Origin of the sequence: Neorhizobium sp. LjRoot104 (assembly GCF_964253725.1) — a bacterium.
Lineage (GTDB): Bacteria > Pseudomonadota > Alphaproteobacteria > Rhizobiales > Rhizobiaceae > Neorhizobium.
In genome coordinates this window covers 735,997-1,193,681 of record NZ_CAXURS020000002.1, presented here as the reverse complement: position 1 = coordinate 1,193,681, position 457,685 = coordinate 735,997, and the positions used below count along the sequence as shown (strand labels likewise).

The window sequence follows — 457,685 nt, the reverse complement described above, 5'->3', positions numbered from 1 at the left end:
TCTTTGCTTCCCATCATTGTCAGCAAAAACCTTAATTCTATCTCACCCCTCGTCTGGAGGTTTGGCGAATTGACGTCTATTGCCTTCCATGTGTTGACATTCAGTTGGGTGCTCTGCGCAAATCCCTTCACCTTTTTCCGCACTCTCAGTGCGAGTTGGAATGTGGAGCGGGTTTGCAAACCGACAGCGCGTCTGTGCTGGCGGTCGGTATCACGAATTTGCTTCGCCAAGAGCAGAATGCTTGGGATCGCAAAGTAAGCGCCCAGAGCATCGATCCATTCGCGTACGCCGTTAGCGGTCCATCCGCAAATCCAGTTGAAGATCGTTCCGCTGTAAACTGTCACCCAAATTAAGCTGGCGGCCACACCGGCCCCAACCATGAACATTATGCCCGATCGTTTCATCTTCTCCCCTCGGCCGCCGCCGAGATTGTAGTTCTGAAAGATCGAGCTGAACAGCGAGTAGCAACCTTACCCCCAGAGCTGGGCAACGCCGTCGGGGCGTGTTCGTGGTTACCCTGCCCGAAATGACGTGTGGCGCATTAAATGTTGTCTAATACGCTTCTGCTACCGCCCCGCGGTACTTTTCGGCCGCGTCGGCTTCGACGCCGCGGGAGATTTGACGTCACCGTCGCCCTTCGCCGCCCGTCCGGGTGCACCGAGCCGTTCCGACAGCCGGTGCGCTGCGGCCAGCAATGCGTCGATGGTCGGCTTTTTGCGGGGGCCGGCGAGCTGTTTGTCGGAGCCGAGCACGGTCATGGTCGCGACGATCCGGCCGCTATAGTCGAAGACCGGCGCGGCGATGGCGGCGAAGCTCGAATTGATGCTGTTGACCGTCATCGCATAGCCTTGGTGGCGCACGGTCTCGATGATCTTCTGGATGTCCTTGGTGGTGGTGACGCGCGGCGAGAGCAAGGCGGTGTCGTCGGACGCACCCCGCTTGGCTGCAGCGATCTCGTCCTGCCGCACCGCCATGGTCTCGCTTTCGTTGAGATAGGTGAGGAAGACCTGGCCGGTTGCCGAGGTCAGAAGCGGCAGCACGTAACCGAGGCGCACGGCAAGCGATCCCTGCCGCTCGCCATCGACCTTGGAAACGATGCCCGGCCCGCGGTCGCCCCAGAGCGAAAGATAGGTTGCGAAACCGGCGGTGCGCTGCAGGGCCGCAAGCTCCTCACGCGCGAACTCGACCACATCGAGCTGGCGGATGGCGGACAGGCCGAGCTGGATCGCGAAACGGCCAAGCCCGTAGTGACCCGTGACGGGGTCCTGGAAGGCGACGCCTTCCTTGACGAAACTGACGAGGTAGAGATGCGCCTTGCTGGGCGGCATGCCGGCTGCGGCGGCGATATCGCGCAGGGGCAGCGGGCCGTTGGCCGCCTCCATGGCGCGGATGACCTGGAAGCCGACCTCGATCGATTGAATGCGGCGCTGGGTCCATTCCTCCGGCGCCTTGGCCTTATCTGACGGCATCCTAAATCCCCTGTGTTCCCAGATGATTATATTTATATTTGCAGCAGGTCGAGCCGGCTTTATGGGTAGTTTTCCACAGCCCGGAAGGCGGCGGCAAGGTCATTCGCGTCGAGCATCCGCTCCTGGTTGACCATGAAGGGGCTTTTTGCGCATCGGGCGGCAAGGCTTTCGATCGCCCCATCGCCGATATCCGGCATGCCAAGTGCCGAAAGCCGGCGTGGCATGCCGACCTCGTCGTAGAAACCGAACAGTGTCTGGATCTCATCTTCCGGCCGGTCTTCGGCGATGGCCTGCACCAGCGTGCCATAGGCGGCATGTTCACCATGCAGCGAGTGTTTTCGAACGGGTTCGATCGCTCCGAACTCGGTAGCGACGGCGTGGGCGATGGAGAGGCCGGTGTTTTCGAAGGCGACGGCGCTGACCCAGAGGATCGCCTCGACGACGGCTTCGAGATCCGCCGTCACCTCGCCGGTACCGGCCACCCGCATGGCGCCGGGACCATGTTCGAGCAGCATCCGGTAGCAGATGTCTCCAAGCATCACGCCCACCTTCAGAGGCCGCGTGCCCTGCTTGGAAAGGCCGGTACCCTTCCAGGCGCCTTCGGTCTCGAATTTTGCGGTCAGCGCGTCGCCGATGCCGCTGAGCAGCAGACGGGCGGGGGCCTTGGCGATGATCGCCGTATCGACGATCACGAAGGCGGGGTTCTGGTCCATCTGCTCGACTGCGATCATCGTGTGCTGGTCGTCGTAGATGACGATACCACGTGTCGAGGGGGCGTCGGTGGAAGCGGCCGTCGGCACGCTGATGAAGGGCAGGCCGGTGCGACGCGCCACGCCCTTGGCGACGTCCAGGGTGCGGCCGCCGCCGATGCCGACCACCACTTCGCCGCCCCCGGCGCGCACCAGTTCGGCGAGGCGGTCCATTTCCCTGTAGGTGACGTCCGCATCGAAGGGGATGACGGTCGGTGAAATGTCCTGCCGGTTCAGGGACGCGGTCAGATCCGCTCCGATATGGGGAAGCACGGCCGAATCACAGATCGCCACGACCGAACGGCCGAGGGTCGCGGCCTTTTCGCCGAGCTGGCTCAGGGCATACGGGCCCTGAATATAAAAGGCCGGCGCCCGGAATATACGCGTCATGACTCCCCCCGGAATGCTGTAGCGTCGAATGCTATACAACATTATCAAAGGAAATGGGAGTTTAGCCGAGGTCGTATTGACCTGGCGGTCGTATATCCGGCTTGGAATTCAAACCAGATCTGCGAGATAGGTGTTTTCCGCCCGCGACTGCGCGTAAGCCGCCGGGTCGATCTCGGCGATGATCAGGGCCTCGCCTTCGGCAGGCGCCTCGGCGATCAGCTTGCCGTCCGGAGCCGCAATCCGCGACAGGCCGGCATAGGCGAACAGATCGTCGGAGCCGGAGTGGTTGATATAGGCGACAAAAACCTGGTTCTCGAAGGCGCGGACCGGGATCATGTGCTCGGCGATGAACTTGCCGGACCAGCCGGTCGGCAGCGCCGTCGGCACGACGACGAGATCGGCGCCGCCCTTTGCCAACTGGCGGACGTTTTCCGGGAACTCGACGTCGTAGCAGATCAGGAAGCCGAGCCGTAGGCCGCCGAGCGTCACCAGGACTTGGCGGCGGTCCTCCTGAGCGAACCATTTGCGTTCATAGGGGCCGTAGAGATTGCATTTGCGGTAGACAGCCGTCTGGCCCATGCCGTCGGTGAAGAAGGCGCTGTTGAATGTGTTTTCGAAGGTCTTTTCGGCAAAACCGACGACGATCGCCAGACCGTGCTTGGCGGCGATTTCCGACAGCCGGTCGGTGACCGGCCCATGGGCGGGCGTGGCGAGATCGGGGAATTTTTCCGCCGCCCCATACCCGGTGACCGCCAGTTCCGGCGCGATCAGCAGCTTGACGCCTTGGGCGGCGGCTTCTTCGGCCGCGGTTTCTATCCTGGCGAGGTTGGCGTCGATGTCACCGACGACGGGCTGCATCTGGAAACCGGCGATCTTCATGGGCTTGTTCCTTTAGCGCTCGTCCGACATGGCGCCGAGCAGTTTCGGCAGGTCGCCGAAGCGGGCCACAAGACCGAAGACCACCGCCGCGATGACCAGGAACAACACCGTCACCGCGGCCATGGTCGGCGTATAGCCGTAGCGCAGCGCGTTGAAGATCTTGATCGGCAGGGTTTCCATGGTGAAACCGACAGTCATGTAGGCAACGATATATTCGTTCAGCGACAGAACGAAGGCAAAGGCATAACCGGAGACGAGATAGGGCAGGATCAGCGGCAGCACGACGGTGCGGAACACCACCCGGTCGTCGGCGCCCATGGTGGCGGCTGCTTCCACCAGCGAACGGTCGATCGCCGAAAAACCAAGCGACAGGGTGACCAGCGGCAGGGTGACGAAGAAGATGCCGTGGCTGATCACCGCCGTCCAGGGCTGGCCGTAGAAACCGGTCGTCGCCCAGAAGGTCAGGAGCCCGAGTGCGGTGATGACCGGCGGCAGGGTGAAGGGCGCGACGCCGAGAAGCTGGAATATATTGGCCCAGGGCGCGATCCGTCGCCACAGGAACCAGGCGAGCGGCAGGGCGATCAGCAGCGCCAAAAGCGCCGAGGAGGCGGCAAGCGTCAGCGAGGCGATCAGGGCATTGCGCCATTCGGCATTGGTGAAGATCTGGCCGTACCAGGAGAGCGAAAAACCCTGCGGCGGGAAGGCGAGCGTCTGGCGTGCATTGATCGAAACGCCGGCGACGACGATCAGCGGCAGGGCCAGGAACAGGCCGACGACGAAGAAGAACAGGCGGCGCAGTGCTATCATTTCGCTTGCCTCTGCTGTCCGGCATAAAGCGCAAGGCCTACCAGCGCCAGCGACACCAGCACCAGGAAAACGGCCATGGCGGCGGCGAACGGCATGTTCGACTGATAGATCGCCTGGTCGGTGATCAGCACCGACAGCGTCCAGTGCTGCGGTCTTCCGAGCAACTGCGGCAACAGGTAGGAGCCGAGCGCGAAGATGAAGACCATGATCAGCGTCGCGAGAATGGTGTTGCGCAGTGCCGGCACCACGACGGTGAAGAAGGCTTTGACGGGCGAGGCGCCGAGCGTGCGCGCCGCTTCCGTCAGCGTCGGGTCGAGGCGCACCAGCGCCGGATAGAGGACCAGGACCGTATAGGGGAAAGCCTGGTAGGTCATGGCGGTCATGACCGCGCCGAAACTCGGGGTCAGCGCCTGCGGCTGGGCCATCAGCCCCAGCCAGACGAACAGGTTGGTGATGCCGGCGGTGCGGGAAAACAGCGTCGACCAGGCAAAGCCGATCATCACCTCCGACAGCGACAGGATGGAGAGCAGCGCCACCAGCCAGACGATCTGGATCCTCCGGGCCGAACGGGAGAGCAGATAGGTGAAGGGGATGCCGATCACCACGCAGGCGACGGCGACCGCGACGGCGAGGAACAGCGAAAACCCGAGCACCTTGCCGAAGAACAGGCTGAGGAAGCGGGCATAGTTATCGAATACGAAGGCGGGTGTATAAAAGCCGCCCTGTTCGCGCTGGAAGAAGGATACGGCGATCATCGTGGCGAAGGGCACGACGAAGAATACGGTCAGCATGCCCGCCGGGAAGAAGAGCGGCCCGTAATCGGCAAGGCGCTGCGGCGGTTCGCGTCTCATCTGGCGAGCACCACGCTGGTGGCGGGATCGAGCCTTATGCCTACCCTCTGGCCCACCGAGACATCCGGCCGGTTGCGCGGCGAGGAGACGGCGATCACCTGGGCGCCGCCAGCCTCCACGAAGGTTTCGATGGCGCCGCCGAGATCGCGGATGAAGGTGACGGTGCCGGCAATCGCGCCGTGGCCGGGGGCGGTGAGTTGCACGTCTTCCGGCCGGACCGACAACAGGCCTTTTGCCGCACCGGTGGGTAGCGCGATACCTTCGACCATCTCTCCGAGCACGCTGGCGCGGCCGGCGCTATCGGCCTCGACGGGCAGGAGGTTGGTCTGGCCGATGAAATCGGCGACGAAACTGTCGGCCGGGCGGCGATAGATGTCGACCGGCGCTGCCGCCTGGCGGATCTCGCCGCCATTCATGACGACCACCGTATCGGCCATGGTCATCGCCTCGCGCTGATCATGGGTAACGACGATGGTGGTGATGCCGAGCCGCTGCTGCAGCTGGCGCAGCTCCACCTGCATCGCCTCGCGCAGTTTTGCGTCGAGCGCCGAAAGCGGTTCGTCGAGCAGGAATAGCTTTGGCGAGATCGCGAGCGCCCGAGCGATCGCCACGCGCTGCCTTTGGCCGCCGGAGAGTTTTGCCACGGAACGATCTGCAAAGCCGGGCAGGTGGATCATCGCCAGCAGTTCATCGACGCGCTTATTCTGCACGTCCTTGGCCACCCCGCGGATGCGCAGGGAATAGGCGATGTTTTCGCCGACCGTCAGATGCGGGAAAAGCGCCAGCGACTGGAAGACCATGCCGAGATCGCGCCTGTGGGTCGACACGGCGGTGATATCGGCCCCGCCGAGTTCGATCGAGCCGCCGGTCGGAAGGTCGAGACCGGCGATCATCCGCATCAACGTGGTCTTGCCACAGCCGGACGGCCCGAGCAGGCAAACGAACGTGCCGTCGGGTACCGAAAGGCTCACGTCGTTGACGGCCGTGAAGTTGCCGAACTGCTTCGTCACATGCTCAAGATTCAATCCGGACATTCGGTCTCCGCGCTTCTTTGGGCGGTTGTAGATAGCATGAATTGCCCCTCACCCTAACCCTTTCCCCGCTTGCGGGGAGAGGGGGACTTGCCCTACCGCACGTCATTGTGGCGGAAACGGTTGCGGCATATTCCTTCTCCCCGTCAGGACGGGGAGAAGGTGGCGGCAGCCGGATGAGGAGCAGCCCAGAGGGCAATCACCCCGCGATCATCTCCGTCCACTTCTGGTTCAGGAAGTCGGACTTGGTCTGGTAGAGATCGTAGCGCGGGATGATCGGCTCGATATCGGAGGAGACGGAAGCGAATTCCTCCGCGGTCAGGTCGAGCAGGTCGCGCTTGACGGTCGGGGAGGTTCCGACCTTGCGCGACAGGGTCGCCTGGATGGCCGGCTGGCACATGTAGTTGATGAACGTGTGCGCTTCCTCGGTCTTCTTCGAGGCACGCGACAGCGCCCAGCAGCCCGAATCCTGGATACCGCCTTCCTTCGGGAAGGTCGAGCGGACCGGGCTGCCCTGCGAGGCGGCAAGGCCGGTGACGTCGTGATAATACTGGCCCATCGGGATTTCGCCCGACTTCAGCGCCTGTTCGAACTGCGCCTCGTCCCGATACCAGAGACGGACGTTCGGCTTCACTTCCGACAGCTTTTCGAGCGCCTTGAGGATGCCCTCGTCAGTATCGAGCGCCTTGGTGCCGCCCATGAAGGTCTTGGCGGTCACTTCCAAGAGGAAGGAGTTGGAAACCAGCGCGAGCAGGCCGAGCTTGTCGGCATTCGCCTTGTCCCACAGGGCTGCCCAGGAGGTCGGTGCTTCCTTGTAGGCCTGCGTATTGGTGACCAGCGTAATGTACCAGGAGACGGCGCCGATGCCGGCAACCTTGCCGTCCGGATATTTGTTGACGAAGTGGTCGATCAGGTTCTTGGAGTTCGGCAGCTTGGCAGGGTCGAGCGGCGCCCAGAGTTTGGTCGACTGGCCCTTCAGCATCGCAACCTGAGACATCATCGAGACGTCGGCCGGAGCGGCACCCGCCTTGGCGGCCTGTTCGAGCTGAACCAGCCAGGCTTCGCCGGTCGGCTCGGCGACCGATTCGATGGCGATGCCGGTTGCCTTGGTGAAGTCCGGGAAGATGTTCTTGTCAAACGAATCCTTGAAGAAGCCGCCATAGACACCGACCTTCAGCGACTTGTCCTGGGCGCGCAGCACCGAGGGCATGGCCAGCAGGGAGGCGCCGGCAAGGCCGGCACCGAGCACGCCGCGGCGGCCGAGTTTGGCGTTCAGAATGTCACGCATGGTTTTCTCCTTTGTTTTTAGGCCCGCCGGTGCTTTGCCGGCTGGCGAGTTCCCTTGTTGTCTGCAGTTTATGTCAGGCGCGGCCCTTCACGGAAGGGCTGAAGACCATCAGGCTCAAAATTTCGAACAATATCTGGGCGCCCGCGTGGGCGGTGTTGTTGGTCGCGTCGTATTGCGGCGCGACCTCGACCACGTCGCCGCCGACAATGTTGATGCCCTTGAGACCGCGGACCAGTTCCAGCACTTCTCGGGTGGTGAGACCGCCGATCTCCGGGGTACCCGTGCCGGGCGCAAAGCTCGGGTCGAGGCTGTCGATATCGAAGGAAACATAGGTCGGGCCATCGCCGACGATCTTCTTCGCCTTCTCGATGATCGCCGGAAGCCCCATGCCGGTGACTTCCTCGGCATGGATCACGGTCATGCCGGACTCGTAGGAGAACTCCCAGAGATATTCGGCCGCGCCGCGGATGCCGATCTGGATCGTCCGGGTCGGGTCGAGAACGCCGTCGAGCACGGCGTTGCGGAACGGGCCGCCGTGATGGAACTTGGTCTCGTCGAAAAAGCCGCTCGTGTCGCAATGGGCGTCGATATGGATCATGCCGACCGGCGCCTTTTTGCCGACCGCCTTCAGGATCGGATGGGTGATCGAATGGTCGCCGCCGACCGAGAGCGGCAGCACGCCGGCATCGACGATCTGGCCCACGCGCTTTTCGATGTCGTCATGGCTCATTTCCAGCCGGTAGCGGCTGCGGAAGGCCACGTCGCCGATATCGGCGACGTTGAGCTCATAGATCGGCGCGCATTCCATCACGTGGTTATAGGGGCCGACGCGCTCGATCGTGCGCAGCGCCCGCGGCCCGAAGCGCGAGCCCGGCCGGTTGGTGACGCCGAGATCCATCGGCATGCCGATCATCGCCACCTGCAGGTCGCCGAAGTCCGGGTTCTCCGCATCGAGCGGCCTGTAGGGCGCGTCGAGAAGTGTCGGAATGCCCGCATAGGGCGCGACGCGGGTGCCGGCCTTGTCGAAGATCTTCTCGCCGACTCGTTTGAACTTCGGATCGAAGATCTCGCCGCCGGGGCTGTCGAGATATTTTGCGCGCAGTTCGCCGAGCTTCTTCGCGTCGAATGTCATGATCGCCTCGCCTGTCTGCTGCCCTGTTTGCCAGTCGCTTGTGTGCAGCCTAATTTTTGTTCCGCCGAGCTTGCCGCCCTTGTTTTCATCATTATCCGTCAGGTGCGGGTGGAAAAGCAATTGAGATTGTTCTAGCAATAGCTGTGAGAAAAACTAACACTTAAGATCAATTTGGGATCGATATGAACAACCGGCTGCCGCCTCTCAATCCGTTGCGCGCCTTCGAGGCGACGGCCCGCCGTGGCTCGGTCTCGGCGGCGGCGCGGGAGCTGAACGTCACCCATGGCGCGGTCAGCCACCAGATCAAGGCTCTGGAAGGCTCGCTCAAGGTCTCGCTGTTCGAGCGCGGAGCCAAGCGACTGAAGCTGACCTCCGAGGGCGCCCTCTTGCTGCCCGCCGTCAGCCAGGCCTTCGGTGAGATCGCCGCCGCGACCGCGCAGATGAAGCGGCCGGCGACTTCAGGCGAACTGTCGATCACCTGCGTACCGGCGCTTCTCTCCTTCTGGATCGTGCCGCGCCTCAATTCCTTCACCGAGCAGTTCCCGGGTGTCAGGCTGAAGCTCGCCGCCTCCAACGATCCGGCCGTGCTGCATTCCTCGGATGTCGACGTTGCCGTCCTTTATGGCGATGGCAACTGGCCGGATGCCTGGACTCGGCTCTGGAGCAACCTGCAGCTCTTTCCGGTCGCGAGCCCCACCCTGCTCAACAGCCGGCCGCTACGCTCCATGCGCGATCTTGAAGACCATGTCCTGCTGCATGGTGATGCCGACGGGCGCGAATGGAACACCTGGCTTTCCGCCGCTGATGCCGTCGACCTGCCGCGCCGGCAGCAATATTTCATGGGCGACGCCCGGTTTTCGACGGAGGCGGCGCTGCACGGGCAGGGGATCGCGCTCGGCGACACGATCACCGCCAGCAAGCTGATCGCCCGCGGCGAGCTGGTCGTTCCCTTCGACTTGAGCGTTCCCGCCAACGACGCCTTCTACGTCGCCTGCCGCTCGGCCATGCGTTCGGCGCCGATCGTGCGGGTGTTCATCGACTGGTTGTTCGCCTCGCTGGATGCCGATCAGCTCGCGGAACCGCATACCTCGGCGCGCACCCTGTTGCGCAGCCGCCGCGCCTGATATCTATCGCTCTCTCTATTGTCCGCGGGATCACGAGACGAATGTTTACCTCGCCGTAGAACCCGGCTAAGCGTCTTTCAAAACTTGTCCCCGTTGCTCATCTATTGATTTCCCAGAGTGTCCGATGCTTCGTCGCTTCTTTGCCTATTACCGGCCCTATCGTGGCCTGTTCATCCTGGACTTCGGCTGTGCGATCATTTCGGGCATGCTGGAGCTCGGCTTTCCGATGGCAGTGAAACTGTTCATCGACCGGCTTCTCCTCAGCCAGGAATGGCTGCTGATCCTGCTCGCCTCGGCGGCGCTGCTGGTTATCTATGTGATCAATACCGGGCTGATGGCGATCGTCACTTATTGGGGCCACATGCTCGGCATCAATATCGAGACGGATATGCGCCGGGCGGCCTTCAACCACCTGCAGAAACTCTCGTTCAGCTATTTCGACAACCAGAAGACCGGCCATATCGTCGGGCGCCTTACCAAGGACCTGGAAGAGATCGGCGAAGTCGCCCATCACGGGCCGGAAGACCTGTTCATCGCCATCATGACCTTCATCGGTGCGCTTGCCTTGATGTTCTCGGTCAACTGGCAGCTGGCGCTGATCACCGCCGTCGTCGTGCCGCTGACCGCCTGGGTCACCAGCCATTTCGGCGGCCGCATGACCCACAATTTCCGCCGCCTGTTTCAGCGCGTGGGCGATTTCAACGCCCGCATCGAGGAGAATGTCGGCGGCATCCGGGTGGTGCAGGCCTTCGCCAACGAGAGCCATGAGCGCAATCTTTTCGAACAGGACAACCAGAACTACCGCCGCGTCAAGCTCGACGCCTACAAGCTGATGGCGGCAAGCAGCTCGCTCAGCTACATGAGCATGCGGTTGACCCAGATGGTGGTGATGGTCGCCGGCGCCTATTTCGTGCTGTCGGGCGAACTGACGGCCGGCGGCTTCATCGGCTTCCTGTTGCTGGTCGGGGTTTTCTTCCGCCCGGTGGAGAAGATCAATTCGGTGATCGAGACCTATCCGAAGGGCATTGCCGGCTTTCGCCGCTTCACCGAACTGATCGATACCGAGCCGGATATCGCCGACGCGCCTGACGCGGTCGACGTCGATCACCTCAGGGGCGAGATCGCCTATCAGAACGTCTCCTTCGGTTACAGCCCGGACAAGCCGGTGCTGGAAAACGTCAACCTTTCGATCCACGCCGGCGAGACCATCGCCTTCGTCGGTCCTTCCGGCGCCGGCAAGACGACGATCTGCTCGCTGCTGCCGCGTTTCTACGAGATCGGCTCCGGCAGCATCGCCATCGACGGCATCGACATCCGCGCCATGACAAAGGTGTCACTGCGCCAGCAGATCGGCATCGTCCAGCAGGACGTCTTCCTGTTCGGCGGCACGCTTCGGGAAAACATCGCCTATGGACGCCTCGGCGCCAGCGAAACCGATATTGTCGAGGCGGCACGGCGGGCGCGGCTTGAAGAAATGCTCGCCGGCCTGCCGCAGGGGCTCGATACGATGATCGGCGAGCGCGGCGTGAAACTCTCTGGCGGCCAGAAGCAGCGTGTCGCGATCGCCCGCATGTTCCTGAAAAACCCGCCGATCCTGATTCTGGACGAGGCGACCTCAGCGCTCGATACCGAGACGGAACGCGCCATCCAGCGCTCGCTTGCCGAGCTCTCGCAAGGCCGTACGACGTTGATCATCGCCCATCGTCTCGCCACTATCCAGGGCGCCGACCGCATCGTCGTCATCGACGGCAATGGCATCCTCGAAGAGGGCACGCATCAGGACCTGATCGCCAAACGCGGCGCCTATACCAGGCTTCACGCGGCGCAGTCAGGGATGATGTGATAATGTCCATCGACTGATTCATTGCCGCCGGACCGCATGGAAACTTCGCTTTATCTCCCTGTCAAAACCTTTCTCAAAAGCTTCGGTTACGAGGTGAAGGGGGAGGTGGGCGGCTGTGATCTGGTGGGGTTGAGCGAGACGGATCCGCCCGTCGTGGTGGTCTGCGAACTGAAGCTCACCTTCAATCTCGAACTGATCCTGCAGGCGGTCGACCGGGCCGGGGTTTCGGACGAGGTCTGGATCGCTGCTCGGATTTCGGCCAAGGGCAGGGGCCGGGAGGCGGACAGGCGATATCGCGATCTCTGCCGCCGGATGGGCATCGGCATGCTCGGGGTTTCGGAAACGGGCGAGGTGAGCGTGCTGGTCAGTTCGGTTTCGCCAATGCCGCGCACCAACCCGAAACGGCGCACGCGACTGGTCAAGGAACATCGAAAGCGCAAGGGCGACCCAGCCGTCGGTGGCAGCACGAAGGTGCCGGTGATGACCGCCTACCGACAGCAGGCGCTCGCCTGTGCCTCGGCGCTTGCCGCCGGCCCGCTTCGCCCGCGCGACATGAAGCAGGCGGCACCGACTGCCGGTACGATCCTTCGCGCCAATTATTACGGCTGGTTCGAGCGCATCGAAAAGGGGATCTACGGGCTGACGGATGTGGGGCGGCAGGCGCTGGAGCGCTGGCCGCAAACGGTGTCGGACAAAATCGGCCAGACCCTGCCGAACGATATCGGCGTATAGCCCCTCACGGTCAGGGAAGCCTCTCACGTATTCTCTGCCAGTTGGAAAAGCCGCCCGCCTCGAAAGGCGGACGGCTTTGGGTATCTCTCAAGCGCCGCCCTTACGGCTGCGTGCCGGTGCCGCCGGTCGCACCACCTGCCGGCGGAGTGGCCGGAGCGGGGCTGGCTGCCGGCGGAGCGGCCGGGGTGATCGGTGCCGGTGCGGGTGACGACGTCGAGTTGTCGGTTACCGGCGGATTGGTCGAAGACGTGGTCTGCGGGTCGGTCGAGGAACCACCCATCTGCGACCATACGAATGCGCCGACCAGAATGACGGCGATCACAGCAACCCACGGCACCCACGAAGAACTGCTACTACGACGGACTTCCGTTGCCCGGAGGTCCGGATCGCGGGTTTCGAACTTTCTGTCATTGGGATCAAAAGTCATGATTGCTTCCTCCTTCTGCAGCCGGACAATGCCCTGGTGCGCGTTTGGTTCCCGAATTCGTGAACGACAAAAGCAGACCCTGCCGAATTAAAGTGCAAATTTTTTGGCGCCCACCACGCAGGCAACCACCGCCAATGTCGCCACGAACATGCCGAGACTGACCGTTTCCCCGAGAAGCGCGGCGGCCAGAACCAGGCCGAAAAAGGGTTGAAGAAGCTGCAGCTGGCTTACTCCCGCAATGCCGCCGAGAGCCAGGCCGCGATACCAGAAGATGAAGCCGATCAACATGCTGAACAGCGAGACATAAGCGAGACCGACCCAGGACGTGCTGCCGATATCCGGGAATGAGGTTGGCATCGTGGCGAGCGACAGAGCCAGCATCACCGGCAGGGAAAGTGCCAGCGCCCAGGAGATGACCTGCCAGCCACCGAGCCTGCGCGACAGGCTGGCACCTTCCGCATAGCCCAGCCCGCAGGCGATGATCGCCCCCAGCATCAGGAGATCGCCGACCGAGGAGGCGGCCTCTTCCTGAAACAGCGCGAAGCCGGCAACGATGGCACTGCCGAGACAGGAGAACAGCCAGAAGACGGCCTTCGGGCGCTCTGCGCCCCTCAACACCCCGAAGATCGCCGTCGACAGCGGCAGCAGGCCGACGAACACGATGGAATGAGCCGAGGTGATGTGTTTCAGCGCCAGCGCCGTCAGCAGCGGGAAGCCGATGACGACGCCGAGCGAGACGACGGCCAGCGGCAGAAGATCGGATCGGCCCGGGCGTTTTTCGCGAAAGGCCAGGAGCAGGCATATGGCGAGCAGGCCGGCGATCGTGGCGCGCGCTACGGTCAGGAACAGCGGATCGAAGTCCGCAACGGCAATGCGGGTGGCGGGAAGCGAACCGCTGAAGATCAAAACGCCAACGAAACCGCTGATCCAGCCGCTTGTCGTGTTGTTCATCGAAAGTCTCCTGTTTTCCGGGCAATCCCCGGATGTCTCCCTTGGACGTTCGCCGGTGGCATTCCTTGGGTATTTTCCGGCTATCGGCCGGAAGTCATGGCGGCGCCAGAGACAATGCGATACGATTTCCAGAAACTGTTATGGTTTGTGGAGCAGTACGGTGGATATTGGGGCGGATCGGAAGGGCGGTCGCCATCGCATAGGCGTCGTCATGGCGGAGATTCGGGGGCGCATCGCCGGGCGAGGACTGGTTCCCGGCGCGCGCCTGCCCTCGGTGCGGGCCTTCGCCAAGACGATGCATGTCTCCGCCTCGACGGTGGTGGAGGCCTATGAGCGGCTGGCCGCGGAGGGGCTGATCCGCTCTCGGCCGGGGTCGGGTTTCTACGTGTCGAGTCCGCTGGCACCTCTGTCGCTCTCCGAGATCGGCCCGAAGCTCGACCGGGCGGTCGATCCGTTCTGGGTGTCGCGCCAGGCACTGGAGGATGGCGACCTGTTGAAGCCCGGTTGCGGCTGGCTGCCGCCCTCCTGGATGCCCGAGGCGGCTATTCGAAGGGCTTTGCGCAGCCTGTCGCGCGGCGAGGAGCGGGTCCTGTCGGACTACGGCACGCCGCTCGGCTCGCCGCAATTGCGGCAGCTCCTTTCCCGACGCATGGGCGAGCACGGCATACCGGCCGCCCCCGACCAGATCATCCTCACCGAATCCGGCACCCAGGCGATCGACCTTCTTTGCCGTTTTCTGATCGAGCCCGGCGATGCAGTCCTGGTCGACGACCCGTGCTACTTCAATTTCCACGCCCTGCTGCGTGCGCATCGCGCAAAAGTCGTCGGCGTGCCGATGACACCGGCCGGGCCGGATATCGAGGCGTTCGGGCAGGCGCTCGAGGAGCACAAGCCGCGGCTCTACATCACCAATTCGGCGATCCACAATCCGACCGGGGCGACGCTTTCGCCGGTTGTGGCGCACCGGCTTCTGAAACTCGCCGACCGGGCCGGGTTGACGATTATCGAAGACGACATCTTCGCGGACCTGGAGCACGAGCCGGCGCCGCGCCTGGCCGCCTTCGACGGGCTCGACGGGGTGGTGCAGATCGGCAGCTTTTCCAAGACGCTGTCGGCTTCGGCGCGCTGCGGCTTCATCGCCGCCAGGCGGGAATGGATCGAGGGCCTCGTCGATCTGAAGATCGCCACGAGCTTCGCGGCGGGCCGGCTGCCGTCCGAGCTCGTATTGCTGCTGTTGACCGACGGCAGCTACCGGAAACATCTGGAAGAGCTGCGCGTCCGGCTTTCGCGGGCAATGGAGGCCGCGACAGGGCGGCTTGCAAGCCTCGGCATCACGCCTTGGCTTCAGCCGCGCGCAGGCATGTTTCTCTGGTGCAGTCTTCCCGACGGGATAGAGGCGGCCGATGTGGCGCGCGCCTGCCTTGCCGACAATATCGTGCTCGCTCCGGGCAACGCATTCAGCCTCTCCCAGAACGCCGGCAGCTTCCTGCGCTTCAACGTGGCGCAGTCGGAGGATGCGAGGATATTCGAGAGCCTCGGGCGGGCGCTCGACGGTCTCGGTGGATAGCGGGTTGAGAGCTGTCAGCCGGGGTTTACTCGTCAGCTATTTCTTGTCCGAGCGCGCATAATCCGGGATTTGGAAACGTCGCCGGTAGGCGCCGGGTGCCAAGCCCGTCACGCGCTTGAACAGGCGGCGGAAGAAGGCGGGTTCTTCATAACCCACCTGCCAGCTGATCTCATCGACCGACGCTTCTGTCCCTTCCAGCCGGCGCTTGGCGTCCTCGATCCTCAGGCGCTGCACATAGGCGATCGGGCTGGTGCCTGCCGCAGCCGTGAAACGACGCTTGAACGTGCGTTCCGCAAGGCCAGCCCGCAGGATCATTTCCTCAAGCGGGTTTGCGACGGAAAAGTGAATGGCGACCCACTCCTGCGCCGCCTGGATCGCCGTGTCGCCATGGTCCTTGCGGCCTTCGAAGACGATATAGGGCGAGAGCCCGTCCTGATGCCATTGCAGCGCGAAGAAGCGAGCGATCGATTGGGCGGCCGCGGCACCCATATGGCGAGCGATGAGATAGAGCACGAGATCGTGCCAGGTCATCGACGCACCCGAGCTGATCAGCTCCTCGCGCCGCCCGGAAACCACCAGCACCCGTTCGGGATGGATATGCACCTGCGGAAAGGCGGCCGTGAAGGCGGCTGAATAGCCGAAGTGCACGGTCGCGTCGGCGCCGTCGAAGAGGCCGGTCTCCGCCAGCAGGAAAATGCCCGAACAGGCGGAACATATCAGCGCGCCGCCCGCATGCATCCGGTAAATCCAGTCGACCAACTGCGGATAGCGGCCTTTCCGCCATCCGTCCGGCCCGAGCAGGATCGATGGAACGATGACGATATCGGTGGCCTCAATCGTGGCGATGCTGCACTGTACGGTGACCGGTACAAGGCTCGCGAGCGTTAGCAGCCCGGTCTCGATGCCGACGATCTGGACTTCGAACGGACGGGTTATCGCAACGTCCGACGGCGGCAGGACCGAAAAGGCGTTCATCACGTCGAAGACGCCGCTCAGCGTCGAGACCACGGCATCGGGAATGGCCACCAGGCTGACATGCAGCGGCTTCGAATGTGTTCCACTCGCCTCGCGCGGCATGGTGATCCCTCCAACGATCAAATCCGTACACCGAGCGTGAGAATGGCGCAAATGGCCCGATTGTGGAATTTCCCGCTCTGCCCGAACCGGTCTGGACCTGCGATCCCTGGTGATCATCAACTTCCGATGAAGGAACAGGAGATAGCAGACATGGACTACGTCAAGACAAACGAGATCGATCCGGCCAAGTTGGACGCGATCGTTTCCCGCGCCATCGGCGATCTATCGGCGGGGTACGGGGGCGTCATGGTCAGCATCGGCCACCGCCTCGGCCTCTACAAGGCAATGGCCGGCGCCGGGCCACTCAGCGCCCATGAACTGGCAAACCGCACCGGATGCGCCGAACGGTATGTGCGTGAGTGGCTGGGCTCGCAGGTCGCCGGCGGCTACGTCCTGTTTCACGCCGGGAGCGGCAGTTTCGAGCTCACTGCGGAGCAGGCGCTGGTGCTTGCCAACGAGGACAGCCCGGTCTTCCTCGCCGCCGCCTGGGGCGTGCCCGCTTCCATGTGGTCGGACGAGGAAAAGGCGCTGGAAGCTTTTCGCAAGGGCTCGGGAATTCCCTGGGGCGATCATGACGGCCGGCTTTATTGCGGCGTCGCCTCGCTCTATCGCAACGCCTACAAGGCAAGCCTGGTCCCCGAATGGCTGCCGGCGCTCGATGGTGTGGTCGAAAAACTGAAGACCGGCGCTTCGGTGGCGGATGTCGGTTGCGGCCATGGCCACTCCACGGTGCTGATGGCGCAGGCTTTCCCGGCTTCGCGTTTCCGTGGCTTCGATACGCATCGCGTGTCCCTCGACGAGGGTCGCAAGATCGCGGCAGAAGCGGGCGTCACCGGCCGGGTCGCATTCGAGACGGCGCGTGCCGAAAACTATCCCGGCAAGGGCTATGACCTGGTCTGCTTCTTCGATTGCCTGCACGACATGGGCGACCCGTTGGCGGCAGCCCGGCATGCCGCAAGAACGCTTGCCCCGGACGGTACGGTGATGCTCGTCGAGCCCTTTGCCAACGACCGCGTCGACGACAACATCTCGCCGGTGGCCCGCATGTATTACGCCGCATCGACGACGATCTGCTGCGCTCATGCGATTTCCGACGGCGGCCACATGGTGCTCGGCGCGCAGGCGGGCGAAGCAAGGCTGCGGGAGATTTTCCACGAGGCCGGCTTCACCCGCTTCCGGCGGGCGATGGCGACGCCGTTCAACCTCGTGCTCGAAGCGCGGTTGTAGTCCAGCTGCATCGACGTAACCTCCAGGGGAACGCGCGGGGCCGGTTTTCGCAGGTCCCGCGCGCTTCTTTTCCCATTCCTGGCGTCTAGTTCTGCGCAATCGTCGTGCGCGGCGACACCCAGTTGTGCCACTGCTCTTCCGAGCCGTGGAAGACGTTGAGGTCGATCTTGCCATCGACGCCGTGGGACAGGCCGGAGCCGGAATATTGCCAGAAAAGCCACCTGCGACCCGGATAGACCTTCGAGGGATGCTGGGCGACCGCGCGCAGCCAGAAGGGATAGTTGAGCAGTTCGCCCGAAAGGTTGTCCTCGTAGAAATCCGGCGCCGTGTAGATGATCGGCCGCTGGCCGTAATGGCGCTCCAGCTTGTCCATGAAGACCTGCATCTTTTCGAGCACCCGGGCGCGGGAGAGTTTCGCCTTGCAGCTCGACTCGCCGTTCCATTCGACGTCGATGACGGGCGGCAGCGCGTCCGGATCGCGCGGGACGTTGCGGATGAACCAGTCGGCCTGTTCGCCGGCCGTGCGGCACCAGTAGAAGAAGTGGTAGGCGCCGCGCCTGATACCCGCCTCCTTGGCTCTTCGCCAGTTGGTCCTGAACATCGGATCGAGGTGGTCGCCGCCGTCGGTGGCCTTGATATAGGCGAAATTGGCGCCTTGCGTCCTCAGCTTCGCCCAGTCGATGTCGCCCTGCCAGCGCGACACATCGACGCCGTGCACCGGATAGCTTCTCGGCGAGACCCTGCCGAAATTGATCGGCTTGGCATCGCGGAACTGACGGCTGTAGATCTGCATGCGCCCCCTGCGGGGTACGGTTTCCAGTGTCGGTTCGTCGGGTATCAGCATGGCCACCGGCCGCTCGGCCGGAAGCGGCATGCCGACCGTCGTTTCCCGCACGAAGGCCTGCGGCGCCGGCATCGCGCCGGTCCAGGCGATGTCCTGCTGCTGCGGCAGGGTCTGTTGCCGGGGGGCTTGAACCGCGCCGATCCGCGAGGTCTTGCCGACACCGACCGACGGGACGGGGGCGGCGGGCAGATCGACTGAGCCCGTTTTTTCCTGGGTTTCGACGTTAGTCATCAGTTCGTCTGGCCCGGATGCCGAAGCGCAGCCCGCCAAGGCGAGGCATGTGACGAGGAGTGCTGGCAGAGCCGATAGACGCATTTTGAAACCCGTACGCAAGACAACAAAGACGGCCGCCCCCGCCGTCGATAAACCCCTGACGGGAATTGCTAACGGAAAATTACCAAAAAATGCTGAATCCAATCTTTACGCGCGGCGATGTTCTGAAATCAGCCGCGCGGCATGATCAACCGCGCCGGGTTTCCCGCAACCGTGGCGCCCGGTGGGACGTCGCGCGTCACCACCGAGCCGGCCCCGACGATCGCCCCATCGCCGATGGTGACGCCGCCGAGAATGATCGCGCCGCCACCGATCCAGACGTCGGCGCCGATGCTGATCGGGCGGCCGATCTCAAGACCCCGGGCGCGCAGGGCGGCGTCGCGGTGGTGATCCGCGCAATAAAGCTGGACGCCCGGCCCCAGCATCGAGCGGGCGCCTATCCTGACCGGCGCCGTGTCGAGGATCGTGCAGCCGGCATTCAGATAGACGCCTTGCCCAAGAAAGACATTGAAGCCGTAGGCGCAATGGAAGGGCGCTTCTAGAAACGCGCCGGCCGCCGTACCGAACAGCGTGCCCAGGGCGGGCGCCATCGCACCCCGCTCGGCGGGCGACATGGTGTTATGCGCATGCACCGCCATCCGCGCTTTGTCCCTCAACGCATCGAGTTCCGGATCGAGGCAACAATACCATTCGCCGGCGGCCATCTTTTCGCGTTCGCTCGCCATCTTGCCTCGTGCCCCCCCCCGCTTCAGCGTTCCGCCCCGGCCTTTAGCCGGGCCGCCTCGCGCCGTGCAAGGCTTTCGGGCGGCCACATCGCCTTCGTACTATAATATTCCTCGAAGACTTTGGCGCCTTCCGGCAGGCCGACCCAGGCGACCTTCGAGCGGGTGAATATATGTACGTCGGGGGAGAACTCGGAACGCCTTTCGAGCGTCTGGACCCGGATGAACAGCATCCACCGGCGCCGGCCGTAGTCGCTCCACACCGCTGTCTGGCATTGCGGACAGCGATAGATGTCGTGGGGCACGCCGCTGTCGGTCTTCATCGCCACTGCGACCGGCCCGCTCTCCACGACCTCGACCCGGTCGGCTTCGATCAGCGCATTGATGGCAAAGGCGCCGCCGGTCTGTTGCTGGCAATCGGTGCAATGGCAGCAATGAATGAACATCGGCCGCCCATGCATGCGATAGCGGACCTTGCCGCAGAAGCAGCCGCCTTCGAATATCTCGCTCATCTTCCGTCCGGCCTCCCTCAGATTACGCATGTCGAATATGAAATATTTCTCAGTTCTCCCGCAACGCAAAATGAACAAGACGGGATCGGCATGTTCTGCTTTAAAGTTCGCCAACACGACATGAGCAGGATTAGACGCATGATTAAAGAGCGGATTGGTATCGTCGGCCTCGGCCGGATGGGCAGCGCCATGGCCCGACGCCTTTCAACACAGGGATTTACGGTGGCGGGGTGGACACGCAGCGGTCTTTCGCCCGACAAGGCGACGACCCTCGGGATCACCGCCTCAATCGATCTGGCTGCACTTCTCGGTGCTTCGGATATCGTCATGCTGGCACTACTCGACGATGCCGCGGTGCACGGCATGCTCGCTGATCTCACCGCCGTCGATCTCGCCGGCAAGCTGATTGTCGATACCAGCACCGTCAGCCCCCAGACGCTGCGCGCCCATGAAGCCGCGATCGGCAAGGCGGGCGCCGCTCTCCTCGACGCGCCGATTTCCGGCGGGCCGGAAATGCTGCTGGCGGGCACGATCGGCCTTTATATCGGTGGCGCGGAGAAGGATTTTCAGCGATTCCTGCCGGTCGCGGAAAATCTCTCGAACAGGATTCACCACGTCGGGACGCTGGGGGACGGCGCATCCGCCAAGCTCGTCAACAACATGATGCTGATGGGCCTGTGGCAGATCATGAAGGAAGCCGTCGATCTCGGTGGCAAGGCGGGGCTTGGGCGCGACAAGATGATCGAAATCCTCTCCGGCAGCCCGGCGGCAAGCCCGGCCATGCGGTCCCGGCTTCCGGTGATACTCGGCGAGACCGAGACGGTCGGCTTTCCGGTCGCCGGCGTGCTGAAGGACATGGGAGTGGTTCTCGACCTTGCCCGCGGCCTTGGCGTCGCAACGCCGGCCATCGAAGCCGCCCGCGCCAGCTTCGAGAATGCAGCGGCGCTTGGTTATGCCGAGGCCGATCTCGGCACCGTCGTGCGGCTGGCGCTCGAAGGGAAAGGCTGAGCCCGGGAGAGGCTCAGCCGTGATAGCGAGGTTAGAACGTCCGGCCGAGGCGGGCATCGACCGATTGGCTATTGCCGCCGCGCAGGGCGAAGAACAGGAAGATCGCTGCCCAGAGAATGGACTTCTCCGCGCCGGCGAGACCCTGGTTCTGTGCAACGCCGTGGAAATAAACGGTGACCAGAAGCACGATCATCGCCGCGAAGGAGGCCGGGCGGGTGAAAAGGCCGATGGCGACGAGGATGCCGCCGAAGAATTCCGTGGCGGCGAGCAGCGGCGACCAGAAGGCGCCCGGATAGAAGCCGAGGCTTTCCACCATGCCGACCGCGCCGAACGGGTTGGTGATCTTGCCGAAACCGTGGGTGACCAGCAGCGCGCCTGCTGTGACGCGCAGGATCGTCTCGACGATCTCATGGGCGGAGGTATAAACAGGAGCAAGTGCCGGAATGATCAGGCGGGAGCGGGTGGTGGATTGAAGAGCCATGGGACCTCTTTTTATGGGAACGACGCGATTATCGTTGCTGCAGCCCCAAATTGACGTTCGCACCCTCTCTGTCGAGACGCGTGCGTTCAAAAACTTGATCATTCTGGTTGACAATATTGTGAGACCGAATTGACTTGGGTAGAAGGCGAAACATGATGGAAAAACCGCGCATTACGATTCTCTATTGCACCCAGTGCAATTGGTTGCTCAGGGCCGGCTGGATGGCGCAGGAGCTTCTGCAGACCTTTGGCGACGCACTCGGCGAAGTGGCGCTGATCCCAGGCACCGGCGGCAATTTCGAGATCCAGTTGAATGGCGGACTCATCTGGGAACGGAAGCGGGACGGCGGCTTTCCTGGCCCCAAGGAATTGAAGCAGCGGGTGCGCGACGTCATCGACCCGGACCGCGATCTCGGCCACCTGGACCGCAAGGCGAAGGAAGACGGCGAGAGCTGAGGCCGCCTGTGACAGATCCGTGAAGGTTTTTTGGCGACAGGGACGGAAACTTCAAAAAGCCAGTTGACAGGTGAAGGTCACACCCGTACATGGCTCTCCGTCGCCCAGATGGCGGAATTGGTAGACGCGCCAGCTTCAGGTGCTGGTACCCGAAAGGGTGTGGAGGTTCGAGTCCTCTTCTGGGCACCATTCCATTTTCGAGCATTGATTTTGCTCGCATTTTCATCGATTTTTGTTTCACTTTCACCAACCCCTCGGGGCGTGGGACAATTTTCGATGCTCGTTTTTCCGACCTCAGTTTGTGGATTGCGCCGGCCGCCAGCCTCTTGCTGTTCGCCTGCTTCGTATAGAGGGTCGCCTGCTTCTTTGTCGTCCGTCCGAAGGTCGCCATCAGCTCGTCTTTGGTCGCGCCGTTCTCGGTGGCGATAGGCGCGCAGGCCATGGGTGGAGCAGTGGAACAGTCCGGCGTCGTCGCACCAGTCCCGCAGTCGCTGAATTGCAACCCCGTTTCGATGATGGAGGGACCTTCGCCTCGCCTCCTAGTTGATATTCCTAAGGGGAATCAATTTTGGGTAAATACATATTGGTTTTCATAATTTGTGTGTAATCGTCGCAGCCGTAGTGCTCTGGGCGTTTCGGTCCACACATTCGCCCTCAGATGATCCAGGCTGATTCATCTGGGGTGCTGGTGGCAGCGGCAGAGCCCATATCGCGACACGGATCGCTTCTGAGAGGCAACCGGTTTGTCGCGCTTGATATGTTCCCAGTCACCTGGGGTTCGGTTTGCCGAAGCTGGCGGCAAAAAGGGCCGGGGGGCGGACATGTTTAGTGCGTCCAATCAAATGCAGATATCGCACAAAATTCGCAGCATCACATCAGCGTAATGCGCAACTTAAGTTCGCCTTCTGCGCCGCAAAGGATCACCAACAAATTGCAAAAAGCTAGATGCGTCGGGGATCCCCGTTCAAGAACTAAGAAGCTGTGCTGTGTCACGACGTCCATCGACTGCCATGTCGAGCTACCTGAGGAGGTGACTAAAAATGGGTCGAGCAACTTTCAATATTAGACTTGACGCTTTATAATCGTCCGGATTTGATGGAGTTTGCCTAGCTTGAAGACGGATGCCGTTGCCATGAACGACATAGCTAAAATATTCGCGGATCCACCGTTGCCGATCGGGTCGGAAAGGCCACGGCTGGTTCAGCGGCACTCATCCGTGCGCCGGACGATGGAGATCGTTCTCGACACCTGGAGCTTCCTCATCCTTCGCGAAGCCTATTTCGGCGTGCGTCGTTTCGACAAGTTTCAGCAGCGGCTGGGCATTCCGCGCCAGACCCTTTCATCCCGGCTTTCCGTGCTGGTCGCCAACGAGATCGTCAGCCTCGGGAAGCGGCCGAACGAACCAGGTCAGCAATACTTCCTGACCGCTCGCGGCAAGGAATTGTTCTCGACCATGCTGTCGTTGATGGAGTTCGGCGACAAGTGGCTCGCAGGTGATAACGAGCCGCCGCTTCAGTTGATCCACAAGACCTGCGGCTGCGAATGCCATCCGGTGACTGTCTGCAGCGAGTGCCTGGAGCCCTTTACGGCCAAGGAAGTGGCTCCCCGTGACGGACCGGGCGCAGGTTATGCCCCCGTGGAAAACCGGCTGACGTCGCGCAGGAGTTCCGACTCGGCGCTGCTGGAAAGGGTAAGGCCTTGTTCGGTTGCGCGCACGCTCGGTATTATTGGCGATCGCTGGAGCTTTCTTATCCTTCGCGAAGGCTGGCATGGTGTGAGGCGCTTCGAGGAAATGCGGGAGAACCTCGGTATCGCGACCAATATTCTCGCCGATCGCCTGACGCGGCTGGTGCAGGCGGACGTATTCCGGAAAGTGCCTTACAATTCCGGCGACCGGTTCGAATACCGGTTTACCCAGATGGGGCTCGATCTCTACAAGCCGATGCTTGTGATGATGGCCTGGGGTGACCGGTGGCTCGCGGATGGCAAGCCACCCATGCGCCTGCGCCACAAGACCTGCGGTCATGATTTCTCGGCCATCGTCGTATGTTCGGAATGCAGGAAGCCGCTGGCGGCCAAGGATACCGATTACCTGCTTCGGTATCCGTTCGACCTGTAAGCCTGGCGTAAATGCAGCTCAAGCGGCATCCGTGGTCTTTGCCGATACTCCACGTCTCGCGTGCAGCATCCGGTATATCCGTTCGGGCGTGACCGGAAGTGTTTCGATCGAAATGCCCAGATGGGAAAGCGCGTCGGATACTGCATTGGCAATGGCTGCCGGGGCGCCGATCGTGCCGCCTTCGCCCATGCCGCGGAAGCCGCCGATATTGTTTGGAAGATCGGCCTCTATGTGGACAATGCCGATATCGGGCACGCTGCTTGCGACGGGAACGAGATAGTCGGCGAGGCTTGCGGCCACGGCCTGTCCCTGATCGTCATGCACGATTTCTTCCAGCAGGGCTGCACCGATGCCCTGTGCCACGGCGCCATGAACCTGGCCGTCCACGATCATCGGGTTGATGATTTTACCGCAATCTTCCGCCACAACATAGCGAAGGATCTTAACGGCATAGGTTTCCGGATCGACCTCGATCATGGCCAGATGTGTCGATGAACTGGCGGTCCCGAGATAGGGGTCATAGGTTTCCGATGCGCTCAGGTCTTCGCGCTGGTCTCGCGGAATGCGGCCCATCTGGGTATAGACTGCGGAGGCGACCTCCTTCAGCGTCAGTGACAGGTTCGAGTTCCGACTGGTGATGATGCCGTCGTGGATATCGAGGTCCTCGACACCCTGCTCCATGAGGAATGCGGCCGCGCGCAGGACCTTCTCCTTGACGACGCGGGCCGCGAGTGTGGCGGCGCCGCCGCCAAGGACAGCCGAACGGCTGGCATAGGTGCCGCTGGCCATGGGGACCAGCGCACTGTCGCCATGCTTGACCTCTATATCTTCCAGCTTGCAGCCCAGTTCGTCGACGATGACCTGGGCAAGCGTCGTTTCCAGCCCCTGACCGTGGGAAGAGATACCGAAAGCAGCGGTGACGGCGCCCGTCGCGTCGATTTCGATCTTGGATGTCTCGGTGCCTGTATTGATCGGCATGCCGGGGGCGACCGAGATACGCGAGCCGATCCCGGTCAATTCGGCGTAGCTTGCGAGCCCGATTCCAACCCAGCGCCCGGCCTTCCTTGCCTCCTCGCGCTCCCGAACCAGCGACGGATAATCGACGTACCTGCAGGCACCCTCCAGGCATTCCTGAAAGGCCGACTTGTCCCAGATGATGCCGGAGGCGGTACGGTATGGAAACTCCTCGTCGCGGACGAGGTTTTTCCGGCGAAACTCGACCGGGTCCATCCCCAGCTTGCGCGCCGCCATCTCGATCAGCCGTTCCATGGCGAAGGTCGAGGAGGGGCGGCCGACGCCGCGGTAGGGGCCGGTCGGCGGCTTCGGGGTCAATACGCCGCGGATCCGACCCCGATAGTGTTCCATTCGATATGGGCCGGGCAGGAAACTGACGACCTGGACGGTTTCCAGCGCTGCCGTCCACGGATAGATCGAATAGGCGCCGACGTCGCCGATGACGTCGGCGCGCAGACCGATCAGCATTCCGTCTTTCGTCACAGCAAGTTCCGCCTCGATCAGTTCATCGAAGGCCTGGCTGGTGGCAGAGAGATCCTCGAGGCGATCGCTGATGTATTTGACGGGGCGTTTCAACTTGCGTGCCAGTGCGCAGACGAGAATTTCCTCGCCGTAAAGCGATCCCTTGCCCCCGAAGCTGCCGCCCACATCCGGAGCGACGACCCGCATCCGCGTTCCGGGAAGATCGAGACAGGCCGACAGGACGTCACGGATGACGCCGGGTATGTTGGAGGAGGTGTAAAGCGTCAGCGATTGTTTCCGGCCGTCCCATTCGGCGAGATAGGACCGGTTCTCCATGGCGACCGCCGTCTTGCGCGTCATGCGGAACCGGCCCTTGACGGTGATCGCCGCGCCCTTGAAGGCCGCATCGACATTGCCGCGCTTGAACTCGCGGCGAATGATCGTGTTCGTCCCCGCCTCCTCGTGCAAAAGCGGTGCGTCGTCCTTGACCGCATCGACCTGCCGGATCGCAAAGGGCAGGGGTTCGTATTCGATCGTAATGTGTTCGAGCGCATCCTCGGCGGCGTAGCGGCTTTCCGCAACCACGGCGATGACCGGTTCGCCGACGTAGCGGACCTTGCCGCGGGCCAGCGGCCAGATCGGGGTCGCGTAATAGCCCGGCATGCGAGAGGTCGGAATAGCTGGCTTGACCTCTCCCTCGAGATCGCTCGCATCATAGATCGCGACGACGCCTGGTACCGAGAAGGCCTCGCCGATATCGATGTTCAGGATCCTGGCATGGGGCTGGTCCGAGCGCCGCAGCGCGACATGCAGCATGCCTGCCGGTGCCATGTCATCGACATATTGCCCGAAGCCCGTCAGAAACCGTGGGTCCTCCGTGCGCTTGACCCGCTTGCCCACCAGTTTGGGGCGCAGCTCGATGGAATGGTCAGAATGGCTCATTCATAGAACTCCGAGCATTTTCTTAGCCCCTGCCACTGCGCGTCGTCATGGCCGGAGATGATCGTGTCTCCGCCATCCCGAAAGGTTTTCAGGCGCTTGAGTGATGCCACCGCAAGATCCATGTTCCAGGTGTTCTTCGGCGCGGTCGCAGTGTCGATGTTGACCTGAAGCGGTGCCGCGTCGGATGCAAGAACGAAGGCGCCATCCCTTTCCAGTTCGACGCGCGCCACGCTCATGCCGGGCGTATGCCCGGGCATAGGCAGGACGACGATACGGCCGTCACCGAACAGGTCATGTTCCGCGTCGAATGTCTGAAAGCCCTGTTCCTGCTCCCATTCGGCGCGCAGATAGCCGACATTCTCCGCTCCTTCAGCCTTTGCCGCTGCGGCCTCCGCCTCGTGGCAAAGGATGGTCGCCTTGCGAAAATAGCTGTTGCAGCCGCAATGGTCCGGGTGAAGGTGCGAACAGATGACGACGTCGATGTCGTCCGGTTGCAGGCCGATCGTTTCAAGCTGGCGGACGACGGTCTGCTCCGGTGTGAAGATCGGGGTCATGACCCGGCTCAGCCCGCCCCAGCGCGCCTGGGGGTCCATGGCCGCTTCCGGGTTGCAACCGCTGTCGAAAAGAACGTTGCCCTGGGCATGGCGCATCAGCGTGGCATGGACCGGCAGGTCGATCGTTTCCTCCTTTGCGGCCCCGGCGATATAGATCGAACGTCGCATCCGGAGCCGGCCGCCTTCGATAAAATGCATCTTCATGTCAGAGGTCCTCTTTCCCTTGCCAGTTCGCGGACGGCGTTGACGATGTGCTCATAGCCAGTGCAGCGACAGATGTTTCCGGAGAGCGCTTCGCGGATCTCATCATCGCTTTCCAGCGGATGGTGGCGAAGGAGATCGGTGATCGCCATGATGAAGCCCGGGGTACAGAAGCCGCATTGCAGTCCGTGATGCTGGCGAAATGCTTCCTGGACGCGACCGAGCCTATCGATGCTGCCCTGGCCTTCGATGGTTTCGATCTCCATGCCTTCCGCCTGTACGGCGAGGGTGAGGCAGGAGCGCGCACTGCGTCCGTCGAGGATGACGGTGCAGGCACCGCACACGCCGTGTTCGCAGCCGACATGGGTGCCTGTCAGGCCAAGCTCCTGGCGCAGGAAATCGCTCAGCAACATGCGGGCTTCTACGGTGCGCGTATAGGAGAGGCCGTTGACGCTGACGGTGATCTTTTTTTCGGTCATGGACGTTTCCGGTTTTGGGCGCGGCTCCAGGCCGCACGGAGCGCGCGCTTGGCAAGCACGCCCGAAAGGTGCCTGCGGTAATCCGCCGAGGCGTGGATATCGGAGTTGGGGGTAAGGATGTCTGCCAGCCTGTCTGCGACCGTGTCGAGAACGGCGTCGGAGAGATCGGTGCCTTCGACGATATCCTCGATCTCATGCAGACGCAGCGGCGTTTCTCCGACCCCCATCATTCCGATACGAACGCCGGCCGCCACGCCGTTTTCGACGCGAAGGGTCGTGGCGAAACAGGCAAGAGCGAAGTCGCCATGGCGTCGGGCAAATTCCTCGAAACCCCAACTGGCTTCGGGAGGCATGGCATCGATTTCCACGGCGATCACCAGCTCGTCTTCTTCGAGCGCATTCACCAGCGAGCCGACGAAGAATTCCGCCGCGGGAATCCTGCGTTCACCGCGCACGGAATAGGCAATGATCGTGCCATCGAGAAACCGGGTCATCAGCGGCATTTCGGTGGCCGGGTCCGCATGCGCGACGCTGCCGCAGAAAGTGCCGCGGTTGCGCACGGTCATGTGAGCGACATGGTGCATGGCGTCATGGACCACGGGCAGGTGCTTGGCGACGAGAGCGTCGGTGGCGGTCGTGTGATGCCGCACGGTTGCTCCGATCCGCAGTCGAGTGCCGTCGAACTCGATCCGGTCCAGCCCGGAAATCCTGTTGATGTCGATCAGCACGGACGGCTTCACCAGTCGGAAGTTTATCATAGGCATGAGGCTCTGGCCGCCGGCGATGATCTTGCCGTCGCCTCCGGATGCAGCCAGTGCCGCCGCCGCCTCCTCGATCGTTGCCGGCGCGATGTAGTCGAACTGTGCGGGCTTCATTGTTCCGCCCGTTCCGCCTGCCCGGCCGTCGTTCTTGTCGATGAACGTGCCATCAGTGCTCCTCCGGCGTCATTTCCCAACAATGACGCTTGCTGTAAATTCACTTGCATTATTAGACTTAAAGGAAGAATGTCAAGCGAGCTCGTGGGCGGTGTCGTGCGTATCGTCCCGATGGAGATGAGGAGGATTTTCAATGGAAATGTCTGGTCAGCAATTAATACCGGCCACGAGGGATGAGGTCTGGGCGGCACTGAACGATCCGGACGTGCTCAAGGTCTGTATTCCCGGATGTCAAGAACTGACGAAATCGTCCGCGACCGAAATGTCCGCTGTCGCGGTTATGAAGGTCGGGCCAGTCAAGGCGCGGTTCCAGGGCGCGGTGACGCTCTCGGACCTCGATCCGCCGAACGGGTACAAGATTACCGGCGAAGGGCAGGGCGGCGTTGCTGGTTTCGCCAAGGGCGTGGCCGTCGTGAAACTGTCCGAAGTGCAGGGCGGGACCGTTCTGGACTATACCGTGGACGCGCAAATCGGCGGCAAGCTTTCGCAGCTTGGCGGGCGGCTGATCGACGTCACGGCAAAGCAGATGGCGGGCCAGTTTTTCAAACGGTTTGCCGAGGAAATACAGGCGCGCCAGAATCCGCAAGAAGCGGCTCCGGTGGAAGCGACGCCCGCCGCGCCAACGCATTCCGAACCTGCCGCCGCACCGCGCGAGGTGCCTGCGAGAGCAGTCTCAAGGTCTGCCGCCCAGCCGGCCATGGCGGTCGGTTCCGGCGCCTCGCTGCCGGTGACCGCGCTCGTGGTGTTCGTCTCGGTGTTGGCCGCCCTGTGGATTGTTTATGGCGGGCTGTTGCTGAGTCTTGCTCCGGCTGTGGACGCGCCCTCGCGCATATCCCCAGATCTTGCCAGTATCGTCCAGCTGGTCATGGCGGTGGCCATCGGCTACCTGTTCGGTAGAATCTCAAAATAGGCTTTTGCCATTTGAACGGAAAAGGCCGGAGCATATGCTCCGGCCTTTTCTTTTCGCTTGCACAGGAAGACTTTCAATCTCCTCTCCGGCGCTCCAGAAAAAGCTTCAGCTCGCCGAACATGCCCCGCCTGAACATCATCACGCAGATCACGAAGAACAAACCGATGATGAACGTGATCGGCAGGCCGCTGGTCGAGAGGAAATGTTCCAGCCCGGCGACGACAGTTGCTCCGACGATCGGCCCGATCAGCGTTCCCATGCCCCCGAGAAGGGTCATTAGGATGACTTCGCCCGACATGTGCCATGTGACGTCCACGAGCGAGGCGAGCTGGAAGGCGATCGCCTTCAGCGAGCCGGCGAAGCCCGACAGCGCCGCCGATAGCGTGAAGGCAATCAGCTTGTATCGCTCCGGCTTAAGGCCAAGCGAGGTCACGCGGGTCTCGTTTTCGCGAATGGCCGACAATGTATGACCGAAGGGCGAATTGACGACGCGCCATATGATCATCAGCCCGATGACCGTGCCGCCCAGGACAGTGTAATACATCGCGGTGATGTTCCTGAGGTCGATGACGCCGAGCAGATAGCCCCGAGGCACGGCCTGGATGCCGTCTTCCCCGCCAGTGAACGGCATCTGGACCGCCATGAAATAGACCATTTGGGCAAGCGCCAGCGTGATCATGGCGAAATAGATGCCGTGGCGGCGGATCGCCAATGCCCCGAATGCGAGACCCAGGATCGTCGCGAACACCGTTCCGGCCAGGACAGCCAGTTCGAACGGCCACTGCCAGACCTTGGCCGCATGCGCCGCTATAAAGGCACCGCCGCCGAAGAATGCGGCATGCCCGAAGGAGAGCAGCCCGGCATAACCGAGGACCAGGTTGAATGCGGCAGCAAACAGGACGAAGCAGAGGATCTTGATCAGGAAGAGAGGATAGACCGCGAGCGGCGCAATCAGCATCGCGACCACAACGGCGACAAGCAATACGCGGCCGATCATCTGGCCATAACCGAGCGGGGTGACAGGATTGGCAAGGGTCACGCTTTTCATCTCAAGCCTCACGACTGAACAGGCCGGCTGGCCGGATAAGGATCACCAGCACCATGATGATGAACACCGCGATCGACGAGGCGGCAGGATAGAATGTCTTGGTGAGACCCTCGATTACTCCGAGCGCCAGTGCCGTGATGATCGCGCCGCCGATCGATCCCATGCCGCCGATCACGACGACGGCGAAGACAACGATGATGATGCTGGACCCCATGCCGGGACTGACCTGATAGAGGGGGGCGGCCAGCGCGCCGGCGAAACCGGCCAGCCCGACGCAGAACGCATAGGTAAGCGTCAGCATGAGGGGCACGTTGATGCCGAAGGCCTGGACCAGCGAGGGATTTTCCGTCGCTGCCCGCAGATAGGCGCCGAGCTTCGTCTTCTCGATGGCAAGCCAGGTCAGGAGGCAGATGACGAGCGAGACCGCAATCACCCAGGCGCGATACATCGGAAGGAACATAAAGCCGAGATTGATGCCGCCCGTGAGGGCTGCCGGAACGGGATAAGGCTTGCCGGCCGCGCCGAAGACGTGACGGAATAGTCCTTCCAGCATCAATGCCACGCCGAATGTCAGAAGCAGGCTGTAGAGATGATCCATGCGATAGAGCTGCTTCAGAAGCAGTCTTTCTACGACTATCCCGCAAAGGCCTACCACCAGAGGCGCGGCGATCAGCGTGCCCCAATATCCGAGGCCGAGCCGGGAAAGCATGTACCAGGCGACAAAGCCGCCCAGCATGTAGAAGGCTCCATGTGCGAAGTTGATCACGTTGAGCATGCCGAAGATGATCGCCAGCCCGAGGCTAAGAAGCGCATAGAAAGAGCCGTTGATCAGTCCGAGCAGCAATTGGCCGAGAAGAACGGGAATTGGCACCCCGAGGAAATCTGTCATCTGATTCCTACCTGTTGAAACGTGCGCATAGCGATCAGACCCCCAGATACCGGTTCAACCGGTCCATGTTGGCGTCAAGCGCATCATTGGAAATTTCGTCGACGACCTTTCCCTGATCGAGGACGAAGTGCCGGTCGGCGACGGAGGCCGCAAACCGCAGGTTCTGCTCGACCAGGATGATGGTCATGCCGCGATCCTTGAGGATACGCAGCGCAGCGCCGATCTCCTCGACGATGACGGGGGCGATACCTTCCGTCGGCTCGTCGAGCAGGATGAAGTCCGCTCCGGTGCGCAGGATGCGGCCGATCGCCAGCATCTGCTGCTCGCCGCCTGATAGCCGCGTACCTGGCGTGGTGTCCCGGCCCTTCAGATTGGGAAACAGGCTGTAGATCTCCTCGACGCTCATGCCGCCCGACTGCCAAGCCGGCGGAAACATCAGGTTCTCGATGACGTTCAACTTGGAAAATATGCCCCGCTCCTCGGGGACATAGCCGATCCCGAGCCGTGCGACCTTGTGCGCCGGTGTCCGGAGAAGATCGACACCCTTGTAGGTGCCGGTGCCGGCCCGTTTGCCTACAACACCGATCAGGCTGCGCAGGGTGGTCGTCTTGCCGGCCCCGTTGCGGCCGATCAGCGTGACGACCTCGCCCTTGCGGACATTGAAATCGACGCCGTGCAGAACGTGGCTTTCGCCGTACCAGGCCTGAAGATTGCTGACGTTCAGAAGTGCTTCAGCCATGGGCTGCTCCCATATATGCCTTGCGGACTTCGCTATTCGTCGAAACTTCCGCATAGGTTCCTTCGGCGATCACCTCGCCGCGACGCAACACGGTGATCGTGTCGGACAGGTCGGCAACGACGCCCAGATTGTGCTCGACCATCAGCACGGTACGGCCCTTGCCGACGCGGCGGATCAGCGCCGCCGTCCGGCCGATGTCCTCGGTTCCCATGCCGGCCATCGGCTCGTCGAGGAGCATGACTTCCGGCGCCAGCGCCAGCGTGGTCGCCAATTCCAGAGCGCGCTTGCGTCCGTAGGAGAGTTCGCTGGCCTTCGTCCGGGCCTTTTCGGCAAGTCCGACGCTTTCGAGGAGTGCCAGCGCCTCTTCGTCAAAGCGCTTCAGACACTGGCTGGACTTCCAGAAAGAAAAGGTCTCGCGCTCGCGAGCCTGTAACGCGACCCGCACATTTTCGTGCGCGCTCAGATGCGGAAAGACCGACGAGATCTGGAACGAGCGGACCAGGCCGAGCCGCGCGATATCGGCAGGCGCCATCTGCGTGATGTCGCGACCCTTGAAGAAGATCTGGCCGGAACTCGGGGAAAGGAACTTGGTCAACAGGTTGAACAGCGTGCTTTTGCCGGCGCCATTGGGGCCGATCAGAGCGTGGATGGTGCCCGGCCGGATTTTGATGTCGACGTTGTTTACGGCGATGAAGCCGCCGAACGAGCGCGTCAAACCTCGCGCCTCGATGATGGGTGCGTTCTCCGGCACGAGTCCTCCCTCCCGGCTGAATTTCTCTCTTCCCGCGGCGCCAGGCAAAGCCGGTCCGCAAGCCTCATCCAACGGAAAAGGCAACTAAAGAAAAACACATAAAGTCTAATAATGCAAGCTTGCGTACCGGTGAAAATTCTGTTTATCTTGATTGCATGGCCTTGTGCATAGCAGCATGACTGAGGCTGGTGCCTACCATAAAGTATGATAGCGCAAGTTCACCGTCGACGCTCGTGGAGGAGCTTCGGCGCCAAATCTGGGAGGATGGATTGATGAATCGCTTAAGAATTTTGCTCTCGTGCGCCGTGGCTTTGGGCGCGATGGGCATTCAGGCGCGGGCCCAAGATTCGGGGCCGATCCGGATCGGCGTCCTGACCGATGTCAGCGGCCAGTTCTCGCATGAAGCCGGGGACGGCGCGATTGCCGCCGTGAAGATGGCGGTAGAGGATTTCGGCGGAAAGGTCCTCGACCGTCCGGTGGAAGTCCTCGTGGCCGATCACCAGAACAAGCCGGAAGTGGCCGTTTCGACCGCCCGTCAGTGGTACGAGTCGCAGGGCGTGAGGATGATCAACAATCTGATCAATTCCGGCATTGCGCTGGCGGTGACGCAGGTTGCCAAGGATCAGGACAAGATCGCGATCGTCAACGGTTCCGGTACATCGCGTCTGACGAATGACAGTTGCACGCCCAACAGCATTCACTATTCCTACGACACCTATGCGCTGGCCAATGGCACCGCCAACGAGCTGATCCGCGAAGGCAAGAAAAACTGGTACTTCCTGACTGCCGACTATGCTTTCGGCCATGCGCTGGAAGCCGATGCAAGCCTGATCGTCAAGGCAAACGGCGGGACCGTATCGGGTGCCGTCCGCTATCCGATCGAAACCTCTGACCACAGCGCATTCATGTTGCAGGCCCAGGCATCGCCCGCCGATGTCGTCGCTATGGCCGGCTCCGGCACCACCTTCGTCAATGCAGTGAAATCCGCCGCCGAATTCGGGCTTGCGTCGTCTGGCAAGACGGTTGCAGGCCTGCTTGTCTGGGACACCGATGTCCATTCGCTCGGGCTCGAAACCGCGCAGGGCATGATCCTCACCAACGCATTCTACTGGGATCGCGATGACGAGACCCGCGCCTTCGCCAAGAAGTTCCAGGCGCGTGTCGGGCGTCCGCCGCATATGGGCGACGCGGGAGATTATTCCTCGACGATGCACTACCTGCAGGCCGTCAAGGCCGCCGGCACGACGGATACAAAACAGGTCATGGCGAAAATGAAGGAAACGCCTGTCAATGACTTCTTTGCCAAGGGCGGCAAGATCCGCGAGGACGGCCGGATGGTTCATGACATGTATGTCTATCAGGTCAAGGCGCCGTCTGAATCCAAGAGCGAATGGGACCTGCTGAAGCTCGTCACCACTATTCCAGGCGACAAGGCTTTCCGGCCACTTTCCGAGAGCAGGTGCCCGCTGGTCAAGAAGTGATCGAAAGCGGTGCCCGGCTTTCACTGCGCCGGGCACTCAACCCCATCACTGCATGAGCAGCGGTAACGGCTGCGGTTGGCAGGAGAGACGAGCAGGACATGAGTGACATTCTGGTCGAGAAATCCGATGGCATCGCCATCGTCACGCTGAACCGGCCGAAGCAACGCAACGCCGTGACCTATGCGATGTGGTGCGAGCTTGCGGAGCGGTTCCGCGCATTCGACACCGATGCGGATATCCGCGCCATTCTGTTGACGGGTGCTGGCGCCGACTTTTCGGCAGGCGCGGACATCAGCGAATTCGATGCGGTGAGGGGCGGTGCCGAGGAAAGCGCTCGCTACGAGGTCGCCGTCGATGCGGCGGGTGACGCGATCTACGAGGTTTCCAAGCCCACGATCGCTGTCCTGCGCGGCTATTGCCTCGGAGGTGCCGCGCATCTGGCGATGTCCTGCGATTTCCGGATCGCGGAAGAGAGCGCCGTGTTCGGCATTCCCGCCGCACGCCTGTCGATCGTTTACGGCGTGTCGGCAACCAAAAAGCTGTTTTCGCTTGTCGGCGTCACCGAAGCGAAGCGGATACTCTATTCGGCCAAGCGCTTCACCGCCGACGAGGCGCTTGGCAACGGCTTCATCGACGAGTTGGCGGACGATGCGACCGCTGCTGCCCTCGATCGTGCCAATGCCATGGCCGCCAATGCACCCCTGACGATCAGGGGAGCCAAGTTCATCCTCAACGGCTGCGCCCGGGGCAATCTCGATCAGACCGAAGCGGACAGGCTGATCGATGAGGCAAGTTCGAGCCATGACTACGCCGAGGGACGCAAGGCGTTCGGCGAGAAGCGCCCGCCACGGTTTAGGGGCCGCTGAAAGCCGCGCCGAACCAGTCAACATGCGTGCTGCAGAGGCAGCATCCCATTACCAAGGAGATATGCAATGGAAACCAATCTGAACGGCAAGGTGGCGCTGGTCACAGGCGGCGGCAGGGACGTCGGAGGAGATATCGCCCGCGCGCTTGCTGCAGAAGGGGCCACCATCGCGGTGAACTACAGCCGGTCGAAAGACGAGGCCGAAGCGGTCGTCTCCTCTATCGAGGCAAGCGGCGGTAAGGCGAAGGCCTACAAGGCGGATATCAGCGACAATGCCCAGGTGAAGGCAATGGTCGCTGCGGTCAAGGCGGATTTCGGCACGGTCGACGTCCTCGTCAACAATGCCGGCTACGTAAAATATCAGCGCTTCGTGGATTCGACACCGGAGGACTGGAAACAACAGGTCGACGTGTGCCTCTATGGCGCGATCAATTGCTGCCACGAGGTGGCGCCGCTGATGATCGCGCAGAATTCCGGCCGCATCATCAATCTCGTCGGCGACAGTTCCCGGATCGGCGAAGCGAACCTCGCGCTGGCGGCGGCGGCACGCGGCGGGACGATCGCTCTCGGCAAGTCGCTTGCCCGCGAATTCGGGCGTAACAACATCACCGTCAATACGGTCTCGCTCGGCCTGATCGAGACATCTCATTCCGACCCGGACTTCCTTGAGAAAAACCGGGAGAAGATCGTCAAGGCTTATCCTCTACGCCGCATCGGCAAGCCGGACGACGTCGCACCCATGGTAACATTTCTCGCCGCTGGCGCCTCGTCCTGGATTACGGGGCAGGTGATCAGTGTCAATGGCGGCTTTTGCATGGTTTAACAGGAGGATTGGGAGGAGCCAATATGATACACTTCGATCTGATCGCGCCCGTCGGGGAGATACTCCGGCGGAATGCGCGCCTGTATCCTGAAAAGATGGCCTTCGAGGACCGGAGGAGGACGGTCACCTATCCGCAGCTCGAAGCGGAAACTGAGGCTCTGGCCGCGCACTTTGCCGCTTCGGGGCTTCAGAAAGGGCAGACCGTCGCGATCTTCCTGCCGAACTCGGTCAACTGGGTCGTCGCCTGCCTCGCCGTGGTAAGGGCCGGAGGGATTTCCGTCCCTGTGAGCATCGAATCCACCGAGGCCGAGCTTGCCTATCGCTTGACGGATGCCGAATGCACAGTGCTCGTAAGCGTGCCCGAAAAGCGGCCGATGGTGGACGCCGTCCTGTCGCGGCTCGATCGACCGGTCATCGTGACCGATGCAGACCCGGTGTCTGGATTTGGTGGTATCGAGCGGCCGCAGTCGCCCGGTTTCGAGGACGACCCGGATGTCGATCGACCCGCCTACATCGTCTACACGTCGGGAACGACCGGGCAGCCCAAGGGTGTACTTCTTTCGACGAGATCCATGCTTTGGGTGACGGCGGCCTGCTGGACACCGATTGCAGGGATGAACGAAAAGGACGTCGTTCTCAACACGCTTCCGCTCTATCATTCCTACGCGCTGAACATCGCAGTGCTTTCGATCATCGCGACCGGCGCCAGCGAATACATCATGGAGAAATTCTCCACCACGCGGGCGACCGAACTGCTCCGCACGGGGCGGTTCACCTTCATGCCCGGCGTGCCGACGGTCTTCCATTATTTCCTGTCCGCCTGCCGGGCGAGCGGCGAGAAACTGCTGTCATCGGTCAGGCTCTGCGTCTCCGCCGGCGCGATCCTGCCCGGCACGCTGAACAACGATTTCGAAGAATTTTTCGGCGTTCCCCTGCTCGATGGCTACGGGATTACCGAGACGTCCACCATGGTGACCATGAACTGGCCCGGCCGCTGGCGGGTGCCCGGTTCCTGCGGTCTGCCGTTGCCGGGGCTGACCGTTCGGGTGGTCGATCCGAAAACGGGTCTGGACGTCCCTGCGGGCATAGAGGGCGAGCTGATCTGCAAAGGGCCCAACCTCATGCAAGGGTATCACAACAAGCCGCAGGAAACGCAGAAAGCGGTCGTCGACGGCTGGTATCGCACGGGCGATCTCGCCAAGTCCGATGCGAACGGTTTTCTGACGATTACCGGCCGCCTGAAGGAGCTGATCATTCGAGGCGGGCAGAATATCGCGCCGGCCGAGATAGAAGAGACGATCCTGCTCGACCCCGCGGTCATGGACTGCGCCGTGATAGGCATGCCGCATACCATGCTTGGTGAGGTTCCCATCGCATGCGTCGTTCTCAAGGATGCTAGCGCTTTCGATGAGGCCGCGTTGCTGACACACTGCAAGGAGCGCCTGTCGGCCTACAAGGTTCCGGACCGGATTTTTGTCGTCGGCGAAATTCCCCGGACGGGATCCGGCAAGATCCTGCGCGTGAAGCTTCGCGAGAGCCTCTGCTGCCTGAGCGGATGATGATATAGGAGAAGTGCATGAACCCGTTCATTTTCAACACCACTGCGCAGATAGTCTTCCGGCCGGGTGCGGCTGCCGAGATCGGCGGTATCGTCCGAACGAAGCTCGGGCAGCGCATCCTCTTCGTAACCGACCCTGGCTTGCGGAAACTCGGATTATGCGAACCGGCTCTGGCGTCGCTTGCAGCGTCGGGCATCGAGCCGGTCGTATTCGACGGCGTTGAGGCCGATCCGTCGCTTGCCACCGTCACGGCGGCATCGGATGCGGCAAGGGCGGCTGGTGCGACCGGGATCATCGGTTTCGGTGGCGGCTCCTCGCTCGACGTCGCAAAGGTCGTGGCGCTTCTCTGCGGCTCGGGCGAGGATATCGATGGGGCCTGGGGCGTCGGAAATGCAAAGGGGCCGCGATTGCCTCTGGTGCTCGTCCCGACGACCGCCGGGACAGGGTCCGAGGTGACGTCGGTCTCCATCATTACCGTCGGCGGCGACGAGAAGCGTGGTGTGTCGTCACCGATCATCCTGCCCGATATCGCGATCCTCGACGCGGATCTGACGCTTGGCCTTCCTGCCCATATCACGGCCGCCACGGGCGTCGATGCCATGGTCCACGCGATCGAAGCTTATGCCTCAAAGAGCGCCAACAACAATCCGCTGTCGAAAATGCTGGCGCGTCAGGCCCTCCAGCTTCTCGGTGCGAATATCGAAGCGGCCGTTCTCGACGGCAAGGATCGTGCCGCACGCGGTGCAATGCTGCTTGGATCGATGCTGGCCGGGCAGGCCTTTGCCAACTCTCCGGTTGCCGCGGTGCATGCGCTTGCCTACCCGATCGGCGGCATGTTCCACATCCCGCATGGCCTGTCCAACGCGCTCGTTCTTCCCCATGTCCTGCGGTTCAACGCGCCCGAAGCCGCTTCGGTCTACGCCGAAATCGCGGCCGACGCCTTTCCGGATCTGGCATCGGAGCAGGGGGCTCAGGGTCGTTGCGCGGCGTTCATCGAGAAGCTTGCAGGGCTGTCGGCCAGGCTCGGCCTCCAGCGAAGACTCCGCGACGTTGGCATCGGCGAGGAGCATCTGGCGGGAATGGCCCGTGACGCCATGAAACAGACGCGCCTCCTCGTCAACAACCCGCGCGAGGTCGGCGAGGCGGATGCGCTCTCCATCTACAGGGCGGCCTGGTAAATGGCGGAACGTCCAATCCCTTCAAGTCGTTCGGGCTACAAGGTTTTCCGGGAAATCGGCCTGCGCTGGTCGGACAACGACATCTACGGGCACATGAACAATGTAGTGCATTACAGCCTGTTCGACACGGCGGTGAATACCTATCTCATCGAAAACGAAGTGCTCGACATCAAAAACGGCGCAGAGGTGTTTCTCGTGGTGGAAACGGGTTGCCGCTACTATGCCGAGATGGCCTTTCCCGATCGCGTAACGGCGGGCATCAGGGTGGGAAAGCTCGGCAATTCCTCGGTTCGTTACGAAATCGGCCTGTTCCGCAATGACGAGGACGCGGCGGCCGCCGAAGGATTTTTCATCCACGTGAACGTCGACCGTCTGTCGCGCCGACCCGTTCCTTTCGGCGACACCGCAAGACGGCTGCTCGAGCCGCTTGCCGCTCAAGCCTGATTCAAAAACACAAGGATAGTCCTATGGCAGTTCTCATTCTCAAGGATCCATCGCTCCTGCGCGACCAGTGCTTTATCGGCGGTGAATGGCACCACGCGGATGACGGCCGGGTATTCGACGTCACCAACCCTGCCGACGGTTCCGTGGTCGCGGCGGTTCCGCGCATGGGCGCCGTGGAAACGCGGCGGGCGATCGAAAGCGCCGAAAGGGCGCAGTCCGATTGGAAGGCGCTTTCGGCAAAGCAACGCGCCGCCATCCTGCGAAAATGGTTCGATCTGCTGATCGAACACCAGGACGATCTAGCCGCCATCATGACGGCAGAACAGGGCAAGCCACTGGCGGAAGCCAAGGGTGAGATCGCCTATGCGGCCTCCTATATCGAGTGGTTCGGCGAGGAGGCGAAACGGGTCTATGGCGACACGATCCCCGCGCCCACATCCGACAAGCGCATCGTCATCATCAAGCAGCCGATCGGTGTCTGCGCCGCGATCACGCCCTGGAATTTCCCGGCGGCGATGATCACCCGTAAAGCAGGGCCAGCACTTGCTGCCGGCTGCTCCATGATCATCAAACCGGCCAGCCAGACTCCGCTCTCGGCATTGGCGCTTTGCGTTCTTGCTGAACGCGCCGGCGTGCCGAAAGGCGTACTGTCCTGCGTGACCGGATCGGCCGGCGAGATCGGCGGCGAGTTGACATCCAACCCGATCGTACGAAAGCTGAGCTTCACCGGTTCGACGGAAATCGGCAAGGTGCTGATGGCGCAGTGCGCAGCGACCGTGAAGCGCACGTCGATGGAGCTTGGCGGAAATGCGCCCTTTATCGTTTTCGACGACGCGGACGTCGAGGCCGCGGTCAAGGGTGCGATCGTCTCGAAATATCGCAATGCGGGTCAGACCTGCGTCTGCGCCAACCGCTTCCTCGTCCAGAGCGGCATATATGACACCTTCGTCAGCCGGCTTTCTGAAGCGGTCTCCCGGTTGACCGTCGGCGACGGATTTGCGCCCGGCGTCCAGATCGGCCCGCTGATCGACGATAAGGCCGTTGCGAAAGTCGAGGAGCTTGTTTCGGATGCTCTGAAGCATGGCGGTCGGGTACTCGCCGGCGGTAAACGTCATGGGCTGGGCCACAGCTTCTATCAGCCGACGGTGATCGCCGACGTCTCGCCACAATCGCAGATTTTCGGCGAAGAGATCTTCGGGCCGGTCGCTCCGATCTTCCGTTTCGAGACAGAAAGCGAAGCGATCGCGCTCGCCAATGACACCCAATTCGGACTTGCCGCCTACTTCTACGGCCGCGACATTTCCAGGGTCTGGCGGGTCGCCGAGGCGCTTGAATACGGGATCGTCGGGATCAATGAAGGGATGATTTCGACGGAAGTCGCTCCGTTCGGCGGTGTGAAGGAAAGCGGGAACGGTCGCGAAGGCTCCAAATACGGGTTGGACGACTATCTTGAGATCAAATACATGTGCATGGGGATCTGATCATGGCGCGTCTTGTCTTCATTGGCCCGCCTGGCGCCGGAAAGGGCACGCAGGCGGAAAAGCTCGTCAGCGAGCGTGGCCTGCGGCATGTCTCGACAGGTGATCTCCTGCGGCATGCAATCAAGACCGGTACAGCGCTCGGGCTCCAGGCCAAGGCGGCGGTCGATGCGGGCGAGCTCGTACCCGACGATGTCGTCATCGGTCTCGTCGAAGAGAGCCTGAGCGATGGTGCCGCCGCGGCAGGCTTCATCCTTGACGGGTTTCCGCGCACGGTGGCCCAGGCCGAGGCTCTGGAAACTCTCCTGAGCAGAAAGGGGCTGCCCCTCGATCATGTCATCCTTTTCGATATTCCGGTCGATCGCCTCGAACAGCGCATCGCAAAGCGGGCGGAACAGTCGCGCTCCACGGCAAGTCCTATTCGATCCGACGACAACCCGGATGTCCTGAAGCGGAGAGTGGAAGAGTTTTTGACAGCCACCGCTGCGCTCTCTCCTTTCTACCAGAAACGCCGGCTACTCCGACGTATCGACGCAACGAATGGCATTGATGACGTGACTCGCACAGTCCTTCATTTGATAACCACTTAGGCCCAATCTACCTATTGGGATCCGTTGTTAAAAATCCGTGGAGACCGCGGGTGGTCAGGGCGTCTCCGGACGCGGTTACCCTACCCCATTCAGGCCGGGTTCATGGAATCGACCAGGGGACCGGCGTTGTAGGATCTCTAAGGCGGGTGCCCCGTTGATTGGCGTCCATCGCCCCCAGCCGGTTACTCGGTGGCTGAGACGAGGCCCAGCGCCAAGGCATATAGCGGAACAATCCAGAGCAAGGTGGCAAGAAACCCGCAGAACCAGAACCGCCTTGGTATGTCATCGTCCGCCAGCCGGCGCATCCGGCGTGGCGGCGCGTGGGTCTCCGACCTCCTCCACAGCAAGCCGGTGAAAAACAACCAGCTTGCAAGCCCGCCGATCAATGTCACGGCACAGAACAACATCATGCCTACGCCGATCGCCAATGATGCGAAGGGCCTGCTGAATTCGTAGTTCAGGACAGCGATGACGGCGGCGGCGATCGCCAGGCCGACTGTCAAAAAGGCCCAGTGGCCCCGAACGTTGGCAATGGCCTCTCTCGCTTCAGATGGCACGGCGCGTATCGCAGCCGAAATGTTGGCGTTCAACTCATCCTCCCGATGGTGTCACCGTCCGCCGTTTGCGCGGATCGCCACATTCCAATCGGGATGAGTGGCAAAAGGTTCCGGATGAAGGCCGTTTCCGTCGCCAAGGGAAAAGTGCAGGCGATACGGCCGGCAATGATGAGAAAGGCTGCAATATTTCACGAAAGCCGTCTAAACCTGCACCTACCGCTCTCGCCAATCCGGTCGCTGCGACTGCGGCCGCCATACCGAAAACAACGCTGGTTGATCTCTCGCCACGATCTTGGTCAGCGAGCTTGATCGGTAGGGATGCGTCTTGGTGGTCGCGTACACATACATTCAAGACGCTGGATCATGGGTGCTATCAACGCCCTCCATCAAGCGCATTTACGCGGCCGCGGACCTAGAGGTTTTGAGGCCGAGGATCCGCACCGCGTTATCATGGAAGATCTTCTGCTTGGTGGCGGCGCTCATCTCGATCTCATCGAGAAGCTTCAGGCAGACGGCCGGATCCCAGCAGGGATAGTCTGTACCGTACATGACGTTGTCGGCGCCGAAGTATTCGATCGCGAACCTCTGGCCGGCGGAATGCGGCGAAACCGTATCGGTGAACATCTGGTGCAGATAATGGCTGACCGGCTTTGTCAGGCCGGCGGTCTTTGAATTCTTATCCATGCGACCGGATTGGTATGGCAGGGCGCCGCCCGTATGCGACATGACGATCTTGAGTCGCGGATGACGCTCCATCGTCCCGGAAAGGATAAGCCGCGACGCGGCTGCGCTCACTTCCACCACGCGGCCAAGGCTCAAGTGCAAGGCATCATTATAGCCCTGCATGACATCGGCGAAAACCGCATCAGTCGGATGCAGGAACATCGGCAGGCCGAGTTCCGCGACCCGCTCGTAGAAAGGCTCCAGCCGGACATCGTCGATCATCCTGTCCTTGCCGACGCTGCCGGGTAGGTTGACACCCATCAGACCGAGCCGGTTGACTGCGTCGTCGAGCACTTCGATCGCAACCCGCGTATCGACCAGGGGAATTGCGGCCGAGGCCCAGACACGGCCGGGATAACGCCGCTGCGCCCAGGCCATCTCCTCGTTCCAGGCGAGCGCCGCGTCGCGGCCTTCCTCGACCGGCAGTTCCGAGAAGTAGATCGATAGCGGGCCGATGGAGCAGACCACCGAAATGTCATGACCGAGGCTGTCCATATAGGCGAGCTGCTCGTCCAGATCGAACCACTCCTTCCAGCTCGCGACCGTGCCGCGGCGTCCGTTGGCGCCGTGATAGGTATAGCCACCACGCGCGTTCACGACAGCCTTCGGGAAATCTTCGCGCTTCAAAAGCGGTTCGAAGATCGACCGCGGCCACCAGTGGAAATGGGAATCGATGATCTTCATCAGACTTGTCCTTGGGGGGCTTCAGCGGCCGCTATCGACGCGCCATGAATCGGTCCTGGTTTCCAGGAACGACAGGATCTGGGTCAGCAGCACACCGAGCGCGATGACGATGACGATCGACACCATCATCTTGGTGGTCTGCATCAGTTGGCCGTAATAGGTAATCGCGTAACCGAGACCGGCATTGGCGCCGAAGAGTTCGGCAACCACAACACCCGTCAGCGCCCGGCCAACACCGAGGCGAAGGCCGGCCATCATCACCGGCACGGACCCCGGCAGGGCGACGCGCAGGAAGATATCGAGCGGTCTGGCCCCGAAGGAGCGCGCAGCGCGGGCCAGGTCACGATCGGTATTCTTGATGCCCGACAGCGTGTTGGCATAGATCGGCGTTAGGGCGAAAAGGAAGGCGATCGCGATGATCGTTGGCGTGCCATAGCCGAGCCCGGCAACGAACAGCGGATAGAAGGCGACAGTCGGCGCCGAGTATTTGAACCAGATGAACGGTTCCAGCGCCGATTCCACATCCGCAAACCAGCCGGCCAGCATGCCAAGGATAATACCGACCACCGCAGCAAGGCCAAGCGACCAGACGAAACAATAAAGTGTCGCAGCAACGTTGGTGGCAACCGAACCGTCTTCGAACTGAACCATGAACTCCGCCGCGACCTGGCCCGGCGTCGAGATGAAGAACGGATTGATGAAACCGGTATCGACGGCGATCTGCCAGAAAACCACGATACTGATCATCGACAGGGTGCCGAGCACGAGCGCCTGACGGCGATAGAAAAATTCGGCGATCATTTTGACCTCCAGTCGCGGACCTTGTTCTCGACCGATCGGACGATAACGGTCAGCGTGTAGCCGAAGGCGCTGACGATCAGAGCGTAAACAAGCAGGCGGTCGATGCGCATGGCAGAGCCATAAAGATTGAGTTGGTACCCAATGCCTGCCTGTGAGACGAAGAGCTCGCCGACGATGACGCCGAGCACGGCGCGGCCAACGGCGAGCCTGAGACCTGTCAATAGCGCCGGCAGCGAACCGGGTACGAGGACGCGCGTGAAGATATCGAACTTGGTCGCACCGAACGAACGCGCCATGCGGATAAACTTCGGGTCCGCCTCGCTCATTCCGGCCATGGTGTTGAGAACGATCGGGAAGACAGCGCCCAGGAAAACGACGGCAATCTTCGGCGCCATGTCGATGCCGAGCCAGATCACCATGATCGGCAGCAGCACCAGGGTCGGGGCGATATAGAGCGCCATCAGCGGCGGATCGATAAGGTAGCGGGCGATCTTCGACGTGCCGAGCAGCAGGCCGAGCGGAATGGATACCACGATCGCCAGTGCGAAACCGGCCACGAATTCCGTCAGGCTGATGCGGGCGTGATAAAGGAAATCATCATTCTTGAAGATATCGATTGCTGCGAGAAAAACCTCAGTAGGGCGGCTGGTGAAACGGCCATTCACCCAGCCCATCGCCGGAGCGATCTGCCACAGAACAAGAAATGCAAGCACAGCAAGCGTCCCGATCATCGCAGAGCGCGACGGACGCAGGAAGGAAAGGGACAGCTGTCGGGCCTCCGCCGGTTCGGCGGTTATCTCTGCCGATCTCATGCGACCTCCTGTACCAGCTGCATGCTGGACATATCTTCGGCCAGATGGGCGCGCAGACGCTTGCGCAATTCGTGAAAGGCGTCACTGTCGAGGATTGACTCATTGCGCGGGCGCGGCAGATCGACCTTGATCACTTCCTTGATATGACCCGGGTTGCGGCCCATGACGACGATCTTGTCGGCCAGGAATATCGCTTCGTCGATGTCGTGGGTGACGAACAAAGCCGTCTTCTTCGCGCGCTCCCAGATGCGCAAAAGTTCGGTGCCCATGATCTCGCGAGTCTGAGCATCGAGCGCTCCGAACGGCTCATCCATGAGCAGCACTTCTGGATCGACCGCAAGCGCACGGGCAATATTGACGCGCTGGCGCATGCCGCCGGAAAGCTGGTGGGGATGATAGTCGGAGAAGCGGCCGAGACCGACGAGGCGGATCATCTGCATGGCCCGCTCGTTGAGGTCACCGCCGCTCCAGCGCTGCATTTCGAGCCCGAACTTGACGTTGCCACGGACCGAACGCCAGGGAAGCAGAGAGGCTTCCTGAAACACCACCGCGCGGTCAGGCCCCGGACCTTCAACCCGCTTGCCATCGATATCAATCGAACCACGCGTCAGGTCGACAAGCCCCGCGACCGCCATCAGCAACGTGCTCTTGCCGCAGCCGCTGGAGCCGACGATGGTCACGAATTCGCCCTTCTCGACCGACAAGTCGACACTGTCGACGGCAGAGAACACCTCGTTGCTCTTGGGTTTGCGATAATCGATTCCGAGATCGCGGATTTCAATCTGCGCCACTGCTTCCTCCTCCTGGAGCGGGCCTTCGCCCGCTCATAATATTATCATGCAAATGGAAGGCTCACTTCGGCTTCCACTCATTGTAGGTATCGTGGAACGTGCCGACCCAATACTTGTCGACCGGCATGGGCTGCTTATAGGTGCCGTTCATGATGCCGACGTCCCAGAAGGCCTTCATGCCGGCCTCGCTCGCCAGACGGCCATCTTCGAAGATCTCGTCGATAAAGTCGTCATAACCGCGATTGAGATAGGTCTCCTCAAGACCGAGCTTGGCGGCCAGAAGCTTGACCGATTCCTCTTTGTTGGCCTTGGACCACCGGACGGCCTTGGCAAAGCCACGCAGCACGGCTTTGATGGCATTCGGATCGTTCTTGATGAAGTCTTCACGCGCGTAGAAGCAGTGGAACGGGAAATCCGGCGCGATTGACTTCTGTTGCAGTATCAGGTTGAAGCCACGATCGGCCGCCATGAACTTTTCGGGCGTCGCGAAGATGTTGACTTCGAGTTGACCGGCTTCCATCGCAGCAAGACGCGGCACGGAGCCACCGCCCTGGACGATCTGCACTTCGCTCTTCGGATCGATGCCCTTGGTCTTCAACGCATAACGGGTCAGGAAGTCGGTCGATGAACCGAAGGTCGAGACACCGAAACGCTTGCCCTTGGCTTCTTCGAGCGTTTTGATCGACGGCACCGAATACCAGTCGAAGACGGCCATGTTGAAGCCGCCGTAGAAGATCTTCACGCCCTGGCCGGTTTCGACCCCGACAAGCGCTTCCGAGAACGCGCCAACGCCGATATCCACGGCACCGGCGACCATGCCGCGCACCAGATCCGTGCCACCCTTGAAGGCGACGATCTTCACGTTGATACCCTCTTCCTTGAAGAAGCCCTGAGCATCGGCAACATAGATCGGCAACAGCGTCGAAGTATTGAGCGGTAGGCCGATCGTGATGTCCTTCTTCTCGATTGCCTGGGCGCTCGCCGCCTGCCAGGACAGCGCGGCAAGTGCCGCCGCTGTCGCCATGGTTTTCAGAAATTTCAACATTCTCTCCTCCTTGTGATGCCGGCACTCCCTGCAGCATCTGCTTTCATGAATTCCAGTACCCCTTCAGGCCGCCTCGCTCCTCGGGAAAGAGACATCCGTGAACGTCAGCAGGAGGCTGCGGGCCTCCTGAACTACAGCCGTGCCGGCTTCGGCAAGCGTGGCCTGCAGGCTCTGCAATCGCTGCGCTGTCGTAGCGGGAAGGCTTCCGATCTTGCGGTCGAGCATGAGCTGCGCGCCCTCACTGGAAGTCTGCAGCCAAACGGCCTCGCGTGTCTGTCCCTTTTTCGATACGACAATTCGTGCTGGCCAACCTTCGCCCGTGAGCGTGTCATCGGCCGTGATCGTCACGCGCTTGGCCAAGGCCATGACATCCGCATTGAAGGGACGAGCGCGCTCGACATCCACCAGCCGATCCGGCTCGAAAGCGGCAATGCCGAGCTGCAAGCCGAGATGGGCGATGGTCGATAAGCGATCTTCGGTCACGAGCGGCCGGCTGACGACGGGGGTCACGACCGGTGGCAGAAAAACTTCGATAGTGTCGATGGTATTGGGATTGATACCCTTCTCCAGCAGGTGACGGAAAGCCTGGATCGCATTGACGCCCTGGCGGGCCGAGACGAAGGGTTTCATGCCAACCCCTCTGATCGCCAGCGTGTCAACATGTCCTGGCTCCAGGGCAACGGCTGCCGCCGCCTGTCCTTTCATCCAGCTTGGAGACAGCAGTCCGAGATCGCCCTTGATGCCGGCCTTCGCAGCAAGCGCTGCCCGGATACCCTTCAATGTGGCTTCGCCGATCGCCAGCCAGCGAGCAGACGGCATGCCGGAAGGGCGGCCGTTGCGGCCCGAACTGCCGGCCATGGACAGCACCAGCGCCTGGGCACCCTGTTCGTCAGAAAGACCAAGCGCGATCGCCGCACTGACCGCCGCCACGGCAGGCGCTGCAAACAGGCCCGGCCAAGTTTCCGGCAGAGCCGAAACGCCACCGACAGCTTCCGAAAGAGCCACACCGACGGCGTGACCGGCGGCAACCGCCCTGACATGGGCCTCATAGTCCTGTGCAAAAATCAGCGACGCCGGCACGGCCATGGCGCCCGGCGTCGCGCAGGAAGGCACATGGATTGCGTCCCATTCCGTAAAACGGATAACCGCCGACGCGCCCGCAGCTGAGGAGATTGCGTCGCCGGCACCGTTTTCGCGATAAAAGGCGAGTAGGGAGGCGCCTTCCTTCGCACCAGCGCCGGCCGCCAGACATGTCAGCGCGTCGATGGAATGGAGGTTGACGAGATCGCGGAGGTTCTGGTCTCGGCCATCGATCGCCTTGAGAATGGAAATGAGATCGCGTACGTTCATTCAGCCGCCTCCCATACGGAACTATCGCCAAGTCCCACCGGACGAGACGCGACGATCGTCTCGCCATCGAGGGCGAGCGTAACCGTCAGGACACCGTATGGAACCGGTGCGGCAAGCCGTGTTTCGGCATCGGCCACGACCTTCAGTGGTCGGGTGCCGTGCGGCGCTTCGAGATGCCAGTCGATCAGTTCGGCGCCATCCGGTAAACTGAAATCCGAAATCGAGCCGTTGGCCGGAAAGGCGGGAGAAGCCCGGTCCAGCTCCGCGCTCACGGAGGCAAGGCGTGCGGCGATTATGGAAACCGCTGAGAAGGTTTCGATCCGGCGGGCCCAGACGCCGTTATAGGCAATCGATAGGCGCACCGCGAAGGTGCGGCCCAGTTCTTGCCTGCCGGCGCGGATGAAACGGCGATCCCTGGAAAGGTCAGGCGCCACGGCGACGTAGCATTCCTCGGCGCCAGCAAGGCGCACGGCCCGCTCGACGGCTCCGGTGAAATCGCCGGCATATTTTCCCTTGATGTCACCCGCCTTGAACGCCTCGCGGGCAATATTGTCGGTGCGGCGCGCGAGATCGAGTTCGGCGCGATCCGGCTGGCCGCGAACCGCGGTGAAAAGCTCTGTCGCATCGGAAAGCTCGACCGGCAGGACGGACAGTATCTCGTCCACCACGCCGCCGGGCATGCGGTCGAGTTCGACCACTCCGAGACGCGTTGCGCCAACCTTGGCGAGCCGCTCGCCGGCAAGCTTACCGGGGAACGGCGAGTGGGCGACTTCGAAGGTCGGGGCCACGGACTTTACCCATTCCCCCACACGCTTCGACAGGGCGGTGAGGAAAATCGGCTGGCCTTCGCGCAAAATCAGGACAAGGCCATCCGACCAGTAGGGTGTGAAACCGGAAATCCAGGTGACGCCGGCAGAGCGCACATGGTTGGTATAGATCAGCACACCGTCGAGACCAGCAGCGGCGATCGCCTGCTGCAGGCGGACCTGCCGGGCCTTTACGTCGGCGAGGGAGAGTTCTTGCTCGCGCCACAGGATCAGACCGTGTCTCATGCCGTTGCCCTCCGGGCGCCGACCGAGAACAGTTCGCGCGGCGTCCTCGTCAAGATTTCCGGACCATCGGCGCGCACGATCAAAGAGTCCCCGTGCACGAAATAACCGATCTCGGGATTGTAGGTGTTCGGATGCACGATCATCGACATGCCTTCTTCGATCACCGTGTTCACATCTTCGAGAATATGCGGTTTGGTATCCGGGAAGAGGCCAAGTCCGTGGCCGCGCACACGGGTATATTCGCTGGTCACGTATTCGCCCAAACCATGGGCGCGAAAAATGTCGTTCTCTGCCCGGGCAATATCGGCTGCCGTGACGCCGGGCCTAACCACTGCGAGGCCGGCCTCCAGCGCATCGTTATAGATCCCGAACACCTTGCGCTGCGCCTCATTCGGCTCACCGATGACGAGCGTGCGGCAGATCTGGACGTAATAGCCGTTGACGCAAGGGGTAAGCTCGGTCGTTACCAGGTCGCCGGGCTTCAGGATCTTGCCGAGCGGCGGCGCCATGCCGCGCACTTCCGGGCCGCCGACACCGATGATCATGAAATTGTCGTCCACGCCTTCATTGCGGAAGAAGGATTCGATCTCGGCGATCAGCTCGTAATCCTTCTTGCCGACGGCGGCGGCATTGCGGAACACTGTATAACCTTCATCCGCCAGACGCGCCGCGCTGCGCACGGCGTTCAACTCGTCGGTGGATTTTACCATCAGCAGGCGATCGACGAGTGCCGTCGCGTCTTCGAAATGCAGGTCGCCGCGCTGGGCGGCAAGCCCATAGGGCAGGTGGCGCTTCGGGCCGGCGGCGATGCGGCTGTTGCCGAGCCGAGCGATGACGCCGGATACCGTGCCGATCAGGTCGCCCGCAACAACGGTCTTGACCTCCGGGCACTCGACCGCCGCACGCTCGCCTTCCAGCTCGTCGTCGAGATAGAGAGTCACGTCGCCATCGCGGGTGACGACGACCAGACCCTCACCTTCGAGAATGCCGAAATCGGCGGCATAACGCAGGTAGTCGTTCTGCCAGGCATTGCCATAGAGCACGAGGCCGTCCAGCCCCGCCTCCAGCATCGCCTCGATCAACCGTTTCTTGCGGATTTCGCCGATCATCGCCATGCCCTCAGCCGTTCACTGCGATGCGGCGCGGCATCTGGGGTTCCGCATAGCCGTAGTCGCGCGCGGCCGCTTCCTTCGAGACAAGACCGTTGGCGATATCCTCGTCCAGATCGGTGCGCGAGCGCTTTCTGGGATTGCCATAACCGCCGCCCCCAGCGGTAAGGAAGGTAATCCGGTCGCCTGGCGTGAAGTGGACATCGGTTGCCTTGTTGACCCGCAGCTGCGTGCCGTCGGCGCGATCGATGATCGCCACGCTGACCTCACCGGTATGGCCGCCATGCAGACCCCAGGGGGGAGTGACGGTTCGGTCGAAATTGATGTTTCCGCGGCAGGCGCGCAGGCAGCGATAGGTGAGCTCGATGCCGAGGCCACCACGATGTTCGCCGGCGCCGCCTGAGTCAGGCCGCAGCGCGTGCCGTTCAACGATGAACGGATACTTGATCTCCTGCAGTTCGACCGGCGTGTTGCGCACGTCGCCCTGGCACACGGAGACGGCCGCGGATTCGCCGTCTTCATGCGGGCGGCCGCCCCAGCCGCCACCAAAGATGTTCATCAGCAGGAAGCGCGAACCGTCTTCATAAAAGCCGAAGAAGGAGCAGCCCCCCATGTCGCCCTTGTGGGCGGCCGGGATGAGCTCCGGCACGGCCGGCGCCAGCGCCTTGAGGATCGTATCTATCACGGTCGGCAGCGCGATGCTCCACTGGCCGAGTGCGGCCGGCGGACGGGCAGAGAGGATCGTGCCATCCGGCAGGTCGATATTGAGAGCCCGGAAACAGCCTTCGTTGACGTCGAGGTCCGGCGAGGTGAGCGCCTTGAAGGCGACGCGAGCTGCCGCGATGCCGCCCGAACGCCCGGAATTCAACGGGCCATTCACCTGCGGATGCATGCCATGGAAATCGACCGTGATGGACGAGCCGGAGACGATCACCTTGACGGCGATGCGCAATGGCGTCCCCAGGTCCCGCCCGTCATTGTCAAGGAAGCTTTCGGCGGAATAGGTTCCGTCCGGAATACGTTCGATCACCTGGCGGGCCGCCTTGTCGGTCTGGTCCCAGATGGTCTCGACACTGCTTTCCACCACACCGCGGCCATAACGGGCGACGAGTTCGGCATAACGCTTGGCGCCGATCTGGCAGGACGCGACCTGGGCTCGAAGATCGCCGAGACTGGCATCCGGGTAACGGATATTGTCCTGGATGATCTGGTAGAGCGTGTCGTTGAGTTCGCCCGCCTTGTAGATCTTCAAGGACCGCATCTGCAGGCCTTCGGAGTAGATGTCGGTCGTCGCGTTGGAACCGAAACCCTGGCGGCCGCCGCCGATATCCACCCAGTGAGCACGATTGGCCGCAAAGCCGATCAGTTCGCCGTCATGGAAGCAGGGCGCGTAGACGACGACGTTGTTCAGATGCTGGCCGCAGATATGACCGTGGTTCATGACGAGGACGTCGCCCTCCGCGAAACCCTTCAAACCGTATTTTTTTATGCCGTCCTCGACCGCGATGCCGAGGTCGGCGAGGAAGATCGGCAGGCCACCGCGGTTCTGGGAGATCATCCGGCCAGTCGTGTCGATCAGGCCGCAACAATAGTCGCGGACTTCGTAGATCATCATGTTGTAGGCGGACTTGCAGAGTGCCTCGGCCATTTCATCGGCATAAGCGACGATGGCATTGCGGACGACTTCAACGGTGATCGGATCGTTCTTGATCGGGGTCATATCTTATGCCTCGCTCTGCTTGGCGAGCGTCACCAGCAGATGGCCTGCCTCGTGGACGACCACTTCGTCGCCGGGATGGATCAGGATGGTAGAATTCGGTTCTTCGATGACGGCAGGCCCGGTAAGCCTGAAACCGGCCGGCAGCGCCGGGCGCCAGTAGATCGCTGTCTTCAGCGGCTTTGCCGGATCGTCGAACACCACATCGCGGTTACCGACCTCGGAATCCGCTTCCGGCTCCCACGAGCGGGACAGCCATTCCTCGGCGATATTGTCGGTGCGGGCGGCGGTCAGAACTAGGCGCAGGCTGACGATTTCGAGTGCTTCGGTCGGCGCCGACTGGCTGTAGCGGCGGTCGTGCTCGGTATCGAAACGGCGGCGGAGTTCACTGGTATCGCCGGAGAGCATGCCGGTATTCTCTATCGGGATCGAGATGGCGTGTTCCTGGCCGACATAACGCAGGTCGGCGAAGAAGCGGTGATCCGCTTCATTCTCGGCAATGGCGTCACGCTTCATCTGTTCACGACCGCTGGCGACGAGTTCGGCATAAACCTTCTCGACGGCGGCATCCGACAGTTCACCGACGCGGCCGATGAAGGTCCGCACGAAGTCCTGGCGCCAGGAGGCCATCAGCATGCCAAGTGCCGAGAACGTGCCTGGAAGCTTCGGGATGATGACCAGCGGAATATATATCTCGCGGGCAATGGCGATCGCATGCAGCGGACCCGCGCCGCCAAAGGCGATCATTGCCGTATCACGCGGGTCGATGCCCTTGTTGATCGAGACGGCACGCACCGATAGTGACATGGAGGTGTCGGCGATCTTCGCCACGCCAAGCGCTGCCTCGACCGGATTGAGCTTCAGACTGTTGCCGACCTTGCTCAGCATCGCCTCTTCGGAGGCCGCCTTGTCGAGCGGCATGCCACCGTTGAGGAACCGCTGCGGATTGATGCGGCCGAGGATCAGATCGGCGTCGGTGACGACGGGCAAGTTCGCCCCCTTGCCATAGCAGGCAGGGCCCGGATCGGCACCGACACTTTGGGGACCCACATGCAGACCGCCCGCATTGTCGACCCACGCGATCGAACCGCCGCCGGCACCGACTTCTACGATGTTGACAACCGGCAGCTGCATTGGCTGGCCGTCAGCTTCTTCACCGATGACGTAGCCGGTTTCGATAGCCGGCGCTCCATCGGTGATAAGGCTCGATTTGGCGGTCGTGCCGCCCATGTCGAAACCGATGCAGCGTTTGAGGCCGAGCAGCCTGGCCAGACGCCCGGCGCCGATCATGCCGGCTACCGGGCCGGACTCCATCATCGAAACCGGCTGTTCCTGTGCCTGGCCGATCGACATGACGCCGCCGTTCGATCGCATGATATGGATCTTGCCGTCGAAGGCGCCGGAGCGGAGATAGGTTTCGAGACGTTTCAGGTAGCCTTCGACGCGGGGGCCGACAAAGGCATTGAGCGCCGTCGTCGAGGAACGCTCGTATTCGCGATATTCCCGCAGAATCTCGTGCGACAGCGTGACGAAGACATTCGGTAGCGCCTTGCGCAGCATATCACCGACGCGACGCTCATGATCAGGATTGGCCCAGGAATGCAGCAGGCAGATGGCAACGGATTCGACGCCTGCGGCTTCGATCTCGGCGATGACGGCGGCGACCGTCTTTTCGTCGAGTGCTTCGAACACTTCGCCAGAGGCGAGAATGCGCTCGGGAATTTCGAAGGTCAGACTGCGCGGTACCAGCGGCTGCGGACGCTTGAAAAACAGGTTGAACGCCTGGATGCGGTTCGAACGACCGATCGCATAGACGTCGCGGAAACCGCTCGTGGTGATCAGCGCGGTGCGGGCGCCCTTGCGCTCCAGCACCGTGTTGATCGCGATGGTCGAGCCGTGGAGAATTTCATTGAGCCGGTTGGGATCGCAGTTCGCAAGCTCGAGGCTTCGGGCGATGCCCTGGGTCGGATCGGCCGGCACGGTCGAGGTTTTCGATGTTACGATCTTGCCATCGACATAGCCGACCAGATCGGTAAAGGTACCGCCAATATCAATTCCGACAATATTCATGCGTCCTCCTGTCCGCATGGAATCCATGCGGAATGCTTTCTCTTTGCGGATCGGGCCGAGACCTCGGCCAACGGTGGCAGGAACGCTCCGGCTGACGCTTAAGGCGTCAGGCTCCCATGGGATCGTTCGTGTCATTCCTCGCCCTCGAACAGCATTTGATCCATTCAAGCGATAACTAGCAACGGGTTTGCGGGCTTTAGGTTAGATAGCTTTTAGGCTATAGGTTATCACCATGTTCAGCATCACGCTTCGGCGCATGGAAGTTCTGGTTGCAGTGGTCGAGGAGGGAAGCTTCGCGGCCGCCGCCGATCGTTTCGGCATCGCCCAGCCCTCCGTCAGCGCCCATATCATGGCAATCGAGAAGGAAATCGGCGGCCAGATCTTCGTGCGGCGACGGGGCCGCAAGCCACTGCTGACCGAGATCGGCCAAAGCGTGCTGCAACATGCGCGCGAGTTCCTGGCCGAGGCCGACGACATGCGCGCAGATGTGGTGAAGATCCGAGGCGAGACCGGTCAGCAGGTCGTTCTCTCTTGCCAGCGGAGCCTCGCGAATTTTGTTCTGCGAAAAGATCTTACGGACTTTGCGATAGCGCGGCCGGATATCCAACTCGTTCTGAGGATAGGTAAACAGGAGGATGTTTTTTCCGAGGTTCGCGATGGCGTGGCCGACGTCGGTTGCTTTCTGGGCAATGAAGACCTCCGAGGCGTCCGGGCTGAGACTATCGGCCGGGAGAAGCTGGTTCTCATTGCCTCGCCAAACCACCCCCTGGCCCACCGCAAGCGCATCAAGCCCCAGGACGTGGCACGTTATGACTTTGTAGGCCCGCCGCCTTCTTCGCTATTTGGACGGGGTGTCTCGAAGCTTCTGGCGAATGCGGGTATCAGCCACGTAAAGGTCGCGGCGCAGGCAACCGAGTACCAATTCCTGCGCGAGTTCGTTGCTGCTGGTGTGGGCATTGCCTGTTCGCTGGAACGAAGCGTAGCGGCTGATCTGGAGCGAGGCGAGGTGGTTAAGATCGATTTCGCCGGAGATGAATTGGGTTTTGATGTACGGCAGATAGCCTCACTCCGCCGCCCTTTGTCCAAGCCAGCCGTCGACTTGATGGATTTCCTCCGATCGAGGCACCAAATCCCAAGTTAACGGGCATGTTTTGTGAGATCTCGCGGACTGCCGGATTGACATCGCCTTGACGCAGTTGCTTCGAGATTTCGCCTCGCGGAGATGGACGACACAAGCTTTTTCGCCTTCCAAGGGGCAGCGATCCCGCGTGGCCCGCAGGCTCCCTCCGGGAGCCGCTTCGCTGCCGTCTTAGGGTCGCATCGCGTGCTGTCTGCGCATGGTGTCGGCCGACCCGCGGACCACCTCGGAAATCTGCAGGAGTTGGGTGACCAAGGGCGTCGAATTGCGCCAGATCATTCCGATGGTGCGTGAGGGCTGCGGCGCCTGGAAGCGGGAGATCGAAACCTGTGCCGAGCGCGTTTCCACCGGTACAGCCATTTCCGGGATCAGCGTGATGCCGATACCGGCGCTGACCATCTGCACCAGCGTCGACAGCGAGCTGCCCTCCATGACCTCCCGCAGGCGCGTCGTGCCTATTTTGCAGAACGACAGCGCCTGATCGCGGAAACAGTGGCCTTCCTCCAGCAGAAGCAGGCGCATTTCGCGCAGAGCCTCGCGCTCGGGTACCGGCTTGCCCTCGTCCTCGCGCCGCCGGACCAGCACAAACTCTTCGTCGAACAATCTGAGCTCGGTCAGGAACGGTTCCGATACGGGCAGGGCGACGATGGCGAGATCCAGCTCTCCCTGCGCCAGTTCCTGGACCAGCTTTGCCGTCTGTGTCTCGCGCACCTGTATTTCAATTCCGTCGAAAGTTCTGTTCAGATCGTTTATGATCGCCGGCAGCAGATAGGGTGCGATCGTCGGGATGATGCCGATGCGCAGGCGCGCCAGGAACGGATCGCGCGAAGCCCGGGCGAGGTCCGCCAGTTCATCCACGGCCCGCAGGATGTCGCGAACCCGCAGCGCAAATGTCTGGCCGAAGGCGGTCAGTTTCACCTCGCGCGCATTCCGCTCGAATAGGTCGCCGCCCACCTCCTGTTCCAGTTCCTTGATCTGCATCGACAAGGCCGGTTGAGAGATCGCACAGGCGTCCGCCGCGCGGCGAAAGCGGCCATCCCGCGCTAGGGCTTCGAAATAACGGAGCTGCTTGAGAGTAAGATTTTTCATAACCCTAGCTTATCGCGGCGATCAGTAAATCCAACTTAAAATTATGAGGCGCTTCCGATAAGAAGGGATACGAGGGAGGGCGCGCGATTGGCTTGCTCCGACCAACAGGCGGGGACTACAGTCGAAAACAGCGCAGCCGGACCAGGCGGTCCGGGAGAAATCGCTCTCTTTTGCACGGCAGATAATTAAAGTAATCAAGGAGATAGTCATGGATGCGAAATCTAGCGAAAACACCGGCAAATGTCCGGTGGCCCATACGCCTCGCGGCAGATCGAACCGCGATTGGTGGCCTAACCAGCTGAACGTCCAGGTTCTTCACGGGCACTCTGTACGCTCCGACCCGATGGGCGAGGCGTTCAACTATGCCGAAGAGTTCAAGACGCTCGATCTCGAAGGCTTGAAAAAAGACCTTCATGCCCTGATGACGGATAGCCAGGAGTGGTGGCCGGCCGACTTCGGTCATTACGGCGGCCTGTTCATCCGCATGGCCTGGCACAGCGCCGGCACCTACCGAATCACGGACGGCCGCGGCGGCGCCGGTCAGGGGCAGCAGCGTTTCGCGCCGCTCAACAGCTGGCCGGACAACGTCAACCTCGACAAGGCCCGTCGACTGCTCTGGCCGATCAAGCAGAAATACGGCAACAAGATCTCCTGGGCGGATCTGATGATCCTCACCGGCAACGTCGCGCTCGAATCGATGGGCTTCAAGACGTTCGGTTTCGCCGGCGGCCGCGCCGACGTCTGGGAGCCGGAAGAGCTCTACTGGGGTCCTGAAGGCACCTGGCTGGGTGACGAGCGCTACAGCGGCGAGCGCCAGCTCGCAGAACCGCTCGGCGCCGTGCAGATGGGTCTCATCTATGTCAACCCGGAAGGCCCGAACGGCACCCCGGACCCGCTGGCATCCGCCCGCGACATCCGCGAAACATTCGCCCGCATGGCGATGAACGACGAAGAGACCGTGGCGCTGATCGCCGGTGGCCACACTTTCGGCAAGACCCATGGCGCTGGCGACCCGTCGTTTGTCGGTGTCGATCCGGAGGGTGGCGAACTGGAAGCTCAGGGCCTCGGCTGGTCGAGCAAGTTCAACACCGGTGTCGGTCGCGATGCGATCGGCAGCGGCCTGGAAGTGACCTGGACCCAGACCCCGACCCAGTGGAGCAACTACTTCTTCGAAAACCTGTTCGGTTTCGAATGGGAGCTGACCACGAGCCCCGCCGGCGCCAAGCAGTGGGTAGCGAAGAATGCCGAAGCTTCCATTCCGGATGCTTTCGACCCGTCGAAAAAGCAGCTGCCGACCATGCTGACCAGCGACCTGGCACTGCGTTTCGACCCCGCCTACGAGAAGATCTCGCGCCGCTTCCTCGAAAATCCGGCCGAATTCGCCGATGCCTTCGCCCGCGCGTGGTTCAAGCTGACCCATCGCGACATGGGCCCGAAGGTTCGTTATCTCGGCGCGGAAGTTCCGGCCGAAGACTTGATCTGGCAGGATGTGATCCCGCCGGTCGATCATGACCTCGTCGATGACCACGATGTCGCCGACCTGAAGTCCAGGATTCTGGCATCCGGTCTCACCGTACAGGAACTGGTCTCGACCGCCTGGGCCTCGGCTTCGACCTTCCGCGGTTCCGACAAGCGCGGCGGCGCCAATGGTGCGCGCATCCGGCTTGCGCCGCAGAAGGACTGGGAAGCCAACCAGCCGGCGCAGCTCGCCAAGGTGCTCGCCGTTCTCGAAGGCATCCAGAAGGATTTCTCCGCTACCCGTACCGGCAGCAAGAAAATCTCGCTGGCCGACCTCATCGTTCTTGCCGGCGGTGCCGCCGTCGAGAAGGCTGCCAAGGACGGCGGCCAGGACATCGCCGTCCCGTTCACGCCGGGTCGCATGGATGCTTCCGAGGCGCAGACCGACGCGGCTTCCTTCGCCGCGCTGGAACCCCGTGCCGATGCCTTCCGCAACTATGTCAACAGCGGCAAGACGCAGTTCATGAAGGCTGAAGAGGCCCTGGTGGACCGCGCTCAGCTGCTGACGCTGACGGCGCCGGAAATGACGGTTCTCCTCGGCGGCCTTCGCGTGCTGAAGGTCGGCCAGCCCGAACACGGCGTCTTCACGTCCCAACCGGAAACGCTGACGAACGATTTCTTCGTCAACCTGCTCGACATGGGCACCGAATGGTCGCCTGTTGCCGGTAAGGACGGTGTTTACGAGGGCCGTGACCGCAGCACCAAGGCACCCAAGTGGACCGGCACCCGCGTCGATCTGATCTTCGGCTCGCATTCGCAGCTCCGTGCGATCGCGGAAGTCTATGCCCAGTCCGACTCCAAGGCGAAATTCGTCAAGGACTTCGTGGCGGCCTGGACCAAGGTCATGAACGCCGACCGTTTCGATCTCGTCTGATCGAGGAACGCTCGCCCGGGCGTAGCTCAGCTACGTCCGGGCGTATTTTTCAGTTTCTGATCTCATTGACTGTTGGGGTTGTGGGCATCGAACCTTCAGGTCGGCACGAAGGCCGAGGCGATCGCCAGCACGAATCCAAGGATCGTGGCGCAGACTGACAGCGCCTCGCGGTTTTTTTCGGAACTGATGTTCCATCCTTCGCTGGTGAGATATCGCGCGATCAGGCCGAGCGAAAGCAGCCCGACGCAGCCGAGGAAGGCGAAGAAATAAATCCCGTATTGCATGTTGGAGATCTTCTTGGTCAGCACCTCGGTGATCCCGACCAATGTCGAGAGGGATAGAAGCAGGCTGCCGATGATCAGGTATTCGGCATGTTGCGATCTGGCTGTCGAATAGAGCGACAGGATCGTGAACAGGAACGCGATCAGGACGATGGCGATGTAATTGCCGCTGACATGCCCTGTCGCGGAGATCGACATGAAGATCGATGTCAGGATGAACAGCGCTGCCGCCAGGATGATCTTGTATTTCGAGTTGAAGAACTGGCGCATGACATCGATCCGCTCAAAAGCCGGCCGCCCGCGGCGCTGGCGAATGCCGTTTCCCGGACTATGGGAAATTCGGCGCGCGATGAACAGGTTTCCGGTCTGTTATTCAACGGAAATCCACGCCCAAGTTTCGGGGCTTAAGTTCAGGTCAGCCGTTTTCGCTGGATCGCATAGGCGCCGCCGGCGCTCATTACCGCCAGCAGATACCAGGTGACGGCATAGACGAGGTGGCTGTTGCGGAACCGGATCACCGTCAAGCCGCCGACCGGCAGGCCGCCCGGGATCGGCGTCGAGTCGGCATCGATGAAATAAGGTGCCAAATTTTCGAGGCCTTTTGCTGCAGCGATCGCAGTCACGTCGCGCGAGTACCAGCGTCCGCCGGCGGGGTCGTTGGAGCGCAGGAAGGCGCCATCAGGCTCGCTGATGCGGATGAGGCCGGTGATCTTCACGGGTCCCTCGATTTCTCCGTCTGCGCGTGCCGCCGGATCGCGGCGATCGGCGGGGACGAAGCCGCGGTTGATGAGAACGGAGGTACCGTCCGTCTTTTCCAGCGGGGTCAGAACCCAGAAGCCGGGACCAAGATCGGTGACGGCCTGAACCAGGGTTTCCTCGTCATGGTGAAAAAAACCGGTGACGGTGACCCGGCGGTATTCGTCGTTCTGCGCGTTGACTGTGGGCCAGGCCGGCGACGAGGGGGCGGGCGCCGGGGTCGCGGTCACCCGGGCATCGACGCGGGCGATCAGATCGAGTTTCCAGAAGAGCCGCTGCACCTGCCAGGTGCCCAACCCGAGAAAGATCAGCGTCAGGAAGAGCATCGCTCCCACGAAGAAGAGCCGGGAGCGGGCCGGCGCCGCATCCGCCGTTTCTCCGGTCAAAGGATGATCGAGCGCCACGCGTCTCTCCTTTCCAGGCTCATCCCCGAGGCGGGATCACGGCATGTTCTTCATCATCTCGGGCGACATCGGCATCATGTTGGTGTTCAGATGGTGCATGACCCAGAGCGATCCGGCAAGCGTTATGCCGACCAGGACGAGAGTGAAGAGCAGAGCCATCATCGTCCATCCGCCTTCCGAGCGCGGGTTCATGTGCAGGAAATAAACCATGTGCACGACGATCTGGATCACAGCCAGCGCCATGACGAGGAAGGCTGTGAACAGCTTGCTCTCGATGGCGCCGCTCATCACCAGCCAGAACGGAAGGGCCGTCAGGATCACCGAGAGGCCGAAGCCGATCAGGTAGCCTTTCAGCGTTCCATGGCCGGCCTGGTGGCCGTTGCTGTGGCCATGATGGGCCTGGGAGGCGCTTTCGTGAGCCGGAGCGTGCGGGGTTTGGCCGTTCGAACTCATCCGAGGACTCCCATGAGGTAAACGAAGGAGAAGACGCCGATCCAGACGACGTCGAGGAAGTGCCAGAACATCGAAAGGCACATCAGGCGGCGCTTGTTCTCCGGGATCAGGCCGTGCTTGCCGACCTGTACCATCAGCGTGATCAGCCAGATGATCCCGAAGGTGACGTGCAGGCCGTGGGTGCCGACCAGCGTGAAGAAGGAGGAAAGGAAGGCCGAACGGGTCGGCCCGGCGCCCTCGTGGATCAGGTGGTTGAACTCGTAGAGCTCGAGGCCGAGGAAGGCCGCCCCGAAGACGCCCGTCACACCGAGCCAGAACAGCGTCTCGGTCTTCGCACCCCGTTCCATCTGCAGCATGGCAAAGCCGTAGGTGATCGACGAGAAAAGCAGCATTGCCGTGTTGACGGCGACAAGCGGCAGGTCGAACAGGTCGGCGGGCGAGGGACCGGCCGCATAATTGCGGCCGAGCACGCCATGGGTGGCAAAGAGCACCGCGAAGATCAGGCAGTCGCTCATCAGGTAGAGCCAGAAACCCAGCATGGTGCTGCCTTCCGGATGGTGCTCTTCGGTGACGTAGAATAGCGGCTTGCCGTCGTCCGTGCCGTGTGTTTGCGCTTGCGTCTGGCTCATGATCTCAGGTCCGTTCCGCGAGCAGCTTCGAGCGCGCGTCCTCTGTTGCGGTCACGGTCTCTGCGGGAATGTGGAAATCCCGGTTATAGTTGAAGGTATGGCCGATCGCCGTGGTCACCATCGCGATGAAGGAGACGGCCGCCAGCCACCAGATGTACCAGATCATCGCGAAGGCGAAGACGATGCTGATGCCGGCCAGGATAATCCCGGTGCCGGTGTTCTTCGGCATGTGGATCGGCTTGAAGCCGCCGAGCGGGCGTTCATAGCCGCGAAGTTTCATGTCGTACCAGCTGTCATGATCATGCACGACGGGCGTGAAGGCGAAGTTGTAGTCCGGCGGCGGCGAGGAGGTCGACCATTCCAGCGTGCGCCCATCCCACGGGTCGCCGGAGGTTTCGCGCAGCTGGTCACGGCGCATGAACGAAACGACGAGCTGGATGATGAAGGCTCCGATGCCGCAGGCGATGATCGCGGCACCAATGGCGGCGATGATGAACCATATCTGCAGGGAAGGGTCCTCGAACTGGCTGACGCGGCGGGTGACGCCCATCAGACCGAGCACATAGAGCGGCATGAAGGCGACGAAGAAGCCGATCTGCCAGCACCAGAAGCTGATCAGGCCCCAGAACCTGTCGAGCTTGTAGCCGAAGGCCTTCGGCCACCAGTAGACGATGCCCGCCATGAGCCCGAACAGCACGCCGCCGATGATGACGTTGTGGAAGTGGGCGATCAGGAACAGCGAGTTGTGCAGCACGAAGTCGGCCGGCGGGATGGCCAGCATGACGCCGGTCATGCCGCCGATGACAAAGGTCACCATGAAGCCGATCGTCCAGTACATCGGCAGCTCGTAGCGGATGCGGCCGCGATACATGGTGAAGAGCCAGTTGAACATCTTCGCGCCGGTGGGGATCGAGATGATCATCGTCGTGATGCCGAAGAAGGCGTTCACGCTCGCACCTGCGCCCATCGTGAAGAAGTGGTGCAGCCAGACGATGTAGGAGAGGATCATGATCACGCAAGTGGCGTAGACCATCGATGCGTAACCGAACAGGCGCTTGCCGCTGAAGGTGGCGACGACTTCGGAAAAGATGCCGAAGGCCGGCAGGACGAGGATGTAGACTTCCGGATGGCCCCAGATCCAGATGAGGTTGATGTACATCATCGGATTGCCGCCGAGGTCGTTGGTGAAGAAGTTCGTTCCGACATAGCGGTCGAGCGACAGCAGCGCGAGCGTGGCGGTCAGGATCGGGAAAGTTGCGACAATCAGCACGTTGGTGCAGAGCGAGGTCCAGGTGAAGATCGGCATCTTCATGAAGGTCATGCCCGGCGCGCGCATCTTCACGATCGTGGCGATCAGGTTGATGCCCGATAGCGTCGTGCCGACGCCCGCCACCTGCAGGCCCCAGATGTAGTAGTCCACTCCGACGCCCGGACTGTAGTCCGCGCCCGAAAGCGGCGGATAGGCAAGCCAGCCGGTACGGGCAAACTCACCGACGAAGAGCGACATCATGATGATGATGGCGCCGGCTGTGGTCATCCAGAAGGAGAAGTTGTTGAGGAACGGGAAGGAGACGTCGCGAGCGCCGATCTGCAGCGGCACCACGTAGTTCATGAACCCGGTGACGAAGGGCATCGCCACGAAAAAGATCATGATCACCCCATGGGCGGTGAAGATCTGGTCGTAGTGATGCGGGTTGAGGTAGCCCTCGTTTCCGTTGAAGGCGATCGCCTGCTGGATGCGCATCATGATCGCATCGGCAAAACCGCGCAGCAGCATGATGATGGCGAGCACGATATACATGATGCCGATCTTCTTGTGATCGACGCTCGTGAACCACTCGGTCCAGAGATAGCCCCAGAGCTTGTATTTGGTGATCAGCGCAAGGACGGCGAGGCCGCCGATTGCGACCGCCAGGAAGGTCACGACCAGGATCGGTTCGTGATAGGGAATGGCTTCCAGGGAAAGCCGTCCGAAGAGGAATTGAGTGAGCGTGGTGTTGCCGAACATGGGTGTCTACCGGATCTCGTTCAGGGCTTTGCCGGGGCGGCGTTGTTGAGCTGCGCCGGTGCTGCGCCGTCGTGCATGTGTGGCGCGCCTTGGTTCATCGGCGGCCCTTCGGATTGTCCCTGGGGCTGCGGACTGTTGACGCCTTCCGCCGGTTCCGGGCTGCGGGCCGGATTGCCGGTGGCGGGGAAGGTGGCGGCAGGGGCCGCCGCGCCGTGCGCCGCTTCGCCCGCATGGCGGTTGTCGTGCTCCAGCCTGGCGCGGTTCTCGTGGCTTTCGGTGCCGCCGCCGCCCGCCATATCGATATGCATCATCTCGTCCATGCACATCTTGCCGGGCGTCGCGCACATATTGAGCACGGCGCGATAGAGCCCGTCCTCGACGGATGCGTAATAACGCACCGGTTCCTTGGCGCTCGGTTTCTCGAGCTTGAGATAGGCGTCGCGGTTGAGCGCCGTGCCGTTTTGCTTCACGCGGGCCACCCACTGGTCGAAGCCGGCCTGATCGACGCCGTGGAACTTGAAGCGCATATGAGAAAAACCGTCGCCGCTGTAGTTCGAGGAGAGGCCTTCGTATTCGCCGGGCTTGTTGATGACGGCGTGCAGCTTCGTCTCCATCCCGGGCATGGCATAGATCATCCCGGCCAGTGCCGGCACGTAGAAGGAGTTCATCACCGACGAGGCGGTGATCCTGAAGTTGATCGGCACGTCCACCGGGGCCGCCATCTCGTTGACGGTGGCGATGCCGTAGTCCGGGTAGAAGAACAGCCATTTCCAGTCGAGCGCCACGACCTCGACCGTGAGCGGCTTTGTCTCCGCCGGGACGGCACGCTGGGCGTCCAGCCGTTCGAGCGGCCGGTAGGGGTCGAGCTTGTGGGTGCTGATCCAGGTGACCGCACCGAGCGCGATGATGATGGCAAGCGGCGCGGACCAGATGATGACTTCGAGCCGAGTCGAATGGTGCCATTCGGGATCATAGGGTGCGCTGGTGTTGGAGCCGCGATAGCGCCAGGCGAAAAACAGCGTGAGGAAGATGACAGGCACGATGATGATCAGCATCAGCACCGTGGCGACAATGATCAGGTTGGCCTGCTGCTTGGCGATATCGCCGGCGGGCGACATGACAACCAGATTGCATCCGGAAAGGCCTGCAAGGACCAAGAGAGCGAACAACCGTGCTACGATTTTCAACTGAGGGGTCATCTCGGACTCAAATTTGCGTTTTGTCCAGTCCGGAATAGGCTTGTTCCGGTATGGGCTGAAATGAGGTCGTTCGTCGCAGTGCAGCAATCTGTCGCAGTGCAGCAAAAAACCGCATGGCCTTCAGCGCCGTTTTGCGGCACGACCGGCACAGTCGGCATTTGCCTCCGCCAACCGGAAATCTAGGACAACCTACCGGGCTGACCAGAGGGTGTGGACGAGAAGACGGGGCGGCTTGCCGCAAATGTCAGGTTTTTTTAGCCTTGTTCCTTGATCTCGGCAGTATGTTGATCAACATTTCGGGACAAGGCGAACGATCGCCAGGAGGAATCATGACCACGGTCGTCAATCCCGCGTCCAACGGCCCGACATCGTCCGGCCTCGAAAGGGACGCCCGCCGCATTCATGACGACAAGCCGATTTCACCGGGCAGCATCGCGCTCGGTGTGATCATCGGTCGCATGTCGGAGTTCTTCGACTTCTTCGTCTATGGGCTCGGCTCCGTCCTCGTCTTTCCGAAGCTGATCTTCCCGTTTGCGCCGACCCCGGTGGCCGCGACGCTGATGTCGTTCGCGATTTTCCCGCTCGCCTTCATGGCGCGGCCCGTCGGGTCGTTCGTCTTCATGTGGATAGACCGCAACTATGGGCGCGGCACCAAGCTGACGATCGCGCTCTTCCTGCTTGGGGGATCGACGGCCTCGATCGCCTTCCTGCCCGGTTACGACACGATCGGCTACTGGGCCGTGGCCTTGCTGGCGCTGTTCCGGATGGGGCAGGGGTTCGCGCTCGGCGGCGCCTGGGACGGGCTAGCCTCGCTGCTCAACCTCAACGCGCCCCCCAACCGGCGCGGCTGGTATGCGATGATCCCGCAGCTTGGCGCACCCATCGGCTTTGCGTTGGCGAGCATCCTGTTCGGTTATTTCGTCGCCAATCTCTCGGAAGCGGATTTCATTTCCTGGGGCTGGCGGTATCCGTTCTTCGTGGCGTTTGCGATCAATGTCGTGGCGCTGTTCGCCCGCCTGCGCATCGTCGCCAGCAAGGAGTTCGGCTCGGCGCTCGAAGCCAACGAGCTACAGGCCCGGCCTATCTTCGAAATGCTGAGCAAACACGCCCATGACGTCGTGCTCGGCGCGTTCGTGCCGCTTGCCAGCTTCGCCATGTTCCATCTAGTGACGATCTTCCCGCTGAGCTGGGTGACGCTCTACGGTGGGCAGTCGGCGGCGGAATTCCTGTTCGTGCAGGTGATCGGCGCCGCCGTCGGCGTTATCGGCATCATCCTGTCCGGCCTGATCGCTGACCGCATCGGCCGCCGCAGCCAGCTGATGATCGGTGCCGTCATCATCGCCATCTTCTCGTTCTCGGCGCCCTTCCTGCTCGATGCCGGCGGCAAGGGGCAGGATGCCTTCATCATCATCGGCTTCGGGATCCTCGGTCTTTCCTTTGGCCAGGCCTCGGGCGCCGTCTCTTCGCGCTTCGGGCAATATTACCGCTATACCGGTGCTGCCCTCACCTCCGATCTCGCATGGCTGATCGGTGCCGGCTTCGCGCCGCTGGTGGCACTCGGCCTCGCCAGCAGTTTCGGCATCATCTTCATCGGCGGATATCTGATTTCGGGTGCGATCTGCACGATCGCGGCACTCAGCCTCAGCCGGGTTCTGGACCAGAGCAGCGAGCCCGGCCAGGGACGGTGAAGCAAGGTCTCCCACTTGAGAGGGGAGATCGGCAAGATGCAACGTCTTCTCTCTTCAATTGAAGGCGGGATGGGTCATAGTATGCGCGGTCGCGCCGATATCTGTCACGCGAACGGTTCTGCCGGGCCTTTCGCCGGCTGGGTGAACCATTGGGGCCCCGCTTCGGTCATGTGGATATGGTCTTCGAGACGGATGCCGAAGCGGTCCGGGAAAACGATCATCGGTTCGTTCGAGAAACACATGCCCGGTTCGAGCACGGTGGCATTGCCGCGAACGATATAGGGTTCCTCGTGGATCTCGAGGCCAAGCCCGTGGCCGGCGCGGTGCGGCAGGCCGGGTAGGACGTAGTCCGGCCCCAGCCCATGCCTGGCAAGCACCTTGCGGGCGGCATCGTCGAGGCTGCCGCAGGTGGCGCCGAGGCGGGCGGCCTCGAAGACCGCCTGTTCCGCCTCGCGCTCGATCGCCCAGGCAGCGGCGAATTCCTTCGTCGGTTCCTCCAGCACGTAGGTGCGGGTGAGATCCGAATGATAACCGTCGAGCCGGCAACCGGTATCGACCAGGACCACGTCGCCGGGGGCATAGGTCTGTTCGCCGTCGGCGCCGTGGGGAAGCGAGGTCGCGACCCCGAAGGAGACGATGCAGAAGCTCGATCCGTCTATGGAGCCGAGCGCGCGATGCTGTTCGTCTATATGGCGGACCACGTCCGAGGCAAGCACGCCCGGCTTGATGAAGGCATGGGCCCGGCGATGCACTTCCAGCGTCAGGTTCATCGCATGCTGGATGAGGTCGATCTCGGCCTTCGATTTCCGAAGCCTGAGATCGCGGATCAGCCGGCCGCCATCGGTGAGCCGCTCGGTGCCGAAGACGTCTGCGAGCTGGTGGTAGACGAACAGCGGCAGCGCATCGTCGAGCGCAAGTTTCACATTGGAAGGCAGAAGCGAGGCGACCAGCGCGGCACTCGCCTCATCCTCCTGCCAGACGACGATTTCGCCTGGCAGATGGGGCAGGCTCTCGACCCGGCTCTTTTCGAAACCCGGCACGATGTAGGTCACCGATGTCGGCGTCACCAGCGCGCCGAGCAGGCGTTCGCTCTGGTGCCAGACGAGGCCGGTGAAATAGCGCAGGCTCTCACTTGCGCCGATGAGGATGCCGCCAAGCCGCTTTTCGACCAGCGACGCCTGCAGCCGCGAAAGGCGCTGCTGCCGCTCGTCGTCGGTGATCTTCGGGACGGGGTGAGACCAGACCATATCCACTTCCTTCGGTTTCACAGAGGTTATATCGCTCTGTAGTCAGTTTGTCGACAGGCATACTCGGCACGTGTAGCCGATCTGCGGCCGGCCATTGGCAAATGGTCAGCGAAAACGGCTGATGCTGTAGGGTTCGATGTCGAGCACGGGCTTTCGGCGGGCGGCGATATCGGCGACCAGCCGGCCGGTAGCTGCCGACTGCGTGAGGCCGAGATGCCCGTGGCCGAAGGCATAGATCACCGCCGGCGTGGCGGTCGATGCACTGATCACCGGCAGGCAGTCCGGCATGGAGGGGCGGAAACCCATCCATTGTCGGCCACCATCGGTCTTCAGGTCGGGCAGGAAGCTCTTTGCCTTTTTCAGCATAGCCTCCGAGCGTTTGTAGTTCGGCGCCAGTTTCAGCCCGCCGAGTTCGACCGCGCCGCCGACGCGAATGCCGGAGGAGAGTGGCGTGACGACGAAACCGTGGTCGTTGAAATAAAGCTGGCGGTGAAGGGGGAAGGCATTTTGCGGCAGTGTCGTGTTGTAACCGCGCTCGGTTTCGAGCGGCGCATGGTCGCCGAGGCCGGTTACGATCTTCTTCGACCATGCGCCGCCGGCAAGCACGACGGTCTTTGCCTCGAAGAGTGCGCCATCCCCCAGGATAACCCTGGCGCCATCGGTCACCGGTTCGATGCGGACGACTTCGCCGATCCTGAGCGAAGCGCCGCGGGACATGGCGTTGCTGAAGAGGGCCTGGGTGAATTCCAGGGGATCGGATACCTGCAGGCCGGAGGGCGTGAAGACGCCGTGCTGGAACTGCGGTGCAAGGCCCGGCTGCAGGGATTCGATTTCGCCGCGGCCGACTTTGTGGAACTCGAAGCCGGCTTTGCGTTTCGCCTGCCAGTCGTCCGCTGCGGCATTGAGGCTCGCCTCGCTGTCATAAAGGTCGATCGTGCCGGTCTGCTTCACCATTGCCCGAAGGCCAGTCCGTTCGACAGTTCGCAGCATTTCGCTGCGCGCCATCGGCATCATCCTGGCATGCACACCGACCGTGCGCTCATAGGCCGGCCGGGCGCTCGCCCTCCAGAGACGCCACAGCCAAGGCACCATGTTGAGTGCGTAAGAAGGCGGAAGGCTGAGCGGCCCCAGCGGATCGAGCAGCCATTTCGGCGCTTTCCACATCATGCCGGGTGCGGCAATCGGGATGATCTCAGGGAAAGCGAGAATGCCGGCATTGCCGCTGCTCGCACCCCTGGCCACCTCGCCCTGTTCGATCATCAACACCGAACGGCCGTCTTCAAGCAGGTAGTGCGCCGACATCGCGCCGATAATGCCCGAGCCGATGACGACGGCGTCGACCGAAGTGGAATCCATGATTTCTGTCCTGTGAAACGAATGCGTAAGGCGGGTGGAGGTCAGGAAACGGCAAGATCGATCGGCTGACCGAGGTCGCGGGCAAGATAGTCCTGGATCTGCCTGACAATCTGTTCCGCGTGCTTGATGGCGAGCCTGTCGGAGCGCTCGACGTCGCGCGCTTCGATCGCGGCAATCATCTCCTCGTGCTCGTCGACATATTGGCGCGGCAACCGATCATCGAAGGTACGATAATAGAGGCGCAGGATGCGGCGCCCCTCGTCGAGCAACCGGGCGAAGAAGGTGGTGTAATAGGCATTGCCGGCGAGTTCGGCGATCGCCACATGGAATTCCCGGTTCGCCTCGATCATCGCGAAGGCGTCGTGGGCGGCAACCGCGGCGGCAAATTCCGCCTGTCGCATGCGGATATCGCCCAGAGCCTGCGGCGTCGCGCGCATGGCGGCACCGCGGGTGGTGACCCGGTACATCAGAGTCAGGGCGTCGAAATAAGTGGGCAGCGAGGCGAAATCGATCGTCGACACGATGGTGTTGCGGTTCGGCAGCGTGGCGACGAGGCCATCGGCCGAAAGCCGCAGCAGGGCCTCACGGATCGGGGTGCGCGACATGCCGAAACGCTCGGATAGCCGCACCTCGTCGAGAGGGCTGCCCGGCGCCAAGGTCATGGCGAGGATTTCCCGGCGCAGGATCGTGTAGACGCTCTGAGTCCCGGAGCCGCGGGTGCGGGGAATATCGGTTTCAGCTGGTTCGTTCTTCGCCATCGTCGACCTGTCTCGCGAGCCAATGCGGCTGAATAATTGCACACATGTTGTCGACAGGAAATAGTCATTGTCATGGCTTGGAGGATTCGAAGCGATTAAACGGGGAGTGCCTGAAGGTGCGGCTTGTCCGTTGCGTCCTTCGGGCCGATAGAGGCGTCATTCGCCCCCGATCTTCGACCGGCTGTTCGCCAATGCGCCGATGACCCGTCCTGCCGCCAGCCTGCCCGCCACGATCGCGCCTTCGACATAGCCCGGATAGGAGGGGGATAATTCCGACGATGCGAAATGAATGGGCGGGATGCCTTCGTTGATAATGTCCTCCGCATAGCGTGCATCGAGATCGATCACGACATCGCTATAGGCGCCGCCGCTCCAGGGATCGTTGACCCAATCGCGGACATGGATATCGCGGGGATTACCGCCTTCAGGCCCGAAGGCTTCGGTCAGTTGCTCGCGGATGAAGGCGGTGAGTTCCTCGCGCGGCCGCTCGTGCCATTGCTGCGCTTCCGGGCCGCCGACGAAGATGATCAGGCCGGCATAGTCGCCGCGGCTGGCGTCGCAGGCATAGAGGCCTTGGGGTTCATGCCACATGACGGCACCGGAAAGCCCCCGCTCGCGCCAGAAGGGCGTGTCGTAGCTGGCCTGCAGCTTGATCGAAAGGCCGGGCGCCCAGGCGGAAAGCGCCTTCCGCAGCGGCCCGGGGAGAGCGGGCGAAAACGGCAGCCGGCGGATCATCACGGGCGGCAGCGCCAGAATGAGGCGTTTCGCCGAGAACCGTTCATTGCCGGTGATGACTGTGACGCCGGTGTCGGAATGCTCGATGTCCGTCACCGCGGTGCCGAGGCGCAGCCGCTCGCCAAGCCTGGCGGCGAGCTGGTCGGCCAGCGCATGCAGCGTGCCGGGCAGGAACATTTCCATTTCCGAATAGGTATTGGTGATGCGCCGGTCGTTCGAGGCGAGCCAGGTGAAGGCGATTTCCTCCGGCGCGCGGCACCAGAGACCCTTGATCAGCCGCAGGAAACTTTTCCGGATGTCGCCCGGCACGTCGTCCTGCCGGGCCACCCAGTCGGCCACCGTCAGTTTTGCGAGATCCGGGTCGTCCGGATCGGTTGCGATCATCCGGTCGCGCAGCGCATCGACCCCCTGCCAGCGTGCGAAACCCTGCTGCGGTGGAACCGGCGGCCGGTAGATCATCTCGCCGTCGTAATGGGTCATGACCGGCGTCTTGCCGTTCTCTGCGATCAGCGCCATCAGTTGGGCCATGTCGCGGCAGAAGAACTGCCCGCCGGTATCGACGCGCGTACCATCCGACAGCGTCTCGGACTCGACCTTGCCGCCGACCCGATTGCGCGCTTCGAGCAGCAACACGTCGAGCCCTGCATCGACAAGCTCCAGCGCGGCGCTCAGGCCCGTAAACCCCGCGCCGACGACAATGGCATCCCGCTCAGGCATTCTCATCTCCGACCGTCTTCCTGCCTTTGCCATTACCGCAAGCGCTTCGGGACGTCTACGAGGCTGGAGAAGATCGGAATCCGTGCCTCCCTCGGGAATCGGATCCCGAGGGCGGCGGATCGGACTCACGCGAGCCGCAGGATCAGGACGTCACGGGCCGGCACCTCGATCTTGCCGCCGTCATGGGCGTCTCCGACGGGCCAGACGGCCTTGCCGGCGGCGAGCCGGCCATGGCCTTCGGCGAGTTTCACCTCGGTCACCTGCGCCGAGCGGGTCGGGTTGACGAGCCAGAGGAAGCTGCCGTTCTCGCCCTTATGGATCCGCGCGAACAGCGCCCCGTTCGACAGGGTCGCATGCGGCGCGCAGCCGCTCCAGCGCAGCAACTCGGCGAAGAAGGGCGCGTTCGCCTTGCCCTGCGACTTGTAATAGGCGACCGAGGGATTGGTGCCGATCAGCAGCGTGCGGCCCCGGCCGTAGCTGTTCTCGACCACGGCAAGCCGCCCGTCGTCGAAATTGCCACGCGCTGTGCCGCCGGCAAGCACATAGGATTGCAGGAAACCTCCCCCATCGACCGCCGCCCCATCCAGCTTGAAATGGATGCGGTCGCCGATGTCGGGCATGAATTCGACCTGATCCTCCCGAGCGCCAAAAACCTTGTCCAGGCCCATGTTCGGCTGCACCTGGCCGACATGGCCGCGGTCGCCGAAATAGCCGGGGCAGGCCTCCGCGATCAGCGTGCCGCCCTTTTCCACCCAGGCGGCAAGGCGTTTTGCCTGTTCGGCGGTGAACATGATCGGATAGGGGAAATAGAGGCGGTCATAGGCGTCGATATCGTCGATATGCACCCAGTCCGGCTGGACGCCGTTTTCGAGGAAGGCGCGATAGGCCCCCCACATGGCTTCCGGATAGGGTTTTTCCTTGCGGTCGTAGTTCAAGAGGTAATCCCATTCCTGCGTCTCGGGAACCACCAGGATGCCGATCTCGCCGCGCACCGGCTTTGCCTCCCACAGGGCGGCTTGCGCGGGATCGTTCGCCCATTTGGCCATGTCGCTCTGCATCTTCGAGCGCGCCGTGCGGGAACCGTCCATGCCATAGGCGCCGAAAGCGCCGAAAAGCGGGCCGTCGAGCAGCGGCCGCCAGCGCAGGTTCAGCACGCCGCGGGCGCCGCCCGCAAACGAGGTCATGCTCCACAGGCGGATATCCTCGGGCTCGGCGATGCGGCCGTCATCCTTGTCGCGGCCGATCACCTGCGGCTGCAGCCACAGTGGCCCGCCCTGGCGCTCCGCATGCCAGAAGGGTTTTCCGCGAGCGGCGGCGCGGTTGATGTCGACGCCGTACCAGTTCTTCCAGGCTTCCGTCCCCTTGCGGGCCTGGATCCAGGTGAAGCCATAGACCTCGACCTTGGAGGCGGCCAGCCAATCGTCGCAGCCGTTCGCCGCCATGTTGGGGATCGCGCCGGATATGCCGTGGGCGGCGATGGTATTCTTCTGGTCGACGGCGCGGATCGTATCGATGCGCCATTGCATCTGCTCGTAAAAGTTGTCGCGCTTGAACTGCAGCCAGTCGATGCATTCGGGATAGGGCGCCATGTGGACCGGCGGCTCGACATCCTCCCATTCCGCGTAGCTGTAGCGATACCAGGCCTTGGCGAGCACTTTCAGCGTGCCGTATTTCTTCTCCAGCCATATGCGGAAGGCCGATTTGGCATAGCTGCTGTAATCGACATCGGCGGAATAATTGCACTCGTTCCAGACGTCGTAGCCGTAGATCGCGGGGTGGTCCTTATAGCGGGTGGCGAGCGCGGTGAGGAACCGACCGGCCGCCTCCTTGACCTCCGGGCAGTTGAGCGTCAGTGCCCCGGCACCGCCGCCATTGTTGGAAAAGCCGCCGGTCGCGGCGGAAACCCCCATATAGGAGCCGAGCTTGGTACCGTCGGCATTGACCTGCAACGCATCGGCGTATTTGCGCACCGCCCAATCGGGTACGGCATGGATGAGCTCGGCGATGACCGTCTTGATGCCGTTCTTCGCCGCGAGATCGAGCTGGCGGTCGTATTCCTCCCAGTCGTAGACGCCCGGCGCAGTTTCGATCGTACTCCACATGAACCAGTGGCGGAAGATGTTGAGGCCATCCTCGCCTGCCGTCGCATAGTCGCGCTCCCAGTCTTCGCGCGGCGGGTTGGACTTGCGGAAATAAACGGCGCCGTAGGGGAATTGGATATCGTTTCTGAGCATGGTCCTGTCCTTCTTCATCGATGTTCGGACATGGCTCCGCCCTCCGGAGAAAGGCCCCGGTCTGGAAGCGGCGAAGATGGCGTCCGGTTAGTCCTGAAAGGCGTTGATCTTAGCGTGGCCCTCCGGCGAGATAGGGCTTCATCCAGCCGAGGCCTTCGCTGGTGCCGGCCTTCGGACGGTATTCGCAGCCGACCCAGCCGTCGTAACCGAGGCGGTCGAGCTCGGAGAGAATGAAATCGTAGTTGATCTCGCCCGTCCCCGGCTCGTGGCGGCCGGGATTGTCGGCGATCTGCACATGCGCGATCCTGTCTCCCAGGCGGGCGAAGGTCGGGATCAGATCGCCCTGCGTGATCTGCATGTGATAGAAATCGTACTGGATATAGAGATTGTCGGAGCCGACCTTGTCGAGGATGCGTTCCGCATGATCGGTCGTCGATAGGAAGAAGCCCGGAATGTCGCGCAGGTTGATCGGCTCGATCAGCAGCTTGACGCCAGCATCGGCGCAGCGCGGCGCGGCATATTTCAGGTTTTCGACCAGTACCTTTTCCAGGGCATCGACATCGGCATTCTCCGCCACGAGGCCGGAGATGACATTAACCTGCTTGCAGCCCAGCGCCTGAGCATAATCGAGCGCGAGCGCCACGCCATCGCGGAATTCCTGGATGCGGTCCGGCAGGCAGGTGATGCCGCGCTCGCCGCCGACCCAATCGCCGGACGGGACATTGAAGAGCGCCTGGGCAAGGCCGCTGGCATTCAGCGCATCGACGACCTTCTCTTTCGGCTCGGCATAGGGGCCGAGATATTCGAGCCCGCCGAAACCGTCTCGTGCAGCGGCGGCGAAGCGATCGAGGAAGGGCAGGTCCTGGTAGAGGAAGGAGAGATTGGCGGAGAATTTCGGCACTGGCACTGTCCTTAGATTACAGGTGCGACGAAGCGGTGCCGGTGCAGCATGCGCTTGTCGCGGGGATCGGGATTGGGAACGGCGGAAATCAGGCTCTTGGTATAGGCCTCCTGCGGCGCGGTGCAGATCTGCTCGGCCTCGCCGAGTTCGACGATCTTGCCGCGATGCATGACGGCGACGCGGTCGCAGAAATAACGCACCACCGAGATGTCGTGCGAGATGAAGATGAAGCTCAGGTTGAGGCGCTTCCTGATGTCGAGCAAAAGGTCGAGGATCTGGCTGCGGATCGACACGTCGAGCGCCGAGGTCGCCTCGTCGGCGATGATGATGCGCGGATCGAGCGCCAGCGCCCGGGCGATGCCGATGCGCTGCCGCTGGCCGCCGGAAAAGGCGTGCGGATACCGTTCCATGCCCATCGGATCGAGCCCGACGAGACGCATCAACTCGGCGATACGCTCTTCGAGGGCCTTGCCCTTGGCGAGACCGTTGACGATCAGCGGGTCGCCGATCACGTCCTTGACCGTCATACGCGGATTGAGCGAGGCGAACGGATCCTGGAAGACGAGGCGAACCTCGCGGTGGAAGCCGCGCAGCTCCTTCTTGCTCAGGCTGGTGACGTCGATCTCGCCGCCATCCCTGTTGCGGTAAACGACGCTGCCCGTCGTCGGCTCGACGGTGCGCAGGATCAGCCGGCCGAGTGTCGTCTTGCCCGAGCCGCTTTCGCCGACGATGCCGAGGTTTTCACCCGGATAGAGATCGAAATTGGCGTCATCGACGGCGCGCAGCGAGTTGGTCTTGCCGTGCCAGCCGAAGGTCTTGCCGAGGTTACGGACCGAAAGGATCGGCTGTGGCGCCGGTGACACTGCGGCCGCTACCGGCGCCTTGCCTTCGACATGGCGTGTCAGTTTTACCGTCGAGGCGAGGAGCTGCCTCGTATAAGGATGCTGGGCGTCATGGTAGATCGCATCGACCGGACCTCTTTCGACGATGCGGCCGAAGCGCATCACAGCAACGTCATCCGCCACCTCGGCGACGATGCCCATGTCGTGGGTGATCAGCAGCATCGCCATGCCGCGCTCCACCTGCAGCCGCTTGATCAGGTCGAGGATCTCCGCCTGGGTGGTGACGTCGAGTGCCGTCGTCGGTTCGTCGGCGATCAGGATATCGGGATTACCGGCCAGAGCCATAGCGATCATCGCACGCTGCCGCATGCCGCCGGAAAATTCGAACGTATAGCGGTCCGCCATCTGTTCCGGATTGGGGATTTCCACCTGGCGCAGCAATTCGACCGTTTTCGCCCGGGCGGCGCGCTTGTCGAGATTGCTGTGCAGGCGGACGGCTTCGATGATCTGGGAGCTGATTGTATGGACCGGTGACAGCGAGCTCATCGGCTCCTGGAAAATCAGGCCGATCCGCTGACCGCGAATGGCGCGCATGGCCTGGCCATCCGGATCGAGCCTGGCGATGTCGGTGATCTCGCCGCCGTTGCGCAGCAGGATGCGCCCGCCGACGATGCTGCCCGGCCGATCGACGATCTGCAGCAGCGATCGGGCGGTGACGCTCTTGCCCGAGCCGCTTTCGCCGACAAGGCAGAGCGTCTGGCCGCGCTTCAGGTCGAAACTGACATTCTCGACGGCATGCAGTATATGGGTTCTCAACCGGAAATCGATCGAGAGGTTTTCGATGGAAAGGACGACGTCTTCGGCAAGATCGGTCATGGTTTCCTCGTCAATTGTCATAGGGGTCGGCGGCATCGCGAAGGCCGTCGCCGAAGAAATTGAAGGACAGCACGGCGACGATCACCGCGAGCGAGGGCCAGATCAACAGCCACGGCGCGGTCGCCACCGTGCGGATGTTCTGGGCGTCCTGCAGCAGCACGCCCCAGCTGACGACGGGCGGCTTCAGGCCGATGCCGAGGAAGGAAAGCGAGGTCTCGGCAACGATCATGGTCGGCACTGCGAGTGTGACGACGGCGAGAATATGGCTCGTCAGCGACGGCAGGATATGGCGGAAGATCAGCCGCTTCTCGCTCGACCCGTCGAGCCTCGCGGCCGTGACGAAATCCTCGCTGCGAAGGGCGAGGAATCGGCCGCGCACCTCGCGCGCAAGGCTGGTCCAGCCGAGCAGAGACACAATGATGGTGATGACGAAATAGACGTTGACCGGCGACCATGTGAGAGGGATCGCCGCCGCAAGACCGAGCCAGAGCGGAATGGTCGGCATGGCGCTGACCACCTCGATCATCCGCTGGATCACCGTGTCGATCCAACCACCGTAAAAGCCCGATATCGAGCCTAGCACGACCCCCAGCACGAGCGACATGGCAACGCCGACGAGACCGATCGACATGGAAATCCGCGTGCCGTAGACCAGCCGCGAAAAGACGTCACGACCGAGGCGATCGGCGCCGAGCAGATACATCGGATCGTTGGGGTTGATCGGGCCGATCAGGTGGCGGTCCATCGGGATCAGGCCCCAGAGTTCGTAACCCGGGCCTTTGACGAACAGCCCGACCGGCACGACCTTGGTGTCATCGACGACGAAGGTGCGCCGCAGCGCCACCTTTTCGATCTCCACCTTGTAGCCCTTCACATGGAAATTGAACTCGGAACTGCCGTCCGGCTTGGTGACGAAGAAGCTCAAGCCCTGCGGCGGCGCATAGGTATATTGCGGCCGTGAGGTGGCGGGCAGGGCGGGCGCGAGGAATTCGGCGAACAGGCCGATCAGGTAAAGGATGAGGATGATCGCGCCTGCCACCATCGCCACCTTCTGGCGGACCAGCTTGCCGGCTATCAGCCGCCAGGGGCCGACCGTCGCCGTCGAAATCGTCTTGCCCGCTTTCAACGGGCTGATCGAGGGACCGTCGGCGACGGTGTGGACCGGCCCGGAATAGGTGCCGAATGTCTCGTGCGTGCTCATGCCGCCTCCCTCAATTGAACCGGATGCGCGGGTCGAGCAGCGCCAGCAACAGATCAGAAATCAGCATGCCGACAAGGGTCAGCGCACTCAAAAGCAGGATGAAACTGCCGGCGAGATACATGTCCTGCGACACCAGCGCCCTGAACAGCAGCGGGCCGGCGGTCGGCAGGTTGAGCACGATCGCCGTGATCGTCACCCCGGAGACCAGATGCGGCAGCACCCAGCCGATCGCCGAGACGAACGGGTTCAGCGCGATGCGCACCGGATATTTGAGGATGACCTTGTATTCGGGCAGACCCTTGGCGCGCGCGGTGATCACATAGGGCTTGTGCAGCTCGTCGGTGAGGTTGGCGCGCAGGACGCGGATCAGCGCCGCCGTTCCCGAAGCGCCGATGATGATGATCGGGATCCACAGATGGGCGAGGAAATCGCCGACCTTCGCAAGGCTCCAGGGGGCCTCGGCATATTCGGGCGAGTTGAGGCCGCCGACGCTCTGGCCAAGATAGCGGTAGGCGAAGTACATCAGCACCAGCGCCAGGATGAAGTTCGGCACGGCAAGGCCGATGAAGCCGAAGAAGGTGAAGACGTGGTCGCCGATCGAATGACGGCGGACGGCGGAATAGATGCCGATCGGCAGTGCGACGATCCAGACGAACAGCAGGCTTAAGAGCGAGATGACCAGCGTCGAACCCATCCGGCCCCAGATCAGGCCGGAAACGGGCTGGTTCCATTCGAACGAGTGGCCGAAATCGCCGCGGCTGACGATGCCCCAGATCCACTTGAGATACTGGATATAGAAAGGATCGTCGAAGCCGTAGATCTCCTTCAGCCGCTCGATCTGGGCCGGATCGACCGCCTGGCCGCTGTCGCTCATCGTGGCGATCATCGACGTCAGGTAGTCACCCGGCGGCAGCTGGATGATCAGGAACGATATCAGCGACATGCCGAACAGGGTCGGGATCATGTAGAGCACGCGCTTGAAGATGTAGCCAAACATCGGAATAGTTCTCCTCCCGTTGAAGACGCCGCTTGGGGCGCCACCTTCGGATCTCCATCCGCTCCCGGCCCCTCCAGGCCAGAAACGCTCCTCCATTTCAGTTTCTCACCCTATTTCCAGGTGAGATGCAGCACCTCCAGCCGCTCTATGCCCGGCACCTCGACTTCCGCGCGTCCATCCTTCACGCTGAAGCTTGCCGCCCGGTCCGCGACGACGAGCCAGGCTTTCGCCACCGATTGGCCGTTCGGAACTTCCACCGAAACGGTCTGGGCCGCCAGAGGGTAATTTTCGCGGATCGGGCCTTTCATCATCATTGGGTTGGTGAGGTTGAAGAGACTGAGGGCAATGCCTTCGGAGTTTTCCCGGAGCGCGAGGTCGATGACGCCGGGGCCTTTGACGGTGACGCGCGGGGTCTTGCCGAGCGCCCAATGGACGGCGTTGGAGAGCAGGCGGCCGTGATCGACGGCGAACACTTCCCAGAAGATCTCGCCGATATTCCAGGGGATATAGACGGTGCGGCCACCCTTGCCGGTTTCGCGGGCGACGACTGCCGCTCCTTCCGGGTCTTCGCGCGGATAGACTTCCTCCATTGGGAGATCCGGGAAATCGGGAACGTAGAGGAAGGGGGTCTGTGAGCCCGTCACCGGCTCGACATGGATCAGCCTTGTGCCGCCCATGATCCGCTCGGCGCCGTCAAAACCCTTATTGACCGGATGGTCGCCGGAGAGCGCCACATAGGTGTTCTTGACGATGCCGCGCGGGCCGGAGACGAATTTGATGCCAAATACATCCGAGAGGCCGAATTCGGCCCGCGTCTTGCCGAACTCGTCGCGAAGCGAGGTCTCGTAGGACCCGACCACGCTGCCGCCACGCGCCACATAGGCGCGGATCGCCTCGTTCTGCGCATCCGAAAGACAGGCGGCATTCGCGAGGATAATGACCTTGAAGCGGTCGAGGTTGTCCTTGGTCAGAACCTGATCGGACAGAAGCTCGAAGGGCAGGCGCGCCTCGACCAGGGCGTGGTAGACGCCGAGTTCGTGTTTTTCGGCTGCGTGGCGGTCTTCCGGCGCCCAATGGCGCAGGGTCGTCGACGGGTCGATCACGGCGATTTCCGCCGTCGGCGTCATGCTTTCTAGGACCGGCTCGACGGCCGACTGCAGCACGAAGGCTTCGGCGACCGGGTCCACCCAGCGCTTGTCGGGCACCACGCCGTTGAATTTCGTGAACCAGGCGTAAAGTCCGTGGGCCGTGCCGTTGTTGATCCAGAGCTGCATTTCCTCGCCCGAGGTCACCGCATCCTTCCAGCGATACTCTTCCTCCGGGCCGATCGAGGTGATCAGCACCACGGGGCGATCGGCAAAGGTGGCGCGGATGCGCTTGCCGTTGCGGCCGGCCGACCAGCCGAGCTCCAGCCCCTTGCGGCCCTGGTGATCGACGACGAGGAAGGGGCAATGTCTGGTGATGACCGAGAGATCGAACTCCATCAGCGACGCGCCGCTCATGTTGGGTATGAAGCTCGCATGCGGCCGGATCGCTTTGACCGCGTCGTCCCACTGGGCGATCACGTCGGTCAGCACCCGGCGGCGCCAGTGCAGCCATGCCTGCCAGGCCGGGTCCTCGGCATCCGCCTTTTTCGGCAGGGCGTAGCCGGACATGTCCTTGAAGCGGCGGGCGCTGTCCTCGCTGTAATCGACGCCGTGGCCCTGCCAGCGATTGGCGAAGATCGCGTCGATATCGTATTCCCGGACGATCTCCTTGACCACCTCCGGCATGAACACCGAATTGTAGTCGCCATAGGCATTGGTGACCCAGACATCCGGATAGGCCCAGTGGCGGCGCGGCGTGCCGTCGGCATTGACCATCACCCATTCCGGATGGGCCTTGGCCGCGTCGTCGTGAATGGCGTGCGGGTCGACGCGGGCCATGACGTGCATGTCGAGCTTGCGGGCCGCATCGACGAGCGCGCCGAAAATATCCTTGTCGCCCAGATACTGGCTGACATAGTGATAAGGGACCTTGCTTGGATAGTAGGCGATGTAGCCGCCGGCGCTGAGGCAGACGGCGTTGGATTTCGTGCGCTTGAAGACGTCGATCCAGAAGGCCGGGTCGTATTTGTCCGGATCATCCTCAACGAAGGTCAGCTGGGTCCAGCGCGTTGCAGTCCTGAACCAGTCCGGAGTCCGCAGGGTGTCGGTGTTCTGTCGTCTCGCCTCGAGCATGATGGCATCCAATCATCGGGTAAAAGGGTCCCGTGGCGCCGGCCGGTTAAAGCCGGCGCCCGGAAAACATCGGAATGTGCGAGGCCATCAGACCTTGTAGAACTGCTCCGGCATGGTCGGGGCAGGGGTCGGCCAGCCGAATGAGTTCGGCATGGTCTTGGTGATATTCTTCATGTTGTTCTTGACGATGCCGTAGCCGTCCGGCGGCTGCGAAATGCCGAAGACATAGAAGTTGTCAGCGGCCCCCTGCAGGATCTGTTTCATGATCTCGCGCTGGCCCGCCTGGTCCGATGTCGCCTTCAGCTTGTCGTAGAGCGCAAGCAGCTTCTTGGTCTCTTCCGGCGGTTCCTCGGCATTGGCGTTCTTGGGATCGAGATACCAGAGCTGCCATGCCGGGGCATACATCGCGTTGCTGTCGGTCGGCACGTAGTAGCGCGGATCGAGCATCGCCGCGACGCCGCCATTGGCGCCGAACTGGTGCGCGGTCGCATCGAAGTCGCGGCCCTGGCGGACGCGGGTTTCCCAGAGAGAACGGTCCATGGTGCGCATCTGGGCATCGATGCCGACCGCCTGGAACATCGGGATCGCCAGCTGGAAGAGATCGAGGAAGATCGGGCGTGCCTGGTCGATCTCGAAGATGATCGTCAGACGGCGGCCCTTCTCGTCGAGACGGAAATTCTGGCTGTCGCGCTTCGGGACAAGTTCGTCGAGCATGGCATTCGCCTTGTCGACGCTGTATTCGGTGAACTGCTTGGCGAGCTTGTCGTTATAGAGCGGATCACCTTCCTTGATCGACGGCTGGGCGGGCGCGCCCTGGCCGACCAGCACCGCGTCGATCAGCGTCTGACGATCAAGCGCCGTGGAAAGAGCTGCGCGGAACGTCTTGTTGCGGAAGAGTTTTCGCTTTGTCTCGTCGTTGTGGTTCAGGTTGAAGATGAAGTTCATGACATTGGCCTCGGTCGAGGTCAGCGTGTAGAAATCGTAGTCGCCCTGCTTGCGCGCGTCGTAGAGAACCGACTTGTTGTTCGGGGTTGCGATATACTGGTCCATCAGGTCGATTTCGCCCTGCATGCATTTCAGGAGCAGCACCTGCGGGTCGGCCACCATCTGGTAGACGATGCGGTCCATATAGGGCAGCTGGTTGCCGGCGGTATCGACCTTCCAGTAGTAGGGGTTGCGCTCTGCCACCACGCGCTCGGTGTTTTCACCCGGGGCGATGGTGAAATACCAGGCATTCAGCGTAGGCTTCTTCGATGAATTGAGGAAGAAGGCGTTGTCGTCCTGGAAGCCGGAGGCCGACTGGAAGGCGGCAATCCAGGTCTGGAAACCGCGCTGCTTGGCGAGCTCGTCCGCCTTCGGATTGTAGTCGATGTGGAACTGTTCGAGATAGTGTTTCGGGCAGCGGGTGGTGTGGTCCCAGTTGGACCAGGCGACCTGCAATGGGAACATACCGTTAGGTTTTTCGAAGATCACCTTGAAGGTCTGCTCGTCGATCACCTCCAGCTTGGCGGGCTTGCCGGCAGTTTTCCAGTGGCCCTGGCTGGTCACGGCGACGCGCTTGTCGGTGAGCACGGTATCATACCAGAACTTGACGTCGGCGGTGGTATAGGGATGTCCGTCGGACCATTTCATGCCTTTGCGCAGGCGGATGGTGTAGACGGTGGAGTCCGCATTGCCGTCGAAGGCTTCCGCGACATTCAGTGTCACGCCGGACCAATCCGGCGTATACCGCAGCAGCGGCTCATAGGCCTGATAGCGGAACAGCATGGACAGCGAACCGCCGCCAACCAGCGCCAGCTTCCAGTCTCCTCCATATTTTCCGACGCTTTCAACAGGTTTGATGACAAGGGGATTGGCGGGCAGTCGATCCTTGAGAGGGGGAAGGGCGCCGCTTGCGACCTTGTCCTTCAGGATGCCCGCTTCCTTGTAATCGACGGCTAGAGCCGGCAGCGCCGGCAAAATCAAAACGGCCGAACTCCCGGCTAGAAACGCACGACGTTTCAGCTTGATCATGAGTGTCTCCTCCACACACAGTCCCCGCCGTTACCTCTTATTGCCCTTCAGCGTGGATAACAGAAAGTTTGCATTCGAATACTGTTAGGTAAAGTGTTATGTATCATTGTTTTGGAAAATTGCGTTTTGCAGCGCAGCAGCGTAGTCAGCGGCGGTTGCGGAGGGTGTGGGAATGAAGAGCAGGGGACGGGTCACCTTACAGACGATCGCGCGCGAGGTCGGCCTCTCGAAATATGCGGTGTCCAGATCGTTGTCCGGCAAGAGCGGCGTCAGCGAGGAAACCCGCGAGCGGATACGCCAAACCGCCGAGCGCCTCGGCTACAGCAAGCCGGCCAACCAATCAGCGTCCGGCGATATTGCGGTGGTTTTTCACGACCTCGATCCGGTCAATAGCGAGCTATACATGCAGATCCAGAACGGCGTACAGGCGGAGGCGCACAGGCTCGGCATGGGTCTCAGACTGTTATGGACACATAGCCAGGGCCAGCTTGAAGAACTGGCGCGCACATGTGCCGGGCTTCTGCTGGTCGGACCGCACGACCGCGAGGCGATCCGCGCCGCGATGGCGACCGGCACGCCGATCATCCGGTTCGGCTGGGTCGATCCGCTGGAGGATGCCGATCAGGTCTCCGGGACCGATCACGAGGCAGGGCAGGCCGTAATCCAATACCTGATAGACCTCGGTCACCGTTCCATCGCCTATGTCTATGGAGACCCCGGCTATCGCGGCCGCCGCGAGCGCTTTTACGGGGCGCGCGAAATTGCCGAACGTCACCCGGACGTTACGTTGCACGTGCTGCAGTTCGAGGAGGAGAATGGTTTTGCAGAAGCCTATCGCATGCTGAAGGAAAAGGACGGTCGACCCACGGCTTTCTTCTGCGCGCATGACGGCTTGGCGCTCACCGTGGTTTCCGAACTCCTGGGCCAGGGTTATCGCATTCCCGATGACGTATCAGTGGTCGGTTTTGGCGATTTTTCGCCGGCCAAGCAGATTTCGCCGGCTCTAACGACGGTGCGCATGGAGGGCCAGGAATGTGGAGCCGTCGGTCTGCGGCTCCTGCTCGAGCGGATCGAGAACCCGCGCCAGCCGGGAACGCCCGCCCGCAGGGTCCATGTCGCGTCGAGGATCGTCGAACGCCGGTCCACCGGTCCATGCAAGGACCCCGCGCATCCAGCTGATCGCAGCGCGCCTCGGCAGGAGCCGCGCATAGTTTCCGTCTGACGGTTCCTGCCAGGCGCGCGGATTGGCTTCGATGGCCTATTTGAGGCTCTTCATATCGACCATGTCCATGTCGGTGAAGGACTGGTTGTCGCCGGCCATGCTCCAGATGAAGGCGTAGGCACCGGTGCCGGCGCCGCAGTGGATGGACCAGGGCGGCGAGAGCACGGCCTGTTCGTTGCGGATGATCAGATGGTTGGTGGCCGCCGGCCGGCCCATCAGGTGAACGACGAAAGCGTTCTCCGGCAGCTCGAAATAGAGATAGGCTTCCATCCGCCGGTCGTGCAGATGCGCCGGCATCGTATTCCAGACGCTGCCCGTTTCCAGCCGGGTCAACCCCATCAGCAGCTGGCAGGTCGGAAGCACTTTGGGATGCAGATATTGATAGAGTTTGCGCTTGTTCGACGTGGCGCCATCGCCGAGATTGTTCTCGATCGCGTCGGTACTGCGGACGATCCGCGAGGGCAGCGTGGCGTGCGCCGGCGCGCTGTTGATGTAGAATTTCGCCGGCACCGACGGGTCATCGCTCTCGAAAGAAATCTCCTTCGTTCCCATGCCGAGATAGAGCCCGTCCATCGGCTGGAGCTCATAAGCCTTGCCGTCGGCGACAACCCGGCCCGGTCCGCCGATATTGATCAAGCCGAGTTCGCGGCGGTCCAGCAGGTAGTCCGCGCCGACTATCTTCGCCAGTTCGCTGCCGACGCCGAGGCTTGCCTGCGTCGGCGAAGCGCCCGCCACCAGCATGCGGTCGTAATGGGTGTAGACGGCCTGCAGGGTGCCCGCCGCGAAGAGATCCTCGATGACGAAGTTCTCCCGCAGTTCCGCGCTCGTCATACGCTCCGACTGGCTGTAGTGAACGGCATGGCGCGTCCGGAGATCAATCGTCATTGTGTAGTTTCCTCCTGTTTGTCGGCGCGTGGAGCTACCGTTTGGCGGCGGCGCTGAGTTCGGTCGGGGTTTCCAGCCGCGCAGACTGGGGCATCACCGATTGTGTGTCCAGTAGCGTTTCCGCATAGGCCATCATCAGCGGTCCGACACCCTTGATGTCGTCGGGGCGGATTTCCTCGGAGAGATAATAACCGACCGTGCCGTCGCGATAACGGCCGTTGAACCCCCCGAGACCCGCCACGCAACAGATGTTGTGGAGCCTGAGCATGCCATCCGCATCCTGCCGCAGCTCCCGTCCGGTCAGCGATTGCAGGCTCGCGCGGCCAGCCTCTGAAAAGGCGGCTGGACCGCCGAGTCGTGCGAGCTTTTGGAGGAAATAGGAAAACATCGCCGTGGCGGAGCTTTCCGGATAATTCTGGGGTTCGTCCGGCCGGTCGATCACCTGCAGCCAGCGATGATCCGAGGTGCGGAGAGCGACGAGCCGGGATGCCAGCGCCGCGGCGCGATCGGTCAACTCCCGCCGCGCTGCGCCGGTGGGGATGTTTTCGATGATATCGACGAAGGCCATCGCCAGCCAGCCGATCGCTCTTGCCCAATGCGCCGGCGACAGGCCGCTTTCCTCATCCGCCCAGGGCTGCTGCCGGGCTTCGTCATATCCATGACGGTAAAGATCGGCCTGCTGGTCGTAGGTCAAGTCCAGCGCCGTCGTGAATTGCCGAAGCGCCTCCTCGACGGCCTTGGGCTCTGAAACCGCACGGGCATATTCGATCTTGAATGGCAGCGCCATGTAGAGCCCGTCCAGCCAGATCTGATGCGGGTAACGCAGCTTGTGCCAATAGACATCGCTGCCGGTGCGCGGATGTGTTTCGAGTTGCAGCGCCAGCGGTGCGGCGGCATCGAGCCAGCGGCTCTCGCCCGTGTGCCGATACAGAAAGACGAGAGTGCGGCCGGGCAGGATGTTGTCGATGTTGAACTCGTCGATCTCATAGCCGACCAGCCGGCCCTGCGCGTCGATCTGGCCGCTCACCAGCCGGAGGAGATGATTCAGCCATTGGCGCTCGCCGGTCGCTTCGTAAAGAGCGATCAGGCCGCGATAGAGACAGCCGTCCTCGTAACACCAGGCTCCGCCTTTATAATATTCATAATCGCGTGCGTAGATTTCGAAATAGTCTTGAAGCATCGGATCTCAGTCTTGGGCTGGATGAATCGAAACGGGAGAGAGACGCGCGAGACGGCTGAAGACGGTGTTCTCCGCAATGATCCCGGCATGCCGGAGCGGCAGGAGAAGAGACGCCATTTCCGGCACCTCGGCCTCGGCATCCGGCGCGAAGGAGACGCTGTAGTTTTCAAACGAGATGTCACAGATCGCTGCTTCCGGCAGACCGTAAAAAACCGCGGCAGCCGTTCGTGCGCCGGAGACTGTGACATTCTCGACGGAGATCGACCTTATGCTCGGCGTTTCCGCGGAAACCGCCAGCGGCAGGCGGGACTGGACATAGTCCGATCGGCCATCGGCATCACAGAAATAGAAGGAATTGACCGCAACCGGCGTCGCCACGTCCTCCATGAAGCTGTCGGCAAGCCGGATGTTGGCGACCGTGCCGCCGCGTCCCCTGCGTGTCTTGATTCGCAGCCCGCGGTCGGTGCCCCTGAAATGGCAGTTGCGGATGGTGATATCGCTTATGCCGGCGCTCATCTCGCTACCGATGACGACCGCGCCGTGGCCGCGCTCCATCAGGCAGTTCTCGATCCGGACATGCCCGGTCGGTCGGTCCGGCCCTCCGCGCGGGCTGCGTTTGCCGGCCTTCAGGGCAATGCAATCGTCGCCGACCGAGATGTGCAGGCCGACAAGATGAATATCGGAGCTGCTTTCGGGGTTGAACCCGTCGGTATTTGGAGAATCCGGATCGTTCTCTATGGTGAGGTCCGCCGCGATCAGCCTTTTGCAGAGGACCGGATGGACGGTCCACGATGGCGAATTGCGGATGGTGAGGCCGGAAAGCGAGACGTCCTCGCAAGCCGAAAGGAATATGGTGCGGGGGCGCCTGGCACCCTGGCGTGTTTCCTTCGGCCAGGACCACCAATCGCCGCGGTCGCCACCGCCGTCGATGGTGCCGGCGCCGGCAAGATGCACGTCGCGGCAGTCGATCGCATTGATCAGGCTGGCGTAACAGGCCTCCGCCACGCCTTCCCATGTGCCGAGAATCCGGCTGTCGGGATGACGCGCCGGGAGGATCGGAAAGTCTTCCCTGTTGGCGATTGCCGCGAGTTCCGCGTCGTCGTCGATGAGCAGAGTCATGTGGCTTTTGAGGAAGAGCGGACCGCTCAGCCAACGACCGGCCGGTATCCTCAACGTGCCTCCGGAGGCGAGTGCGGCGATGGCCCTCTGGATCGCTTGTGCATTGTCCGGCGCTTCCTGCGTGGCACCGAAATCGCGGATGTCGATCAGGGCTTTTTCCTGCCGTGTGGCGAATTCGAGCCGGACATCACCTGCATGGAAGAGGTAGGTCGTGCCCGGCTCCAGTTGGGTGACCGTGAAGGCGACAGTGCGTGTCGTCCCCTCGGCCGCCAACGCGCCATCGATCTTCTGAACCTGCCAGGCAAGCGCGTCGTCGCGGGTGTGGAGATGCCTTTCGGCATCGACACTGAAGGTCGCGCTGCGGGGCCCGGCAATCAGGAGTTCGATGGCGACGTCCGTCACGTCCTCAGATCCCCGTCAGCGCCTGGTTGATGCCGGCGATGATCTCGGTCGCAGCGTCCTTGGAAGATTGCTGGCCATAGGCGAAGGCTTCGAAATTGGTATCGAAGACCTCGGTAACGCGCGGATGTTCGTTGAGCGGCGAGACGCCGGGGCTGGTCGGCTCCATCACCCGCTTGTAGGCTTCCAGCTGGACCGGCTTGATCTTTCCTTCCTTGGTCAGCGTGTCGAGCGCCACCTTGCTGGACGGAATGCCGCGCGTCGCGCCCATGATCTTGACCGCTTCCGGATCGTTGAGCAGGCAGTTGAGCACCTGGGCTGCCCCCTTCGGGTCCTTGCTGTTCCTGGAGATCGAGAACAGCATGGAGGGCTTGCGGTAGACGCCGTCGGTCTTGGCACCCTCGATGGTGAGGAGCTTGACGGGAACCAGTTCCTGGCCCTTTTCCATAGGCGTGGCGATCTTGCCGTAGGTGCTGTCCCATTGATAGGTGCCGGCGATCTTCCCCTTGGCCCATTTCTGGTTTTCATGCAGCGGCGTGTTGCCGCCGGCAGCCACCTGTTTCCAGCTCTCGATGACGCCCTTGTCGACCAGGGTCTTGTAGAATTCGAGGCCTTCGGCGAGTTCGGCTTCGCTCCAGGCGACCTTGTTGGTGGCGGGGTCGATCAGGTCCTTACCGGTCTTCTGGGTGGTGCGGAGGATCACCATCAGGCGGGCATCCAGGGCCGCACCCTCAAACGGGAAATACTCCTTGCCGAGCTTTTCCTTCATCTTCGGGGCTGCGGCGATCAGCTCTTCCCAGGTTTTCGGGATCGGGATACCGGCCTTGTCGTAGGTCGTCTTGTTGAACATGAAGACGCGACCCGTCGTGGAGACGGAGATACCGTTCAGCTTGCCCTTGACGGTGCCGCTGTCGAGATCCGACTTCGACCACTGGCTGAGGTCGATGATGTCCTTGTACTGGTTGAGGTCGGCAAAACCGTCGCCGTTCTTGGTGAACAGCGGCAGCCAGGGCCAGTTCACCTGCATGATGTCGGCCTCGGTGCGGCCGGCAAGCTGGGTGGCGATCTTTTCCTGGTGGCCCTGAAAGCCGGTGAATTCAGGCGCGATCGTATGGCCGAATTTGGCGCCGCACACCTTCAGGGCCTGCTGGGTTGCGACATGACGGTCGTCGCTGCCCCACCAGGACATGCGCAGATCCGAAGCGAATGCGGTCGAAAGGCTGGTGGCGGCAAACAAAGCCGCCGTCATGAACATGGTTCTCATTTTGGCTCCTCCCAAGTTGGAACGATGAAGTTTCAGATCGCCAGGCTGATGTTCTCCCCGGACTGGCGGTCGAACAGGTGCACGCCCTTCGGGTCCGGGCTCAGCCAGACCCAGTCGTCGCGAAGCGCGCCGCGGTCGTAGGACGCGGACGGCACCACGGCGATGAGACGTTTGGGGCCGATATCGACATAGAGGTAGACTTCGTGGCCCATGAACTCGATGTGTGTCAGCCTGCCCTTGATGGTGCCGGGCGTTTCGGGGGCCGTGATGCGCAGATGCTGCGGGCGGATGCCGAGCGTGACGTGCTCGCTGCGGCCGGAAATCCGTTTGGTGAATTCGTCGCCGAGTACGATCACCTGCTCCGCTGCCCGTACGCTATTTTCGCCTTCGAATGTGCCGTCGAGGAAATTCATTTCCGGGCTGCCGATGAAGCCGGCGACGAAGGTGTTGGCCGGGCGGCTGTAAAGCGTCACCGGATCCGCGACCTGCATGATGCGGCCATCCCTCATGACGCAGATCCGGTCGCCCATGGTCATGGCTTCCGTCTGATCGTGGGTGACATAGATGACTGTCGCCTGCTGGTTTTCCGCCTTCAGCCGCTTGTGCAGGTCGGTGATGCGGACCCGCATCGAGGCGCGCAGCTTGGCGTCGAGGTTGGAAAGCGGCTCGTCGAACAGGAAGACCTGCGGTTTCTTGATCAGCGCCCGACCAACCGCGACGCGCTGCGCCTGACCGCCGGAAAGCTGCTTCGGCAGCCGGTCGAGCAGCGGGTCGATCTCAAGCAGGCTGGAGACATGGTTCGTCGCCTGCTCGATCTCGGCGCCCGGACGGCGCTTCAACCGCATGCTGAAGGAGAGGTTCTTGCGCACCTTCATATGCGGATAGAGGGCGTAATTCTGGAAAACCATGGAAATCCCGCGGTCGCCCGGCGTCTTGTCGTTGACCAGTTCGCCGCCGATGCGGATCTCGCCGCCGGTCACCCGTTCGAGGCCGGCGATCATCCTAAGCGTCGTCGATTTGGCGCAACCGGACGGGCCGACCAGCACCATGAACTCGCCATCCTCGACATCGAGATTGATGCCATGCACGGCGCGGAACGAACCGTAGTCCTTTTCGAGATTTCTCAACTGAAGACGCGCCATGTGACTACCCTTTGATCCCGCCGGACGAGATGCCGTCGATGAAATATTTCTGAGCGAGGAAGAAGACCGCGAGCGCCGGCGCCAGCGACAGGACCGACATGGCGAGCACCCGGTTCCATTCGAAGGCTTCGGTCGTGTCGATCGACAGTTTGAGCGCCAGCGAGATCGGGTACTTGTCGACCGAGGAGACGTAGATCAGCGGGCCGAGGAAGTCGTTCATCGTCCACATGAACTGGAAGAGGCAGACCGAGATCAGCGCCGGCATCAGGAGCGGCACGACGATGAAGATCAGCGTCTGGATGGTATTGGCTCCGTCGACACGGGCAGCCTCCTCCATGTCGCGGGGGATGGCGCGCAGGAACTGCACCAGCATGAAGACGAAGAATGCGTCGCCCGCAAGCGCCGAAGGTACCCAGAGCGGCAGGTAGCTGTCGAGCCAGCCGAGATCGCGGAAGATCAGATATTGCGGAATGCGGGTGACGACGTTCGGCAGAAGCAGTGTCGCGATCAGCGCGGAAAACAGCACCTTCTTGTACGGGAAATCGAAGCGGGCGAAGCCGTAGGCGACCGCCGTGCAGGAAATCGCCGTGCCGATCACCTTCGGGATGACGATCCACAACGTGTTGAGGAAGAACGTGCCGAAGGAATAGGGCGTCGAGGTCTTCCAGCCCTTGATATAGCCGTCCAGCGTCGGGTTCTCGGGCCAGAAACCTGGATTGGAGAAGATCTCCGAATTGGTCTTGAACGATGCACCGATCAGCCAGATCAGCGGGTAGAGCATCAGCAGGCCGACGACGGTCAGCAGCGCATAACGCAGCACGGCATTGAGGCCATGGCGGCGCGTTTCACGGGTGCGGACGATATCGATATCGCGCGCGGTGGAGGAATTCTCGGAGAGGATGTGATCGGTCATGGTCAGCTCCTCTTGTCGCCGGCGTAATAGACCCAGTGGCGCGAGGACCAGAAGGCGATGAGGGTGAGGGCCATGATGATGAGGAACAGGACCCAGGCGATCGCCGAGGCATAACCCATGTCGAACCGCTTGAAGGCCTCGTCATAGATGTAGATCGGCAGGAGATAGGTGGATTTCAGCGGGCCGCCCTGGGTGATGATGTAGGGGCCGTTGAACTCCTGGAAGGCCTGGACCATCTGCATGATCAGGTTGAAGAAGATGACGGGCGTGATCAGCGGCAGGGTGATGTAGACGAAGCTCGTCCACTTGCCGGCGCCGTCGATCGAGGCGGCCTCGTAGAGTGTCTTGTCGATGCTCTGGAGGGCCGCGAGGAAGATCACCATGGCCGAGCCGAACTGCCAGAGGCGCAACAGCGTGATGGTGAACAGCGCATTGGTGGGATCGCCGAACCAGTTTACCGGCTCGAAGCCCAGCGTGGTGAGGCCCATGTTGATGAGGCCGACATCGGCGAACATGTATCGCCACAACACGGCGATGGTGATCGAGCCGCCGAGAATCGACGGCACGTAATAGGCCGTCCGGAAAACGTTGATGAACTTCAGCTTGTAATTGAGGATCACGGCCATGAAGAGCGCGAAGGCGAGCTTCAGGGGCACCGTCGTGAACACGTAGATCAGCGTGACCCAAAGCGATTTGCGGAAGGTGCGGTCGTTGGTGAACAGCCGGATATAATTTTGCAGGCCGGTAAAGACCGGCTCGTTCATCAGGTTGTAGTTGGTGAAGCTGAGATAGAGGGACGCGATGAAGGGCAGGGCGGTAAAGATCAAAAGCCCGATGATGAAGGGCGACAGGTAGAAAAGCCCCAGGAACTTGTTGTCGCCGCTCATGCCGCCTGCTCCGATCTGGCCGGCGCCACCTGCAGGCGTCGCGTCCGGCCGACCCCCATGAGTTTCGTCGCGCAGTTGAGCGAACCATCGCTAATAGAGACGATATTGAAAGAAGAGACACTTCCTATATTGTGCATCGCAACCTCAGGCGCTTCGATCCGCAGGCGAGCCTGACTGCATCAGGCTCCCGAAAAGAAGCGCCATTTCCTCCCATTCCTGTCTCAGACGTGTTGAGTTCTCGTCTCCCGGGCTGATATTCTCATTTTGCCTGTCAGATTAAATCGACGAATTCGGGGAAAAGGATGGAGAAAATCGAAGGTAGCGTTCTGTCCGCGATTCCGATGAATGCGATGGCTTTGACGCTGACGCGCTCAACCATAAGGATGCAACATTCGCACACCTGGGGCGTCGATAAATCGAACAGCGTGCATGACCTGATCATCTGCCTGACGGGCACGGCGCGTTATGAGGTGGAAGGCGAGACGATCGAGATGGCGCCCGGCAGGGCCATGCTGTTGCGTGCCGGGACGTGGTTCTCCGGCCGTTCGACGTCACGGGAGAACTACACCGGCATTGCCCAGCATTTTACGCTCGACCTCTTCGGGCGCCTTGACCTGATCGCCCAGATGAACCTGAAGCATGCCGTCACGCTCGCCCGCTGGGAGATGATGGAGCCGCTGACGCGTTATTATCACGACAATTCGCCGCCCTATTCGACGACGCTTCTCCAGCATCATCTCTTCATGTTCCTGCTGATCGAATTCATCGAGCAGGCGCATATCGGCTGGAAGGAGCAATCGGTTGGCAACGTCAACAATCCGGATGCGCTGTCCTTCTCGGTCATGGTGGCGGCGAGCCAGATCGCGGCCGATCCGCTCGACGAGGAGATCGTCGGAAGAACGATCGATTCGGTGCCCTACAATCCGGATTATTTCAAACGGGAATTCCGCAAGCGCGTCGGCTGGACGCCGGACAAGTTCCAGGAATTCAAGCGGATGGAACGGGCCATGGGCCTGATGGCCGGTGGCTGTACGGTGAAGCGGGCCGCCGAGCTTTCCGGCTATACGGACGCCTACTACTTCTCCCGCATGTTCAAGCGCTATATCGGCATCAGTCCGCAGGGCTACCAGCAATCGGAAAAGCGCAGCCGCGAGGGGGCCTTCCCGAGAGGCGAGGAGGACGGCCAGCTCATCTATCCGCTCACCCGCTGAGGTGATTGCGCAGTGCCATCTCTGGCAGGAACGGCTAACCGGCGCGGGCCAAAACGAAGGGAAGGAGGCGGAAAGCCGCGGCAGCAGGCACTTACCCGGTCGCCGTCGCCACGATTCTCGGCCCCGACCTCGTGCTCGACCACGCGACCTTAGTGGTCTACTCCTCGGGATGCGGATAGTCCGGCATGCCGGTCATCGACCGTTACACCGTGGCCGGGCGGTTTTAAGCAAACCGCAACGCGCGCACGTTAGGCAATGTGGAATTTCGCGGCCGCAGAAACGCGGGCGCTTTTGGAGGGACCTTGGGCATGAGCCAGCCAATTCTGATCTGGGGCGCCGGCGCGATCGGCGGCACGCTGGGTGCGGCTTTCATCCGTGCCGGCGAGAATGTGATCTTGGTCGATAACGTCAGGGACCATGTCGATGCGATCAACGAGAGGGGACTGAAGATCGTCGGTCCGATCTTTGAGGACATCGTCAGGGCCAGAGCGTATCTGCCGGAAGAGCTGGAAGGCGAATATCAGCGGACTTTTCTCTGCGTCAAAGCGCATCATACGGAAGCGGCGGCAAGGTCTCTGGTCCGGCATCTCCCCGCCGACGGATATGTGGTCTCCGCCCAGAACGGGCTCAACGAACGGGTGATCGCCCGCATCGTCGGAGAACATCGCGTCATCGGCTGCTTCGTCAATTTCGGGGCGGATTATCTGGAGCCGGGTGTCGTGCAGTATAGCGGCCATGGCGCCGTGGTGATCGGCGAGCTCGGTGGGCTTTTCACCGATCGGGCCGAGGATATCTATCAGCTGATGCGGCAGGTCGAGCCGAAGGCTTTGATCACCAGCAATATCTGGGGCTTTTTGTGGGGCAAGCTCATCTATGGCGCGCTGCTGTTCGGCACGGCTCTCACCAATGACAGCATTGCCGATGTGCTCGAAAGTCCAGTCGCCCGCCCGGTTCTGCGCCGGCTTGCGCTGGAAGTAGCGACGGTGGCGGCTATCAACAACATCCAGCCGGAAGCCTTCGACGGGTTCGATCCAGCCGCTTTCGGACCGCTGGCCTCACCGGAACAGACTGAAAAGTCGTTCGACGACATGGTGGCGCATAACCGCAGGTCGGCAAAATCGCATTCCGGCATCTGGCGCGATCTTGCCGTTCGCAAGCGCAAGACCGAGGTGGACGCGCAGGTGATGCCGGTTGTCGAGATCGGAAGGGAATCACGTGTGCCGACGCCGCTTGCCGCCCGCCTGATCGCCATGATCCACGAGATCGAGGACGGCAAACGGCCTCTCGACATGGCCAATCTCGAGGAGCTGGCGACGGTGACGGCATGAACATTTCGTTTGACGGCAAAGTGGTAATTGTCACAGGTGCTGCGCACGGCTTCGGAAGGGCGATCGCGCAAGGGTTCGCGATCCGCGGCGCGGCGGTCCATCTCTGCGACGTCGATGCGGCGGGGCTCGATGAAACGGTCCGGCTCTGCGGCCCCAAGGCCGAGGCGCACCTGCTGGATGTCGGCAATCGCAGTGCCGTGCAGGAGACCGTCCGGGCGATCGAGGTCGCCTCCGGCGCGCCGGACGTCCTGGTCAACAATGCCGGCGGCGTGCGCGGGCAGGTGGGCCGGCCGATCGAGGAGATATCCGAAGGCGACTGGCAGACGATCTTCGACGTCAACCTGTCCGGCGCCTTCTTCATGGCCCAGGCGGTCGCGCCGGGCATGAAGAGGAAAAACGCCGGGCGCATCATCAATATTTCCAGCGGCGCCGGTTTCGGAATTTCGCTGACGGGAATCCAGGCCTATGCCAGCGCCAAGGCCGGCCAGATCGGGCTGACGCGTCAGCTCGCCCATGAACTGGGGCCGTGGGGCATCACCGTCAATAATGTCGCGCCCGGCTTCGTGCGCTCGAACCCGGCGACCGAACGACAATGGGAGGCGATGGGCGAAGAAGGGCAGGCGCGGCTCCTGCAGAATATTGCCTTGAAACGCCTCGGTACGCCGGATGATATTGCGGCGATGGTGATGTTCTTCGCATCCGACTTCGCCGGCTGGATCTCCGGGCAGGTCATCAGCGTGGACGGCGGCAAGTGAGTTCAGGCCGAAGGGGACATCCCACCTTCCGGATTGAGCTCAATCACGAAAACCGCTGAACCACCGGAGATAGTGAGGTCGCTCCTCACTTCGGCACCGTAGGCCAGGCAATCAAGCGGTCCGAGATCTGCCGTCTCCGAACCGAACGCAATCGTGTGTCTCCCGGTGGCAAGAACCAACCTCAGAGAGGGGGATGCGGGCAGCGACACGGGCGTCGGATGCCTGCTGACGCGGTGGGAAAACCGGCCGCGCCGCGTCATCACGTTGAGGTCTGTCGTCTCGCCATTGAGCAGCTTGGCCGCAGCCGGCCTGTCGGCAGGAAACGGATAGGGCTCGGAACGAAGATCAAGAGTGACGGGCCTGCTTCCGTCGATCGTCAGCTCTATCCCGCCGCCCGAAAGGATCGACAGGGTACGATCCACATCCGGAAAGGTCGAGAACGGCCCGTCTGAGGCGATGGTCGCCATGCTGACGCGCCAATCGAAGTCCTCCACCGATGCGCCGGCGGGAAAGACGGCGATCTCCACCGTCTCGCCGCCTCCGTTCTTCCATGGCATTCGCTTATGGTCGGATGCACGCAGGACTTTCATCGGTTCAGTTCCCGAGAATGCCGGGCAAGCGAAGTCCGTTTTCCCGGGCGCAATCCCTGGCGATCTCATAACCTGCATCCGCGTGACGCATGACGCCGGTGGCGGGGTCGTTCCAGAGCACCCGTTCGATCCTGCGGTCGGCGTCCTCGCTGCCGTCGCAGCAGATGACCATGCCGGAATGCTGCGAATAACCCATGCCGACGCCGCCACCGTGATGCAGCGATACCCAGGTGGCACCGGATGCCGTGTTGAGGAGCGCATTCAGGAGCGGCCAGTCGGATACCGCATCCGAACCGTCCTTCATCGCTTCCGTCTCCCGGTTGGGCGAGGCGACCGATCCGGAATCCAGATGGTCGCGGCCGATGACGATCGGCGCCTTCAGCTCGCCGTTGCGGACCATCTCGTTGAAGGCGAGGCCGAGCTTGTGGCGGATGCCGAGGCCCACCCAGCAGATGCGCGCCGGCAGGCCCTGGAAGGAAATCCGCTCGCGCGCCATGTCGAGCCAGTTGTGAAGATGCTCGTCGTCCGGCAGCAGTTCCTTCACCTTGGCATCGGTGCGGTAGATGTCCTCCGGATCGCCGGAAAGGGCGGCCCAGCGGAACGGGCCGATGCCGCGGCAGAAGAGCGGGCGGATATAGGCCGGTACGAAGCCCGGGAAGGCGAAGGCGTTTTCCAGCCCCTCGTCCTTGGCGACCTGGCGGATGTTGTTGCCGTAGTCGAGCGTCGGGATGCCGGCGTTCCAGAAGGCGATCATCGCCTCCACATGCTCGCGCATCGATGCGCGGGCGGCTTTTTCCACCGCCTTCGGATCGCTTTCGCGTTTCGCCTTCCATTCGGCCATCGTCCAGCCCTTGGGCAGGTAGCCGTTGATCGGGTCATGGGCGGAGGTCTGGTCCGTGACCATGTCGGGGCGTATGCCGCGGCGAACCATTTCGGGAAGGATCTCAGCGGCGTTGCCGAGCAGGCCGACGGACTTCGCCTCGCCGGCTTCCGTCCAGCGGGTGATCATCTCCATGGCTTCGTCGAGGGTTTCCGCCTTGGCGTCGACATAACGGGTGCGCAGGCGGAAATCGATGCTGTCCGGATTGCATTCGACCGCCAGGCAGCAGGCGCCGGCCATGACGGCGGCGAGCGGCTGGGCGCCGCCCATGCCGCCGAGGCCGCCTGTCAGGATCCATTTGCCCTTGAGATTGCCGCCGTAATGCTGGCGTCCGGCTTCCACGAACGTCTCATAGGTGCCCTGCACGATGCCCTGCGTGCCGATATAGATCCACGACCCGGCCGTCATCTGGCCGTACATCGCAAGGCCCTTTTTATCGAGCTCGTTGAAATGGTCCCAGGTTGCCCAGTGGGGCACGAGGTTCGAGTTGGCGATCAGCACCCGCGGCGCATCCTTGTGGGTCCGGAAGACGCCGACCGGCTTGCCCGACTGCACCAGAAGCGTTTCTTCCTCCGTGAGGGTCTTCAGCGTCGCCACGATCCGGTCGAAATCGTCCCAGGTGCGCGCCGCGCGTCCGATACCGCCATACACGACCAGTTCATTGGGATTTTCCGCCACGTCCGGGTCGAGGTTGTTCATCAGCATGCGCAGGGGCGCTTCCGTCATCCAGCTCTTTGCGTTGAGCTGGTTACCGTGAGGAGCGCGGATTTCGCGGATATTGTGGCGGGGATTGGTCATCGGAAAGTTCCCTTTATCGGTTGCTGTTTTTTATGAGGCGAGGCCGAGGGCGGCGTCCTCGATCCGCGTCAGGATATTTTTGAGATGGACGCGCAGTCGCGCTGCCTTGGCCGGATCATAGGCAAAAGGCAGGGCCTCCGCGGCGAGATGGGTGGATTGGGCAAGCTCCATCTGGATCGCGTGGACGCCGGTTTTCGGGTTGCCGTAATGCCGTGTCGTCCAGCCGCCCTTGAAGCGACCGTTGGCGATGCTGGTATAGCCCGAAGCTGCGGTCGTCACAGCGAGTGCCGCCTGTTCGATCGCTGGGGCGCAGGTCTTCCCGATATCCGTGCCGATATTGAAATGGGGCAGAGTGCCGTCGAACAGGAACGGGATATGCGAGCGGATCGAATGGCAGTCGTAGAGCACCGCAATGCCGTGAATGGATCTCACCCGCTCGATTTCCGCTGCAAGCGCGGCATGGTAGGGCGCGTGGAAATCGCGCAGCCGATCGGCAGTGTCGGCCTCGGTCGGTTCGGCGCCCTGTGTCCATATGTCCTTGCCGTCGAAATCGGTCTCCGGGATCAGGCCGGTGGTGTTCTGGCCGGGATAGAGGCTGATACCCTCGGGATCGCGGTTGGCGTCGATCACGTAGCGGTGGAACGTGGCTCGCACCGTCGTCGCATCCGCCAGAAGGCCGTCATAGAGTTGGTGGATATGCCAATCCGTATCGGCAAGCAGGCGGCCGTTGTCGTTCAGCCGGTCCCAGATTGCCTGCGGCACGTCCGTTCCCGTATGCGGAAAGCCAAGAATGATGGGGGAAGTGCCCTCTCTGGTTTGAACGATAGCCATTCACGCCTCCAGGACCGGAAGGATATCCGGCGAAATGGACGCGGCGAGCGCCCCCGTTGCGACGAGATTGGTTGCTGCCTTCAGATCGTTCGCCATGTAGCGGTCCTCTTCAAGGCTCGGAACGGCGGAACGGATGGTAGCGATCACCTTCTGAAGTTCAGGGCTGGTCGTCAGCGGACTGCGCAGTTCCACACCCTGTGCGGCCGTCAACGCCTCGATGCCGACGATGGTCGCGAGATTGTCGGTCATCTGGAGAAGCCGGCGCGCGCCATGGCAGGCCATCGAAACGTGGTCTTCCTGATTGGCGGAGGTCGGCGTCGAATCGACCGAGGCCGGATGCGACATCTGCTTGTTTTCCGACATCAGGGCGGCAGAGGTTACTTCCGCGATCATCAACCCGGAATTGAGCCCCGGTTTCTTGGCGAGAAACGCGGGCAGGCCGTAGGAGAGGGCCGGGTCCACGAGCAGGGCAATGCGGCGCTGGGAGATCGCGCCGATCTCGCAAATGGCCAGTGCGATCTGGTCGGCGGCAAAGGCCACTGGCTCGGCGTGAAAATTGCCGCCCGAAACGACGGTGTCGTCCGAAAGCACCAGCGGATTGTCGGTCACTGCATTGGCTTCGATCTCAAGCGTGCGGGCGACCGAGCGCAGCAGGTCGAGGCAGGCACCGTCCACCTGCGGCTGGCAGCGGATGCAATAGGGATCCTGCACCCGTTCGTCGCCCTGAAGGTGGCTTTCACGAATGACGGAACCCGACAGCAGCGCGCGTAGAGCCGCGGCCGTCTCGATCTGGCCCTTGTGGCCGCGAAGCGTGTGGATATCCGGATGGAAAGGTGCAGAGGAGCCCATGGCCGCATCCGTCGACATCGCACCGGTCACCAGCGCGGCCTGGGCGGCACGATGTGCGCGGAACAGGCCGGCCAGCGCCAACGCCGTGGAGGTCTGGGTGCCGTTGATCAATGCAAGGCCTTCCTTGGCCGCAAGCACGACCGGTTTCAATCCGGCTTTCCCAAGGGCTTCGGCGGCGGGCAGCAAAGTGCCTTGATATAGGGCTTCTCCTTCGCCCATCATCACGGCCGCCATATGCGCGAGCGGCGCAAGATCGCCCGAAGCACCGACTGAGCCTTTTTCCGGAATGAGCGGGATCACCCCTTTCTCCAGCATCGCCTCGATCAGGCGCACCAGTTCGAGACGGACGCCGGATGCGCCGCGCCCTAGCGAGACGAGCTTCAGCGCCATGATCAGACGAACGATATTCTCGGCAAGCGGTGCCCCGACGCCGCAGCAATGCGACAGGATCAGGTTGCGCTGGAGCGTCGCAACGTCGGCGCTGTCGATCTTGATCGAGGCCAGTTTTCCGAAGCCCGTGTTGATGCCGTAGACCGGCTCGTTGCCTGCGGCGATCTGCGCGATCCGGGCTGCGGCCTTCTCGATCCCCGCGTCAAACGAAGGATTGATCCGGGCCGGTGTACCGCTCCAATAAATGTCCTGAAGCTCGTGGAGGCTCACCGAGCCGGGTGTCAGAACGATGCTCATGCGGAAACCCTTTCGCCCTTGAAAATCCGTGCCGTCAGCGGATTGAAGCCGAGGCGATAGACAAGCTCCGCCGGCCGCTCGATATCCCAGATCGCGAAGTCGGCGGATTTGCCGACTTCGAGCGTGCCGGTTTCGGCCTGAAGGCCGAGGGCGTGAGCGGCCTCCCGCGTGACCCCGGCAAGGCATTCCTCTACCGTCAGGCCGAACAGTGTCGCGCCCATGTTCATGGTCATGAGCAGCGAGGTCAGCGGCGAGGTGCCCGGATTGCTGTCGGTTGCAAGCGCGATCCGGGCGCCGGCCTCGCGCAATGCCTGGACAGGCGGCGCCTGCTTCTCGCGAAGCGTATAAAATGCGCCCGGCAGCAATACGGCGACCGTGCCCGCTTTGGCCATGGCGCGTGCGTCCGCCGCGGAAAGATATTCGAGGTGGTCGGCCGACAGTGCGCCATAGGAGCAGGCGAGGCGCGTGCCACCGAGATCGGAGAGCTGTTCCGCATGCAGCTTGACGGGTAGGCCAAGCGCCTTCGCCTTGTCGAAAACCCGGCCGATTTCGGCGGGCGAGAAGGCGATACCTTCGCAGAAACCGTCCACTGCGTCGACGAGGCCTTCCGAATGCGCAGCTTCGAGCCCCGGCAGGACCACGTCGGTGATGTAGTCGCCGTTGCGGCCCTTGTAGTCCGTCGGCGTCGCGTGGGCGGCAAGCCAGCTCGTGACGATCCGCACCGGCCTGATTTCGCCAAGCCTGCGGGCAACCCGCAGCATCTTCAGCTCGCCGGCGATGTTCAGCGCGTAGCCGGATTTGATCTCGACGGTGGAGATACCTTCGGCCAGGAGCGTGTCCAGCCTGCGAAGCGCTTGGGCGAGGAGTTCGTCTTCCGACAGGGCATTGGTTGCCTTCACGGACGAGATGATGCCGCCGCCCGCCCGCGCGATCTCCTCATAGGTCGATCCCGCAAGGCGCATTTCGAATTCCATCGCACGGTCGCCGCCAAATACCAGATGGGTGTGGCAGTCGATCAAGGCCGGGGTAATCCAGCGCCCTTCGCAATCCGTCTGGTTTTCGGAATCATTAAATTCGGCAGGCAGATCGGCCAGCGCGCCGGCAAAGGCTATCCGCCCGTTGCGCACGGCGATCGCGCCGGCTTCGATTACGCCGAGGCCGGATGCCGAGGGAGCAAAAGTGGCGATCCGCGCGTTGCGCCAAAGCGATACATTTGCTGCAGATTTTGAAGAATCTTCCCCATCCATAAGCTTTCCGCCTTTCCTTATGGAAAAACATGTATATACATAATAATCCAAGTGACAAGAAGAATCTTGGTCTCCGCCATGAAAAAGGAAGGTGTCCATGGCCACGCTTCATGCGGAATTGGCTGTGTCACCGGCAGGCTGCCGGCTGAATGTAAGGCTGACGATCGAGGCTGACCGGCTCGCCCGGAGAGAGTTCGGCGTCGAGTCTGCAAGGCGGCGTGGGTTCGAGGCGGCGCTTTCGGGCGGCGGAATGGCGCTCAAGGCGGCCGCCGGCTTGGCTCAGGGCAATTACGCCGATATCGTCTCGCTCGATGTCGGGGACGTTCCCTACCTTGCCGCCGATCGGATTCTCGATCATTGGATGTTTTCGGACGGCATTGCCGTGGATTGCGTCGGGGCGCTTGACCGCAAACAGGTCGAAGGCGGACCGCATGTCCGGCGGGATGTGATCGGCCGGCGGTTCAGGACGGTAATGCAGGAATAGCGGACATTATGACCAACGGCAAGGAAGCCACCCTCCATCAACGCATTTTGAGCGACATAGAGGGACGGATCGTCTCGGGCGAATGGCCTCCGGGGTATCGTCTGCCTTTCGAGGTCGATCTGGCCGTGCAATACGGCTGTTCGCGGATGACGGCCAACAAGGTGCTGACGCACCTTGCCAGGGCCGGGCTGATCGAGCGGCGCAAGAAATCCGGCAGCTTCGTCGCACAACCGGTGACGCAGGCAGCGGTGCTCGAAATCCATAGTGTCGAAGCGGAGGTCCGTTCCCTCAAGCTTCCCTATTCCTATCGGCTGGAAAAGCGGGTTCGACGCGAGGCAAGCCCCATCGACCGGCAACATCTGGAGCTTTCTGAGGCCGCTTCGGTCCTCGATCTCGTGTGCCTTCACCATGCCGGCGAACGGCCGTTCTGCCTTGAAGAACGGGCGATCAACCTGACGACCGTGCCCGAAGCGGAAGGCGAGGATTTTTCGAAGTCGGCACCGGGAACCTGGCTTGTAAACCAGGTTCCGTGGAGCACTGCGGAACATCGTATCTACGCGCTGTCAGCCGGCGCGGAGGTCGCAAAGAGGCTCGACATTTCCAGGAATGCTGCCTGCCTGGTCATCGAACGACGGACGTGGGGCAGCACCGGTCCGGTAACGTTCGTCCGCTTCACCTATCCGGGCGACCGGCATGCGTTGGTCGCCCGCTTCACGCCCGGCGGAGAAAACTAGGCTACCGTGCTAGGTCGCGGAAGGTTGTGCCTGCTCGCGACGGGTCGAGAGGACGGGTTGAAAGGCGCGTTTTCTGCAAGATTGGCAAAGACGATGCCCGGCTACCCGCGAATGGCAGGGCCGCTGTCGATCCGGGTTTTCGACGCGCGACCATCCGGCGATGAAGCGCGGTTCGAGACTGGACGGTTCCTCTCCAAATCGACAGGCGGCAGTTGTTATACCGCGGGTTCCGCGATGGAAGCCGGCTCCTCGATTGTCTGGATCGCGTCATATGCGGCAAGCACCGTCTCCATCTGCGCCGTGTGGCCCTGGATGAAGGCCGGTCCATAGATGGTTTCGTCCGGATACTCGGTGATCAGCGTCAGCGGAACCGTGTGGCGGTCATCGATCGAGATCAGGCAGGGGAAGCCGTTGATGATGCGGAAGCCGGTTTCGCCGGCATGGGTTTCGAAAAGTCTGATCTGTGCGGTGTTATAGGCGACGAGGCCGGGAATGGCGGCGAGGTGGCGGCTGACGCGGTCGATCAGAATTTCCGCCTGCGCCGTCCATTCGGCGTGGTGACGCATGATCAGGAAAAAGCCCTTCGGCACTGTCCACATCGCAAAGGTGCGCGGCACGTAGCCGGAAAGCGGACGCGTCCATTCATGCGAAGGATAGCCGTGCAGGTTGACGTGCAGCTTGGCGCCGCTCTGGTGTTCCGCCTCGATGCGGATCGCCTTTTCGAACAGGTCCTTGCCGGAGCGATATTCGAGATCGTCGCCGAGCGCGGTGTAACGTGCCGCATGGTGCATGTGCAGCGGGTTGTCGCCACGAAGGCGCCAATGCACCTGGTAGCCATCGGGATTTTCGAGCGGCGAGATGACGAAATGGGAGTCCGGCCTGGTGGCAAGCGTCTGTGCTGCCCGTAGCGCGCCGACAATGCCGGTCGTCTCGTTGGCATGTTGGCCGCCGCTGATCATAACGGGTTTGTCCGCGCCGGCGTGGTAGCGGGCTTCGATGGCGCGACCGCTCCGCGAGCGGGCCTCGAAGGCGACACCCTTGATTGCGGCGAGTTGTTCGCGGATCTGCGCCACGGAGACCGGCGACACGGCGGAGGCAAGGCGCTGCGGCTCAGTGACTGCCTCGGACGTCCAGAGCGGCCGCGTTTCGACGCGGGCGGAGACCGTCTCGCCCTGACGGATTTCGGGGATGATCTGGCCCGGCTGCAGACCACGATCGCCGATCGGCCGGCCCGACTTCTTCTGGAAGACTTCCAGCAGCGAAAAATAGAAATCCTCGTGAAGCGCCTCGCGCAGGCTGACGACCTCTTCGCCGACGGCCAGGCGTCGGTCTTCAGCCGGCAGGGTCACCGCGATGTTGAGTTCGTCGAAATAGGGTTCCTTTGCCCCCCAGTCATGGGCCGAGACGGCTTCGACGGCGGAAATGAACAGGATTTCGTAGTCGGTTTCCAGCCGTTCGCCGGTTCCGCCATCGACCGCCAGCCAGCCGGTCGGCGATAGCAGCGTTTCGCCGATGAAATCCGTGTGAAGCCGGTTCGGCGCGAAGACCTTGTGCGTTTCGGTGCCGCCGGCCCTGGTGGTAAGCGTCACCGTGTAGAATGCATCCTCGGCCCCCGCTTCGAAGGTCAGCTGTGCGTCGCCGGTGAGACCGGCAAGGGGATAGGCTTCGAGCAGGAAACGGTTCTTCGGGCAGGTCTTGTGAACGGGGTAGACCACATGCATGGCCGAGAAGTTCTCGAGATCGACCTCTTCGAGAAAGAAATGCAGCAAAGGCTTATAGGCGCTGCGAAACTTTGCCGCGACGCCTGTGGCAGCCAGCTTCGCCTCGGCCTGCCTGCGGCTCTTCTCATCGTCGAAGACCCAGGCTTCGACAGTCGCGCCCATGCCCCCGGAAAAACGTGCGACGAGGGCGTCGAGCGTGCGCTCGACCTGCTGTTCGTGGATCAGTGTCATGCGGAGGTTCTGCCTGTGGGATCGAGACTGTCGCGCAGCCAGTCGCCGAGGAGGTTGAGGCCAAGGACGGTGAGGAGGATGGCAAGGCCCGGGAAGACGCTGACCCACCAGGCCGTCTGCAGATAGGTGCGGCCTTCGGCCAGCATGCCGCCCCAGCTCGGAATGGTCGGATCGATGCCGAGGCCGAGGAAGGTAAGGCTCGATTCGAGCAGGATATTGGTGGCGACGTTAAGCGTCATCAGCACGATCACCGGGCCGATCAGGTTCGGCAGCAGGTGCTGGACGATGATGCGCCAGTCCTTGACCCCGATGGCGCGCGCCGAAAGGATGAATTCGCGTTCGCGCAGCGTCAGCACCGAGCCGCGCACCAGGCGTGCATATTGTACCCATTGCGAGACGATCAGCAGGATGATCGTGTTGCCCAGCCCGCCGCCGACGATGGCGATGAAGGTGATGGCGAGCAGGATGAAGGGAAGCGCCAGCTGGATATCGGCAAAGCGCATCACCAGCATGTCCCAAATGCCGCGGTAATAACCGGCAACCAGGCCCATGACGACGCCGACGGTGACGCCGCCCGCCACCGACACGAAGCCGACCAGCAGCGAGATCTTACCGCCGGCCATGACACGCGCCAGCACGTCGCGGCCGAGCGGGTCGGTGCCGAGGACATGCGCCGGCCGCACGAATGGTGGCACGAGCCGCGACATCAGGTCGATCTTTTCCGCGCCGCCGGGAAAGATCGCGCCGGAGAAAATGACGGCAAGGCCGATGAGGCCGACCAGAAGGGCTCCAAGGACAAATTCGAGCTTCAGGAAATTCGAGGAAGCGCTACGCGAGGCCATGGCTCTCACTCCGTCCGGATGCGGGGATCGACAAGGCCATAGGCGATATCGACGAGGACATTTACGCCGATGATCATCAGCGACAGGACGGTGATGACCGCCTGCAGCACCGGATAGTCGCGGGCGCCAACGGCGTCGAAGGCGAGCGTTCCGAGGCCCGGCCAGTTGAAAACGCGCTCGACGACGACGATGCCGCCGAGCAGGCCGCCGAACTGCAGGCCGAAATAGGTGATCAGCGGAATGGCGCAGTTGCGCAGCGCATGCTTGTAGAGCACGGCGTTTTCACCAAGGCCCTTGGCGCGGGCGACCATGATATATTGCGAGCGAAGCGTCTCCAGCATGGTGGTGCGCACCAGGCGGACATTGGTCGCCGTCAGGATGACGCCCATGGTGACGGCGGGCAGTATGAAGCTCGCGAACCCGTCCATGCCGCTTGGAGGCAGCAGGGGCAGGGCGATCGCAAAGAGCAGGACGAGCATCGTCGCCAGCCAGAAATTCGGGAAGGACAGGCCGACGAGCGACAGGATGCGGATCATCTGGTCTGCCCATTTGCCGCGCGCCGTCGCGGCCTTGATGCCGAGCGGGATGGAAATGACGATCGAGACGATCAGCGAGGTGAATGCAAGCGACAGGGTCGCCGGCAGCGCCTTGCCGATCAGCAGCGATACCGGCGTGCCGCCGAGGAAGCTGTTGCCGAAATCGAGCGTGACGATGCCCTTCAGGAAATTGAAATACTGGACGAGGAACGGCTCGTTAAGTCCGAGCCCCTCGCGGATTTTCACGAGATCGGCCTCGGTGACGCTGCCGGCGCCTTGCGTCAGCATCAGCGCCGGGTCGCCGGTGAGGCGGATCGCGAACGCGACCGTCAGGGTCACGGCGATCACCACGAAAATCGCCTGCGCCAAGCGTTTTATCAGGAATGCGGCCAAATCTCTCGTTCCCTTGTTTGTGTCGGAGCCGCCGCCTCCATCCGGAAGGCGGCGGCCGCGCAGTTTTAATCGACGGTGACGTCGGTGAACTTCAGACGGCTATCCGGCACGGGCGTAAAATTCTTCACGCGCTTGTTGATGCCGAAGATGGCGTTGAGGTTGTAGAGCGGCATTTCGAGCGCCCGATCGGCGGCATAGCGGGCGATTTCCTGCAGCACCTTTTCACGCTCCGCGACATTGGTGATGGTGCGCTGCTTGGCGAGCAGGTCGTCCATCTTCGGGTCGCTGTCGTAAGGGTTCCATTTTTCCTTGGTCTTGTACATGGAGACTGCAGTGTTGTCGTAGTCGAGCGTCCAGCCGCCCCAGGACTGCTGGAACATCGCGCCTGTCTTGCCATTCGGGATGATGTCGTTCAGCAGAACGTTTGTCTCGTAGGGCTTGATCGTCGCGGTGATGCCGATCGTCTGCAGGTAGGCGGAGATCGCCTGGGCGACTTCGATGAAGGTCGCCTCGTTGCCGCGAAGGTCGATCTGCAGGGCTGTGCCCGGCGCGACGCCGGCTTCCTTCAGGAGCGCCTGGGCCTTGGCCGGGTCGTAGGGAAGCGGCTTCATTGTCTTGTCGAAGCCGAAGGACAACGGTCCCTGGAAGCTTGCGATCGGCTGGGCCTGTCCACCGAGGATCGACTTGATGATCGCGTCGCGATCGACGCCCATGATCAGCGCCTGGCGCACCTTCGGATCCTTGGTGATGCCGTCGCGGGTGTTGAAGCGCAGCGCATAGACCGTCGGGCCGGGCGAGGTGACCACGGCGAGCTTGGCATTGCCCTGGATGGTCGGGATCATGCCGATCGGAATGGTTGGCGGGATGACGAGATCGACGCGGCCGGCCTGCAGTTCGGCAACGGCGGTCGCCGGCTCGGCGATGAACTTGTATTCCAGATCCGAGATCTTCGGAGCGCCGCCGAAATAGTCGGCGTTGGCGGCAAGCACGATGTTCACCTTCGGCTCATAGGAGACGAACTTGAAGGCGCCGGTACCGACCGGATGGGCATTGAAATAAGCGTCACCCTTTTCGGCGATGTATTTCGGCGGAACGATCATGCCGCCATAGCCGGCGAGCTTGGTCAGGATGACCGGATCCGCCACCTTCATCTTGAATTCGACCGTGTTGGCATCGATGATATCGACGCTGCCGATCGAATTGTAGTTGGACTGCTGCGGGCCCTTGGCGCCTTCGGCACCGAGCAGGCGGTCGAAGGTGAACTTCACCGCTTCGGCATTGAAGGCCTCGCCATTGTGGAACTTCACGCCTTCACGCAGCTTGAAGCGGATACGCATGCCGTCGTCGAGCACTTCCCAGGAGGTCGCAAGGCCCGGGACGAGCTTCAGGTCGGGGCCGCGATAGGTGAGGCCGTCGAAAATGTTGGTCGAGACCGAGGCCCAGTTGACCAGGAAGGTGTCGATCGGATCCCAGCTGCCCGGATCCTGCGGCGAGGACACCGTCAGCTTGCCGGCGGCGAGCGCCGAAACCGGCGCGAACGCCGTGCCTGCAAGCGCCATCGCCACGAATGCCGTCCGCAAACCCCTCTGCATTTTTATCATCGTTTTTGCTCCTGTTGAAAAAACTGAATGTCAGATCGTCACGCGCCGCGCGCCACGTAATGTCCGGGTGCAACTTCCTCGCGGGCGAGAAGCACCGGTTCGTTTCCGACCGCCCGCACGGGGCTTGGAATGTCTCCTTCGATCATCGCCAGCGGCTTGCGCCGGCGCGGATCGGCAACCGGCACGGCTGAAAGAAGCCGGCGGGTATAGTCGTGGGTCGGGGTTTCGAAGATCTGGCGGCGATTGCCGAATTCCATGATCTGGCCGAGATAGAGGACCGCCACCCGGTGGCTCATCTTCTCGACGACGGCCATGTCGTGGCTGATGAACAGATAGGCTAGGCCACGCTCTTCCTGCAGATCCATGAACAGGTTGATGATCTGCGCCTGGATCGAGACGTCGAGTGCCGAAAGCGCCTCGTCGGCGATGATCAGTTTCGGCTTGGAAGCAAGCGCCCGGGCGATGCAGACACGCTGGCGCTGGCCGCCGGAAAACTCGTGTGGATAACGGCGGGCATGCGCGGAGGCAAGGCCCACCCGCTCCAGCAGCGCATCGACGGTTTTCGAGATTTCCTTCTCGCTGTCGAGAAGTCCGTGGGTGCGGATCGGCTCGGCGATCGAGAACCCGACCGTCTTGCGCGGATCGAGCGAGGCGAACGGATCCTGGAAGATATACTGTACGTCCCGGCGCAGAGTATGGCGCTCTGCCATGCCCATTGCCGAGAGAGGCTTGCCCGAGAAAGTGATATTGCCGGCCGTTGCCTTCTGAAGCTGCTGGATGGTGCGGCCGATCGTCGACTTGCCCGAGCCGGACTCGCCGACCAGCGCCAGCGTCTCGCCCGGATGGATGTCGAAGGAGACCTTTTCCACGGCATGGACGCGGTGGGTGACCTTGCCGAGCAGGCCTTTCTTGATGTCGAAGCGTACCACCAGATCGCGCACCGACAGCAGCGGGGCGGAATCGTAGCGGGCGGTATTCTGGATACGCTCGATGCCCGAGAGCTTCGGTTCTCCGTCTTCGAGCACGGTCAACGGCAGGCGTTTGGGAAATTCCTCGCCGGTCATGCTGCCGAGCTTCGGCACTGCTGCGAGGAGGGTGCGCGTGTAGGCATTGGCAGGCCTTTCGAAAACATCGAGCGCCTTGCCCTTTTCCACCGCCTTGCCCTTCCACATCACCACGACGTCGTCCGCCATCTCGGCGACGACGCCCATGTCATGGGTGATGAAGATGACGGCGGCGCCGAGTTCCTTCTGCAGGTCGCGCAGGATATTGAGGATCTGCGCCTGGATGGTGACGTCGAGCGCCGTCGTCGGCTCGTCGGCGATCAGCAGGCGCGGCCGGCAGGCGAGCGCCATGGCGATCATCACCCGCTGGCGCATGCCGCCGGAAAGCTGGTGAGGATAACGGGTCAGCAGTTCCGCCGCATCCGGCAGGCGCACCATGTCGAGCAGGCGCTTCGCCTCCGCGAGTGCCGCGCTGTTCGACTTGCCCTCGTGCAGCTTCAGGATTTCGGCCACCTGGTCGCCGATCGTGAAGACGGGATTGAGCGAAGTCATCGGCTCCTGGAAGATCATCGAGATCTCCTTGCCGCGAATGCCGCGCATCCGCTTCTGGTCGAGTTTCAGGAGGTCCGTCTCGCCGCCTGACGTCTGGAACAGGATGCGGCCGGTCGGGTAATTGGCGCCGAGCATGTCCGCAAGCCGCATGATCGACAGCGAGGTTACCGACTTGCCCGAACCGGATTCGCCAACGATCGCGACCGTCTGACCGGCCGAAACGGAGAAACTCAGGTTCTCGATGACACGGGAGGCGCCGAACTCGACCGACAGGTCGTCCACGACCAGAAGAGGGGTGGAAGCGGGTGGCGTCACGCGGGGAACTCCCTACCGATGGCGGCGCAGGCCGCCTGATTGAAGGCATCGGCAGCGGAATCCACGAGGTGCTCATGACGTTCGGCAAGGCAGCTGTCGACAACCTCGCCCGTCGGCATTCCCTTGCTCTTCCGTCTATGGCGGCCCCGAACTTCTTTCGGATTTCCCGTCAATTGCCTCATCCCTGCCTTGATAAGAATATGTCATCACTTTGTCGACATTTTGTCAACGGTACCCCAGGCCGATATTCCCGATGGTCTGAGGGCGAAAGCTCAGATGCTGACCTACCCCGGCAGTTTACTTATTCCCGCCCCGTTGAAGATCCCTAAGCTAGCGGAAATGCAGGACAACCGGCGTATTGTCGAACGTTTCCACCTGCATCTCGAAACCGAAGATGGCTTCAAGGGTTTTGGGCGTCAGCAACTCGGAGGGCGTGCCATCGGCGACGATCCGACCCGACTTCATTGCCACGATCCGGTCCGCGTGGGCGCCCGCCTGGTTGATGTCGTGCAGCACGATGACGATGGTCTTTCCGTTTTCGTCGGCGATCGTGCGGAGCGAGCGCATCAGTTCGCGGGCGAAATACATGTCGAGATTGTTGAGCGGTTCGTCGAGCAGCAGATAGTCCGTCTCCTGGGCAAAGGCCATCGCTACCAGCGCTCGCTGCCGCTGGCCGCCGGAAAGGGTTTCGATGAAGCGGTCGGAGAGGTCGGAGAGGTCGAACTGCTGCAGCGACCGGTCGATGATGGCGTAATCATCGGGCGTCAGGCGCCCGCGCCCATGCGGAAAACGGCCGAAGCCCACGAGTTCGCGCACGCGCAAGCGGCTGGTGACGATCGAGTCCTGCCGCAGGATGGCGAGGATCCGGGCGAGATCGCGGTTCGGCGTCGTGTCGACGGCGAAACCGTCGACGCTGATTCTGCCGGCCTGCAACGGCTGCAGCCTGGCAATGAGCGACAGGAGGGAGGACTTGCCTGCACCGTTCGGGCCGATCAGGGCGGTGATGCCGCCCTTCGGGATCGTCAGCGAAACGTCGTGGAGGATCTGCGTCTGGCTGTGCCGCAGCGAGACGTTTTCTATCCGGATCATTTGCGGCTCCCGAAAACGAGCAGAACAAGAAAGGCGAGGCCGCCGACGAATTCGATGACGACGCCGAGTGTCGAACTGCTGCCCAGCGCATGCTGAAACAGCGTCTGCCCGCCGACGAGAATGATGACGGCCGTCAACATGGCCGCCGGCAGCAGAACCGCGTGACAACGCGTATCGACGAGGCGTTCGGCAAGTGCCACGACCAGCAGGCCGAAAAATGCCACAGGTCCCACCAGCGCCGTCGAAACCGCAACAAGCGCCGAGACGAGCAGCAGCAGCCCGGTGACGGTGCGCGCCCAGGCGATCCCAAGCCCTGTCGCCGTATCGGCACCGAGTGCGATGACATCCAGCACATGCCGCGCCCTCCAGGTGATCGCGATGCCCGCGACGGTCAGGATTGCTGCGAAGACGAGAAGGTCGGTGCGGACGTCGTTGAAGTTGGCGAAACTCGCGCCTTGGACGACGGCAAAGTCGTTGGGATCGATCAGGCGTGCCAGAAGGGAATGCAGGCTGCGGAACAGGATGCCGAAAATAATGCCGGCGAGCAGCATCAGACCCATGTCCGTGCGGCGGCGGAGCATCGGCAGCAGGAGGCCGGTTGCCAATGCCATCAGTACGACAATCTCGCCGCCGAACTTGAGTTGCGCGTCGAGCGCGGCATAGCCAAGCCCGCCGAGCAGGAAGACGAGCAGCATCTGGCCGAACAGGTAGAGCGCGTCTAGCCCCATGATCGACGGCGTCAGGATGCGATTATTGGTAACGGTCTGAAGGATCACCGTCGAGACGGCGATCGAGACGCCGACCTGCAAAAGGGCAGCAAGTTTCGCGGCACGCAGGGAGAGCACGAAGCCGATATTGCCGCGCAGCCCGATCGTCATGAAGGCGACGATGCAGAGGAGAGCTACCGCCCCAAGACAGAGAAGGCGACGATCGGGCATGCGCCGACGCTCAGACATCGGAAGGCCGCCGGAACAGAAGCCAGAGGAAGATGAGCCCGCCGACGCAACCCATCACCGTTCCAACCGGGATCTCGTAAGGATAGCGGATCAGCCGCCCGAGGATGTCGCAGCCGAGCACCAGGATTGCGCCGCTGGCGGCGACGAAAGGTAGCGTGCCGCGCATGTTGTCGCCCATCAGACGGGAGACGATGTTCGGCACGACGAGGCCGACGAAGGGGATCATGCCGACAACGACGACGCTCAAGGCCGAAATGACAGAAACGATGATCAGCCCGAGCTGCAGCACGCGGGCGTAGTCGATGCCGAGCCCGATACTGGCATCGCGGCCGAGGGCAATGATCGTCAGCCGGTCAGCGACGATCCAGGCGATCACCACCATTCCTGCCCCGATCCACAGGAGTTCGTAGCGGCCGCGCAGGACGCCGGAAAAGTCGCCATTGGTCCAGACCGAGAGATATTGCAGAAGGTCGGCCTGCCAGGCGACAAAGGTGACCGCTGCGCCGATTACACCGCCATAGACGAGCCCGAAAAGCGGCACGAGGAAGGGCTGCGTCGGCGGAAGCCGGTGCGCCGTCATCAGGAAGAGCAGGGTTCCGAGAAGAGCGGCGGCACTCGCCGCCAGGCTTTTGAAGAGAAGACTGGCGGAGGGAAATATGAAGGTGACGAGCAGGATCCCGAGCTCGGCACTTTGTGCCGTTCCGGCCGTGGCCGGCTCCACATAACGGTTGCGGGCAAGCGTCTGCATGATGAGCCCGGCGATTGCCAGGCCGGCGCCGGTGAGGATCGCCGCGAGTGTCCGGGGCAGGCGGCTGACGAGCAGGAGTTCGAGCGCCTGCCCGTCCGAGAACAGCCGGGCGATCGGCATGTCGCTGACGCCGACACAAAGACTGAAAACAAAAAAGACTGCGAGCGTCAGGCCGGCGATCCACCCCGTTATCGACGATTGCTTGGCGGCGACGATGCTCATCTGGCGGCGGTGAACGCCTCGGTGACGGTCGCGACGACACGCTGTATCGACTGCACCCCGCCGGCGGCGATGTAGAATTCCGCGGCTGGCAGATAGATCACCTGGTTCTTCTTCCAGGCCGTCGTCTGGGCGACCAGTTCGTTGTCGAGCGTCGCCTTGGCGCCCTGTTCGCCGGAACCGATCGCGGCGGCGCGGTCGAGCACCAGCAGCCAGTCGGGATTTGCCTTGGCGATGAATTCGAAGGAGATCGCCTCGCCGTGATTGGCGGCTTCGATGTCCGGCACCGCCGCCGGCAGGCTCAGCGCGGCATGCACCCAGCCGAAGCGCGAGCCGGGACCATAGGCGGTGACTTTCGGCCCGTTGGTCATGATGATCAGGCCCTTGCCCTTGCCGGCAACCGCCGCCTTTGCGGCCTCCAGCCGGGCATCGAGTTCCTTCACGGCGGAAGCGGCCTCGTCCATCTTGCCGAAGAGCGTGCCATAGGCGGCCAACCGCTCCCTGGCCTGAGCGACGAGGTCGTCGCCATCCATGGTCATGTCGATTGTCTGCGCAACCTGCGCAGTCGCCGAAGCCTTGGTCGAGGAACGACCGCCGACGATGATCAGGTCCGGACCGAGCGCGCTGAGAGCCTCGAGGTCGGGCTCGAAGAGATCGCCGACGATTTCCGCGCCCTTTTTCAGAGGCTCCAGTTGCGGGAGGTAGAGCTTCTGCGGAACGCCGGCAGGCTTGATGCCGAGGCGATCGAGCGTATCGAGCGCTGCGATATCGAAGACTGCGATTTTTGCGGGCGAAGCGGCAACCTGCACCGATCCTTTCGCAGTCGGGATGTCCACCGCATGCGCAGGAAGGGCCAAAAAAGCAAAAGCGGCAAAAGCCGCGATCGTCCCCAAGTTCATTCTCTCACCATGTCTTGGCCGTTGGCCGAATGCCGGATCGGGCCTTAGGCGGCTCGATCCCCTTTCTGCCATTGCAGGACTTCCAGGTTTTCACGAAAAGCGAAGCGCACGAGATGCCTCTCGATCACGGATTCCGTTTCCGTCAGCCGTTCCTCGTCGGCTGCCGTCGCGACGATCCTGAGACCACCGTCATCCGCATCGAGAATGGCGGTACCGCAGGTAAAGCGGCACTCCCCATGGGTCTCGGAATAGGAGACGTCGATCTTGTGAGCGAAGTGCTTGCACAACTGGACGAGGTATTTTCCGCCGTGCTCGGTGTGCCATTCTGCTGTCGCCTGTAACAAAGCGCTCTCCTTAAGATGAGTATTACTATCCACTTATCTCACCCATGCCGCCACGGCAACCCAAACCGCGGTTGCCGCACAGTCATGTGAACGCATGATCATGATCTTCAGAACGTCGCCTTGGCGGTCAGCAGGAAGCTGCGGCCCGGCTCGTAAAGCGGTCTGACGGTTCCAAATTCCTGACCGTAGGTGGCGCGATCGGAATAGGTCTCGTCGAAGATGTTCTGGACCTCGGCGCGGAAGGTGAAGTTTGGCAGAGCCTCGGGCTTCCATTCGGCAAAGGCATTCACCACCTCATAAGCCTTGTAGGCCGGCGCGCCGCCGGCGACATGGTCATATTCCGGGGCGATCTGGATATCGCCGCCGATGGTCAGGCCCCAGTCGACGAAAGTGTGAGCCGCCGTGATGGTGATGATGTCGCCAACCGGCGTGGCCAGATAGTTGCCGGTATCGGAGTCGGCGGGAACGCCGTCGATATCCACTCGAATATGGGCGTATTTGACCTTGACGTAACCGCTCGCCCACTCATAGCCAGCGCCGAGTTCGAAACCTTGTGAAACCATGTCACGTTCGATGGTGGCGCCTGTCGCGGGCGGGCTGTAGCGCACCGCACGCGCGTTGTAGATGTCGGTCCGGAAAAGGCTGGTTTCTGCCGTGAACCCTTCATGTTTCGCCTCGAGCCCAACCATGTAGTTGTTGGCGGTGACCGGTTCCGGCCCGTCGGTGCCATAGGTCCAGGCCGGGTTCATGACGAAGTTTTCTGCCAGAGGAATGCCGGCCCAGACATGCGAGAAGCCTGCCTTGGCAGTCAGGAAATCGGTGAGGTCGTATTCGCCGGAGATATTGGCGCTAAGCCCGCCATTATCGTAGTCCTGCCCACCAACGCCGGTGAACCACTGATGATCCGCGCGGCCGCCGAACGAAAGGCGAGTGCGATCCCACGGCTCTAGCCGAGCTTGGGCATAGAAGCCGACATTGCGCGCCTTTTCCTTCGACGAATCGACATCGGCGTCCAGATCGGCGATGTCGGAATAGAAGTCGACGCCTGCGACGACATTACCGATATCGAATGAGAACTTGTTCTCGAACTTGCCGTTGAAGCTGGTCGTATTACCGGTGGCGTCGTAAAGATAGCCCAGAGAGTTATAGACCGGCACGGTAACTTCCGAACCGCTATAGGCAAGCACCACTCTCGGATCCCACCAGCCCTCGGGTGACGTGTCCGTATAGGTGAAGACGAAGTTCTGGCGGTCGATCTCGTAATTGCGTGTCAGCGGTTCCCATGGCGGCCGCACGATATGGCCGGCATTGGCGCGGTAGGGGCGCAGCCCGTCGTCGCGGCTGCGGTCGTAGCTGATTTCGAAGCGATCGCCGCTATCCGCTTCATAGGCGAGTTTGCCGAGGCCGGAGAGCAGATCGGTTTCCGTGCCAGATACTTCTCTGCCATTGCCGCCGACGAAGTCATCGCCCTTGGCGAAATTGAAATAGCCGAGGAATTCAAATCCTTCGTGAACCCCGTAGGTGCCAAGTCCGGTCGTGACGGTATCGCTGTTGAAATTATAGGTGGAGGTGACGAGGCCGCCGAAGGATTTGCCCGGCGCGAGCAGATCGATCGCGTCCTTGGTCTCGTAGTTGATCGAGCCGGCGAGCGCGCCGGGACCGGCGTCGGCCGGCGCGATACCTGCATCCACGTCCACTGCCTTCAGCAGGCTCGGGTCGACCAGGTTGGTCGCGTTGTGGTGGAAGACCTTGTTGTTCTGGCGCGCACCGTCGATGCTGACGGCGAGATTGGTTTCCTCGACCCCATGGACATAGACTTTCTGCGACATGGGGAGCGAGCTGCCCACCTGTATGCCGGCCTGCGCCCGGAACACGTCCGCAAGGTCGGTGGGGTTGATGCGTTCGAGCTGCTCAGGGCCGATGACGGTTTCGCCGACATCGCCCTCGGCACCCGGCTGCCCCTGAAGGACAATTGGCCTCAGCGTCGTGGCTCCTTCGGCCGGCATATCGCCGGAGGCACTCGCGGGAGCGCCGATGACGGCCGTGCCGTTGGCGATCTTGTAGTTCACGCCTGTCCCCGCGAGCATGCGGGCGAGCGCCTGATCCGGGGTAAGATTGCCGCTGACGGCCTGCGCGGTGACGCCGCGGGAAGTCGAGGCAGCCAGCGTCACCTGAAGGCCGGATTGGCGGCCGAAGGCATTGAGGGCCGAGGCAAGCGGCTGAGCCGGGATATTGAAGCTGCGCGTCGCCGTCTGGGCGAAAGCCGGGGAGGCAAAGATCGCACTCCCGCCGATCGCGGCTGCGGCGACCGTTGTCATCAAGCTCCATGCGAAAGCATTCCGCTTGCCCTTTGCCCCCACGCCACGCACTACGCCACTCACCGGCAAAATCATCCGCCCCGTCTCCTGCTACACTGTGTTCGCCAAGGCCCCCCGGCCTGCGCTTCAGGGTAGAGACGACTGCGCCCGGCGCTTTTTTCACCGCGTCGCAAAAATTTTCAGGAAACTTTAACGGCCTAAAAAAGTGCAAGCACCCTGAGATAGGGCGAAACGTGGTGCACCCTGCCGCCATAGGGCTGGATCAGCGCTTCGAGCGCCCGGTCTGGGTCGGAGAGATCGTAAAGGCCGGTGACGCGCCGATTGGCGAGATCGCTGCTCGGGATGCTGATCCACGCGGAGTGATAGCGCTGCAGCTCCTCGACCACCGAGGCGACCGTCACATCGTTGACGAAAAGGCGCCCGCTTCGCCAGCCCGCCATGTCTTCCGGCGCCAGCCTTGCTCGCGACACCTGGCCATCGGTGCGGCTGACGGTCACGGAATCGCCGGGAGAAAGCTCGAAGGTGCGCGCCGCGCCATCGACCGTCAGGCCAACCACCCCGCGAACCAGTTCCACCGTCGTATTTTCGGGCTTGATATGGACGTCGAATGCCGTGCCGAGCACGGTGACCTTAACGCCGGCGGCGGTGACGGTAAAGGGCCGCGCCGGATCGTGCTTGACGTCGAAGAAAGCTTCGCCGGAAAGCAGCGTCACATGCCGTGCGCCGTTGGCGAAATCCGCATCGATCGCGCTTTCGGCGCCGAGTTCGACCGCGCTGCCGTCCTCGAGCATGATCTTGCGCAGTTCGGCAGTTGCCGTCCTGAAATCTGCCTGGTAGCGAATGAAGAGGGAGGGGCCGGCCAACGCCAGCACAAGACAGGCCGCCAGCGCCGTGCCCACACCCCAGACGCGCCGTCGGTGGCGAGCGGCAAGCATTTTTGCTTGGCCGGCCGGCCGCCAGAGGTCTTCGTGGATGGGCGTCGTCTCGCCCATCAGTTCCCAGGTCTTGCAGGCTTTCGTCCAGGCATCGCGATTTGCGGGCGACCGGTTGAACCAGAGACCGAAATCGCGCTCGTCGGCGGCTGTACGATGTGGTTCGCGCAGGCGCAGGAACCAGTCCATCGCCTCTTCCAGAATGCCCTCGTCCGTTTTGTCGTGCCCTGCCAAGTCTCAACCTGCTTCGGATGTCTTGCGATCTCTATCCGAAATTCCCCTTCTTGCGTAGGAACGATTGACTGGTCCGGATTTTTCGCATGCGTAGAGATAATCAGGCGTTTTTCCTGTCGAGCGCGGTGGCGATCTTGACCATGGCGGTCCGCACATGGCGGTGGGCGGTGGCGACGGAGATGCCCAGGTGATCAGCCACGCCTTCCAGCGTATGGCCACCGAACCGGTACATTTCCACCGCAATCCGGATCTCGCTTGGAAGCGCATCGAGTGCCGCCGCCGCGACGCGCACCTCGTCGCTGAACATCACCGTCTGTTCCGGGTTGTCGGCCGCCTGTGGAATGGTCCAGAAAGGCGGGTCTTCGGCGTGGCCGCGATATTCGATCTTGCGGCGCTTCAGGACATCGAAGGAGAGATTGCGGACGATGCGATAGAGATAGGCAAGCCCCTGGCGCGCCGATTCGCCGGGCGTTTTCCCCGGCGCGAAACGCAGGTAGGCTTCCTGCACGATGTCCTCGGCGGCCTCCCGGGAGCCCAGGATCCGAGCGGCATAATCGACCAGCGCCGAGCGGTGGGCGAGATAGAGGCTGTGACGGCTTTCAGCTTCCAGGGTCATGGGGTCAGAGTATTTGAGCTCGTCTAATATGCTGACCCAGCGCTCGCCACGACATGCAACGGATGGGCCGATGATATGAATGACAGGGTTGGAATACCTATCATGCGACGCCTATCTATCATCAAAAACTTGAATGCAATAGTCATATTATGACGGCAGCGGCAAAGGCTTGAATTGCCTTGCTGCCGCCAGCCCCGCACTCGTCGCGATACCTCGCGAAGGAAGCTGGGGAGAGATATTTCCCGCTCTATCCGGCGACCCTTCTGAGCGTCGGGGCGGTGAGTGGCACATTTTGCTCACACCAGTCGGAAAAGACCTCGCCAAGCCTGTCCTTCAGCTTCCGTTCCAGCCGGTCGGCCTCGTCGAGGCGCTCGAAGACTGCGCCGGCCTGGTTCCTCTCGCCGGTTTGGCTGAGCTTCATGCAGGCGTAGTGCAGGTTCTTCAGCGATTGAACGAGCGCTTCGATCTCCTCGCACCAGGTCTCGAATTCGGCGGAAGGCAGTTTCAGGGCGCGCCAGAAGAAAGCGAAGCCGTGCTCATAGGCATATTTGCGGATGGTGATCACCGGCAGTTCGCGGACCGCCGATGCCAGGTCCGCCAGTTGCATCCCGTCGCGGCCCTCGATATGGGCAGTGACGATGCCGCGTACGGCATCGGACAGCGGATTGCGGTTTGCCACGAAGCAGGCCTCGAAATAATCCCTGAGGTCTTCCGGTATCGGATTGCGTGCCTGCGCGTTGTCGAAGACATAACCGCCGCCGACCGTCGGCTGCATGATCGCGTGGATCACTTTTTCCCGCTCGAACTCGCCTTCCCATCGGTAGTCGGGATCATGCACGAACCATTTGTCCGGATCCGCGGTCTTCCGTAGCATCAGGTAATGCGGGAAGGGGTTCTGGTTGAATTTGTTCTCGCGCTCGGGAAGGTGGAACATGTCGAGCATGACCATGACCGAGCCGGTCTCCGGACGGTTGTCGACGAGATCGAAAAGCGTGGCAAGGTTTTCGCTCTTTGATTTTTCCGGATCATACCACTCTCGAACCTGGACCCGGTAAAGCCGCTGGAACCAGTCGCGGAAGAAGTCCTGGGTAATCTCCGGCGAATGATAGAGGAGCTGGAAGTTTGGGCTGACGGTGAATCTCGCATCCCAGACCCCGAAATAGAAAGGCCGCTGGTCAAGCCCCTGCCGTTTCAGGCCGTCGCAGACGCAGCTGACGAAGCAATGCACCTTGATGTCGTAATAGGCCTCGCCATGGACGCCTTCATCCGCTGTCCCGCCGGTCATCGGGAATGACGGAACGGTGGCTTTCGGCACATAGAGCGCGATGAGATCCGCAACCGTCTCGAGTTCCTGCCGTGCGATCGCCTCTTCGGGCATGGCAAGGCCATATTCCAGTTCGAGGTTGAGGAAGATCTGCAGGATCAACACGGAATCAAGATAGAGATCCTCGTTGAGGCGCGCTTCCGGTGTGAAGCCGCGCATATGCGGATGGGCCATGTGCTCGGAAAGCACGGTCTGCACGGCTTCGAGAATATCTTCGCGCGTCATGAGGCAACTCCTGCTTCGGGACCTGAGAATTCGCCGGCCGCATGGCGGGCCGCGACCTCGCGGCGGCTGATCTTGCCGTTCGCCTGGCGGGGGATTTCGGCGACCTGGACCATTTCCATCGGCAACTGGTGGCTGGCGAGATGGCGGCTGCACCATGCGCGGATGTCCTGCGGTGCCACCGGCTGATTGGCGCTGTAGAGCAAGGCCACGCGTTCGCCGGCAAAACGATCGCTCCTGCGGAAGGCGACGGCGTCGGTGATACCAGGCACCGCCATCACTGCGTCCTCCACGTCACCGGGATAGACGTTGAGCCCCGACACGTTGATCATGTCGTCCATGCGCGACACGAAGACCAGCATGCCGTCCGCGCGCCGGTAGCCGAGGTCGCGGGTGTGGATTGCCGTGCCGCCATCGCTGCGGACGACGATCTCCCCGGTATCCTCAGGGCTCGTTCCGGTCTCGGCCACCAGATGCGGCAGGACGAAACCCATGTCCCCGGCGGCGCGCATGTCCGGGTTGATAGCGATGCAGCCGGATTCGGAGCAGCCATATTGCTGGAAGAGATGTTCGCTCCTTGCACGGATCTGCACGAACCACGGATCGGGCAGCAGCGTGCCGGAGGTCATCGCCGCATGGAGCTTTTCCCCCTCGGGCAAAAGCCGCGAGAGCGTATGGAGGATCGCCGGAGAGGAATAGAGAAGCGGCCGCTCGGTCTCGCGCAGCACTTTCAGGAGATATTTCGGGTTGGCGGTTTCGACGATGACGGGGACCTGGCCGCGTTTGAGAGCAACGAGAATGCCGCAGATCAGCCCGTAGGAATGGGTGGTCGGGCAGGCGATGACCGGTGTCATGCCTTCGGGCTCGCGGAAGGTTGCGACATAACTTTCGACCTCCCGGTCGATTTCGTCCCAGGGCCGGGCGATGCACTTTGCTGCTCCCGTCGTTCCCGAACTCATATGCAGCAGTCGGCCAGGTTTTGGCGCCTCTTGCCTCGCGTCGAGCACGTCGGCCGTCGGGCTGTTGTAGAAAAGCCGGTCGCAGTTGGCGGTGATCGCCAGCTTCCGGGCGGCGGCATAGGGCGTACCGGGATGGATCGGCAGAACGCTGGCGCCGGCCTTGCGGATGGCGAAGAACAGGGACAGCCATTGCGTCGTCTCGCTAAAGCAGACCGCGTAGCGTCCGCTGTCGTTGTCAGCAAGGCCAATCTGCGCGGCGATGCGTCGCGATGTTTCATCGAAATAGGCGTGATCGTAGAGCTGTCCATCGATCTGGATCATGGCTTTCTCCTTCGTTCAGACGTCCTGGCGGCCAAGGCGTTCGGCACCGCGTGGTGATATTCCGGCTTCAGCGCGAGGAGCTTTCGGGTGATCAGGGATTCGGTGAGGATGCGCGCCCGGTCATGCCCCAGCAGCGATTGCCGGTGCTGCATGTCCCGCTCTTGCGCATAGCCGGCGAGCAGACTTTCGACCCGCTGCCAGAAGCGGAATTCCGGAAATCCGTAACAGACATCGAGAAGATGCGAGATCTCCGCCAGGTTGAACACGAAGAGCGTGTCCGTCACCAGTTCCCGCAGGGAATCGAGATTGTCCGTCCAGTAATACTGATCCGGTTCCGCATGGCGGTAGAGCGGGTTCAGCGAAGCGAAATCCGGGGCTTTTTCCGGTTCGCGCAAGAAATCTGGCGCAAATTCCACGCTCTCGTGGAAATCGCGCAGGATAAGCCGCACCGGCCAGCCGTCCCGGTGGACGAGCAGCATATTCTGGCCGTGGGCTTCAACCGCGATACCGTGGGCGACAAGGAGGTGCCAGACCGGCAGGACGGCAACCTCCAGAAGCCGGTTCATCCATGGCATGAGGCCGAAACGCCCGATCCACTCATCCGCAAAGGGCTTGCCGTCCGCTTCGATCATCATCAGGGCATTGAACGGGATGATTGCTTCACCGGGCGACAGCGTCGCCTCGGCATTCTCCCGCCAGATCGCACCCAGCTGACCGGCCAACGGGCCACCGGCATCGGCGATGAGCCCGGCATATTCCTGCAGGACGGTGAGGGGAAATTCCCGGCCAAAAAGCGGGTCGTCCTGGACGATGCCGGCGATCCAGGCGGACAGGGCCGGCGCCGTGCAGACCGAATGCGGCTCAAGCGTCCTGCGAGACGACGTGTTGATGATGTTGAGCGGCAGCTTGATGCTTGCCGCGAGCGACCGGTCGATATTGAACAGGGATCGGACCGATTGGCTCGCCACGTAACGATCGCCCGCGGGGCCGAGGTAATGCGCCTCGCCCGCGGCGATCCAACCCGCGCCCATGGTTTCGCCAAGGTCCTTCCATTGCCACGGGTGGAGCGGCACCAGGCCAAAATCCCCGGCCGACAAGCCGAGCTGTTTCCGCCTCGCCTCCAGTCCTGTCCACGTCTCGTCGCCGAGTTCGGCACGCCAGAAGGCGTCGCTCCCGCCCGGAAGCGACTGGCCGAGGTGTTTTTGCGCGACGAGCAGCCAGACGAGCTGGAATGCCTGCCCGGCTTCCGGTCCGTAGGCGGCATGATCGGCAAACGAAAATCCGGTTCTGGCTCTGTAACACGGATGGTACGGATGCCCTTCGTCGATAGCACCTTCCAATTCAACAAAGGAGAGGGCGCGGCGGGTCTTCAGGGGCAGATTTTGGTGGTTCCATTCGGAAAAGGCGATCGTCTGCTCCAACTCGCCGAGCAGCTTGCCGCGCGTGATGCCGGTACCGGGCAATGACGGGATGATCGCGCCGAGCAAGGCGCTTTCCCAATGGCCGTCCGGGGCCTGCATCTCCATTGAGCCCTTCGCGATGCGGGCGCGTCCGAACGGGCCGATCGTGCCGCAGCACCGGAATTCCCGGCCACCGAGCGTCCACTGAAATTGCGTCGCACCGTCACAGGCGCTTTGGCTCGCCTCGATAACGCCCTCGAACAGCAGTGCCGCCACGAGCTGGCGAATGACGCGGTCGCGCGGTTCTCCCGCGGCTTCAAGAGGCAAAGGCATGGCCGGTCCTCGATGCTGCAAGCGCGAGCGGAACCCTCAGCGGGTTGGGGATCGGCCGATACAGGGAATGCGCGCCGCTCGACTGCAACTCGTCGACGTCGAAAAGGCGGGTCGTGAGATTGGCCTTCGACGTGATCGTCGGCAGATCGAGAATGTGCCTCGCAAAATCCCGGCCGGCGCCTGACATCGTCTCCGCGCAGTGTTCCAGATGCGCCCGCAGGGCGATTAGAAGGACACCCTCGTCGCAAAGTCCGTCATGGCCCATCCGGCTGATGACGGAGAAGACCTGGTTGACAATCAGGTAATAGGCGAACCGGTCACGGATTTCTGCGTCCGCGAAATAGAGCGAGGCGATCGTTTCCGTTTCCGGCGCATGCCCGGCAAGCAGGCTGCGATACCGCTCCGAGAGATAGAAGCCCTGGTTGTCGCGATAGTAGCTGACGGCCGGATAACCCATGCCGATATCGAGGAGGGTGTTCTGCTGATGGGCTTCGAGTGCCACGCCGTAGTCGTCGTAGAGCCGGATCGATGGCTCGACGGCGCAGCCAAGATAACGCCGGAACCATGCGAGCGCGGTGTTTGAAATACCGTCGCCGCCTCTGGCTGCGAGCTTGCGGATAGTTCGCTCCAGTCTCGACAGGTCGCCGGGAAGCGGGTCGGCGGTAAGGGCGGCGACCGTCACGACGCCCTGCGCTCCAGCGCCCTTGAACGGATTTTCGCGCAGAATGACTTCGAAACCGCTATCCTCGCGACCCGGTATATCGAAGGTGACATAGGCGGGGTCCTGAATGATGCGGAAGTTTTTCGAACGCTCGGCAAAACCGATTCCACGTATCAGCTTTGCCATCGCTACTCCGGCTTCAAGCTCCGGCCGGCGATTGATGCGCACGGAATTGGTAATGCGCACGGGAAGCGAGAACTTCAACATCCAATCGGAATGCGAGCTGTAGACGGTGCGTACCGATGATGTCGCGGTAAAGAGAGACCCGGCCGGACCGAGATGGCGCAGGTGGCCGTCGCGCTGCATCGCCTGGATGCCCGGATCGAGAAGCAGCGCTTCGGTCTGCAGCGGATGCATGGGTATGAGGCACTCGTCCGGTTGGATACGGAGATCGGCTCCTGAGGCGCCAAGCGCGGAGCGGATGATTTCGTGTGCCTGCATCGCTCGCGCCGACGCCTCGCGGACATGTTCTGTCCTGGCGGCAAAATAGTGCAGCTGGAATTGTCCGCGCAGTTCCGGAGCGTATCGTTCCTGCTGCCAGAATGTCATGCCCTGCCGGCTCTTCGGCGTCGGATGCTGCCAGTGGCCGAAGACGAGCGATTGTTCCGCCTCGATGAAATGTCCCTCGTCCGGCGGCGCGGGAGAGGCCTTTTCGAGGTAGAGCGTCATCTGCTGGTAGCTGTCGAGAACACGCACCAGCAGCTCCAGTTCAAAGCTGCGCAGCGCATCGGTCCGGCTCTCCTCCATTTGCCGGTAGGCTTCCTGGAGGAGGAGATGCAGAGCCGACATCGGCTCGACCGCCCGCCAGGACGTATCGGACACGGCGCGCGTCCACAACCTGCCGAAATGCTGCGGACCGCAGACGGATGCGGAGACGATCTCTGCCCGCAGCAGGATCTGCTGCTGCGGCAGCGGCCATTCGATGGCATCGACCGTTCCGCTCATGCTGCGGTGGACAATCCGGGTACCGGAACTGACCTCCCGCAGATAGCAGTTCGCGAAACTCTGGAATGTAGCCGCTTCCGCGGTCTGCCTTGACGATTGCATATGTCTCCATCCCCATCGCGCACGCCGACGACCACGCAATGGCTTTCCGGTCGGCATCAGGCGGCCGGAGCCGACAGCCTGTGCCGGTCTTTAGCCGGGCCTGCGCCGACAGTGATCTGGTTGCTGCGGATGGTTTCTTTGGATTGCCGGCTGCGGCGTCGGGGCAGGGGGCTGTCTGACCTGTGGCATTACAGCAAGAAGAAGAGCCGCGCGTCTCGCATTGTCGCGATGCGACGGCTTCGTTTTGGTCTGCGGTGCCTGAAGCTGTGGTCTCATGGCGGCGAACCCGTTCCTGTCTTCCGTTTTTGCGCGCCTTGCTCTTGCTCTACAGGCGCTCCGCAACAAGGACGATCTGTACGCGCCTTTTTTTCATCGCTTTCAGAATTTTCGATCTGCGCCCGCAGGCCCAGTTTGGATGACTATCCTGTGGGCGACAAAATAGCGGGGCTTGCCTTACCAAAGTCCCTGGCTTGTGGTTGAATCAGCAAAGGGAGGAAACATGAAGATCACCAAGCTTGAAACTGTGCGCGTTGCAGAGCGCGCGAACCTGTTGTGGGTCCTTGTCCATACCGGCGAAGGGATTACCGGCCTCGGCGAAACCTTTTTCGGTGCCGAAACCGTGGAGAGCTATATCCACGAATACGTCGCTCCGCGGGTCATCGGCCGCGACCCGCTCCAGATCGACCTTTTGGCGCAGGAACTGGTCGGTTATGTCGGTTTTCGTTCCTCAGGCGCGGAAGTTCGGGGCAATTCGGCGTTCGATATCGCCCTCTGGGACATTTTCGGGAAGGTCACCAATCAACCCATCGCCCAACTGCTGGGAGGTTTCAGCCGCCGAGAAATCCGCACCTACAATACGTGCGCCGGCACGGAATATATCAAGAAGGCCACCGGGCAGGCGACAGCCAACTACGGTCTCGCCGGGGGCACCACCTATGACGACCTGAACGGGTTTCTGCATCGCGCCGACGAACTGGCCGAATCGCTTCTGGAAGAGGGCATCACGGCGATGAAGATCTGGCCGTTCGACGCGGCTGCGGAGAAGACGAAAGGCCAATATATCTCGATGCCTGATCTGAAGCTTGCGCTTCAGCCTTTCGAGAAGATCCGCAGGGCCGTCGGCGACAGGATGGATATCATGGTGGAGTTCCACTCCATGTGGCAACTCCTGCCGGCCATGCAGATCGCCAAGGCCCTGACGCCGTACCAGACCTTTTGGCACGAAGACCCGATCAAGATGGACAGCCTGTCGAGCCTGAAGCGCTACGCGGAAGTATCGCCGGCGCCGATCTCGGCCTCCGAGACGCTTGCGACCCGCTGGGGGTTTCGCGACTACCTGGAAACCGGCGTTGCAGGCATCGTCATGCTGGACATATCCTGGTGCGGAGGCCTCTCGGAGGCCCGCAAGATCGCGTCCATGGCGGAAGCCTGGCATCTGCCGGTCGCGCCGCATGATTGCACCGGCCCGGTCGTCCTCTGTGCCTCGACCCATTTGTCACTCAACGCACCGAATGCACTGGTGCAGGAAAGCGTGCGCGCGTTCTACAGGACGTGGTACCGGGATCTGGTAACGGCGCTCCCTGAGGTGAGCAACGGCATGATCACCGTGCCGCCAGGTCCGGGTCTTGGGCTGGAGCTCAACCCCGAGCTCGACCGCGCCTTCACCGTCAGCCGGCGAACGTCCGACGCCTCCATTCTCTAAGGTGCAGTTGAAATGAATATATCCTCGGCGACCGTGCTCAAGACCGCGAGCATGACCGGTCCGATGCTGATGCTCCTCGGCATGCTGATGTTTGCCCTCAACGATGCCATGGGCAAGTGGCTCGTTGCAAACTATGGGCTCGGTCAGGTGGTCCTGATCCGCAGCCTTGCCGCACTGATCATCCTCGTGCCGATGGTCTGGAAAACAGGCTTTGGCACTCTGCTGACCGTCGAACGGCCCGGCATGCAGTTCTTCCGCGTGGCGTTTTCGACTGCCGAAGTGTTCTGCTTCTATTACGCGGTCATGTATCTGCCGCTCGCCGACGTCATGACCTATTGGCTGGCGGCGCCGATCTATGTTGCGGCGTGCTCGCCCTTCCTGCTCGGCGAAAAGGTCGGCTGGCGGCGCTGGACGGCAATCGCCGTCGGCTTCGTCGGTGTCATCATCACGCTCGAACCTTCGAGCGCCATGTTCAGCGCGCCGGCAGTCATTTCGATCGTCGGCAGCGCCGCCTTTGCCTTCATGCTGATCTCCGGGCGTTTCCTGCGCGGCACGCCGGATAGTGCGCTGGTCTTCTTCCAGGTCATGGGCGCCGGTGCTGCGGGCCTTGCCTTTGCCCCCGTGGACTGGTCACCGATAACATCGGGCCGCGACCTTCTTCTGCTCGGGCTGCTCGGGATCGTCGCCATGGCAGCCCATATGCTGGTCAACCGCGCCCTCAAGATCTCCGATGCAGCGACTGTCGCGCCGCTTCAATATACGCTGCTGCTCTGGGCCGTGATCTTCGGCTGGATGTTTTTCGGCGACGTGCCGCGCTTAGGCATGATGGCAGGGGCAGCCCTGATCGTCGCTTCGGGCCTGTTCATCTTTATCCGAGAGCAGATGCTCAAGAAGCGCCAGAGCGTGCTTCCCGCCATTCCCGAATAGCGAAAGCCCGCGATCACTCGCGGGCTCCCAGGATATTTCCTGTCGAGCGAAGCTTCGGCTTATTTCTTGCGGATCTCGGTCAGCTTGGCGATCATGCCGTCAACCACATCGGCGCCGATCGTCGCCTTGTGCTTCTCATAGACGACCTTCGACTTCTCGCGGATTCGCGTCTGCTCTTCAGCCGAGAGTTCATTGACCTTCAGGCCTGCCGCCTTGATCTTTTCCAACGACTTCTGGTTCAGCTCACGCAGAACCTTGCGTTCGATGTCGCGGCCGATCGCGGCGCATTCCTTCAGGGCCGCCTGCTCGTCCTTCGTGTAGGTGTCGAAGATCGCCTTCGAGAACAGGAAAAGGAACGGCGTGTAGGCGTGGTTGGTCGCCGTCACGTATTTCTGCACTTCGTAGAACTTCGAGGTGTCGATCGTCACGTAAGGATTTTCCTGGGCGTCAATCGCCTTGGTTTCGAGCGCCGAAAAGACTTCGCCGAAAGCCATCGGAGTGGCATTGGCGCCGAGGTTCTGGAAGGTATCCAGGAAGATGTTGTTCTGCATGACGCGAACCTTCATCCCGGAGAAGTCTTCCCACTTGGTGACGGGCCGGACGGAGTTGGAGAGGTTGCGGAAGCCGTTCTCCCAATAGGCGAGATTGACCAGGCCGGCTGCTTCCAGCTTCTTGTTCATCATTTGGCCGTAGTCGCCGTCGAGCACGGCATCGGCCTCCTGCGGGGTCGCGAACAGGAACGGAAGGTCGAACACGCCGAGCGCGGGGACGATGCCGACGAGCGGCGAAGACGATGATATGACCGCTTCCTGAACGCCGGAGCGCAAGGCCTGTGTCGCCTGCAGGTCGCCACCCAGCGCACCGCCCCAGAAGGCGGTAATCTTCATCTTGCCGCCCGATTTCTGCTGAAGGCATTCATCGACCGCCTTCAAGCCGTTACCAACCGGATGATCCTGGTTGATGCCGTTGGAAACGCGGATGTTCCTTGAATTGTACTCGGCAAAGGCGGGCGCTGCCGCTGAGCAGGCGAAGGCGATTGCAGTCGTCGTAAGGAGCAGTTTTCTCATTTTATCCTCCCATGGATGTTGAGTGAGATTGGGCCTTAATGCAGCCACCGCGCGGGCACGATGACCAGATCCGGAAACAGGACCAGAAGGAAAAGCACGATCGTCTGTGCGAGCAGGAACGGCCACACGCCGGTGGTCACTTTTCCAAGCGGAATGCGGGCAACGCCGCTGATAACGTTCAAAACCACGCCGACCGGTGGGGTGATCAGGCCGATGGAGTTGTTCATGATGAACATGACCCCGAAATAGACCGGATCGATGCCGGCCTGTTTGATGATCGGCATCAGGACAGGCGTCAGGATCAGGATCGTCGGCGTCAGGTCGAGGGCAGTGCCGACCACGAGAACCAGGATCATGATGACGAACATCAGCAGCATCGGGCGGTCGATGAGAGGCTCGATATAGCCGGCGATCTCCGCCGGGATGTTTGCCGCCGTGATTAGCCAGGACGAAACGAGGGCCGCAGCGACCAGGAACATGATCACCGACGTGGTCTTGGCCGCCTGCAGGATGACACGCGGCAATTGGCTCGGCTTCAGCTCCCGATAGATGACCATGCCGACGAAGAGCGCATAGGCAGCCGCGACCACCGCAGCTTCGGTCGGCGTCATGATGCCGGCCTTGATGCCGCCAAGAATGATGACCGGCATGCCGAGCGCCCATGCCGCTCTGCCGGTCGCACGAAGGCGCTCGCTCATCGGCGCCTTCGGCAGCGGCTGGACATTGTCCTTCCGTACGACGATCAGCCACGCGATGACTAGCGAGATGCCCATCAGCAATCCGGGAAAGATGCCGGCCATGAAAAGCTGGGTAATCGAGACGTTCGCGGCGACGCCGAAGACGATGAAGGCCATCGACGGCGGGATGACCGGCGCGATGATGCCGCCCGCGGCGATGAGGCCGCCGGAGCGCGGAACGTTATAGCCGGCCTTGGCCATCATCGGGATGAGGATTGCAGCAAGCGCGGCCGTGTCGGCAGCCGCCGAGCCCGAGATGCTCGACATGATGATGGCGGCCATGATCGCAACGATCCCGAGACCGCCGCGAATATGGCCGACGCAGGCAATCGCGAAGTCGATGATGCGGCGCGAGAGCCCGCCCGAGTTCATCAGCTCGCCGGCCAGAATGAAGAAGGGGATCGCAAGCAGGGTGAACGTATCGGCGCCCGCGATCATGTTCTGGGCGATGATCTGGGTATTGAACATTCCCATGTACCACATGAGAACGACACCGCAGAACATCAGCGAGAAAGCGACCGGCACGCCGATGGCCATGGCGCCGAGCAGAGATCCGATGAAGACGACAAGGGTCATCAGGTACGCTCCGCCATCTGTTCGATCGTCAGGTTTTCGCCCGCAAAGGCGGCTATTTCCTCGTCGGTCACCCGGCCGGTCACGTAGCGGACCAGGCGTGCAAGCGCGATGACGGACATTCCTCCGCCGGTGAACAGGCCGATACCGTAGACCCAAATCATCGAAAGTCCGGTCACCGGAGCGCTCATGCTGGCGTTGATGTCGAACTGTTTCCAGGTGCCCCAGAAGAAGATCGCGGAGCAGAGCAGGATGATCAGGTTGGACAAGATCATCAAGACGACGCGCCCCTTGCGTCCAAAGAACACCACCACCGTCTCGACGCCAAGATGCCCGTGCTCACGGAAGGCGACGACAGCGCCGATGAAGGTGAGCCAGACGAAGAAATAGCGCGACAGCTCTTCTGAAACGGTCAGGCCGGAGTTGAAGGCATAACGAAGAATGACGTTGGTAAATACCATGATCGCCATGGCTGCAAGCAGCACGATCAGCAGTATTTCCAGCGCTTTAAAAAAGAGATCGGTCGCCTTTTGCATGTTCCCCTCCCGAATTCCTATAGAAGCCCAGGCCGGGCGAGGTTTTTGGTCGTCGCCGGCAACCCGAAATTCCGCTTGGGGCATTTACCCCGATGATCCGCGTTGTCGACCCAGCGCTCAAACCGGAGGCTGAAGATCTCGACCCGGTCTCTTGTCTCCTGTGCGATCAGCCTCTCCTCCGTCGCCGGGCTAGGCACCTCTCCCGTGCCCACCCATTGTCAGGATGTCTGACAACTCTCCACCAGTGGTATTTCTAAAGAGAGTTTTACTCGCTGTCCAGCGGCGCATGACCGCTTTCAGGAAATCTCCTGGATCGATCCAATGGGCGAACGACTGGAAGCTCAATAAACTTTCAATTGAAGGTCGAGGCGACTGGCCGCACCGTGGAGATGATGGCGCATCGCCTCCCGGGCGCGGATAGGATCGCGGCTTGCAAGGGCGTCGCGGATCGCGACATGTTCCGCGATCGTCACTTCGACGATCTCGGTCAATACGGCTGCCTCCCGGGCCGTATTGATCGCCAGGTGAATTCGCTCCGCGATAAAACCGAGGAATAGCAGAAAGTATTCGTTATGCGTGGAAGCGGCGATCTGGCGATGAAAGGCAAGGTCGGCCAGGACGCCTTTCTCGGTCCACTTCTCTCCGCCCGTCATCTGTTCGAGCGCTTCGTCGAGTTTCATAAGGTCTTCGGCGGTGTGATTGGTGGCTGCGAGACCGGCCGCTTCGATCTCAAGGGGCAACCGGAGCTGAAACAGGCTTTGAAAACTCGCGTGGTCGGCAAGATTGCCCTGTTCGATGCGAATCGACTGCCTGTGCTCAAAATCGGTGGCGAATGCTCCGACACCCTGCCGGGTCTCGACCAGACCCTCATTGCGGAGCTGCGCGATCGCTTCGCGAACGACCGACCGGCTGACGCCAAAAGTCTTTGCCAGAATGTGCTCCGTCGGCAGTTTCTCGCCGGGCACGATCCGGCCCTCGCTGATCTCGCGTCCGATCTGCGACGCGATCCGTGAGGGCAGATGTTCGTTCCGTCTGATCTGGCTGAAGTCCATTACCACGGCGTCGGCCCTCCCTTGTGACGCTCTTCTATGACTTCCGGGCAAAATTCAACTGGCAACCCGGGTTCATCACCATGTCGGGATCGATGGCATTCTTGATGGCCGTCAGCAGCCGGCGCTTGGTTTCCGGAAGGCGCGCATCGAAATCCGCCCGCTTAAGCCGGCCGATGCCGTGCTCGGCGCTGAGGCTTCCCTGGAAGCGGTCAAGCACGCGGTTCAGGATGGTCTTGGACTGGTAGATCCTTTCGAGCCGCTGTTCGTGAGGCAGGTCGATGGATGGCAGGACGTTGAGATGGACATTCCCATCGCCGACATGACCGTAGGAGACGCACACGCAGTCGGGCAATGCGTCGTGGATAGCCCTTTCGGCCTCGGCAACAAAGGAAGGCACTTTGGAAAGCGGAACCGAAACGTCGCTGCGCATATGGACCCCCCGTTTCGCCTGGCCTTCGTTCATTCCTTCCCGGATCAGCCACAGGTTTCGCGCCTGCGCCTGTGACGAGGCGATAGCGCCGTCGAGGACGATTTCGTCTTCCATGACGCCTTCGAGGAACCGCTGCATCAGGTCGGCGATATCGACGAGGCCAGAACCGGAAACCTCCATGAGAACATAGCAGGGATAATCGGCGGGCATTGGAATCGGCAGGTCCGGAATGGCTTCCCGGGCGAGTGTGAAGGCAAGGGGAGGCATGAATTCGAAGGCGGACATCAAATCGCTGCAGTCGCGCCGGGCACGGCGATAGAGGGTGATCGCGTCCTCCAACGAGGCGAGTCCGACAAGGGCGGTCGCCACCTGGTCGGGATTGGGCGTCAGCTTGATCGACACGGCGGTAACGATGCCGAGCGTGCCCTCGGCACCGATGAAGAGCTGCTTCAGGTCTATGCCGCGGTTGTCCTTCCTGAGCGTCGAGAGACCATCGAAAATCGTACCGTCCGGCAGGACGACCTCCAGGCCCAGCACCAGTTCGCGGGTCATCCCGTATCGAAGCACATTGATGCCGCCGGCATTGGTCGAGACGTTGCCGCCGATCCGGCAGCTTCCCTGCGCGCCGAGCGCCAACGGGAAGAACATTCCCTCTGCGGCGATCGCTTCTTTCAATTCCCAGAGGATGCAGCCCGCCTCGACCACGGCGGAGAAGTCGTCGCCATCGATCTTGCGGATGCGGCTCATGCGTTCCAGGCTGAGGACGACCTGACGCTCCGGCATATCCGGAATGCCGCCCAGCACGAGGCCTGTATTGCCTCCCTGGGGGACTATCGTAAGGCCTAGATCACGGCAACCTTTCACGCAAGCCACCACGTCGTCCGTCGATCGCGGCCTTAAAACGGCGACCGCAGAACCGGTCACGTCGCCGTGCCAGTCGCGACAGTATCGCGCCATTGAATCCGTATCGGTCAGGACCAGATCCTCTCCAAGCATCGATCGCAGGAGGAGGCGATGTTCCCCCATCGAGTCAGTCTGCAGGCTCGTCATTCTCAGTGGTTCCTTCGGATGATCCGTCCCCGGCTGGATAGTCTGGTTTGCCCCGCGCCTTGTCCCGGCGGGCAACTATCCTGTTTTCAAAGGAAGCATATAAGGTTATCAGACAACCGTACAATATAAATAATGGGCGTATCCGGGCAATCGTTCGCTTCGGGTCGAGATGGGAGGACGCATGCATATTCTGATCATAGGCGCGGCCGGCATGGTGGGCCGCAAACTGACGGCACGCCTCATCGCCGATGGCAGCGTTCTCGGCAAGCCGATCGACAAGCTGACCCTGGTCGATGTTGTGAAGCCCGATCACCCGGAGGGGTTTCCCGGAGCGTTGGCGACGAGCGACGCTGACCTGTCGATGCCGGGCGAGGCTGAGAAGCTCATCCGGTCACGCCCCGACGTGATCTTTCACCTCGCCGCGATCGTCTCGGCAGAGGCGGAGCTCGATTTCGAAAAGGGTTACCGGGTCAATCTTGATGGCACCCGCTACCTGTTCGATGCGATCCGCCTCGCGAACGGAGAAGGCGGCTACAAGCCGCGAATGGTCTTCACGTCCTCCATCGCTGTCGTTGGCGCCCCACTGCCGTTCCCCATACCCGATGATTTCCACCTGACGCCCCTTACCAGCTACGGCACCCAGAAGGCCATTTCGGAACTGCTTCTTTCGGACTACACCCGCCGCGGCTTCTTCGAGGGGATCGGCATCCGGCTGCCGACCGTGTGCATCAGGCCAGGCAAGCCCAACAAGGCCGCGTCGGGGTTCTTCTCGAATATTCTGCGCGAACCGCTGATCGGGCAGGAGGCGATTCTACCCGTGTCGGACGACGTGCGCCACTGGCACACTTCGCCTCGCTCGGCTGTCGGATACCTCGTCCATGCGGCGAATATGGATCTCGATCGGGTCGGCCCACATCGTAATCTTTCGATGCCGGGCGTCAGCGCAACCGTCGGCGAACAGATCGATGCGCTTCGCCGCGTGGCGGGCGAAAGGGCGGTAAACCTCATTCGTCGTGTGCCCGACGAGATGATCATGAGAATGGTCGCGGGCTGGGCACCTGGTTTCCAGGCAAAACGCGCTACTGCCCTTGGCTTTACCGCGGAGAAAAATTTCGACGAGATCATCCGCGTCCATATCGACGATGAGCTTGGAGGCCGCCTGTGATCGGAAGTCCGGGCGCAGACGGAAGGAGCTCGCTTTTAAGGCGAATGGCGGCCTTCGGTCGGATGTCGGCATGCCTCAGAGGCGGGACGCGGCATTTATATGCGGCGTTTGAACTTTAGCGATTTATTTCATTCTTCCCGCTTATGCTTCATCCGTAAATTTTTCCGGGCAGATCGGCAGTGCTCGAGGGAGTTATGCTTGGTGCGGAAGTGATGATCCTGCTGGAATCCTGTCCGCTCGCCGCGCTCATCGTGAACGCGGCGGGTTTCGTCACCTTTGCGAATGCCGAGGCAAGAGCACTTCTTGACGAACCTGACATGTTGTGCGGAACAGGTATCGCCGATCTCCTGCCTGGATGGCCGCTGGATAACCCCGAGGGTGCCTCGGTTCTCTTGAGCAACAGGGCAGGGGAAACCCGCAACTGCAACGTCAGGGTCTCGTCATGTCCCGGACCGGACGAACCGCTCACCGTGGTCTGGATCGAGGCCGCAGCGCAGGAAAGGGCCGCTGGGCTCGCCGCTCGGGAAGCCAATCTTCGCCTGCGATATGTCATCGAGATGTTGCCGCAGGCCGTCTGTGTCTTCGACGCCAAGGACCGTTACGTCCTCTGGAACCAGAAATACGCCGATCTCTATGCCGATATCGCCGAATACCTGATGCCCGGGATACCGTTCGAGGAGATTTTGAAGATCAGCCTTGCAGGCGGCAGCATTCAGGAGGTTGTGCCGGACCGGGACGTCTGGCTGAGCGAACGCATGGCGAAGTTTCGTCAGCCCGTATCGCAGGAGGAGCGGCAAATGAAGGACGGGCGATGGCTGCGCTACGACGACCGCCGCACGCCGGATGGCGGCGCTATCGGAATGCGCATAGACATTACCAGCCTCAAGCAAAGGGAGGAGTGGCTTCGACAATTGTTCGACGCAAACCCGATGCCGATGCTGCTCTGCGATGGCGACAGCCTTGCGATTCTTGAAGCCAATCATGCGGCGCTTCAGTTCTATGGCTACGAGCGATCGGTCATTCTTGCCAAGGCCGTTTTCGACATGCACGCCGAAGGCCAGGGCGAGGAGTTCGCCGCGAGGCTTCGCAACCTTGACGGTGACTGCGAAGCGCGCACGGTGTGGCGCCAGCGAACGGCGGAGGGGAGGGAACACCACGTTCTCATTTATGTCCGGTTGCTCTACGAGGGCGGCGGTCGGCGACTCCTGCTGACGATCGCCGATGTCAGCGATCGGGTGCTGGCGGAGGCCGAGGCCAACAGATTGGCGCATCATGACATTCTGACCGGCCTGCCGAACCGGATGCAATTCTACAAAGCTCTCGATGAGGCACTCAAGCCTGAAGCGAACGAGGGCGTTGTCACCGTCTATTGCCTCGATCTCGACGGCTTCAAGCCGGTCAATGACACATTCGGCCATGCCGCCGGTGACGAGGTCTTGAAGCTTACCGGAGAGCGATTGCGTTCGGCTGCAAGCGGACATCTGGTGGCACGCCTCGGCGGCGACGAATTCGCCATCCTCGTGAAAACCGAACATCAGGCGGATATCGGCCTTGCGGATCGATGCGTATCGGCCTTGAACGCACCTTTCCGGATCAAGGGATTGTCGATCAGCATCGGCGTCAGCATAGGAATAGCCGCCGCAAGTGTTGTCGCCGGTGACCGGGAAACGCTTGTCCAGGCCGCGGATCGTGCGCTTTATCGGGCAAAGTCGGCCGGCCGCAATACCTGGCGGATGGCGGAAGACGAAATTATGCCGTTGGCCGTCACGGCTCGCTGATGCGATGAATGTGTTTCAGCCTATTCGCCGAAAACTCGGCCTCGATAACAGAGAGCACGACGAATAAACGGCATTATCGTCGGGGCAGCGACCGATTGTCATTTTGCACTTATGCGAACGGAAGCTGGTAAACGCCATCGAAGATGGACCGCTGCGGTGTTCTACCGTCAGCCGGCCCTCAAGCACTGTGTCGCGGCATCAATCTTCCCGTGAAAAGACGATTGAGGTCCCGCTCTTCCGGCTCCGCCAGAACTTTGACGAGGTATTCAACCATTTCCGCGAGGGGCTGCCGGTAGGTGGTAAGGCTGTAGTTTGGATTGTCGGCTTGGGGCACGTCGTCGAAGCCTGTAATCGCTATATCCCCGGGGATTTGAAGTCCCAGCTTGTGCCGAATAACGTCACTTGCCCCCATTGCCAGTGCGTCATTCTCGCAAACGATAACATCGGGCAAGTCTGATGACCCGCGACGGCTTAACGTTTCCATCGCAATAGTCGCGGCCAACGCGGGATCATAAGCAGGGACTGTCACCGACTCGGGTTGGAACGAGAAATGTTTCCCCCAATATTCGAGGAAAGTTTCTTTCCGGAGCAGATGTGCCGAATAGGTCTGCGGTCCTGCAAGGAACAGAGGGCGTCGGTATCCGCGTTGATGTACGTAGCGCGCCAGTTCAGTCATTGCCCCGACATCATCGACTGCAATCGAGATGGTGTTCGGATTTTCCGAACTGCGGGCGAAGACGATCAGCTTCCGGAAACGGCGAGCCTGAAGCGCGGTTTCCAGCACGTCGTCGTCAAATTGGACGCCGATCAGGATTACTGCGTCGACGCGCCGCTGGCTTGCATTCAGCAGGGCATGGCCGGCATCGTCTCTATTCAGCGTGTTTACCAGCAGGATGTCCCAGCCTTCACGCCGCAGGATACGGGTGAGGTGCTCCATCATGACCAGCTTGTGCGGATTGGCGAAGTCGTCGATCAGCAACGCTACAAGGTTGGAACGGTCCGAGGCGAGGCTTGCCGCACCCAGATCGGGCAGATAGCCGAGACGTTTTGCGGCAACCATCACCTTCTGAAGGCTTTTGGGCGATATGGACGCATCCTTGCGGAAGGCGCGATTGACCGTCCAGCGCGACACGCCCGCGGCGATTGCGACATCGTCCGCCGTCACGTTTTCGGCAAAAGGGGGGCTTTTTTCGTTTGGCATTCCGATCTCCCGCCTCTGTTCTGGCTTGGTCCAGCATCTATTGATAGCGCCTTTTTCATTTATCCCATCTTTTTTGCTCGCGAGAGCAGATTTTTCTTGCTCGCGCGAGCAAATATGATGATAGTCCATTCCAAGGCGGCGGGAGGCCGCTTTCAGGAGGATATCAGTGCTAAGAATAGGACTGCTTGGTGCCGGCCGCATTGGCCGTGTGCACGCCGTTAATATTGCGGGTCATGCCAGGAGCGAACTGGTCGCCGTCTCGGACGTCAACGAGGAGGCCGCGCAATCCCTGGCCAGTTCCTACGGTGCGAAAGCCCTGAGTTCCGAGGCGATCCTTGAGGATGCCTCGATCGACGCCGTGCTGATTGCGACTTCTACGGATACCCACTCCACCTTGATCGAGGATGCCGCGAGGGCCGGCAAGGCGGTGCTTTGCGAAAAGCCGGTGGATCTCTCGCTGCAGCGAGCCAAGGCATGCCTGGCCGTGGCTTCCGCCACCGGTGTCCCGGTCATGATCGGCTTCAATCGTCGCTTCGATCCGAATTTTGCAAGGGTCAAGGCGGCTTTGGACGCTGGCGAAATCGGTAAGCCGGAATTGCTTTCGATTACCTCGTTCGACCCGGCCCCGCCGCCCGTCAGCTACGTCAAGGTGTCCGGCGGGCTGTTCCGCGACATGATGATCCACGACTTCGACATGGCGAATTTCCTGATGGGTGATGCGCCGAAGACCGTTCACGCGGTCGGCACGTCGATTGTCGATCCCGAAATCGGCGCAGCCGGCGACGTCGATACCGCCGTCGTGACGCTGACCTATGCCGACGGGCGCATCGCGGTTATCAAAAACAGCCGTCGCGCCGTCTACGGTTATGACCAGCGTGTCGAATTGCTGGGCGCCGAGGGGCTGCTGTCGGCGGCAAACGTACTCGAAAACACGGTATCGAAGGCGACCAAGGCCGGCGTGACGAGCGCCAAGCCGGAGTTCTTTTTCCTCGAGCGCTACATGCGCGCCTATGCGGCGGAATGGGATGCCTTCCTGCGCGCCATTCTCGACGGTGCCCGCATCCCGGTCACGCTGGCGGACGGCGTTGCGGCGCTGGCGATGGCCGAGGCTGCGACCCAGTCGGCACGATCGGGCCAATCGGTCGATCTGCCGCTTTAATATCAGCGCGGTGGCCGGAGACCATCGCATACGCATTGCCGCGGCACACGGGAGGTGACGCCGCCGGCTTTCGGTTCCGGCCTGTTCGGCCGGAGGAATGGACGTACGGGAGTGACGTCCAAGGGGAACTCAATCGGGAGGTTAGCATGAAGAAATTATTAGCATCTGTTGCCATCGCTGCGGCAATCGCCATCGCCGGTCCGGCCCTCGCAACCAACATCATCGTCGTGGCGCATGGCCAGGCGAACGACCCGTTCTGGTCGGTGGTGAAGAACGGCGTGGAAAAGGCGGCCAAGGACACAGGCGTTCAAGTCCAGTTCCGCTCGCCGGAGACCTTCGACATGGTCCAGATGGGCCAGATGATCGACGCCGCCGTGAACCAGAACCCCGACGGCCTCGTGGTCTCGATCCCCGATGCCGACGCACTGGGTCCGGCGATCAAGCGGGCGGTCGCCGCCGGCATTCCGGTCATCTCTATGAACTCCGGGTCGGATGTCGCGCATAAACTCGGTGCGCTGCTGCATGTCGGTCAATCGGAATTCGACGCCGGGAAGATCGCCGGCCAGAAGCTTGCCGAGTTGGGTGGCAAAAAGGCCATTTGCGTAAACCAGGAAGTCGGCAACGTCTCACTCGACCTGCGTTGCGCCGGCTTCAAGGAAGGCTTCGGCAAGGCAATTAAAGTGCTCCCCACCACCAACGACCCGGCGGAAGTCGAAGCCAAGGTGCGTGCAGCGCTGGAATCCGATCCGGACCTGAATGTAATCCTGGCGCTCAACGCCTCGCTCGTTGGCGAACCCAGCGTCAAGGCGGCGCAGGCGGTTGGACGCAGCGGCGTATTGATCTCCACCTTCGACCTTTCGGCTGGCTTCCTCAAGTTCGTCGCGGACGGCAAGGCGGCATTCGCGATCGACCAACAGCAGTACCTGCAGGGCTATCTGCCAGTCGCATTCCTCGCGCTCAATGCCCAATACGGTCTTGTTCCGGGTGGCGACGTTCCGTCCGGCCCGAACCTCGTGACGAAGGAGACTGCCGCCAAGGTCATCGATCTCTCGACCAAGGGCATCCGCTAACCGCAGTTGATTGCCGGGCCGCAGCGTTGCACGTCGCGGCTCGGCCACCGATCAGGAGACAGGTCAATGTCGACAGAAACGCTGGCGCGAGCGGACGAGCGGGTCAAAGCCGAATCTTTCGTAACGAAACTCATGAAACGGCCGGAACTGGGGGCGATCGGAGGGGTGGTTCTCGTTACCGTGTTCTTTTTCATCACCGCAGACCGCACCATGTTCACGCTGTCTGGGATCATGAATTTCATGACGCCGGCCGCACAGCTTGGCATTCTCGGCATCGCCGCGGCAATGCTGATGATCGGCGGCGAATTCGATTTGTCGATTGGCTCGATGGTGGCCTTTGCGGGCATGGTCTTTGGCGTCTTCGTCGTCAATATCGGAATGCCGCTCATCATCGCGATACCACTGACGATGGGGCTCGCCGGTGCACTCGGCATTGCGAACGGGCTGATCGTGCTGCGTACGGGACTACCCTCATTCATCGTCACGCTCGCCGGTCTTTTCGTGCTGCGGGGTGCATCCCTGGTCGGCCTGAAAATCTTCACCGGCGGTTCGACCCAGCTACGCGGCATTCGCGAAGCGGTCGAGGGTGACTTCCTGGCCCCGATCTTTTCCGGCGACGCCTTCGGCTTTCTCCTGACATGGCTGGCAGAGGCCGGCGTGGTCGAGAGCTTCAAGTCCGGCGTGCCAAAAGTGCCGGGCATCCCGGTCGAGATTATCTGGTTTATCGCCTTCGCGCTGGTAGCAACCTATGTCTTGCTGCGCACGCCTGCCGGTAACTGGATCTTCGCCACTGGCGGGGACGCCTTGGCGGCGCAGAATTCCGGTGTGCCCGTACGTCGGGTCAAGATCTCGCTGTTCATGCTGACGGCCATGGCCGCCGCGCTCGTCGCCATCATTACGGTAATGGATGCCGGTTCGACGGATGCCCGCCGCGGCTTCATGAAGGAGTTCGAGGCGATCATCGCCGCGGTCATAGGCGGCTGCCTCCTGACCGGCGGCTACGGTTCCGCGATCGGTGCCTTCTTCGGCGCGATCATCTTCGGGATGGTCACCATCGGGCTGACCTATACCCGCTTCGATCAGGACTGGTTCCAGGTATTCCTCGGCGCAATGCTGCTGCTCGCCGTGATCTTCAACAACGTCATCCGCCGACGTGTCACCGGAGAGCGCTGAGATGTCCGCCCCCATCATCCATATGGAAAACATCAAAAAGCACTATGGCAACGTCATCGCTCTGAATGGCGTGACCTTCGACCTCCGCGCCGGCGAATGCCATTGCCTGCTCGGCGACAACGGCGCCGGCAAGTCGACCTTCATCAAGACCATGTCGGGCGTGCACAAGCCGACCGAGGGCTCCATCACTTTCGAGGGCAGACCGCTTTCCTTCGACAGTCCGCGCGACGCCATGGAGGCCGGCATCGCCACGGTGTTCCAGGATCTGGCAATGATTCCGCTGATGTCCGTGACCCGCAACTTCTTCATGGGACGCGAGCCGACCAAGGGACGGGGCCTGTTCAAGCGCTTCGACATCGACACCGCCAACGAGATCACCATGGCAGAGATGCGCAAGATGGGCATCAACCTGCGCGGTCCGGACCAGGCGGTCGGCACGCTTTCGGGCGGCGAGCGGCAAACGGTCGCGATTGCTCGCGCCGTCTATTTCGGAGCCAAGGTGCTGATCCTCGACGAGCCGACCTCGGCGCTTGGGGTGCGGCAGACCGCCAATGTGCTTGCGACGATCAACCGCGTGCGTGCCCAGGGCATAGGCGTGGTGTTCATCTCCCACAACGTCCGCCATGCACTTGCCGTGGGCGACCGCTTCACCGTGCTCAACCGGGGACAGACGCTCGGCACGGCTATGCGCGGCGAAATCACGGCTGCCCAGCTGCAGGACCTGATGGCTGGCGGCCAGGAAATGGCCGAGCTCGAAGGCTCGCTCGGCGGAACGATCTGAGGCAACCGGAAATGGAAAAATCGTCTTCACTGCCTCAACGTCCGCTCGGGGTCGCCCTCATCGGCACGGGCTTCATGGGCAAGTGCCACGCCATGGCCTGGCGCAACGTCGCGGCGGTATTCGGCGGCGCGCATCATCGCCTCGAGATACTCTCGGATGCAACGCCGGAGAGTGCCGAGGCCTTCGCCCGCCAGTTCGGCTTTGCCCGCGCCACCGCGCACTGGGAGGAGGCGGTAGCCGATCCGAAGGTTGACATCGTCTCGATCACCGCTCCGAACGGGATGCACCGCCCGATGGCCGAGGCAGCACTCGAGGCCGGCAAGCACGTGTGGCTGGAAAAGCCGATGGCGCTGACGTTGGCGGACGCCGAGGCGATGGCGGCGACGGCGGCCGCACATCCGGGCCAGGTGACCATCCTCGGCTACAACTATCTCAGGAGCCCGGCCTTCCAGGCCGCACGCGGCCTGATCCGTGACGGCGCGATCGGACGGCCGGTCGCCTTCCGCGGCGTCTATGACGAAGACTATTCCGCCGACCCGCTCCTCCCGTGGTCGTGGCGGATGACTCACGAGGGTGGCGGACTGGGCGCGCTCGGCGACCTTGGCTGCCACCTCGTGAGCCATATGCTCGCATTGATGGGGCCGGTCACGGAGGTTGTCGCCCAGACTCAGGTCACCATCCCCATGCGCCCCTCTCCCGATGGGATGAAACGGGTCGAGAACGAGGACAGCGCTCTGGCGCTCCTGCGCTTCGCCTCCGGCGCTCAGGGTTCGTTCGCCACCTCCCGCGTCGCGCGGGGCCGCAAGTGCCGGCTGCAGTGGGAGGTGCATGGCAGCGACGGCACGATCGTGTTCGATCAGGAAAACATGAACGAATTGTGGGTGCATCGCGCCGGCGAGGCCGGCTTCGTCCGTCATCTGACCGGACCGGCACAGCCAGATTTTACCGCCTTCTGTCCGGCCCCGGGACACAATTTCGGCTTCAACGAGCAGAAGGTGGTCGAGGCGCGCGACCTGCTCGTGGCGATCGCCGGCGGCCCGAACCCCGGTCCCGATTTCGCCCAAGGACTCGACATCGAAAAGATCATTCACGCTATGGCTGCCTCGAAGGGCGCTGTCATCCGCATCGAAAGACAGAAAACGTGAGCGAAGCACACGATGTCCCCGCCATCCACCGCGCCGGCGCGATCTGTAAGGCGCTGAGGTCGGCGCCGTCCGGCGAACATGGCTTCTGTCGGCGGCACACACCAACATCGCCTGCGGCAGCGGCGTGCACGGATTGAAGACCAACCTTCTTTTATCCCAGGACAATCGAGAGAGTAGACATGGATCAACCCTTCACGCTCGCCGCCTGTGCGGAAATGCTCTGGCGCGACAAGCCGATCGAGTGGCGCTGTGCGCGGCTGACCGAACTGGGCTTTCAAGTCGGCCTGTGGAACTGGCCGGACCACGATCTCGCCGCGCTTGAGACATCGGGAGCCACGTTCTCGATCATGAACGGCTATCTTACCGGGCGACTTGCAGATGACGAGGGCGCCGACGAACTGCTGCGTTCCGCGCGCGAGACGGCCATGGTCGGCAGGCGGCTCGGGGTAGCACGTCTTAACCTGCATGGCACCGGGCTCGGCGAGGGTGGGCTCCCGGTCCGGCCCAGCGACGTGGTGACGGGACGGATGTGGCTGAAGGCACGAGACACGCTCTGCCGCATTGCCGACATGGCGGAGGAGGAGAATGTTGTCTTCACACTGGAAAACCTCAACCTGCCGGTTGACCATCCCGGCACGCCGTTCGGACGTGCCGAGGATACTCTGGCTCTGGTCGCGTCGGTCAACCATCCGCGTCTACGCCTCAACCTCGATCTCTATCACGTGCAGATAGGCGAGGGAAACCTGATCGAAGCCTGCCGCGCCAGCCTCCCATGGATTGGCGAGGTGCAGGTTGCCGATGTGCCCGGTCGGTGCGAGCCAGGTACCGGTGAGGTAAATTACCCGATGATAGCGCGGGCACTTCACGAGATGGGGTATCGTGGGCCGGTTGGCATGGAGGCTTTTGCAAAGGGTGATCCGGAGAGGGCGCTCGAGGCATTTCGCGCCGCGTTTACGCTTCGCGGGTAAGATGGTTCCCAATCGTTAGGGCATGACCGACGACAACAACGAGCAAAGCGACACGCGCCAAGCCTCACGGCTGCCTCACAAATCCTCATGCTCCCCAAAATTGCACTTGATGGGTCCTGTTGGTCCGTTACAAGACGACGATCGTCACGAAGCAATGAATTTGGGATGTATGGCAAAAAAGGCATATAGCGGAACCTCCAAAGTCCCTCGCGCGGATGAACCTCGAGAGCGTATTGTTGCGGCCGCGCGCGAAGTATTTATCGAGCAGGGGTTCGATCTGGCGACGGTTCGCGACATCACGATGCGGGCCGACGTGAACGTTGCTGCCGTCAACTACTATTTCGGCTCCAAGGAGGAACTCATCAGCGAGGTGCTCAACCTGATGATGGAACCCTATACCCATGCCCGGATAGAGGCTTTGGAAAAATGTGAGGCCTCAGCCCGGCCGGGATTCCCGATTTTGGAGGAGGTCGTCGGGGCTCTCGTCCGACCGATGGTACAGTTCAGCCGTGATGCCTCCGGTGCCCGTCCTTTGACGCGCCTGATCCTGCAGATCCGTTCGCGGCCGCGTGAATCGACCAACCGTTTTTTCATACGCCGCGTCGATCCCGCGGTCTTCCGTTTTATCGACGCCTTCAGTCGAGCATTACCGGATATGCAGCGCCGCGATATTTTCTGGCGTTATAACTTTTCGATTGGCGCCATCATGCAGGTGCTGATCGATTCAGACCCGGCTTCGTACCGCCTCAAACAGCTGTCCGGCGGCCTTTGTGACACCGATGACGACGAAGAGATTATCCGTCAGCTCTCAGGGTTTATCTGCGCCGGATTTCAGGCGCCCGCCATCGGGCGACGATCACAATGACTAAAATATAAACTGATAGACGCAGGATATACTGCGATATCAATTAAAATACGACGTCACACAATAATATTTACGTGACTGTTATCTTCTTTCTTCAATTCGTAGAAAATTGACTGCGGCATATATTCCGATCTTAGGGAGCCTTTCTCATCGCCCCTTGAATCGCATGATTATTTTTCCAACATCGCGGACCGCTGCTTGATTATTGGGCGATTTGACCAATTAAAGTCATTGACTCCGCCTCGTCTCAAATTATGTTTCAAACACTGTTTAACATCCACGGAGTCATGCAATGACCGCAGCTGCCCCCAAGATCACCGGATCCTTCGTTGCCTTGATCACCCCATTTGACAAGTCAGGCGCTGTCGATATGGGCGCCTTCCGTGCATTGCTTTCCTTCCACGAAGAGAACAATACCTCCGCCGTCTTGATCATGGGTTCGACCGGCGAGGTATCCATGCTCTCGGCCGACGAGAAGAAGAAAATTATCGTCGAGACGTCGAAAATGAAGACGGCCAAGATGCCGATCTTCTTTGGCTGCACCGGGAACAACACCGACACTACGATTGAGAATGTGAAGTTCGCCAAGGATAACGGCGCGGACGGCGCCATCCTCGCCGCTCCAGCATATATCTGTGCTCCGGAAGCCGATATCGAAGGCTACTTCCTGGAAATCGCCGATGCGACCGACCTGCCCCTCGGGCTCTACAACAACCCGCCGCGTGTCAAGAGCGACCTGCATTGGGACCACCTGCTGCGCATCTTCAAGCATCCCAACTACGTCATTCACAAGGAATCCACCGCGCGCGTCGGCCAGGTTGCCCAGGTTCTCGCCGCCCGTCCGGATGTCTCGGTAATGTGCTGCGACAGTCCCAATCTCGGCCTCGTCGTTCCGACAATGAGCCTTGGTGGTCATGGCACCGCCAACATGGGCGGCAATATTGCCCCGGCCGAAATGGCGGTGATGTCACGTCCGTGGACGAGCTATGTCGAAGCCGAAGGCTTCCGCGACAACTATTTGAATCTCCTGCCGCTGCTGCACTACAATTACTCGGCCATCAATCCCGTGGCTGTAAAATCGCTGATGAAGGCTGTCGGACTGCCGGCCGGCGAACTGCGGCGGCCATTGACCGGCCTTGAAGGCGAGGCTCTCGCAAAGGGCATTCGCATCGTCCAGGAACTCGGCCTCGACAAGAAATACGGCTGGAAGCTGCAGCCCGCTTCGGCCTTGGCCGCCTGAGGCCCGGCCGATGGATCTCGGGATCTCCGGTCGCAATGCCATCGTTACCGGCGCAAGCCGGGGCATGGGCAAGGCAGCGGCAATGGCTCTCGCGCGCGAGAATGTGGATCTGACGATCATCGCCCGCACGCCCGACACACTGCAGGCGGCAGCCGCAGAAATCCGCGCGGTTAGCGGCGCCCGCGTCACAACCGTCGTCGGCGATATAACTACGCCTGCCGGTCGTGATGCCGTTCTGTCGGTCTGCCCAAAACCAGACATCCTGGTCAACAACGCCGATGGCGAACTGCCCGGTGATTTCCGCAACTGGTCCCGTGAGGACTGGTTGCGGGGCATCGATCGGATGATGTTGACACCGATCGACATGATGCGTCTGACCGTGGACGGAATGATGGAGCGCGGGTTCGGCCGTATCGTCAATATCGTGTCGCGTAGCGTCAAGATCGCCCAGGCCGAGCTTGGCATGTCGAATGCGGCACGCTCGGGCCTCGTCGGTTTCGTCGCTGGCCTGGCTCGACAGACGATCGCCAATAATGTGACGATCAACAATATTCTCCCCGGCATTGTCGCTTCGGATGGCCAGCGGCAGCATGTCGAGGTGCTTGCCCAGGAAAGTGGTCGCTCTTTCGACGAAATCTGGGCCGCCCGTGCGGCGCAGAATCCGGCCGGCCGCTACGGACGCCCTGAGGAAATTGGCGCCTACATTGCCTTTCTCTGCTCGGCGAATGCCGGCTTCGTCACCGCTCAAAATCTGCTGATCGATGGCGGGCAATATCCCGGAACGTTTTGACGGTCAGAATGAAGCAGAGTACCTCCCGCGGCGCACCCGGGGAAAAATATGCCGATGCGTACAATGACTTTCGACTGCATAAATCCCTCTTGGAGCTAGAAGGAATCCATCCATGAACCGCTTAGGAACAGCATTGCTTTCTCTGTCGATGACGCTGCCGGCGGCCGGCCTCGCCAAGGCGGACGACTATCCCAGCCGGCCTGTCTCGATTGTCGTGCCTTATCCACCTGGCGGTGCGGTCGATGGCGTCGCGCGCGTTCTTGCTGCCGCGCTTTCGGTCAAGACCGGCAAGACGTTCGTGGTCGATAACCGTGCGGGCGGCGCCGGCGGCGTGGTCGGTTCGTCCGATGTGGTCAAGGCCGCTCCCGATGGCTACACCCTGCTGCTGAACGCGTCCATCCATGTGGTCACGCCGCTGATCAACAAGAACGTGCCTTTCGATGTCGTCAATGACTTCACCCATATCAGCGGCATCGCGGCCGGCCCGCTGCTCGTCACCACCAATCCGTCGGACAAGGCGAACACGCTGAAGGAATTCTTCGCCGAGGTGAAGGCAGATCCGGATTCCTACAATTTCGCCACGTCGGGTTACGGCTCGGCCGGTCATCTGGCTGTGGAAGTCCTGAAGGGCGAAGCTGGCGTCGATACTGAAGTGGTCACCTACAAGGGGGCCGGCCCGGCACTTACCGACATGATCGGCGGCCAGGTACAACTGATCGCCGATCCGATCCTGTCGTCCCTGCCGCATGTCAAGGCAGGCCGGTTGAAGCCGCTTGCGGTGACCAGCCTGACCCGCTCGCCACTCGCCCCGGATGTCCCGACCGTTGCCGAGAGCGGCATGCCTGCACTGGAAATGCTCTCCTGGTACGGCGTCTGGGGGCCGAAAAATCTTGATCCAAAGGCGGCGGAATATCTCGGCAAGATTCTGCAGGATGTTGTCACCTCCGCTGAATTCAAGGACAAGCTGACGGTCTTCGGCTTCGAGCCGATGTACAAGGACAGCGCCGGTCTCAAAACCTTCGTGGTTGACGAGACAAAGCGGTACAGAGAGATCGTCAAGACAGCCGGCATCAAGGTGGAATGAAGATGACGACGGCTCCGAAAACCACGCAACATTCGGAGCCTTCGGCAGATCGGCGCCATGTCGCAGCCCATTGGGGGTTCTACACTCATGACGGCTTGCATGGCGCCATTCGTCCGATCGCGGGCGATCCCGATCCTGTTCAGTTCGGCAAGGAGCTTCCCGCCGACAGGCTTGCGCCATGCCGCATCCTCAAGCCAGCCGTCAGGCGATCCTTCCTTGAAAAGGGACCGGGCTATCGTGCCGGGCGGCGGGGGGCCGAGGCATTTGTCGAGGTTTCCTGGGACGAAGCACTTGAACTGGTTGCCGGCGAAATCCGCCGCGTCAGGGACGAGCATGGCAGCGGCGCGATTTTTTCCGGCTCCTATGGCTGGTCGAGCGCCGGGCGATTTCATCATGCGCAAAGCCAGCTGAAACGCTTTTTCAACATGAATGGCGGTTCCGTTCGTTCCGTCCAGACCTATAGTTATGCCGCCGGCGAGGTCATCCTGCCGCACATCATCGGTTCTACCGATGGACTGGTCTCCGGCCACAGCCCATGGAGCCAGATCGTCGGCCATGCGGAGCTGATCGTGATGTTCGGCGGCACGCCGCTTCGCAATGCTCAGGTCAATGCCGGGGGCGTTTCGCGCCATGAAACCCGTCAGGGTCTGCTGGACTGCAAAGACGCAGGCGCCCATTTCATCAACATCGGGCCGGTCCGGGACGATGCCGCAGACGAGTTCGGAGCCCAATGGATGGCTTTGAGACCGGGGACTGACGCCGCCCTGCTGCTGGCCATCGCCCACGTGCTGATCGAGGAGGATCGCCACGACGCGGCGTTCATCGAACGCTACACCGTCGGCTTCCAGACATTGCGCGATTATCTGTACGGCAAGGTGGACGGTGTCATCAAGGATGTCGCTTGGGCAGCCGGTATTACCGGCCTTGCCGCGCAGGACATCCGCACTCTTGCGCGAAATATGGCATCACGAAAAACCTTCATCATGATGGCATGGGCGCTGCAACGCGCCGACCATGGCGAACAGGCCTATTGGGCGGTCATCGCGGTGGCGTCGCTGCTGGGTGGCATCGGCCTGCCCGGCGGAGGATTTGGTTTCGGTTATGCATCCGTATCGGGCATCGGCCAGCCGGCGCCGGCCGTGAAATGGCCCTCGCTACCACAAGGGCAGAACCCGGTTTCCGACTACATTCCGGTCGCCCGAATTGCCGACATGCTGCTTTCGCCGGGAGCGGAATACGACCATGACGGCAACAAACGGATCTATCCGGATATAAGGCTGATCTATTGGGCCGGCGGCAATCCCTTTCACCATCATCAGGATCTTAACCGACTGGTAGAAGCCTGGCAGAAGCCCGAAACGATCATCGTTCACGAGCACTGGTGGAATGCCCACGCGCGGCATGCCGACATCGTGTTGCCGGCCTCGACATTCCTGGAGCGCGACGATCTGGTTGCAAGCGGCCGCGATAGTTTTCTCGGATATTCGACACATGCGGCGATACCGCCTGCGGAGGTATTCTCGGATCACGAAATCCTGCGCCGCATCGCGGCACGGCTGGAGACCGAAGCGGCGTTCACTGGTGGATTGAGCGAAGCCGAGTGGCTGGAGAAGCTTTACGCCGACGCGCGGGCGAACGCCGCGTCAAACGATATTTCCTTGCCGGATTTTTCCACCTTCCGGAATGCGGGACTGATCGAGGTGGAAAGCCAAAACGCCGGCACGCCTTTCCTTGCTGCGTTTCGTGCGGACCCGTTAGCCCATCCGCTGCATACCCCGTCCGGTCTGATCGAGCTTTCCTCGAAGCTCATTGCCAGCTTCGGCTATGCCGATTGCCCCGGCCATCCGGCGTGGGTGGAACCCGTCGAATGGCTGGGCGCTAAACTGGCGGGAACCTATCCACTGCATCTCCTGTCCTGCCAGCCGCATGACAAGCTACACAGCCAGTGGGACCATGCAGCACCGTCGCGCCAGACCAAAAGCGGCGGTCGTCAGCCGGTGCGCATTCATCCCGACGACGCGTCAGCTCGGGGACTGGAGCAGGGCGAGGTGGTGACCATTTCGAACGCCCGCGGTGCGTGCCTGGCGGTCGTTGCCATCACCGATGCCATCATGCCCGGCGTCGTGCAGCTGGCGACGGGCGCCTGGTTCGATCCGGCGGATCCCTCGAAGCCGGGATCGCTGGAACTGAACGGCAATCCGAATGTACTGACGCCGGATCATGGAACTTCCAGTCTCACACAGGGGCCGAGCCCGAACTCATGTCTTGTCGAGATTTCCCGCTTCATCGGCACGCCGCCGGAGGTGCGAGCCTACCGCCCGCCGGATCTGGTCCCCGATCCGCGATTGAAAGCCCCCAACGGAAAGGAATGGCCATGACCTCGCGTCTCAATCCGCAATTGATTGCAGGGCTCGTGTTCGTATTGATCGGCGCGGCTTTCCTGTTGGGCAGTCTCGATCTTTCCTATGGTACCTGGCGCAAAATCGGTCCCGGTGCATTTCCCGGCCTGGTCGCCTCGGCCCTGATTGCCATGGGGCTTATTGTCGCCTTTACGGCCAAGAAACATGACGTCGGTGCAGAACCGCCGAGCCTTTATTCCTCGAAGGTCATGTTCATCATTGCAGCGATCGTGGTGTTTGGATTGGTCGTCAGGGGAGGTGGGTTGCTTCCGGCGGTCTTCTGTTGCTGCTTCATTTCCTCGTTTGCCTCACGTCCTTTGCAGCCGGTGAAATCGGCGTTGTACGGGCTGGGACTCGGTGCGGCCTGCAGCCTCGCCTTCATCAAGGGGCTCGGCATGCCGATCGCGATCATCGGCCCCTGGTTCGGACTTTAGGGAAGATCACATGGAGACGCTGAACGCCCTGCTTCTTGGCTTTGACCAGGCAATCCTGCCGACCAATCTGTTTTGGTGCCTGATGGGCACGCTGCTCGGGACCCTTGTCGGCGTCCTGCCGGGCCTCGGGCCAGCTGCCACCATGGCCATCCTCCTGCCTTTCACCATCGGCCTTGAACCGGTGACGTCGCTGATCATGATGGCCGGCATCTATTACGGTGCGCAATATGGGGGTTCGACCACGGCTATCCTTCTCAATCTGCCCGGCGAAGCATCGTCCGTGGTTACAGCGATCGACGGCTACAAGATGGCCCGCAACGGACGCGCGGGCGTGGCACTCTCGACGGCGGCGATCGGCTCATTTTTTGCCGGCACCGTCGCCACGCTGTTGCTGGCATTGTTTGCACCCTCGCTTGCCGAAATTGGATTGCTGTTCGGCCCCGCGGAGTACTTCTCGCTGATGATCCTCGGGCTTGTCGCCTCCATCGTGCTTTCGCGCGGCTCGCTGCCGAAGGCACTTGCCATGGTCTTCATCGGCATTCTGGTCGGCCTTGTCGGCCAGGACGTGCAAACTGCCGCTCCGCGCTTCATGCTCGGTTTTGAAGAGATGTCGAGCGGTATCAATTTCGTCGTGGTGGCAATGGGATTGTTCGGCATTGGCGAGTTGATCAAGGATCTGGAAACCCCGGAAAGCCGTACCGCCATCAACGCACCTTTCTTCTCGATGTTTCCTTCGCGGGAAGACTGGCGCCGGATGGTTGCTCCCATCCTTCGTGGCACCGGGATCGGTTCCGTGCTGGGCCTCCTGCCGGGCGGAGGCGCGCTTCTCGCGGCCTTCGCCGCCTATGCCATCGAGAAACGCGTTGCCAACCCGCCCGAAGGTTTCGGCGGTGGTGCGATCGAAGGCGTGGCATCGCCCGAGAGTGCCAACAATGCCGGCGCACAGACCTCCTTCGTCCCGCTGCTCACGCTTGGCTTGCCGGCCAATGCCGTCATGGCTTTGATGTTCGGCGCCCTGATCATGCAGGGTATCGCACCCGGTCCGACGCTGATTTCCGAGCACCCTGACGTGTTCTGGGGCGTCATCGTGTCGATGTGGGTAGGCAATCTCATGCTGCTGGTCTTGAACCTGCCGCTGATCGGCATCTGGACGCGCTTGCTGACGATGCCTTTCCACTATCTCTTTCCGGCTATCGTCGTGTTCTGCTCGATCGGCGCCTTCTCGCTCAACAACTCGGTCTTCGATCTTTGGCTGCTTGGAGGCTTCGGCGTCGCGGGCTACATCTTCGCCAAGCTCGATTGCGACCCGGCACCACTGGTGATGGGCCTCATTCTCGGGCCGATGATGGAAGAAAATTTCCGCAGGGCCATGTTCCTCGCACGTGGCAATCCCAGCATATTTGTCGATCGTCCGATTTCGGCAGGTCTGCTTGTCCTCGCGGTGCTTGCCATCGCGATGGTCGCCCTGCCGAAGATCAAAGCCGTCCGCGAAGAGGCATTTCAGGAATGAACCAGCTTATTCCGGATACGCAGAGTGAAATGCCATGCATGTAGTGGTCATCGGAGCCGGTATCGTCGGTGCATCGACGGCACTCGAGCTGTTGAAAGACGGGCACGAGGTCACCATCGTCGAGCCGGAACAGCCCGGCGGTCGCCACGCCGCGAGTTATGGCAATAGCGGCTGGCTGAGCCCCGCTTCGATCATCCCGATGTCGATGCCGGGCCTCTGGAGGAAGGTGCCCGGCTATCTTGCAGATCCGTCCGGACCGCTGACCATCCGCTGGCGACATCTGGTGCGTCTCGCGCCTTGGCTGCTCCGGTTCATGCTGGCCGGCTCGACTGCAGCCAAGGTCGAAAGGACCGCGAGAATTCTGGCAAGCCTCCTGCACGATGCTCCGGCTCGGCATGAGGTGCTGGCAGAAAAAATCGGACGGCCGGATCTCATCCGACGTAAGGGGCTGCTCTACGTATACCCGGATCGCGCGGCTTTCGAGGCTGAGGCATTTGCATGGCGCCTGCGGCGCGACAACGACGTTTCCTATCGGGAGCTATCCTCGGCCGAACTGTATGAACTCGAGCCGAATCTTGCAGCCCGCTACTCCTTTGCTGCCTTCGTCGAGGATGGCGGTCATTGTGCGGATCCGGGAGGCTACGTCGCAGCGATCGTGGATCATGCGGTGTATCTCGGCGCCCAGCGCATCAATGCAAGGGCGACCGGTTTCAATCTTGCCGGTAACCGGCTTTCTGGTGTCCGGACAGGGGCGGGCATCGTGGCATGTGACAAGGCCGTCATCGCGGCCGGCATACACTCAAAAAATCTTGCGGCCCTGGCCGGTGACACAATCCCGATGCAGAGCGAGCGCGGTTATCACGTCGTCATTCCCTATGACCTGGCCAGAGGGGAGATGCCGATCATGCCAAGCGACGGCAGGATGGGCAACAATCCGACTCTTGCCGGACTTCGCATTGCAGGGCAGGTCGAGTTGGCAAGCGTTGAGGCAAGACCGAATTGGAGCCGCGCCGAAATCCTGCTGAAACACGCGAAAGAAACCTACCCGGCACTGTCGGGCATATCCGAAGACAGGAATATCGATCGGTGGATGGGTCATCGTCCCTCGACCGCGGACGGCCTTCCGGTGATCGGTTATTCAAAGTCTTCCGAGGACATCGTTCACGCGTTTGGCCACGGTCATGTCGGCCTTGCCGCCGGACCGGTTAGCGGCGCGCTTGTTGCGGGCCTGATCGCTAGGCGGGAATGTGCCATCGATCTATCAGCGCTGTCTGCCGCCCGTTTTCGGTAGTCTGCAATCTGCAGGTCCGGTACCGCGGGCGTTCGTTGCCCACGTCCCGCGGCCGGTGGGACATCTCATATTAACGAGCGCTGATCACGGTCGGTGCGCGCCATGAAAACATCGAGGTGACGACCTCTCGACGGCTACGCAGGAAAGCCGCGCCCGAGCATCCGCCCCCGGCGACACGAAATGCCAGTCGCCCAAAATTCGCTCTGACTAAACCAAAAACCCTGATACAGATGAAGGACAACGACATGACCTGAACCATGAAGCCTAATTTTCTCACAGTATCCGCTGGTACCGGCAGCTTGGTTCTAAAGGGCCTGGCATCACCCATTCGAGTCAACATTCTCCAGCTTCTCCATGATCGGGGAAAGCTAAACGTCAATGAAATCAGCGCCGCCTTGTCGCTGCCGCAGTCGACAGTTGCGGTGAACATTCTGACCCTTGAGGAGGCCGGTCTTATCGAGACCTCTTCCGTCAAGGCGACCAAAGGCAATCAGAAAGTTTGCAGCGCAAAATACGACGAAATCATCGTCCGGTTCGACACTGCTGAAAAAGCAACCAGAAACAGCCAGGTCGAGGTCGCGATGCCTCTCGGGCTCTACACGAGCTGCGAAGTTTCGGCACCATGCGGGCTCTGCTCGCCCGACGGGGTCATAGGCCTACTGGATGTTCCCGATTTTTTTCTGGACCCCGGCAGGGTGCAAGCCGCGCTGATCTGGTTCGGGCGCGGCAATGTCGAATACAAGTTTCCGAACAACGCCAAGCTTGTGAAGTCGGCGGTCGAGGCGATCGAATTCTCCATGGAACTGTCGTCTGAAGTGCCCGGGACGAACGTCAACTGGCCTTCCGACATAACGCTGTGGATCAACGAACATCGCATCGGCACCTGGACGTCACCCGGAGACTATGGTGACAAGCGCGGGGTCTATACGCCACAGTGGTGGAAGCTTGAAGGCTCTCAATACGGAAAGCTGAAGACTTGGCGCGTGACCAAGCAGGGATCCTTTATCGATGGCGTGTCGATCTCCAACGTCACGGTCGACGATATCGGCTTGGCCGACCATCATTCGATCAGGATGAAAATCGGCATTGAAGAAAATGCCCCCCACCCAGGGGGCATCAACATCTTCGGTCGCGGCTTCGGCAACTACGATCAGGACATCATCATGCGGCTCCATCTCGCATGACGACGGCTGGGGCGAGCACGATCCGTACTCGACCTCGTTTCACAGGGAAGCGCCAAACCGAACCACGTTCCATGACGCCGGGGGAACAGTGACCGTGACACTGCCACTCGTCACCTCTATGTCCGTCAGATTGCGAGGGGCCACGTTGTCCGGCTCATTCTTGGTATTGCTCGCCTTGAGGTCATGGTGATGCAGCGAATGTGCTCGCTGCAGCTTTAGCCCGCCAAAGCCGGTTGCCGCGATATCAATCTGCATATCGTCGGAAAGATGCCGGTTCAGGATGAAGAGGGTGACTGTCTTGTTCTCTTCCGAATGCACCGCCGAGAACTTGAGGTAGGGAACCGAGTCGACCCTGTCGTACAGGTCTTCCGTGTGCGTGGGGTCGTAGTAGCGTGTGGCATAGGTCGGCGTATCCACGCGAGTTCTGAGAACGCTGCCCCTGCCAAGATTGCTGAAGTCCGAGAAGGGCCAAAAGATCGTTTGCCGCCAGGCGGGACCACCGGTTTCCGTCATGATGGGGGCGATGGCGTTCACAAGCTGGGCGAGGCATCCAGCCTTGACGCGATCGGCGTGGTTGAGGAGCGAGATGCATGCGCCCCCGAAGGCAAGCGCATCCTGCATGTCGTATTCCTCCTCCAGGATGGGTGGAGCAGCGGGCCATCCTTCCTTGACGCGGTTATGTTCGCCGCGCCGGGTGCGATACCAGACATTCCACTCGTCGAAGCTCAGCATGATGCGCTTGCGTGAGCGACGGCGCGCCGCGACGGCATCGGCGATCGAAACCACTTCTTCGATGAAGCTGTCCATCAGGTCAGGACTTGCGAGGAACGAGGGCGTATCGTCGGCATAGTTGTTGAGATAGGTGTGCAGCGATATGAACTCGACATGATCGAACGTGTGTTCGAGGACGATCCTTTCCCATTCGCCATATGTCGCCATTTTTCGTCCGGAGGATCCGCAGGCCGCCAGTTCGATGGTCGGATCGGTCATCCGCATCATCTTTGCGGTCTCGGCGGCGATGCGGCCGTATTCTTCGGCAGTCTTTGCCCCCATCTGCCAGCCGCCGTCCATCTCGTTGCCCAGGCACCAGAATTTGATGTCGTGCGGTTTTTTCCAGCCGTGCTGCTGGCGAAGGTCGGAAAGATGAGTGCCGGAAGGATGATTGCAGTATTCGAGCAGGTGGCGGGCTTCGTCGGGTCCGCGCGTCCCGAGGTTGACAGCCAACATAGGTTCGATGCCGGCGACCCGGCACCAGTCCATGAATTCGTTGGTCCCGAAATGATTGGTGTCGACGGATTTCCATGCCAGGTCGAGGCGACGTGGGCGCTGCTCGACCGGCCCCACTCCATCCTCCCAATTGTAACCGGAGACGAAGTTGCCGCCGGGATAGCGCATGATGGTTGGGTTGAGCTCGCGCACGAGTTGCAGAACGTCGCGCCTGAACCCCTTCTGGTCAGCCGTGGGATGACCAGGTTCGAAAATGCCGCCATAGACACAGCGGCCAAGATGCTCGATGAACGCGCCGAACAGGCGGTTGTCGGTTTCACCAATGGTAAAGTCCCGGTCGAACCGGGCTTGGGCCTTGATCATCTCAATCTCACTTTGCTTTCAGGAAACGGCTAATTGCCGCTGATGGGATTGCGGCTCTGTCTCCAGGGCGGTTGGAAGGGGCGATGCGCGCTTGCTTTGAGGCAGCGCTGTCAGTTTCTCGCTTTGCCGGCTTGGTCGGCTTCAAATTGACCCCCATGGATTTGGTGTTGCCCCAGTTGGCGGCCGGGTTGGTGCAAGGCTTGGAGGCTCGGGACACCGGCCCAATGCGCCATGTGCATGGTCGCGAAGACATTGTAGGCCGTGAGCGAAATGATCGGCATCTCTTCGGCGGCCAACTTCAGATAATCGAGACCGGTTTTCCCGTCGCAAGGGAATTGTCCCAGACACCGTCGATGCCAAGATCGGGGTCGATATGCCAAAAGTTTTCCATCACGTTCTGATGGAGACCCGTCGTCCGACCGCGAGCATTGATAGCCCAATGTTGAACCATCCGGCATTTTTCGATTGCACCTTCCGGATTTCCGGGAATCAGCAGCTGTTCTCGGGGCAAATCGTTGCTCGGCACTTGCCCAAGCGCCGGCCTTGTCGCGGGAAATATGCCCGCGAGCCACATAAGTGTTCTTCTCGAAAGCATGCCGTTATCCTCCCAGTTCCAGCGTGCTAATCGGCTATCCGAATGCACGGATTCTGCCTGCGCGGCTGCGAATGTCAACCGAATTTGTGATTTATATCATATCTTATGGTACACTACGTTGATGTGCGGACTAGTGGCGGCTTTTGGCCGACTGCCTCTGATTTGGGATGAATAGCAACTCAGCCACGGCGATGGCTGAATCTGTGTCGCCCTCGAGGTAGAGTTACCATCCGAGTCGGCCGACCAAGGATTGAAGGTACACAGCATCCGAACCCGCCGCGGCTGCGAATAGGGGGCAGCCAACGCAACTGCCGCGTGGCCGCCAAGTCAGCGACATACCGCATGGGAGGTGTGCTGACTCTTAGGCGGGCTCGGCTGTCAAGACCCCAAACCGGAGCGGGGCAAATATGCCCCATGCCCTCCGAGGACCATCGGATGAAGATGAAACCGCGTCCGCAATGATATGCTATATCACGTTGTTATTTCACTCGATTTTTTAGATTCCCGACCCGTCGAACTGCTGGGTGTCATTGCCCTCCCACGGTGAGGGCAGCGAGAGGCGATTGAGGTTGGCCGAGGGCATCGGCATCCAACACTTCAATTCCGGCTCAGCATATTCGATGACGTGCCCGGGCGAGGAGTCAGAGGCTCGCCAGCCTTCTCCTCCGAACTGATCGCCATTCGACCAATATGCGAGATCAACTTCTGCTGGCCCCTGTTCGGAAGGGCGGATCGTGACCAGGATCCGGCTGCCGTCTCTCGGTGCGCTTGCCATGTGGCGCCAGCGGTCTTTCTCGTCCATGGTTTTTTCCTCCTGCCTTGCCGCGGGTTGCACTCCTGCCTTGCCGCGGGTTGCAACTGTCGCTTCGCCATCGAAGGCGGTCAACTCAAACTTTGCAGAACCCTGTCGATTCACCACTGACGCCGGTCGATCAAAGGCAGCACGCGAGATCGGATATGTTGGTGGCGGTCTTTCCCAACTTTATCAACTCGGGTTTCGCTACCCGGCTGAAGATCGTCATCCTTGCTCCCAACGTTGGCATTGACCAGAACGTCGAGAGGCGAGAGTGTCGCATCTCTAACTGGCCCAACTCTCGCATTACTAAATAGCCGTGTGAGTTCACGCTGAACCGCGACTTTTGTAGCTCAGCAAGCTAGCCGGCATGTCTGATCTGCGCGAGCAGTTTCTTGCGGAAGACTTCTGCCGGTGTTCGATAGCCAAGGCATTTGCGGGGTGTTGCGTTGAGCCGGTTGCAGATCTCGATCAGATCGGCATCTGTGACCGACAATGGATCGACTTCTCTCGAAAGCCATTTCCGGACCCGGCCATTGGTATTCTCGACGGTGCCTTTCTGCCACGGCGATTGCGGGTCGCAGAACCAGGTTTGGGTGCCGATGCTCGCCTGCAGATAAGGCCAGTCCGTGAACTCTGTGCCACGATCGAAGGTGATCGAGCGGCGGGCTAGATGGGGTAGGGCCTTGAGGGCCTGTATCAGACCGTCCATGACCGGACGTGACTGACGGTCGTTGTTACGCAGGAAGATCGCAAATCGACTCACGCGCTCCACGAGCGACGTGACATTAGCCTTTCCAAACTTCTTGCGGAACTGGATGAGATCGCATTCCCAGTGCCCAAACTGTTTGCGGTCGGCGACAGTGTCGGGACGTCGCAGAATGTTCAGATCCGAGCTAAAGCGTTGACCGTGCTTGCGTCTGGCGTGTCTTGGCCTGCGTCTGGCACGACGTTCCGGCAGGTGTCGCCACAGCTTGATCGCCTGGCCGTCGGCCGAGTATGCGAATTTGTAGATCGTCTCGTGGCTCACCGAGATCGGATGGTGCTCCAGACGCATCCGTCCGGCAATCTGCTGCGGTGACCATCCGTGTACGATCCGCTCGATCACCGATTGCCGGACATGCGAGTAGCGCGCGAGCTTGCGCAGCTTCAAGCGGCGTTCACAGGCCATCTGATGCGCTGTCACGCAGTAGTACCCGCTGAGATCAGGAACTTCCTTGTCGACGAATATGTTGCGCCGGACTTCGCGAAAAATCGTCGAACGATGCCTTCCGAGCTTCTCTGCAATGGCGTCAATACTGAGCCCCGCCGACCTCCAACGGGAATTCTTACGGCGTTCGTCCAATCCAATCTGAGAGTAGGTGCGCTTCATTGCATCGTCCTTGCAATTGATAACCTATTGGGATCATTAGCAAGTCGCACTTCATTCTAGAACCCACCCCGCTGCGCGCCAAGATCACATAAGGTGAATTATGGAACTCGCTGTCGGAAAGTCGGGACGTCCGCGGCGATCATTGATCGCTATGCGCCGCTCCATCGGCAGGTCGTCGCCGGCACCACTGGTGAAGCCATCCATGCATTTTTCCGGTCCGCCTCGTTCGGACAATACATCGCACCGGCTTTGACCGCACGTGCTGAAAGTCCGCCGGCCAAAATAACGGCTCCAGCCGCCAGCACAAAAGTCAGTTTCTTCAAAAGCATAGTCTCCTCCCATTGCTTTCAGGAAATGCCGCGCCCCCCGGGCCGCGGCAGGTTCTTATGCGGCGTCCCCCGCTCCTTTGCCCACCGGCGCAAGCCCTCCCTTGTTGAACGAGGCAAACGTGACCTTCATGGCCTGCGGATCTGCCTTGAGGCCGGTGAACAGCTCCAGTGCGCGGACTGCCTGGAAGATCGCCATCGGCTCCCCGGAAAGTGTCCGCGCTCCCAAGGCCCCCGCCGCACGCAGAAGCTCGGTTTCCAGCGGAAAATAGATGATGTCGGCAACCCACATCTCCGCGTTGAGAAAGGATGCCGGTACGGCCATGCCCGGAGATTTCGCCATGCCGATCGGTGTCGCATTGACGAGCCCGTCGAACCTCTCGTGCTCGACGTCGCCAAAATGCCTCGCCGTCGCGCGGTCCGTTCCGAATTGGGCTGCAAGCTTGGCGGCAAGCTCATGCGCCCGGCCGGAATCGACATCGCTGATGACAAGATGCGCCACGCCCAGCTGCATCAACGCCTGGGCCACCGCGCTGCCGGCACCGCCGGCGCCCATCTGCAAGACACGGTCGCGGGGCACATCCGACATGTTTCGGCGAAACCCCTCGGCAAAGCCGTAGAGGTCGGTATTGTGGCCAAACCGTTTGCCTTCGCGGAAGACGATAGTATTGACGGCGCCGAGACGACTTGCGTTTTCCGAAAGCGCATCGAGATGCGCAAGGGCCGCCTGCTTGTAAGGGAAAGTCACGTTCAGCCCCGCGAAGCCCGCGGCTTCCGCAGCCCAGATGATATCTGCAAGCGATCGCCTGGAAAAGGCCGGCGTGTCGGTATCGAGAAGCTTGTAGATATAACGCAGGCCTTGGCGCGCGCCCTCTACCTCGTGCATCAGAGGCGTGCGCGACAGCTGGATGCCAGCCCCCAAAAGGCCGACGACGACACCCTTGCCAATACCGGCTCCCGGTGACGGTTGCGCACCGCCATAGCCGGATTCCTCCGCCGTCATGGGTTTCCCCTCCCCGTGGTGAAGCGCTCCATCGCCCCCCCCGCAGCCTGTCGGCGTTGGGTCCCTCCAGTCGAAGTGCGCTCTGTTCACTCGGGCTACTATGTACGAACTCGTTAGTTAGATCAATTGCCCTCCAGCATCCGGTGCGTCGAAAATCCCTCGCTAGTTTCTACCGAGGGCCGCCTTGCGATCCGTAGACCGACTCTTCATCAGCTCGATATTGACGACAAGGTCGCCGAAACGATCGCCCTGGACCGCGACATGGCCTCTCAGAAGCCGCCGTGCCGTCTCGTCCTCTCCAGCGAGAATGGCGTCCACGATTGTCCTATGTTCTTCGAACGAAACTTTCATGCGGTTGCGAACCCGGAGCTGCAAGCGCCGATAGGGCCGAAGCCGCCGGTGGAGCGCGACGCACTGCTCCTTGAGGAAGCCACTACGGCTGGCTTCATAAATCGCGTGATGGAAGACCTCGTTCTCATAATAATAGGCGTCGGTGTCCTGGCTGAGCATCGCCTGCTCGCAGCGTGCATGCGCGGCGAGCAGGGCGTCCCGGTCCTCGTTGGTGTGGCGGCGCGCGGCATGCGCGCCGGCCATCCCCTCGAGTTCGGCCATCACCTCAAACATTTCAAAGACGTATTGCGGTCCCAGATCGACGACGATAGCTCCGCGGCGCGGCCGGATCTCGACCAGCCCGATCGCACCCAATTGCATCAATGCTTCGCGGATCGGTGTCCGGGAGACTGCGAAGCGGGCAGCGAGTTGGGTTTCGTCCAGGCGCTCGCCCGGTTTGAACTCTCCCGTGAGAATTCGATTTTCGATCTCGTCGCGCAGTTTGTGGAATGTGCTTGCGTCGCTCAAAATAGTCTCCGCGTACATGATGGTGGTTTACGTATACAAGATTATTGACAATGCACGCAAGATAATCGCATCATTCCGTCAATCCGGCGGGGAGGCCGGATAAAGGGAGGAATTCATGAAAAAGCTCACTCGCATGCTGAAGTTCAGCGTCGTCATCGCGGCCGGTACTCTTGCTGCATTTGGCGCCCAGGCGGAGACGGTGCTGAAGGCTTCGCATCAATTTCCCGGAGGTAAGGGAGATATCCGCGACGAAATGGTGCAGCTGATCGCCCGCGAAGTGGCGGCTGCAAACGTGGGCCTGTCGATACAGGTCTTTCCGGGATCGTCGCTCTACAAGCCCAACGATCAGTGGAACGCGATGACGCGCGGCCTGCTCGATCTGACCTCGTTCCCGCTCGATTATGCATCGGGCCGTCATCCGGAGTTTTCCGCAACGCTGATGCCGGGCCTGGTCGGCAATTTCGACCGGGCCATTCGGCTTAACGATTCCGAATTCATGAAGGACATTAAAAAGATCGTCGAGGACCAGGGTGCGATGGTCATCTCGGACGCGTGGTTGTCCGGCGCCTTCGCATCCAAGAAGAACTGCATCACCTCGCCGGACACTATCAAGGGCCAGGTGATCCGTGCTGCCGGTCCGGCTTTCGAGGAAATGCTTGCGACTGCTGGCGCTTCGATCTCCTCCATGCCGTCGTCGGAAATCTACAGCGGCATGCAGACCGGCGTGCTCGACGCCGCGAACACCTCGTCGGCGAGCTTCGTCTCGTACCGGCTCTACGAGCAGGCGAAATGCCTGACGGCGCCGGGCAAAAACGCCCTCTGGTTCATGTACGAGCCGGTACTGATGTCGAAGCAGAGCTACAACAAGCTGACGCCGGAACAAAAGAAGGCGATCCTCGCCGCCGGTGAGAAGGCGGAAATCTATTTCAACGAGGAAGTGCGCAAGGGCGACCAGGTGATGATCGACGCCTACAAGAAGGCCGGTGTCCAGGTCGTCGAAATGTCGAAGGAAGACTACGACGCCTGGCTCGAGATCGCGAAGCAGTCCGCCTACAAGAAGTTTGCCGAAAAGGTTCCAGGAGGCAACAAGCTGATCGAAAAGGCACTGGCGGTGAAGTGACCGCCTTCGCATGGGGGCGGCGCAAGAGCGCCGCCTTTCGTCTCGATATGCTGAGGACATGCCCATGATAAAGGCCTATATCAAGGCCATTGCCCAGGTCTCGCGGCTCTTCGCGCTGATCTCCACGGCGCTGATCATCGCAGCCATGCTGGTCGTCTGCCAGATGATCCTGATGCGCTATGTCTTTGCGTGGGCAACGATCTGGCAAACAGATTTTGTCGTCTTCGCTGCAACCGTCGCCATCTTTCTCGGCGCCCCCTACGTGCTGCTGACTGGCGGTCACGTGGGCGTTGATGTCGTAGAGATGATGGTGGGCGATCGCACCCGCGCCCGCCTCCAGGTCCTCGGCAGTGTCTTCGGCCTTTTGTTCTGCGCGGTCATGTTCGTCGCGGGCTGGGTGCAGTTTCATGATGCCTGGGTCGGCAACTGGAAGCATTCGAGCGTATGGGCACCACCGCTATGGGTGCCGCTTTTGGCGCTGCCTTTGGGTTTCGGCCTTCTCTGCCTTCAATATGTGGCGAAGATCCTGGCCCTTCTGACAGGCGAGACGTTGGGCGCTCCCGGTGATCAAGCCCATGCGGCCCCGCCGAGTGCTGTCCCGCCGCAGCAATCCGTTACCCCGAAGGAGGTCATGCGATGAGCCCGACTATCGCCGGATCGCTGATGATCCTCTCGCTCTTCGCGCTGCTTGGCACCGGCATGCCGATCGCCTTCGCGCTTGGCCTTGCCGCGGTCGCCGCACTCTATTTCCAGAGCGGTCTCGATATCTTCTATATTCTCGGAGACACCATGTTTTCGGGCATCGCCAATCTCGCCTATGTGTCGATCCCGATGTTCGTGCTGATGGGGGCAGCGGTCGCCTCCTCGCCTGCCGGGTCCGATCTCTATACGGCGCTCGATCGCTGGCTGAACCGCGTGCCGGGCGGGCTGGTGCTCTCCAATATCGGCGCATGTGCCATCTTTTCCGGCATGACCGGGTCATCGCCCGCAACCTGTGCCGCGATCGGCAAGATGGGTATTCCGGAAATGCTCAATCGCGGCTATCCCAATTCGGTCGCAACGGGCTCCATTGCCGCCGGCGGCACGCTCGGCATTCTTATCCCGCCATCCGTGACGCTGATCGTCTACGGGATCGCCACCGAAACCTCGATCGGCCGCCTGTTCATGGCGGGGGTCATTCCCGGCATCATGCTGACGGCAATGTTCATGGCCTGGGCGATCATCGACTGCAAGCGCAAGGGCTATGTCCTCGAGGGCGCCGGTTTGCGCTATACGATGAAGGAGCGCTTTGCTGCATTGCCGCGCATCCTGCCCTTCCTGCTCATCATAGCCGGCACGCTCTATGTGCTCTACGGCGGCGTGGCGACGCCGTCGGAAGCCGCGGGCGCGGGCGCGCTTCTCACCCTGCTTGTGGTCGTCATCGCCTACCGATTGTTCCGTTTCAAACCGGTCGCGCACATCTTCTCCTCGGCAATGCGCGAAAGCGTGATGATCATGATGATCATGGCGGCGGCTGAACTCTTCGCCTTTGCCCTCTCGTCGCTTTACATCACCCAGTCGGTCGCCACCTTCATCGCCGACCTCGACGTCAACCGCTGGGTGCTCCTGGCGATCATCAACGTCTTCCTGCTGGTTTGCGGCATGTTTTTGCCGCCGGTTGCCGTCATCGTCATGACCGCCCCGATGCTATTTCCGATCGTCACCCAGGCAGGATTCGATCCGTATTGGTTTGCGATCGTGCTGACCATCAACATGGAGGTGGGGCTGATCACGCCGCCGATCGGACTGAACCTGTTCGTTATCAATGCCATCGCACCGAAGATTCCCACGCGGGATATCCTCTGGGGGGCGCTGCCCTACGTAGTCGTGATGTTTGTCGCGATCCTGATCCTGTGCCTGTTTCCCGGGATCGCCACCTGGCTGCCCAACCAGATGCTAGGGAATGTCTGATGAACACGACATCATTCTTTGGAGACATGCTGCAAGCCATCGCCGACCGCGGCCGCAAATTCCTGTCGCCCGGTCCGCGCGTCGATGGCAACAATCCGGTCGAGGCCATGGCCGCGCTCTGCGAAGCGTTGCTCTCCGGTCGCGGCGAAGCATCCGGCATGGCGCTCGCCACCGATATCCTCGATAACTGGCGCCGGCTCGACGCCGAAGGGCAGCGCAACTTCATGCTCGTCCTTTTGTCCCGTTTCGGGCCGGACACGGCGGCTCTGGAAAAGGCGATCGACAGCTATCGCAACAACCGGTCTCCAAGCGCGCTGTTGGAATTGCATGTGGCGGCGGAGCCGCGCCGGCAGGAACTGATCCGCCGCTTCAACCTCGCCCCCAACGGTATCGCCACTTTGGTGCGGATGCGCGAGGCCCTGCTGAGGATGAAATCCCACCTGCCGGACCTTGAAGCGGTCGATTCAGATTTCGCCCATCTTTTTGCGTCCTGGTTCAACCGCGGCTTCCTGATGCTGAAGCCGATCAGCTGGTCCACGCCGGCCGATATTCTCGAAAAGATCATCCGCTATGAGGCGGTACATCACATCGGCGGATGGGAAGAACTGCGTCGTAGGCTGGCGCCACCCGACCGCCGCTGCTTCGCCTTTTTCCATCCGCAGCTCGCCGACGATCCGCTGATCTTTGTGGAGGTCGCCCTGACCCGCGACATCCCTGCCGATATCGGCGATCTCCTGCGCGAGGATCGTGTTCCGATCGCGGAAGGAGATGCCACGACGGCGGTGTTCTACTCAATATCGAATTGCCAGGACGGGTTGCGCGGCATTTCCTTCGGTAACTTCCTGATCAAGCAGGTGGTAGAGGACCTGAAGCGCGACCTGCCCAGGCTCGACACTTTCGTGACGCTGTCGCCGGTGCCCGGCTTTGGCGAATGGCTGGCGCGCGAACGTCGAAGCGAGGCGTCCGAGGCAATGACGGACGCCGACAAGAAGAAATTGGAGGTGATCGAGGAGAGCGGCTGGCCTGACAACGCCGAGCTTGCGGCGAAGGTCCAGCCAGTGTTGACTGCGGCGGCGGCCTTCTATTTCCTGAAAGCACGCAATTCCCGCGGCCGCGTGATTGACCCCGTCGCACGCTTTCACCTCGGCAATGGCGCGCGGCTGGAGCGGATCAATTTCTTGGCGGACCGTTCGCCGCGCGCCATGCGCCAGTCCCACGGGTTGATGGTCAACTATCTTTACAATTTCGACGACATCGAAAAGAACCACGAGGCGTTTGCCGCGCGCAGCGAAGTCGTGGCTTCGGCGCCCGTCCGCAAGTTGGTGCCGGCCGATCGCGCCGGCCGCAATCTGATCCCGTTCCCCGGGGGCGCGCAGTCGGACAACCAGAAAGAAAAGGGCAGCAAGGAGTTCAGCGCATGAGCAACCACCTCTTCGACGCGATCTGCTCGGAACTTCGGCCGGAATCGATCTTCATCGAAACCCTGTCCGGCGAAACGCACACCTATGAGGATATGCTCAAGACGTCCGCCCGCCTCGCCGGAGCCCTGATCAGGCTCGGGGTCAAACCCGGCGATCGCATCGCAGCCCAGGTGGAAAAGAGCCCTGAAGCATTGATGCTCTACCTCGCCTGCGTTCGGGCCGGCGCGGTCTATCTGCCGCTGAACACCGCCTATACGCTGGCCGAACTCGCCTATTTTATCGGCGATGCGGAGCCGCGCCTCGTCGTCTGCACGCCAGAGAGCAAAACGGCGCTGCTGCCGGTGGCATCCGTCAAGGGGGCCGTGGTCGAGACGCTCGACGAAAATGGCGGCGGCAGCCTGATGACGCTTGCTGGCTCGGAGAAAGACCATTTCGACAATGTCGCGCGGGGCGCCGACGATCTGGCCGCCATCCTCTACACCTCGGGCACGACGGGACGGTCGAAGGGGGCGATGCTGACGCATGACAACCTCCTCTCCAACGCTGCAACGCTGCGTGACTACTGGCGCTTCACCGGTGACGACAAACTAATCCATGCGCTGCCGATTTTCCACACGCATGGCCTCTTCGTCGCCTCGAACGTTATTCTGCTAGCCGGCGCCTCGATGGTTTTCCTGCCGAAATTCGACGCCGACCAGATCCTGTCGCTGATGCCGAGGGCAACGGTCATGATGGGCGTGCCGACCTTTTATGTCCGGCTCGTCCAGAGCAAGGATTTGACGCCGGAGCGCACATCAAACATGCGGCTTTTCATTTCGGGTTCCGCACCGCTTCTGGCCGAAACCCATCGCCAGTTCGAGGCGATGACCGGTCATCGCATTCTCGAGCGCTACGGTATGACCGAAACCAACATGAACACGTCGAACCCCTATGACGGCGAGCGCGTGGCCGGCACTGTCGGGTTCCCGCTCCCGGGCGTTTCGTTGCGGGTCACCGAACCCGGAAGCGACAGGCCCGTCGCCGACGGCGAGACGGGCATGATCGAGGTCAAGGGCCCGAACGTGTTCAAGGGCTACTGGCAGATGCCGGAAAAGACAGCGGCGGAATTCCGAGCCGACGGCTACTTCATCACCGGTGATCTCGGCATGATCGACGAGAACGGCTATGTCCATATCGTTGGGCGCGACAAGGATCTGGTGATCTCCGGGGGGTACAACATCTATCCGAAGGAGGTCGAAAGCGAAATCGATCAGCTGCCCGGCGTCTTCGAAAGCGCCGTCATCGGCGTGCCGCATCCCGATTTCGGCGAAGGCTTGACGGCTGTGATCGTCCGCGACGGGTCTTCCGCTCTCGAAGAGAAAGATGTCCTGAATGCACTCCAGGACAGGATCGCGCGTTATAAGCAGCCCAAGCGCGTTCTGTTTGTCTCCGAACTGCCACGCAACACGATGGGCAAGGTGCAAAAGAATGTGCTGCGCAAGACCTATGCCGGGCTTTACCAGGCGTGAGCCGCATCCCTTGCGCCTACTATGGTCTCTGCGTCGATCAGGGGGAACAGCCCGAAGACGTCATCATTCGCACCGCCCGTGTCAGTAAAGTGTTCCTGGATGTCGCCGACGGTGTCCTGATCGAATATCCCATCGAGCACATAGGCCGCCTCGCCTTCCGTCGGACGGATGGGCGGGACGGTTTGAGATCAGCGGCTGTCGATGAAATCTTAGTCGCCTTCAACGAATATTTCCTCACGACGTTTACGAACGACGGATAGGGCCGGCGCAACAATCAGCAGCAGAGCGATGACGAGCATCGTAGCGCTGATAGGACGATCGAGGAAGACCGTGGGACTGCCGCGGGACAAGAGCAGGGCACGACGAAGATGCTCCTCCATCATCGGTCCGAGAATAAAGCCGAGCAGCATCGGCGCGGGCTCGCAACGCAGTTTAACGAGCAAATACCCCATGACACTGAAAAGTAGCAGCATCCAGACATCGAACATGGAGTTGTTGAAACTGAAAACACCAATGCAGGTGATGACCACGATCGCTGGAAAGAGAAGGTGGTAGGGAAAGGTAAGGAGCTTGACCCAGAGACCGACCAGCGGAAGGTTCAGCACGACCAGCATCGCGTTGCCGATCCACATGGATGCGATCAATCCCCAGAACAATGCTGGCTGCTCGGAGATCACATTCGGCCCAGGTTGAATGCCGTGGATCATCAAGGCGCCAATCATGAGAGCCATGACCGGATTTGAAGGCAGTCCCAGCGTCAGCATGGGGATAAACGAGGTCTGCGCGCCAGCATTATTGGCCGCTTCCGGCCCGGCCAGCCCTTGCAGCACGCCCGTGCCGAACTTTTCGGGCTCGCGTGAAATCTTCTTCTCGATTGCATAGGACGCGAACGACGATAGCGTCGCGCCGCCGCCGGGCAGGATGCCGAGAATGGAACCGATCGCGGTTCCACGCAGGATCGAGCCCAGCGCCTCGCGGAGCCGTGAGAGCCCCGCCGCAAGGCCGGTGACCTGGGTAACGGCAGTTTGCTGTTCGGATCGATCTTCCAGGTTTCGCAGAACTTCTGCCACTGAAAACAGCCCCATGGCGACCGCCACGATTGCTATTCCGTCATAGAGCTTCAGCGCGCCGAAGGTGTAACGCTGGACGCCCGATGTGACGTCGGTCCCGACCAGACCAAGAAGAAGGCCGAGAACGGCCATCGCGACCGCCTTCAGTACGGAACCGTTCGCAAGAGCAATCGCCGCGATCAGGCCCAACACCATCAGGGAGAAATATTCGGCTGGGCCGAATAAAAGTGCAGCCTTCGCCAACGGCGGCGCAAGGAGCGCGATGATGACGGTCGCAATCGTGCCAGCGATGAACGATCCCATCGCCGCCATTGCCAGGGCTTCGCCCGCCCTCCCCTTCCTGGCCATCTGATATCCATCGAGCGCGGTGACGACGGAGGAGGATTCACCAGGGGTGTTGATCAGGATCGCCGTTGTCGATCCGCCGTATTGAGCGCCATAGAAAATGCCGGACAGCATGATGAAACCCGACACCGGCGGCAAGCCAAACGAGAGCGGCAGAAGCATCGCCACCGTCGGCGCCGGCCCAAGCCCCGGCAGGACACCGATCAACGTCCCAATCAGAACACCGGCAAAACAGTAGAAAAGGTTAAGCGGCGAAAGAGCAGTTTCAAACCCAAGCGCGAGATGCGAGAGAAGCTCCATCTCAACCTCCAAACCAGGTGCCGACGGCGTAGAAAGGCAGTCCGAGGCCGACACGGAAGATCAGGTCGGAGCAAACGGTGGTTCCCGCTGCGAGGGTCAGTGCCGATCTCCAGCGGAACTGGGGGCTGGCCGACGCCGCAAGCACGACGACCACCGGGAGGATGATGTAGCTCCCGACCGGCTGCATCAGAGCAGCAAAGATCGCGATTGACGCAAGCACGCGCGTCATTGGCCCAACCCTTGGCATGTGAAAACTTTCATCGGCAAGAAAGCTTTTCGCAAAGACCGTGATGCCGAGAATAATTAGAAGGCTTGAGAGAATGACGGGAAAGAAGCCTGGTCCGATCCGCAGCATCGAACCGAATCCAAAATCCAGCCCGAGCCACAGGAACGTCACCCCCATCAAAATGAAAATTAGCCCTGCCAGCCGGTTTATGCCAATCGATATGTTCATGTTCGCAACTACTCCGATCCCTCGCTGCATTTGCGGCTCGGTCTAAACGCCGCCGACGACGACCGACGGATCCTGCAAAGGCGGCGCGGGAAAATGCAGCCCTCGCTGGCCCGAAAGCCCGCGATTTGGCGCTACCGCCTTGACCGGAACAGGGACACCGACAAAGTCGCCGTCGCGCACCGCCTCCAGATCTGATCCGTAAAGTTCTTCTCTCAGCCGCCGCTTCAGCATGAGCAGGACCTCCGCATAGATACCGTTCTCGCTTTGGTCCACCATCTCGTTGGGGTCCGTGTCCAGATCGAACAACTGGAAACGAGAGCCAGCCGGATACCAGATGAGCTTGTGGCGCCCGTCATGCACCATGCGCATCGCCTTCGGTCCGGACAGGGCCTCGCCGTAAAGGAAGTCCCGGCGCTTGTCCGACAACATGGACCGGCCCTCGCATGTCTCGGGAACCGGCAGACCGGCCAGCGCCAGCAGCGTCGGCATGATGTCCTGCAACCCGACCAGCCGGTCATCCACCGTTCCTGCCGGAATCCGTCTATCGGAAGCCGTTCCGACAAGGATCATGGGAACATTCGCCGAGCCCTCGTACATCAGGCGCTTGGCGTAGAAGCCGTGATTGCCCAGCATGTCGCCATGATCGCTGGTGATTAGAACGATCGTGTTGTCGAGAATATGCTCCTCGCGCAGGGTGCCGATCAGAATGCGTATCTGGTGGTCGATATGGGTGCACAGCGCATAAAATGCTCGGCGCATATCGGCGAGCTGCTCAGCCGGCAGCCTGGCCCAATAATCGCGCGTCAGTTCTAGAGGATAGGGAAGCGTTGCATCATCTTCCGCCCATGCCCCGATAATGGGTTCATCCATCTTCCGCGCCCGATATCGTTCCAGATAGGCCGCAAGCGGAATGAGCGGCGGATGCGGCGGTGTGTAGGAAACATGCCACAGGCCCGGCCGGGTCGGATCGCGGCGCCTGATGCTGCGCGCCGCGGACCAGGTCGTCCAACTGGTGACGTGCAGTTCCTCCGGCAGGTGCCAGGTCCGCCAGCTGTACTCGTTATTGCTCATGCCATGCATGAATTGCTGACCGGCATATCCCTTGTCGGCCAGGAACATCTCATAATCGTCTGTCCCGCCGAGTGCCCCCCGCCCCTCCTCCGCCAGCAAGGCGTCGTCGAAACCAATCCGGTCGCGCTGCGGATAGACATGCAGCTTGCCTATGGCCTGGGTCTGGTACCCGTGGCTTCCGAAGGTTCCCGCCAGTGTCGGCAGGTCCTGCGGCATTTTCAGCGAGGGCTGGAAATCCCGATCTCCATGCCGGCGTGGACTTGTACCGGTCATGATCGTCCGCCTGGCAGGAATGCAGATCGGGCATTCCGAATAGGCACGGGAAAACCGCGTTCCAACCGACGCCAGGTGATCGAGCGTAGGGGTTTCGATTACCGGATGCCCCGCGCAACCCAGCAGATTGCCGGGCCACTGGTCTACCGTGATGAAAAGGATATTCGGGCGCGCGGTTTCGCTGCCAGGCGGTGTATGCTTCATGGGATATTTGCCGGTTATTCCTGAGTGGCGCCGGACGAAGCCACGAGAGCTTTCATCTTCTCGTTTTCGGCGGCGATGAACTGCGCGAACTTGGTGGGCGAGCCCCCCGCGATGCCGATATTGAGCTCGGCAAACTTGTTCTTCACGTCGTCCTGATGGATGATTTCGTCGATCGCGGCATTCATCTTGTTGACGATGTCGTCAGGAACGCCTGCCGGATAGAAGACGCCGTGCCAGGAGCTGAATGCATAATCCTTCACCCCTGCCTCCGCCATGGTCGGCACGTCCGGCAACGCCTTGGACCGTTCCGTTCCCGTGACCGCAAGCGCACGCAAGTTGCCGCTTTTCACCTGAGGCACGGCGGTGCCGTCGATCATCATCTGGACGTGGCCGGCGACGACGTCGGTCACGGCCGGGGCGGATCCGTTGTAGGGAATATGGACGGGGTTGATGCTGGCAAGCTTCTTGAAATACTCGAAGGCCAGGTGCTGCGGCGAACCGTTGCCTGACGAGGCATAGGACAGACTGTCCGGTTGAGCCTTGGCGAGAGCAATCAATTCGGCGACCGAATTCGCTTTGATCTGCGGATTGACGACCAGGAGCAGGGAAACCGACGTTATCTGGATGACCGGCTTGAAATCCTTGATCGGGTCATAGGTCAACTTCTTGTAGACATGGGGGCTGATCGCGTGCGTGCTGATATCGCCGATCTGCATCGTGTAGCCGTCAGGCGTAACCGAGGCGAACTGGGTCGTCGCAAGCGTGCCGCCGGCGCCCGGACGATTTTCAACGATGACGGATTTGCCAAGCTTTTCGCTGAGCTTCGGAGCAATGGTGCGCGCCAGCAAATCCGTATTCCCGCCCGGTGCGAACGGCACAATCAGCGTGATCGGCTTAGCCGGCCAGCCATCCTGGGCAAGAGCGGCGGATGCATACAGGCTCAAAGCGACAACGGCCACGGCTGCGGTGGAAAACAACGTCTTCATGATACCTCCCGATGATTTTCTACGGCGCTCCTCAAGAACCGCATGACGTGGCTGTGCCCAACGTGAAATATAAGATATCCCATAGTTATCTGATTTAGAAATTAGAGGTTCTAATAAGATCATGGATCAACGGATTCTCAACTCGTTCGTCGTGCTTGCTGAAGAGTTGCATTTCGTGCGCGCAGCAGAACGGCTGCGGATCACGCAATCGGCGCTCAGCCAGCAGATCGCGAAACTCGAGCAGGATCTGGGCGTTCAGCTCTTCGATCGGAGCAGACGTCGTGTCGCATTGACCGATGCCGGCCAGAGCCTGCGCGAAGAAGGAAGCATTGCCCTCAAACAGCTGACACTTGCCGTGGACATGGCAAAACGAGCGGCACAGGGTCATGTCGGTCGGTTGACGATCGGATTTGCCGATGCTGCGGCGTTGAATGTTCTGCCCACCCTGACCTCGGAATTCGCGCAGCTTTTCCCGGGAGTAAACATCATCCTCCACGAGATGATTTCTGCCGACCAGGTGGAGGCCCTGCGGGCCGGCCGGATCCAGATCGCCTTCCTTCGTCCCGTCTTCGACGACGAGGATTTCGAAACGGCTCTGCTGCTGCGCGAACCTTATGTCGTCGCCATTTCGGCATCCCATAGGCTCGCAGCGTCCAAGATGGTCAGGCTCACCGACTTGACCGACGAGGGCCTGATCACCACCCATCGGATCAAGGCACGTTATGTGCAAGGTAATTTCCAGCCCTATCTGAAGAGAGCGGGGATCCAGCTGAAGGTCGTGCAGGAAGTGAACGAGCTTCACGCCATTCTCGGCCTTGTGGCCGGCGGTCTCGGGATCGCGCTCTTCCCGCGTTCGATTCTTAAGCTGCAGCTGGAAGGGGTGATCTACAGACCGCTTCACCCTGACGATACGCCGATGGCGGAAATGCTTATCGCCAAACGGTCGGACGACCGCACCGCGACGGCCACGCGCTTCATGGATATGGCCAAGAAAGTCTTCCGATCCGCGCGATGATGGCTATTGCCACTCACCGAAGGCGCTTACCGGTATCCTTGTCGAAGAACAGTGCCTTTTCGGCCTGCGGTCTGACCTTCAGGATGTCGCCCGGCCGTGCCTTGATCCGGTCCTTGAAGACGCAGACTACATCCTGCGCGCCAAGTTTTCCGGCGACCTGCGTTTCCGACCCCATCGGCTCGACGACGATGATGTCCAGTGGCAATCCACCTTCGTCGATCTCAAGATGCTCGGGGCGAATGCCGTAAAGGATATTGCGGGATGCCAGCACGGGCATGTTCGCGGGGTTTGGGAGCGGGATCTTTCCGACCGAAAGAACGCCGTCTGGACCAGACGTTACGTTCAGGAAATTCATCGACGGCGAACCGATGAAGCCCGCCACGAAGACATTGTCCGGATCATCGTATAGATCAAGCGGCGCACCGATCTGTTCGACGCGACCGTCCTTCATCACGACGATCTTGTCGGCCATCGTCATCGCCTCGACCTGGTCGTGGGTGACGTATATGGTCGTCGTGCCGAGCCGCTGATGCAGCGCGCGGATTTCGCCGCGCATCGTTACGCGCAGCTTGGCATCAAGGTTGGACAAGGGCTCATCGAACAGGAAAACCTGCGGGTCGCGGACGATTGCCCGTCCCATGGCGACGCGCTGGCGTTGGCCGCCGGAAAGCTGCCGGGGGAAGCGCTCAAGCAAAGGCTGCAAGCTGAGGATTTCGGCTGCACGCTCCACTTTCGCGGTGACTTCCTTTTTATCGGCTTTCTTCAACATCAGAGAAAAGGCCATGTTCTCGGCCACCGTCATGTGCGGATAAAGCGCATAGCTTTGAAAGACCATGGCGATGTCGCGATCCTTCGGCAGGACGTCGTTGACAACCTTCTCACCTATGCGGATTTCCCCGCCCGTCACGCTTTCAAGCCCGGCGATCATTCTGAGGAGAGTCGATTTCCCGCAGCCCGACGGACCGACCAGGACGACAAACTCCCCGTCTTCGATCTCGACGCCAACCTCGTGCAGGATTTTCGCCGAGCCATAGGCCTTTGCGACCTTGTTGATATGAACTGAAGCCATGTGTGTCTCGACTTAACTTTTGACCGCACCGGAGGTGAGTCCGGCGACGAAGAAGCGTTGCAGGAAGGCGAAGATGATCACGGCGGGAAGCGACGCGAGGATCGCGGCGGCCATCGCCCCTCCCCAATCCTGCTGCATTTCGCCGAAGAACGTCAGCAGCAGGCCGGGGCCGATTGTTCTGAGATTATCGCTGGTTACCAGCGTCAGTGAATAAAGGAGATCATTCCAGGCCCAGGTGAAGGAATAGACCGCGACCGAAATTAGCGCCGGACGCGATAGCGGCAGCACGACCTTCCAGAGAATGGCGAGTTCAGACGCACCATCGATCCGCGCGGCTTCGATCAACTCGTTGGGAAGGCGCGAGTAGAACGAGAAGAGGATATAGATCGCCGGCGGCAGGGCGAACACGACATAGGCGATCGTGAGGCCGAGCAACGTATCCAGCAGGCCTGCGGCCTGCATCATCGGATAGAGGCTGATCAGGATCACCGCAAAGGGAAACATCTGCGCCGCGATCATCAAGTTCATCAGAGCAAAGCGGCCCGGAAATTTATATTTCGCAAAACCATAGGCCGCCAACGCGGCAAGCGTGGTGGTGATCAGCGAGGAACCGCCGGCGGTAACAAGGCTGTTCGTCAGGTAGCCTAGAAGATTCGACTGAGAAATCGCCCGCCAGAAATTGGCGATGATCGGCTCGGTCGGGATCAGCGACGGAAACTGGACGAAGATCTGGTTATTCGGTTTCAGGGCTGTGGCGATCATCCAGTAGACCGGAAAGAACAGGAAGCCGATCAGCAGAACAGTCAGAGCCGCTCGGAACGTGACAGCAACCGGATGTCGCGATGTGAGAACCAGGGGATTCATGGTCAATCGGCATCCTTGAACAACGAAGGAAGATAGGGAACCGCAACGACCGCGATCGTCAGGAACCAGATGATGCCGACAGCCGACGCCGTGCCGAGGTCCCAGTTCTCGAAGGCGCGGCGATAGACTTCGATCGAAAAGACCGTCGTGGCACGCACCGGGCCGCCGGAGGTCATGGCGTAAATGATGTCGAACATCTGCAGGTTGCCCATGGCCTGCAGAACCATGATGACGCCGAGTGTCTTCTTGATATGCGGCAGGACGATGTAACGGACGACGTGGTAGTCGTTGGCACCGTCGATGCGTGCGGCTTCGACCTGTTCCTGCGGCAGCGACTGCAGGGCCGCCAGGACGAACAGCATCACCACCGGCGTGCTGAGCCAAGCTTTCGCGGTGATCACGCTCATCATCGCGCCGACATTATCAGACAGGAAGAAGATCGGCTGATCGGTCAGTCCGAAGGTGAGCAGCGCGGCGTTGATGATCCCGTACTGGCCATTGTAGATCCAGCTCCAGAGCAGCGCAGTCACCGTGCTCGGCAACACCCAGGGCAGGAGCGAGGCGGCGCGGATGACCGAGCGGCCGCGCATCGGCTCGTTCAAAAGCAGTGCATAGGCTGTCCCGAAAACCGTGGTGACGATCGTCGTCATCACCACGAATATCGCGGTCACCTGCCACGACAGCAGAAAGCCTGGATCGGACAGGAGCTTGGTAAAGTTGGCAAACCCGATGAAGCGGGGTTCAGTCGATGTCAGAAGATATTCGTGGAAAGCCAGCCAGGCGGATCTCAGGAACGGTCCGAAGATCAGCACGAGAAACGCCAGCAAGGCAGGGATCGTCAATGAAAATCCGAACCGATGCTGAGCCGCTTCCAATGAACTTGTTTTGCGCATCAAACTGAACCCACGCGCCCGATTACTTCTTCGGCCCGATGGACTTCAGCCGATCGGACATGCTTTTGAGCGCATCGGCCGGCTTCTTCTGGCCGAGCATCGCGGCTGCGACTTCTTCGCCGATCACGGTGCGCAATTCGTTGGCGTTCGAGAACGGCGAAAGTTCGTCCGGCCTTGCGCTGCTCGAAAGATCGATCCACCGGGTCAGATAGGCGTCGTCCTTCAGCGTGTTGATCGCAGCAAGCGTTGCCGGAAATACGCCGGTTTCCTTGTAGTAGGCGATCTGGACCTCCGGCTGGCTCAGCAGCTTCACGAAGCGACCGGTAGCCCCATCCGGGGTCGGCTTGGCTCCGCCATAGTTGAAGAAGCCGAGGAGGTGGCCCCATTGGACCGAGACAGGCGCATCACCCGACTTCAGCACCGGCATGGCGACCGGAACGACGTTCTTGTCATATGCCTCTCCCTGCCCGCTCTGTGCACGGGCAAAGGCCCGGGCCAGTGGCGGATCGGGATAAAAGGCGACCTGCTCCTGTGCGTAGAGCCTGCGAATGTCGAAGCGATCGTTGCCCGGCAGGATCAGACCGTCCTTGACTAGGTCAGCTAGCAGCGTAAGGGCCTGACGGTTGGCGTCGGAATCCACCACGACCTCGGTGTCCTTGAAGAACGTGCCGCCGAATGTCCAGAAAAAGAGCTGCGTCTCAAGCTGCGTCAGCGACGGATTTTTGGTGCTAAGACCCATCGGGCTCGACGATGGCTTTGCTTTCTTGACCGCCCGCAGGGCCTCCACGAATGCGTCGATCGTCTTCGGCATCTCCTTGACGCCGGCGTCCGCCAGAACCTTGGCATGAGCGACCAGGCCGGTCGAGCCGGTGACCCACGGCAATGCATAACGCTTGCCGTTGACCTTTGTCATGGCGAGAGCGTTCGGATGATAGGTCTTGTCAACGAATTCCTTGCCGAATACCTCGTCGACATCGAACATGCCGCCAGCGGCCACGAAGGGCGAAAGCCACCGCTCCTGCAACTGTCCGACATCGGTCTGCTGATTGGAGCGCTTGCGCAGCAGCAGCGTGGTTTCCATCTGCGCAAAGGGAACGCCAACCGTGTCGAGTTTGATGTCCTTGTTCTCGGAACGGTATTTCTCGAAGGTCTGCTCAAGGAACGGCTTGCTACCGGCTTCCGTGTGGCTCCAGCCGATATAGACCAACGTGTTCGCCGTGGCTGCTCTCGCTGCCGGAGAGCCCATCAGGCAACCAGCACCGGCCGCGCCAGCCAGAGCAAGGACATTGCGTCTCGTGATGTCTGTCTTGATCATGTTTACCTCCCAGTTGATCAATATGTGTTTTCAAGCCCGTACCAGCCGTAGACTTCCACCGGAGTATCATGCGCCTTCAGGTGGGCCATAAGCTGTGCGTAAAGGTTTTTGAGAGCGCACGGGTTTTCCGTCGGGCTGTTCTGAAGCGGGTCTTCAATGACATTGTAAAGGCGGGTGCCGAGATCATCGAAGGATTTCAGATCGTTCCCCGGCGGGCGCGGCGCCGCCGCGAGGGCATCGAAAGCGACGAGCGGGACCCCTTGGGTGAAATCGAACGGCGGTGCCAGCCGTGCCGTCTTCAACTCATCGATACCGAACGGCATCGTCATATGCGCCGGAGCAAGCGTGTATTCCACAAGCCCCTCGCGATGAATATCCGGCGGATAATGATAGAGAACCCACTCACCATCGGTGACGCCGAGCGGACCGGAAAACAGACCGAAGATCGCAGAGTCGCGGACCTTCTCGTCGCGCGCCAGGACCGGCAGCAGGTTGTGGCCTCGAACTTCGGGCGGTATTTCGAGGCCATGGATCGCCAGGAAGGTGGGCATCAGATCGATCGTCTGGGTCAGCGCCTCGCGCCTCGTCCCCGCTTCGCCCTGATGGTCCGGATGATGGATGATCAAGGGGATATGGGAGATCTCCTCGTAATAAGGCATGCGAGCCTTGCCCCACCACCCATGTTCGGAAAGAAGAAAACCGTGGTCGGTGGAAAGCACGATGCATGTGTCCTTCCACATGTCGTGCTCGTCCATATAGTCGAGCAGCCGGCCGAAATATTCGTCGCACATGGCGACCAGTGCGGCATAGTTGGCGCGGATTTCGGCGATCTCTTCCGGATTTTCTGCAACGCGTTCGTAATGCGGCCAATCCAGGACCTTGCCGTCGTAACCTTCGGAATACTGTTTCTTGAAACGATCCGGCGCATGGAACGGCTCATGCGGATCGAAGCATTCCAGCATCAGGAACCAATCGTCAGCCGCCCGATTCCGGTCGAGGAATTTGAATGCGGATGAAAAGCATCGTGGCCCCGGGAAATCAGCCTCATCGATGATTTCCGTGCGGTTCACCGAATGCTGCAGCCGCTTGTCCGGCTTGACGGTGTTGTAGTGACGCTCGTCGAATTGCTCGCGAATACGATCGAGAGGCGGCTTAACCAGCGCGACCCAGGGATCGTATTCCTGCCCACGAATATAGTCGTAGCTCGAGAACTTCGTGTGAAAACCGTGGCCGCCATCCTCGAAGTAGTGCAGATGGTCCGAGATCAGGTGCGTATAGATTCCCGCCTTCTTCATCTGCTGGACGAAGGAATTGTCATAGGGCTCCATCGGCCCCCAGGAGCGGTGCATGAAATTGAGCCTACCTGTGTGCAGGTCGCGGCGCGCCGGCATGCACGGCAGGGAGCCGACATAGTGCCTATCGAAGGTGACCGCGCGCTCTGCAAAGCGGTCGAAATTCGGCGTCTTCACAGATTTGCCGCCGTAGGCGCCGAGCGTCGTGCGGTTCAGCGAGTCGAACAGGACGAAAATAGTTTTCATGGATCCTCCGGTCTCGCAAAGAACACATCGATGCGATAAAGGAAAATACCTATTGGTGAACTATCGATGAGGAAAAGTTATCGGAATGCGTCTTCTCGTATCGCGCCACCTGGAAAATTTCCTGGTCACCTATGAAGCCCTCAACCTGCATGATGCCGCGGATCTAAAGGGGATATCCCAGCCGGCCCTGAGCAAGAGCCTGAAACTTTTGGAAGAAGAGATCGGCGCAGCTTTATTTATCCGTACCAGCCGCGGTCTTGAACCGACACCTGCGGGGGATACCCTGCACAAATATGCGCGCAGGCTCGATCAGGATGCGCGTTTCGCCTCGATCGACCTGCAGCGATCGGTCGACAATCTTTACGGCAGGATGCGGATCGGGATCGGCCCCGTCCTTGCAACCACGACCTTTCCCAAGATCATCGCCCAGTTTCATCGCCAATTCCCGCAGATCTCCGTCACCGTCGAGACCGGGGTATCGAGCACGCTGATTGGCGCGCTTCATCGGGACCATCTCGATGTCGTCGTTTCGGCCCTACCGGAGACCGCCATTCCTGACAGCATGGTGTCGATGCCGCTGTTCAAGAGCGAGATGATCGCGATCGGACGTAAGGGGCATCCCCTCGCCCACCAAGTTTCCAGCTATGAACAGGTGTCGGAACTGGGTCGCGTCGGATTCGTCGAGGATCGCGAATTCGAACGGAATGCCGCGAAGGCTCTCGGGCAGAAAGCGGAACGCTTTTCACCGATCCTGCAGACCACATCGCTTTCGGTGATGTTCGGCATGCTCGCCGAGACAGATTATTACGCCATCGTCAGCGACATGATCCTGCCGCGGGCTCTGGAAAGCGGGCTTGTGGAGCTGCAATGCGATGGAGAACTTTGGTCGATCACCATCGGCGTTGTCTGCAAAGTCTCAATTTCGGAATCGCGGGCAATCGTTGCCCTCAGAAAGGCGCTGGCGCAGAGCCGAGACTAAACGCTCGACCCGATCGCGGACGATCTGCATCGTCATGCTTCCAGGCCGGGCCGCAGCCGGACGCGATCCGCCATCGTAGATCGATGCGAGCGCCAGCAGCCCGTTGGTATGAGCAGCCACCCGCTTGAAAGGGCTAGCGGCCGCTGTCGAAAAGCAGCTCGAGCTGAAAGTTGTGAGAGCCGCCACGAGCCGTCGCGGTCAGGGCTCCAGCCTCGCGCAGTTCCTTGCGCGACAGGCGATCGTGGGTCGCGGGTTCGATGCAGAAGACGTTGATGCCCTCGCGGCCATTGCGCAAAGTCTGCAGGAACGGCAGTTTCCGTCCGTCGTATTTCAGGCGGAAGTGCGCACCACCATCGGCGGCCGTAAGCTTTACCTCGGATATCGCCGCATCGGACGGACGGACCTTGATTGCGTTCTCCGATAGGCAATCATTGGAGATGTCGGCACCGTTCAGGCTAACTGTACTCGCGGCTGTCACCGCTGGGAACCCGAGATTGATGTGATACATAGCCATCACTGGCAGATCACCCGATAACACCGTGACGCGATCGGAAACCACAAGCGAACGGCCGCCAAGCGGCACGTAGATATGCCGCTGCAGCCGGATGGCGCCGTAATTCAGATTGAACTGGGTCACCTCGGCCTTGATCCGGAATAGACATTCGTCACCGTCCCAGATCGTGTCGGTGGCGATGATAGTGGCCGGCATGTGCATCATGTTACCATGCAGCGGGAAATTGCGGCCCTCGTCTGTTTCCGGCTGGCGGATGTGGTCGAAGCCACAGGTCGCCATCAGCCCGGACAGGGCATTGTTGGCGCCGATCGAATAAGGCGCAGGCATGCCCATCGGACTGATCCAGCCGAAAGGGATATTGTTGCACCAGACCTGGCCGATATCGCAACAGCGATCCGGCAGCAGATCGATCCGCAAGCCGCCGCCGCTGTCGATCTGGAGCAGGCGCATGCCGCGACCCGAGCCGTCATCGACACTCAGTTTCTTGAAACCAGCCACATGCATCAGATCAGGGAAGACCCGTCCGAGTTCCTGTTTCGTAAAAGCCTGGCCGAACAACATCACCATCTCGATACCTCGCACATTTCGGGTGAATATTCATCCGACCAGGAGATTGTCGCCGCTTGCGGCGTCGAAAACATGCCAGCGGTCGATAGTCGGCATGACGCTGAGGACATCGTTCGCCGAAGGCGCAGCCGCCATGCCCTCCGGCACCCGAACGCCGATGGGGCCGAATGACGATTGGCCGAAGATGAAAATCTCGTGCCCCAGCCATTCCACGACATTCACCTTGATCGCCAGGGCTCCCGCCGTTCCCGGCGGAACGATCTCCATATGCTCCGGGCGCACACCGACTTTGACCTGCATTCCGTGTTTCAGGGCGAGTGCGAACTTAGACTGGAGCTCAGCAGAAACCGGCATGGGCATGCCGCCGGCGCCGCCGAACCGGAAGCCGCCGTCGATCACCTCAAGCTGGCCGGCCAGCAGGTTCATTTCAGGCGTGCCGATGAAGGTCGCGACAAAAATGTTCTTCGGCCGGAGATAGAGGTCCTGCGGCGAGCCGATCTGTTGCAGCTTACCATCCTTCAGAAGCGCGATGCGATCCGCCATCGTCATCGCTTCCACCTGATCATGGGTAACGAAGATCGAGGTGGCGTTCAGCCGTTCATGCAGGCGGCGGATCTCGATACGGGTCTGCGCGCGCAGCTTGGCATCGAGGTTGGAAAGCGGTTCGTCGAACAGAAAAAGCTTTGGGTTGCGCACGACGCAACGCCCCATGGCCACGCGCTGGCGCTGGCCACCGGACAACTGGCCAGGCTTGCGGTTTTCCAGTCCGCCGAGATCGAGCATGATCACAGCTTCCTTGACGCGCCGCTCGATCTCTGCCGGATCTTCGCCGCGCATCCTGAGTGCGAAGGACATGTTGTCCTTGACTGTCATATGCGGGTAAAGCGCGTAGGACTGGAAGACCATGGCAAGATCGCGCGCCGACGGATCCAGATGGGTAATGTCCTCGCCATCGACCAGGATCTTTCCCGAAGTGGTTTCCTCGAGCCCGGCGATCATCTTCAGCAGCGTGGATTTTCCGCTGCCTGAAGGTCCGACCAGAACCAGGAATTCACCGGATGTAATCTCAAAGTCGATGCCGGGGATGACCTGCACCGCGCCATAGGATTTGCCGACTTTCTGAAGCTGCAAGTGTGCCATTGGTTTTCCTACTTGACGGCGCCGGCCAATAGGCCGCGCACGACGAAACGCTGACCGAACATGATGAAAGCTAGTGCCGGGATCATTGAAAGCATCGATGCCGCCGCCATCTGGCCATAGAGGATCTGATGCTCCTGGGCGAAGGTGGCGATCGCAACGGGGGCGGTCATCGTGTCCTTGTTGGAGAGATTAAGAGCGACGGCGAAGTCGCTCCAGGCCGAGATGAAGGTGAGAGCTCCCGCCGCCGCCATGCCGCCGAGTGACAGTGGCAGGATGAGATGGCGGAACACCTGCGCATAGGTGCAGCCGTCCAGCCGCGCTGCCTGCACCAGTTCCCTGGGGATATTCATGACGAACCCGATCATCAGGAACAGCGCCATCGGCAGCCCCTGCACGACCTGGGCGGAAATCAGCGCGGTATAGGTGCCGTGCAGGCCCGCCTGCGTGAACATCACATACCAGGACCCGACGAAGGTCAGCGTCGGCAGCATGTGGAAGAGCAGCGCCCAGCCAAGCAGGATGAAACTCACCCAGCGCGGCGGCTGCAACCGCGCCACGGTGAAGGCGGCGAGCGTCGCAATGATCAGCACGATGACAGTCGAGGCGACCGACACCACCGCGCTGTTCCACAGGTTCCACAGGAAGTGGGACTGCCGGGAATTGATGATCAGCTGGTAGTTGATCAGCGTGACCGGCGCGGTGGTGGTGCCCATCAGGATATCGATCTGTCGCTTGAAGGAATTCGACAGGATCCAGAACATCGGCCCGAGGATGATCAGAGCATAACCCCAGGCCATCACATTGCCGCCGATATTGCCAAAATCTCTCCTGGCTTTCATGACGAAGCCTCCTGCCTGCGCCTGCGGCGGACAACGGTGTTTGCGAGCACGATCAGCACCGCGACGCCGAAGATGGTGACAAGTGACATGGCCGCACCCATGCCGGCCCGGTCCTGTGCAAAGAAGACGCGATTGATCGAGAAATTGATGACTTCGGTCGCCGTGCCGGGACCGCCGCCCGTCAGCAGGAAGATTTCGTCGAAGACCTTGAAGGAGAGGATCATGCGGAATGCCAGGGTGATGAGAATGGTTGGCATCATCAGCGGGATCGTAATGTAGCGCAGTTCCTGCCAGCGGCTTTTGACGTCCAGTTTCGCGGCATCGAACACCTCCTGGTCCAGAGATTCGAGACCGGCAAGCGTCAGAAGGAAGACGAACGGCGTCCAGTGCCAGACATCGACGATGATGACGGACATCAGCGCAAATCGGGGATCTCCGAGCCAGTCCACCATCGGCAGCCCGAAGAAAGTGAGCATCGAATTGACCGCACCGAAATCGCGGCCGAGGAGAAGACGCCACATGGCGCCAATGACGATCGGCGGAATGACGATCGGCAGAAGAAAGACAGCGGTCAGGACACTGCGGCCGATCTTCGATGCGCGGCGGACTGCCAGTGCCATCGTGAAGCCGAAGAACATCTGCAGGGTGACGGCGCATACGGCAAAGACGATTGTATTCCTGACGCCAGCCCAGTAGACCCTCTCGCCCGTGAACAACTCGTGGAAATTCTGCAGGCCGACGAAATTGGTGACCGCGGAGCCGGATGCCCATTTGACATCGGAAACGCTTAGATGCGCCAGGTTGATGACCGGCCATATGGAAAGTACGGCAAGGACGATGACTGCCGGCGCGAGAGAGCCTATTCGCCACCACAGATTGGCGCGTTCGATCTTCGCCGCGTCTAGTGAACGTGTCGCCATGTTGAGGTTGCTCCATGAAGGGAGTGTCCGGGGCGAATGCCCCGGACACTATCGGCTTACAGCATCTTGGGAGGCGTAAGCTTGTAGCCTGCCGCGGTCAGAACCTGGTGCAGTTCATTTGCTGCTCCATTCAGGGCATCCTTGGCGGAAATCTCTCCAATAACGGCCCTGTTGAGATAGAGCGAGATGATCTCCTTCACCCGAACGCCTTCCTTGAGCGGCGTGTTCATCTTGGCGACGTCCGCGTTGTCGGAAAACGCCTTGATGAAGCGGTAGGCCGGATCCTTTGCAAGTTTGGTATCGCCGAGGTCCTTGCGGATGGGAATGCCGCCAGCTTCGGTATAGGCGACCTGAGTGTCCTTCTTGAGGAACCATGTAAGAAATGCCAGGGCTGTCTTCTGGTTGGCTTCCGGCACGTTTTTCGGAATGCCCGCCATCCACTGGCCAGCCACCGAGGCATGCTTTCCGCCTGTTCCTGCCGGGAGCAAAGCTGTCTCGATCGTATCGGTAACGATCGATTTGTTGGGATCCTGAAGGTCGGCGACGGCAGCGATCACCGCGACGCCCTGTGCGGCCTTGCCGGTTGAAAGAAGTTGGATCAATTCAGCTTGCTCAAGCGCGCCGGCGTTTCCGGTTCCCGTTTCCCTGTTCAGCTTGATGAACATTTCAAGCGCCTGCAGGCCCGCCGGGCTGTTGAGCGTGACCGAATAATCGCCGGATTCCGGATTGGCGAAATAACTGCCGCCATAGCTGAACAGGACCGGCGAGAAATCGAAGAGGATCGATTCGCGCGTGTTGCGGGCGATGAAACCATACATTTTCGGCGGGTTATGTAATGCCTTGGCATTTGCGTAGAGCTGGTCCCAAGTCTCCGGAACCTTCAGCCCGGCCTGCTTGTAGACGTCGCTGCGGTAATAGAGCGCAAGCACGTTGCCGTTTGTCGGTACGCTGTAGAGATCGCCCTTGGAATCGAAGCTATTCGCCTTGACATTCCAGTAGGCGGAACTGCCGAAATCCAGCACGCCGTCCGGCAGACTGAAACCGGGATCGATTTCCTTGAGCGGCCTCAGGAAACCGCCGGCATACATCTCGGCCAGCCCCTGCACATTGATATTGATGAGGTCGTAAGAGCCCTGTTGCGCCCGCACCGAGTTGCGCATCTTGTCGACCATGCCGCCGAACGGCGTCACATCCAGCTGGAACTTTGTGCCCGTTTCCTTCTGGTACTGATCGACCAGCGATACGAACGAGTTCAGCCAGGGCGACTGGCTGATCAGGATCCGGATCGTCTTCGCATCCTGCGCAAGAGCCGGCGTCGTCAGGCATGCTGCCAGCGACAGACCGGCGAACAGTCGCGCGAGCGCTCTCCTAGTGTATTTCCCATGTTTAACATCAGACATGTCAGTTTCTCCTCCCTGACTTGATTTCTCGAATACTAAAATCTTCTAGGAATTCTCAAGACCCATCCACCTGAAGAATTCCGGCGTTGCAGAATGCTGTTCGAGAATGGTCGATATCTCCCGCTTAAAGCGCTCCACTATCTCGGGTTCATCCAATGGATTTTGCTGATACGGGTCCGCCACGTTGTCATAGAGCGCGGTCCCGAAGCTCTTGAAATGAGTGCGATCGCCGCCCGGCGGTCGGCGAGCATCGTTCAGGGCCTGGATGCTCAGCACCGGCACGCCTTTGGTGAAAGGCAAGGGCGCGTGAAGCCCAGCTGTCTTCAACTCCCTGAGGTCGAAAAAATGGTGCAGATGCGTCGGCATCAGGGTGTATTCCCTTAGGCTCTCGTCATCGAGATCGGGCGGATAGAGGAAGCAGGTATGCCTGCCGTCCGTGACACCGATCGCGCCGCCGAACATGCCGAAAATCACCGATCGCTCCTGACTATCACTCTCTGCAAGATCGAGAACCGATCTCCCCTGTACTTCGGGAGGGATTTCCTGGCCGAAGATCTTCAGGATCGTCGGCATCAGGTCCGGCGTCTGTGTGACGACATTCGTGCGGGTGCCCTTGAGCGCTCCTAGATCCGGATGGTGCACGATGAGAGGAATATGCGAGATTTCCTCGTAATAAGGCATCACGTTCTTCGCCCACCAGTCATGCTCGGAGAGCAGATAACCGTGGTCAGTCGTCAGGATAAGGCAAGTGTCCTTCCAGAGATCGTGCTCATCGAAATAATCCAGCAGCCTGCCGAAATATTCGTCGCACATCGCCACAAGGGCCGCGTAGTTGGCGCGGATCTCGGCGATCTCGTCCTCACTCTCCGTGACCGGGGAATATTTCGGCCAGTCGATGATCGGACCGTCGTAGTTGGTTTTCAAGCCGTCGCGAAAACGCTTCGGTGTATAGAATGGCTCGTGCGGATCGAAACATTCCAGGTGCAGCATCCAGTCGTCGGCACCGCGATTGTCGTTAAGGAACTGAAACGCACGATCGAAGCATTGCGCGGCGGGAAAATCCGCCTCTTCCTTGATGAATTCGCGATTGATCTGATGCTGCAGCCGGTTCGCCTGGTTTGGACCGTTGTAGTGCCGGTTGGAATATTCTGTTTTGAAGCGATCCAGAGGCGGCTTCACCAGGGCCTTCCAAGTATCGTATTCCTGGCCGCGAACGAAATCCCACGTGGAATAGCGCGAATGATAGGTCGCTCCGCCATCCTCGAAATAATGGAAATGGTCGGTCAGAAGATGGGTATGGATGCCGCCCTTTTTCAGAATCTCCGGCATGGAATTATCAAAGGGTTCCAGCGGCCCCCAGGATCGGTGCATGAAATTGAGGCGACCCGTATGCAGGTCCCGACGTGCCGGCATGCAGGGCAGGCTACCGACATAGTGGTTGTCGAACGTCAGAGCGCGTGCAGCGAACCGATCGAAATTCGGTGTTGGGACCGCCGTCCCGCCATAGCAACCCAAAGCCAGCCTGTTCAATGAATCGAACAGCACAAAAACTGCGCGCATCGGTGATCCTCCACGACCGGAAACTAGCCCTACTCACCGGCTTGCGCTAATACCTCTCACATCGACGTCGATAACCTGAGGATATCGCACATGGCGATGCACCACATCTGGCGCCTGCACCATTTCCTGAATGTCGCCGAACAAGGCAGCTTCCACGCCGCCTCGCGCGCAATCAATGTCAGCCAGCCGGCGCTGACCAAATCGATCCGCCTGCTCGAACAGGATCTTGGTTGCGCACTGTTCGTGCGGCTGCCGGGCGGCGTCCGCTTGACCGAAGCCGGTGAATTGTTCCGGCACCGCGCCCGGGAAATCGAGGCTGCCTGGAACGCATCGCTGGTCGAGTTGAAGGTACAGACCAGAGGGCTTGGCGGAGAAATGCGCATCGGTGGTGGACCCGTCTATTCGGCAGTGTATTTTCCGAACATGCTGGCCGACCTACGGGTCAATTTCCCCAATCTGCGGGTTGCGGTCTCGACCGGTGTCGGCGCGGACCTTCTGCCGCTTTTGCAGCGTGGCGATCTTAGGGCTTATGCCGGCGGAATTCCCACCGAAGTCGATGGACTTGGACGCGATTTCATCACCGATATCCTTTACAATCAGGCAAATTCGCTTTTCGCTTCGAACCAGCACCCGTTATTCGACGGAAGGGAAATCACGCCAAGCGCGCTGCTGGATTTTCCCTGGCTTAGCCTATTCAGCGGCGGGCTGGCTAACGGCAAGATCGACCGCTTTTTTGAAGGCCACGGGCTGCCTGCACCCCAATTGGCGCTCGAATCCCATTCGCTGCAGATCGCCTTGAAGATGCTCGTCGAGCACCATTTCATCGCCTGCATGCCTATGCCACTCGCCCAGAGCTATACAACCTTGCAGCTTCGCGAGATTAGCCTGGAAGGTTTCCAATGGAGTATTCCGACCGGCATCACCTATCACAAGTCATCGAGCGATTTTGCGCCGATCCGGGTGATGCGGAAATTCCTCGAGAAGGCGACACCGTTTTCCGCCTCCTCGTGATCTGAATGGTGAGCGTAATCGCAATAATCAAGCCAGCCCATACTGGCCTATATGACTTTTCCAAAGCAGCATTGGACGAAGCTTCACTCGACGAATCCGATCGAACGGCTGAACGGCGAGATCAAGCGAAGGACAGAAGTCGTCGGCATCTTTCCCAACGACGAGGCCATCACCAGTCTCCCCAGGACGAGCAGACTGATTGCAACTGGGGATTTTGGCCGCATCATCTTCGGCCTCAAGTCCTATTGACTGATAACCCCGCGTTCGTCGGTTCGGTCCACGCGTGTACACGCGGCTCCTCGACCAGGCCCGAGGCGAGACTGGCACTTAAATTCCAGCCTCACTTTTGGTTGACAACCGCTGTGCACATTTATCATGTTGGGGCAAACAGGTAAAAGGGAACGTCGATGAACATCCGCAAACATTTCACGTCGATCGCCGCCATCGTGGGGGTGCTTGCTCTCGGTGCAGGCCTGGCAGGCGCTCAGGCACCTGCGTTTTTCAGAATCGGCACGGGCGGGACGGCTGGAACCTATTATCCGATCGGGGGATTGATCGCCAACGCAATTTCAGGCGCCGGCGACAAGGGTGTAGCCGGCCTCGTTTCCACAGCGGTTGCGTCGAACGGATCCGTGGCCAACATCAACGCGATCCAGGGCGGATCAATGGAATCCGGGTTCACCCAATCGGACGTCGCTTATTGGGCGCACAGTGGTACGGGCCTCTACGAAGGAAAAGGCAAAGTCGAGGACCTTCGGCTGATCGCCACTCTGTATCCGGAAACGATCCATCTCGTTGCGCGCAAGGATGCGGGCATCAAATCCGTTGCGGACCTTAAGGGCAAGCGCGTTTCCATTGATGAACCGGGCTCCGGCACGATCGTGGACGCCCGTATCGTGCTCGGTGCCTACGGATTGAAGGAAAGCGATATCAAGGCGGAGCACCTCAAGCCTGGCCCGGCCGGGGACCGCCTGCGGGACGGAGGACTGGATGCCTACTTCTTCGTTGGCGGTTATCCGACCGGGGCGATATCTGAACTGGCCACGTCCAGCGGCATATCGCTTGTCCCGATCAGTGGTCCGGAAGTTGACAAGCTGATGAAGGAGTACACCTTCTTTTCGAAGGACGTCGTCCCGGCAAATACCTACAAGGATGTTGCTGAAACGCCGACGATTTCCGTCGCGGCGCAGTGGGTTACAAGCAGCAAGCAGCCGGACGACCTGGTCTACAAGATCACCAAGGTCATGTGGAACGACGCGACCCGCGCCGCGCTCGATGCCGGGCATGCGAAAGGCAAGATGATCACTCTTCAAAATGCAACAACCAGCCTGGGCATTCCCCTCCATCCGGGCGCAGAGCGATTCTACAAGGAAGCCGGCGTCCTAAAATAGCAGTCGCCAAGCGTGTGATTGGTGATGCGGCGGCAGGCTGAGACCGGCCGCCGCATCACTCGTTTAAAAGCAGGGCCAAGGATTTCCGACATGAGCGACGACACAGCCAGCAAGACCTCTCCGCTGGAGTTGGACGAAGCAAGGGCGCGCGAGCTCGAAGAGCAGTTCGATGCCGAAATCCGCTTCCGGCCCCTGGCACCGCTCGCTGCGCGACTGGTCGGGGCGCTGCTGATCGCGCTGTCCCTCTTTCACTATTACACTGCCGGCTTTGGCCTCCTGTCGGAGGTCTTGCATCGCGGTATCCACCTGTCTTTCGTCCTTGGACTGATATTTCTTGTATTTCCCTTCTCAAGGCGCGGTTACGGCGAGCCAATGCCGTCGACTGTGTTGCGACCACTCGGTATCTCGCTTTTCGATTGGGGCCTGGCGGTGGGTGCTGTCATCGCCGTCATGCACGTGCCATTCATCCCGCTCGATGACCTCGCCTTCCGGGTCGGCAATCCGACGACGACGGATGTCGTGCTGGGAGGCATGCTGGTGCTGGTCCTTCTCGAGGCGACCCGTCGCTCGGTGGGCTGGCCTTTGCCGATCATCGCCGTCCTGTTCATGATCTACTCTCTGTACGGGCCGTCCATGCCGGGAATTCTGGTTCATCCCGGCGCGACTTTCTCGCAATTGATCAATCACCTCTACCTGACCAGCCAGGGCATTTACGGTATCGCGCTCGGCGTCGTCGCGACCTACGTCTTCCATTTCGTACTGTTCGGGGTGTTTGCGACACGTATCGGGCTTGGCCAGCTCTTTCTCGACTGTGCGGCCTGGGTTGCTGGCCGCTACGCCGGCGGCCCTGCCAAGATATCGATTTTTGGCTCGGCACTGTTCGGCATGATCTCGGGCTCGTCGGTCGCCAATACGGTGACTGTCGGTTCCCTGACGATCCCGGCGATGATCCGGCTCGGCTACAAGCGTACATTTGCAGCGGCCGTCGAATCCGCATCGTCCACCGGTGGTCAGATCACCCCGCCGATCATGGGCGCCGCGGCCTTCCTGATGATCGAGTTCCTCAATCTCCCCTACACGACGATCATCCTGGCGGCGATCGTGCCGGCCTTCATGCATTTCTTCGGTGTTCTGGTTCAGGTTCACTTCGAGGCGAAGCGGGAGGGTCTTCGCGGCATGACCGATGACGAAATGCCGGATCTGAAGGAAGCCTTCAAGCGCGACTGGCCGACGGTCATCCCGCTCGTCGTGCTGATCGGCATCCTGCTCTCCGGCTATACGCCTTACCTCGCTGCATTCTGGGGCATCACGCTTTGCATCGCCGTTGGCCTCATCAATCCGCGCCGGCGCATGTCTGTGACGGAAGTGTTCGAGGGTCTTCGGGACGGTGCAAAATACGCGCTCGCGGTGGGCGCGGCCGCAGCAACGGTTGGCATTATCGTCGGGGTCGTGACGCTGACAGGCGTCGGTTTCAAGATCTCCTACATCGTCACGACGACGGCGGCGGAAATGGCCACCTGGGTCGGTACGATGGTTCCGGCCGCCTGGTTCGGCCCCCAGACCCTGACATTGTTATTCACCCTCATCATGACCGGTGTGGTCTGCATTCTAATGGGCTGCGGCATTCCGACGACCGCCAACTACATCATCATGGCAACGATTGCCGCCCCGACACTTGGCATGCTGGGTGTCGAGCCTATCGTCGCTCATTTTTTCGTCTTCTATTACGGAGTGCTTGCCGACATCACACCTCCCGTAGCGCTCGCGGCCTATGCCGCGGCCGGCATGGCGGGGGCCGATCCCTTCAAGACAGGAAACACCGCGTTTCGCCTGGGGTTGGGAAAAGTGCTAGTACCGTTCGTGTTTGTGTTCTCGCCATCTCTCCTGCTCGTGACTGCCAACTTCTCGTGGAGCAATTTTGCGACCGCCTTTGTCGGGTGCGTCCTAGGCATTACATGCCTCGGGTCCGCCCTTTCCGGTTTCCTACTCGTCAGAACCTTTCGGTGGGAGAGAGCACTCCTGATCCTGGCGGCGATCCTGCTGGTTGTCCCTGAACTTGTGTCGTCGCTGGTAGGGCTTCTTTTGGTCGTACCTGTGCTAGTCCGGCAGATCACCGCGATCAGACGGGCGCACGCTTAGCAATGGTCGGTGGTCAGGGTTTGCGAAAGATCGCATAAAGTTGAACCCGCGCCTCCTTAAAATGCATCATTCCATGATATAAGATAAAACCCGGGAGACCAATCCGAAAGCCTGAACCGGTACCGCCACAATGGAAAGGATGCGGATATGGCTGCTCGTGTTGTGATGGCATTGAAAGCGGCCGCGCGAGGCATCGAGGATGCTTTCGGCTGGCTTGTTCTGTGGTGGCCGTTGGCGCCTGCATGCATACTCTTTGGGGCAACAGGGGTCGCTGTCTTTAGCCAAAGCGGCGATACCTTCGCTGTCAGGTTCGTCGCCGGACTCGTGACTATAAGCTTCTACTTCGTGGCTATCTTCGGGAGCCTCCTCAGCGCCATCTTCTTTGCAGGGGTGACCTGGAAGATCTCACAAAACCCTGTTGCCTCTCGACGGCCGAAACAACGCTCCAGCATGAACTTCGACGCGATCTTCTGGCTGCTTGGGAGTATTATCACCGCCCTGTGGCTTGCTCCGCTCACGCTGGCCACGGCCCATATCCCGGTTGTCAGGGATCAGATGTTGCCCTTCTGACCAAGCAGGCCATGAGTTCGCTGCTCATACTATTCGATGTCACCGAGGTCGCGTAGTTTCGACAGCGACTCGACCAGCAACGGCTGATTGGCCAACAAACCTTCGACGTGAATTCTTGCAAGCTCCTCAAGGAGAGCCTCTCCCCTAGGCGTCAGTCGAATCAGGACGCTTCTTCTGTCGTTTTCGGAGGGTATTCGGTTTGCAAGACCAGCCAGCGAGAGGCGGTCGACGAGCTGTACCGCACCGTGGGGGTGCATCAACATCTGCTCCGACAGCTCCCTCATCATGATGCGCCCGCCTGCCGCCGTCTTGATCACCAGCATTGCCTGGTATTGCTGAGACGTGACCTCGGCCTCCGCGAGTGCGACCTCACTGAGCGCCAAAAATCGCCGCATTGCTAGCCGGAAGCCGGCGAGCGCGCCGTACCACGCCGGCGGCACTTCCATTTTTAAGTCCACTTCTTCTGCGCCAGGCATCCAATAAACCTTTCATTGAATCACGCCGTGATATATTATTTGGGTGTCCGCTTGGGAGGACGGTTCGCGTGCGCGCGGCGGATGTACTCGGCATGGTCCGCCTCGAGCACCGTGTCCGCCGCTGCGCGCGCGAATCATAGTTTGTCTTAACGGCGACAGTAAGAGGGGGCTTTTGAAAGTGGCAAGCGTTCCAGCTGGATGGGGGGCGGAACCGCCTCCCACGCTCAAGGAGTGCGGGCTTGATGTGAGCTGTGTCGCCCGGCAATTCGGGTTGTCCGACGCTGAATTCGACCGCTACCTCAATATTGGACTTATAAAAATCGCCCCCGTCGATGATTTGGCCTTAGGTGAAATAACACCATCGTTTACCGTCCAACTCGGCAACAAGGTCTTGACCGTGGCGTTCCAGGACGGCCAGCCCACTGGATACACGATGTGTTACCTGCGTGGAAAAAACTCTGGTTCACTTTCGTGCAGGTAACGCCGGCGGAGAACGGGGCAAGTGGGGCTACCTTTGCCGATGATGTCCGACCTGCCTCGGCCATGAGGCGGATCGCTTAAACCCTCATGTGAGGCGGACAAGACAGGAGGTTGCGGTGGCAATTCCGGAACTTAACGAGGTCGAGAGGCAACTGCTTGGGGTGATCGGTCGCGGACATCGAGATCGTCGGTTGCAAGTTTTCTATCGTGGAGAAATCTACCGCACCGCCCCGTTCACCTGGGGCGAGCTGTCTGCTCACGTCGGAGCTGCCGATGACGCGATTGCCGATGCCGTTGCAGCTCTTGTTGCTGCCGGTGTTGTTGACAGTGTAAGGCAGCCCACCCGTCTTTTCCGTTGGATACGAAGGACCAAACCCGCGACCTTTTTCTTTGTCACCCAGAAAGGGAAGCGATGGTTGGCGCAAATCGAACAGGTCATGGCCATCGGACAGATCTAGGAATTGACCTTGCTGGGCAGGCCTGGCCCGTGAGCGTTAAATCATCAGCTCGTCAAAGCGACGCATCGTCATCGACTGTCATGAAATGCATGACACGAACAAAATTGCCCTGCATGAGCTCTACGACGCGATCCGTTTCCAGCCAGAATATTGCTCTTACAATCTCCTCCTGCGTGAAATTCGCGTTGGCCAGAGCGACTGTCACCTGATGCAAGTTAACGGGCGCGACGGGCGTCGCATGGATAGATCGGAGATAATTTATGACTGCCGCTCTTGCTTCTTCGCGTCGATTCATGAGTTACACCACCTTATGCTTTTGCCCCTGTTCTCAACAGGCTTCCCCGACTCCCGCTAACGCTTTGGCCGGTCCGGCAACTTTGCGCCGCGACCGGGAAACGTCAGGCCTTTCGTGGGATTCGGATAAAAGCGTGGGCCAACAATTCGAATGCGTTTGCCCGTCGGGTCGGTAACATAAGTGGCTTCTTTGGCCTTCAACGCAGGTGATCTCTTCAGCTGGTTCAGCGTTGCAGCCTCCGTACTGCTTGCCCATAGCAGCATCAAAGCAAAAAGCGGCAGGGATGCACTGCCTACTTGTCCGGACCAGACGCCAACACCCTTCATTGTGTAAAACTTTAAGGCCGCCTTCAATCGTCACTCCTGATGATGATGCAAATGCCCTATTCGCTCACTGCCTGGATTTGACCTATGTCGGAGCGCTTAGGCTTTACACCGTGGTAGCCCCCCATCTCGTTGGTGAGATCTAGCACCACCCTCTTCGGTCGTTGCCCATCACGGTGCATCAGAAAAACAACCACGCAACGACCCTGCCTGGATGTGACCGACAAAACTTGGCCAGGGGTCTGATCCATCACACCCTTGGCGGTGTCGGCACAGTTCGTGGCTTCTCCAGCAACCGCAAATGAGAGCGGCACGATTGAAAACACAGCGGCCAGGAAATGAGCCTTCATACACCTGCGTGCGGGGGATGACGTTGACATAGGAATCTCCCCACTAGTGAACTGTGCCTTTGGTCTGAGGCATATCATTGTCCAATAATGCCTCGCACACTTCCTGGACCATGACGCGGGTAGCCTCGAGGACAGGGGGAGAAAGAGCTTCACCAAGACGAGCCGCGTGGCCAATTCTCAACAGGCCCTGCAACTCGGAAGCGTTCTCGATGAGGCCGCTCATCCTTGCCTGCAAGTCAATCGGCAGTTCCGACACATCGAGCTGTTCCTGATCCAGAAGCCCGCGTTCCCGCAGTATTCGCTCAAGCAGCAGCGTCAACTTGGCGACTTCCGCAATATCGTTCATCTGCACCCTCCCCGGTAATTTTTTCAGATGTGAACCGCCCACCCGCGATTCTTTATCGATAGCTCACCTCAATATATCATGACGTGATAGTCCTTGAAAGATATGGATGGACACAGGCGTGTTATTGTCCCGTGAGGGAGGTGCCCGAGTTTGATTTCCAGGATTTCGAATGGATCAAGCGGAGATGTTACAGCCTGATCGACAGCAGCTGGGACAGAACCCGCAGCTAAGCTGTGAAATCAGGCGCTTGATTTTCAGCTGCACTTTGCCGCCGCTGCGAGCGCAGCTGTTATACCCGCAAGCGCGTACCTGTAATTCGTCCGCGTACCTCGTTTCGAGGTGGCGCTCAGCGTCATGGTGTTGCCGGCTTTCATCGCCTCAACCAATGCGGTGTCATCGCTCGCGTCCTTCGTCCAGGCGGAATTCCCTTTCGGCCTCATCAGGAAATCCTTGCCGTCGACCGACACCGTTATCTCTGAGCCGGCGAGATTCTCATAACCCATGACCGCCTGAGGATAGTAGCTGCCGGCCCGTGGGTCTGGGGCAACCAGGAAATAGTTGTTGCCGTGATCGACATTCGCCGGCTGAGACTGCTGCGGCGTGGAGAGCGCGTAGCAGTGTTCTGCACCATTTGCTGAATATGAATAGAGGCCCCAAGCCCCAAACGTCCTGATCATCGTCGGCGTTGAACCGGGCTGTGCATTTGCCGGCGCCTGGCCGATTGCAGCAGAAACGATAACGGCGAGGGCGAACGATTTGCGGGACATCTCGTCTCCATGGCTAGATTGACTGTGGGAGCTGAAGCCAGGTTGGCCGCGGAAGGCGCTGTCCTTATATTTGGGCGCTCCGGCAGTGGGACTGTCGCGAGACCAATCCTGAAAAGCGTCGGACGCTGCACCCCGTACCTGACGGCATCAGAATCGAGTGGGCGCGCTCCGGAGTCCTGCTATTCGGCGGTCGCATCAGCGGCCCGAGCAGGCAACTCAAGCTCCAATAGGTCTGACGCGATATTTTGCGAGAGGTTCGGCGCCGGATGCCTGTTTGTGTTCCATGACAGAACGTCCGTCTTTCGCAGCCCGCGCTGATCGGTGACGGCCCTGAGCGTGATCTCCGCTCCTACTGCGGTATCGGCAAGTTCGCTCGGGTGTCGATTGCGCAAGATCGAATCGCGGCGACCGATGAACGCGACAGTGCCAAGCAGCGATTGCTGGTCAGCCCTTGCAACCTCGCACCACATACCATTGGGGGTGATCGAAGTGACCCGAAGCGTCGCTTCACTGGAGGGGTTCATCATGTGCTTGTGAAACGGTCTGGGAGTGCATGGAATCGATAGGCTCTCCACATCCATTCCTTCAGGATTCGGGTTTTGCAATTCTTTCTCCTCGCATCGACCCCGAGGCGGGCTCGGCTACAGTCATATGAAAACCTGATCCATTAAATTTATAGGCCGGCCATATACCGAAACAATTACGCCACAGGGCCGCTACGGCGCCGGTGATCCTCTTTGGCCCGCCCGAAATCATTTCAGGCGGGCCTCGTTCGAGGGACGTCTCATCACGTCCGGTCGAAGACTAGCTGTCCGTCACATGCGATGAAGCTTGTTGCGGAAGCTCCTTCATCTCTATCAGCTGTTCCGCGCAGTTATTTGCTGCATTGATAACGGGGCCGTCGATCCCAGCGACCTTCGTCCATCCACCGTCCTTGATGAAGTTCTCGCGTTCCCAGGACGAGGTGGCCTTGAGCGTCCGCAAGTTCTGCTTGGCTTCGCTCGCGCTTGTGAACTCGTGGACGCATATGCCGCCAACCAGTTCTGCCCGTGCATCCCGCGCTGCGACCATGTTCATCTCTCGCACGCGCGCCGACGTCGTCCAGCCTCCCCACGTAAAGCCAACGACCATCGTCAGTGCCGATGCGCCGACCAGCGACCAAAGCCATAGGATCTTGGACGGACGATACGAAGACCGGCCACCATCTCCGATACCTTGCATAGCTGTTCTCCTCACGCCTATATCATAACATGATATAAAAATGAACCCGCAGAGCAACCTGGGGCGGAATCACAAAAACTTGATCCAGCGGCTGGCTTCAACCCGTTTACGCTTGATCATTTGAAAGATCCGTAGCTCGACAACGACCGAATCTGAACACGTCATTGTGATTGATGGGGGAGAGATGCTTCTTTGTCCCTAATTTCCATAGGCTTTCGGACGGGCGGCTTGGCTTGTCACTCCCCTCGCTGAACCGGTGAACAGGTGGATTCCACATTTACGCTTTGTCACCTGCGAAAAATCTGACTACCTTTCTGTTCCGGGAAGGGGCATTTCATGAGAACAATAATCTGGGAACCTCCTGTTTCTGTGTGTGGAATCATCATCCACGGGCCATTCGAAGCATATCATTTCATGACTTCGCGAGCCGGTCACCGTCTGCGGTGGCCCAGGGTGAAAGGCTCGCAATTCGCCAAAGCCCAAACGGCTATGCTCGCAGCCATGGATGGCCGCGTGTCGATCGAAGAGGCCAGAGCGTGTTTCGGCCTGGCTCTGAAGGAAGCACAACTCACGCGATAAACTGGAGCAAGATCTCGGTACAAGGGGGTAGAAAATGGAGACCGCGCCGTGGGGTTCGTGTGTCTACTATCGCACCGACGACAATGTGGTGCATTCTGTAAGAGGCGTTGACGAAGCGCTGGTCGCTCTTTTTGATTGGTGGCCGGTAAAGACCGGAAATTTTCGCCTTATAGCGATGGACGCCTGCTATGCCGTGCAAGCTGGCCGAGAACAAACCGAGACGGCTCGACTGGCATTTGTCGCTGCGGCTATCGAAGCAGGCGCATTGGTCGATCACCGGCATGATCAGTCTGCCGATCAGCCTGGCGGTTTCGAGCCATACGGAAGCGCACCCATTATGGCCGTCTCCGTCGAGCCTCCCCCTTCAACTGCTCTCGATTTTACAAGCGGCTAGGAAAGATGCTTCAGAACCATTCCCAGTCAGCGTCTATTCTCGATCGAGAGGATTTGGAAATGCTCCAAAGGGTATTCGATCAATTGTGCGAGCGACATCGCTTCGAAAAGGGAAGTGCGGGGGCCACCCGGATTGCAAGGAATCTGATGGATCTGTTTCAACATGGAATAAGAGGAGAGCGTCAGTTGCTCATGATGTTGTCAGGCATCAAGACATTTCCATAGTTTGCCGTTGAGAGTGCCTCAAGGGCGGATGGCAACCTACCTGCTCCAGCAATATGTCAAGCGAGCGCGCCCCTGCGGAAGCTGTTCGTTGGCTCCGAGCAGGCTTTCGCGACCGCCTTCCTCAGATGCGTCGGTTCCGTCCATTGCGTTGCATCTGCTCCAGGCCTACCTAGAGGCGATGAAGACAAGCATCAGCCACAATGTCCCGAGGCAACCATGGGTTGGCTGATCGGCGGCGCGATAATTTTAGTGACCTTCTTGTTTTCGCCCAGAGCTGGCTCCGTTGTGGTCGCTTTGCTCGCTGTTGCCTGGGTCGGACTTTGGCTCGCTACCGATCGTAAAAGCGAGCAGGAACCCTCGCACCAATCGGTTTCCATTTCAGCGAACTTCGATCCCCAGCTGTGCCCGAACCCGGACATGCCGATTTCGGTGGCGATCACAAACCATGCGGACAGGGCCCTTCAGACTGTCTCATTCAGCCTGATTGCCAGGCAACGCAATTCAGTCGTCTACAGGGCCTCCCATACGAGTGACGAAGTCGTCGCGCCGGGAGATACCTTCTCGATATGCTACGGGCTAAACCCTCTTTCCTTTGCGATCCGCACTGTCCGCTATGACCCGCGAGAACTGGATTGGGCCGGTGAACCGTCCCTCACCCGGTTTGCGGGGTCGTAATCCGCTGACGGATCGCTGACAAAGGCTCTCCCATAGGCGAGGGCTGGGGCGTGATCCAGCGCCCGATTATTATCCAACGACGCACATAAGGCGATCACGAATTTGTGTCCGCGGCAAAGCGTAACGTCGGGACTCTCCCCGCCGAATAGGTGGTTACGCAGCCGATCACCGGCCTGCGGACTTCAAAGAGGAGATCATCCATGAACCGTTCCACGCTCACCCTCGCCCTCGCCGGCTCGCTCGCCAGTGCAATCGCATCCGCGTCGTTCGCCGCACCGCTCGCCCCCGAGAAGATGGTCGGCAACGAGAAATGCTATGGTATCGCACTAAAGGGCCAGAACGACTGTGCAGCCGGCCCTGGCACCACCTGCGCGGGCACCTCGACGGCCGACTATCAGGGCAACGCCTGGAAGGCGGTCCCCGCCGGCACCTGCACCTCTATGAATGTCAACGGCCATAAAGGCATGCTGGCGCCCATGAAGGGTTGAGCCCCGACCGGAGGCTCGGTTTGACCGGGCCTCCGCCTCATCCGTCGAGACAGGGAGAACAGCAATGACCGTTTCCGCGAACCGCGCCGTCGCCTTGCCGCCACGCGCCGGCGTCGGCCTCAAGCCGGAACATTACGAAACCATTCTGGCCATTAGGCCGGATATCGGCTTTTTCGAGGTTCACGCTGAAAATTACATGGGTGCTGGCGGGCCACCGCACCGCTATCTCGAGGCCGTCGCCGACCGCTATCCGCTCTCACTCCATGGCGTAGGCCTGTCGATCGGTGCAGCGCGCAACCTCGACACAGAACATCTGAAGCGGCTTCGCGGCCTCATCGATCGTTACCGGCCGCAGAGCTTTTCGGAACATCTGGCCTGGTCGACCCACGAGGCTGGCTTTCTCAACGACCTTCTGCCGCTGCCCTACACGGCCGAAACGCTGGCGCGGGTGATCGACCATGTCGATGAGACACAGCAATGGCTCGGCCGGCAAATGTTGCTCGAGAATCCGTCGACCTATCTATTGTTCTCCGAGAGCACGATCGACGAAGTGGATTTCCTGACGGAGATAGCCGACCGCACCGGCTGCGGGCTGCTGCTCGACGTCAACAATGTCATGGTTTCGGCCGTAAACCACTGTCTCGATCCGGTCGCCTATATCGACCGTTTCCCCATCGAACTGATTGGTGAAATCCACCTTGCCGGCTATGACGAGACTGTCGATGGCGTCGGAGAGCGGCTGTTGATCGATGCCCATGGCAGCGCCGTTAGAACCGATGTGGTGGAGCTTTACCAACACACGCTGTCCCGGAGTGGCCCCTTGCCGACATTAATCGAGTGGGACAACGACGTCCCCGATTTTGCCACCCTTCAGGCAGAGGCGGTTCGCGCCGATGTCATGTTGAATGCTGCAGCCGTGAAACGCCGCGCCAGCCGGGCGGCATGACCATGGGTTTCAACGAAAGCCAGAACGCCTTTGCAGCCGCCCTGCTCCATCCGGATCAGCCGCTTCCGCGCGGCATCACCACCGCCCGCGGCACAGCCGATTCATCGCGCTTCGCCGTCTACCGCAACAATGTATATGTCGGGCTGACAACGGCACTCGGCCAGCGCTTCCCGGTGACGAAGCGGCTCGTCGGCTCCGACTTCTTCGCCGGCATGGCCCGCGCCTACACCGCGGATCACAAGCCGGCCACACCACTGATCATGCACTATGGCGACGGTTTCCCGGATTTCGTCGCAGCGTTTCCGCCCGCGGCATCTCTCCCTTATCTTCCCGATGTCGCCCGGATCGAGGTCGCCTGGACCCGGGCCTATCATGCGGCAGATAGCCTGCCGCTCGGCGTCACCGCACTTGCCAGCGTGGCACCAGAACGAATTTCCGAGATGGCGCTCGTTCCGCATCCCTCGGCCCGGCTCGTGCTGTCGGATTTTCCGGCCGGCTCCATCTGGGGCGCCCACCAGGGCGAGACCGTGGCGACGGTAGCCGACTGGCATCCCGAAGCGGCGCTGGTCGTGCGGCCGGCAATGCACGTCGAGGTACATGTCCTGCCTCCGCGGGACGCGACGTTCGCGGCCTGCCTCCTTGACGGCGCTACCCTCGGCGAGGCGGCGCAGACGGCATTCGCAGCCGCCCCCGATTTCGATTTCGGATCGGCGCTGATCGGTCTGATCGGCCTTGGCGCATTCAGCGCCTTTGAATCTGTTGAAGGATAATTCCCATGACCATCGAACGTGCTTCCTCCCGCGGTCTCGGCGTAGCACTTGTCTCGCTTCATCATCACACCGAACGCCTCTTCGCATTGATCCCACCGTCGCTGCCGCTGCTGGCGCTGCGCATCGGCCTGGCAATCCCGTTCTTCAAATCGGGACTGACGAAGTGGGACGGATTCCTGACGCTCTCGACCGGAGCCAGATTTCTGTTCGAACAGGAATTCAAGCTGCATATATTCGGCAGCCAATTCTCCTACCCCATGCCGTTGACCATGGCGGCCGCGGCCGGGATTGCCGAACTCGCCCTGCCCGTCCTGTTGGTGCTGGGCCTTTTCACTCGCTATGCGGCTCTTGGTCTGCTCGCGATGACGGCAGTGATCCAGCTCACTATTCCGGACGGCTGGGCCAACTTCCATCTTCCATGGGCCGCTATGGCGCTGACCCTTGTGGTCTACGGCGGCGGCAGGATTGCACTTGATCCCTTGATCAAACTCCGCAGCGAATGACGAAACTCGGCCCATCTCGAATCGGTTAAATACTCTCAGCCCGCCCACCTGGTCCTTCGCAAGAGCGTGCGCTTGAAGGGGGGGTGAAGCTTCCGCCTACACCGTAGAACGCCGATCTAAGTCATTGAAACCTTGGGAGCGCTTCAGAAATCGATTGTCATCCGGGGCCTCACAAATCCGGTGACGGTCGACATCTGGTAGAGCTGGTAACGCAACCGGCTCGGGACCACCGGCATAGCATGCCTGCGGGCAGATAAGCGCAGCCACATATAATCGTCGGCGTCCAGCTACCACCGTCTTCAACTATGTCGCGCTGTCCCAAAGGGGCAGCGTCAATCGACCGAGCTGTTCAACAGCTACATTCTCGCAACTATGCATTCCGCCAAAAAAAATTCTTGATATTTGTAGGTCAAGTGCCCTAGACAGATCTAGGTCAATCGTCCTAAAAAAGTGAGTGGGCTTTCGATAAAGCGCATTCAGAGGAGTCGGAATTTGGTGGCCACGACGACGCGACAGCAGATTGTTGAAGCAGCCGACAGGCTCTTCTACGAGCGAGGTTTCGAGGCGACGTCCTTTGCAGACATAGCGGCGGTCGTGGGGCTTTCGCGTGGGAACTTCTACTATCACTTCAGGACCAAGGACGAGATCCTCGAAGCCGTGATCACCCATCGCCTTTCAAAGACAAGGGCGATGCTCGATCGGTGGGAGGTTGAGGCGAAATCCTCGACCGACCGTATCCGCAGCTTCATCAACCTCCTCATCATGAACCGCGCAAAGATCATGGCCCACGGCTGCCCCGTCGGAACGCTATGCAATGAACTCGCCAAGCTCGATCATGTTGCCAAGAACAGAGCGGCCGAGCTGTTCACCTTGTTCCGCGACTGGCTGTCGCGCCAGTTTAGAGACATTGGCCACGAAACCGGCGCCGATGAGCTCGCCATGCACATTCTCATGCGCAGCCAGGGTGTGGCCGCGCTCGCGACCGCGTTTCGCGATGAGGCGTTCGTGCGCCGTGAGGTTGAAGACATGTGCCAATGGCTGGCAGCACAGCAACCCACGTCATCAATCCTCTAAAAACCGTTTCCGTCCAGAATTCCTGAGGAGCCACCTATGTTCGTCGTCACGCTCAAATTCTCCGCCAGCAAGGCTAAAGCACCTCATTTGATGGAAGGGCACAATGCCTGGCTCAAGCGAGGCTTCGACGAGGGCATTTTCCTCCTCAGCGGAAGCATTCAGCCAAGCGCCGGCGGGGCGGTTCTCGCACACAATACCTCTCGCGCCGATCTGGAAACACGCGTTCAGCAAGACCCCTTTGTTGTGGAAGATGTCGTCACCGCCGACATCCTCGAAATCGCACCCGGCCGCACAGATGATCGCCTGGCTTTTTTAAAGGCTTGAGGAATGAGCGCGACGATCCCAGGCCCGGACGGGCAGCCGCGCTGCCGTTGGTGTGCTGCCGCTCCGGAATTTCTGCCCTATCACGATAGAGAGTGGGGCTTTCCCGTCGACGATGACAACCGCCTATTCGAAAAACTCTGCCTGGAAGGTTTTCAATCCGGTTTGAGCTGGCGCACGATCCTGGCCAAGCGGGAGAACTTTCGAGCCGCCTTTCTCGGCTTCGATTTCAATCATATCGCGCGATTTGCGGACGCTGATATCGAAAGCCTTGTGCAGGACCCCGGCATCGTGCGCCACCGAGGGAAGATCGTGGCCGTCGTCAACAACGCGCGGCGTGCTCAGGAACTCGTAAAGCAGGAGGGATCGCTGGCCGCCTATGTCTGGCGCTTCGAGCCGAAGTCGTCCGAGCTGTCGCCTCCACAGACGGCGTCGGTGTCGGCCGCGTCCATCGCCATGTCGAAAGATCTCAAGAGACGCAGTTGGTCCTTCGTCGGCCCCACCACCGTCTACGCTTTCATGCAGGCGATGGGCCTGATCAATGATCACACTGAGGGCTGCATCATTAGAGACAAGGCCGCGGTAGCCAGGGCAGCCTTCCGGCGCCCGACCGCGATCCGGCGGACTTGAACCTGACCCGTATATTCGCCTCTCGCCGGGTAGTCACTCAAGACGGTTTCTGTGACGATCCTCGCTCTGTCATGCCGAGCGACTACCATCTTGTGAAACACCGCGAATTTTCGGCCGCATTGGAATCGCGAGCGTGCGCGAGGCGGTGCAGCCGTTTAACATCTTCAACTTATCTCGTACGGCACTGTCATTCTCTGATGATGATCGACACCGATACGACCCTTCATAGGAGGCCACGCCCTGCTCGGACACCGCGTTCTCTCGCAGATCCGGCACGATATCCCAATGGGTTCGAATACCGGTCGCGCAGTGTCGCGAAGATCATCTGCATAGACGAACGCTTCGGCGTTGCTCATCTCGCACCCGAAGGCTAGCGCATATGCTATGTGCTGGCCATGGAATCCTCCCGAGTGTTTGGTTACCTGGAGGGCGAGCGAAAGGTACTTCCCCCCGTCCGGAGTCTCCGCCATCTGCCGAAGTATCTTACCCGGGGATTCGAATGCCTGATGGACGTTCCAGACGGGGCACGCCGCGCCAAAGCGCGCGAATTGCAGCTTCGTGGCGCTATGGCGCTTGGTGATGTTACCCGCGCGGTCGATTCGGGCAAAGAACATGGGCACACCCTTGCGCCCCGGACGTTGCAATGTCGAAAGACGGTGACAGACCTGTTCGATCGATGTGTTGAACTCAAGGGCGAGTAGCTCGACGTCATGTCGCAGAGCGGCCGCGGCGTCCGCGAACTGACAGTACGGCATCAGAAGCGCTCCGGCGACGTAATTCTGCAGCCCGACCTTGCAGATCTCCGCTGCCTCGGCCGTCCTGAATCCGGCTCCGGCAACGATCTCCGCGATCGGTCCGCTGAACTCCACCTGGGCGAGCTGCACCGCCATCTGGAAAAGCTGGGTCTGCGCCGGGGAATGTCTGTTGAGGTAAAGCGTCGATGTTTTTGCGTCGAAGCTCCGTAGTGATCCCTCATGGGCGGCTTGGAGCACCGAGACACCGCATTTGCCGAGTTCCCTCTTCATCGCGCCGAAGGGGTCCACCTGCAAACCGAGGGTCGAGGCCAGACGCTCTGCCGCCACGTCCAGATCGTGCACGTAATTATCGACGAAGTGGAAGTAGTCCCTCACTTCCTCATAGGGAGTTGGCTCGGACATCCCTTTCGCAAGCTCTTGATCAATCCCCGCAAGCTGTTCGGTGGTCCGCCTGTAGGCCTGGTGGGCGAGTATCAGCGCATGCGCTATGCCGGGTGCGTTCTGCACCACGAGCTTGATGTCTTGCACGGTGGGGGCGAGTGTTTCGAAGAGCGGGTCTTTCAGCGCCTCGGAAAGGGCGGACAACAGGCGGTCGCCCTCCCCGCCGGCGATTTCCGACACCTGAAGCTGAAACTTGTCGACGAGCGCCAGGAGCACGGTGGCCGAAACCGGGCGGCTGTTGCTCTCGATCTGGTTGAGGTAGCTCGTCGATATCCCAAGACGCTCGGCGAACTGGCTCTGGTTCCACTTCCGGGAAAGCCGGAGCTCACGCACGCTCTTGCCGATGAATAGTTTTCCGATCGCCATATTTGCAATTTCACAAATTCATATTTCAGTCTTTGTAAATTCTCCTGTACACATGTTCAACTCTTTTCTTCGCGTCCGGCCTCTCCTAGAAAAATATGAAAGGGAGGACCCGATGCAGCGAGTTCTGGAACAACTGGAAAAACGCCGTGCGGAGGCGCGACTTGGCGGGGGCAGGAAGCGTATCGATGCGCAGCATGCGAAGGGCAAGCTGACGGCGCGTGAGAGAGTAGAGGTTCTGCTCGACGAAGGCTCGTTCGAGGAGTTCGACATGTACGTGACCCACCGCGCGGTGGATTTCGGCATGGCGGAGCAGAAGGTCGCCGGCGACGGCGTCGTCACCGGCTGGGGCACGATCAACGGCCGCCAGGTCTATGTCTTCTCGCAGGATTTCACCGTCCTCGGCGGCTCGCTGTCGGAAACCCATGCCCAGAAGATCTGCAAGATCATGGACATGGCGGTCCGGGTCGGCGCTCCGGTGATCGGTCTGAACGATTCCGGCGGCGCCCGCATCCAGGAAGGCGTGTCTTCGCTCGCCGGTTACGCGGAAGTCTTCCGCCGCAATGCCGAGGCGTCCGGCGTCGTGCCGCAGATTTCGGTGATCATGGGACCCTGCGCCGGCGGGGCGGTCTATTCGCCGGCGATGACCGATTTCATCTTCATGGTGCGCGACAGTTCCTACATGTTCGTCACCGGTCCCGACGTGGTGAAGACGGTGACGAACGAGATCGTCACGGCCGAGGAACTCGGTGGCGCCGGCACCCATACGAAAAAATCCTCGGTCGCCGATGCCGCCTTCGAGAACGATATCGAGGCGCTCGAAGCCGTCCGCCAGCTCTTCGATTTCCTGCCCTTGAACAACCGCGACAAGCCGCCGGTCCGACCTTTCCACGACGACCCGGCCCGCATCGAGAACCGCCTCGACAGCCTGATCCCGGATAGCGCCGCCAAACCTTACGACATGAAGGAACTGATCCTCGCGATTGCCGACGAGGGCGACTTCTTCGAGATCCAGGAAGCCTATGCGAGAAACATCATCACCGGTTTCCTCCGGCTGGAAGGCCAGACGGTCGGCGTCGTCGCCAACCAGCCGATGGTGCTGGCCGGCTGCCTCGATATCGACTCATCCCGCAAGGCGGCGCGTTTCGTGCGCTTCTGCGACGCCTTCTCGATCCCGATCCTGACGCTGGTGGACGTCCCCGGTTTCCTGCCGGGCGTGGCGCAGGAATATGGCGGCGTCATCAAGCACGGCGCCAAGCTTCTGTTCGCCTATTCGGAGGCGACGGTGCCGATGGTGACGCTGATCACCCGAAAGGCCTATGGCGGCGCCTATGACGTCATGGCCTCGAAACATATCGGCGCCGACGTCAATTATGCCTGGCCGACGGCCGAGATCGCCGTCATGGGCGCGAAGGGCGCGACCGAGATCCTCTATCGCTCGGAACTCGGCGATCCGCAGAAGATCGCGGCGCGGACGAAGGAATACGAGGAGCGTTTCGCCAACCCGTTCGTGGCCGCCGAACGCGGCTTTATCGACGAGGTGATCATGCCCCATTCGTCGCGCCGCCGCATCGCCCGCGCCTTCGCTTCGCTGCGCAACAAGCAGGTGACGACCCATTGGAAGAAACATGACACGATCCCGCTGTAGAGGTGAACCGATGTGCAGCCACGTTCTCGACGGTGAAAATACATACACCACGCCGCGCGAGCTAGCGCGACTTACAGGCGGCCCCGATAGCTTGCGCTGGCTTCAGCACGACCATGAAATGGATTGGTGCCTCTGCATTGTCGATTTGCCCGCAACGCTCTCCCACGCCCGCTTGAAGTGGACGCGCGTTAGCGAAACCCTGAATTTCCTGATTGATCGGTAGAGATTGCATGTTCCAGAAAATCCTCATCGCCAACCGTGGCGAGATCGCCTGCCGGGTCATCAGGACGGCCAGGAAGATGGGTATCAAGACGGTGGCGGTTTATTCGGATGCGGATGCGGAGGCGCTGCATGTGAAGATGGCCGACGAGGCCGTTCATATCGGTCCGGCGCCGTCGTCCCAGTCCTATATCGTCATCGACAGGATCCTCGATGCGATCCGGGCGACCGGCGCCGATGCGGTGCATCCGGGTTACGGCTTCCTGTCGGAAAACGCCGCCTTCGCGCAGGCGCTGGAAAAGGCCGGCATCGCCTTCATCGGGCCGCCGGTCAACGCCATCCAGGCGATGGGCGACAAGATCACCTCGAAGAAGATCGCGGCAGAGGCCGGCGTCTCCACCGTGCCCGGCCATATGGGCCTGATCGAGGATGCGGAAGAGGCGGTAAAGATCTCCGCGTCGATCGGTTATCCGGTGATGATCAAGGCGTCTGCCGGCGGCGGCGGCAAGGGCATGCGGATCGCCTGGAACGACGCCGAGGCCCGCGAGGGTTTCCAGTCCTCCCGCAACGAGGCGAAGAACTCCTTCGGCGACGACCGCATCTTCATCGAAAAATTCGTCGACCAGCCGCGCCATATCGAAATCCAGGTGCTCGGCGACCAACATGGCACCACGCTCTATCTCGGCGAGCGCGAATGCTCGATCCAGCGCCGCAACCAGAAGGTCATCGAGGAAGCCCCGTCGCCGTTCCTCGACGCGGAAACCCGGCGAGCCATGGGAGAACAGGCGGTCGCACTCGCCAAGGCGGTCGGTTATGTCTCGGCCGGCACGGTCGAGTTCATCGTCGATGGCGCCAGAAATTTCTATTTCCTCGAGATGAACACCCGCCTGCAGGTCGAGCACCCGGTCACCGAACTGGTCACCGGCATCGATCTGGTCGAGCAGATGATCCGGGTTGCGTCAGGCGAAAAGCTGTCCTTCGGGCAGGATGACGTGAAGCTCAACGGCTGGGCGATCGAAAGCCGGCTTTATGCCGAGGATCCCTACCGCAACTTCCTGCCCTCGATCGGCCGGCTGACCCGCTACCGCCCGCCGGCGGAAGGCCGGCAGGACGATGGCACCGTGGTGCGCAACGATACCGGCGTCTTCGAAGGCGGCGAGATCTCCATGTATTACGACCCGATGATCGCAAAGCTCTGCACCTGGGCGCCCGACCGGCTGGCGGCTGTCGATGCGATGGGCAAGGCGCTCGACGATTTCGAGGTGGACGGTATCGGCCACAACCTGCCCTTCCTGTCGGCGGTCATGGATCACCCTCGTTTCCGTTCCGGAAATATCACCACGGCCTTTATCGCCGAGGAATTCCCGGACGGTTTTTCCGGCGTGCATCCGGACGCGGCGGCGGCAAAGAAGCTCGCCGCCGTCGCCGTCCTGGTTCATCAGGCCCTGCAGGAGCGGGCGGTACAGATTTCCGGTACGATCGGCAACCATCGCCGGGTGATCGGCAGGGACTGGGTGGCGACGCTTGCCGGCTTCGAGGAGGCCGTCACGCTGGAAACCGGGCCTGACGGCGCCGGCGTCCGTTTTGCCGTCCGTTTTGCCGATGGAACGCAGCTTTCCGTCGCCAGCGGCTGGCTGCCGGGGCAGAGCCATGCCCGCTTCCATGTCGGCGGCGAGACGATGGGGATCAAGGTCAACCTTATCGGCTCGGCGATCCGGCTGCGCTGGCGCGGCATGGATGTCACCGCCCGCGTCCGTTCGCCGCGCGTCGCCGAACTTGCCCGCCTGATGCCGAAAAAGCTGCCGCCGGACACCTCGAAAATGCTGCTCTGCCCCATGCCCGGCGTCATCACCTCGGTCTCCGTGAAAGCCGGCGACGCCGTCGAGGCCGGCCAGACGCTCGCCACCGTCGAGGCGATGAAGATGGAGAACGTGCTGAAGGCGGAGAGACAAGGCATCGTCAAACGCGTCGCAGCAAGCCAGGGACAAAGCCTGGCGGTCGACGAGCTGATCATGGAGTTCGAGTGATGGGAGGATGGGTGAAATGGACGGCCAAATGGCTAGTCATCTATTTGGTTTCAAACATCATTACAGCTTCCGCGATATGGATCGTCTTCCTCTTGTTCGTGACCTATGAAATGACGGATCCCCAACTCGTCAATTTCGGTAAGAGGAAGGCGATTGAGGACTACAAGTGGGACTACATAACCAGAATCACCACTGATCCAAACAGCGTGAGCTGTGAGGTCTCTCGCGTTGGCAATGACGAAGTGGCGGAAGTGTTGTGCTCGGTATTCGACGGCGCCAACCTCGTTTTCAAGAGAAACTACTTCTACGCCGTCAGCGGATTTGGCGCGGGCGATGTCGCTGGATTTGAGGATTATCCCCTTTCAACTGTGGAAACCAAGTAAGTGCGGCCATGCAGAGATTTGTGACAGTTGATACACGGAAGCTGCTAGCCACCGCCCTATTATTTGAGGGTACGAATCCGTTTCAACATATGGCGTTTATGGTCCTGCCCACCGAAGAACACGGCAATGACTTGAACGATGCCCCTGCTCTCATGGACATCGAAATAGATGATCGCGCGGTTCTTGGTGACGTGACGCAAACCCTCAGCAATATCAGGGGACAATGTTCCCTGATAAGAGGTTCGTCCAATACCGAAGATATCGTTGCGGATGAGCCGGATGCGTTCAGAAGCTTGCTCAACCGCATCTTCAAGTGGCTGGCCCAACCGCATATGTGCATCAACGAGATGATCGAAGATCTGGTCGAGATCGATCTCACTTTCTTCCGAAAGTTCGACCTTATAGGCCATACTGAGTCTTCTTCGCCGCGATCAGCGCCTCGATGCGCTCATGGCTTTCCTCTTCCGAGAGAAACCGGCCCCGGCGCCGGCGTTCGATCAACGCCCTCAGCGCTTCGAGATCCTCTTCCCGCATCTCGGTCTCCTCACGGACCAGTTCCAGCCCCCGCTCGACGACGGCGGTCAGGCTTGGAAAATGGCCGTCTTCGACCAGCTTGCGGGCGAACTCTTCCTGCTGGAAGGAGAGCGAGACAGAGGCTTTCACGGACATGGCAGGGCGCTCCGGTTGAGGCCGCCAGAATACCTCCGACCACGGGTCGGGTCAATTTCACCATGTTCGGCAAGCGGCCGACACGCGGCGCCTTCAGAAAAGGATCGCATCGATGACCAGGAAAACCCTCGCCGACTGGCAGGCGCTTGCCGAGCGCGAGCTGAAGGCTTCGCCCGACACGCTGACCTGGCACACGCCTGAGGGCATCGACATCAAGCCGCTCTATACCGCTCAAGACCTTGAGGGCGTGGACCATCTCGACAGCCTGCCGGGCTTTGCGCCCTTCGTGCGCGGCCCGCGCGCCACCATGTATGCCGGCCGGCCGTGGACGATCCGCCAATATGCCGGCTTCTCGACCGCCGAAGCGTCGAACGCCTTCTATCGCCGCAATCTCGCCGGCGGCCAGAAGGGCCTGTCGGTCGCCTTCGACCTCGCCACCCATCGCGGTTACGACAGCGACCATCCCCGCGTCGAGGGCGATGTCGGCAAGGCGGGCGTGGCGATCGACTCGGTCGAGGACATGAAGATCCTGTTCGACGGCATCCCGCTGAAAGAGATGTCGGTGTCGATGACCATGAACGGCGCGGTCATCCCGATCCTCGCCTCGTTCATCGTCGCCGGCGAGGAACAGGGCTGTTCGCGGGCCGAGCTGTCGGGGACCATCCAGAACGACATTTTGAAGGAGTTCATGGTCCGCAACACCTATATCTATCCGCCCGAGCCCTCGATGCGGATCGTCGCCGACATCATCGAATATACGGCCAGGGAAATGCCGAGGTTCAATTCGATCTCGATATCCGGCTACCACATGCAGGAGGCGGGCGCGACGCTCGTCCAGGAGCTCGCCTTCACGCTGGCCGACGGCCGCGAATATGTCCGGGCCGCACTCGCCAAGGGTTTGAGCGTCGACGAGTTCGCCGGCCGGCTGTCCTTCTTCTTCGCGATCGGCATGAACTTCTTCATGGAGGCGGCCAAGCTGCGCGCCGCCCGCCTTCTGTGGTCGCGGATCATGGAGGAGTTCAAGCCGCAAAAGCCGTCGTCGCTGATGCTGCGCACCCATTGCCAGACATCCGGCGTGTCGCTGCAGGAGCAGGATCCCTATAACAACGTCATCCGCACCGCCTACGAGGCACTGTCGGCGGTGCTCGGCGGCACCCAGTCGCTGCACACCAACGCGCTCGACGAGGCGATGGCGCTGCCGACCGATTTCTCGGCCCGCATCGCCCGCAATACCCAGCTGATCCTCGCCCACGAGACCGGCGTGACGAAGGTCGTCGATCCGCTGGCCGGCTCCTATTATGTCGAGAGCCTGACCAGCGAGCTTGCGGAAAAGGCCTGGGCGCTGATCGAGGAAGTCGAGGCGATGGGCGGCATGACCAGGGCGGTCGCCGACGGCCTGCCGAAGCGGCTGATCGAGGAAGCCGCCACCCGTCGCCAGGCCGCCGTCGACCGGGGTGAGGAAATCATCGTCGGCGTCAACAAGTACCGGCTGGAAAACGAGGAGCCGATCGACATTCTCGCGATCGACAATACCGCCGTCCGCAAAGGCCAGATCAGGCGGCTGGAGGAGGTCCGCCGAAAGCGCGATCCGAAGCGCGTGGCGGCGGCGCTCGCCGTCCTGGAGGAGGCGGCCGAGACCGGCGAGGGAAACCTGCTGCAGGTGGCGATCGAGGCGGCTCGTGCCCGCGCCACCGTCGGTGAAATCTCCGACGCGATGCGCCAGGCCTTCGGCGGCCATTCCGCCGTGCCGGAGGTGGTCAGCGATATCTACGGACCTGCCTACGAGGACGATCCGGAATACAAGACGATCGTCGATCGCCTGTCCGGTTATGCCGAAAAGTCTGGCAGGCCGAAGATCATGGTCGCCAAGCTCGGCCAGGACGGCCACGACCGCGGCGCCAAGGTGATCGCGTCGGCGTTCGGCGATATCGGCTTCGAGGTTCTCGCCGGCCCGCTGTTCCAGACGCCGGAGGAAGCGGCGGACCTGGCCATCCGGGAAAAGGTCCAGGTGGTCGGCATGTCGTCGCTTGCTGCCGGCCACAGGACGCTTGCCCCGCAGCTGGTCGAGGCGCTGAAGCAGAAAGGCGCCGAAAACGTCATCGTCGTGGTCGGCGGCGTCGTGCCCCGCCAGGACTACGACTACCTGACGGACCACGGCATCGCCGCCGTCTTCGGCCCCGGCACAAATGTCCTCGATGCCGCAAACAGGATACTCGATCTGCTCGAGGGCAAGAGGCGCAATATCTGAGGGTCATGATGATCACAAGAGTGAACCACATCGCCATTGCCGTCCCGAACCTCGAACTAGCCAGCGCCACCTATCGGAAACTGGGCGTCACGGTTTCGGAGCCCCAGGAGCTTGCGGAACATGGGGTGCGAGTCAGCTTCATGGAGTTCGAGAACTTGAAACTGGAACTGGTGGAGGCTTTCGGCGATGGCTCGCCAATCCAGCGGTTCATGGAGAAGAACCCAGGCGGCGGGATGCACCATGTGTGCTTTGACGTGGAAGACCTGGGGGCCGCCGTGTCCGATCTCAGAGAGAGCGGCATACGCGTCCTGGGTTCGGGCGAGCCCAAGATCGGAGCTCACGGGAATCCCGTCGTCTTCGCATATCCTTCGGACCTGTTCGGCGTCCTCACCGAATTCGAGCAGGTATCGACGACGGAATCGCCCCCGCACTGACGATCGAAGCGGCACTTGACGCCCCCGGGCGGGTCCTAGCATATGAAGGCAGGTCCCTGTTCGAAGTCAGGCTAGAAGTGCAAGTGAACGCAGAAAAACACACATCCGCTCCCTCCCCGTTCTCTGTCGCGGACGAGCACTTTCTGCCGGGCATCGATATTCCAACCTACTCCACGCACGAGATCCGGATCATCCGCGGCACCTATAGGGCGATGGCGACGATCGGGACCCAGCAACTGTCCCTGCGCCGGATTGCGAAGGAACTGGATGTGAGTCCCGCCCTGATCGGTTATCACTTCAAGTCGAGGGATGCTCTCGTGATGGAGACGATGCGCTGGGCGCTGGCCGGAACAGTCCGCCGCATCGCGCGAAAGGTCGCCAGCATCGACGACGCGCGTGCCGCATTCTCGGCATTGATGGACGGCGTCTTCCTGGGACCCAAGCCAAGCCGCGACTTCCACCTCATTTACCTCGACCTCGTGCAGTACTCGACACGCGAATCTACGTTCGTCGAACTTGCGGATCTGTTGCGCACCCATATCGACGGCACTTACGCAAGCGTGATCCGGCAGGGGGTGCAGGCTGGTCTATTCGAGGTAGATGATATTGCCGTGGCCGCAAGGCGCGCCCGCGCCGTCGTCGAGGGCAGTTTTATCCAGTGGCTGCAGGACACGGACTGGGAGAACAGCTACCGTGCACTCAGAGAGGACTGCGAAGGCACGCTTCTCAAGCTCTTCAGCCCCGCGGGCACCTGATTCGCCAGCCTCTCCCGGTATAGATATTCCGCTCCACTCGGAGGAGTGCCGATTTGGCGTCCTCCCTGCGGAGGTCGTCCCTCTCCGGCCCATCGAAACGACTTGACAACTGTACAGTCAGCTCTAATATCGCTGAACAGTTGTTCAGCTTTGATGGAGGGGACTGAACAGGAGGACTGCTCTGTCTGCGTGAAGCCGACCGGGCACAACTGACATCACATATCAGCTTCAACGAAATGAAATCCCTGCAGCCAATGCAACGGCGTGGATCACCTCCAGTCGAATGCTTCTGCTCGGCCACGAACCATGCACGGGCGATGATAGGCATCATCCGCGCTCCACATCGACTGGGAGGAAACAGATGGCACATGTTGAGACAATGACGCGGACCGAGGGCATATCCTCGAGAGACCGGAAAGTTATTCTGGCTGCTTCGCTTGGAACAGTATTCGAGTTCTACGACTTCTTTCTGATCGGACTGGTGGCCAGCGAGATCGCGAAGGCGTTCTTCTCGGGCGTAAACCCGACGGCGGGCTTCATCTTCACACTGCTGGGCTTCGCTGCCGGCTTCATGCTCCGCCCGTTCGGCGCCATCGTCTTCGGCCGTCTCGGAGACCTCGTTGGCCGCAAATATACCTTCCTTGTGACGATCGTACTCATGGGCGGTTCGACATTCCTGATCGGGCTGCTGCCAGCATATGCGACGATCGGCGTGGCCGCTCCGATCCTGTTCGTGACCATGCGCATGCTGCAGGGCCTGGCGCTGGGAGGCGAGTTCGGAGGCGCTATGGTCTACGTGGCGGAGCATGCGCCTGCGGATAGACGTGCGACCTACACCGCCTACATCATCATGACAGCGGCGATCGGGTTCCTTCTTGCAGTTGCGGTGATCATTCCCCTGCGCCTTGCTCTGGGGCCGGACGCATTCGTTCTCTGGGGCTGGCGTGTCCCATTCCTGATCTCGATCGTACTGCTTGGCGTTTCGCTCTGGATTCGCCTGAAGCTTGACGAGTCACCCGAGTTCAAGCGCATGAAGGCGGAAGGCAAGGCTTCCAAGTCGCCGTTGGCCGAGACCTTCGGGACATGGAAGAACGTCAGGGTCATCATCATCGCCGCGCTGTGCATCCTGCCCGCCCAGGCCGTCATCTGGTACACAGGCCAGTTCTACACGTTGTTCTTCCTGACCAAGGTACTCAAGGTGGAAAACCTCGCGGCCAACATGATGCTCATCACGGCAACCGTTCTGACCGCGCCGCTCTATGTGGTCTTCGGCAGGCTCTCGGACAAGATCGGCAGGAAGCCCGTCTACGTCGTCGGCTACCTGATTGCCGCCCTAGTGACCATCCCGGCCTTCCAGGGGCTCACCCATTTCGCAAACCCCGCGCTCGAGGCGGCACAGGAGCGTGCTCCGATAACGATCGTCGCGGATCCGCAGGACTGCTCCTTCCAATTTAATCCGCTCGGTACCGCGAAATTCACGAATTCGTGTGACGTGGGCATCGGTGCAGTTACCGGACTTGGCCTCAATTATCGCAGCGAGGACGCTGCCGCAGGATCCGCAGCCTCAGTCCGCATCGGCGACCGCACAATCCCCAGTTATCGCGCCGACGCCGCGGATGCTGCCACACAGAAGACCCGCTTTGACGCCGAGCTGAAACAGGTTCTGACTGAAGCGGGTTATCCGCTCGGCAGCGCCAATCCCGACGAGATCAACGCTCCGGTCATCATCGCTCTGCTCTGCGTTCTTCTGGCGCTAGGAGCCATGGTGTTCGCGCCAACGACGACATCTCTCCTGGAGATGTTCCCTTCGCGCATCAGATACACCGCGATGTCGTTCCCGTATCATCTCAGCGCAGCGTGGTTCGGGGGGTTCCTTCCCGCAACGGCTTTCGCGATCGTCGCTGCCACGGGCAACAACTATGCCGGTCTCTACTATCCCGTCGGCATTGCTGCGGTCTGCATGGTGCTCAGCCTCGTCTTCGCCCGGGAGACGCGAGGCACCGACATTTCGAAGGGCTGATCGCCTTCAAGAGGGCTGCGGCAGAACAAGCCGCAGCCACAAGCTTTCACCGATAAACAAACAGGACCTTTCCAGCCGCCGTCACGTGCACGACCTCCTCGCGGCTAAGCGTTCCACCGAGGTACACGATGTCGCCGCCGAGCTTGTCGTTTCTTTCCATCTCGATGAACGTCCACTCCGCCACCATCGTCGATCCGGCCGAGACAGCTTTCTTGAACTGGAAGCTGAACTCGAGTCCGACCGCCTCGCCGTCATGTGTGAAATGATCCGCCACCAGGCCCATCATGAGGGCCGTATAGTGCGTCCCGCTGGCGATGATCCCGCCATACCGCGAGCGTCCGGCGGCCTCGCGGTCATGATGAAGCGGATTCGTGTCGCCTGCGGTTGACGCAAACGCTCTGATTCCCGCTTCATCGAAGTGGAATATTCTCTGAAATCTCTGTCCAATTGCAGGTGCCGCGCTACGCCCGTCCCGAGCAGTGTCCACCACGCTTCTCCCTTATGCATGGGCCATCCGGGCGGATAGCCGGGCCTGATGTTGTAAGACGAAAACCTCACTTGACAAGTGTACAGCGGACTCGTAGCGTCCTGAACACTTGTTCAGTACAGTCGATGAGGTGGAGCTCGTCGAAACATGGGAGGCAATTATGAACACTGCGAAATCCACTTGGGACCGCGTCCTGCAACTCGTGGAGACCTATTCCGCCGAAGACCTCAACGTAGCCTGGCATCTCTGCGACAGGCATCCGGAAGAGGCCGCGGCAAACACCATCATCCGCGACGATCTCTCTTACTCAGTGCTTACATATGGCGAACTTCGCGCCGAATCCGAAAGGCTGGCCGCGTCGTTCCTTGATCTTGGTATCAGGCGCGGCGACCGTATCGCGACCCTCATGGGCAAGGGTCGCGAATATCTCGCCACTATCCTTGCCATCTGGAGGATTGGCGCAGTGCATGTTCCGCTCTTCACTGCCTTCGCTCCCCCTGCGATCCAGTTCCGGCTCGACTCATGCGGCGCGAAACTCGTGGCGTGCGACGCATCGCAGCGGCCCAAGCTGAGGTTGATCGAACAAGAGACCGCCGCGAGGACTTGGCGGGTCATGACCACGGCTCCGGCCGTGGATGGCGATCTGTCGTTCGAAACGCTGCTGTCGGCAGGGAAGCCCGGCACGCCGAGCGTGGCTGTCGGTGGGGACGGCGCGTTCATCCAGATCTACACGTCCGGCACGACCGGAAAGCCTAAGGGCGTGGTCGTTCCGGCGAAAGCGCTTGCCGGGTTCCAGGCCTATGCCGAATTCGCGCTCGGGCTGCGATCCGAGGACGTCTTCTGGAATTCCGCGGACCCGGGCTGGGGCTACGGGCTGTATTTCGGCGTGCTTGCGACACTCACCACGGGGACGCCTTCGATCATGCTCTGCGCCGGGTTCTCGCCCGAACTCACGTACAAGGTCCTCTCGCAGTTCCACGTCACCAACTTCACCGCCGCACCCACTGTCTATCGCTCGCTGATTGGGTCGGGAATGACGCCTCCTCCGACCAAGCTGCGTTGTGCAAGCAGCGCCGGAGAGCCCCTCACTCCGGAGGTAAATGCCTGGAGCAAGGGCGCTCTCGGCGTTCATGTGCACGACCACTTCGGGCAGACGGAAGCTGGCATGCTGGTGAACAACCATCACCATCCCGATCTCAAACGCCCTCTCAAGGAAGGGTCAATGGGGCTACCGATGCCGGGATGGAGCGCTGTGGTCCTGCGGCTCGACAAGGACGAGCTTGCATCCGCAGGAGAGGTAGGACGTCTCGCCTTCGATCTGTCGGAAAGCCCGTTCGCCTGGTTTTCCGGGTACGTCGAAGAGCCCGCCAAGTCTCAGGAGAAGTTCGCCGGCGACGGAAGGTGGTATCTCTCGGGTGACCTCGCCAGGATCGATGACGAGGGATATGTCTACTTCAGCTCGCGTGATGACGACATTATCATCATGGCGGGATACCGGATCGGTCCGTTCGAGGTGGAATCGGTTCTTGCCACGCATCCGGGAGTGGCCGAGTCGGCGGTGATCGCGATCCCCGACACTGTGAGGGGCGAGGTACTCGAAGCTGCCGTCGTCTTGCGTTCAGGAGTGGTTCCTTCAGAGGCGCTCGCCAAGGAACTGCAGGGACACGTCAAGCAGAACTTTGCCGCCCACGCCTACCCGCGAAGGATCCATTTCGTTCCGAGTCTCCCCAAGACGCCGTCCGGGAAGATCCAGCGTTTCGTCGTGCGGCAGCAGGCCCGCGAGGGAACTCTAGAAACATTGGAGACGAAGGAAACCGCAAATGCTGATTGAAGGAAAGTTGTGCGCTGTGACCGGAGCCGCTTCGGGTCTCGGGCGCGCGACCGCCAAGGCGCTGCACGACGCAGGCGCCAACCTGCTGCTGCTCGACCTCAACAAGGAAAGGCTGCAGGAACTGCAGGCGGAGCTCGCGCCGGACACCAGTGTCGCCGCTGCGGTAGACATCAGAGATCCCGAGGAACTGGAGCAGGCCTTCGATGATGCGATCACTCGCTTTGGCTCGCTACGAGCCGCGGTGAGCTGCGCGGGCATAGCCTCGTCGGCGAAGATCGTGTCGCGTGGAGATCCCCACGACTTCGATCTGTGGCGCAGGGTCATCGACATCAACCTCAACGGCACCTTCAACGTGATGCGGCTTGCCGCAGCGCGGATGGTGAACAACAATCCCGTTGGCGAGGCCGGTGAACGCGGCGTGATCATCAACACGGCCTCGGTCGCGGCCGAGGACGGGCAGAAGGGTCAGGCCGCCTACGCCGCCAGCAAGGCCGGAGTCGCGGCTCTCTCCCTCCCAGTCGCACGCGATCTCGCAGAACATGGGGTACGCTGTGTAGCCGTGGCCCCGGGCCTCTTCGGTACCGAACTGTTCGAACAGATCCCCGGAAAGGGCATCGAGGCGCTCAAGCGCGCGCTGCTCTATCCGACGCGCATGGGACTGCCGATGGAATTCGCAATGCTCGTCAGGCACATCGTCGAGAACCCCTATCTCAACGGCTCGCTCATCCGCCTTGACGGCGGAGCGCGGCTTCCCGCATGACCGTGGAGGATACAGTGAACGAAGCTGCAGTCCATCTCGCCGCCGCTCCGCGCGAGCGCATCAACCAGCTTTGCGAGCATGACGGGCGCATCGCTTGGATCACCTTGTCACGGCCGGAGCGCGCGAACGCCCTTGACTCCGAGACCCTGGAACTCATCCTCGACGCGCTGGAAAGGGCCGAAGCCACACCGGGCGTAGAAGCCATCATCCTGCATGGCTCAGGCCAGCATTTCTGCGCAGGAGCCGACCTCAACGAGCTTCTTGGCAATGGCCCGGGCGGTGTGAGGAAACTGCTTGACCTCTTCCGTCAGGTGACGATCCGCATCGAGCAGTCCCATCTCGTCGTTGCCGCCGCCGTTCACGGAGCCGCCCGCGCCGGCGGCATCGAGATATCGCTGGCGTGCGACATAGTCATTGCAGCAAAATCGGCGACGTTCGGCGACGCCCATCTCTCGAAGGGCCTGCTTCCGGGAGGTGGGTCAACCGTGCGCCTGCCGCGCGCGATCGGATGGCAGCGCGCCAAATGGCTGATCCTGAGCGCAGAGTCGATCGACGCACAGACAGCGCGGGATTGGGGTCTCGCCTTCGATGTTGTAGATGATGCGGACCTTCTTGCCGCCGCGGAGAGACACCTCTTGGCGATGACGCACGGCGACACCGAGTCGATGCGCAGAGCGAAGATGCTCCTTTCCATGGTCGATGAACAGAACTTCTCGGATGGTTTGGAAGCGGAGATCGCGACGCTCGAGGAACATTGGAAGTCCGAGTCGTTCCAGAGTGGGGTCGGAGCGTTCCTGTCCCGCAGAACGACAAAATGAACTCGAAGAGTGGAAGCAAAGATGCAGACCGAACAGGATCCCATCGTGATCATATCCGCGGCCCGGACTCCCATCGGGTCGTTTCAGGGCGGATTGAAGAACCTGCATGCCCCCGAACTCGGCGGCATCGCGATCGAAGAAGCGCTGCGGCGGGGCTCAGTGCAGCCGGACGCGGTGGATGAACTGTTCATGGGCTGCGTCCTGCCTGCAGGACTGGGCCAGGCTCCGGCGAGGCAGGCCGCCCACAGGGCCGGGCTGCCTTGGTCTGTTCCTTGCTCGACTGTGAACAAGGTCTGCGGCTCCGGCATGAAGACGATCATGATGGCTCATGACGCTCTCTCTGCAGGCAGCGTCCGGCTTGCCGTCGCCGGCGGCATGGAGAGCATGACCAACGCCCCCTATCTGCTTGAAAAGCATCGCGGCGGAGCGCGCATGGGCCATGGTCAGATTATCGACCACATGTTCCTCGACGGACTGGAGGATGCCTACGACCGAGGCCGCTCGATGGGCACGTTCGCCGAGCAGACAGCCGAAGCCTACCAGTTCACTCGCGCCGAGCAGGACGCGTATGCGATGGAGAGTCTCGACAGGGCAACGAAGGCCATCAGCAATGGCGCGCTGCGGGAGGAAATCGTGGCCGTCGGAGAACTTGATACCGACGAGCAGCCAGGAAAGGCAAAGCGCGATAAGATCCCGCAGCTAAGAGCTGCTTTCAAGGAAGGCGGAACCATCACCGCCGCGAGTTCCGCGTCGATATCCGATGGGGCGGCAGCGGTAGTCATGACACGGCTATCGACCACCGAGAAGCTTGGGGCGCAGCCACTCGCCTACATCCGCGGTACGGCGGGCTTCGCACAGGAACCTAGCCTCTTCACCACAGCTCCCGTCTTCGCGATCAGAAGGCTGCTCGACAAGATCGGCTGGAGCGTGGATGAGGTGGACCTGTTCGAGATCAACGAGGCCTTTGCGATCGTTCCCATGGTGGCCATGCGCGACCTCGGTATTTCCCATGAGAAGCTCAACGTGAACGGCGGCGCCTGCGCTCTGGGCCATCCCCTCGGCTGCTCCGGAACAAGGGTGGCAGTTACGCTTCTGTCTGCGTTGAAGGCCCGCGGACTGTCCAAGGGTGTGGCTTCGCTCTGCATCGGGGGCGGAGAAGCAACCGCTGTCGCCATCGAACTCTTTCACTAACACAGGATACTCAGATGCGTCGCTTCTCAGGCAACGAACTTGGATCGCTGAAGAACTTCGCGCACGAGGTGGTGGTGGACCCGAGTCCGGGCCGGGGAGAGGTGCGGATCAGGGTGCAGGCGGTGGCGCTTGGCTTCGTTGACGGGCTAATCGTCGCTGGCCGCTACCAGATGATCCCGACATTGCCCTTCACGCCCGGGGGAGAGATCGCCGGGGTCGTCGATATGATTGGTCCGGACGTTCAGGATATCCGGATCGGAGCACGTGTCGTCGCCTGGCAGTTGGGAGGAGGACTCGCGGAATGTGCGATCGTGCCGGCGGCTGAGATCGACGTTATTCCGGCCGAACTCGGCATGGTCACCGCGGCGGCGATGATTGTCGACTACCAGACGGCAAGCTACGCCTTGGTCGAAAGAGGACAACTGAAACCCGGAGAGACCGTTCTCGTGGCCGGAGCTGCAGGAGGCGTAGGATCTGCCGCCCTCCAGATCGCACGAAATCTCGGCGCGCGTGTCATAGCACTGGTTTCCGATCCCTCGAAACATTCGCGAGCCATGGAATTGGGCGCAACCGTCGCCCTATCACCTTCGGACCCGAACCTGCGCAACGAACTGAGGAGATATGCGCCAGCGGGTGTCAACGTCGTCGTCGATCCGGTGGGAGGTTCGCTGAGCGAGACACTGTTCCGCTCCCTCGCAAAGGAGGGACGGCATCTCGTCATCGGGTTCGCGGCAGGTTCCATCCCCACGATCCGGTCAAACCTTGCGCTTCTCAAGAGCGCCTCATTGGTGGGCGTCGATCTCAGGCACTTCGTTGCCACCCATCCGGACGCTGCGCGGCGGCGGCGCGAAGAACTCTTCCGACAGGTCCTGGAGGGCCGACTTGCTCCGCCCATCACTGCCTTGTTCGAATTCCACCAGGCAAAAGAAGCTCTTGAGACGACGACCCATCGGGCGCGGGCGGGGAAACTGGTAGTTCTGCTTCGATAGATCGTGTCCCAGGGCGTTGTGCAGCTTCGTATGCGTGCCGGCCGTTCATGCCGCATACGAGCCAACGTCCTTCGCGGGGCACTCCTTGTGCCAGTCAACATCGCCCAATGCTGCTATCCCGTCTTTCGCCGCTTCAGCTTCCCGAACTGTATGTATCTGCATCGGAAGCCGTCATCGGCCTCGAATTGACGGCCAGATGCCAGCATGCCAGTTAGGTTATGGATTGTTGCGAAATAGCAGTTAGACAATATGCGTAGTTTTATCTCAATGTGACAATGGATCTGGAGGAATTGCGACTTTTCGTCCGTCGCAGTTGAGATGGAGGAACTATTATGAATTTCTATTTACGCGAAGTGCGGGGTCTCATGAGGGCTGCGATCCTTGCGGTCGCCGCAGTGCTTCTGCCAGGCCTTGCCAGTGCCGAAACCCTTGAGGGCGGGACAATTCGAATCGTTGTTCCCTACGCGCCTGGCGCGGCAACGGACAATCTGGCTCGGCTGCTTGCACAGGGGCTCGAAGAGAAGCTGAAGGTTACGGTCGTGATCGACAATCGGGCTGGCGGCGGTACCCAGATCGGGACCCGAGCCGTCGCCACCGCGAAGCCCGACGGGCGCACGCTTGGCTTCATAGATACCGCCTTCGCCATCAATCCGGGCTTGGTCGGGGCAGCTTTACCTTACGACACGATAAAGGATTTTACCCCGATATCCCTCATGGCGACAGCCCAGCTGGTGCTTGTGGTCAATCCAGCCGTCAAGGCCCAGAACATATCGGAGCTGGTCGCTTTGGCCAAAGCCGAGCCCGGAAAGGTTGGCTATGCCACCACCGGTGTCGGTAGCGCGCCTCACCTCGCGGGCCAGCAGTTCAAGGAAGCGACCGGCGCCAACATTGTCCATGTCCCCTTCAACAGCGGGGGCTTTCTGACGAACGTCGTCGGGGGCCACGTTGCGATGGCCTTTCCGGTAGTCGCTTCAGCGAGAGATTTCGTCGAGTCGGGCTCACTCCGCGCGCTGGCGGTCACGGGCCCCGAACGTGCCCGGCTGCTTCCCAACGTGCCGACGATGAAGGAGGCCGGATTCCCGGCGATTGACGCAACCCCCTTCTTCGGGCTGATAGGTCCGAAGGGTCTTCCGCCCGAGGTCCTCGCACAATTGAGCGAGACAGCAAGCGCCGCTTTACGGGAGGGTGCAATCAAGGAGAAAGTGGTTCAGACAGGGTTCAATCCTGTCGGCGGCAACTCGGCCGAATTCAAGCCATGGCTTGAGAAGGAGATCACCAAATGGGCCGGCGTGATCGAACGCAGCGGTGAGCGTCCCAAGTGAGCCGATGCAATGGCCCCGCTTCCGGCGGTAGCGGGGCCGAGCATCGACATATACCTGGCATCGCAGGTGCCGATGCCAGGGCTTGATTTGGCAATCAGCGCCTCGGCCGTGGGCGAACTTTGCTGTGCGCCGTTTACACGCCCTACCAGCCACGATTTGGATGTGACAGGTGAAGAAACAAATTAACACCAGCGATCTCGTTTCGGGAGCCGTCTTCCTCGGTGTCGGCGTCCTGTATGGGGTCACGGCTTACGAGACCCTGCCAATGGGCGAGGCGCTTAGCATGGGCCCGGGTTACTTCCCGGCTATTCTTTCGGGACTGCTCGCGTTGCTTGGCACCGTGATGATAGGACGAAGTTTCCATACGGTTCAGAGCATCGAGTTCGGCAAGATACCGCACCGGGCAATCGCCTTTATCACCGCGGCGATTCTGATTTTCGCTAACTTGCTGGACGAACTCGGATTGCCGTTGTGTGTGTTCGTCACGTCCTTCTTGGCATTCTTCGGGAAACGCGAAGCCAACCCTCTCAGAGGTGGAATTATTGCACTCGGCATAGCGATTTTCTGTACTGCGATCTTCGGTTTCGGCATTCGTCTTCCGATCCCGATCGTCGGCACTTGGATTGGCGGTCAATAACGATGGACATATTTGCGAATTTGGAACTTGGATTTGCCAGTGCCTTTCAAACGGTCAACCTGCTCTACTGCTTTCTAGGGGTGTTATTAGGAACGATAATCGGGGTTCTTCCCGGCATCGGCCCGCTTGCGACCATGGCAATGCTATTGCCCCTCACCTTTGGCCTCGATCCTACCACGTCGCTCATTATGCTGGCCGGGATCTATTACGGCTCCCAATACGGTGGCTCGACGACTGCAATTCTGCTCAACTTGCCGGGCGAATCGTCCTCGGCGGTAACGACGATCGATGGCTATCAGATGGCGCAACGCGGGCGCGCCGGACCCGCGCTCGCGGCCGCGGGCCTCAGTTCCTTCTTCGCCGGCACCGTGGCCACCATCGTCATTGCCGTTGTGGCCCGACCGCTCACGGCTATGGCACTGAGCTTCGGACCTGCGGAATATTTCTCCCTTATGATGGTAGGGCTTGTCTCATCGATCGCGCTGGCATCGGGTTCTGTCATCAAGGCGATTGCCATGATTTGCCTCGGCCTTCTTTTGGGCCTGACCGGCACGGATATCAACACCGGCACCCCGCGCTTCACCTTTGGCAGCCTGGATCTCCTTGACGGCTTCGATTTCGTGGCGATCGCTGTCGGTATGTTCGGCATCGGTGAAATCCTGCGAAATCTGGAAACATCCAGTTCCGGTGGCGGGGTGATCAGCAAGGTGGGACGGCTGTGGCCCTCAAAGTCCGATTTTACGCGCATACTCGGCCCCTCCGTTCGTGGCACGGTAATCGGTTCACTTCTGGGCGTATTGCCCGGCGGAGGCGCGCTTCTTTCGTCGTTCGTTGCCTACAACGTCGAAAAGAAAGTCTCCAAGAATTCCAGCGAGTTTGGCAAGGGCGCGATCGAAGGCGTTGCCGCTCCGGAAGCCGCCAACAACGCCGGAGCTCAGACCTCATTCATTCCAATGCTCTCGCTCGGCATTCCCTCCAACGTGGTAATGGCGATGATGATCGGCGCGATGGTCATGCAGGGTATCGTGCCCGGGCCAAACGTCGTCACAAGTCACCCCGACCTCTTTTGGGGGCTTATCGTGTCAATGTGGATCGGGAACGCCATGCTGGTCGTTCTCAATCTTCCCCTTGTCGGAATATGGGTCACGCTATTGCGGGTACCTTATGACGTGCTGTTTCCGTCCATCATCGCGTTCTGCTGCATCGGCGTGTTCAGCGTCGAAAACAGCCCGTTCAGCGTCAACGTCATCATAGGGGCAGGCCTGGCCGGTTACTTCCTGGTCAAGATCGGATGCGAACTTCCGCCGTTCATTCTCGGGTTCATCCTCGGGCCGATGCTGGAAGAACATTTCAGGCGGGCGATGCTTATCTCGGCAGGGGACCCATTTGTCTTCGTTCAACGGCCGATAAGCGCGGTACTTCTACTGATAGCCCTGGCGACCCTTGTCGCCGTCAGCCTGCCTGCGATATCCCGCAAGCGGACCGAGGTGTTCGTCGAAGACGACTGAAGAAGGAGAGCAGCGCGGTCGAGATCGGAGCGTGGAGGCACGATCGTATCTATCGCAGCGCTCCACCGGAACTCTCCTTCGATTTCCTGCATGCCCGGCGGATACAATCGGCGAGTTCATTCAGATACCGCGAGCCTTTTCGGTTGACCGAGCGCACCAAGCTGAGCTTTACGGTAGCGCTTGGATGAAGACGGCGTGAAACGAGGCCACGCTCGCGGCCTTCGCGGAGCCCCGCCTCATCAAGTACCGCGACCCCGAGGCCTGCCTTCACGAAGCTACACGCCGTGTTCGATTGGGATACTTCAATGGAAATCGGTAGTTCGATGCCGGTTTCGCTCATGATACGCCGGAGCGCGGCACCCACCGGCTGCGTCTTGCCCAATGCGATGATGTCGTAGGCCTTCAGGTCAGCCAACTCGACTTGCTCCAGCGCTGCGAGAGCATGGCCTTCAGGCATCAGACACCCGACGTCGTCCTCGTTCACATATTCGACATCCAGCGACTGATCGACCGTCGCCTCGTATATAACCCCGATGTCCGCGCGGTTCTTGGCGATAAGCTCCGAAATTTCCATCGTTGTCCTGGTACGGACGATCAGAGAAATATTCGGGTAACGCGCGCGAAATTCACGCAATGCCTCCGGCAACAGGTTTGACGCCACGACAGGGTTTGTCACGATATGGATCTGGCCATCATGGCCGTCGCGGAGATTCGCCGCGTTTCGCTTCACGGCTTCCATCGCAGCCAATGCCTGGAGAAAGCCGGGGTAGAGATCGAATGCTTCGGGCGTAGGTAATAGTTTCTTATTCTGCCTCCGAAACAATGGCAGACCCAGTCTGCCCTCAAGGTTTCTTAGCAGCTTGCTGGCGGCCGGCTGCGACATTGCCAGAGCGTTGGCGGCGCTTGTCAGGGTTCCCAATTCCATTGTTGCCACGAAAAGTTCGAACTCCCGTAGACTGATCTGCATGTCCCTCTCCCGCTTGAATTGGCTTGCAGGAAACAAGCGCCCTCATGCCAATCTGGTTATGGATAATTGTCAAAATGCAGTTAGACAATATGTGACGCCCTGCACCATTATCCTCGCTGAAATGGAGGAGCGTGTGCATTCATGAGAATTTCTCAGATCGAGGGCTATCATCTCGGTTTTGTTCCTGATCCGGCACTTGGTAATGCCCAGACCTTTATCCGCCGCCGCGAATTTCTGCTGGTAAGCGTCGTCACCGAATGCGGCAAACGGGGATGGGGAGAGGTCTTCAATTCACCCTTTGCTGCAGGGGCATTCATCAAAGCCAAGCTCGCGCCCCTGGTGCTTGGGGAGAGCGTTCTGAACCGTATTCCGATTTTCGAGAAAATGCGGGCTTCGCTGGCCTATGACAAACGCGGTGCGGGTCGCATGGCGCTTTCCGCCATAGACATGGCGGTTCACGACGCGGCTGGCCAGGTCCTCGGATTGCCGGTTGCCGGCTTGCTTGGCGGCCATGTCCGCGACCGCGTGTTCGTCTACGCTTCGGGGCCATTCATCAGGGAGGGCAGCGGATACGAAGATTATCCAGTCGAGGTCGAAAACTATCTCCGCAGCGGGTTCCAGGCGATCAAGCCGCGAGCCGGACTTAATCCTGCAAAAGACGGTCGCATGGTGACCGAGCTTCGGTCCATGGTCGGTGACGATATCGGCTTGATGGTCGATGTGAACCAGGGCTACTCACTGAGCGGTGCGATAGAGTCCTTGCGTCGCATGGAAGATGCCGGGCTGATGTGGGTGGAAGAGCCCTTGCCGCCGGAAAATCTGTCCGGATACCGCCAGTTGGCGCGAACCTCCCGCGTCGCGCTGGCCGGCGGCGAGGCGCTGGGAACGCCGGCGGCCTTCCGGGACTTCCTCGAAGCGGACACTTTTTCAGTCCTCCAACCCGACCCGACGGTATGCGGCGGCTTTACCGGATACCGACAGATCTCCGCGCTCGGCATGGCCTACGATGTTCCCACCATCCCGCATAGTTTCGGTACGATCGTCAATGCGACGGCTTCCTTGCATCTGGCCGCGCTCGAGCCCGAGCGTCGAGGCGGCGGTCCAGCCAGCTATCCCTATGTCGAATACGACATGACCTTCAATCCGCTTCTAGCACTGCGCGAAATCTCCGTCGGCGGAGATGGCCGTATCGCCTTGTCCGATGCGCCCGGCCTTGGCCTGGACTTGAAACCCGAAGAGTTGGCCCCCTGGCTTACAGACCAGTGGTCCCTCGCTACCCACTAACGGCGGTCGGGGCAGCCATGGGCCAGATGACCGTATTGAAAATGAGCTACCCGGCCCTGGCCTCCGGCCCAGTGAGCGATTTTCCGCCGGAACCGCCGCAGCTGCAAGGTCACGCCAAGGACTTCGGGGCGGCGCCCTTTCCAGACGGTGCAGGAAGGCTGAGCTCTCGGAATATAGGTTGCTCGATACAGTGGGACATCGCGGTATGACGACAGGTGCGAATCTCGACCAGCTAGGCCAATTCCGATCCGGCTTTCTGGGGAAAATTGCCTCGGACGCTGTCGTCCTGAATGAAGTCGGGGAAGCGGACCTGGATTGCTTCGATTATCGACAGAGTGCCCGACAGATGTTTTCGCATCGCCGCGACGGCCGCTTCCGTATCCGCATTCTCTATGGCTTTCACGATCTCATGATGGTCGGCCAGAAGGGACTGCATCTTGCCGGGCATGGGAAGATTGAGGCGGCGGAGACGATCGAGATGGACACTCTTCTCGCGTATCACCTTCCAGAGTTCCGGATTGCGGCTGCGGACATAGAGCACCCGATGAAACTCTTTGTCGAAGGCGTCAAATCTGTCATACGCAGCGGGGTCGGCAAAACGCTCCTGTTGTTTGAGAATGTGCGCAAGGGCCGCCGCTGTCTCGGCAGGTGTCTCGGCGATCAGCCTGCGGATGGCCTCCAGTTCGACGGAAAGTCGCAGAAACTGCGCCTGACGAGCATGATTGACATTGATCCGCGAAACACGGGTTGCGTACTGCGGATAGATGTCAACGAGCCCGTCCTCCTGCAACCGCAAAAGGGCGTCGCGAACTGGTGTCACGCTGACCCCGAATTCGTCTTGAAGAGCGGTGCGCGAAAGCGCGGCACCAGGCTCAAGCGCAACGGTCAGAATTCTTTCTTTCAATATTTCATGAACCTGGACAGCAACCTGACGCGATCTGTCGAGCGTCATGACGTTGTTCTTCAGTGGCATTTTCAGACTCCGTTCGCTTGCGACAAGTGATTACCACGGAATTTTCCTTGATGCACTGATGTTTTAGTGTACTAATGCATCACCGATCGCAAGGAGGCGAGAGGTTCCGCACACGCTCTGGGAGGATCCAAGATGAAGAAGCTAATTCGCAGCGTAGCCGCGCTAGCCGCCATGATCGGTGTCGCTCTACCGGCTGCCGCTCAGGAGAAGACCTCAATATCCATTACGCGCCAGCCGGGCATTCTTTACCTTGCCAGTCATGTGATGGAGACGCAGAAACTAATCGAAAAACAGGCCGAGGCGCAGGGTATCAAGGGCGTCACGGTCGAGTGGCGGACCTTTAGCGGTGGCGGTGCGCAGACCGACGCCCTGCTCGCGGGCAGTGTCGATATCGTCAATACGGGTACGGGAAACCTGCTCCTTCTTTGGGATCGCACCAAAGGCAAGGTGAAGGGTATCATTACCAGCTCTGCCCAGCCGGTGATCATGGTCTCCAACGATCCTCGGATCAAAACCCTGGACGACATCACGCCGCAAGATAAGATCGCCGTTCCGACTGTCGGCGTTTCCACGCAGGCGATCCTTCTCCAGATAGCGGCCGCGGCGAAATATGGCGACGCGCAGGTGAAGAAGTTCGACCCCAATACCGTACAACTCGGCCATCCGGATGCGGTCGCAGCGATTTCGAATCCGAGCCACGAAGTCAAGAACCACTTCGCCGCTCCTCCCTTCCAGTACATCGAACTCAAACAGAAGGGCGTTCATCGTGTTACGGATTCCCGCGAGATTCTCGGTGGGGCGCTGACCCAGGCGACGTTTTTCACCACGACCGGTTTTGCCGATGCCAACCCCAAGCTCATCATCGCGGTTCGCGAGGCGACAAAGGAGGCCATCGGCTTCATCAAGAAGGATCCAAAGGCAGCGCTCGAAGCCTACAAGGCTGTTACGGGAGACAAAACGTCGATCGACGACCTGATGGCGATCATGAACGAGCCGGGCTTCATCGACGACTATCGCATCGATCCGCAGGGAACGATGAAGTTCGCCACTCACCTGAACAAAATTGGCACGCTGAAGACCATGCCCAAGGCGTGGACAGACTATTACCTCCCCGTATCCGCGGACCTGAACGGGAACTGAGGGTGCTGCTGCTTGAGCGAGGCCGCCCGGCCGGCTTCGCTCAAGCCAATCACAAGGATCCATTTCGATGCTTCAGACTATAGTAAAGGCTCCGGCAACGCCGGCCCAGGCCCGAAACGAAAACGCGCTCCTGAGCGTCGATAACGTTACGCTGCGCTACAAGACCCCGAGCCTGTTGGTGACGGCGACAGAAAATGTGAGCTTCAACGTCTGCCAGTCAGACCGATTCATTCTGCTCGGTCCTTCTGGCTGCGGAAAATCCACTCTCCTGAAGGCGGTCGGCGGCTACATGAAGCCGGTCAGCGGCTCCATCAGGATCAATGGCAAGACCGTTTCGAAGCCCGGGCCTGATCGGATGATGGTCTTTCAGGAATTCGATCAGCTCATGCCCTGGAAAACCGTTCTCGAAAACGTCGTGTTTCCTCTCGTGACGGCCCGCAAGCTGCCGAGAAAGGAAGCCGAGGATATAGCTCGCGGATATATCGAGAAGGTCAAACTGACCCGGGCCGTCGACAGCTACCCCCACACGCTCTCGGGCGGAATGAAGCAGCGCGTTGCTATCGCGCGCGGCATGGCGATGCAGCCTGACATACTTCTCATGGACGAGCCCTTCGCCGCCCTCGACGCCCTGACGCGGCGGCAGATGCAGGACGAACTGCTCCAGCTCTGGGAAGACACGAAATTTACCGTGATTTTCGTGACCCATTCGATTGCCGAAGCCATCAAGATTGCCAATCGCATACTGCTGCTGTCGCCGCATCCAGGCCGCGTTAAAGCCGAGGTAATCAATGTCGACCAGGCGTCGGCGGAGGACGGCAGCGCCGCCGCGCTGGAGCGCGAAATCCACGACATGCTTTTTTCTGAACCCGGACACCGGGAGTGACAGACATGAACAAACCTCAAATCCTTCTGGCCGCCACCGACCCACAGGCTGGTGCACCGATGTCGAACATCTCGACCGTCGAGCAAAAACTCAGCGCGTTTGAGACGCTCTGGGGTATCAGCGCCCTGCGCAAGGCGCTGATCATCTTGATTCTCGGAATATTCTGGCAGCTGTATGCCTCGCACCTCGACAACCCGCTTCTCTTTCCGACCTTGACGGATACCTTCGCGGCCCTGATCGACAGGTTTGCCGACGGCACCCTGCCCTCCCGCATCTGGACAACGCTCAAAATCCTCCTTGCAGGTTACGCCGCGGGCAGCGTTCTCGCTGCGATCCTTACCGTTCTTGCAATCAACACCCGCATCGGGACGGACTTCCTTGAGACCATGACGGCAATGTTCAATCCCCTCCCCGCGATCTCGCTGTTGCCGCTGGCTCTGATCTGGTTCGGACTGGGCGCATCGAGCCTTGTTTTCGTTCTCATACATTCGGTGCTTTGGGCCGTGGCGTTGAACACGCATTCGGGTTTTCTCGGGGTATCCCGGACCCTTCGAATGGTCGGGGCGAACTACGGGTTGACCGGCTTTGCCTATGTGACGCGGATACTGATCCCCGCCGCGTTCCCGTCGATCCTGACGGGCCTCAAGATAGGATGGGCTTTCGCATGGCGGACCCTGATTGCAGCTGAACTGGTGTTCGGCGTATCGTCCGGCCAAGGCGGCCTTGGTTGGTTTATTTTCGAGAACCGCAACCTTCTTGATATTCCAGCGGTGTTTGCAGGCCTTCTGACCGTGATCGTTATCGGCCTCATCGTCGAGAACCTGATTTTCCAGACGATCGAAAAGCGCACCATCCAGAAATGGGGAATGAAGGAATAGCCACGCTTCCTTCTCTCGGAAAAGGTCTTACCCATGCAGTACAAGAAGACACCAGCATCGCTTCGAAGCGCGCGTTGGTTTGCGCCCGACAACCTTCGGAGCTTCGGCCACCGGTCGCGAATGATGCAGCTTGGTTATTCCGAGAAGGATTTCGGTGAAAAACCGGTCATCGGCATCCTGAACACCTGGTCGAAACTGAACACCTGCCATGCCCACTTCAAGGAAAGGGTCGTGGACGTCGAACGAGGAGTGTTGCAGGCAGGCGGATTCCCTGTCGAGATGCCGGCGCTTTCCGTCGATGAAAGTTTCACCAAACCGACATCGATGCTCTACCGCAACATGCTGGCGATGGAGACGGAGGAGATGATCCGCTCTCATCCGCTTGACGGCGTCGTTCTGATGGGCGGATGCGACAAGACCACTCCCGGTCTCGTCATGGGGGCGATCTCGGCAGGAGTGCCCCTTATCTACCTGCCCGCGGGGCCGATGCTGCGAGGCAACTACGCCGGCAAGATCCTCGGCTCAGGCTCGGATGCCTGGAAATACTGGGACGAAAGGCGCGCGGGTAATATTTCGGATGCTGAATGGCTCGGCGTCCAGGGCGGTATCGCCCGTTCCGCCGGAACGTGCATGACGATGGGTACTGCGAGTACGATGACCGCGATTGTTGACGCCATGGGCCTCAGCCTTCCCGGGGCATCCTCCATCCCAGCTGTCGATTCCAATCACCAGCGAATGGGAGCAGATAGCGGCCGTCGAATTGTTGAGATGGTTTGGGAAGACCTGACACCGGACCGTATCATCACCGAAGCTGCCTGCCGGAATGCCGCGATCGTCGCAATGGCAATCGGTTGTTCCACCAACGCGGTCGTACACCTGATCGCGATGGCGCGCCGGGCGGGAGTCAATCTGTCCCTCGACGATCTTGATGCCCTCGGCCGGGTCACCCCCCTGATAGCCAATGTCCGCCCCTCGGGGAAGGACTACCTGATGGAAGACTTCTATTATGCCGGCGGGCTGAGGGCGCTCATGGCCCAGCTGGGTGACCGACTGGATCTTTCCGCGTTGACGGTTACCGGGCAAACCATGGGTGAAAACCTCGAAGGCGCGCAGGTTTACAACGCCGACGTCATCCGTCCGCTTTCCAATCCCGTCTACCATGAGGGTTCGTTGGCCGTGCTGCGCGGCAATCTGTGTCCTGACGGATCGGTCATCAAGCCTGCCGCGTGCGATCCGAGATTTTATGAACACGAAGGCCCGGCACTGGTCTTCGATAGCTATCCGGAAATGAAAAAGGCCATCGACGACGAGGATCTTGATGTCACCCCTGACCACGTTCTGGTGCTGCGCAACGCAGGTCCGCAGGGCGGGCCGGGATTTCCCGAATGGGGGATGTTGCCGATCCCCAAGGCGCTGATCAAGCAGGGCCATCGCGACATGCTTCGGATTTCCGATGCGCGCATGTCGGGCACCTCCTATGGAGCGTGCGTGCTGCATGTCTCTCCGGAAAGCTACATCGGCGGCCCGCTGGCCTTGCTGAAGACGGGCGACATAATCCGCCTCGACCTTCCGAACCGTCGCCTGGACATGCTGGTCAGCGATGAAGAGCAGGCGCGGCGACGCGCCGAATGGCAAGCTCCCGAGCCACGTTTCGAACGTGGTTACGGATGGATGTTCTCACGCCACGTCACGCAGGCCGACAAGGGCTGCGACTTCGATTTCCTTCAATCCGATTTCGGCCGCACCGCGGGCGAACCCGATATCTACTGAGGTCACCATGACAGACTACATCCTCTCCGAAGCTACCCGAGCGAAGTACAAGAAGATCTCCACCGCCTCGATCGCGACCGCCCTTTATAAACGCGGACTTCGAAACCAGTTCATTCAGGGCGTCCTTCCCGTCGCCCCGAAGATGGAAAACATGGTCGGACAGGCATTTACGCTGCGATACATCCCCGCGCGCGAAGATCGGAACCCAATCACGATTTTCCGGGATCCCAAGCACCCGCAGCGCGTTGCGATTGAAACATGCCCTCCGGGCTGGGTTCTGGTGATGGATGCGCGCAAGGATGCCCGCGCCGCCACCGCGGGGTCAATCCTGATTACCCGCCTGGCGTTGCGCGGTGCGGCGGGCGTAGTCTCCGACGGCGGTTTCCGAGATGCGGCGGGTATCGGCGAATTGGATATGCCGGCTTACTGCGCCAGACCCTCGGCACCCACCAACCTGACCCTTCACGAGGCTCTCGATATCAACGTACCGATATCGTGTGGCGATGCGCCGGTTTTCCCAGGTGATGTCCTGGTCGGAGACCGAGACGGCGTCATGGTGATCCCGGCCCATCTCGCAGACGAGCTCGCTGACGAATGCACCGGGATGGAAAGCTACGAAGATTTCGTACTCGAACAGGTCAAGTCGGGCGAGGCCATCATCGGCCTGTATCCGGGGACGAAAGAGGAATATCAGACGAAGTACGAGGCGTGGCGTAAAGACAACGGCCGCTAGGCGTCCGGTCTCCGACGGCGATTCCGCTAGAGCAATTCCGTCCTTTTCTGAATCGGATGGGGTTCCCGAATCGGCTTTATTTAGATGCACAGATGCTGGCTGGATGGAGGCCAGCATCTCATGACCGCACCTTTTTCGAATGATCATCGTGAGCGTGTTGTTGCAGCGGTGTCGAACGCGGAAAGCGGTCGAGTTGCCGCGCGCTTTGAGATCGCCGTCTCTTCGGTGGTGAAGTGGTCGCAGCGCTATCGCGCGACCGGATCGGTTCGTCCTGGCAAGATGGGCGGCCATCGCAAACGTATTCTGGAGCCACGTCGCGGCTTCATTGTTGAGCGGCTCGATCAGAACCCACATCTGACGCCGCATGGCCTGAAGGCCGAGCCGGCTTCGCACGGCAAAATCGTCTCGCACAACACAATTCGGGAATTCATCCGCAGAGAGGGACTGCGCTTCAAAAAACGCTATTCGCCCTTAAACAGGCACGCGCCGACGTCGCCCGCAGGCTAGAGCGATGGATGAGCTTGCAACGGCCTCGTCTCGCCCTGTCGAGCCTTCCAAAACGTTTTGGCTTGACTCCCAAAACGTTTTGGAGAATTCTCAACACAATTCTCGGGAGGAAGCTCTTGGCCAATTTGAAGCAGCTCGCGCAGTCGCTGGGATTGTCGATCACCACGGTTTCCCGTGCGCTTGACGGCTACGCCGATGTCTCCGCTGCGACCCGCGAGCGGGTGCGCGAAGCGGCCGAGAAGGCAAGTTATCATCCTAACGCTTCGGCGCGCAGGCTGCGCAAACAACGCGCTGAATTGGTAGCGGTAACGTTGCCAAGCGATCCGGGCCATATTGGCCCTCCCCATTTCATCGACATGCTGTCCGGCTGCGCCGAACACCTGGCGGCCGCCGGTCTCAATCTTGTCATCGCGCCCGTGCCGCACGGCGTGAGCGAGCTTGAGATCTGCCGCCGTTTCGTCGATGGCCGCCGCATCGATGCGATGCTGCTGGTGCGCACCAAGCGACAGGACGAGCGGGTTGAATTCCTGCAGTCACGTGGCATTCCCTTCGTCACCAACGGCCGGACCGAAAGCCCCGTACCGCATCCGTTTATCGACGGCGACGGCTTTTCCGGTTTCCGGACCGCGACGCTGCGCTTCCATGCGGCAGGTCACCGGCGCATCGGCCATATCGCCGGGCCCCAGGAATATTACTTCGCCCATGTCCGCCGCCGCGGCTGGCAGGCGGCGATGGAGGAATGCGGGCTTGCGACCGACCTCTGCGCCGCGGGGACACCGCTCGAACAGGGTGGTTATCTCGCAGCCCTCGAACTACTACGCCAGCCGTCGCGGCCGACGGCACTCGTCTGCGCCACCGACGAGATGGCGATCGGGGCGCTTCGGGCGCTGCGCGAAGTCGATGGCGGCAACCACATCAGCATTGTCGGCCATGACGATCTGCCGATGGGCGCCTTCACCAGCCCGCCGCTCTCGACCATGCGCATGACCGGCGAGAACCTCGGAGCGAGCTTCGCCTCGCTGCTGTTGCGCACCATCGCCGGAGAACCGGCCGAAGAACTCCAGGAGCTTCATGCGGTCGAATTCGTCGACCGCGACAGCCACCGCCGCCCACCCTTGGCGGCCTAGACAGCAGTGCATCCGAGACAAAGAACAATGAAGGAGGAGGAGAAGATGAAACTTATCATGTCACTCGCAGTTCTGGCTTCCACGGCGCTGGCATTCGCCTCGCCGGTGGTCGCCCAGACGGTTTTCGTATCCACCCAGCTTCGCCCGATCGAGGAGGCGACCGTTGTCCGCCAGGAACTCCTGAAGGATGCCGGCAAGGTGGACTACGTGGTCGAGGAACCGCCGCAGTTCGCGGTGCGCATGGAGGCCGAGCGCCAGGCCGGCAAATATACGGTCAGCTTGGTCGGCGCCCTGCATGGCGAACTTTCGCCGCTCGCCGACAAGGGCCAGTTGGAGCCGCTCGACGATCTTGCCAAAAAGCTTGCCGCGGGCGGCATGCCGCAGTCGGTTCTGGATCTCGGCAAGCTCGGCAAGCCGACCCAGCAGTATATCCCTTGGATGCAGGCGACCTACGTGATGGCTGCCAAGAAGGAGGCACTTCAATGGCTTCCGAAAGGCGCCGACGTCGATACCCTCACCTACGATCAGTTGATCGAGTGGGGCAAGAAGATGCAGGAAGCGACCGGCCAGCCGCAGATCGGCTTTCCCGCCGGTCCGAAGGGCCTGATGGCACGCTATTTCCAGGGCTATTTCTACCCGTCCTTCACGGGTGGAGTGGTCCGTACTTTTCAAAGCGCCGATGCTGCCGCCGGCTGGGAGAAGCTGAAGGCGCTGTGGGCCTATGTGACACCGAACTCGACGAATTACGACTTCATGCAGGAGCCACTGGCGGCTGGTGAAGTCATGGTCGCGTGGGATCATGTCGCGCGCCTTAAGAATGCCATCTCCGCTTCACCGGATGATTATGTCGTCTTCCCTGCCCCGGCCGGCCCGAAGGGCCGTGGATATATGCCGGTCGTTGCCGGTCTGGCGATCCCGAAGGGCTCACCGGACAAGGCCGGCGCCACCAAGGTGATCGAGCATCTGACGATGCAGAAGACCCAGTTGCTCACCGCGTCGAAGGTCGGCTTTTTCCCGACGCTAAACGTTCAGCTGCCGCCTGATCTCGACAAGGGCGTAGCTCTGCTTGCCGGCGCAGTGACCAAGACGCAGGCGTCCAAGGACGCCGTGATCTCACTGCTGCCGGTCGGGTTGGGCGACAAGGGTGGCGAGTTCAACAAGGTCTATATGGATAGTTTCCAGCGGATCGTGCTGCAGAACGAGCCAATCGCCGACGTGCTCAAGACGCAGGGCGCCAAAATGACCAAGCTGATGACCGACACCAAGGCTCCCTGCTGGGCTCCGGACGCCAAAAGCGACGGCCCTTGCCCGGTGCAATAATCCTCCCGGGAGGCGTCCGGGCGCGAATGCCCGGGCGCTTCTTATCCTCCAACATGTCCGAGGCGGGAGCCGATGACCCATAATCGACCGTGGATCCCCTATCTGCTGATCCTGCCGTCAGTCGCCTTTTTAGGCCTGCTCTTCGTCGTGCCGCTTTTGCAGACGATCTGGCTCGCCGTATCGGACAACGGATCCCCGTCACTTGCCAATGCCGAGCGCATGGTGACCGATATCAACTTCATCCGCTCGGTCAAAAATACTTTTCTCCTGACGATCGCGGTCGTGCCGGTGCAGATCGCCATCGCACTCGCCATGGGCACGATGGTTGCAAAGGTCGGCCGCGGCCGCGAGACCATTCTGTGGATCTGGACCATCCCGCTCGGCATTTCCGATCTCGCTGCCGGCCTCGTCTGGCTGTCGATCCTGCAGAATAGCGGTTATTTCAACTCGCTCCTCTTCGGCCTCGGCGTCATCGGCCGACAGGCGAGCTGGCTGTCCTACCAGACGCCGGTCGCGCTCTTTATTGCCATCGCGGTGGCGGAAGTCTGGCGGGGGACCGCTATCGTCATGGTCATCATCGTCGCCGGCCTCAACCAGGTGCCGAAGGAATTCAAGGAAGCCGCCGAGATTTTTGGCGCCGGCCCGTGGACGCGGTTCTGGCGTATCACCCTGCCGCTGATCCGGCCTGCCTTGCAATCAGCATTGATCCTGCGCACCGTGCTCGCCTTCGAAGTGTTCGCTGTGGTCTATGCGCTCGGCGGCCGCAATTTCCCAGTCTTGGTCGGCGAGGCCTACAACTGGCAGAACCAGAACCAGAATTACAGCGTCGCGGCAGCCTATGCGGTGCTGATCATGATCATCTCGCTCGCCGCCACCCTCATCTATCTCAAGGCCTTGAAGGTCGATCCGGAGCGCTTGCCATGAGCGACATGACCATGAGCACGACCGAGAAGCCGGTGAATGCTGCCGGGTTCATCTCCTCCCGCCGCTGGCTGCTTTGGAGCGGCGTCGCCGCACTCTGCGCCTGGGTCCTGGTGCCGATCTATCTTGTGGCGCTCGGCGCACTCGGCGGCCGCCAAGGCGTTTATATCTGGCCGAAAACCGGCCTGCCGACCGGCATTTCGCTCGAACCGTTCGCCCTGTTCCTGCAGACGGAGGGCGTCCTCCAGTCCTTTCTGAATTCGCTGGGCGCGGCTGGCATAACCGTCGCGCTGTCGATCATGCTCGGCGCTCCGGCAGGTTACGCGCTGGCCCGCTACAATTTCTGGGGCAAGGACAGTTACCGGCTTCTGATCCTGCTCACCCGCGCCTTCCCGCTGGCGATACTGGCGCTGCCGCTCACTGTCTCCTTCATCCAGCTCGGCCTCTACGACACGATCGTCGGCGTCGGCCTGATCCACACGGTGCTGGCGCTTCCTTTCGCGGCACTCGTCACCCAGGGCATATTCCTCGGCGTGCCAAAGGAGCTGGAGGAGGCTGCCTGGGTGTTTGGCTGCACCCGTCTGCAGGCCTTCTTCAAGGTCGTCGCGCCACTCGCCTTGCCCGGCATCGTCGCCACCGCGGTCTTCGCCTTCGTTATCTCCTGGAACGAGGTTTTTGCAGCTTCGGTACTTACGGTTCGTAACCGAACGCTTACTGCCTATCTGCTGACGATACTCTCCGAAAGCCCGATGCACTACCGCTTTGCCGGCGGCCTGATGCTCATCCTTCCTTCAGTTGTCTTCATCTTCGCGGTCAGGCGCTACCTCTTCGCGATCTGGGGCATCTCCTCCAAATGACGGGACCATCGACATGGCCAATATTGTCATCGACCGCATCCGCAAGAGTTTTGGTGCCTTTGAGGCACTGAAAGAGGTCTCGCTGACGATCAACGACGGCGAGTTCGTATCGCTGCTCGGCCCCTCGGGCTGCGGCAAGACCACGCTCCTGCGCATCATCGCCGGGCTCGAAACCGCGACATCGGGCGACATCCGCATCGGCGACCGATCGGTAATCGGCCTGGCGCCCAAGGATCGCGGACTGGCGATGGTGTTCCAGAACTATGCCGTCTTCCCGCATATGACGGTCTACGAAAACGTCGCCTTCGGCCTCAGGATGCAGAAGGCCGACGACGCGCGGGTGAAGGCGCAGGTGGAAAAGGCCGCCGGCCTGCTGCATATCGAGCAATATCTCGACCGTTATCCGAACAAGCTTTCGGGCGGCCAGCGCCAGCGCGTCGCGGTAGCACGCGCGCTGGCCGTCGAGCCGAAGGTTCTGCTGATGGACGAGCCGCTTTCCAATCTCGATGCGCTGTTGCGGCTGGAAATGAGAACCGAGTTGAAAACCGTGCTGCAATCCGCCGGCACGACGACGATCTATGTCACCCACGACCAGACGGAGGCGATGGGCCTGTCGGATCGCATCGCTGTCATGCACGATGGCACAGTCGAGCAGGTCGGCCATCCGGTGGAGATCTACAATCACCCGACAACGCGTTTCGTCGGCGGGTTCATCGGCAACCCGCCGATGAACTTCATCAAGGTGCAGGTCTCGAACGGCCAGGTGGCGGCGGGTTCCGAACAGCTTGCGGCGCCAAAGGATGTCTGCGGTGAAATCGTGCTCGGCCTGCGCGGCGAGGCGGTCGAACTGGCACCGCTGCCGCAGGGCCTGGAGATGAAGGTGAGGGTCGCCGAACCGATGGGTTCACATCTGCTCCTCACCGGCTCCATCCACGACCAGCCGGTGCGGGTCATCCTGCCTGCTTCCGAAACCGTGAAGGGCGGCGACACGATCGGTCTGAAGCTCGACCGCAAGCGCATCACCTGGCTTTCGCCCGAAAGCGGCAAGTCCTTTCCGGCCGTTTCAGCCTGAGCATACCGGAGTACCCGACATGAACGTGCATATCGACGACGCGAAGCGCATCCTCGTTGCCAATGACCGCGGCGGCTATACGGTGCCGACCGACCGGCTCTATCCTTTCCAGTGGAACTGGGACTCCGCCTTCGTCGCCATGGCTTTCGCGCTTTACGATGCCGACCGCGGCTATCGCGAGCTGGAGCGTCTGGTCGAGGGGCAGTGGGCGGACGGCATGATCCCGCATATCGTTTTCCACCAGCCGAGCGACACCTATTTCCCCGGTGCGGCCGTCTGGCGCACCAAGCATACGATCCCGACCTCCGGCATCACTCAGCCGCCGGTCTTCGCAATCGCGCTGCGTAAAGTGCACGAGGCCGCCGGCCCGGATGCCGATACCCGCACCCTGCCGCTCTACGAGGCTGCTCTGAAATGGCACCGATGGTGGTATTCCGCCCGCGATCCGGAAAGCACCGGCCTCGTCGCTCTCTTGCATCCGTGGGAAAGCGGCAGCGACAATTCCCCCGCCTGGGACATCGCGCTCGCCCGTGTGCCGATGACGACCGACACACCGGTCCTGCGCAAGGATACGGGTCATGTGAACGCCGCAATGCGTCCGCGCGACGAGGACTATAGCCGCTTCATCCATCTGGTCGATACCTATGCCGCCTGTGGTTGGGAACCTGCAAAACAGTGGGAAAAGGCCCCGTTCAAGGTGGCCGAAATCCAGACGACGGCGATCCTGCTGAAGGCCGGCGAGGACCTCGAACATCTCGCTCGCGAGCTTGGCCGCGGACAAGATGCCGCCGAGATCGCCGCGTTCAACGGCCTGACCCGCCAGGCGATGCTGGCGCAGTGGCGCCCTGCCCTGTCGCGCTTCGTCTCCCGCGACCTGGTCTCCGGCGAGGATGTCGAGGCTCCGACCCAGGCGGGCTTCATTCCGCTCCTGTCGCTCGACCTGGAAAAAAGCATCGTCGATGCGCTGGTCGATGAAATGAAGGCCTGGTCGAAGGGCCTCAAAGTCGCCTTTCCGACCACCAAGCCGGGCATTGCCGGCTGGGAGCCGAAGCGCTATTGGCGCGGCCCTGCCTGGGCGATCATCAACTGGCTGCTGATCGACGGCCTGAGGCGCAACGACCGTCCAGACGCGGCGGAAGAGCTGCGCAGATCGACGGTTGCAGCCATCGAGGCGGAAGGCTTTGCCGAATATTTCGATCCGGTCACAGGTGAAGGCTGCGGCGGACTCGGCTTTTCATGGACAGCCGCCGCCTATATGTGGCTGACGATGTCAACGCCACGGCTCTAGCGGCTCCCAGCCGTCATTCGTTTCCGCGGATGAACCAGGCCAGGGAATTACGGGGACTGATCACGTATTCAGGCTGGGCGTTCCGCCCTAGCCTGGATACGTGTTTCCGCAGAGGAGCCGGCATTCTGCGGTGGTCATGCCCGCATCGTGGATGTGTTTTCGAAAAATTGATGCCGAGATCGGCCGCCTGCTTCAGGGTTTTGGCATTCCTCACCGCCCAAAACCCCTGTGCCACTCGTTGGGACCAAGGGTGATGCAGCCCAGCGCCGGGCGTGACCTCTCCGGCCGGCCCGGCCAAGATTGGCATAATCCATTATCACACCCTGCCCGGTTTGGCCTTGGCACATTGCTCCCTGTCTACCGCTAACTGATACAATTGGAAATTTCCAAGGCATTTTATGGGGCTGCTGTGAAATTAGGCAAAAAGTTAATAAGGCTATTGTCAATTCCAAAACTGCTGATACGGTCGGTGTACCAATCGAGTGATACACGATGTTTGCCATCGACGCTTCCAGCATTGACCGCTCCCTGCCCGTTCCGGTGGGCAAGCAGCTACATGGGCTATTGAGCTATATGCTATCCTTCGGCGACCTTCCGAAGGGGGTAAAGCTGCAGTCGGTGCGTCAACTGGCGGCCGAACTCGACATGGCACCGATGACGGTGGCGGGTGTGTACAAGCAGCTTCGCGCTGAAGGCCTCGTCGAAATTCGCACCGGCCTCGGCGCCTTCACGGTCTACGAGCCGCGCCGCCGGGATGGTGTCGTCGCTCCCGCAAGCGTGCTCAGCGCCGATATCGACAGCCTGCTCGAAAAAGCCGAAGCGCTCGGCATTTCGCCGATCACGCTCGCCTCGATGGTGCAGGCGCAGGCGAGACTACGGAAACCCCGCGTCCATCTCGACATCGTCTTCGTCGGCATATTCGAGGCGCCGGCACGCGACTATGTCGAGCAGATTCGCCCGACGCTTGCCGCTAACGACGTGATCTCTCTCCTGACCTTCGAACAGATCCGCGACAGCGAGGAAGCGCGGGCAAAGTGCCGCAACTGCGACCTGGTACTCACCTTCGTACATCGTGAAGTGGAGATGCGCAGCCTTGTGCCGGAGGCCAATATCCTTTCCATCCGCTTCATTCCGTCGGAACGCACACGCCAGGCGCTCGCCCAGCTCGATCCGCGTACCCGCGTCGCAGCCGTCACGCAGCTCAAGGACTATATCGCCATCATGCGGCCCAGCGTGCGCGAGTTCGCGCCGCATATTTCCGACATCACCGTCGCGTGGTCCTATGCCGAGGATCTGTCCGACATCATCGCCCGTTGCGACGTGGTGATCTACGCTTCCGGCGCGGACCACGTCGCCGATCTTGCCGGACCCAGCAAGCGCTGCTTCGAATACCGCCACTCGCCGGATCCGGGCGTGCTCGAGAACCTTCTCGCACCCGCACTCGCCGAACTGCGCCACAACAAGATCGCCGATGCAGACGCTCCCGCAAAATTCGCCGACATTACGTCGCGGAGGACCAAGACCCGCTGACGACATACGCCAAGCTTTGAATGAACCAAAACCAATAAGGGAACAGACATGAGCAAAGCACTTCCGGTCACAGCCGCCGCCCTCTTCGCAGGGCTTTCGTTCACCGCCCTGTCTTCAGCGCAGGCCGCGACCGTCACCATCGGCACCGATGTCGATGCCGGCACGCTCGACCCGCGGCTTGCGCGGGACACGACCGCCTACCGCGTCGCCGACCTCATCTATTCCGGTCTGGTTCACCTGACGCCCAGCCTCGAAGCAAAGCCGGACCTCGCGGAGAGTTGGGAAAACCCGAACCCGACCACCTGGATCTTCAAGCTCCGATCCAACCTGAAATTCTCGGACGGCAGCTCGCTGACGGCGGCTGACGTTGTCTTCACCTTCAGCTCGATCCTGAACAAGGACTTCAACGCGCCCATGCGGGCGCTCTACACGCCTATCTCGGCCGTGGAAGCGGTCGATCCCCAGACTGTGAAATTCACGCTTTCCGCACCCTATGCGCCGCTGCTCAGCTATCTCGACATCGGCATCGTTCCAAAGGCGCTGGTCGAAGGCGGCACGGATATTGCGCTGAAGCCGGTCGGCGCAGGCCCGATGAAGTTCGCCTCCTGGACGCGCGGCAGCGCGATCCAGCTCGAGCCCAATCCGAATTACTGGGGCGAGAAGCCGAAGGCGGAGAAGGTCAATATCAAGGTCATCGGGGACGGCTCCGCTCGCGCCCAGGCCTTCGAAGCCGGCGACCTGGACATTATCCAGTCGCCGCTGGCTCCCCAGGACATCAAGCGCCTGCAGGCCGACAAGCGTTTCGGCGCGGTCGTCCAGCCCGGCCTCGGCGTTACCTACATCAACTTCAATACCAAGGACTCGCTGCTATCGAGCCCGAAGATGCGGCAGGCCTTCTCGATGCTGATCGACCAGAAGACCATCGTCAACGACATCTACCAAGGTGTCGATGCGACCGCCTCCTCGATCATCCTGCCCTCTTCCTGGGCGTATTCGAAAGATATCAAGCAGCCAGGCTTCGATATCGAAGGCGCCAAGAAGCTCTTCAAGGAAGAAGGTTGGGCCGACACCAATGGCGACGGGCTTCTCGACAAAGGCGGCAAGCCTCTGAGCGTCGTACTGTCCACCCACAGCGAAGACAGCAATCGCGTCCAGACCATCGAATTCATGCAGGCAAACTTCCAGGCTGCCGGTGTCGAGGCCAAGACGCAGATCAGCGACTGGCCGTCCTTCTCCACCAACTACGTGCAGAAGTCGCAGCATCAGATTGCCCTGCTCGGCTGGCTGAACATCGTCGATCCGGACCGTCTGCTGTTTGCCCAGCTCACCACCGGTGGTTCGACCAACTGGGGCAGCTATTCCAACCCGGCAGTCGATGACTTGCTGAAACAGGGTCGTTCCGCGACCACCCAGGCAGACCGAACCGCCGCCTATCAGAAGGCCGCGACGATCCTGGCGAGCGACCTGCCTTATTACATCGTTTCCTACCAGGGTTATCAGCTCTTCTATTCCAAGAAGCTGCCCTTTGAAGTGCAGGTGACCTCGCGCGGCAACATGCGCGGCCTGATCGGCCTCAAGGACTGAGACCCGTGATCGCGGGCCGGTTGATCCGGCCCGCATCCGATGACCGAAATTGCAACTCCAGGATAAACCGATGGCTTTCTCACAGCGTCTCGGCGCAGACTTCTATGCCAAAATTCAGGCCGAAATCCGCAGGCGCATGGCGGTGGAAGGCATCGACCTGTTGCTTCTCGATTCCAATGACGACGTCATCTACACGACCGGCTTCTCGCATTACACGACCGAGCGGCCGGTGGTCGTGGCGATTACGGCGACGGACGCCTTTCTCCTGTTGCCTGAGCTGGAGCGCACCCATGCGCAACATCAGCATATCGCGGCGGAACCGGTCGTCTATTTCGAATTTCCCGGGATCGACCCGTGGAATGCGGTGCTCGGCCGCAAGTTTGCCGGTTTCAAGGGAACGGTTGCCTATGGTCACGCCATCTCGCTGGCACGAGTGAAGCCGATCGAGGGCGCCTTTCCGCATGCGGAGCGGGTGATCCCGAGCAATCTCGTCCAGCAGATGCGGCTGCGGAAACACCCCGAGGAAATCGCACTGCACCGCGAGGCGGCGCGGCTTTCCGACCGCATGGTGGAAGCCGGCGTCGAGATGATCCGCGAAGCGATGCGCAAGGGTGGTCAGTTGCCGAGCGAGGTGGAAATCGAGTCCTATGTCTCGCGCCACGCGATGCGCACCATGCACGAAGAGCATGAGGACGTCATGCTGGTGCAGGGGCTGGCGAGCGGGCTCGTCTATTCCGGCCCGCGTTCAGCCTTCCCGCATGGCATGCCGACCGGACATCCGGTGAAGATGGGCGAGAGCATCATCCTGTCGCTCGGCTGCCGGGTTGGCGCCCGCGCTTCGGAAAGCGAGCGCACCTTCTTCATCGGCGAGCCGTCAAAGGTGCAGGAACAGCACTATGCCGTCGCCTATGAGGCCCAGCGCATGGCGACCGCGGCACTGATCGCCGGGAATACCTGCGCCTCTGCCGACAATCTGGCGCTCGCCTATATCCGCGACAGCGGCATGGGCGAATACCTTCTGCACCGGGTTGGCCACGGCATGGGTATCATGTTCCATGAGGCGCCCTGGGTGGAAGGCGGCGACCAGACCATTCTGGAGCCGGGCATGATCACCTCCAGCGAACCGGCGATCTTCGTACCGGGTTTTGCCGGATATCGCATTGCCGACACCGTGCTGATCACCGCCGAAGGGCCGGACAGCATGACCGTTTATCCCCGCAAGCTCGACGACGTCGTCATCTCCTGAGGTTGGAAAGATGGGTTTCAGCCAGCGCCTAGCACCGGAATTCTTTCACCGCCTTCACCGCGACATCCGCACCCGCATGGCCGAAAAAGGCATCGGCTTGCTCATCCTCGATACGGCCGATGACGTGCTCTACACGACAGGCTTTTCCTTCCGGCCGAATGAACGCCCGGTGGCGCTGGCATTGACGCCTACGAACGCCATAATGCTCATCCCCGAACTGGAACGCGAGCATGCCGACCGGCAGGACGTGGCGGCCGAAACGCTCGTTTATTTCGAATTTCCCGGCGTCGATCGCGCCTTCTCGCTGCTTGCTCGCACGGTGGGCGCCATAAAGGGCGACGTCGCCCACTCCTTCGGCCTGTCGGTCGGTCGAGCGGCGGAACTCGCCGGCCTCTTCCCGAACAACCGCGTCGCACCGACGGATATCGTCACCGGGATGCGGCAGGTGAAATATCCGGAGGAACTGCGGCTGCACCGCGAGGCGGCCCGCATTTCCGACGCCATGGTTCAATCGGGCGTCGATCTCGTCACGGAAGCCTTCCGGGCCGGCAGGCCGCTGCCGAGCGAGATTGCGCTCGAAGCGCATGTGGTGCGCCGAGCACTCGACATCATGGAGAGCGAGCACGAGGACATCATGAACGTGCCGACGCTGGCGGGTGGGCTGGTTTACGGCGGACCGAACTCGGCCTACCCGCACGGCATCATCTCGCATCGCCGCATCCAGCCGGGCGAGAGCTTCATCCTGTCGCTCGGCTGCCGGGTGGGCGGTCGTTCGGCCGAAAGCGAACGCACCTTCGTGCTGGGTGAACCGAGCAAGGAACACGAGCAATATTATGCCATCGCCCATGAGGCGCAGCGGCTCGGCACGGCAGGTCTCGTCGCCGGGCGCACCTGCGCCTCCGCTGATATCACGGCGCTGACCTATATCCGCGAACAGGGCATGACGCCCTATCTCAAGCACCGTGTCGGCCATGGCATGGGTGTCGCTTTCCACGAACCGCCCTGGGTCGAAGCGGGCGACCCGACGATTCTTCGCGAAGGCATGATCTGTTCGAGCGAGCCTGCGCTCTACGTGCCTGATATCGGAGGCTTCCGCCTCGCCGACACGGTTCTTGTCACCGGGCAGGGTCCGGATTCGCTGACGAAATTCCCCCGCCGCTTCGAGGAGATCGTGCTGTCATGACCTTCGTTCCGGCACATATCAGGGGAGCCGCCCCATGCTAGCCTATATCGCCCGCCGTATCCTGCTCTTGATCCCGATGGCGGCTGGCATGGTCATCGTCACCTTCGGCCTGCTGCTCCTTATCCCCGGCGATCCAGCCTCGGTGCTGCTCGGCCAGGAGGCCTCGGTGGAGGCGATCAACAACCTGCGCAATGCGCTCGGCCTCAACGATCCCTGGTATATCCGGCTCGGCGCCTATTTCCTGCAGCTGCTACGGGGGGACATGGGCCGCTCGATCTTCCAGAACCAGGCGGTGTCGGAAATCATCGCCGGCCGGCTGGGCGCGACAATCGAGCTTGCGGTCCTGGCACTGATCCTCGCCTCCCTCATCGGCATCACGCTCGGCGTGATCGCCGCGACCCGGCAGGGTTCGCTGGTCGATACCGTTTCGATGATCTTCGCGCAGCTCGGCGTTTCGATGCCGGTCTATTGGCTCGGCCTTCTGCTGATGCTGCTGTTTGCCGTCACGCTAGGCTGGTTGCCGGCGATCGGCCGCGGCGCGCCTTTCCCCGAAGCCGCCTGGGCCGCGCTGACCGGCCGGCCGCAGGTCCTGCTCGACAGCTTTGCGCATATCCTCCTGCCAGCGCTGGCGCTGGCCGCGAACTCGGCGGCGATCATCTCCCGCCTGGTGCGCACGGCCATGCTGGAAGTTTTGCGCGAGGATTTTGTCCGCACCGCCTATGCCAAGGGCCTGCGCCGCAACCGCGTCGTCATTCGCCATGCCTTGCGAAACGCGTTGCTGCCGGTGCTGAGCGTGATCGGCCTGCGCTTCGGGGCGCTGCTCGGCGGCGCGGTACTGACGGAAACCATCTTCGCCTGGCCGGGGCTCGGCCAGCTCACCATCACGGCAATTTCGCAGCGCGACCTGCCGCTCATCCAGGGCATCGTGCTTACCTTCGCGATTATCTTCGCGCTGGTGAACCTCGTCGTCGACCTTCTCTATGCGGCCGTCGATCCGCGCATTCGTCTGGGTTGAAGCACATGAGATTACCCCAACGCGTCCGCAACGTTTCGCTTCTCCTTGGCTCGGTCATCGTCCTGGCGATCGTCATCTGCGCGATCTTCGCCCCCTATCTCTCGACTCATGGCATCGAGCAGATGGACATGCGCAATCGCTTCTCCGGCCCGACACTTTCCCACTGGCTCGGTACCGACAATTTCGGCCGCGATCTCTGGTCGAGGCTTATCTACGGAGCGCGCGTCTCGCTGACGATCGCCTGCATCTCGGTTGCGGTCTCCACCGTGATCGGTACGGCGGTCGGGCTCGCGGCCGGGTATTTCGGCGGCTGGACGGACCTGATCCTGATGCGGATTACCGATATCTTCCTCGGCTTCCCGGCCATCGTGCTGGCGCTCGCCATCGTCGCGGTCCTCGGCCCCGGCATGCTCAACGTGGCGCTCGCCATCATCGTCGTCGCCTGGACCGAATACGCCCGCGTGGTACGCGCCACGACACTGATGTTGCGCGAGCAGAACTACGTGCAGGCCGCCAGGGCGCTCGGCGCTCACCCGATGCGCATCCTCGTCAAGGAAATCCTGCCGAACGCGATGGGGCCGATCATCGTGCTCGCCTCACTCGGCTTCGGCACGGCGATCATCTCGGAATCGGCGCTCAGTTTCCTCGGCTTCGGTCTGCCGCCCCCGACGCCCACCTGGGGCTGGACGCTCGCCTACGGCACCCGCTTCATGCGAGACGAACCGTGGCTGGCGATCATTGCCGGCGCCACGATCATGGTGACCGTGCTCGGCTTCAACCTGCTCGGCGACGGCCTGCGCGATGCGCTCGACCCCCGCCATCTCTCCCGCTCGGCGGGCAAGAAGAAATAAGCAAGCTCTTCGGATCAAACGACAAGACACTGAAAGGAAACGTCCATGGTCAAGTCGATCAACAAGCTCCGCCACAAATTCACCACCCACGCGGATGGCAGCGACGCCGTGATCTTCATGCACGAACTGGTGGGTGAACAGGACGGACCGACCGTCGGGATTTCCGCCTCGATCCACGGCAACGAGAACACCGGCTCGCAGGCGATCCTAGACCTCTTCCGCATCATCAGGGACATGCCGCTGAAGGGCCGCATTATATTGCTGCCGGTCGCAAACCCGCGTTCCTTCGCAGTTAATCACCGGCACAATCCGCTCGACCAGATGAACCTCAACCGCGAATTTCCCGGCGATCCGCGCGGCACCTACAGCCAGCAGCTTGCCGATGCGCTGGCGCACGAATTTTTCGCCGGGCTCGACTACAATCTCGACCTTCATTCCGGAACCGACCGGCCGACCGTCGACTATGTCTACATCTGGAACGACGAGCCGCTGTCGCGCGCCTTCGGTTCGAAAATCCTCTACCGCCCGACGACCGGCAAGGCCGGCACGGTCTACTCGGGCACCAGCAAGTCCGTCTCGATGGATCGCCACGGCACCAAGGTGGTGACCATCGAGCTCGGCGGCGGCATTGTCGATCAGACGCCCTATACGAAGCGAACGGTTGACGGCCTGCTGAACCAGCTGCGCCTGATCGGTTCGATCGAGGGCGAAGTGATCCCCAATCCGAAACAGGTCGTGGTCACCGAACTGGTCGGCATCCGCCCGAAACACGGCGGTTGGCTGGAGCCGCTTTCGCCGGCAAACGGCGAGATCATCAGGGGTGGCTCGCTGCTTGGCCGGGTCGTCAGCCCCTATGATTTCGAGACGATCGAGGAAATCCCGACGCCTTTCGAGACCGGCATCATGGTCATGCAGCACCTGACCCGCAACCTGGTGGAAGCAGGCGATTACGGCTTCATGGTCGGCAATATCGAAGGGTCTACCGACTGATCGGAAACCTCCGGCGGATGGATTGAACGGATGCAGGATCGGGCAGTGGAAAAGACAGTGGAACCGGCACTCGCCGTCAGCGACCTGAATGTCGAAATCCTCGGAGAGGACGGAGCATTTCCCGTCGTCTCCGAGATGAGCCTTTCGGTCCGTCCCGGTGAGACCGTCTGCATCGTCGGCGAAAGCGGCTGCGGCAAGTCGATGACCGCGCTGTCGCTGCTGCGTCTTCTGCCCGACAGCGCTCGCGTCGCCTCCGGCTCGATCAGGATCCATGGCGAGGACTTCCTCGCCATGGATCAGCGCAGGATGGAGGACTTTCGCGGCGACAAGATCGCCATGATCTTCCAGGAACCGCTGACGGCGCTGAACCCTGTGCTGACGATCGGCGAGCAGATTGCCGAATCCGTCCGCCAGCATCGCAGACTGGGTAGACGGGACGCTTTCGCTCGGGCCGTCAAATGCCTGGAACTCGTCCAGATGCCCGACCCTGAGCGGCGTGCCCGGCAATATCCACACGAACTTTCCGGCGGCATGCGGCAACGCGCGATGATCGCGCTGGCGCTCGCCTGCGAGCCGAAGATCATCATCGCCGACGAGCCGACGACCGCCCTCGACGTGACAGTCCAGGCGCAGATCCTCGGACTGATCTCCGACCTGCAGAAACGGCTCGGCACGGCCCAGATCCTGATCACCCACGATCTGGGCGTCGTCGCCGAAATCGCCGACCGGGTGATCGTCATGTATGCCGGCCGGCGCGTCGAGGAATGCAGCGTCTACGAGCTGTTCGACAACCCGTTGCATCCCTACACGATCGGCCTGATGGGTGCCGTGCCACATCGCGAAGAGGCCGACGCGGCGCCCGCGCGGCTGACCGACATTCCCGGTACAGTGCCGCCGCTCTGGGATCTGCCGAAGGGCTGCGCCTATGCACCACGCTGTCCCGGTGCCTCGGCCCGCTGCCTCGAAGAACGCCCGCCCTTCATCGAAAAGAAACCCGGCCATTTCGCCGCCTGCTGGGAGCACGACAATGTCTGAGACCATGGCGCCTGATATTGCCGCTCCTCTCCTCTCCGTCGAAAACCTCAAGGTTCACTTCGCCATCCGCTCCGGCATCTTCCAGCGGCAGGTCGGCGAAGTAAGGGCCGTCGACGGAGTTTCCTTTTCGATCGGCGCGGGCGAAACGCTCGGCCTTGTCGGCGAAAGCGGCTGCGGCAAATCGACGACAGGGTTGGCGCTGATGGGGCTCGTGAGAGCCACTGACGGACGGATCGCCATGCAGGGCGCGGACGACGTGACGCAGATGCGCAACGTGCCGCGCTCGCACCGCCGCCGCATGCAGATCATCTTCCAGGACCCGTTTTCTTCGCTCAACCCGCGCCAGAAGGTGCGGGACATCATCCGCGCACCACTCGACATCCACGGCATCGGCACGATCGAGGAAAGGCGGGCAGAGGTCGCGAAACTCATCTCGCTTGTGGGGCTTAGGCCAGACCAGGCGAACAATTTCCCACACCAGTTTTCCGGCGGCCAGCGCCAAAGGATCGGCATTGCCCGGGCGCTGGCGCTGAAGCCGGATATCATCGTTTGCGACGAGCCCGTTTCGGCGCTCGACGTTTCGGTACAGGCGCAGATCCTCAACCTGCTGGCGGATCTGCAGAAGGAACTCGGTCTCTCGTACCTTTTCATTTCCCACGATCTCGGCGTAGTCGAATACGTCTCGCACCGGGTCGCGGTGATGTATCTCGGGAAAATCGTCGAGACGGGAACGAAGAAGGCGCTTTTTTCAAAGCCGCTGCATCCCTATTCGGAACTGCTCTTGCGTTCGACGCCATCCCACGACCCCCACAAGCGTCACGCCTTCAGCGCCGTCAGCGACGACATTCCGAGCGCGACGCGCAAGCCGGCGGGCTGTTCCTTCCATACCCGCTGCCCGCTCGCGACGGACATCTGCCGCCGGGTGGAGCCTATGCTCGAACAGAAAGCGGACGGCCAGTCCGCCGCTTGCCATCATCGATAGGAGTTTTGGAATGATCGAGGATTTGATCGGCCTTTTCGCAGAACCGGGCCAGCCGAATTTCTTTTTCGACGCCCTGGATGCATCACTCTCGCGGCATGTCGGGCACCGGCTGATAACCTTGCTGTACAAGGACGGCGACGAAGTGGCGCGCGTCTATTCCAACATGCCCGACGTCTACCCCGTCTTCGGCCGCAAGCCGATGGGCGCCACTCCGTGGGGCGATCTCGTGCTGCGCCGCCAGCAGCCTTTTCTCGGCCGCGACCGCGAGGCACTCAAATGGGCGTTCTTCGACCATGAGCTGATCACCAGCCTCGGCCTCGATTCCGCGATCAACATCCCGGTCGTTTATGACGGCGAGACGATCGGCACGATCAACCTGCTGCACGAGGAGTTCTTCTACGAGGAAAAGCATGTCGAGATCGCCAGAAGATTCGCGCCGCTGCTGATCCCCGCCTTCCTGGAAGCCCGCCGCCTCGGCGGCGCAAGAGCCTGAAAAGGAACGATCCGTGTCCGCTATTCTCTTCGAAAACGCCCGCATCGTTGACGGAACGAGCCCGCAGCCGAGCGAGCCGATGTCGGTTCTGATCGAGGGCGATACGATCCGCGAGGTCTCGCCTTCCGTCACCACCGCTTCTGCTGAGCGGATCGATCTTTCCGGCAAGGTGCTGATGCCGGGCCTGATCGACGCGCATGTGCATGTCATCGCCGGCATGGCAAACCTCGGCCAGAACGCAAAACTTCCCGACCCGATCGTCACCGTCCGGGCCTTCAGGATCATGGGCGAGATGCTGATGCGCGGTTTCACCACCGTGCGCGATCTCGGCGGCGCGACCTCGGGCCTGCTCGCCGCGACCCAGGAAGCATCCTGGCCGACGCCGCGGCTCAACATCTGCGGCAAGGCGCTCTCGCAATCCGGCGGGCATACGGACTATCGCGGCCCGTATGACGATCAGCCGGCGCCGAAAACCGGTCATACGCTCGGCAATCTCGGCCGCATCTGCGACGGCGTGCCGGAGGTGCGCAAGGCGGCTCGCGAGGAGCTGAAATCCGGCGCGCACTTCATCAAGGTGATGGCGAACGGCGGCATCGCCTCGCCGACCGACCCGATCCATTTCCTCGGCTTTTCGCGCGAGGAACTGATCGCCGCCGTCGAGGAGGCTGAAAATGCCGGCACCTATGTCGCGGCCCATCTCTATACGGACAAGGCGATCCGCCGCGCGATCGAATGCGGTATCCGTTCTCTGGAGCACTGCAACCTGATCACCGCGGAGACCGCAGAATTCGCCACCCAAAACGGCTGCATCTCGGTGCCGACCTTGGTGACCTATGAAAAGCTCGGCGTCGAGGGCCTCGCGCTAGGCTTGCCCCCCGCTTCCGTCGCCAAGGTTGATTCAGTGCGGCTCGCCGGCATGGAATCGCTTTCGATCATGCGCGAGGCCAGGCTGCCAATGGCCTACGGCACCGACCTTCTCGGCGAGATGCATCGTCACCAGTCCGAGGAATTCGTGATCCGCTCGCGCGTGCTGCCCGCCCATGAGGTGATCGCCTCGGCTACCCATATTGCTGCGAAGCTACTCAGGATGGAAGGCAGGATAGGCTGTATCTCGCCAGGCGCCTTTGCCGATCTGATCGTGATCGACGGCAATCCGCTCGACGACATGTCGCTGCTCACGCATCAGGGCGCCCATATGCCGATCATTCTCAAGGGCGGCAGTTTCGTGAAGAACCGGGGGTAGACAGATGGAACTGGGAGGAGAATTGGCAGCGATAACCGCCGGTCTTGACCTGCTCTATCGCAGCCGAAACCGCAATGCCGGCATTCTGGACGCCGAAGGGTTGGTTCCCGTCGCCGTCGCGGAAGTTTCGCCGCGGCAATTCGGCAACTACGAGGAAGCGGAAGCCGCGCTTCTGTCCCTGCGCGGTCGTCTTGGCCAAGCCGAAACCGCGCTGCGTCGGGATTGGCTCGACGAGATGTCCGACTCGCTGCTCGCTCTGATCGCCACCTTTCGCGGCGATCCCATCAGCTTTGCCGAAAGACTGGAGCGCCAGATCCGTGTCGATATCCGCGATATCCCGGAAGAGATCATCTCGGGCTATCGCGAGGGGATTCGTGATGCACTGGATGAACTCGGCTTTCGCGGAGGGAGCTTGCTTGAAGATTTCGCACGTTGGGAAAAACAGGCGCGGATACCATCGGAGAAGCTGCTAGACGTGCTTGCGGACTTTCAGCGTCAGGCGCGCGCCCGTTGTGGTGCGCTTGGGAATGCGTTGAAGGCCGATTGGATCGATGATGAATGGATAAAGCCTGTCGCCCGGCGTGGTGTACCCTATTCGGCCTATTGCGACTTCCCCGGCAGACAAGTGCTGCTGAATATCGATTTTCCCTACACGTCGTTCGGGCTGAAGCACCTGGCGGTGCACGAGGCCTTTCCGGGCCACCTCGTGCATTTGAAACTGCGCGAGAGACGTGTGGCGGAAGGCCTCATGCCGCTCGACGCGGCTCAGGTCGTGACAAGCTCTGCAAGCTCGGCTCTCTTCGAAGGCATTGCCGATAACGGTTTGCAGTTTATCGGCTGGATCGAAACGCCGGAGGATCATCTCGGTCACCTCCTGCAGCGGCTTCGTTCGGCCCTCAGGTGCCGAGCCGCGTGGCAGGTGCTCGGCGAAGGCCGATCTTTGGATGAGGTCGTGCCGGATATTGCGGCGGCCTCTCTCCAGTCTCCCGAAGTGACCCGATCCCGCCTTGCCTTCCTTCATCATGACCTGCGCGCACCGTTTGTCTACGCATACTGGTGCGGGGAGATGGCAGTGGATCAAATCTGGTCCGGGACGCCGATCGAAGAAAGAGGTGCGTTCTGGGAATACCTCTACGGCAGCATGCATACGCCAAAAACCTTGCCGGGACACTGGAACGGCCGCAGGTCCTGAACAGGTAACGGCCGATCTGGCCTTCCTGCGTTATCATCTGCAGGCCGAGAGATTTCGCGGCAAACCGGTAGTGGACGACCACCGGCTGCTCTTCGATCTCGCGATGAAGCGGGACGTGGAGGGCGCGCAGGACATGCTGACGCGGCATGTCCGAACGATATCGAGCATGTGCTGAAAAACGGCCGTATCTGCTGATACGGTCGCCGATCGGCCTCAGACCTTGTTGATACGATCAAGCATGCCCTTCGGCCAGGACGACGAGAGCGGCGAGCTCAGGTACTGCTTTTGGGCATAGTCGCGGAATGCCGCAACGTCCGGCTCGTAAACCTCAAGTCCCTTCTCCCTGAAGAAGCCGATCAGCTCCTTCTCCTGCTTGATATATTCGGCGGTACTCCAGGCGAATGCCTTTTTGGCGACGTCGCGCATACGCTTCTGCTCGGCTTCCGGCAGCTTGTCGAAGACATTGGAGCCGATCAGGAGCAAGCCGAAACCGATATTGTGGCCGGTCAGGACGATCTGGTTCGTGACTTCGTAGAACTTCATCAGCTTGTCGTTGGGCAGCGGATTGTCCTGTGCGTCTATCGCGCCGGTCTGCAGGCCGGTATAGACCTCAGCGTAGTCCATCGCCACCGGATTGGCGCCGATCGCCTTGCCGAGAAACTGCCAGCTCTCGCCGCCAGGCATGCGCATCTTCACGCTTGCCAGATCCTCCGGCTTGGATACCTTTTTCGATCCCTTGAGGTTGACGTGGCGGGCGCCGTAATAAGCCGGCGCCAGGATCTCGACTTTCAGCTTCTCGCGGGCCGCTTTGCGGAAATCCTCGCCGATATCGCTTTCGAAGATTTTAGTCAGGTGATCGGCATCGCGCACCACGTAGGCGGCGCCGAGGATATCGAATTCCGGCGCCTGCTTGGCAAAATCGGACGGCGGCAGCATCGCCATTTCAAGATTGCCGCGTTGGACAGCGACAAGCTCGGTGCCCTGCTTAAAGAGCGTCGAGCCGAAATAGCCCTGGAATTCATAGTCCGCGCCTATTTCTTTGGCGAAGATGTTCGTCAAGGCCAGCGACCGCGGTGCATCGGCCGTCGTTACATCCGCAAAGCGCAGCTTGGTTGCAGCAAGCGCTGTGCCCGGAACCGCGGCCATGGCCGCAAGAGCCGCCGAACCGGCCAAAACCTGTCTTCTCGATAGAACCTGCATTTTTTCCTCCCTTTTGCGCCCTCGGCGCCTCCTCAAATTCGAAAACGGTTTTCCGCACTCCCCTGTGCAACGCCGTGCACGGCGAAAACCGCGCCTGCGAGCGGCTCGGCGGCCAGCTGCGCCTCCGAGAGAAATTTCGACGCGGTGGTGATGATCAGCGTGGAAAGGTCACGGCCGCCGAAGCAGACACAGGTTGGGTTGGTGACAGGCACGGGGATAACAGTATCGATCCGGCCGTCCGGCGCGTAGCGCACGACCCGGCTACCCCCGAAAAATGCCGTCCACAGCCCGCCATCCGCATCGAAACAGGCACCATCAGGCCGGTCGCCAGTAGTAGAATAGTCGGCGAAAATTCGGCGGTTGGAAATGGAGCCGTCCTCCGCGTCCATATCGAACACCCAGCTGCGATAGCGGCGCGTATCGGTAAAATGCATCCGGCGACGATCCGGTGAAAAGGCGATGCCATTGCTGACAATCACGTCGTCGAAGATCTTGTCGACTGCACCATCCGGATCGACGCGGTAAAGCGCGCCGTTCGGGCGATGCAGCTGATTGTCCATCGTGCCGATCCAGAGCCGTCCCCAGGCATCGACCCGACCATCGTTCAGGCGGTTGTCCAGCCCTTTCTCGACATCGGCGAAATGATCCAGCCTTCCCTGCGCATCGCGGACGAAGAGTGAAAGATCGCGCGCCAGAAGATGGCCCCCGGACTCGGTCAGGGCCTGGCTACCGAGAAATGTGATGTCCGGATCGGCAAAGACGTCGTGCCGGCCGGAAGCTAGCTCCAAGCTTTGCAGTTTCGGTTTCTCGATATCCAGCCACCAGAGCTTTTGCGTCCTGTCGCACCAGAGTGGTGTCTCGCCGAGCTGGTCGGCCGAATGCACGAGGCATTCAAGCTTTTCGGAGGGAATAATTCTCAGGGACATCGCCAGCCATCACTCCTTGGGCATGCCCTCTGGCCGCAACGCCTTCTTCAGCGCCGCGATGCGGAAGATGGCGTTCGGGGCGCCGTAGCCGCGATAACCGCGCCGTTCGACGATCTCGAAAAAGAAACCCTCGCCATAGGTCATGCTGTAGAGCTGGAAATATTCGCCGTGCTCGTCGCGGTCGTAGAGGATGTTTTCCGCCTTCAGCCGTTCCGAGAGGTCCGCATCGAGACCGAAACGGGCTTCGACGTCGCCGTAGTAGTTGGGCGAGATCTGCAACGGTCGAAAACCGTTCCTTCGCAAGGCCGCCGCGGTCGCAAAGATGTCGTCGGTGTGGAAGGCGAGATGCTGGACGCCGGACCCGAATTTTTCGGCAATGAAATGCCCGGCCAGCGTGCGGCGGTTCTCGGCGCCGTTCAGCGTGATCCTGAGCGTGCCGGAGGCGTTTTCGACCACCTGGCTGCGCACCACGCCGGAAGGATCGATGATATCGACCATCGGCGTCTTGTGGGTCTCGAAGATCGACGTGTAGAACAGCAGCCAGGTCAGCATCTCGTCATAGGCAACGGTCTGCGCCACATGATCGACCCGCAGCAGATGCGCCGGCACCACGTCCGCGTCGTCCTCGACGGCCACGAAGTCGATTTCCGAAAACCGGCCGAGATCGCTTTTTTTGTCGAGCAGATAGATCAGACCGCCGCCGACGCCGCGTATCGCCGGGATTTCGACTTCGCCTTCCGCCACCGGCTGGCTGAACGGCTCGGCATCAAGCGCCATGGCGCGCGCAAAAGCCTGTTTGGCATCATCCACCACCAGCGCCATCGCATAGGCGGAGGTGCCGTGGACCGCAAACGAGGTGTTCGCAAAGCCCTGTTCGTCTGTGTTGACGATCAACCGGATATCACCCTGCTGGAAGATGCTGACCTTTTTCGAACGATGCGCCGCGGTGCGCCGGAAACCGAGCGTGCGCAGGATGCCGGTGAGGTCGGCCAGATCCTTTTCGTCGGTCGAGAACTCGACGAAGCCGACGCTCTCGACCTTCGCCCGGTCCGGCATCCCGGCGACGGTGAGGTTTTCCACATTCGGCGCCCGGCGCACCTGGTCGCCGAGATAGATCAGCGAGCGATGGCCATCGTCGGCAATCGCCCGGCTGGAGCCGCCGCGGAACTGGTCGTTGAAGATCTCCAGCGAGAAATACCCGTCGTAGCCGGTCTCGGCGATCGCGGTGGTAAAGGCCGTCACCGGCAGGTCGCCCTCGCCCGGCATGTTGCGGAAATGCCGTGACCAATAGAGCAGGTCCATGTCGATCAGCGGCGCATCGGCAAGCTGGACGATGAAGATCTTGTCCTTCGGGATGGAGCGGATCGAATTGATGTCTATTCTGCGCGACAGCGTGTGAAAACTGTCGAGGATCAGGCCGATACTGGGATGGTCGGCGCGCCGCACGATCTCCCAGGCATCGCGGTGGTCGTTGATATGCCGGCCCCAGGCGAGCGCCTCGTAACCGACGCGCAGGCCGCGTTTTGCCGCCCGCTCGCCGAGCTCGTGGAAATCGGCCGCCGCCCGGTCGATGCCGCCGAGCGAGACCGGCGAGACGTTGGAGCAGACCAGCACGAGGTCGGTGCCGAGTTCCTGCATCACGTCGAACTTGCGCTCGGCTCGATCGAAGGTGCGGCTCCGATGCGAGGCGGGCATGCCCTCGAAGTCGCGGAACGGCTGGAACAGGGTGATCTCCAGGCCGAAATCGCGGACCATCCTGCCGACATCCTTCGGGCTGCCGTCGAAGGCGAGGAAATCGTTCTCGAAGATCTCCACCCCATCGAAACCAGCCTGGGCAATCGCCTCAAGCTTCTCCGGCAGTTCCCCGCTGATCGAAACCGTGGCTATCGACGTCTTCATGGGTTCGCTCCCTGGCGAGGATCGCTGAGATCCAATGGTGTCGCCAATGCTACAAAAGCCCGGATCGCCCGGAAGACGGCCATGCCGTGTACGACAGGCGTGAGGGAGCTTTGGATATGCGAACCGATCAGGCCCGCCTTCAGTGGCTTCGAGGGTTCATTCATGCCGATATCGAAAGTACCCGATCGGGCTCTTAAACCCGCACCGGAAACCGCCGCCCTCCTCCTTGGCTGCCGCATCGTAGCAGATTTTGAATATTGTACGAACTAGTTCGTGTCAAGTTCACAGCCCGAGCCGGATGAAAGGGTAAGGACCTGCTCGTCGTGTAGAAGCCAATGGCAATCGCCACCGACCCAACGTGTCGAATTTCAGCCAACGTCCCAGAGGCTTGGGGCCGCGCTCCACCAAGACCGGGTTCGCGTCGATGCCGGCTCCCAATTGCAGGACGCCGGCCGATTCCTGGATCTGCTGGAGGTTCCGGGAGCCATCAGCGAACTCGATCTTGCCCGGCCGGCGCGGAAGATCGATGCTTGGTGGGATGCAGTGGACACCCCGATCCCGCAATTCACACAGACAGAATACGCAGACTACTTCAGGGCCGCTGGATATAAGCCGGACTGGATCTGCCTGGATTGTGACAGTCACCGGACCAATTTATAGCCTGATTTTTCCCTATCCCAGGTGCTGTCCGTGATACCACGCTCGATCAGCTTGAACTTCTGAACCTTGCCGTTTTCCGTGAGCGGCAGCCCCTCGACGAAATCGAGAAAACGCGGCACGGAAAAATAGGACATGCGCGGCTGGCAGAAATCCATCAGTTCGACCGGCGTCAGCGTCATGCCCGCTTTAAGGACGATCGACGCCATTACCTCGTCCTCGGCCAGTTCCGAACGCGCCGGGAACACCGCGGCATTCTCGATCGCCGGATGTGCTACCAATACTTGCTCGACCTCGAATGACGAGATGTTTTCGCCACGGCGACGGATGGCGTCCTTCATCCGATCGAGGAACTGGACATATCCGTCGCTATCCTTGGTCACCCGGTCGCCGGAATGGAACCAGAGATTACGCCAGGCTTCGACGGTTTTCTCCGGCATGCCGAAATAACCGGTCGCAATCGAGAATGGTTCTGACGACCGGATCACCAGTTCGCCGGGAGTGCCGTCGGGCACTTCGTTGTCGTCCTCATCGAATACCGCAATCTCGAAGCCGGGCCGGACCTTTCCCATACTGCCCAGCCTCTGTTCGTGCGACAGGGCGCTGATGACGAAATTGGTTTCCGTGGATCCATACCCATCGCGGATCGCCACGCCGAAGCGTTCGGTGAACGGCGCATGAAACTGCGGCGGAACGCCGGGGGCAAGGGCGATTCGGGTCTTGTGAAAGCGATCGGCCTCGCTGGCTTCCCTGGACAGCAGCATCGGAACCATCGCCCCAAGCAGATATGTGACGGTTGCCTCATGCGCGGCAAGCGACGCCCAGAACCTCGACACCGAGAATTTCGGTTCGAGGACCATCGACGCCCCGGTCAACAGCGCCTGGAAAAGAGTGTTCAGCGCATTCGTGTGGAAGAGCGGCAGGCAGGTCAGCAGCACGTCGGTTTCGGACACGCCGAGCAATGCCGCCGTGTGGATGCCCCACCAGAAATATTGCGCATGAGGGCAGCATACGCCTTTCGAAACACCCGTTGTACCGGAGGTGTAGAGGATTGCGACCGTATCCGACGGCCGGCTCGGATAGGCGTCCATCTCACCATTCTGCTCGGGGATCGGGCAATGCGGCCAGGCAAGAGCCATGTCTGCAGACACGTCTCCCACCGTCCAGATCTGCTGAAGCGGAAGATGGGTGCCGGAAAGAGCATCGAAGACCCCAAGATGGGCTGTTTCGACCACGGCCAGTCTTGCGCCGCAGTTCTTCAGGATATGCTCCAGCTGGGCGCCGCGCGAGGCGGTGTTGAGCGGCACGGCGATTGCGCCGCACCATGCGCAGCCAAGAAGCACCTGCAGGAATTCAAGCCGGTTGCTGCACATGATCGCGACCGTATCGCCGGCCTTGATACCCGCCATCCGCAATGTCTGTCCGGCGGTCGAGGCCAGTGTCCGCGTCTGCGCAAAGCTCAGCACCCGGTCGCCCAGGGTTATCAGCTTGCGGTTACCGTAACGTTCGGCCTGGCGGGTCAGCAGTTCTGGAAAAGTCCGCGCCTGTGGCGGAAACATTTCGCGAAGCTGGAAGACATTTTCCGCCATGAGCAGCTCGTTCTGGTCGGAATTCATCCTGATCCTCATAAACTTCATACGCCCGCGATGGGCCGTCACTCTCAATGGCGGATCTGATAGCGGTGCAGGAATTTTGTGGTGCCATAACGCAAGATCCGGTCGAAGCAGAGGCCGAGCAGGCCGAGCACGATGATGCCGGCAAATACCCAGTCCGTCCGCCCGAAATTGCGGGCATTCCAGATCAGCGCACCCAAGCCCTCCTGAGCCGCGACGATTTCGGCCGAGACTATGGTCAGGAACGAATTGCCCATCGCTATCCTCGCACCAGTTACCATGTATGGCACGGTCGAAGGCACCACGACGGTCGTCAGGATCTGCCAGCGATTGGCGCCGAGTGCGGACGCGGCCTGCAGGCGCATTTCGAGCGTCGCCTTGGCGCCGGCGATCGTGTTCAGGGTCACGATGAAAACGGTGGTGTAGAAGATCAGCGCGATCTTCGAAATTTCCCCCGGCCCGAGCCAGATCACCGACAGGGTGACGAAGGCGATCGGCGGAATGAAGCGGAAGAACTCGATATAGGGGTCGAAGACGCGCCTCACCACCGGCAGCATGCCCATGAAAATGCCGAGCGGAATGCCGATGACCACGCCGGCCGCCCAACCGAACAGGATACGGTAGGCGGACGCGGCCACGGACATCTGCAGTGTGCCGTCGGCCGACAGTTCGATCAGGGCAAGCGCGGTATCATAGGGCGAAGGCAGGAACAGCGGCGCAACCCGAAGGCTCATCAGCTGCCAGACGATAACCCCGGCCACGACGGAAAGTGCGCCCGGAAGCATGTGGAGAAGCCAATAAGGCAACTTTCCCGGCAAACCCGCTTTCCGGGCTGCGGCCGGTGTGGGCACTGTGTCTGTCGAACTCATGCCGCATTCTCCGAAATTAATCCTTGCGTCTTCAGCGTCCGGCCGACCTCGGCCGAAATATCCTCGCGCAAGATATTCTGGAGTTCGATCGCCCGAGGCGAACTGAGGTCGCGCGGATGCGCGATATCGACCGAGACGATGTTCTTGATTTTGGCCCGCGGACCTGCGGTCATGGTCACCACCCGGTCTGCAAGGATGACGGCCTCCGAAATGTCATGCGTGACGAAAACGATGGTCGTGCCGGTAGCTCGCCAGATGCGGGCGACCTCGCGCTGCAGGATTTCACGGGTTTGGGCATCGAGCGCGCCGAAAGGTTCATCCATCAGGATGACCGATGGTTCGTTGGCGAGTACACGGGCGATTTGCGCTCTTTGGCGCATGCCCCCTGAAAGCTGAGCCGGAAATTTGTCGGCCGAATGCGAAAGACCGACCATGGCAAGATATTCCAGCGCCGACGCCTTGCGTTTTGCAGCCGGGACACCGCGGACACGGGGTCCGTATTCGACATTTTCCAGCACACTCAGCCAGGGGAATAATGCTTCGGAACTCTGGAACACGATGCCGCGATCGACGCCCGGCGCCTTGACCGGCTTGCCACCCGCCTTGATCGTGCCAGCCGCGGGCACAAAGCCCGCGATGACGTTCAGCAGCGTAGATTTTCCGCAGCCACTGGGGCCGAGGAGACAGATGAACTCTCCCTCGGCGATATCGAGATTGGCGCCGTCAACCACGCAGTGACTGTCGAAGGTAATCGCGACATCCGAAAGCGTTATGCCAACACCTTTCGCCATATCAGTTCACCTTGCCCTTGGTCATGGCAGTGCGGAAGTCGGGCTTGGCGTTGACGATCTTCTGCGACACCAGGAATTCGACGATCTTGTCGAAGCCCGCGTGGTCCGTTTCCGTAAAGGGCCGAACGGCCCAGTTTGTCGACTTGAGGAAGCCGATCGTATCAGCGGCCGGCAGTTTGGTGATCGTCTGGAATTCGGCAGCAGCCTTGTCCGGATCGGCAGCAATCTGGGCGTTGACCTCCGCAAGGGCGGCAACGGCATTTTTTGCCGCTTCCTTGTGGCCATCGAACCATGCGCCGGATGCGGTAAGCCACATCGTATAGGCGTAGCCGACATCGCCGCTGGTCAACAGCGTTTTCGCACCCTGCTTGACCGCAAGGCCCGGCCACGGTTCCCATACGAAGAATGCATCGACATCGCCGCGGGCGAGCAATGCGGGCAGTTCCGGCGGCCCTGCCGGTACAATCTTCATGGCGGAAGGATCAAGCCCGTATTTGGTCATCGTCAGGCTGGTCGAATATTCGCTGACGCTGCCTTTCACGACGCCGAAGCTCTTGATCTGCTTGGGGTCCGTAATGCCGGGCTTTACGGCCAGCTTCAGATAGCTGCCGGATTCCTCGTAAATCGTCGTGGGGCGCAGATCGGCGCCGCGTGCCATGCGGATCATCGTTGTCTGCTCGGCGGCACCGGCAAGATTCGCCTGGCCGGCAATTACGGAATCGACCGCTTCCCCGCCGTTCGAGAACTTCAGGAACTCGACTTCGAGCCCGTGTTTCTTAAAGATGCCCCGCTGTTGCGCCAGGTAGAAAGGCGCAAACGCGGCATCGGTACCGATCGCCATCACGACCGGCTCGGCCTGGGCGGTTGCAGCAAGGCCGACAAAGGCCGCGGCCAGGAGCAAGCTTCTCAGTTCCATTGTAACCTCACCTTTTTTGACAACCGCCAAGATTCTATTCGGATATGCAGCCGAAGGCTGCAGCCAACAATCTCTCGAATGCCTCATCCCCACACGCGATCTGCGTCGCGTTTTTCTCAACCGGGGTTAGCCTAGGGGCGAAAATCCGCAGTGTCAATTTGAAGCTTAAAGTTTTTTTGGCTAGAATTTCACGGATGGCGCAACCTCCCCAAGGAAGATGGCCTTGTTGCGGATAGCGACCTAAGCTATTGAAACAATATAATAATGTACGTCGGCAGGAATTCGTCTTTTGCATCGAGAAGCCCAAGAGGGTCGATGCCGCACCGTCGGCCTTGATCCGTTTCAACAGCCGGCGCACCTGCGGTGCTCAACTCAATCAGATGCGCTGCCGATTGCGTGACGGATCGTCAGCGCAGGGCTGGGAGCCTTACTCTGGGGCGACCAACATCCCGCGGCCCCGCCCCGCCCGGGCGGCCGCTTCCGTGTGAAACTAGCGGAGACCTGCGACGGCAAAAGGAACAAGGTCACAAGCCGATATCTCACATGGCTCGAAGGAAGTGCCCCGGTCATCCGGGGGCACATAGGACGATGGTCGCGGCGCAAAAGCATGAGGACGCGTTGGCTCGATTGGCCGCGATGGACAATCACACGATCAGCGTTCGAACCGTTCCAGCATCTTCTTCAGTTGCGCATTCTGCAGCTGAAGCTTTCTCGCCAGCTGGTCCCGGAGCAACCTGATCTCTGCATCAAGGCTGATTGCATCGTCAGAAACGGCGGGAACGCTTGGAGAGGGCGGGGGAACGACTTCGATCGCCTCCGCTTTCCTGCCCCGATTGCTGCGCTTTCGCGTTGCCCCTTCTCCGGTCTGCGAGGGCTTCGGTGCATCGCGTGAGACGGTATCGGCGTCATCGGACAGGGTCGGATCAGCCCCGTCCGGAAGCCCGACGCCTTCGACAACTGCCGTGCCGTGAAGATCGCCTGTCGTTTCTTCGGAATGATCAGGGGTCGCTAACAACGCCTCCGATTGTTCGTCAGCGACCGGCTTTTCGTCGATCGGAGTCTCCGCGGCGTTCAAGCCGTGTTCGGCAGCCGTTTCGGTTGGCTTGGCGATAGCCAATACCTCCGGCTTCACGTCATCGGTCGAGCCGTGTTCCTGCCTCTGACGTCGCGGTGATACCAGCCGGGCAAGAAGTTTCCATGGAGACGCCATTTTATTCGACCTCGAATTCTATCCCGCATGCAGACTGCGAGCAAAAGCATTGGCGGCAGGATTGACTGCCGCCAAGGGTTCATTGCGATAAGCATGAAAATGCGGCCAGCGCTTGGCCGAATGCTGCCGATCAGCCGAGATTGAGCCGCTTTCGCAGATCGGCATTCTCGGTGCGGAGCTTCTCGGCCAGCAGCTTGCGCAGCTTTTGGTTTTCCTCTTCCAACTGCAGAAGATCCGCGAACTCGTCAACAGCCGGCACCGACGGTGCAGCCGCTGCCTGCACAACCTTCGGAGCACGTTTGACGGGCGCGCGCTTGGCACTCGTCACGCCTTCGTCGGACTTTGCCTTACGGCCTCTCCTCGGCTTTGCAGCTGCGGCATTGGAAGCGGCTGCCGGTTGGGCCGAAACTGCCACTGAGGCCGTTTCAGGCGCCGCCTTCTTGGCGCGAGGTTTGCGCTCCTTCTTCGGTACATCAAGCGCCGTTGCGGCCGGCGTATCAGCATCAGTCATCGTATTGTTTTCGTCGGCCATTATGGTCTCCTGTAAAGCCGATGCCTTTTTCTCCTGCTCGATCGGCCGTGTCAACAACGCCGAGGTCTGTTCTTCTCCAGAGAAAGACATCTCGCCGCCGCCAGCCTGAGGACCTACGGACAGAAATGGCATTGCCTCGTCCTGCAGATCTCGCGCAACGGACTTGAGATCCGTGTCTCCCCAGATCGAGTTCGGTTTGGAATTGAGTTTTCGTCGACCGGATTTGTATTCTACGGCAAAGCTGCGTTGGACTTTTTTCACTTCGAGAAGCCTTGGGTATCTGCGGTGATGTTTCGGCGACGTTTCAGCATCGCGACAAGCCCTGCAAATAACCGTTATCGCGCTGGTGGTCCATACCCCTGGCGATACCACGCTCCGAATGCGGTCCCGGATCGCCTTTGGTTACGCCCAAAGGGTCGCCCGCCGGCAATCGAGTGCTGGCCAGATAGCTGCGATACTGACCGCACCTGAACACACAAACCGGAGCAGCCCCACAACCATGAGCCATCCCCTCTGCAAGAGAAGGGCCGGTCAAGACGCGACTTTATGCAAATAACATCTTCAAGTGTTCGTTCAGGAACCGTCCTTTCGGATCCAGATCCCGTCTCAGCTCTCGAAACTCTTCGGCGCGAGGGTAGAGCCTTGTGACGTCATCCCTGTCGAGGAAATGCATCTTTCCCCAATGCGGGCGGGAATTGTATCCGCCCAGAATTTGATCGACGTCCTTCAGGAAGGGCCAGTAATCGATACCCGGACCACCTGATACCGACAGGGTGATGCTGTCCTGGTGGTGAAAGGGGCTCATCCATGCCGGATCGCCGGCGGTAAAACGGTATTCGATCGGATAGATGCAGTTGGTATGCTTGTTCAGCATCAGATCCCGGACAGCCCTTATCGCGGCCTTGCCGTGCTCGAGAGGAACCGCATATTCAAGTTCGACGAAATTCGGCACGTATTCGATCGGATAGACCTCGGAACTATAGGCGATCTTTTCGAATTCGCTCTCCATAGGAGGGTCTTTCGTGATGTCCATCACCTTCATTTCGCAGACATCGGCCAGCTTGTTCGTGCTCGATACCGCAGACGTGTCCGGAAGGCAGTAAAGGTGGCGGCTTTCGGGCGTCGGGCACCAGAAGAAGCCGAAATGGCGGTGCCTGGAAGCCAGTTCGTCGTGACGCTCCATGCAGGTCTCGAAGTCGTCCCGCCAGAGGCGCTCGTGCAGGTTATAGGCGTCGATCACGTTGAGCGTCAGTGAGGAAATGACCCCGAGCGTTCCCACCGAGACCTGGGCCGCATGCAGCCTGTCGCTGTCGCGACCGTCTATATCGAGAACATCCCCGCTGGCGGTGACGATACGCATGCCGGCAATCGACGAGGCCAGGTTTCCGAGCTTGATCCCGGTTCCGTGGGTTCCGGTGGTAAACGCACCGGCGACGGCCTGGCTGTCGATATCGCCCTGGTTGATCAACGAAAGACCGTGTTCTTTCAGCGTCCTGCCGACTTCGTTGATGCGCGTTCCGCCTGCCACCGTGACCTGTTTCCGCTCGCGGTCGATATTCTGCACGCCGCGCAGATTTGCGAGCGACAGCAACAGTCCGTTGGTGCCGACGACAGGCGTGAAGGAATGTCCCGAGCCCGAAACACGGACTGCCAGATCACGCCTTTCCGCTTCGTGGACAAGCTCTGCCACTTCGGCTTCCGTTTCCGGCGATGCCTTGAATTGCGAAACGCAATATTGATTGCCGACCCAGTTGCGCCAAAGGCCGCCTTTTTCCAGAGCCATGTTTCCCCTCACATCGCTGTAAAACAATTATCGACAAACAGATGGGTACCGCTGACGAAGCTGGCGTCGTCGCTCGCGAGATAAAGCGCCGCCTTGGCGACCTCGTCCGGGCGGCACATCCTGCCCTGCTGGGCAGCGATCGCTGCGTCCGAGACGTCGATCCCGTAGCGGGTCAGCTCCTCGACTTCCTTCCGGCCATGCGGCGTCTGGATGAAGCCGGGGCAGACCGCATTGCAGCGGATGTTGCGGTCGCGAAATTCGACCGCGATCGCCCTGGCAAACATGTGGCATGCACCCTTGGTCGTATCGTAGAGAACTTCCATCGGCGTCGCGGCGACCGCCGAGATCGACGACGTGCAGACGATCGACCCGCCACCCGCCTCGATCATATGCGGCAGGACGGCCCGCGTCATCAGGAACATGCTACGGACATTGATGGCCATCAGCCGATCCCAGTCCTCCACCGAGGTTTCGAGGAACGGCCGGATGATGATCGTTCCGGCATGATTGAACAGCACCGTTATCGGTCCGAGTTCGCCGGAAATCGCATCTACCGCCTGTTGCACCTGCAGCTCGTCGGAAACGTCGGCGGGCGCAAATGTTACCTTCAGGCCTTCGTCCCGCAAGCGGGCGGCGACAGCCGCCCCCTGGCTGTGCGGCAAATCGACGATCCCCACTGCTGCGCCTTCCCGGGCAAAAAGTTCGGCCGCGGCAAGGCCGCATCCACCCGCGCCGCCACTGATGAGCGCGACCTTACCGTCCAGACGACCAGCCATTCATCCTCCAACATTGTCGATAGCGGCCGATTGGTGACAGAGCGGGGCTCTTTTCGCGCCTCTTGTTCTCCGGCCGGCGATGGGCGGCTATACTTCTGCTTGATAGAGGCAGATTGGCCTAGTTTTGCGCCGCGGTCTATTGCTGACTTGGCCCCATGCTGTTCGGGTACGTCGGAGGGTGCTGAAGCGTGTCGATTGTCCACGAGCCAAGGAAGTCTCTCCAAGGCTCCAAGACAGCCTGACGCATTCTAGACCCGCAGAGGTTTTGCCAAACCCATTCGGTCGCGCAGGGTCGTTCCTTCGTATGCCGTGCGGTAAAGCCCCCGGTCCTGCAGGAGCGGGACCACCATGTCGATGAAATCCGTCAATCCGCCGAGAAAATGCGATGGCATGATGTTGAAACCGTCCGCAGCACCCGTCGTGAACCACGTCTCCAGCGTATTCGCTATATATTCCGGCGTGCCACAAAGAACCCAGTGCCCACGCGCCGCAGCCACGAGATTGTAAAGGTCGCGGAGCCGCATGTTTTCGCGTCTCGCCTTGTCCAGCATGACGCGGGCAAAGGCATGATAATTGTCGGAGGGACCGATATCGGGGATCGGTCCGTCGAGGTCGTACTGGCTCATATCCACGCCGAAGCGATCGCTGAGAATGGACAACCCGTTGGTCTCGCTGACGAACCCCTGCAACTCGGCGAGTTTGTTGTGCGCCTCGCGCTCGGTGTGCCCGACGATCGGCATCACGCCTGGCAAGACGACCATCGAATCCGCAGCACGTCCATATTTCGGCAGCCGCCCTTTGACGGAGGCATAGAAGGCGCGAGCCTCCTCGAGATCCTGCGTGACAGAGAACACCACATCCGCGGACTTGGCCGCAAGCTCCTGCCCCGGCCCGGAACCACCGGCCTGCAGGATGATCGGCTGCCCCTGCGGAGAACGGCCGATGTTGATCGGTCCCTTGACCTTGAAATGGGTGCCGTCGTGATCGAGTGCCCGGACCTTTGTTGCATCGATATAAACGCCGCTTTGCCGGTCGGCGACGATTGCGTCGTCGGCCCAACAGTCCCACAGACCCCGCACGACGGTCAGGAATTCCTCGGCGATTTCGTAACGTTTGGAATGGTCCGGATGGATCGTTCCGAAGTTGGCCGCCGCCGCCGGGTTGGCTGTGGTTACTGCGTTCCAGGCCGCTCGGCCTCCGCTGATGTGGTCGAGCGAGGCGAAGGCGCGTGCCACCGTGAACGGATCGCTGTAGGTGGTCGACATCGTGGCGCCGAGGCCGATGTAACGCGTCGCGCCGGCGATCGCGGCCAGAAGCGTGAGCGGCTCGAGCCGCGCCGTGTAGGATGGGTGGGCGCCGGGATCAGCGTTGAGGTTGTCGCCCATGAAAATGAGATCGAACAGACCGCGCTCCGCCTCCGCGGCGATGCTTCTGATCATCTCGATATCCTGAAAACTGTCCATAGCCCCCGGCATCCGCCATCCCGCGACATGGCTGCCGGTGCCCAGAAGAAAGAGGCCGAGGTGAATACGACGCGTCATGGGATTGCTCATTTCCAGAAGATGTAACGCTGCTCGACGAAACTGATCGCACCGAAGAAGCAGAGGCTGATCGCCGACGCGACGATGATCGCCGCCCAGACCTGCACGAAATCGATCTGCAATACGGCCTGATAGATCACCCAGCCGAGGCCGCCATAGGCACCCAGCATTTCGGTCACGATGGCGACGATGACGCTGCGGACGGTCGATACCCGCATGCCGGCGATGATCAGCGGCAGCGCCGTGGGGAGGCGTAGGCGCCAGAGCACCGCCATCCGCCCGGCACCGAACGAGCGGACCAGGTCGACCGATTTGCGATCGACGCGATCGAGCCCTGCAACGGTGCTTAGAAAGACGGTGAAGCTGACTGCAACAGCGACCATGACGATCTTGGACGTCATGCCGATGCCGAACCAGAGCAGGACGAGCGGCGAATAGGCGACGACCGGCACCGAGTTGATGGCCGTCGCGGCGGACATCACGGCCCCGCGGGTGCGGGGAACCATGCTCACTCCCACGGCGGCGGCGATGCCGATGACGCAGCCCAGCAGATAGCCAGCCAGGGCTTCCACCGCCGTAAAGCGGGCAGCCGAGGCGAGGTCGCCCGCGTCGGCGATCAATCCGGCGATAATACTGCTGACGGAGGGCAGAATATAGGCCGGGAGATTGAAACCGCGGACACTCAATTCCCAGATTGCAGCGAGGAGGAAAGCGCCGGCGAAACCGCGGCTGATGCGGCGTGCGTTGCTGCTTGCAGCGACAGTGGTCATTGTTCGGCTCCCCAGAATACGATCCGTCGCTCCAGTTCGGAGACGACCGCATAAAGGCCGATCCCCAGGCAGGCAGAGGCGACGATGGTGACCCAGATGCCGACGACGTTCTCGTTGTACATTGCCTGCAGCAGAAGCACGCCGAGGCCGGTCGTATCGCCGAACCATTCGCCGACGATGGCACCGATCAGCGACAGCGAGGAGGCCAGCTTGAGGGCAACGAAAATCTGCGGCAGCGCGGCTGGCAGATAGAGACGGCGCAGGATCTGGCCTTCCTTGGCGCCGAAGCTGCGCATCAACGCGACCTGGCGGGGATCGACCGCCGCAAACCCGAGGAGGGCATTCACCGTGACCGGCAGGAAGCTGATGTAGAAGGAAATGACCGCCTTGGCGAACAGCGTGTTTCCGAACCACAGGACGACGATGGCGCCGAAGGCAATGACGGGAATGGTCTGCGACACCACGAAGAGAGGAAAGAACAGCTCTCTCAGAATGGTCCAGCGGTGGAAGAGCACGCCCATCGCGACACCGAAAAGACTGCCGGCGACGAAACCGACGACCGTCTCCAGCAGAGTACGCCACATGCTCAAGAGATAGGCCTGTGGCGTGGCCAGGAAAGCGGCCGCGATCGCGCTCGGTCGCGGCAGGTAATAGGGCCTGATTCCCAGCGTCACGACGATCAACTCTACCGCCAACAGGAATGCGGCGATCCAGATCAGCGATTTCAGTATTGAAACAAACCTGCCCGCCTTTACGGCGGACAGGGAAGCACCGGCCAATACTGCATCGGACGGGCCGGAGAGGCTCATAGCCGCTTTTCCGCGACGGGGATCTTCGACAGGAAGCTGTCGTCGAACGCGGCGTCGAGATCGACAGGCTTGGAGATGACCTTGTATTCAGCGAGCAGGCTGTTGGCGGAACCGACGGCAGCCTTGTCGATGGCGAAGAGGCCATCGGTGCCGCCCTTTCCGGCGACCATCAGTTTCTTGATCTCGGAGAGCATCACCGCCTGCTGGCCGCGATCGAGGGTCGGCGCCACCTTCATGACGATGTCGATCGCTTCTTTTTCGTTGGTCAGAGCGTATTTCCAGCCCTTGATGCTGGCACGCAGGAATTTCTCGACCAGTTCCGGCTTTTCCTTGGCGGTCTGTTCCGAGACGATCAGCGTATCGCGCGGAAAGGAGACGCCGCTATCTTCGGGGACGAAGATCCGCAGGTTGTCCATGCCGGCGCGCGCAGCAACGACCTGCAGTTCGTTGTAGCGGGTTGCGGTCGCCACATCGACCTGCCTGTCGATGAACGGGGTCATCGACACCTGCTGCGGCTGGAGATCCACTTCGCCCGGCTTGATGCCAGCCTTGGACAACATGGCGGACAACACGTGGTTTGCGCCGGTGAACCAGGCCGTCACCTTCTTGCCCTTGAAGTCTTGCACCGTCTTGACCGGGCCATCCTTGTAGGTGACGAAAACGAACGGCGTGACCTGATGCGCCACGCCGATGCAGACGATCGGCAGGCCCTTGTCGCGGGCGGCAAAGACGCTATCGGTGCCGCCTGAAAGACCGAAGGTATCGGCGCCGGTCGCCACCAGGTTTTCGGTCAACAGATTGGGGCCGCCGGGGTTGATGGTGAGGTTGATGCCCTCATCCTTGTAGTACCCCTTTTCCAGCGCGACGTAGAAGCCGGCGAACTGGGACTGTGTCAGCCATTTGAGGCGCAAGCTCGCATTGACCATTTGCTGGGCAGCGACCGGGGTCGCGCTGTAGGCCAAACCTTGAATACCGATGACGGTTGCGGCAAGCGCCGCCAGAAGCTGTCGTTTTTTAAGCATGGTTCCTCTCTGTGCTTTTGATTGGCTGTGAATTGTCGTCTCCTCCCGATTTATCGGCGGTAATCCGATCCCTCCCGTTCGAGCTGGCGAAGGAAGGCGGGCCATTCCCGTTCCCCCGCAATCAGGATGTCGCCCTTGTTCTCCCAGAACTGGCGGGCGGCTTTTTCGCAGACCTCGTGCGGAGGTATCAGAAGCTCTGCGCCGGCAGCTTGCAGGTCGAGCTGGATGCGCGCGGCGCGTTCGAAATAATAAAGCAACATAAAGGCCTCGCCGGGCGTGCGGCCGAGCGTCATGATGCCGTGGTTGCGCATCAGCATAACCCGGTTGTCGCCCATGTCGGCGATCAGGCGGGCCTGTTCGTCCATGTCGATCGCCACACCTTCATAATCGTGAAAGGCCTGGCGCTGATAGAAACGCATCGCAAACTGCGTCAGCGGCAGCAGGCCGTCCTTCTGGCAGGAAATGGCGGTGCTGGCGTCGGAATGGGTGTGAAGAACACAGGCCGCATCATGTACCGCCTTGTGGATGGCGCCATGAATGACGAAGGCGGCCTTGTTGATCGTGTAGGGCGTATCGTCGAGCTTGTTGCCGTCGATATCGATCCGCACGAGGCTGGATGCGGTTATTTCGCCGAAGAGGAACCCATAGGGATTGAGCAGAAACTGGTCGTCATGCCCCGGTACACGCATGGAAATGTGGTTGTAGATCAGGTCGTCCAGGCCCAGACGCGAGACCATGCGGTAGCAGGCGGCGAGATCGACACGCGCCTTCCATTCGGCCTCGGGAATGTGGGCGGGACGTTCGGCATATTCCGTAGCCATCGGTATTTCCTCTTTTTATTTAGTGTCCTGAAGCGATGAAGGACTTCATGCTTTCCTCCTCGATGGCGTCGAGAAGCTTCTTCTTCAGCGCGACGAATTCCGGCGAGGTGACAATGTCGGCCTTGCGGGGGCGAGGCAGGTCGATCTTCTGTTCCAGCTTCACCTTGCCCGGCCGGGCGGTCATGACCAGCACTCGGTCACCCAGAAAAATCGCCTCGTCGACATCATGGGTGATGAAAAGGACCGTCCGCCGGTGTTTCTGCCAGACGTCGAGAAGCCAGCGCTGCATCATGGTGCGCGTCAGGGCGTCGAGCGCGCCGAACGGCTCGTCAAGCAGCATCAGGTCGCGCCTGAAGAGAAATGTCCGCATCAGCGCCACGCGCTGGCGCATGCCACCCGAAAGCTGGTTGGGATATTGGTTTTCAAATCCGGCAAGCCCGAATTCCGGCAGCATCTTCAGCGCTTCGGCACGGGCCTGCGCCCGTGGCATCCCCTCGATCTCCAGCGCCAGGATGGCGTTGTCGATAACGTTCCTCCAAGGCAGCAGCAGATCTCGCTGCGGCATGAAGGAAACCTGCCCGAGCAATTCGGATGCGGCTGAACTCTTGCCGCGAAAACGCAGGATATTGCCCGGATCCGGCTCTTCGAGCCCCGCAAGGATGTTGAACAGCGTGCTCTTGCCGCAGCCGGAAGGACCGACAACCGTTACCAGTTCACCCGGATGGATGGTTGCTTCGAGACTATCCAGAGCCACAACCGGGCCGAAGCTCTTGGACACTTTCCGCAGCTCGATCAGCGGCTTGTCACCGGAGGCCGTCCAGCTTGGCTCCGACACCATTTCCGGGACAGCCTGCAGGGCCTTGGCGGGCCTCAACAGGCCCGCGAGACCACGCGCCGCCGGATTCAGGCCGCATGTGTAATCTTCACTCCAGGCGATCGACATATCCGTCATCGAGAAGGCATCCCTGTGCATGCAATTATCCCTTTTACGGATACAAGCAAGCTGCGTGCCACATTGACAATATCTTGCGTCCGACAGAATCCGGGCATTTCAGGCGTAATTTTGAGACTTAATCGCCGACATCGTAAATGGACACGAATAGGAATCCTCACAAAATATCCAATATGTCAAAATATGCATCCAGAATGCGCATATTTTGGACGCAAGATGACTGCTATTGCGGCAGTTTGAATCCGTCAGCCCCGCAAATCGGCCACGCCCGCGGGTGTTGGCTGCTCTGTGGATAATGGCACGGCATTTGCGTGGAAATCTCATCGTCATATTGCGCAATCCGAAGCGGATATCGGGCGGCTCAAAAGATCGGGAGACACAAATATGCCGGATGAACCCAGGCGTGTGGCCTATGTGGCGCACTGTCTCATGAACCAGAATGCCAAGGTGAGCGAATTCGCCAAATGCGCCGGCGTCTTTTCTCCACTGGTCGAGCGTCTGGTGAAGAACGGCTTTGAACTCCAGCAACTGCCCTGCCCGGAGATGAGCCATATGGGTGCCGTCCGCTGGTGGGCATCCCGCGAGCAATACGACACGCCGGGCTATCGTCGTCACTGCCGCAACCTCGCCAAAAGCGTCGTTGATCTCGTGATGCTGCATCAGGACGCCGGTTACGACGTCGTCATAGTCGGCCTGGACGGCAGTCCCTCGAGCGGCGTGCGGCTGACCAGCACCAAGGCATCCTGGGGTGGCCGGCCGGAAGGCGCCGTCCACGGTGGCAGCGACCGCCGGCCGGGCATGGGCATCTGGATGGAGGAGTTGAAGTTCGAGTTCGAGGAACGCGGCCTTGCATTCCCGCGCGCCACGGGCGTTGCAATGGATGCGCAGGATTTCGACCTGCAGAAGGCCATGGTCGAACTCGACGAGTTCCTGACCGAAGGCAAGGAGAATGCCGCGTGATCCGGGAAGACCTCAGAAGCCGCCGCATCGCCGTCATCGCCGATTTCGTCGTCAATCCCGGTTCCGCACTCTATGGCAGGCGGCAGGCGCCGCCGTCCGGTTTCATGGATGCCCTGGTCGAGCGTGGCTGGGGCATCATGAAAATGCCGCCGCATGTGGCGAAACTGGAAAGCTGCGAAAGACTGATCGAGGTTTCCGTGGGCGATCTCATCGATTACCGCAAAAACGGCTATGACGTCGTGATCGCCGCCGTGGAGGGCCTGCCTCAGCAGGGCGTCTGGCTGGACGCAATGGCAGCCTGCTTCAGGAAAGTCGGCAAGGACATGCCGCCTATCGTCACTATTCGCTCGGATGCCACTGCTACCGATGCGGACGCGTTGGATGGCGCATTGGCGCCGGCTGCCTGAGCACTTCTGAACATTGGGTTCCAACCGGCGGGATACGCATCCCGCCGGGTCTGAAAGCCGTCAGCTTTCCGCGAAAGCCTGCTTCAGCATCTGCACAAAACCCTCGGTCGAGGCTTGTTCGATGATGCGGGCGTTGACCTTATATTCCGGCCAGCGTGTGCCGAGCTTCGGCGGATGGATGGCGGAAAAGCCGCGGGTGATTTCGCCCGCAGTCTCGATGCGTACAACAGCTTCGCGTGACGACTCGATCAGGTCGGGGTTTAACAGGCAGGCGCAGGTCAGCGAATCCGGGTGGGTGCTGACTGGCCGGCCGTAACGCGCTTCAGCAGTTTCGCGCGGTACGGCGGAAACTTTGCGATAGAATTCCGACAGCGGCGTCTGCATCGCGAAGATTTCGTCCAGGTGATCGCCTTCGAGAAGCCCGGAACGCATGGTCAGCGTCCAGGTGGAGAGCGTGATATCGAAACCCGCTTCAAAAACGATGCGGGCCGCTTCCGGGTCGATGAAGAAGTTGTATTCGGCGCAGGGCGTGATGTTGCCGACCGCGTTATCCGTTCCGCCCATGATCCAGAGTTGGCGAACCGCCTTGGCGATGCGCGGCTCCTTCATCACGGCGAGCGCGATATTGGTGAGCGGCGCCTGGGCGAGGATATCGATCTTGCCGGGCTCGGCCATGACCCGTTCGATGAGGGCATCGACCGCATGCATGGCCTCGGGACGCTGGCGGGCGATCGGCAGGTTCGCGCCGCTCATGCCGTCATTGCCATGCATTGTGGACGCCTCCCAGGGCTTGACCATGGGACGACGCGCGCCGAGATAGACCGGCACCTTGCCGGAGAAACCCGCGGCCTCGATGGTCGCCAGCGCGTTTTCCACCTGCTGATCGAAGGGCACGTTGCCAACGCAGATGGTGACCGCCTCCAGCGTAGAGCCCGGCGTGCGCATGGCGAGCAACAGCGAATAGGTGTCGTCGCCCGCCGTATCCGTATCGATGATCAGCCGCATCTCAATAGAACTCGAAGCCCATGGTGCGGGCATGATAATGGAAGCCGCCGTCCTGCACGATCAGGAATTCCGCCCGGGTATCGCCGTCATTGTGGTGGCTGTGCTTGGCGGCCGGAGGCGTCACCAGTGTTGCCCATGGCGACCAGGCGCATTTGGCCTCTCCTACCATCGAATAGGCCGGATCGCCGTTGACCACGAGGGTGATGGCGGCGGAGTTGTGCTTGTGCGGCGGCTGGAAGCTGTGCGGCTTCAACGTGTTCAGCGACAGCGTCATCGTCGTGGTGATGTTACGGCTGGCTTCTGTCTTTTCCGCCGAGAAGATCAGCGCATGGCCGGACGTGCTGGCATTGGCGTTCGTCCCGTAAACGACATCGAGCTGGTGGTCGATCTCGCCTGCCGGGTAGTGCACGAAGCTGACAGCCGCCTTTTCGCCGGTGATCGGGACCGAGCCGTCGAACATCAGCTGCGGATCATTGCCCACCATCCAGAAGATGCTGTCTTCGCCCGCGGTGATCGCGGAAGCCACGCCGCCGGGGAGAAGAAAGACATCGCCCTTGCCGAGTACGGCCTCCTCGTCACCAACAAGGAGCGCCGCCTGGCCGTCTATCATGTACCAGATCGACGCGGTATTGGTGAGCGTCGTATCCAGGGTCTCGCCGGCTTTGACCACCGCATAACGGGCCAGCATCAGCGGCGTGGTTGCCGGGAACGGGCATTTCATCTCGGCGGACAGATCGCAGTTGATGAAACCGGTCTTTTCGAGCGCAAATGCGCTTGCCGGCTCGTCGGTGAAAATCTTGCCCGGCACCGGCGGAAGCTTGATGTTGAAGGCATTTCCGGAGTTGAAATAGCGGCCACGCGCTTGCGCGGCATTGGCTGGATTGCTCGGCAGCTGGACCGGCATTTCGGCCATGTCGTTGACGGTGCTCATGATGCGTCTCCATGTTTGGGTGAAAGACCCGCCTGCTCCAGGAGCAGATCGAGAAGAACGGTCGCGCCGGCCGCGACGTGTTCCGGTTCGGCCCACTCATCGGGATGATGGCTAAGGCCGCCGCGACAGGGGATGAAAATCATCGCGCTCGGTGCCAGCGGCGCCATCTGCCGGGCATCGTGACCTGCCGCCGAGAGAAGGTCCAGTGCTGGATAACCATGCCGGGCCGCAGACCGGCGTATCGCTGCCTGGAGCTTCTCGTCGAACGTGTTCGAAGGCGCATCGACCAGACGCCTGATCTGGAAACCGCAGGGGTGCGCCTGCTCGGCGACGATCGTTTCGAGGCGCAGGCCAAGCCGGTCAAGCACGGCATTGTCCGGATGCCGCAGATCGATGCGGAAGACGGCCCTGGACGGCACCACCGACGGCGCGTTGGGGGCGACCTCCACGCGGCCGATGGTGAACTTCACTACGTCATCGATCACCGTGTCCCGCTGCATGTGCACCGCCATGCGGGCAAATGCCTGCAGCGCGTCCTGCCGCCGCTCCATCGGCTCGGTGCCGGCATGTGCCTCGCGTCCGGTGATGACGATTTCGTAGGTCTTCTTGCCCTGGATGCCGGACACGACACCGATCACCGCGCCGGTTCTTTCGAGCACATCGGCCTGCTCGATATGCGGTTCGATATAGGCGTGAACGGGAAACCCGAGCGGTCGGCGCTCTATATTCGGGAAGGCTGCATGAACGTCCGCCAGCGCCTCGGCGACCGAGATGCCTGCGGCATCCTTCACCGCCAACACCTCTTCCATGGTCCTTCGGCCGGCGAAAAGCTCGGACCCCATCATCCCGGGAGCGAACCGGCTGCCTTCTTCATTCATCCACGCAACGACCATGATCGGCCGCTCCGGCACCAGACCTGCCTCGGCGATCGCTGTCACGGCTTCCAGCGCCGCCAGCGTGCCGAACGCCCCATCAAAAAGACCGCCCGTCGGCTGGCTGTCGGCATGACTGCCAGCGACGACGGGCGACAGGTGGGGAAACTTGCCGTCGAGCGTCAGAAAAAGGTTTCCGGCTGGGTCGGTGAACGGCCTCAAACCGACTTCCGCGCCCCAACCGATCATGCGGCGCCAGGCGAGGATTTCCTCGGCCGAAAGGGCCTGGCGATTGACGCCCTTCTCCGGCAGGGCGCCATCCCTGCCAAGCTCCATCAGCCGCGACCAGAGCCGCACCGGGGATATCGACGCCACGCCGGTCATCCGCTATTCCGTCCGCATGACCTGACCGGGGTCGGCGCGCGGATCACGCACCTTCCACGCCCCCGCCTCCACCTGGGCGATGAAATCGGACACCAGCATGTTGAACAGGGCCGGCTCTTCCAGATTAAGCGTGTGCCCTGTCTTGGGCAGGATCGTCAGGCCGGCCGCGGGAAGCGTCTTCTTGAGGAAAATGCTCGGCTGGAGGCAATGATCATCCTCGTCGCCCGTCATGATCAGGGTCGGAACCGCCATCTTCTTCAACTCGTCTTCGAGGTCCCAGAAGGATGGCCGGCGGCATTGTACGCCGCGCATCGTGTTGGCAGCGCCGACGGCGGAGTGCCGCGAAAGCCGCTCCGCAAAGGCGGCCCAGCCGCGCGGATCCTTGTTCTGGAATTGAACCCGGCTAGCTCCGAGCGCGTAGATCTTGGAAAAGCCGACGGGATCCTTCTCGAAATTGCCGGCCACCTTCAGCGACGTGTTGCGGAAATAGTCGGCCGTGGCGCGTTCCGTGCCGTAACCGGCGCCGGCGACTGTCAGCGACAGGGCCCGTTCGGGGAACCGAAGACCGAAATGCAAAGTCGCAAAACCGCCCATCGACAGGCCGACTATATGGGCCTTCTCGATGCCGAGACCATCGAGCACGGCCAGAGCGTCTTCGGCGGCAATGACCTGCGAATACTGCTCGACATCCGCCGGGATATCGGACGGCGCATACCCGCGTGCGGCATAGGTGATACAGCGGTTGCGTCGCGGGAAGAAGTTCATCTGCGGTTCCCAGGCATCGTAATTGCCGCCGAACTCATGGATGAACAGGATCGGCGTTCCGGTCTCTCCCGCCGTTTCGTAGTAGAGCTTGATGCCATCCTTGCTAGTCACGAACATGAACCGGCGTCTCCCTGCAATATGCTGATCTCCAGACCGGCCCCTAGAAAAGGGCCGGGACGTCGTTGAGCGTCCGCGCGGTCGCGATATAACCGGGCAGGCCTTCGCAGAACCGCTCGGCCCAAGCACTCGGCACCGAGGTCGAGACCTTGATGAACCGGTCGCCAAAGCGCGCGGTGTGGTAACGGCCCTGCCGGATCATCACGCCTTCGCGGCGGGCGGCTTCGACGATCGCTTCCGGCGAAACACCGGTCGCCGCCGTTTCGAGCACAAGAAAATTACCATGCGACGGCTGGACCGGAACCTTGATACCGGCTGCTTCCGCTGCCGTGACGATCATTGCCTTGTTCGCACGGTCGATGGAGCGCACGTCCTTCATCCATTCGGCCTTGACGGCAAGTCCCGCCATCGCCGCGCGTTGCGCCACCACGGAAGCGCCGAGCACGGACGTGGAGACAGACGAAAACTCATCGACCAGCGCAGGCGACGCGACCAGTGCACCGATGCGCATGCCGGCCAGGCCCAGCCACTTGGAGAAGCTCAGCGAAACGACGGTGCCTTCCGGCGCGACCTGCAGGACCGGTGTATGGCCGTCTGCGAAGTCCCTATAGGTGCAGTCGTGGATCATCAGCGCGCCGACCGAACGGGCGATCCCGGCAAAAGCCTCGATTTCCTCGCGGTCATATCGGATGCCGAGCGGATTGTTGGGATCAACGATGTAGATGATGGCACAGCGCTCATCGACGGCCGCCCGAAGCGCATCCGGCGTCAGCTTGTAATGGGTCGCCGGATCATAGATCGGGATCTGAATGACTTCGGCACCTGCCTGTTCGGCGAACATGCACGGCCATTTCCAGGTCGGGTCGGTCGTTACCAGAGTCGTGCCGGGCTTGGCGCGTGCCTTGCAGATCATCGCCAGCGCGTTGACGCCGCCTTCGGTGACCAGAGCCTCGGCGAACGCGACGCCAAGATCGGCAACAATCCCGGCGCGAAGCGCCTCGAAGCCCATCGGCGGCGCGTAGGCGTTGAATTCAGCAGCCTCTACCGAGCGGATCATCGCCTCGCGCACTGCGGGGTGCGCGGGGATGTGGTTGGTGTTCTGCCCCATCCACGCCAGATCCGACGTGGAGAAAAGGTCATCAAAGTAGCGGTTCCGAATACGGGCGTCGCTCATGATCGTCAGATCACCGAACCGCGGGCAGCGATGCCGCCGTCGATGGTGACGACGGTGCCGGTGATATAACCGGCCTTGGGCGAAGCAAGGAAGACGCAGAGATCGGCGACTTCTTCAGCCGTGGCAGGACGCTTGCCCGGATACTTTTCGTAGAGTTCTTTCCAACGGCTCTCATCGCCAAGCATGTCGATCGCCTTGCGCTTCATGATCTTGAACATGCGCGCGGTATCGACCGGGCCCGGATTGACGCCGATGACGCGGATGCCATGATCGAGGCTGCGGCCGCCCAGAGCCTTGGTGAAACTCATCAGTGCGGCGTTGCCGGTCGAGCCGGCAAAATAGGCGGCATCCCAGTTCTCGCCGGAATTGCCGATGACGTTGATGATCACACCGTCGCGGCCCTTGCGGCGCTTCCAGAATTCACGCGAAAGGGTAATGTAGCCGAAGACCTTGAGATCGAAACCACGGCGGATGGCCTCGTCGGTGACGTCCTCGATCGAACCGGCGGGAATATCGCCGGCATTGTTCATCAGGATATCGTAATCGCCGCAGGCCTTGTCGAGCGCCACCATGGCTTCGGTCGTGCTGAGATCGGCTTCGTGCACCGTGACATTGATCGGGTATTGCGCAAGCTCCTTCTTCAGGTCCTGCATGGCGGCGCCGTTGCGAGCAGCCAGATGGAGGTGACATCCTTCCGCAGCCAAGGTCTTGGCAATCGCATAGCCGATGCCCTGGGATGCTCCGGTGATGAGAGCCGTTTTGCCGGCGAGATTGAGTTCCACCCTGCGTCTCCTATAAAAATACATATTTCTCTTTTTTGCATACGCCATTTCAATGCTCTGTCCATAGAAATTTTGGGCGACCTTGAAAAAACATCCCTATAATTTGAGATAGCGATTAATAATATTTCGATATGACGCTTATATGAGCAAATTCTCTAGGCAAATAGACGAATAAATGAGCAGTTCGCGATACCTACCGAGAAATTCTCATGCGTATACATTTATCTCTTGCGCGGATACATTTTCCGTCACTAATGTCTGGGTGGCGGGGGCCGCGGTTTCCCCGAGATTCTGAATAGCGGAAGGCCCGAAAGCCGGCATGGCAGACGTTCAGCTTAAAAAGGTGGGCAAGACCTACGAGAGTGCTTCGGCAACCACGATCGACGGACTTGACCTGCATATCGATAGCGGCGAATTCGTGGTGCTCGTCGGCCCCTCGGGCTGTGGCAAGTCCACGACGCTGCGCATGATCGCCGGCCTCGAAGAGGTCAGCAGTGGCGAAATCTGGATTGGTGACCGCCGGGTGGACGAACTCGATCCGCGTGAGCGCGATATCGCCATGGTTTTCCAGAACTACGCGCTCTATCCCCATATGACCGTTGCCCAGAACATGAGCTTCGGCCTGCGTCTGGCAAAGGTGGACAAGGCGGAAATTCGCCGCAAGGTGGAGGACGCCGCCAGGATCTTGGAGATTTCCGCGCTGCTTGACCGGCGGCCGAAGCAGCTTTCCGGCGGCCAGCGGCAACGCGTGGCGATGGGGCGCGCCATGGTTCGCGATCCCGCCGTATTCCTTTTCGACGAACCCCTTTCCAATCTAGACGCCAAGCTACGCGGACAGATGCGCGCGGAAATCCGTCGGCTGCACAAACGGCTGAAAGCGACAACCGTCTACGTGACCCACGATCAGGTCGAGGCGATGACGCTCGCCGATCGGGTCGTGGTGCTGAATGACGGCAAGATCGAGCAGCAAGGGACGCCCCAGGAACTTTATGAGCGTCCGGCAACCCGTTTTGTGGCAGGATTCATCGGAAGCCCGTCGATGAACTTTCTTCCGGCCCAGGTTGATCTCGAAGGCGGACAGCCCGTGCTCAAGCTCTGCGATGCGGTTCTGCCGGCACCCGCTGACCGGCGGGATGCTCTCCTACCCCATGTGGGGAAAACGATCGAAGTGGGGTTAAGGCCGGAGCATTTTCTGGCCGGCGAAGGCGAGCCGGACTTTTCCGTTCCCGTCGATATGGCCGAATTGCTCGGCCCGACCACTCTGATCCACTTCACCCTTGCCGGCGTACCCTGCGCAGCCATGCTGGCGCCACAGCATGCTCACCCCGAGGGTGGCCTGCAGCCGCTCCGTATCGCACATGACCGCATGTCGCTTTTCGACCCCGATACCGGCGGCGCCATCTGAAAGTTCCGCCGGATAAAACACCAGAAGGAGAACGGCTGATGAAGATCTTTGATATTGTTTTTGCCGGTCTGCTGGGCGCCACGGCGCTGAGTGCGACCGGCGCGCAGGCGCAAACCGGAGCTGCCTGCACCGGCGAAACCGTGACGCTGCGCATTCTGCGCACGCCCGGCAATTATCCCTATCCCAAGCCGATGGAAGCCTGGCAGAAGGACAATCCTTGCGTCAAGTTCGAGGTCAATGAAGTCCCCTTCCCGCAACTCGCCGATACGATCTCGGTCCAGGCGGCCAGCTCCAACCCGCCCGACATCATCGTCTATGACGGCCCGAACACCCAGTCCTACGCGGCTGCCGGCATCCTGCTGCCGATCACCAAATACCTTCCCAAGGGCTGGGACGACGACATCCTGCCCGCCACGAAGGCCGAGCACAGCTATAATGGCGAAGTCTATTCGCCGGGCATCGAGCAGACCACCGTTGCCATGTACTATAACAAGAAGCTGGTCGAAGCAGCGGGCATAAAGCCGCCCCAGACCTTGGCTGAGGCGTGGACCTGGCCTCAGGCGCTCGACGCCTTCAAGAAATGCCAGCAGGGTCCTGCAGGCGCCGCCACGGTCTGGGGTCTCGGCCCGACCCGTTTCGGCAACGGCCAGCCAGGCCTGGTCTATCAGGACCTGACCTATCAGCGCTCTGCCGGCGACCCGAAGGCAGCCCCGACCAGCAGCGCCTACAAGACCTTCTGGGCGTTCGCGCCGGACGGCAAGACGGCCGAAGGCTACCTCAACACGCCGGAAGCATTGGAAGCGCTGAAATTCTACCAGTCGATGTTCAACGCTGAAGGCGTTGCGCCGAAGGTCGGTATTCCGAACGCATTCTTCGACGCCAAGGCCTGCTTCTACATTGACACCCCGGCTGCCGGTAACGCGCTGATCAAGGATCCGAAAATCGAATGGGGCATCACTCCCCTGCCGTATTTCAAGACTCCGGTCGTGCATACGGGCTCGACGACATTCGGTGCGACGGCGCGTTCCAAGCATCCGGAGATCGCTGCAAAGTTCGTGGTGGACATGTCTACGGGCGAGTATGCCTATATGAACGTCAGCCAACGCGGCAACCTTCCGACGTTGAAGAGCCTGTTCTCCCGCTTCGACGTCTACAACAAGTATCCCATGAAGGTATTCGTCGATCAGCTTCAGTCCTGGGGCCAGCCGCGCCCGCCGGGCCCGAAATTCGCCCAGTATGACAAGATCGTCAGCGAAGCGCTTCGCGGCGTCGCCTTCGGCGGCGATCCTGCCACGCTGATGGCGGATGCTGAGAAGAAAGTTCAGCGTATCCTCGACCGATAATGACAATGGATGCGAGAATGTCGACAGGCGAACAGACACTCCCCGCCTCGGCGGGTGCAAAGACCCGGCCGCGCAAGGCCGCCACCCGGCGGCAGAAGCAGGAGCGTCTGGTCGCCGTCGGCTTTCTCGCGCCCTTCATGCTGCTGCTGTTGATCTTCCAGTACGTTCCGCTGCTGGTGATGGCCCGCAACAGCTTCTACGATTATTCGCTGCTCAACCCGGGCGCGGAGAAATTCGTCGGCCTGCGCAACTTCACCGATATGATCGAATATGACGATGCCGGAAAAAGTTTCGGCATCACGTTCCTCTTCGCGTTCGGCGTGGTGGTGTTCGTCATCCCGATCGCCTTTGCGCTCGCGCTGTTCCTCAATTCGAAACTGCCGGCCCGCGGTCTGGTCCGCACCATGATCATGCTACCGGTCGTCACGTCCTCGGTGGTGATCGCGACGATGTGGTCCTTCCTGCTCGATCCCTCGAACGGATTGATCAACGGCGCGCTGGATATCGTCGGCGTCGCCCGGCAACCGTTTCTCACCAGCACCACCCAGGCACTACCGTCGCTTATCGCCATGACGCTGTGGCAACAGGTCGGGTTCGGAGCGATCCTTTTTCTGGCCGGCCTTCAGGGCGTACCTTCCGAGCTGGGCGAAGCGGCACGCATCGATGGCGCCACCCGGTGGCAAGTGCTGTGGAACATCACGATACCCCTTCTGTCGCGAACCACGCTGTTCGTCGTGGTGATCATGACGGTGTATTCGCTGCAGGCCTTCGCGCCGGCATTCCTGATGACCCAGGGTGGACCGCAGGAAAGCACCAACCTGATCGTCTACCACATCTACAATACCGCCTTTATCATGCAGCAGGCCGGATATGCCTCGGCTCTCTCCGTCATCTTGCTGCTCGTCGTCCTCGCCATCTCGATGGTCCAGATGGCTCTCCTGCGATCCCGTTGGAACTACTGACATGAGAACGACCCGCCTGCGCCGCACCGCCCTCACCCTTGTGATCATCCTTCTGATCATCGCCTGTTTTCTGGCGCCCTATGCCTGGGTCGTTGCCTCCTCGCTCAAGAATCAGTTCACCGTGTTCGGCGATGTGACGCCGCTCTCGTGGCGCGCGTTCGCCCCCGTCGGCGCGACGATCGAAAACTATGTTTCGCTGTTCCAGCGGACGAATATTCTAGGGGCTTTGATGAACACCGCTATCGTCGCGATCGGGCAAGTGGTGTTCACCCTGCTTCTCTGCTCGATGGCCGCCTATGCGCTGACCCGCATCAAGTTTCCCGGCGCCAATATCGTCTTCATGCTGATCCTCCTGACCTTCCTGCTGCCGATCGAGGCCATGATGGTTCCCCTCTATCAGGTTGTTTCCGGGCTCGGCCTCTCCAATACGCTGGTCGGCATCATGATCCCCTGGATTGCCAGCCCCTTCGGCCTCTTCCTGCTGAAACAAGCGTTCGAGGAACTGCCGGCCGAGCTGGAGGACGCTGCCCGCATCGACGGTGCCGGCCACGTCCGCATCTTCTTTTCCATCGTCCTGCCGAACGTCAAGGTACCGATGGTAACGCTCGGGCTCATCACCTTCCTGTTCTGCTGGAACAGCTTCCTGTGGCCTCTCGTCATCGTTCAGGATCCGGCACGCCAGATCATCCAGGTGGCGATCGCCCAGCAGGGCTCCCCGACGCAACTGCCGAACTGGGGCGAGACCTTTGCCGGAGCAACCGTCGCCACGGTGCCGCTCATCCTGCTCTTCCTGATGCTGCAGAAATATTTCACGCAGGGCATGGCCACCAGCGGCATAAAGGGCTGATCCGGATGGACGATCTTCTTTTGCTGGAAGCGCCGTCCGGCGGCCAGATCGGTTATCGCACACTCGGCGACGCCGGCGAGTGGCTGGTACTGATCCACGGCTGGTGCGGCAGCGCCGCCCACTGGGACATTATCGGGCCGGAGCTGGCCCGGAACTTCCGGGTTCTCGTGCTGTCCCACCCAGGCTTCGGCGGCACGGCGCCGCCGCCTGCCGGCGGGCAGACAATCGCAGCCATGGGTGCGGCGGTCGCCCATGTCCTGGCCCACCTCCACATTTCAGGCGCTATCCTCGTGGGCCATTCCATGGGCGGCCCGATCGCCACCGAGACGGCGATTGCCGCACCGGAAAGGATAGCCGCAGTGCTGGGACTTGATACCCTGTCCGACCGGGATTACTACGGGCGCGTGCCGGATGACGAAATCCGCCGCCGGCACGAAGATTTCCAGGTCGATTATCCCGCCCGCATGCGGGCAATGGTCGATATGATCGTCGATCCGGCGACACCGGAAGCGACGCGCCGGGAGATCACCAGGGGCATGCTGGACGCGGCGCCGGAAGACTTCGCGCTGGATATCAAGGACGACCTTTTCGCCTGGAATGCCGAGGATCGCTGGCCATTGGTGAGCTGCCCGAAAATGCTGCTGAACTCGCCTTATGTCGCGCGCCTGGCGCATCCGAACCCGATGCCATGTTTTGCCACAACCCTGATCGCCACCTACGATTCCGGCCATTTTCCGATGGTGGAAGCGCCGTCGATGATTGTGGACAAGATCAGAAGTTGTATCGCCAGCTTGGTATACTAATTATATAATCCTGAATGCAGCAGAGAAATAAACGTATATGCGCCCAACCAAAACCCGATTGATCGTCAGCAAGGCCGACATAGGAGCATTTGAATTGAACCAAGATACGGTTCGCATGTCCAATGTTGTCCCGACACGCCAGGCCACGCGATCGGACGAGTTGCGGGACCATCTCGAAGAGATGATCCTCGATGGCCGCCTGGCTCCCGGCGAACGGCTGGACGAGATGGAGCTGTCGCGCCAGTTCGGCCTGTCGCGCACGCCGGTCCGCGAAGCCATCAAGTCTCTGCTCGCCATCGGCCTTATCGAAACGCGCGGCCGACAGGGCACGCATGTCGCCCTTCTGTCGATCCCCGCGATCATCGAGATGTTCGATGTCATGGCCTCCCTCGAGGGCCTGTGCGCCAAGCTGGCCGCACGTCGCGCGACGCCGGCCGAGCGGGCTGCCATGCGGGCGGTCCACGAAGAACTCGTCAAGGCCTGCGAAGCGGGCGATCCTGTGAATTTCTACAAGATCAACCAGCAATTCCATGACCTGCTCTACGACGCAGCCCATACGCATTTCATCGCCGAACAGGCAATTCAGTTGCGCCGCCGGATCGGCGCTTACCGTCTGCGCGCCACCTACCAGCCCGGGCGTATGCTTGGAACACTCGCCGAGCATGTGCGTATCATGGACGCGATCGACGCGGGCGACCCGGACGCGGCACAGAAGGCCGCCAGCGATCACGTCCAGCTTCTGGGCGATCAACTGACCGATTTCATCTCGTCGCTACCGCAACGCATCGGGGTTGCACAATAGCGGATGCCCCAGCCTGTGCGACCGATCCCAGCGCGCATAGTCTTGCAGCACCAACAACTTGAATTCCGTTGCGACAACCTAGTTTGACCCGGAACCGCATAATCTCGATCCATTCGCCTTGGATCAAGCAGGAACGTATCCGATAACGTTGCTGGAGCAGTCACCCGAGGGAATGAGACGCCAGGGCATAGACGACGGCTGCGCCATTCTGCCCAGTGCCATAACTGGCGGCTTCCTGGGTCACCATGGTCTTCACCGTGTTGTGGACGGTCAGGCCGCATTGCTGGACAAAGCGTGCGAAGGCGCCCGTATCAAAATGGGTGTCGATGCGCAGAAAACCGCCGGCATGGGCAACCACATGCGGATGAGCCACCCTGACGGCATCCGCGTCACATGTCGCAACCACCGGCCCCACCACATGTCCCCGTCCGAAACGGCGGCGCATCGAATAGGCCCTTAGCCGCTGCCCTTCATAGAGGCCGTAACCTATGGAACTGTCGAACAGTCGCAGGAGGTGCTGGCGGCGGGCCGATCCGAAAGCCGGCGCATCGAGATCGATGACGGCGTCCAGGTCGGCGCGATCCAGCCGGCGCAGGGCAAGCCCGGCCTCGATTGGCGCAAGCGGCGCCGGCGCAAGCGCGGTCCCCTGGCACTGATAGACCGTACCCTTCGGGATGAAGCCAAGCGACATATAAAGCCGCCGGGCTTCGCGCGTGGAGTTGAGCCGGGTACGATCGTGGCCGCAATCGGCCATGATACGCGTCATCAGCCATTTCGCCGCACCGTTGGCCTGCAGCCTCGGCGAGGTGACGAGCATGCCGAACGTGGCGAAGTCTTCCCCGTGCGGAAACCACATCGCGGAAGCGCCGACACGGCCGATTTCGTCCAGCGCGACATAGCCTTTCCCGATGTCGAGCAGATGCTGCCAGTCCGCAGCTCTGTGCGGCCAGCCGACGGAGATCGACAGGGCCTGCAACTGGGAGATTTCGACATTCGCGACATCGGCGATGCGCATCTCGAAATTCTCGACATTCAAGGTTCTTGGTAATTCACTATCCATCATTCATCCAGCCGAGATGGTATATCCTCCTCCGGGCAAACCACCCGGATCTCCCGGCCGTCATATTAGTCGAGGTTCCGCGATACATTTCACTGCCGAAGCGAGGCCGAACACAAGATTTGACTGTATCGCGCTCACTTTCGGCAGCCATTGGTTTCTTATGCCTCTAACTTTGATTTCCAAGATTGGTTCGCATGCGCCGCAAAAGCAAGGCACGGCGGATACGGGATAACCGCTTTTGGAGGCGGAAACGGTGATGATGCGCCCCTTGGAGATCCTGGAAAAGCTGGTCAGCTTTCCCTCAGTGGTCGGCACGCCCAACGGCGATATCGTCGAATGGGTTGCCGGCTATTTGCGGTCCCTCGGCATTGTCGCAACTATCCTTCCCGGGCCGGAAGGCGACAGGGCAAATCTTTTCGCCACGATCGGCCCGGCCGACAAGCCGGGTTACATTTTATCGGGCCACATGGACGTCGTGCCCGCCGCTGAGGCTGGCTGGGATAGCGATCCCTTTGTGGCGAGAGCAGAGGGCGGCAAGCTCTACGGTCGCGGAACCACTGACATGAAGGGTTTTCTGGCGGCGGCTCTCGCGGCGGTCCCCGCGCTTCTTGAGAGCCCGCTTTCTCGTCCGATCCATCTTGCCTTCTCCTACGATGAGGAAGCCGGTTGCCGTGGGGTTCCCCATCTTCTCGCACGCTTGCCGGACCTTTGCGCCCCGCCGCTCGGCGCGATCATCGGCGAACCGAGCGGAATGCGCGCCATTCTCGCCCATAAGGGAAAGGCGGCGGCGCGGGTGACGCTGAAGGGCCGTTCGGGCCATTCCTCCCGGCCGGATCTCGGCCTCAATGCGATCCATGCCATGACAGAAGTACAGCAGGCCGCGATCTCAGCCGCCATCGAGCTTGCACAAGGACCGTTGGAGACGGAATTCGAGCCGCCTTACTCCTCCCTGTCGATCGGCACGATCAGTGGTGGCCAGGCAGTCAACATCATCCCTGAACTCTGCAGCATGGAGTTGGAGGTGCGCGCGATTTCATTGGCTGATCCTCAGGCGCTCCTTGCCCCTGTGCGGACGGCGGCCGAAGCTTTGAGGGCGAAGGGTTTCGCCGTCGATTGGCAGCTTCTCAGCAGCTACCCGGCGCTCCTGCTTTCTCCGACCTCTCCCCTCGCCGGCCTTCTGAAGGAGCTCACCGGGATCGAGCCCCTTGCCGCCGTCAGCTATGGAACCGAGGCCGGTCTTTATCAACAAGCCGGCGTTGATGCGATCATCTGCGGACCGGGCGATATCGCGCGCGCCCACAAACCAAACGAATTCATTCTGGCGAGCGAACTGACCGCCTGCCAGGCGATGATCGAAAAACTCGGCCGGCATTGCCGCGTAGAATCCTCACTCCCAGGGACCGGATCCGAACGATGACCTTTCTCTTCAACTCCGATGCGACCCGCGGCCAAATTTTCAAGGATGCATTCGCGCGAGACATTCCCGACCTGGCCTTTTCGATGGATCCAGGGTCGGTGGACCCCGATCAGGTGCGCTATCTCATCACCTGGACCGTTCCGGAAAACCTGGCGCGTTACAGCAATCTCGAAGTCCTGTTCTCGACCGGTGCCGGTATCGACCAGTTCAAGTCCGCCCGTGTGCCCGACCACGTCAAGATCGTCCGCATGGTCGAGGAGGGCATCGTGCGGATGATGCAGGAATACGTGGTTCTCGGCGCCCTCTCGCTCCATCGCAATCTGCCGGCCTATCTGCAGCAACAGAAAGCCGAGGTCTGGAAGGTTCTGCCGCAGGCGCAGGCAGGCGAGCGTCGCATCGGCGTGCTGGGGCTCGGCAATCTGGGAAAGGCCGTGCTTGAGCGGCTGATGCCCTTCGGCTTTCCGCTGTCGGGCTGGAGCCGGTCCGCACGTGAGATCGAGGGCGTCAGGTGTTTCTCCGGCGAGACCGGTCTGGAGGCCATGCTGGCCGAGACCGACATACTCATCTGCCTTCTGCCACTGACCGAGGAGACGCATGGTTTTCTCGATGCCCGGCTTTTCGCCAGGCTGCCGAAGGGCGCTGGGCTGGTCCATGTCGGTCGCGGCCCGCAACTGGACCAGAATGCGCTTCTCGCGGCCCTCGACAGCGGGCAAATATCCGCTGCCGTGATCGACGTCACCGATCCCGAACCGCTGACGCCGGCCCATCCCTTTTGGCACCACCCACGGATCCTACTGACCCCGCATATCGCCAGCATCACCCAGCCCCACACGGCCGCGCGTGCGGTTATCGACAACATCAAGCGGCTGCGCGCCGGGCTCGATCCGATCGGTCTCGTCGACCGACAGCGCGGCTATTAAGTACTCAACTTCGAAAGGAAATTCATGTCACTTCTCAAGACCATCGACCCGAATCCGTCTTTCACGCCGCGCGAAGCGGTCCCGACGCCGGAACGGCTGATCTCGGGCAACCCGCAGTTCAAGACCTGGGCGCAGGACGAAGCCCATGGAGAACTCGTCCATACCGGCGTTTGGGAAGCCACGCCGGGCCTGACGCACTCGATCAAGGGCCAGACTTTTGAATTCTGCCACATCATTTCAGGGGTAGTGGAAATCACCCCTCAGGATGGCGAGCCGGTTGTCTACAAGGCGGGCGACAGCTTCGTCATGAAGCCGGGCTTCGTCGGCGTGTGGAAAACCATCGAAACCGTCCGCAAGATCTACATTACCGTCACCCCCTAAGGGTGACGCGGCCGGCTGCCGAACAATACGCTGTAAACCGCGGCCAAAACGGATTTTTCCGCCGCCGCCGCTCCGTCTACCGGATCAAGCTGTTCAGCCGATCCGGTAGCATTCTCGTAAAGTGACCGGAGGTGCGCCGATGAGCCTGAGTTTCGATCCTGACAGCCTGGCCCTGCCGATGGGACATTTCATCGGCGATCGACTGGTGGCGGCCAAAGGCGCCATCGCGATGCACCGGCCGTCCGACGGCAAGGCTTATGCCGATTGCCCGGTTGCCGACGCCGATCTCGTCGATAAGGCGGTGCAGACGGCGAAAACAGCCTTGAAGCAAAGCAACTGGGGTGGCATCCGTCCGCGCGAACGTCTCAAGGCCCTGCATCGCTGGGCCGATCTCATCGAACGGAATGCCGTAGAACTGGCAAAGCTGGAAGCGGTCTCCTCGACCCGCCCTGTCGGTCATCTGGTCGATGGCGACATTGCCATATCGGCCGAACAGATCCGTTTCTTTGCCGAATTCGCCGACAAGGAAAGCGGTGATCTCGTGCCGACCGACGACGGCAATCTCGGCATGATCATGACGGAGCCTTACGGCGTCGTCGGCGCCATCACGCCCTGGAATTTTCCGATCAACATGGCCGCGTGGAAGCTCGGTCCGGCACTCGCCGCCGGCAATGCCGTCGTACTCAAGCCGTCCGAGATGACGCCCTTCTCGACGCTCTACCTCGCGGAGCTTGCCGTGCGGGCCGGCATGCCGGCCGGGCTCATCAACATCGTGCTCGGCGACGGCATGACCACAGGCAATGCGATAACCGGCCATCCCGATATTGCGAAGATCAGTTTTACCGGGTCCACCCGTGCCGGATCGGCGATCATGGAAAATATCGCCCGCACCGGCATCAAGCCGATGACGCTCGAACTTGGCGGCAAGAGCCCGCAGATGGTCTTCGCCGATGCCGATATCGACCGGGCGGCAGCCGCCGTGACCGCAAGCATTACCAGCAACGCTGGACAGGCCTGCGTTGCAGGATCGCGACTGGTCGTCGAACGAAGCGTTGCTCCCCGACTGATCGAGACCATCGTGAAAAAGATGCAGGGCGTCGTGCCCGGGCCGACATGGGATGCGGCAAGCCAGTATTCGCCAATCATTTCCGACAGACAGCGCCGGCGCATCGACGACATCATTGCAGCCTCCGTCGCTGCCGGTGCCGAATGCCTGACGGGAGGCCGCCCGATGGACGCGCCGGGATACTTTTATTCGCCGACCCTCATAGCTGGCATCGACCAAAGTTCGCCTGCGGTCGTCGAGGAGATTTTCGGCCCGGTCCTGACCCTGCAGACCTTCGAGGATGAGGAAGAGGCAATGAGCCTCGCCGACCATCCAAGCTATGGGCTTGCCGCGGGGCTCTTTACCACCGATCTTTCGCGCGCCATCCGCCTTACCCGCCGGCTGCAGGCCGGCACCATCTGGGTCAACCGCTATGGCCGCTCGCGTGACCACATCCTGCCGACCGGCGGCTACAAGCAGTCCGGCATCGGCAAGGATCTCGGCCGGGAAGCATTCCAGGCCAATCGCAAGAGCAAGAGCGTCTTGATCAGCCTTTGAGGACATAAGAACATGACATCATACAAGATTGCCCTGATCCCCGGCGACGGCATCGGCGGCGCCATGGTTTCTGCCGCTTGGTCCGTGCTGCAGAAAGCAGCCGGTGCGCATGGCTTTGGTCTGGAAGGCACGAATTTCCCGTGGTCCTGCGCCTTCTACAAGGAAACCGGCGCGATGATGCCGGCGGACGGTATCGAGACGCTGCGCGGCTTCGACGCGATCCTGCTCGGCGCCGTCGGCTGGCCGGCGGAAGTACCGGATTCAGTTTCGCTGCATGGCCTGCTGCTGCCGATCCGCAAGAGCTTCGTGCAATACGCCAATATCCGCCCTCACCGCCTGCTGGCCGGTGTCGAAGGTCCGTTGAAGGCAACCGCCTTCGATATCCTATGCATCCGCGAGAACACCGAGGGTGAATATTCGGGTGCCGGCGGCCGCATCCATCAGGGTACGGCTGACGAAGTGGCCGTTGAAACCTCGATCTTCACCCGCAAGGGCGTCGAACGCATCCTGCGCTTTGCTTTCGAGCAGGCCCGTTCGCGACGCGGCAAGCTCGCCTCGGTGACGAAGTCGAACGCCCAGAAATATTCCATGGTCTTCTGGGACGACGTCACGAAAAAGCTTTCGGTTGAATATCCCGATGTCGAAGTGACGAGCTATCATATCGACGCCATGGCAGCTCGCATGGTGATGGCGCCTGAAACGCTCGACGTCGTGGTCGCTTCCAACCTGTTCGGCGACATACTCACCGATCTCGGCGCGGCGATTCAGGGCGGCCTTGGCTTCGCCGCTTCCGCCAATATCAATCCCGAGCGCAACGCCCCGTCCATGTTCGAGCCGGTGCATGGTTCCGCTCCGGATATCGCCCACCTCGGCATTGCCAATCCGATCGCCACCGTCTGGTCGGGCGCCATGATGTTCGACCATCTGGGTGAAAAGGAAGCCGCCGCCGCCGTCATGAAGGCGATCGAGACCGTCACCGCAAGCGGTGTTGGCACCGTTCCCGGCAAGGACAGGACTGACGCTATCACCGCAGCCCTGCTCGCTGCACTCTGAACATCGTACCGAAGGACCCGACACATGCTGAAATTGAAGCTTCCCTCCCTGTTCCGGCAGGAAGGTCTGATCGGCGGCAACTGGGTCGCCTCCCGCGCCGGCAAGACGGTCGACGTCCTCGATCCAGCCAGCCAGGCGGTGATCGGAACCGTTCCCGACATGGGTGGCGATGAGACGCGGGCTGCGATCGAGGCCGCGAACAAGGCCTATCCGGCGTGGAGGAAGAAAACCCATGCCGAGCGCGCCGCGCTGCTTGAAACCTGGTACGGCTTGATGCACGAGCATCTCGAAGATCTGGCCTTGATCCTGACCACGGAGCAGGGGAAGCCACTCGACGAAGCGCGCGGAGAAATCCGCTACGGCGCCTCCTTCGTCAAGTGGTTCGCCGAGGAGGCCCGCCGCATTGGCGGCCAGACCATTCCTTCGCCGACGCCCGACCGCCGCATCATCGTCTTGAAGGAGCCGGTGGGCGTCTGCGGCATCATCACGCCGTGGAATTTTCCGAACGCGATGATCACCCGCAAGATCGCCCCCGCACTTGCCGCCGGCTGCACCGTCGTCGTCAAGCCTTCGGAATTCACCCCCTATTCGGCACTGGCCCTCGGCGTTCTGGCGGAAATGGCCGGCATTCCGGTCGGCGTCGTCAACATCGTCACCGGGATGCCGAAGGAAATCGGCAACGAGATCATGGCCAACACGACCGTGCGCAAGATCTCGTTTACTGGCTCGACGCCGGTCGGCTCGCTGCTGATGCGTGGTGCCGCCGACAGCGTCAAGCGGCTGTCGCTCGAACTTGGCGGCAATGCGCCCTTCATCGTTTTCGACGATGCGGATCTCGACCTCGCCGTCGAAGGTGCGATCATCTCGAAATTCCGCAATGGCGGGCAGACCTGCGTCTGCGCCAACCGAATTCTCGTGCAGGCGGGCGTCTACGATCGCTTCGCCGAGAAGCTCACCGCCCGGGTGAATGCCATGAAGGTCGGCCCCGGGACCGAGCCGGGCGTTTCGATCGGCCCGATGATCAACGATGCCGCAATCGCCAAGATCAACCGTCATGTCGAGGATGCGCTCGCCAAAGGTGCGGCGATCGTCACGGCCAAGGCCGATCTACCGCCCGGTCGCCAATACACGGCTCCGATCGTACTGACCGGTGCGACAACCGACATGATGCTCGCCGGCGAAGAGACGTTCGGCCCGGTCGCGCCCCTCTTCCGGTTCGAGACCGAGGAAGAGGCCATCGCGATTGCAAACGGCACGCCGTTCGGACTGGCCGCCTATTTCTATACCGAAAGCCTGAAGCGAGCATGGCGTGTCGGAGAGGCGCTGGAATTCGGCATGGTCGGATTGAATACGGGCCTGATCTCGACGGAAGTCGCGCCCTTCGGCGGCGTCAAGCAATCGGGTCTCGGCCGCGAGGGATCGCAGCTCGGAATCGAGGAATATCTGGAAGTTAAGGCTTTCCATATCGGCGGGCTCAACTGAGCCCGCTTTCCAAGGCAAACTACGAAACAGAAAACTAGATGCGATCACACCCAGTTTCTGTTTCAGATGATAGTGAAAGTCCTTGTTACTGGACCTTGTCGAGCATCTTGTAATAGAGCCCGACGAAGGGCAGGAACCAGGGCTTGCCGAAATGACCCGGGACTGCCGGCCATTCCAGATCCCTCACCGGATTTCTGTCAGGCCTGCCAAGGATCGCGTCGGCGATCGTCATGCCAAGATGGGTGGACAGTTGCGCACCGTGGCCGGAATAGCCCATCGCGTACCACAACCCGTCATGATAGCCGGCGCGCGGGTAACGGTCCTTGGTGATATCCACGAGGCCACCCCAGCAATAGTCGATCTCGACATGCGACAGCTGCGGGAAGATGCGCGTCAGGCTTTCGCGAAGGATTGCACCGCTCTTGGCGTCCGAGCGTTGATCCGAGGTTGCCGAAAAGCGCGCGCGGCCGCCGAAGATCAGCCGGTTGTCGGGCGACAGGCGCCAGTAGTTGCCGATATTCATGCTGTTGACGCAGGTACGGTTACCCGGCATCGTCGAGGCGATTTCCTGGTCCGTGAGAGGCCGCGTGGCAATGATGAAACTGCCGACGGCCATGATGCGGCGGCGGAAATAGCCGAAATTCGGCGTCGTATAGGCGCCGCTCGCCATCAGCACATTGTCCGCCGTAACCACGCCTTTTGCTGTTTTCAACAGATTGCGGCCGCCCGATTTCGAGATGTCGGTGACTGTCGCCTTCTCTGCGATGATCGCACCGTGCCGTTTTGCCGCTTCGGCGAGGCCGACGACATAGCGACCCATATGCATCATGGCGCTTTTCTTCGACAGCATGGCGCCGTGGAAGGGCGAGCCGATCTCCTCCCTCAGATCTTCGGGGGAGAGCAATGCCGTATCCGGATCGACTTCCGCGTGAACCGCTTCGAAATTCTTCGCGAGCCCCTCGAAATGCTGCGGCTTCGAAGCAAGCTTAAGCTTGCCGGCGCGGCGAAAATTGCAGTCGATGCCTTCCTCGGCAATGATCGCTTCCAGCGTATCGATCGAGGCGTCGAGCGCCTTGTAAAGGGCGATCGCCCGCTCCTTGCCCAGCTCCTGCTTGGCCGAGAGGTAGCTGTGGGCAAGACCATTGTTCAAGTGACCGCCGTTACGGCCCGAGGCTCCGAAGCCGACCGTTTCCGCCTCCAGCACGATGACCTTCGCGCCGGCCATGGCAAGCTGCCGTGCCGCACCAAGCCCGGTGAAGCCACCGCCGACGACGGCGACGTCGTAGCGACCTTCGATCGGCCCTTCCACGGCGCCCGCAAAACGGGGCGCCGTATCATGCCAGTAGGAGACGTATTCCATCGGCTTTGCGCCTTTCCGTTAGAGACCGACCACGCCGGGCAGGCCGGAAATGTCGGAGATTTCCGTATAGCCATAGAAGGGATTGCCCGGCTCGTGACCGCGGTTGACCCAGATCTTGTTCTTGATGCCGAGATCATGCGCCGACATCAGGTCGTAACGGAAGGACGACGAGCAATGCAGTATATCTTCCGGGCCGCAGCCGAGCATGTCGAACATGTATTCGAAGGCTTGGAAGCGCGGCTTGTAGGCATTGGCCTGCTCGGCCGTATAGACAGCATGGAAAGGTGCGCCGAGCTTGGCGACGTTGGACGGAATCTGGTCGTTCATCGCGTTCGAAAGGATGACGAGCGGGATTTCCTTGGCGACCTTGGCAAGACCGGAAGGAACGTCCGCATGCGGTCCCCATGTCGGCACGCGCTCATAGACCATCCTGGCGTCTTCATCCTTGAAAGCGACGCCGTTCGCCTTGCAGCTGCGCTCCAGCGAGTTATGGACGACGTCCGCATAAGGTTTCCAGTCGCCCATGATCTCGTCCAACCGGTAGGCTGCGAAATTCTTGATGAACTTCACCATGCCCGGCTCGTCGAGACGATCACCATAAAGATCACGCGCAGCTTCGGCCATCTGGAAGTTGGTCAGCGTGCCGTAGCAGTCGAAGGTGATGTATTTCGGGCGGAAGGTAGTCATGCGCTTGGTCCTTGCGTGATGGCCCATCGAGCCTTTCGGTTGACCACACGATCATAAAGCCGCTTCCTGCATCATCGCCGACTGATTTGCCGGAATCCGAAGCAGAAAGTTCCGTATCGCGGCGCCCGTTTGGCATTTGTTTGCGGATCGGAGCGTCCGGAGCCGCTTTCGGCGAGCTTCCAATGGCCTCGCTCGCCGCCGCGCGGCATAAGATGCGGTCATGCCCCGCTGCTTCGGCGAAAGATACCGCCGCAGACACCGCCTTCGGATAATCGTCCGGCCTCTTCGCCTCGAAACTTGAGGAAGAAACGGAGAGAATGGTCCATGCCAGTCGGGGACATCGAAACCAGACCTTTCGACATCGAGCACTTGGATGGCGCAGTTCACCTCTCGCGTGACGCCGGCTGGCCGCATCGCCGTGAAGACTGGCAGGTGGCGCTGCATTTGAGTGAGGGGGTCGTTGCCGTGGACGAGGCAGGCAAGGTGGTCGGCACGGCGCTGATGACACCCTACGGTAATGACTGCGCCACGATAAATATGGTGATCGTCGATTCCGGGCAACGTGGCCGCGGTGTCGGACGCCGGCTGATGGACGCGGCTCTCGGCCTCGGCGGCGATCGGCCACTTCGGCTGATCGCCACCTCCGATGGCCTGCCTCTTTATGAAAAGCTGGGTTTTCGAGCGACCGGCAAGGTGTTCCAGCATCAGGGCATTGTCGGCGAAGTGAAGATGCCGGATCAAACCGAAGCCGCTACCGCTGACGATCTTGCCGGGATAATCACTGTCGATCGCGAGGCTTTCGGGGCGGACCGTTCGGCCTTGATCTCCAAGCTGGCCGAAATCGGCGAATTCACCGTTATCCGCCGCAACGCCAAGACCGCCGGCTTCGCCTGCATCCGGGCCTTTGGCCGTGGCGACGTTGTCGGGCCGGTCGTCGCAGCCGACTTGGAAGACGCAAAAGCGCTTGTTGCGCATTTCATAAGCGGCCGGAGCGGTGCCTTTGTCAGAGTCGATACCGGCGATGCCGACCTTGCCGCCTGGCTTGAAAAACATTCGCTTGCCCATGTCGGCGGCGGCGTGGCGATGGCAAGGCCGATCCAGGACCGTCCCGCAAGCGCCCGCTTCAAAACCTTTGCCCTGGCCAACCAAGCCCTCGGCTGATCCGGAGACAATCATGCTCAGCAATTCGCTCATCGAACTCGACCGCGCCCATCTGGTCCACCCCGTCGCGTCATATCGCAGTCATGAACAGCAAGGCGTGCGGGTGCTTGCCTCGGGCAAGGGCGCAACCGTCACCGATGCACAGGGACACCAGCTGATCGACGGTTTCGCCGGGCTGTGGTGCGTCAATGCAGGGTACGGTCATGAATCGATCGTCGAGGCGGCGGCTCGCCAGATGCGCGAGCTTCCCTATGCGACGGCCTATTTCGGTCTCGGTTCCGAACCGGCCATCCGGCTTGCCGCCGAGCTTGCGGAGAGAGCCCCGGGCGACCTCGACCACGTCTATTTCACGCTCGGTGGCTCGGATGCCGTCGACAGCACGATCCGCTTCACCCGCTACTACTGGATCGCCAAGGGCGAGCCGCAGCGCGACCAGTTCATCTCGGTCGAACAGGGTTATCACGGTTCGTCGACCGTCGGTGCTGGCCTGACGGCTTTGCCGAATTTCCATGCCGGCTTCGGCATTCCCTTCGACTGGCAGCACAAGATTCCGTCACCTTACCCCTACCGCAACCCGGTCGGCGAAGATCCCCAAGCGATCATCGATGCATCGCTCGCCGCGCTGAAGGCAAAGATCGAAGCAGTCGGCGCCGATCGTGTCGCGGCCTTCTACATGGAGCCGATCCAGGGGTCCGGCGGCGTCATCGTACCGCCCAAGGGTTGGATGAAGGCTATCCGCAACCTCTGCAAGGAATACGGCATCCTGTTCGTCGCGGACGAAGTGATTACCGGGTTCGGGCGTACCGGACCTTTGTTTGCCTGTACCGAGGACGACATCGTTCCCGATTTCATGACGACGGCCAAGGGCCTGACGTCGGGCTATGTGCCGATGGGCGCCGTGTTCATGGCCGACCATGTCTACCAGGTGATCGCCGATGGCGCCGGTGCGTCGGCGGTCGGGCATGGCTACACCTATTCGGCCCATCCGGTCAGCGCGGCTGTGGGTCTGGAAGTGCTGAGGCTCTACGAAGGCGGGCTGCTCGAAAACGGCATCAAGGCCGGCGCGCGGCTGATGGCCGGGCTCGAAGGCCTCAAGTCGCACCCGCTCGTCGGCGATGTCCGCGGCCGCGGCATGCTTGCCGCCATCGAGCTCGTCACGGACAAGGCGGCCAAGACGCCGCTTCCGGCTGAAGCGGCACCTGCTCGCCGCGTATTCGACCGGGCCTGGGAAAATGGCCTGGTAATCCGTGCCTTTGCCAATGGCGTCATTGGATATGCCCCGCCGCTCTGCTGCACGGAGGCCGATATCGACGCGATCATCGAGCGAACGAAAAAGACCCTGGATCAGACCCTGGAAGATCCGGATGTCCGGCGTGCGGTCAAGGGCTGAGCGGCTTTTGGCGCCGCTGGCTGAAATATCGTCGGCGGCCCGATTTCGCAATTTTGTGCCGGCCTACCCTGCCGATTCGGCGAAAACCATTCCGCCGAGCTGTCAGTATTCCAGCTAACAAGACCTTGAAGCCCAGAGAATCTGGGATTTTCGACAAAAGAGGCCAAGGTCGGGAACAGCATATTCTTTTGCACGCGGCGTTTTATCTGGCCTGCGCCATTAACTGGGGATATGGAATTGACGAAATCTCTACCGGAATTCAAGTACATGAGCTTCGACGTGGTCGGCACGCTCATCGATTTCGAGGGCGGTCTGACCTCCTGCCTGCAGTCGATTGCGGCCGAAGCCGATGTCGCTATCGACAGCGAAGAGGCGCTATCGCTCTATCGCGCCGCCCGCTATTCCGAAGATGCCGATCTTTTCCCCGATGACCTGGTGCGCGTCTATCTCGCGATCGCGCCGAAGCTCGGGTTGCCGGCCGAAGAGGCCTATGGGATTCGCCTCCGCGATTCCGCCAAGACCTGGAAGGCTTTCCCGGACAGTGTCGCGGCAATGGCCGAGCTTTCGAAGAATTACCGTCTGATCGCCATGACCAATGCCCGCCGCTGGGCCTTCGAGTATTTTTCGGCCGCGCTCGGCAATCCGTTCTACGCCGCCTTCACTGCAGACGACACCGGCACGGAAAAGCCGGATCCAGCCTTCTTCCAAAAGGTGTTCGACTTTGTCGCCAAGGATGGGGCGGACAAGAACGACATCCTGCACGTCGCCCAGAGCCAGTATCACGATATCGGCGTTTCCCGTGAACTCGGCATGACCAATTGCTGGATCGAGCGGCGTCATGCGCAGAAGGGCTATGGCGGCACGATCGAACCGGCGCAGTTCACCAAGCCCGACTATCATTTTACGTCCATGGCCGGATTGGCCGAAGCTGCGAGGACCGCAGCCGGCAGCTGATCGAATGCACGACCTTCAAACCATCGGGCCAAACCACTGAAGATGGGTTGCCCGCCAACCAGCGAAAAAGGGGAATGACATGAACGACAAGATCACGAACTGGACCGCGTCGGACGACGCTATGATCGAGAATGCCATTCGCCGGGGCGCAAGCCGCCGCGAACTGCTGACGATGATGCTGGCAGGCGGCATCGCGGCTTCCGCAGGCGGCCTCATCCTCGGCCGCGCTTCAAATGCGGTGGCAGCAACCCCGAAATCGGGCGGTAATCTGAGGGCGGCCGGCTGGTCGTCATCCACCGCCGACACGCTCGACCCGGCCAAGGCCTCGCTATCGACCGACTATGTCCGCTGCTGCGCCCTCTACAATCGCCTGACCTTCCTTGACAAGGCCGGCACCGTGCAGATGGAACTCGCCGAAAGCATCAAGAGCGGCGATGCCAAGGTCTGGACCGTCAAGCTGCGCTCCGGCGTCACCTTCCATGACGGCAAGTCCCTGTCGGCCAAGGACGTCGTCTTCTCGCTGAAGCGGCATCTCGATCCTGCCGTCGGCTCCAAGGTCAACGCGATCGCCAAGCAGATCAGCGACGTCAAGGACCTCGATTCCCTGACGGTCGAGATCACTCTCGCCAACCCGAATGCCGACCTGCCGACCATCCTGTCGCAGCATCATTTCATGATCGTGCAGGATGGGACGACCGACTTTTCGAAGGGTGTCGGCACCGGCGCCTTCAAGATGGAAACATTCCAGCCAGGCGTGAAGTCGATCTTCACGAAGAACCCGAATTACTTCAAGGGCGGCGCGCATGTGGACTCGTTCGAGTTCTTCGCCATCAGCGACGACAATGCTCGCGTCAATGCCCTCCTTTCGGGTGACATTCAGCTCGCCGCGTCCATCAAACCGCGCTCGATGAAGCTCGTGGAAAGCCAGCCCGGCTTTAATCTGTCGCAGACTACCTCGGGCAACTATACCGACCTCAATATCCGCCTCGACCTCGCCCCTGGCGACAAGGCTGATTTTGTTGCCGGCATGAAATATCTGATCAACCGCCAGCAGATCCAGAAATCGGTGCTGCGCGGGCTTGCCGAAATCGCCAACGACCAGCCGGTCTCGCCTGCCAGCATCTATCACAACGCCGACCTGAAGCCGAAGGCCTACGATCCGGACAAGGCAAAGTTCCACTTCCAGAAAGCTGGCCTGCTCGGCCAGTCTATTCCGATGATCACTTCGGAGGCTCCGACCTCGGCTGTGGAAATGGCGACCATCGTCCAGCAGTCTGGTTCGGAGATCGGCATGAAGTTCGACGTCCAGCGCGTGCCGTCCGACGGCTATTGGTCCAACTACTGGCTGAAGGCGCCGGTTCACTTCGGCAACATCAACCCGCGGCCGACGCCGGACATCCTGTTCTCGCTCCTCTACGCTTCCAACGCACCGTGGAACGAAAGCCAATACAAGTCGGAGAAATTCGATAAGATGCTGGTCGAGGCGCGCGGTCTCCTCGACGAGACCAAGCGCAAGGAGATCTACGGCCAGATGCAGGTGATGATTTCCGAGGAAGCCGGCACCGTCATCCCGGTCTATATTTCGAACGTGGATGCGATCTCGGCAAAGTTGAAGGGCCTTGAAGCCAACCCGCTGGGCGGCATGATGGGCTACGCCTTCGCCGAATATGTCTGGCTCGACGCCTGAGGTTGATACTTGGCGGCAGGAGAAAGTGCTTCCCCTGCCGCCGCGGTTGCGCCTGACAGCGCTGTTCCGGTTCGTCCGGAAACGGCGTGGGCTATTTCGAACTTTTCAGGCAGGGAACCATGTTGCGCACCTATGTCCTTGGACTCATCGCGAGCCGTCTCGGCAGTTTCGCCCTGACGCTGTTGATCGTGTCATTCGCGGTGTTCTTCGCCACGGCCATGCTGCCGGGTGATACCGCGACGATCCTTCTCGGCCAGGCTGCAACGCCGGAGGCCGTGGCCGGCCTCAGGGCAGCCATGCATCTCGACGAGCCCGCCTTCTTCCGGTTCGTACGATGGCTTTTCGGCCTGCTGAAGGGAGACCTGGGAACCTCCTATGTGAACAACGTCCCCGTCGCCAAGCTGATCGGTGCGCGCTTCGTCAACACGATGCGCCTTGCCGGCATCGTCACCCTGTTCGCCGTCCCTCTGTCGCTGATGCTCGGCATCACCGCCGCCATGTTCCGCGGCTCGGTCTACGACCGTATCGTCACCGTAATGACGATCGGCATCATCTCCGTGCCCGAATTCATGATCGCGACCTCGGCAGTGCTCCTGTTTTCCGTCTATCTCAAATGGCTGCCGGCGCTGTCTTTCGCGAGCGACGTGACATCCTTCTGGCAGGTGCTGAAAATCTACGCCATGCCGGTCATCACGCTTACCTTCGTCGTTTCGGCGCAGATGATCCGCATGACCCGCGCCGCCGTCATCGATACGATCAATACGCCCTATGTGGAGGCGGCGATCCTCAAAGGCGCGTCGCGCTGGCGCGCAGTCCTCCTGCATGCGCTGCCGAATGCAGTCGGACCGATTGCCAATGCGATCGCGCTTGCTCTCTCCTACCTGGTCGGTGGGGTCATCATCGTCGAGACGATTTTCAACTATCCCGGCATCGCCAAGCTGATGGTCGATGGTGTTTCCACCCGAGACCTGCCGCTCATCCAGTCCTGTTCCATCATCTTTTGCGTCGGCTATCTCGCACTCATCACCTTTGCCGACATCGTTGCAATCCTGGCTAATCCGAGGGTGCGTTGACCATGACCACATCCACGACACTGCCCCGCAGGTTGAGCTACCGATTCAACTGGGTTGGCATGATCGGTTTCGCGATCATTCTCTTTTGGGCAGTCATTGCCCTTCTCGCGCCCCACATCATCCCCTATCCCGTCGGGGAGATCATCGATGAAGACTATTTCGGCCCGATGAGCAGCAAACTGCTTCTCGGCTCCGATTATCTGGGCCGGGATATGCTGTCGCGCATCATCATGGGCGCGCGCTATACGGTCGGCATTTCGCTTGCCGCCGTTTGCCTCGCCTGTTTCAGCGGTGTCACACTCGGCATGGCGGCCGCCGTTATCGGCGGCTGGTTCGACACGCTGCTGAGCCGCCTTCTCGATGCCCTGAATTCCATCCCGAGCAAACTGTCCGGTCTCGTCGTCGCTGCAGCGGTCGGATCGTCACTGCCGGTGCTCGTCATCATGCTTGCCGTGATCTATACGCCGGGCGCCTACCGTTTCGCCCGCTCGCTGGCCGTAAACGTCAATACGATGGACTATATCACAGTCGCCCGCGTACGTGGCGAAGGCATTCCCTATGTCGTCTTTTCGGAAATCCTGCCGAACATCACAGGTCCGCTGCTTGCTGATCTTGGCATCCGCTTCGTGTTCGTCGTCCTGCTTCTTTCCGGTCTTTCCTTCCTCGGGCTCGGCGTGCAGCCGCCCTATGCGGATTGGGGCGCATTGGTTCACGAGAATATCGGCGGCCTGCCCTTCGGTGCGCCTGCTGTCATCGTCCCCTCCCTGGCGATTGCGAGCCTCACCATCAGCGTCAACCTGCTGATCGACAATCTGCCCAAGAAGATTCGCGATCGGAGTGCGTGAATGGAAAATCTCGTCGAAATCCGCGGTCTGAAGGTAGAGGCAACGACTGATGCCGGCCGCCGTATCGAGATCATCAAGGGTGTCGATCTCGACATCGCGCCCGGCGAAATCGTCGCCCTGATCGGCGAAAGCGGTTCTGGGAAAACCACGATAGCCTTGACGATCATGGGTTATGCCCGCCCCGGATGCCGGATCTCGAGCGGCAACGTGACGGTCGCCGGCAAGGATATGATGGCGCTGAGCGAACGCCAGCGTGCCAACGTGCGCGGCCTCGAAGTCTCTTATGTGCCGCAGTCTGCCGCCTCCGCCTTCAACCCGTCCAAGCGGATCATCGACCAGGTGATCGAGGTCACCCGCATCCATCGCCTGATGTCGCCAGCGCAGGCCAGGGAAAAAGCGATCGCGCTGTTCAAGGCCCTGTCGCTGCCGGATCCGGAGGCGATCGGCAACCGCTATCCGCACCAGGTCTCGGGCGGGCAGCTGCAGCGTCTTGCTGCGGCGATGGCGCTGATCTCGGATCCGAAACTCGTCATCTTCGACGAACCGACCACCGCACTCGACGTAACGACCCAGATCGAGGTGCTGCGCGCCTTCAAGGCCGTGATGAGGAAGAGCGGTATTGCCGGCGTCTACGTTTCCCACGATCTCGCGGTCGTCGCCCAGATCGCCGACCGTATCGTCGTGCTGCGGGGCGGCGAAGTTCAGGAAGTCGCCGGAACCAGCGAAATCCTCTCGAACGCCCAGCACCCCTACACGCGAGAACTTCTGTCGGCCTTTGAGCCGAAGCCGCGCGGCGAGACGACGGCCGTTCTCACGGAGGCCAAGCCGCTCCTGCAGGTGAACAGCCTGATCGCCGGTTACGGCCCGCTCCAGGCGGATGGCCTGCCGCTCGTCAGGGCGGTGCAGGAGGCAAGCCTGTCTCTAGAGCGGGGCCGCAATCTCGGGATTATCGGCGAATCCGGCTGCGGCAAGTCCACGCTCGCGCGTTCCATTGCCGGTATTCTGCCGGCTGCGGCCGGGCAATTGACGCTCGACGGACGCGATCTCGCCCGGTCGGCCCGCCAGAGAAGCAAGGAGCAGTTGCGTGAACTCCAGATCGTTTTCCAGCATGCGGATACGTCACTCAATCCGGCCAAGTCGATCGAGGAAATTCTCGGACGGCCGCTGAAATTCTATCACGGGATGACGGGCAAGCCCCGCGATGCGCGGATCGACGAACTGCTCGACATGGTCCGCCTGCCGAAGGCACTGCGCAGCCGCACGCCGGCCGAACTTTCAGGTGGCCAGAAACAGCGCGTCAATTTTGCGCGGGCGCTTGCCGCCGAACCGAAGGTGATCGTCTGTGACGAGATAACCTCCGCCCTCGATACTGTCGTCGCCGCCGCCGTCATCGACCTCTTGAAGGAAATGCAGCGGGAACTTTTGGTCTCCTACATTTTCATCAGCCACGACCTCTCGGTCGTCGAAGCGATCTGCGACGAGATCGTCGTGATGTATAACGGCCGCAAGGTGGAGGAAATCACGCCTGCGGTCTCCAAGATCCCGCAGCATCCCTATTCAAAACTGCTGTTCTCGTCCGTGCCGAAGCTCGATCCGGGTTGGCTCGATCGGCTGGAGCGCGATCCCGAACTGGTTAAAGCCTATGTGCAGGGCTGAGGCGGCGCAGGCTGCCTCACTTCTCCCAGGCAACGAGCGGCCTCAGACCAGGAACAGGCTGGTCAGCGGCATATGCGCCTTGACGATCGGCGACTTCAAAACCACGAAGCTGAAATACTTATCAATGCCGATATCCATATCGGTCAGCCGTTCCATGATCGTCTGATACTCGCCGATGCCGGCGGTGACGAACTTGAGCATGTAGTCATAGCCACCAGATACCAGGTGACACTCGATCACCTGATCGACCCGCTCTACGGCTGCGAGAAAACGCGCGAAGTCGATCTGGCGGTGGTTCTTGAGCGTGACTTCGGTGAAAACGGTCAGGGTCTGACCAAGTTTGCCTATATTGATCTGGGCCGAATATCCCTCGATATACCCCTCTTGCTGCAGCTTCTTGACGCGCATCAGGCAGGGGCTTGGCGAAAGGTTGACCAGATCAGCCAGCTCGACATTGGTGATGCGGCCGTTTTTCTGCAATTCGTAGAGGATCTTGATGTCGATACGATCGAGCTTCACGTTTGGACACCTTCCAAGCTACTCGGCAATTGCAGCATTTTATGCGGCAAATTTCCGAGATCAACTTTAACACTTTGGCTTCTCTTGTCTATTTCATTCTGCGGAAAGAGGTTCAGCACAAAAAGCTGGATTGCTGGTCGTAAGTGGAATCTCGTGCTGTCCGACCGGCGTGTGCGGTCACCTGCGCGCGGACTGCGCCGTTATGCTGGCACATCGACCCGGTTGCTCTAGGAGATTGATCGTCATGCCAGCACCGCTGATGCTCGTGGAAACCGACGCGGGATTGCCGCGCTCCGCCGACGTGGTCGTCATCGGCGCCGGGATCGTCGGCGTCTTCACGGCCTATTATCTCGCCAAGCGGGGCCTGAAGGTGGCACTCGTCGAAAAGGGCCGCATCGGCGCTGAACAGTCTAGCCGGAACTGGGGCTGGTGCCGTCAGCAGAACCGTGATGCCCGCGAACTTCCGATGGCAACCAGGAGCCTCGACCTTTGGGAAAGCTTTGCCGCCGAGAGCGGCGAGGATACCGGCTTTCGGCGTTGTGGCCTCCTTTATCTCAGCGACAGCGAGGAAGAACTCGCCGGCTGGGCCCGATGGCGGGATTTTGCCCGCACCGCCGGTGTTACCACGCATATGCTTGACAGTTCCGAGGCCAGCGAGCGCGGCAAGGCAACCCGCCGCATCTGGAAGGGTGGCGTCTTCTCGCCGACGGACGGAACCGCGGACCCTGCCAATGCCGCTCCGGCCGTTGCGCGCGCAATCGTCAAGCTGGGCGGCGCCGTGCTTCAGAACTGCGCCGCCCGCGGCATCGAGACGGAAGGCGGCAGGCTCTCGGCCGTCGTCACCGAACACGGGACGATCAGGACCAAGATCGCGATCCTCTCCGGTGGCGCATGGGCCTCTTCCTTCTGCCGTCAGCTCGGCATCCGCTTCCCCCAGGCCTCCACGCGCTCCTCCATTCTCTCCGTCGGCCCCGGCGACGGCGATTTGCCGGATGCGCTGCACACGGCCCGCGTGTCGGCGACCCGCCGTGCTGACGGCGGCCACACGCTCGCCATCAGCGGGCGTGGCCGGATCGATGTGACTGCTCAGAACATGCGTTTTGCGGCACAATTCCTACCGATGTTCATGCGCCGCTGGCGCAGCCTCTCGCCGGGGGGCCTGGAAGGCATCCGCAGTGGCCATGAAAGCCTTGGCCGCTGGCGGCTGGATCGCCCGACACCCATGGAGCATATGCGCATCCTCGATCCTGCTGTCGATGCCCGCACGGTCAAGCTGACATACGAACGTGCCATCCAGCTTTTGCCCGCAATCGGCGGGCGCCGCATCACCGCGAGCTGGGCCGGTTACATCGATTCGACACCGGACGGGGTTCCGGCGATCGGTGAGGTGGCGAGCGTTCCGGGCTTCATTCTGGCCGCCGGCTTCAGCGGCCATGGTTTTGGCATCGGCCCCGGCGCCGGCCACCTGATCGCCGACATCGTCACCGCCAGCACCCCGATCGTCGATCCGGCTGCGTACCATCCGAAACGGTTCGAAAGCTCCGCGTGGGGCAAGGTCGCTGACTTCTGAAACGCAGTGCAGCGCGCTAAGGTGCGGAGTATTGATCCACTGGAGCCAAGGGATTTCCATGCAGGCACGCCAGCTCGAAGTCTTTTGCATGCTTATGCGGACCGGAACGGTGACCGCCGCCGCAGCGATGCTTAATATATCGCAGCCGGCTCTCAGCCAGATCCTGCTGCATGCCGAGGACCAATTGGGTTTCAAGCTTTTCAACCGCGTGCGCGGCAAGCTGGTGCCGACGCGGGAGGCTGAAGAACTCTATCCGGAATGCGAGCGGATCTTCTCCGAACTCAGCGCCCTTCGCCGGCGCACGACAGACATGCGGTTCGGCCGCACTGGGCTGATCCGGGTCGCGGCTTCCGCACCGCCGGCAATGTCGATCGTACCCAAGGCGCTGTTTGCATTTCGCGCCTCGCATCCGGACATCGTCGTACGCTCGCTGATCGCGCCATTGGTGAATGTCGTTGACATGATCCGTGACGGTGACGCGTCGCTCGGGATCGTCATGAACAATTCCCCCCGGTCCGGCATCGACGTCGAAACACTCGGGCACGCCGACCTCGTCTGCATCGTTCCCGAGCATCACCGCCTCGCCGAACTGGAACAGATCGGTTTTGCCGACATTCAGAACGAGATGCTGATCTCCTATCGTGCCGGCACGCTCCCCGGCAGATTGCTGGTCAGCGCCGCAGCAGCCGAAAAGCAGATTTTCAATCCGGCGATCGAGATCGACATTTCCATCACCGCCCTCCCCTTTGTTCGGGACGGCCTTGGTGTCGCTATTGTAGACGGTCTTTTGCCCTGGCAGCAGTTTCCGGGCCTCGTGCGCCGTCCGTTGCAGCAGAAAATCTCGGTGCCGATCGCCCTGCTGACGAGCCGTGATCGTCCGCTGACGGGAATCCACGTCGCGATGCGCAACAATATCCGCGAAGCGTGTGCCACGGTTCTGCGAGCAGAGAAACCGGGCGGCTGAGCCTGCTTGGTCAGGCGTCGCGAACCCACTCGCCAATCGGCAGCGGTCTGACAGGGGCCTGGTCGCGAAGGCGTCCCGCATCCCGGACCTTGATACCCGCCTTGTCGGAGATCAACTCGGCGCCGGCGAGCTGACAGTAACGTCCCTGACAGCGCCCCATGCCGACACGCGCAAGAGATTTGACCCGATTGGCTTCGGCTCCGCCGCAGATCACGGCCTCTCGCAACTGGCCGGCAGTCACGCCTTCGCATCGGCACACAACGGTTTCGTCGGGAACGGAACGAACCATATCACGGGGCCAGGGAAAGGCGCGGGCAATGGCGCGGGCAAAACGCTCAAGGCGATCCAACCGGCGCAGATCCGAGCTGGGATCGGGATGAGGCAGACCCATGTCCGCCAGGCAGGCGATTGCGGCAAGGCGGCCAGCCACCTCGGCGCCATCGGCGCCGAGAATTCTCAGGCCGTCGCCCGCAAGGTAAAGCCACTCAGCAGCGCGGCCCATACGATCGGTGCGCGGCAGCCACTGCGACCAGCTTTCATCATAATCGAAGGTACAGCCCGCCAAACCTGCCAGGTGAGTCTCGGCGCGCAGGTGCCACCCAAGGCCGACCATGTCGCATGCCGTCACATGGGTCTTGTCGCGCTTATCTCTCCAGTGCATGGCGACTGGACCCCGTTCGTCGCTGTCGATCCGGTCCAGCGTTACGCCGGCATTGTAAAGATGGCCGAGTTTCGCCCGCATCAGGAGGCCGCGCAGGACAAGGTGAGGTCTCACCAGCATGCCCGGAAGTCCCGCCATCTGATAGCGGAGCGAGGATGTGTCCAGTATCGCCGCGATGTCGGCGCCGGCTTTCAGCAACTGGGTCGCGACGAGTGTCAGCAGCGGCCCCGAACCGGCAAGAACGATCCGGCTGCCAAGGGCCACGCCCTGAGCCTTCAAAGCGATCTGTGCCGCCCCGAGGCTATAGACTCCCGGCGCCTGCCAGCCGGGGATCGGCGCCAGACGATCCATGGCGCCGGTGGCAAGGATTAGGCGGCGGCAGGTGAAATCCTTGCGACCGCTGGGCGTCAGTGCCTGCAGAAAATCGCCGGCGACCGCCAGGACCGAACTTTGCGGGTGATAGTCGACCTGTCCGACGGCAACCATGCGGTCGAACACCGTATGGAGTGCCGCGGCCCTGCGGGCTTCTGATCCGTAAAGCTGTTCCGGCGGCCGCGCGAAGCCTTCCGGCGGGCGTCGATAGATCTGGCCCCCGGCTTTCATGCCCTCGTCGATGACTGTGGGCCTGATCCCGGCCTGGACCAGAAGCTCGGCGGCGCGGATACCGGCCGGGCCGGCGCCGACGATCACGACCTTTTCAGCACCCGACGTCGTCATGGCCATGTTTCCGGCGGCACGGTCCGCAATTGCATGCCCTCGATGATCAATGTGGCACAGGCGCGCAGCCGCCCGCCGTCTTCCTGCCATAGCCAGCAATCCTGGCAGGCTCCCATCAGACAAAAGCCTGCTCGTTTCTCTCGGCCGAATTCCGACTGCCGCACGGCAGGTGCTGAGGCAAGGACGGCGGTGAGCACCGTATCGCCAGCCATTGCCTGGCAATCGATCCCATCCAGCCGGAACCGAACCTGCGGCCTGCCCTTTTCGGCAAGGCGCACAATTCGCCCCCCGAGATCGCCCGGCGGCAATGCGGATGTCATTCGGCAGCCTGTTTTCGTGCCTCGCCGGGGCTTGGCATGTTCGTGAAGCGCGCGCGTACATCTGCGAATGCGGCGGCCACGCCCTCAACTCCGACACGGCCCTTCATCCGGCGGAAGATCTCCGTCTTGGTGAAGAAGCGCCAATGGATGGGAAGGGCCTGCAGCAGGTCCGTCAGCAGGTCGTAGGCCTCCGGCGTCCACTGCGTCTCGTAGCCTTCGCGTTCGGGGCCATAGTGGAAGTGTCCGGTCGGCGCGGTCCAGGCGGCCCTCAGCTTTCCGGTTTCAACCTCGTCCACCGTGCCGTTGCGGATGACGACGCCGTAGTCGCGCTCGGCAGCCTCGGAAGAAACATAGCCGCGTGCGACGTCCTGCGCCACGCGCCAGGGCTCACGCTCGACAGGGTTGCCGCGCCCGCCGCCGCCTGCCGAGCGGATCTCCAAGACATCGCCGGGCTGCAGGATGGCGGTATCGATATTGCCGAGCCGGCGGAAGTCGTCACGGCCAGGGTTCAGCACCATGTCGGACAGGCCGGCAGCTCTGCCGCCCAGCGTGCCCCAGGGGCGGAAAAAGCTGCGGTCGCGGTTGCGGGCAGTGATGCGGCTGCCGGGCGAAAAGACTCGGAAGGCCATTTCGGTGGCAAGGCCGCCGCGCCAGCGACCAGCACCGCCGCTATCCCTGGCCAGGCCGTATTTGACGAATTCGATCGGTACTTCCATTTCGGTGATCTCGATCGGCGTGTTCTTGAGGTAGGCCGCATCGGCACCGGAACCGTTGGTTCCGTCGCGATGGGGCATGCCGCCACCGCCGCCGACGACCGGGTTGACGGCGGCGATAACCGTGCGGCCATTGCGCTCATCTGTCGTCATCACGTTGACGATGCAGTTATTGCCGGCCGGGGCCGCCGGCAGCTTATCCGGCACGGCCTGATTGAAAGCGCCGAAAACCACTGAGCGCAGGCGCGCGCAGGTGAGCGAGCGCATGCCGACAGCCGCTGGTGCGACAGGGTTCAGGACGCTGCCCCTCGGCGTGATGCAGGTGAAGGGCCGCGTCAGGCCGGTATTCAAAAGGATCTTTGGGTTCAGCGTGTAGAGTACATAATAGACGCCAACCAGAAGCATGGTGTGGCGCGGATCACCGCCCGAGGGAACGTTGAGCGAGGAGCCGAGCTGCGGGTCGGAGCCGGTAAAATCGAGGATCGCCTCGTCCCCCCGGATCGTCAGCGTCAGTTTCAGACGGCATGGATTGGCTTCGACCGAATCCTCATCGGCATAATCCACGAATTCCCAGGTTCCGTCCGGCATCGAGCGGAGAAGATCGCGCGCCTGCGCCTCGGCATGGTCGAGGAGGACCTCGGTGCCATCGAGAAAGGCTTGCTTGCCGAATTTCTCGACCATGGCGAGGATCTTGCGCTCGCCCGTGTTGAGCGCACCGACCAGGGCCTTCATGTCGCCGATGTTAAGATCGGGCTTGCGGACATTGGTGGTCATGATCTTCAGGATGTCTTCGTCGAAGACGCCTTCGTTGACCAGTTTCATCGGCGGAAAGCGGATGCCCTCCTGATGGATCTCAGTCAGCGCCCGCGACAAGGAGGCCGGCACGGCGCCGCCCATGTCGGTATTGTGGATATGGCCGCCTGTCCAGGCGATGATCTCGCCGTCGTAGAAGACGGGCTTCCAGAGATGGGTGTCCGGCGCGTGGGTTGCGACGAAGCAGGAATAGGGATCGTTGGTGAAGGCCACGTCGCCGGGCTTGTAGTCATCGATCATGTCGATCGCGCGGCCATAGGTAAGACCCGGGTACCAGGTCGCGCCAAGCCCCATCGGCACGCCGAACGTCTCGCCCTTGCGGTTGATCAGCATGACGGTGAAATCCTCCGTCTCCTTGACGAAGGCGGAATGGGCCGTCCGCTGCAGCGTATAGGCCATGTTCTCGGCTGCGGCGCGGGTGTGATTGGCAAACACCTGAAGGTTCAAGGGATCGAACATGGGCTGTTACTCCGAAAAGGTGAGATGCAGGTTCAGGTGGCCATCGACTTCGACATGCGTACCGCCCGGAATGGCAAACGTCGTATCCTCCTGCGCGACGATAGCCGGTCCGGCGAAGTAGCTGCCGGGGCGCAGGCGATCACGCCGATAGAGGCTGATCCATTCAAAGGCCTTGCCGGTAAAGACCGGGATCTCGCGCTCGGCATTCGCCGCCTCGGCACTCTCGCGGGCATCGATCGGGAGTTCCAGCGCCGGACCGGCGCCGATCGCCGAAAGGCGCAGGTTGACGATTTCGATCGCCCCATCCGGATCATGGAAGTCGTAGAGCCTTTCATGCATCGCATGGAAAGCGTCTTCGATCGAACGCAGATTGCCCTCCGTGATCCAGCCGGCCTGTATCGGTACTTCGATCTCGAAACTCTGGCCGACATAACGCATGTCGGCGGAAATATTCAGCGTTGACGCGCCAGCATGCCCCTGTCTCGTCAGCCAGCTGCGCCCTTCGGCTGCAAGCTCCTCGAGCGCATTGCGCAGTTGCGGTGCGGGCTCGTCGGTAAGATGAGTGAAGACGGTGCGGATGAAGTCGCCGCGGAGATCCGCCACGAGGCCGCCAAGCGCCGACACTACGCCCGGGCGCGGCGGTCCGATAACCTTGGCCATCTTGAATTCGCGGGCGAGAAAGGCACCGAGCATCGGGCCACCCCCACCGAACGGCATCAGGGTAAACTCCCGAAGATCGACGCCGGCACGCGATGCCAGCTTCTCAACCTCGACGAACATTTCCGAGATCGCGACATCGAGAATGGCCTGGGCGGCTTCTTCTGGCGTACGGCCGATCTTTTCCGCCAACCGGGTGACGGCCGCGCGGGCAAGGCCGACGTCGATCTGCAGCTGTCCATAGGCCATCTGGCTATGGCCGAGCCAACCACAGACGGCCATGGCGTCGGTCACGGTCGCCTGTTCTCCGCCGCGGCCGTAACAGGCAGGTCCGGGCGTCGAGCCCGCCGATTCCGGACCGACCCGCAACACGCCCTGCGCATCGACACTTGCGATCGAGCCGCCCCCGATACCAATTGAGCTGACCGAGACGGATGGGATGTGCAGCGGAAATTCGCCGATCAGCTCGCCGGTGCCAAATTGAGGCTCGCCATCGATGATCAACGCGAAGTCGGCCGAGGTGCCGCCGATATCCAGAGTAAGGATATGCTTTTCGCCGGCGCGACGGGCGAGCCAGGCGGCGCCTATGACGCCGGAGGCGGTGCCCGAAAGCAGCATCTGCACGCAGGACCGCTTGCCCTCGTCGGCATTCATGAGGCCACCGTTCGACTTGGTCAGCAATGCCGGCGCCGTCACGCCCTGCGACAGCAGCTTTTCTTCCAGCGCACTCAGATAACCGGAGACACGCGGATGGACGTAACCGTTGAGGATGGCGGTGGTGGTCCGCTCGTATTCGCGGATCACCGGCCAGACCTCGCAGGAGGTGAAGACGAAGAGTTCGGGGGCGATCCTGGCGATTTCCTGCTTCACCGCGGTCTCGTGGGCGTCGTTGCGCCACGAATGAAGGAAGGAGATGATGATACCGGCAGCGCCGTTCGCCTTTGCCTTGGCAACCGCCGTGGCGACGACCGAGAGATCCGGAGCCTCGACCTCGCTGCCATCGGCCCGAAGGCGGGCGGGAATGCCGAAGATCATGTCGCGTGCGATGAGCTGGTCCGGCCGCGAGCAGAACAGCGAATAGACGTCGGGCATTCTCAGCCGTGCGAGCTCGATCACGTCTTCGAAGCCGGCATTGGTCATCAGCGCCAGCGAAACGCCGCGACGCTGGATCACCGTATTGATGCCGACTGTCGTTCCGTGGACGAAGCGGCTCACGGCAGACGGTTCCAGCCCTTCCCGTTCGGCCAGAAGCGATAGTCCCGTCATCAGCTCCGCGCCCGGATCGTCCGGCGTCGTCAATACCTTGAGCGAGGCAACCCGGCCCGCGCGTGTTTCAAGAGCACAGAAATCGATGAACGTCCCGCCGATATCGACGCCGATCTTCCAGTCCTGCTGATCGTGGATGGCTTTATCGGGCACGGTCACAAAGTCCATTTCCAAATCCTTTCCTGCTGCTTGTCATGAAGCTGACACGCCAGGCAAAGCCGGTCCAAGTGCAAAAAGGTCGCCTCCCATAAGTGCCGCTTATGCCTTGCGGGGCACTCCCCATAGGTCCGGCTTATGGGACATCTACAACCTCGACTTTGACAGCGGAGGATCTCACCGGAATAGTCGCCCGGGATGAGAGACATTGCGGGAACGGCCTCATGGATGTGATCGTGCTGGGCGGCGGCCTGATGGGGGCTGCCTCGACCTATTTCCTCGCACGGCGCGGCCTGCGGGTAACGCTCATTGAACGAAATCGAGTGGGAAGCGGCGCAACGGTTGCCTCCTTCGGCAATATCCGCCGCAGTGGCCGCTACCTGCCGCAACTCCCCCTCGCCCGACGTTCGCTTACACTCTGGAGCAAGGCTGCGGAGATGCTGGGCCGGGACGTCGAGTTTCGGGCCACCGGCCATGTTCGGCTCGTGTTCAGCGAGAAGGGTCTCAAGGAGATGCGCGGATTCGCGACAGCTGCGCGACCGTGGGGGCTCAATCTCGAGGAGCTAACGCCGAGGGAACTCCATGCCCGTTTTCCGGGGCTCGGGCCTGAGGCAATAGCCGCATCCCTTTCGCCAGAGGATGGAAGTGGCAACCCCCGCCTGATCGCACCTGCCTTCGCATACGCCGCGCGGCGGATGGGCGCCGAGATCGTCGAGGATGTGGCGGTGAAAGCTATCCGTCAAACTGCTTACGGCTTTGAGGTCGAGACCTCGAATGGTACCCATGCCGCGGCCGCGCTGCTCAATACCGCCGGTGCCTGGGGCGCCCGTATCTCCGCCCAGTTCGGCGAGCCCGTTCCGATCGTTGCGAAAGGGCCGCAGATGGGCGTGACAGAGCCTTTGCCCCATCGCATCCTGCCGGTTGTCGGCGTCTGGGCGCATGATCATGGCGGCGGCTACCTGCGCCAGGTCGAGCGCGGCAATATCGTCTTCGGCGGCGGGGCGGAGCGGACCGATGTTTCGCTGGATAGCGGTCATGCCAAGGCGGATCCCGCCCGCCTGCCGGGTCAACTGCGTTCCCTCCTGCCGATCCTGCCGGCGCTCGCCAAGGTATCCGTCATCCGAACATGGTCCGGCTGCGAAGGTTATGTCGGCGATGGCCTGCCGGTCATGGGGCGATCGTCAACGACAGTGGGCCTTTTCCACGCCTTCGGCTTTTGCGGGCACGGCTTCCAGCTCGGGCCGGGTGTCGGCGACGTGATGGCGGAGTTAATGGCTACCGGCGTAACCGAAACGCCAATCGATGATTTCTGCATCGGACGATTCCGCCGGCCGCATGACGGCGGACTAAAGTAGTCACGAAAGCGCGGCCACTGGGACCCATGCGCGCGCCGGGTCGCCTAACCACCGCCGGCTGCCAGCGGACGGCCTCGCGGAGCGACCTTGCTCCTCGCTAGGGCCGATCATCTTTGAGTCGATGGTGACGGAGCCCAGCCAGTGTCGGTTGCGCCGGCAAGGTGATGTCGCCCCGCCATATCATGCATTGCCCCGATGAACGCCCCGGCCCGGCCGCAGACCATGCCGAGAAGGATGCGCGCCTCCGGCGCCTGTTCGTCCTTGTCTTCGACGGTCGTGAATATCTCTGCGCCCGCCGCGCAATCAGTTGATCCGCTGCTCGCGCTGGGGGTCGAAGAGGTGGACTTTTGCGGGATCGCATTCGATGCGAAGGACATCGCCCGGCCGGGTGGTGATCCGCTCGCGGAACACGCCGATGACACGCTGGCCGGCCAGATTGCCGACGACATAGGTTTCGGCTCCGGTCGGCTCAAGTACCTCGACAATCAGCGGAACACCGCCTTCACTGGCGATGGCCAGGTTTTCAGGGCGGATGCCGTAGATTACCTGCCGGCCATCGGTCGCGGGCGACGGAAGCTGTGAGACGGGAAGCGCGATGTCGCCGATCCACACACTGCCTTCGGCATAACGGCCGGACAGGAGATTCATGCCTGGTGAACCGATGAAGCCTGCCACGAAAAGGTTGGCAGGACGATCGTAGAGAGCGAGAGGCGAACCGACCTGCTCGACGAACCCGTCCCGCATCACGACGATCTTGTCGGCCATTGTCATGGCTTCGATCTGGTCATGCGTCACATAGATCATGGTGCTTCCGAGCCGCTGGTGCAGCGCCTTGATCTCGCCGCGCATGGTGACGCGCAGCTTGGCATCCAGGTTGGACAAGGGCTCATCGAAAAGGAACACCTGCGGACTGCGCACGATCGCCCGCCCCATAGCGACACGCTGCCGTTGGCCACCCGACAATTGCCGCGGATAACGCTCGAGCAGAGGTTCGAGATTGAGAATTTTGGCGGCCTTTTCGACCTGAAGGCGAATCTCTGCCTTGGCATTGCCGCGCATCTGCAAGGAGAAACCCATGTTTTGGGCAACGGTCATATGCGGATAGAGCGCATAGCTCTGGAAGACCATCGCGATATCCCGGTCTTTTGGGGAGATGTCGTTGACGATGGTCGATCCGATATGGACCTGGCCGTCGCTGATTTCCTCCAGCCCGGCGATCATCCGCAGCAGCGTCGACTTTCCGCATCCCGACGGACCGACCAGAACCACGAACTCGCCGTCGTCGATATCGACGTTCACGCCATGAATGACCTGAGTCTGATTGTAGATCTTTCTGACATCCCGAAGATTTACGTTGGCCATGCTTCCATTCCTCGTTGCGCGCGCCGACTGTCCCGTCGAGCGCAGCGGTTGCCTTCCGCGCCAGGCGGATCGCAAGCCGCTGATGGTTATCCTTTGACAGCGCCGCCGAGCACGCCGCGTACGAAATATTTCTGAAGAGAGACGATCAGGACCAGAGGCACGATCACCGAGATGAAGGTTGCCGCCGTCAGCGTGTTGAGGCCGCCCGCATTGGTCTGCGCCAGGCTTGCAACCTGCACCGTCAGCGGCGACAGCGAGCCGGACCCCAGGAAAATCAGCGGGATCAGGAGGTGGTTCCAGGCAATCATGAACTGCAGGATTGCGAGCGACGCGAGAACGGCGCCCGACAGCGGCAGGATGATCTGGAAGAATATCCGCGGCTCGGAAGCGCCGTCGATGCGCGCGGCTTCCACCAGATCGGATGGAATGCTGGCGAAGAAGCCGTAAAGGAGGAAGATCCCGAACGGCACCGTCAGCCCCATCTCAATGATCCACACCGGAATGAAGGTCCCGGTAAGTCCAAGCGCGAGAAAGAATTTCAGCATCGGCACCAGCACGAGCTGGGGCGGAAGCACCTGGAAACCGACCATGGCGAGGAACACGGCGATGCGCCCGCGAAACCGCATCCGGGCGAGCGCAAACGCGCCGATCGCGGAGAAGAGCACGGTGCCGAGAACGGTCGGGACCGTCAGGACGATCGAGTTTACGATACTCCGGCCAACACCGGTCAGGTACATCGCTTCGACGTAGTTCGACAGCACCGGTCGCCACTCTATAAAGGCGTGCCACCATCCGCTCTGCGACGAGTCGCTTTCCGATCGGAAGGTCGTCACGAAAAGCGACAGGACAGGCGTGAACCAGACCAGGCAAAGCAGGAAAACGGCGGCATGGAGCGCTATCCGCTTCAACCGGGTCCCGAGCTTGGACGTGGATTGCATCGGTGCGGACATGGCGGTGCGGCTTTCGATTGCGGACATCGTCACTCTCCTCCCCCCGACTTGATCTGCTTGATATTCATAAAGATCACGGGGGACGCCAGGATCAGGAGCAGGACCGCGATAGCGCTGGCCGTTCCGAGATTCTGCTTCACGAACAGCTCCGTGTACATTCGGTTGGCGATCACGTCTGTGCCGAAGGAGCCGTTGGTCATGACGTAGACGATGTCGAACACCTTGAGGGAAAAGATTGCCTGGGTCGTCAGAACCACGAGGATCGTCGGCCACAGCGAGGGAAGCGTCACGAACCGGAAAATCGCCCACTCCCCCGCCCCGTCTATGCGAGCGGCCTCGACCAGTTCGCGCGGTATGTTCTTGACGCCGGCCGAAAGGATGAGGGTGGCGACCCCAATGCTCATCCACACGGCGACGAAGATCAGCGCGTAGTTGTTGACGTTCCGGTCTATCAGCCAGGCGATCGGCATCTTGCCGGTGACCGCCGTCCAGATGGCGTTGAGCGTCCCGGTCTGGGGCTGCATCGGCGGCTCATAGGTGTACATCATCTTCCAGATGACGGCGCCGGCCACAAAGGACATGGCGGTGGGCAGGATCAGGAAAGTCCTGGCGACGCGCTCATACTTGACCCGGTCCAGCATGATGGCGGCAGAAAGGGCAAGTACCGCTGTCAGGAGAGGAAAGACGACGATCCACAGGACATTGTTGAACAGAACGGGCCGCATGGCGCTCCCGAATGCCCAGACGAAGTTGCTGAATCCGACCCACTTGCTGGCCGTGGCATCGCGAAAACTGAAAACGATCGATGCGGCGAGCGGATAGGCGATGACTAGCCCGACCAGGGCAAGGACGGGCGAGAGCCAGATCCAAGGCCGCAGGCTGCTCTGGCGCTTCTGCGGAAACCTTCTGATCGCCAGTTCGCCCGGCAGGATGATGGTGAGGACGACCGCGGGCAATGCAAGAAGCCCAAGGACAAGTTGAAGGATCTGACTGCTCATGGCGCTTATTCCATCTTGTGCCGGGAGCGACCTCAGGCCGCTCCCGGAAATTGATCGTCCGGCCTATCTCGCGGCGTCGATGGACTTCAGGACGCTGTCGAGGCTCTCAGGCTCGAGCACATATTGCACGATCCCCTTCCAGAATGCCTGGATCACCGGCGGATCAACAACCTGGGTCGGCTGGGCGACGAGCGTGACACCCGGCTTGAGCAGCGTCTCGCGAGCCCGTTTGAGCACCGGGTTGGAATAGTCGCTCGGCTGGACGGCCTGGCTGGCCACGGTCCAGTTACCAGCGGACGCCACGAGCTTCTGCGCCTCGTCCGAGACGAGGTAGGACAGGAATGCCTTGACCTGCGGCGTATCCTTGAATGCCAGGTAAAGCGTTCCGCCGAAGGTCTCATAGGCCGCGTTTTCCGGTTTGCCCGGCACCGGCATGAAGTCCAGGTCTTGGATCGGCTTGACCTTCGGATAAATCAAGGTGGTCAGGCTCCCCGCATACGTCCCCCAGAGGAGAACCGAGCACTGCGGCGGCTCGTAGAAAAGTCCGGTACCGACTTTGACTGCGGGCGTCGACATGGCTGCGACCGGGCCGCCCGGGACCATCTTGGGATCGTGAGCGACTTTGCCGAAAGCCTCGAAGGCGGCCTTCACTTCGGGGGCGGTCCAGGAAACGGAGCCATCAGCAAGACCTTTGAGGGTCTTCTGTCCGGAATTCTTCAGGATGTAGGCCTGGATCCAGTTGCCGGCGAGCGCGCCTGAGGAAGCGCCTCGCTCGTCGGTATAACACCAGGGCGTCTTGCCGGCATTGGCGCGTTTCACGGCCCATGCGTCGAACTGCTCCCAGGTCGGCGAGTCCTTCGGACCGTCATAGGTATGGACGTTGTACCAGACCATGAAGTTGTTGAGTTCGGTCCAGACCCCGTAGATCTTGCCGTTCAAACTCGCCGCATCGACAAGGCCGGCATCGAACTTACCCTTGATGGCTGCTTCGCCGACCATCGCGCCGACATCCTTCAAGGCCCCCTGCTTGGCGTAACGCATGAGGTTGTTGATATTGGTGGAGCCGGCAAGATCCGGCGGATCCCCGGCCTGGACGCGCGTCTGCAGCACCGCCGCGAAATCGGTCGTGCCCGTATAATCGACGGTAATCCCGGTCGCCGCCTGGAAGGGCGCCCAGGCCGCCTTGAGCATATCGAGCTCCCGGCCGCCGTTGACGCCGAGAATGGACACCTTGCCGCCGATCTTCTGCCCGCCGGTCAGCTTCGATGCATAGGCCTGCGCCGCATCGATGAGAGGCTTGGGAAGCTCCACCGCCTGGGCATGGGCCACTCTATCGGAGAACCCCAACGCCATCGCCACAACGAAACCCATGGATAGCACTGTCGGCACGCGCGAAGTCTTCTCAGTTTTTAGCAAAACCATGATGCATTACCTCCTGTTACGTCATTCGCAGATTCCTGCGTTGCGCGCACGACCACTGCCGGCATCTCCCCGAAATGCAGGACGCTTACAGATCAATCGTGAGTACAAATTCCCGGCGCGGTTCCAGCCCGCCGTTTCCGTTTTCGATGACTATGACGCCAAGCTTCCTGGCTTCGGAATATCCAGCGCAGTCACCGTGTTCCCTTATGCGGCCGGTTTTAACCGAAACAATCACCATACATGCCGATCCGGTATCGATATGTCATGGCGGGGTTCCGCCCGGCCTTTATGACACGACACTCCGTTCACCGCGGCTCGAAGTCAAACAACTAACATTGCCCGAGGTATAACCTTTAGTCATACTGCCACCTGCAAACGCGTTTCGCAGCAAGGCCCCCATGAACAAAAACCTGCATCGGCTAGACCTTCGACAGCTCCGGCATTTCATGGCGGTCGTGCATACGGGCAGTTTCAGCATGGCGGCGGAGAACCTGCGGCTAACCCAACCTGCGCTCAGCAAGAGCATCCGCGGCATGGAGCAGTCGCTTGGCGTTCGCCTGCTCGACAGGGGACCGACGGGAATTCAGGTCACACTGTTCGGCCAACGCCTGATCGGTTACAGCGAATTGCTGCTGTCACTCGCCGACGAGGCGGTGGACGAAATCGATGCAATGCGTGGGGCACGCCGCGGTTCTCTGCGTATCGGTGGCATGCCGGCAGCGCTGAAGAAGCTTGTTCCCGATGCCCTCGTGCGTTTTACGGCGGCCCGCCCGGATGTCAGCCTCGTCATCCACGAAGGCCTGAACGAGGTCATGCTGCCTCAGCTCTTCAACGGCAAGCTGGATATCGTCTTCACTGTAAAACCCACAGACATCCTGAACGAGGACTTCGAATGGCGACTGGTTTTGGGCGAACCGGTCGAGATTGTCGCCCACAAATCCCATCCGCTGGCAGGGCGCAGGAAACTGACCCCGGAGGACCTGGTGCCCTACAATTGGGTGCTTCCGCCGCTTCCTGAGCCGGATCGGATCACCCTTGACGGGATTTTCCGGGCGGCAGGCCTGCCCAAACCGCGGGTCGTCATGGAAACAACCTCCGTGACCTTCATGACGTCGATCATCGCAAGGACGCAGAATCTGGCCTACCTGACGCGAGCCAGTATCGAAGGAAGCGGAATGGGGCTGGTCGCCCTCGACTTCAAGGAAGTGTCATTGATGCGCAACATTTTCGCCGTATTCCGGCGCAAGGGCGAATTGCGTCCGACGGTCTCAGCATTGCTGCGAGAGATCGAGCACACCGGCGGGACGACCACAAGTATTCTCCCGGAATAGAACCGGCTGCCTATGAAAATGAGTTATACCTCGGCCAGTCGAAGTTATTTTATTCGACGGGGGCGCTCATGTACCTCTAGACGTGCTCGTCTCATCGGCAACACGCGCTGTTAAAGGCATTTCGCATCATCCGGATACCGTGTCCGGATGCAGGTGCAGGCATGCCTGAAATAGAGGGGCGAGCGGCGCGGAAAACCTGAAGGCGGACATTGTCCATGACCGATCCCCTATTTGCTTCTGGCGGCTACAAATTCGCTCTCAATCCCATCCAGTGGTTCGCGACGGAGGACGGCTGGCTCGATCCGACCAAAGGACCGGCGCCGCGGGACCTGCTGAAGGAAATTGCGCGCTCCGGATTTCGTGCCGTTCATGCGCAAGTCCCGGCCGGTTGGACGGTGGGGGACTACAAGAACGCCCTGCAGGCTGCTGAGCTGAAGCCCGCGCCCGGTTACCTGTCCATGGGGCTGCCGGAACATGGCATCGAGATAGAGGCGACGCTTGAAACGGCCCGTGAGAGTGCCGCGCAACAGGCCGAGCTGGGCCTGACCGACATGTTTATCGCCACCCGGATGACCAGGGATGCGCCACGCGTCCGGCGCCCGGGCATCGGCGCGGAGTTCGACGAGGCGCGGTTTGCGATGATTTTCGATCTCGTCGATCGCGCTTCCGCCGTCCTGAAGCAAGAAGGCATCAGGGCAGCGCTTCATCCGCACATCGGCACCTGGATCGAAACGGAAGCCGAAACCCGCCGCCTGCTCGACAATATCAGCGCGAACCAGCTCGGCTTCGGCCCGGACACTGGGCACCTCTCGTGGGCCGGCGCGGACGTGATCGGCCTCATAGCGGATTATCGCGACCGGACCCGCGTCATGCATGTCAAGGATTGCCGTCTGAAGGTACGAGATGCGTCAAAGGCTGCCGGCAAAACTTATCAGGAGACCGTCACTTCTGGTCTCTGGGCGGAGCCCGGTATTGGCGAACTCGATCTTGCCGGCATGCTCGCGGCGCTTGGCGGCGATTTCGACGGCTGGCTGATCGCCGAAGTTGATTTCCCGACACTGCCGCCATTCGAATGCGCAAAGGTCAGCGCCGAATGGTTCTCGGAGTTGCGCCGTCCCTCTCATTGAGCGGCGCGACCCATAGCGGACGCCTGTGTTGAGATCACCCAGGTTTCTTGCGACCGCTCCTTCCAGAACAGCCCTTTGCCGCACGCAGGATATCTAACAACAATGTCTCAAACCATTTATGATGCACTGGTCGTCGGATCCGGCGCGGCCGGGTCCTTCGCGGTAAAGGAACTGACGGCCCAGGACCTCTCCGTCCTTCTTCTCGAGGCAGGACCGGCGATCGGCTCGAAGGATTTCGATCCCTCCCGCAAGAAGCCGGTGCAGAAGGACATCAATATCTGGGAGCGGGCACGCGCCGCGGCTAACGGACAGGCCGTCCAGGCGCGGGCCGTCTTCTTCAAGGAGTGGATGAGCCACTTCTTCGTCAACGATCGCAAGAACCCCTATACCACGCCGGCTGACGCACCATTCCTGTGGATCAGGGGACGCCAGGCTGGCGGCAGGCTGCACACATTCGGCCGGGTTCTCATGCGGTGGAGCGACGATGACTTCAAGCATCGCACCCGGACCGGAGAGGGAGCGGACTGGCCCATTTCCTATTCGGAACTGGATCCTTTCTACGCGGAGGTCGAATCCTATCTCGGCCTCTACGGCCAGCAAGACAATGTTCCTACGCTGCCCGACGGGGTATATGCGAAGCGTTCAAACTTGACGCCGGCGGAAGAGGTGTTCAAATCATCCGTTGAAGGGCGTTGGCCCGAGCGGCATGTTGTCTCCTGGCGCTATATCGCCCCGGAAGCAGAGCGCGTTCCCCGTGCCCTTCGGGATGCGCAGGCAAGCGGCCTGCTGACCATTCGCTACAACGCAGTCGTGCGCCGCATTACGACCGACGACAAGACCGGCCTCGCGACCGGCGCAGAACTCACCGACAGCGCCACCGGGATTACGGAGACGGTGCGTGCCGCCCATGTGGTCGTCTGCGCTTCGCCAATCGAAACCATCAGGCTACTCCTGAATTCACGGGCGCCACGCCACCCTGATGGGCTCGGCAACAGTTCGGGAACACTGGGCCGATATTTCATGGACCAGTTGCCCTGTCTTGCAATCGGGGAGTTCCCTCCGGTTCCGGGATGGACGAAGGACCATTCCGCGCCGCCGGATCCCTTTTATGCAGGATCGGGAGGGATATTCATCCCCCGCTTCGAAGGTTTTGCGAGCGACCATAGCCGAAATAACTTCGCCTTCCAGGGAACCGTTGGCAGAGGGCCTGTCGCAGGCGACACCCCAGGCCGCATGGCGTTCTTCGGATACGGAGAGATGCTGCCGCATGCCGACAACCGGGTGACACTCGACCCACGCAAAGTGGATGGGCTGAATATCCCGGTGCCGCATATTCGCTGCGTCATGAATGACGGAGAACGCGAGCTCCTCGGCCGTCAGGAACAGACATTGATCGAGATGGTTAAGCAGGCGGGTGGAGAGTTGGAATTTATCGGCTCCCCGCTCGGCCTAAGGGAAATGGGTAAGGGCGCGTATCCCGGCTCCGACCCACTCAGCCGCTTCCTTTTCCGCAGAATGTTCCACAGGAGCATGCCTATGGGCGCCGCTATTCACGAAAGCGGCGGTGTGCGGATGGGGGCATCACGCGAAACATCGGTGCTGGATCGGTGGAACCGCAGCTGGGACGTTCCCAATCTGCTCGTCACCGACGCAAGCGCCTTCGCGACAAGTGGTGTTTCAGGGACAACTCTGACCGTGATGGCCTTGACAGTTCGTGCGTGTAGGCAACTGGCATCCGGCCATCGCGTATCATCATGAGCTGTCGGAGGCGATGACAGGTTGTCGATACCGGACCAAAAAGCAAACCCGGGATTTCTGCCGTCAGCCTCGTAAAGCTTTGGCACGGCCGAGCCGCCGCGCGTGGCCAGGCCCTGCGCAAGCGCCAATCTGAAGACCCTCAGGAGGGTGTAGCACCCACCGGGCGTCTGGAGGCGACATAACCTTTGCTGCCATCCATCAAAACGCGGGTATAAGGATGCGCGACGGTTCCGGCGACCAGTTGCGCCTTGGTGGCAATCTCGACGAAGCCGCCGTTCTGCATGATGGCGACGCGGTCGCAGAGATGTGCGACGACCGCCAGGTCATGGCTGACGAGGATGTAGGTCAGCGTCTCCCGATCGCGCAGATCCTTGAGCAAGTTGAGGATTTCCGCCTGGATGGAAACGTCCAAAGCCGAGGTCGGCTCGTCGAGCAGCAGGATCCGCGGTTCCAGGATGAGGGCCCGGGCAATCGCCACGCGCTGCCGCTGTCCGCCGGAAAGCTGGTGCGGGAAGCGATAGCGGAAATTGAGGGGCAGCCCGACGTCCTTGAGCGCCTTTTCGACGCGTTCCTGCCAGTTGTCCTTGCCGTGGATTTCGAGAGGCTCCAGCAATGTCCGCCCGATCGTGTGGCGGGGATGGATGGAGCCGAACGGGTCCTGGAACACCATCTGCTGCTTGGCGAGCTGCGATATGGAGCGCTTCTGGCCGATCGTCTCGCCGTCGATCCGGATGGATCCGGTCCATTGCCTGTTGCGGCCGGCGAGCGCTCCGAGCACCGTGGATTTGCCGCAGCCGCTTTCGCCGACCAGTCCGAATGTCTCGCCCTTCGCAACCTCGAAGGACACATCGTTGACGACACGGATGAGGGTGTCGCCCTGGCCATAGGAAACAGCAAGATGATCGACCTTGATCATGGTCATGGTTCAGTTCTCCAACCAGGCCGGATCGCGGCGCAGGACCTCGAGCCGCTCGCGCGGATGGTCGAGGCTCGGCAGCGCGTTCAACAGGCCGCGGGTATAGGGATGCTGCGCGTCGTCCAGATCGGCCGCCGCGATCGTTTCCACGACGCGGCCCGCATACATGATGATGACGCGGTCGCAGAAGCTGCGCACCAGGTTGAGATCGTGAGAGATGAAGATCAGCCCGAGGTTCCGCTCCGTCACAAGGTCGTCGAGGATCGACAGGACCTGCTGGCGCACGGTCACGTCCAGCGCCGAGGTCGGCTCGTCGGCGATGATCAACGACGGCGAGGCGATCAGCATCATGGAAATCATGATGCGCTGTCCCATGCCGCCGGAAACCTCGTGCGGGTAAAGGTCGAAAACGCGCTGCGGATCGCGGATGTTGACACGCTCCAGCATGGCGAGCGTCCGCTGCCGCGCTTCCTTCCGCGAGACACGCTCATGCAGGATGACGGTCTCCGAGATCTGCTCACCGACAGTCATGACCGGATTGAGTGAATATTTCGGGTCCTGCAGGATCATCGAGATCCGACGGCCGCGTACCGAAAGCATCTGTGCTTCGGGTGCGGTCAACAGGTTGATGTCTTCGAACTGCAGCCTGTCGGCCTTGACGACCGCCTGTGGCGGCTGCAGCCGCATGATCGCGCGCCCGACCGTGCTCTTGCCCGAGCCGGACTCGCCGATGATGCCAACCTTTTCGCGGCCGACACTGAAGGAAACGTTGCGCACGGCGGTGACGACGCCGGACAGCGTCGGGAATTCCACCGACATGTTCTGAACGGTCAGGATGTTTTCCGGCGGTTTAAGCATTGCGGGGATCCAGTATGTCGCGCAGGCCATCGCCGAAGAGATTGAATGCCAGGCTGACGACCAGGATTGCAAGGCCCGGGATCGTCGTCAGCCACCACGCATCGAGAAGATACTTGCGCCCGGCGGCTGCCATGGCACCCCATTCGGCCATCGGCGGCTGGGCGCCAAGGCCGAGAAAGCCGAGGCCGGCGGCGGTGAGGATGATGCTCGACATGTTGAGGGTCAGGCGGACGATGATCGACGGCGCGCAAAGCGGCACGATATGGCGAAGCAGGATGCGGCCCATGCGTGCGCCTTGCAGCTCCGCGGCAACGACGAAGTCGGCATGGCGGAACGTCAGCGTTTCCGCCCGGGCCAGACGGGCGATCGGCGGCCAGATCGTCAGCGCGATGGCGATCACCGCATTTTCGATGCCGGGCCCAAGCGCTGCCGAGAACGCCAGCGCCAGGACGAGGCTGGGGAAGGAAAGAAAGATATCCGTGATGCGCATCAGCACCACATCGATCCAGCCGCCGAGATAACCAGCGCTGGCTCCGATCACGAAGCCGATCGGCGCGACGATGACAGTCACCAGGATGCTGATATAGAGCGTGGTGCGCGCGCCATAGACAACGCGGGTATAGACGTCGCGGCCGAACTCGTCGGTGCCGAACCAGTGGCTCGCCGAGGGCGCCTTCAGCGCCATCGTCAGGTCCTGGCTGTAGGGATCGTAGACCGTCAGCGCAGGTGCCAGTGCGGCAATGATGACGAGGATTATGACCACGGCGAAGCCGGCAAATGCCAGCGGGTTCGCGAGCAGGCTGAGCCATGCCACATAGGCCTTGTGCAGTCTGGCCTGTTTCGTGGAGGTGAAATCCTCGTTGATGAGCCAGTTATGGAGGTCGGTGAAGTAACCGGATTTGGTCATGGGGGTACCGGGGTCCTGGATCATCGGGTTCGGGGATCGATGAAGCGATAGACGATATCGGACAGGAGGTTGATCGCGATCGAGATGATGCCGATCAGGAGCACGCTGCCGAGAACCGCGTTCATGTCCGCGAAGAACAAGGCGGAGGTGAGATACTGGCCGAGGCCCGGCCAGGCGAAGACCGTCTCGATAAGGACGGTGCCGTCGAGCAGCCCGCAATAGGCGAGCGCTACGACCGTGAGCAGCTGGACCCTGATGTTGCGGAAAGCGTGGCGCCAGATGATCGGCCGCTTGCCGAGGCCTTTGGCGCGTGCCGTCAGGATATATTCCTGCCTGAGCTGTTCGAGCATGAAGCTGCGGCTCATGCGGCTGAGATAGGCCATCGCCGCATAACCGAGGATGAGCGCGGGCGCGATGACGTGGTGGAGCGCGCTCCAGAACACCTCCCATTCCCCGGCGAGAATCGCATCGACGATCAGCGAATTGGTCGGCCCTTCGACCAGCCCCTCGTTATAGATGTCGATGCGGCCGCCGGCGGGAATGACGCCGAGATTGGCATAGAATATCAGGATCACCGTCGTGCCGATCCAGAAGATCGGCGTGGAATGCCCGAGCAGGCCGACGATGCGGGCGACATGATCGACCCAGGTGCCCTTGCGCACGGCGGACAGGATGCCGAGGGGAACGCCGAACCCTGCGCCGATGATCGTCGCGAGCGTGGCGAGCTCCAGGGTCGCCGGGAATACCCGGGCGAGATCGCTCGCCACCTGGTTCTTGGTGACGTGCGACTGGCCGAAGTCCAGTCGCACGATATCGGCAAGATAAGACCCAAACTGCACATAGATGGGCCTGTCCAACCCCATCTCCTTGTAGACGCGATCATAGGCCGCCTGATCCGCCTGGTCGCCGACTACGGCAATGACCGGGTCCGCCGGGATCATCCGGCCGACGACGAAGGTGATGATCAGGAGGCCAAGCAGCGTCGTCGCGATCACCGCGAGCGAGGTGGCCAGTTTACGCCCGGCGGACAGCAGCTTTCTGCTGCCCGCGCGTCGCGTTTCGGTGGTCTGTGAAATGCTCACTTGTGCAGTTCCTCGAAGAGGCGATCAATTGCCCTTGTTGACCGTGTCCCAGCGGGTCAGCCAGGTGGAATGGCCGATATAGCCCTTCACCTCGTTGCGTACCGCCTTGGCGTCGGTGCGCTGGAACGACGTGACCAAGGCCGGCGACGAAGCGAGATAGGCCTCGTTGATCTTGGTGTAGAGGTCGGCGCGCTTCGACTGGTCGGTCTCGTGCGCGGCGGCGGTGACCATCTGCTGGATTTCCTTGGGAACATCCCAGGCAGTCCGCCAGGCGTTCAGGCCGACAAGCTTGGCCTCGTCGGAATTGTTGGCGTTGGTCGCATAGGATTGGAGAACCGCATGCGGGTCGGGCAGGCGATCGCCGGAGCGTGCCGAAAAGACCTCGAACTGGCGGTTGCGGAACTTGCCGATATGGTCGCCGCCCTGCAGGTCGAGCTTGATGCCGGCCTTGGCGGCATTGGCCTGAAGCGACTGGGCGACTTCGTATTCGGGCGTCACCGGCGTCGCGTAATAGACCTTGGAAAAGCCGTTCGGATAGCCCGCTTCGGCAAGAAGCTGCTTGGCCTTTTCGATATCAAGCTTGTACGGATTCTTATCGACCGCACCCGGCAGACCGCCCGGCACGATCGTCTGCTGCTTGATGCCGTAATATTTCATGACGGTGCCGGCGAGGCCGTCATAGTCGATCAGATAGCGGAATGCCTCGCGCACCTTCGGCTTCGAAAGAATTTCGTCCTTCTGGTTCAGGGCCAGATAGTAGAAGCCGAAGCCGGGGGTCTTCTGGATCGTCACCTTGCCGCCGGTTTCAAGCGCGCCGAGGTCGGTGGACGAAAGCCGCGTTGCCACGTCGGCATCGCCGGCATCGATCTGCAGACGCTGGGCGGACGATTCAGGGATATGACGCAGCAGCACGCGGCGCATCTTGGGTTCGCCCTGCCAGTAGTCCTTGAAAGCTTCGGCGATGATCAACTCGTTGACGCGCCACGTCCGCAGCGTATAGGGGCCGGAGCCCGCGTCGGCGGTCTGCAGGAATTCCCTGCCCATATCGCCGCCCTTGTCCTTGTCGGCAAGGAACTTGCTGTCCAGGATCGAGGTGGAGAAGCTGGCGAGCGAATAGAGGATGAGGTTCGAATTCCAGACCTCCGGGGTTTCGACAACGACGGTCGAACCGTCCGTTGCACGAATGAGCTTCTCGACGTTATCGGCCGTAAAGCCCCATTGACGAAGGTCCGTCGATGGCGCGAGGCCGAGCTTCACCAGCCGGCGCAGCGACCATTCGACATCCTTTGCCGTCAGCGGGTTGCCGGAGTGGAATTTGACGCCCGAGCGAACCTTGAAGGTGAAGGTCTTGCCATCCGGCGAAATCGTCCAGCTCTCGGCGAGGCCCGGCTGCGGCTTCGAAATGTTGTCGGCCGGCAGGACGATCAGCCGCTCGTAAAGATTGGCGACAATCTCCGCGGCCTCCAGCTGATTGATCTCGTTGGGGTCAAGTCCGCGCAGGGACGAGGTGTCCATGGCAACGACCAGTTGATCCTTCGGCGTCGCTGCCGAAGCGAGGCTTGGCGCAACCCATGACAGGGCGGCAATGCTGGAAAGCAGAATGACGTGGCGTCTGAGCATAGAAAATCCTCCTCCGGGCTCCTCAAATCGCATCGACGACAGATTTTCGTATCGACATAGATCTGAAGTCTGGTATATCAGATCCCACACTCTCACAGCCCCGTCAACGGATTTCGCGAAAAATGATTCCTGAGCCAACCGGAAGCCCACGGTCCGAAGCGTTTGCGAAGATCGATCCGAAATTTCAGATGACGGTGCGGGATCACGTCCATCGCACCCTGCGCGCTGCCATTCTCGCCGGCCGATTCGCGACGGGGGAAAAGGTCAACGAGCGCAGCCTCGCCGAGCAGTTCGGCGTCAGCACGACGCCGGTCAAGGAGGCCCTTCGCCAGCTCGAGACGGAAGGTTTGGTCGAGGCGTTGCCCCGGCGCGGCGTCATCATCCGGTTCGACATGAGCTGGGCCGAGGAGATGATTCTCGCCCGCGCGGCGCTCGAATCGATGATCGCGCATCTGGCCGCGAAGCGCATCGGCAAGCCGGCCGGCGCCGAGCTGACGGCAATCGCCGACCTGATGGCCAAGGCGACGACCTCCGCGGATGCGGACAGCCTTATTTCCCTCAACGAGCAATTCCACGAGCACATTCACCGCAGTTCCCGCTGCGGCTATCTGGCGAAATTGATCGAGCGGCAGCAATTCTACGACGCCAGCATCCGCCGCGTCATCCACATGGATCTCGCGGAGCGCCAGAAGGCGCTCGAAGAGCACACCGCCATCGCCAGGGCCATCGTTACGGGTGATGCGGATCTCGCCGAGCGGCAGATGCGCAATCATGTCGTGCGCTCCGGCGAAACCTATCTGAACATCGTTTTCGGCAACAAAAAGGATATTGGGCGTGAATGACAGGCTGCAGACTGTAAGAAAGGCGCTGACCGGCATTTCCGGTGTTCCGGTGACGCCTTACCGGCAAGACGGGACTGTCGACGTCGAAAAGCTCGACGCGCTGATCAGGCGTCTGGCAGCCGCCAAGGTGCACAACCTGATGGCGGCCGGAAATACGGGCGAGTTCTTCACGCTGACCATGGACGAAGTCCGCACGGTACATGCCGCTACCATCAAGGCCGCCGACGGCAAGTCGCTGGTAAGCGCTGCCGTCGGTCGTTCGCTGACCGAGGCCAAGGCGCTTGCCAAGGCTGCGATTGCCGAGGGTGCGGATGCGATCATGGGGCACCATCCCATGGACCCGTTTGCCGGGCCGTCCTATCAGGCCGCCTATTTCCTGGAACTGGCCGATTTCTGCAGCGTACCGGTCATCGCATATGTGCGCAGCGACGGCCTTTCGGTCGAGGATTTCCGCAAACTCGCCCTGCATCCGAACATTGCCGGCATCAAGTTCGCCTCGTCGAACCTGATGCTGCTTGCCGAAATCATCCGTGCCACCCATGACGCTCCGGCGATCTGGGTCTGCGGTCTGGCGGAAGGCTGGGCGCCGGCGTTCTACGCCATGGGCGCCAAGGGTTTCACGTCGGGCCTGGTCAACGTCTTCCCCGAACGCTCGCACGCGATCCATCGGGCGCTGGAGGCCGGCAATTATGCGACGGCGCGTGAACTGATCGACGCCATTGCCGGCTTCGAGACGCTGCGCACCAAATACAACAACGGCGCCAACGTGACGGTCGTGAAGGAAGCTCTCGGCATGCTTGGCACCGAAGTCGGACCGGTTCGCGTTCCGGGCGTCGTCGCTCTCAACGAGGACGAGCGGCGGATCCTGCGCGGCATTGTCGATCGCGTCAAAACCGAAACGCCCGCCGCCTGAGGAGAAAACCAGAGTGCACATCACCGGGATAAAGACCTACATGCAGCGCGTGGACGACCGTCCCCGCCTGCTTCTCAAGATCGAGACCAGCGAAGGCATCTCCGGCTGGGGCGAATGTTACAATCACGGCCCGGACTGGGCGTTGCCACCGCTTTTCGACTACCTCCTCCATCAGATCGAGGGAGAAGACCCGCGCCGGGTGGAGTTCCTCGTCCTGAAACTCAACCAACAATGCCGGTTTCCTCCCGGAGCCCTGGGCCTTGCCGCGATTTCCGCGATCGATCACGCATTGTGGGATATCGCCGGCAAGGCCGCGGGCCTGCCGGTCTACATGCTGCTGGGCGGCAATGTGCGTGACCGCGTCCGCGTCTATTGCGGCGTCTATACCGCCCCGGATCCGCAGGACGCGCTCGAGCAGACGCTCCGGCTCAACGAAGATTTCGGCTATACCGCGTTCAAGCTGAGCCCTTATCGCCGCGATCTTCACAACAGCCGCTGGGGCGAACTGGTGAAGGAGACGGGCGACTATTTTGGCAGGATCCGCGAGATCACCCCCTCGCATTTCGAATTTGCCTTCGACGCACATGCCAAGATCTACGAACCCTACCAGGCCGTGCAGCTGGCCGCCGCGATCGCACCATACGACCCGCTCTTCTACGAGGAACCGATCCGGCCAGAACATATTCCCGCATGGACGGAGCTGAAGTCGAAAGTCACCGTGCCGCTGGCTACCGGCGAATCCTTGTACAACCGCTTCGAATTCCTGTCGCTGCTTTCCGCCCGCGGCGCCGACATCATCCAGCCGGACATCTGCGTCGTCGGCGGCGTTACCGAGATGCGCCGTATCGCAGCGATCGCGGAAGCGCATTACGTGACCGTCGCGCCCCACAACCCGATGGGCCCGCTCGCAACTGCCGTAAACATCCATTTCTGCGCCGCACAGCCGAACTTCAAGATCCTGGAGTTCAAACCGCATATACATGCGCCCTGGGCGCTCGACCCCTATATGCCGGTGGACGGATACATGAACCTGCGTCCGGATCGCCCGGGCTGGGGTATCGAGATCGACGAGAAGGTGCTGGAGACGGAAGACTACGTGCATTGGGAGCGGAAAGTCACCCGCAAGCCGGATGGCTCGACCGCCTATCCGTGAAACCGAGCCTGGCCAAAGCGCAAAGCCCACCGCTCCATCCGCTGGGCCGGGCCCCATGTTCACGACCTCGCTCCGCCATCGCGTCGCCCAGGCCTCGAAGTTCGCCGCGCTTGGTATGCGTGGGCGGCACGGCGTTCAAGAGCGCCTGGTTGTAGCTGTGGCTCGGCCGCTTCAGCACGTCATCCACCGACCAAAGCAGTCACCTATGACTATAAGGAAGATCGGGTGACGATAGAACCGGATCGGCATCAGTCCGCGCCGTCAGTGCCGTCTGCGGATGACAGGGCGAGGACCTCTCTCCAACACGCACGCGAACGCCAAAACGGCACTTGACCTTCCCATAGTCGGAAGGGGCACTCTTCGTAGAAAAGAGTTGGGCATCCGGAATGCCGTGGCTGCGCTTCTGTGATCCATGCTTGATGAAGATCAAAGCGGGTGTGTCGAGGACCCGTAAATTGTCCATAGGGCAGAAACAGGCTGAGCAAAATGGACTCGCGGAAGCGGAAACCACTGATCTGGAGGATATGCGTCACGCTGATCGCTGTCGCTATTCTCTTCAGTGCGCCTGCTTCCCATGCCACCCTCCAGCCGTGCTCGACGGAATACAGCGCATCCATCGATCACCCTCACCAAGGCGATCATCATTCAAAGCCAAAGATAGCCCTTGGTGATGAGGCCTGTTGCAGCGGCATCTGTACCCTCTGCCTACTGATCCTTCCGTCACCGACGACCACGTCGTCGGACATGGCGATCCTTGTTGCCCGTATTTTCGATCTCCAGGATCACCTTGCCGGTAGGGCTCCCTCACCGGGGTTCAAGCCTCCGCGATCCGCTGCCTGATGTCGCGCCCGCCTGTCAGCGGGCCAATTCCGTCATCAGCACTGTCGGCATGCCGACATAGATCGAGAGGCATATCATGTATCGCCGTCAATTCCTGAAGACGCTCGCCGTGAGTGCGGCAGTCGTCTCGCCTATCCTCAATTCCACCCGTGGACTTGCAAATCCCGCCCTGACTGATCTCGTCATCGGAAAGCGAACCCTGGACGTCAACGGCAAGGCTGCATCCGTCTTCGGACTGGCCGACCGCGGCGGCAAGCCCGGCCTCGTGCTGGATGCGGGCACGGACTTCAACATCCGCCTCCTCAACGAGACATCCGAGGACACCCTCATCCATTGGCATGGCCTGACGCCGCCGTGGAACATGGATGGCGTACCGGACAATCCGGCCGCCTTGCTGACTGGCGGGGAAACACGGGACTACACGTTTCCCGTCGGCCCTGGCGGCACCCATTGGATGCACGCCCACACGCTGCAGGAACAGAGCCTGCTTGCCGCGCCGCTGATTGTCCGCACGGTGGAAGACCGCGCCCGTGACGAACAGGAGGTGGTGATCCTGCTGCACGATTTCTCGTTCAAGTCTCCGGAGGAGCTGCTTGAAGGACTAAAGGGCCGCGGCTCGCGACATGGCGGCATGCAGTCGGGCCACCAGGGCATGATGCAGACGATGACGAACATGCAGGGACATCGGATGCCGATGACCGGCATGTCGACGATGAGCATGCCGATGGCGGGGATGTCCGCCATGGACCTCAACGACATCGAATACGATGCCTATCTCGCGAATGACCGAACCCTGGATGATCCGGAGGTCGTCAGTATCGAGAAAGGCGGCCGGGTACGCCTGCGCATCATCAACGGAGCGACCGCGACGGCCTTCACCATCGATACCGGACGCATTGTCGGCAGTCTGATTGCCGTGGACGGTATCGACATCGAGCCCATACCAGCCGGCCGGCTCCCGATCTCGATGGGTCAGCGCCTCGACATCCGGTTGGAGCTTCCCGCTGGCCCCGGCTCTTACCCCATCCTCGCGCTTCGCGAAGGTGCGAAGGAACAGACCGGCATCATCCTCGCGACCAAGGATGCAGCCGTTGGAAAGATCGGTTCAACGGCGTCGGCGACCAGTCCTGTTCTCGATCTGGGTCTGGAGCAGCAGCTTCGGGCTGCAACACCTCTCACCGCCCGGTCACCTGACCATCAGTACGTCATCACACTGGCGGGTGACATGGCCGCGTACACCTGGGGCATCGACCCGCCCGCGCCACTGGACGTTTCCAAAGACAAGCGGGTACGCCTCACGATGCGGAACATGTCGATGATGGCGCACCCTATGCACCTGCATGGGCATCATTTCCAGGTCGTCGGCGTCAATGGCCGGCAATTCCGCGGAGCCGTCCGCGATACCGTCCTGCTGACGCCGATGGCCGAGGTTGTGGTGGAGTTCGATACTGTCAATCCCGGACGTTGGCCGCTTCACTGCCACCATCTGTACCACATGGCCACGGGCATGATGACTTACATCGCCTACGACGGCGCGATCTGATCAGGAGACCGACATGGCACACGACCATCATGAACATGCCCACCACGATCACGATCATCAGCACGAAACGAGCAAGACCGAGCCTGCGAAGGCTCCGTCCCAGGCTCCTGCCGGAGAAAGGATCGTCTACACCTGCCCGATGCACCCGCAGGTCAGGCAGATCGGACCGGGCAATTGCCCGATCTGCGGCATGACGCTCGAACCCGAGACACCTGCTGCTGTGTCCGGGCCGAGCGCGGAACTGGTCGACATGCAGCGCCGCTTCTGGATCGGACTGGCGCTTTCCTTTCCGGTGCTTGCGCTGGAAATGGGTGGCCATCTGACGAACCTGCACATGCTGCTCGGCCCACAAACCTCCAACTGGATTCAGATGGCTCTGGCGACGCCTGTGGTCCTCTGGGCGGGCGGGCCATTCTTCGAGCGCGGCTGGCAGTCACTGGTCAGCCGCCATCTCAACATGTTCACGCTCATTGCCATGGGTACGGGCGTCGCCTGGATTTACAGCGTCGTCGCGACGCTCGTGCCTGGCGTCTTCCCAGAGACGTTCCGCTCCGCCGAAGGCGCGGTTGCCGTCTATTTCGAAGCCGCTGCCGTGATTACCGTCCTGGTGCTGCTTGGGCAGGTCCTGGAGTTGCGAGCCCGAGAACAGACGGGCGGTGCAATCCGTGCGCTCATGGACCTGGCTCCCAAAATGGCGCGCCGCGTGAAGGCCGATGGCACGGACGAGGATATCGGTCTCGACGCCGTGGTCGTGGGAGACAGGCTGCGCGTCCGTCCGGGCGAAAAAGTCCCCGTCGATGGCACCCTTCTCGAAGGACGAAGCTCCGTCGATGAGTCCATGATCACAGGGGAATCCATGCCCGTGACCAAGGAAGTCGGGTCCAAGCTCATCGGCGGGACGATGAACCAGACCGGCGGCTTCGTCATGGAGGCCGGAAAGGTCGGCCGCGATACGATGCTATCGCGGATCGTCCGAATGGTCGCGGAGGCGCAGAGATCCCGTGCCCCCATCCAGCGACTGGCGGACGAGGTGTCCGGCTGGTTCGTTCCCGCGGTGATCGCGATCGCCATCATATCCTTCATCACCTGGATGATGATTGGTCCGGAGCCCCGGTTCGCCCATGGCCTTGTCGCGGCCGTCGCCGTCCTGATTATCGCCTGCCCTTGCGCCCTCGGGCTGGCGACCCCGATGTCCGTCATGGTCGGCGTCGGCCGTGGTGCGAGACTTGGCGTGCTGATCAAGAATGCCGAAGCCCTGGAGCGCTTCGAGAAGATCGATACGCTTGTCGTCGACAAGACCGGCACCTTGACCGAGGGACGCCCGAAGGTCACCGCAATCGCACCGCGCGAAGGTATTTCCGAAACCGAATTGCTCCGGCTCGCAGCAACCCTGGAACGGTCAAGCGAGCATCCGTTGGCGCTTGCCATCGTCAATGCCGCGAATGAACGTAACGTTCCTCTCGGCGATGCCCAGGATTTCGATAGCCCGATCGGCAAGGGCGTGAAGGGTACCGTCGAGGGCAGAAAGCTGATCCTGGGCAGCCACCGGATCATGGGCGAGGCTCATGTTGACGTCTCCACCATGGCAGCCAAGGCCGAGGAACTGCGGAACGACGGGGCGACCGTGATTTTCATGGCCGATGATGGTATACTGGCCGGTCTCTTTGCCATTGCCGATCCCATCAAGGCAACGACACCGGAAGCCGTGCGGCAGCTCGTCGCCGAAGGCGTACGGGTGGTGATGCTGACGGGCGACAACAAGACGACTGCCCAGGCCGTGGCCCGCAAGCTCGGCATTACCGAGATCGAGGCGGAGGTTCTTCCCGAAGACAAGAGCAAGATCGTCGCCCGCCTCCGCGCCGAAGGCAGGATCGTCGCGATGGCGGGAGACGGCGTCAACGACGCCCCAGCGCTTGCCGCCGCCGATGTCGGGATCGCCATGGGCACCGGTACCGACGTGGCCATCGAGAGCGCAGGCGTCACGCTCCTGAAGGGCGACCTCCAAGGCATCGCACGCGCCCGGCAGTTGAGCCGCACGACGATGCGGAACATCCGCCAGAACCTCTTCTTCGCCTTCATTTATAACGCAGCGGGCGTCCCTGTCGCAGCGGGCCTTCTCTATCCCGCCTTCGGCGTCCTGCTGTCGCCCATCATCGCCGCTGCCGCTATGGCGCTCTCTTCCGTCAGCGTCATCGGTAATTCCCTCAGGCTCAGGAGCATCAACCTATGACCTCGTCCCGCGCATGGCTCCTCATGGCAGCCTCGCTCGCCGTCATCGTCGTCTTCTTCATCCTTCGCGAACACTGGACACATGCCCTCGGTCTCGCGCCATATCTCCTCCTGCTCGCCTGCCCGCTCATGCACCTCTTCCACGGCCACGGCGAGCATCAAGGGCACGACCACAAGGATCGCACCCCATAACCATGCCGGCGACCCGACGAAGAAAACCCCCAGCCGCAGTTCAGCCTATGGCGGCGCGGGGCGCTTATTCTCCTCTCACCCCCTGCTCCGAGTGGCACGGTCTTGATACCCAAAGCAGGCTCAGCTCCGAAATAGCGGCAAGCGCACGATGATCCTCGCTCCACGGACTGGAGCATCGTCGATCGCCAATGTTCCGGCATGCGCCTCCACCAAATTGCGGGCCACTGCAAGGCCAAGGCCCGCTCCACCGGTCTTGCGGGCGCGTGATGTTTCGAGCCGCACGAACGGCTCAATCAGGATTTCTCGCTGATCGACCGGAATGCCGGGCCCCTCATCGTCAATCGTCAGCTTCAGCCATTCGCCTTCAACACTGAGCCTGAGATGCGCCGCGCCGCCATATTTCAGTGCGTTGTCGATCAGGTTCGCGAAAATGCGCCTGAGTGCCAGGCGGTCGCCTATCAGAAGTGCGGTCTCGGCTGCGGTATCCGGTTCCGTCTCGACTGGAAGAACAGCCAAGGTGACGCGCCCTCCGGCTGCCAGGCGGTCGGCAACCTCGGCCTCCAGCAACGGCACGATGTCGAATAGCTCCTCATCCAATGCGCCGACTCCAGCGCGACCGGCAAGCATTGCGTTGTCGAGCAGTTCGATCATGTCGTTTATGTCGGCCACGGCTTTCTCCCGCACCCCTTCGTCCGGAATATGTTCCAGCCGCAGCCGCAGCCGCGTCGCAAAGGTCCGCACGTCGTGCTGTATGCCGCCAATCAGTGCAAGCCTTGCCCTGACGATCGCATGAAGCCGTGTCTGCAGCCGCTCAAAAGCTATGATCAGTGCTCGCGTTTCTGGTGCGGCGCCTTTCAGCTTCGGCAAAGGAACCGGAGTGTCGGTCGGATCGATCCGGTCGACGGCTGCGGCCAACCGCGTCAGCGGGCGGATCTCGCGATGGAGGGCGATCATGGCCACGACTCCGAAAAGTGTGCCGATGAGGCCGGCGCCGAGCCCCACCGGCAAGCCGAACCACGTGACGATGAAAGGCGTGCGAGTCTCCATGACCAACACCCGCCCCGGCGAAAGCCGGACACGGAACTGGATGGGGTTCACCACGCCCCTGAAGAAAAGCGGCCGCCTTATCCGGCGCCCCGGCGTGAGGAGGCGGATCGAAAGAAGATCCTCACCCAGCACCTCGCGATAGATCCGATATTCGGTATTGTCCCATAGATCGGCAGTCTCTCCGGGCGGCAAGTCGGTCCCGGTGATCCGCAGATCAAGGATCGGTGAACTCGCGGCATCGATCAGCAAGGGCCACCGATCCTCCGGCTCACTCTTCAGGAGAGTGGCAATTGCTGCGACTTGCCCGGGCGGAGGATTGGAAGCCGTTCGGCCGAGGCCATTCGCCAGATAATAAAAGGAGATCAGCGCGACCCACAGGGCCAGCAAGCCGGCGCCGCCAATCGCGATCAACCTGCGAGAAAGGCTTAAGCGCAACATCACGTCACCTGGCGCACCGGCACCGTCAGCAGGTAACCTCCATTGCGAACCGTACTGATGAGATTGCTGCCGGGACTTGCCGCATCCAGTTTCCTGCGCAGCCGCGAGACGAGCAGGTCGACCGTCCGGTCGAAAGGATCGGCCGTGCGGCCATGAGTCCAGTCGAGGATCTGGTCGCGCGAAAGCACCCGGCGCGGCCTCAGCACGAAACAGGAGAGAAGCTCGAATTCGCCGCTCGTCAGCGGCACCGGCCCGCCGGGTTCCGCTTCAAGCTGTCGCGCGTCGAGATCGGCGACGAAACGGTCGAAGGCGAAACGCCGGCTCGACGGCTGGAAGGGTTGCGGCGAAGCCCGTCGTAAAAGCGCCCGGACGCGCGCCAGAAGCTCGCGTGGCCCGAAGGGCTTGACGAGATAGTCGTCGGCACCGAGTTCCAGACCCACGACACGATCGGTCTCGTCGCTTTTCGCCGTCAACATCAAAATCGGCAGCGGTCGTGCGGCGCGAACGCGACGGCAAACCGAAAGGCCGTCCTCGCCGGGCATCATAAGGTCGAGGATCATCAGGTCGGGCTCGCGGCGGCGGAAGATTTCATCCATGGCGCGGGCATCCTCCGCCATCTCCACGGCGTAATCCTCCCGCGACAGGAAATCGCCGACGAGTTGCCTTATTTCGGCGTCGTCATCGACAATCAGAATGGTGGCGACGGGTCGGTTCATGTCGAAACCATGGCGAAGCGGTCTCACGAAATCAAGCTGCGCGGGACCGCCGATACAAAATGCTACACGCGAACAACAAAAGCTTACGTTTTGAGAACTGCACGACAAAACCCGCATACATCAGCAGACCATTCTTACCCTCGCATCACCGGCCGATTCCCTGCGACCAATGATGTGACGACCCAAACCATACGAGGATGGAAAGATGACCAAGACACTCGCCGCCTGCCTGCTTGCCAGCACTTTCGCGCTTCTTTCGGTCGGTCAGGCGAACGCCTGGACACGTGAGGGTTCGGCGAGCGGCCCGCGCGGAACCGCCTCTGTGCATGCGAACGGCAGTTGTGCGTCCGGCTCCTGCTCGCGCAGCATCACCCGCACCGGCCCCTATGGCTACAGCACGTCGCGCAGCGGCTCGGCCTCCTGCGACGGCGGCACCTGCACCGGTTCGCGCACCACAACCGGTCCGCGCGGCAATACCGTTACCCGCTCAGGCAGTTTCCAACGTTACTGACTTGAGCCGGGCGCCCGGCGGCTTGTCAACCCCTAGCCAACCCCTGGCTCAGGCCGCCGGGCGTTCCTGCTGAACAAACGAGGTTCTTCCATGTTCCAGAGCATCGTCGATCCATCCGTGCGCGGCGGTATCCTAGTCGTCGCGGCATCCTTCATGCTGCTCGAATACCTCATCGGCCGGTTGGCGCGGCACGATACCCATGACCTGAAGGAATCCGCCGCCTCCTTCGGTGTCGCATTCATTCACAGCATTCTCCGCCCCGTGGAAGCCGCAATCGTCGCCACGCCTTTCATGCTCGCGTATCGGTACCGCCTGATCGATATCGACATCACCGGTGTCGCGGGGGCTCTAGCGCTCTTCCTCGCCGTCGATTTCGTCTATTACTGGCACCATCGCGCCTCACATCATATCCGCTGGCTCTGGGCGACCCATGCCGTCCATCATTCTCCGACGAAGCTCAACCTGACGGCTGCGATCCGGCTCGGCTGGACGGGGAGCATTTCCGGCAACTTCCTCTTCTTCCTGCCGCTTGCCTTTGTCGGGTTTCATCCGTTCGGGATCGTCGTCATGATGGGACTCAATCTCGCCTATCAGTTCTTCATTCATACCGAGCTTTCGCCCCGCCTCGGGCCGCTCGAATGGGTGCTGAACACACCGGCGCATCACCGCGTTCATCACGCTTCCAATCCCGGCTGCCTCGATAAGAATTTCGGCGGCATCCTGATCGTCTTCGATCGCCTGTTCGGCACATTCGCGGAAGCGCCGGCGACCGAACCGCTGCGTTATGGCCTGCGTGGCCGCCTCGCATCGGTCCATCCCGGCCGGATCGCTCTCGGCGAATGGGCGATGCTCTGGCGGGATTTCTGCCGGGCGCCGAATATAAGCAGGAAGCTCCGCGTGCTTTTCGGACCGGTTGGCCCTTCGCCCAGCATCTCGCCCAAACCTCCGCCGGCCGTCAATGACAGCCTGCCGTCCGCAACCAGTCCCATCACCAAAACCGAAGGACTATCCCGATGATCCGAAAGATCCTGTTCGCCCCCACGCTTTTCGCCCTGTTCATCGCGACACTTGCCGGTACAGCATCCGCCCAGACGCAAGTCTCGCCAGAGATGCGCCAGAAGGCGATTGCGGTTGCACGCGCCTGCCGCGCTGATCTCAAGACCTATTGTGACGGTGTCGATAGGGGCGAAGGCCGTATCGCCGCCTGCCTTAGACAGAACGCCGACAAGCTTTCCTCGCCCTGTCGCACGACGCTCGCAGACGTGGCGCAGCGCTGACCAAACGCTCGGAAAGGAAGAACCATGTTCAGGAAACTGCTTCTCGCGCTGGCCATGCTGGCGGGCATGTCATCCGTCGCCGCGGCTGCCACAGTTGCGGTCGCAACCGGCGACGTCAACCTGAGGGCCGGGCCATCGACCGTCTATCCCGTCGTGACCGTCGTGCCGGCCGGCGCCCGCATCACGACCTTTGGATGCGTCGCAGGGTACAGCTGGTGCGATATCTCGCTCGGCGTTTATCGGGGTTGGGTATCGGCAAACTACATCCAGGTCGTTTATCGCGGCGCGCCGGTCGTGCTGACGCCGGTCGTTGCACCCCGTATCGGCGTCGTCGTGGTCGGCTATAACCGCGCCTACTGGGATCGCTATTACGTCCGCTATCCCTGGCATCATACCTGGCGCGATTACCCGTCGGCCGCGGCGCCACGTGTGAATTCGTTCGACCGGTCGGTGGAATGCGCAAATGGAGCCTGCACCGCCACCCGATCGACTACCGGCATCTATGGCGGCTCAGCCACCCATACCCGCACCTGCAGCGGTGGCGAATGCGCAGCGACACGCGAGGTCGTCGGTCCCCGCGGCAATACGACATCGCGGGTCCGCAATTGCAGCCGGCCCAATCAGTCCTGCTCCGTTACACGCACCGGCCCGCGTGGCGCCTCTCGCACCCGCGTGTTGACACGTTAAGAGGGAGGCGATGCAATCCCGATCCGACAGGGGCGTCGCAAGCGGCGATCGACGCTCTCATCGCCAACGCCGTCGGCCTAAGGCCGGATCAACCGGCTCAAGACCCTCGGGCGTGCGTTTCACGGCAGTGCAGCTCCCACATTGGTGGGGCACGAATGCTCCCGCCGCGCAACACCAGCTGAGCACCCCTTCCTCGCCAAAACCTCCAGGCACCGTCGTGCGCCAGCTCACGACGCGGTTCCGGCGAAATGGCAGGCCGTCTGGTGCCCGCGGCGATCTTGCGACGCGTGCGGGCCGAGCATCGGCACCTGCTCGGAGCAGATCTGCTGCGCTATCGGACAGCGGGTTCGGAAACGGCAGCCGGACGGCGGATCAATCGGGCTTGGAATATCGCCCTGCAATACGATGCGCACCTTCTTCGCTGCGCTGATATCCGGGTCGGGAATCGCCGATAGCAGTGCTTGCGTATAGGGGTGTCTCGGTGTGTTCAGGATGTCAGCAGTCTCGCCGATCTCGACAATCCGCCCCAGGTACATGACCGCGATCCGATCGCTGACATAGCCGACGGCGGCCAGGTTGTGAGCAACGAAGACATAGGTCAGGCCAAGTTCCCGACGCAGATCGCCCATCAGGTTGAGAATCTGGGATTGCACCGAGACATCCAGGGCCGATATCGGCTCGTCCGCGACCACAAGGCGCGGGCGCAGTACCAGCGCGCGCGCGATGCCGATCCGTTGCCGCTGACCGCCGGAAAATTCATGTGGGAACCGCTCCATGGCGTCGGGAGGCAACCCTACCTTTTCCAACATTTCTCGGATCAGCGCGTCACGTTCCGCCCGGCCCATGCCACCCCGGGCAACAAGTCCTTCGCCGATAATGCTCCGCACGCGCATGCGTGGGTCGAGGGAGTCATTGGGATCCTGGAATATATACTGCATCTGATGGCGGATGGATTGACGTGCGCGTCCGCTCAATGCGGCGACGTCCTCACCAGCAAAGATTACTTTGCCCCGGCTGGCTTGATGCAATCCGACGATCAGATGCGCCGTGGTCGATTTGCCGCAACCCGATTCGCCCACCAGGCCAAGCGTCTCGCCCTCGTAGACGTCAAGATTCAGCCCGTCCACCGCCTGAACGACCTTGCCGGGGCCGCTCGGGAAATGTTTGGTCAGGTCGTGTAGCGTCAATAGCGGCTCAGTCATCTGCGCTTCCCATCACTTCTGGAGCGCCGCTCTGCCGTCCTTCGGCCAGCCAGCAGGCGGTGCTTTGCGCGCCGACTACAAAATGCGGCGGCGCCTCTGTCTGACAACGATCGAAGGCCTGTGTGCAGCGGTTCGCGAACCGACAGCCCTGCGGCCAGGCCTTCGCACTCGGCACGATCCCGGGGATCGAGTTCAGCCTTTTTTCCCTGCTCATTCCAAGCCGCGGAATGCAGTCCATCAGTCCTCGCGTATACGGATGCTGCGGTGCGGCCATGACGGCAGCGACCGGCCCCGCTTCGACGACCTGGCCACCGTACATGACCACGACGTCGTCGCATATCTCCGCGACGACGCCGAAGTCATGGGTAATGAACATCACCGCCATTCCCAGTTCGTCGCGCAGCCGCGCGATCAGCTCGAGGATCTGCGCCTGGATCGTCACGTCGAGAGCGGTTGTCGGTTCGTCCGCGATCAGCAGTGCTGGATTGCAGGTGAGCGCCATGGCGATCATGATCCGCTGGCGCATGCCGCCGGACAGCTGATGCGGAAAGTCATCGACGCGCCGATCCGGAGATGGAATGCCAACAAGCCGCATCAACTCGACCGCTCGGCTGCGCGCCTCGCGCCGGCTGATCCTTTGGTGAAGGCGGATGTTCTCGATAATCTGCGCGCCCACGGTCAGAACGGGGTTCAGCGAGGTCATCGGCTCCTGAAAGATCATTGCGATCTCATTGCCCCGCAGGTTGCGCAGGCTGCGCTCGTCCTCCAAGGCCAGGTCGCGGCCGCGGAACAGGATCCGGCTGCCGGATTCTATCCGGCCCGGATGCTGGATCAACCCCATGATCGACGCTCCGGTAACGCTCTTGCCGGATCCCGATTCGCCGACCACGCCCAGAATGCGGCCTGCGCCGATGGACAGGCTGACCCCGTCCACCGCGCGCGTCGCCGCCCCGGGCGTATAGAAATAGGTGCGCAGGTTCTCGACCTGCAAAAGCATCGGCGCCGCGACCATCACGCGACTTCCAGATGTTCCGGCGGGTGCAGATCCTGCCAGGGAAAGGCCAGTTCGAACTGGCGCGCCGCCCGCAGGACGAGCGCCTCGTCATTCGGGCGGCCGATGATCTGAAGGCCGACCGGGAGGCCGTCGACGAAACCGCAGGGCACGCTGGCGGCACAGCAGCCCGCGAAGTTGACCGGCAGCGTGTAGGATACAAGTGCCGGGATACGCTTGGTCATGTTGTCCGTTTCGATGACCGGGGCGGTGATCCCGATGGTCGGGGCCAGCAGCAGATCATGGTCGCCGAACGCCTCATTCACACTACGGACAAATCGGGCGCGACGCAAAATCGCGCGCGAATACTCAGTCCCGGATATGCCCGCGGCCCATTCGAAGCGGGTCTTCGCATAGGGTGTAAGCTGTGCGAACCGTATCGGGTCGCGCTCCAATTCCTCGCCCAGGCTGGCGCGGCAGTCTACGAAATCCAGAACGCGCCAGGCTTCGTCTATTCCGTCCGTATCAAGTCGCAGCGGCTGCCGGTCGAATTTTGCACCGAAGGCCCCTATTTTCTCCGCTGCCGAGCGCACGACGCGCAGGACCTCGGGAGAGGAGAAGCTCTCGGCAACGGTATTGTCCCACCAGGCAACCGAGACGCCCTCGATGCCGCTCTCCAGACCGCTCAGATAGTCGGGCGGCGTATCGGTGCGGCAGAAGGGATCCTGTGGCATGGGGACCGCCAGAACCTGGAGCAGCATTGCCGCATCCCGCACGTCGCGCGCCATGGGGCCGATCGAGGAGAGGAACATCCTCGACCCAAAACCGCCGTGCTGCGGTACGCGGCCGGAGCTCGGGAGCATGCCGAAGATGCCGCATTGCGCCGAGGGGAGGCGGATCGAGCCTCCCGAATCGCTGCCAAGCGCGAGCGGGCCGAACCCCATGGTCAGCGCCGCCGCCGCGCCGCCGCTGGACCCACCGGCGGTGCGCTGGCGTTCCCAGGGGTTACGGCATTCGTCGGAAATCAGCCCTACAGTGCGCCAGTACATGCCAAATTCGGGCGTGTGGGTCTTGCCCAGGATGACCCCGCCAGCCGCCCTGATCCGTGCGACATGGACGCTGTCTTCCAATGGAATGTGGTTCTCAAATATCTTGGAGCCACCGGTCGTGCGCAGCCCCTTGGTGAAGAACTGGTCCTTGATCGTCACGGGCACGCCGGCGAGCGGTCCGGGAGTCTGGCCCTCGGCGATAGCCTGGTCCGTCGCCCGCGCCTCGGCCATTGCTCCCTCGCCGGCCAGCGTCAGAAAAGCGTTGATCCCTTTGTCAAGACGGCCGATCCGCTCGAGCAATCGCCCGGTGATTTCCTCGGCGCTCACCTTGCGGCTCACTACCAATTCCCGCAGGCGCCAGGCTGGCAACCAGTGGATGTCTTCAGCATATGTCATTTTCAGCCACTCACTTTCGGATCGAATTTGTCTCTAAGCCCGTCGCCGAGCAGCAGGAACGCCAGCACGACAAGGATGGTCGCCGATCCCGGCGCCAGGACGAGCCAGGGCGCGCGCGTCATGACGGACGTCGATTCCGCTATCATCCCGCCCCAGGTCGGTGTCGGGGGCTGGATGCCCATGCCGAGAAACGACAGCGCGGATTCCGTCAGAAGCGCCGCGGTAATGACCGACGTCGACTCGATGATCAGCGGGGTCGAGATGTTGGGCAGCACATGGGTCAGCAGGTTGCGCAGCGGAGACACGCCCAGAACTTCGGCCGCCAGCACAAATTGCCGCCGACGCAAAAGCAGAGTGGCCGACCGCGCAATCCGCGCGAACTGCGGCACAAACAGGACCGACATCGTAAAGATCAGATTTGCGGTGCTGGTTCCCAACACAGCGACCAGCGCCACCGCCAGGAGCAGCGGCGGAAAGGCCTGAAGAATGTCGAGCACCCGCATCAGCACCAGATCGACAGAGCCGACATTGTATCCCGCGATCATGCCCCATGCGGCTCCAGCCATCAGTGACAGCGCCATTGCACAGAAGGCGACGATCAATGAGGTCCGGGCGGCGTCGAGGGTTCGAGCCAGAACGTCACGTCCGAGCAGGTCTGTCCCCAGAAGGTTCGCGGCGCTCGGCGGCTGCAGTGACATCGCGACCATATCGGTCGGCCCGTGGGATATGACGAATGGGCCTCCAAGCGCCAACGCCAGAAGAGCAACGAGCAGGACGCCGCCAATCCTGATAAGGACGTTCTGCCCCAAGAATGCCCTGATCAGGGCACGAGTGAATAGTTCGGGCCGCCACGCCGTCTCGGATCGTTCAGACATAGGTTAGATCCTCGGATCTAGAAGGTGATAGGTCAGGTCGACGACCAGGTTGATCAACACCACCATCGCGCCGATGGTGAGGACGGTTCCTTGAACCAGCGTGTAGTCGCGGGTGCTGATCGCGCTCAGCATCAATTGCCCCATTCCCGGCAGGCCAAACACCTCCTCGACCACGACGACGCCGGAAATCAAATGCGCCGCGATCAGGCCCGAGGCGGTGACCACCGGCAGCAGCGCGGAGCGTAGTCCATGGCGCAGCAGGATACGCAGCGGCCCCGCCCCCTTGGCGCGGGCGGTCTGGATGTGCTGCTCCCGCATTACCTCCAACATGGCGCCGCGCGTGTAGCGCATGATGGTCGAGGCGGACGACAGCGCCAGTATGCAAGCAGGCAGGAACAGCGTCGTAACGCCGGCCCAGGGGTCCTCGCCGAAATCGATCGTGTTGAACAGTCGAACGGACGGCGCGAACAGCGAGAAGAACAGAATTGCCGAGACGCTGGCAAAAAAGGTCGGCACGGCCATTCCGGCAAGCGAGGCGATCCGCAGAAGAACATCCGAAATCCGGCCGCGCCGGCTGGAGGCCAGAACCCCCGCCGGTATCCCGACCGCAACCGAGATGCCCAGCGCCATTGCGGTAAGCACCAGCGTAACCGGCAGGTGCGACAGGATCTCCCCCGCAACCGAAACCTTGCTGATCAGTGAATATCCAAGATCGCCGCGGATGACTCCGAATATCCACAACAGGTATTGTGTGATCAGCGGCTTGTCGAGGTTCAGGCTGCGGCGGATGTTCTCGGCTTCCGGCGAATCCAGCGCGATCTCGGCGCCGGCGATCGTGGTCACGACGTCACCCGGAACGAGATGGATGAGCAGAAAGCTCAGCACCGACATGCCGAACAGAACCGGCACGAGCAGCATCAGCCGCCGCAGGAGGATCGATCCTTCCATGTACTCAACTCCCCGATCAGCTCGCGAGCCAGGCTTGGCGCAGCATGACCAGCGCCGCGAGCGGCGTCGACGAGTAACCCTTCAGCTCCGAACGCCACAATTCGAAATTCATCGGGCAGGCCGCCGGGAACATGGCATATGCCTGATCGGCGATACGCCGCTGGATATCGCGATAGATGCCCACGCGCGCGGCGGGATCGACGGTCTCGCGACCCTTGAGGAAAAGTGCGTCCAGCTCGGGATCCTTGGTCTTGCCGGGGTTGATCGAAGAGGTCGAAGCCAGGCGGATATTCATATTGGTTTCCGGATCGGCTGCCGGGGCCAATCCCACCACAACCAGCGGCGCCAGGGTGCCCTGGAGGGTCTTGACGAGGCTGCCCCATTCCTGCTGCTCGATGGTGAGACGGATTCCTACCCGCGCAACCTGCTGCTGTATCACCTGCGCCACGGAAACGTCGCTGAACGTCGCGGGCGACACTGCGAGCTGGGTCTTGAAGCCTTCGGGGAAACCGGCCTCGGCCAAGAGCGCCTTGGCCTGCTTCAGATTCTCGGTCTGATAGGGTAGACCGAGCACCTCCTCGCTCGGGATGCCGTAAGGCGCCTGCGCCGGCGGAATGGCGGCCGCCAGCGCTGCCCGACCCCGCCACACCACATCCGCGATCTGCTGGCGGTTCATGGCAAGGCTGAAAGCGCGACGCACCCGGACATCGTCGAAGGGCGGAGTGCGCTGGTCGATTTGCAGCAGCACGACGCGCATATTCGCCGGGCTATCTTGGCTCTCGAACCCGGGCTGGCCGGCCATCTGCTGCACCACTTCGGGGGTGTCGACCGACGTCAGCTGGCAGGTGTTGCTGCGAAGCGCGGCAACGCGGCTGCCTTCGTCAGGGATGATCCGGAGTTTCAGGCCATCGAGATAGGGCAGACCCTCTTCGTAGTAGTCGTCGTTGCGGGTCAAAACGAGATTGGAATTGGCCTGGAAACTCACGAACTTGAACGGTCCGGTCCCGGCGCTGCCCGCGACGACCTCGTTGGTGGGCTTGATGTCCACTTCCGATACGATCGCCGAATATTTGACCGTCGCCAGAAGGTTCAGGAAAGGCGCGAAGGGCTTGGACATGCGGAAGATGACAGTCCGTTCGTCCGGCGTCTCGATGGCGCTGATGGACGAATAAAGCGAGCGCCACGGCGAGGCGGTCTCCGGGTTCGCGATGCGGTCGAACGTGAACTTCACGTCCGAGCTGCGTAACGTCTCGCCATTGTGGAACTTGACACCTTTGCGCAGAATGAATTTGTAGGTCAGGTTATCGACAATCTCGTAGCTCTCCGCCAAATCAGGCTCGACCACGGTTCCGGTCCGATCCCAGCGAAGCAGACAGCCAAAAATATGCTCGGTTACAGCGGTTGTCGCGAAGGCCGCCGATTTGTGGGGATCGAAGCTGGGTGGGTTGGCCGCCAGGCCGACCACGAGAACGCCACCCCGGCGCGGTTTGCTTTGCGCCAACGCCGGATGGCTCAGCTCGATCGCTGCAAGCGCGAGCATGGAGGTTCCGGTCCAAAGAAAGGATCTTCTGCTGATCGTCATTTTTCTGTTCCCCTGTTGCTGATAAATTTGCGCTTTTTTTTCTTATCCAGCAGATCCAAACACTTCTTGGATGGACAGTGCCTCCCGCCGCCTGCCGCATCGAACTTCCAATCCATATCAATTTTGCGCTACTATGTTTTGGCGCGTATGGAGAAGTTCTGTGAAAATCAGGCTGGATACGTTGCGCTAGAGGCATTAGAGGAGATGTCCATAGCGGGAACAATGCCCGTCTTGGGCGAAATCCATAACTTGGGCGTAATAGTGTGAACATTAGCCAGCTTCGCGTCTTTCTGGTTGTTGCCGAGCATTTGAACTTGTCGCATGCCGCGGACACCCTGGGCATCACGCAGCCAGCCTTGTCGCGCCTTATGGCACGGCTGCAAAGCGACCTCGACGTCCAGCTCTACGTGCGGAAAGGGCGCGGGATCGCGCTCACCGAGGCAGGCAGCGTGCTGCGCCGGCGCGCCCAGGACGTCGTCGAGCGTCTGGACGAAACCGTCGCCCTCGTCTCCGACATGCGCGTCGGCGTCACCGGGCATGTAAGGCTGGGTGTCGGTCCGGCCTTTCTGAGCATCGTCGCCGATGCGATCGGGGCATTGGAGGTTTCGCCGCCACACGTCCGCTACACGATCCGCGAAGGCACGACCCAGGAGCTGTTCGAATGGGTCAAGATCCGGGAGATCGACTTCGCGCTGCTCGGATGGATCCAGCCGGAGGCCGATGAGATCGGCTTTGACGCCGCCCTGAACTGGAAGCGGCTGCTGGTCGATGACCTCGTGATCGTCACGCGGGAACATCATCCGCTACAGCAAGCCAAGCCAAGGGCGCTCAGCGATCTTGCCGCCTACCACTGGATCCTCCCCCGAACCAGCACCAAGCTGGATCGGGAACTGCAGCGCCGGTTTCGGAATGCCGGCCTACCGCCGCCTTCGGCGAGCGTTCTGACGAGTTCTCTATTTGCAACCTTGGCAATTCTGCGCCGCACCAATCATTTGGCGCTGATGACAAGAAGTTCGCTGTCCGAGCAGGACATGCCAGGCATTCGCGCGCTCGATCAACCGTGGATGGAACTCAGGCGCGAAGCGTTTCTCATAACACTGCGGGGCATGCAACTTCCGGCTCCGGTGGTCGCACTCATCGACAAGATCCGACGTTTGCTCTGACCCCGCCCCCGCCCGGTAAACCCGATATCGTCCAGACGGGGTCAGGACAAGAGCCGTTCGAAATCGAGCGACAGGGCCGAACTGAGCATGAACAATGCAGCCGGTCGGATTTGCGGCATTCGACCTGTGGATTGCCATCGACATGCGCCCGTTCTGATTTCTCTGTCTGCCCGACGCGACAATGCACCGCACGGATTGGGCTGAGACTAGGAGTATGAGCTGGATGCACAAGCATGGCAGGCACTATCTGCGGGAGAGAAAACAAAGGGGCCGCGCCTTTCCTGCTGAGACGACATTAGCAACTTGCCGTCGCGGCAGGATTGCGCTGGACAATCGAAGAATGCTTCCTGCGTGCGAAGGATGATCTGGGTCTCGACCATTGCGAGCCTCGCTCCTGGCATGGGTGGCATCGCCATATGAGCCCGGTGATGGCTGCAGCAGCATTCCTTGTGAAGGTCGACGCTCAGCGACGCTGCCACGCGTTTGGGAAATGGAACGAAACGAGTCCAAACGACCAACTGGACGCAGCCGCGTAATCATTAGGCTAAGGCCAGTCCATACAAGCACAGAAATACTGCATCTGATGGCGATGGCTGCATCACGATCCTACCCAGCTTCACTTATCTCGCGGTGGTCTCGATGGCGAAGGCAGCACCAGTTGCAAGCGGTGATCGCCCATCCATGCGGGTTTCAACTATACCAAATGCAACTGCCATATTAAGATCTTTTCGTATCCTGCCGCAGGAAACCCCGGCAGGAGATGATGTGCGTTCGTATCGATCGTCATCGTCTTTCATGCAAAGGCAAAGCCGATCATTTCAGCGATTCATCCGGGCCACGACGGAACGCGACGGCCTGTTTGTTCCGGTCATGGATGACCGAGCGCAGGATATTGTTGCTGAAACCTTCCCGCACGATACTACGCGCCATGATCGGGATCAGGTTACGGCGAGCCTTGCTGAACGTCTTTCCAAGATCGTCGAATGTCGCGCCCTGATGACCAATGCCCGGGCACAGGATCAGGTTCCGGTCCAGGGCCTCGATCAGGCCTTCAAGTTGTTGAAGCTCGCGGGTGGCGCCGAGCACTGCGCCGATCACCTTTTGCTGCCGGCGCTCGTTGTATGCGTTAATCTCTTCCACCAGATATGCCGCCACACTCTGGTCCCGGTCCCTCAGGATCGCTGTCTGGATTGGCTGGCCTTCGCTGTTTGAGGACATAACAACCACGAAGACGCCTTTGCCGTGTTCTGCCGCCCTATCGAAAATGGGATTGAGTGCACCGAAGCCCAGATAGGCCGTCACGGTGATCGCGTCGGCATTGTAGTAGCTCGACGTGCCGAGATAGGCTTCGGCATAACCGGCGGAGCTTGTATCAATATCGCCGCGCTTGGCATCGACAATGACCAGATACCCGCGATCATGCGCCATATCGATGAGCCGTTTCAGTTCGATCAGACCGTCCGGACCAAAGCGCTCGAAATAGCTGACCTGAGGCTTCACGACCGAAACCAGGCCTTGGGTGGAGTCCAGCAGGCGTTCGTAAAACACCCGCAATCCCGCCTTGTCGTTCGGCAACCCGGCCGCGGTCAGAAGGCCGGGCGCAGGATCGATGCCGAGACAAAACGGTGATATGTCGTCGCCGATACGTTGAAATGCTGCTTCAAAGCTCACGCAGATATCCCTTCTGTTTGTTGCGACGCGTCTGGCGCCTGATGTTGGCTAAACTGTAGAGTTTGGCCCTCTTTGCAGTCTTTCGTAGAGATCAACTCCCGGATTTGGGCCGCGACAATGCCGGCGTCGGGGACGCTTGCAACGTCAACCTCGCCGCGGGGAACGCGCCAGAAACGCGGCGCCCGTTTCTTCGCTCAGCTTCGCGACCTTTTTCCCTCAAACTTCTCCGGCCGCGCGACAGGGCGTTGGCTGCGAGAAATCAGGCAAACCGCAGCAGCGATCTGGCAAAGCGACAGGATCCTGATCGGCGCGCCGCCTTCGATCGCTGTCAAAGCAAAGCTGCATGGCAGGATCAGTATATCAAGTTCTCCGCGATACAGGGCATCAAGGGCTGCGGGCGATCCCGTGCCTTCGCGGAGGATAACTTCCAGCTTTTCGCGAGAATAAAAGCCGGTCCATTTGGCGAAATGGAAAAATGCGTTCTCCGCTTTTGTCTTCCAGCCGAAGCCCACGCGTAACGTCTCTCCGGCAGGAGGACGACAGGGTCGGCGTTCTCCGGAACGTCGAAAAACCGTTCGATGCAAACTCTCTTTTCCATCGGTTAAACTCCATCGACGTCTCCCGGATCCTGACGGCTTCCCTGTTGGAACGCTATATCAGATACATAATTTGCGATAAATATAAATTATGATACGAAGTACACTTAAATGGGCGCTCGTTTTGGTTGCAAATAATCATTGGTCAATGCATGCCGCATGCAGCATTAGATCGTGGGCCAAGCACCGAATATTGCCCCGCTGGCCTTGCTCTCCCAAGAGATCTTCCGGGCGTCTGGAGTCCGCTGGGGAGTTGTCTGCCTCGATCATTCAGTGCGAGCCACATTTGCGATTGGGCATAAATATGGAATCATATTATTTGTGAGACATACGCGTTGCCAGTCTGTTCAGGATCGCTATATCGCGGCGACAGCGCCAGACTTCAAACCCACTCCTGCACCACGGTCGATGATGAAGAATTCGAACTCAACTGCCGAGACGATCCAGGTTCGTGACATAGGCGCCCGACTCCATGCCTATCGCGTCGGGCGCGGCCTGTCGCCCGAGGACCTCGCTTCCCAGTTGGGAATCTCGCGCGCCGCCCTCTACCGGGCTGAAAAGGGCGAAATTTTCAAAATCGATACGCTGACCAAAATCACCAGCGTCCTCGGCGTATCTCTCCCGAGCTTGCTGGGCATCGGAATGGAATATGTCGATACCGCAGTCGCGTTTTTCGAACGGATGCGGCAACTCGAAGAAGAAAGTGAGCAGATCATCGGGTTTTTCGGCCCGATTTCATATCTGCTGACGTCACCCGCATATGACGAGATGCTGGAGGAGGTTCTCCGGGATTCCGATACCGACGACAAGGCAACAAGGGACGCCATCGAGAGATTGCTTGAAATCCTCAAACAGCGGAAGGCGGCTTTTCAACGGCGACGTCCACTGCTGGTCAATCTTATTGCGTCTTCGGACCTTGAGCGTTTTCTCTTGCACGGCCTGATCGGCCGCCACGACCTGCCGGACGAAATCCAGATAAGACGCCGCGTCCTGGCCAAGCAGGAAACCCTGCATATCCTCAAGCTGCTACGCGCGCAGCCGATCGGTGTGCAGATATGCATCATCCCGCAGACGGTACCTTCGACAACCTTCCAGATTTTCCGCCAATCGACCCGATCCGTGCTGGCCATCAGCCCGTTTCGTTTGGGCGAGCAGCCGAATGTCCGTGTCGGCGTAGGCTTTATAACGTCTTCCGCCGAGGCAATCTCCCTGCACGAGAACATTGCCAAAACGCTGTGGGAACAATCCCTTAAAGGGAACGATGCGGGCGACTATTTGGTCAAGCTGATCGAGAAATACGGCGTGGAGTGAATACGCACATCGCAGATGTGAAGTTTTTCCGCGTCGCGCCATCCGGCGGCTATATCAACGGCGTGCCGGTCGGCAACAGCAGCGATCATGGAAATGACGCCACTGCTTTGGAGGTTTCGGGGAGGGATTTTTTCCTTACAGGCCACCGCATTTGAGCAAATAGCCACAGCGGACGCGCCGCAACAGAAGGCCGCTCTCGTCTTTGCGAGCGATGTCGCCTGCGCTTTCCGCACGCCGGAGGATGAGTATTCCTGCGTGCATATGCTTGAAAAACTCCAGGGCCCGCCGGGCGTCCGGCGGTCTCGGTGAACCTATTGCCGCCGATTATTTTCCATCAGATCCAGTAGGAGGCTTGCTGCGTCATCTCCCTTTGCGGCTTTCTCCCACATCGACTGCGCTATATCCTCGTGCAGCCTGACGCCTTCGATGGACGTCGTGAAAGTACCCACGCCGACACGAACGTTGGGTTGCTCCCCCAGCCGGAAAGGGCTGATCGCCACAAAGGAACGATGGGATTGTCTGAAAATCTGGAAATTTGTTGCCGGCACCAGGCCGGTAACGATGCCGATCTGGACACCGATCGGCGGTTTTCGAATAAGACCCAGTATATGCTTACCTTCCGTGCGTGCCAGAAGGCGCCTATTTGCCCGCTCGTCATCGGTGAGATCATCACGGCCGATCAGACCGTTCGACAAAAATCGCTTGAGTTCCGGCACGGCGATCAGATTGACCAGCAACGGACGCCTGCGCTGATACTCCTCCCGGCGCTCACGCAGGATTTCCAGAAGCTTGCTTATTGCAGATTTGGTCGTCTCGTCGGCGTTGCGGGTATCGTTCAGCGCCAAAGCCAGCATGTCATCGTAGTTTTCCGATGTCAGAAGATAGGATAGCGGCCCAAAAAATCCGATGATCTGATCGCTATTGCTCTCGATCTGCCGCATTCGTTCAAAGAAGGCCACAGCCGTATCCACATATTCGACGCCCACGCCGAGCAAGTTCGGAAGCGAAGTCTCCAGCAAACGGCTGATGCGGATAAGCGTCACAATTTTGAGAATGCCGCCCCGCTCGGCTCGATATAGGGCTGCGCGAGACATGCAGAGTTGCTTGGCCATGGCTTCGGGTGACAGGTTTCGCCCCAGCCGATAGGCATTCAGCCTCTGCCCGATGTCTCGAAGGGCGTCGGTTTCCACGATGCTCAATGTTTGTCTCCCAAGCTGGCGTTATTGCATATGGTATATAGACAGTGTCCAAATTTTGAGATACGCCTACATAAAGATCAAAATGGGGAACTTACAATGAGAAATTTCAAAGGATTTTTGACAGCCGTGGCCGCGTTTGCAGCCTTGGCGATGCCCGCCGCAGCACAGCAGCTTACAGCGGTCAAATTTTCACTCGATTGGACGCTTCAGGGAAATCATGCCATCTGGGGCCTGGCACTGAAGAACAAGGACTTCGAAACCAACGGCCTCAAGGTGACCATGGATCGCGGCTATGGTTCGGGCGACACGATCGTCAAGGTTGCGGCGGGCGCCTACGATATCGGCTTTACCGACATCAACTCCCTTATCAAGTTTAATGCCGAAAACCCGGATCGCGGCCTCATTGCGTTCTATCAGGTATTCGACAAGACACCCAACTCGATCATCGCATTGGCAAAATCCGGCATAAAGACGCCGGCGGACCTTTCCGGTAAGAAACTTGGCGCTCCCGAGGCGGACTCCAGCCGCCTGATGTTCGGTGCCTTTGCAAAAGCCAACAAGATTGATCCAGCTTCGATCGCTTGGACCTCAATGGCACCGAACCTTCGCGAAACAATGCTCGTACAGGGCCAGGTCGACGCGATTTCGGGCTTCTCTTCGACATCGGTGTTCAACCTCATTTCCGCCGGCGTCCCGGAGAAGGACATCGTCGTTCTCGGTTATGCGGACAACGGGCTCGATCTTTACGGGAGCGCCCTGGTTGCAAGGCCGGATTACATCGCCAAGCACCCGGATGTCATCAAGGCTTTCGTCAAAGCTTCGATCGCCGGCACAGTCGCGCTGCTGAAGGATCCTGCGGCAGGCATGCAGGCAATGAAGGAGATCGAACCGCTTTACGATGTGAAACTGGAGAATGCGCGCCTCAAATTCCTGATGGACAAAGGCGTTCTGAAGTCGCCAGCCCTCGAGCGGAATGGCCTGGGTTATGTCGATCCCGCCCGTATGGCGCTGACAATCCAGACCAATGCCGATGCGTTCAAAGTGACCGCACCGGCAGCCAACAAGATCTATACGACGGAATACCTTCCTGCCGCCAGCGAGCGGATGCCTCCGAAGTGAATGGCAATCAGCATTCCTATCGATAGCCACGGAAGTTCGGATGAAAAATCTAGTTGAGTTGATTGACGTCAGCCTGTCCTATGGCAAAACGCTGGCGGTTTCGGAATTGGCAATGAAGGTTCCGGAAGGTTCCTTTGCTGCTGTCGTTGGTCCTTCAGGCTGCGGAAAGTCGTCTTTGATGAAGCTTGTGACGGGCTTGACGCCCGCCACAAGCGGCGCGGTCGTCGTGGATGGTCACGAGATCTCGGCCCCCGTAGCCATCGTCGGAATGGCTTTTCAGAACCCGAATCTCCTCCCTTGGCGCACGACGCTCGAAAATGTCATGCTGCCGCTCGAAGTCGTCCGGCCGGAGCGCCATCAGTTCCGGGCCAGAAAGCAGGAGTTCAGGGACCGCGCCATGAACCTGCTGCGAATAGTCGGGCTTGAAGCTTTCGCCGACCATTATCCGTGGCAGTTGTCGGGCGGCATGCAACAGCGCGCGTCGCTATGCCGTTCGCTTATTCACCAGCCTCGCCTGCTGATGCTCGATGAGCCCTTTGGTGCCCTGGACGCATTCACGCGCGAGGAACTTTGGGACGTTCTGCAGGCAATCTGGATGCAGCAGCGTTTCACCGCGATTCTCGTGACCCATGACCTCAGAGAGGCACTTTATCTCGCTGACGACGTGCATGTCATGTCCAACAGACCCGGTCGCGTAGTCCGGACAGTCGGCACCGCCGAATTCAACCGACCTCGTGGGGAAAAAACTTTCCTTGAGCCCGCCTTCAACGAAAGCGTCATGGACCTGCGCGCCGACATCCGCTCCCAACGCATGCCGATCGACGTCAAATCCTCGACGCCAGGAGAAAAGACATGAACAAGACCCTGGAACGTGGCGGGCCGATATTCCTGTCCATTTCCCTGCTGCTGGTTTGGGAACTGGCCTGCAAGGCTTTCGAGATTCCGCCCTTCGTCCTGCCGTCGCCGTCGCTTGTCGTCGAGGCGTTGAGCGAAAACATCTATATCATATGGTTTCATTCCAGCCAGACTCTGCTGACGACCGTCATAGGCTTTGCATTTGCCGTTATATTCGGCGCGCTTCTCGGCATTGCGGTCGGGTCTTCACGGCTTGCCTATACAAGCCTCTACCCCCTGCTGGTTGGCTTTAACTCGCTTCCTAAAGTGGCAATTGTCCCAATCCTCGTCGTGTGGTTCGGCATAGGATCCATCCCGGCGATCATAACGGCTTTCATGCTGAGTTTCTTTCCGATCGCGGTCAACGTCGCAACCGGTCTCGCTACGGTCGAACCAGATCTGAGGGATGTTTTGCGATCTCTTGGAGCCAGCCAACTGGATATTGTCCGCAAAGTTGGGATTCCACGTTCGATGCCGTATCTCTTCGCTTCATTGAAGATCTCGATAACGCTCGCCTTTGTAGGATCGGTCATCTCCGAGACGCTGGCGTCGAACCGTGGCATCGGTACGCTCATGACCCAGGCATCGGCCAATTTCCGTATTCCGCTGGTATTTGCCGGCCTTGCGGTCATCGCCCTGATGGGTGTCGTGATGTATGTGATCTTTGCTTTGATAGAGAAACGCATGACAGGTTGGGCGACGCGTGGCGCAACATTTGGGATAGGTGGCTGATCGTTATCCAATCCTGTCACCAGGTTCGATCGCGAAACCCTATTGGCGCAAGGGCATATCAGTCCTTGCCGCTTCGAAAGTGAACTCCCAGGATGGAGAAATTGCGAACAAATGGACATCTGCCTGTAGATTTTACGCAGTAGTGATTCGATCACTCTCGGCCATTTCGTCACCGGCAGTTCAGATGCAAAGCAACCAACTGCGCCACAGCCGTAAATGGGATAATGCCCAGTGTTTGTGGCGTAACCTCGGGTCCTGTTACAAGGACTGGCACACGTTCGCGCGTGTGATCCGTTCCAAACCAGGTCGGGTCGTTGCCGTGGTCGGCGGTAATGATCAGGAGATCACCCTGGCGTAGTCCGGCGATCAATTCCGGCAGACGGGCATCGAATGTTTCGAGCGCCCGCGCATAGCCGGTCACGTTGCGACGATGGCCCCATAAGCTGTCGAATTCGATGAAATTGGCGAAAACGAGATCGCCGGGCTCGGCTTTCCCTGTCCAAGCAAGCACGTGGTCGAACAACGCCATGTCGTCACTTCCCTTTGAAACATCCGATATGCCTTTCATTGCAAATATATCGCCGATCTTGCCAACCGCGTGCACGCTGCCGCCGGCCGCAATCACCCTGTCGCAGATCGTCCCGTCCGGCGGTGCGATTGCGAAATCCTTTCGGTTGGCGGTCCGCATGAATGCGCCGTGCATGTCGCCAACAAAAGGCCTCGCAATGATACGGCCGACATTGAGCGGATGAAACAGATCAGCGGCGATCCGGCAGAGTTCGAGTAGCCTATCAAGCCCGAAATGGGTCTCGTGCGCGGCGATCTGTACGACGCTGTCGGCCGAAGTGTAGACGATCGGCTTGCCCGTCGTAATGTGCTCCCGCCCGAAGGCATCGATGACCTCGGTGCCCGATGCGTGGCAGTTGGCAAGCGTCCCGGGTATTCCGGATCGGGACACCAACTCCGCCATCAATTCCGCAGGGAAAGCCGGAACCGTTCGCGGAAAATAGTGCCAGTCCTGCGCGACCGGCAAGCCGGCGATTTCCCAATGCCCGGATTGGGTGTCCTTTCCGGCGGAGATCTCCTGCGCCACACCCCAGCGACCGGTCGGGATCAAGCCGAGACCCGGTGCTACCCTGCCGGACGCCAGGGTGATCGCGGCGCCCAGCCCCATGGCGTCGAGATTGGGAACCCGAAGCGGCCCGCTTCTGCCTTCTTCCGCAAGGCCTGCTGCACAGGCCTCGGCTATGTGAAGCAGCGTGTTGGCGCCCTCGTCGCCGTAGCGCTCCGCATCGGGCGCGCCGCCGCAGCCAACGGAATCGAGAACGCAGAGGAAAACACGCGCCATAGCCCGTCGCTCATGAAAGCTGGAAACGGCCGAGCGAACGCCGGCGGATCAGTTCGATAATTTCGTAGAAGGCCCAGCCGATCAGAGACAGCAGCATAACCATGCCGATGACGACGGAAGTGTCGCTGTTTTCCTGCCCGGAAGATAGCAGATAGCCGAGCCCTTCATTGGCGCCGATCAATTCGCCGATGACGGCGGCCGTCATCGCCAGCGTCGTCGCGACCGCCATGCCGGCAAGCACGGAGGGAAGAGCGGAGGGCAATTCGACATGCCGGAACCGCTGCCAGGGGCTGAGCTTCAGCACCGCGGCGAGATCGCGGAAACTTCCCTCTCCGTAACGCAGGCCGGTGACCATGCCCTGCATGACAGGGAAGAAGGTGACGATCGCAATCAGCACGATCTTCGGCGCCGGGCCGATGCCCAGCCAGAGAAGAAGCAGCGGCGCGATCGCGATCTTCGGAGCGGTCTGCAGGAGCAGCACGAGCGGCGTGGCAAAACGTTCGACGCGGGGAAAGCGTGCGAAAACGACACCGGCCAGGATGCCGGCGGCGGTCCCGGACACGAAGCCCGCGATGATCTCCGAAAGCGTCACCCAGATATGCCGAATGAGCTTGGCGTTCTCGAACAGGAACGCGACGCGATGAAACACTTCCAAAGGTCCCGGCAAGAGAAATGCCGGGACCCTGAAGATGAAGACGATCGCCGTCCACAGGACAAGGGTCACAACAAGACCCGCTATGCCACGCAGGAGCATTCCTATTTGCCGATCATCGACGGATCGACGACGAAGTCCGTCGCTTTCGGCGCGCTGTCGATCACCTTGTACTGCGCCAGGATATCGGCATTCTTCTGCCAGCCGCTCATATTGGCTGCGCCGAGGCCTTTTTCCTTGGTCAGCGGACTCTGCCAGACGGACGGGACAAAGGTCTGTTCGAAGGCGGTTGTCAGGATACCCTTCTGGTCCTTCGGCCATGTCGGCGTATATTTGGTGAGCGCGATGTCGAGTGCCTCCGGAATGTGACCGTCGATGACCCACTGATAGGACTGGGTGACGGCGGTCGTGAAGCGTTTAACCACGTCGGCATTCTGGGCGAGCTTCTTGTTGCTGGTCACGACGACATTGCCGAACGAAGGCAGAAAGTCGTTCGACAGGATCATAGTGACTTTGGTGCCATCGGCTTCGAGATTGTATTTGCGCAGTTCCGAAAACACGATCGCATCGACCTGCCCTGCCTGCAGCGACTGGACGATAGCGCCGGTGGCGACAACTTCGACGGAAACGTCTTCGAGCGTCAGTCCCGCCTGTTTCAGGCCAACCTGAAGCTGCAGGTAGTTCGGACTGGCGAGGCTGGTTACGCCGATTTTCTTGCCCTTCAGATCCTTATAGGACTTGATTCCGCTGGCTTCCTTGGCAAGCAGCGCGCCAATGCCGCGCTGGTAGGTTGTATGCACGACCTTGACCGGCAGGCCGTTGGCGGCTGCGGCGACAACGGCGTCACCGTTCGGGAAACCGAAGTCGACATTGCCCGCGGCAATGTTGGTCAGGATATCGGCGGCGGCCGCATAGATGAATTCCACCTCGACGCCGTTCTTCTCGAAGATACCTTTCTCGACACCGGCATAAAGCGGCGCGTAGAAAGGCGCTGCGGCGCCATCGATCTGCAGCACGACCTTGTCCGCGGCTTCGGCAGACATGGTGAAGAGCGGCAGGGCGATAAGGGCACCAAGGCTTGCCGCGGTCGTCACACGAAACTGGATCATTGTTGTTATCTCCTGTGTTCCCATTCTGTGGAGGAAAATGCCCTTCCTGCAATGCGCAGTAGGTTTCGCTGGGTTGCCTCGTAGTCGTCGAGCCAATCGTCGGTGGCGCGATTTCCATGGACACCAAGTAGGCAGCCGGTTTCGAGGCCGATGGCCCCACCGACGGTCATTGTGATCTCGCTTTCCATCTCGACACCGATCGCGCCTTCAGCCTGGAAGCCGTCGATGAAATTCCCGGATAGGGCCGTGCCGTCATCGACGGGACGGTAACGGCGGTCCTGGCCAAAATAATAGCTGTCCGTGGAGGCGACCATGCCCGGGCGGCAGGTCAGCCCGAGCTCCGACGCCGCATCAACGAGGCCTGCGACGATACGAGGCGACGCCTTGGCCTCTCCGCCGGCCGCACGGTAGGTACGGGCCGTGCCGGTATTGCCGATGGCGCGGTCCACCGCAACGAACGAGCCGGTCGCATATTTGGCCACCAGGGACGACATTCCGCCAATACGCACCACGCGCTTGGCACCAAGCATCGCGAGTTCGACCAGTGCAATTTCGGTGGACGGTCCGCCTATGCCAGTCGAGCAGATTGTCAGCCGTTGGCCTTCATAGCTGCCGGTGATGACTGCGAACTCCCTTTTGCGGCCAAAGTCGGTCACGTCATCCAGCATATCGGCAAGCAGCCGCACGCGGTCGGGATCGCCCGGTGTCAGCACGTTTTCGGCGATGTCGCCGGGGCCGCAGGGCAGATGCGGCGGGCGGCCGTTCTTCCACGGAAAGGCGGCGCTCGTCATCCTTGCGCGCCTTTCCATGAAAGCAGCCGGTTTTCCAGCACGGTCAGTGCGACATGCATCAGCAATCCGAGCACGACTGTCAGCAATACGGCAGCAAATAGCAGCGGCGTCTTGTAGGTGGCGCCCGCATAGGTCATCAGGTAGCCTAAGCCGAACTTTCCCGACATCCATTCCGCGAGGACGGCGCCGACCAGTGCCTGGACCGCGCCGATCTTCAATCCGACGAAGATCTCCGGCATGGCCGATGGCAGCTCGATCTGGCGGAACCTTTGAATATTGCTAAGGCCGAGCAGACCGGCGAGATCCTTCATCTTCGGGTCGAGCGCCCGGAAGCCGGCGGCAGCGCCGATGAAAACCGGGAAGAACACCAACGAAAAGATCAGAATGATCTTGGATAGGATGCCGAAGCCGAACCACACGATGAACAGCGGCGCAAGCGCGATTTTGGGCGCCGTCTGGAGGATGACCAGCGGGCCGTCGAGCCAGATCGCCAGCTTGGGAAAACGGGTCATCAGGAAGGCCAGCGCAATACCTGCGACGCAGCCGAGTGCGAGGCCGAGGACAATATTCTGCAATGTGAAGCCGAGATGCAGCCAGAGTTCGCCGGTGACTGTGATGCCGACCAGCGCATTCCAGGTGCGCTGTGGCGACGGCAGCAGATAGGTTGGCATCGCCATGGGTCCAGTTGCAAACCACCAGACCGCCAGCAGCACTGCAAGTGCCAGCGCGTAATCAAACCACGCGGTGAGGCGCCTTGCCATCAATGCGTCTCCCCGACTGGCCGATCGGACGTCCGGAGATCGCGGCGAAGCTGGGCGACGAGCGCGTGATAGGCTGGATCGAGCTTGGTGTCTTCGCCACGCGGGCGAGCAAGATCGACGTCGTGGACGCATTTCAGTTTGCCGGGGCGTGCAGTCATCACCATCACCCGGTCCGCCAGATAGGCGGCCTCGTCGACGCTGTGGGTGACGAGCAGGATGGTCTTGCCGGTCGATTGCCAAATGCGCAGCAATTCATCGTTCAGCGTGTCGCGGGTCAGGAGATCGACGGCCGAGAAGGGCTCGTCCATCAGCAGGATCGGCGGATCGTCGGAGAGCGAACGGGCAATCGCCGCGCGCTGGCGCATGCCCCCGGAAAGCTGGCGGGGTAGCGCCTTCTCGAACCCGGTAAGGCCGACCATCTTGATGAGGTCGATGGCCGTCTTGTCGGCTTCCGCGCGGCTGACGCCTGCGGTATCGAGCGGGAAACGAACGTTTTCGAGAATCGTCTTCCACGGTAGCAGGACCGGCTCCTGGAAAACGAAGCCGACCGGTCGCCTGCGGCCAGCCGTATCAAGCGTGATCTTGCCACCAGTCACCTGATCGAGGCCGGAGATCAGGCGTAGCAGCGTGGATTTTCCACAGCCGGAGGGTCCGACGATCGAGATGAACTCGCCTGCCTTGATGGCAATGCTGACGGGCTCCAGTGCCGTTACCGTCCCATGATCCGCAACGAATGTCTTATGAACACCCGCGATATCAATTATCCGCTCCGACTGCGCCACCCAAAACTCCATATCTCAGACACCGGAAAACAATACGCGCTTGGAGAATCGGTGTCCTCTTCGGTCGTCGGCCTGCCCGGGAAAGAGCGCAAGCTTTCACAAAACCTTCATCGGCGCAACGTAAATATCAAAGATGAGATTTGTATCAAAAATCTCTCTGCACTTCATAATCTGAGTAGCCATTTACGCCGCAACCTGCGATGGGGATGGGCTTTTCGATGTAGAATGCGGCTGACGATGTAGCGTCGCGGCGGCGGCGTCATATTCCTGTTAAATCCGCGATTCAATATCTACAATATGGATAAGTCGAAATGTGTATACTTTTTTCCAAAAAGTCTCATTTTTGATAAAAGTCTTGACATTCGTACCGTTTCCGAAATAGGCTTTGTTTTTGAACGCCGGGAGCATCCTATGACGTCCGACCGCCCTTCTGCTTGACGCTGACCCAGCGACCGGCCGCGCGCGACATACGGACCTCTATCCAGCCGTCGCTGCCCCATCCCTCAACACAGACCCTTTGAGGCGGCAGGGCCCGCCCGGGGTCTTCAATTTCTCCTTTCCGGAAACCTTCATGTCAGCCAGCCTCTGCGTCGTTCCCGATTCCATTTCCGCCGGAGCCCCGCGGCCGCCTTCCATTCATGAGGTCGGAGCCCGAATTAAGAGTCATGAATGGGTGAACGGGGAGTACCGCCTGCTGGTGCTTGACGCGCCCGCATCCATACTCAATTGCGAGCCCGGCCAGTTTTTCCATCTGCTTTGCCCGCAGACAGATCGCTTCCAGCCCTATCTGCGCCGGCCGATGAGCATCTATTCTTTCGACGCGGCAAGGGGCACGCTTTCCTTTCTCTACAAGGTCGCCGGCGCAGGCACTGGCGCATTGGCCGAGTTGCAGCCGGGAGCCACCCTCAACATCGTCGGGCCGCTCGGCAAGGGTTTCGAAATCCGGCCGGAATGGCAGAGACCGCTGCTTCTCGCCCGCGGCGTCGGGCTTGCAACGCTTGCACCGCTTGCCCGAGAATGTGCCCGGCTCGACCGGCCGCTGACGGCGGTCTGCAGTGCCCGCTCGCCGGACCTGCTGATGTCGGCCGATCTTTTCCGCTCGTATGGCGCCGAGGTGATCACCGTCACGGACACAGAGGGCAATTCCGGTATTGAAGGCCTGACGACGCTGATCGAACGCCTGATCCGCAGCCGCGGTATCGATGCCTTCTTCACCTGCGGTTCCGCCCGCCTGATGCGGATGCTGCAGGAAATGGGGGCACGCCATGGAATCGTAGGCCAGGTGGCGCTGGAACAGCAGATGGCCTGCGGCATCGGCATGTGCCAGGCCTGTGTGCGCCCCTTCCGCCGTGAAACCGGCGCAGTAAACTTGCGCGTCTGCCGGGAAGGCCCCGTCTTCGATCTGCAGGAGGTGCTGTGATGGCTGACCTCACCACCAAGATCGGCACACTGACGCTGAAGAATCCGATCATGCCGGCTTCCGGCACGTTTTCCGAGGAACTTGCCGAAGTCTTCCACCTCGACACTATCGGCGCACATGTCACGAAGACGATCACCCGCGGCAAGCGTGCCGGCAATCCGATGCCGCGAGTCTGCGAAGTGGGAGGTGCGATGCTGAACTCGATCGGCATCCCAAGCAAGGGTGCCGAGTGGTTCGTGAAGAATACCGTGCCTTTTTATGCGGACTACAATGCGCCGCTGGTGATCAGCATCTCCGCCAATACGGCCGACGAATTCGCCCGCTTTGCCGAAGAGGTCAGTGTGCCGGGCGTCGCGGCGATCGAGGTGAATATCTCCTGCCCAAACATTGAGGATGACGGCAAGGCATTTGCCATGCGGCCGGGGCCGACCGGTGACGTGATCCGGAAGATGCGTTCCGCCACGGACCTGCCGCTCTGGGCCAAGCTTTCGCCGAATACCGGCGAGGTGGTTGAAGTGGCCCAGGCCGCGGAAGTGGCCGGGGCGGACGCGCTCGTCACCGCCAACACCATGCTCGCCATGGCGATCGACAGCCGGACCGGTTGCGTCAGGCTCGGAAATATCATGGGCGGGCTTTCCGGTCCGGCGCTAAGGCCCATTACATTGCGCATGACCTACCAATGCGCCCGCGCGGTCTCCATTCCCGTCATCGGTTGCGGCGGCATCTCGACGATCGACGACGTGCTCGAATACCTGATCGCCGGCGCCCGCGCCGTACAGGTCGGCACCGCCACATTCATCAGCCCAACGACCATGCCGCGCCTCGTTCGCGAACTCGAACAGGCGCTTGTCGGACGCGGTCTGCCGTCGGTCGATGCGCTTGTCGGCACGGTCGAGGTTGCCGACGAGGCCATCACCCTTGCGGAGTATGCATGATGGATGCCGCCGTTCGCGAACGACCCGCGCGCTTCGACATCACTGAAACGGCGACCCGGCTGTTCTCCGAGATCGCCAGGCGTACGGCCGATGTGGAAGGCGTCAGCCGCCCTGCCTTTTCCGATATCGAGACGGCTACGCTGCAGTTCCTGATCGATTTTGCCCGTTCGGAAGGGCTTGCCGCCGAATGGGATGCCGGTCGCAATGCCGTTTTCGCACTGCCGGAACATGCGAATGCAGAGCGCTACATCCTCGTCGGCTCGCATGTCGACAGCGTGCCGCGCGGCGGCAATTTCGATGGACTGGCCGGCGTTCTCTCCGGGCTGTTCTGCCTCGTGCGCGCACGCCGTGAAGGCACAATCTTTCCCGAGTCGGTACAGGTGATCGCCATGCGCGGCGAGGAGAGCGCCTGGTTCGGCCCATGCTACATCGCCTCCAAGGCGCTGCTCGGCGTATTGTCCGAAACCGAACTTTCCGCCCTGCACAAGAAGGACGGCCGGACACTCGATGAGCACATGGAGGCGAGCGGAATCGATATGTCACCGGTCCGCGGCAGCAGGCCGCTGCTCGATCGCACGGCTGTAATGGCCTATCTCGAAGTGCATATCGAGCAGGGACCGGTGCTGATCGAGCGCAATCTTCCGGCAGCCGTCGTCTCCGGCATCCGCGGCAATTTCCGCTACAAGAAGATTTCCTGCTTCGGCGAGGCCGGGCATTCGGGAGCGGTTCCCCTCGCCTACCGGCACGATCCGGTGTTGGCGATGGCCGAGTTGCTGAACGTCCTTGATGTCGCCTGGCACGATTTCGTGGCGAAGGGCCGCGATCTCGTCGTGACCAGCGGCATGGTTTCGACTGACCAGCAGAAACATGCTCTTTCGCGGATCCCGGACAGCGTCGAATTCAGTCTCGACATCCGCAGCCAGGACCACGCCATGCTGGAGACCATGCGCGCGCTCGTCCTGAAACATGTCGCCCGCATTGAACAGGAGCGCGCGGTGCGCTTTGACCTTGGTAATGCGCTGTGGACGAGCCCGGCGCTCTGTGACACCTCGGTGATCGAGGGGCTTGCCCATGCTTTCGGGGCGATCGGCGCGCAGCCGGTGCTGATCCCCTCCGGCGGCGGGCATGATGCGGCCGTCTTTTCCGAAGCTGGCATCCCTTCCGGCATGATCTTCATCCGCAACCGCAACGGCTCGCATAACCCGCAGGAGGCAATGGAAATCAATGATTTCGCCATCGCCACCGCTATCCTCCATCAGTTCCTGACGAACCCGCCCCCACCCAGGAACCGTGCAGAAACGACAGGCCAGACGGCAAAGGAGCCCGGTCTCATGTTTACCGATATTACCGACATCATCCGGCAGAAAGGCAATGCTGTCCGGGCTTATAGCGCAGCGGCGTCAGCTGCACGGGAGGCTGCGGTTGCCGACCCAAGCCGAGCGGTTGGATTTTTCATGCTGGCCTTCGCTACGCAGAACTTTGCAGATCTTCATTACGGGGAAGCGTTGCATGCAGTCGTTTTTGACGATGAACTGGCACGGCTTCAGAAGCTCGCAGAAACACTGGAGGCCGCATTCAATAACGCCGACATTGAAGAATGGGTCAAGGCAATTTCAACCGTAGCGGCCAGCCTCAGCCGCGATCAGATTAGCCAAGGGCCCGGCTGAAATATATACTTTAATACCTCTCTCTTGGTAGAGCGACTGCACCGCGACGGCGCGCACGACGAGACATTGGTCACGGGCCTATACAAGGGACTTCAAGACGCAGGTGTGAAGCCGGGCAAGGACATTGCGATCATCGGCCGCCACAGCCCCCAGGCTCAGTTCCTCTCTCCGGCGCTGACGTGCTTTACCTTGTCTCTCCGTGATCTGGGGATCAGCCTGGCGGAGCATCTGCTGTCGGTCATACCGGCCTATCAGTCGCATTACGTCGAACAGACACGCCGCGTGATCTGGCCTATGACATTGATCGAGGGCACAAGCGGCTGAACGGCAGAGATGATCACGAAGATGGCGCCTCGATCGTGGTCCGCGAGGAGATTGGAAATGGGGAGCGCCGTTTGGCTGACGAGTTCGTAAAGGCCCCGCAAAACGCTTGACAACCGGACTGGCTGGGGCCAATTCTCTGCCATGGGGTTGCGATCACCCCACGAGGCCACGGCCGAAGAATCGCGTCCACAACCCGCTGTAACGGAGGACGCGTCATGCCGTCATTTCTGGAAATCACACCTGACAAACTTGCCCGCATCATTGGCACCCCGAACCTGCCAGCCATTATCGACGTCCGGATCGATGAGGACTTCGGTGGCGATCCTCGCCTGATTCCCGGCTCCGTCCGACGTGACTTCCGCCGCGTCGCCGAATGGGGACCTGAGGTCAATGGTCCTGCCATCGTCCTTTGTCAGAGAGGACAGAAGCTCGGCCATGGTGTCGCGGCATACCTGCGGACGATGGGAAAAGAAGCGGAGACTCTCGAGGGAGGCTTCGAAGCGTGGCGGGATGGGCATGGCATGCTAATCCCCGAAGGCAGGCTTCCCGCTCGTGACACTGCGGGACGTACCGTTTGGGTGACGAGATCCCGCCCAAAAATAGACCGCATCGCCTGTCCGTGGTTGATCCGTCGGTTCGTCGATCCTTCCGCAGTCTTTCTGTTCGTTCCGGCCGGCGAGGTCGCGCTGGTAGGTGATCGCTTCAACGCCACGCCTTTTGATATCGAGGACGTCTTCTGGAGCCATCGCGGGGAAATGTGCACCTTTGACGTCATGATCGACGAGTTCGGATTGAAAAGCGACGCTCTCGTACATCTCGCCACCATCGTGCGCGGCGCGGACACGGCCCGACCGGAACTGGCCCCTGAAGTGCCGGGGCTTCTGGCCATCTCGCTCGGACTGTCGCGGATGTTCAACGACGACCTTGAGCAACTCCAGGCGGGTCTATTGGTTTACGACGCGATGTATCGCTGGTGCCGCGACGCCACGGAGGAGACACATAACTGGCCAAATCCGAGGAAGGGGTGACGACCATGACTGATGCGGCAAAAAGCCTGATCGCCAGCCGGCCAGCCGCCGACGGCGATGTGGTGCCCCTTTCCGAAGCGATCAAAGTCTGGGCACGGGTCGCCGCACTTAGCTTCGGCGGCCCGGCCGGCCAGATCGCGGTCATGCACCGGATCCTCGTCGACGAAAAGCGCTGGGTCGGAGAGCATCGTTTTCTTCACGCCCTCAACTATTGCATGCTTCTGCCCGGCCCTGAGGCTCATCAACTCGCCATCTACATCGGCTGGCTGCTCAACAAAACGAAGGGCGGCATGATCGCCGGCCTTCTATTTGTTCTACCCGGTTTCATCTCGATTCTGGCGCTGAGCTACATATACGTGCTTTTCGGCGACGTGACCCTCATTGAAGGGATGTTCTTCGGCCTGAAATGCGCCGTTCTCGCGGTCGTCGTTCAGGCGGTCTTCCGGATCGGTAGCCGCGCCCTCAAGAACAAGGTGATGGTGGCAATTGCCGCCGTTGCGTTTGTCGCGATCTTCTTCCTTCATATGCCGTTTCCGCTGATCATCATAAGTGCAGGCGTCATCGGATACTTTGGCGGCCGTGCCGGGGTCGCTGCGTTCAGGGTCGGCGGCGGGCACAAAGCTGGCTCGGGCAAATTCCTGGAAGATCGGGACTCCCTTCTCGGCGAAGACATCCCCGTCCATGCGCAATCGAACTTGGCCTGGTCGCTGAAGACATCAGGCATACTTGCCGCGCTGTGGCTCCTTCCGGTCGCTGTTCTGCTGCTGACGCTCGGCAGCGATAACGTATTTTCGCAAATCGGTATATTTTTCAGTCATATGGCCGTCGTCACCTTCGGCGGCGCCTATGCCGTTCTCGCTTACGTCGCACAGGAGGCCGTCGAGCAGTTCGGCTGGCTCCGTCCAGGTGAAATGCTCGATGGACTAGGCATGGCGGAGACAACACCCGGACCACTGATCATGGTCACCCAATTTGTCGGGTTCCTCGCGGGCCATCGCGATCCCGGAACGATCAATCCACTGACCGCAGCCACCCTCGCCGCCATCCTGACGACCTGGGTTACGTTCCTTCCAAGCTTCCTCTGGATTTTCGCCGGAGCACCGTTCATCGAGAAGATGCGTGGCAATATCGCCCTGACGGGGGCAATGTCGGCAATTACCGCGGCCGTGGTTGGCGTGATCCTCAACCTTGCGGTCTGGTTCGGTCTCCACGTCCTGTTTGGCGAGGTTCGGCAGATATCGGCGGGTCTGTGGTCCATGGATATTCCTGTCCTGAATTCGGTTATTTGGCCGTCGCTCGTTCTGACGGCCATCGCCGCCATGTCTATCTTCCGCTTCGGCCTGTCGGTCATCACGACGCTTCTGGTCTCGGCAGCGCTAGGAATCGGCTGGAAATTGATAGCCCCGAGCTAACATGACCGAGACCCTTGATCGGAATCGCGCGTGGGCCATCCGGCGTTCCCGGCTGCATATCGGAGTGACTCTCGAAGCATTCCGTTGCCGCCACCTATGCAATCTTCACAAGCTTCCATGTCAGGCTTGAGAGTTTCTGGCTTCGTGGAAACGCTCATAGCGACGTGGAGAACGGAACGCCGCGCGTAGGAATAGGCATTTGCTCGCTTGACAGATTTTTGAATTAACTCATAGTGGAAATTGGTCAGACAATCTGACCGCCTGCGCATCAAGGGAGTGATGCGCTCGGAGGAATTCAATGTTCGTGGCTTTGGAGCCGCGCCGGCTTTATCGCCAGGTTGCGGAGCAGATTCGTGTGCTGATCGATACGGGCGAACTGAAGCCGGGTTCGAGGCTTCCGCCCGAACGAGAGCTTGCCGAGCGATTTTCCGTTTCCCGACCGACAGTCCGAGAGGCCTTGATCGTGCTTGAGGTCGAAGGCCGGATCCAGATCCGGATGGGGTCCGGCGTCTACATCAGCAGTGCCCCGCGACAACCCACTAGCGTCCTGCCGAACGACGAAGGAGGCGGCCCCCTGGAGATCCTTCAGGCGCGCTGCCTGATCGAAAGCGGCATTGCGGAAGAGGCTGCGCGTCTCGTGACGCCCGACGGCATCGCCCGTATCGATCTGCTGCTGGAGCGCATGGAGCAGTCGTTGAACGATGGGCCTGTCGCTCTTGCCTGCGACCGCGACTTTCACACGGCGATCGCCGACATCATCGGCAACTCCGCGCTGAAGCATTTTACGGGGTTGATCTACGATACGCGTATGTCGCCCTACTTCACCAAGCTCGCCAGCTACTTCGAAGGACCGCATACATGGAAGCTGGCACTTGAGGAGCACCGTGTCATTCGTGACGCCATTGCAGCGGGGGATCCTGCCGCGGCGCGCGAGGCCATGCGTCGTCACTTGACGCTGGCGCAAAAGAGATTCTCGGAAAGCTTCGAGGAGGAGCCGACCAGAGAACACTGACCGTCCGCCATTGCGGCCGGGTCGACCATACAGTTCCGTTTCAACTGGGAGGAAAGAATGAAACACCGACTGAAGACACTACTGGGCGCTGCCGCTGTCATTGTAGCCTCGACGCTTTCGGCGCATGCCGAAACCGTGCTGAAATGGGCTCATGTCTATGAGACACCCGAGCCTTTCCACACAGACTCGGTCTGGGCCGCCGGCGAGATCGCCAAGCGGACCAATGGCCGCTACAAGATCGAGGTCTACCCGGCCTCACAGCTTGGAAAAGAAGCCGACATCAACCAGGGTCTCAAGCTCGGCACCGTGGATATCATCATCTCCGGCTCCAGCTTTGCGGCGCGCGATCACAAGCCGATCGGCGTCACCTATTATCCTTATATCTTCCGCGACCCGAGCCATCTCCTGGCCTACACGAAGAGCGACGTCTTCAAGAAGCTCGCCAAGGGTTACGAAGACAAGACGGGCAACCACATCGTCGCTCTCAGCTACTATGGAACGCGCCACACGACTTCCAACCGCCCGATTTCGAAATGCGCCGATATGGCGGGTCTGAAGATGCGCGTACCAGATGTCCCGGCCTATCTGGCAATGCCGCGCGCCTGCGGCGCCAACACGACGCCGATCGCCTTCGCGGAAGTCTATCTGGCGCTGCAGAACGGTACGGTGGAAGCCCAGGAAAATCCGTTGACGACGATCGAGGCCAAGAAGTTCTACGAGGTTCAGAAGAACATCGTGCTGACCGGCCACATCGTCGATCATCTGAATACCGTCGTCTCCAAGACCCGCTGGGCCAGCCTCTCCGACGAGGACAAGAAGATCTTCACGGATGTGATGCTTGAAGCCGCAGCCCGCACGACGAAGACCATCGAAGCCCGCGAAAAGGCGCTCGTCGATGAGTTCAAGAAGAAGGGCCTGACCGTTACCGAAGTCGATAAGGCAGACTTCGAGAAGAACGTCATCGACAAAGTGAAGCTCGAGGACTTCGGCTACGAAAAGGCCGACTGGGACGCTATCCGCGCGTTGAAGTGACGATCCCCGCCCCGACGCGCACGGCGTCGGGGCAACCTCTTGCGACTTTCATGAACGGAGTGGACCCGATGACGGAGCATTCGCACGCGCCGATAAGCGTGGAAGAAATGGCGCATGCCTTTGAGGAAGAAGCAGCGCCCGTTGACCTGTCTCCCTATGCCATTGAGGACTGGGTGACGCTTGCGGTCTTCTGGAGCATGGGTCTTGCCGTATTCCTGCAATTCTTTACGCGCTACGTGCTGAACGACAGCTTTGCATGGACGGAGGAAATCGCCGCCAACTGCCTTGTCGTCGTGGTGTTTCTCGGCTCCGTGATGTGCGTGCGAATGGTCCGGCACATTCATGTGGATCTGCTCTACCGTTTCCTGTCGAAGCGGACCGGAAGGCTCCTGGAACTCGTGGTCGATGCCATCAGCATTGCCTTCTTCGCCTATATTACATGGCTGATGTGGCGTTATCTCGAGATTGTCGGGGAGGAGCGAATGGTCACGGTCGACCTGCCGCGCGGCATCGTCTTCTACATGGTCTTTGCAGCTTTCGCGCTGATGTTCCTGCGGTCCGTACACAATCTGGTCAAGGACCTGACCGGCACAAAGACCGTGCGCGAGCAGTCGCAGGGCGATATCCACGCGGAAGGGATCTGACCATGCTGCTTCTGATTGGATCCTTCCTCGTACTTCTGATCGTCGGCACGCCGGTCGCCGTTTCCATGGCTGTCGCTTCGCTCCTCTACCTGGTGATCTACGGCGTGGCGCCTGACATCATCGCCGCCCAACGCATGATCGCCGGCGTCGAGAGCTTCCCGCTGATTGCCGTGCCGTTCTTCATCCTGGCCGGCAACCTCATGAACATTGCCGGCGTCACCGGGCGCATCTATCGCTTTGCGCTCTCGCTCGTCGGCTGGATGAAGGGCGGGTTGGCGCAGGTCAACATCATCGGCTCCGTGGTGTTTTCCGGCATGTCCGGAACGGCGCTGGCGGATGCTGCCGGTATCGGCACGATCGAAATCAAAGCCATGAAGGATCATGGCTATCCGGTCGAGGCAGCCGTCGGCGTTACCGCGGCGTCGGCAACGCTCGGCCCGATCTTTCCCCCGTCGCTGCCTTTCGTCATCTACGGCATGATGGCGAATGCATCGATCGGCGCGCTGTTCATGGCCGGCATCATTCCCGGCATCGTGATGACACTGCTGATGATGCTCACCGTCTATGTTTTCGCCAAACGCAAGGGCTGGGGCTCCGATACGCCCTTCGAACTGAAACAGTTGCTCGGTGCCTCGCTCGAAGTGGCGATCGTGCTCGCCTTCCCTGCCACCGTCTACCTGATGATCCTGGCAGGCCTTTCGGTCAACGTCGCGGTGCTGATCGGGCTCGCGCTTCTGGTCGCGCTGGACTGGTATTTCGACTTTTCCGCAGTGATGGCCCTGATGACGCCGGTCCTGTTGATCGGGGGCATGACCATGGGGTGGTTCACACCCACCGAAGCCGCTGTGGCGGCGGTCCTCTGGTCGCTCTTCCTCGGCCTTGTGCGCTATCGCACCATGACCCTGAGGACGCTGGCCAAGGCATCCTTCGACACGATCGAAACAACGGCCTCCGTTCTGTTCATCGTCACCGCGGCATCGATCTTCGCATGGCTGCTGACAGTCAGCCAGGCGGCGCAGCTATTCTCCAACTTCATGTTCGGCCTGACGGACAGCTGGTGGACCTTCCTGATCATCGTCAACATTCTGCTCCTGATCGTCGGGGCCTTCCTCGATACGATCGCGGCTATCAGCATCCTGGTTCCTATCCTGATGCCCGTGGCCGCACGTTACGGAATAGATCCGGTGCATCTCGGCCTCATCATCACCCTCAACCTGATGATCGGCCTGCTCACGCCACCGGTCGGCATGGTGCTTTTCGTTCTCTCCCGCATCTCCAAATTGTCGGTGGAGCGAACGGCGCTCGCCATCCTGCCCTGGATGATCCCGCTGTTCATTGCGCTCGGTCTTATCACCTTCATACCGGCGGTCACGCTTTGGCTACCCACCCAGCTAGGCCTCATCCGATAGCCGCCCGGGTCCATATGCGGTGGACAGGCGACCTCTTGAACGAAAGAAAGGTACCAGTGCGATGCAGACGCGCGTTGCCCGCCTTCACGCCCAGCGTGACCTCCGAGTGGAGACGCTGGATTCCCCCGATCTCGGCCCAGGCGAAGTGCTGCTCAGAATGGCGGCCGGCGGTATCTGCGGCTCCGATCTCCACTACTACCAGGATGGCGGGTTCGGACCGGTGCGGGTTCGCGAACCCATCATCGCCGGCCACGAGGCCTCCGGCTTCGTCGAGGCCCTGGGTGCGGGGGTTTCGGGGCTCGAAACCGGGCAATTGGTGGCGGTCAATCCCTCGCAGCCATGCGGCGTTTGCCAATACTGCCGGATCGGCCAGCCGATCCATTGCCTCGACATGCGTTTCATGGGCTCGGCAATGCGCCTGCCGCACGAAAACGGCATGTTCCGGGAGAGGCTGGTCGTCCCGGCCATCCAGTGCCATCCAGTGGGAAATGACGTGTCGCCAGGCGAGGCCGCCTGTGCGGAGCCGCTTGCTGTGTGCCTGCATGCCGTCGCCCAGGCTGGCGACCTGTCGGGTCGCAAGGTGCTGATAACGGGGGCAGGTCCTATCGGGCTTTTGACGACCGCTGCCGCCCGGCATGCGGGTGCCGCCACTATCGTGGTGACAGATCTGGCCGACGCGGCACTATCGCGCGCGCCGTCCATGGGCGCGACCGAGACGATCAACGTGGCCTCCAATCCGGACGGGCTCCTTCCTTTCCAGGAAAACAAAGGCAGCTTCGACGTGGTGTTCGAGTGCTCGGCCTCGGGGCCGGCACTGCGCTCGGCGTTTGCCGCGATCAAGCCGCGCGGCACCCTCGTCCAGGTCGGCGTGACCGGTGACATGACCATCCCGCTCAACGCGCTGGTGGGCAAGGAGGTCGTCTGGCGCGGCTCGCAGCGCTTCCATGCGGAATTCGCCGAAGCGGTCAGTCTGATCGCCGCGCGGCGCATCGACGTGCGACCGATCATTTCGCACAGCTTCCCGCTTGATGCGGTGACCGAGGCTTTCGAACAGGCCGGGGACCGTTCCAAGGCCTGCAAGGTACAGATCACATTCGAACAGACTGAAAAAGCGTGAGGGACGAGACATGAGACATACTTGGCGCTGGTTCGGACCGATCGATAAAGTAAGCGTAAGAGACGCCGCACAGGCCGGCGCGGAAGGCATCGTTTCGGCGCTCCACCACATCCCGACCGGCGAGGTCTGGCCGGTCGATGAGATCGCCAGGCGACACGAGCATATCAAGGCCGGCGGCCTGGCATGGGATGTCGTGGAGAGTGTTCCGGTCTCTGAAGACATCAAGACGCAGACCGGCGACTGGAAGCGCCATATTGCCAACTGGCAGGAAACGCTGCGGCGTCTCGCGGCCTCGGGTATCCGCACTGTCTGTTACAATTTCATGCCGGTCCTCGATTGGACACGCACGGACCTGCGCTGGGATACGCGCCATGGCGCCAAGGCCATGCGGTTCGATCTGACCGATTTTGCCGCCTTCGATATTCATATCCTCAAACGTCCCGAGGCTTATGGCGACTATCCGGAATGGCTGCAGGAGGATGCGGCCCAGCGGTTTTCCGAGATGGAGGATGCGAAGATCGCCGCCCTGGGCAAGAACATCGGGGCGGGGCTGCCGGGCTCGGCGGATGGCTATTCGCTCGACCAGCTGCTGGAGAAGCTTCGCTCCTATCAGGGTATCGACCGGGCACGGTTGCAGCAGAATCTCATCGACTTCCTGACTGAAGTCACGCCCGTAGCGGAGGAGGTCGGCATCAACATCTGCGCTCATGGCGATGATCCGCCCTGGCCGCTGCTCGGCCTTCCACGCATCCTGTCGACCGAAGCCGATTATGCACACATGCTGGATCAGGTCGGCGCGCGCGCCAATGGCGTGACACTCTGCACCGGGTCGCTCGGCGCAAGGGCCGATAACGATCTGCCCTTCATCGCCTCGCGCTTTGCAGACCGTATCCATTTCGTGCATCTGCGGAACGTGACGCGCGACACCGACACGGTCCCCTGCTCTTTCTTCGAGGACGAACATCTGGAAGGTGCAACGGACATGGTTGCCGTGATCGCCGTGCTGCTTTCGGAAGAAGCCCGCCGGCGCGGGGAAGGCCGGGAGGATCATCGCATCCCCATGCGGCCGGATCACGGGCAGGAAATCCTCGACGACCTGAAGCGCGGTGCACAGCCGGGCTACCCGGCGATCGGACGGCTCAAGGGGCTGGCGGAACTTCGCGGCATCGAGAAAACTCTCATGCATGCCCGTTATGGCCTGGGGGCAAGATCATGAGCTACCGTCTGTAGACTGCCTTCACGGCAGAGGCGCGGGGATCTCCAGCCTGAAGCGTTCGCCAAGCTTCGCGAACGCCACCCGCGTTTCCGGATCCAGTGGAACACCACGCTGTTGGCGCTCTTCGGCGACAATCCATTCCCGGTCGCCCGGTGCCATTACCCGCATGCCCTCGCGCGGCGGCGAAGAGCGCAACACCTCGACGTAACGCTGCATTCCGGCGGTGAAGAGGTCTTCGGGCAGGAAGGCGCTGGGCTTCATGGCCAATACGAAAGCGCCAAGAGCGCGGGGGGTGGAAAAATCCGGGCCGTTCATCGGCAGAAGATCGAAGCTCAGCCGCATGCCCGACAGGACCGCACTCAGGATTTCCACCAGGCCCGCCAGCCCCGCGCCCTTGAAACCGAACTCGCCACCGACAGGCGCCAGCATCTCCGCCAGCGACGGATCACCGATGTCGCGGCCATCGACATCCGAGGCGACGCCAGCTGGAAGCTCACGGCCGAGGCTGCGGTAGAGCTTTACACGGTTATAGGGAATGGCGCTCGTCGCCATGTCGAGCAGCCAGGGCCTTTGGCCAGTGACCGGCACGGCAAACGCGATCGGATTGGTGCCGTGGAACCGCATCGCTCCGTCGTGCAGGCGCACGAAACTGTCCGAATTGCAAAAAGCGGCGCCGATATAACCTCTCTGCGCCGCATCCAGCGCATAGGCACCGGCCGGGCCGAAATGCGAGCTGTTGCGGATCGACACGGCGCCTATGCCGCATGTCTCGGCAAGCTCGATCGCCTCGTCCATGGCGCGATAGGCGGCAAGCGCCCCGTGGCCGTGATCCGCGTCGAGCAAGGCCACCGCAGGCACGGACTGCGTCACCGTCATGTTCGGACGCTTGTTCACCCGGCCACCGGTCATCGCGGTGATATAATGGTCGAGCAGGCGCACGCCATGGCTGTCCACGCCGAGCCGCGAGCCATGCATCATTGCGCGGGTCGCTGCATCCGCGGTCGGCTCATCGGTCCCGGCGGCGAGAAAAACCGCGCGGCAGAACCGCTCGACATCGTCGATTGCCGCATGGACTGTTTCCTCGGCGGCTGAAGTCGGGCTCAAAACGTCTGTCCTCCGTCGATCACGAGTAACTGGCCGGTCATGAATGCTGCCTCATCGCTGAAAAATGGCCGCCTGTCGAGCGGCGGGAAATGAAGCCGTGCCGCATCTTTTCCAGATCGGCCGCCTTGCTTGCGCCATAGGCAGCCCGCTTCGGCACGCCGGTAATGTGTCTCCAAAACGTCTGATGTACACACTAGACGTTTGATTATATTTGGCAAGACCGTTTTTGAGTCAGGAAGTGACGAGCTTCGGTTCGACCCTGATCCCGACGAATTGAAGGGGTGCATTCGACCTGATAGTTTCATCCCTCGACAGGCAGCGTTGGAAACGACCCGATCTCAAAGTGGGCCGGACGCAGGGAGGCACGATGGTGGACAGGCGCATGCCCATTGGGAAGGAGCGCCGGCCGAAAGTTGCAGGTGGCGCTGCACCTCGCCTCTACCGGCAGGTCTACGAGATCATCGCCGGACAGGTATCGCAGGGCGCGCTTCCGCCGGGCAGGCGCATCACCGAAAGCTCGATCGCCGAGCAGTTCGGCGTCAGTCGGGCGCCGGCAAGGCAAGCTCTGGCAGAGTTGGAGCGCGATGGACTTATCGAGAAATCGGCCGGCCGCGGCTACCGGGTAAGCGCCTCGGCGCTGGGAAAAGCAGTGCTGCCGGCAACGTTTTTCAATGTGGTGGATGACCTGCGCCCTACCCAGTTGTCGAGCTGGGAGAGAATCTATGGCGAAGTGGAAAGCGAGATCGCCGCGCGATGTTTCTTCGCCGGCTGGCGCGTCAACGAAGCAGAACTGGCACGCTCATACGGCGTCAGCCGCACGGTGGCGCGCGATGTCGTCGGTCGGCTGCAGCAACGTGGGATCGTCCGCAAGGATGAGCGGGCCCGCTGGGTCGCGCCGGCCATGACGCCGGATCACGTCGGTGAACTCTACGAACTGCGCTGGCTGCTGGAGCCCGTCGCACTGGAAAAGGCGGCGGCAAGGGTTTCGCCCGAAGACCTTGCCGCCATGCGCGAGCATTTGCAATCCGCCATGGACAACGCGGCCCAGCTTGCGGGCCAGGATCTCGACCGGCTGGAGGAGGAACTGCATGTCACCCTGCTCGGCCATTGCGACAACCGCACGCTAATGCAGGCGATCGGCCAGCCGCAGGCGCTGCTGGTCGCGCATCGGTTTCTCTACCAGTGGATGCCGCGGTTGTTCGGCTCGGAGCCTTTCCTGCCGGAACACATGGAAATCATCGAGCGACTTCAGGCCGGCAGGGTGGGAGACGCCGCAGCCTCGCTGCGAGGGCACCTGCAGATTTCGCGTCAGAGGGCGATCGACCGCATCACGCGGGTGACGCGCGATGTGCATCCGCATGACCTGCCTTATCTGGAAAAGCTCGACTGAACCTCCACCGCGGCAGGCACGCTATATCAGGACCGATGGGCCGTCCCGGAACACGCCGCGGGCTCCTCTCAGCCGAACACCTCCATTCACTAAGCAACCTCGCAGATATCGAGGATGGTCAGCATGTAGACGCGGATCATGTCGAGATAGTCGACGATGTCGACACGTTCGTCGGGCATGGTGTTGTAACGGCCGCCGGGGCCGCAGACGATACCTTCCATCCCGAGTTCCTTGTAGAGGTGGCCGGCATCGGTACCGTAGAAACGGGTCGGCGTGATCGCACCCGTCGGCTGCTTTTCGCCGCGTACCGCTTCATAGGCCGCGTTGATCGATTTGACGATGCGCGATGTCGGCGAGACCTCGAAGGGCGGCATCAGCGGGCGGCCCTCGATCAGTTCCGGAACCAGCTTGGCCTTGAGGCCGGGGAACCGGCCTTCAAGCGCCGCCAGCTCCCTCTCGAGATCGGCCAGCACGCCTTCCTGGGTCTGGCCCGGCGCATAACGGCAGGAGCCCTTGAGGCGGACGAAATCCGCCACCTGCGGCGGACGCCATTCCTCGAGGCTGCGGCCGAGCGCGCCGTGAACCACGCCGACATGGCCGCGGTTGATCGACCGGTGCACGTCGCTCCTGGCGCCGCTGAAGGTCATCGCATTGATGCGCGGAATGATATCGCAGGCCGCCGCGATGGCATCGACGGATTCTTCCCGCTTGGAGAGATGACGCGTATCGCCGGTCAGTTCGATGACGTAGCTGAGGGCTGCCGCATGCATGGTGACGGCGACGAGGTCGCTCGGCTCGCTGTTGACGAAATAGTCCGCCTTGACGCCGTGCCTGATCGCCGCAAGCGTGCCGACGCCGCCCTGCAGTTCGCCGACAACGAAGGTGAGAATAACGTCCCCCTTGAGCTTGACGCCGGCATCAAGCAGCGTCTTGACGGCGCAGAAATAGGCGGCGTCGCCGGCCTTCATGTTCGACACGCCGATACCATAGATGAACTTGTCATCGACGAGCCCGGCGTAGGGATCAACCGTCCAACCTTCCGTCACCGGGTTGGTGTCGAGATGGCCGTTGAACAACAGGCTCTTGCCGCCACCGGTGCCCTTGAGGCGTCCGATCGTATTGAAGCGCCGGCCTTCGTCGAACGGCTGGAGTTCGGCTTCGACCCCGATCTTTTCCAGCTCGCCGGCCATGTAGCGCGCGAGATCGCGCTCGCCATCGGTTTCCGAATGGCTCTTGTGCTGGACCATCTTCGACAGGAAATCGAGGCAGGCCTTTTCGTCGATCCGATCCACCAGGGACTTCGGGTCCATTGTCATGCTCCTTGATGCATTGTCATACATATTGGCCGGCCGCGCGTGGTACCGCCTCGATCAGGCGGCGCGTGTATTCGGCGCGATCCGGGCTATCGATATCCGCCGCCGGTGCGATCTCGACGAGATTGCCGCGATACATCACCGCAATCCGGTGGGCGATCTGGCGGATAAGGTTGAGGTCGTGGGTGATGAACAGGTAGGCGGTACCGCTGGCCTTCTGCAATTCCAGCAGCAGCTGGACGATCGACGCCTGCACCGATACGTCGAGCGCCGACGTGATTTCGTCGCAGATGACCAGTTTTGGCTTCGAGGCAAAGGCGCGGGCGATTGCCACGCGCTGTTTCTCACCGCCTGACAGCTGGTGGGGATAACGCTGTGCATGGGCGCGCGGTAGGCGAACCTGTTCCAGCATGTCGCCGATCTTCTGGTCGAGATTGGAGGCATCCCCGAACAGCTTGAGCGGCCGCGACAGGATCTCGCTGATCTTCTGGCGGGGATTGAGCGACGCGTCGGGATGCTGGAAGATGATCTGCACATCCTTGCGATAGGCATTGTCCATGTCGCCCAGGTTCCTGATCTCGCGACCGTCGAACCAGATCTTGCCCTCGAAGCGATTGAGGCCTGTCATCGCCTTCGCCAGTGTCGATTTGCCGGAGCCGGACTCGCCGACGATGCCGAGAATTTCGCCGGGATTGACACTGAGGCTGATGGCGTTATTGCCGGCGACACGTTCCGTCTTACGGCCGGTCAGTGCCGCCAGGAACGGCTGGCGGCCATAATGAACGCTGACGTCTTCGACCCGCACCAGCGGCGTGTCTGTTTCAACGGCGGTATCGCCGACCAGCCTGTGGGCCGGGTCAGGAACCGCCGCGATCAGCTCGCGGGTATAATCCTGCTGCGGATTGGCGAAGATGTCACGCACTGCGCCCTGCTCGACGATGTCGCCCCGACGGATGACGGCGACGCGGCTGGCCGTGCGCGACACCAGCGCCAGGTCGTGGGAAATGTAGAGCGAGGCGACACCGGTCTCGGCCTGCAGTTCCACGAACAGGTCGAGGATCTGGCATGAGGTGATGACGTCGAGCGCCGTCGTCGGTTCGTCGAAGATGATGCATTCGGGATTACAGGCAAAAGCGGAAGCAATGACAACGCGCTGCTTTTCGCCGCCCGATGCCTCGTGCGGCATGCGGTTCATCATCGCTCCCGGTGTCTTGAGGCCGACGCGGTCAAGCATCGCCTCGCCTTCCTTCCAGGCCTGCTGCCGTGTCAGTCCGCGATGTCGCACCAGCACCTCGGCGAGCTGGGTGCCGAGCGACAGGGTCGGGTTGAGCGACGTGCTCGGATCCTGGAACACCATGCTGATGCGCCGTCCACGAAACGCCTCGATCTGGGCATCGGTCTTTTCGAGCAGGTTCTCACCGCTCAGCAGGATGCGGCCAGCGGGTTCGCGGGCGTTCTTGGGGAGATAGCGCATGATCGACCAGGCAAGCGATGTCTTGCCGGAACCGGACTCGCCGACCAGTCCGAGGATCTCGCCGCGGCGGACAGTGAGATCGATGTTCTTGAGCGCATGGAAGACGCCTGAGGCCGTATGGTAATCCAGCGAGTAGTTCTCGATCGCGAGAACCGGGGTGTCTGGTGTCATTGTCATGGCCTTGACCTCAGGTTCGCGGATTGAGGGCATCGCGGAGACCGTCGCCCAGAAGGTTGAAGCCGACGGCGACGACAGCGATCGCCACGCTCGGCCAGATCAGAATGCCGGCACTCAGGTGCATGTAACGACGCGCCTCCGAGACCATCAGGCCCCATTCGGCCGCCGGCGGCTGCGCGCCGAGACCGAGGAAACTCAGCGTCGCAAACAGCATGACCGCGAAAGAGACACGGATGGTCATCTCGACAATGATCGGCGCGATGACGTTCGGCAGCATTTCCCGCAGGATGATGTAGGCGGAGCTCTCGCCACGGGCGACCGCCGCATTGACATAATCCTGCTTGCGCACCGACAGCGCGACGCTTCGGGTGATACGGGCCATGCCCGGCGCAAAAGCGATGGCGACGGCGATCAGCGCGTTGATCGTGCTCGAACCGAGGAGGTTGACCACCAGAAGCGCAAACAGCAGGCTCGGGATCGACATGACGGCATCGATGGTGCGCATGATCAATTCGTCCGCACGGCCGCCAAGAAAGGCCGAGGTGGTGCCGATGAAGGCGCCGATGAGCGTGCCGGCGATGGTTGCGAGCACGGCCATGACGACGGTGGCGCGGGCGCCGATCAGCAGGCGGCTGAAAATGTCGCGGCCGTATTGATCCGTTCCCAGCCAGAAGGCGGCGCTCGGCCCCTTGTATCGCGTAAGCGGTGCAAGCGTTTCAGGGTCGTGCGGCGCGATCATTGGTCCGAACAGCACGATCACCAGGACCAAAAGGACGAGGAACATGCCGATGGCGCCCTGCGGCGTGCGCAGGAGGCGTTTGATGAAATCAGTCATACTGGATCCTCTTGTCGAGCCAGGCATAGAGGATGTCGGCAATGAAATTGACGATCGAATAAGTGGCCGCCATGATCAGCACGCCCGCCTGGATAGCCGGCAGGTCACGCGCCTGGATCGCCACGATCAACTGGCGGCCGATGCCTGGAATGGCAAAGATCTCTTCGACGACGATAACGCCCCCAAGCAGGTAACCGACATCGAGCGCAACGATGGTGATGGTCGGCAACAGAGCGTTGCGCAGCGCGTGGCGGCGAAGCACGGCTCCGCGTGAAATTCCCTTCAACCGTGCGGCACGGATGTAATCGGTGTGCAGGACATCGACGAGTTCCGAGCGGACCATCCGCGAGACGTGGGCGATCAGGATCACCGAGATGACACAGACCGGCAGGACCAGATGAGCGATGCCGCTGGCGAAATTTTCGGTAAGCGGCACATAACCGGTCGGTGGCAGCCATTTCATCAGGTCGGCAAAAACGAGCACCGCAACGGTCGCCGTGACGAATTCGGGAAGCGCCACGCCGGCATAGGAGATCAGGCTGACAACCATGTCGGCGATCTTTCCGCGACGGACGGCGGCGATGATGCCGAGCGGAATGGCGAGAACCAGCATGAGGCCGATCGACAGGAAGGCCAGAAGCAGCGAGCGGCCGAGGGCTTCGAACATGACCGGCCCGACGGGCTGGCCGGTGCGCAGCGAGGTGCCGAGATCCCCTTGCAGCACATGGCCGAGCCAGGTTGCGTATTGCTGCCACACGGGGGCGTTCAGCCCCATGTTTTCACGCAGCGCAGCGAGAGCGTCCTGTGTTGCATTCTCACCCAGCATCATGACGGCGGCGTCGGCCGGCAGAATCTGCGTGATGGCAAAGACGATGAGCGATACGATGAAGAGCGTATAGACGATCATCACCAGCCGCTTGGCTATGTAGTTCGGGGACACGGTCGTGTTCCTTGTTGAATGGCCGGACGCTCAAAGAGCGTCCGGCATTGTTCGGGTCAGCCGCGCTTGGGCGCCTTGTCGGTCAGGGAGGCGTAGTCAAGACGGAAGACGGAGGCGCGCGGGTGCGCTTCGTAGCCGCTAACCCAGCTGCGCTTGGCCGAAAGCACGTCGAAGAACGACGGGATGATGGAGGGCACTTCCTCGTTCATCAGTTCCTGCGCCTTGGTGTAGAGCTCGGTACGCTTGGTGGCATCGATCGTTCCGCGCGCTTCGGCGACCAGGGCATCGAAGGCCTTGTTGTTCCAGCGCGTCTCGTTCCAGGAGGCATCAGATGTGTAGAGGAGCTTGAAGATGCCGTCCGGCGTCGGCTGCATGTTGTAGAAGCCGACGTAGAAGCTGCCCTTCTTCCAGACCTGCTCGAGATAGGTGGCATGCGGCATCGTCTGGACGTTGATGGTGATGCCGGCTTCCTTGGCCATTTCCTTGAGGGCGACAGCAAGCTGCGTGCGCACGGCCGGGCGGTCGGACGCAATCAGCGTGGCTTCCAGCCCCTCGGGGAAACCGGCCTCGGCGAGCAGCTTCTTGGCCTCGGCGATATTCTTCTGACGCTGCTTGGCAGGCTTGAAGAACTGGTAGGACGGGTTCAGCGGCGTATCGTTGCCCGGCGTGCCAAAACCTTCGGTAACGAAGTTGACCATGGCTTCGCGATCGACCGTGAGCGCAATCGCGCGGCGGACGCGCGGATCGTTGAACGGGGCGGTGTCGCAACCGAAGTTGATGTTGCAGAACTGGCCGGACGGCGTGCGCAGGACGTTGACCCCGTCATTGCCGTCTAGACGCAGGTATTCGGTTGGCTGCAACGTCGAGATGATGTCGATATTGCCGGCGATCATCGCCGAGCCTTCAGCCGAGATATCCGGGAAGACCTGGACTTCGATACGATCGAGATAGGGGCGTGCCGGGTCGTAATAGTTCGGGTTGCGTTCGACGACGATCAGGCGGTCCGGCTCGTAGGAAACAAGCTTGAACGGACCGGTGCCGACAGCCTTGGTGGACAGGCTCTTGAGGTCGCCGGTGGCGATCGCGGCCGGGATGATGCGCGCGTTGGTGTAGGCCATGGCGACAGGCAAGTCGGCATAAGCGCCGGACAGCTTGAACAGGACCGTGGTGTCATCGACAGCGACGATGTCGGTGATCGGACCGACATTGTTGCGGCCGGGCGACGCGGTCGCCGGATCGAGGATCGTCTTGAACGTAGCGACGACGTCCTTCGCCGTGAACGGCGAGCCGTCATGGAAGGTGACGCCCTTGCGCAGCTTGAACGTCCATTCGGTCAAGCCGTCATTGGGCGTCCAGCTTTCGGCCAGGTCCGGCTCGACGGACATGTCGACCTTCAGGCGTGTCAGGTTGCTGTAGAGCAGTTCGGTCACCAGGTATTCCGGGTTTACGCGCGTCAGCAGCGGATGGATGACGCTTGCGGCCTGATCCACCGAGATACGCAACGTACCGCCCTTGGCCGGCTTTGCGGTCTGCGCCAGGCCGAGCGCCGGAGCGGCAAAGACGGCGGCGGTGCCGGCGAGGAAGAATCGACGTTTCATTTCCAGCATTTTTTAGTTCCCTTATGTTTCAGACGCGGTTTTCAGGAATGGAATCGGCGGCAAAGTCCGCCGCCAGATAGGCCAGTATGCTTTTCGCCAGGGCGATGACGTCCTGACGGGTGGTATGCTCCTCAGGACTGTGGATGCAGCTTTCCGGTCGGCCGAGGCCGCCCAGCAGCACCTCCTGCGCAAAGCCGGACTTCTGCACGTAGCCGAAGTCGGAACAGCTTGCGGCGCCCCATTTCTGAAAGTCTTCCGGCTTATAGCCGAAGCCGAGCGACAGCGCCTTTTGCCAGCGCGGCCAATGGGGACCTTCCGGATCGTCCGTCGGGATGAGGTGTCCGACAAGGTCCATTTCGAGCCCCAACCCGGTGCCGGCAACGCTGTCGCGGATCAGGCTCTCAATTTCGGCGCGGGCATTCTCATAGCTCTCTTCCGGGGCATAACGCCTGCTCACCAGAATCTTGATCTCAGCCGGAACCTGCCCGCCGGCGGTGCCGCCGTTGACGGCCGAAATGGAAAGCTGGGGTCGCAGCGGACCCGAAGCGTGCGGTGGCGGCCTCAGTGCGGATGCCCGGCTGGCCACGGCCGGCTTCAATGCTGTCAGGGCATTGAGCAAGGGCAAGGCGCCTTCGATAGCGTTGATGCCCGCGCCGGTACGATTGCCTTCCCCCGCATGAACGGCGTGCCCCCTGATCGTCACCTGCAGATGGAAGACGCCAAAGCAACCCGCCCAGATGCGCGGCGCCGCGGACCCGTTGAAATTGAGGATGTGACCTTTCAACATGCCCTGCTCCGCCAGATAGCGAATGCCGGGATATAAGCCTCCCTCCTCATCGGTGCAGAGGAGCAGCATCGGATCGTAATACAGAGGCAGACCGCATTTCTTAGCGGCCCGCAGTGCCAGCAGGGTTGCCGCGATCGTGCCCTTCATATCCGCAGCGCCCAGCCCGAACAGATCGTCACCCTCGACCGTCAGCTTCAGCGGATCTCGCATCCAGCCCGGCGCGGGCGGCACCGTATCGACATGATAGTAAAGACCGCAGACAGGCTTTCCCGATTCGCGGGTGGCAATGAGGTTGGTCCGTTCGCCGGAAGCCGGCCCGCCGGCTACGTACCAGAGAGCACGCGGCACGACGATCCGCTCGAACTCAAACCCCAACGGCGAAAGAAGTTCGGCCATCAGATCCGCAAAAGCGCCGTAGCCCAGACCCGGCGGGAATGAGGTATCGACTTCGATCATCCGGGCCAGATCATCGACAGCAACCTCGACATCCAGTTCAATCGCTGCCATGGCAGGTTGAAGGATCTGTTGCGAAGAAGCTGGTTGCGGCGTGTTCATGGCAGTGTCCTCGGTACCCGTCGCGCCCGCCTCCCCAGCTTGCGCTTTAATATAAACTATATAGTAATACTGCGTAGATCGAGACCCTGAGTCAACTCCAAAGAAGAGGCAAATCATTGCCGGAAGTGCCCAATAATTCATCAGGAGTGATCAAGCTGACGGAACTGTCCTTGCCGCTCTATGAAGTAGTCAAACGACAGATCACCGAAGCGATCATGCTTGGCAAACTGCAACCGGGCTCGGTTCTGCCCAGCGAAGTGGCGCTGTCGCAAACCTACGGCGTGGCCGTAGGGACAATCCGTCGAGCGTTGATGGATCTCACCAATGACGGCCTTCTCAGCCGTCGCCGCAAGACCGGCACCGTCGTGACAGGCCGCAAGCCGCAGCACAGCCTGCGACTGTTTTTTCAGTATTTTCGACTGCACGGGCTGGATGGCTCGCTCAGCAAATCGGTCACGAAGGTGACTTCGCTCGCCAGGAGCCGTGCATCCGCGGCTGATGCCCGGAAACTTCAGATCGACGAAGGATCGCCGATCGTCACCTTTCACCGGGTGCGCTACGTCGACGAGCGTCCGATCATGCACGAGACGCTGACGCTTTCCGGCGAACGGGTTCCGGACTTTCCGGAGAGGGAAGAGGAAATCCCCCAGCTCTTCTACCTGCATCTGCTGGAAAATTATGGAATCCGCATTTCGGCCATACGCGAGCAAATCGGAGCCGATCTCGCGAACGATTTCGATGCCCGGTGGCTGGATCTGGCCCTACCCGCTGCCGTTCTGACGATCGACGAGGTCGCCTATGATCAACTCGCGGTTCCCGTTCTTATATCCGCTCATCGCGCGACGACCGCGCATCATAGATATGTCAACGAGGTACAATGAGTATCCGCGCGCGTTGAGCAATTCCGGTGGAACGGCATCGATGTCACTTCACGCGTCGTCCTCAACGAGAAGTCGAATGACGCTCTGCTTCATGTGAAAACTCATGATCTCATATGCCTGCGCCGGGTTGCCAGCCTTGATGGCCTCAAGGACGCTGCGATGCTCCTCGACGACACGCGGCGCCATCTGGTCGGGCGGCCGTTCCTGCAGTTTGCGGGTGAACTCCATCATCAGCTTGATCTGGTTGCGCATCGTACCGAGCGCAAAGGGGAAATACGGGTTGCGAGTGGCTTGCGCCACGGCCATGTGAAAGGCGAAGTCTGCTTCAAACACGCCCTCTCCCGGCGGCAGGGTCAGCATCCGCCGATGGGCCTCCTCTATGCCCCGAATGGCTTCGGGATCACAAAGCCGCGCCGCATCCTCCGCTGCCGCGCATTCCACCACCTCGCGAAACCGCATGCAGCGCTTCATGTCGAACACCGTCTGGATCGACAGCCCCTGAATATCGGCAGCCGACGGCACGACCTCCGCCCGAGGCTGCACGAAATTGGCTGAACCTCGCCGGGAAATGATCCGACCGGCGTCACGCATCTTCACCAGCGCCTTTCGCAGGACCGGACGCGACACGCCGAATTGACGGGCGAGTTCCGCCTCAGGAGGCAGGCGCCCGCCCCCTTGCCAGGCCGGCGCCTCCAGCATTGCTTCGAGCCGGGCGAGCACATGCGACGAGAGGTCCATAAGGACGCGCGTTTGCTGACTTATCTCATCCATCGCCGCATCCTATCCCCTGTCTTCGACCTTTCCAATAGGATCGCATAATGACTAATATTTACTTATATTGACAAATGAGTTCACTTGCGCGATTTAGCTGAGGACGACCAGGCCAAGGCAGCCAGAAACCCGCATGACCTGAAAAACGCCCGACATTGCAGAGGACCGGATGCTTATCGAGCCGAATTCATCGACACCTGTCGTAAACAGCCATCTCGCCCGACATACGCCGCACATCGTTTCGGTGCGGGCGATCCCGGTTGCTGGACGGGACAGTATGTTGCTCAACCTCAGCGGCGCGCATGCCCCCTTCTTCACCCGCAACCTCGCGATCATCGAAGATGATTCGGGTCATGTAGGCATCGGCGAGGTTCCAGGCGGCGAGACGATCCGTCAGACGATCGAGGAAGCCGGCCCTCTCCTGATCGGCCAGACGATCGGTGGTTATAACGGCCTGCTGGACCAGGTGCGGACGACTTTCGGCGACCGTGACAGCGGCGGCCGCGGGTTACAGACCTTCGATCTGCGAACGACGATCCATGTGGTGACTGCGCTGGAATCGGCGCTGCTCGACCTTCTCGGCCAGCATCTGGGCGTGCCCGTGGCAGCCCTTCTCGGCGACGGCCAGCAGCGCGACCGGGTCGAAATGCTCGGTTACCTCTTCTACGTCGGTGATCGCCGAAAGACAGATCTCCTCTATCGTGACGGTAAGGGCGAGACCGATGCCTGGTTGCGGCTGCGCGACGAGGAGGCGCTGACGCCGGAAGCGATCGTCCGACTCGCCGAGGCGACACAGGAGCGCTACGGTTTTCGTGACTTCAAGCTGAAAGGCGGCGTCCTACGAGGCGACGAGGAGATCGAGGCGGTCACGGCCATCGCTCGCCGCTTCCCCGAAGCGCGCGTTACCCTCGACCCGAATGGCGCCTGGTATCTGGAGGAGGCGGTCCGCCTCTGCAAGGGGCGCGGCGACGTGCTCGCTTATGCGGAAGACCCCTGCGGCGCCGAGCAGGGCTACTCCGGCCGGGAGATCATGGCCGAATTTCGCCGTGCCACCGGCCTGCCCACCGCCACCAACATGGTGGCCACCGACTGGCGTCAGCTCTCGCACGCGATCCAGTTGCAGTCGGTCGACATCCCGCTCGCGGACCCGCATTTCTGGACCATGCAGGGCTCCGTGCGGGTCGCACAGGTCTGCCAGACCTTCGGCATGACCTGGGGCTCGCACTCCAACAACCATTTCGACGTATCACTGGCCATGTTCACCCATGTGGGCGCGGCAGCACCCGGACGCGTAACTGCACTCGACACCCACTGGATCTGGCAGGACGGCCAGCGGCTGACCCGCGAGCCGCTGAAGATCGAGGACGGACATATCGCGGTGCCGGATCGGCCGGGACTCGGCATCGAGCTGGACATGGAGCGCGTCGAGGATGCCCACCAACTCTACCTGAAACACGGGCTTGGCGCACGCGACGACGCGACTGCCATGCAATATCTCATCAAGGACTGGCAGTTCGACAACAAGCGGCCGTGCCTTGTGCGCTAACGACGGAGCTACAGGCCGCCATGCGCCGCGGCGGCAATCATCAGGAGGCGGCGTCAAGGATCATTGAGGAGGATGAACCATGAAAGCACGAACACTGCTCGCCATTTCGCTTAGCCTCGGCAAGCCGCCTCAAGGTCTGGAAGAGACTTTCCCGGTATCTGGCCCTGTATCAGCGGCCTCGATGCGAAAGAGATCTTTGATCGACGCCACCACGTCCTCGATCCGCTCTGCGGGGCTGCGGCTCTCCAGCTCGACCGGCACGACTTCCAGCACGCTTGACAACTTAAACGACCGGACACCATCAGTTACAATTGTGTACAATCTTCCATTTTCAATCCTGATGCCTTCAGCAAAAAAATCGTCACTGTCCGCGACTGTCACCAAAAACATTCAAAACTCCACGCCATCTTTGGATACCCCATAAGATCGAGCAGAATGCATCATTTCAAATTGAGAAAACGACGTAGGCGCGGCTAAGTCCGGCTGCTCCTTTCGGTGGTTCCGAGTGGGGTATGTCCACGACAAACTCTCATTGCGCGGCGAGCGTCCCATTCTTCCCCATGTTAGCGCGGAAATAGATCGTCTGGCGGATATGCGAATCACGAGCGGTGAACAATGATGGCGATGCGGGAAGACCCCCACCATCAGCAATGGTCCCGCCTCGCGACTGGAGTCCGGAATCCAGTCGCTTGCCCTCAATCGCGCGACGCCAGGGAACCCAGTTATTGGTTCCGGCAGGCGAAACTTGCCGCGCTGTCGATATTCCCATCCCCTTTGTATTGCGCGTAGGTCGGGTAGGGACACAGCGGACGGGTCCGACCGGGAAAAGCCTTGCCCGAAGCCTCGACGCTTCGCGGGACTTCATCCTTTTCTACCCAATCGACCAGCTTGCTTAACATGTCGAACTGGTCGAGACCGGCAGGCCCGCCGCGGCAATGGGCCATGCCCGGAACGAGATAGAGCTTGGCCCAGTCCTCCACCCGCTTGCCGGTCTTGGTCGCGGTGCTCATCCGGTTGAAGAAATCGACCGTATCGTTCGATGAAAACCACGGATCGCTGACGCCATGGAAGAAAATGATCTTGCTTCCCCGGGCCGCGAAGGAACTGAGATCCGTCCATTGATCGGCGTTGATCAACCGCTGTTGCGGATCGCCGATGTCGGCTTTCTCGACGGCGTCGTCCACATCAAAACTCGTGGCATTGTTCTTGGACTGCCGATTGCGCTTATCATCGAACCGCAAAAGCCCTGGAATGGGATCTATCGTGCTCATGACCCCCGTATCATAGGGGAAAGCCACATAGGCGGGCCGGCCTGACGCATCCAGCGTCGGTGAAAACGTCTGGGCCACGACGTCCGCCTGCTGCTTCGTAAGGCAACCGTCGGTTTTGCCGGCAGGGCAAATGAGCGTTGCCGGATCGAATTTACAAGCAGCCGTATTCGCGATCATTCCGTCCTCGAGGCCGTCAAGGCCATCACAGGACTTCAGTATCCCTTTGAGGACCAAATCGCGATCGGCATCCGAAAAGGCTTTCGAGCGGTCCGGCGCGCCATCGGCGGCGGTTGGGGAGATCTTGTTCATCGCAACGTTCTTGGCGGCGAGCGACATATTTGAACGGCTTGTGCGCATGGCGGGAGCCCCGGCGATAATGCCGTCGAACAACGTGGGAAAGCGTTGCGCAGAGGCCATTGCCTCGCGCCCGCCGGTCGAACACCCTGCGAAATAGGAGCGATCGGCGACTTTGCCGTAATAGGCGGTGACCAGTGCCTTGCCGAGCAAGGTTACCTTCTCGACCGACCAGCCAGCGAAATTCAGCGTGGCAATCTGATCCGCCCTGAAGGAGGCGTCCCAAGCTTCGCCCTTGTGGCCGCTATCGTGCGAAATGACAGCGAAACCACGAGAAAGAGCATTCTGCGTTCCAGCGGCAACGTCCCCTGCGGCTGGCCGCACGACACCATTCAGACCTCCGCCGCCCTGGACCAGGAACCTTCCGGTCCAATTGTCCGGCAGGGCAATTGAAAAGCCGATGGCATAAGGCTTGCCGTCCGCGCCGGTGCGGTGCTCGAACGACCCGCTGACGAGGCAATGCGCCGGCTCCTTGTCCGTCACGTGATCGGCGCTCGCGACCTTCATGTCGAATGCGGCCAGTTGAAGGTTCTTCGCCGCCGAGCATTTGGCTTCGGGGGAAGGATCCGCGGCGACGGCCGGTGTCAAACCGGGTGCAAGGGCAACAAAAGCTGTGGCAACAACCAGCCTGATCATATTCGATCGTCCTCCTCCATGACGCAGCCTCCTCAAGCCGCCCCACAATCGCACCAGATTTCAGGCTCCCTGTCAATCAACGGCAGGCAGCCAGCATGACCCGATTGGTTATTTCGGCCGTCAGTCGATCGATTCCGGTAGTGTCTGCGGGATTGACTGGAGCGGCCACTTGATGGCGGTTCTGACGTCCTTCATTGTTGAAATACGGCGCGTCGTCTCAACGAAATCGAGCACGATCTTCGACTTTTCTTCCGCATGCCAGGCAACGAGTAACTCGACTTCGGCGGGGATGTCGTCGAGCCGCCTGTAGACGAGGTACGGACTCGGATTCTGGGCGAGCCAGGAAGGAGCGATCGCAATCCCGACGCCGGCCGCCACCAGCGTGCCAATAGCCAAAGTATGCGAAACCTCCTGCACGATGACCGGATAGACGCCGGCGCGGCGCAATGCACCCATGATCGCATGATAGTAGCTCGCTCCAACCGTCGGGGCGTAGGTGATGATGGGCTCGCCGGCGAAATCCTTGACCGTCAGGTTTTCCTTCTGCGCCAGCCGATGTTCCCTAGGCAGCACCGCCACGAAACCTTCCTGCAGGATATGCTCGGTCTTCAGGAAACCCGCCGGGTTGGTCGGGCGGATGAAGGCGACCTGCACCTTGTTGCTCTGGAGCAGTTCGAGTTGCTGCGCCGTCCCGAGCACCTGTACGTCGACGGTCATCGCCGGATAGCGTTTTCGAAAGTCCGAAATTACCAACGGCAGCACATGCGATAGCGCAACATGCACGCCACTGACGGAAATCGTTCCACCATCGTCACCGGAAATGGAACGGGTATGCGTGACCGCCCTGTCGATCCCGCCTAGGATTTCCTGAGCGTGACGCAGGAAGATCTCGCCGGCCGGCGTCAGCTTCACGCGTCGCGTCGTACGGCGGAAAAGCTTGGTGCCGAGGCGATCTTCGAGTTGCCGTATCTGCTGACTAAGCGGCGCCTGCGCCATGCCGAGCTTGTCGGCGGCGCGGCTGAAATGCAGTTCTTCCGCGACACAGGCGAAATAGTGGAGGTGACGAAACTCGATGCCGTATTTCATATCGGAAACATATCAATGCTCCCGCGATTTTGTAATAGATAATAATCTATTCCCGTGATTAGTTTTCAAAAAAACGACAATAAGAATTGGAACAGCTGGAGCTTCGGCTCCCGAAACGGAGCGTGATGACGCGTTTCTGGGTGTTAAAAATTCTGCGAACTTTGCTGACGCTTTGGTTCGTGGTAACTTTCGTATTCGTGGTGCTGAGAACGTCAGGCGATCCGGTCGTGGCGCTTGTTGGCGCCGATGCCACGCCGGAGGAAGTCGAGCAGTTCCGCCAGCTCTGGCGTCTCGACGATCCGCTCTGGATCCAGTATTTCCGTTACGTCGTCCAGATGGCGACGGGCCAGTTCGGCATTTCCTACCGCGACGGCCGCGAGGTCATCGACATCATCACCGAGCGCGTTCCGTGGACGCTGATCCTTGGCCTCTTCTCCTATATCGGCGCGATCCTGATCGGCGTGCCGGCCGGTATCATCGCCGCCATCAAGCGCGGCTCGACCTTCGACAACCTGATCATGGCAACGGCCGTTTTCGGCTTCGCGCTGCCGAACTTCTTCCTCGGCATCCTGATGATTCTGCTGTTTTCGTTGAGCCTGCAATGGCTTCCGAGTTCCGGTACCGGCACCGTCTGGCACCTGATCATGCCCGCCATCACGCTTGCGACCTTCACGGCCGGCACGCTCGCACGCTTCACCCGTTCCGCGATGCTCGAAGTGCTGGACAAGCTCTATATCCGCGCGGCGGCGGCGAAAGGTGTCGGTTACTGGAAACGCATCATTTTTCACGCCCTGCCGAATGCCAGCATCCCGCTCGTCACTATCATCGGCCTCAATCTCGGTGAACTGATCGGCGGCGCCATCGTCGTGGAAACCGTGTTCGCATGGCCGGGCGTCGGTCGTCTGCTGGTAACGGCTGTTTCCTCGCGCGACCTTGCGGTCGTTCAGGGCCTTGTGCTGATCATGGCGGTGACGATGGTTCTGGCAAACCTCGTCGTCGATCTGCTCTATGGTCTCCTGGACCCGCGCATCCGCGTGCAGAATTGAGAGCCTACGGATGAAGCGCGTTTCCCCCATTCTCGTTTTCGCCATCGCGATCCTCGCCATCACGGTCGTCGTCGCCATCGTCGGCAATGTTTTCACCTCGCACGGCATGTCGCAGCAGAACCTGCTCGCCCGCCTCAAGCCGCCGGCTTTCATGACCGGCAGCAATCCGAGCTTCCCGCTCGGCACCGACCGCATCGGCCGCGACATGGTGGCAAGGGTGATCGCCGGCCTGCAGATGTCGCTATCGGTGGCGATCGCCGGCACGATCATCGGCGCCGTCTTTGGCTCCCTCATCGGCTTCATCTCTGCGCATTTCCGCGGCTGGGTCGAGGAAGTGCTGATGATGCTGGTCGATTTCCAGGCGTCGCTGCCATTCATCCTCATCACCCTGACGCTGCTCGCCTTCTTCGGCAACAGCATGACACTGTTCATCATCCTGATGGGCCTGTTCGGATGGGAAAAATATGCCCGCCTTTCACGCGGCGTGGTGCTGTCGGCAATCAACCAGCCCTATGCCAAGGCGATCGTCGCGCTCGGTGCCGGCAACGGCCGGCTCTATCTCAAGCATGTGCTGCCGAACGTCGCGAGCGCGCTGATCGTCCAGGTGACGCTGACATTCCCGCAGATCATCCTTCTGGAAACCTCGCTGAGTTTCCTAGGGCTCGGCATCCAGGCCCCGCAGACCAGCCTCGGCCAGATCCTGGGCGACGGACGCGACTATCTCTCGACCGCCTGGTGGATCTCGGTCTGGCCCGGTCTGGTCATTTTTCTCGTCACTCTTTCGATGAGCATCGTCGGCGACTGGCTGCGTGACCGCCTCGATCCGATGCTGCGTGCCCGAACAACCTGAAAATGCCGCTCGAACATAAATGAACAAGGGAAGGTGGAACGATGTTTACAAGACGTGAAATGGGAAGTCTCATTCTCGGCGCGGGGGCGCTGTCCATGGTGGGCAGTCTCCCGAAGGCCAACGCCGCAGACAGGCCGTCGCTCAATATCGCGGTCGACAATCTCTGGGCCAATATGGCGACGATCAACGGCATCTCGACGACGTCGCGTCGTATCTTTCCGAACTTCTACGACAACCTCGTCGATCGCGACTACATCAAGGACGAGAACGGCCTGATCTTCGCGCCGAAGCTCGCGACGAAGTGGGAGCAGAAGGGCAATATCTGGACCTTTACACTGCGTGAGGGCGTGAAGTTTCACGATGGCACCGAGATGACGGCAGAGGACGCCGTTTTCACCCTTTCTCCGGAACGCCTCTGGGGCGCAAAACCCTTCGAGCCGCGCGGCAAGACTTTCACCGCCGGCTTCAAGCGCGTCGAGGCAACCGGCAAATATACGTTCGAGATCGAGACCGAGCGTCCGGACCCGAACATCCCGAGCAAGCTCACCGGCTATATCGGCTTCGTGGTGCCGAAGAAATATTACCTGGAAGTAGGTGTCGATGCCTTCGGCCAGAAGCCGATCGGCACCGGCCCCTACAAGGTGACGACCTTCCGCTCCGGCGAAATCATGGTTCTGGAAGCCTTCGACGACTATTGGGACGGCCCGCCGCCCGTCAAGCAGATTTCCTGGAAGATCGTTCCGGAATTCGCCGCCCGCATGGCCGGGCTCGTCTCCAAGGAATTCGACTTCATCGTCAACATCCCGACCGACCAGGAAGCGGCGCTCGAAAAATACCAGGGCGTGACGTTGAAGCGCGTTCTGGCCGACAACTATCCGGCTTTCGCCTTCAACACGCGGCCCGATCCGGTGGACAACCCGCTGGTCGATCCGAACCTCCGCTATGCCATGGTCCAGGCGATCGACATGAACGCGATCGTCCAGGCCCTGTTCAATGGCACTACGGAACACCCGGCGGTTCCGTTCAACTTCACCGAATACGGCAAATTCTACGACCCGAACTTGCCGGTGAAGCTCCCCTACGACGTGGCGGCCGCCAAGGCGCTTGTCGCCAAAACCAAGTACAAAGGCGAGAAGCTGATCTGGCATATCACCCGCCAGTATTATCCGAACTACGAGGCCGCGGCAGAAATCATGGTCGAGCAATGGCGCGAGGTCGGCATCAATGTCGAAGCGCAGATCCTCGACAATTTCGAACTGGTCTACCGCCGCCCCTATCACCTCATGAACATGTCGATGAGCTCGGACTTTATCCCGGGCGACCCCTACCAGCCGCTGTGGCTCGATTGGGGTCCGACGGCGTCGCGCTCCACCGCCACCTGGAAGACCTGGGACCCAACCCCGGAATATCTGGCGGCCGGCAAGAAATTCGACCAAGCGATCGAGTTCGAGGACCGCAGACAAGCCTATCTGGAACTTTCGGACGCATGGCAGAAGGTGACGCCCGGCTATTACATGTGGAAAAGCGTCTACAACTGCGCCCACCGCGCCGGCATCCAGTTCAAGTTCAAGCCGAACGGCGAAATGCGCATCTACGGCGACTACTTCAAGTTCGTATGATGAGCAGCACACGCAAGCATGCGCTGAAGGACATGACGTTCGCGGAGTTCCGCGAACGTCTTCCTGAAAAGCCCGTCATCCTCCTGCCCTTCGGCAGCCAGGAGGAACAGGGACCCCACGCCCCGATGGGCGATCTCATGCTGACCGAAGCGGTGGCGGCAAAGGTGGCGGAAGTCTCCGATTCCATCGTCGCGCCGATCATTCCCTTCGGTTATGCCGATTTCTTCAAGACCATTCCGGGCGGCATCCAGTTCCGGCCTTCGACCTTCTCGGCCGTGGTCGAGGACACCGTGACCGCCTTCCTGGACCACGGCATCGAGCATATCCTGATCCTGAACGGCCATACCAGCAATGCGCCTCTGTTCGACCAGACGCTCCGCCGCATCCGCGCCGAACGCGGCGTGTCGGTCGCCTTCATCAATCTCTGGCAGGCAATCCCGGACGCGCTGTGGAAAGAGTTGCACGGTTCCTCCGCTGCGGCAGCCCGCGGCCATGGCGGCGATCCGCTGACCTCGATCTACCTGCATCTCTTCCCTGAACTGATGCGCATGGATCTCGCCCGCCCCTCCGTACGCGAAAGAGCCTTCGGCCTGCCGACCGGCGGCGTCAACAATGTCCAGTTCGAAGGCATGCCGGTGCATGTGCCGCTCAACTGCCACGAGGTGAATATCGACGGCATGCTCGGCGGCGACCCGCTACTCGCCAGCGCCGAAAAAGGCGCGAAAATGGTCGAGCATCTCGTCGGCTTCTGCGCCCGTTTCGTCGAGCACCTGCGCCGCTGTGACATGCGCTCGGTGACGGCCTTTTCACCGCGAGAGGAAAAGGCGGCATCATGAGCAACGAACGGCTTTCGATCGAACATCTGAGCGTGCCGCTGCCGCGGGGAGCCGATCGCCCGTTCGCGGTCGAGGATCTGTCGCTATCGGTCAGCAAAGGCGAGATTCTCTGCATCGTCGGCGAGTCCGGCTCCGGCAAGTCGCTGACAGCGCTCGCCACCATGGGCCTGCTGCCCCGCAACCTCGGGCGGCCGACGGGCAGAGTGATGTTCGAGGGCAAGGATCTGCTTACCCTCGACGAAGCGACCCGCCGGGACATCACCGGCCGGCGCATCGCCATGATCTTCCAGGAGCCGACCGCCGCCCTCAACCCGATTTTCCGGGTCGGAGAGCAGGTATCGGAAACGTTTCGCATCCACACGTCGCTCAGCCAGACGGAGATCCGCAAGAAGGTCATCGACCTCTTCCGCGAGGTGCAGCTCCCCAATCCGGAGCAGATCTTCCATTCTTATCCGCACCAGCTCTCCGGCGGCCAGTGCCAGCGCGTGATGATCGCAACCGCCCTTGCCCTCGATCCGTCGGTGCTGATTGCCGACGAGCCGACGACCGCGCTCGACGTCACCACCCAGGCACAGATCCTCAAGCTGATGCTGGAGCTTCGCGCGAGGCACGATACCGGCATCATCTTCATCACCCATGATTTCGGCGTGGTCGCCGAGATCGCCGACCGCGTCGCCGTCATGCAGATGGGCAGGCTGGTCGAGATCGGCACGCGTGACGAAATCCTCAATCATCCCAAGGAAGATTACACCCGCCGCCTGCTCGCCGCCGTGCCGACGCTCACGCCGCGCAAGGAACGCGAAGGCCTCGGCAATCCGGTCCTCATCGCCAAAAACATCGTCAAGACCTTTGCCCGCTCCGGCCTGTTCGGCGGCGGTCGCACGGTGAAAGCCGTCGACGATGTCGACATCACCATCCGCCGCGGCGAGACGCTGGGCCTGGTCGGAGAATCCGGCTCCGGCAAATCGACGCTGGCGCAATGCGTCATCCGCCTCGTGCAGCCCGAAAGCGGCGACATCCTGATCTCCGGGGGCGATTTCGCCGGCCTCAACGGCAAGGCGCTGCGCGAAGCCCGCCGAAAGGTACAGATCGTTTTCCAGGATCCCTATACCGCGCTCGATCCTCGCCAGAAGGTCGGCGATTCCATCGCCGAAGGTCCGGTCATCCATGGCCTCGACCGCAAGCAGGCGACGGCCCGCGCGCTCGACCTGCTCGAAGCCTGCGGCCTCGACCGCGCCTCGGCCAGCCGCTTCCCACATGAGTTCTCCGGCGGCCAAAGGCAACGCATCTGCATCGCCCGGGCGCTTGCCGTCGAACCGGAACTGCTGATCGCCGACGAGAGCGTCTCGGCCCTCGACGTTTCGGTGCAGGCGCAGGTGCTGAAGCTTCTGGCCGACATGCAGGAAAGGCTTGGGTTCGGCATCCTGTTCATCACCCACGATCTCAGGGTCGCGAGCCAGATCTGCGACAATATCGCGGTGATGCGCAACGGCCGGATCGTCGAGCGGGGCGACCCGGCATCCCTGTTCGGTGCGCCGAAGGAAACCTACACGAAGGAACTGCTCGCCGCCGTGCCCGGCAAGGGCTGGCAGCATCACGCCAGTAAAAGCGAGGCCGGGACGGTCAAATCCCGGGAGGAAACCCCATGAAGAAATATCACATCGGCAGCGTGCCGAAACAGGTCGATCCGGAACTCATCGCCAGGTTCGAGAGTGTCGAAGTGGCGACGATCGGCCATTTCCGCCATCGCGGTTTTGTGCACCATTCGATTTCTCCCGTCGTCGAGCCGGGCAGGACTCTGGTCGGCACGGCGGTAACGGTGGCGATCCCGGCGACTGATTCCACCCTCCTCCATCACGCGATCGGCTTCATCCGCCCCGGCGATTTCCTGTTCGTCGACCGCCTCGGAGACGATCGGCACGCCTGTATCGGCGGCGGCGTCGCCTTCGCGATCAAGACGGCCGGCGCCGTCGGCGTCGTCCTGGACGGCCCCTGCACCGATGTCGAGGAAATTCTCGAGCTCGATCTGCCGTTCTGGTCACGGGGCGTCTCCGGTATCACCACGCGGCTCAACGATCTCGGCGGCTCGCTGAACCTGCCGATTTCCTGCGGCAACGTCCCGGTCCTGCCCGGCGACATCGTAGTCGCCGATGCGAGCGGCATCGTGGTAATCCCGATCGACGAGGCCGACGAGGTCGTCGAGGAGGCAATCGCGCGTCAGGCACGGGCTGGCCGTAACAAGCACAGGATCGAAGCCGGCGAGAAGCTAGGCGACCTCTCTGGCGCAAGCCGTCTCGTGGCCGCGGCACTGGAGCCGAAGTGATGGAAAATCCGCAATACAACCACCTGCGCGTCGAGCGCGGCGTCTATCGCAAGGTGGCCGGCGTCAGCGAGCGCGGCGTCGTCACCTCCCAGCACTACGCGGCGGCCGAGGCTGGGGCGGCGGTTCTCGCAGCAGGCGGCAATGCCGTCGATGCCGCGGTGACCGCCGCCTTCACCTTGCAGACCGTCGAGCCCTGGATGACCAGCCTTGCCGCCTGCGGCTACATGCTGGTCGCCCAGCCGGACGGAAAGGTCGAGGTCGTCGAATTCACAGGCCGCGTGCCGTCCACTTTCGACGAGGAATTCTACAGGCCCGATCCGAGCATCAAGACCTTCATCGGCCATCCGGCCTCGATCGACAACCGCAACGTCCGTGGCTTTACCGCGGCCGTCGTGCCCGGCTGCGTGCGCGGCTTTGCCGAGGCCTTGAAGCGCTACGGCACGATCGGATTCGACCGGGCGCTGGCACCGGCAATCGACCGTGCCCGCAAGGGCATGTATGTCGACTGGCATACGACGCTGGCAATCGCCATCGCCGAGGGCGAACTCGGCATGGATCCCGGCGCCCGTTCGATCTTTCTCCCCGGTGGCCATGCGCCGGAGCCGGGCGCCACCCTGCCGCTCGATCAGCTCGCCAGGACGCTGGAGCAGCTGGCCAACGAAGGTCCGGATTCGCTCTACGGCGGCGCGATCGGCGAAAAGCTGGTCGCCGATCTCCATGCTGGCGGCAGCTCCATCACCTTGGAGGACTTGGTCAACTACGCCCCCCTCCTCTATCCGTCCCGGACCATGCCGCTGCAAGGCAAGACCGTGCACGTGGCTGGAGAAACCAGCGCCGGCCAGCGGCTCTTCGATGCGCTCGATCACTTCGACAGGAAGCACGGCAAAGGCCCGGTCGACGCTGGTTTCTTTACCGCGATGGCAGAAGCTCTGTGGGAAAGCTTCGGCGCCCATCGCAAGCGTCTCAACCCGGCCGAGACGACCAACAAGACCAGCACGACGCAGGTCAACGCCGTGGATGCCGAAGGCCGGATGGTGGCGATCACCTTCACGCTGCTCAACCGTTTTGGCGCCCGCGCGCTCTCGCCTTCGACCGGCATCCTTTTGAACAACGGCATGTCCTGGTTCGACCCGACGCCCGGCCGCGCCAATTCGCTGACGCCCAACGCCTACGCGCCGAGCAATATGTGCCCGGTGGCGATCACCGACGAGAACGGGGCGTTTGCCGCTTTCGGCGCCGCCGGCGGCAACCAGATCGTCCCCTCGCTGGCACAGCTCACCGGCATGATCCTGCATGCGGGTCTCGACATCGAGGAGGCGATGAACATGCCGCGTATGACGACCGGCCCGCACAGCGACATCATCGTCAATGTCGACATGCCGGCCGAGCAGATCGAAGCGCTTGAAAAGATCGCCAAGGTGAAGCCTGCCGCGGCCGTCGTCTATCCCCGGCCCTTTGCCGCTCCCGGCATGATCGGCAAGCGCGGCAATGCCTTTGTCGGCATGCCCGACATCACCTATCCGGCCGCTTACGCCGCTACAGCCTGAACGAGACTTCGATGACCGACCTGACTTTCGCACCCGTCGAGATCGACGGCGTCCTCAAGATCATTCCGCCAACGGCGCCAGCCGTGCCCCTGGTGTTCGACTCTCCGCATAGCGGCCTGACGCTCCCGGATTTCGAACGCACGGTTTCCGACGAGCTAGTGCTCGTGGCGGCCGATACTTATGTGGACGACCTTTTCGGCTTTGCGCCTTCCATCGGCGCACCGCTCCAGATCGCCCACTTTCCGCGCAGTTTCCTCGATCTCAATCGCTCGCTGAAAGATGTCGATCTGCAAATGGTCGAGGGTGAATGGCCCCATCCCATCCGTGACAGCGCCTCGGCGCGCCGCGGCATGGGGCTCACCTGGCGTTACGCATGGGGCGACACGCCGATGTACGGCCGCAAGCTGACGGTGAAGGAGCTGGAGGGCCGGATCGACACCTATTGGCGGCCCTATCACCGCGAACTAGTGCGGCTGCTCGACGAGACCTATGCCGCCTTCGGCAAGGTCTATCACATCAACTGCCATTCGATGCCGGCGATCGGCCATGTGCTGTCGCCCGATCCGGCCGGGACGGTGCGCAAGGACGTGGTGGTCGGAGATTACGAAGGCCAATCAAGCGAACCGGATTTCGTGAAACTGGTCGTCGAAACGCTGGAGGGTTTTGGCTATTCGGTATCGCTCAACGTGCCCTTCAAGGGCGCCGAGCTGGTCTCGGCCTATAGCTCGCCTGCAAAAAACCGCCACAGCATCCAGATCGAACTCAACCGAAAACTCTACATGGACGAGGACACACGCGAGAAGATCGAGGGCTATGACGAGTTGAAAGACAATCTCGCCAAGCTTGGCACGGTCATCCGCGACTACGTCATGGACAGAAGCTGAGACACGCCGGGCGCCACCCGTTCCCGCCACAGGCGGCCATAAGCTCTCTTTAACGCTCAATACGTATTGTGGTTGTGCAACAGCCCAGTGGCGGAATGGTAGGCGATCTTCATTGACGATAGCGGTTCCCGTTCAATTACCCTCATCTTCGCTGGACGCGGTTGCGGACGGCCGGGGCGCTTCGACGGTGATCGCCCAAGGTATTGCTCATCAACGGAGCGCAATTCTCGCCATCGGCGCGGATGCGGCTAAGCTGGATCTCAGTCGACTGCCGATGGAAAACATCGAGCTTTCGGTTGCTTCTGCCTTCGACCGCCTGGAAAACCTGCAAACGTTCGTGGAGGCGTCGCAACCTCACCTTATCCTGCTCGACATAAAATTCGCGGACCTCTGCGGCGTCCAGGTCTGCCGCCAGCTGAAACACGGTTCGGTAACGTCTGAAATACCTGTGATCCTGGTCACTCCTCCAGACGATATCGATGGACGGATCGCGGGTTTTAAGGCCGGTGCGGTCGACTGTGTCTCAAGCACGATCGACGGCGGGGAACTTGGTGCGCGCGTGAACGCGCAACTTGCTTCAAGCAGCAGTCGCAAGCAGATTCTTGGCCAGGACCAAGAGCTTCGGACCGCACTCGCCAGCATGAGCCAAGGGGTTTGTCTTTTCCATGCGGACGGTACGTTGGCGTTGTCCAACAGTCGCTACGCCGAGGTTTACGGGGTGGACCCGGCCTTGATCCATCCCGGGCAGTCGCTCGAGGACATTATAAAGTTGAGGGACGACATCGGAGCCTTCCCCACGATGTCCCGCGGGGAGTATCTCGAATGGGCGCAGGAAACCAACGCCGGCGCTTCCTCGCAAGTCTGGATAAAAGAACTCAGATCGGGAAAAGTCATCCGAGGCTGTCATCAGCGTACGGCTGACGGGGGATGGGTCTCGACGCATGAGGACGTTACCGAGGCGCGGCTGGCCGAACGATCTCTTGCCCAAGCGCATGCTCAGGCCGAGCGTGCGGAGCAGGAGGCAAGAGCAGCGCATGCGCGCCTGCTGGCCGCCTTCGAGGTCGTCCCGGAAGGCTTGGTACTGTTCGATGAAAATGATCGATTTGTGATGTGGAACCGCCGCTATGAGCAGCTTTACGCTGACAGCGGCGCTCCCCTGGTCAAGGGTGTGAGTTTCGAGGACAGGCTTCGCAGCGGGCTTCAGCGTGGCCAGTATCCCGAAGCGATCGGCCGCGAAGAGGAATGGCTGGCCGATCGATTGGCCCGCCACGCGGAACCGAAGAGTGCCCACGAGCAGCGCCTGCCGGGGAACCGATGGGTCCGGATAGAGGAGCGACGCGTTTCGGGCGGCGGAAGCGTGGGGATTCGCGTTGACATCACGGATCTCAAGATGCGCGAGGCTTCCTTCCGGCTCCTGTTCGAAGGAAACCCTCTGCCGATGTGGGTTCAGGACCGGGAAAGCCTTCAATTTCTCGACGTCAACCAGGCGGCTCTTGATCACTACGGCTATGATCGTGACCTTTTTCTTTCCATGACACTCTTCGACATCCTTCCACCAGAGGATCGGGAAAGAATGAAAATTGCGGGCACCTGCGCGGAGCATGCGAGCGAAGCCAATCGTTCTCAGCGGCACCGGACGGCGCGGGGAGCCGAAATCGAGGTCTTTATCTATGCGAGCCAGCTTGCCTTCGATACTCATCCGGCCTCACTGATTGCCGCCGTCGATGTCACCGAGCGGAAACGTGCGGAAAGGGCACTGCTTCAGCATCGCGATGATCTCGAGGAAACAGTGCGCAGCAGAACCGCAGAAATTGCACGTCAGGCTGCGGAACTCGAACGGATGCTCGATCAAGAGCGGCAGGTCAACGAGTTGCAGCGGCAATTCGTCTCGATGGCCTCTCACGAATTCCGGACGCCGCTTTCGATCATCGACGGCGCGGCGCAACGGCTCGTTCGCCGCAAGAACGCGGTGACGGCGGAATTTATCGGAGAGAAGACGGAGCAGATTCGCAGCGCAGTTTCACGAATGCTGGAGCTGATGGAGAGCATCCTCGCCGTCGGGCGCTTGGATCACGGCCACATCGATATCGTTCGGAAGCCATGCGCGCTGGCCGACCTCATCAGGACCTGCAGCGCGAGGCAGGAAAGCATACGCAAATCGCACCGGTTCCTCCTCGATCTGGAGCAGCTTCCCTCGATTATTTACGGCGACGGAGCGGCCTTGGAGCAGGTATTCACCAATCTCTTCTCAAATGCTGTGAAATACGCGCCGGACTCCCCAAACGTCTATGTGATGGGGTGGCAGCAAAACGACTTTATCCAGATTACCGTTCGCGACGAAGGCATTGGCATCGACGCGGACGACTTGCCGAAGATGTTTGGGCGCTATTTCCGGGCAAGAAGTTCGTCCGGCATTGCCGGGACGGGTATCGGCCTCAACCTGGTGAAGCAGGTGGTGGAGTTGCATGGCGGCGAAATTCACGTTGACAGCGTAAAGGGTGAGGGAACTGTCTTTACAATCAAGCTGCCGATCGCAAGACCTGAGCAAATGGAGGCGGACGCGGCCGGGCGCTGACCGACCAGATGGCCCGCCGATCAAATCCGTAAAATTGACAACTCGCCTTTCGAAGGCTTCGCGAACCGGTTCTGTTCGGCGCAATGGACCGTCTTGCCCCCAGTCATCCGGGCCCTAAATCCGGCACATGGATGCTGAGCGAATCACAGATTCTACCAAATCGGCGAGAGCGTCTTCGCGGAAACCTCTCCAGAGGCCGAGCCCAGCCGTTGTCGAACAAGTCGAGAGGCTACTGGGTGGGCGCACGCGGAATATCCGGCTCAATGGGGAACTGGCCCGGCTTTTTCGCGAGCGCTCCTGGCCGCAGACTGCCAAGATCATCCGCGCGTGGATGATCTGGGTCAGCGTGCTCGACGTCCTGACACTGGGCGTTTACGCGATCCTGCTTCCGACCGAAACCGTGATGTCGATGCTTTGGCCGGCATCCATCCTTCCCCCCGCAGCTCTTGTCGCCGCAATAGTCTTTCTGCGACCGCGTGCTTTGTGGCTACAGGGGGTTTTCCTCCTCTCTTCTGTCTTTTTCATCCTCCTGTCCGTAGCCTTGGTGGGCGTCAGCGCCGGTGGCGAGTTTTATGAGCGCCATCTCACCATCATGCTTTTCGTGGCCGTCACCGCCATCATCATATTTCCAATCCTGCTTGGCTGGACGGTGGCGATCGGTGCCTCAGCCCTTGGAATCTACTTGGCGTTTCAACTGCGCAATCCCGGTATCGAGGTCGGAAGTGCCCTGGCAGGCACTCTGTTTTTCGCGAGCGGCGTGGCAGCAACCATCGTTGCCCGACGCACCGCAACGATCCTGGCTCACAAGAGCTTCTTGCTCGAGTTGCGAGACCGAAGTCGCCTCGCCGAACTTGCCGACGCGAATTCCCAGCTGGAACTTCTTGCACGAACCGACCCGCTGACCGGCGTCGCCAACCGGCGCTCGATGATGGAAACGCTCTATGGCTTCTGGAATCATGACCTTTCACGAACCAGAGGCGCGGCAATGCTGATGTGCGATGTCGATGACTTCAAGCGCCTCAACGATAATCTCGGGCACGCCGAAGGTGACCGCTGCCTGGTGAAGGTCGCCGGCATTATTCAGAGCAGTATGAGAGACGAGCGGGACCAGGTCGCCCGCTACGGAGGCGAAGAGTTTCTCGTCTTCCTCCCGGGCGCTGATGAACAGGAAGCCCGGGTTGTGGCCGAAAGAATTCGCAGCCGGATAGAAGCTGCGTCGCTTCCGAACCCTACCTCCCGCGTCGTTCCTTATGTGACTGTCAGCATCGGAGTAGCGACGCTGATGCAAGACGGTGAACCCGTCCCGGCCGAGCATCTTCAGCGCCAGGCGGACGCTGCGCTCTACCTTGCCAAAAAGGCTGGCCGAAACTGTCTGATGGTGCACGCTCCGGAGGTCGGCCAAACCTCCGACTAAGCCTGCCCGCCCTGCGCCGGCTTCAATAACCCTATGCTGGGCTAACCCGGGATGGCCATCTACCGAGCATTTCGCTCAATTTTATCCGATCTTCCGGGGCAAGCCGCGGCAGGCCGGGAACCCGCACTTCGCCGACGGAAATGCCAAGCCCTATCTCTACGGCTTCCTTGACGACCGTAACGTTTGCACCATTGCGGTACTGGGTCCGCATGCGCTCGAACGGCTCGATGATTTCGATCATCCGGCGAGCCTCCTGATAATCTCCAGACTCGAGCGCGGCATGGATCGCCAGCGAAATTTGAGGCGCGACGTTGACGAGGCCGGACGTGAACCCGCGGGCGCCGGCAGCAGTGAAGGCTGGCGCCCAGCTTTCCGCCAGGCCGCAAATGAACAGCGCGTTGCCCGCAGCGGATGCGGCGACGACCCGAGACAGAAGCAGGATGTCAGTCGTCGCGAACTTGATGCCGGCGATGTTCGGATGAGCCGCAAGCCGCAGCATGTCGTCAGGGCTGAAACCGTCCGCCCTGACGTATGCGACCATCGGCAGCGAGGAGGCGTCGGCGAGCCTGCGAAAATAGTCAATCTGGGCGGCGGGCGCTGCAAAAGGATCGACCGGCTGATGCGACATGACGGCGGACGCACCGATGGTCTTGGCTGTCTTTGCCATGGCAATCGCTTCTCGCAACGAGCGGCCAACGGCAGCCGTCACCGGCGCCTTGCCATCAACGCCCGCAACTGCCGCTTCGGTGACGACCGTGATTTCCGTCGGCGTGAGCGCATAAAATTCACCGGTATTGCCGGCCGCGACGATATTGTGGATGCCAGCTTTCGCCACGCGTGCGTAAATCGCGCGGGTGATACCGATGTCGATCTCGCCATCCGCTCCATAGGCGGTGATCGGTACGCCGGAAATGCCGGTCAGGATTTCGCGAAATGTCTGGATATCCATGGGCTTTTCCTCAGATTGCGAAGCGATGAACAGGCGTGCCCTGGACCCCCGGCTCGAAGGCGTAGATCGTGCCGTCTTCGAAAGTGCCGTTGTTGTCGGTGGAGAGCGTGGTCACGTAGAGAGTAGCGAGATCGGGTCCGCCGAAGCAGGGCATGCTCGGCCCCTTGGCGGGCATCAGATAGGCCTCGACGACCTTTCCGTCCGGCGAGATGCGGTTGAGCCGCCCCCCCTGCTGGCCGGCGATCCAATAGAACCCGTCAGCATCCACGGCGGCGCCGTCCGGTCGTCCTTCCTCCGCAGTGAAGTTATGCAGGCGGCGAGGCGGACCTATGGCGCCGTATGCCGGATCGAAATCGAAGATCTGGGCGTAGAGTTGGCTGCTGTCGGAATGGTACATCGTGCGCCCATCCGGGCTCCAGGCGATACCATTGGAGGTCATCAGGTTGCCGTCGATCACTGTGTCGAACGACCCGTCCGGCTTCACCCGGTAAAGGCGGCCATTGCCCGTCTGCGGTACAGCCTCGTCGCGGGTGCCGACCCAGAAGCAGCCGTCCGGCCCGGCCTTGCCGTCGTTGAGCCGGCTGTCCGGCCGGCCGCCGTCCGGGTTGCAGAGCAGTTGCATGGAACCGGTTTGGGGGTTCAGCAAGTAGACGCCGCTTTCCAGCGCCACCGCGATGTCGCCATTTTCACAAAGTGCCAGGCAACCGATCTTCGCCGGCATTTCGAACCGGTCGATGCCGCCGCCGGCCTGCAGGCGGATTGCCGCGGGTGCGAGGATATCCACGAACCAGAGATCGCCGGTGCGGTCGTCCCAGGTGGGGGACTCTCCAACCTTCAGGGGAAAGTCGATGACGCGGCGAACCTGCGGTGTGATGGTCCTTGTTTCGCTCATCGGGCAGCCTCCGCGGATACGATCAGTCCGTTCTCGTCCCGGAGCCGGATCGCTCCGTCATTTTGCGAATCGCAGAAACCGCCCCCTTGGAAGAAGGCCGCGACCGGACTTTCGTCCACCGGCTCCAGGCGAAGATGATCGCGCGTATAATCCTGTGGCCGGTAGCCTAGCCGCTCGGCGAGTTCATCCTTCCACCAGCCGGCATCGTTGCGCGACATGCCATAGACGACGGCAGCAGCGATGTCGGGGTGGGTAAGGCCGATCTTCACAAGCTGGAACAGATCGCGCGGGCTGATCCATATCGCCGCCGCCCGTTCGCTGTTGGGATAGGGGCCGGCATTGCCGATGCGGATCGACAGCGTGCGGATGCCCGCCTTGTCGTAATAGAAGCCGGCGACCATCTCGCCCCAGCATTTCGACAGGCCATAGCGCGTGTCGGGGCGAGGCACGTCAAGCGGCGTTATCGTCTGAGAGCGGGGATAGAAGCCGGTCGCGTGGTTACTGGACGCGAAGACGACGCGCCTGGTGCCGTTGGCGCGAGCAGCATCGTACAGATTGTACGTGCCGAGAATATTGCTCTGCACCATGTCGCCGATATCGGCCTCGCGAGGTAGTCCGCCGAGGTGAATGACACAGTCCATGCCGTCGAGTGCGGCGAGCATGGCGCCAGCATCCGCGAGATCGCCCTCGAAGAAGCTTTCGTTCGATGCGAGTTCTTTCGCCGGCCTGATGTCGATCAGCCTGATGTGCTCCGCCTCGGAGCACAGAAATCCCCTAAGCTGCGTGGCGATATTGCCCGCACCACCTGTTACCGCAATCCGTTTCAATGCCCCTCCTCGCGATGCCTCGCATCGCATGAAATCGAAGGCCTCCTAGCCTCCCACACCCTGGAACATGCGGGCGCGCGCATTCAGTATATGGTTCTTCATGGCGTCATGGGCCGCCGTTTCACGCCGCGCCAGGATCGCCTCGACAATCGCCTGATGCTCGTCCTGCACGTGCCGCACGTGCAGCGGCGTCCGCTTCAGGCTGAGACTGCGGGTCACCGACATGCCGATCGAAAAATGTGGCCTGAACCAATCGCGGACGGTGACGTGGAACTGGTTGCCGGTAGCCGCGGCGATGGCATCGTGCAGGTACTGGTCCTCTTCCGCACCGAGTTCGCCGATTTCCAGACAGTGTTCGAGGGCCTCAAGCGCCGAGAGAATACGGATCCTATCGTTGGCCTGCCAGTTGCGTGCCGCCAGTTCTGCCGCTTCCGCCTCAAGTCCGGCGCGGAATTCGAAGAACCTCTGCACGTCGGCAAGCGATCCGACCGGAACCTGCTTCAGCACCGACGAGTCCGGCCGTTGCCGCACATAGGAGCCGGATCCCTTGCGCGAGACGATCAACTCATCCCTGCGAAGCCGCTCCAGAGCTTCGCGCACCACGGGCCGGGATGCCCCGAACATGACTGCAAGGTTCGGCTCGGACGGGAGCCGTTCGTTGATCGGAAAGCGGCCGTCGGCGATCATCCCTACGATCTTCTCGTAGATAATGTCGCTGAAACGAGGCTCCGCCTTGGCGGCCGCTATCACGCCCGATTGGTTCATCAACGTCCCTTTTCACGTCTCCATTCGCGAAAGGCCTGCCCGGCTTCGGCTTCCGGCGGACAAAGCCCGAAAATGCCGTCGCCCGCCCTCACGCGTTCTTCGACGAAATCCTCGAAAACGGTCTGTTCGAAAACGCCCGTGTGATCGATATCTTCGCGCGCCGGAATATAGCGCAGCGTATAGGCAGGCCCGACGAGGCGCGGAGCCGTCTTGTTGATCTTGTGTACGTTGCGAATGGAGGCGTTCCGCAGGCCATGCTTCAGAAGCACCGTCGTCAGCGTGGCTGTCGAGACGCTCGGTAATTTTCGGCGCGATTCCTCGCTGAAAGTCATGCTTCTCCTCCCTGTCCGCACGGCTCTTTTAGACAGGAGTATTTAACCTGTAAAAATCTGTCAATACTTGTAATCATCTGAAAACCTGCTTATGGTCGTTTCAGCCGATGGGATGGAGGTCCTCGGCGGTCGTGGCGGTTGGGAACCCGCTATCGATCGCCTGTCAGGTCGGCGGTTCATTTGGGAGGAAATTAATGCGCGACGACGAAATCATGTCTTCCGGCGTTACCCGCCGGACGTTCCTCGCAGGCGTTGGCGGGGCCGTTGCCCTGTCAGTTGCGGGCGGCACCGCCAGCGCGGCCGCGACCAAGGAGGCGCCGCAACTTGCGGCTCTCGTCAAGGATGGCAAGCTTCCGCCGCTTGCCGAACGTCTTCCGAAGAACCCGATGGTGGTGAAGCCTTGGGAAAAAGTAGGCACTTACGGCGGCACGCTGCGGCGCGGCCTTCGCGGCTCGTCAGACCATAACGGCATCCTGCGAATGGTCGGCAACCAGGGCCTGGTGCGCTGGAACATGGACTTCACCCAAACTCTGCCGAATCTCGCGGAGAGGTGGGATGTCAATGCAGATGCTTCCCAGTTCACCTTCTACCTTTTGAAGGGCGTGAAGTGGTCCGATGGCCATCCGTTCACCGCCGACGACGTGGTGTTCGCCATCGAGGATGTCGTCAAAAACAAGGAGCTCTACAGCTCGACGCCGGCGCAGATTGCCGTGGCCGGCAAGCCGGTCGTCGTCGAAAAGATCGACGACTACACCGTCAAGTTCACCTTCGCCGCAGCCAACGCGCTTTATCTGGAAAACCTTGCGACCCCGCTCGGCCAGCATCCGACGCTGTTCGCCAAGCACTACTGCAGCAAGTTCCTGCCGAAATACAACCCGAACCTCGACGCGGACGTGAAGGCGGCCGGTTCATCGAGCTGGCCCGACTTCTTCCGCGCCAAGTGCGGCGACATCGAAATCCCGCAACGCTGGGGCAATGCCGAGAAGCCGGTGCTCGATCCCTGGGTGATCAAGGAAGCCTATTCCGGCGGCGCGACCCGCGTGCTGATGGTTCGCAATCCCTACTTCTGGCAGGTCGATACCGAGGGCAACCAGCTGCCCTATATCGACGAGCTGAATTTCGGCATTTCGCAGGACGTCGAGTCGCTGATGCTCAACGTCATCTCCGGCAAAATCGACATTCAGGAGCGTCATATCAACTCGCTCGCGAACAAGCCGACGCTGTCGCAGAACATGAAGAAGGGCGATTACCGCCTGCTGTCGCTCGTCCCGTCCGCGGCGCAGCAGTGCTCGCTCTACCTCAACATGACCCACAAGGACCCGGTGCTGCGGAAGATCTTTGCCGACAAGTCGTTTCGCCAGGCGCTGTCGATGGGCATCAACCGCCAGGAAATTATCGACATCGTCTATTTCGGGCAGAGCGAGGGTTACCAGACCGGCCCGCGCCCCGGCCACCCGTGGTATCACGAGAAGCTGGCCCGGCAGTTCACCGAATTCGCGACGGACAAGGCCAATGCCATGCTCGACAAGGCTGGCCTCGACAAGAAGGATGCCAACGGCATCCGCCTTCGGCCTGACGGCCAGCCGCTCTTCTTCGCGGTGGATGTCATCCCGACACTCTATCCTGACCTCGTCGATGTGCTGGAACTGGTGAAGGCGCATTGGGCGAAGATCGGGGTTAGCATGAAGGTCAACACCATCGAACGTGCGCTCTATTATACGAGAGGGGACGACAACGCCCATGATGCACAGGTCTGGCCAGGCCCTGGCGGCCTCGATCCGATGCTCGACCCGCGCGACTTCTTTGCCTTCCATCCCCAGGGATCGCGCTACGCCATTCCGTGGACGCTCTGGTACACGTCCAACGGCGCCAAGGGCGAGGAGCCCCCGGAAAGCCAGAAGAAGCGCTTCAAGCTCTATGACGAGGCTCGTTCCACGGCCGATGTCGACAAGCGCGGAGCGATCATGAAGCAGGTCTTCGATATCGCTGCGGAAGAATTCGAAGTCATGGGAATCTGCCTCGCCGTCGGTGGCTTCGGCGTGATCCGCAACAACCTGCGCAACGTTCCGGAAAAACAGCCGGACAGCTGGTCCTGGCCGAACCCCGGCCCTGCCCTGCCGCAGCAGTTCACATTCACGAGCTGAGCGGGCACGGCTGATTTACTCCAACTGTGCCGCCGCCCGACCGGCGGCGGCACCCTTCCGGCCCCATTGCATCCACTGCCCGAACGATGGCCGAAGGCTTTCGTATCGGCATGCCGTGCAATCCGAATTGCGAGCTTTGCATGCTGAAATTTGTCATCAAACGCCTGCTATGGATGATACCGTCGCTGTTTGCGGTAAGCTTCCTCGCCTTCGTTCTGATCCAGCTTCCGCCAGGCGATTTCGTCACCACCTATATCGCGACGCTCGCCTCATCCAACGAAGTGGTCGATCAGAATACCGCGGCCGCTCTGCGCGAGCGGTTCGGCCTCGACCAGTCCATGCTGGTGCAATATCTGAAATGGATCTGGGGTATCCTCTCCCGCGGCGATTTCGGCATCTCCTTCGAGTGGCAGCAGCCGGTCTCCGGCCTTATCTGGGAGCGCATGGCGCTGACCCTGGTACTTGCGCTCGCAAGCCTGATCGCCACCTGGGCGATCGCACTGCCGATCGGCGTCTATTCCGCGGTGAAGAAATATTCGATCGGTGACTATGCATTCACGGCCTTTACGTTCTTCGGTCTGTCGATCCCGTCTTTCCTGCTGGCGCTGGTGCTGATGTATATCGCCGCCGTCGAGTTCGGCGCGGATGTGGGCGGCCTTTTCTCACCTGAATACGAGACCGCGCCCTGGAGCATAGCGAAAACGCTCGACCTTCTGTCGCGCCTGTGGCTGCCGGTGGCGATCCTCGCGGTGTCTTCCACTGCGAGCCTGATCCGCGTCATGCGCGCCAACATGCTGGACGAGCTGCCCAAACCCTATGTCACGACGGCTCGTGCCAAGGGGTTGTCGGAGTTCCGGCTGCTGATCAAGTACCCGCTGCGCATCGCGCTCAACCCCTTCATTTCGACGATAGCCTGGCTCCTGCCCAACCTGATCTCCGGCTCGGTCGTGGTGGCGATCGTGCTTAACCTACCGACGGCGGCGCCCCTGCTTCTCCAGTCGCTGATGGCGCAGGACATGTATCTCGCGGGCGCCTTCGTGCTCCTGATCTGCGCTCTCACGCTGATCGGCTCGCTGATCAGCGACATCCTGCTTGCGCTGGTCGACCCGCGCATCCGGCTCGAATAGGAGGCCCGAATGGTCGATGCAACCATCCTCAACGATCGCCCCGATCGCGTCGCCGTTGCCGCGCAATGGCAGCTGATCTGGTGGGCCTTCAAGCGGCACAAGCTCGCCATGGCCGCGCTTTTCGTCACCGTCGCGATGTACATTGTGGCGATATTCCCCGGCTTCTTCGCGATCAACGACCCGATCTTGCAGAACGCCCGTTCAACCTTCCATCCGCCGCAGAGCATTCATTTCCTCGATACGTCGAACGGATTCAGTTTTAGGCCGTATTATTACGGAATGAAGCTGACGCGGGATCCGAACACGCTCGCCGCCATCTTCGTCGAGGATACCACGACGAAGATCCCGATCCAGTTGCTCGGACGTGGTTACACCTACTCGGTGCTTGGCCTTTTCGAGACCGACATCCACCTCATCGCCACCACCGACAAGAGCAAGCCGCTTTATCTCTTCGGGGCCGACCGTCTCGGACGCGACGTCTACAGCCGCACGGTACAGGGTGCACAGATCTCGCTGTCGATCGGTCTGGTCGGCGTTTTCCTGTCGCTGCTGCTCGGCATCGTGCTGGGTGGTATCTCCGGATATTACGGCGGCCGGATCGACTTCGTCATGCAGCGCGTCATCGACTTCGTGCTGTCGCTGCCGACCATTCCGATCTGGCTGGCGCTTGCCGCAGCCCTGCCGCAGGGTTGGCCCGCAGCCCTGCAATACATGATGATCACCATCATCCTGTCGTTCACCGGCTGGGCGCAACTTGCCCGCGTCGTGCGCGGTCGCTTCCTTTCGCTGCGAACCGAGGAATTTGTCGCCGCCGCCCGTCTCGACGGCGTCTCGGAAGGCCGCATCATCTTCCGCCATATGCTCCCGAGCTTCTCGAGCCACATCATCGCGTCAATGACGTTGGCCGTACCGGCGATGATCCTGGCGGAAACATCGCTCTCCTTCCTCGGCCTCGGCCTGCAGCCGCCGACAGTCTCCTGGGGCGTTCTTCTGCGCGAGGCGCAGAACATCCGCTCGATCGCCACCGCGCCATGGCTGTTTATGCCGGGGCTCGCGGTCGTTATCGCCGTCATGGCGCTCAACCTTTTCGGCGACGGTCTGCGTGATGCGGCCGATCCGTACAACAAGTGAGGCGCGGATGACCGATATCCTATCCATCACGCCCCGTCCTTCGACGGCAGCGGGCAAGACGCTGCTCGATGTGAAGAACCTGGTAACGGAGTTTCCGCTTCGCACCGGCATCTTCAAGGCGGTCAACGACATCTCGTTTTCGATCGAACCCGGCAAGACCCTTTGCGTCGTCGGTGAAAGCGGTTCCGGCAAATCCGTCACCGCCCGCTCGATCTTGCAGATCATCGACTCGCCCGGTCGCATCGCCTCCGGTTCGATCATCCTCAACCGGCAGGACGGCACCTCTGTCGACCTCGCCAAGCTTGATCCGCGCAGCAAGGCGATCCGCGCGGTACGTGGCCGCGACATCGCGATGATCTTCCAGGAGCCGATGTCGTCGCTTTCGCCGGTGCACACCGTCGGCGACCAGATTACAGAAGTGCTTCGCCTGCATTTGAACATGAGCAAGGCGGAGGCCCGAAAGGAAGCCGCCGAACTGCTCCGGCAGGTGGAGATCCCCAATCCGGAACAGGCGCTCGACCGCTACGCCTTCCAATATTCCGGCGGCATGCGCCAACGTGCCATGATTGCCATGGCGCTTGCGTGCAAGCCTCAGCTGCTGATCGCCGACGAACCGACCACCGCGCTCGACGTGACGACCCAGGCGGAAATCCTCGACCTGATCAAGCGCCTGCAACAGGCGACTGGAATGGCGGTGCTGTTCATCACCCACGACATGGGCGTGGTGGCGCAGATTGCCGACGATGTGCTGGTCATGCACCACGGCGTCATCAAGGAATACGGGCCGGTCGACCAGATCTTCCATACGCCGAAGGATCCCTACACCAAGATGCTGATCGGCTCCGTGCTGAAGCTGGAGCAGAAGGCGGAAATCCGCCTCGCGCGACCGCCGCTCGACACGACCGCCGAACCGATCCTCGACATCCGCAACCTCTCCATGCATTTCGGGGAGATGAAGGCGTTGAACGACGTCTCGATCGCTCTCCTGCCCGGCGAGACGCTCGGGATCGTGGGCGAAAGCGGTTCCGGCAAGACGACCCTGGGCCGCTCGATCATGCGGCTCTACGATCCGGCGTCCGGCGAGATGCATTACCGCCGCGCCGATGGAAAGGTGGTCGATCTTGCCAGGCTTGAGGGGAGTGAACTGAAAGCCGCCCGTCGCGAGCTGCGCATGGTCTTCCAGGACCCGTTCGGCTCACTCAACCCGCGCATGACGGTCGCGCAGGTGATCGGCGAGCCGCTGCTGGTGAACGGCCTGTCGAAGGGCAAGGAACTCGACGAGAGGGTCTGCCACCTGATGGATCAGGTCGGCCTCGATCCGGCCGGGCGGGAACGTTACCCGCACGCCTTTTCCGGCGGCCAGCGCCAGCGCATCGGTATCGCACGGGCGATCACGCTCAATCCGCGCATCATCGTCGCGGACGAGGCGACCTCGGCGCTCGACGTCTCGGTGCGCTTCCAGGTGCTCGATCTCCTGATGCGTCTGCAGGACGAGTTGAAGCTGGCCTACATCTTCATCAGCCACGATATCGGCGTCATTCGCTACATGTGCGACCGGGTCGGCGTCATGTATCGCGGTCGGCTTGTCGAGGTCGGCGAAGCCGAGAAGGTCTGCAACAACCCCGATCATGCCTATACGCAAGCATTGATTTCGGCCATTCCCCGGCCGGATCCCCGCGATCGCGATCGTTCGAAGCGGTTCCGGTATATCGAACCCAGCCCCCACACCGATCCCAGCAACGTCAAGAATAGAAGTTCTGCGCGATGAAGATAACGGGAATCCGCACCTTTCTCATGCATGTGGGCCAGCCGCACCGCTCGAAATGGGCGTCCGACGACGCACCTGCTTCTTCCGGTCGGGGATCGTCGGAACGAGGTTATTTCGGCGGCACCCGCAACTGGCTGTTCCTGAAGATCGATACCGACGAGGGGATTACCGGCATCGGCGAGTGCTCCGGCTGGCCGCGCGTCATCGAGACCGCGATCAGGGATCTCGCGCCGCTCCTAATCGGCGAGGACCCGACGCATATCGAAAAGCTGTGGCAGAAGATGATGATCGCCATGATGGGCCACGGCATGCTCGGCACGGTCGGCGGCGGTGCCATGACCGGCATCGATATGGCGCTCTGGGACATCAAGGGCAAGGCGCTCGGCGTACCGGTCTGGAACCTGCTCGGCGGCAAGATTCGCGACCATATTCCGATCTATTCGCATGCCAATACAGTGGAACAGGCGCTTGCCGTGAAGAGCCGTGGCATCAAGGCGATCAAATGCGGCGGCGTTTCCGATCCGGTCCGAAAGGTCGCCGCGTTGCGCGAAGCGGTCGGCGACGAGATGGATATCGCCATCGACCTTCACGGTGCGCCATGGATGACGCCCGCCGATGCCTGCCGGCTGGTGCGCAAGCTCGAGCCTTATGAGCTGATGTGGGTGGAAGACCCGATCGCGCCGGAGAACGTGGACGGCTACCGCCGCATCCGCGATGCAGCGCATGTGCCGCTTGCCGCCGGCGAACGGAGCGCCACGATTTTCGGCGAGCGCGAGCTGATCGAGAAGGAACTGGTCGACATCATCCAGCCGGATACCGGACGTGCCGGCGGCATCACCCAGATGAAGAAGATTGCCGCCATGGCGGAGGCGCACCACATCCAGTTCGCGCCGCATTCCGGCTCGCTCGGGCCGGTCGCCGAATATGCCGCTCTGCATTTGATGGCCGCGATCCCGAATGCGTTGATCCTGGAACGCCTCGACGACGACTGGGAGGGGCGCAAGAGCGTGATCGTGCCGCATCCGGTCCAGGAAAACGGCTTGATCGTGGTGCCGGACGCGCCGGGATTGGGCTGCGATATCGACGAGGAATTCGTTGCCCGCTACCCGAGCCAGGGCAATCTTTCCGTACAGGTTCAGCCGGATAGCGGCGCCTATGCGCCGGGCACCTGGAGCGAACATCTCTATGTGCAGACGCGTGTGTCGCGCCGGCAATATTTCGGCAAGTAAGGACACAGAAGATGAAAATCGACCGCATGCGGGTTTTCATGACCCGCGACAAGGATCGCCCGCGTGTCATCGTCGCACTCGATACCGACGACGGCCTGACCGGCTGGGGCGAATGCTACAACCACGGGCCGGATAAGGCGCTGCCTCCGCTCCTGGACTACCTTTACGGCTTTATCGCCGGCCAGGACCCGACGCGGGTCGATTACCTCGTCAACCTGATGATCCAGCAGAGCCGGTTCCCCCCCGGCGCCATGGGGCTTGCGGCGATCGCAGGTCTCGACCATTGCCTTTGGGATCTGGCCGCGAAAGCCGCCGGCCTGCCCGTCTACAAGCTGCTCGGCGGCGAGGTGCGCGACAAGATCAAGGTTTATGCCGGCGTCTACACCGCGCCGGATGCACCGGCGGCGCGCGACGAATTCGACCGGTTGAATGAAGGCTGGGGGTTCACCGCTTTCAAGCTCAGCCCCTGGCGGATCGATATGCATACCAACCGCTGGGGCAACGTGGTGAAGGCGTCGGCCGACTATTTCCGCCAACTCCGCGAGACGGTCCGCGACGACTACGAGATCGCCTTCGACGCGCATGCCAAGATCTACGAGCCTGCCGCCGCCCGGCAACTCGGCAACGCACTCGCACCTTACGACCCGCTGTTCTACGAAGAACCGCTCCGGCCGGAAAACATCGAGGCCTGGGGCGAACTCAAGCAGGGGCTCGAATGCACGCTGGCAACGGGCGAAAGCCTCTACAGCCGCTACGAATTCCTGCGGCTGCTGCAGGTGAAGGGCGCGGATCTGATCCAGCCGGACATCTGCGTCGTCGGCGGGCTTTCGGAAATGCGCCGCATCGCGACGCTTGCCGAGGCCTTTTATGTCGGCGTGGCGCCGCATAACCCTATGGGACCCCTGGCGACCGCGGTAAACGTGCATTTCTCGGCCGCCCAGCAGAATTTCAAGATCCTCGAATACCGCCTGCCAACGGGTCAGTCCTACGTCTACGGCGGCACCGAAATCGAGACGCGGGAAGACTCGGCGCGCTACGTCGCCGATCCCTACCTGCCGAAGGACGGTTATCTCGAACTTCGCCCGGATCGTCCCGGCTGGGGCGTCGAGATGGACGAAAAGGCGATGCATGAGGACGGTTACGTCCATTGGCAGCGTCGAGTCCCGAAGCGGCCGGACGGATCCTATGCCTTTGCCTGAAATGGCCGGAAACGATTGGCCAAGCATTCGAAGCGGGCCGCTTGAGGCCCGTTTCCTCCCTCAAAACGGCGGCCGGATGACTCATCTCGTCCATGAGCGGCTGGGCGATATCCTTGTGCCGACCGCCGGCCCGGAGTTCGAGCCGCTGAACTGGCCGAAGGCCGGCGCCTATCCGCTGTTTCCCTATCACAACAGGCTCCTCGGTGCCGCTTTTATGCATGACGGCAGACGCTACGAGGTTCTGCCGCATCCGGCACTTCAAACCGATGCCCAGCATGGCCCGGCCCATCGCCGCGCCTGGCAGGTGGCCTCGCTCGACGCCGATCGGATCGAAGTGGTGCTGGACTACCGCGCTGATCCGGACTGGCCCTTCGATTTCCGCGCTCGACAGCGCTTCGTGCTCACCGACGACCGCCTCGATATAGAGCTTTCAATGGCCAATACAGGAAAGGCCTCCATGCCCGGCGGATTGGGCTGGCATCCATATTTTGCAGCTGATCTCGGCAGGCCGGCATCCTGTGATGCCGGCAGAACGTGGCCGCCGGGTGACGCGGGGATTCCAGACGGTACCCGATCTGAAGCACGGGGCACGAAAATACTGCCGAACGAGGCCCATACCCTTTTTCTTTCGGACTGGGGGGCGGCCACGGTAGTCACCAATGGAGGCATTGAGGCCACCTTGAGAGCGGGGCCAGGACTGAGACACCTCGTCGCCCACCGCACCGCGGACTACGTCTGCCTCGAACCGGTATCGCACGTTGCCGGCGCCTTCGGCTTTCCTTTTCATGGCGAAAATTCAGGGCTTTTCGTACTGCGAGCGGGAGAACAGCGCTCCGCAAGCTTTACGTTTTCTTTCAGGGCAGATTGAGAACCGCGATTGCGCAATTTGACCACGGTAGCGGGGTATGGTCTCGCTTCGGGCGGGACAACGTCAGCTGCGGTGCCGGAATGTACCAGAGGTCGATGCCAATGTCAGAAACCTCCGGCTTCGACTGGGTTTTCATCTTACAAAATGCAATTTATCGCTTCGAGGTCCCCCGTGCGCCGGTCAGGTGCTTGCGCATGAGAGCCGCTGCAACCTCGTTGTCGCCCAGTTCAAGGCGCTCGAGAATTTCCAGATGCTCCCTGCAGGTAACCGCTACGCGATCCGCACCGTGCTGCCAGTTGTAGTTGGATAGACGGCGAAGCTGGTTCTGGCGGTTCATTGCCTCCTCGATATAGCGGTTTCCGGATGCCGCGCTGATGCCGAGGTGGAATTCCGCGTTCATTTCGAACAGCGTGACGCTGGACGCATCGGTCCAGGCTGCACTCAACATTGCCTCATGCTGCGATCGCATCGACTTGATCCAATCCGCGGAAAGCAAAAAATCCGGCGAGAGGATGGCTGCGCATTCGATAAGGAGCCGAAAATCGTAGCTTTCCTCTCGGGCACGCGCATCGCGAACCGGGTCGAAAAACTGCCACCCATAACCTTTTCGGCGCTGAATCACGCCGAGGCCTTCCAACTTGATCAGCGCCTGACGGACGGACGTGCGCTCCTGCCCCGTCAACCGCATCAGTTCCAACTCCGCGAACTGCTCTGGCAATTCGCCATCACGCCGCAGCTTGGCTATCGCCACGAGAAGTTCCTCATCGGCGGGCGGCGCCTCCAATGTCTCTACCCGGGGCGGAATTGCCGAAAGCGTCATCCCCTTGTTTTGCTCGTGCTGCACGAAGCCCTGCGACTCCAGCAGTTCGAGCGCCATGCGAACCGGCGTTCGGGATACGCGCAGCCGGTCCGCCAGCTGGCTCTGGCGCAACCGTGTCCCTGGCTGAAGATTGTCTTCATGGATAACGTCGATGATGCGACGCATCAGGTCCTGCTGAAGAGGCGTGGATACGTCTGACATTTTCCGCTTGCCTTTCCCATCTTTCTGGTTTTTGTTGTATGAAATACTTTTTAGGCGAGGGCAACCCTTCGGCCTGCCGCCATACAGCATCTGGAACACGCCATCATGACCTTGCCTCTTCCCTGCCCGCTCATCGAGATTTCTGGTACGCCATTCGAACGCGGCCAACAATATGGCGAACAGGCGGCGGAGCGTATCCTCAAGGGCATCGGACACTATAGGGACCAGTTACATTCCTCCGGCCTGAAAGACAGCGACCTGGCAGCGATGATCGACCGTTTTGCCAGTGCGATCGAGGAGTATGGCCCGCAGTATATCGAAGAAATGCGCGGCATCGCCAGCGCGGTAAACACCGATCTCGCCGCGATCCTGCTGCTCAACGCCCGCACCGAGATCCTCAAGCTTGCGCGCCGCCGGGAAAAGGGTCAGGCGGACTTCATTCAGTCGGACGGCTGCACCGGCGTTTTCGTCATGCCCTCCGCCACTCGTGACAACGTCTTCATCCACGCCCAGAACTGGGATTGGAAGGCTGAATGCGCCGAAACGGCGATCGTGCTCAAGATCAAGCGCGCCGATGGGCCTGATATCATCACCTTCACCGAAGCCGGCGGGCTTGCGCGTACCGGCTTCAACTCCGCCGGCATCTCGATCAGCGGCAACTACCTCGAAACCGACCGGGACTACCGGGAACTCGGTGTGCCGCTCGCCATCATCCGCCGCAAGGTTCTGGAACAGGACCATCTGGCGATGTCCATGCAGGCGGTTTACGGAACCCGCAAGTCGGCGTCGAACAACATGATGATCGGCCACGCCCATGGCGTCGCGATCGATTTCGAATGCGCGCCCGACGAAACTTTTCTGGTTCACCCCGAAAACGGCGTGCTGGTGCATGCCAACCATTTCCAGAGCCAGGTTGCACTGTCAAAGCTGCTCGACAAGGGCGTCGTGAACATGCCGGACTCGCTCTACCGTGACCTGCGCGTCCGTCAACTGATCGAACCGCATGTCGGCAAGGTCACCGTGGACACCGTTAAGACCGCGCTTTCCGATACGTTCGAAAGCCCCTGGTCGGTCTGCCGTCCGCCGCGCAAATCGCTGTCCAACAATCAGTCCGCGACGGTCGCCATGATCGTCATGGTGCCGGGCGAAGGTCGTATGGAGGTCGCGTTGCTGCCGGCGCTCGGGGCGCATTTCTGGAACTACAGCCTCGACATGAGGATCAGGCCCGTCGAAGAGCCCGCCAAGGCTCAAACGAACGCGGCCTAGACAAAAATCAATAAGGGAACAAATACGGGAGCCTCCGATGAAAGTTGAAAGTCTGTTGAAGACGACGGCAGCGGTCGCGCTGCTGGCCATGACCGCCGCAGGCGCGGCCATGGCACAAGACAAGACGATGCGGGTGCGCATCAATGCGGACATCCGCTCGACCGATCCCGGCGTCAACCGCGATGCCAATAGCGACGCAATCGTCCTGCACATGGTCGAAGGCCTTGTCGGATACAAGGACGACGCCTCGATCGCGCCGCTACTGGCAAAGTCGATCGACATTTCATCGGACGGCAAGACCTATACGTTCAAGCTGCGCGACGGGTTGAAATTCAGCAATGGCGAGCCGCTGACCTCCGCCGATGTCCTGTCCTCGTGGCAGCGCTATGTGGATCCCAAGACCGCCTGGCGGTGCCTCAAGGACGTGACGGGGTCCGGGGTCGCCAATGTCACCAACGTAGCAGCGCCGGATGCCGCAACCGTCGTCTTCACGCTGGAAAAGCCGACCGCCCTCTTCCTCGCCACCATTGCCCGCACCGATTGCGGCGGCACCGGCATCTACCAGAAAGGCTCGCTCGACGCGCAGGGCAAGTGGGTGAAGCCTGTCGGCACCGGCCCCTTCATGCTGCAGGAATGGCGCAGCGGCCAGTATGTGCAGCTTGCCGCCAATCCTCACTATGTCTCGCCCGGCGGCGAACGTACCGGCTATGTCGGCGACAAGACGCCGAAGATCGCGGGCGTGCGCTTCATGATCATTCCGGATGATGCTGCGGCCAAGGCCGCGCTCTATTCCGGAGACATCGACGTGCTGAGCGACGTGAACAATGCCGATGTCGAGGAACTCTCCGGCAGCGACAAGCTGAAGGTGGACAAGGTCGCCAGCATGGGTCTGACCGGTCTTCTTTTCCAGACCCGCGATCCGCTGCTGAAGGATGTCCGTATCCGCAAGGCGCTGCTGCTTTCCCTCGATATCGCCCAGATCTCGGAAGCCTTGACGAACGGCCAGTCGCCGGCAAACCTCTCGGTCATCCCGGTCCCGAGCCCCTATTCCGGCAAGCTGCAGAAGGAAGTCCCTGCCCGCAATCTCGCCGAGGCCAAGAAGCTGCTGGCGGAAGCCGGATACAAGGGCGAGCCGATCAAGTGGCTGGCGACGAAGTTCTATCCGTCGCTCTTCGATGCAGCGGTTCTCGTCCAGGCGATGGCGCAGGAAGCCGGCATCAATATCGAGATCGAAACACTCGACTGGGCGACGCTGCTCGACCGCTACACGGCCGGCAACTACTCCGCCATGTCGTTCACCTATTCCGCCCGCCTCGATCCTTCGCTTTCCTACGACATGGTCAGCGGCAGCAAGGAGAAGAGCCCGAACAAGGTATGGGACAATCCGGAAGGCCTGAAGCTGATCCGCGAGAGCACAACGATCGGTGATGCCAAGGAGCGGCAGGCGCTATTCGACAAGCTGGAGGGCATGATCCGCGCCGACGTCCCGTTGATCCCGCTCTATTCCGGCACCCGCATAGGCGCGGTGCGCGCCAATGTGGAAGGGTACAAGACGTGGCCGGTCGGATATCCGCGCATGTGGGGCGTTTCCTTCGCACAAGGGAAATAGCCTATGCACGCCCTTTCGAAATATATCGCGAAGCGTCTGTTATGGACGCTTCCGACGCTGCTGATCGTGGCCGTGATGGTGTTCTTCCTGGTCCGGATGATCCCCGGCGACCCGGCCCAGCTAATCCTCGGCGATAGCGCCAGCCCGGACGAGCTTGCCAGCCTTCGCGCCGGTCTCGGTCTCGATCGGCCGGTGCCGGTGCAGTTCCTCTATTGGCTCGGCAATGTTCTGCGGGGCGATCTCGGCCATTCTATCTCCAACGGCGCGGCCGTTCTGCCCCTGATGCTCGACCGCTTCCAGGTCAGTGCCACCATCGTACTGGTCGCCGTAGCACTCGCGACGCTGATCGCGGTTCCCGCCGGCCTTGTGGCGGCATGGCGGCAGAACGAGCATGTGGATGTCGCGATCGTCGCAGCCTCGACGCTGCTGATGTCGGTTCCCAGCTTCTGGCTCGGCCTCGTCCTTCTACTGGTCTTCGGCTTGAAGCTCGGATGGCTGCCGGTGGTCGGTTATGTGCCGTTTACCGAAAAGCCGTGGACCGCCATCACTTACGTCATCCTGCCGGTGGTCACGTTGATGTTGATCGAGGTCGGCGTGCTCACCCGCATGATGCGCGCCAGCGCCATCGAGATCCTGCGGCTGGAATATGTCATGCATGCCCGCGCGAAGGGCCTTTCGGAACGCACGGTCCTGCTTCGCCATGTGCTGCCCAATGCCTTCGCACCGACCTGGACGATGATCGGCCTGGTGCTCGGAGGGCTCCTCGGTGGCATCGCGGTCCTGGAAACCGTCTTCACATTGCCCGGCCTCGGGCGTCTTCTCGTCGATGCGATCTTCGCTCGCGACTATCCGGTGGTACAGGGATGTCTGTTGTTCACGGCGCTGATCTACGTGGTCGTCAATCTGATCGTCGATCTGTGTTATCCGCTGTTCGATCCACGGGTCACCGCCTCATGATCAGGCAGCCCGCAAACCTCATTATCGGCTCTGTCCTGCTGATTTTCATCGGCGGCATGGCGCTCCTGGCTCTGTTCTGGACGCCCTACGAACCGGCGGCGATCAAGCTCGTCGCCAAGCTGAAACCGCCATCGGCGCAATTCTGGCTCGGCACCGACGAATTCGGCCGCGACGTCGTCTCTCGCCTGATGGCCGGTGCGGTACAGAGCATGACGGTCGCCATCCTGACGGTCGCTTTCGCGATCACCGTCGGCACGATCACCGGCCTGATCGCCGGCTACACCCGAGGGCTGGTCGACCGTGTCCTGATGGTCTTCAGCGACGCGCTGCTCGCCTTTCCCGGCACTCTGCTGGCGCTCGGCCTGATGGTGATTTCCGGCCCCAACAAATACGGGATCATCCTGGCGCTCGGGATCGCCTATTCCCCATCCGTGCTGCGTGTTGTCCGGGCGAGCGTGCTGTCGGCCCGGGAGCGGGAATATGTCGAAGCGTCACGGGTCATCGGCAATTCCGAATTCGCCACCATGTTTCGCCATGTCCTGCCCAATTGCACCGCACCGATCGTGGTGCTTGCTACTTCGATGTTCGGCTGGGTAGTGCTGGCGGAAAGCGGCCTGAGCTTCCTCGGCCTCGGCGTGCCTCCCCCTGCGCCGACCTGGGGCAATATGCTGTCCGCGGCGCGCACCTATATCGAAAGGGCCCCATGGCTCGGGCTCGCCCCCGGTATCTGCATATCGATGACGCTGCTCGGCATAAATTTGCTCGGAGATGCGCTGCGCGACCGATTCGACCCGAGAATGGAGCAAGGGTGATGAACGCTGAGACTTCCCGTCCGCTGCTCGACGTTCGCGACCTCCGCGTCACGACCTCAAACGGGCACCCTATCCTCCATGACGTGTCGTTCGATGTCGAGGCGGGCAGCATCGTTGCGCTGGTCGGCGAAAGCGGCAGCGGCAAGACGGTCGCCGCGCGCGCTGCCATGCGCTTGCTTCCCAAGGCAATCAAGCCCATCTCCGGCGAAATCCTGTTCGAAGGCCGTGACGTCCTGAAGATGACAGGCGGAGAGATCCGCAGGGTTCGTGGCGCCGAGATCGGCATGGTTTTCCAGGAGCCGATGGTATCGCTTAATCCGGCGATGACGATCGGTGCACAGCTTGTCGAAGGGCTACGGCTGCATGAGAAGCTCAGTGTCGAGGCGGCGCGTGAGCGCGCGATCGAAATGCTGGAAAGGGTAAAAATCCCCAATCCCCAAGCCTGCCTTGCCGCATTTCCGCATCAGTTTTCCGGCGGCATGCGCCAACGCATCATGCTCGCCTCGGTCATGCTGCTTCGGCCGAAGCTGCTGATCGCCGACGAACCGACGACGGCGCTCGATACGCTGACCCAGCGCGAGGTCATGGAGGTGATGGTCGATCTGACGCGCACCTTCGGCACCTCGGTTCTGTTGATCACCCACAATCTCGGTCTCGTCGCCCAATACGCGAAGAAGGTATTCGTCCTGGAGCGGGGCAGATTGATCGAATCGGGTCCTGTCCAAGAGGTTCTGCATCGGCCGAAGGAGCAATATACGCGCACGCTGATCGACGCCCTGCCGAAACGTGACTACAGCCGCGCGCCTCCCGCCGAAGCGGCGCCGCTCATCGAGGCCCGCGGTGTAGAGGTTACCTTCTCGGGTGCCGGCAACATGTTCAGCACAGCGGAAAAGAGGCTTGCCGTGAGGGGTGTTTCGCTTGGTGTGCGCCCCGGCGAAGTGGTCGCCATTGTGGGCGGCTCCGGTTCCGGCAAAACGACGCTCGGACGCGCGATGCTGGGCCTGCTGCCATTGTCCGGAGGAGAGATCGTGTTTCGCGGACACTCGATGGCTTCCGCCGATCGGGGCGCTGCCCGTGATTATCGCCTTCAGTGCCAACTTGTCTTCCAGGACCCCTATTCGTCTCTCGACCCGCGGCAAAAGATTGCTGAGATCGTCGGTGAGCCGCTGGTACATGGCCCGAAACTCAGCGTCATGGAAAAGGCCGAGCGGGTGAATGACATCCTCGACGAAGTCGGCCTTGCCGGACTCGGCGACCGTTATCCGCATGCCTTGTCCGGAGGACAGCGACAGCGCGTCGCGATCGCGCGTGCGGTAATCCGCAATCCCGCTTTCGTCGTCGCCGACGAACCCGTCTCGGCGCTCGACATGACGATCCAGAAGCAGGTTCTCGATCTCTTCCGCAGGCTGCAGGAAAACCACGGCTTCGCCTGCCTTTTCATTTCACACGATCTCGGCGCGGTCTCCCGCGTCGCCGATCGGATCGTTGTCATGCAGCAGGGCCAGATCGTCGAGCAAGGCCGCGTCGGCCAGATCCTGGATCACCCGCAGCACCCCTATACGCAGGCTCTGCTCAAGGCGACACCGACCCTCGGCGTCGCGGCATAGCAGGATCAAAGGTCCATGACGTCGCCTCCTTTGGGGGCAGATAGACTGGGCGCAGATCAGAAAACGAGGAAGCGATGCAGAATTCCGAATCCGTCTGGGCAATCGTCGATGAAAAAGGCCCCGCCTTTTTTGACCTCAGCGACCGCGTCTGGGAGACCCCGGAGATCAACTACGAGGAGTTCCGTTCTTCGGCCGAACATCTACGGCTTCTGGAGGCCGAGGGCTTCAGGGTTGAGCGCAACATCGCCGGCATTCCGACCGCCATCATGGGAGAGGCCGGCGAAGCCGGTCCGGTCATCGCCATTCTCGGGGAATATGACGCGCTCCCGGGCCTCAGTCAGGAAGCCGGCATCGCCGAACAGCGACCCGTCCTTGCCGGCGGCCATGGCCATGGCTGCGGTCACAACCTTCTCGGCGCCGGCTCGATGCTGGCCGCCGCCGCGGTGAAGGACTATCTCGCCGCCCACGGATTGCGGGGCCGCGTCCGCTATTACGGTTGTCCGGCCGAGGAAGGCGGATCTTCGAAAGGCTTCATGGTGCGCGCCGGCGTCTTTGACGATGTCGATGTCGCCATTTCGTGGCACCCTGCCGCATTCAGCGGCGTCAACAACCCCATCTCACTTGCCTGCAGCGAGATGAACTTTCATTTCTCCGGTCGCGCCTCGCATGCCGCGGCGACGCCTCATCTTGGGCGCAGCGCGCTCGATGCGGTCGAGTTGATCAACGTCGGCGTGAACTTCCTGCGGGAACACATGCCGACGACCGCGCGTGTTCATTACGCGATTACCGATACCGGCGGATCGGCCCCGAATGTGGTCCAAGCCAATGCCACGGTTCGCTACCTCGTGCGGGCAAGAACGCTCCCGGAGCTTCTTTCGCTCGTCGCCCGGGTCAAGCGGGTCGCGGAAGGTGCCGCCTGGATGACCGAAACGACCATGACGCAGGAAATCATATCCGGCGACGCCAACCTGATGGGCAATGAGCCGCTGGAGGAATGCATGCAAGCGCAGCTCGAGCGCTTGGGTGCCCCCGTATTCGACGAGGCCGACAAGGCGACCGCCCGAAAATTTCAGGCAACCTTCACGCCGGAGGAGATCGCCTCGTCATACGCCCGCTTCCATCTCAAACCCAAGAAGGACGAACCGCTCTGCGATCTCATCGTTCCGCTGTATTCCGGCGATGGATCGATGGTCGGATCGACCGATGTTGGTAGCGTGAGCTGGGTGGTGCCGACCGTACAGATGCGCGGGGCGACATACGCGATCGGCACACCCGGCCATTCATGGCAACTGGTTGCCCAAGGCAAATTGCCTGCCGCCCACAAGGGCATGGCGCATGCTGCAAAGGTCATGGCGGGCACCGCCATCGAACTCATCCGCAATCCAGCGCTGGTCGAGGCGGCCAAAGCGGATCTTCGAGGTCGGCTCCATGGCAATCCCTTCGTCAATCCCATCCCGGACGACGTGATGCCGCCGATTCCACCCTCCGTCGACAGGCTGGATGCGGCAAGCTGACGATACGGACCCTAAAAGACCGATTTCATCCGATCGAAGAATGAAGGCAATGCACATGCAGCAGCTGAACGCCAATACGCTCGAATCCTACTGGATGCCTTTCACGGTCAACCGGGACTTCAAGAAGAAGCCGCAGATCATCACCGGCGCGTCGGGCATGTATTACCACGTGAGTGACGGCCGCCGTCTTCTGGACGGGATCGCCGGCCTCTGGTGCGTCAATGCGGGCCATGGGCATCCAAAAATCGTCGAGGCGATCCAGAAACAGGCCGCACAGCTTGATTTCGCCTCCTCGTTCGGGCTCGGCCACCCCCTCGCCTTCGAGTATGCCAACCGGCTGACATCCGTCGCGCCCGAAGGACTGGATCACGTCTTTTTCACCAATTCCGGGTCGGAAGCCACCGATACTGCCCTCAAGCTTGCCCTCGCCTATCACCATGCGTGCGGGCAAGGACAGCGGCAGCGCATCATCGGTCGCCAGCGCGGTTATCACGGCGTCGGTTTCGGAGGGCTTTCCGCGGCCGGCATGGGGCCGCACAAGAAGCAGTTCGGCATGCTTCTGCCGGGTGCGGCCCACATGCCCCATACGCATGACCCGGCCCGCAATGCCTTCAGCCGGGGACAGCCAGACCACGGCGCGGAGATAGCCGACGCGCTAGAACAGATGCTGCAAACCTTCGATCCGTCGACGGTCGCGGCGGTGATCGTCGAACCGATTGCCGCCTCGACGGGTGTCCTGATCCCGCCGGCCGGTTACCTCGAACGGTTGAGGGAAATCTGCACGCGCCACGGCATTCTGCTGATTTTCGACGAAGTGGTCACCGGCTTCGGCCGCCTCGGCCGTCCGTTCGCGGCCGACCGTTTCGGCGTCACTCCCGACCTCATCGCAATCGCCAAGGGCATGACGAACGGTGCGGTTCCGATGGGCGGCGTCATCAGTTCCAGCAATATCTACGAGACTCTGATGGAAATCACCCCGGAGGGTGCCGTGGAGTTCTCGCATGGATATACCTATTCAGGCCATCCGCTGGCTTGCGCGGCGGCTCTGGCAACGCTGAACGTCTATATCGACGAAGGCCTGTTCGAGCAGGCGGCCGCGGTTGAGCCGGTCTGGCAGGAGCACGCTCATTCGCTCAAGGGCCTGCCTGCCGTAGTGGATATCCGCAACCTCGGCCTGCTTGCCGGCATCGAACTCGGCGAAGACGTCGGCAGCGGCAAGGCCATGGCCAAAAAGGTTTACGATTTCTGTTTCGAGCGGGGCGTGATGATACGGCCGGTCGCGAATACCATCGTTCTTTCCCCTCCCCTTGTGATTTCGGAGACGGAAATCGATATGCTGTTTTCGGCCATCGCTGCCGGTTTGAAGACATTGTAGCGGTAGCGGCGGATGGCTTGCTGACCGGCATGCGTGCGAAAGGACACCCTGATCGGAACCGACAGCCACACGCCGATGATCAACGGCATCGGCGTGCTGGCGTGGGAGGAGATGCAGGAGATCGCGTCATGGACCCAAAAGGGACCGCGTAGAAATCGACGCGGCCTTATGGTCGGTATTGCGATCCCGGTGTCGCGAGAAGCCGGTCGAGCTCAGACGCCTGCCTGCGTCGCGGCGGCCGCCGGATTAAGCTCCTCGGTCATTTGCCTGCTGCCTGGGCTGCATACATGTAGCTGTCATAGCTATACTCGGCGACCCGGAACCACTCGAAGCTTTCGTCACGAAACTTCTTCCAGCCAGGATAGATCTTTGCCCATGCCGGGTGTTTCTGCGAATATTCGGCATAGAGTTCAAAGGACGCTTTGTAGGCTGCATCCATGACGTCGCGTGGCAGCGGACGCAGTTGGACACCCTTGCCCACAAGAGAACGGATCGCGGCGGTATTCTTGACGTCGTAGAGCGCCTGCATATTGACATTGGCGGCCTTGCACGCCGTGTCGAGCGCTGCCTTGTAGGCGTCCGGGAGGCCGGAATACTGTGCCTGGTTGATGAAGAAGTGGATCGTCAGGCCGCCTTCCCAGTACGCAGGATAGTAATAGTTCTTGGCAATTTGATAGAACCCGAGCTTTTCGTCGTCATAAGGGCCGATCCATTCGGCGGCGTCAATCGTGCCGCGCTCAAGAGCCGGATAGATGTCGCCTCCTGGAAGCTGTTGCGGAACGACGCCAAGACGGGACATCACTTCACCAGCAACCCCGGCGATCCGCATCTTGATGCCCTTGAGGTCAGCGACGCTCTTGATCTCCTTGCGGAACCATCCGCCCATCTGAGCCCCCGTCGCTCCGCCGGGAATACCGACCACGCCGTAGTTCGACAGGAATTCGTTATACGCCTGATTGCCGCCGCCGTGATAGAGCCAAGCATTCTGCTGGCGGCCATTGAGGCCGAAAGGAATGGTCGAGCCGATTGCAAAAGTCGGATCCTTGCCAGTGAAATAATAGCCGCAGGTGTGAGCGATCTCGACGGTGTTTTCCTTGACGGCATCGATCGCCTGGGCACCGGGCACGATCTCGCCTGCCTGGAATACCTGGATCTGGAACTTGCCGTTGGTGATCTTCGAAAGCGCCTCGGACATCACGACTGCTCCGCCATAGATGGTGTCGAGGTTGTTTGGGAAACCCGACGTCAAACGCCAACGGATCGATGGCATTTCCTGTGCAATGGCAGGCGCTGCAAGCGTCGCACCGGCTGCCGTGGCAGCTCCGGCGATCGCACCCTTGGTCAAAAAGCCACGGCGGCTTACGTCATTTGGCATATCAGTCCTCCTCGGTTGTTGTTTCCCTGGCCAAGCCTAAGGCCAGGGTCGTAGACGCCGACGTTGGTCGGGTCGTCGTCAGGGATTGGTTCCGCTCGCGGGCGGAGCGCCGAAGCTGGGTGTAGGCGAACCGAAGCTTGGCGGTGCAGGCTCGGCACCCGGTGCCGGAGTTCCAAAGCTTGGCGGGGCTGCACCTCCACCAGATGGTTCCGGCGCCCCGAATGGCTGGGTCGGCGTTCCAAACGGGCTGATTCCGCCGTCGCCCGGCATCGGAACGTTAATCTGAATTGTGTTCGGATCGACCGCTGCCGTTCCCGATTTGTAATGCGTCACCAAGCCGGGGAAGACGATCACGATAATGACCATCGTCAGCTGGATTGCGAGATAGGGCAGCGCCCCCATGTAGATCTGGCCGGACGTTACGGGCTGGATCGTTGCTCCGGTGACCCGGTCTTTATAGGCGCGGCTGGGCGCAACGGAGCGAAGGTAGAAGAGGGAAAACCCGAATGGCGGATGCATGAACGAGGTCTGCATGTTGATCGCCAGCATGACCCCGAACCAGATCAGATCTATCCCGAGGCTGTCGGCCACTGGCGCCAATAGGGGAATGATGATGAAGGCAAGCTCGAAGTAGTCGAGGAAAAACGCCAGGAAGAAGACCAGCAGATTCGCGACAATCAGGAAACCGACCTCGCCGCCTGGCACCGATGTCATCAAATGCTCGACCCAGATGTGGCCGTTGACACCATAGAACGTCAGCGAGAATACGCGAGCCCCGAGCAGGATGAAGATCACAAACGACGATAGCTTTACCGTCGCGTAGAGCGCCGATTTGACCATCGCCAGATTGAGACGGCGATTGATAGCCGCAAGCGCAAGCGCGCCAACCGCTCCCATGGCGCCGCCTTCGGTTGGCGTCGCGAGACCAATGAAGATCGTGCCAAGCACCAGGAATATCAGGACAAGCGGCGGAACCAGTGAGATGATCACCTTCTGCAGCAGCTTCCAACCACGCAGCGAGCGCGCTTCGATCGGCAAGGCCGGAACACTCAGCGGCCGAATAAACGACATCAGGATGATATAGCCGGCATAGGCTGCCACCAGCAGCAGACCCGGAACGAGCGCGCCCTTGTACATATCGCCGACTGATCGGCCAAGCTGATCCGCGAGGATGATCAGCACGAGGCTTGGCGGTATGATCTGGGCCAGCGTACCGGATGCAGCGATGGTACCGGCGGCGACTCGCCGATCGTAGCCATAGCGCATCATGATCGGCAGTGAGATCAGGCCCATGGAGATGACGGAGGCGGCAACGACCCCTGTCGTTGCAGCTAGAATTGCGCCGACAAAGATGACGGCAAAAGCGAGCCCGCCCCTGACGGGTCCGAAAAGCTGGCCGATGGTATCCAGCAGCTCCTCGGCCATGCCGCTTCGCTCCAGGATCAGACCCATGAAGGTGAAGAACGGGATCGCCAGCAGTGTCTCGTTCGACATCTGGCCGAAGATGCGGTCGGGAATGGCGCCAAATAGATTGACGGGTAGAAGCCCCATCTCGATACCGATGAAGCCGAAAACGAAACCGACAAAGGCCAGTGCGAAGGCGACCGGATAGCCGATCAGCAGCACGACGATCAGTGAAAGAAACATGATCGGCGCGAGGTTTTCCGCGAAAAATGCAAACATTCAGATGCCTCGGCCTTAGAGGGTATGCGCTTCGGCGTCAGCCAGCGCGATTGCGTCCGGTAGGTCGCCGCGAAGAATTGCGATCCGCCTGATGAGCTCCGAAAGCCCCTGTAGGGCCAGCAAGCCAAATCCGAGCGGGATCATCGCCCACACAGGCCAGAGGAGCAGCCCTCCGGTATTGTTGGAAATCTCGCCGCTGATGAACTTTGACGCCACCCTTGGCCATGACAGGTAGATCGTGATGAGGCAGAACGGGAACAGGAAGAACAGCGTGCCGAGGATCTCGATCCACAATTGTGATTTGCGCGACAGATGCCCGTAGACCAGGTCGACTTTAACATGTTCGTTGTTGAGAAGCGTGTAGCCGGCCGCAATCAGGAACCCCGCGGAGAACAGGTACCACTGAGCTTCAAGCCATGCGTTGGAGCTGAGATTGAACAGCTTTCGCGTTGTGGCGTTCGCCGCACTGATCACGATGGCGAGCAGTATGAGCCACGAAACCGCCTTACCGATGATCGTGTTCGCCGCGTCTATGAAACGCGACAACGACAGCAGGATCGACATGAAACTTCCTCCCAAGTCCCGATTTCGCGGGAACTACCGAGGCAGTGCTACGTCGCCGGCAAGGAGCGGACAAGAGCATGATGAGGTGAAATGAACGAAGCTACCCAGAAGTGGGTAGAGCCGAGGAACCGTCAGACGACACGCCATTCTCCATCACATATCGGATCAGTCCGGCCGTCGTAGCGATCCCGAGCTTTTTCTTTATGTTCTTGCGGTGGGTTTCAACAGTCGCGGCTGAAATGGCCAGCACATCCGCAATATCGCGATTGCTGCTTCCGGCGGCGATCCTGATGAGCACGTCCCGCTCCCGTGCTGTCAGACCGTCGGAACCCTCGGTGCCCTTGCGTGAAAGAAGCGCTTCGGAAACCCCTGACGAGAAATATCTGCCACCGGAAGCAACGGCTTCGATCGCGGCGACGATCTCCTCCGTCGGAACATCCTTCAGGATGTATCCTGCGGCTCCCCTCAAGACCGATGCCGAGATATACTCACGGTTCTCATGCATGGAGAGCATCAGGATACGGGTCTCGGGCACCGCCGCCTTGAAAAGGTCGATGGCCTCGATGCCGTTCAATTGCGGCATGTTGATATCCATCAGGACGACGTGCGGCAAGGTCCGTCGTGCCTCGTCCAAACCTGTGCTGGCCTGAATGGCCGTTCCCACGACTTCTATGTGGCCGTAGGTTTCCAGCAGCGCCTTTAGCCCCTCGAGCACGAGCGGATGATTGTCCACGAGAAGGATCCTAATCGGATTCGGTATCATCAAGCCGCCACCTGCTTGTCTTCCGGTCGATTGGCAGATCTAGGAAGCATTGCGGTCAAAGTTGTCCCATCCGCCGAGGATTTGACCAGCAATATGCCCCCAAAATGGGACATGCGTTCCTGCATATTCCTCAAGCCCAAGCCGCCACTCTTCGGCTGAGCGCCAGCGGAGTTCCCGTCGAAACCGCCGCCATTGTCGGAAATGGTCATCCGCACGCGTTGGCGTTCCCCCCAAAGCCGAACGTTTACCCTCGTGGCGCCCGCATGTCTTTCTATATTGGTCAAAGCTTCCTGAGCTATTCTGTACAGTGCAGTACTTGCTTCGGCCTTCAATACGTCAGGCCCATCCGCCTGCACGTCGATTTCGATACCGGTTCTCTCGCCGAAATTCTGCGCCAGAGATTTCAGCGCCGGCGTCAGCCCCAGATCGTCCAGCACCCTTGGCCGCAATTCATGCGAAAGACGTCTTACCTCCTTGATGGCCTGCGTTAGAGCCTCGGCTCCACGATCAATCGCGGCAGACGCATCGTCTGCGTTACCTTTCGCTTTTCGGCTGGCGAGGTCGATTGCGTATCGAACGCCGATAAGGCTCTGTGAAATGCCGTCATGCAGCTCTCGCGCAAGTCTTGCCCGCTCTTCCTCCTGAGCGTCGATGACCCGCTGGGTAAGGGCGGTGAGCTTCTCGTCGGCGAGGCGGCGCTCATGAAGGGTGATCCACAGGCAGGTCGCAAAGACCAGGAGAACGGCCGGCACCGCAATCAGAGCGACAATCGTGAATGTCCCCCGGATGTTCCTCCGAGTATCGGCGTTCGCAGCCGCGGTCTGCGCGTAGACATCATCAAGATATACGCCCGTGCCGACCATCCACTTCCACTTCTCGAGACCGACAGCGAAAGAGAGTTTATCGGCCATCTCGCCGCTTGATGGCTTTTCCCATTTGTACTGATGCAGCCCACCGCCTTCCTTTGCCTTGGCAATGAGATTGGCGATCACCCTGTCACCGTCAGGATCGGTGAGATCGAGCCAATTGTGCCCCGGACGGAAGGTCTGGCGCGGGTGGACAACATTGTTGCCGTCATAATCGTAGACGAAGAAATAACCGTCAGTCCCGTAGTCCAACGCGGTCAGGATCGATCTGACTTTCTCCTTGGCAGCCTCGTCCTGCGGTCCGGCATCCGCATAAATTTTCTGGATTGCAGAAATCGCCAGGTTCGTAAGGTTAAGGAGCTCGGTCTCCTTCGCCTTCAGCATATTGCGCTCGAACGTTTCGATACTGCTCTGGGCGAGCCGCGTCGATTGCCAGGTGATAAACGCCGTCACGGTCAGGATCGCAACGATGAGCGGCACGATTGCCAGAGCCACGATTTGATGACGCAGGTGCAAGGCATCTCCCCCGGCGAAGCATGATGGCGAATACAGGCCGCCGCGCGATTTAGATTATTCGAGCGGGCGTGTTCGCAGCATTATCAGGATCATCGGCTCACACCAACGCAAAAGATCATCCACCTTCGCGGGCCGCTTGACCGGCCAGTTACTGCTGTGGGGCCGGAGACATACAGGGACGGTTCGGGACGAACCTCGGGGGCCCGGGCGTGATGGCTGACCCAGTTCGGAGATACGGCCGAACATCAGGTCGAACCGCCGAACATGGTGGTGTGGCGCAGTTAGGCGCGCGCCCTATGCCTCTTGTCGGCGAGGCAAATACGGCATATGAATGAACGACCGTTCACAAAACCTCGTGATTTCCGTGCCCGCATCCAAACATCAAAGTACCCGTCAAGACATCTTAAACGAGGCGCTGGGGCTCATGGCCAAGCACGGCTATAACGCGGTTTCCATGAGGGATATCGCCAATGCCGTCGGTATTCGGCAAAGCGCGATCTACAATCATTTTTCAGGCAAGCAGGCTCTGCTCGTCGAATTGATGACCACTCATCTGGAGGACGTAATCGCAGCGGCCCGCAAGACGCTCGCCGACGTTGCCGGGCCTAAGACGCGGCTGGAGACTTTCGCGCGCTTCCACATTGACTATCACGTCGAGCACCCGGACGATGTGTTCATCGCCTACATGGAGCTGCGCAGTCTCGAAGAGGACGGCCTTTTTAAGGTCAACGCCTTGCGCAGCGAATACGAGGACATTCTGCGTTCAATCCTCTCGGACGGTATGGCTGTCGGTCTTTTCAAGATCGTGGACGGCGCAGTCCATACGCGCGCGCTCCTGGCCATGCTGACCGGCGTGACCGTCTGGTACCGCGAGGGAGGGCAGCTCGATCGCGCTGCGGTGATCGAATATTACGCGCAGGCCGCCATACAGAGCGTCGGCCTGCCTTTTTCTCAGGGAGGAGGGAACTAATGTTCAATGCGACACTAAATTTTTCGCTTGGCGAGGAGATCGAAGCGCTGCGCGAGACCGTGCGTCGTTTCGCGCAGGAGCGGATCGCGCCGCGCGCAGCGGCAATCGACCGGGACAACGAATTTCCAAATGAGTTATGGGCGGAAATGGGGGTTCTCGGCCTGCTGGGCGTAACGGTTCCGGAAGAATATGGCGGCGTGAACATGGGCTATGTCGCCCATTGCGTCGCGCTGGAGGAAATCTCCCGCGCTTCGGCATCCGTCGGCCTGTCTTACGGCGCCCATTCCAATCTCTGCGTCAACCAGATCAGGCGGAATGGCTCCGACGAGCAGAAACGGAAATACCTGCCCAAACTGGTCAGCGGCGAACATGTCGGCGCGCTGGCGATGAGCGAGCCCGGCGCGGGATCCGACATAGTTTCCATGAAATTGCGTGCCGAACAACGCACCGACCGCTTCATCCTCAACGGCAACAAGATGTGGATCACAAATGGTCCAGATGCCAATACGCTGGTTGTCTATGCCAAGACCGATCCCAGCGCGGGCTCGCGCGGCATCACCGCCTTTATCGTAGAAAAAACCTTCAAGGGCTTTTCGACCGCACAGAAACTCGACAAGCTCGGCATGCGCGGCTCCAATACGTGCGAACTTGTCTTCGAGGATTGCGAGGTCCCCTTCGAAAACGTGCTCGGGGACGTGGGCGGCGGCGTAAAAGTGCTGATGAGTGGCCTGGACTACGAGCGAGCGGTGCTTGCCGCAGGCCCGGTCGGCATCATGGCCGCCTGCCTGGATGTCGTCATGCCCTATGTCCATCAGCGCGAGCAATTCGGCCAGCCCATCGGCTCGTTCCAGTTGATGCAAGGTAAACTTGCCGACATCTATGTAACGATGAATGCCTGCCGTGCCTACGTCTATGCCGTGGCGGCAGCCTGTGATCGCGGCGAGACATCGCGAAAGGACGCAGCCGGCTGTATTCTCTATGCTGCAGAAAAGGCCACGCAGGTCGCACTCGACGCCATTCAGGCGCTCGGCGGCAATGGCTATATCAACGACAATCCGACCGGCCGGCTGCTTCGTGATGCAAAGCTCTACGAGATCGGCGCTGGCACAAGCGAAATCCGGCGCATGCTGATCGGCCGCGAGCTCTTTACGGAGACGGCATGAGCAACATCATTCACAGTCACGTCGCCACACGTACCGAGACCTTCGCCAACAACAAGGCCGCAATGGAGAACCAGCTTGCGGCAGTCCGGGCTGCTGCCGAGATCGCCATGGCTGGCGGCGGAACCAAAGCGAAAGAACGCCACGTCTCACGCGGCAAGATGCTGCCACGCGACCGGGTGCAAAAGCTGCTGGATCCTGGCTCCCCTTTTCTGGAGATCGGCCTGCTCGCCGCCCATGGCCTTTACGGCGGCGATGTCCCGAGCGCGGGCCTGATCGCGGGTATCGGGCAAGTCATGGGACGAGAAGTGATGGTTCTCGCCAACGATGCAACCGTCAAGGGCGGCACCTATTACCCCTTGAGCGTTAAGAAGCATTTGCGTGCACAGGAGATCGCCGAGCAAAACCGCCTGCCCTGTCTCTATCTCGTCGATTCTGGCGGGGCCAATCTGCCCAATCAAGACGAGGTATTCCCGGATCGCGATCACTTTGGCCGCATTTTCTATAATCAGGCCAATCTGAGTGCAAAGGGCATAGCGCAAATCGCCGTCGTTATGGGCTCCTGCACTGCCGGTGGCGCCTATGTCCCCGCCATGAGCGACGAGACAGTGATCGTCAGGTCTCAGGGCACGATCTTCCTGGCCGGCCCTCCGCTCGTCAAGGCGGCAACGGGCGAGACAGTCACTGCCGAGGAACTCGGTGGCGGCGATTTGCATACGAGACATTCGGGCGTTGCCGATCACCTCGCCCAGGATGACGCCCACGCGTTGGACATTGCACGGCGCATCGTCTCCAATCTGGAGCCGGCAGCTAGACTTCCCCTGCACACGACACCGCCCGAAGACCCTCTCTATGATCCGTCGGAAATCATGGGCATCATCCCGGCCGACCCGAAAACGCCGTTCGACATCCGTGAAATCATTGCCCGCATTGTCGATGGCAGCCGCTTCGACGAATTCAAGGCACGGTTCGGAGAAACGCTGGTATGCGGCTTCGCCCACGTCATGGGTTTGCCCGTTGGAATAATAGCGAATTACGGCGTGTTGTTTTCCGAAAGCGCGGTCAAGGGCGCTCACTTCGTCGAATTGTGTAGTCAACGCAAGATCCCGCTGCTGTTTCTGCAGAACATCACGGGCTTCATGGTTGGCAAGAATGCCGAGGCCGGCGGCATCGCTCGTCACGGCGCCAAGCTGGTCACCGCCGTGTCCACCACCTCGGTGCCAAAGATTACGATGATGGTCGGCGGTTCCTACGGGGCCGGCAACTATGGCATGGCCGGGCGGGCCTACTCTCCCCGTTTCCTTTGGACATGGCCCAACAGTCGTATTGCAGTGATGGGCGGAGAACAGGCTGCAAAGACGCTTGCTATCGTCAAACGTGAGGCAATGTTGCGCCAAGGGCAGGAATGGAGTGAGGAGGAGGAGGCCGAATTCCGGCGTCCGACCGAGGAGATGTTCAATCGGCAAAGCCATCCGCTCTATGCGTCAGCGCGGCTTTGGGATGATGGTGTCATCGATCCTGCCAAAACAAGAGCGGTGCTTGCACTGTCCTTATCGGCTGCCGTGAATGCGCCGATACCGGATACACGCTTCGGGCTTTTCCGGATGTGATTGGAGGTCACAGTGATGATACGCAAGATACTGATCGCCAATCGTGGCGAGATCGCCTGCCGCATCATCCGGACAGCGCGCCGGCTCGGGATCTCAACAGTGGCTGTCTATTCCGACGCGGATGCGGACGCGCTGCATGTCACTATGGCCGATGAAGCTGTGCGGATCGGCCCGCCGGCTCCATCCGACAGCTATTTGCAGGGTGACGCAATCATAAGGGCGGCCCTTGAGACAGGTGCGGATGCCATTCACCCAGGCTACGGGTTTCTCTCGGAAAATCCGCAGTTCGTCGAAGCCGTAGCGAAAGCGAGCCTTACCTTTATCGGGCCTTCGGCTGACAGCATCCGTGCCATGGGTCTGAAGGACAAGGCGAAAGCCCTCATGGAGGATGCGGGTGTCTCGGTGGTTCCCGGTTATCATGGTGAGAACCAGGATTCGGCTTTTCTGGCACAGCGTGCCGAGGCTATTGGCTTTCCTGTCTTGATCAAGGCGCGAGCCGGTGGTGGCGGCAAGGGCATGCGCCGGGTCGATTGCCTCGAAGACTTTGCCGCAGCGCTTCAAAGCGCACGACGCGAAGGCGAGAACAGTTTCGGCGACCCGACCTGCCTTGTTGAAAAATACATCCAGAACCCGCGGCATATCGAGATCCAGGTCCTCGGTGACAGCCATGGCAACGTCGTCCATCTCTTCGAACGCGACTGCTCTCTGCAGCGACGCCACCAGAAAGTGATCGAGGAGGCTCCGGCTCCCGGCATGACCGCAGAAATGCGGAACGCGATGGGACAGGCAGCGATTCGCGCCGCTAAAGCCGTGAACTATTGCGGGGCTGGCACAGTCGAATTCATCGTGGACGGATCTGCTGCACTTGCGCCCGACATGTTCTGGTTCATGGAAATGAACACCCGTCTCCAGGTAGAACATCCTATCACGGAGGCGATCACCAAGGTTGATCTTGTCGCGCTGCAGATCAGTATCGCGGAAGGTGCTCCCCTTCCGTTCGGGCAGGAAGACCTGCGCATTCACGGGCATGCTTTCGAAGCACGACTCTATGCAGAAGATGCCGCTGCCGGCTTTCTGCCGGCCACCGGAACACTCCGTCACTTGGTCTTTCCCGAAAAACAGCAAGGGATACGGATCGACACCGGCGTGCGGCAAGGAGATATCATCACACCCTTCTATGATCCTATGATTGCAAAGATCATTGTTCACGGCGAGGACCGACCCAGCGCCCTTAGAAAGTTGGAAGCCGCCCTTGGCGATACGCTGATCAGCGGCTCAGTCACCAACCGCGCCTTCCTGGGACGGCTCGCAACAGATCCGGATTTCGCAGCCGGTCGTGTGGACACAGGTCTGATCGAACGGAAGCAGCAAAACCTCACCGCAGCTGCGGAAATTGAGGCGGAAGACTATGCCGTCGCGGCCGTTCTGGCTCTTCAACCTCGAGCGGTCGCAAGCGACATGTCCGCCTTTCAAAATTTCCGGCTCTTCGGTCCAGCACGTCAGACAGTCACCTTTGCCGGCGAACCACCGGTGAATGTTACAGTTGAAACGAGCGATGATGGCGCAAAATGCATCGAAACGCCGCTCGGCCCGGTGACCCTGAGCGGCTTGCGGCTGGATGGCGACCACGTCCGCTACAAGGTTGCCGGCCATGTTCGCGACATGCGTGGTTTGCGCATTCACAACGGGATTTTTATCCAACGACGCAGTGCGGCCCATGAATTTTACCTGCATCAGACCGGAGGCGCTGAAGAGGCAGGCGGCGGTGACGTGATCGCGGCGCCTATGCCGGGCATGGTCCGCTTCGTTTCCGCAAACACCGGCGAGAAAGTGAAGAAGGGGCAGTCTCTTCTCATCCTCGAAGCTATGAAAATGGAGCACACCCTCGCCGCTCCCCGCGACGGGGTCGTGCTGGAAGTAACGGCCTCAGTCGGCGATCAAGTCGAGCAAGGCGCGGTCCTTCTGCTTCTCGAAACAGAGAACTGAGAGATGGGAGAACCCGTTCTTGTCTTCGAGATGGCACCCCGCGACGGTTTGCAGAATGAAAAGAAGCTGATCGCGACCGCCGACAAAGTAGGCTTGGTCGATCGCCTGTCAGCATGCGGCTTCCGAAAGATCGAGGTCACCAGCTTTGTTGCGCCGAAATGGGTGCCGCAGATGGCCGATGCGGCTGAAGTGCTGGGCACGATCACGCGGAGGAAGGGGGCGTTCTATACGGCCCTTACGCCCAATGTAAAAGGACTGGAAGGAGCACTGGCGGCCAGGGCCGACGAAGTCGCCGTCTTTGCGGCCGCGTCGGAAACCTTCAGCCACAAGAACATCAATTGTTCCATCGCCGAAAGCCTGCTGCGTTTTCAGCCGGTGATCGAACGTGCCCGTGCCAACAGTCTGCCGGTACGCGGCTATGTGTCCTGCGTGACCGATTGCCCTTACGAAGGTCCGATCGCTCCGGAAACCGTCGCGCGGGTAGCCAGATCCCTTCTCGACCTCGGCTGCTACCAGATCTCGCTTGGCGACACGATCGGATACGCAACTCCTGAAACGACCCGAGCCATGCTGGATACGGTGCTGACGGAGATCCGCGGCGAGGAACTTGCCGGCCATTTTCACGACACGCGCGGCCGTGCGCTGGAGAATATCGATGTGGCTCTGGAATGCGGGCTGCGGGTCTTCGATTCATCTGTCGGCGGCCTTGGGGGATGCCCCTATGCGCCCGGTGCCAAGGGGAACGTGGCGACCGAAGCTGTCGTCGAGATGTTGGAGGCCAGAGGCTTTTCAACGGGGATAGACAGGGCGGCGCTCGCCGAGGCCGCGACCTTTGCGCGGCAATTGCGCTGCGCACAATGAGGGAAGATGGATGAGCGAATACGAAACCATCGCAGTCGAGATCGACAGCCGCGGGGTAGCATGGCTCACGCTGAACCGCCCCGAGAAGAAAAATGCGCTCTCCGCCCGCATGATGGACGATCTGTCGTCATTCGCGCGGATGGTCGAGGCGGCGGAGGATATCCGGGTGGTGGTCATTGCCGGTGCCGGCGGTACGTTCTGCGCCGGCGGCGACCTCGACTGGATGAAGACGCAGATCGGGGCGGACCGGGAGGGTCGCATGGCAGAGGCACGCCGCCTGGCATCGATGCTCAAGGCGCTGAATGAAATGCCCGTTCCGTTGATCGGAAGGCTGGAGGGGGCAGCGCTCGGCGGTGGTGTCGGAATGGCATCCATCTGCGATATCGCCGTAGCCGCCAACGACTGCCGTTTCGGCTTCACCGAGACCCGTCTCGGCATTATTCCGGCGACGATCAGCCCCTATGTTCTGGCAAGGACGGGCGAAGGCATGGCACGGCGCGTCTTCATGAGCGCCCGCATTTTCAGTGCGGACGAGGCTGTTTCGCTAAACATTGTTGCAAGTTCGGTTGACGCTGGCGCCCTCGACAAAGCTATCGAGGCAGAAATTCTTCCCTATCTCTCTTTACCGCGTGGCGCGGTCGCTCGGGCCAAACGCCTTGCACGGTCGCTCGGCCCCCCTATCAACGACGAGGTCATCAACGCTACCGTTCACCAGTTGGCCGACGCCTGGGAAACCGAGGAAGCCATCGAAGGAATCGCCGCCTTCCTCGAAAAGCGCAAGCCCCGCTGGGCGCAGTAGCTCGGCACGTGCCGCATCACACGCCCAAAGAGCGACGGTCGTCTATCACCTTGCCGTCATTGGCTAGTGTGTCGGGCTCTTCGATCACCACTGTGCAGCGAACCCGGCATTCGGCCCGGACCGCGTCCGCCAGTATGTCTGCGAGCCCTTTGGCTTCGCCCGAATATTCGACATGCAATGTCAGTTGGTCGTGCCCGCCTTCTTCGGTAACGACGAGCCGCGCCCTTCCAATCTTGTCATGGGGCTTGATAATCCGGGCGACCTGCGACGGGTGAATGAACATGCCCCGAACCTTGGTCGTCTGGTCGGCTCGCCCCATCCAGCCTCTCAATCGAGGTGCAGTGCGTCCGCAAGGCGACGGGCCAGGCATCACCATCGAAAGGTCGCCGGTCGCAAAACGGATCAACGGATAGAGCGGATTGTAAGTCGTGACAATCACCTCGCCCACTTCTCCCGGCGCCACCGGCTCGCCTGTGCCTGGACGAACGATCTCCACCAATACATCCTCGTCTGTCACCATGCCATCGGAGGCGCCACCCGTCTCGTAAGCGATCAGTCCGAGTTCCGCTGTGCCGTAGCACTGGCGCGCCTCGATCCCGCGGACCGCATACCACTCTCTGAGAACCGGGAAAAAGGGACCGCCCGTGACCAGCGCCCGGCACAAAGTCGTGGTATCCTGGCCCGCCTCGTCCATGCGCTCGAGGATGATTTTCAGGAAGTCCGGCGTACCGACATAAGCCGTCAAGCCCAACCGCGCGATGGCAGCAGCCTGCTGTTCGGTATTGCCACCACCGCCGGGAAAGACGCACGCTCCCAGCTTCGCGCAGGCGTGATCGAACATAAAGCCGGCCGGAGTGAGATGATAGGAGAACGTATTGATCACCTTGTCGCCAGCGCGAACTCCAAGCGCATGCAGCGCCCGTGCCATCCGCCAGTGCTCCTTGTCTCCCTCGGGCTCGACGATCGGACCGGGCGAGAGAAAGAGACGGCGAAAGCGGCCTGCCTCGACCGTCGCAATTCCGCCCAGAGGCGGCGTCTCTTCCTGCAAGGCGGGCAGATCGGTTTTCCGCAGCAGCGGAAGCAGCGCCAGTGCTCGACGATCGCGGACAGCCTCTGGATCGATCCCCTCCAGAGACTTCCGATAGAATGCGGAATGGGACTTCGCGTTCCCCAACTGCCGGCGCAGGTTTGCGAAAAGATCGGCCTCGCGCTGCTCGGGCGGACGGGTTTCGAGAGCATCGTAGAATTCAGTCATGGAGGTTCCCATCGTTCTCATCAAAGCCAACGCTTGCGGCGCCTGAAGCTCTTCACATTGAGGAAGGATCTGCGCTCTTCGCCCCCTCCGAGGTAGAACTCCTTGACATCTTCATTCCGCATCAATTCCTCAGCCGGGCCGTCGAGAACGATCTTTCCGTTCTCCATGATGTAGCCATAGTCGGCGATCTTGAGCGCCATATTGGCATTCTGCTCCACGAGAAGAATTGAAATGCCGAGCTCCCGATTGAGTCGGCGGATGATCCCGAACACCTCCTTGACGAGCAGCGGCGACAAGCCCATTGACGGCTCGTCCATCATGATCAGACGCGGCTTAGCCATCATGGCGCGACCGATCGCCAACATCTGCTGTTCGCCTCCCGACAGATATCCCGCCAGGCCGGTACGCTCCTTCAGGCGCGGGAAGAACCGGTACACTTGCTCGATCTCTGCTTCGACTCTCGCATCGGGCCGCGTAAATGCGCCAAGCCGCAGATTGTCGCGAATTGTCATGTCCTGAATGATGCCGCGCCCTTCCATCACGAGAAAGATCCCGTCGCGCACTTTGCGGTCGGCGGCTGCATACGTCACGTCGCGGCCATCATAGGTGACGGTTCCGCGGGAAATTTCGCCATCCTCGGTGAGTAAGAGCCCTGCAATCGCCTTCAACGTCGTGGATTTTCCCGCGCCGTTGGCGCCTAGCAGCGCCGTGACTTTGCCCTTCCGGGCGTCCAGTGAGATGCCCCGAAGCACAAGGATGACATCGTTGAAGATCACCTCGACATTGTTGATGGACAGCAGCGCTTCGTCCGCCTCCGTGGGCGGCGGATCTGCGACCTGCTCTACGGCCAGTGTCATAGCTGTTGCCTCCTGTCTATTGGTTCTGGATGCGGGAAGCCGCTCAAGGCTCCCCGCCCAGCTCGTGGTTACTGGCCCAGCCAGTCTTCGCGGCGCGGCACGGTGATGGTCGCGATCTCCTTGATGGCGGCCTTACCGTTTTCGACGGAGCCGGAATTGATCGTGACCTGCATCAGGCCGCGATGATCCTGCTTGGTCCAGGTCGAGGGACTGCACACACCTTCAAGACCCTTCGGCACCCAATTCGCCTTCTGGTACATTCCGTTGCGGATATTCTCGCCGGTGACGCCGCCATTGGCTGCTGCCCAATCCATGGCCTCCTTCAGGTAGTAGGCCGAGCAAATCCCGCGGATGTAATGGTGCGTCGGTCGGTCGCCGACCAGCCCCCCTCCGTTTCCGAGGATCTTCTTGACCAATCCCATGCCGGGTACGTCAGCACCGTAAAACGGTGTGGATGACGGGAATATCAGTCCTTTGGCCTCTGCGGCTTCGACGGTTTGATAGTCGCCCGCCCACGGATTTCCCATATAGGTGGCGTTAACGCCGACGGTGTTGCAGCTCTTGACCAGCGACACAACCGAACCACCGAGGTTACCGATGTATACGTAGTTGGCTCCGCTTTGCTTGATGGTCAGGCACTGAGCCTTGAAGTCGCCCGGCGCGAGCGGCACGACCACAGGATTGGCGACGGTCATGCCGAGCTCCTTGGCATAGGCCGCGCATGCTTCCTTGGGCGCGTTCGGATACGGATGGTTGTCGCCGGTATGGACAAAGATCGGTTTGTCGATGCCCTTGGCGCGGGCATCTTCGTGCGCCCACTGGACAAGCGCACGGCATGCGTCCGAATAGGACGGGCCATAGAAGAAGTTGTACGGCGCTGGAGATTTCGTATTCGGGTTCTTGCCAGTAGGATCTGTGAGATGGGCGGAATAGGACCCGGAGATCGTGGGAATCTTATCGCGCGTGACGAAACTGATCAGCGCTTCGGTATCTGCAGTACCCCATCCCTGCATCGCGACCATGCCTTGGCCGGTCCACTTTTTATAGAGTGCAATCGCCTCCGGCACCTTGTAGCCGTAGTCCACCGTATCGAGCTTGACCTTGGTGCCCTTAATGCCTCCGTCCGCATTGATCTGCTTGAAGGCATCAGCAACACCTGGGCCATACTGCTTGCCGACAAAGGCGGTTGCGCCGGTATAGTCGGCAAGATGGCCGACAAGAATTTCCTTGTCCTGCGCCCATGTCGGCGCCGCGACAAACAGCGCCCCCGCCGCGAGCGCAGCATATGGCAGTGCATTCAGCAATCGCATTTCCAATCCTCCCAAACGCGACACCACTCGTTGGGTCAGGCGACGTCGCGCAAACCGCCAAACCCGATTGTTGCTCCCGCTCTCCCCAGCGGGATGATTGAAATTTCAATGCGAGAAGGGAAAGAGCTTCCAGCTCGCACGCATCCGGCGCCAGCGATGCACAAGCCCTTCCGGCTCCAGCACGAGGAAAAGGATGATCGCGCCCCCCACACTCATCTGCTTAATGTAGGCCGAGCCCTGGGAGACCGCCGGCACGATCGCGGCAAGCGCATTGGCGAAAGCTTCCATGGCCTGCGGCAACAGCAGGATAAACGCCGCTCCAAGCAGCGAGCCCGAAACCGAGCCGAGGCCACCGATGATGATGATAGCCAGGAACTCGATCGACAGAATGATCGTAAAGCCCTCTGCCGAAACGAAACCCAGATAGTGGCCGTAGAGAGCACCGGCCAAACCCGCGAAGAATGAGGCGAGCCCGAAAGACAATATGCGGTAGTATCTCAGATTGATGCCCATGATCTCCGCGGAGAGATAATGGTCACGAACCGCAACCAGTGCCCGCCCGTCCCGGGTGCGGGCCATGTTTGCGACACCCACGAAAGATACGATTACCCAGAATAGTACCAGATAGAGATAGCGTCCATCGCTATTGAATTGGAAGCCGAACAGGCTCGCGGTCTCCGCCATCGAGCCAGAAGTGCCGCCGGTAAACCAGTCCGCGCGCGCGAAGAAATCCTCCAGGATATACTGGCTCGCCAAGGTCGCGATCGCCAGATAGAGCCCCTTCAGCCGGGCGGCCGGAATGCCAAAGACCATACCCACGGCCATGGTTAGTACACCCGCCATCGGGATCGAAAACAGCACGGGAATGCCCCTTGAGGAAAACCAGGCGGAGGCAAAGGCACCGAGTCCAAAAAACGCGCCGTGACCAAGCGAGATCTGCCCCGTCATGCCGGTGAGGACGTTTAGGCCAAGAGCGGCGATGCCATAGATGCCGATCATGATGAGCTGGCTCAGGATGTAGTCACCGAACAAGAAGGGAGAGATCAAAACGAACAGCGCACCGAACATCACTGCATTCGTTTCGAACCGTGTGGCAAACAACGTCCTATCTCTTGCATAGGAGGTCCGGAAATCACCGGTAGGACGAGGATTGGGGACATGTGCCATCGCTTATACTCGCTCGATGTTCGGCGTTCCGAACAGTCCGTAGGGTTTGATCATCAAGATCACGAGAAGCACATAGAACGGTGCGACCGAATACATGTTGCCGATATGCAGGTACTGACCGTCCACGAACTCCGCGAGGTTTTCCAGCAGGCCGATTGTGAGGCCGCCGACAACGGCACCGATGATCGAGTCAAGTCCGCCCACGATGACGGCCGGGAAAACCTTGATGCCGATGAACGACAACGAATTGGAAACGGCGTTCACAAGACCGATGACCACGCCTGCGATGCCGGACACCACTGCGGAAATTGCCCAGGCCATCGCGAAAACCCGACCGATCGGGATGCCCAGCGATTGCGCTACCTGCTGGCTATAGGCTGTCGCCCGCATCGCAAGCCCCCAGCGCGAGTAGCGGAAGAAGAGAAAAAACAGCCCCATGACGGCAACCGACAGCACCAGGCTCAGAACATAAGCCGTTTCGACATTCAGGCCGGCGATCGAAATAACCGACTGGCTGAAGACGTTTGGAAAGCTCACGGCGCTGTTGCCGAAAATCCAATTCATCAGCGCCCGCATGAAGGTCGAAAGGCCGATTGTCGCCATGATGATGGAGATGACTGGTTCACCGACCAGGGGCCTCAGCAGGATCATTTGAACAAGAACACCGAAGGCGGTCATGAAGGCCAATGTGAAGAGAAAGGCGAGCCAGAAGGGCAGCCCCATGGATACGACCAACGATAGACAGACCCAGGCCCCCATCACGACGAACTCGCCCTGGGCGAAATTCACCACCTGTGTGGATTTGTAGATCAGCACGAAGCACATGGCGACGATGCCGTAGAGCATCCCCACGATGATACCGTTGACCAGAAGCTGGATAAGGAGCTCGGAGTTCATGCGGCTGTGACCTCCCTCGAAAAAATGTTCGCGCCATCGCGTAGCGTCTCGATGGCGAGCGTTGTGACCACTCGCTGCTTGCTACCGTCTTGGAAATGGATGACGGTATCGATGTCGACATGATCGTCACCGGCATAGATACGTTCGATGATGCCTGCGTATTTTTCGGCAATGACCCCACGACGGATCTTCTTGGTGCGTGTTAGCTCGCCATCATCGGCGTCGAGCTCCTTGTAGAGAAGGACGAAGCGGGAAATCTTTTGTACCGGCGGAAGCGTGGAGTTAACCCGCTCCACTTCAGCGCGCAGCAATTCATAGACCTCCGGCCGGCTTGCAAGATCCGAATAAGTCGTAAAGGAAATGCGCCGTTCTTCGGCCCATTTCGAGACAATTGGGAAGCGAATGCAGACAATCGCGGAAAGATAGGGGCGGTCTTTGCCGAGCACGACGGTCTCCGCAACGAAGGTCGAGAATTTTAGCTTGTTCTCGATGAATTGCGGGGAGAAGCGTACCCCCTTCGATGTACTTGCAAGGTCCTTGATGCGATCGATCACGACGAGGTGGCCCTTAGCCGTAAGATAGCCAGCATCACCGGTCCGGAACCAACCGTCTTTCGTGAAGTTTTCCGCTGTTGCCTCGGGGTTGCGATGGTAGCCGCTCATCATGTGCGGATGCTTGGTTAGAACCTCGCCCAGGCCCTCCGGATCAGCATTTTGAATCTGCACGGCACAGCCGGGCATCGGGTAGCCGACGGTCTCGTAATCGACGTCATTTTCCTGATGAATGACATAGGCACCCAGGCCCTCGGTCTGCCCGTAGATCTGCTTAAGCGGGAGACCCATAACCTGGAAAAAACGGAAGGTTTCCGGCCCCATGGCAGCCCCCCCGGTCGCAGCAGACGTCAGACGTGAGAAGCCGAGACGGTCGCGCAAATGGCGGAACAGCAGCAGATCGGCTGCAGAGGAACGCTGCCCCTTGTCCAGCGCAGCCAGCCCATGCGCCACGCCCCAGTCATAAACGCGCCGCTTCCAGAAGCGGGTATCCATGATCCGGGCTCTGATGTCGGCAGCAAGACCTTCCCACACGCGCGGCGATAGCAAAACGAAAGTCGGTCCGATTTCGCGCAGGTCCTTCATCAGTGTCTGCGCGTTCTCCGGGAAATTCACCTTCATCCGGGAAAGGAAGTTCCAGGCGACGGAGTACATCTGTTCCATGACCCAGGAAAGCGGCAGCACTGCTACATATTCGTCGGACGCCGTGCGAGGATCGGCGCGCAGATAGGCTGCGGCATGACCAAGCAGGGCGTTGCTCGTCCATTCCGCAAGTTTCGGATTTGCGGTCGTACCGGATGTCGTGCACAGGACGGCGACGTCGCCGCCGTCCGTCTCCTTCGCCATGCGTTCCCACAATCCTGGATCAGTATCCATGCGTTTGCGGCCGCGTTCTTCGAGATCCTCGATTGAGATCAATCGAGGATCATCATATTTTTTCATGCCGCGCGCGTCGGTATAAACAATGGCACGCACCGACGGGATGGCGTCAGCAAGATTGAGGAGCTTGTCCACCTGCTCTTCGTCTTCAGCGACAATTATAGCCGGTTCGGCGTAATCGACGAGATAGCGGATTTCGTCCTCAAGCGCATCGCGATAAATGCCGAGACTCATTGCCCGGCAGGCATGTGCGGCAACTTCCGCCCAGACCCATTCGGGCCTATTGTCGCCGATAATGCCGACCACGCCCCCTTTCGGGAGCCCAAGTTCCAGAAAGCCTGCCATCATGCGGGAAACATGAGCGGCGACATCGGACCAGCTAAAACTGTTCCATATGCCGAACTCCTTCTCCCGCTGGGCGATATCATTGGGAAAATGAGCCGCATTGTATTGCAGAAGCTTCGGCAACGTGTCGAGTTTCGCTGATTCCTTTAAATCGTCGGAGAGTTCCGCCCAGCGGACTTCATCTCCCGAGACGTGAATACGAATTTCGCTCATGCGATCGCCCTCTCTGCCTTGGCCGCCAACTCGTCGAGCAGGTCATCCTCCTCACCGAGATAGGCCTTCCTGACGTGTTCGTTCGCCAGCACAGCATCCGGCTCGCCCGAAGCGATTACCTTGCCGAAATCGAGAACAGCCACGCGATCGGACAGATCCATGACGACTCCCATATCGTGCTCGATCATCAGGATCGTCATTTCAAATTCCTCCCGAAGCGCGATTATGAAGCGGGCCATGTCCTCCTTCTCCTCGAGATTCATGCCCGCCATCGGTTCATCGAGAAGAATAAGCCGGGGTTCGATAGCCATGGCCCGGGCCAGCTCAACCCGCTTGCGCAGACCGTAGGAAAGTGTTCCCGCAGGCTCATGCCGCACATGTTGAATTTCGAGAAAATCGATGATTTCTTCGACGAACTGGCGCTGCTCTAGTTCTTCGCGATAAGCTCCTCCGACCCAATAAAGCATGCCGGTCAGGAAATTGCTCCGGAGCTTGTGGTGACGTCCGACCAGAATGTTGTCTAGAACGCTCATGTGACTGAACAGCGCCAGGTTCTGGAAGGTGCGGCCGATACCTAGGCGGGCACGGTCGTTGATCGAGCGCCTCAAAAGATCCCTGCCATCCCAGCTCAGATTGCCGCTTGTCGGGCGATAGCGTCCCGAAATGCAATTGAGCATCGATGTCTTGCCGGCCCCATTCGGCCCGATCAGCGAGAATAACTCCCCCTTTCGCACCTCGAAAGACACGTTGCTCAGCGCCTTCAGGCCTCCGAAACGAAGCGAGACGTCATCGACCTGCAACAAGATTTCGCCGTTGTCTGCCAAGCGCACTCCTCCCGTTCGCTCGGTACAATCCGATCCTCGCCGTCTCCGCAGCGATTTAAGATACTGTGGAGCACAATTGTTGCCAGAATTTTTCCAGAAGGGAATTTTGCAATATGGCGCGATGCCGCTTGGCAAGGCGAGGGCTGTTCTGCCAGTCTGGAAAAGAGTCAGCTGTTGGGAGGACGCAGATGGCGACGGCACGCCCTATGACGAATGAGCAGTCCCTGGAGGCCCTCAAGGCGGGTCTGAACTGCATCGATCAGGGCCTGACCCTTTTCGACGCGAACCTCAATCTGGTTTACGCAAACAAGAGAGTCTGCGATTTGCTTGGCTTGCCCGAAGAACTGGCGCGGCCGGGAACGCCATTTGAGACAATAATCCGCTGGAACGTCGAAAGAGGCGAATATGGGGTCGGCGACGTGGAGGTCATGGTCAAAGAACGGGTTCGTGCCGCATGGGAATTCAGGCCGCACACATTGGAGCGAGTACGCCCCAATGGCGTCGTCGTGCACGTGTCAGGTTGGCCATTGCCAACCGGCGGTTTTGCCACTGTCTACTCCGATATCACCGCCCAAAGGCGGAGGGAACTGGATCTCGAGCGACGCATCTTGATGCGGACGGATGAGTTGCGGCAAAGCGAGGAAAGACTGCGCCTCATAGCCAACGAGCTTCCCGCGGGTATTGCCTATGTCGATATCTCCGGTCAATTCCAGTTCGTCAACGGGAGGTTCGCCCGAGCCTATAATTTGAAGCCTGAGCAAATAATGGGAATGCGGGAGCGCGATCTTTTGCCTAAGGAAGTGTGGGACTATGTCTCCCCCTATTTCGAAAAGGCTGTCGGCGGCGCACCCCAGACCTTCGACACGCCCATCACATTCCCCGACGGCCGACGTCTGGATATCCGCACCCTGCTCAGGCCGGATCGGTCAACCGATCAGACAATCAACGGCTTTTATGTGCTGAGCGTCAACATCACTCGGGAAAAGCAGGCAGTTGCCGCTCTGCTCCAGGCGCAACGGATAGATGCACTTGGCCAGCTCTCGTCGGGCATCGCACACGATTTCAACAATCTTCTCACGATTATTCTCGGTAATCTGAAGCCGCTTTCCGATCGCATTCATGACGAGTATCTCAGAAGTGAGATGCTGGAGCCGGCCATAAGAGCCACTCGCCGGGGCGCCGACCTGATGCGCAGGCTCCTCGCAGTCGCCCGCCGTCAACCGATTTCGCCGTCGAGAGTGGACGTTGGCGAATGCGTCGGAGAAATTGTCAAGCTGGTGCGTCCATCACTGGGCGAAGATATCAAGCTAACGTACGAATGCGACGAGAACACGCCTGCGGCCTTCGCCGACCCCGCTCTACTCGAAACAAGCCTTATTAACTTGGTGATCAACGCCGCCGATGCGATGAATTGCTCCGGCGGATCCATAAAAATCTGCACCAACGCAAATGCGGATGGAGCGGTCGCAATCGCCGTGTCGGACAATGGTCCCGGCATGGACGACACGATACGCGCTCGTATATTCGAGCCTTTTTTCTCGACGAAGAGCGATCAGAGCCGCAACGGTCTTGGGTTGACTATGGTGCAGGGGTTCATCACGGACTCGGGCGGCTCAATATCGGTTGAAAGCGAACTCGGGCATGGGACCTCTTTCTTGCTGACTTTGCCGGCAGCAGCGGACGCCAGCAAAGAGATTGATCGAATGACGGTTACCGAAGGGGCTGGAAGCTATCCAATAAAGGACAAACTGGTCTTGGTCATCGACGACGACCAGGCCGTCAGGCGTGTTCTGCGTCGCGACCTCGTTGCGGCCGGGGCAAATGTTATAGAAGCAGAAAACGGCGCCGAAGGTCTCGAAATCTTAAGGCAAGTCGCCGCCGTCTCTGCCATCGTGTCGGACGTTTCCATGCCCGTCATGGACGGCATCACGCTCGCGAACGCTGCACGCAAATTTCGCCGCGATCTGCCCATAGTGCTTTTGTCTGGCTACGGCGCGGACGCCGTGAGCAAAGAGTTGCCGGAAGGAATAAACATCCTGCACAAACCATGCGACGTCGCAGCCATAGCTGTCGCACTGGCAAATTCCGGACGCCTGAGAACCCGAGAGGGGATGGCGGCGGCGGGCGAAGTCCGAACCTCCTCCTACGAAAAAGGAGGTATCAATCCGTGAGCACATCAAACCTTATTTATCTTCTTGAGGATGAAATCGATCTGGCATCGGTTTTTCGCCGGGCATTGGAAGAATCCGGAATAGCAGTCGAACACTTTCGCCGACTGCACGAATTCCGATCCGCCCTGAAGACGCGTCGCCCGTCACTCTGCATCATTGACCTCGGCCTTCCAGACGGCGACGGGCTTTGTCTCCTTGGCGAAGAACTGGGATCCGAAACCATTCCGACTATCGTGGTCAGCGGGCGGACGTCGCTCAATGCCAAACTCATTGGGCTTGAGCAGGGAGCGGATGACTATCTGTCAAAACCGGTGGAGCCGGCCGAACTCGTCGCTCGCGTCAAAACCGTCTTGCGCCGCGCAGGCAGGCAAGAGGGACAACCAGTCCGAAAGCATCAGGAAACCGCTGAGCAACTCGTCGCTCGCTTTGGCGATTGGATCTGTGATTTCGAGAGTTTCACCCTCACGGACATCCAAGGCAAAGCCTACAAGCTGTCTCGGGCGGAGACGGACCTCCTGCGTATCTTTTTGGAGACCCAAGGCCGGGTCATCACCCGTGACTACCTGCTGCAGACCCTATTTGCGAACGGCGAGGAACCGTTTGATCGCAGCGTCGATGTCCGGGTCTCGCGCCTCCGAAAGAAACTGGATTGCGGTGCCCCACAGATCGCGCATATTCGAACGGTGTATGGAGCTGGTTATGTGTTCACACCCTCCGTTGAGTGGCTGGGCTGAACTCCCTCCGTGACTCTGTACGTCAATCAGCGGGGTTGTCAGGTTGTTTCACTAAGGGTGGACGGGGCGTTTTCCCTTGGTCCTCAGATACCTGCAACGGTCACGGCCTCCAGGCCAAACGATCTTACTTCACACCAGTCGAACCACAACCTTGCCCTTGGCGCGCCCGGCCTCCAGATAGGCGAGTGCCTCCTTTGCCTGATCGAACGGGAACACCTTATCGATTACGGGGCGGATTTGACCGGCTTCGATGATGCCGGCGATTTCCGTGAGTTGCGCACCATCCGGGCGAACAAACAGGAAGGAGTAGCGAATGCCGCGCTTCTTTGCGAGCCGCCGGATTTTCCAACTCATGAGGCTGAAGACAAACCGCAGTACCGCATTCAGGTTTCTCGCGCGGGCGAAGGCCGCATCAAGAGGACCAATCAGAGAGACTATAGCGCTGTTCGACTTCAGAATTTGCAGCGACTTCTCGATGCCGTCGCCACGGATGGTCCCGAGCACCATGTCGTAGTCGCGCAGCACGGTCTCAAATTCCTGTCGTTTGTAATCGACGACCTCGTCTGCGCCCAGGCTTTTCACCAGATCGATATTGGCCGTGCTGGTCGTTGTGCCGACCTTGACGCCGAGGTGCTTGGCAAGCTGAATGGCAAACGTCCCGATGCCACCCGATCCGGCGGGAATGAAGACCTTCTGCCCAGCTTTAAGCCCTGCCCGTTCCTTGAACGCCTGCCAGGATGTGAGACCAACCATCGGGATCGAGGCCGCCTCGACGAAATCGAGGTTCGCGGGCTTAGATGCAGCAACGCGTTCCGGGACGGCGACAAACTCGGCCAGGGTGCCTTGGCCAAGATCGAAAACACTGGCAAAGACAGCATCGCCGACCTTGAAGCGTGTCACTCTACCACCGACCTGCGCCACGACCCCGGCGACATCACTGCCCATTGTTGCCGGAAGCTCGAACTTAAGCACGGGTTTGAAGGTACCCTTTTGGATCATGTTGTCGATCGGGTTCAATCCAACAGCATGAACCTGGACGAGAATTTCGTCAGGGCCGATCTGAGGGCGCGGCACGTCCGTGTAGTCGGGTGGGGTGGATTTGCCGTAGCGTCTAAAGGTGAGGGCTTTCATCGTTTTCTGCTTTGAAAGGGGTGCGGTGGCGATCTGAAGGGAACCCACGGATCAGGCGGCAAGGAAGGCTTTCGCTTCCTTCAGGAAGGTATCATGATACTGGAAAATGCCGCCATGACCGGCGTCGGGGTAAAGAACGATCCTGGCATTCGGAATCCGGTTCGCCATGTCGGTCGAGTTCTCGCTCGGCACCATGATGTCGTGATCGCCGTTGGCGACCAAAACGGGATGCCGGATTGTGTCAAGCGGTTGCGAAGGCTGGAGGCCCCAATCCTTGATGGCCTTCAACTGACGCAGCATGGGTCCGAACCCGACGGCCTTGTCACGGTCGTTCTTCCGCTCCTTCAGGCGCGCAACGAATGCGTTGGCTGCCCGGCGGCCATTGGCGCTGGAGGTGAAAAACAGAAAGATCTTGGGGTCGCGGAAGGTGGCGAGGCCCTTGAAGATCAACGGCCAGGACACTGGGCCTACCTGCGCAATACCCGGGCCACCCGCCGGCCCGGTCCCTGCCAGTATGGCGCGCCGCACAAGGTCGGGCGCATCGAAGAGGATCTGCTGGCTGACAAAGCCACCGAGCGAAAAGCCGATCAGGTCGACAGGGCCGAGGCCCAGCGCGCGGATGACGGCGACCATGTCGCTGGACATCTCTCTGATGGTGAGCGGCGCTTTGCCGCCCGAGGTTCCAATGCCGCGATAATCAAGCGCGTAAGCCGGACGATCGGCCGCCAGCCCTTCGACCAGGCGCGGGTCGAAATTGTCGAGGTTCGCCGCCCAGTGATTGAGCAGCACGACGGGGACACCCGTTTCTCCGGGAACACCTGTGGCCGGACCGAGCCGGCGATAGGCGAACTGCGTGCCGAGCGCCCGGACATGCTGGGTCGGTGCTATCTTCCAGTCGGTCATGCGATGGTCTTTGACCATGATTGGATCCTTGGGTGCAGTCCCGGGCTTTTGCGCCGTGGACGGATGAGCAAAAATGGGTCTCGAGGTTCGGGAGGCGCCGCCCGGCGGTCGTCAATCAGCGAGTGTCGGATAGTCTGTGTAACCCTTGGCTCCGCCACCGTAGAGCGTGGTGAAATCCAGGGGATTGAGCGCCGCGCCTGTCTTCAGTCGCTCCACAAGGTCAGGATTGGCGATGAACATTCGACCGAATGCGAAGAGGTCAGCCTCGCCTCCGCCCAACTGCTGTTCGGCAAGGGTCGTGTCCAGGCCATTATTGACCATGAAAGTGCGCCCGAAGCGCTGGCGCAGCGCAGCATAGTCGAACGGTGCCGCGTCACGCGGACCGCCGGTCGCGCCTTCCACGATGTGGATATAGGCGATGCCAAGCTTGTCCAGTTCGTCGACGACATGGTTGAACTGCTGCTGTTCATGGCCCGATATAACGATGCCGCTCGCCGGCGAGACCGGTGACAGGCGCACACCGGTACGATCAGCGCCGATCTGCCGCGACACCGCATCGGTTACCTGCAGCAGCAGGCGAGCGCGGTTCTTGATCGATCCGCCATAGCCGTCGGTGCGGGCATTCGCAGTCTCCCGCAGAAACTGGTCGAGCAGATAGCCGTTGGCGCCATGCACCTCGACACCGTCGAACCCCGCTTCGATCGCGTTGGCGGCAGCCTGGCGGAAGGATTCGACGATACCAGGGATTTCGCCCACTTCCAGCGCGCGCGGCTCCGAGACGTCGGCAAAGCCATTGTTGACGAATGTCTTGGTTTCCGCGCGAATGGCAGACGGCGCAACGGGTGGCTTGCCGCCCAGCAGATCGACATGGCTGACGCGGCCGACATGCCAGAGCTGGACGAAGATGCGGCCGCCCTTGGCATGAACGGCGTCGGTCACCTTGCGCCAGCCGGCAATCTGTTCCGGCGTGTAGAGGCCCGGCGTATCCTGATAGCCTTGCGCCTGTTCAGAGACCTGGGTGGCCTCGGTGATGATAAGCCCGGCGCCTGCACGCTGGGCATAATACTCTGCGGCAAGTGGGCTCGGTACGAGACCGGAGCCCGCACGGTTCCGGGTCAGCGGAGCCATGACGATGCGATTGGACAAAGTAAGCGATCCGAGCGTGTACGGATGGAAGAGGCTAGTGTCGGTCATGGAGAAGTCACCTTTCGTGCGACTTTGGCTTGCTAGTGGAACGTGGGGTGCGCACGATTAGACGGCAGTCCGGTAACGCTCGGCGGCATGAGCCTGAGCGACATTCGGCAGCATGGCCTGGCGTGCGGCCTGATAGGCGTTCCACTGCTCGGCATCGGGCAGCGGCGGGATCGTGACCGGCTCGCGGCGGTCAAAACCGACAAGTGCCGCATCGACAAGTTCGTTGACGTCCATCACGCCGCTCATGGTGTTGACGTCGGCACCGGCATGTCCCCAGATCTCGGTCCTTGTGGCAGCGGGTAGCACGGCCTGAACGTAGACGCCCTTAGGCCCGAGTTCGAGGCTGAGCCCCTGCGACAGGAACAGGATGAATGCCTTGGTCGCACCATAGACGGTCATGGCGAATTCAGGCGCCACACCGACGACGGAACCGATATTGATGATCGCGCCTTTGCCCGCTCCTGCAAGGCGAGGTGAAACGGCGCTGGCGAGCCGCAGCGGTGCCGTGGTGTTCAGCGCGACGAGCCGCGTCACATCATCCGTGGACTGATCAAGGAAACCACCGCCAAGGGCCGTTCCGGCATTGTTGACGAGAATGCCGATGCGCGCGTCGTCACGCAGACGGGCCTCCACCACCGCGAGTTCCGAGGCTTGCGTCAGATCCGCCTGAACAATGTCGATGGCCACGCCGGTTTCCTCCCGCAGGCGGGCGGCAAGAGCCTCCATGCGCTTGCGGTCGCGCGCGACGAGGACGAGATCATGGCCGCGCCGGGCGAAGCGATCGGCGTAAGTTGAGCCGATGCCTGTGGAGGCGCCGGTGATCAGAACGGAAGGAATGTCGGCCATGGGATTGCTCTCTGCTCGGTTAGATCATATATTCATGACGGTCGTCATGATTGAGTAAATATGATGACCGTCATGAATATGTCAATAGGGTGAGCGGAGAAAGATGCGATGAAGGTGAGCCGAGAGCAGATGGTCGAGAACCGGCGCCGTATTCTGGATGTAGCAAGCCGGCTGTTTCGCGATAAAGGATTCGACGCCGTGAGCGTGGCGGAAGTGATGAAGGCGGCCGGTCTCACCCATGGCGGTTTTTATGGCCACTTCAGCTCGAAGGACGACCTCATCGCCGCGACGATCGGCCAAGCGCTCTCAAACGATGCAGACGATACCGTCGATTTGCGCGAATATCTGGATGACTATCTCGCACCCCGGCATCGCGACAATCCTGGCCGAGGCTGCCCGACGGCGGGCCTTGCCGCGGATATCCGCCACCAGACACCGGCGGCCCGTGCGGCCATGGCGGCGGGGCTCACGGCGCAAATAGACCGTGTGGAGAAAGCTCTTTCCCATATCGAAGAACCGGAACGACGTCGCGTGGCGATCGGAACCTGGGCAGCAATGGTGGGGGCGGTCATCCTGGCCCGCGCGATCGACGAGGAAACACTTTCGAACGAAATCCTAGAACAGACGCGCACCTGGCTCAAGGCTGCAACACATCCCGCCTCTGATTGAGAGGCAGGCCCCGCACATTGCGACCGCTCGGACGCTGAGCGCCGCAGACTTCCGTCCACTGCGCCCGCGAGGTCAGGCAGCTCGCCAGGATTGAAGGACGCCTTACCGGTGGTCTGGCGGCCTTCAAGCAGACGGCACGCGTCAGCGGCCTGCGACAGCGGCAACACCGTACCGCCCTGGATCTTCACCTGCCCCTGGCCACAAAGCCGATCAGTTCACCAACCGAAGGGGGCCATCGCATCGAGTGCCTGGAGCGTCTGAGCCTTATGACAGCCAGCCGCCCCGCGCGCCGCGCCAACTCGATCGTCGGCACGCTTTCGGGCGTATGCGTACCCGGTCACCCATTCCGCTTTGTCGCCATCGAATGCCGCCGCAGGAAACGGCAAACGTGGTCGATGACACGTACGGGCTCGATATCGGGGAAAAAATGCCCGCCTGGAACGGGATGAGCCTCGAGGTTGACGTAGAACGGCGCCCAGACCGAGGGCATGTCGTAGAGCTTGGCCATAGCACCCGACGCCCCGTACAGGATCAAGGCTGGCGCTGAGACGAGCCGACCGCGATCCGCGAAATCGTCGGCAAAATCCACCTGCACGGCCGCTCGATAGTCGTTGCAGCTGCCCGCAATGGAATCACGGTCATGCCATGACGCGCGGTACGCGGCCAGTTGATCCGGCGCGAAATCCGTCGCTTTCGCTCCGCCCCACCCGAACAGACAGGTCTCGTAGAAGAGATCCGGATTGGCCTTGATCATTTGCTCTGGGAAAGGCGCCGGTTGCGCCAGGAAAAACCAGTGCCAATAGCTTTGCGCGACCTCCTTGCGCAGATCACCGAGCAACTCGAGCGTGGGCACGATGTCCATCAACGTCACACTCAAGACGGCACCTTCGTGGTCGAGGCACAGCCGATGGGCAACGCGCGCCCCCCGGTCATGCCCGACCACATGGAACTTCGGATGACCGAGTCGCTTCATCAATTCCATCTGGTCGGCGGCCATGGTGCGGAAGCTGTAGTTTGAGAGGTCCGCTTCCGCGACCGGTTTTGACGATTGTCCATAGCCGCGAAGATCGGAACACACCACCCGGTAGCCGAGCGAGACCAGGGCCGGAGCAATTTGCGCCCAGAGCGCCTTGTTCTGTGGA

411 protein-coding genes, 1 tRNA gene and 6 pseudogenes (2 of these 418 only partly in view) are annotated in these 457,685 nt (G+C 61.0%); 203 read left to right on the top strand and 215 right to left on the bottom strand.

What is annotated here, in order from left to right:
* The 9 genes from ACSQ8R_RS27765 to speB form a co-directional block, all read right to left on the bottom strand.
* Positions 1-404, bottom strand: the 5' portion of a protein-coding gene (locus ACSQ8R_RS27765; protein WP_436256558.1) for a hypothetical protein. It extends 223 nt beyond the left edge of the window; the window shows 404 of its 627 coding nt (coding positions 1-404); the start codon lies at positions 402-404; its stop codon lies beyond the left edge, outside the window.
* Positions 405-566: 162 nt separating this feature from the next.
* The gene (locus tag ACSQ8R_RS27760) at positions 567-1,469 is read right to left on the bottom strand and encodes an IclR family transcriptional regulator (protein ID WP_436256557.1); all 903 of its coding nucleotides are present in this window, start codon (positions 1,467-1,469) and stop codon (positions 567-569) included.
* Between the two features lie 59 nt (positions 1,470-1,528).
* Positions 1,529-2,608: an iron-containing alcohol dehydrogenase gene (locus tag ACSQ8R_RS27755; protein ID WP_436256556.1), complete on the bottom strand. Its 1,080-nt coding sequence runs from the start codon at positions 2,606-2,608 to the stop codon at positions 1,529-1,531.
* A 108-nt stretch (positions 2,609-2,716) separates the two neighbouring features.
* Complete coding sequence (locus ACSQ8R_RS27750; protein WP_436256555.1) at positions 2,717-3,487, bottom strand: carbon-nitrogen hydrolase family protein; 771 nt, start codon at positions 3,485-3,487, stop codon at positions 2,717-2,719.
* A 12-nt stretch (positions 3,488-3,499) separates the two neighbouring features.
* The gene (locus tag ACSQ8R_RS27745; protein WP_436256554.1) at positions 3,500-4,294 is read right to left on the bottom strand and encodes an ABC transporter permease; all 795 of its coding nucleotides are present in this window, start codon (positions 4,292-4,294) and stop codon (positions 3,500-3,502) included.
* Positions 4,291-5,145, bottom strand: a complete 855-nt coding sequence (locus tag ACSQ8R_RS27740) for an ABC transporter permease (RefSeq protein ID WP_436256553.1) — start codon at positions 5,143-5,145, stop codon at positions 4,291-4,293. The genes ACSQ8R_RS27745 and ACSQ8R_RS27740 overlap by 4 nt, the downstream gene beginning before the upstream one ends.
* Positions 5,142-6,179 (bottom strand): ABC transporter ATP-binding protein, encoded by a 1,038-nt coding sequence (locus ACSQ8R_RS27735; RefSeq protein ID WP_436256552.1) that lies wholly within the window; start codon positions 6,177-6,179, stop codon positions 5,142-5,144. The genes ACSQ8R_RS27740 and ACSQ8R_RS27735 overlap by 4 nt, the downstream gene beginning before the upstream one ends.
* A gap of 196 nt (positions 6,180-6,375) precedes the next feature.
* The gene (locus ACSQ8R_RS27730; RefSeq protein WP_436256551.1) at positions 6,376-7,464 is read right to left on the bottom strand and encodes an ABC transporter substrate-binding protein; all 1,089 of its coding nucleotides are present in this window, start codon (positions 7,462-7,464) and stop codon (positions 6,376-6,378) included.
* A gap of 73 nt (positions 7,465-7,537) precedes the next feature.
* A complete protein-coding gene (speB, locus tag ACSQ8R_RS27725) occupies positions 7,538-8,596 on the bottom strand; it encodes an agmatinase (protein ID WP_436256550.1) in 1,059 nt (352 codons plus the stop codon).
* A gap of 182 nt (positions 8,597-8,778) precedes the next feature.
* Between speB and ACSQ8R_RS27720 the strand changes: the two genes are divergently transcribed.
* The 3 genes from ACSQ8R_RS27720 (at position 8,779) to ACSQ8R_RS27710 (ending at position 12,295) form a co-directional block, all read left to right on the top strand.
* Positions 8,779-9,720, top strand: coding sequence for a LysR substrate-binding domain-containing protein (locus ACSQ8R_RS27720; protein WP_436256549.1), 942 nt, complete (start codon positions 8,779-8,781; stop codon positions 9,718-9,720).
* A gap of 124 nt (positions 9,721-9,844) precedes the next feature.
* Complete coding sequence (locus tag ACSQ8R_RS27715) at positions 9,845-11,563, top strand: ABC transporter ATP-binding protein (protein ID WP_436256548.1); 1,719 nt, start codon at positions 9,845-9,847, stop codon at positions 11,561-11,563.
* A gap of 36 nt (positions 11,564-11,599) precedes the next feature.
* Complete coding sequence (locus ACSQ8R_RS27710) at positions 11,600-12,295, top strand: DUF2161 domain-containing phosphodiesterase (RefSeq protein ID WP_436256547.1); 696 nt, start codon at positions 11,600-11,602, stop codon at positions 12,293-12,295.
* A gap of 100 nt (positions 12,296-12,395) precedes the next feature.
* Here the strand turns inward: ACSQ8R_RS27710 and ACSQ8R_RS27705 are convergent, their stop codons facing one another.
* Positions 12,396-12,722 carry a hypothetical protein gene (locus ACSQ8R_RS27705; protein ID WP_436256546.1) on the bottom strand — a complete coding sequence of 109 codons (327 nt, stop codon included), beginning with the start codon at positions 12,720-12,722 and terminating at the stop codon, positions 12,396-12,398.
* 87 nt (positions 12,723-12,809) lie between these two features.
* Positions 12,810-13,673, bottom strand: coding sequence for a DMT family transporter (locus ACSQ8R_RS27700; RefSeq protein WP_436256545.1), 864 nt, complete (start codon positions 13,671-13,673; stop codon positions 12,810-12,812).
* 211 nt (positions 13,674-13,884) lie between these two features.
* Here ACSQ8R_RS27700 and ACSQ8R_RS27695 point away from each other — a divergent pair, with 211 nt between their 5' ends.
* Complete coding sequence (locus ACSQ8R_RS27695) at positions 13,885-15,240, top strand: PLP-dependent aminotransferase family protein (RefSeq protein ID WP_436256544.1); 1,356 nt, start codon at positions 13,885-13,887, stop codon at positions 15,238-15,240.
* 36 nt (positions 15,241-15,276) lie between these two features.
* Here the strand turns inward: ACSQ8R_RS27695 and ACSQ8R_RS27690 are convergent, their stop codons facing one another.
* Positions 15,277-16,317: a GlxA family transcriptional regulator gene (locus ACSQ8R_RS27690; protein WP_436256543.1), complete on the bottom strand. Its 1,041-nt coding sequence runs from the start codon at positions 16,315-16,317 to the stop codon at positions 15,277-15,279.
* 150 nt (positions 16,318-16,467) lie between these two features.
* Between ACSQ8R_RS27690 and ACSQ8R_RS27685 the strand changes: the two genes are divergently transcribed.
* Positions 16,468-17,544, top strand: a complete 1,077-nt coding sequence (locus ACSQ8R_RS27685; RefSeq protein WP_436256542.1) for a class I SAM-dependent methyltransferase — start codon at positions 16,468-16,470, stop codon at positions 17,542-17,544.
* Positions 17,545-17,629: 85 nt separating this feature from the next.
* Here the strand turns inward: ACSQ8R_RS27685 and ACSQ8R_RS27680 are convergent, their stop codons facing one another.
* From ACSQ8R_RS27680 to ACSQ8R_RS27670, 3 genes are all read right to left on the bottom strand, one after another.
* A complete protein-coding gene (locus ACSQ8R_RS27680) occupies positions 17,630-18,703 on the bottom strand; it encodes a GH25 family lysozyme (RefSeq protein WP_436256541.1) in 1,074 nt (357 codons plus the stop codon).
* Between the two features lie 128 nt (positions 18,704-18,831).
* Positions 18,832-19,386, bottom strand: coding sequence for a sugar O-acetyltransferase (locus ACSQ8R_RS27675; RefSeq protein WP_436256540.1), 555 nt, complete (start codon positions 19,384-19,386; stop codon positions 18,832-18,834).
* A 23-nt stretch (positions 19,387-19,409) separates the two neighbouring features.
* Entirely contained in the window at positions 19,410-19,895 is a 486-nt protein-coding gene (locus tag ACSQ8R_RS27670; RefSeq protein ID WP_436256539.1) for a GFA family protein, read from the bottom strand.
* 90 nt (positions 19,896-19,985) lie between these two features.
* Between ACSQ8R_RS27670 and ACSQ8R_RS27665 the strand changes: the two genes are divergently transcribed.
* Positions 19,986-20,903: an NAD(P)-dependent oxidoreductase gene (locus tag ACSQ8R_RS27665; RefSeq protein ID WP_436256538.1), complete on the top strand. Its 918-nt coding sequence runs from the start codon at positions 19,986-19,988 to the stop codon at positions 20,901-20,903.
* A 31-nt stretch (positions 20,904-20,934) separates the two neighbouring features.
* Here ACSQ8R_RS27665 and ACSQ8R_RS27660 read toward each other — a convergent pair whose 3' ends face one another.
* Positions 20,935-21,384, bottom strand: a complete 450-nt coding sequence (locus tag ACSQ8R_RS27660; protein ID WP_436256537.1) for a DoxX family protein — start codon at positions 21,382-21,384, stop codon at positions 20,935-20,937.
* 152 nt (positions 21,385-21,536) lie between these two features.
* Between ACSQ8R_RS27660 and ACSQ8R_RS27655 the strand changes: the two genes are divergently transcribed.
* From ACSQ8R_RS27655 to ACSQ8R_RS27645, 3 genes are all read left to right on the top strand, one after another.
* Entirely contained in the window at positions 21,537-21,839 is a 303-nt protein-coding gene (locus tag ACSQ8R_RS27655) for a SelT/SelW/SelH family protein (RefSeq protein ID WP_436256536.1), read from the top strand.
* 102 nt (positions 21,840-21,941) lie between these two features.
* Positions 21,942-22,028 (top strand) — tRNA-Leu (locus ACSQ8R_RS27650).
* A gap of 943 nt (positions 22,029-22,971) precedes the next feature.
* Positions 22,972-23,958, top strand: a complete 987-nt coding sequence (locus ACSQ8R_RS27645) for a winged helix-turn-helix transcriptional regulator (protein WP_436256535.1) — start codon at positions 22,972-22,974, stop codon at positions 23,956-23,958.
* Positions 23,959-23,976: 18 nt separating this feature from the next.
* On the opposite strand, the gene ACSQ8R_RS27640 is transcribed toward ACSQ8R_RS27645, so the two are convergent.
* Genes ACSQ8R_RS27640 through ACSQ8R_RS27625 form a run of 4 tightly spaced genes read right to left on the bottom strand, consistent with a single transcriptional unit; the run spans position 23,977 to position 28,485 of the window.
* A complete protein-coding gene (locus ACSQ8R_RS27640) occupies positions 23,977-26,376 on the bottom strand; it encodes a xanthine dehydrogenase family protein molybdopterin-binding subunit (RefSeq protein ID WP_436256534.1) in 2,400 nt (799 codons plus the stop codon).
* The gene (locus ACSQ8R_RS27635; RefSeq protein ID WP_436256533.1) at positions 26,373-27,134 is read right to left on the bottom strand and encodes an N-acyl homoserine lactonase family protein; all 762 of its coding nucleotides are present in this window, start codon (positions 27,132-27,134) and stop codon (positions 26,373-26,375) included. Before ACSQ8R_RS27635 ends, ACSQ8R_RS27640 begins: the two co-directional genes overlap by 4 nt.
* Complete coding sequence (locus tag ACSQ8R_RS27630) at positions 27,131-27,610, bottom strand: (2Fe-2S)-binding protein (protein ID WP_436256532.1); 480 nt, start codon at positions 27,608-27,610, stop codon at positions 27,131-27,133. Before ACSQ8R_RS27630 ends, ACSQ8R_RS27635 begins: the two co-directional genes overlap by 4 nt.
* Positions 27,607-28,485, bottom strand: coding sequence for an FAD binding domain-containing protein (locus ACSQ8R_RS27625; protein ID WP_436256531.1), 879 nt, complete (start codon positions 28,483-28,485; stop codon positions 27,607-27,609). Before ACSQ8R_RS27625 ends, ACSQ8R_RS27630 begins: the two co-directional genes overlap by 4 nt.
* A 193-nt stretch (positions 28,486-28,678) precedes the next feature.
* On the opposite strand from ACSQ8R_RS27625, the gene ACSQ8R_RS27620 reads away from it, so the two are divergent.
* Positions 28,679-29,455: an SRPBCC family protein gene (locus ACSQ8R_RS27620; protein ID WP_436256530.1), complete on the top strand. Its 777-nt coding sequence runs from the start codon at positions 28,679-28,681 to the stop codon at positions 29,453-29,455.
* A gap of 73 nt (positions 29,456-29,528) precedes the next feature.
* On the opposite strand, the gene ACSQ8R_RS27615 is transcribed toward ACSQ8R_RS27620, so the two are convergent.
* Genes ACSQ8R_RS27615 through ACSQ8R_RS27600 form a run of 4 tightly spaced genes read right to left on the bottom strand, consistent with a single transcriptional unit; the run spans position 29,529 to position 32,882 of the window.
* Entirely contained in the window at positions 29,529-30,503 is a 975-nt protein-coding gene (locus ACSQ8R_RS27615; protein WP_436256529.1) for a branched-chain amino acid ABC transporter permease, read from the bottom strand.
* A gap of 1 nt (position 30,504) precedes the next feature.
* Positions 30,505-31,392, bottom strand: coding sequence for a branched-chain amino acid ABC transporter permease (locus ACSQ8R_RS27610; RefSeq protein ID WP_436256528.1), 888 nt, complete (start codon positions 31,390-31,392; stop codon positions 30,505-30,507).
* Between the two features lie 34 nt (positions 31,393-31,426).
* Entirely contained in the window at positions 31,427-32,131 is a 705-nt protein-coding gene (locus ACSQ8R_RS27605) for an ABC transporter ATP-binding protein (RefSeq protein WP_436256527.1), read from the bottom strand.
* Complete coding sequence (locus tag ACSQ8R_RS27600) at positions 32,124-32,882, bottom strand: ABC transporter ATP-binding protein (protein ID WP_436256526.1); 759 nt, start codon at positions 32,880-32,882, stop codon at positions 32,124-32,126. The genes ACSQ8R_RS27605 and ACSQ8R_RS27600 overlap by 8 nt, the downstream gene beginning before the upstream one ends.
* 272 nt (positions 32,883-33,154) lie before the next feature.
* Here ACSQ8R_RS27600 and ACSQ8R_RS27595 point away from each other — a divergent pair, with 272 nt between their 5' ends.
* The 8 genes from ACSQ8R_RS27595 to ACSQ8R_RS27560 all read left to right on the top strand — a co-directional run bounded on the left by ACSQ8R_RS27595 (position 33,155) and on the right by ACSQ8R_RS27560 (position 41,300).
* Entirely contained in the window at positions 33,155-34,363 is a 1,209-nt protein-coding gene (locus ACSQ8R_RS27595) for an ABC transporter substrate-binding protein (RefSeq protein ID WP_436256525.1), read from the top strand.
* Positions 34,364-34,461: 98 nt separating this feature from the next.
* Entirely contained in the window at positions 34,462-35,229 is a 768-nt protein-coding gene (locus ACSQ8R_RS27590) for an enoyl-CoA hydratase-related protein (RefSeq protein ID WP_436256524.1), read from the top strand.
* Between the two features lie 66 nt (positions 35,230-35,295).
* Complete coding sequence (locus tag ACSQ8R_RS27585; protein WP_436256523.1) at positions 35,296-36,051, top strand: SDR family NAD(P)-dependent oxidoreductase; 756 nt, start codon at positions 35,296-35,298, stop codon at positions 36,049-36,051.
* Positions 36,052-36,074: 23 nt separating this feature from the next.
* A complete protein-coding gene (locus ACSQ8R_RS27580) occupies positions 36,075-37,610 on the top strand; it encodes a class I adenylate-forming enzyme family protein (protein ID WP_436256522.1) in 1,536 nt (511 codons plus the stop codon).
* A 17-nt stretch (positions 37,611-37,627) separates the two neighbouring features.
* Positions 37,628-38,788, top strand: a complete 1,161-nt coding sequence (locus tag ACSQ8R_RS27575; RefSeq protein ID WP_436256521.1) for an iron-containing alcohol dehydrogenase — start codon at positions 37,628-37,630, stop codon at positions 38,786-38,788.
* The gene (locus tag ACSQ8R_RS27570) at positions 38,789-39,232 is read left to right on the top strand and encodes an acyl-CoA thioesterase (protein ID WP_436256520.1); all 444 of its coding nucleotides are present in this window, start codon (positions 38,789-38,791) and stop codon (positions 39,230-39,232) included.
* Positions 39,233-39,255: 23 nt separating this feature from the next.
* A complete protein-coding gene (gene gabD, locus ACSQ8R_RS27565; RefSeq protein ID WP_436256519.1) occupies positions 39,256-40,713 on the top strand; it encodes an NADP-dependent succinate-semialdehyde dehydrogenase in 1,458 nt (485 codons plus the stop codon).
* A gap of 2 nt (positions 40,714-40,715) precedes the next feature.
* Positions 40,716-41,300 carry an adenylate kinase gene (locus tag ACSQ8R_RS27560; protein ID WP_436256518.1) on the top strand — a complete coding sequence of 195 codons (585 nt, stop codon included), beginning with the start codon at positions 40,716-40,718 and terminating at the stop codon, positions 41,298-41,300.
* A 182-nt stretch (positions 41,301-41,482) separates the two neighbouring features.
* Here ACSQ8R_RS27560 and ACSQ8R_RS27555 read toward each other — a convergent pair whose 3' ends face one another.
* From ACSQ8R_RS27555 to ACSQ8R_RS27505, 11 genes are all read right to left on the bottom strand, one after another.
* The gene (locus ACSQ8R_RS27555) at positions 41,483-41,890 is read right to left on the bottom strand and encodes a hypothetical protein (RefSeq protein ID WP_436256517.1); all 408 of its coding nucleotides are present in this window, start codon (positions 41,888-41,890) and stop codon (positions 41,483-41,485) included.
* A 363-nt stretch (positions 41,891-42,253) separates the two neighbouring features.
* On the bottom strand, positions 42,254-43,264 hold the full coding sequence (locus ACSQ8R_RS27550) for an amidohydrolase family protein (RefSeq protein WP_436256516.1): 1,011 nt from the start codon (positions 43,262-43,264) through the stop codon (positions 42,254-42,256).
* Positions 43,265-43,285: 21 nt separating this feature from the next.
* The gene (locus ACSQ8R_RS27545; protein WP_436256515.1) at positions 43,286-44,065 is read right to left on the bottom strand and encodes an ABC transporter permease; all 780 of its coding nucleotides are present in this window, start codon (positions 44,063-44,065) and stop codon (positions 43,286-43,288) included.
* Complete coding sequence (locus ACSQ8R_RS27540; protein ID WP_436256514.1) at positions 44,062-44,877, bottom strand: ABC transporter permease; 816 nt, start codon at positions 44,875-44,877, stop codon at positions 44,062-44,064. Before ACSQ8R_RS27540 ends, ACSQ8R_RS27545 begins: the two co-directional genes overlap by 4 nt.
* Positions 44,874-45,668, bottom strand: a complete 795-nt coding sequence (locus ACSQ8R_RS27535) for an ABC transporter ATP-binding protein (RefSeq protein ID WP_436256513.1) — start codon at positions 45,666-45,668, stop codon at positions 44,874-44,876. The genes ACSQ8R_RS27540 and ACSQ8R_RS27535 overlap by 4 nt, the downstream gene beginning before the upstream one ends.
* A 61-nt stretch (positions 45,669-45,729) precedes the next feature.
* Positions 45,730-46,713 carry an ABC transporter substrate-binding protein gene (locus tag ACSQ8R_RS27530; RefSeq protein ID WP_436256512.1) on the bottom strand — a complete coding sequence of 328 codons (984 nt, stop codon included), beginning with the start codon at positions 46,711-46,713 and terminating at the stop codon, positions 45,730-45,732.
* Positions 46,714-46,776: 63 nt separating this feature from the next.
* Positions 46,777-48,063, bottom strand: a complete 1,287-nt coding sequence (locus ACSQ8R_RS27525; RefSeq protein WP_436256511.1) for a hypothetical protein — start codon at positions 48,061-48,063, stop codon at positions 46,777-46,779.
* Positions 48,060-49,115 carry an aminopeptidase P family N-terminal domain-containing protein gene (locus ACSQ8R_RS27520; protein WP_436256510.1) on the bottom strand — a complete coding sequence of 352 codons (1,056 nt, stop codon included), beginning with the start codon at positions 49,113-49,115 and terminating at the stop codon, positions 48,060-48,062. The genes ACSQ8R_RS27525 and ACSQ8R_RS27520 overlap by 4 nt, the downstream gene beginning before the upstream one ends.
* Positions 49,112-50,230, bottom strand: a complete 1,119-nt coding sequence (locus ACSQ8R_RS27515; protein ID WP_436256509.1) for a M24 family metallopeptidase — start codon at positions 50,228-50,230, stop codon at positions 49,112-49,114. Before ACSQ8R_RS27515 ends, ACSQ8R_RS27520 begins: the two co-directional genes overlap by 4 nt.
* Before the next feature lie 4 nt (positions 50,231-50,234).
* A complete protein-coding gene (locus ACSQ8R_RS27510; protein ID WP_436256508.1) occupies positions 50,235-51,944 on the bottom strand; it encodes a hydantoinase B/oxoprolinase family protein in 1,710 nt (569 codons plus the stop codon).
* A gap of 3 nt (positions 51,945-51,947) precedes the next feature.
* Positions 51,948-54,011 carry a hydantoinase/oxoprolinase family protein gene (locus ACSQ8R_RS27505; protein WP_436256507.1) on the bottom strand — a complete coding sequence of 688 codons (2,064 nt, stop codon included), beginning with the start codon at positions 54,009-54,011 and terminating at the stop codon, positions 51,948-51,950.
* 232 nt (positions 54,012-54,243) lie between these two features.
* Here ACSQ8R_RS27505 and ACSQ8R_RS27500 point away from each other — a divergent pair, with 232 nt between their 5' ends.
* Entirely contained in the window at positions 54,244-55,152 is a 909-nt protein-coding gene (locus tag ACSQ8R_RS27500) for a LysR family transcriptional regulator (RefSeq protein WP_436256506.1), read from the top strand.
* A 168-nt stretch (positions 55,153-55,320) separates the two neighbouring features.
* Here ACSQ8R_RS27500 and ACSQ8R_RS27495 read toward each other — a convergent pair whose 3' ends face one another.
* Positions 55,321-56,238, bottom strand: a complete 918-nt coding sequence (locus ACSQ8R_RS27495) for a LysR substrate-binding domain-containing protein (protein ID WP_436256505.1) — start codon at positions 56,236-56,238, stop codon at positions 55,321-55,323.
* A 208-nt stretch (positions 56,239-56,446) separates the two neighbouring features.
* On the opposite strand from ACSQ8R_RS27495, the gene katG reads away from it, so the two are divergent.
* Complete coding sequence (gene katG, locus ACSQ8R_RS27490; RefSeq protein WP_436256504.1) at positions 56,447-58,630, top strand: catalase/peroxidase HPI; 2,184 nt, start codon at positions 56,447-56,449, stop codon at positions 58,628-58,630.
* A gap of 95 nt (positions 58,631-58,725) precedes the next feature.
* Here the strand turns inward: katG and ACSQ8R_RS27485 are convergent, their stop codons facing one another.
* The 6 genes from ACSQ8R_RS27485 to cyoA form a co-directional block, all read right to left on the bottom strand.
* Positions 58,726-59,181 (bottom strand): hypothetical protein, encoded by a 456-nt coding sequence (locus ACSQ8R_RS27485; RefSeq protein ID WP_436256503.1) that lies wholly within the window; start codon positions 59,179-59,181, stop codon positions 58,726-58,728.
* 140 nt (positions 59,182-59,321) lie between these two features.
* Positions 59,322-60,071 carry an SURF1 family protein gene (locus ACSQ8R_RS27480; protein ID WP_436256502.1) on the bottom strand — a complete coding sequence of 250 codons (750 nt, stop codon included), beginning with the start codon at positions 60,069-60,071 and terminating at the stop codon, positions 59,322-59,324.
* A 36-nt stretch (positions 60,072-60,107) separates the two neighbouring features.
* A complete protein-coding gene (cyoD, locus tag ACSQ8R_RS27475; protein WP_436256501.1) occupies positions 60,108-60,524 on the bottom strand; it encodes a cytochrome o ubiquinol oxidase subunit IV in 417 nt (138 codons plus the stop codon).
* Positions 60,521-61,153 (bottom strand): cytochrome o ubiquinol oxidase subunit III, encoded by a 633-nt coding sequence (gene cyoC, locus ACSQ8R_RS27470; RefSeq protein WP_436256500.1) that lies wholly within the window; start codon positions 61,151-61,153, stop codon positions 60,521-60,523. Before cyoC ends, cyoD begins: the two co-directional genes overlap by 4 nt.
* Positions 61,154-61,157: 4 nt before the next feature.
* Complete coding sequence (cyoB, locus tag ACSQ8R_RS27465; RefSeq protein WP_436256499.1) at positions 61,158-63,161, bottom strand: cytochrome o ubiquinol oxidase subunit I; 2,004 nt, start codon at positions 63,159-63,161, stop codon at positions 61,158-61,160.
* Between the two features lie 20 nt (positions 63,162-63,181).
* Positions 63,182-64,360 (bottom strand): ubiquinol oxidase subunit II, encoded by a 1,179-nt coding sequence (gene cyoA / locus ACSQ8R_RS27460; protein WP_436256498.1) that lies wholly within the window; start codon positions 64,358-64,360, stop codon positions 63,182-63,184.
* 329 nt (positions 64,361-64,689) lie between these two features.
* On the opposite strand from cyoA, the gene ACSQ8R_RS27455 reads away from it, so the two are divergent.
* A complete protein-coding gene (locus ACSQ8R_RS27455; protein WP_436256497.1) occupies positions 64,690-66,048 on the top strand; it encodes an MFS transporter in 1,359 nt (452 codons plus the stop codon).
* Between the two features lie 104 nt (positions 66,049-66,152).
* On the opposite strand, the gene ACSQ8R_RS27450 is transcribed toward ACSQ8R_RS27455, so the two are convergent.
* The 11 genes from ACSQ8R_RS27450 to ACSQ8R_RS27400 all read right to left on the bottom strand — a co-directional run bounded on the left by ACSQ8R_RS27450 (position 66,153) and on the right by ACSQ8R_RS27400 (position 82,144).
* Positions 66,153-67,295, bottom strand: a complete 1,143-nt coding sequence (locus ACSQ8R_RS27450) for a M24 family metallopeptidase (RefSeq protein WP_436256496.1) — start codon at positions 67,293-67,295, stop codon at positions 66,153-66,155.
* 105 nt (positions 67,296-67,400) lie between these two features.
* Positions 67,401-68,654, bottom strand: coding sequence for an NAD(P)/FAD-dependent oxidoreductase (locus tag ACSQ8R_RS27445; protein ID WP_436257297.1), 1,254 nt, complete (start codon positions 68,652-68,654; stop codon positions 67,401-67,403).
* 38 nt (positions 68,655-68,692) lie between these two features.
* Positions 68,693-69,409: a GntR family transcriptional regulator gene (locus tag ACSQ8R_RS27440; RefSeq protein WP_436256495.1), complete on the bottom strand. Its 717-nt coding sequence runs from the start codon at positions 69,407-69,409 to the stop codon at positions 68,693-68,695.
* A gap of 156 nt (positions 69,410-69,565) precedes the next feature.
* Entirely contained in the window at positions 69,566-70,861 is a 1,296-nt protein-coding gene (locus tag ACSQ8R_RS27435; protein WP_436256494.1) for a flavin monoamine oxidase family protein, read from the bottom strand.
* A 125-nt stretch (positions 70,862-70,986) separates the two neighbouring features.
* Positions 70,987-73,095: a beta-galactosidase gene (locus ACSQ8R_RS27430; protein WP_436256493.1), complete on the bottom strand. Its 2,109-nt coding sequence runs from the start codon at positions 73,093-73,095 to the stop codon at positions 70,987-70,989.
* Between the two features lie 109 nt (positions 73,096-73,204).
* On the bottom strand, positions 73,205-73,996 hold the full coding sequence (gene otnI / locus ACSQ8R_RS27425) for a 2-oxo-tetronate isomerase (RefSeq protein ID WP_436256492.1): 792 nt from the start codon (positions 73,994-73,996) through the stop codon (positions 73,205-73,207).
* An 11-nt stretch (positions 73,997-74,007) separates the two neighbouring features.
* On the bottom strand, positions 74,008-75,714 hold the full coding sequence (locus tag ACSQ8R_RS27420; RefSeq protein ID WP_436256491.1) for an ABC transporter ATP-binding protein: 1,707 nt from the start codon (positions 75,712-75,714) through the stop codon (positions 74,008-74,010).
* 10 nt (positions 75,715-75,724) lie between these two features.
* Positions 75,725-76,915, bottom strand: a complete 1,191-nt coding sequence (locus ACSQ8R_RS27415) for an ABC transporter permease (protein WP_436256490.1) — start codon at positions 76,913-76,915, stop codon at positions 75,725-75,727.
* Between the two features lie 10 nt (positions 76,916-76,925).
* The gene (locus ACSQ8R_RS27410) at positions 76,926-77,912 is read right to left on the bottom strand and encodes an ABC transporter permease (RefSeq protein WP_436256489.1); all 987 of its coding nucleotides are present in this window, start codon (positions 77,910-77,912) and stop codon (positions 76,926-76,928) included.
* 110 nt (positions 77,913-78,022) lie between these two features.
* Positions 78,023-80,131, bottom strand: coding sequence for a family 10 glycosylhydrolase (locus ACSQ8R_RS27405; RefSeq protein ID WP_436256488.1), 2,109 nt, complete (start codon positions 80,129-80,131; stop codon positions 78,023-78,025).
* Positions 80,132-80,218: 87 nt separating this feature from the next.
* Positions 80,219-82,144 (bottom strand): ABC transporter substrate-binding protein, encoded by a 1,926-nt coding sequence (locus ACSQ8R_RS27400; protein ID WP_436256487.1) that lies wholly within the window; start codon positions 82,142-82,144, stop codon positions 80,219-80,221.
* A 172-nt stretch (positions 82,145-82,316) separates the two neighbouring features.
* Here ACSQ8R_RS27400 and ACSQ8R_RS27395 point away from each other — a divergent pair, with 172 nt between their 5' ends.
* On the top strand, positions 82,317-83,366 hold the full coding sequence (locus tag ACSQ8R_RS27395; RefSeq protein WP_436256486.1) for a LacI family DNA-binding transcriptional regulator: 1,050 nt from the start codon (positions 82,317-82,319) through the stop codon (positions 83,364-83,366).
* Between the two features lie 36 nt (positions 83,367-83,402).
* On the opposite strand, the gene kduI is transcribed toward ACSQ8R_RS27395, so the two are convergent.
* The 7 genes from kduI to ACSQ8R_RS27360 are packed head-to-tail and all read right to left on the bottom strand — an operon-like array spanning position 83,403 to position 91,155.
* Positions 83,403-84,251 (bottom strand): 5-dehydro-4-deoxy-D-glucuronate isomerase, encoded by an 849-nt coding sequence (kduI, locus tag ACSQ8R_RS27390; RefSeq protein ID WP_436256485.1) that lies wholly within the window; start codon positions 84,249-84,251, stop codon positions 83,403-83,405.
* Positions 84,252-84,285: 34 nt separating this feature from the next.
* Positions 84,286-85,431 (bottom strand): glycoside hydrolase family 88/105 protein, encoded by a 1,146-nt coding sequence (locus ACSQ8R_RS27385; protein WP_436256484.1) that lies wholly within the window; start codon positions 85,429-85,431, stop codon positions 84,286-84,288.
* Between the two features lie 6 nt (positions 85,432-85,437).
* Positions 85,438-86,952, bottom strand: a complete 1,515-nt coding sequence (pglA, locus tag ACSQ8R_RS27380; RefSeq protein WP_436256483.1) for a polygalacturonase PglA — start codon at positions 86,950-86,952, stop codon at positions 85,438-85,440.
* 4 nt (positions 86,953-86,956) lie between these two features.
* Entirely contained in the window at positions 86,957-88,213 is a 1,257-nt protein-coding gene (locus ACSQ8R_RS27375) for an ABC transporter substrate-binding protein (RefSeq protein ID WP_436256482.1), read from the bottom strand.
* A 32-nt stretch (positions 88,214-88,245) separates the two neighbouring features.
* Positions 88,246-89,355, bottom strand: a complete 1,110-nt coding sequence (locus ACSQ8R_RS27370) for an ABC transporter ATP-binding protein (protein ID WP_436256481.1) — start codon at positions 89,353-89,355, stop codon at positions 88,246-88,248.
* A 4-nt stretch (positions 89,356-89,359) separates the two neighbouring features.
* Entirely contained in the window at positions 89,360-90,268 is a 909-nt protein-coding gene (locus tag ACSQ8R_RS27365) for a carbohydrate ABC transporter permease (protein WP_436256480.1), read from the bottom strand.
* 2 nt (positions 90,269-90,270) lie between these two features.
* Entirely contained in the window at positions 90,271-91,155 is an 885-nt protein-coding gene (locus ACSQ8R_RS27360; RefSeq protein ID WP_436256479.1) for a carbohydrate ABC transporter permease, read from the bottom strand.
* Between the two features lie 302 nt (positions 91,156-91,457).
* Here ACSQ8R_RS27360 and ACSQ8R_RS27355 point away from each other — a divergent pair, with 302 nt between their 5' ends.
* The 3 genes from ACSQ8R_RS27355 to ACSQ8R_RS27345 all read left to right on the top strand — a co-directional run bounded on the left by ACSQ8R_RS27355 (position 91,458) and on the right by ACSQ8R_RS27345 (position 94,449).
* Entirely contained in the window at positions 91,458-92,366 is a 909-nt protein-coding gene (locus ACSQ8R_RS27355) for a helix-turn-helix domain-containing protein (RefSeq protein ID WP_436256478.1), read from the top strand.
* A gap of 308 nt (positions 92,367-92,674) precedes the next feature.
* Positions 92,675-93,694 (top strand): ketopantoate reductase family protein, encoded by a 1,020-nt coding sequence (locus ACSQ8R_RS27350; protein WP_436256477.1) that lies wholly within the window; start codon positions 92,675-92,677, stop codon positions 93,692-93,694.
* On the top strand, positions 93,691-94,449 hold the full coding sequence (locus ACSQ8R_RS27345; protein ID WP_436256476.1) for an SDR family NAD(P)-dependent oxidoreductase: 759 nt from the start codon (positions 93,691-93,693) through the stop codon (positions 94,447-94,449). The genes ACSQ8R_RS27350 and ACSQ8R_RS27345 overlap by 4 nt, the downstream gene beginning before the upstream one ends.
* A 2-nt stretch (positions 94,450-94,451) precedes the next feature.
* On the opposite strand, the gene ACSQ8R_RS27340 is transcribed toward ACSQ8R_RS27345, so the two are convergent.
* Genes ACSQ8R_RS27340 through hutI form a run of 5 tightly spaced genes read right to left on the bottom strand, consistent with a single transcriptional unit; the run spans position 94,452 to position 100,331 of the window.
* Complete coding sequence (locus ACSQ8R_RS27340; RefSeq protein WP_436256475.1) at positions 94,452-95,039, bottom strand: HutD/Ves family protein; 588 nt, start codon at positions 95,037-95,039, stop codon at positions 94,452-94,454.
* Positions 95,040-95,043: 4 nt separating this feature from the next.
* Positions 95,044-96,717, bottom strand: a complete 1,674-nt coding sequence (gene hutU / locus ACSQ8R_RS27335) for a urocanate hydratase (protein ID WP_436256474.1) — start codon at positions 96,715-96,717, stop codon at positions 95,044-95,046.
* A 30-nt stretch (positions 96,718-96,747) separates the two neighbouring features.
* Complete coding sequence (gene hutG / locus ACSQ8R_RS27330) at positions 96,748-97,548, bottom strand: N-formylglutamate deformylase (protein WP_436256473.1); 801 nt, start codon at positions 97,546-97,548, stop codon at positions 96,748-96,750.
* A complete protein-coding gene (hutH, locus tag ACSQ8R_RS27325) occupies positions 97,549-99,084 on the bottom strand; it encodes a histidine ammonia-lyase (RefSeq protein ID WP_436256472.1) in 1,536 nt (511 codons plus the stop codon).
* A complete protein-coding gene (gene hutI / locus ACSQ8R_RS27320; RefSeq protein WP_436256471.1) occupies positions 99,081-100,331 on the bottom strand; it encodes an imidazolonepropionase in 1,251 nt (416 codons plus the stop codon). Before hutI ends, hutH begins: the two co-directional genes overlap by 4 nt.
* Before the next feature lie 97 nt (positions 100,332-100,428).
* Here hutI and ACSQ8R_RS27315 point away from each other — a divergent pair, with 97 nt between their 5' ends.
* Together ACSQ8R_RS27315 and hutC are read left to right on the top strand one after the other, a co-directional pair.
* A complete protein-coding gene (locus ACSQ8R_RS27315) occupies positions 100,429-100,815 on the top strand; it encodes a hypothetical protein (protein WP_436256470.1) in 387 nt (128 codons plus the stop codon).
* 8 nt (positions 100,816-100,823) lie between these two features.
* A complete protein-coding gene (gene hutC, locus ACSQ8R_RS27310; protein WP_436256469.1) occupies positions 100,824-101,549 on the top strand; it encodes a histidine utilization repressor in 726 nt (241 codons plus the stop codon).
* Between the two features lie 215 nt (positions 101,550-101,764).
* Here the strand turns inward: hutC and ACSQ8R_RS27305 are convergent, their stop codons facing one another.
* The 17 genes from ACSQ8R_RS27305 to ACSQ8R_RS27225 all read right to left on the bottom strand — a co-directional run bounded on the left by ACSQ8R_RS27305 (position 101,765) and on the right by ACSQ8R_RS27225 (position 123,426).
* Positions 101,765-103,501 carry a M14 family metallopeptidase gene (locus ACSQ8R_RS27305; protein ID WP_436256468.1) on the bottom strand — a complete coding sequence of 579 codons (1,737 nt, stop codon included), beginning with the start codon at positions 103,499-103,501 and terminating at the stop codon, positions 101,765-101,767.
* The gene (locus ACSQ8R_RS27300; RefSeq protein WP_436256467.1) at positions 103,498-104,343 is read right to left on the bottom strand and encodes an ABC transporter permease; all 846 of its coding nucleotides are present in this window, start codon (positions 104,341-104,343) and stop codon (positions 103,498-103,500) included. Before ACSQ8R_RS27300 ends, ACSQ8R_RS27305 begins: the two co-directional genes overlap by 4 nt.
* Before the next feature lie 5 nt (positions 104,344-104,348).
* Positions 104,349-105,272, bottom strand: coding sequence for an ABC transporter permease (locus ACSQ8R_RS27295; RefSeq protein ID WP_436256466.1), 924 nt, complete (start codon positions 105,270-105,272; stop codon positions 104,349-104,351).
* Positions 105,273-105,337: 65 nt separating this feature from the next.
* Complete coding sequence (locus ACSQ8R_RS27290; RefSeq protein WP_436256465.1) at positions 105,338-106,873, bottom strand: ABC transporter substrate-binding protein; 1,536 nt, start codon at positions 106,871-106,873, stop codon at positions 105,338-105,340.
* Between the two features lie 38 nt (positions 106,874-106,911).
* Entirely contained in the window at positions 106,912-108,744 is a 1,833-nt protein-coding gene (locus ACSQ8R_RS27285) for an ABC transporter ATP-binding protein (RefSeq protein WP_436256464.1), read from the bottom strand.
* Between the two features lie 330 nt (positions 108,745-109,074).
* Entirely contained in the window at positions 109,075-109,833 is a 759-nt protein-coding gene (locus tag ACSQ8R_RS27280; RefSeq protein WP_436256463.1) for an iron ABC transporter ATP-binding protein, read from the bottom strand.
* A complete protein-coding gene (locus ACSQ8R_RS27275) occupies positions 109,830-110,771 on the bottom strand; it encodes an iron chelate uptake ABC transporter family permease subunit (protein ID WP_436256462.1) in 942 nt (313 codons plus the stop codon). The genes ACSQ8R_RS27280 and ACSQ8R_RS27275 overlap by 4 nt, the downstream gene beginning before the upstream one ends.
* A gap of 10 nt (positions 110,772-110,781) precedes the next feature.
* Complete coding sequence (locus tag ACSQ8R_RS27270; RefSeq protein ID WP_436256461.1) at positions 110,782-111,759, bottom strand: ABC transporter permease; 978 nt, start codon at positions 111,757-111,759, stop codon at positions 110,782-110,784.
* Entirely contained in the window at positions 111,756-112,655 is a 900-nt protein-coding gene (locus ACSQ8R_RS27265; RefSeq protein WP_436256460.1) for a siderophore ABC transporter substrate-binding protein, read from the bottom strand. Before ACSQ8R_RS27265 ends, ACSQ8R_RS27270 begins: the two co-directional genes overlap by 4 nt.
* 44 nt (positions 112,656-112,699) lie before the next feature.
* On the bottom strand, positions 112,700-112,999 hold the full coding sequence (locus tag ACSQ8R_RS27260) for a DUF2218 domain-containing protein (protein WP_436256459.1): 300 nt from the start codon (positions 112,997-112,999) through the stop codon (positions 112,700-112,702).
* Positions 113,000-113,106: 107 nt separating this feature from the next.
* Positions 113,107-115,317: a TonB-dependent receptor domain-containing protein gene (locus ACSQ8R_RS27255; RefSeq protein ID WP_436256458.1), complete on the bottom strand. Its 2,211-nt coding sequence runs from the start codon at positions 115,315-115,317 to the stop codon at positions 113,107-113,109.
* A gap of 197 nt (positions 115,318-115,514) precedes the next feature.
* Entirely contained in the window at positions 115,515-116,483 is a 969-nt protein-coding gene (locus ACSQ8R_RS27250; RefSeq protein ID WP_436256457.1) for a FecR family protein, read from the bottom strand.
* A 100-nt stretch (positions 116,484-116,583) separates the two neighbouring features.
* Positions 116,584-117,099: a sigma-70 family RNA polymerase sigma factor gene (locus tag ACSQ8R_RS27245; RefSeq protein WP_436256456.1), complete on the bottom strand. Its 516-nt coding sequence runs from the start codon at positions 117,097-117,099 to the stop codon at positions 116,584-116,586.
* A gap of 247 nt (positions 117,100-117,346) precedes the next feature.
* Positions 117,347-118,648, bottom strand: a complete 1,302-nt coding sequence (locus ACSQ8R_RS27240) for a DUF6005 family protein (RefSeq protein ID WP_436256455.1) — start codon at positions 118,646-118,648, stop codon at positions 117,347-117,349.
* Positions 118,645-119,925 (bottom strand): AMP-binding protein, encoded by a 1,281-nt coding sequence (locus ACSQ8R_RS27235; protein WP_436256454.1) that lies wholly within the window; start codon positions 119,923-119,925, stop codon positions 118,645-118,647. Before ACSQ8R_RS27235 ends, ACSQ8R_RS27240 begins: the two co-directional genes overlap by 4 nt.
* Complete coding sequence (locus tag ACSQ8R_RS27230; protein WP_436256453.1) at positions 119,922-121,658, bottom strand: IucA/IucC family protein; 1,737 nt, start codon at positions 121,656-121,658, stop codon at positions 119,922-119,924. The genes ACSQ8R_RS27235 and ACSQ8R_RS27230 overlap by 4 nt, the downstream gene beginning before the upstream one ends.
* A complete protein-coding gene (locus ACSQ8R_RS27225; RefSeq protein WP_436256452.1) occupies positions 121,642-123,426 on the bottom strand; it encodes an IucA/IucC family protein in 1,785 nt (594 codons plus the stop codon). The genes ACSQ8R_RS27230 and ACSQ8R_RS27225 overlap by 17 nt, the downstream gene beginning before the upstream one ends.
* A gap of 499 nt (positions 123,427-123,925) precedes the next feature.
* On the opposite strand from ACSQ8R_RS27225, the gene ACSQ8R_RS27220 reads away from it, so the two are divergent.
* Positions 123,926-125,128, top strand: coding sequence for a mandelate racemase/muconate lactonizing enzyme family protein (locus tag ACSQ8R_RS27220; RefSeq protein WP_436256451.1), 1,203 nt, complete (start codon positions 123,926-123,928; stop codon positions 125,126-125,128).
* Positions 125,129-125,140: 12 nt separating this feature from the next.
* On the top strand, positions 125,141-126,055 hold the full coding sequence (locus tag ACSQ8R_RS27215) for a DMT family transporter (protein ID WP_436256450.1): 915 nt from the start codon (positions 125,141-125,143) through the stop codon (positions 126,053-126,055).
* A gap of 59 nt (positions 126,056-126,114) precedes the next feature.
* On the opposite strand, the gene ACSQ8R_RS27210 is transcribed toward ACSQ8R_RS27215, so the two are convergent.
* The 5 genes from ACSQ8R_RS27210 to ACSQ8R_RS27190 all read right to left on the bottom strand — a co-directional run bounded on the left by ACSQ8R_RS27210 (position 126,115) and on the right by ACSQ8R_RS27190 (position 131,500).
* Entirely contained in the window at positions 126,115-127,122 is a 1,008-nt protein-coding gene (locus tag ACSQ8R_RS27210) for a TRAP transporter substrate-binding protein (RefSeq protein ID WP_436256449.1), read from the bottom strand.
* Positions 127,123-127,157: 35 nt separating this feature from the next.
* Positions 127,158-128,435, bottom strand: coding sequence for a TRAP transporter large permease (locus tag ACSQ8R_RS27205; protein WP_436256448.1), 1,278 nt, complete (start codon positions 128,433-128,435; stop codon positions 127,158-127,160).
* Positions 128,435-128,968 carry a TRAP transporter small permease gene (locus ACSQ8R_RS27200; RefSeq protein WP_436256447.1) on the bottom strand — a complete coding sequence of 178 codons (534 nt, stop codon included), beginning with the start codon at positions 128,966-128,968 and terminating at the stop codon, positions 128,435-128,437. Before ACSQ8R_RS27200 ends, ACSQ8R_RS27205 begins: the two co-directional genes overlap by 1 nt.
* 341 nt (positions 128,969-129,309) lie before the next feature.
* Positions 129,310-130,020: a FadR/GntR family transcriptional regulator gene (locus tag ACSQ8R_RS27195; RefSeq protein WP_436257296.1), complete on the bottom strand. Its 711-nt coding sequence runs from the start codon at positions 130,018-130,020 to the stop codon at positions 129,310-129,312.
* Positions 130,021-130,054: 34 nt separating this feature from the next.
* Positions 130,055-131,500, bottom strand: a complete 1,446-nt coding sequence (locus ACSQ8R_RS27190) for an FAD-binding oxidoreductase (protein WP_436256446.1) — start codon at positions 131,498-131,500, stop codon at positions 130,055-130,057.
* Between the two features lie 181 nt (positions 131,501-131,681).
* On the opposite strand from ACSQ8R_RS27190, the gene denD reads away from it, so the two are divergent.
* Together denD and ACSQ8R_RS27180 are read left to right on the top strand one after the other, a co-directional pair.
* Positions 131,682-132,665 carry a D-erythronate dehydrogenase gene (gene denD / locus ACSQ8R_RS27185; protein ID WP_436256445.1) on the top strand — a complete coding sequence of 328 codons (984 nt, stop codon included), beginning with the start codon at positions 131,682-131,684 and terminating at the stop codon, positions 132,663-132,665.
* A 194-nt stretch (positions 132,666-132,859) separates the two neighbouring features.
* Positions 132,860-134,443 carry a diguanylate cyclase domain-containing protein gene (locus ACSQ8R_RS27180; RefSeq protein ID WP_436256444.1) on the top strand — a complete coding sequence of 528 codons (1,584 nt, stop codon included), beginning with the start codon at positions 132,860-132,862 and terminating at the stop codon, positions 134,441-134,443.
* A 178-nt stretch (positions 134,444-134,621) separates the two neighbouring features.
* On the opposite strand, the gene ACSQ8R_RS27175 is transcribed toward ACSQ8R_RS27180, so the two are convergent.
* Positions 134,622-135,644 (bottom strand): LacI family DNA-binding transcriptional regulator, encoded by a 1,023-nt coding sequence (locus ACSQ8R_RS27175; protein WP_436256443.1) that lies wholly within the window; start codon positions 135,642-135,644, stop codon positions 134,622-134,624.
* Positions 135,645-135,810: 166 nt separating this feature from the next.
* Between ACSQ8R_RS27175 and iolG the strand changes: the two genes are divergently transcribed.
* The 15 genes from iolG (at position 135,811) to ACSQ8R_RS27100 (ending at position 152,737) form a co-directional block, all read left to right on the top strand.
* A complete protein-coding gene (gene iolG / locus ACSQ8R_RS27170) occupies positions 135,811-136,803 on the top strand; it encodes an inositol 2-dehydrogenase (RefSeq protein WP_436256442.1) in 993 nt (330 codons plus the stop codon).
* Between the two features lie 146 nt (positions 136,804-136,949).
* Positions 136,950-137,873 (top strand): sugar ABC transporter substrate-binding protein, encoded by a 924-nt coding sequence (locus ACSQ8R_RS27165; RefSeq protein ID WP_436256441.1) that lies wholly within the window; start codon positions 136,950-136,952, stop codon positions 137,871-137,873.
* 66 nt (positions 137,874-137,939) lie between these two features.
* Entirely contained in the window at positions 137,940-139,046 is a 1,107-nt protein-coding gene (locus ACSQ8R_RS27160) for an ABC transporter permease (RefSeq protein ID WP_436256440.1), read from the top strand.
* A 1-nt stretch (position 139,047) separates the two neighbouring features.
* Complete coding sequence (locus ACSQ8R_RS27155) at positions 139,048-139,827, top strand: ATP-binding cassette domain-containing protein (protein WP_436256439.1); 780 nt, start codon at positions 139,048-139,050, stop codon at positions 139,825-139,827.
* An 11-nt stretch (positions 139,828-139,838) separates the two neighbouring features.
* On the top strand, positions 139,839-140,972 hold the full coding sequence (locus ACSQ8R_RS27150) for a Gfo/Idh/MocA family protein (RefSeq protein ID WP_436256438.1): 1,134 nt from the start codon (positions 139,839-139,841) through the stop codon (positions 140,970-140,972).
* A gap of 179 nt (positions 140,973-141,151) precedes the next feature.
* Positions 141,152-141,940, top strand: a complete 789-nt coding sequence (locus ACSQ8R_RS27145) for a TIM barrel protein (RefSeq protein WP_436256437.1) — start codon at positions 141,152-141,154, stop codon at positions 141,938-141,940.
* A 22-nt stretch (positions 141,941-141,962) separates the two neighbouring features.
* Positions 141,963-142,805: a TetR/AcrR family transcriptional regulator gene (locus ACSQ8R_RS27140; protein WP_436256436.1), complete on the top strand. Its 843-nt coding sequence runs from the start codon at positions 141,963-141,965 to the stop codon at positions 142,803-142,805.
* A 292-nt stretch (positions 142,806-143,097) separates the two neighbouring features.
* Positions 143,098-144,045: a 4-hydroxy-tetrahydrodipicolinate synthase family protein gene (locus ACSQ8R_RS27135; protein ID WP_436256435.1), complete on the top strand. Its 948-nt coding sequence runs from the start codon at positions 143,098-143,100 to the stop codon at positions 144,043-144,045.
* 10 nt (positions 144,046-144,055) lie between these two features.
* On the top strand, positions 144,056-144,835 hold the full coding sequence (locus tag ACSQ8R_RS27130) for an SDR family oxidoreductase (protein ID WP_436256434.1): 780 nt from the start codon (positions 144,056-144,058) through the stop codon (positions 144,833-144,835).
* 112 nt (positions 144,836-144,947) lie between these two features.
* Positions 144,948-145,919 carry a Bug family tripartite tricarboxylate transporter substrate binding protein gene (locus ACSQ8R_RS27125; protein ID WP_436256433.1) on the top strand — a complete coding sequence of 324 codons (972 nt, stop codon included), beginning with the start codon at positions 144,948-144,950 and terminating at the stop codon, positions 145,917-145,919.
* A 2-nt stretch (positions 145,920-145,921) separates the two neighbouring features.
* Positions 145,922-148,297, top strand: a complete 2,376-nt coding sequence (locus ACSQ8R_RS27120; RefSeq protein ID WP_436256432.1) for a molybdopterin-dependent oxidoreductase — start codon at positions 145,922-145,924, stop codon at positions 148,295-148,297.
* Positions 148,294-148,752: a tripartite tricarboxylate transporter TctB family protein gene (locus ACSQ8R_RS27115; protein WP_436256431.1), complete on the top strand. Its 459-nt coding sequence runs from the start codon at positions 148,294-148,296 to the stop codon at positions 148,750-148,752. The genes ACSQ8R_RS27120 and ACSQ8R_RS27115 overlap by 4 nt, the downstream gene beginning before the upstream one ends.
* Before the next feature lie 10 nt (positions 148,753-148,762).
* Positions 148,763-150,262: a tripartite tricarboxylate transporter permease gene (locus ACSQ8R_RS27110; protein ID WP_436256430.1), complete on the top strand. Its 1,500-nt coding sequence runs from the start codon at positions 148,763-148,765 to the stop codon at positions 150,260-150,262.
* A 34-nt stretch (positions 150,263-150,296) separates the two neighbouring features.
* On the top strand, positions 150,297-151,553 hold the full coding sequence (locus ACSQ8R_RS27105) for an NAD(P)/FAD-dependent oxidoreductase (RefSeq protein ID WP_436256429.1): 1,257 nt from the start codon (positions 150,297-150,299) through the stop codon (positions 151,551-151,553).
* Between the two features lie 257 nt (positions 151,554-151,810).
* Positions 151,811-152,737: an ArsR/SmtB family transcription factor gene (locus tag ACSQ8R_RS27100; RefSeq protein WP_436256428.1), complete on the top strand. Its 927-nt coding sequence runs from the start codon at positions 151,811-151,813 to the stop codon at positions 152,735-152,737.
* Positions 152,738-152,776: 39 nt separating this feature from the next.
* On the opposite strand, the gene arfA is transcribed toward ACSQ8R_RS27100, so the two are convergent.
* From arfA to ACSQ8R_RS27065, 7 genes are all read right to left on the bottom strand, one after another.
* Positions 152,777-154,324, bottom strand: coding sequence for an arabinosylfuranosidase ArfA (gene arfA / locus ACSQ8R_RS27095; RefSeq protein WP_436257295.1), 1,548 nt, complete (start codon positions 154,322-154,324; stop codon positions 152,777-152,779).
* 301 nt (positions 154,325-154,625) lie between these two features.
* Positions 154,626-154,922, bottom strand: a complete 297-nt coding sequence (locus tag ACSQ8R_RS27090) for a hypothetical protein (protein ID WP_436256427.1) — start codon at positions 154,920-154,922, stop codon at positions 154,626-154,628.
* 496 nt (positions 154,923-155,418) lie between these two features.
* Positions 155,419-155,724 carry a hypothetical protein gene (locus ACSQ8R_RS27085; RefSeq protein WP_436256426.1) on the bottom strand — a complete coding sequence of 102 codons (306 nt, stop codon included), beginning with the start codon at positions 155,722-155,724 and terminating at the stop codon, positions 155,419-155,421.
* 352 nt (positions 155,725-156,076) lie between these two features.
* Positions 156,077-157,087, bottom strand: coding sequence for an IS30 family transposase (locus ACSQ8R_RS27080; RefSeq protein WP_436256425.1), 1,011 nt, complete (start codon positions 157,085-157,087; stop codon positions 156,077-156,079).
* Between the two features lie 149 nt (positions 157,088-157,236).
* Positions 157,237-157,416, bottom strand: coding sequence for a hypothetical protein (locus ACSQ8R_RS27075; RefSeq protein WP_436256424.1), 180 nt, complete (start codon positions 157,414-157,416; stop codon positions 157,237-157,239).
* Between the two features lie 55 nt (positions 157,417-157,471).
* A complete protein-coding gene (locus ACSQ8R_RS27070; protein WP_436256423.1) occupies positions 157,472-158,416 on the bottom strand; it encodes a shikimate dehydrogenase in 945 nt (314 codons plus the stop codon).
* Between the two features lie 162 nt (positions 158,417-158,578).
* On the bottom strand, positions 158,579-159,274 hold the full coding sequence (locus ACSQ8R_RS27065) for a GntR family transcriptional regulator (protein ID WP_436256422.1): 696 nt from the start codon (positions 159,272-159,274) through the stop codon (positions 158,579-158,581).
* A gap of 115 nt (positions 159,275-159,389) precedes the next feature.
* On the opposite strand from ACSQ8R_RS27065, the gene ACSQ8R_RS27060 reads away from it, so the two are divergent.
* From ACSQ8R_RS27060 to ACSQ8R_RS27040, 5 genes are all read left to right on the top strand, one after another.
* Positions 159,390-160,394: a TRAP transporter substrate-binding protein gene (locus ACSQ8R_RS27060; RefSeq protein WP_436256421.1), complete on the top strand. Its 1,005-nt coding sequence runs from the start codon at positions 159,390-159,392 to the stop codon at positions 160,392-160,394.
* A 64-nt stretch (positions 160,395-160,458) separates the two neighbouring features.
* Positions 160,459-161,034: a TRAP transporter small permease subunit gene (locus ACSQ8R_RS27055; protein WP_436256420.1), complete on the top strand. Its 576-nt coding sequence runs from the start codon at positions 160,459-160,461 to the stop codon at positions 161,032-161,034.
* Positions 161,031-162,344, top strand: a complete 1,314-nt coding sequence (locus ACSQ8R_RS27050) for a TRAP transporter large permease (RefSeq protein WP_436256419.1) — start codon at positions 161,031-161,033, stop codon at positions 162,342-162,344. The genes ACSQ8R_RS27055 and ACSQ8R_RS27050 overlap by 4 nt, the downstream gene beginning before the upstream one ends.
* The gene (locus tag ACSQ8R_RS27045; protein WP_436256418.1) at positions 162,344-163,765 is read left to right on the top strand and encodes a malonyl-CoA decarboxylase; all 1,422 of its coding nucleotides are present in this window, start codon (positions 162,344-162,346) and stop codon (positions 163,763-163,765) included. The genes ACSQ8R_RS27050 and ACSQ8R_RS27045 overlap by 1 nt, the downstream gene beginning before the upstream one ends.
* Complete coding sequence (locus tag ACSQ8R_RS27040) at positions 163,762-165,273, top strand: malonate--CoA ligase (protein ID WP_436256417.1); 1,512 nt, start codon at positions 163,762-163,764, stop codon at positions 165,271-165,273. The genes ACSQ8R_RS27045 and ACSQ8R_RS27040 overlap by 4 nt, the downstream gene beginning before the upstream one ends.
* A gap of 35 nt (positions 165,274-165,308) precedes the next feature.
* On the opposite strand, the pseudogene ACSQ8R_RS27035 reads toward ACSQ8R_RS27040, so the two are convergent.
* From ACSQ8R_RS27035 to ACSQ8R_RS27015, 5 genes and pseudogenes are all read right to left on the bottom strand, one after another.
* Positions 165,309-165,455, bottom strand: a pseudogene (locus ACSQ8R_RS27035) (Tn3 family transposase); the annotation flags it as partial.
* A gap of 27 nt (positions 165,456-165,482) precedes the next feature.
* Positions 165,483-166,988: a tripartite tricarboxylate transporter permease gene (locus ACSQ8R_RS27030; RefSeq protein ID WP_436256416.1), complete on the bottom strand. Its 1,506-nt coding sequence runs from the start codon at positions 166,986-166,988 to the stop codon at positions 165,483-165,485.
* A 1-nt stretch (position 166,989) separates the two neighbouring features.
* Entirely contained in the window at positions 166,990-167,472 is a 483-nt protein-coding gene (locus ACSQ8R_RS27025) for a tripartite tricarboxylate transporter TctB family protein (protein WP_436256415.1), read from the bottom strand.
* A 12-nt stretch (positions 167,473-167,484) separates the two neighbouring features.
* The gene (locus tag ACSQ8R_RS27020) at positions 167,485-168,990 is read right to left on the bottom strand and encodes a sulfatase-like hydrolase/transferase (protein WP_436256414.1); all 1,506 of its coding nucleotides are present in this window, start codon (positions 168,988-168,990) and stop codon (positions 167,485-167,487) included.
* 14 nt (positions 168,991-169,004) lie between these two features.
* Positions 169,005-169,976, bottom strand: coding sequence for a Bug family tripartite tricarboxylate transporter substrate binding protein (locus tag ACSQ8R_RS27015; RefSeq protein WP_436256413.1), 972 nt, complete (start codon positions 169,974-169,976; stop codon positions 169,005-169,007).
* Between the two features lie 121 nt (positions 169,977-170,097).
* Here ACSQ8R_RS27015 and ACSQ8R_RS27010 point away from each other — a divergent pair, with 121 nt between their 5' ends.
* A complete protein-coding gene (locus ACSQ8R_RS27010; protein WP_436256412.1) occupies positions 170,098-170,991 on the top strand; it encodes a LysR family transcriptional regulator in 894 nt (297 codons plus the stop codon).
* Between the two features lie 13 nt (positions 170,992-171,004).
* Here ACSQ8R_RS27010 and ACSQ8R_RS27005 read toward each other — a convergent pair whose 3' ends face one another.
* From ACSQ8R_RS27005 to ACSQ8R_RS26985, 5 genes are all read right to left on the bottom strand, one after another.
* On the bottom strand, positions 171,005-172,060 hold the full coding sequence (locus tag ACSQ8R_RS27005) for an ABC transporter ATP-binding protein (RefSeq protein WP_436256411.1): 1,056 nt from the start codon (positions 172,058-172,060) through the stop codon (positions 171,005-171,007).
* A gap of 12 nt (positions 172,061-172,072) precedes the next feature.
* Complete coding sequence (locus ACSQ8R_RS27000) at positions 172,073-172,924, bottom strand: carbohydrate ABC transporter permease (protein WP_436257294.1); 852 nt, start codon at positions 172,922-172,924, stop codon at positions 172,073-172,075.
* 2 nt (positions 172,925-172,926) lie between these two features.
* The gene (locus tag ACSQ8R_RS26995) at positions 172,927-173,766 is read right to left on the bottom strand and encodes a carbohydrate ABC transporter permease (protein WP_436256410.1); all 840 of its coding nucleotides are present in this window, start codon (positions 173,764-173,766) and stop codon (positions 172,927-172,929) included.
* Positions 173,767-173,839: 73 nt separating this feature from the next.
* Positions 173,840-175,132, bottom strand: a complete 1,293-nt coding sequence (locus ACSQ8R_RS26990; RefSeq protein WP_436256409.1) for an ABC transporter substrate-binding protein — start codon at positions 175,130-175,132, stop codon at positions 173,840-173,842.
* 17 nt (positions 175,133-175,149) lie between these two features.
* Complete coding sequence (locus ACSQ8R_RS26985; RefSeq protein WP_436256408.1) at positions 175,150-176,670, bottom strand: sulfatase; 1,521 nt, start codon at positions 176,668-176,670, stop codon at positions 175,150-175,152.
* A gap of 85 nt (positions 176,671-176,755) precedes the next feature.
* On the opposite strand from ACSQ8R_RS26985, the gene ACSQ8R_RS26980 reads away from it, so the two are divergent.
* Entirely contained in the window at positions 176,756-177,649 is an 894-nt protein-coding gene (locus tag ACSQ8R_RS26980; RefSeq protein WP_436256407.1) for a LysR family transcriptional regulator, read from the top strand.
* Positions 177,650-177,782: 133 nt separating this feature from the next.
* Here ACSQ8R_RS26980 and ACSQ8R_RS26975 read toward each other — a convergent pair whose 3' ends face one another.
* Genes ACSQ8R_RS26975 through ACSQ8R_RS26950 form a run of 6 tightly spaced genes read right to left on the bottom strand, consistent with a single transcriptional unit; the run spans position 177,783 to position 184,589 of the window.
* The gene (locus ACSQ8R_RS26975; RefSeq protein ID WP_436256406.1) at positions 177,783-178,724 is read right to left on the bottom strand and encodes a DUF4432 family protein; all 942 of its coding nucleotides are present in this window, start codon (positions 178,722-178,724) and stop codon (positions 177,783-177,785) included.
* A gap of 36 nt (positions 178,725-178,760) precedes the next feature.
* Positions 178,761-179,870, bottom strand: coding sequence for an ABC transporter ATP-binding protein (locus tag ACSQ8R_RS26970; protein WP_436256405.1), 1,110 nt, complete (start codon positions 179,868-179,870; stop codon positions 178,761-178,763).
* An 8-nt stretch (positions 179,871-179,878) separates the two neighbouring features.
* A complete protein-coding gene (locus tag ACSQ8R_RS26965; RefSeq protein WP_436256404.1) occupies positions 179,879-180,709 on the bottom strand; it encodes a carbohydrate ABC transporter permease in 831 nt (276 codons plus the stop codon).
* The gene (locus ACSQ8R_RS26960) at positions 180,706-181,629 is read right to left on the bottom strand and encodes a carbohydrate ABC transporter permease (protein WP_436256403.1); all 924 of its coding nucleotides are present in this window, start codon (positions 181,627-181,629) and stop codon (positions 180,706-180,708) included. The genes ACSQ8R_RS26965 and ACSQ8R_RS26960 overlap by 4 nt, the downstream gene beginning before the upstream one ends.
* A gap of 56 nt (positions 181,630-181,685) precedes the next feature.
* Positions 181,686-183,029 carry an extracellular solute-binding protein gene (locus tag ACSQ8R_RS26955; RefSeq protein ID WP_436256402.1) on the bottom strand — a complete coding sequence of 448 codons (1,344 nt, stop codon included), beginning with the start codon at positions 183,027-183,029 and terminating at the stop codon, positions 181,686-181,688.
* A gap of 45 nt (positions 183,030-183,074) precedes the next feature.
* Positions 183,075-184,589: a sulfatase gene (locus tag ACSQ8R_RS26950; protein ID WP_436256401.1), complete on the bottom strand. Its 1,515-nt coding sequence runs from the start codon at positions 184,587-184,589 to the stop codon at positions 183,075-183,077.
* A 90-nt stretch (positions 184,590-184,679) separates the two neighbouring features.
* Here ACSQ8R_RS26950 and ACSQ8R_RS26945 point away from each other — a divergent pair, with 90 nt between their 5' ends.
* The 5 genes and pseudogenes from ACSQ8R_RS26945 (at position 184,680) to ACSQ8R_RS26925 (ending at position 189,700) form a co-directional block, all read left to right on the top strand.
* Positions 184,680-185,600 (top strand): LysR family transcriptional regulator, encoded by a 921-nt coding sequence (locus ACSQ8R_RS26945; RefSeq protein WP_436256400.1) that lies wholly within the window; start codon positions 184,680-184,682, stop codon positions 185,598-185,600.
* Positions 185,601-185,639: 39 nt separating this feature from the next.
* A pseudogene (locus ACSQ8R_RS26940) lies at positions 185,640-185,780 on the top strand (transposase); the annotation flags it as partial.
* Positions 185,781-186,007: 227 nt separating this feature from the next.
* A complete protein-coding gene (locus tag ACSQ8R_RS26935; protein WP_436256399.1) occupies positions 186,008-186,991 on the top strand; it encodes a TAXI family TRAP transporter solute-binding subunit in 984 nt (327 codons plus the stop codon).
* Between the two features lie 90 nt (positions 186,992-187,081).
* Complete coding sequence (locus ACSQ8R_RS26930; protein ID WP_436256398.1) at positions 187,082-189,130, top strand: TRAP transporter permease; 2,049 nt, start codon at positions 187,082-187,084, stop codon at positions 189,128-189,130.
* Positions 189,131-189,277: 147 nt separating this feature from the next.
* The gene (locus ACSQ8R_RS26925; RefSeq protein ID WP_436256397.1) at positions 189,278-189,700 is read left to right on the top strand and encodes a hypothetical protein; all 423 of its coding nucleotides are present in this window, start codon (positions 189,278-189,280) and stop codon (positions 189,698-189,700) included.
* A 29-nt stretch (positions 189,701-189,729) separates the two neighbouring features.
* Here ACSQ8R_RS26925 and ACSQ8R_RS26920 read toward each other — a convergent pair whose 3' ends face one another.
* Positions 189,730-190,176, bottom strand: coding sequence for a MarR family winged helix-turn-helix transcriptional regulator (locus tag ACSQ8R_RS26920; RefSeq protein ID WP_436256396.1), 447 nt, complete (start codon positions 190,174-190,176; stop codon positions 189,730-189,732).
* Positions 190,177-190,772: 596 nt separating this feature from the next.
* Between ACSQ8R_RS26920 and ACSQ8R_RS26915 the strand changes: the two genes are divergently transcribed.
* Positions 190,773-191,114 (top strand): hypothetical protein, encoded by a 342-nt coding sequence (locus ACSQ8R_RS26915; RefSeq protein WP_436256395.1) that lies wholly within the window; start codon positions 190,773-190,775, stop codon positions 191,112-191,114.
* A gap of 52 nt (positions 191,115-191,166) precedes the next feature.
* Here the strand turns inward: ACSQ8R_RS26915 and ACSQ8R_RS26910 are convergent, their stop codons facing one another.
* The 6 genes from ACSQ8R_RS26910 to ACSQ8R_RS26885 form a co-directional block, all read right to left on the bottom strand.
* The gene (locus ACSQ8R_RS26910; protein ID WP_436256394.1) at positions 191,167-191,409 is read right to left on the bottom strand and encodes a hypothetical protein; all 243 of its coding nucleotides are present in this window, start codon (positions 191,407-191,409) and stop codon (positions 191,167-191,169) included.
* Between the two features lie 56 nt (positions 191,410-191,465).
* Entirely contained in the window at positions 191,466-191,762 is a 297-nt protein-coding gene (locus ACSQ8R_RS26905) for a hypothetical protein (RefSeq protein ID WP_436256393.1), read from the bottom strand.
* 363 nt (positions 191,763-192,125) lie between these two features.
* Positions 192,126-192,428: a hypothetical protein gene (locus tag ACSQ8R_RS26900; protein ID WP_436256392.1), complete on the bottom strand. Its 303-nt coding sequence runs from the start codon at positions 192,426-192,428 to the stop codon at positions 192,126-192,128.
* 254 nt (positions 192,429-192,682) lie between these two features.
* On the bottom strand, positions 192,683-193,195 hold the full coding sequence (locus tag ACSQ8R_RS26895; RefSeq protein WP_436256391.1) for an invasion associated locus B family protein: 513 nt from the start codon (positions 193,193-193,195) through the stop codon (positions 192,683-192,685).
* A 179-nt stretch (positions 193,196-193,374) separates the two neighbouring features.
* Positions 193,375-193,800, bottom strand: a complete 426-nt coding sequence (locus ACSQ8R_RS26890; protein WP_436256390.1) for a hypothetical protein — start codon at positions 193,798-193,800, stop codon at positions 193,375-193,377.
* A gap of 199 nt (positions 193,801-193,999) precedes the next feature.
* Positions 194,000-194,416 carry a hypothetical protein gene (locus tag ACSQ8R_RS26885; RefSeq protein ID WP_436256389.1) on the bottom strand — a complete coding sequence of 139 codons (417 nt, stop codon included), beginning with the start codon at positions 194,414-194,416 and terminating at the stop codon, positions 194,000-194,002.
* Positions 194,417-194,752: 336 nt separating this feature from the next.
* Between ACSQ8R_RS26885 and ACSQ8R_RS26880 the strand changes: the two genes are divergently transcribed.
* From ACSQ8R_RS26880 to ACSQ8R_RS26835, 10 genes are all read left to right on the top strand, one after another.
* Positions 194,753-194,995, top strand: coding sequence for a DUF982 domain-containing protein (locus ACSQ8R_RS26880; RefSeq protein ID WP_436256388.1), 243 nt, complete (start codon positions 194,753-194,755; stop codon positions 194,993-194,995).
* Positions 194,996-195,029: 34 nt separating this feature from the next.
* Positions 195,030-195,389 carry a DUF982 domain-containing protein gene (locus ACSQ8R_RS26875; protein ID WP_436256387.1) on the top strand — a complete coding sequence of 120 codons (360 nt, stop codon included), beginning with the start codon at positions 195,030-195,032 and terminating at the stop codon, positions 195,387-195,389.
* Between the two features lie 440 nt (positions 195,390-195,829).
* The gene (locus tag ACSQ8R_RS26870; RefSeq protein WP_436256386.1) at positions 195,830-196,288 is read left to right on the top strand and encodes a hypothetical protein; all 459 of its coding nucleotides are present in this window, start codon (positions 195,830-195,832) and stop codon (positions 196,286-196,288) included.
* Between the two features lie 200 nt (positions 196,289-196,488).
* Positions 196,489-196,776, top strand: coding sequence for a BufA1 family periplasmic bufferin-type metallophore (locus ACSQ8R_RS26865; RefSeq protein ID WP_436256385.1), 288 nt, complete (start codon positions 196,489-196,491; stop codon positions 196,774-196,776).
* Between the two features lie 64 nt (positions 196,777-196,840).
* Positions 196,841-197,722, top strand: a complete 882-nt coding sequence (bufB, locus tag ACSQ8R_RS26860) for an MNIO family bufferin maturase (RefSeq protein WP_436256384.1) — start codon at positions 196,841-196,843, stop codon at positions 197,720-197,722.
* The gene (locus ACSQ8R_RS26855; RefSeq protein ID WP_436256383.1) at positions 197,719-198,492 is read left to right on the top strand and encodes an HvfC/BufC N-terminal domain-containing protein; all 774 of its coding nucleotides are present in this window, start codon (positions 197,719-197,721) and stop codon (positions 198,490-198,492) included. Before bufB ends, ACSQ8R_RS26855 begins: the two co-directional genes overlap by 4 nt.
* Before the next feature lie 5 nt (positions 198,493-198,497).
* Complete coding sequence (locus ACSQ8R_RS26850; protein WP_436256382.1) at positions 198,498-198,995, top strand: DoxX family protein; 498 nt, start codon at positions 198,498-198,500, stop codon at positions 198,993-198,995.
* A gap of 492 nt (positions 198,996-199,487) precedes the next feature.
* Entirely contained in the window at positions 199,488-200,069 is a 582-nt protein-coding gene (locus ACSQ8R_RS26845; RefSeq protein ID WP_436256381.1) for a TetR/AcrR family transcriptional regulator, read from the top strand.
* 36 nt (positions 200,070-200,105) lie between these two features.
* Positions 200,106-200,393, top strand: a complete 288-nt coding sequence (locus tag ACSQ8R_RS26840) for a YciI family protein (protein WP_436256380.1) — start codon at positions 200,106-200,108, stop codon at positions 200,391-200,393.
* A 3-nt stretch (positions 200,394-200,396) separates the two neighbouring features.
* The gene (locus tag ACSQ8R_RS26835) at positions 200,397-201,020 is read left to right on the top strand and encodes a DNA-3-methyladenine glycosylase I (RefSeq protein ID WP_436256379.1); all 624 of its coding nucleotides are present in this window, start codon (positions 200,397-200,399) and stop codon (positions 201,018-201,020) included.
* Between the two features lie 164 nt (positions 201,021-201,184).
* On the opposite strand, the gene ACSQ8R_RS26830 is transcribed toward ACSQ8R_RS26835, so the two are convergent.
* Positions 201,185-202,582 (bottom strand): helix-turn-helix domain-containing protein, encoded by a 1,398-nt coding sequence (locus ACSQ8R_RS26830; RefSeq protein WP_436256378.1) that lies wholly within the window; start codon positions 202,580-202,582, stop codon positions 201,185-201,187.
* A gap of 112 nt (positions 202,583-202,694) precedes the next feature.
* On the opposite strand from ACSQ8R_RS26830, the gene ACSQ8R_RS26825 reads away from it, so the two are divergent.
* The 3 genes from ACSQ8R_RS26825 to ACSQ8R_RS26815 all read left to right on the top strand — a co-directional run bounded on the left by ACSQ8R_RS26825 (position 202,695) and on the right by ACSQ8R_RS26815 (position 206,856).
* Positions 202,695-204,227 carry an acyl-CoA carboxylase subunit beta gene (locus ACSQ8R_RS26825; RefSeq protein ID WP_436256377.1) on the top strand — a complete coding sequence of 511 codons (1,533 nt, stop codon included), beginning with the start codon at positions 202,695-202,697 and terminating at the stop codon, positions 204,225-204,227.
* Positions 204,228-204,457: 230 nt separating this feature from the next.
* The gene (locus ACSQ8R_RS26820) at positions 204,458-206,473 is read left to right on the top strand and encodes an acetyl-CoA carboxylase biotin carboxylase subunit (protein WP_436256376.1); all 2,016 of its coding nucleotides are present in this window, start codon (positions 204,458-204,460) and stop codon (positions 206,471-206,473) included.
* 11 nt (positions 206,474-206,484) lie between these two features.
* Entirely contained in the window at positions 206,485-206,856 is a 372-nt protein-coding gene (locus tag ACSQ8R_RS26815; protein ID WP_436256375.1) for a hypothetical protein, read from the top strand.
* A gap of 59 nt (positions 206,857-206,915) precedes the next feature.
* On the opposite strand, the gene ACSQ8R_RS26810 is transcribed toward ACSQ8R_RS26815, so the two are convergent.
* On the bottom strand, positions 206,916-207,266 hold the full coding sequence (locus tag ACSQ8R_RS26810; RefSeq protein ID WP_436256374.1) for a type II toxin-antitoxin system RelE/ParE family toxin: 351 nt from the start codon (positions 207,264-207,266) through the stop codon (positions 206,916-206,918).
* Complete coding sequence (locus ACSQ8R_RS26805) at positions 207,256-207,525, bottom strand: type II toxin-antitoxin system ParD family antitoxin (protein ID WP_436256373.1); 270 nt, start codon at positions 207,523-207,525, stop codon at positions 207,256-207,258. The genes ACSQ8R_RS26810 and ACSQ8R_RS26805 overlap by 11 nt, the downstream gene beginning before the upstream one ends.
* A gap of 112 nt (positions 207,526-207,637) precedes the next feature.
* On the opposite strand from ACSQ8R_RS26805, the gene scpA reads away from it, so the two are divergent.
* The 4 genes from scpA (at position 207,638) to ACSQ8R_RS26785 (ending at position 212,982) form a co-directional block, all read left to right on the top strand.
* Positions 207,638-209,773 (top strand): methylmalonyl-CoA mutase, encoded by a 2,136-nt coding sequence (gene scpA / locus ACSQ8R_RS26800; protein WP_436256372.1) that lies wholly within the window; start codon positions 207,638-207,640, stop codon positions 209,771-209,773.
* A gap of 8 nt (positions 209,774-209,781) precedes the next feature.
* Positions 209,782-210,207, top strand: a complete 426-nt coding sequence (gene mce, locus ACSQ8R_RS26795; RefSeq protein WP_436257293.1) for a methylmalonyl-CoA epimerase — start codon at positions 209,782-209,784, stop codon at positions 210,205-210,207.
* Between the two features lie 83 nt (positions 210,208-210,290).
* A complete protein-coding gene (locus ACSQ8R_RS26790; RefSeq protein WP_436256371.1) occupies positions 210,291-210,962 on the top strand; it encodes a TetR/AcrR family transcriptional regulator in 672 nt (223 codons plus the stop codon).
* A 361-nt stretch (positions 210,963-211,323) separates the two neighbouring features.
* Positions 211,324-212,982 (top strand): MFS transporter, encoded by a 1,659-nt coding sequence (locus ACSQ8R_RS26785; protein WP_436256370.1) that lies wholly within the window; start codon positions 211,324-211,326, stop codon positions 212,980-212,982.
* 46 nt (positions 212,983-213,028) lie between these two features.
* Here the strand turns inward: ACSQ8R_RS26785 and ACSQ8R_RS26780 are convergent, their stop codons facing one another.
* Complete coding sequence (locus ACSQ8R_RS26780) at positions 213,029-213,469, bottom strand: MaoC family dehydratase (RefSeq protein ID WP_436256369.1); 441 nt, start codon at positions 213,467-213,469, stop codon at positions 213,029-213,031.
* A gap of 160 nt (positions 213,470-213,629) precedes the next feature.
* On the opposite strand from ACSQ8R_RS26780, the gene ACSQ8R_RS26775 reads away from it, so the two are divergent.
* The 8 genes from ACSQ8R_RS26775 (at position 213,630) to ACSQ8R_RS26740 (ending at position 222,525) form a co-directional block, all read left to right on the top strand.
* Positions 213,630-215,300 (top strand): AMP-binding protein, encoded by a 1,671-nt coding sequence (locus ACSQ8R_RS26775; protein WP_436256368.1) that lies wholly within the window; start codon positions 213,630-213,632, stop codon positions 215,298-215,300.
* Complete coding sequence (locus ACSQ8R_RS26770) at positions 215,290-216,060, top strand: SDR family NAD(P)-dependent oxidoreductase (RefSeq protein ID WP_436256367.1); 771 nt, start codon at positions 215,290-215,292, stop codon at positions 216,058-216,060. Before ACSQ8R_RS26775 ends, ACSQ8R_RS26770 begins: the two co-directional genes overlap by 11 nt.
* Positions 216,057-216,878 carry an enoyl-CoA hydratase/isomerase family protein gene (locus ACSQ8R_RS26765; RefSeq protein WP_436256366.1) on the top strand — a complete coding sequence of 274 codons (822 nt, stop codon included), beginning with the start codon at positions 216,057-216,059 and terminating at the stop codon, positions 216,876-216,878. The genes ACSQ8R_RS26770 and ACSQ8R_RS26765 overlap by 4 nt, the downstream gene beginning before the upstream one ends.
* Before the next feature lie 21 nt (positions 216,879-216,899).
* Positions 216,900-218,069 carry an acetyl-CoA C-acyltransferase gene (locus ACSQ8R_RS26760; protein WP_436256365.1) on the top strand — a complete coding sequence of 390 codons (1,170 nt, stop codon included), beginning with the start codon at positions 216,900-216,902 and terminating at the stop codon, positions 218,067-218,069.
* 14 nt (positions 218,070-218,083) lie between these two features.
* Positions 218,084-219,058, top strand: a complete 975-nt coding sequence (locus ACSQ8R_RS26755; RefSeq protein ID WP_436256364.1) for an NADPH:quinone oxidoreductase family protein — start codon at positions 218,084-218,086, stop codon at positions 219,056-219,058.
* A 365-nt stretch (positions 219,059-219,423) separates the two neighbouring features.
* Positions 219,424-220,380, top strand: coding sequence for a tripartite tricarboxylate transporter substrate binding protein (locus ACSQ8R_RS26750; protein ID WP_436256363.1), 957 nt, complete (start codon positions 219,424-219,426; stop codon positions 220,378-220,380).
* A 169-nt stretch (positions 220,381-220,549) separates the two neighbouring features.
* Entirely contained in the window at positions 220,550-221,017 is a 468-nt protein-coding gene (locus ACSQ8R_RS26745) for a tripartite tricarboxylate transporter TctB family protein (protein WP_436256362.1), read from the top strand.
* A 2-nt stretch (positions 221,018-221,019) separates the two neighbouring features.
* On the top strand, positions 221,020-222,525 hold the full coding sequence (locus tag ACSQ8R_RS26740; RefSeq protein WP_436256361.1) for a tripartite tricarboxylate transporter permease: 1,506 nt from the start codon (positions 221,020-221,022) through the stop codon (positions 222,523-222,525).
* A gap of 49 nt (positions 222,526-222,574) precedes the next feature.
* Here the strand turns inward: ACSQ8R_RS26740 and ACSQ8R_RS26735 are convergent, their stop codons facing one another.
* A complete protein-coding gene (locus ACSQ8R_RS26735; RefSeq protein ID WP_436256360.1) occupies positions 222,575-223,492 on the bottom strand; it encodes a LysR family transcriptional regulator in 918 nt (305 codons plus the stop codon).
* Between the two features lie 141 nt (positions 223,493-223,633).
* On the opposite strand from ACSQ8R_RS26735, the gene ACSQ8R_RS26730 reads away from it, so the two are divergent.
* A complete protein-coding gene (locus ACSQ8R_RS26730) occupies positions 223,634-224,776 on the top strand; it encodes a mandelate racemase/muconate lactonizing enzyme family protein (protein ID WP_436256359.1) in 1,143 nt (380 codons plus the stop codon).
* Positions 224,777-225,008: 232 nt separating this feature from the next.
* Here the strand turns inward: ACSQ8R_RS26730 and ACSQ8R_RS26725 are convergent, their stop codons facing one another.
* Positions 225,009-225,749 carry a GntR family transcriptional regulator gene (locus ACSQ8R_RS26725; protein WP_436256358.1) on the bottom strand — a complete coding sequence of 247 codons (741 nt, stop codon included), beginning with the start codon at positions 225,747-225,749 and terminating at the stop codon, positions 225,009-225,011.
* Positions 225,750-225,881: 132 nt separating this feature from the next.
* Between ACSQ8R_RS26725 and ACSQ8R_RS26720 the strand changes: the two genes are divergently transcribed.
* The 25 genes and pseudogenes from ACSQ8R_RS26720 to ACSQ8R_RS26600 form a co-directional block, all read left to right on the top strand.
* Complete coding sequence (locus ACSQ8R_RS26720; protein WP_436256357.1) at positions 225,882-226,889, top strand: ABC transporter substrate-binding protein; 1,008 nt, start codon at positions 225,882-225,884, stop codon at positions 226,887-226,889.
* Between the two features lie 67 nt (positions 226,890-226,956).
* Positions 226,957-227,772, top strand: a complete 816-nt coding sequence (locus ACSQ8R_RS26715) for an ABC transporter ATP-binding protein (protein WP_436256356.1) — start codon at positions 226,957-226,959, stop codon at positions 227,770-227,772.
* A 59-nt stretch (positions 227,773-227,831) separates the two neighbouring features.
* A complete protein-coding gene (locus tag ACSQ8R_RS26710; RefSeq protein WP_436257292.1) occupies positions 227,832-228,650 on the top strand; it encodes an ABC transporter permease in 819 nt (272 codons plus the stop codon).
* 33 nt (positions 228,651-228,683) lie between these two features.
* Positions 228,684-230,420 carry an L-arabinonate dehydratase gene (araD, locus tag ACSQ8R_RS26705; protein ID WP_436256355.1) on the top strand — a complete coding sequence of 579 codons (1,737 nt, stop codon included), beginning with the start codon at positions 228,684-228,686 and terminating at the stop codon, positions 230,418-230,420.
* 7 nt (positions 230,421-230,427) lie between these two features.
* The gene (locus tag ACSQ8R_RS26700) at positions 230,428-231,153 is read left to right on the top strand and encodes a ribonuclease activity regulator RraA (protein ID WP_436256354.1); all 726 of its coding nucleotides are present in this window, start codon (positions 230,428-230,430) and stop codon (positions 231,151-231,153) included.
* 120 nt (positions 231,154-231,273) lie between these two features.
* Positions 231,274-231,680: pseudogene (locus ACSQ8R_RS26695) on the top strand (IS630 family transposase); the annotation flags it as partial.
* 96 nt (positions 231,681-231,776) lie between these two features.
* Positions 231,777-232,787: a LacI family DNA-binding transcriptional regulator gene (locus ACSQ8R_RS26690; RefSeq protein ID WP_436257291.1), complete on the top strand. Its 1,011-nt coding sequence runs from the start codon at positions 231,777-231,779 to the stop codon at positions 232,785-232,787.
* Positions 232,788-232,832: 45 nt separating this feature from the next.
* Entirely contained in the window at positions 232,833-234,107 is a 1,275-nt protein-coding gene (locus ACSQ8R_RS26685) for an ABC transporter substrate-binding protein (protein ID WP_436256353.1), read from the top strand.
* A 72-nt stretch (positions 234,108-234,179) separates the two neighbouring features.
* Positions 234,180-235,031, top strand: a complete 852-nt coding sequence (locus ACSQ8R_RS26680) for a carbohydrate ABC transporter permease (protein ID WP_436256352.1) — start codon at positions 234,180-234,182, stop codon at positions 235,029-235,031.
* 5 nt (positions 235,032-235,036) lie between these two features.
* Positions 235,037-235,885 carry a carbohydrate ABC transporter permease gene (locus ACSQ8R_RS26675; protein WP_436257290.1) on the top strand — a complete coding sequence of 283 codons (849 nt, stop codon included), beginning with the start codon at positions 235,037-235,039 and terminating at the stop codon, positions 235,883-235,885.
* A gap of 13 nt (positions 235,886-235,898) precedes the next feature.
* Positions 235,899-236,957, top strand: a complete 1,059-nt coding sequence (locus ACSQ8R_RS26670; RefSeq protein WP_436256351.1) for an ABC transporter ATP-binding protein — start codon at positions 235,899-235,901, stop codon at positions 236,955-236,957.
* Between the two features lie 19 nt (positions 236,958-236,976).
* On the top strand, positions 236,977-238,245 hold the full coding sequence (locus ACSQ8R_RS26665) for an MGH1-like glycoside hydrolase domain-containing protein (RefSeq protein WP_436256350.1): 1,269 nt from the start codon (positions 236,977-236,979) through the stop codon (positions 238,243-238,245).
* 492 nt (positions 238,246-238,737) lie between these two features.
* Positions 238,738-239,775, top strand: coding sequence for a GntR family transcriptional regulator (locus ACSQ8R_RS26660; RefSeq protein WP_436256349.1), 1,038 nt, complete (start codon positions 238,738-238,740; stop codon positions 239,773-239,775).
* A gap of 48 nt (positions 239,776-239,823) precedes the next feature.
* Positions 239,824-241,359, top strand: coding sequence for an ABC transporter substrate-binding protein (locus tag ACSQ8R_RS26655; protein WP_436256348.1), 1,536 nt, complete (start codon positions 239,824-239,826; stop codon positions 241,357-241,359).
* Positions 241,360-241,429: 70 nt separating this feature from the next.
* On the top strand, positions 241,430-242,605 hold the full coding sequence (locus ACSQ8R_RS26650; RefSeq protein ID WP_436256347.1) for a M24 family metallopeptidase: 1,176 nt from the start codon (positions 241,430-241,432) through the stop codon (positions 242,603-242,605).
* Positions 242,606-242,615: 10 nt separating this feature from the next.
* Positions 242,616-243,788, top strand: a complete 1,173-nt coding sequence (locus ACSQ8R_RS26645) for a M24 family metallopeptidase (RefSeq protein ID WP_436256346.1) — start codon at positions 242,616-242,618, stop codon at positions 243,786-243,788.
* A 34-nt stretch (positions 243,789-243,822) separates the two neighbouring features.
* Positions 243,823-244,803, top strand: coding sequence for an ABC transporter permease (locus ACSQ8R_RS26640; protein WP_436256345.1), 981 nt, complete (start codon positions 243,823-243,825; stop codon positions 244,801-244,803).
* 5 nt (positions 244,804-244,808) lie between these two features.
* Positions 244,809-245,654, top strand: a complete 846-nt coding sequence (locus ACSQ8R_RS26635) for an ABC transporter permease (RefSeq protein WP_436256344.1) — start codon at positions 244,809-244,811, stop codon at positions 245,652-245,654.
* A gap of 45 nt (positions 245,655-245,699) precedes the next feature.
* Positions 245,700-246,644, top strand: a complete 945-nt coding sequence (locus ACSQ8R_RS26630) for a succinylglutamate desuccinylase/aspartoacylase family protein (protein ID WP_436256343.1) — start codon at positions 245,700-245,702, stop codon at positions 246,642-246,644.
* A gap of 30 nt (positions 246,645-246,674) precedes the next feature.
* Positions 246,675-247,679 carry an ABC transporter ATP-binding protein gene (locus ACSQ8R_RS26625; RefSeq protein ID WP_436256342.1) on the top strand — a complete coding sequence of 335 codons (1,005 nt, stop codon included), beginning with the start codon at positions 246,675-246,677 and terminating at the stop codon, positions 247,677-247,679.
* Positions 247,672-248,661: an ABC transporter ATP-binding protein gene (locus ACSQ8R_RS26620; protein ID WP_436256341.1), complete on the top strand. Its 990-nt coding sequence runs from the start codon at positions 247,672-247,674 to the stop codon at positions 248,659-248,661. Before ACSQ8R_RS26625 ends, ACSQ8R_RS26620 begins: the two co-directional genes overlap by 8 nt.
* Before the next feature lie 10 nt (positions 248,662-248,671).
* On the top strand, positions 248,672-249,154 hold the full coding sequence (locus ACSQ8R_RS26615; RefSeq protein WP_436256340.1) for a GAF domain-containing protein: 483 nt from the start codon (positions 248,672-248,674) through the stop codon (positions 249,152-249,154).
* Positions 249,155-249,167: 13 nt separating this feature from the next.
* Positions 249,168-250,397 carry an amidohydrolase family protein gene (locus ACSQ8R_RS26610; protein ID WP_436256339.1) on the top strand — a complete coding sequence of 410 codons (1,230 nt, stop codon included), beginning with the start codon at positions 249,168-249,170 and terminating at the stop codon, positions 250,395-250,397.
* A 235-nt stretch (positions 250,398-250,632) separates the two neighbouring features.
* Positions 250,633-251,589: a hypothetical protein gene (locus tag ACSQ8R_RS26605; protein ID WP_436256338.1), complete on the top strand. Its 957-nt coding sequence runs from the start codon at positions 250,633-250,635 to the stop codon at positions 251,587-251,589.
* 22 nt (positions 251,590-251,611) lie between these two features.
* A pseudogene (locus ACSQ8R_RS26600) lies at positions 251,612-251,784 on the top strand (GntR family transcriptional regulator); the annotation flags it as partial.
* 18 nt (positions 251,785-251,802) lie between these two features.
* Here ACSQ8R_RS26600 and dctP read toward each other — a convergent pair.
* From dctP to ACSQ8R_RS26515, 17 genes are all read right to left on the bottom strand, one after another.
* The gene (gene dctP, locus ACSQ8R_RS26595; protein ID WP_436256337.1) at positions 251,803-252,789 is read right to left on the bottom strand and encodes a TRAP transporter substrate-binding protein DctP; all 987 of its coding nucleotides are present in this window, start codon (positions 252,787-252,789) and stop codon (positions 251,803-251,805) included.
* Positions 252,790-252,821: 32 nt separating this feature from the next.
* On the bottom strand, positions 252,822-253,715 hold the full coding sequence (locus ACSQ8R_RS26590) for an SMP-30/gluconolactonase/LRE family protein (protein WP_436256336.1): 894 nt from the start codon (positions 253,713-253,715) through the stop codon (positions 252,822-252,824).
* Between the two features lie 9 nt (positions 253,716-253,724).
* Positions 253,725-255,614: a bifunctional sugar phosphate isomerase/epimerase/4-hydroxyphenylpyruvate dioxygenase family protein gene (locus ACSQ8R_RS26585; RefSeq protein ID WP_436256335.1), complete on the bottom strand. Its 1,890-nt coding sequence runs from the start codon at positions 255,612-255,614 to the stop codon at positions 253,725-253,727.
* 641 nt (positions 255,615-256,255) lie between these two features.
* On the bottom strand, positions 256,256-257,887 hold the full coding sequence (locus ACSQ8R_RS26580; protein ID WP_436256334.1) for an ATP-dependent acyl-CoA ligase: 1,632 nt from the start codon (positions 257,885-257,887) through the stop codon (positions 256,256-256,258).
* 44 nt (positions 257,888-257,931) lie between these two features.
* Positions 257,932-258,753 (bottom strand): ABC transporter permease, encoded by an 822-nt coding sequence (locus ACSQ8R_RS26575; protein ID WP_436256333.1) that lies wholly within the window; start codon positions 258,751-258,753, stop codon positions 257,932-257,934.
* The gene (locus tag ACSQ8R_RS26570) at positions 258,750-259,544 is read right to left on the bottom strand and encodes an ABC transporter ATP-binding protein (protein ID WP_436256332.1); all 795 of its coding nucleotides are present in this window, start codon (positions 259,542-259,544) and stop codon (positions 258,750-258,752) included. The genes ACSQ8R_RS26575 and ACSQ8R_RS26570 overlap by 4 nt, the downstream gene beginning before the upstream one ends.
* A 1-nt stretch (position 259,545) precedes the next feature.
* Positions 259,546-260,460, bottom strand: coding sequence for an ABC transporter substrate-binding protein (locus ACSQ8R_RS26565; protein WP_436256331.1), 915 nt, complete (start codon positions 260,458-260,460; stop codon positions 259,546-259,548).
* A gap of 652 nt (positions 260,461-261,112) precedes the next feature.
* Positions 261,113-261,670: a hypothetical protein gene (locus ACSQ8R_RS26560; protein WP_436256330.1), complete on the bottom strand. Its 558-nt coding sequence runs from the start codon at positions 261,668-261,670 to the stop codon at positions 261,113-261,115.
* 130 nt (positions 261,671-261,800) lie between these two features.
* Positions 261,801-262,463 (bottom strand): transcriptional regulator, encoded by a 663-nt coding sequence (locus tag ACSQ8R_RS26555; protein WP_436256329.1) that lies wholly within the window; start codon positions 262,461-262,463, stop codon positions 261,801-261,803.
* A 283-nt stretch (positions 262,464-262,746) separates the two neighbouring features.
* On the bottom strand, positions 262,747-263,985 hold the full coding sequence (locus ACSQ8R_RS26550) for a D-arabinono-1,4-lactone oxidase (protein ID WP_436256328.1): 1,239 nt from the start codon (positions 263,983-263,985) through the stop codon (positions 262,747-262,749).
* A gap of 8 nt (positions 263,986-263,993) precedes the next feature.
* Complete coding sequence (locus ACSQ8R_RS26545) at positions 263,994-264,761, bottom strand: SDR family NAD(P)-dependent oxidoreductase (protein ID WP_436256327.1); 768 nt, start codon at positions 264,759-264,761, stop codon at positions 263,994-263,996.
* Between the two features lie 248 nt (positions 264,762-265,009).
* A complete protein-coding gene (locus ACSQ8R_RS26540; RefSeq protein ID WP_436256326.1) occupies positions 265,010-266,302 on the bottom strand; it encodes an LLM class flavin-dependent oxidoreductase in 1,293 nt (430 codons plus the stop codon).
* Between the two features lie 8 nt (positions 266,303-266,310).
* Complete coding sequence (locus ACSQ8R_RS26535) at positions 266,311-267,072, bottom strand: ABC transporter permease (protein WP_436256325.1); 762 nt, start codon at positions 267,070-267,072, stop codon at positions 266,311-266,313.
* Positions 267,069-267,881 carry an ABC transporter permease gene (locus tag ACSQ8R_RS26530; protein WP_436256324.1) on the bottom strand — a complete coding sequence of 271 codons (813 nt, stop codon included), beginning with the start codon at positions 267,879-267,881 and terminating at the stop codon, positions 267,069-267,071. Before ACSQ8R_RS26530 ends, ACSQ8R_RS26535 begins: the two co-directional genes overlap by 4 nt.
* Entirely contained in the window at positions 267,878-268,903 is a 1,026-nt protein-coding gene (locus tag ACSQ8R_RS26525; RefSeq protein ID WP_436256323.1) for an ABC transporter substrate-binding protein, read from the bottom strand. Before ACSQ8R_RS26525 ends, ACSQ8R_RS26530 begins: the two co-directional genes overlap by 4 nt.
* 50 nt (positions 268,904-268,953) lie before the next feature.
* On the bottom strand, positions 268,954-269,724 hold the full coding sequence (locus ACSQ8R_RS26520) for a class II aldolase/adducin family protein (protein WP_436256322.1): 771 nt from the start codon (positions 269,722-269,724) through the stop codon (positions 268,954-268,956).
* A 19-nt stretch (positions 269,725-269,743) separates the two neighbouring features.
* Positions 269,744-270,697: an ABC transporter ATP-binding protein gene (locus ACSQ8R_RS26515; protein ID WP_436256321.1), complete on the bottom strand. Its 954-nt coding sequence runs from the start codon at positions 270,695-270,697 to the stop codon at positions 269,744-269,746.
* Positions 270,698-271,060: 363 nt separating this feature from the next.
* Between ACSQ8R_RS26515 and ACSQ8R_RS26510 the strand changes: the two genes are divergently transcribed.
* Both ACSQ8R_RS26510 and ACSQ8R_RS26505 read left to right on the top strand, forming a co-directional pair.
* Positions 271,061-271,636 (top strand): hypothetical protein, encoded by a 576-nt coding sequence (locus ACSQ8R_RS26510; RefSeq protein ID WP_436256320.1) that lies wholly within the window; start codon positions 271,061-271,063, stop codon positions 271,634-271,636.
* Entirely contained in the window at positions 271,633-272,043 is a 411-nt protein-coding gene (locus ACSQ8R_RS26505) for a hypothetical protein (protein ID WP_436256319.1), read from the top strand. The genes ACSQ8R_RS26510 and ACSQ8R_RS26505 overlap by 4 nt, the downstream gene beginning before the upstream one ends.
* Before the next feature lie 60 nt (positions 272,044-272,103).
* Here the strand turns inward: ACSQ8R_RS26505 and ACSQ8R_RS26500 are convergent, their stop codons facing one another.
* The 6 genes from ACSQ8R_RS26500 to ACSQ8R_RS26475 are packed head-to-tail and all read right to left on the bottom strand — an operon-like array spanning position 272,104 to position 278,073.
* Positions 272,104-273,048, bottom strand: a complete 945-nt coding sequence (locus tag ACSQ8R_RS26500; protein WP_436256318.1) for a nucleoside hydrolase — start codon at positions 273,046-273,048, stop codon at positions 272,104-272,106.
* Between the two features lies 1 nt (position 273,049).
* A complete protein-coding gene (locus ACSQ8R_RS26495) occupies positions 273,050-273,979 on the bottom strand; it encodes a cupin domain-containing protein (RefSeq protein ID WP_436256317.1) in 930 nt (309 codons plus the stop codon).
* A complete protein-coding gene (locus tag ACSQ8R_RS26490) occupies positions 273,976-275,235 on the bottom strand; it encodes a M20 family metallo-hydrolase (RefSeq protein ID WP_436256316.1) in 1,260 nt (419 codons plus the stop codon). The genes ACSQ8R_RS26495 and ACSQ8R_RS26490 overlap by 4 nt, the downstream gene beginning before the upstream one ends.
* A gap of 3 nt (positions 275,236-275,238) precedes the next feature.
* The gene (locus ACSQ8R_RS26485; RefSeq protein WP_436256315.1) at positions 275,239-276,117 is read right to left on the bottom strand and encodes an alpha/beta fold hydrolase; all 879 of its coding nucleotides are present in this window, start codon (positions 276,115-276,117) and stop codon (positions 275,239-275,241) included.
* A 43-nt stretch (positions 276,118-276,160) separates the two neighbouring features.
* Positions 276,161-277,291, bottom strand: coding sequence for a pyridoxal phosphate-dependent aminotransferase (locus ACSQ8R_RS26480; protein ID WP_436256314.1), 1,131 nt, complete (start codon positions 277,289-277,291; stop codon positions 276,161-276,163).
* Positions 277,292-277,296: 5 nt separating this feature from the next.
* Positions 277,297-278,073 carry an SDR family oxidoreductase gene (locus ACSQ8R_RS26475; RefSeq protein ID WP_436256313.1) on the bottom strand — a complete coding sequence of 259 codons (777 nt, stop codon included), beginning with the start codon at positions 278,071-278,073 and terminating at the stop codon, positions 277,297-277,299.
* Positions 278,074-278,392: 319 nt separating this feature from the next.
* Here ACSQ8R_RS26475 and ACSQ8R_RS26470 point away from each other — a divergent pair, with 319 nt between their 5' ends.
* The 6 genes from ACSQ8R_RS26470 (at position 278,393) to ACSQ8R_RS26445 (ending at position 284,235) form a co-directional block, all read left to right on the top strand.
* Positions 278,393-279,478, top strand: a complete 1,086-nt coding sequence (locus ACSQ8R_RS26470) for an ABC transporter ATP-binding protein (protein ID WP_436256312.1) — start codon at positions 278,393-278,395, stop codon at positions 279,476-279,478.
* A 38-nt stretch (positions 279,479-279,516) separates the two neighbouring features.
* Entirely contained in the window at positions 279,517-280,821 is a 1,305-nt protein-coding gene (locus ACSQ8R_RS26465) for an extracellular solute-binding protein (protein WP_436256311.1), read from the top strand.
* A 17-nt stretch (positions 280,822-280,838) separates the two neighbouring features.
* Positions 280,839-281,783, top strand: coding sequence for a carbohydrate ABC transporter permease (locus tag ACSQ8R_RS26460; protein WP_436256310.1), 945 nt, complete (start codon positions 280,839-280,841; stop codon positions 281,781-281,783).
* Between the two features lies 1 nt (position 281,784).
* Entirely contained in the window at positions 281,785-282,630 is an 846-nt protein-coding gene (locus ACSQ8R_RS26455) for a carbohydrate ABC transporter permease (protein ID WP_436256309.1), read from the top strand.
* 5 nt (positions 282,631-282,635) lie between these two features.
* Positions 282,636-283,433 carry an alpha/beta fold hydrolase gene (locus ACSQ8R_RS26450; RefSeq protein ID WP_436256308.1) on the top strand — a complete coding sequence of 266 codons (798 nt, stop codon included), beginning with the start codon at positions 282,636-282,638 and terminating at the stop codon, positions 283,431-283,433.
* 115 nt (positions 283,434-283,548) lie between these two features.
* Positions 283,549-284,235, top strand: a complete 687-nt coding sequence (locus tag ACSQ8R_RS26445; protein ID WP_436256307.1) for a GntR family transcriptional regulator — start codon at positions 283,549-283,551, stop codon at positions 284,233-284,235.
* A gap of 160 nt (positions 284,236-284,395) precedes the next feature.
* On the opposite strand, the gene ACSQ8R_RS26440 is transcribed toward ACSQ8R_RS26445, so the two are convergent.
* On the bottom strand, positions 284,396-285,298 hold the full coding sequence (locus ACSQ8R_RS26440; protein ID WP_436256306.1) for a GNAT family N-acetyltransferase: 903 nt from the start codon (positions 285,296-285,298) through the stop codon (positions 284,396-284,398).
* 256 nt (positions 285,299-285,554) lie between these two features.
* Between ACSQ8R_RS26440 and argE the strand changes: the two genes are divergently transcribed.
* The 6 genes from argE (at position 285,555) to ACSQ8R_RS26410 (ending at position 292,151) form a co-directional block, all read left to right on the top strand.
* Positions 285,555-286,712 (top strand): acetylornithine deacetylase, encoded by a 1,158-nt coding sequence (argE, locus tag ACSQ8R_RS26435; RefSeq protein ID WP_436257289.1) that lies wholly within the window; start codon positions 285,555-285,557, stop codon positions 286,710-286,712.
* Complete coding sequence (locus ACSQ8R_RS26430) at positions 286,709-287,632, top strand: 2-hydroxyacid dehydrogenase (protein WP_436256305.1); 924 nt, start codon at positions 286,709-286,711, stop codon at positions 287,630-287,632. The genes argE and ACSQ8R_RS26430 overlap by 4 nt, the downstream gene beginning before the upstream one ends.
* 24 nt (positions 287,633-287,656) lie before the next feature.
* On the top strand, positions 287,657-288,013 hold the full coding sequence (locus tag ACSQ8R_RS26425) for a cupin domain-containing protein (RefSeq protein WP_436256304.1): 357 nt from the start codon (positions 287,657-287,659) through the stop codon (positions 288,011-288,013).
* Between the two features lie 139 nt (positions 288,014-288,152).
* A complete protein-coding gene (locus ACSQ8R_RS26420; protein ID WP_436256303.1) occupies positions 288,153-289,616 on the top strand; it encodes an aldehyde dehydrogenase family protein in 1,464 nt (487 codons plus the stop codon).
* Positions 289,617-289,628: 12 nt separating this feature from the next.
* On the top strand, positions 289,629-290,669 hold the full coding sequence (locus ACSQ8R_RS26415; protein ID WP_436256302.1) for a tartrate dehydrogenase: 1,041 nt from the start codon (positions 289,629-289,631) through the stop codon (positions 290,667-290,669).
* Positions 290,670-290,693: 24 nt separating this feature from the next.
* Positions 290,694-292,151, top strand: coding sequence for an NAD-dependent succinate-semialdehyde dehydrogenase (locus tag ACSQ8R_RS26410; protein ID WP_436256301.1), 1,458 nt, complete (start codon positions 290,694-290,696; stop codon positions 292,149-292,151).
* An 85-nt stretch (positions 292,152-292,236) separates the two neighbouring features.
* Here ACSQ8R_RS26410 and ACSQ8R_RS26405 read toward each other — a convergent pair whose 3' ends face one another.
* Both ACSQ8R_RS26405 and ACSQ8R_RS26400 read right to left on the bottom strand, forming a co-directional pair.
* A complete protein-coding gene (locus tag ACSQ8R_RS26405) occupies positions 292,237-293,511 on the bottom strand; it encodes an NAD(P)/FAD-dependent oxidoreductase (protein ID WP_436256300.1) in 1,275 nt (424 codons plus the stop codon).
* An 18-nt stretch (positions 293,512-293,529) separates the two neighbouring features.
* Positions 293,530-294,198: a haloacid dehalogenase type II gene (locus ACSQ8R_RS26400; protein ID WP_436256299.1), complete on the bottom strand. Its 669-nt coding sequence runs from the start codon at positions 294,196-294,198 to the stop codon at positions 293,530-293,532.
* A gap of 324 nt (positions 294,199-294,522) precedes the next feature.
* Between ACSQ8R_RS26400 and ACSQ8R_RS26395 the strand changes: the two genes are divergently transcribed.
* The 7 genes from ACSQ8R_RS26395 to ACSQ8R_RS26365 all read left to right on the top strand — a co-directional run bounded on the left by ACSQ8R_RS26395 (position 294,523) and on the right by ACSQ8R_RS26365 (position 302,964).
* Positions 294,523-295,359 (top strand): GNAT family N-acetyltransferase, encoded by an 837-nt coding sequence (locus ACSQ8R_RS26395; protein ID WP_436256298.1) that lies wholly within the window; start codon positions 294,523-294,525, stop codon positions 295,357-295,359.
* A gap of 13 nt (positions 295,360-295,372) precedes the next feature.
* Positions 295,373-296,749 (top strand): aspartate aminotransferase family protein, encoded by a 1,377-nt coding sequence (locus tag ACSQ8R_RS26390; protein ID WP_436256297.1) that lies wholly within the window; start codon positions 295,373-295,375, stop codon positions 296,747-296,749.
* 237 nt (positions 296,750-296,986) lie between these two features.
* Positions 296,987-297,703, top strand: a complete 717-nt coding sequence (locus ACSQ8R_RS26385; RefSeq protein WP_436256296.1) for an HAD-IA family hydrolase — start codon at positions 296,987-296,989, stop codon at positions 297,701-297,703.
* A gap of 79 nt (positions 297,704-297,782) precedes the next feature.
* On the top strand, positions 297,783-299,390 hold the full coding sequence (locus ACSQ8R_RS26380; RefSeq protein WP_436256295.1) for an ABC transporter substrate-binding protein: 1,608 nt from the start codon (positions 297,783-297,785) through the stop codon (positions 299,388-299,390).
* A 119-nt stretch (positions 299,391-299,509) separates the two neighbouring features.
* Positions 299,510-300,463 carry an ABC transporter permease gene (locus ACSQ8R_RS26375; protein WP_436257288.1) on the top strand — a complete coding sequence of 318 codons (954 nt, stop codon included), beginning with the start codon at positions 299,510-299,512 and terminating at the stop codon, positions 300,461-300,463.
* Positions 300,460-301,308 (top strand): ABC transporter permease, encoded by an 849-nt coding sequence (locus ACSQ8R_RS26370; protein WP_436256294.1) that lies wholly within the window; start codon positions 300,460-300,462, stop codon positions 301,306-301,308. The genes ACSQ8R_RS26375 and ACSQ8R_RS26370 overlap by 4 nt, the downstream gene beginning before the upstream one ends.
* Complete coding sequence (locus ACSQ8R_RS26365) at positions 301,309-302,964, top strand: ABC transporter ATP-binding protein (protein WP_436256293.1); 1,656 nt, start codon at positions 301,309-301,311, stop codon at positions 302,962-302,964.
* Between the two features lie 42 nt (positions 302,965-303,006).
* Here ACSQ8R_RS26365 and ACSQ8R_RS26360 read toward each other — a convergent pair whose 3' ends face one another.
* Complete coding sequence (locus tag ACSQ8R_RS26360; protein WP_436256292.1) at positions 303,007-303,483, bottom strand: Lrp/AsnC family transcriptional regulator; 477 nt, start codon at positions 303,481-303,483, stop codon at positions 303,007-303,009.
* A gap of 244 nt (positions 303,484-303,727) precedes the next feature.
* Here ACSQ8R_RS26360 and ACSQ8R_RS26355 point away from each other — a divergent pair, with 244 nt between their 5' ends.
* Both ACSQ8R_RS26355 and ACSQ8R_RS26350 read left to right on the top strand, forming a co-directional pair.
* A complete protein-coding gene (locus ACSQ8R_RS26355) occupies positions 303,728-305,053 on the top strand; it encodes an NAD(P)/FAD-dependent oxidoreductase (RefSeq protein WP_436256291.1) in 1,326 nt (441 codons plus the stop codon).
* 58 nt (positions 305,054-305,111) lie between these two features.
* Positions 305,112-306,017 (top strand): LysR family transcriptional regulator, encoded by a 906-nt coding sequence (locus tag ACSQ8R_RS26350; RefSeq protein ID WP_436256290.1) that lies wholly within the window; start codon positions 305,112-305,114, stop codon positions 306,015-306,017.
* Positions 306,018-306,027: 10 nt separating this feature from the next.
* On the opposite strand, the gene ACSQ8R_RS26345 is transcribed toward ACSQ8R_RS26350, so the two are convergent.
* The 4 genes from ACSQ8R_RS26345 to ACSQ8R_RS26330 are packed head-to-tail and all read right to left on the bottom strand — an operon-like array spanning position 306,028 to position 311,791.
* Positions 306,028-307,395 carry an FAD-dependent oxidoreductase gene (locus tag ACSQ8R_RS26345; RefSeq protein WP_436256289.1) on the bottom strand — a complete coding sequence of 456 codons (1,368 nt, stop codon included), beginning with the start codon at positions 307,393-307,395 and terminating at the stop codon, positions 306,028-306,030.
* Positions 307,392-307,715, bottom strand: coding sequence for a (2Fe-2S)-binding protein (locus ACSQ8R_RS26340; protein ID WP_436256288.1), 324 nt, complete (start codon positions 307,713-307,715; stop codon positions 307,392-307,394). Before ACSQ8R_RS26340 ends, ACSQ8R_RS26345 begins: the two co-directional genes overlap by 4 nt.
* Positions 307,712-309,700: a hydantoinase B/oxoprolinase family protein gene (locus ACSQ8R_RS26335; RefSeq protein ID WP_436256287.1), complete on the bottom strand. Its 1,989-nt coding sequence runs from the start codon at positions 309,698-309,700 to the stop codon at positions 307,712-307,714. The genes ACSQ8R_RS26340 and ACSQ8R_RS26335 overlap by 4 nt, the downstream gene beginning before the upstream one ends.
* 6 nt (positions 309,701-309,706) lie before the next feature.
* Entirely contained in the window at positions 309,707-311,791 is a 2,085-nt protein-coding gene (locus ACSQ8R_RS26330; RefSeq protein WP_436256286.1) for a hydantoinase/oxoprolinase family protein, read from the bottom strand.
* A gap of 212 nt (positions 311,792-312,003) precedes the next feature.
* Here ACSQ8R_RS26330 and ACSQ8R_RS26325 point away from each other — a divergent pair, with 212 nt between their 5' ends.
* Positions 312,004-313,134, top strand: a complete 1,131-nt coding sequence (locus tag ACSQ8R_RS26325) for an NAD(P)/FAD-dependent oxidoreductase (RefSeq protein ID WP_436256285.1) — start codon at positions 312,004-312,006, stop codon at positions 313,132-313,134.
* Positions 313,135-313,437: 303 nt separating this feature from the next.
* Here ACSQ8R_RS26325 and ACSQ8R_RS26320 read toward each other — a convergent pair whose 3' ends face one another.
* The 4 genes from ACSQ8R_RS26320 to ACSQ8R_RS26305 form a co-directional block, all read right to left on the bottom strand.
* Positions 313,438-314,496 (bottom strand): ABC transporter ATP-binding protein, encoded by a 1,059-nt coding sequence (locus ACSQ8R_RS26320; RefSeq protein WP_436256284.1) that lies wholly within the window; start codon positions 314,494-314,496, stop codon positions 313,438-313,440.
* 86 nt (positions 314,497-314,582) lie between these two features.
* On the bottom strand, positions 314,583-315,473 hold the full coding sequence (locus ACSQ8R_RS26315) for a carbohydrate ABC transporter permease (protein WP_436256283.1): 891 nt from the start codon (positions 315,471-315,473) through the stop codon (positions 314,583-314,585).
* Between the two features lie 2 nt (positions 315,474-315,475).
* Positions 315,476-316,444 (bottom strand): carbohydrate ABC transporter permease, encoded by a 969-nt coding sequence (locus ACSQ8R_RS26310; RefSeq protein ID WP_436256282.1) that lies wholly within the window; start codon positions 316,442-316,444, stop codon positions 315,476-315,478.
* Between the two features lie 63 nt (positions 316,445-316,507).
* Positions 316,508-317,866, bottom strand: a complete 1,359-nt coding sequence (locus ACSQ8R_RS26305) for an ABC transporter substrate-binding protein (RefSeq protein ID WP_436256281.1) — start codon at positions 317,864-317,866, stop codon at positions 316,508-316,510.
* Positions 317,867-318,264: 398 nt separating this feature from the next.
* Here ACSQ8R_RS26305 and ACSQ8R_RS26300 point away from each other — a divergent pair, with 398 nt between their 5' ends.
* The 3 genes from ACSQ8R_RS26300 (at position 318,265) to ACSQ8R_RS26290 (ending at position 322,082) form a co-directional block, all read left to right on the top strand.
* Positions 318,265-319,197, top strand: coding sequence for a LysR family transcriptional regulator (locus tag ACSQ8R_RS26300; protein WP_436256280.1), 933 nt, complete (start codon positions 318,265-318,267; stop codon positions 319,195-319,197).
* A gap of 215 nt (positions 319,198-319,412) precedes the next feature.
* Complete coding sequence (locus ACSQ8R_RS26295) at positions 319,413-320,324, top strand: sugar phosphate isomerase/epimerase family protein (RefSeq protein WP_436256279.1); 912 nt, start codon at positions 319,413-319,415, stop codon at positions 320,322-320,324.
* A gap of 102 nt (positions 320,325-320,426) precedes the next feature.
* Complete coding sequence (locus ACSQ8R_RS26290; protein WP_436257287.1) at positions 320,427-322,082, top strand: GMC oxidoreductase; 1,656 nt, start codon at positions 320,427-320,429, stop codon at positions 322,080-322,082.
* 139 nt (positions 322,083-322,221) lie between these two features.
* Here the strand turns inward: ACSQ8R_RS26290 and ACSQ8R_RS26285 are convergent, their stop codons facing one another.
* From ACSQ8R_RS26285 to ACSQ8R_RS26265, 5 genes are read right to left on the bottom strand one after another with little or no spacing between them, the layout of a single operon-like run.
* Positions 322,222-322,998 carry an ABC transporter ATP-binding protein gene (locus tag ACSQ8R_RS26285; RefSeq protein WP_436257286.1) on the bottom strand — a complete coding sequence of 259 codons (777 nt, stop codon included), beginning with the start codon at positions 322,996-322,998 and terminating at the stop codon, positions 322,222-322,224.
* Between the two features lie 9 nt (positions 322,999-323,007).
* Entirely contained in the window at positions 323,008-323,856 is an 849-nt protein-coding gene (locus tag ACSQ8R_RS26280) for an ABC transporter ATP-binding protein (RefSeq protein WP_436256278.1), read from the bottom strand.
* A complete protein-coding gene (locus tag ACSQ8R_RS26275; RefSeq protein ID WP_436256277.1) occupies positions 323,849-324,763 on the bottom strand; it encodes an ABC transporter permease in 915 nt (304 codons plus the stop codon). Before ACSQ8R_RS26275 ends, ACSQ8R_RS26280 begins: the two co-directional genes overlap by 8 nt.
* Before the next feature lie 20 nt (positions 324,764-324,783).
* Positions 324,784-325,845 (bottom strand): ABC transporter permease, encoded by a 1,062-nt coding sequence (locus ACSQ8R_RS26270; RefSeq protein ID WP_436256276.1) that lies wholly within the window; start codon positions 325,843-325,845, stop codon positions 324,784-324,786.
* A gap of 24 nt (positions 325,846-325,869) precedes the next feature.
* On the bottom strand, positions 325,870-327,465 hold the full coding sequence (locus ACSQ8R_RS26265; protein ID WP_436256275.1) for an ABC transporter substrate-binding protein: 1,596 nt from the start codon (positions 327,463-327,465) through the stop codon (positions 325,870-325,872).
* Positions 327,466-327,587: 122 nt separating this feature from the next.
* Here ACSQ8R_RS26265 and ACSQ8R_RS26260 point away from each other — a divergent pair, with 122 nt between their 5' ends.
* The 6 genes from ACSQ8R_RS26260 (at position 327,588) to ACSQ8R_RS26235 (ending at position 335,177) form a co-directional block, all read left to right on the top strand.
* A complete protein-coding gene (locus tag ACSQ8R_RS26260; RefSeq protein WP_436256274.1) occupies positions 327,588-328,307 on the top strand; it encodes a GntR family transcriptional regulator in 720 nt (239 codons plus the stop codon).
* A complete protein-coding gene (locus tag ACSQ8R_RS26255) occupies positions 328,300-329,220 on the top strand; it encodes a dihydrodipicolinate synthase family protein (RefSeq protein WP_436256273.1) in 921 nt (306 codons plus the stop codon). Before ACSQ8R_RS26260 ends, ACSQ8R_RS26255 begins: the two co-directional genes overlap by 8 nt.
* 13 nt (positions 329,221-329,233) lie before the next feature.
* Entirely contained in the window at positions 329,234-330,373 is a 1,140-nt protein-coding gene (locus tag ACSQ8R_RS26250) for a mandelate racemase/muconate lactonizing enzyme family protein (protein WP_436256272.1), read from the top strand.
* 916 nt (positions 330,374-331,289) lie between these two features.
* Positions 331,290-332,756 (top strand): multicopper oxidase family protein, encoded by a 1,467-nt coding sequence (locus tag ACSQ8R_RS26245; protein WP_436256271.1) that lies wholly within the window; start codon positions 331,290-331,292, stop codon positions 332,754-332,756.
* 13 nt (positions 332,757-332,769) lie between these two features.
* Positions 332,770-334,986, top strand: coding sequence for a copper-transporting P-type ATPase (locus ACSQ8R_RS26240; RefSeq protein ID WP_436256270.1), 2,217 nt, complete (start codon positions 332,770-332,772; stop codon positions 334,984-334,986).
* A complete protein-coding gene (locus ACSQ8R_RS26235) occupies positions 334,983-335,177 on the top strand; it encodes a DUF2933 domain-containing protein (RefSeq protein ID WP_436256269.1) in 195 nt (64 codons plus the stop codon). The genes ACSQ8R_RS26240 and ACSQ8R_RS26235 overlap by 4 nt, the downstream gene beginning before the upstream one ends.
* 120 nt (positions 335,178-335,297) lie before the next feature.
* Here ACSQ8R_RS26235 and ACSQ8R_RS26230 read toward each other — a convergent pair whose 3' ends face one another.
* On the bottom strand, positions 335,298-336,473 hold the full coding sequence (locus ACSQ8R_RS26230) for a sensor histidine kinase (RefSeq protein ID WP_436256268.1): 1,176 nt from the start codon (positions 336,471-336,473) through the stop codon (positions 335,298-335,300).
* Between the two features lie 188 nt (positions 336,474-336,661).
* Complete coding sequence (locus tag ACSQ8R_RS26225) at positions 336,662-337,378, bottom strand: response regulator (protein ID WP_436256267.1); 717 nt, start codon at positions 337,376-337,378, stop codon at positions 336,662-336,664.
* A 205-nt stretch (positions 337,379-337,583) separates the two neighbouring features.
* On the opposite strand from ACSQ8R_RS26225, the gene ACSQ8R_RS26220 reads away from it, so the two are divergent.
* The 4 genes from ACSQ8R_RS26220 (at position 337,584) to ACSQ8R_RS26205 (ending at position 339,853) form a co-directional block, all read left to right on the top strand.
* A complete protein-coding gene (locus tag ACSQ8R_RS26220; RefSeq protein ID WP_436256266.1) occupies positions 337,584-337,889 on the top strand; it encodes a hypothetical protein in 306 nt (101 codons plus the stop codon).
* Positions 337,890-337,979: 90 nt separating this feature from the next.
* Positions 337,980-338,906, top strand: a complete 927-nt coding sequence (locus ACSQ8R_RS26215) for a sterol desaturase family protein (RefSeq protein WP_436256265.1) — start codon at positions 337,980-337,982, stop codon at positions 338,904-338,906.
* On the top strand, positions 338,903-339,166 hold the full coding sequence (locus ACSQ8R_RS26210) for a cysteine rich repeat-containing protein (RefSeq protein WP_436256264.1): 264 nt from the start codon (positions 338,903-338,905) through the stop codon (positions 339,164-339,166). Before ACSQ8R_RS26215 ends, ACSQ8R_RS26210 begins: the two co-directional genes overlap by 4 nt.
* 24 nt (positions 339,167-339,190) lie before the next feature.
* Entirely contained in the window at positions 339,191-339,853 is a 663-nt protein-coding gene (locus ACSQ8R_RS26205) for an SH3 domain-containing protein (protein ID WP_436256263.1), read from the top strand.
* A gap of 227 nt (positions 339,854-340,080) precedes the next feature.
* On the opposite strand, the gene ACSQ8R_RS26200 is transcribed toward ACSQ8R_RS26205, so the two are convergent.
* From ACSQ8R_RS26200 to ACSQ8R_RS26175, 6 genes are read right to left on the bottom strand one after another with little or no spacing between them, the layout of a single operon-like run.
* Entirely contained in the window at positions 340,081-341,055 is a 975-nt protein-coding gene (locus ACSQ8R_RS26200; RefSeq protein WP_436256262.1) for an ABC transporter ATP-binding protein, read from the bottom strand.
* Positions 341,048-342,067, bottom strand: coding sequence for an ABC transporter ATP-binding protein (locus tag ACSQ8R_RS26195; protein WP_436256261.1), 1,020 nt, complete (start codon positions 342,065-342,067; stop codon positions 341,048-341,050). The genes ACSQ8R_RS26200 and ACSQ8R_RS26195 overlap by 8 nt, the downstream gene beginning before the upstream one ends.
* The gene (locus ACSQ8R_RS26190; protein WP_436256260.1) at positions 342,067-343,491 is read right to left on the bottom strand and encodes an amidase; all 1,425 of its coding nucleotides are present in this window, start codon (positions 343,489-343,491) and stop codon (positions 342,067-342,069) included. Before ACSQ8R_RS26190 ends, ACSQ8R_RS26195 begins: the two co-directional genes overlap by 1 nt.
* A gap of 2 nt (positions 343,492-343,493) precedes the next feature.
* Complete coding sequence (locus ACSQ8R_RS26185) at positions 343,494-344,366, bottom strand: ABC transporter permease (protein ID WP_436256259.1); 873 nt, start codon at positions 344,364-344,366, stop codon at positions 343,494-343,496.
* Positions 344,367-344,369: 3 nt separating this feature from the next.
* The gene (locus tag ACSQ8R_RS26180) at positions 344,370-345,314 is read right to left on the bottom strand and encodes an ABC transporter permease (protein WP_436256258.1); all 945 of its coding nucleotides are present in this window, start codon (positions 345,312-345,314) and stop codon (positions 344,370-344,372) included.
* 16 nt (positions 345,315-345,330) lie between these two features.
* The gene (locus ACSQ8R_RS26175; RefSeq protein ID WP_436256257.1) at positions 345,331-346,854 is read right to left on the bottom strand and encodes an ABC transporter substrate-binding protein; all 1,524 of its coding nucleotides are present in this window, start codon (positions 346,852-346,854) and stop codon (positions 345,331-345,333) included.
* A 305-nt stretch (positions 346,855-347,159) separates the two neighbouring features.
* Between ACSQ8R_RS26175 and ACSQ8R_RS26170 the strand changes: the two genes are divergently transcribed.
* Together ACSQ8R_RS26170 and ACSQ8R_RS26165 are read left to right on the top strand one after the other, a co-directional pair.
* Positions 347,160-348,059, top strand: a complete 900-nt coding sequence (locus tag ACSQ8R_RS26170; protein ID WP_436256256.1) for a LysR family transcriptional regulator — start codon at positions 347,160-347,162, stop codon at positions 348,057-348,059.
* 317 nt (positions 348,060-348,376) lie between these two features.
* Positions 348,377-348,595 (top strand): annotated as a pseudogene (locus ACSQ8R_RS26165) (IS701 family transposase); the annotation flags it as partial.
* A gap of 277 nt (positions 348,596-348,872) precedes the next feature.
* Here ACSQ8R_RS26165 and pyrF read toward each other — a convergent pair.
* Positions 348,873-349,730: an orotidine-5'-phosphate decarboxylase gene (gene pyrF / locus ACSQ8R_RS26160; RefSeq protein WP_436256255.1), complete on the bottom strand. Its 858-nt coding sequence runs from the start codon at positions 349,728-349,730 to the stop codon at positions 348,873-348,875.
* 194 nt (positions 349,731-349,924) lie between these two features.
* The gene (locus ACSQ8R_RS26155; RefSeq protein ID WP_436256254.1) at positions 349,925-350,242 is read right to left on the bottom strand and encodes an ABC transporter substrate-binding protein; all 318 of its coding nucleotides are present in this window, start codon (positions 350,240-350,242) and stop codon (positions 349,925-349,927) included.
* A gap of 492 nt (positions 350,243-350,734) precedes the next feature.
* On the opposite strand from ACSQ8R_RS26155, the gene ACSQ8R_RS26150 reads away from it, so the two are divergent.
* Both ACSQ8R_RS26150 and ACSQ8R_RS26145 read left to right on the top strand, forming a co-directional pair.
* On the top strand, positions 350,735-351,637 hold the full coding sequence (locus ACSQ8R_RS26150) for a helix-turn-helix domain-containing protein (RefSeq protein ID WP_436256253.1): 903 nt from the start codon (positions 350,735-350,737) through the stop codon (positions 351,635-351,637).
* On the top strand, positions 351,634-351,792 hold the full coding sequence (locus ACSQ8R_RS26145; protein WP_436256252.1) for a hypothetical protein: 159 nt from the start codon (positions 351,634-351,636) through the stop codon (positions 351,790-351,792). The genes ACSQ8R_RS26150 and ACSQ8R_RS26145 overlap by 4 nt, the downstream gene beginning before the upstream one ends.
* A gap of 156 nt (positions 351,793-351,948) precedes the next feature.
* Here the strand turns inward: ACSQ8R_RS26145 and ACSQ8R_RS26140 are convergent, their stop codons facing one another.
* A complete protein-coding gene (locus ACSQ8R_RS26140; RefSeq protein ID WP_436257285.1) occupies positions 351,949-352,827 on the bottom strand; it encodes a helix-turn-helix domain-containing protein in 879 nt (292 codons plus the stop codon).
* 12 nt (positions 352,828-352,839) lie between these two features.
* Here ACSQ8R_RS26140 and ACSQ8R_RS26135 point away from each other — a divergent pair, with 12 nt between their 5' ends.
* Genes ACSQ8R_RS26135 through ACSQ8R_RS26125 form a run of 3 tightly spaced genes read left to right on the top strand, consistent with a single transcriptional unit; the run spans position 352,840 to position 355,581 of the window.
* Positions 352,840-353,955, top strand: coding sequence for an ABC transporter substrate-binding protein (locus ACSQ8R_RS26135; protein ID WP_436256251.1), 1,116 nt, complete (start codon positions 352,840-352,842; stop codon positions 353,953-353,955).
* A gap of 40 nt (positions 353,956-353,995) precedes the next feature.
* Complete coding sequence (locus ACSQ8R_RS26130) at positions 353,996-354,811, top strand: ABC transporter ATP-binding protein (RefSeq protein ID WP_436256250.1); 816 nt, start codon at positions 353,996-353,998, stop codon at positions 354,809-354,811.
* Complete coding sequence (locus ACSQ8R_RS26125) at positions 354,808-355,581, top strand: ABC transporter permease (RefSeq protein ID WP_436256249.1); 774 nt, start codon at positions 354,808-354,810, stop codon at positions 355,579-355,581. Before ACSQ8R_RS26130 ends, ACSQ8R_RS26125 begins: the two co-directional genes overlap by 4 nt.
* 169 nt (positions 355,582-355,750) lie before the next feature.
* On the opposite strand, the gene ACSQ8R_RS26120 is transcribed toward ACSQ8R_RS26125, so the two are convergent.
* The 6 genes from ACSQ8R_RS26120 to ACSQ8R_RS26095 are packed head-to-tail and all read right to left on the bottom strand — an operon-like array spanning position 355,751 to position 361,024.
* Positions 355,751-356,929: a phosphopentomutase gene (locus ACSQ8R_RS26120; RefSeq protein ID WP_436256248.1), complete on the bottom strand. Its 1,179-nt coding sequence runs from the start codon at positions 356,927-356,929 to the stop codon at positions 355,751-355,753.
* 10 nt (positions 356,930-356,939) lie between these two features.
* Positions 356,940-357,653, bottom strand: coding sequence for an ABC transporter permease (locus tag ACSQ8R_RS26115; protein WP_436256247.1), 714 nt, complete (start codon positions 357,651-357,653; stop codon positions 356,940-356,942).
* Between the two features lie 32 nt (positions 357,654-357,685).
* Positions 357,686-358,690, bottom strand: a complete 1,005-nt coding sequence (locus ACSQ8R_RS26110) for an ABC transporter substrate-binding protein (RefSeq protein WP_436256246.1) — start codon at positions 358,688-358,690, stop codon at positions 357,686-357,688.
* 5 nt (positions 358,691-358,695) lie between these two features.
* On the bottom strand, positions 358,696-359,481 hold the full coding sequence (locus ACSQ8R_RS26105; RefSeq protein ID WP_436256245.1) for a nucleoside phosphorylase: 786 nt from the start codon (positions 359,479-359,481) through the stop codon (positions 358,696-358,698).
* Positions 359,478-360,242 carry an ABC transporter permease gene (locus ACSQ8R_RS26100; RefSeq protein ID WP_436256244.1) on the bottom strand — a complete coding sequence of 255 codons (765 nt, stop codon included), beginning with the start codon at positions 360,240-360,242 and terminating at the stop codon, positions 359,478-359,480. The genes ACSQ8R_RS26105 and ACSQ8R_RS26100 overlap by 4 nt, the downstream gene beginning before the upstream one ends.
* The gene (locus ACSQ8R_RS26095) at positions 360,242-361,024 is read right to left on the bottom strand and encodes an ABC transporter ATP-binding protein (protein WP_436256243.1); all 783 of its coding nucleotides are present in this window, start codon (positions 361,022-361,024) and stop codon (positions 360,242-360,244) included. The genes ACSQ8R_RS26100 and ACSQ8R_RS26095 overlap by 1 nt, the downstream gene beginning before the upstream one ends.
* A 673-nt stretch (positions 361,025-361,697) precedes the next feature.
* Here ACSQ8R_RS26095 and ACSQ8R_RS26090 point away from each other — a divergent pair.
* The 12 genes from ACSQ8R_RS26090 to uxuA all read left to right on the top strand — a co-directional run bounded on the left by ACSQ8R_RS26090 (position 361,698) and on the right by uxuA (position 374,240).
* The gene (locus ACSQ8R_RS26090; protein ID WP_436256242.1) at positions 361,698-362,444 is read left to right on the top strand and encodes a dihydroorotate dehydrogenase electron transfer subunit; all 747 of its coding nucleotides are present in this window, start codon (positions 361,698-361,700) and stop codon (positions 362,442-362,444) included.
* Complete coding sequence (locus ACSQ8R_RS26085; RefSeq protein WP_436256241.1) at positions 362,444-363,379, top strand: dihydroorotate dehydrogenase; 936 nt, start codon at positions 362,444-362,446, stop codon at positions 363,377-363,379. Before ACSQ8R_RS26090 ends, ACSQ8R_RS26085 begins: the two co-directional genes overlap by 1 nt.
* Positions 363,376-365,046 carry a hydantoinase/carbamoylase family amidase gene (locus ACSQ8R_RS26080; protein ID WP_436256240.1) on the top strand — a complete coding sequence of 557 codons (1,671 nt, stop codon included), beginning with the start codon at positions 363,376-363,378 and terminating at the stop codon, positions 365,044-365,046. Before ACSQ8R_RS26085 ends, ACSQ8R_RS26080 begins: the two co-directional genes overlap by 4 nt.
* A gap of 66 nt (positions 365,047-365,112) precedes the next feature.
* The gene (locus ACSQ8R_RS26075; protein WP_436256239.1) at positions 365,113-365,370 is read left to right on the top strand and encodes a substrate-binding domain-containing protein; all 258 of its coding nucleotides are present in this window, start codon (positions 365,113-365,115) and stop codon (positions 365,368-365,370) included.
* A gap of 215 nt (positions 365,371-365,585) precedes the next feature.
* Positions 365,586-366,398 carry a chromate resistance protein ChrB domain-containing protein gene (locus tag ACSQ8R_RS26070; protein WP_436256238.1) on the top strand — a complete coding sequence of 271 codons (813 nt, stop codon included), beginning with the start codon at positions 365,586-365,588 and terminating at the stop codon, positions 366,396-366,398.
* A gap of 5 nt (positions 366,399-366,403) precedes the next feature.
* A complete protein-coding gene (chrA, locus tag ACSQ8R_RS26065; RefSeq protein WP_436256237.1) occupies positions 366,404-367,810 on the top strand; it encodes a chromate efflux transporter in 1,407 nt (468 codons plus the stop codon).
* 298 nt (positions 367,811-368,108) lie between these two features.
* On the top strand, positions 368,109-368,822 hold the full coding sequence (locus ACSQ8R_RS26060; RefSeq protein ID WP_436256236.1) for a FadR/GntR family transcriptional regulator: 714 nt from the start codon (positions 368,109-368,111) through the stop codon (positions 368,820-368,822).
* Positions 368,823-368,879: 57 nt separating this feature from the next.
* Positions 368,880-369,854 carry a sialic acid TRAP transporter substrate-binding protein SiaP gene (locus ACSQ8R_RS26055; RefSeq protein WP_436256235.1) on the top strand — a complete coding sequence of 325 codons (975 nt, stop codon included), beginning with the start codon at positions 368,880-368,882 and terminating at the stop codon, positions 369,852-369,854.
* Positions 369,855-369,922: 68 nt separating this feature from the next.
* Complete coding sequence (locus tag ACSQ8R_RS26050; RefSeq protein WP_436256234.1) at positions 369,923-370,498, top strand: TRAP transporter small permease; 576 nt, start codon at positions 369,923-369,925, stop codon at positions 370,496-370,498.
* Between the two features lie 2 nt (positions 370,499-370,500).
* Positions 370,501-371,907, top strand: coding sequence for a TRAP transporter large permease (locus ACSQ8R_RS26045; protein WP_436256233.1), 1,407 nt, complete (start codon positions 370,501-370,503; stop codon positions 371,905-371,907).
* 61 nt (positions 371,908-371,968) lie between these two features.
* Positions 371,969-373,024: an L-idonate 5-dehydrogenase gene (locus ACSQ8R_RS26040; protein ID WP_436256232.1), complete on the top strand. Its 1,056-nt coding sequence runs from the start codon at positions 371,969-371,971 to the stop codon at positions 373,022-373,024.
* A gap of 10 nt (positions 373,025-373,034) precedes the next feature.
* On the top strand, positions 373,035-374,240 hold the full coding sequence (gene uxuA / locus ACSQ8R_RS26035; protein WP_436256231.1) for a mannonate dehydratase: 1,206 nt from the start codon (positions 373,035-373,037) through the stop codon (positions 374,238-374,240).
* 21 nt (positions 374,241-374,261) lie between these two features.
* Here uxuA and ACSQ8R_RS26030 read toward each other — a convergent pair whose 3' ends face one another.
* On the bottom strand, positions 374,262-375,344 hold the full coding sequence (locus ACSQ8R_RS26030; protein ID WP_436256230.1) for an Ldh family oxidoreductase: 1,083 nt from the start codon (positions 375,342-375,344) through the stop codon (positions 374,262-374,264).
* 382 nt (positions 375,345-375,726) lie between these two features.
* On the opposite strand from ACSQ8R_RS26030, the gene ACSQ8R_RS26025 reads away from it, so the two are divergent.
* Complete coding sequence (locus ACSQ8R_RS26025) at positions 375,727-376,734, top strand: GntR family transcriptional regulator (protein WP_436256229.1); 1,008 nt, start codon at positions 375,727-375,729, stop codon at positions 376,732-376,734.
* Between the two features lie 89 nt (positions 376,735-376,823).
* On the opposite strand, the gene ACSQ8R_RS26020 is transcribed toward ACSQ8R_RS26025, so the two are convergent.
* From ACSQ8R_RS26020 to ACSQ8R_RS25995, 6 genes are read right to left on the bottom strand one after another with little or no spacing between them, the layout of a single operon-like run.
* Positions 376,824-378,044, bottom strand: a complete 1,221-nt coding sequence (locus tag ACSQ8R_RS26020; protein ID WP_436256228.1) for a M20 family metallopeptidase — start codon at positions 378,042-378,044, stop codon at positions 376,824-376,826.
* Between the two features lie 22 nt (positions 378,045-378,066).
* Positions 378,067-379,692 (bottom strand): dipeptide ABC transporter ATP-binding protein, encoded by a 1,626-nt coding sequence (locus ACSQ8R_RS26015; protein ID WP_436256227.1) that lies wholly within the window; start codon positions 379,690-379,692, stop codon positions 378,067-378,069.
* A 16-nt stretch (positions 379,693-379,708) separates the two neighbouring features.
* Positions 379,709-380,533, bottom strand: coding sequence for an ABC transporter permease (locus ACSQ8R_RS26010; protein WP_436256226.1), 825 nt, complete (start codon positions 380,531-380,533; stop codon positions 379,709-379,711).
* Positions 380,526-381,473 carry an ABC transporter permease gene (locus tag ACSQ8R_RS26005; protein WP_436256225.1) on the bottom strand — a complete coding sequence of 316 codons (948 nt, stop codon included), beginning with the start codon at positions 381,471-381,473 and terminating at the stop codon, positions 380,526-380,528. Before ACSQ8R_RS26005 ends, ACSQ8R_RS26010 begins: the two co-directional genes overlap by 8 nt.
* A 56-nt stretch (positions 381,474-381,529) precedes the next feature.
* Positions 381,530-383,080 carry an ABC transporter substrate-binding protein gene (locus ACSQ8R_RS26000; RefSeq protein WP_436256224.1) on the bottom strand — a complete coding sequence of 517 codons (1,551 nt, stop codon included), beginning with the start codon at positions 383,078-383,080 and terminating at the stop codon, positions 381,530-381,532.
* Positions 383,081-383,099: 19 nt separating this feature from the next.
* Entirely contained in the window at positions 383,100-384,413 is a 1,314-nt protein-coding gene (locus ACSQ8R_RS25995) for a M20 family metallopeptidase (protein WP_436257284.1), read from the bottom strand.
* A 116-nt stretch (positions 384,414-384,529) separates the two neighbouring features.
* Here ACSQ8R_RS25995 and ACSQ8R_RS25990 point away from each other — a divergent pair, with 116 nt between their 5' ends.
* Positions 384,530-385,294 carry a GntR family transcriptional regulator gene (locus tag ACSQ8R_RS25990; protein WP_436256223.1) on the top strand — a complete coding sequence of 255 codons (765 nt, stop codon included), beginning with the start codon at positions 384,530-384,532 and terminating at the stop codon, positions 385,292-385,294.
* A gap of 48 nt (positions 385,295-385,342) precedes the next feature.
* Here ACSQ8R_RS25990 and ACSQ8R_RS25985 read toward each other — a convergent pair whose 3' ends face one another.
* Positions 385,343-386,065, bottom strand: a complete 723-nt coding sequence (locus tag ACSQ8R_RS25985) for a FadR/GntR family transcriptional regulator (RefSeq protein ID WP_436256222.1) — start codon at positions 386,063-386,065, stop codon at positions 385,343-385,345.
* A gap of 169 nt (positions 386,066-386,234) precedes the next feature.
* On the opposite strand from ACSQ8R_RS25985, the gene gudD reads away from it, so the two are divergent.
* The gene (gene gudD / locus ACSQ8R_RS25980) at positions 386,235-387,611 is read left to right on the top strand and encodes a glucarate dehydratase (RefSeq protein ID WP_436256221.1); all 1,377 of its coding nucleotides are present in this window, start codon (positions 386,235-386,237) and stop codon (positions 387,609-387,611) included.
* A gap of 129 nt (positions 387,612-387,740) precedes the next feature.
* Here gudD and ACSQ8R_RS25975 read toward each other — a convergent pair whose 3' ends face one another.
* From ACSQ8R_RS25975 to ACSQ8R_RS25965, 3 genes are all read right to left on the bottom strand, one after another.
* A complete protein-coding gene (locus tag ACSQ8R_RS25975) occupies positions 387,741-388,001 on the bottom strand; it encodes a hypothetical protein (RefSeq protein ID WP_436256220.1) in 261 nt (86 codons plus the stop codon).
* A 332-nt stretch (positions 388,002-388,333) separates the two neighbouring features.
* Positions 388,334-389,920: a tannase/feruloyl esterase family alpha/beta hydrolase gene (locus ACSQ8R_RS25970; protein WP_436256219.1), complete on the bottom strand. Its 1,587-nt coding sequence runs from the start codon at positions 389,918-389,920 to the stop codon at positions 388,334-388,336.
* Between the two features lie 72 nt (positions 389,921-389,992).
* A complete protein-coding gene (locus tag ACSQ8R_RS25965) occupies positions 389,993-390,958 on the bottom strand; it encodes a LysR family transcriptional regulator (RefSeq protein ID WP_436256218.1) in 966 nt (321 codons plus the stop codon).
* Between the two features lie 125 nt (positions 390,959-391,083).
* On the opposite strand from ACSQ8R_RS25965, the gene ACSQ8R_RS25960 reads away from it, so the two are divergent.
* From ACSQ8R_RS25960 to ACSQ8R_RS25915, 10 genes are all read left to right on the top strand, one after another.
* Positions 391,084-392,004: an ABC transporter permease gene (locus ACSQ8R_RS25960; protein ID WP_436256217.1), complete on the top strand. Its 921-nt coding sequence runs from the start codon at positions 391,084-391,086 to the stop codon at positions 392,002-392,004.
* Positions 392,005-392,014: 10 nt separating this feature from the next.
* Positions 392,015-392,854, top strand: coding sequence for an ABC transporter permease (locus ACSQ8R_RS25955; protein WP_436256216.1), 840 nt, complete (start codon positions 392,015-392,017; stop codon positions 392,852-392,854).
* A 41-nt stretch (positions 392,855-392,895) separates the two neighbouring features.
* A complete protein-coding gene (locus ACSQ8R_RS25950; protein WP_436256215.1) occupies positions 392,896-394,473 on the top strand; it encodes an ABC transporter substrate-binding protein in 1,578 nt (525 codons plus the stop codon).
* Complete coding sequence (locus tag ACSQ8R_RS25945) at positions 394,470-395,309, top strand: creatininase family protein (protein ID WP_436256214.1); 840 nt, start codon at positions 394,470-394,472, stop codon at positions 395,307-395,309. Before ACSQ8R_RS25950 ends, ACSQ8R_RS25945 begins: the two co-directional genes overlap by 4 nt.
* Positions 395,306-396,958, top strand: a complete 1,653-nt coding sequence (locus tag ACSQ8R_RS25940) for an ABC transporter ATP-binding protein (RefSeq protein WP_436256213.1) — start codon at positions 395,306-395,308, stop codon at positions 396,956-396,958. The genes ACSQ8R_RS25945 and ACSQ8R_RS25940 overlap by 4 nt, the downstream gene beginning before the upstream one ends.
* Complete coding sequence (locus tag ACSQ8R_RS25935; protein ID WP_436256212.1) at positions 396,955-397,632, top strand: RraA family protein; 678 nt, start codon at positions 396,955-396,957, stop codon at positions 397,630-397,632. The genes ACSQ8R_RS25940 and ACSQ8R_RS25935 overlap by 4 nt, the downstream gene beginning before the upstream one ends.
* Complete coding sequence (locus tag ACSQ8R_RS25930; protein ID WP_436256211.1) at positions 397,632-399,179, top strand: gamma-glutamyltransferase; 1,548 nt, start codon at positions 397,632-397,634, stop codon at positions 399,177-399,179. The genes ACSQ8R_RS25935 and ACSQ8R_RS25930 overlap by 1 nt, the downstream gene beginning before the upstream one ends.
* 11 nt (positions 399,180-399,190) lie before the next feature.
* A complete protein-coding gene (locus ACSQ8R_RS25925) occupies positions 399,191-400,063 on the top strand; it encodes an N-formylglutamate amidohydrolase (RefSeq protein ID WP_436256210.1) in 873 nt (290 codons plus the stop codon).
* Positions 400,064-400,175: 112 nt separating this feature from the next.
* Positions 400,176-402,638, top strand: coding sequence for a PAS-domain containing protein (locus tag ACSQ8R_RS25920; RefSeq protein WP_436256209.1), 2,463 nt, complete (start codon positions 400,176-400,178; stop codon positions 402,636-402,638).
* Between the two features lie 127 nt (positions 402,639-402,765).
* Positions 402,766-404,052: a GGDEF domain-containing protein gene (locus ACSQ8R_RS25915; RefSeq protein ID WP_436256208.1), complete on the top strand. Its 1,287-nt coding sequence runs from the start codon at positions 402,766-402,768 to the stop codon at positions 404,050-404,052.
* 31 nt (positions 404,053-404,083) lie between these two features.
* On the opposite strand, the gene ACSQ8R_RS25910 is transcribed toward ACSQ8R_RS25915, so the two are convergent.
* The 5 genes from ACSQ8R_RS25910 to ACSQ8R_RS25890 are packed head-to-tail and all read right to left on the bottom strand — an operon-like array spanning position 404,084 to position 407,817.
* Positions 404,084-405,001 (bottom strand): dihydrodipicolinate synthase family protein, encoded by a 918-nt coding sequence (locus ACSQ8R_RS25910; RefSeq protein ID WP_436256207.1) that lies wholly within the window; start codon positions 404,999-405,001, stop codon positions 404,084-404,086.
* A 10-nt stretch (positions 405,002-405,011) separates the two neighbouring features.
* Positions 405,012-405,893, bottom strand: a complete 882-nt coding sequence (locus ACSQ8R_RS25905; RefSeq protein ID WP_436256206.1) for an SMP-30/gluconolactonase/LRE family protein — start codon at positions 405,891-405,893, stop codon at positions 405,012-405,014.
* Positions 405,890-406,720, bottom strand: a complete 831-nt coding sequence (locus tag ACSQ8R_RS25900) for an NAD-dependent epimerase/dehydratase family protein (RefSeq protein WP_436256205.1) — start codon at positions 406,718-406,720, stop codon at positions 405,890-405,892. Before ACSQ8R_RS25900 ends, ACSQ8R_RS25905 begins: the two co-directional genes overlap by 4 nt.
* Positions 406,721-406,765: 45 nt before the next feature.
* Positions 406,766-407,485 carry a FadR/GntR family transcriptional regulator gene (locus ACSQ8R_RS25895; protein ID WP_436256204.1) on the bottom strand — a complete coding sequence of 240 codons (720 nt, stop codon included), beginning with the start codon at positions 407,483-407,485 and terminating at the stop codon, positions 406,766-406,768.
* Positions 407,485-407,817 carry a hypothetical protein gene (locus tag ACSQ8R_RS25890; protein ID WP_436256203.1) on the bottom strand — a complete coding sequence of 111 codons (333 nt, stop codon included), beginning with the start codon at positions 407,815-407,817 and terminating at the stop codon, positions 407,485-407,487. The genes ACSQ8R_RS25895 and ACSQ8R_RS25890 overlap by 1 nt, the downstream gene beginning before the upstream one ends.
* Positions 407,818-408,011: 194 nt before the next feature.
* On the opposite strand from ACSQ8R_RS25890, the gene ACSQ8R_RS25885 reads away from it, so the two are divergent.
* The 7 genes from ACSQ8R_RS25885 (at position 408,012) to ACSQ8R_RS25855 (ending at position 417,283) form a co-directional block, all read left to right on the top strand.
* Entirely contained in the window at positions 408,012-409,961 is a 1,950-nt protein-coding gene (locus tag ACSQ8R_RS25885; RefSeq protein WP_436256202.1) for an ABC transporter substrate-binding protein, read from the top strand.
* A 140-nt stretch (positions 409,962-410,101) separates the two neighbouring features.
* Positions 410,102-411,088: an ABC transporter permease gene (locus ACSQ8R_RS25880; protein ID WP_436256201.1), complete on the top strand. Its 987-nt coding sequence runs from the start codon at positions 410,102-410,104 to the stop codon at positions 411,086-411,088.
* Between the two features lie 9 nt (positions 411,089-411,097).
* The gene (locus tag ACSQ8R_RS25875) at positions 411,098-412,219 is read left to right on the top strand and encodes an ABC transporter permease (protein WP_436256200.1); all 1,122 of its coding nucleotides are present in this window, start codon (positions 411,098-411,100) and stop codon (positions 412,217-412,219) included.
* A 7-nt stretch (positions 412,220-412,226) separates the two neighbouring features.
* Entirely contained in the window at positions 412,227-413,987 is a 1,761-nt protein-coding gene (locus tag ACSQ8R_RS25870; RefSeq protein ID WP_436256199.1) for an ABC transporter ATP-binding protein, read from the top strand.
* Positions 413,984-415,216, top strand: a complete 1,233-nt coding sequence (locus ACSQ8R_RS25865; RefSeq protein ID WP_436256198.1) for a mandelate racemase/muconate lactonizing enzyme family protein — start codon at positions 413,984-413,986, stop codon at positions 415,214-415,216. The genes ACSQ8R_RS25870 and ACSQ8R_RS25865 overlap by 4 nt, the downstream gene beginning before the upstream one ends.
* Before the next feature lie 11 nt (positions 415,217-415,227).
* Positions 415,228-416,415, top strand: coding sequence for a galactarate dehydratase (locus ACSQ8R_RS25860; protein WP_436256197.1), 1,188 nt, complete (start codon positions 415,228-415,230; stop codon positions 416,413-416,415).
* Between the two features lie 76 nt (positions 416,416-416,491).
* Complete coding sequence (locus tag ACSQ8R_RS25855; RefSeq protein WP_436256196.1) at positions 416,492-417,283, top strand: aldose 1-epimerase; 792 nt, start codon at positions 416,492-416,494, stop codon at positions 417,281-417,283.
* 151 nt (positions 417,284-417,434) lie between these two features.
* Here the strand turns inward: ACSQ8R_RS25855 and ACSQ8R_RS25850 are convergent, their stop codons facing one another.
* The gene (locus tag ACSQ8R_RS25850; RefSeq protein WP_436257283.1) at positions 417,435-418,394 is read right to left on the bottom strand and encodes a GntR family transcriptional regulator; all 960 of its coding nucleotides are present in this window, start codon (positions 418,392-418,394) and stop codon (positions 417,435-417,437) included.
* A gap of 15 nt (positions 418,395-418,409) precedes the next feature.
* Here ACSQ8R_RS25850 and ACSQ8R_RS25845 point away from each other — a divergent pair, with 15 nt between their 5' ends.
* The 8 genes and pseudogenes from ACSQ8R_RS25845 to ACSQ8R_RS25810 form a co-directional block, all read left to right on the top strand.
* On the top strand, positions 418,410-419,570 hold the full coding sequence (locus ACSQ8R_RS25845) for a C45 family autoproteolytic acyltransferase/hydolase (protein ID WP_436256195.1): 1,161 nt from the start codon (positions 418,410-418,412) through the stop codon (positions 419,568-419,570).
* A gap of 37 nt (positions 419,571-419,607) precedes the next feature.
* Positions 419,608-421,179: an ABC transporter substrate-binding protein gene (locus ACSQ8R_RS25840; protein WP_436256194.1), complete on the top strand. Its 1,572-nt coding sequence runs from the start codon at positions 419,608-419,610 to the stop codon at positions 421,177-421,179.
* Positions 421,180-421,182: 3 nt separating this feature from the next.
* On the top strand, positions 421,183-422,136 hold the full coding sequence (locus ACSQ8R_RS25835; RefSeq protein ID WP_436256193.1) for an ABC transporter permease: 954 nt from the start codon (positions 421,183-421,185) through the stop codon (positions 422,134-422,136).
* Positions 422,133-422,948 carry an ABC transporter permease gene (locus ACSQ8R_RS25830; protein WP_436256192.1) on the top strand — a complete coding sequence of 272 codons (816 nt, stop codon included), beginning with the start codon at positions 422,133-422,135 and terminating at the stop codon, positions 422,946-422,948. Before ACSQ8R_RS25835 ends, ACSQ8R_RS25830 begins: the two co-directional genes overlap by 4 nt.
* On the top strand, positions 422,948-424,555 hold the full coding sequence (locus ACSQ8R_RS25825) for an ABC transporter ATP-binding protein (RefSeq protein ID WP_436256191.1): 1,608 nt from the start codon (positions 422,948-422,950) through the stop codon (positions 424,553-424,555). The genes ACSQ8R_RS25830 and ACSQ8R_RS25825 overlap by 1 nt, the downstream gene beginning before the upstream one ends.
* 74 nt (positions 424,556-424,629) lie before the next feature.
* Positions 424,630-426,069 carry a M20 family metallopeptidase gene (locus tag ACSQ8R_RS25820; RefSeq protein WP_436256190.1) on the top strand — a complete coding sequence of 480 codons (1,440 nt, stop codon included), beginning with the start codon at positions 424,630-424,632 and terminating at the stop codon, positions 426,067-426,069.
* A 55-nt stretch (positions 426,070-426,124) separates the two neighbouring features.
* On the top strand, positions 426,125-427,444 hold the full coding sequence (locus ACSQ8R_RS25815; protein ID WP_436256189.1) for an aminotransferase class III-fold pyridoxal phosphate-dependent enzyme: 1,320 nt from the start codon (positions 426,125-426,127) through the stop codon (positions 427,442-427,444).
* Between the two features lie 42 nt (positions 427,445-427,486).
* Positions 427,487-427,549, top strand: a pseudogene (locus tag ACSQ8R_RS25810) (aconitase family protein); the annotation flags it as partial.
* 154 nt (positions 427,550-427,703) lie between these two features.
* Here ACSQ8R_RS25810 and ACSQ8R_RS25805 read toward each other — a convergent pair.
* The 5 genes from ACSQ8R_RS25805 to ACSQ8R_RS25785 form a co-directional block, all read right to left on the bottom strand.
* Positions 427,704-428,819, bottom strand: a complete 1,116-nt coding sequence (locus tag ACSQ8R_RS25805; protein WP_436256188.1) for a TRAP transporter substrate-binding protein — start codon at positions 428,817-428,819, stop codon at positions 427,704-427,706.
* 78 nt (positions 428,820-428,897) lie between these two features.
* Positions 428,898-430,502, bottom strand: a complete 1,605-nt coding sequence (locus tag ACSQ8R_RS25800) for a TRAP transporter large permease (protein ID WP_436256187.1) — start codon at positions 430,500-430,502, stop codon at positions 428,898-428,900.
* Positions 430,503-430,517: 15 nt separating this feature from the next.
* Positions 430,518-431,066 (bottom strand): TRAP transporter small permease subunit, encoded by a 549-nt coding sequence (locus ACSQ8R_RS25795; protein ID WP_436256186.1) that lies wholly within the window; start codon positions 431,064-431,066, stop codon positions 430,518-430,520.
* A gap of 100 nt (positions 431,067-431,166) precedes the next feature.
* Positions 431,167-431,829: a response regulator gene (locus tag ACSQ8R_RS25790; protein ID WP_436256185.1), complete on the bottom strand. Its 663-nt coding sequence runs from the start codon at positions 431,827-431,829 to the stop codon at positions 431,167-431,169.
* Complete coding sequence (locus ACSQ8R_RS25785) at positions 431,829-433,211, bottom strand: cache domain-containing protein (protein ID WP_436256184.1); 1,383 nt, start codon at positions 433,209-433,211, stop codon at positions 431,829-431,831. Before ACSQ8R_RS25785 ends, ACSQ8R_RS25790 begins: the two co-directional genes overlap by 1 nt.
* A gap of 331 nt (positions 433,212-433,542) precedes the next feature.
* Between ACSQ8R_RS25785 and ACSQ8R_RS25780 the strand changes: the two genes are divergently transcribed.
* From ACSQ8R_RS25780 to ACSQ8R_RS25755, 6 genes are read left to right on the top strand one after another with little or no spacing between them, the layout of a single operon-like run.
* Complete coding sequence (locus ACSQ8R_RS25780) at positions 433,543-434,181, top strand: TetR/AcrR family transcriptional regulator (protein WP_436256183.1); 639 nt, start codon at positions 433,543-433,545, stop codon at positions 434,179-434,181.
* Positions 434,181-435,344, top strand: a complete 1,164-nt coding sequence (locus ACSQ8R_RS25775) for an isovaleryl-CoA dehydrogenase (RefSeq protein WP_436256182.1) — start codon at positions 434,181-434,183, stop codon at positions 435,342-435,344. Before ACSQ8R_RS25780 ends, ACSQ8R_RS25775 begins: the two co-directional genes overlap by 1 nt.
* Positions 435,341-436,951, top strand: coding sequence for a carboxyl transferase domain-containing protein (locus tag ACSQ8R_RS25770; RefSeq protein WP_436256181.1), 1,611 nt, complete (start codon positions 435,341-435,343; stop codon positions 436,949-436,951). Before ACSQ8R_RS25775 ends, ACSQ8R_RS25770 begins: the two co-directional genes overlap by 4 nt.
* Before the next feature lie 15 nt (positions 436,952-436,966).
* Positions 436,967-438,937 carry an acetyl/propionyl/methylcrotonyl-CoA carboxylase subunit alpha gene (locus tag ACSQ8R_RS25765; protein ID WP_436256180.1) on the top strand — a complete coding sequence of 657 codons (1,971 nt, stop codon included), beginning with the start codon at positions 436,967-436,969 and terminating at the stop codon, positions 438,935-438,937.
* A gap of 3 nt (positions 438,938-438,940) precedes the next feature.
* A complete protein-coding gene (locus ACSQ8R_RS25760) occupies positions 438,941-439,798 on the top strand; it encodes a hydroxymethylglutaryl-CoA lyase (protein ID WP_436256179.1) in 858 nt (285 codons plus the stop codon).
* A 10-nt stretch (positions 439,799-439,808) separates the two neighbouring features.
* Entirely contained in the window at positions 439,809-440,597 is a 789-nt protein-coding gene (locus ACSQ8R_RS25755) for a crotonase/enoyl-CoA hydratase family protein (RefSeq protein ID WP_436256178.1), read from the top strand.
* 16 nt (positions 440,598-440,613) lie between these two features.
* Here ACSQ8R_RS25755 and ACSQ8R_RS25750 read toward each other — a convergent pair whose 3' ends face one another.
* The 7 genes from ACSQ8R_RS25750 to ACSQ8R_RS25720 form a co-directional block, all read right to left on the bottom strand.
* On the bottom strand, positions 440,614-441,852 hold the full coding sequence (locus ACSQ8R_RS25750; protein WP_436256177.1) for a phenylacetate--CoA ligase family protein: 1,239 nt from the start codon (positions 441,850-441,852) through the stop codon (positions 440,614-440,616).
* Positions 441,853-441,872: 20 nt separating this feature from the next.
* Positions 441,873-442,709 carry an ABC transporter ATP-binding protein gene (locus ACSQ8R_RS25745; RefSeq protein WP_436256176.1) on the bottom strand — a complete coding sequence of 279 codons (837 nt, stop codon included), beginning with the start codon at positions 442,707-442,709 and terminating at the stop codon, positions 441,873-441,875.
* A 68-nt stretch (positions 442,710-442,777) separates the two neighbouring features.
* Positions 442,778-444,019 carry an ABC transporter substrate-binding protein gene (locus ACSQ8R_RS25740; RefSeq protein ID WP_436256175.1) on the bottom strand — a complete coding sequence of 414 codons (1,242 nt, stop codon included), beginning with the start codon at positions 444,017-444,019 and terminating at the stop codon, positions 442,778-442,780.
* Between the two features lie 105 nt (positions 444,020-444,124).
* Entirely contained in the window at positions 444,125-445,186 is a 1,062-nt protein-coding gene (locus tag ACSQ8R_RS25735) for a branched-chain amino acid ABC transporter permease (protein ID WP_436256174.1), read from the bottom strand.
* 3 nt (positions 445,187-445,189) lie between these two features.
* A complete protein-coding gene (locus tag ACSQ8R_RS25730) occupies positions 445,190-446,083 on the bottom strand; it encodes a branched-chain amino acid ABC transporter permease (protein WP_436256173.1) in 894 nt (297 codons plus the stop codon).
* Positions 446,080-448,071, bottom strand: a complete 1,992-nt coding sequence (locus tag ACSQ8R_RS25725) for an AMP-binding protein (protein WP_436256172.1) — start codon at positions 448,069-448,071, stop codon at positions 446,080-446,082. Before ACSQ8R_RS25725 ends, ACSQ8R_RS25730 begins: the two co-directional genes overlap by 4 nt.
* The gene (locus tag ACSQ8R_RS25720; RefSeq protein WP_436257282.1) at positions 448,068-448,871 is read right to left on the bottom strand and encodes an ABC transporter ATP-binding protein; all 804 of its coding nucleotides are present in this window, start codon (positions 448,869-448,871) and stop codon (positions 448,068-448,070) included. Before ACSQ8R_RS25720 ends, ACSQ8R_RS25725 begins: the two co-directional genes overlap by 4 nt.
* Before the next feature lie 212 nt (positions 448,872-449,083).
* Between ACSQ8R_RS25720 and ACSQ8R_RS25715 the strand changes: the two genes are divergently transcribed.
* Positions 449,084-451,066 carry a hybrid sensor histidine kinase/response regulator gene (locus tag ACSQ8R_RS25715; RefSeq protein WP_436256171.1) on the top strand — a complete coding sequence of 661 codons (1,983 nt, stop codon included), beginning with the start codon at positions 449,084-449,086 and terminating at the stop codon, positions 451,064-451,066.
* A complete protein-coding gene (locus ACSQ8R_RS25710) occupies positions 451,063-451,800 on the top strand; it encodes a response regulator transcription factor (protein ID WP_436256170.1) in 738 nt (245 codons plus the stop codon). The genes ACSQ8R_RS25715 and ACSQ8R_RS25710 overlap by 4 nt, the downstream gene beginning before the upstream one ends.
* A gap of 129 nt (positions 451,801-451,929) precedes the next feature.
* On the opposite strand, the gene ACSQ8R_RS25705 is transcribed toward ACSQ8R_RS25710, so the two are convergent.
* From ACSQ8R_RS25705 to ACSQ8R_RS25690, 4 genes are all read right to left on the bottom strand, one after another.
* The gene (locus ACSQ8R_RS25705) at positions 451,930-452,931 is read right to left on the bottom strand and encodes an NADP-dependent oxidoreductase (protein ID WP_436256169.1); all 1,002 of its coding nucleotides are present in this window, start codon (positions 452,929-452,931) and stop codon (positions 451,930-451,932) included.
* A gap of 51 nt (positions 452,932-452,982) precedes the next feature.
* A complete protein-coding gene (locus ACSQ8R_RS25700) occupies positions 452,983-453,834 on the bottom strand; it encodes an alpha/beta fold hydrolase (protein ID WP_436257281.1) in 852 nt (283 codons plus the stop codon).
* Between the two features lie 111 nt (positions 453,835-453,945).
* Complete coding sequence (locus ACSQ8R_RS25695) at positions 453,946-455,028, bottom strand: alkene reductase (RefSeq protein WP_436256168.1); 1,083 nt, start codon at positions 455,026-455,028, stop codon at positions 453,946-453,948.
* A 57-nt stretch (positions 455,029-455,085) separates the two neighbouring features.
* On the bottom strand, positions 455,086-455,874 hold the full coding sequence (locus ACSQ8R_RS25690) for an SDR family NAD(P)-dependent oxidoreductase (RefSeq protein WP_436256167.1): 789 nt from the start codon (positions 455,872-455,874) through the stop codon (positions 455,086-455,088).
* Positions 455,875-455,982: 108 nt separating this feature from the next.
* Between ACSQ8R_RS25690 and ACSQ8R_RS25685 the strand changes: the two genes are divergently transcribed.
* Positions 455,983-456,543 carry a TetR/AcrR family transcriptional regulator gene (locus ACSQ8R_RS25685; RefSeq protein WP_436256166.1) on the top strand — a complete coding sequence of 187 codons (561 nt, stop codon included), beginning with the start codon at positions 455,983-455,985 and terminating at the stop codon, positions 456,541-456,543.
* A gap of 337 nt (positions 456,544-456,880) precedes the next feature.
* On the opposite strand, the gene ACSQ8R_RS25680 is transcribed toward ACSQ8R_RS25685, so the two are convergent.
* On the bottom strand, positions 456,881-457,685 hold the 3' portion of the coding sequence (locus ACSQ8R_RS25680) for an alpha/beta hydrolase (RefSeq protein WP_436256165.1). It continues 101 nt past the right edge of the window; the window shows 805 of its 906 coding nt (coding positions 102-906); its start codon lies beyond the right edge, outside the window; its stop codon occupies positions 456,881-456,883.

Excerpts from the sequence above, each read along its gene's own strand:
- ACSQ8R_RS27760 (WP_436256557.1), bottom strand. The coding sequence starts at position 1,469 with ATGCCGTCAGATAAGGCCAAGGCGCCGGAGGAATGGACCCAGCGCCGC.
- ACSQ8R_RS27755 (WP_436256556.1), bottom strand. The coding sequence starts at position 2,608 with ATGACGCGTATATTCCGGGCGCCGGCCTTTTATATTCAGGGCCCGTAT.
- ACSQ8R_RS27750 (WP_436256555.1), bottom strand. The coding sequence starts at position 3,487 with ATGAAGATCGCCGGTTTCCAGATGCAGCCCGTCGTCGGTGACATCGAC.
- ACSQ8R_RS27745 (WP_436256554.1), bottom strand. The coding sequence starts at position 4,294 with ATGATAGCACTGCGCCGCCTGTTCTTCTTCGTCGTCGGCCTGTTCCTG.
- ACSQ8R_RS27740 (WP_436256553.1), bottom strand. The coding sequence starts at position 5,145 with ATGAGACGCGAACCGCCGCAGCGCCTTGCCGATTACGGGCCGCTCTTC.
- ACSQ8R_RS27735 (WP_436256552.1), bottom strand. The coding sequence starts at position 6,179 with ATGTCCGGATTGAATCTTGAGCATGTGACGAAGCAGTTCGGCAACTTC.
- ACSQ8R_RS27730 (WP_436256551.1), bottom strand. The coding sequence starts at position 7,464 with ATGCGTGACATTCTGAACGCCAAACTCGGCCGCCGCGGCGTGCTCGGT.
- speB (WP_436256550.1), bottom strand. The coding sequence starts at position 8,596 with ATGACATTCGACGCGAAGAAGCTCGGCGAACTGCGCGCAAAATATCTC.
- ACSQ8R_RS27720 (WP_436256549.1), top strand. The coding sequence starts at position 8,779 with ATGAACAACCGGCTGCCGCCTCTCAATCCGTTGCGCGCCTTCGAGGCG.
- ACSQ8R_RS27715 (WP_436256548.1), top strand. The coding sequence starts at position 9,845 with ATGCTTCGTCGCTTCTTTGCCTATTACCGGCCCTATCGTGGCCTGTTC.
- ACSQ8R_RS27710 (WP_436256547.1), top strand. The coding sequence starts at position 11,600 with ATGGAAACTTCGCTTTATCTCCCTGTCAAAACCTTTCTCAAAAGCTTC.
- ACSQ8R_RS27705 (WP_436256546.1), bottom strand. The coding sequence starts at position 12,722 with ATGACTTTTGATCCCAATGACAGAAAGTTCGAAACCCGCGATCCGGAC.
- ACSQ8R_RS27700 (WP_436256545.1), bottom strand. The coding sequence starts at position 13,673 with ATGAACAACACGACAAGCGGCTGGATCAGCGGTTTCGTTGGCGTTTTG.
- ACSQ8R_RS27695 (WP_436256544.1), top strand. The coding sequence starts at position 13,885 with ATGGCGGAGATTCGGGGGCGCATCGCCGGGCGAGGACTGGTTCCCGGC.
- ACSQ8R_RS27690 (WP_436256543.1), bottom strand. The coding sequence starts at position 16,317 with ATGCCGCGCGAGGCGAGTGGAACACATTCGAAGCCGCTGCATGTCAGC.
- ACSQ8R_RS27685 (WP_436256542.1), top strand. The coding sequence starts at position 16,468 with ATGGACTACGTCAAGACAAACGAGATCGATCCGGCCAAGTTGGACGCG.
- ACSQ8R_RS27680 (WP_436256541.1), bottom strand. The coding sequence starts at position 18,703 with ATGCGTCTATCGGCTCTGCCAGCACTCCTCGTCACATGCCTCGCCTTG.
- ACSQ8R_RS27675 (WP_436256540.1), bottom strand. The coding sequence starts at position 19,386 with ATGGCGAGCGAACGCGAAAAGATGGCCGCCGGCGAATGGTATTGTTGC.
- ACSQ8R_RS27670 (WP_436256539.1), bottom strand. The coding sequence starts at position 19,895 with ATGAGCGAGATATTCGAAGGCGGCTGCTTCTGCGGCAAGGTCCGCTAT.
- ACSQ8R_RS27665 (WP_436256538.1), top strand. The coding sequence starts at position 19,986 with ATGTTCTGCTTTAAAGTTCGCCAACACGACATGAGCAGGATTAGACGC.
- ACSQ8R_RS27660 (WP_436256537.1), bottom strand. The coding sequence starts at position 21,384 with ATGGCTCTTCAATCCACCACCCGCTCCCGCCTGATCATTCCGGCACTT.
- ACSQ8R_RS27655 (WP_436256536.1), top strand. The coding sequence starts at position 21,537 with ATGATGGAAAAACCGCGCATTACGATTCTCTATTGCACCCAGTGCAAT.
- ACSQ8R_RS27645 (WP_436256535.1), top strand. The coding sequence starts at position 22,972 with ATGAACGACATAGCTAAAATATTCGCGGATCCACCGTTGCCGATCGGG.
- ACSQ8R_RS27640 (WP_436256534.1), bottom strand. The coding sequence starts at position 26,376 with ATGAGCCATTCTGACCATTCCATCGAGCTGCGCCCCAAACTGGTGGGC.
- ACSQ8R_RS27635 (WP_436256533.1), bottom strand. The coding sequence starts at position 27,134 with ATGAAGATGCATTTTATCGAAGGCGGCCGGCTCCGGATGCGACGTTCG.
- ACSQ8R_RS27630 (WP_436256532.1), bottom strand. The coding sequence starts at position 27,610 with ATGACCGAAAAAAAGATCACCGTCAGCGTCAACGGCCTCTCCTATACG.
- ACSQ8R_RS27625 (WP_436256531.1), bottom strand. The coding sequence starts at position 28,485 with ATGAAGCCCGCACAGTTCGACTACATCGCGCCGGCAACGATCGAGGAG.
- ACSQ8R_RS27620 (WP_436256530.1), top strand. The coding sequence starts at position 28,679 with ATGGAAATGTCTGGTCAGCAATTAATACCGGCCACGAGGGATGAGGTC.
- ACSQ8R_RS27615 (WP_436256529.1), bottom strand. The coding sequence starts at position 30,503 with ATGAAAAGCGTGACCCTTGCCAATCCTGTCACCCCGCTCGGTTATGGC.
- ACSQ8R_RS27610 (WP_436256528.1), bottom strand. The coding sequence starts at position 31,392 with ATGACAGATTTCCTCGGGGTGCCAATTCCCGTTCTTCTCGGCCAATTG.
- ACSQ8R_RS27605 (WP_436256527.1), bottom strand. The coding sequence starts at position 32,131 with ATGGCTGAAGCACTTCTGAACGTCAGCAATCTTCAGGCCTGGTACGGC.
- ACSQ8R_RS27595 (WP_436256525.1), top strand. The coding sequence starts at position 33,155 with ATGAATCGCTTAAGAATTTTGCTCTCGTGCGCCGTGGCTTTGGGCGCG.
- ACSQ8R_RS27590 (WP_436256524.1), top strand. The coding sequence starts at position 34,462 with ATGAGTGACATTCTGGTCGAGAAATCCGATGGCATCGCCATCGTCACG.
- ACSQ8R_RS27585 (WP_436256523.1), top strand. The coding sequence starts at position 35,296 with ATGGAAACCAATCTGAACGGCAAGGTGGCGCTGGTCACAGGCGGCGGC.
- ACSQ8R_RS27580 (WP_436256522.1), top strand. The coding sequence starts at position 36,075 with ATGATACACTTCGATCTGATCGCGCCCGTCGGGGAGATACTCCGGCGG.
- ACSQ8R_RS27575 (WP_436256521.1), top strand. The coding sequence starts at position 37,628 with ATGAACCCGTTCATTTTCAACACCACTGCGCAGATAGTCTTCCGGCCG.
- ACSQ8R_RS27570 (WP_436256520.1), top strand. The coding sequence starts at position 38,789 with ATGGCGGAACGTCCAATCCCTTCAAGTCGTTCGGGCTACAAGGTTTTC.
- gabD (WP_436256519.1), top strand. The coding sequence starts at position 39,256 with ATGGCAGTTCTCATTCTCAAGGATCCATCGCTCCTGCGCGACCAGTGC.
- ACSQ8R_RS27560 (WP_436256518.1), top strand. The coding sequence starts at position 40,716 with ATGGCGCGTCTTGTCTTCATTGGCCCGCCTGGCGCCGGAAAGGGCACG.
- ACSQ8R_RS27550 (WP_436256516.1), bottom strand. The coding sequence starts at position 43,264 with ATGAAGATCATCGATTCCCATTTCCACTGGTGGCCGCGGTCGATCTTC.
- ACSQ8R_RS27545 (WP_436256515.1), bottom strand. The coding sequence starts at position 44,065 with ATGATCGCCGAATTTTTCTATCGCCGTCAGGCGCTCGTGCTCGGCACC.
- ACSQ8R_RS27540 (WP_436256514.1), bottom strand. The coding sequence starts at position 44,877 with ATGAGATCGGCAGAGATAACCGCCGAACCGGCGGAGGCCCGACAGCTG.
- ACSQ8R_RS27530 (WP_436256512.1), bottom strand. The coding sequence starts at position 46,713 with ATGTTGAAATTTCTGAAAACCATGGCGACAGCGGCGGCACTTGCCGCG.
- ACSQ8R_RS27525 (WP_436256511.1), bottom strand. The coding sequence starts at position 48,063 with ATGAACGTACGCGATCTCATTTCCATTCTCAAGGCGATCGATGGCCGA.
- ACSQ8R_RS27520 (WP_436256510.1), bottom strand. The coding sequence starts at position 49,115 with ATGAGACACGGTCTGATCCTGTGGCGCGAGCAAGAACTCTCCCTCGCC.
- ACSQ8R_RS27515 (WP_436256509.1), bottom strand. The coding sequence starts at position 50,230 with ATGGCGATGATCGGCGAAATCCGCAAGAAACGGTTGATCGAGGCGATG.
- ACSQ8R_RS27510 (WP_436256508.1), bottom strand. The coding sequence starts at position 51,944 with ATGACCCCGATCAAGAACGATCCGATCACCGTTGAAGTCGTCCGCAAT.
- ACSQ8R_RS27505 (WP_436256507.1), bottom strand. The coding sequence starts at position 54,011 with ATGAATATTGTCGGAATTGATATTGGCGGTACCTTTACCGATCTGGTC.
- ACSQ8R_RS27500 (WP_436256506.1), top strand. The coding sequence starts at position 54,244 with ATGTTCAGCATCACGCTTCGGCGCATGGAAGTTCTGGTTGCAGTGGTC.
- ACSQ8R_RS27495 (WP_436256505.1), bottom strand. The coding sequence starts at position 56,238 with ATGAAAAATCTTACTCTCAAGCAGCTCCGTTATTTCGAAGCCCTAGCG.
- katG (WP_436256504.1), top strand. The coding sequence starts at position 56,447 with ATGGATGCGAAATCTAGCGAAAACACCGGCAAATGTCCGGTGGCCCAT.
- ACSQ8R_RS27485 (WP_436256503.1), bottom strand. The coding sequence starts at position 59,181 with ATGCGCCAGTTCTTCAACTCGAAATACAAGATCATCCTGGCGGCAGCG.
- cyoD (WP_436256501.1), bottom strand. The coding sequence starts at position 60,524 with ATGAGTTCGAACGGCCAAACCCCGCACGCTCCGGCTCACGAAAGCGCC.
- cyoC (WP_436256500.1), bottom strand. The coding sequence starts at position 61,153 with ATGAGCCAGACGCAAGCGCAAACACACGGCACGGACGACGGCAAGCCG.
- cyoB (WP_436256499.1), bottom strand. The coding sequence starts at position 63,161 with ATGTTCGGCAACACCACGCTCACTCAATTCCTCTTCGGACGGCTTTCC.
- cyoA (WP_436256498.1), bottom strand. The coding sequence starts at position 64,360 with ATGACCCCTCAGTTGAAAATCGTAGCACGGTTGTTCGCTCTCTTGGTC.
- ACSQ8R_RS27455 (WP_436256497.1), top strand. The coding sequence starts at position 64,690 with ATGACCACGGTCGTCAATCCCGCGTCCAACGGCCCGACATCGTCCGGC.
- ACSQ8R_RS27450 (WP_436256496.1), bottom strand. The coding sequence starts at position 67,295 with ATGGTCTGGTCTCACCCCGTCCCGAAGATCACCGACGACGAGCGGCAG.
- ACSQ8R_RS27440 (WP_436256495.1), bottom strand. The coding sequence starts at position 69,409 with ATGGCGAAGAACGAACCAGCTGAAACCGATATTCCCCGCACCCGCGGC.
- ACSQ8R_RS27435 (WP_436256494.1), bottom strand. The coding sequence starts at position 70,861 with ATGCCTGAGCGGGATGCCATTGTCGTCGGCGCGGGGTTTACGGGCCTG.
- ACSQ8R_RS27430 (WP_436256493.1), bottom strand. The coding sequence starts at position 73,095 with ATGCTCAGAAACGATATCCAATTCCCCTACGGCGCCGTTTATTTCCGC.
- ACSQ8R_RS27420 (WP_436256491.1), bottom strand. The coding sequence starts at position 75,714 with ATGACCGATCTTGCCGAAGACGTCGTCCTTTCCATCGAAAACCTCTCG.
- ACSQ8R_RS27415 (WP_436256490.1), bottom strand. The coding sequence starts at position 76,915 with ATGAGCACGCACGAGACATTCGGCACCTATTCCGGGCCGGTCCACACC.
- ACSQ8R_RS27410 (WP_436256489.1), bottom strand. The coding sequence starts at position 77,912 with ATGTTTGGCTACATCTTCAAGCGCGTGCTCTACATGATCCCGACCCTG.
- ACSQ8R_RS27405 (WP_436256488.1), bottom strand. The coding sequence starts at position 80,131 with ATGCTCGAGGCGAGACGACAGAACACCGACACCCTGCGGACTCCGGAC.
- ACSQ8R_RS27400 (WP_436256487.1), bottom strand. The coding sequence starts at position 82,144 with ATGATCAAGCTGAAACGTCGTGCGTTTCTAGCCGGGAGTTCGGCCGTT.
- ACSQ8R_RS27395 (WP_436256486.1), top strand. The coding sequence starts at position 82,317 with ATGAAGAGCAGGGGACGGGTCACCTTACAGACGATCGCGCGCGAGGTC.
- kduI (WP_436256485.1), bottom strand. The coding sequence starts at position 84,251 with ATGACGATTGATCTCCGGACGCGCCATGCCGTTCACTACAGCCAGTCG.
- ACSQ8R_RS27385 (WP_436256484.1), bottom strand. The coding sequence starts at position 85,431 with ATGCTTCAAGACTATTTCGAAATCTACGCACGCGATTATGAATATTAT.
- ACSQ8R_RS27375 (WP_436256482.1), bottom strand. The coding sequence starts at position 88,213 with ATGAGAACCATGTTCATGACGGCGGCTTTGTTTGCCGCCACCAGCCTT.
- ACSQ8R_RS27370 (WP_436256481.1), bottom strand. The coding sequence starts at position 89,355 with ATGGCGCGTCTTCAGTTGAGAAATCTCGAAAAGGACTACGGTTCGTTC.
- ACSQ8R_RS27365 (WP_436256480.1), bottom strand. The coding sequence starts at position 90,268 with ATGACCGATCACATCCTCTCCGAGAATTCCTCCACCGCGCGCGATATC.
- ACSQ8R_RS27360 (WP_436256479.1), bottom strand. The coding sequence starts at position 91,155 with ATGAGCGGCGACAACAAGTTCCTGGGGCTTTTCTACCTGTCGCCCTTC.
- ACSQ8R_RS27355 (WP_436256478.1), top strand. The coding sequence starts at position 91,458 with ATGGAGAAAATCGAAGGTAGCGTTCTGTCCGCGATTCCGATGAATGCG.
- ACSQ8R_RS27350 (WP_436256477.1), top strand. The coding sequence starts at position 92,675 with ATGAGCCAGCCAATTCTGATCTGGGGCGCCGGCGCGATCGGCGGCACG.
- ACSQ8R_RS27345 (WP_436256476.1), top strand. The coding sequence starts at position 93,691 with ATGAACATTTCGTTTGACGGCAAAGTGGTAATTGTCACAGGTGCTGCG.
- ACSQ8R_RS27340 (WP_436256475.1), bottom strand. The coding sequence starts at position 95,039 with ATGAAAGTCCTGCGTGCATCCGACCATAAGCGAATGCCATGGAAGAAC.
- hutU (WP_436256474.1), bottom strand. The coding sequence starts at position 96,717 with ATGACCAATCCCCGCCACAATATCCGCGAAATCCGCGCTCCTCACGGT.
- hutG (WP_436256473.1), bottom strand. The coding sequence starts at position 97,548 with ATGGCTATCGTTCAAACCAGAGAGGGCACTTCCCCCATCATTCTTGGC.
- hutH (WP_436256472.1), bottom strand. The coding sequence starts at position 99,084 with ATGAGCATCGTTCTGACACCCGGCTCGGTGAGCCTCCACGAGCTTCAG.
- hutI (WP_436256471.1), bottom strand. The coding sequence starts at position 100,331 with ATGGATGGGGAAGATTCTTCAAAATCTGCAGCAAATGTATCGCTTTGG.
- ACSQ8R_RS27315 (WP_436256470.1), top strand. The coding sequence starts at position 100,429 with ATGGCCACGCTTCATGCGGAATTGGCTGTGTCACCGGCAGGCTGCCGG.
- hutC (WP_436256469.1), top strand. The coding sequence starts at position 100,824 with ATGACCAACGGCAAGGAAGCCACCCTCCATCAACGCATTTTGAGCGAC.
- ACSQ8R_RS27305 (WP_436256468.1), bottom strand. The coding sequence starts at position 103,501 with ATGACACTGATCCACGAACAGCAGGTCGAGCGCACGCTCGACGCCCTC.
- ACSQ8R_RS27300 (WP_436256467.1), bottom strand. The coding sequence starts at position 104,343 with ATGGCCTCGCGTAGCGCTTCCTCGAATTTCCTGAAGCTCGAATTTGTC.
- ACSQ8R_RS27290 (WP_436256465.1), bottom strand. The coding sequence starts at position 106,873 with ATGATAAAAATGCAGAGGGGTTTGCGGACGGCATTCGTGGCGATGGCG.
- ACSQ8R_RS27280 (WP_436256463.1), bottom strand. The coding sequence starts at position 109,833 with ATGATCCGGATAGAAAACGTCTCGCTGCGGCACAGCCAGACGCAGATC.
- ACSQ8R_RS27275 (WP_436256462.1), bottom strand. The coding sequence starts at position 110,771 with ATGCCCGATCGTCGCCTTCTCTGTCTTGGGGCGGTAGCTCTCCTCTGC.
- ACSQ8R_RS27270 (WP_436256461.1), bottom strand. The coding sequence starts at position 111,759 with ATGAGCATCGTCGCCGCCAAGCAATCGTCGATAACGGGGTGGATCGCC.
- ACSQ8R_RS27265 (WP_436256460.1), bottom strand. The coding sequence starts at position 112,655 with ATGAACTTGGGGACGATCGCGGCTTTTGCCGCTTTTGCTTTTTTGGCC.
- ACSQ8R_RS27255 (WP_436256458.1), bottom strand. The coding sequence starts at position 115,317 with ATGACAACGGTCGCCGCAGCCGCGATCGGCGGGAGTGCGATCTTTGCC.
- ACSQ8R_RS27245 (WP_436256456.1), bottom strand. The coding sequence starts at position 117,099 with ATGACCCTGGAAGCTGAAAGCCGTCACAGCCTCTATCTCGCCCACCGC.
- ACSQ8R_RS27240 (WP_436256455.1), bottom strand. The coding sequence starts at position 118,648 with ATGACGCGCGAAGATATTCTCGAAGCCGTGCAGACCGTGCTTTCCGAG.
- ACSQ8R_RS27235 (WP_436256454.1), bottom strand. The coding sequence starts at position 119,925 with ATGATCCAGATCGATGGACAGCTCTACGATCACGCCTATTTCGATGAA.
- ACSQ8R_RS27230 (WP_436256453.1), bottom strand. The coding sequence starts at position 121,658 with ATGCCTTTGCCTCTTGAAGCCGCGGGAGAACCGCGCGACCGCGTCATT.
- ACSQ8R_RS27225 (WP_436256452.1), bottom strand. The coding sequence starts at position 123,426 with ATGCAATCGTCAAGGCAGACCGCGGAAGCGGCTACATTCCAGAGTTTC.
- ACSQ8R_RS27220 (WP_436256451.1), top strand. The coding sequence starts at position 123,926 with ATGAAGATCACCAAGCTTGAAACTGTGCGCGTTGCAGAGCGCGCGAAC.
- ACSQ8R_RS27215 (WP_436256450.1), top strand. The coding sequence starts at position 125,141 with ATGAATATATCCTCGGCGACCGTGCTCAAGACCGCGAGCATGACCGGT.
- ACSQ8R_RS27210 (WP_436256449.1), bottom strand. The coding sequence starts at position 127,122 with ATGAGAAAACTGCTCCTTACGACGACTGCAATCGCCTTCGCCTGCTCA.
- ACSQ8R_RS27205 (WP_436256448.1), bottom strand. The coding sequence starts at position 128,435 with ATGACCCTTGTCGTCTTCATCGGATCTCTGCTCGGCGCCATGGCCATC.
- ACSQ8R_RS27200 (WP_436256447.1), bottom strand. The coding sequence starts at position 128,968 with ATGCAAAAGGCGACCGATCTCTTTTTTAAAGCGCTGGAAATACTGCTG.
- ACSQ8R_RS27195 (WP_436257296.1), bottom strand. The coding sequence starts at position 130,020 with ATGGACTTCAGCCAGATCAGACGGAACGAACATCTGCCCTCACGGATC.
- ACSQ8R_RS27190 (WP_436256446.1), bottom strand. The coding sequence starts at position 131,500 with ATGACGAGCCTGCAGACTGACTCGATGGGGGAACATCGCCTCCTCCTG.
- denD (WP_436256445.1), top strand. The coding sequence starts at position 131,682 with ATGCATATTCTGATCATAGGCGCGGCCGGCATGGTGGGCCGCAAACTG.
- ACSQ8R_RS27180 (WP_436256444.1), top strand. The coding sequence starts at position 132,860 with ATGCTTGGTGCGGAAGTGATGATCCTGCTGGAATCCTGTCCGCTCGCC.
- ACSQ8R_RS27175 (WP_436256443.1), bottom strand. The coding sequence starts at position 135,644 with ATGCCAAACGAAAAAAGCCCCCCTTTTGCCGAAAACGTGACGGCGGAC.
- ACSQ8R_RS27165 (WP_436256441.1), top strand. The coding sequence starts at position 136,950 with ATGAAGAAATTATTAGCATCTGTTGCCATCGCTGCGGCAATCGCCATC.
- ACSQ8R_RS27160 (WP_436256440.1), top strand. The coding sequence starts at position 137,940 with ATGTCGACAGAAACGCTGGCGCGAGCGGACGAGCGGGTCAAAGCCGAA.
- ACSQ8R_RS27155 (WP_436256439.1), top strand. The coding sequence starts at position 139,048 with ATGTCCGCCCCCATCATCCATATGGAAAACATCAAAAAGCACTATGGC.
- ACSQ8R_RS27150 (WP_436256438.1), top strand. The coding sequence starts at position 139,839 with ATGGAAAAATCGTCTTCACTGCCTCAACGTCCGCTCGGGGTCGCCCTC.
- ACSQ8R_RS27145 (WP_436256437.1), top strand. The coding sequence starts at position 141,152 with ATGGATCAACCCTTCACGCTCGCCGCCTGTGCGGAAATGCTCTGGCGC.
- ACSQ8R_RS27140 (WP_436256436.1), top strand. The coding sequence starts at position 141,963 with ATGACCGACGACAACAACGAGCAAAGCGACACGCGCCAAGCCTCACGG.
- ACSQ8R_RS27135 (WP_436256435.1), top strand. The coding sequence starts at position 143,098 with ATGACCGCAGCTGCCCCCAAGATCACCGGATCCTTCGTTGCCTTGATC.
- ACSQ8R_RS27130 (WP_436256434.1), top strand. The coding sequence starts at position 144,056 with ATGGATCTCGGGATCTCCGGTCGCAATGCCATCGTTACCGGCGCAAGC.
- ACSQ8R_RS27125 (WP_436256433.1), top strand. The coding sequence starts at position 144,948 with ATGAACCGCTTAGGAACAGCATTGCTTTCTCTGTCGATGACGCTGCCG.
- ACSQ8R_RS27120 (WP_436256432.1), top strand. The coding sequence starts at position 145,922 with ATGACGACGGCTCCGAAAACCACGCAACATTCGGAGCCTTCGGCAGAT.
- ACSQ8R_RS27115 (WP_436256431.1), top strand. The coding sequence starts at position 148,294 with ATGACCTCGCGTCTCAATCCGCAATTGATTGCAGGGCTCGTGTTCGTA.
- ACSQ8R_RS27110 (WP_436256430.1), top strand. The coding sequence starts at position 148,763 with ATGGAGACGCTGAACGCCCTGCTTCTTGGCTTTGACCAGGCAATCCTG.
- ACSQ8R_RS27105 (WP_436256429.1), top strand. The coding sequence starts at position 150,297 with ATGCATGTAGTGGTCATCGGAGCCGGTATCGTCGGTGCATCGACGGCA.
- ACSQ8R_RS27100 (WP_436256428.1), top strand. The coding sequence starts at position 151,811 with ATGAAGCCTAATTTTCTCACAGTATCCGCTGGTACCGGCAGCTTGGTT.
- ACSQ8R_RS27090 (WP_436256427.1), bottom strand. The coding sequence starts at position 154,922 with ATGCTTTCGAGAAGAACACTTATGTGGCTCGCGGGCATATTTCCCGCG.
- ACSQ8R_RS27085 (WP_436256426.1), bottom strand. The coding sequence starts at position 155,724 with ATGGACGAGAAAGACCGCTGGCGCCACATGGCAAGCGCACCGAGAGAC.
- ACSQ8R_RS27080 (WP_436256425.1), bottom strand. The coding sequence starts at position 157,087 with ATGAAGCGCACCTACTCTCAGATTGGATTGGACGAACGCCGTAAGAAT.
- ACSQ8R_RS27075 (WP_436256424.1), bottom strand. The coding sequence starts at position 157,416 with ATGCTTTTGAAGAAACTGACTTTTGTGCTGGCGGCTGGAGCCGTTATT.
- ACSQ8R_RS27070 (WP_436256423.1), bottom strand. The coding sequence starts at position 158,416 with ATGACGGCGGAGGAATCCGGCTATGGCGGTGCGCAACCGTCACCGGGA.
- ACSQ8R_RS27060 (WP_436256421.1), top strand. The coding sequence starts at position 159,390 with ATGAAAAAGCTCACTCGCATGCTGAAGTTCAGCGTCGTCATCGCGGCC.
- ACSQ8R_RS27055 (WP_436256420.1), top strand. The coding sequence starts at position 160,459 with ATGATAAAGGCCTATATCAAGGCCATTGCCCAGGTCTCGCGGCTCTTC.
- ACSQ8R_RS27050 (WP_436256419.1), top strand. The coding sequence starts at position 161,031 with ATGAGCCCGACTATCGCCGGATCGCTGATGATCCTCTCGCTCTTCGCG.
- ACSQ8R_RS27045 (WP_436256418.1), top strand. The coding sequence starts at position 162,344 with ATGAACACGACATCATTCTTTGGAGACATGCTGCAAGCCATCGCCGAC.
- ACSQ8R_RS27040 (WP_436256417.1), top strand. The coding sequence starts at position 163,762 with ATGAGCAACCACCTCTTCGACGCGATCTGCTCGGAACTTCGGCCGGAA.
- ACSQ8R_RS27030 (WP_436256416.1), bottom strand. The coding sequence starts at position 166,988 with ATGGAGCTTCTCTCGCATCTCGCGCTTGGGTTTGAAACTGCTCTTTCG.
- ACSQ8R_RS27025 (WP_436256415.1), bottom strand. The coding sequence starts at position 167,472 with ATGCAGCGAGGGATCGGAGTAGTTGCGAACATGAACATATCGATTGGC.
- ACSQ8R_RS27020 (WP_436256414.1), bottom strand. The coding sequence starts at position 168,990 with ATGAAGCATACACCGCCTGGCAGCGAAACCGCGCGCCCGAATATCCTT.
- ACSQ8R_RS27015 (WP_436256413.1), bottom strand. The coding sequence starts at position 169,976 with ATGAAGACGTTGTTTTCCACCGCAGCCGTGGCCGTTGTCGCTTTGAGC.
- ACSQ8R_RS27010 (WP_436256412.1), top strand. The coding sequence starts at position 170,098 with ATGGATCAACGGATTCTCAACTCGTTCGTCGTGCTTGCTGAAGAGTTG.
- ACSQ8R_RS27005 (WP_436256411.1), bottom strand. The coding sequence starts at position 172,060 with ATGGCTTCAGTTCATATCAACAAGGTCGCAAAGGCCTATGGCTCGGCG.
- ACSQ8R_RS27000 (WP_436257294.1), bottom strand. The coding sequence starts at position 172,924 with ATGAATCCCCTGGTTCTCACATCGCGACATCCGGTTGCTGTCACGTTC.
- ACSQ8R_RS26990 (WP_436256409.1), bottom strand. The coding sequence starts at position 175,132 with ATGATCAAGACAGACATCACGAGACGCAATGTCCTTGCTCTGGCTGGC.
- ACSQ8R_RS26985 (WP_436256408.1), bottom strand. The coding sequence starts at position 176,670 with ATGAAAACTATTTTCGTCCTGTTCGACTCGCTGAACCGCACGACGCTC.
- ACSQ8R_RS26980 (WP_436256407.1), top strand. The coding sequence starts at position 176,756 with ATGCGTCTTCTCGTATCGCGCCACCTGGAAAATTTCCTGGTCACCTAT.
- ACSQ8R_RS26975 (WP_436256406.1), bottom strand. The coding sequence starts at position 178,724 with ATGTTGTTCGGCCAGGCTTTTACGAAACAGGAACTCGGACGGGTCTTC.
- ACSQ8R_RS26970 (WP_436256405.1), bottom strand. The coding sequence starts at position 179,870 with ATGGCACACTTGCAGCTTCAGAAAGTCGGCAAATCCTATGGCGCGGTG.
- ACSQ8R_RS26965 (WP_436256404.1), bottom strand. The coding sequence starts at position 180,709 with ATGAAAGCCAGGAGAGATTTTGGCAATATCGGCGGCAATGTGATGGCC.
- ACSQ8R_RS26960 (WP_436256403.1), bottom strand. The coding sequence starts at position 181,629 with ATGGCGACACGTTCACTAGACGCGGCGAAGATCGAACGCGCCAATCTG.
- ACSQ8R_RS26955 (WP_436256402.1), bottom strand. The coding sequence starts at position 183,029 with ATGTCTGATGTTAAACATGGGAAATACACTAGGAGAGCGCTCGCGCGA.
- ACSQ8R_RS26950 (WP_436256401.1), bottom strand. The coding sequence starts at position 184,589 with ATGCGCGCAGTTTTTGTGCTGTTCGATTCATTGAACAGGCTGGCTTTG.
- ACSQ8R_RS26945 (WP_436256400.1), top strand. The coding sequence starts at position 184,680 with ATGGCGATGCACCACATCTGGCGCCTGCACCATTTCCTGAATGTCGCC.
- ACSQ8R_RS26935 (WP_436256399.1), top strand. The coding sequence starts at position 186,008 with ATGAACATCCGCAAACATTTCACGTCGATCGCCGCCATCGTGGGGGTG.
- ACSQ8R_RS26930 (WP_436256398.1), top strand. The coding sequence starts at position 187,082 with ATGAGCGACGACACAGCCAGCAAGACCTCTCCGCTGGAGTTGGACGAA.
- ACSQ8R_RS26925 (WP_436256397.1), top strand. The coding sequence starts at position 189,278 with ATGGCTGCTCGTGTTGTGATGGCATTGAAAGCGGCCGCGCGAGGCATC.
- ACSQ8R_RS26920 (WP_436256396.1), bottom strand. The coding sequence starts at position 190,176 with ATGCCTGGCGCAGAAGAAGTGGACTTAAAAATGGAAGTGCCGCCGGCG.
- ACSQ8R_RS26910 (WP_436256394.1), bottom strand. The coding sequence starts at position 191,409 with ATGAATCGACGCGAAGAAGCAAGAGCGGCAGTCATAAATTATCTCCGA.
- ACSQ8R_RS26900 (WP_436256392.1), bottom strand. The coding sequence starts at position 192,428 with ATGAACGATATTGCGGAAGTCGCCAAGTTGACGCTGCTGCTTGAGCGA.
- ACSQ8R_RS26895 (WP_436256391.1), bottom strand. The coding sequence starts at position 193,195 with ATGTCCCGCAAATCGTTCGCCCTCGCCGTTATCGTTTCTGCTGCAATC.
- ACSQ8R_RS26885 (WP_436256389.1), bottom strand. The coding sequence starts at position 194,416 with ATGCAAGGTATCGGAGATGGTGGCCGGTCTTCGTATCGTCCGTCCAAG.
- ACSQ8R_RS26880 (WP_436256388.1), top strand. The coding sequence starts at position 194,753 with ATGAGAACAATAATCTGGGAACCTCCTGTTTCTGTGTGTGGAATCATC.
- ACSQ8R_RS26875 (WP_436256387.1), top strand. The coding sequence starts at position 195,030 with ATGGAGACCGCGCCGTGGGGTTCGTGTGTCTACTATCGCACCGACGAC.
- ACSQ8R_RS26870 (WP_436256386.1), top strand. The coding sequence starts at position 195,830 with ATGGGTTGGCTGATCGGCGGCGCGATAATTTTAGTGACCTTCTTGTTT.
- ACSQ8R_RS26865 (WP_436256385.1), top strand. The coding sequence starts at position 196,489 with ATGAACCGTTCCACGCTCACCCTCGCCCTCGCCGGCTCGCTCGCCAGT.
- bufB (WP_436256384.1), top strand. The coding sequence starts at position 196,841 with ATGACCGTTTCCGCGAACCGCGCCGTCGCCTTGCCGCCACGCGCCGGC.
- ACSQ8R_RS26855 (WP_436256383.1), top strand. The coding sequence starts at position 197,719 with ATGACCATGGGTTTCAACGAAAGCCAGAACGCCTTTGCAGCCGCCCTG.
- ACSQ8R_RS26850 (WP_436256382.1), top strand. The coding sequence starts at position 198,498 with ATGACCATCGAACGTGCTTCCTCCCGCGGTCTCGGCGTAGCACTTGTC.
- ACSQ8R_RS26840 (WP_436256380.1), top strand. The coding sequence starts at position 200,106 with ATGTTCGTCGTCACGCTCAAATTCTCCGCCAGCAAGGCTAAAGCACCT.
- ACSQ8R_RS26835 (WP_436256379.1), top strand. The coding sequence starts at position 200,397 with ATGAGCGCGACGATCCCAGGCCCGGACGGGCAGCCGCGCTGCCGTTGG.
- ACSQ8R_RS26830 (WP_436256378.1), bottom strand. The coding sequence starts at position 202,582 with ATGGCGATCGGAAAACTATTCATCGGCAAGAGCGTGCGTGAGCTCCGG.
- ACSQ8R_RS26825 (WP_436256377.1), top strand. The coding sequence starts at position 202,695 with ATGCAGCGAGTTCTGGAACAACTGGAAAAACGCCGTGCGGAGGCGCGA.
- ACSQ8R_RS26820 (WP_436256376.1), top strand. The coding sequence starts at position 204,458 with ATGTTCCAGAAAATCCTCATCGCCAACCGTGGCGAGATCGCCTGCCGG.
- ACSQ8R_RS26810 (WP_436256374.1), bottom strand. The coding sequence starts at position 207,266 with ATGGCCTATAAGGTCGAACTTTCGGAAGAAAGTGAGATCGATCTCGAC.
- ACSQ8R_RS26805 (WP_436256373.1), bottom strand. The coding sequence starts at position 207,525 with ATGTCCGTGAAAGCCTCTGTCTCGCTCTCCTTCCAGCAGGAAGAGTTC.
- scpA (WP_436256372.1), top strand. The coding sequence starts at position 207,638 with ATGACCAGGAAAACCCTCGCCGACTGGCAGGCGCTTGCCGAGCGCGAG.
- mce (WP_436257293.1), top strand. The coding sequence starts at position 209,782 with ATGATCACAAGAGTGAACCACATCGCCATTGCCGTCCCGAACCTCGAA.
- ACSQ8R_RS26785 (WP_436256370.1), top strand. The coding sequence starts at position 211,324 with ATGGCACATGTTGAGACAATGACGCGGACCGAGGGCATATCCTCGAGA.
- ACSQ8R_RS26775 (WP_436256368.1), top strand. The coding sequence starts at position 213,630 with ATGAACACTGCGAAATCCACTTGGGACCGCGTCCTGCAACTCGTGGAG.
- ACSQ8R_RS26770 (WP_436256367.1), top strand. The coding sequence starts at position 215,290 with ATGCTGATTGAAGGAAAGTTGTGCGCTGTGACCGGAGCCGCTTCGGGT.
- ACSQ8R_RS26765 (WP_436256366.1), top strand. The coding sequence starts at position 216,057 with ATGACCGTGGAGGATACAGTGAACGAAGCTGCAGTCCATCTCGCCGCC.
- ACSQ8R_RS26760 (WP_436256365.1), top strand. The coding sequence starts at position 216,900 with ATGCAGACCGAACAGGATCCCATCGTGATCATATCCGCGGCCCGGACT.
- ACSQ8R_RS26755 (WP_436256364.1), top strand. The coding sequence starts at position 218,084 with ATGCGTCGCTTCTCAGGCAACGAACTTGGATCGCTGAAGAACTTCGCG.
- ACSQ8R_RS26750 (WP_436256363.1), top strand. The coding sequence starts at position 219,424 with ATGAGGGCTGCGATCCTTGCGGTCGCCGCAGTGCTTCTGCCAGGCCTT.
- ACSQ8R_RS26740 (WP_436256361.1), top strand. The coding sequence starts at position 221,020 with ATGGACATATTTGCGAATTTGGAACTTGGATTTGCCAGTGCCTTTCAA.
- ACSQ8R_RS26735 (WP_436256360.1), bottom strand. The coding sequence starts at position 223,492 with ATGCAGATCAGTCTACGGGAGTTCGAACTTTTCGTGGCAACAATGGAA.
- ACSQ8R_RS26730 (WP_436256359.1), top strand. The coding sequence starts at position 223,634 with ATGAGAATTTCTCAGATCGAGGGCTATCATCTCGGTTTTGTTCCTGAT.
- ACSQ8R_RS26725 (WP_436256358.1), bottom strand. The coding sequence starts at position 225,749 with ATGCCACTGAAGAACAACGTCATGACGCTCGACAGATCGCGTCAGGTT.
- ACSQ8R_RS26720 (WP_436256357.1), top strand. The coding sequence starts at position 225,882 with ATGAAGAAGCTAATTCGCAGCGTAGCCGCGCTAGCCGCCATGATCGGT.
- ACSQ8R_RS26715 (WP_436256356.1), top strand. The coding sequence starts at position 226,957 with ATGCTTCAGACTATAGTAAAGGCTCCGGCAACGCCGGCCCAGGCCCGA.
- ACSQ8R_RS26710 (WP_436257292.1), top strand. The coding sequence starts at position 227,832 with ATGTCGAACATCTCGACCGTCGAGCAAAAACTCAGCGCGTTTGAGACG.
- araD (WP_436256355.1), top strand. The coding sequence starts at position 228,684 with ATGCAGTACAAGAAGACACCAGCATCGCTTCGAAGCGCGCGTTGGTTT.
- ACSQ8R_RS26700 (WP_436256354.1), top strand. The coding sequence starts at position 230,428 with ATGACAGACTACATCCTCTCCGAAGCTACCCGAGCGAAGTACAAGAAG.
- ACSQ8R_RS26685 (WP_436256353.1), top strand. The coding sequence starts at position 232,833 with ATGAAACTTATCATGTCACTCGCAGTTCTGGCTTCCACGGCGCTGGCA.
- ACSQ8R_RS26680 (WP_436256352.1), top strand. The coding sequence starts at position 234,180 with ATGACCCATAATCGACCGTGGATCCCCTATCTGCTGATCCTGCCGTCA.
- ACSQ8R_RS26675 (WP_436257290.1), top strand. The coding sequence starts at position 235,037 with ATGACCATGAGCACGACCGAGAAGCCGGTGAATGCTGCCGGGTTCATC.
- ACSQ8R_RS26670 (WP_436256351.1), top strand. The coding sequence starts at position 235,899 with ATGGCCAATATTGTCATCGACCGCATCCGCAAGAGTTTTGGTGCCTTT.
- ACSQ8R_RS26665 (WP_436256350.1), top strand. The coding sequence starts at position 236,977 with ATGAACGTGCATATCGACGACGCGAAGCGCATCCTCGTTGCCAATGAC.
- ACSQ8R_RS26660 (WP_436256349.1), top strand. The coding sequence starts at position 238,738 with ATGTTTGCCATCGACGCTTCCAGCATTGACCGCTCCCTGCCCGTTCCG.
- ACSQ8R_RS26655 (WP_436256348.1), top strand. The coding sequence starts at position 239,824 with ATGAGCAAAGCACTTCCGGTCACAGCCGCCGCCCTCTTCGCAGGGCTT.
- ACSQ8R_RS26650 (WP_436256347.1), top strand. The coding sequence starts at position 241,430 with ATGGCTTTCTCACAGCGTCTCGGCGCAGACTTCTATGCCAAAATTCAG.
- ACSQ8R_RS26645 (WP_436256346.1), top strand. The coding sequence starts at position 242,616 with ATGGGTTTCAGCCAGCGCCTAGCACCGGAATTCTTTCACCGCCTTCAC.
- ACSQ8R_RS26640 (WP_436256345.1), top strand. The coding sequence starts at position 243,823 with ATGCTAGCCTATATCGCCCGCCGTATCCTGCTCTTGATCCCGATGGCG.
- ACSQ8R_RS26635 (WP_436256344.1), top strand. The coding sequence starts at position 244,809 with ATGAGATTACCCCAACGCGTCCGCAACGTTTCGCTTCTCCTTGGCTCG.
- ACSQ8R_RS26630 (WP_436256343.1), top strand. The coding sequence starts at position 245,700 with ATGGTCAAGTCGATCAACAAGCTCCGCCACAAATTCACCACCCACGCG.
- ACSQ8R_RS26625 (WP_436256342.1), top strand. The coding sequence starts at position 246,675 with ATGCAGGATCGGGCAGTGGAAAAGACAGTGGAACCGGCACTCGCCGTC.
- ACSQ8R_RS26620 (WP_436256341.1), top strand. The coding sequence starts at position 247,672 with ATGTCTGAGACCATGGCGCCTGATATTGCCGCTCCTCTCCTCTCCGTC.
- ACSQ8R_RS26615 (WP_436256340.1), top strand. The coding sequence starts at position 248,672 with ATGATCGAGGATTTGATCGGCCTTTTCGCAGAACCGGGCCAGCCGAAT.
- ACSQ8R_RS26605 (WP_436256338.1), top strand. The coding sequence starts at position 250,633 with ATGTCCGACTCGCTGCTCGCTCTGATCGCCACCTTTCGCGGCGATCCC.
- dctP (WP_436256337.1), bottom strand. The coding sequence starts at position 252,789 with ATGCAGGTTCTATCGAGAAGACAGGTTTTGGCCGGTTCGGCGGCTCTT.
- ACSQ8R_RS26590 (WP_436256336.1), bottom strand. The coding sequence starts at position 253,715 with ATGTCCCTGAGAATTATTCCCTCCGAAAAGCTTGAATGCCTCGTGCAT.
- ACSQ8R_RS26585 (WP_436256335.1), bottom strand. The coding sequence starts at position 255,614 with ATGAAGACGTCGATAGCCACGGTTTCGATCAGCGGGGAACTGCCGGAG.
- ACSQ8R_RS26580 (WP_436256334.1), bottom strand. The coding sequence starts at position 257,887 with ATGAATTCCGACCAGAACGAGCTGCTCATGGCGGAAAATGTCTTCCAG.
- ACSQ8R_RS26575 (WP_436256333.1), bottom strand. The coding sequence starts at position 258,753 with ATGAGTTCGACAGACACAGTGCCCACACCGGCCGCAGCCCGGAAAGCG.
- ACSQ8R_RS26570 (WP_436256332.1), bottom strand. The coding sequence starts at position 259,544 with ATGGCGAAAGGTGTTGGCATAACGCTTTCGGATGTCGCGATTACCTTC.
- ACSQ8R_RS26565 (WP_436256331.1), bottom strand. The coding sequence starts at position 260,460 with ATGGAACTGAGAAGCTTGCTCCTGGCCGCGGCCTTTGTCGGCCTTGCT.
- ACSQ8R_RS26560 (WP_436256330.1), bottom strand. The coding sequence starts at position 261,670 with ATGGCGTCTCCATGGAAACTTCTTGCCCGGCTGGTATCACCGCGACGT.
- ACSQ8R_RS26550 (WP_436256328.1), bottom strand. The coding sequence starts at position 263,985 with ATGGCTCTGGAAAAAGGCGGCCTTTGGCGCAACTGGGTCGGCAATCAA.
- ACSQ8R_RS26545 (WP_436256327.1), bottom strand. The coding sequence starts at position 264,761 with ATGGCTGGTCGTCTGGACGGTAAGGTCGCGCTCATCAGTGGCGGCGCG.
- ACSQ8R_RS26540 (WP_436256326.1), bottom strand. The coding sequence starts at position 266,302 with ATGACGCGTCGTATTCACCTCGGCCTCTTTCTTCTGGGCACCGGCAGC.
- ACSQ8R_RS26535 (WP_436256325.1), bottom strand. The coding sequence starts at position 267,072 with ATGACCACTGTCGCTGCAAGCAGCAACGCACGCCGCATCAGCCGCGGT.
- ACSQ8R_RS26530 (WP_436256324.1), bottom strand. The coding sequence starts at position 267,881 with ATGAGCCTCTCCGGCCCGTCCGATGCAGTATTGGCCGGTGCTTCCCTG.
- ACSQ8R_RS26525 (WP_436256323.1), bottom strand. The coding sequence starts at position 268,903 with ATGCTTAAAAAACGACAGCTTCTGGCGGCGCTTGCCGCAACCGTCATC.
- ACSQ8R_RS26520 (WP_436256322.1), bottom strand. The coding sequence starts at position 269,724 with ATGGCTACGGAATATGCCGAACGTCCCGCCCACATTCCCGAGGCCGAA.
- ACSQ8R_RS26515 (WP_436256321.1), bottom strand. The coding sequence starts at position 270,697 with ATGCACAGGGATGCCTTCTCGATGACGGATATGTCGATCGCCTGGAGT.
- ACSQ8R_RS26510 (WP_436256320.1), top strand. The coding sequence starts at position 271,061 with ATGCCGGATGAACCCAGGCGTGTGGCCTATGTGGCGCACTGTCTCATG.
- ACSQ8R_RS26500 (WP_436256318.1), bottom strand. The coding sequence starts at position 273,048 with ATGCGGCTGATCATCGATACGGATACGGCGGGCGACGACACCTATTCG.
- ACSQ8R_RS26495 (WP_436256317.1), bottom strand. The coding sequence starts at position 273,979 with ATGAGCACCGTCAACGACATGGCCGAAATGCCGGTCCAGCTGCCGAGC.
- ACSQ8R_RS26490 (WP_436256316.1), bottom strand. The coding sequence starts at position 275,235 with ATGACCGGCGTGGCGTCGATATCCCCGGTGCGGCTCTGGTCGCGGCTG.
- ACSQ8R_RS26485 (WP_436256315.1), bottom strand. The coding sequence starts at position 276,117 with ATGTTCGTGACTAGCAAGGATGGCATCAAGCTCTACTACGAAACGGCG.
- ACSQ8R_RS26480 (WP_436256314.1), bottom strand. The coding sequence starts at position 277,291 with ATGAGCGACGCCCGTATTCGGAACCGCTACTTTGATGACCTTTTCTCC.
- ACSQ8R_RS26470 (WP_436256312.1), top strand. The coding sequence starts at position 278,393 with ATGGCAGACGTTCAGCTTAAAAAGGTGGGCAAGACCTACGAGAGTGCT.
- ACSQ8R_RS26465 (WP_436256311.1), top strand. The coding sequence starts at position 279,517 with ATGAAGATCTTTGATATTGTTTTTGCCGGTCTGCTGGGCGCCACGGCG.
- ACSQ8R_RS26460 (WP_436256310.1), top strand. The coding sequence starts at position 280,839 with ATGTCGACAGGCGAACAGACACTCCCCGCCTCGGCGGGTGCAAAGACC.
- ACSQ8R_RS26455 (WP_436256309.1), top strand. The coding sequence starts at position 281,785 with ATGAGAACGACCCGCCTGCGCCGCACCGCCCTCACCCTTGTGATCATC.
- ACSQ8R_RS26450 (WP_436256308.1), top strand. The coding sequence starts at position 282,636 with ATGGACGATCTTCTTTTGCTGGAAGCGCCGTCCGGCGGCCAGATCGGT.
- ACSQ8R_RS26445 (WP_436256307.1), top strand. The coding sequence starts at position 283,549 with ATGTCCAATGTTGTCCCGACACGCCAGGCCACGCGATCGGACGAGTTG.
- ACSQ8R_RS26440 (WP_436256306.1), bottom strand. The coding sequence starts at position 285,298 with ATGATGGATAGTGAATTACCAAGAACCTTGAATGTCGAGAATTTCGAG.
- argE (WP_436257289.1), top strand. The coding sequence starts at position 285,555 with ATGCGCCCCTTGGAGATCCTGGAAAAGCTGGTCAGCTTTCCCTCAGTG.
- ACSQ8R_RS26430 (WP_436256305.1), top strand. The coding sequence starts at position 286,709 with ATGACCTTTCTCTTCAACTCCGATGCGACCCGCGGCCAAATTTTCAAG.
- ACSQ8R_RS26425 (WP_436256304.1), top strand. The coding sequence starts at position 287,657 with ATGTCACTTCTCAAGACCATCGACCCGAATCCGTCTTTCACGCCGCGC.
- ACSQ8R_RS26420 (WP_436256303.1), top strand. The coding sequence starts at position 288,153 with ATGAGCCTGAGTTTCGATCCTGACAGCCTGGCCCTGCCGATGGGACAT.
- ACSQ8R_RS26415 (WP_436256302.1), top strand. The coding sequence starts at position 289,629 with ATGACATCATACAAGATTGCCCTGATCCCCGGCGACGGCATCGGCGGC.
- ACSQ8R_RS26410 (WP_436256301.1), top strand. The coding sequence starts at position 290,694 with ATGCTGAAATTGAAGCTTCCCTCCCTGTTCCGGCAGGAAGGTCTGATC.
- ACSQ8R_RS26405 (WP_436256300.1), bottom strand. The coding sequence starts at position 293,511 with ATGGAATACGTCTCCTACTGGCATGATACGGCGCCCCGTTTTGCGGGC.
- ACSQ8R_RS26400 (WP_436256299.1), bottom strand. The coding sequence starts at position 294,198 with ATGACTACCTTCCGCCCGAAATACATCACCTTCGACTGCTACGGCACG.
- ACSQ8R_RS26395 (WP_436256298.1), top strand. The coding sequence starts at position 294,523 with ATGCCAGTCGGGGACATCGAAACCAGACCTTTCGACATCGAGCACTTG.
- ACSQ8R_RS26390 (WP_436256297.1), top strand. The coding sequence starts at position 295,373 with ATGCTCAGCAATTCGCTCATCGAACTCGACCGCGCCCATCTGGTCCAC.
- ACSQ8R_RS26380 (WP_436256295.1), top strand. The coding sequence starts at position 297,783 with ATGAACGACAAGATCACGAACTGGACCGCGTCGGACGACGCTATGATC.
- ACSQ8R_RS26375 (WP_436257288.1), top strand. The coding sequence starts at position 299,510 with ATGTTGCGCACCTATGTCCTTGGACTCATCGCGAGCCGTCTCGGCAGT.
- ACSQ8R_RS26365 (WP_436256293.1), top strand. The coding sequence starts at position 301,309 with ATGGAAAATCTCGTCGAAATCCGCGGTCTGAAGGTAGAGGCAACGACT.
- ACSQ8R_RS26355 (WP_436256291.1), top strand. The coding sequence starts at position 303,728 with ATGCCAGCACCGCTGATGCTCGTGGAAACCGACGCGGGATTGCCGCGC.
- ACSQ8R_RS26350 (WP_436256290.1), top strand. The coding sequence starts at position 305,112 with ATGCAGGCACGCCAGCTCGAAGTCTTTTGCATGCTTATGCGGACCGGA.
- ACSQ8R_RS26345 (WP_436256289.1), bottom strand. The coding sequence starts at position 307,395 with ATGACGACGTCGGGTGCTGAAAAGGTCGTGATCGTCGGCGCCGGCCCG.
- ACSQ8R_RS26340 (WP_436256288.1), bottom strand. The coding sequence starts at position 307,715 with ATGACATCCGCATTGCCGCCGGGCGATCTCGGGGGGCGAATTGTGCGC.
- ACSQ8R_RS26335 (WP_436256287.1), bottom strand. The coding sequence starts at position 309,700 with ATGTTCGATCCCTTGAACCTTCAGGTGTTTGCCAATCACACCCGCGCC.
- ACSQ8R_RS26330 (WP_436256286.1), bottom strand. The coding sequence starts at position 311,791 with ATGGACTTTGTGACCGTGCCCGATAAAGCCATCCACGATCAGCAGGAC.
- ACSQ8R_RS26325 (WP_436256285.1), top strand. The coding sequence starts at position 312,004 with ATGGATGTGATCGTGCTGGGCGGCGGCCTGATGGGGGCTGCCTCGACC.
- ACSQ8R_RS26320 (WP_436256284.1), bottom strand. The coding sequence starts at position 314,496 with ATGGCCAACGTAAATCTTCGGGATGTCAGAAAGATCTACAATCAGACT.
- ACSQ8R_RS26315 (WP_436256283.1), bottom strand. The coding sequence starts at position 315,473 with ATGTCCGCAATCGAAAGCCGCACCGCCATGTCCGCACCGATGCAATCC.
- ACSQ8R_RS26310 (WP_436256282.1), bottom strand. The coding sequence starts at position 316,444 with ATGAGCAGTCAGATCCTTCAACTTGTCCTTGGGCTTCTTGCATTGCCC.
- ACSQ8R_RS26305 (WP_436256281.1), bottom strand. The coding sequence starts at position 317,866 with ATGGTTTTGCTAAAAACTGAGAAGACTTCGCGCGTGCCGACAGTGCTA.
- ACSQ8R_RS26300 (WP_436256280.1), top strand. The coding sequence starts at position 318,265 with ATGAACAAAAACCTGCATCGGCTAGACCTTCGACAGCTCCGGCATTTC.
- ACSQ8R_RS26295 (WP_436256279.1), top strand. The coding sequence starts at position 319,413 with ATGACCGATCCCCTATTTGCTTCTGGCGGCTACAAATTCGCTCTCAAT.
- ACSQ8R_RS26290 (WP_436257287.1), top strand. The coding sequence starts at position 320,427 with ATGTCTCAAACCATTTATGATGCACTGGTCGTCGGATCCGGCGCGGCC.
- ACSQ8R_RS26285 (WP_436257286.1), bottom strand. The coding sequence starts at position 322,998 with ATGATCAAGGTCGATCATCTTGCTGTTTCCTATGGCCAGGGCGACACC.
- ACSQ8R_RS26280 (WP_436256278.1), bottom strand. The coding sequence starts at position 323,856 with ATGCTTAAACCGCCGGAAAACATCCTGACCGTTCAGAACATGTCGGTG.
- ACSQ8R_RS26275 (WP_436256277.1), bottom strand. The coding sequence starts at position 324,763 with ATGACCAAATCCGGTTACTTCACCGACCTCCATAACTGGCTCATCAAC.
- ACSQ8R_RS26265 (WP_436256275.1), bottom strand. The coding sequence starts at position 327,465 with ATGCTCAGACGCCACGTCATTCTGCTTTCCAGCATTGCCGCCCTGTCA.
- ACSQ8R_RS26260 (WP_436256274.1), top strand. The coding sequence starts at position 327,588 with ATGATTCCTGAGCCAACCGGAAGCCCACGGTCCGAAGCGTTTGCGAAG.
- ACSQ8R_RS26245 (WP_436256271.1), top strand. The coding sequence starts at position 331,290 with ATGTATCGCCGTCAATTCCTGAAGACGCTCGCCGTGAGTGCGGCAGTC.
- ACSQ8R_RS26240 (WP_436256270.1), top strand. The coding sequence starts at position 332,770 with ATGGCACACGACCATCATGAACATGCCCACCACGATCACGATCATCAG.
- ACSQ8R_RS26235 (WP_436256269.1), top strand. The coding sequence starts at position 334,983 with ATGACCTCGTCCCGCGCATGGCTCCTCATGGCAGCCTCGCTCGCCGTC.
- ACSQ8R_RS26225 (WP_436256267.1), bottom strand. The coding sequence starts at position 337,378 with ATGAACCGACCCGTCGCCACCATTCTGATTGTCGATGACGACGCCGAA.
- ACSQ8R_RS26220 (WP_436256266.1), top strand. The coding sequence starts at position 337,584 with ATGACCAAGACACTCGCCGCCTGCCTGCTTGCCAGCACTTTCGCGCTT.
- ACSQ8R_RS26215 (WP_436256265.1), top strand. The coding sequence starts at position 337,980 with ATGTTCCAGAGCATCGTCGATCCATCCGTGCGCGGCGGTATCCTAGTC.
- ACSQ8R_RS26210 (WP_436256264.1), top strand. The coding sequence starts at position 338,903 with ATGATCCGAAAGATCCTGTTCGCCCCCACGCTTTTCGCCCTGTTCATC.
- ACSQ8R_RS26205 (WP_436256263.1), top strand. The coding sequence starts at position 339,191 with ATGTTCAGGAAACTGCTTCTCGCGCTGGCCATGCTGGCGGGCATGTCA.
- ACSQ8R_RS26200 (WP_436256262.1), bottom strand. The coding sequence starts at position 341,055 with ATGACTGAGCCGCTATTGACGCTACACGACCTGACCAAACATTTCCCG.
- ACSQ8R_RS26195 (WP_436256261.1), bottom strand. The coding sequence starts at position 342,067 with ATGGTCGCGGCGCCGATGCTTTTGCAGGTCGAGAACCTGCGCACCTAT.
- ACSQ8R_RS26190 (WP_436256260.1), bottom strand. The coding sequence starts at position 343,491 with ATGACATATGCTGAAGACATCCACTGGTTGCCAGCCTGGCGCCTGCGG.
- ACSQ8R_RS26185 (WP_436256259.1), bottom strand. The coding sequence starts at position 344,366 with ATGTCTGAACGATCCGAGACGGCGTGGCGGCCCGAACTATTCACTCGT.
- ACSQ8R_RS26180 (WP_436256258.1), bottom strand. The coding sequence starts at position 345,314 with ATGGAAGGATCGATCCTCCTGCGGCGGCTGATGCTGCTCGTGCCGGTT.
- ACSQ8R_RS26175 (WP_436256257.1), bottom strand. The coding sequence starts at position 346,854 with ATGCTCGCGCTTGCAGCGATCGAGCTGAGCCATCCGGCGTTGGCGCAA.
- ACSQ8R_RS26150 (WP_436256253.1), top strand. The coding sequence starts at position 350,735 with ATGATGAAGAATTCGAACTCAACTGCCGAGACGATCCAGGTTCGTGAC.
- ACSQ8R_RS26130 (WP_436256250.1), top strand. The coding sequence starts at position 353,996 with ATGAAAAATCTAGTTGAGTTGATTGACGTCAGCCTGTCCTATGGCAAA.
- ACSQ8R_RS26125 (WP_436256249.1), top strand. The coding sequence starts at position 354,808 with ATGAACAAGACCCTGGAACGTGGCGGGCCGATATTCCTGTCCATTTCC.
- ACSQ8R_RS26120 (WP_436256248.1), bottom strand. The coding sequence starts at position 356,929 with ATGGCGCGTGTTTTCCTCTGCGTTCTCGATTCCGTTGGCTGCGGCGGC.
- ACSQ8R_RS26110 (WP_436256246.1), bottom strand. The coding sequence starts at position 358,690 with ATGATCCAGTTTCGTGTGACGACCGCGGCAAGCCTTGGTGCCCTTATC.
- ACSQ8R_RS26105 (WP_436256245.1), bottom strand. The coding sequence starts at position 359,481 with ATGACGAGCGCCGCCTTTCCGTGGAAGAACGGCCGCCCGCCGCATCTG.
- ACSQ8R_RS26100 (WP_436256244.1), bottom strand. The coding sequence starts at position 360,242 with ATGGCAAGGCGCCTCACCGCGTGGTTTGATTACGCGCTGGCACTTGCA.
- ACSQ8R_RS26085 (WP_436256241.1), top strand. The coding sequence starts at position 362,444 with ATGGCTGACCTCACCACCAAGATCGGCACACTGACGCTGAAGAATCCG.
- ACSQ8R_RS26080 (WP_436256240.1), top strand. The coding sequence starts at position 363,376 with ATGATGGATGCCGCCGTTCGCGAACGACCCGCGCGCTTCGACATCACT.
- ACSQ8R_RS26070 (WP_436256238.1), top strand. The coding sequence starts at position 365,586 with ATGCCGTCATTTCTGGAAATCACACCTGACAAACTTGCCCGCATCATT.
- chrA (WP_436256237.1), top strand. The coding sequence starts at position 366,404 with ATGACTGATGCGGCAAAAAGCCTGATCGCCAGCCGGCCAGCCGCCGAC.
- ACSQ8R_RS26060 (WP_436256236.1), top strand. The coding sequence starts at position 368,109 with ATGTTCGTGGCTTTGGAGCCGCGCCGGCTTTATCGCCAGGTTGCGGAG.
- ACSQ8R_RS26055 (WP_436256235.1), top strand. The coding sequence starts at position 368,880 with ATGAAACACCGACTGAAGACACTACTGGGCGCTGCCGCTGTCATTGTA.
- ACSQ8R_RS26050 (WP_436256234.1), top strand. The coding sequence starts at position 369,923 with ATGACGGAGCATTCGCACGCGCCGATAAGCGTGGAAGAAATGGCGCAT.
- ACSQ8R_RS26045 (WP_436256233.1), top strand. The coding sequence starts at position 370,501 with ATGCTGCTTCTGATTGGATCCTTCCTCGTACTTCTGATCGTCGGCACG.
- ACSQ8R_RS26040 (WP_436256232.1), top strand. The coding sequence starts at position 371,969 with ATGCAGACGCGCGTTGCCCGCCTTCACGCCCAGCGTGACCTCCGAGTG.
- uxuA (WP_436256231.1), top strand. The coding sequence starts at position 373,035 with ATGAGACATACTTGGCGCTGGTTCGGACCGATCGATAAAGTAAGCGTA.
- ACSQ8R_RS26025 (WP_436256229.1), top strand. The coding sequence starts at position 375,727 with ATGCCCATTGGGAAGGAGCGCCGGCCGAAAGTTGCAGGTGGCGCTGCA.
- ACSQ8R_RS26020 (WP_436256228.1), bottom strand. The coding sequence starts at position 378,044 with ATGGACCCGAAGTCCCTGGTGGATCGGATCGACGAAAAGGCCTGCCTC.
- ACSQ8R_RS26015 (WP_436256227.1), bottom strand. The coding sequence starts at position 379,692 with ATGACACCAGACACCCCGGTTCTCGCGATCGAGAACTACTCGCTGGAT.
- ACSQ8R_RS26010 (WP_436256226.1), bottom strand. The coding sequence starts at position 380,533 with ATGACTGATTTCATCAAACGCCTCCTGCGCACGCCGCAGGGCGCCATC.
- ACSQ8R_RS26000 (WP_436256224.1), bottom strand. The coding sequence starts at position 383,080 with ATGCTGGAAATGAAACGTCGATTCTTCCTCGCCGGCACCGCCGCCGTC.
- ACSQ8R_RS25995 (WP_436257284.1), bottom strand. The coding sequence starts at position 384,413 with ATGAACACGCCGCAACCAGCTTCTTCGCAACAGATCCTTCAACCTGCC.
- ACSQ8R_RS25985 (WP_436256222.1), bottom strand. The coding sequence starts at position 386,065 with ATGGATGAGATAAGTCAGCAAACGCGCGTCCTTATGGACCTCTCGTCG.
- gudD (WP_436256221.1), top strand. The coding sequence starts at position 386,235 with ATGCTTATCGAGCCGAATTCATCGACACCTGTCGTAAACAGCCATCTC.
- ACSQ8R_RS25975 (WP_436256220.1), bottom strand. The coding sequence starts at position 388,001 with ATGTTTTTGGTGACAGTCGCGGACAGTGACGATTTTTTTGCTGAAGGC.
- ACSQ8R_RS25965 (WP_436256218.1), bottom strand. The coding sequence starts at position 390,958 with ATGAAATACGGCATCGAGTTTCGTCACCTCCACTATTTCGCCTGTGTC.
- ACSQ8R_RS25960 (WP_436256217.1), top strand. The coding sequence starts at position 391,084 with ATGACGCGTTTCTGGGTGTTAAAAATTCTGCGAACTTTGCTGACGCTT.
- ACSQ8R_RS25955 (WP_436256216.1), top strand. The coding sequence starts at position 392,015 with ATGAAGCGCGTTTCCCCCATTCTCGTTTTCGCCATCGCGATCCTCGCC.
- ACSQ8R_RS25950 (WP_436256215.1), top strand. The coding sequence starts at position 392,896 with ATGTTTACAAGACGTGAAATGGGAAGTCTCATTCTCGGCGCGGGGGCG.
- ACSQ8R_RS25945 (WP_436256214.1), top strand. The coding sequence starts at position 394,470 with ATGATGAGCAGCACACGCAAGCATGCGCTGAAGGACATGACGTTCGCG.
- ACSQ8R_RS25940 (WP_436256213.1), top strand. The coding sequence starts at position 395,306 with ATGAGCAACGAACGGCTTTCGATCGAACATCTGAGCGTGCCGCTGCCG.
- ACSQ8R_RS25935 (WP_436256212.1), top strand. The coding sequence starts at position 396,955 with ATGAAGAAATATCACATCGGCAGCGTGCCGAAACAGGTCGATCCGGAA.
- ACSQ8R_RS25930 (WP_436256211.1), top strand. The coding sequence starts at position 397,632 with ATGGAAAATCCGCAATACAACCACCTGCGCGTCGAGCGCGGCGTCTAT.
- ACSQ8R_RS25925 (WP_436256210.1), top strand. The coding sequence starts at position 399,191 with ATGACCGACCTGACTTTCGCACCCGTCGAGATCGACGGCGTCCTCAAG.
- ACSQ8R_RS25915 (WP_436256208.1), top strand. The coding sequence starts at position 402,766 with ATGGATGCTGAGCGAATCACAGATTCTACCAAATCGGCGAGAGCGTCT.
- ACSQ8R_RS25910 (WP_436256207.1), bottom strand. The coding sequence starts at position 405,001 with ATGGATATCCAGACATTTCGCGAAATCCTGACCGGCATTTCCGGCGTA.
- ACSQ8R_RS25905 (WP_436256206.1), bottom strand. The coding sequence starts at position 405,893 with ATGAGCGAAACAAGGACCATCACACCGCAGGTTCGCCGCGTCATCGAC.
- ACSQ8R_RS25895 (WP_436256204.1), bottom strand. The coding sequence starts at position 407,485 with ATGAACCAATCGGGCGTGATAGCGGCCGCCAAGGCGGAGCCTCGTTTC.
- ACSQ8R_RS25890 (WP_436256203.1), bottom strand. The coding sequence starts at position 407,817 with ATGACTTTCAGCGAGGAATCGCGCCGAAAATTACCGAGCGTCTCGACA.
- ACSQ8R_RS25885 (WP_436256202.1), top strand. The coding sequence starts at position 408,012 with ATGCGCGACGACGAAATCATGTCTTCCGGCGTTACCCGCCGGACGTTC.
- ACSQ8R_RS25880 (WP_436256201.1), top strand. The coding sequence starts at position 410,102 with ATGCTGAAATTTGTCATCAAACGCCTGCTATGGATGATACCGTCGCTG.
- ACSQ8R_RS25875 (WP_436256200.1), top strand. The coding sequence starts at position 411,098 with ATGGTCGATGCAACCATCCTCAACGATCGCCCCGATCGCGTCGCCGTT.
- ACSQ8R_RS25870 (WP_436256199.1), top strand. The coding sequence starts at position 412,227 with ATGACCGATATCCTATCCATCACGCCCCGTCCTTCGACGGCAGCGGGC.
- ACSQ8R_RS25865 (WP_436256198.1), top strand. The coding sequence starts at position 413,984 with ATGAAGATAACGGGAATCCGCACCTTTCTCATGCATGTGGGCCAGCCG.
- ACSQ8R_RS25860 (WP_436256197.1), top strand. The coding sequence starts at position 415,228 with ATGAAAATCGACCGCATGCGGGTTTTCATGACCCGCGACAAGGATCGC.
- ACSQ8R_RS25855 (WP_436256196.1), top strand. The coding sequence starts at position 416,492 with ATGACTCATCTCGTCCATGAGCGGCTGGGCGATATCCTTGTGCCGACC.
- ACSQ8R_RS25850 (WP_436257283.1), bottom strand. The coding sequence starts at position 418,394 with ATGCTGTATGGCGGCAGGCCGAAGGGTTGCCCTCGCCTAAAAAGTATT.
- ACSQ8R_RS25845 (WP_436256195.1), top strand. The coding sequence starts at position 418,410 with ATGACCTTGCCTCTTCCCTGCCCGCTCATCGAGATTTCTGGTACGCCA.
- ACSQ8R_RS25840 (WP_436256194.1), top strand. The coding sequence starts at position 419,608 with ATGAAAGTTGAAAGTCTGTTGAAGACGACGGCAGCGGTCGCGCTGCTG.
- ACSQ8R_RS25835 (WP_436256193.1), top strand. The coding sequence starts at position 421,183 with ATGCACGCCCTTTCGAAATATATCGCGAAGCGTCTGTTATGGACGCTT.
- ACSQ8R_RS25830 (WP_436256192.1), top strand. The coding sequence starts at position 422,133 with ATGATCAGGCAGCCCGCAAACCTCATTATCGGCTCTGTCCTGCTGATT.
- ACSQ8R_RS25825 (WP_436256191.1), top strand. The coding sequence starts at position 422,948 with ATGAACGCTGAGACTTCCCGTCCGCTGCTCGACGTTCGCGACCTCCGC.
- ACSQ8R_RS25820 (WP_436256190.1), top strand. The coding sequence starts at position 424,630 with ATGCAGAATTCCGAATCCGTCTGGGCAATCGTCGATGAAAAAGGCCCC.
- ACSQ8R_RS25815 (WP_436256189.1), top strand. The coding sequence starts at position 426,125 with ATGCAGCAGCTGAACGCCAATACGCTCGAATCCTACTGGATGCCTTTC.
- ACSQ8R_RS25805 (WP_436256188.1), bottom strand. The coding sequence starts at position 428,819 with ATGCCAAATGACGTAAGCCGCCGTGGCTTTTTGACCAAGGGTGCGATC.
- ACSQ8R_RS25800 (WP_436256187.1), bottom strand. The coding sequence starts at position 430,502 with ATGTTTGCATTTTTCGCGGAAAACCTCGCGCCGATCATGTTTCTTTCA.
- ACSQ8R_RS25795 (WP_436256186.1), bottom strand. The coding sequence starts at position 431,066 with ATGTCGATCCTGCTGTCGTTGTCGCGTTTCATAGACGCGGCGAACACG.
- ACSQ8R_RS25790 (WP_436256185.1), bottom strand. The coding sequence starts at position 431,829 with ATGATACCGAATCCGATTAGGATCCTTCTCGTGGACAATCATCCGCTC.
- ACSQ8R_RS25780 (WP_436256183.1), top strand. The coding sequence starts at position 433,543 with ATGAACGACCGTTCACAAAACCTCGTGATTTCCGTGCCCGCATCCAAA.
- ACSQ8R_RS25775 (WP_436256182.1), top strand. The coding sequence starts at position 434,181 with ATGTTCAATGCGACACTAAATTTTTCGCTTGGCGAGGAGATCGAAGCG.
- ACSQ8R_RS25770 (WP_436256181.1), top strand. The coding sequence starts at position 435,341 with ATGAGCAACATCATTCACAGTCACGTCGCCACACGTACCGAGACCTTC.
- ACSQ8R_RS25765 (WP_436256180.1), top strand. The coding sequence starts at position 436,967 with ATGATACGCAAGATACTGATCGCCAATCGTGGCGAGATCGCCTGCCGC.
- ACSQ8R_RS25760 (WP_436256179.1), top strand. The coding sequence starts at position 438,941 with ATGGGAGAACCCGTTCTTGTCTTCGAGATGGCACCCCGCGACGGTTTG.
- ACSQ8R_RS25755 (WP_436256178.1), top strand. The coding sequence starts at position 439,809 with ATGAGCGAATACGAAACCATCGCAGTCGAGATCGACAGCCGCGGGGTA.
- ACSQ8R_RS25750 (WP_436256177.1), bottom strand. The coding sequence starts at position 441,852 with ATGACTGAATTCTACGATGCTCTCGAAACCCGTCCGCCCGAGCAGCGC.
- ACSQ8R_RS25745 (WP_436256176.1), bottom strand. The coding sequence starts at position 442,709 with ATGACACTGGCCGTAGAGCAGGTCGCAGATCCGCCGCCCACGGAGGCG.
- ACSQ8R_RS25740 (WP_436256175.1), bottom strand. The coding sequence starts at position 444,019 with ATGCGATTGCTGAATGCACTGCCATATGCTGCGCTCGCGGCGGGGGCG.
- ACSQ8R_RS25735 (WP_436256174.1), bottom strand. The coding sequence starts at position 445,186 with ATGGCACATGTCCCCAATCCTCGTCCTACCGGTGATTTCCGGACCTCC.
- ACSQ8R_RS25730 (WP_436256173.1), bottom strand. The coding sequence starts at position 446,083 with ATGAACTCCGAGCTCCTTATCCAGCTTCTGGTCAACGGTATCATCGTG.
- ACSQ8R_RS25725 (WP_436256172.1), bottom strand. The coding sequence starts at position 448,071 with ATGAGCGAAATTCGTATTCACGTCTCGGGAGATGAAGTCCGCTGGGCG.
- ACSQ8R_RS25715 (WP_436256171.1), top strand. The coding sequence starts at position 449,084 with ATGGCGACGGCACGCCCTATGACGAATGAGCAGTCCCTGGAGGCCCTC.
- ACSQ8R_RS25705 (WP_436256169.1), bottom strand. The coding sequence starts at position 452,931 with ATGAAAGCCCTCACCTTTAGACGCTACGGCAAATCCACCCCACCCGAC.
- ACSQ8R_RS25700 (WP_436257281.1), bottom strand. The coding sequence starts at position 453,834 with ATGACCGACTGGAAGATAGCACCGACCCAGCATGTCCGGGCGCTCGGC.
- ACSQ8R_RS25695 (WP_436256168.1), bottom strand. The coding sequence starts at position 455,028 with ATGACCGACACTAGCCTCTTCCATCCGTACACGCTCGGATCGCTTACT.
- ACSQ8R_RS25690 (WP_436256167.1), bottom strand. The coding sequence starts at position 455,874 with ATGGCCGACATTCCTTCCGTTCTGATCACCGGCGCCTCCACAGGCATC.
- ACSQ8R_RS25685 (WP_436256166.1), top strand. The coding sequence starts at position 455,983 with ATGAAGGTGAGCCGAGAGCAGATGGTCGAGAACCGGCGCCGTATTCTG.